Below are 393,234 nucleotides of genomic sequence, written 5' to 3'. Positions count from 1 at the left end.
AACTCTTCTGTTAATTTATCTATTTCAGGAGAAAGCAGATCGGCAGGACGACAGGTAATCGGCTCCGCACCATTTAACACTTTTTCTTGCAAAGCTTTATTAAACGGAGCAGGAGCAGCGCCATACTCCCCCTTTAATACCCCTGCAGTTTCTTTAGAGATGGATTTATAACGCTCACCGGTTAGCACATTCAACACTGCTTGAGTGCCGACTATTTGGGATGTTGGCGTTACCAATGGAATGAAACCTAAGTCTTCACGCACTCTAGGGATTTCAGCCAACACATCGTCAAATTTATCGGATGCACCCTGCTCTTTGAGCTGACTCTCCATATTGGTGAGCATACCACCTGGTACTTGTGCTATCAGAATACGAGAGTCAGTGCCTCGTAATGATCCTTCAAACGCCGCATATTTTTTACGAACGCCTCTAAAATAGGTCGCGATTTCCTCTAAACGCGCCAGATCTAACCCTGTGTCACGCTCGGTTCCTTGCAATGCAGCGACAACCGCTTCAGTTGAAGTGTGACCGTATGTCATTGACATGGAAGAAATAGCTGTATCAACACGATCTATACCCGCCTCGATGGCCTTTAGAATGGTCATATCTGATAAGCCAGAGGTTGCATGAGCATGAAGCTGTACTTCTAAATCCGTTTGCTCTTTCAACAAGCTCACTAATTCAAAAGCATCGTAGGGCGTCAAAATACCAGACATATCTTTGATTGCGATGGAATCCGCCCCCATGTCTTCCAAGGTTTTCGCATAATCCACCCAATTTTGAGTGGAGTGCACTGGGCTTTTGGTGTATGAAATAGTACCTTGTGCATGCTTGTTCTGCTGTTTAACCGCTTTAATGGTAGTTGCTAGGTTACGAGGGTCATTCATCGCATCAAAAATACGAAAAACATCCACCCCATTGGTCGCAGCACGCTCAACAAACTTTGTAACCACATCATCAGCATAATGTCGATAACCTAATAGATTCTGACCTCGCAGCAGCATTTGCTGTGGCGTTTTTGGCATGGCCTTTTTTAACTCGCGGATTCGGTCCCAAGGGTCCTCACCAAGATAACGAATACATGCATCAAATGTTGCCCCACCCCAAGATTCTAGCGACCAAAAACCAACTTGATCTAACGCCTCAGCAATGGGCAGCATATCGTCAATGCGCATACGCGTAGCAAATAGGGATTGATGGGCATCACGCAGAACAACATCGGTAATCCCGAGGGGGTGTTTTACTGCTGTCATATTTCAGCCTCTGACAATAATCATTAATAAAAGGTGAGTTATTTGTTTCTATGTTGATGAATGGCGGCGGTAATCGCTGCCACCACTTTTGAATCCATGGTCGAATGAGAACCAGCAACCTGCTTGGAGTCGGCTTGTTTAATAGCTGGCGACTCGATCTTTTCTGGTAATTCGGGAAAAAAGCGATGAATAACCGTTGACATAAAGCCTGTTGCATAAATCAATACAACTAGAAATAGGAAGACAAATCCCATTCCCAACACCATTAATCCCAAGCCATCCTCAAGTAATCCATTCATAGCATCAGAACCCTTAACATAAGTGTCTTGTGTGTCTTCATTGATTGTGATCATATGCACCTTTCTCGGGCTGCTTTTGATCAAATTGGTTACTTTTAACACAACTCAGAACAGTTTTATATTTTTTAAACACAACAGTTTGACATATTTTGTGAACAATATTAAAAAATCGTCCTTATTTTTTGAAATAAAAAGACAAACTCAAGACATAATACTTGCCGTTGCCCCAATGGAAGGTGTCATGGATCATACAATGCGTCATTTGTTGTCAAAAATTGGCGGCATGGATTATTTAGTGTCTGAGTTTGTACGCGTCACTCAATACCCCATTCCTACTTCTTCATTTAAGCGGCTGATACCTGAAAACGCGAATAATTCACAAACTTTTTTCCACCACCCTGTCCATACCCAGCTTTTAGGAAGCCATGCCGAATTAATGGCAGAAAGCGCCCTTAATGCGGTGAATGCTGGCGCATCGCATATTGATGTGAATTTTGGTTGCCCTGCGAAACGGGTCAATGGTCATGGTGGTGGGTCCGTATTACTGCAAGATCCGTCTATGCTTTATGACATTATGAATGCCATCCGCCTAGCCCTCCCGGAGCAGACACCTTTATCCGCAAAAATTCGTTTGGGATTTAATGATGAAGCATTACTCTTCGATAACGTTGCCGCCATTGAGGCTGCTGGAGTAGGAACTCTAACCATTCATGGGCGCACCAAAAAAGATGGCTACAAACCACCTGCACGCTGGGAAAAAATTGGCAAGATACAAGATAAAACGAACATGATCGTGGTCGCGAACGGTGACATTATCGATACAGAATCCCTACTACGCTGCCAATCTATCACTGGCTGCCATCACTTTATGATTGGCCGAGGAGCACTTAATAACCCCTTCACCTTTCAGATAATACGAGATCAGATTAATGGCAAGGCATCCCAAACCAATCTCAGCTCTCTCGCCACAATATTTCGTGATTATTCTAAAGCACTACAACAGCATTATGACAATGTAGCAACTTTGGGTCGATTAAAACAATGGTGCGGTCATCTCCGCTTTGGCTTTACGGATATAAGAGATAATTTGCAGCCACTTCGACGCTGTCAAACAATAGACGAGCTAATACAGACCTTTAATAGCATCGCACAAGAGAAAGCATCACCTCTCGCTTAAGCTGAATACCATTCTTTAAGTAAATACGTGCAGTGCAACAATAAGTAGCTAAGAAAATAATGACAAGGATGTCATAAGAATGAATAGGTTTGATTAAAAACAGAACGGGAAAGAGAACTAGAAGAGAAATAAGATACCCTCAGTAATGGTGCATCCGAGAGGATTCGAACCTCTGACCGCTCGGTTCGTAGCCGAGTACTCTATCCAGCTGAGCTACGGATGCACAACAATAACTGATTGCCTTACGACACTGTTATCTTTAAAAATAATATGAGAGGGTAGTCTCTAAAAGAGATATTTGGAATGGTGCATCCGAGAGGATTCGAACCTCTGACCGCTCGGTTCGTAGCCGAGTACTCTATCCAGCTGAGCTACGGATGCACAACAATAATCCAATGATCTTTCGATCACTTAATATCTTTTACAAAAAGAGAGGATAGTCTCTAAAAGATACATTTGAAATGGTGCATCCGAGAGGATTCGAACCTCTGACCGCTCGGTTCGTAGCCGAGTACTCTATCCAGCTGAGCTACGGATGCAAAATCTTCAAACTTTTCAATCACACTTTAGGTAACCAAGGATTGACCTAATCCTAAATAGTGAACTTGAATGGCGGAGAGTGAGGGATTCGAACCCTCGATGAGTGTTAACCCATACACCCTTAGCAGGGGCGCGCCTTCAGCCACTCGGCCAACTCTCCGTAACAAGTGGTGCGCATTATATACGACACACCTGTCTTGTAAACCCTTTTTTAAAAAAAAATTACTCTTCAGTTTTTTCGTCATTCTGCTCTTTTTGGATGCGAAGATAAATCTCTTCACGGTGAACAGATACATCCTTTGGCGCATTAATACCAATACGCACCTGATTACCTTTAACACCTAATACGGTTACAGATACTTCGTCACCAACCATCAACGCTTCACCAACACGACGAGTAAGAATAAGCATAACATTTCTCCCTAGAATTCCTTTATTCAATAATCGCGAATTGCCCTACAGTTATTGTAGGGCAATTCCTACAAAGAGAATTGTAACGCTAAGAGAAATAATTAGCCAACTCATTTTTGTGGTTATATTGTGACCAAGATGTCACTTTTTTGTGTCCATTGTGTGAGAAGGTGTTACTCCTCACTCACACCAGCAGCACTGTCACTCAATTTAAAGGCCGAATGCAAAGCTCGTACAGCCAACTCCATGTACTTCTCATCAATGATGACAGAAACCTTGATCTCAGATGTTGAAATGAGCTGAATATTAATAGACTCTTTAGCAAGGGCTCTAAACATGCTGCTGGCAACCCCTGCATGAGAACGCATACCGACGCCCACAATAGATACCTTGGCGATTTTCGCATCAGACATCACCATGCGAGCCCCTAGTTCACCTTCGATTCCCTTGAGGATAGACAAAGCTTTATCGTGATCATTACGATCTACCGTAAAGGTAAAATCCGTTGTGCCATCAGCAGAGACGTTTTGAACAATCATATCCACTTCAATGTTTGCATCACTGATAGGACCGAGAATACGTGCTGCAATACCTGGTGTATCTGGCACCCCTTTGAGGGTTAGTTTGGCCTCATTACGATTAAACGCAATGCCTGAAACAGCTGGCTGTTCCATGTTTTCATTCTCCTCTGTCGTAATCAACGTACCTTCACCTTCTACAAAACTTGATAGAACCCTTAACGGGACTTGGTATTTACCTGCGAACTCAACAGCGCGGATTTGCAACACCTTTGAGCCCAAGCTCGCCATTTCCAACATTTCTTCAAATGTGATTTTATCCATACGACGGGCACTGTCTACAACACGAGGATCGGTTGTGTAAACACCATCGACGTCGGTATAAATTTGGCACTCATCCGCCTTCAGAGCCGCCGCTAACGCAACACCAGTGGTGTCAGAACCGCCACGCCCAAGCGTTGTAATATTGCCTAGTTCATCAGCCCCTTGAAAACCCGCCACCACAATGACACGTCCAGCCTCTAAATCAGCTCTCATTGCGTCGGTATCAATTTTTTGAATACGCGCTTTGCCATGGGCGCTGTCAGTTGTAATACGCACCTGAGCGCCAGTATATGATCGAGCGTCCAAACCACGCTTCAATAGTGCCATCGATAACAACGCAATGGTTACCTGCTCACCAGTGGACAACAAGACATCCATTTCACGAGTATCGGGGGCCGATTGAATATTTTTTGCTAATTCAATCAATCGATTAGTTTCGCCACTCATGGCGGAAACCACAACCACGATATCATCCCCCTGTCGCTTGTGCTTAAGCACTCGGTCTGCAACGGCTTCGATACGTTCAACCGTACCCACCGACGTACCGCCGTATTTTTGAACTAACAACGCCATAGCTTTCTTCTACTCACAAAAAATGCTCAAAGATGAGCGAATCGATTTAAACGCGTTCAGCAACCCAATCGGGTACCGCCGCCAATGCTTCTACCAACCCAGCTGGGTTGTTACCGCCAGCTTGTGCCATATCGGGACGACCACCGCCTTTACCATCCACAAAAGGCGCGACCATTTTAATCAAATCCCCAGCTTTTATTTGTTTGGTTAGTTCTTTCGTCACACCTGCGATCAAACTGACCTTGCCATCATTCACCGCTGCCAATAATACAACCGCTGATTCAAGTTTACTTTTTAGCTCATCTAGTAAATCACGTAACGCTTTAGGGTCACTTACTTCCACTTGAGCCACCAGCAACTTACCACCATTAATATCAACGGCCTGAGAAGCCAAATCCGCTCCAGCCAACGCCGCCATTTTCCCTTTCAGCACATCCAACTCTTTTTGTAAGGCGCGCGCATGATCATTTAGTGCCACGACTTTATCCAGCGCAGAGTCTTTATTGCCTTTTACCAAGCTGGCAATGCTATTAAGGGCAGCTTCCGTTTGGCGTGTAGCATCAATCGCAGCCTTACCCGTTACCGCTTCAATACGACGAACTCCTGCCGCAATACCGTTTTCAAAAAGAATCTTGAACAAACCGATATCACCAGTACGTTTAACATGCGTACCACCACAAAGTTCAATGGAATAATCCGCCCCCATTGTCAATACACGTACTTGGCTATCGTATTTTTCACCAAACAACGCCATGGCACCTTTCGCTTTCGCCGCTTCGATATCCATGATCTCTGTTTCAACAGGTCGGTTCAAACGAATTTGTTCATTCACCATGTCTTCAATTTGCTCAATCTCTGCAGCTGTCACGCCTTCAAAATGAGAGAAGTCAAAACGTAAACGCTCAGAATCAACCAAAGAGCCTTTTTGCATGACATGGTCGCCTAGCACGCGTCTTAATGCTTCGTGCATTAAGTGCGTAGCTGAGTGATTCAATGTGGTTGCCATACGCAGAGACCGATCTACCTGGCCAGTAACCTCATCCCCTACAGCCAGACGACCTTCTTTTAGTTCACCATGGTGCAAATGGGCCTTGCCTTGTTTTGTCGTGTTAGTGACTTTAAAGGCACCCGCACCACGCAACCAACCTTGATCGCCTACCTGACCGCCGGATTCGCCATAGAAAGGTGTCGATTTCAATACCACTACGGCCGATTGACCTGCTTCGATTGCTTCGACAGCGTTACCATCAACAAGAATCATCTCAACTTCACACACCCCTTCTAGGTAATCGTATCCAGTAAAGTTGGTCACTGACTCAAGGCGCACACCACCCGACATATCCATCGCAAAGTTGCTGGCTGATCGCGCGCGCGTACGTTGGGCTTCCATGGCTTCATCAAAACCCGCCACATCCATCTCAAGGCCGCTTTCTCGGGCAACATCTTGAGTTAAGTCGTATGGAAAGCCAAAGGTGTCATACAGTTTGAAGATAATGTCGCCAGGAATCACCGTTTGATCACCTAGGTTGGCAATCGCTTCTTCAAGAATTTTCATCCCTTGATCCAGGGTTTTTGCAAACTGCTCTTCTTCTTTCAATAAAATAGACGCGACACGATCTTTCAACTTGCGAAGCTCTGGATAAGCCTCACCCATTTCAATGTCTAATGCATCAACCAAGGTATAGAAGAATGCGCCTTTTTGCCCCAGCTTATTACCATGGCGAACGGCACGACGAATGATACGACGCAAAACATAGCCTCGACCTTCGTTAGAAGGCACCACACCATCAACGATCATGAACGAACAAGAACGAATATGGTCAGCAATCACGCGCAGCGACTGAGAGGATAAATCGCTCGTTCCCACCGCTTTAGCAGACGCGGCGATTAAGTTTTGGAACAAATCGATTTCGTAGTTACTGTGGACACCTTGAAGAATCGCCGCGATACGCTCCAACCCCATCCCCGTATCAACAGAAGGTTTTGGCAACGGTGCCATTACCCCGTCTGCAGAGCGATTAAATTGCATGAAAACCACGTTCCAGATTTCGATGAAACGGTCACCGTCTTCTTCTAGAGAGCCTGGAGGCCCACCCCAAATATGCTCACCGTGATCATAGAAAACTTCTGTACAAGGTCCACAAGGTCCAGTGTCACCCATCGCCCAGAAATTATCGGACTGATAACGGCCGCCTTTATTGTCGCCAATACGAATGATTTTCTCGGCTGGTAAACCGATATTTTTATGCCAAATATCGAAAGCTTCATCGTCCTCTGCATAAACAGTGACCAGCAACTTGTCTTTTGGCAGCTTCAAAACCTCTGTCAGAAACTCCCATGCATAGGCAATGGCTTCTTTTTTGAAATAATCACCAAAACTAAAGTTACCAAGCATTTCGAAGAAGGTATGGTGACGAGCTGTATAGCCTACGTTCTCCAAGTCATTGTGCTTGCCACCCGCACGAACACAGCGTTGTGAGGTTGTCGCTCGCTTATAAGGACGAATATCGTCCCCAAGAAAGACGTCTTTAAATTGAACCATACCGGCATTAGTAAACAGCAAAGTAGGGTCGTTTCCAGGAACCAAAGAGCTGGATTCAACAATCTGATGCTGCTTACTTTCGAAGAAGGATAAAAATGACTGGCGTAACTCAGAACTCTTCATAATTGGATGAGTCTCTATCTCTTAATTAGTTTGGCGAATTGAACTGCGCGAATGGCTTATAAAGATGCCAATTCTGTGCAATGAAAAGCACAAAATAGTACACGCAAAGGACAGGTATTTTCAAAAGAAACCGAGGGGATTTTAAGCTTATTTTGCACAAAACTTAAGCAAAAGTACGATTTCTCTTAGGAAACCGACTTTTGCCTATTATTTTTCGAGGAATATTAGGTATCTTCCTCACCAAAACGGTAGCGATAATGAGGCCTTGACGTCATACGTGTGACTAATTCATAGCCGATGGTACCTGCATAACGGGCAACGTCTTCCACAGGAACCTCGCCTCCCCAGAGAACGACCTCATCCCCCATTTGCGGCACACCATCTCCCTCGACACGCACGGTAATCATGTCCATAGACACCCGACCAGCCAAACAAGCCGAGCGACCATCGACCTGTAAAGGGGTGCCATTTTCAGCATGGCGTGGATAACCATCACCATAACCAGCGGCGACAGTAGCCAAAACATGATCTTCCGGCGCAACATATCCTAACCCATAACCAACACGATCCCCTTTTTGTAAAGATCTGGTTGAAATGACTTTGGAAGATAAGGTCATGGCAGGGCGCAACCCAATCGAGCGACCACTAACCTCAGCAAACGGCGAAATACCGTACAGCATTATTCCAGGACGGATCCATCCCCCTTCAGGCACTTGCCACTTCATTATGGCCGCCGAGTTGGCAACACTGGCCTCTATCGGCTCCCCTAGACTCTGACGAGTTTGCTCAAAGTAGGTCAGCTGATCCAGAGTGGCGGAGTCGGCCAAATCGTCGGCACAAGCAAAGTGTGTCATCAATACGACTTCGCCCACTTGACCACTGTCTTTTAATGCCGCCACAAAAGACGGGGCCGTGTCTTTGTTCACCCCAAGGCGATGCATGCCTGAGTCCAGTTTTAAGAACACTTTTTCTATACTGGCTTTGCTATGAGTCAATGCTTCTAGTTGCTGAGTATTTTCTAGAGCAGACCAAAAACCATGCTTTTCACAGAGATGCCATTCATCCCCTTCAAATACCCCTTCTAACAACAATATAGGCGATTTGACCCCTACTTGTCGTAATGCCATCGCTTCTTCAATGGCCGCGACGGCAAAGGCATCCACCTCATCATCTAAGTATCGAGACACTTCAATTGCGCCATGCCCATAGGCATTGCTTTTTACCACAGCAAACGCCTTACAAGTCGGCTGTAACTTTTTCGCATAACGATAATTATAGAGAATGGCCTCTAAATCAATCGTTGCGGTGAGCGGCCTGGCCATGTTTACCCCTTATTACTGATAACGTTGAACAGAAAGGTCTTGAGAGTCGATCTCAGTTCGATCACCCGACATAATGTCAGCAATAACGGCAGCGGAACCACAACTCATCGTCCAACCAAGGGTACCGTGACCTGTGTTCAAATACAGTCCATCGACGCCACTGCGCCCAACCACTGGCGTACCATCTGGTGTCATTGGACGAAGCCCCGTCCAATAATCTGCTTGCGATAAGTCGCAACCTTGATTAAACAAATCTTTTACGACATGCGTAATGGTTTCGGTACGCACTTTTGGCAAATCTAAATTATACCCATTAAGCTCTGCGGTCCCAGCGGCGCGAATACGCCCCCCTAAGCGCGTCACTGCCACTTTATAGGTTTCATCCATCACTGTTGATGTTGGTGCAAACTGAGCATCAGTAATGGGCACCGTTAAGGAATAGCCTTTTACTGGATACACAGGAATGGAAATATTAATCGCTTGCAGCAGTTCTTTAGAGAAACTTCCCATGCAAACCAAGACATTATCTACTTCAAGATCACCTTGACTGGTTTTAACCGCGCGAATTTTACCACCTTCTACTACCAAACGCTCAATGCCTGTATTGAATTTAAAGGTTACCCCCAATTCATCACAATGTTTTTTCAATTCCTGACAAAAAATAAAGCAGTCACCTGTTTCATCACCAACAAGACGTAATCCGCCTTTAAATTTATCAATGACCGGTGCCAATCCTGGCTCTACTTCTAAGATTTGCGTCGGTGTTAATACTTGATGCGGTACATTCAGTGCTTTAAGTACTTTGATGTCTTTTGCAGACGCTTCAACTTGCTCATCCTTACGGAATAGTTGAGTCAAACCACCTTGGCCATCATCGTACTGAATACCGATTTCTTTACGCATCGCAATAAACTGGTCTCGGCTGTATTCCGCCAACGCCACCATACGAGACTTGTTCACGTCGTAAGCTTTTTCAGTACAATTGGCAAGCATCTTACCCATCCAGACGACTTTTTTTAGTTCTGGTTCAGCACTGACTTTTAATGGCGCATGTTTTTGCATCAACCATTTAATCGCTTTGAGCGGAATACCTGGTGCTGCCCACGGCGCAGAGTAACCAGGCGAGATTTGCCCAGCGTTGGCAAAGCTGGTTTCTAAGGCAACCCCTTCCTGACGATCAACCACCGTCACTTCAAAGCCTTTTTTCGCCAAATAATACGCCGACGTTAAACCAACAACACCCGCACCTAATACACAAACACGCATAGACACCACCTAGAAATACATAAAGTTATTTTGCCCATTCTCACACAGAAAAAGCAGTTTTATCATCTTATTTTTTAATAAAATATAGTTATTTATTCCTTAAAAAACCATATTTAAAGTTTATTCCATATGAAAATTATCGTATTGCTTTTGAGCTTCATCTAACCCGTTTTTAAAACGGCCTTTAAGGTGACTTCAACCAATGTTCCATATTTCTATCAACCTAAAAATGCTATGATGAAGAAAGTCCGTAGTAGAGATGCCTTATGATGAAACCTAGCCTATCCACCATGGATCATGCCTTAACGATTTTGGCAAGTCGCGACCATTCCACCAAAGAAATGGCTCACAAATTGAAAGTTAAAGGCCATGAGGGCGAGCAGGTCGCGCAAACTATCGCTTCGCTTTTAGAAATGAATTACCTAAATGATCAGCGCTTTGCAGAATCCTATGTGAGAAGCCGAATCAATAAGCCATTAGGACCACAGCGCATCAGACAAGAATTAAAACAAAAAGGCATCACCGATGAGGTGATCGAACGAACCTTCGAAGAAAGTGATGCGGACTGGTTTGCATTAGCCAAAGAACTTAAAGTTAGAAAGTTTGGCTCTGAAGGCACACGAGATTTTAAAGAGAAGGCCAAACAAACCCGTTATTTACAGTATCGTGGGTTTGAATTTGACCAGATTAAGTATGCCTTAGAGCCCGACTAACGCAGGCAAAAGAGCGGTTCAGGAAACGCCATATTGGCTTAATAACCAGCCGCTCAAAACACAATCAAAAAGCATTGACTGAAAATATTTTGATCCCCTATGATGAATTCCTACTAAGGTTCTAATGAGCATAAGATGAAAGAAATCAAAACATTGTTGCTAACCGGAGCGAGTCGCGGCATAGGCCATGCGACAGTCAAACACTTTAATGCCGCAGGATGGCGTGTTATCACAGCCTCTCGCCAAGAATGGAGCAATGATGGGGAATGCCCTTGGTCTGAAGGCGAAGACAATCATATCGATCTGGATTTATCGGATATAAACGGCATTGAACAGGCCATCACGGCCATTAGAGCCAAACTGCCAAATGGAAAACTTCATGCATTAGTCAATAATGCGGCGATTTCACCAAAAGGACCAGATGGTAGTCGTATTGGTGTATTGGATACCGATTACGCCACTTGGCTCAATGTTTTTAATGTGAACCTTTTCTCCACCGCCTTACTCGCTAAAGGACTATTTGAAGAACTTCGCCAATCTCAAGGCTGCATTCTCAATGTAACGTCTATTGTTGGCACGCGAGTTCATCCATTTGCTGGCGCCGCATACGCCTGCTCTAAAGCAGCACTATCGGCACTGACTAGAGAACTTGCTGCAGAGTTTGGACCGCATGGTATTCGAGTCAATTCCATTGCACCAGGGGAAATCGCCACCTCGATACTGTCTCCGGGCACGGATGTATTAGTCGAGAACGAAGTTCCCATGAAACGCCTTGGTAAACCAGAAGAGGTTGCCTCTTTGATCTACTTCCTTTGTTCTAATGGTGCCTCCTACATTAATGGTACAGAAGTACAGGTTAATGGCGGTCAACACGTTTAGACGCCTACTAAGTACTAAACCTTATTCTTCTCAAAGCCCCATTCTTCACAAAGCACCTAAGCATCAGATCTTTAAAACGAAAAAAGCAGACCTAAGGTCTGCTTTTTTCGAAAACATCTATTTGCCCGAAAGTATCGGGTCACTGCACAGCTAAATCAAAAAGCCAACTCGTCAGTTGCTTGATCTTCAGGTTTATCTGACTTATCAGCTTTTTCAGCAGCCTTGGCCGCCTTTGCTGCTTCAATTTTTTCTTTACTTGGTAATAGATCTTCACGCACTTTCGCTTCGATCTCTTGGGCAATTTCAGGATTATCTGCTAAGAACTGCGCGGCATTCGCCTTACCCTGTCCAATTTTGTTGCCATTGTAGGCGTACCAAGCACCAGACTTATCAACAATGTTCTGTTTGACGCCTAGATCAATAATCTCGCCCATACGGTAAATTCCTGCACCGTAGTGAATTTGGAATTCTGCTTGTTTAAACGGAGGCGCCACTTTATTTTTCACGACTTTTACACGGGTTTCGTTACCAATAACTTCATCCCCCTGCTTAACCGAACCTATGCGACGAATATCCAAACGTACAGAAGAGTAGAATTTCAACGCGTTACCGCCGGTTGTGGTTTCAGGTGAACCGAACATCACACCGATTTTCATACGAATTTGGTTAATAAAAATCACCAAACAGTTGGCGTGCTTAATAGAACCAGTGAGTTTACGCATTGCTTGAGACAACAAACGCGCTTGCACACCAACAGAAGAATCGCCCATTTCTCCTTCGATTTCAGACTTAGGTACCAACGCGGCAACCGAGTCAACAATGATGACATCTACACTGTTTGAACGAACCAACATGTCTACAATTTCCAGAGCCTGTTCACCAGTATCCGGTTGCGATACCAACAGTTCTGCAATATCGACGCCCAATTTCTCAGCGTATTGAGGATCAAGTGCGTGCTCCGCGTCCACGAAAGCACAGGTTTTACCTTGCTTTTGCGCTTCTGCGATGACACTTAGCGTCAGAGTTGTTTTACCTGAAGATTCAGGTCCATATATTTCACAAATACGACCATACGGTAAACCACCCGCGCCCAATGCAATGTCTAGACCCAAAGAGCCTGTTGAAACCGTATCAATGTCCAGTTTCGCACCTTCACCCATTTTCATGATGGCGCCTTTACCAAACTGGCGTTCAATTTGCGACAGTGCTGCGTCGAGTGCTTTTTTCTTGTTGTCTACCGTAGATGACATAGTAAAACCCTTGTGAATGTTTTCGTTGGGAGTAACTTTATCGTGTTTTATCACCAATCTCAAGAAATACTGTATATAAAAACAGTATTATTTTTCAACTGCAGTCAGCTGCTCAATAAGCCCATCAAATGCGGCTAATACCGTGGCTTCACGAATGGCTTCTCGGTCTCCAGCAAATTGAAAGCGCTGCACTTGTGGCGATTTCCCTTTCACCTGCCAACCAATATAGACACATCCCACCGGTTTGTCTTGGGTCCCTCCGCTAGGACCTGCGACCCCACTGACGGCAATGGCAACATCCCCACCTAGGCGTAACGCACCAGAGCACATTTGCTCAACGGTCTGCTCAGAAACCGCGCCATGGCTTTTAAGTGTATCGGGGGAGACGCCCAAACCACGTTCTTTGGCTTCGTTTGCATAACTGATCACCCCACCAAAAAACCAAGCAGAGCTGCCAGATAAGTCGGTACATACTGCACCAATTAAGCCTCCCGTACACGACTCAGCCGTGACTAACTGCCATTTTTTCTTCAGTAATAACTGAGAAACACTCTCAGCGGCCAGCGTCATTTCCTGTTTAAAACTCATTGCCTTCTCACCTTAAATACTGCTGAAATTTCCCGTAGAATAGCGCTCTAATTTATGGATCACAATCGAGTCAGTCGCATGAGTAAAACGTCTACAGACAACCACACCCCCATGATGCGCCAATATTTTGGCTTAAAGTCCCAGCATCCGCATCAATTGCTGTTTTATCGTATGGGCGATTTTTACGAACTTTTTTACGACGACGCCAAACGTGCCGCTCAATTGCTCGATATTACTCTAACGGCACGAGGACACTCTGGTGGTCAACCTATTCCTATGGCAGGCATTCCATTTCACGCGGCTGAGAACTACATTGCACGCTTGGTCCGCATGGGAGAATCTGTCGTTGTCGCCGAGCAAGTCGGTGATCCAGCGACCAGCAAAGGCCCCGTTGAGCGTCAAATTGCCCGCATCGTGACTCCTGGTACCATTAGCGATGAAGCGTATCTAGAAGAAAAGCGCGAAAATTTGCTTTTATCTCTCGCGTATCAGTCTCGAAAAGGCTTGGATGTATTTGGCTTTTCCTACCTTGATATGGCCAGTGGCCGCTTTTGTGTGTTTGAAGTCGATGGAATGGATGCCCTTAGCAGTGAATTGCAACGTCTGACTCCCAGAGAAATTCTAATTTCTGAAGACTTCCCTGCACGGGATCGGGTCACCTTAGAAAAAGGGGTATCTGAGTTAGGCCCTTGGCACTTTGATTATGAATCCAGCTACCGTCAATTAATCCAACAGTTTAATACCAAAGATCTCTCAGGATTTGGTTGTGAATCCCTCACTGCTGCCATCGCGTCAGCGGGCGCCTTACTGCAATACGCGAAGGACACACAACGCAGCACCCTTCCTCACATTCAATCCATTACTGTTGAACATAAAGATGACTCGGTGTTAATTGATGGGGCGACACGACGCAATCTGGAAATTGATGTGAATTTATCCGGTAGCACCAGCAACACGCTCGTCAGTGTTTTGGATACTTGCGCCACACCTATGGGCAGTCGTCTGTTAAAACGTTGGTTACATACCCCTATTCGCGATATTAACGAAATCCAAGCCCGTCAAGATGTTGTAGCAGAGCTAAAAGACGAACGCCTCTACGATATATTAGACACCCCATTGAAAAAAGTCGGCGATTTAGAACGTATCTTGTCTCGCGTGGCACTTCGTTCAGCCAGACCTCGCGATTTATTGCGCCTTCGTTTTGCCTTGGAAGCCATCCCTGAGATCAATCAAATATTGGCCACCACGCAAACATCTCGCCTACAAGATTTGAATGGGCGCATGATTGCTCAACCGGAGTTAACAGAAACATTAGCCACCGCCTTGGTGGAAAATCCACCATCAGTTGTTCGCGATGGCGGTATCTTTGCGAAAGGCTATGACACTGAACTGGATGAATTACTGTCTCTGTCCACAAATGCCACCGATTATTTGGCCGAGATGGAACGCAGCGAGAAAGAACGCACTGGGATTAGCTCACTTAAAGTCGGCTTTAATCGCGTTCATGGATATTATATCGAAATTAGCCGTTTGCATTCTGATCAAGCACCAGCAGAATATGTTCGTCGACAAACCCTTAAAAATGCTGAGCGCTTTATTACGCCGGAACTCAAAGCATTTGAAGACAAAGCGTTAAGCGCTAAATCCAAAGCCCTTGCTCGAGAGAAAGAGCTGTATGAATTATTACTGGATCGACTAAACCAGCTTCTGAGAGAATTACAAACCACCAGCCAAGCGGTAGCACAACTCGACGTCCTTAATACTTTCGCAGAACGGGCCGATGCGCTGATGTTCACGCGACCAGAACTACACAACCGTGGCGGCATTCAAATCCAAGGAGGACGTCACCCTGTGGTCGAGTCGGTGATTTCCGACCCCTTCATTCCGAACGATTTAGACATGCACGACAAGCGCTCTTTGTTGATGATCACAGGCCCCAATATGGGGGGTAAATCGACCTATATGCGACAAATTGCGCTCATCGCTCTGCTAGCCCATACGGGCTGTTTCGTTCCCGCTGAAGCCGCCTCTATTTCGGTGGTCGATCGTATATTTACTCGCATGGGCTCCTCCGATGACCTAGCCGGTGGACGCTCTACCTTCATGGTGGAAATGACAGAAACGGCCAATATTTTGAACAACGCCACCCAACAAAGCTTGGTCTTAATGGACGAAGTCGGACGTGGGACAAGTACCTTTGACGGCTTGTCTCTTGCTTGGGCCGCTGTGGACTATCTTGCCAATCATCTTAAGTGCTATGTTTTATTTGCCACCCATTATTTCGAACTCACCACATTAGCAGATCAATTAGACAATGCCGCCAACGTGCATTTGACTGCCACCGAATACGACGACGAAATCGTCTTCTTGCATAAAGTCCATCCTGGGCCCGCTAGTCAGTCTTATGGCTTGCAAGTCGCACAGTTGGCTGGCGTTCCGCGTAATGTTATTAGCCATGCCAAACATAAACTGGCGGAATTAGAAGTGGTGACTGGCATTGAACTTGACGACCCTGTCACGTTAAAAGCCGCCAAAAAACCAACGCCTGACCCAATAGCGGGGAAAAAGAAGCAAAAACATGCCTCATACGTACCACAACAACCGGACTTGTTCGAACAGGCAGATCACAATGCATTGAAAGAGGCCTTAGAAGCATTAGATCTAGACAATATGACACCACTCCAAGCTATAAATGCTTTACATGAGTTAAAAAACAACCTTTAACGTTAAAACTAAAATGCATAAAAATAGGCAACATGCGTCATAAGACGCATAAGCTAATACCAGATAAATTTATTACTAAGACGATTGTTGCTTGCCCGCTGGCGGTTTATACCTCTAAAATATGCGCAATCAAATTTTATAAGCTTGTAAGGAGAGGTCGGATGGCTTTCATCGTTACCGATAACTGCATTCGCTGCAAATATACTGACTGTGTAGAAGTTTGCCCTGTTGACTGTTTCTATGAAGGTCCTAACTTTTTGGTGATCAACCCAGACGAATGTATCGACTGTGCCCTATGTGAGCCAGAATGCCCTGCTAACGCCATTTTCTCTGAAGATGAATTGCCAGAAAATCAAGAAGTGTTTGTTGAACTAAACCAAGACTTGTCACAAATCTGGCCTAATATCACAGAGAAAAAAGAAGCTTTGCCCGATGCCGCAGAATGGGACGGTGTTGAAGACAAATTAGAACATTTAGAGCGTTAATACTTAACTCTTTACCCTTACTAACGCAAGCAATGACAACGTAAGAGAGTAACAGGGTAAGGTAGCGATAAAGTTAAGAAAAAAAGCGGCTTCGGTCGCTTTTTTTTGCATGACACATCAAACAACACTCTCAAGCTTGTAAGACTAGATGAAAGAGAAAGCTTGTATAAATTAACCAGTCAAGAAAAAAACAAAGCGATAGACAAAAAAAGGGTGGCTAAAGCCACCCTATTGTCGCCGACATCCTATCAGCTTCTCGTCCTTTGAGTTCGACATCCTGCCGTTTCAACCCTGAAATAAAGACATCCTAGTCCAATCCATTTAAGTAACATAACATCCTGTTATGCACCACATCCTTTGTGTTCCTCCACCGTTCCCTGTGGATGAATTAACTTTACCACTTCACAAAAAAGAAGCAAACAGAGTGAAAACCAGAAATATCAGAATAAATCCTTATAAAACAGTCAACTAGGTAAAATCCGAATGTTATTATCCTTTCATATGACGCTATTTATAGACACATCCTACAGATATGTCAGAAATAGCCTACAGATCCTTTTACGCCATATCATTCAAACTCAAAATGACACTAAAAAAACGATACTGGCAGTTAAAAAAACGGGCAGTATTCGATCATCAGAGGGTAAAGTTAATCTGCACACAAAGACGCCCATAATAAAGCGCCCTGAAAAGTGAAAAGTGAAAAGTGAAAAGTGAAAAGTGAAAAGTGAAAAGTGAAAAGTGAAAAGTGAAAAGTGAAAAGTGAAAAGTGAAAAGTGAAAAGTGAAAAGTGATGGTATTATTTAGGATAAATCATGGAAATAAAAAAAGGCAGCCTAAGCCGCCTTATTTTCACCGTCATCCTATCGGTAACTCTTCCATTGAGCACATCATCCTGACTTTTTACCATCCTAGTACTAGCACCATCCTAGTGTTAACAATCGCTATCCGAGCGATTTATTCTCATCCGTTGAGCGTCCTGAAAAATAGTCATCCTGCCTATCCACTGTCATCATTGCCTCATGCAATGCTGTCAATCCCTTGTATACATCCATGTTGTTCCCGTTCGACAAGGTAAATTTAACAGAATTTGCTTTAGATACAAGTAAGAAGAAAAACACCAAAAAAAGAAAAACCCTATTAAAAACAATGAAATAAAAACAAAACATCATAAAAAGACAAATAGCCGACATAACAAAATGTATTGGCCTACAGGATTGTCAGAAATAACCTACAAAATAGCCCTTAAATCGTTGAAACAAATTGATCCGTCCACTGGATCGCTTCAAGATATGTATCTCTAAGATCAGCAATATCACTCTCAAGCTTCACTTGGCGTCCATTGTCATAATACTCAATTAAGTCTAACGTCTGACCGACACGACCCGCTCTGTTAATGATGGCATTAATAAATTCGTTAGGAAGGGGTAACTCTTTCAAGACATCACCAAGACTCATGCCAGTGCACACGTCAATCATGGACAACATGCCAGCTAGAAAGTATTTATCGTGATTACCATAGCCGCGTTTTTTGGCAAACAATTCTGCGTGCTTGGCGCGTACCATGATTTGCTCTAAGAGCACTGGACGATCACCTGTCATCTCAGACATCAGTAATAAATTCGTTAACGCTTTCAACTGATTGATGCCAATCAGCGAGATTGCCAAACGCACCGAGTCCACTGAAGCCACCAAACCAGTATAAGGAGAATTAAGATAGCGCAATAATTTATGAACCAGCCCCACATCCTGACTCACAATGCGCTCCAATTCATTAATACTTAAATCATCACTTTTTAGCATCTCCGCCATCAATTGCAGTAACGTCATGCTATTGACTTTTGACCCCTTGCTAGAAATAGTCTCCGGCCTCTCAAAGAAATACCCTTGAAATAAATCCACTTCCAGTAAGCGGCAAAAATGGTATTCATCCCAAGTTTCAATCTTTTCGGCAATGATCTTCACGTCAAAGCCGCGGAGTGCTTCAACTTGTCGATGAAACTCATCTTGCCCCAGAGCCAAAATATCCAGCTTAACGTAATCAGCCAGCTCGACAAAAGGCGTCAGTTTGGGTTCAAACACAAAATCGTCTAAGGCAATCTTAAAGCCTTTTTTCACCCAACGACGTAATGAAGCTAAGAGAACAGCATCGAAACCAGATCCTTCTAAAACCTCCACCACCACTTTATTAGGATCAAGCGGTACACTGCTTGGACTCAGCAAATAGCTACGGGGAAAGTTGACAAACGCCTTATTGGAGCCCACTAGATTATCCATGCCTATTTCCAGCAGGCTCGCGGTAATCACTTGTGCGGTTGCCCCGATATCATCCACCACCTCAGCGACGAGAGAATACTCACTTTTACGATAAAGCAATTCATAGCCCATAATCGCAAGATTATTGTCGACAATTGGTTGACGTGCCAATGAGACCGGTGCGTAATTTAGGATCGAATTATTCGACATAGTTATTCGCTCTCGCCTTAATGTAAAAACTTCACTATTGCCAATGTCTTAATATTGCCTAAAAAACATCATTGGGAATAGTGAATAAACTTGTTAACATGTGCGTCTATATAAAGCAAAAAAAACTGTGGGGAAACCAATGCCAGCATATCGTTCTAAAACGACTACATCCGGCCGCAATATGGCAGGCGCTCGCGCTCTATGGCGTGCAACAGGTATGAAAGATGATGACTTTCATAAACCCATTATAGCGGTAGCCAACTCGTTTACTCAATTTGTACCAGGCCATGTTCATTTAAAAGACCTAGGACAACTTGTGTGTCGTGAGATTGAAGCTGCCGGCGGTGTTGCCAAAGAATTTAATACCATTGCCGTCGATGACGGTATCGCAATGGGACACGATGGTATGCTATACAGCTTACCGTCTCGAGACCTTATCGCGGACTCAGTCGAGTACATGGTCAATGCCCACTGCGCCGACGCGCTCGTATGCATTTCGAACTGTGACAAAATCACCCCTGGCATGCTAATGGCTGCCATGCGCCTTAATATCCCCGTTATTTTTGTTTCCGGTGGACCAATGGAGGCGGGTAAAACCAAACTGTCTGAGCACAATCTGGACCTAGTTGATGCCATGGTCATTGCGGCAGATCCAACGGCTTCTGATGAAAAAGTCGCTGAATACGAACGCTCTGCTTGTCCTACATGTGGCTCATGTTCAGGTATGTTTACCGCCAACTCAATGAACTGTTTGACAGAGGCTCTTGGCTTAAGTTTACCCGGCAATGGCACCGTCTTAGCCACCCACTCAGATCGTCACCGTTTATTCGTTGAAGCAGGTCGTCGTATCGTCGACATCACCAAACGTTTCTACGATAACGATGAACCTCAATGGGCACCAAGAGCCATCGCCACATTCGAAGCCTTCGAAAATGCCATGACGCTCGATATTGCCATGGGTGGTTCCACCAATACCATCTTGCATTTGCTCGCCATTGCTCGCGAAGCGGGTGTGGATTTCACCATGGAAAACATCGACCAACTCTCTCGTCGTGTACCTCAACTTTGTAAGGTCGCACCAAACTCTCCCAAATATCACATTGAAGATGTACACCGTGCAGGTGGTATTTTTGGCCTACTCGGCGAATTGGATCGTGCAGGCATTTTACATAATCAATGTCATACAGTTCACTCAAATACCATGCTAGAAGCACTGGAAACATGGGATATTATGCGCGCTCCCACAGCAGAAGTAATGGAACTTTACAAAGCTGGTCCTGCTGGAATTCCAACACAAACCGCATTCAGCCAGTCAACACGTTGGCCCTCTCTAGACGGTGATCGCGCTGAAGGCTGTATTCGTTCCATCGAAAACGCTTACTCAATGGAAGGCGGTTTGGCCGTTCTTTATGGCAACATTGCGTTAGATGGCTGCGTGGTAAAAAGTGCTGGTGTCGATGAGTCCTGCTTGGTATTTGAGGGGCCTGCTCACATCACAGAATCTCAAGATGAAGCGGTTAAAAACATCCTAGAGGACAAAGTAAAAGCGGGTGAGGTTGTGATCGTACGTTACGAAGGACCAAAAGGCGGCCCAGGCATGCAGGAAATGCTCTACCCTACTTCTTACATCAAATCAAAAGGGTTAGGAAAAGCCTGCGCTTTGCTGACAGACGGACGCTTCTCAGGTGGAACATCGGGTTTATCGATTGGCCACGTATCACCAGAAGCCGCCGCAGGCGGTGCCATTGGTTTAGTAGAAACTGGAGATATCATCCGCATTGATATTCCAAACCGCAGTATCAATGTTCTGCTCACTGATGAGGAATTACAAGCACGCCGTGATGCAATGAATGCCAAGGGCGCTGATGCTTGGAAGCCAGCCGAAGCGCGCGCTCGTAAAGTATCGCCTGCACTTAAAGTTTATGCACACTTCGCAACCAGCGCAGACAAAGGTGCTGTTCGCGATTTAGATCAAATTCAATAAGATCTCAGTAAAAACACCTAAGACACAAAGGCTGCCTTTGATCCTCGTGACAGAGCAGCCTTTTTCTTTATATTCCTATGTTGCCATATTATCATTGAGCACAACGGAATCTTCTCCACTCCTTCACTCATTACAGGAACACCATGCTCAGCTATCGTCACATTTACCATGCAGGTAATCACGCCGACATTTTGAAACACATTACAATCAGTGAAATTTGTCGTCATCTGACAAAGAAAGACACGCCTTTCTTCTATCTCGATACTCATGCAGGCATTGGTCAGTACTTACTTGACTCTGAACAAGCACAGAAAAACAAAGAATTCCAAACGGGCATTGCTCGCCTTCTTGGTGAAAACCACTTGCCAGACGCCGTCGAGCACTTTCTCGACATTGTTCGAGAAATGAATCCTAACGACACATTGACGATGTATCCCGGTAGTCCCAAAGTGGTTGATTACTACACTCGCCCAAAAGACAAGATGCACCTGTGTGAGTTACACCCAAACGACTATCCTATATTGGCGGCCCTTTTTCCCAATAAACGTCGCGCCAATGTAGTCAAAGATAACGGCTTTGATGCTGTTCGTGCCATGCTTCCACCACCGCAAAAACGTGGTTTTGTACTCATGGATCCCCCTTACGAAGTCAAAAAAGACTACCAGCATGTTGTCACTGCGTTACAAGATGGCTACAAACGTTTTGCAACGGGAACCTTCGCCATTTGGTATCCTGTACTCAGTCGAAAACAAGCAAACAATTTGCTAAAAGACGTCGAAAACACCAAGATACGCAATATATTACTACTTGAAATGTGCATCCGTGATACGGAACAGGAACGCGGCATGGCTGGAAGTGGTATGATTATAGTCAATCCACCTTGGACATTGGAAAAAGAGGCAAAAGACTTCTTACCTGTGCTGACCAAATTGTTAGCCGAAGATGGCCAATCAAATTATCAAGTTCGCTGGATCACACCAGAGTAACTTGTTTTAAGAGGAGCAGAGCTAATGAGCACCGTGAATAACCCTTTTGAGTTGGCTTTTATCAATATGCCAACCCCCGCTTTCATTATAGAAAGCAAAACGGGCAAGCTAAACGCTGTCAACCACAGCTTCGCGATGTTGTTTGAAAACTTTAACGCGGCTCCTGGTGACTCTTGGATAGAGCTAAGCGAAGAAGCAAAGTCCGTTGAGGACTGGCTCAATCTTTGCGAGCAAATTCAACGTGGTGACATTGATCGTTGCGAAAGCTTACTGAACATCGGCACTAAACAGATCAATACTCAGCTCGAATTTCACCATATGGGCGAGTATGTGTTGGCATGTGTCTATGACACCGACCACATGGATTTAGCCGATGCCGAAAACACCCTGCTAAAATTTGCGTTAACAGAATCCTCTGCTGGCTTATGGATTTGGGAAACCGACTCCGATCTCATTTCCTGCTCTGCTTCCATCGCATTACTACTTGGCTGCTCACGAGAGCAAACCCCTAAATCGACTCGCGAATGGCACCATATGGTGCACCCAGACGATGTAGAAAGATTGAATAATACGGTCAATGAACATGTTATTCACCATCAAAGTTATTACGAATGTGAGTATCGTATCCGCAAGGCCGACGGCGAATACATTTGGGTAAAAGAAAGGGGACGCACTTATACAAAGCGACCTGATGGCAGCATTAAAAAAATCATTGGCTTTGTGGAAGACATCAGCCCACAAAAAGCCCTTGAAGCACACTTGCGCACTCAAGCCACCTTTGATGAGTTAACTGGGCTACTCAATCGAGGCGCCGCAGCGACCCATTTCAGAAAGCAACTTGGCCTTGCCAAACGTCAATACACCCCATTAACCATGGCAAAAATTCACTTAGATGCCCATAATCGTCTAGCCGATTTACCCATGGAAGTTCGCAACCTGAGAATTCAAACACTCGCCCGCCACATTTATAAAAAAATTCGTGAAGCCGATGTATTAGCAAGGGTCGAACCCGACAAACTCCTGCTGCTTTTACCAAATACCAGTATCAAGGATGCGATGCAGTTGCTGAATCACATTATTCATCCTACCGACAAAGAAAAAGCGTTATTACTAGAAGGCAAAGCGGACCCACTCGATTACTGTTTCGGCATTGCTGCTTTTCCAGAAGATGGTGAAGACATAGAAGAACTCGCACAAAGTGCTAACGATGCTTTAGAAACAAGTCGATTAGAACACATCAAAGCATCTAGTCAAGCACAATAACCTACTCCTTGAAGAAGATAAAATCCCCCAAAACCGACTGGTCTTGGGGGATTTATTACGCTCTCCCTAACGGCCATCCTTAGCGAACAAGATCGCTTATTGGCTTTTCCCTTCTTCAATACTGCGTTTGATAATCGGTGATATGGTCGACCCTTGAACAATAATCGAAAAAATCACCACCACATAGGTAATCATAACTATCAAAGTATGATAGTCACAGCCATTAATGATGAGGCTGTTACGTGGAATCGAAGCAGCCATTGCCAATGCCAACCCTCCACGGAGTCCACCCCATGTCAAAATCTTAATGGCGTGGGCATCATAAGTTCGGTAACGGCGAAATACCTTATAGGGTATGGCCACACTAATAAAGCGAGCCAGCAAAACCAATGGAATCATTAAGATACCAAGCCCAGCCTCAGCCCAAGTCACAGGTAACACAACTAACAACAGGCCAATTAAGATAAACAACAGGGAGTTTAAGAAAGCATCAACCGTATGCCAAAAGTGCGATAAGGTTTGCTGACTATGTTCAGAGAAGCCTACCGTACGGGTGACATTTCCGATGAAAATACCGCTAACCACCATGGCCAGCGGACCGGAAATATCCAACAAGTTTGCCAATGCATAGCCTGCTGTTGGAATGCACAAGGTAATCAATAATTCGATACTACTGTCATTACTGCGACAAATCAGCCAGTGAGACACTAAGGCAATAACCACACCAAATAAAATTCCACCAACAGCATCCACCAAAAACAATTGGGAGACCCCTAGAAATGTGGGCGACTCACCAGAGAATGCTAGAGCAAAAATCGTCGTAAAAACCACCAATCCAACGCCATCGTTGAACAGTGATTCGCCTTCAACCTGTACCGAAATTTTATCCGGAGCATGCATTTTCTTAATAATTGCTAAGACCGCAATGGGATCTGTCGGACTAATCAAGGCACCAAATAGCATGCAATAAATCAGTGGTACCGACCAGCCCAATACATGAAACAGCGCATAACTTAAGAAACCAACGATAAAGGTTGAAGCTAATGTCGACCCTAACGCCATGATGGCAATCTCCCAGCGCTGATGCCTCAGCAAATGTAGATTGATCTCTAGGGCCCCCGCAAACAATAGAAACCCTAGCATTCCCTTCAACAGCAATAAATTAAAGTCGATGCCTTCCATTGAGGTTTGGATGGCATTCGTTAACGCATTACTGGAAAAATGTGCCAGTGTCATTAACAACAAAGAAATCACCACGGAGCCCGTTGTTATCGCAATTGTTGTTTGTAATTTGAGGACATATTGATTGGTGAAGGCGATAAAAATCGCCACGACGGATAAGAGACAAAGAAAGTACCACGCGTTCATTTGGGTTCCATATTGATAATTTAAATTTAAACTGGGTATCAGACTTATGTGAGAAAAGCCTTTAAAACAAAAAACCAATGGCGAGTGTCAATCTGGAGAAGGCGTGTTCTTAGATTCGATACTTGGTTTTAAAAACTAAACAGCAAAGCGACCAGATTATGGCAAAAATAGTCACAATCATCACAGATAAAAAACCTAAATTCTATTTAATTCTATATTTTGTCATAAATGGTAATCATTTGGGGCGATCATGCAGTTATCCTCTTGTATTATCGCTGCAAAAAGTTATTGATTAGTAAAGCACCTAAGACTCCCCATGTAAGGTCATCAGCAAGCGCCTTGCCCCAGAATGATCTCGATGCTCTCCTAGATATATGCCCTGCCAAGTGCCTAAATATAGTAGGCCATTCTTGATAGGTATGGTGAGAGAGGATCCCAACATACTGGCTTTTATATGGGCGGGCACTGCGTTAACGGGACAAAATTTTGTGAATGAACTAGTGCGTGAGTGAGTGAATAAGGCCCTAAACGCAGTAACCACGGTCAGTTTAGCTAAGATTATACATAATCAGCTCTACCATTTTACCCCATTCACATTTTTTAAAGTGTGAATGGGGTAAAACCCCCTGTGTCAGGATAGTTGTCGCCTCATTTGATATTATAAAACAGACAGGGGACGTAAGTGAAAACCAGTGGATTACCAAAGACATTCAAGTGCCTTTAAAGAAGCCATCTTACAGAAACTCATCCAAAGCAAGTTGTCGAGACGTGAGTTTGCAGAACAGGAAGGCATTAAGCTCTCTACCCTGTATAGTTGGCAAAAGCAATTCAACACATCAGGATTTAGCGAGTCAAAAGTGAGTTCATCAGATAAGTGGTCAAATGAAGAAAAGTTTGCTGTCGTACTTGAAACCGCCGTCTTGTCTGAAGCGGAGCTTAATGAGTATTGCCGTGTGAAAGGCCTGTACCCTGAGCAAGTAAAACAGTGGAAACAGGCTTGTATTGCTGGGAATACAGTGAAAGAGAAGAAAAAGACCACGGCTGAGCAACAGTCGGATAAAAAACGCATTAAAGAGTTAGAGCGAGAACTGAGAAGAAAAGAGAAAGCGTTAGCAGAAAGTGCAGCGTTACTTGTGCTGGGAAAAAAGTTCGATGCCTATTGGGAGGAAAAAGAGGACAGCTAATCACGCTGGCCGATAGGCAAAAGTATTCGCAGTGGATCCGTCATGCGGTCGAGTCCGGTGCACGGCAAGGGCCTGCCTGCGAGGTGATTGGATTATCGGTCAGGACGTTACAGCGTTGGTGTAGAGAGGGTTCTATTGGGGAGGATAGAAGAGTCACATCGACAAGGCCCGCCCCAGCGAACAAACTGAGCGAGGTAGAACGGCAGAGGATGCTTGAGGTCTGCAACCGTGACGAGTTTGCTTCGTTACCACCCAGCCAAATCGTGCCTATATTGGCCGATAGAGGTGAGTATATTGCCTCAGAATCCAGCTTTTATCGTCTGTTAAAAGTAGAAAATATGCTTCATCACAGAGGAAAAGCAGCACCAAGGAATGTCTATAAAAAGCCCACGAGCTACACGGCTAAAAAAGCCAATGAGGTGTGGAGTTGGGACATTAGCTATTTGCCAACCACGGTGATTGGTCAGCATTACTACCTGTACATGATAGAAGATATTTACAGTCGAAAAATAGTGGGTTGGGAAGTGCATCATCAAGAAACGGGAGAGCATGCCGCCGATTTATTGGAGCGCAGTGTCTGGGTGGAAAGATGCGTTAAAAAAGACCTCGTCTTACACTCAGATAACGGTGCCCCCATGAAGAGTTTAACGATGAGAGCGAAAATGTATGATCTTGGTGTTGTGACCTCTCGGAGTCGACCAAGGGTGAGTAACGACAACCCGTACTCAGAGTCGCTGTTTAGAACGGTGAAATATCACCCTAGATGGCCGTCAGAAGGGTTTAAAACCCTAGAAGGTGCGAGAGAGTGGGTAAAAGAGTTCGTGTATTGGTACAACCATGAGCATCGCCATAGTCGGATCCGGTTTGTTACGCCCAGCCAAAGACATGCTGGGCTTGATAAAGTGATATTAGCAAAGCGAGCGAACTTGTATCAGCAAAAAAGGAAAGAGCACCCTGAGCGTTGGTCAAAAGCAGAAAGAAACTGGCAGCCAATAGGTGATGTGGAATTAAATCCAGAGCAACACAAAGACGCTGCTTAATTATTTTAGGCGACAACTACCTTGAAAAACGCCGAAAACGCTAAAGTGTGAATTGAATTTTGCACAGAAACCTGAAGCGTAAAAACGTAAAAGTGTGAATTAGAATTAGCAAAATGATTCACAAAACGGTTTCTCAAGTAGGTTTTTCAGGTAACTATTTCTCTTTGATGCATTGCTAGGCGCAGTTGTAATAGCTCTCAAGTCGGCCTCACTACCAACAATATGAATTTCAGCTTCCGCTCTTGTAATAGCTGTGTACAGCCATGCGTGATCATCTGACTATCTTGCTTTTATGAAGGCTCATAATTTAGCACCATCAATGAGCCGTCGAGGAAATTGTCATGATAATGCGGTGGCAGAAAGCTTTTTTGCGACTTTCAAGAAGAGGGTGACAAAACGAAAGATCTACTCGACACGAGAGGAAGCGAAAGGTGAAATATTTAATTTTATTGAGATGTTCTACAATCCGATAAAACGGCGTTCGCATACAGGTGGCGTGTCACCTGCTAAGTTCGAAGAAAAGTATTTTTTAGAAGTTCCTACTGTCTAGCAAACTCTGGGAAGTCCAATCATTCAAAATGATAATCCCCTAAACCGCACTAACTTTATGTTTTTAATTATAGAACTATAATTTAGATATTACAGATTAGGGTGTACTGGAACTTGTACTTAGGCTCAATTTCACTGCACAAAGTGAGGTGTCTTAATTACTCAAGGGTCAAGGTCTAACACGACCTATAACTAGGTATAATGAACTACAAATCTTTGATATCTATAGCAATCTCAGGTGAGTCTTTACGTTGTTCTACGACTTTTTCTAACTCTAAGTCTTCCAACTTCTCCAACTCAGTGATTAATGCTTTCCCCCTGTGTCAGGATAGTTGTCGCCTCATTTGATATTATAAAACAGACAGGGGACGGTAAGTGAAAACCAGTGGATTACCAAAGACATTCAAGTGCCTTTAAAGAAGCCATCTTACAGAAACTCATCCAAAGCGAGTTGTCGAGACGTGAGTTTGCCGAACAGGAAGGCATTAAGCTCTCTACCCTGTATAGTTGGCAAAAGCAATTCAACACATCAGGATTTAGCGAGTCAAAAGTGAGTTCATCAGATAAGTGGTCAAATGAAGAAAAGTTTGCTGTCGTACTTGAAACCGCCGTCTTGTCTGAAGCGGAGCTTAATGAGTATTGCCGTGTGAAAGGCCTGTACCCTGAGCAAGTAAAACAGTGGAAACAGGCTTGTATTGCTGGGAATACAGTGAAAGAGAAGAAAAAGACCACGGCTGAGCAACAGTCGGATAAAAAACGCATTAAAGAGCTAGAGCGAGAACTGAGAAGAAAAGAGAAAGCGTTAGCAGAAAGTGCAGCGTTACTTGTGCTGGGAAAAAAGTTCGATGCCTATTGGGAGGAAAAAGAGGACAGCTAATCACGCTGGCCGATAGGCAAAAGTATTCGCAGTGGATCCGTCATGCGGTCGAGTCCGGTGCACGGCAAGAGCCTGCCTGCGAGGTGATTGGATTATCGGTCAGGACGTTACAGCGTTGGTGTAGAGAGGGTTCTATTGGGGAGGATAGAAGAGTCACATCGACAAGGCCCGCCCCAGCGAACAAACTGAGCGAGGTAGAACGGCAGACGATGATTGAGGTCTGCAACCGTGACGAGTTTGCTTCGTTACCACCCAGCCAAATCGTGCCTATATTGGCCGATAGAGGTGAGTATATTGCCTCAGAATCCAGCTTTTATCGTCTCTTAAAAGCGGAAAATATGCTCCATCACAGAGGAAAAGCAGCACCAAGGAATGTCCATAAAAAGCCCACGAGCTACACGGCTAAAAAAGCCAATGAGGTGTGGAGTTGGGACATTAGCTATTTGCCAACCACGGTGATTGGTCAGCATTACTACCTGTACATGATAGAAGATATTTACAGTCGAAAAATAGTGGGTTGGGAAGTGCATCATCAAGAAACGGGAGAGCATGCCGCCGATTTACTGGAGCGCAGTGTCTGGGTGGAAAGATGCTTTAAAAAAGACCTCGTCTTACACTCAGATAACGGTGCCCCCATGAAGAGTTTAACGATGAGAGCGAAAATGTATGATCTTGGTGTTGTGACCTCTCGAAGTCGACCAAGGGTGAGTAACGACAACCCGTACTCAGAATCGCTGTTTAGAACGGTGAAATATCACCCTAGATGGCCGTCAGAGGGATTTAAAACCCTAGAAGATGCGCGAGAGTGGGTCAAAGAGTTCGTGTATTGGTATAACCATGAGCATCGCCATAGTCGAATCCAGTTTGTCACGCCCAGCCAAAGACATGCTGGGCTTGATAAAGTGATATTAGCAAAGCGAGCGAACTTGTATCAGCAAAAAAGGAAAGAGCGTCCTGAGCGTTGGTCAAAAGCAGAAAGAAACTGGCAGCCAATAGGTGATGTGGAATTAAATCCAGAGCAACACAAAGACGCTGCTTAATTATTTTAGGCGACAACTACCTTGAAAAACGCCGCTTTCTTGGAACTGTCGTTCAAGCGGGAAATCAAGCACGCTAGTTCAGCACTTAGATCGTCTTCACATAAAAAGTAGTTCAGCGGTACATTGAGCTCTTGAGCAATTTTTCTCAATGTTTCGAGATCAGGCGAATGCCGTCCTTTCTCATAATGATTCATACGGCCACTAGCAGAACTCGCGTCCATACCTATTTTGATCCCAAGCTCTTTCTGGGATATGCCGATTTTATTGCGGGCTTGTTTAAGCCGCCGTGGTATTGGGTTATCTGACAAAGTAGTTTCATCTTTAAAGTCTCATGTACTTAGATTGTCTAAGTTTTACTTATTTCTGTATACTTAGCAATCCTAAGTTTTATAGTTTTTTGAGACATAAACATGACATCTAAACCATTTTCTTTGAATAAACAGTTCAAAGAGCTCTTGCAACGCATGGAAGGAACCAGCATCAGACGAAAAGAACTCATTCAATTAGCATCCAGTACAACTGAGCTTGATTTGGCCCAATCAACGAGACTAGTAGCAAGAAACGTTAGCAGACTAACATCTGAAGGCCTCCTAAGTGCCAGTGGAGAGCGTAACGCTCGAACCTACCACCTCACTTCTGAATTGATTTTAATGCTAAACAGAAGCCCTCGTGTGCTACCAAACGAAGAAACTATAGATACAAATCAAAGCTCAAATGAGGTGCATCTGCTGGATGAAGAAAAGAAAGCCAATGCAGAATTAAAACTACTGTTGGGAGAGATTGATGCCTATCAAGAATATTTAGGACTATTCCCACATAAGCGACCAGCTATTGAGAAATTGCTAGATGAGTCTAAAGAAAAAGCGACAAGACTCTACGGTCGATTAAACGCCATCAAAAAGATTATTCAAACGACTCAACCTAAAGGGAATATGTAATGCTTAGGACGTGGCAAAAACAGTGCCTCTCTCAAGCAGTAACATCTTATAAGAAGCAATCTCAATTCTTTGTGTTGGCTTCCCCCGGTGCGGGTAAAACCCTGCTTGCAGCTCACATAGCAAAAGAGCTTATTAACAATGGTGATATCGACTATGTAGTGTGCTTTTCTCCATCTCGAATTGTTTCACAGAGCATTGAAAAGACATTCGAAAAAACATTAAAGCGTAAGTTTAATGGCAGGCTTGGAGCAATTGGCACTTCCCGAACTTATCATTCTCTTAGCAATGCAGCAGAACTAATTAACGATCTTGCAGCCACTAGAGTTTTGGTCATTTTTGACGAAATACACCACTGTGCAGGTGACGGAGACTCACCAGCAAACGCATGGGGGTTACAACTTATATCGACGATACAGCATTTAGCGACTTATACGTTGTCACTTACTGGCACACCTTGGCGCACTGATACACTTCCAATTTCATTTGCTAAATACTCCGATCCGGAAGGCAACATTATCTGTGACTACTCGTATGATCTTGTCGATGCAATTAAAGACAAGGTTTGTCGGATGCCTCAAATTACCGCAGTTGATATTGAAAAAGTAACAGTAAAGGGGTCGAGTAAATTTGGAACCTACACTAGCTTGAAGTCATTGCTAAACGAAGCTGAAGTAAGCTATCAAACTGTGATCAGACACCCTGAAGTCATTAAGCACTTACTTTCATTAAGCGTTCATCGATTGAATATTCTTAGAGGGAGCTCACCTAACGCTGGCGGCTTAATCGTCGCATCTTCATACGAACATGCTTTACAGATTCAATCCATACTATTGGACCACTTCAATAAAGAGTCTACTTTAGTATCCTGTAGACATGATGACTCACCCGAGCTTATTAACCGTTTCCGTAAAGACAACAGCGAATGGATAATCAGTATTGCCATGATCAGCGAAGGGACAGACATACCAAGGCTACAAGTTTGTTGTAGTCTTACTGATGTCACCACTGAACTTTACTTCCGTCAGATCCTTGGGCGCATCATACGAATGACCAAATATCAGTCACATGTTGCCAATATGTACATGTTGGCAGAACCAAATTTAGTGGAGTTTGCAGAGCGACTAAACAAAGCAATTCCAGGCACTTACAACTACCAAAAAACAGAAGAGTTGCTGAATAGTATAGACACTCCAAGCTCAACAATTGGTGGTAGTCGAGACTCTTACAGAGACGACATGTTCACAGCAGAAACTAACTTTGATGAATTTATCTTGACTAACGATCATCATCTATTGAAACAGACATGCTTGAATGAACTGACAATGTCTTCATTCAAATCGAAAATCATTTCTTACTATTTATGGGAGTCCGCCACTCTTGAAATCCCGCCTCATTTTTAGTCGAACAACCGAAAGTCTTTCTTCTTACAAAAAAATTCACTTGGTTATTACCGCTGCTTAAAACTATACTGTATATATATAAGGGCTATCCATTTAGAGCAACCAATGTCAATATATAGTGATGAACAAAAAATCTTCTTCACTCAAAGCGGGTATTGATTACCCTAAAAATTGGGGTCAATTTGTTGACTGGTTTCACGATGAGCAAGCTTGTCGTGATTATCTACACACGCTTCGTTGGCCTAATGGTTTCATATGCCCCAATTGTTTGGCAAATAATATGCCCTATACTCTTCCCAAAAATAAACTTAAATGCGTTCAGTGTCGGAAACAAACTTCTGTCACCGCAGGTACGATTTTTGATAAAACAAGAACGCCTCTTAAGGATTGGTTTGCTGCGATTTGGTATCTCACCAATCAAAAAAATGGGGTGAGTGCGCTTGGCATACAGCGTTTGCTCGGGCTTGGCAGTTATCAAACGGCTTGGGCGATATTACATAGATTACGTTACGCAATGATCAACCCTGAAAGAGATAAATTATCTGGACTTGTTGAGGTAGACGAAACCTTTGTTGGTGGTGTAGTTGATATAAATCAACAAGATAAGAAAAAATTTGTTGTGTTGATTGCAATAGAGTTAATAGAACCAAAAGGGTTTGGTCGCATTAGATTACGACAGGTCGACAAAGCGACAAAAAACAACATTGAGCAATTCATAAAAGATGTTATTGAGCCGAATAGTCAAATTCACACAGACGGATCAGCGGCTTATGGTTCCGTTGATAACATGGGATATTCAAGAAAAAAGACCGTACATCTTGGTTCAAATATACCAGCCCACGAAACCATGCCAGGGGTACATCGAGTGGCTTCTTTACTGAAACGCTGGTTGTTGGGAACCTATCAAGGTGCCGTTCAATCTAAACAGCTCGATTACTATTTGGATGAATATACCTTTAGATTTAATAGAAGAAAATCTCGGTCTAGAGGGCTATTGTTTTATCGATTACTTGAGCAATCAGTGACAACAAAACCCTTAACTTATAAGGGCATTAAAACCAGATAAACACTAGATGTAGTGTCTGGTTGCTCTAAATGGATAGCCCTTATTTATATACATATATTTGGAGTGTGTTCTCATGAAAACAAAATCACCATTCTTGAATCATATTGCTGAATACATGCTGTTGAGACAGTATTCTCTTCGTACGGTACAAACCTACTTAAAATGGATTTCATCTTTCATCCACTACCATGGAAAGCGACATCCCGCTTCAATGGGTGACAATGCAATGCCATTAACTTAAGCCTAACCACACTCATAACACGGTTTTGTAGCTCATACTGTACATCTTAGGCCGTCCCTTTTTCCGTTCAAATTGACGGTTATGTCGAATCGCCTCCCGATAGTTTGACAACAATGTTAGAAAACGCATTAAAAAGCAGGTGCCCATCTCTTGACCACTTAACCAACGAGGAAGTACCTCCTTGAGCTTGGATAAGACCATCGTTCCGTTTACTCGATACTCATGACGATGATGTAGGGTCTCCTGTTCCACCCGCTCTTGAGCCGCTTGGGCTAAAACTGAGGCGAGGTTTTTACTCAAGACTTTGGCATGACAATCCTGTTGCACCGCCTCGATAGACAGTCCTGAAAATTGCTCAACCTGTAAACGAGATTTGATCATCTTATAGTCCTCTTCCACACCCCAGCGCAGATGATACAAGGCTTTAAAGGTCTCAACGGGTAAGCTGTCCACCGAGGTGATCAGAATTTCCGTGTCATGACTAGGGAGATCAACACGAACCAGTCGCACTTGAACCGGGTCGGTTGCCAATCCCAATTCCAAGCATGTCTTGATGGCATCACGCGTCGGCGTAATCGTCACCCATTGTTCCGCCTTGCCAGAGACATAAAAATCTCGAGTTTCATTGTATAAATTCCATGGACTTCGAATGCAAAAGTGTCGATTTTTTTGGCGGTGGGCGACAAATAAATAGAAGGCGGGGTAACCGCGATCATACAGGATCAGGTCCTGCGGCTGTGAGTGTTCTAAATGATCTAACGCTAATGACCGCTCACCCGTTTTCATCGGGCTTAGGGTGGCATCTAACGTAATCTGGTTCAGCACATCATACAGTTGAGCATCTTGCAAAACTCTCAACTGATCGTTTGTGGATAACTTATCGCCCCCTTAAAGGCTCTTTTTTGCTCCGTTAAGCATGTTTTTCTACACATTGCCTACTTTGGCTAGGTCATCATGGTTTTTCTCTCTTTTTTGATCATAGTGGCTCGTTCTGAGACCACTCCAGAAGCATAATACCCTCGATATATGCCTTTTTCTCTCAGCGATTTATTGCCGCAGTCGAAGCAGCTGATCAACGCTCAGTACTAAAATACCAAACATCAGGTGACTCATGACTTTTACCGCACCACGTACCCAGATGTGTCGACCTGTGAACTCATCTTTGAGGCGGCCATTGGCTCGTTCTGCCCCCGAACGTTCCCGATAACGCACCGCATCGGCCGGTTCAAACTCTTCTTTCTCGCCCCCTCTGGGGTTGTGATCTATCAAGGGCACATGCCCTAACTCTCGACTGTGTTCATGCAGGTCAATACTGCAGTAGGCGGCGTCCATCAGATCATAAAGGTTGGTCACCCGCGTCGCGCTGATATGTGATAGCGGGATCGCAGCTCGACTGTCATGCATGGACGCTGAGGATAATAAAGCCGCGATAGGAACGCCACAGTCTGCAATGTCCAGATGAAGTTTGTAGCCGTTCCAGCTGTTTTTATAGCCTTGAGCATTGCATTTTGTGCCACGACGGCAATCTGTCGGGATCTCTTCAAGTATCTCTTCCAAGCATTGAGTACGTTGCCGTGCCACAGTGAATTTGATCGGGCGCTCTTCGCCTTCGTCCTTGCGGGGTCGCCCTTTAGGTTTGGGTTTATCCGTCTCCTTTTTGTCGTTTTTTTGTGGACGCTCTCTCACCTCAATAGCCGTCCCGTCTCGGCTGATATGTCCAATAAGACGATCTCCAAAGTGCGTTTTGATCAGTGCCTCGTGGGCACGTTCGGCCAGCTTGTCCTTGGCAAACGTCTCAAAAGCACGAGAAAAAGTGGACGCTGATGGCCGTTTTTTATGAAGCGGAAATCCACAGATTCGCCGCAATGCTTTGTCTATGCTCAAGCGTTCTATTAGATGCACCGTGGTCGTGAGCCCAAGCACCACCTTGGCAACAAAGGCGTTGGCTAACCAAGCCAGTTCATGGGGTGGACGGCCCGTCCGATACGAGAAACGTGTCACAAACTCTTCGATACGAGACCATTCCAAGATAGGAATCAGTTTTTCAAGTTTTGGGGTCAGCGACCCGATTTCTTGATGTAAGGTAGGAATCAATTGGCCTTGAACGATTTGCCAGCGTTGCATAATTTGTTGGGGCGTCGTAGTATTCATAGAGTGGGTATGTCGATGTTGTGTGAGAACTCTATCGTCATCGTCGCCGGAAACGGCAGCCCACGCCTCCTCTTTTTTTCGTTTTTTACGAAAAAATGTCGATCATAATGACAGTTTTGCAATTACCTCAGTTGAGACGCTCTGGCTTGAGGGCGACCAGAGGCCTTGGGATCGAAGTGCTCACGCAAGGCGGGGTGGTTAGGTAAATTGAGTACAGAGCCATCCACAGCACAGATCCGAAAGCCGTTCCAACGTGCCTCAGAGTGATCGACCACGGTGCGACATAGACTTTGATTCAGTTCAATAAAAGCTTGATACTTAAGTTGTTTTCGAGCTTTAGAAAAAGCCGCTTTGGTCACTTCACGCTCACTGATATCAGATTGATTAAGTTGTTTGAAGAAGAGATCGAGCTCGGCTTGTAGGGCACCTCTGACCATATTAAGCAAAAAGAGTAGGATACGCGAGAAAGGTAATTTGCGCTCGCGAGTAAAAGCTTTATCGGAGTAGCGGTGGCGCTGTAAGAAATCAGGACAATGGATCAGCTTGGTCAAATTATGTACAATTTTGTTTCGGTATTAGATCGTGATCGTCAAGCATAAATTAGCCTTTTTATGTTGATTGTTTGAGTCTAATTATATGATATTTATAGGTTTAATTCATCTTAATTGCTTAAGTTAATGGCATTGGAAGGGGGGCTACCCAAGGGCACCTTTCACGACCTAACTGAAATCAATGGAGAGCGCTTTAAATTAGGGAGAGCTTTTAATGCTGATGGTAATGGTGGCGGCGGGTACTCATTTGTCACCTTAGACAGGAAAAAAGGTATCTTTGCAAAAAAGTATCTGTTTACCGATGAGTTTCTTTTTAATGGCGGGCTGATTCAGGTGATGGAAAAAATCGCCCATAAGATAGACTTAGGGCAATTGTAGGTTGGGCTTTAGCCTTAAGGAATACTATGCGACAGTTTACTGAGATTGATTCATTAACCATTGCCCAAACCTCTAAAGTGATGGGCACATAACAGTTCAGTACATTCTAATATAAGCGTTGATAAAAAATTCATTGTGCTAATGAAGAGATCATAAAACGTTGTTCACATTGCTTTTAATATATTTTGGAGATTACCGTCATGACATTGCAGCGTAAGTTTTCGCTAGTAGTCTTTGCCTCGGCCATTATCGTTGCCTTAATTGTTGGCGGTTTCGGCTATTTTCAACTTAAAGCAACCCTTATGGAAGGACTAAACACACAAGTTTCGTCTATCGCGCAAGGGGAGTCTCGGACGATTGCTGAATGGGTTCACGCGAAATCGTCCTCAATCGAAGCGTTAAGTAATTATCTTAAAAAACATGACGTGACCACCGACACGCTATTTCAAGCGCAGAAGTCGGGTGATTTCGATTTGGCTTATATGGGAACCACTGATGGGAGAATGATTCAAAGTTGGGATGCGCCTTTGCCCGCCGGTTATGATCCTCGTAAACGACCTTGGTATAAAGATGCATTAAGCTCTGACCAAGTAGAATACACAGACCCTTATGTGGACGCATCGACTAATAAAATGATCATTAGTGCCGCACAAAAAGTCACCGATGGAACGAGTATGAAAGGCGTTGTTGGTGCAGATATTAATTTGAAAAGCATTACCAAGGGCATTCTAGACATTAAAATGATGGCCAATAGCCGAGTCTTTTTAGCCACGAATCAAGGTTTGATTATCGCCCACCCGAATCCCCAATTTGCTAACAAGCAAATGAAAGACGTTTTGGGCTATGGCGTGGATGTCGCTTTGCAGTCCCAAGGAACCTTGATGGAAACACAATCGACCCAAGGGGATGTTTTAGTGACAGGCATTGCTGTTCCAAATACCAATTGGGTAATCTGCTTTCAATTGGATAAAGCAACAGCAATGGCGCCTTTAACACATCTACTGATCTCACTTGTTATTGCCATGGTGATTGCCGCGCTATTGGTGAGTTTGCTCATGAGCTTACTGAGCCGTAAACTACTTAAAGGGGTTGGTCAAGTTAATGCCGTTCTGGCTGAAATGAATAATGGTCAGGGAGACCTTAGAACCCGTATTCCTGAAACCAGCAATGACGAAATTGGCGATTTGGCACGTCACTTCAACGGATTTATGCAAACCCTAGCAGGCATTATTTCAGAGATTAAATCTCTTTCGACCAACTTGAACTCATTGGCTCAGGACTCACATCGTCTAGCGACCCAATCATCCCGTGATTTGAAGGTACAATTGGATGAAGTAACATCGGTTGCCACAGCCGTTAGCCAAATGTCGACGGCAACAAACGATATTGCCAGCAACGCAGAAAATACAGCCAATGTATCGAAAGAAGCTTTCCAAAATAGCCAAGCGGGCAACGATCAGGTTCTTAAGAGTAAGCAGTCAATCAGTCGCCTTGCTGAGCAAGTCAATGAAGCATCTGGCATCATTGGTAATTTAGACGATCAAGTGCAGAGTATTAGTGGTATTTTGGTCACCATTCAAAATATCGCGGAGCAAACTAACCTACTTGCGCTAAACGCTGCCATTGAGGCAGCGCGTGCAGGTGACCAAGGTCGGGGATTTGCCGTGGTAGCGGACGAAGTTCGCGTTTTGTCCCAAAGAACCCACAGCTCGACGGAAGAAATCAAAGAAATGATTGATGGATTGAATAGCACAACGCGAAAAGCCGTTGACATTATGCACTCTGGTCAATCAATTGCTAATGATTCTGTGCAAGAAGCGGTATCTGCCGCCGAAAGTTTGGGGGCGATCCAAGAGTCCGTGCAACGCATTAGTGACATGTCGTTGCAAATTGCCAGTGCTGCGGAAGAGCAGAACATCGTGACAACGGATATCTCGAACAACAGCCACTCGATTAAAGAAATTGCTAATAATTTGGCCATTGAGTCACAAGAAAGCACGAAAGGCGCAGAATCGTTAGCGAAGTTAGCGAACAGATTAGAAGAGCAAATCGCTCGATTTACCATCTAGTTGGATTTACCTCTAATGGTATTCATCTCCCTTTTTCTTTGTATTCATTCCAAGAAAAAGGGAGATCGATTTTCTATACAGAAAGTTTCTATAGAAATGCGAGATCCATTACAACAGTCGACCAGAGCAACATCTTGCCATCAAGGCTTCAGTTTAAAACGCATCACCAAATCAGTCAGCTCCGTCGATAACTGAGCAATTTGCTCACTGGACTTATTGTCTGAATTTAAGGTATTTCAAAAACCGATTATTCGTTCGCTGCTGATGCTTCATTTCGTTTTGTAACGCTAAAATGTCGACTTGAAAAGCCTTTGCTACGATTATTAACCAAGCGACACATATTGTTGCATGGTCGGCTTTGACCCACCGCTTAGTCATCACCTACACTGCTACTATTTGTATGAAAGTGATTTAGTATGAGAAATCCGTTAATAGGCCCGATACTCAGCATATTGCGAGACCATCCCCAAGGAGTTGATGAGTTTTATATTCTGAAGAACCTTAGAGAGCAGGTGCCGGAATTACATCACTTAGCTGACGACCCCAATCTACAGCTGTTTCGTCAGCATTTTTTGATCATGAATGCTTTGTATCAGTTACAAAGCAATTTATGGCAAGAAGAGTCCCTGACACTCTCGATCAACGCCATGCACATTCGTCTTATACCGAATCAGGATATGGTCACTTCCTCAAGCCAAGACGTGAGTGATAGTGTCGATGCCAAGCTTGCTGCTTATTACCTTGATTGGAGTGAGTACGAAAAAACCAGTGAAGACGATGTTATACGACTATTGGATAGTTTTTATAAAGGCATCAATAATTTAGACAACAAAACGGCGGCGTTAGAAATACTGCATATTGACTCTAAAAACCCAACAAAAGAAGAAATTAAAAAACAATATCGCAAGCTCGCCCATCAAGCCCACCCTGACCGAGGCGGTGATACGGAACAGTTTATTTCGTTAAGGCAGGCCTATGAGTGTCTTATGTACTGACAAAGTAGCGTCAATCCTCTCTAGCATTCAAAGTGTGTGCGAGAAAAGTGTAAACCCTATTGTTTAGATGACTAACAAGCATCAAGATGAACCCTTACTGGTAGCGATCATAAGGAAGCTACGTTTTACTCAAAAATCATAAGATATTGGTTATGCTGTCAATTTTTCCATCCTATTTTTCGTTTTACTCACACGTTTTAAGAACGGCCTGCAAAACACTCGGCGTATTTTCCGTCATCACTCTGGTGGGTTGTAGTCAATTTGAAATCGATCAATCCAATGCCTTTGATAATAATGGCCGCGATAAAAATGGTTTAAAACGCGATACGCTCTATTTAAAAGAAAGCTTGCCGCCTGGCTTACCCTATCCCGACGCTATTTTTGAAACGGGGCTCAAACAACAAGAAACCTACTTAGCTCGGCTGCCGGAGAAAACCACCTATCACTTAGACAACACCACGGTGACCGTGGATCAGCTAAAGACCGTCACTCAAGAAGTCCAACACTGGCTCGCCAACCCAAAATACTTCCCCAAACTAGAAGCCTTACAGCTGGCAGGGCAGGATCAGCGAGGCAATGTCCAGATAACAGGCTATTATGTGCCCATTATTGAAGTACGCCGCAAGCCAGACAGTCTGTATCGCTACCCCTTATATCGTAAGCCTTCCAAGACCGATGCCAATGGCCAATTCCCCACCCGCGAGCAAATTGATTTTGAAGGAGCCTTAAAAGGCCAAGGTCTAGAAATTGCTTACAGCAAAAGTTTAGTGGATAACTTTTTCCTGCAAGTTCAAGGCTCTGGTGTGGTGGAATTTAAAAATGGCAAACGAGAACTGCTCTCTTGGGGTGGCGTCAACGGACGCGCCTATCGAAGCCTTGGCAAGGAGTTAATCGAGCGTGGAGAAATTGATAAAGCCAAAATCTCCGCACAAAGCATTCGCCAGTGGCTAAAAGCTCACCCAGATCAGGTCCGCGAACTGCTCTCTACCAATGAAAGCTACTTGTTTTTTTCTGAAGGACAACCTGATCCAATTGGTGCCGCCAATGTTCCGTTAACACCACTTTATTCTGTTGCCGTTGACCCTGCTGTGATTCCACTGGGCTCGATTCTATTGGGAGAGCTGCCTAAATTGGATCAGAAGGGCAACCTTATCGGCCACGAGTATCATTTACTGTTAGCGCAAGACAAAGGTGGAGCCATCAAGGGCCCAGGTCATATCGACTGGTATCAAGGCATCGGCAAAGAAGCCCAAGTGCACGCGGGACAGCTCAAGCACTTTGGCAAAATATGGCTGTTACTGCCAAGAGAAAAAGAAATAATCGAAAAAGCAGCGACAGAATCGCCTATCGCCCCACCTGATACACCCGCGACAAACACACCAGTGACAAGCCAGGTCACCACCAACAGCAATACGCCGCACAACAATACATCCAATCAAGCTACGCCAGTAGTGAAAAAATAGTGCCAAAAGGGGCTATATCATAGGCCCCTTATTCCTCCCATCCGTTCATCCCTTATTTGCGAAAAAAGGTTTGCCTCAACGGTTGAAGGGCGGCCCCTAATACCGCTGGATTATCTTCTAATTCACTGATAAGCATCTTTGGCCAAACAGAAATATCTTGTGAGGATTTCATCTCACATTTCTCCAAAGAGACTAGTAACATATTGGCAAGCGACTTGGGAATCTCGCCTCCCAAGACAATCGCGTCAGGGTCAATCACTCCTCTCAATGCATTGATAGCACGCAAAAGATACGGAGTGGTTTGCTCAACCCACTCAGCAACCCCAGGCCATGTGGGGTCAAACAGCGTCTTGAGTTTCGCAACTGATGGCAGGTCAATACCTTGCTTTGCAAGTGCTTTTATCAGCATAGATAAGGCGGGGCGTTGTGGTGCTTCCTCTGCCGTATAAATACGACCAATTTCCCCCGCATTACCATAAGCCCCAAAGAACGGTTCGCCATCGATTACAACACCGCTACCAAAACCATAATTAAACGATAAATAACCAAACGTTTTGTATTGCAGGCCCGCACCATAAAACACTTCGCCAATGGCCCCCGTCGTGGCATTATTGATCAATATCACAGGCATACCGAGCAAGTATTCTAACTCCGCTTGGATATCCCTATTCGCCCAATCCAGCAAGGGGATCGGCGGTTGAATCCAACCTTTTTCTTTTACAAAATACCCTGTCATCGCAAAACCAACGCCGACAATCCTATCTTGCACTTCAATAAATGCTTGCCTCCAGCCATCAAGCAAGGTCTTCAACCATTGTTGAGTTTCAACGCGATTTGTTGGAGCAAAAGGGATATTTGTTTGAATCAATGTCTCCCCACAAAAATTTACTAAATTCACCTTCATTTCGTCGGTATTAAGTGACACACCAATACTAAAAAAGGCACTGCAATTCAAACTCACACTCGGACTAGGCTTACCCCGTCCTTGAACAACAGAGTCACCTAGCTGTAAGTAATTAGACTCTAATAGTTTATCTAAAATTCGATGCACCGATTGCTGCGTCAAGTTGGTATACCCTGCGATTGCTGATCGAGCCATATTAGGTGAACGACGAACAATATCTAAAATCATTCTCTCATTAGCAGAGATGTTCATCTGTTTTGTTATTTCATCATTCATATAGGAACTCTTTTCATCACCTACTTCGTTATGTCATTCATTATGCACACTAATCTACCAACTAAACTAAATAGTCGTCCCTAAATAATGGCGTTTCAGGCAAGAAGTGTCATGCTATTTTTCTGTACTTTCTGTAAAAAATCCTTTTCAGCCTTCTTCTCCTAACTGTTTGCGCCATTTAACAAGGCTGGTTGGATAACAAGGGAAGCTGTGCTGGAACAAGGTCTCGCTGCCAAAGTACTGGTAGTAAGGCGATTCATGCCATTACTCTAATACCATTTCATCAGACAAATTATACATATGCTGTAAATACAGTAGCCCTACCATCAAGCGAGTGGGCAGAGCGGCAGTACCAACCGTCGAGAAATGCGTCCCTAATTCGGCATCCAACCGATTCCAATCCAGTACTTTAGCCAATCGAACGAGTGCATGAGTGGGGTTAATCATATCAATTAGCTGAGGCCGGAATACATCCTTCTGCGGATCTTGCTTTGTTTGACGAGTCTTCATACAAACTCACTGATTCTGCAACTTTTTGGGGCTAAAGCGCCATTAATTGGCGAAATTTTAGTCCTTAGCATTATATAAAATACATTTTTTCAATAGGTTAAGTGTTTTTCAGGGACAACTAAAGATAAATAATAAACTTTTTTTGTAATAATATTGCCTTATTATTACGCTATAAGTGTATAAATTGGTTCTTGGCAAACAAGCTAAGAGTAATGAATCGTATTTATATGAGAAAAATGTTATGACGAGTGTATTTATTGACTCAGTTAAAGTGAAATTTGGCGACTTTGAAGCCTTACGAGGTATAACGTTAACGATCGAAAGCGGCAATTTTGTCACCTTGCTTGGGCCATCAGGCTGTGGCAAAACGACTTTGCTAAAAACCATTGCTGGCTTCACTTCCCTTTCTTCAGGAAAAATACTTATTGGCGGCAAAGACACTCACAACCTACCGCCAGAAAAAAGAGACACCGCCATGTGTTTCCAATCTTATGCCTTGTTTCCGCATCTTAGTGTGGCAAACAACTTACTGTTTGGTCCGAAACAAAAAAAATTACCCAAAAGCGGACAAGAAGCGCTTCTTAAAGAAGTCGCGACTCAAATGTCCCTAACATCACAATTGGAAAAGCGACCACCCGCCCTGTCTGGCGGCCAACAACAACGCGTCGCCCTCGGAAGAGCCTTAGCGATTCAACCTGGTGTCATTTTATTTGACGAGCCTTTGTCTAATTTGGATGCAAAATTACGCGACACGGTGCGTTTTGAAATAAGGCAATTACAGAAAAAACAAAACTTTACAGCCATTTATGTGACCCATGACCAAGCTGAAGCTTTAGCGATGTCAGATCTAGTCGTGGTCATGAATCAAGGTGCGATACAGCAAATCGGGACACCTCAGGAGATTTATCATTCCCCCATCAACCGTTTTGTGGCCGATTTTATTGGAGCCGCTAATATCTTAACCGCAACGGTACTTGAACAAACTGATAAAAATACGTATCGAATACAAACGAGGCTAGGGGAATTACAAGTAGAAACCAATAGCAAACCCATTGCGAAAAAGACTTATGTATTCTGGCGACCAGAAGACATGAGTTTCAGCGTACCAAACGACAATCTAGACTCCAATACCATCACGCTAAATATCCTCGCCAAAACCTTTCTTGGTAACCTGACAGAATTTCTACTCTCTGCGAACAACAAATTAACCATTCGAGCTCAATGCCTTGGTTTTCAGCCAGCCGTTGAAGGAGAACAAGCCCATCTCCATGTGCCTGCTAATAAAATTCGATTTTTGGCAGAGGAGCGTCAGTGATGTCAAAAAATACAATAATGGCCTATGTGTTACTTTTACCTGGATTAGGACTCACACTAACCTTTATTACCATCATCGTATTAATGGCCGTTTCACAATCTGTTGGCTACTTCAATTTTGCAGGCGATAGCAAATTTACCTTGCACTTTTGGCATGAAATTTTCGCAAAAACAGAATTATGGCGTGCCTTTTTTTACTCATTAAAAGTGTCCATTTTGAGTTCTCTTATCGCCGTCAGCGTTGCCTATACATTGGCATTATGGTTAAGAGAGCCATTTTATGGTTCTTTCTTTGTTTCTAGTTTACTTAAAGCACCGCTGCTAGTACCAGGCCTTGTCGCCGCTTTTCTATACATCAATTTTATTTCGTTCAATGGTTTTTTAAATCAAATTATTGTCCACCTTGGGTTTGCCAGTCGCCCCATCCGCATGCAGAACGACCCTTATGGCATTGGTGTCGTGATTCTACAAGTTTGGAAACAAATTCCTTATGCATTACTGCTTTTAAGTGATGCCGTTAAAGCCATCGGCAATGACATTATTGATGCGGCGCGGGACTTAGGTGCAGACAGTCGGGCACGATTTACAAAGGTCATACTTCCTTTGACGTTACGAGCCTTGCAGGCCTCTTTGATCATCATTTTTATTCACGCCGTAGGAGATTATTCGTTTCAAGCCATTGCAGGACCAACCAGCGTTAACTCTCTGTCGCAATTTATGGTTCGCATACAAGATACCTCACAACAAGGCTGGAACCTATCAGCCACCGTCGCCATTTTAATTATATTGACCTCACTAATCGGCGCCTTACTGCTCTCTTTCATCACCAACCAAGCCGTCAAATGGGGGGCAAAACAATGAAAATTTTTCGAACGAATCAACTGTTAATCGTACTGATTATCGGCTTGTCTTTATTTTCGCTCGTCCTACCATTTTCATTAGCGATGCTATGGTCTTTAGTCGATCCAGGCCACTCTTGGTCTTATCCCAATGTACTACCTCCCGTCTTATCATTGCGTAGATGGGGTGAAGTATGGACGACCACATCATTGCCCGTTGCAATGATGAATAGCTATACCCTAGCTCCCACGGTCGCCGTCTGTTCGATATTGCTTGCGTTACCTACTGCCTATGCGTTTGGACGTTTAGAGTTTCCAGGCAAAGCCACAGCACAAGCTCTTTCCATACTACCTCTGGTGGTTCCCGGTTTTGTGATTGCCTTGTTTTTTTCATCGTTACTCAATGAATTGGGAATTTATTCACGCTTTCTAGGCATATTGATTGGCCATACCATGCTATTCATTCCTTATGCGATTCGAGTTCTTTCAGTGTCATTTTCATTGATTCGTCAAGACATTATTGACGCGGCAAAAGATCTGGGGGGCAATACCATCAGTGTGTTTCGACATGCCTATTTACCCATTTTAAGACCAGGACTCATTGCTAGCTTCATCATGATTTTCATTTTAAGCCTCGAAGAATTCTCTTTAACTTTTATTATAGGATCACCTGATTTCACTACGATTCCAACGATTCTTTATTCTTACCTCGGCTATAACTTCATTCGCTCAAATGCCGCCGTGGTGTCCCTCATCCTTGTTGTGCCTAATGTCTTTTTGATGTTGCTCATGGAGCGCTTTCTTAGAGGACAAAATGCTGCCGCAATAACCGGCAAAGGATAATGTGCTATGTGCTATTCACTAAACCTCTTAACCCAACTGATTAACTTATGAATATAAAAGGAAATAATATATGAAATCGTTACTATTATCCCTTGTGCTCGCTTCTGTTAGTGCTGTGCCAGCAGCGAACGCAACAGACTTATCGTCCATGTCATGGAAGCAAGTGGTATCTCAAGCAAAAAGTGAAGGCACGGTTGTTTGGTACAACTGGTTTCGTCAAGATGATTTTCGCCAAACAGTCAAAAGCTTCGAAAAAACCTATGGAATTAAGGTCATTGTGCCTGATGGTAGCCGCGATGCGAATATCCATAAATTCCTTGCGGACTCAAGCCGTAAAAAAGGCGATATCGACGTACTCTCTGTTGGTGGCGGAGACATCTCTAAGATCAACACACACAAAACCTTAATTGGCCCACTTAATACAATGTTACCTAATAGCAATCAATTAAAATACAAAATGGAAGGTGTTGATTCCAAAGGGTACGCCGTTGCTTACTGGGGCAATCAAACGGGTATCGCTTACAATCCCGCCTTCATTAGTAAAAAAGCACTACCGCAAACGGTTGCGGACTTCAGTGCTTATTTCTCTAAAAAACCTGATTTATTCGGTTTTAATACAGTAAGAGGTGGCTCAGGGCCCGGATTTATTGAATCCATTGCGCAGAACCTGGTCACCAACATCAATTATCAAACCGCTAAACCCACCCAAGCGACAATGAATCAACTACAACCTGCTTGGAATTGGTTTAATGCGCGTAAAAGCGAATACGTGATCACCGCGTCCAATGCAGACAGCTTGACGCGATTAAACGGTGGGGAATTTGCCTTGGTTCCAACGTGGGAAGATCTCTTAGCTCGCTTACAAAATAAAGGCGATGTATCAAAAAACATCAAATTTTACATACCTAAAATGGGAATGCCAGGAGGCGGAAACGTCGTTGTCATTCCTAAAAATGCTCAGCATCCTGCAGCGGCACTTCTCTTTATTAGTTGGCTCACTAGTGCGCCAACACAAACAAAATTTAATCAAACATTCGGCACGGCACCTGAAAACATAGACGCTGATTCTAGCCACTCATTGATCTCACCAGAAGAACGCAACAGAAGCACTAATTGGGGTAATCAGCGGCTACGAGATGCCATGATAAATACGTTTATCAGCAAGGTCTCTCTCCATTAATCAATCTAAGGCACTCAAAAGGGTCTCTCTGGTAGTGGGCACTTTATGCCCCTAGAAGCCTTGGAGCGAGGCAAATCAGCGTAGGAAAGGAAAAGCCATAGACGAAACAGCGCATTCATCATTATCAATGCGCTTTTTCCGCTCGTTTTTAACAACGCATTGGCAGCACCGTCTACACCGATCTCTAAATTTATCAACACATGACATATAAACAAGGTAAACAAATGACGCAGACTAACACATTATTAGATTTTTCCCGTAGCAACACTCAGGTTATGATCATTGCTCACCGAGGGGCGTGGAAAAATGCACCTGAAAATTCAATACTGGCCATTGAGCAAGCAATACAATCAGGCACAGACATTGTTGAAATCGACACACAAAAATGCGCCACGGGCGAGTTCATCGTCATCCATGATGACACCCTAGAAAGAACCACCAATGGGACAGGTCTCGTTTCCCAATTGTCCTTAGAACAAATAAAAAAACTACGCCTAAAACACGCTAATGGTGGCGACAAGAACCCCCTTAGTGATCATTCTTTACCCTTGCTGTCTGAGTTATTAGCCTACGCAAAAGGTAAAATTATGGTGAATATCGATGCAAAACATCCAGAAGACCTACCCGAGATAATACAAGAAGTAGAACAACTGAAAATGCAAGACACCGCCATTGTTAAATCTCGATATTATCCATCAAATGGCGGATGGGATTCATTAACAAGCACCGTTAAGCACATGCCTATGCTGCGTTCTCAACAAGGTCAACTCATTACAGACCTAGAAAGAATTGCAGCAGAGCGCCCTTTTATGATTGAGCTTGCTTTTCACGATATAGAAGAATTATGCCACGCCGCGCCTTTATTAGAAAAAATGGATTGCCGTATTTGGGTTAATACACTGGATCTGAGCTTTCCACTGGCTTTCAGTGATACTGAGGCAGAAGTTGACCCTGAAAAAATTTGGGGTTCACTGATCAATGCAGGTGTCGGTGCCATCCAAACCGACCTTCCTGAAATGCTTAAAAAATGGCTCGATCTACGTTCTTATGTAAATAGATAATCCTTAAACACTTACCCCAGTGTACCTTACAATCCCAAGGAAAAGACATGAAGGCTATTATTGACGATATAATCCGCGCCGCTGGTTCACTGGCAATGGACTACTTTCATAAAAATGCTTCGCTAACCGTTGAAGAGAAAGGCAAGTTTGATCTTGTCACTCAAGCAGACAAAGAAGTCGAAGCCTTTATCCTTAAGCGGCTTATGGCCGCTTACCCTGACGATGGTTTCTTTGGCGAAGAAGGCAATACTGAAACGGGACAGTCTGGACGTATTTGGGTCATTGATCCTATTGATGGCACCTTTAACTTTGTCAGAGGCAGTGTAGACTGGGCTATCTCCATTGGTCTTTATGCCAATGATAAGCCGATTTATGGCGCCATATATGCCCCAATCCGAGACCAACTAGTTACTGGTGGACAAGATTATCCGGTGACCTTAAACGCAGTACCGATTAAAACACGCCTTACTTACCAAAAAGACCGAGGCTGCGTGGGTGTGGGGATCAGCTCAAGCATAAAGTCCACGGAAAAGCTTACCCTGCTTCGCTGCCTCTTTGAGGACGCCGAACTGGTGTTTCGCCACGATGGATCAGCCACCATTTCCTTAATAAAAGTCGCTACTGGCGAATTGGATGGCTACATAGGTTATGGCGATAGCAGCTGGGACATAATGGCAGCAATGGCCATACTGGCAGCGCTAGGCCACCATACGACCATTGATTGGGATCATTTCAATTTAGAACAAAAACTAAAATTTGCCTGCGGGAAACCAGAGTTAGTGACTTTGTTATCATCAACCATCGGCAAAATATCTTAATAAAAAGTGTATTATTTCGCCCCCACCAAAGCCTTTTATTTTTATTGATAATAAATGTATGGTCCGCCTCGTTATTGCAAATGATATTTTCGATAACGAGGTTGGTTTGTGCTAATGTATTCGGAGTCGTTATTAGGCTTCGCCTCGCTCTACGATGAGATCCGCGCTAGATTGTCCTCAAAAAACGATAGCATTTTCTGCTGTTTTTTTATGTCAGGTCTTCAATCTAGTGGTCTGACCGCTCTGTCATCTTCTTTATCATCTGCAAACTCGTATTTCAAACGCTCGCTGTGTTTTCAACACAGAGCACACTATTCGTGCCAACTTATTCGCCAGCGACACCACGGCAACGTTAAAGGGCTTTTTCGCGCGTTGCCTTACTTGTTCGTAAGATTTCCCTAAAAGTAAATGCTTAAGTGAACAGCATTGCGACCAAGACCACGTTTTTTTCTTCCTTCGATTATAGTGTGTTGATCTTTTATGTACATATTTCAATCAATCCACATCAGCGCAAATGCTAATGCGACGATACGTTGGTAATTCCTAGCTAATTTATCGTACCATGTCGCAATGGTGCGGTACTTCTTGGTTTTTAGAAACGCATTTTCGACTAATTGACGATAACGATATAGACACATTAGGGAACCTCTGATTGAGTCACTTCTAATCCTCTAAGCCACATAGGTAACTGCTTTTTGTAATAATCCTCGCCAACCGTCTCTTTTTTTGGAGTCAACTCGTGCTCGGATTTGCGATTGCTGTCGGTTCTGCTTGCGTCGCTTGCTACTGAGGTTTCCGCGTCCGGCTTTGCGCTTGTCACTTGCTTTCCAATGCATACCGAGCACCCGAGCTTGTCACTATCATTGGTGTAGCCTGCATCACCGAAGATGACTTCGTCACCCTCCCTCAGAAGTTGAGATAATTGACCTATGTCCGATTCATTGGCTGCCATTACGGTCACGGAATGGGAACTGCCATCATTGACGTCGGTTCCCTCGTGGATCTTCACCCCGAAATACCACTGATTACCCTTACGAGTTTAGTGCATATCAGGATCTCTGGCTTTGTCTGCATTCTGTTGAAGAGGAGACTTCAATCAACGTGGCATCCACCTACTACCTTTTGACATTTGCAAGCCCTGAGCTTGCAAATGCTTTTTGACGGCCTCAAACAACTGTTCCGTCAGGCTATGCCTCTTCTAGCAAACGGCGAAACTTACAAATCGTACTCTCGTCCGGCAGCAGGTCTTCACACAATTTCTGCCCAGCACAGCGACGCATTGATTCGATTTCGTATAAAGTGTCTTTCATCATCGGATCAGACAGGTTGAACCATTGCTGCATCAGGTAGATGCGTAACATCACGGCAAACCAATCGGTTGACCACCGCGTTTTCCAGGCTTGGGATAATGAGGTTCTATAATCGCTTCAAAGCGGAACCAAGGAACAGCCTGTTCCATTTGTTTGAGGAATAATTCTCTGAGAGTCTTGCATTTTTGACGGTGTAACTCAGCGAGGCAAAACTTTGCAGCTTCATCAACGTAAGCTCTTGTGAAAATTGGATTGCGACATTTTGCCGTATTTGAACGATCCAATCAGAGGTTCCTTAGGGACATAATTCTTGATAGCAATGTCCAACCATCATCTGTTAGCATCATTCTTAGCATTTGGGGGAGTTAGTTTGATTTTTGACGATACCATTACACCAGCCCCCCTTGCGGCTTGTTTTTTAGGCTATTTGCATTCTAGGGTTGGAATTCAACCTTAGATAACAATTATTACATAGCTCAAACTAATCACTGTTTGGTTGGAATCCCTGCGAATTAGCACTAATAAACAACCTGTATATTGGTTGGAAATGTGACGATTGTAATTAGATTCGATTCTTTTCAACCAACCTTCTATAGTGTTCACCAAGAGCGGTTAGCCTGCACGATTTACTTTCCATCGCAGCATTCCACATATGATCCGCTCCGTCAGGCACAAGGAGGTTTAATCGGTTATATTTCTGAAGTACAGAAAATATTCTTGTGTTTTCTTCAACTGGGTTTGGCATTCCTTCATCCCTACCTTTCATTTCAGGTTCAAACGTAGGATCAAGAGGAAATGAATATCCAGGAGTGGGGAACAATGTTGTAATCTTTCTTAAATCCTCAATGGATATAGAAGGGGAGGATTTTCTTAACGACACAAATTGCTTCACGTTTGTTTTGAAAACAGGGCGTTGTTCCCATGCCCCAAGAGATTGATCAATATGAGCATAAATACTCCCTGGGGTAATGTCGCCTGTTAAGTTGGCTGCACTACCGCTTAGTGCATCAACCAACAACGTGGTAAAAACTCCACGTCCATTTTGCTCTGTCGCGTACTGGTCTTTAGTTGAAGCTGTTAAAACTGTCACACCTTCGGCAAGCGACGCTAGTTGTCCAGCTTCAGGAGGTGTCCCAGCAATTCCTGAGTGACAACTATCAAGTATAATTAGTTTGTTTTTGGCTGGGGAGTTGTTTGCAATTGTCAGTATTTCCGTAAGTGAAACACCTTCATCGCCTCTTGCAGCATCCGATGTTAATAAATAACCTCCTGTAGCCTCAATATGACCGTGCCCAGCAAAATAGAACAAAGCAATATCTGCATCTGCTTTAAATAATTCAGTAATTTGGTCTTTTAAATCACCACGTTTAACTGTCTCGCTAGGTCCTGTTCCTGTCAGCAATCGGCAATCAAAATTCACAGAACCGCCATCGTGTCTTTCCAAAATTGCTTTTACGGAATGCGCGTCATTCACACATCCATATAGGTGACCCCCATGCTCGTAATGGTTAACACCCACTATCAAAGCGATCCTCATAATTTCGTCCTTTATAAACTGTCTATGAAATTTTTAATGGCATCCCAGGTCCAAACAACAGTTTTGACACCTTCTACATTTGTCCTGTCATCCGTGTATGCCCAAACTCCCAAAACTTTTTTGCCTTCTTCTTTTGCGCAAGCTATTTCCCACTTCTGACCACTTGACTTCAATGAGTTATTGCTAATAAGTGCAATGACACCGTCAGACCTTTTAATGCGAGTTCTTACTTTGGCCTTCCAATCAGTGTCGTAAGCTTCTTTTACAGACATATCGATATATTCAAAAGGGGAGTTGGTATTTAACGATTGACCCTTTAAAAAATCCCGCTGTCTCTCGTCTTCAATCGCAAAAGCTATAAATATCGTTTTTTTAGTAGCCATATATCAGTTCTCCATTTTATTGATAATTTAGTGTGTTCTTAGGGGCTGTTGATCTTTCACATTGGCAGCCAAATGATCGAGCAAGCTAACGCTAACATGCTTTCAAAATGAATTTTCAACTTATCATAACGCGTGGCTATCGCTCTAAAATGTTTGAGCCGAGCAAACGCATTTTCAACTAAATGCCGATATTTGTATAAACACCAATCTATATCGGCGTTTCCTTTTTTCGAATTTTGCTTTCTAGGAATGACTGGAGTCGAGCCGCATTGACGAACTTTCTCGCGAATCGCTTCACTGTCATAACCTTTGTCCGCAATGATGAAATCTCCTTGTGGCAAGACCTCAATAAGGTCATTGGCCACTTTACTATCATGAACTTCTCCGCCTGTGATTATGAACTCTATTGGTAAACCATAACTGTCTACAGCAAGGTGGATTTTGCTTGTATTACCGCCACGACTCAGCCCAATCGCTTGATTTTCCTCAGAGGATGCGCCCGAGCTGTGTTGATGCGCTTTTATATAGCTGCCATCAAGAAACTCCCATTCCGTATCCTTATTGGCCGATAAGGATTTGAATAGCCTGAGTAAAATTCCTTTTCTGGACCACAGTAAAAAACGACGGTAAACCGTATTCCATAAGCCAAAATAGTCTGGTAAATCTCGCCAAGGGCAGCCGACACGCAACCGATAAAGAATGCCTTCCATCGTGTATCGATGCTCTCGCTTGTTATAGACTCTATCTTCAAGCAGAATAGCTTTTAGCTTCGACCACATCTCATCAGTGAGCATTAATCGGGGCATGGTAATCTCGTTGTATTTGTTTTTGGCGAAGTAAATTATACGAGATTACCTTCTTCGCTCACAATTCAGACAAAGATCAACAGCCCCTAGTTAAAATCGTTTTAAAGTGACGTGCTCTTTCAAATTTAAGAGCACGTTAGTGTTTGGTGAACTAGCCAAAAGGAGCAAGGTAAGATGTTCAATATCTTAATCGTACACCGATAATAGTTTTTCAAGATAACTATTCCTTCGACTTGCATTACTAGTGGCTGCGGTAATAGCAATGAAATCTTCCTGACTTCCTACTATGTGAATTTCACTCTCTGCACGGGTAATGGCTGTATAAAGCCATGCACGATCGACGATTCTGCCTTTACTCAATGCAATGATCACTCGTGGAAACTGTGAGCCTTGGGCCTTATGTAGGGTAATAGCGTAACCCAGTTCCATACAATCCAAGACGTCCTGTGTGATTTGTATTCTGTCACCGGTATCAAGTGTCACATCACCAAAGTATGTTTCAGCCAACTCATCTGAGTCATCCTGTTCTGGCTCAACGCCACTAAGAACGCCAAGGCTGCCATTCTGGATGCCTCTGTGATAAAGGTTCTTCGTAAACAAAACGGCATCATTCAGTCGTAGATTTAAGAAGAATTCTTCAGAGTACATAGTGAATCTAAGCATTTCGCCATTGCTATTTACTGCCGATTGAACCTTGTTATTTATCTCAGAGACCATGTTTCTGGTAGGCGCAATAATACGACTATTCTCAGGGCTTTCACGGTACAGAAGGCAACACCTATCAGTTATATCGCTTCTATTAGCCTCATGGAAGTATATAGCGGCGGTAGAAAGTTTCGGTGGAATCTCCCCCTGATTAATGAGTTTTGAGTACTCAGGGATTCCGGTACTTCCTTCCTGACGTTTCACAATATCCAGCATGGTGTTTGCTATTCGTTTTGAGAGAACGATATCAGCCAATACTTTTCCGCATCCAATAGGCGGCAGTTGATCTGGGTCACCCGTTAATACGATCCGTACAGATGGGTGTATATGCGTAACAATCCGATACATGGTCGGTAAATCAACCATGCTTGCTTCATCAATCACCAATAGGTTTTTATCGCTACCTGTGCTGTCCAATGGTGGGTTTCTCAAAAAGCCAGCAATAGTCATCGTAGTGAAGCCTATAGACTCATGTAGACGCATTGCAGCTCGGCCACTTAGTGCAACGGCATGGATGGCATAACCCATTAAACTAAAGGCTCTAAGCGCGGTTCTGAGCACTGTCGTCTTACCTGTTCCAGCCCCTCCGGTTATACAGGCTACAGCATTATCTAAGCATGTTCCCACTGCTTCTTTTTGCTTGGACGTCAGATCATAAGGTAATTCTTTAAGGGCCGCACGATAGGCTTGACTGGTTTTTCGGCCATACAAACCGTCAATGTCAGCCATTGTTAACAGACGTTTGGCAACGGTAGATTCCATTAATAGCTGAGCGGTTGGATGATACGTCAGAGTGTCATTATTCAGCAGAAATTGAGCTTTATCGTGTCCTGCTTTGCAGGCGCTTGCGACTAGCTCATTATTCCTCAGCAATTTGTTCAATGCAGGTACTAAGTCTTCTCGCTTAGTATAGGTATGTCCTTTTTCTACTTGCTTTCGTAGAGCAAATTCTAGAGCTGCACTAAGTCGTCTCTGATCATCAGCCGCAATTTCAAAAGTCCAATTTTTAATAAGGCTTTCAACAGCATCAAAAGACATTCCGAATCCACAAAGCAAATAAGGGTTATCCTGTATTGCATCCACAGATTTGTCATCATGGAACTTGAGCAGTCGTTGTTGAATTGAAGCTGGAATACCACGCAGCGTCATCCAGTTGGTATGTTTGAGATTTTTATATTTCTCATACCCTTCGTAAAGCGCATCAATAGAATCCTCACTCAAAACCCCTTTAAGGCGATTTCTGGCTTCAAGTGTGTCAGTTTGCAGGGTTGAGTGGAAAGAGTTGCCTAGCAACGCCCATAGAGCTCTGGCCTTAACCTCTCCAATCCCTCTAAACGCTTTTTCTTTGGCGATGAACTGTATTAGCTGTTCACCTGACTCTGGCAGAGTACATTCAACATAATCTGGTACTTCATAGATATGCTGTAGCATTACGTAATCGCCTGTTACCACTTTCTCAATGCGTCGTGCGCCTTTGACAGTCCAATACTGCCCAATTGCCGGTTGCACTGGGATTGATTCAGGATTTGCTTTGATAGTGACGTAATATTTACCGCTAGTGGTTTTATACGAATTTTTTTCCAGTGGTACACCGGTGAAGATAACTAGACTAGAAGAACTGTACGGAATGCTAGTTATCCTAACGTGGTCTTCCTGAATGGCATTATTCATCGAGGCATGAACCCCATCTCAGACAGAGTTTCAGACAACTCACCGAAGCGTTCCAGGCGAGACTCTAATGCTCTAACCTTGGCTTTAAGTTCGATGTTTTCAGCCTCTAATTGAGATAACTTTCTAGACTCCAGTTGCCTAGAGGCTTGGCTAGCATCGTATTCTTTTGGGTTAGACTTCGCTGTTTCAGACTCAGCTGTCAATTGCGGCAACACACCACGAGCCCTTAACTCAGTCTCAAGTTTCTCAAGGCTTTCTCTTAGAATAGGGTTCTGTGTCAGTGCCGACTTTCCACAACCAATAGCCTTCGCAACTTCGCTACGCTTTAAATGACCTCGGTGAGCAATTTGAAGAAAATCATCGTCCGATTGAGTAGCTTTCCAAATCTCAAAGGAGTCGACATTTTGCTGTGCTTTTTGCTGCCCGTTAGCCATTACTTCTCGTCCCTTATGCGCATGATAGTCTGCCTGCTTACCTCGAATTCTCGTGACAGTTTAGAAACGCTCTCAGATTTGAGACGCTTACGTATCTGCTTTCTTTCGTTCGCGCTGATTTTAGGAGGCCTTCCCATATGCAGACCTGCTTGTATGGCGACAGCTCGACCTTCGCTTGTTCTATCAAAGATTAAGTCACGTTCTAATTGGGCGAAAACCCCAATGAGTGAAACCATTGCTTGTGATAGAGCCGTGCGCTGAGAAGTATGCGTATTTCGGTGATTGCGAACGCTCATTTCGGTTTATTCCGAACACCTGAACCTACTTTTTTTCTCTTTCCTTATTTTTACTCTAACTGTTCGGATTACGCCAGTTTTCTCATTGACTCACCTCCTAATTCTATTCGATGACTATTGTGTACCAATCGATCCATTAGGGCGTCTGCTACAGTGGCGTTGTCGATCATGCTGTACCACTCTTTTACAGGAAGTTGACTGATGACGATGGTGCTGCTGTTTTGGTAACGATCCTCAAGCACTTCCAGCAGATGACCTGAGTGCTCTTGAGTCAGTTTTTCCATCCCCCAGTCGTCGAGGATCAGTAAGGTTTTTTTAGCCAGAGACTGAAGCTGTTTTTGATAGCTGCCATCGAGACGACCTGCACTTAGGTCATCAAGCAAGCGAGTTAATCGATAGTACCTAACGGTGTGTTGTTGATCGCAGGCACTGGTTGCCAGTGCACAGCCTAGATAGGTTTTGCCTGCGCCCGTTGGGCCTGTTATCAAGATGTTCTGATGTTTGTGTAGGTAGCTGCCAGTGAGTAATTCGCTCATTTGTTTTCGGTTAAGGTTTCGCCTTTCTTTATAGATAAGTTGACTCGGTTGTGCGTCCATTCTTAGCTTGGCTTGTCGTTTTAAGCGTTGGATTTTGGTCTGGTTACGATTCAATATCTCACTTTCTAGAAGCAGACTTAACCGTTCCTCGAAGTTCAGTTCTGCGTAGGTGGTCAGTTGCTCTTGTTGCTGCTCTAGTGCTTTCGCTGCATGGCTCAAGCGGAGGGTTTTTAGTTTCTCGTCGAGTGCGTTCATTTATCTTCTCCTAGTGATAACAGTTCGGGCCACGGACATTGCTATGAACAAGGTTAGGTGTGCTCGTTTTGCCTTTATCCAGTTGTCCTTCGCGGTTGTTTTTAAGCAAGTTACTGATGAAGGTGTAGTTAGGTTTTGTTAGCATCAAGGCATCGTTACAGGCTTGCTCTAAACGCGACTCTCCATGCACTTTACTCAGATTGAGCAACCCCAGACTGGAACGATAGGATTGCTCTGGATGAGGCTTGGAGTGGAGCATTTTGTTAATGACTTCTCGGGTCGCTGGTCCTATGTTCGCTCCCCAGTTGAGCAAGCGCCCAGGTGACCACTTTTGATATTGATGATGACTTGGCATGTGCTCGGGTTGTGTGCTGTTTCCGCGCTCCCTTTGACTGCGTGGGTGCTGAGCCACCAAGTTACCTTGGTGGTAGATCTGCACTAGACGATTAGAGGCTTCCAGTTCAACATGATGGCCGACCAGTTGATGGGGAACGGAGTAATAATGGCGGCGATATTCGATGTGATAGTCCGGCCCAACTTTGGCGCGTTTGGTTTCGGTATACAGATAACGCTGTTTGGGCAATGGTTTTAACGCTGGCTTATCGAGTTTGTTGAACAATGCTTGGCGACTCGCACCGTACTGTTTCATCTCTCGCTGATTTAGCTCATTCATAAGTTCGCGGATGGCTAGGTTCAGTTCTTTGAAGGTATGGAAGGTTTGGTGACGCAATCGCATCATGATCCAACGTTCCACTAGGAGCACGGCATTTTCAGCCTTGGCTTTGTCTTTTGGTTTGTAAGGGCGAGCTGGCATCACCGCGGTTTGATAATGATTCGCCAGTTTTTGATAGCTGTCATTAAGCCTTGGCTCATAGCGGTTCGCTTTGGTGACCGCGCTGCGCAGATTATCGGGGACTAAAAGTTGGGGAACACCGCCGAAGTGTTCGAACGCATTGGCATGGGCTTCTAGCCAATAGGATTTACCTTGGCTTGGGAAGGCTTCAACATAAGTGTAATTGGACGCACCTAAGGTCGCCACGAACACTTCCGCTTCTCGCACTTCGCCTGTGTCAGGGTTGACCACCTGAAGCCTAGGTCCACAATAGTCAATAAACAGCTTATCCCCCGCCACATGAAGCTGACGCATGCTGCGCTTTTGGGTTTTGAACCAGCGAATGAAGTACTCGCAGAACTGAGTGTAAGCGTAAGCTTGCTCTTGATATTGTTCATGATATTCCTGCCAGAGCAGCATCTTCGTCATGCCTTTACGCCTGAGTTCGACAGCGTACTGAACGAAGTCCGGCATGACTTTATGACGACTGGCTTTCTTTGAGTGATAAAGCGCTTGATTGAGATCGGTATCGCTACAGTCTTCTGGGAGGGGCCAACCTATCTGACTTTGCTTAAAGCGCGCGATAAGTTCTGAGACAGTTGCAAGGCTGACATTGAGGCAACTAGCGATATGACGATAGGACAGACCGCAGTCGTATTTGAGTCGTAATATCTCTTTGATTTTTTTCATTGGAGTTCTCTTTTTAGCCATGGTCGCTTCCTTACCTTCTGATTTGAGAGATAAAGAATAGCGAGTGATTGATTTAAAAGAGAAAAAATTAGGATTTCGGACATTCCGAACGGGCTTTTCGCTATTCCGAACGCTGATTTCGGAGTTCGCCTAAAAGTGTTCGGATAATCGCGGAATGTGCGTTCGGATTAAACCGAAATAGGTGTTCGGTTCATTCCGAAATGGCTGTTCGGAATGCTCCGAAATATGCAAAGTATCTAAAGCGCCATCCAGTGTTTTGAGGGAGGCATTCTTTTCATGAATTTTATCGATGGTTCTTAAAATAGCTTTTAGGGAACGCCCAAGCCTGTCTAGCCTCGTTACAACAACGACATCGTCATCGCGTACATAATCAATCAGAGATTGAAGCTGAGCATCGTTATCTTTTGAGTTACCGCTGTATTTTCCTGAGAATATTTTCTGACACCCTGCGTTCTCTAGAGCAGTGACTTGAGAGCTTAGATCTTGAACAATTGTGCTTACACGAGCGTAACCAACTAGATGAGACATTAGATGTACCAAAGTTACAACTTTAGTACATTATGAGTTGAGTATGTACTATTATCAAATAAAATAAATAAGTACATGTACTTTTTAAAAACAAATAAAAAGTGCACCCTCTAACGATCTGGGTGAGTATTTTGGTTTTTCTTTGGGATTGGATAGGTTTTGAGATTGTAAAAATAGGTTGGCTTTGAAAGGCTAGACTGAGGTTAGCGTCATAATGTTGACATTCTTGAATATCGGCATTAGGTTTAGTTTTATCTAAGTTAAACCCGAAGGGTTGCAATGCAGACCTCTCAAACTGCCTTGCACATGAAGCCACTACAGTGAGTGGCTTTTTTGTGCTAGAAAAAGGCATTCTGTTTGGTTTATTGGTTAGACCGAATTACTTCCTACTAGCCTGAATTATCTGGGCTACTTCTAAGGGATCATTGGTGCTTTCAATCAACGTCAAAACAGATTCACTCTTAGACTTATTTAGACGGTGAGCTTTAACCAATTCATCTTGCAACAAAGACATTACTGATTTTACCTTAGCTAACTGTTCCTGTGCTGACCGCAGTTCATCATTAAGTTTGCTAATACGTGTCTTGACCGCTACTTGAGTCTCAGCTAATCCAGCATCGAGCAGATGTTTAACCTGATCGGCATATAGCTCACTATTTCTATCGTCAAGCTTTTTGCGCAGCGCTTTGACTTCTGCGACTAACTCAGGCTTATTCATGGCTTCAGGTCTCTGCTTATTAGCATCTGCCTGTTGCTTCGTTTTCTTAAGCCCTTCAGAGAGACGATTAATCTGCCTCTGATGTCCATCCACGTAATCATTTAATTGCTTGTGCTTGGCGATATAAGAGCCGCTTAACCCTAATTCCACACAGATAACAGATTTCTTAATTTTCTTATCAGAAGCTGAAACGGGCTTGACAGAGTTTTCAATAAGAAGACTTATTTCCTTGATGCGACTATTGGCTGCATCAAAGACTTTTCGTTCATTATCATTTACTACCCAGTCAGGATAGGTGTCAGTCTTAATGGAGCGTTTAAGATCAAAAAGCCCCATCAAACACCTCTTGTTTTCGTAACATCAGCAGTATCGACCTTAGTAGCACCCATTTCCATTAGGGCAGTCTCAGCCTGTTTTAACTGCTTTTTCCAAAAGTCATTCAAGTTGTTTAAACCCAACGATTCATTTGTATTGATCATTTCCTGAGCAGTCATTCCAACACGTAATATCGTGTCTTTATGTGCCGAGCCCTCGTTACCGAGTGTACAACGCCCCATGCAACCACCGCAGTTATCCCATCGAGCGTCGTCATAATTTGGGGTCTGTGTCGATTTATTCCAGCACTTTGCCTGAGTCTTAAACTTCTTAGGCATCATGCAATATGAATGCTCGTAAACCTTAACCATTTCGAATTCATCAAGAATTGCATCAACATGTTCTAGATCTAACACTTCAACACCTTTGACAAGAGACAGCATGTATTTAGCTGCTGGCCCAAAAAACTCCTCTTCATTTTGAGCAATACGATGAACAATCTCCCTCATATAATCCCGATTAATCTCAGGCAAGTCTGCTTTAATCTTTCCTCGAATGTATTCCATGGTCATAAATGACCCATACCAATGTCTAAAATAATTACGAATAGCCTCTGGAACATTCCCATCAAATCGTCTGATAGCTAACTCAACCCAGGTATGTCTGAAACGATGAGTGGATATGGCGTGTTCCTGCGAATCATAATCGGTTAATAATCCAGACAGGAGTTCACGATAAAAGCCACCCATCGACTTGTCGCTACCAGTGTCCGCCCAAGATAAGCCATCAATCGCAGTTGTGTGTCCTTGCCAAGGCAAAACCGCTTTTAAAAGCCAAGGAGAAACCGTATCTTCACCATGAAACGCCGACTGTTGTGACAGGCCATTCGCTATCCATGCAATTGGCTCAGCATGAATCGTAACGGGACGGTAGGTCTCTGAATTATTTTGCGTTTTCTTGATTTTCGACTTGAACTTACCGCGATTACTTGAGAATTCAAAGGCGTCATTTTTTAATGAGGCTAATTCAGTCCAACGAACTCCTGTTAGAACTGATAGAGACGCAGAAACTCGAAAGAAAGCATGTCTAATTCTTAAACTCAAATCCTCGACACTTTGTAACCTATTTTCAAAGTGATAACCCACCTTATACTCATCACATAGTTCAAAATAGATAGTAGCAAGCCTCGAAACATTATTGGTTTCTCTCAGTTTAAACGTGCTATCATTGCCAGCAACATACCGCGTAACCCAAATAAAAACGCCTTTATCATCTCGGTCATATTTCCCTTCTATAAACCTCCTCAATGATGAAGTAATGACCACTTTAGTAAGAGATTCGTCACCGTAAGAAGATTTTGATACCGCTTGTACCAAGGCCAATATCCGCTTTAGTTCAGGCGTTTCGAAATATTCAAGCGCCTCACTGAGTATTACCATCGAAATTTCTAGAGGCATCGTTCCATGAGTGCCTCGATCTGACCAAGTCTTATAGTCAATATGCTCGGTAACTGCTCTTTCGATTAACCCCATACACTCCTCTGGTATCACTTGTATGGACGGATAATCAACCAAACCATGCAACACAGAATTGACTGACATATTACCTAGAGTAGATAAGGCTTTTATCAATGAATTATGAGATATTATTCCATATTTATAACCAGCTGAACTTAGAGGGCCTGATTCAGATTGAGGTTTTAGCATTTCAATACATAATGATTCAAGCGTTTGATAATTAATCTGTTTTAAATAACGCAATCCAGCTTTCTGCATTCCACTTTTAATTATTTTATATTGATGTAATTTGGTTTTAAACGTACTCGGTTTCGCTGATATATGACCACCACTGTGAGAATAGTGACTTAACAAATCGAGTTTTACAGATAACTCATATTCTGTAGGCATTCCTTCATAGCATCCCTTTAAATCAACCACCGATGAAACATAGACAGGTAAACCGTCATCATCGATGATTGTTCTTCCGAAGCGATCTTGTGCATAGTTGCTATCGTCAACCACAGTCCAATTATCAGAAAACAGAAAGGGCTTTACTTCTTGAACTTGAACCAAATATGAGTCTTGAATCGGCAGAATAGTTTTTTCGTTCAGCATAACAAGTTCCTATATAAGAATATCAGTTGAAGGAAACTCCACATCTCCATAAAGGTCGTCAGACTCCTTTATTTCAGCTGGCGTAAATTTCTCATGTAGAACCATATTAAGGTACATAAACCTCATTACCGCCTTATTTACCCGCTCACAATTACTATATCCAAGCCGATGTAACTGCTGATCTATTACAGCTATCTCATTCTTTATTTTTGCAATCATGATCGGATGGCGCACGATTATTATTTTATGATCCTTTTCTTTAATGATTCCAAGGTCATCAAATATAGCGATATCAGAGTCTAGCTTTGAAAATAGCTCGTTTAACTGCGAAATTTCAGTTTCCGCTGTAGTTTGAATACCGAGCTTCTCTCGGACTTCGGCTAGACTCATTACTGTTGACGCATTACAGTTTGAAAGTGATAACTCCTTAGCCATTGTCACAAACTCGTCGCCAACCCTAGCTCCAAAATCAACGAATTCAGCAAGGTAAGATGGCAGCTTATCAACATATTGCATCCGTGTTTTTGGCGTATGAAAGTCAAGTGACGCGTCACGCTCGGTAGCTAAAACACTATACCGATCATCAACCTCAATACGTGAATTCTCCTTAAGCCCTATCTCCGATGATGAATAGCGTTTGGCAGCCTTCAGATTTACAGCGGCTCTGGAAATAAGGTTCATTGATAAAGGCTTAACACCTGTATCTGGATTATCCTTTGTTGGGTTTGGCTCAAATATCTTTGAGACCATTTCCAAGAAAAAGGTAGCTTGAGGACACCTATCTAAGACATACTTATTTGAAAGCGTACCCGCTATTGCGCACAGGGTTATTCCAAAATTAGCTTCGTGACCTCTGAAGAATTTGAAGCACTTGCCAAGTAAGGAACCTCCTGGTTGATTATTGGTATCTCTAAACCTGATTCCATCGAATACCCAAAGCTCATTCTCTCTGCCTAGTTTCCCTTTCTCACTCATTCCCAAGGAATGACTCCGTAACAATTGGCTTCGGTAACAAAGTATCGCTCTGTAAATAGCTTGATTTCTCTTGTATGTTTCTCCAGCGTCACTATTAAATGCTTGTTTAGAAATTACTATTTCATCGTAATCTCGCCCACTTGTAAGTGAAGCGCGTCGTTTAAAAGAGTCGACATCGATAATGGTCGAAATCGAATTATCAGTAACAGTTATATCACCGAGTGTCATCCATTTTAGATTAGAAGGCTGGTGGCGATCAGACGACAATATAAAGGCCAGGCAGATCTCTTCCGCTTTAGATATGCCGAGAATTTCTTTTGTCGGAAAAACGCTTAACAGCGTCCCTCGATAATCCTCTGAAGTATTCTCAAAAAGATGTGTACCAAGCTTTTTAGTGTAATCAGAAGTTGCATAGCATAATTTCTGACCACCGAGAGGTGACGTACCCGTGTATTGCTTCTCAATTACGCTGAGCCAATCGTATTCTTTTGAAGTAGACTGCTTTAAAGACCAGTCCCAAATTATTCTTGCAGCTTTACTCAGGGTCTTCTTACCACTATTAACGGCCATATATTCGGTAACAAATCGCTCCGTCAAAAATGGATGATCGATACCCTTCGTAATATCAAAACACACCTGTGGATTAAATAGATCCCTACCAGAGTTTCTGTGTCCCTTTATTGTAGCATTCGACATATGGACAGTTTTATCAGGCTCATACCTTTCAATGTGACGAGCTATATCAGCAGAGAATTTTTCGTAGATAGAGTCCCTTATAGTGCCCCATTCAGTAATATAAAACGCGCTGAAAGCTCGCATGCTACTCATGAATTCACTTGCTTCAAAAAAACTTAGACCCAACTGTTCAATAATATCAGTGGACAGCGCGGACAGTTCTTTATCACCTTTTTCGGGGTTCTTTTTCTTAGTTGCATTTTTAAATGCTTGTCCCAACGATATTCTTTCGTTCTCAGTAAATTCTATACTTCTGAGCAGCGGTAAGTTCTTCTGCCTTCTAGTGGTTACTCGTACCTTAGAAAGCTTGTGCGCTGGGCTTTTTATAGCGTTATAAATACGATATTCCAATACGGGGGAAAGCCCTTCATCCTCCACCTTTTTCTTTAAGTAAGCTTCTATTCGCGGATAGATAATATCAACGGGGGTCTCATTAAATTGGTTAAAGGACATGGTTTCTAAGTAAAGATCCACACCTCTCCTATAGTGAGTGATTGAGTGATATTCATTTACGCTCTTTAGAAAATACGCTGAATTAAAGTACTTTATCAAAGCACAAGCGAAAGGATCCATTAACAAATGCTTTGGAAAAAGGGTTATTTCACCTTTTTTCCAAACAATACGATCCACCGCAAACTGAACGTTACTTACTTTTTCAGCTCTGTTCGAAAGCTGACTTAGAGGCGTTTTTTGGTCGATAGTCATGGTGCAAACTCCTCTCGATCATAAACAAAGGATTTTGCACGCATCTCCGCCTCGTACTTATCAGCCTCCCGTAAACGACCTAACAAGCCTGCTGCAAAGTGTAGATAAATAAGCGTAGTTTGAGGGTGATTATGGCCTAAGCGATCCATTAGATAACTTCGTCCCAACTTCTCTTCACCACTTTCTATTCGCAACCCAAGATTGGTAGCGTATGAGTGACGGAATGCATGGAACGTCCAGCCAGTGTTGCTTTCCCAGCGATCTGCGTCCTGTAGAGATGCTTCCTTGATCAGCTTTTTCTTGGCTCGAATGAATATTTTTGATGCATAGTCGCTCGCTAACTCTTGACCACTTGCTGAGCAAATTAATTGACCGTTCAGTTGGTGTTTATAGCGACGAATAAATTCCTCTATTTTGCGTCGAAGTGGCGGCTCAATGCATATTTTGCGCATCTTACGACCTTTACCGAATATATTCAGGTAAATTTCATTGAGGTTATCACGCTCACTTTTCTTTATCGCCACCTCAATTTCAAGCAAGCTAAAATTTTTAAACCATGTGATTTCATGACGACGGCATCCAGCCTCATAAGCTAGACGCATAATAATTTCATTTCGATCCTTTATGTATGGGGTTTTACCGTCTACATACTTCATGAACAAGTCAAACTGGTTTTGCGGTATATAGCGTTCTGACAGCTTAAAAGGATCGTGAGAATTCTGCTTACCTTTTGTTTTTGCTAGTTTAAGCTCCGCTTCCATTGTCAATGCGTATGTGAAACGGTGCCCCTTCTGAGCAAACCCCTGATCCTTAAGGTACTCAAAGAATCCAGTGAGACTCGTCTCTACTTGATTGATAGTCGAGGCAGTGTTTTCACGGTCACCCATTAGAACTAATTCGAGGTAATTCGACATCATTACATCTGTAATGTCATCAAAACCCAAAATATCTGGATCGTACGCCATTTCGTTTATTAGCGACTTAATATGCGAGGCGTATTTTTTGATTGTGTTTTCTGATTTACGCGTAAGCGCCAAACTCAATAGGTAGGATGAAGCTGCTGCATGAAGCACAGCAGTTTCGGCATCGGCAATAACCGTAGTCGTGAGGTTTCGACCACCGTAGTCAAACTCAATATTCTTCGTAACGAACCGTGCAATCATCGCGAGACCTATTTGATACAGATCATCACATTATGCACATCCAGCACCTCTTGTCACACAATAGATAATTTTATGAATATTTTATGAATTATATCAAAGTGTCGGTTTACCAGTGTCTACCCAACCTGCTTATATACAGTCCCTAGATATATCATCCGATCCTTCATAAATATGTTCATAATAGGGCTGATTTTCCGGCACCATAACGGAAAAATGCTGTTCCATATCGCGACGAACAGAAGGATCGGCATTTTCATTAATCGTTAAAGAAGCCGACGTGTGCAACAACTGCAAATGCAACACCCCCACTGATACAGGCGCTAATTCATCTAGTGCCCTTTCAATATAATCAGTAATAAGATGAAAGCCTCGACGGCTTGCTGGTAACGTCACTTCACGTTGTTGCCACATAGTTTGCCTCTATTCTATAACATCGATTAATACTAGCTAATGACTTGGCTCAAAAGAGTCCCATTAGCTTGCGCTGCTTCTTTGGTAAACGGAAAAGCGATAATCGTAAGGATTGGGGCCTTCTGCTGCAAAAGATTCCTCAGCTAATAGTGTAAATGAAGGCCAATCCACCTCTGGAAAAAAGGCATCACCCTCGACCTGTGCGTCCACATGGGTCACATAAAGACGCTCGGCACGCTCCAACGCCAATTGGTAAATTTGCGAGCCACCAATCACCATGACCTCTTCTTGCCCATTCACAAGACAAATGTCTTCGCCTAAAGAAATAGCATCGTCTAACGTGTGTACAACGTCTACGCCATCAGCCTGGAACGCCTCATCACGAGTAATCACAATATTGCGACGACCCGGCAGAGGTTTACCAATGGACTCAAATGTCTTGCGCCCCATCACAATGGGTTTACCCATGGTGGCTTGTTTGAAATACTTTAAATCGTTTGGCAAATGCCAAGGCAAGGCATTATTGATTCCGATGGTTCGATTCGTCGACATCGCAACAATGAGTGATAGCATAAAAACACCCTTTAAAAATGACACCGCATCACGGCATTGGGTTAAGACAAAGTGAAGTTCTGATATAATCGTTGGCAATCATTATACTCATGGCAAACAAGAATGCATTTCTCATGCGTTACTACCTTTGCCAGCAACCAGACAAGGCAAGCCCATGAAACAATATTTAGACCTCTGCCAGCGCATCATAAATAACGGTGTATGGGTCAACAACGAACGCACAGGAAAACGTTGCCTGACGGTCATCAATGCGGATTTGACCTATGATGTCAGCAAAGGGGAGTTCCCTCTTGTGACAACTCGAAAAAGTTACTGGAAATCTGCCATTGCGGAAATTTTGGGGTATCTACGGGGTTACGACAATGCGGCCGACTTTCGAGCCCTTGGCACCAAAACATGGGACGCTAACGCCAATCAAAATGACGTGTGGCTAAACAACCCTTATCGCAAAGGCGAAGACGATATGGGACTATGCTATGGCGCCATTGGACGAGCATTTCCCAAACCGGATGGCGGTCATATTGATCTACTGCAACAAATCATCGACGATTTGAGCCGTGGTGTGGATAACCGTGGTGAGATTTTGACCTTTTATCACCCAGGGGCATTTCATATGGCGTGTCTGCGACCTTGTATGTACAGCCACCATTTTTCGCTACTGGGTGACACTCTCTATCTAAACAGCACTCAGCGCAGCTGTGACGTCCCTCTAGGCCTAAACTTCAACATGGTTCAGGTGTATGTATTGCTTGCCATTGTCGCACAGATAACCGGACATAAAGCTGGACAAGCCTTCCATAAGATAGTGAATGCTCACATCTATGAAGACCAGCTAGAGTTGATGCGCGATGTTCAGCTAAAACGCGAACCCTATCCACTGCCAACGCTGAAAATCAATCCTGAGATCAAATCCCTAAAAGACATTGAAACCTGGGTGACTTTGGATGATTTTATGGTGGAAGGCTACCAGTGCCACGAACCTATTGCTTATCCCTTTTCGGTTTAACCTCTCTCAAATTAAAAAAACGGTAAATCCGAAAGGGTTCACCGTTTTTTGTTACACGATTTCGCATGGTACCGAGACCGCTACACAACATCCTCTCGGCTTAGAAAAACATAATCCAGAATACGTTCACGCCCGCCCTGCTCTGCGGTTTTAATCGATGGAATATTATCGTTATCAATGTGTCCTATTAATACTCTGTCTTCTGTGTCATGGGTAAGCTGTTGGCATAAGAGCATTTGTGCTTTAGACGATAAATGCTGGCCTTGATAATCAGGCAAAATGGCTTTCTCGATCATCCAGTAGGCTTGAATAAACTCTCTAAGGCTCTCTTCATAAGCCATAAGACCCACCTTGGTCTGGCCTTGCATTATGATCATAACACTATCCATTTCGATCAATTCTTGCAGATAGTCTTTATCCGTTGGTGACAGTCTGTCTTTTAATTGAGGCATACGGCGATAAGCTTCTTGATAAGACACGTCAAGCGTATTTAGACACCATTGAAGGTCAGACATGACCGCCTTCTTGAGAACCAGATTATCTGGGCAAGATTCGAAAGAGTGATCACGTGTTGCTTTAGCAGGTAATGAACAGGCGTAAAAGCCCTGATCCCGAATGCCTTTGCCTTTTTCTTTGGCAGGTCGAAGCACGCGAATATGTTTGGCTTTCAACGGCTCCCATAATTTAAAAATGTGCTCCGCCGCCTTAGACGTCAATGGGCCGGAACTGGCTGCAAGCTCAATATAAGGGGCCTCTATATTCCCATTCAAAAAGCGCGGCCCCGTCAGATAATCCACTCCATCGCAGTGAATGACTTTTTGCAAAAAGAAATCTTGCGGCAACCCCAGCTCTTTAAACGGAAACAAAGCTGAAAAGTCCGCACTCTCACACCAGTCTCGTTGCTCGGATAAATAGGTTTCTAATCCTGACTTTAAGGTATTTGCCGCAATAGGAAGACAACGAAATGATTCATATAAATAATCAAACATACTACAAGGCTCCTACTTAAAACCTACTGTTAATTAGTCACACTACCGCCCACTTATAGCGCACTTTCTGACGCGCACCGTGGACATACCCTGGGTCTGTTTTTGGCACCACAACTTGATCTAAATACTCGGCACCTAACTTTTCAATAATGTTAATAGAAGGGGCATTATCAACTTCTGCGGTAATCAGTATGCTCGAATAGAAGTCTTGTATAAAAGGCTTAATCGCCAAACAAGCATACAGCGAATAATGCTTGCCTCGAAACGCTTCATTTATGGCATAACCAAGATGCCCTGCGCAGTTCTGAACATGGCTCGTATTGCCTATGCGAAAATTAATATGGCCGACTACTTCCCCTTTTTCATTCTCGATCAGAAAATGATGGAATGGCACTAATTCACTATCCGTTTTAGGAGGCTCTACATACTTTTCATGATTTAGCGTCACTGGCCCAAAAACCAACAAGTCGCCGTTCATTTTTTTTCCTCACAATTATTGATCGCCAAGTTCTCTAAATAAAAAAAACCAGCACTTGGCTGGTTTTATCATCATACATTTACGTGGTGGGGTACTGTTTCATTTTATAACCAAAGACAATCAAAATAATGCCGATAATGACCATTGGCAAAGATAAGACCTGCCCTTCTGTCACCCATCCCCAAGCAAGATAGCCGATTTGCGGGTCTGGCTCTCGCACAAATTCCGCCAATATACGGAAAATGCCGTAACACAATAAAAACAAGCCGGACACGCAGTAACGCGGTTTACTCTTTTTCGAGAAAAACCACAAAATACAGAACAGCAATACGCCTTCCATCGCAAACTGATACAACTGAGAAGGTTGACGAGGAAGATGCAAAGGATCTTTTGGGAAGATCATGGCCCAAGGAAGCGTACTTGGTTTACCCCATAATTCCCCATTAATAAAGTTACCAATACGACCCGCCCCCAAACCAATTGGCACAAAAGGCGCCGCAAAATCGGTAACATCTACCCAGTGTTTATTGTAGCGACGAGCAAAGATCATCATCGCAATAATGACGCCAATTAACCCACCATGGAATGACATGCCGCCATCCCAAATTTGAAACATGACTAAAGGATGCTTGATAAAAACGGGGAACTGATAAAAAAGGATATAACCAATACGTCCCCCTAAAATGACCCCCAATGCACCATAAAAGATCATGTCGCTGACCATTTCTTGCGTCCATAAGCCATTGGATTTCTTAGCACGATAATTTCCTAAAAGATACGCGCTAGCAAAGCCAACTAAGTACATAATACCGTACCAATGTACGGCAAGTGGGCCTATGGAAATGGCGACAGGATCAAAATCTGGATAAGCTATCATAGCGGTAGGAACAACCTTTTAATGTACGACTAAATTAATGCGTTGTGGTTTTCGCTGGACGCACCAAGCGTTCGATATTTGCTTCGCGCATTAATCGAGTCATGGTCTGAGTCACAGCGTCAGCATGAGTAAGATGAATCACTTGATCCAACATGTTTTGCGCTTGATCCATGGAGATATTACGGATAACCGCTTTCACTTTCGGTAAGCTGGTGGAACTCATCGATAGCACATCATATCCCATGGCCATTAATATGATGGCCCCCATAGGATCGCCCGCCATTTCACCACAAACACTTAAGTTTATCCCTTCGTTTTTCACTTGTTTTACAATCGAGTGCAAAGCGCGCAAAACCGAAGGATGGAAACAGTTGTATAAATCCGCTACACGAGGATTATTACGATCCACAGCTAACAGATACTGAGTTAAATCGTTGCTTCCCACAGACATAAAATCCACCAGCGAGGCAAGCTCTTTGACTTGATAAACCGCAGCGGGGATTTCGATCATCACGCCCACTTGGGGCATTTTAACATCGTAGCCTTCCTCTTTAATTTCCGCATAGGCTCGACGAATCAATGCCAACGCTTCTTCCACTTCGGCCACATGGGAAATCATTGGTAACATGATTTTTAGATTATGTAGCCCAGCACTGGCCTTAATCATGGCACGAATTTGCGCCATAAAAATCTCCAAGTGATCCAGTGTCACACGGATACCACGCCAACCAAGGAAGGGGTTTTCCTCGCTAATGGGGAAATAAGGTAACGATTTATCACCACCAATATCCAAAGTACGAACCGTAACTGGCGCAGGTGCAAAACCTGCTAACTGTTGACGGTAAATGTGCTCTTGTTCCGCCTCGGTGGGAAAGCGATCGCGCACCATAAAAGGCACTTCTGTTCGGTAAAGACCAATGCCCTCAGCACCACGATCCAGAGATCGAGCAATGTCAGCGGTTAAACCGGTATTCACATAAAGCGATAAACGGTAGCCGTCCAGAGTCACACAAGGTAAATCTTTAAGGGTTTCGTACTCTTCTTCTAACTGACGCTCTTCATCAACAATCTGTTGATAATTCTGTGTCAGGTGTTCAGAGGGGTAAGTGAAAATTTGTCCAAGGTAGCCATCTACAATCAAATCGACTTTATCAAGCTGAGAGTAGGGTAAGTCCAACGCCCCCATCACCGTTGGAATTCCCATAGCACGTGCTAAAATCGCCACGTGGGAGTTCCCTGACCCCATCACGGAGACAAGGCCTTTGATCTTATCAAGGGGCACTTCACCTAACATAGAAGCCGTCAATTCTTCCCCAATAATAATAGAGGGTTCATCAAAACGCTCTGCTAAATTAGGCGCCTTAGCCTGTAAGTGAGAGAGAATCCGACGGCCTAAATCTCGAATGTCTGACGCACGCTCACGTAAATAGGGATCATCCATGCGATCAAAATGCGCAATATGCGTTTGGATGACCTGTCTAAGCGCTCCTTGTGCCCAATTTCCCTCCTTGATCTTGCTTTCAACATCTTTAGACCAAGCATTGTCATCGAGGATTTTTAAATACACATCAAACAGCGCTTTTTCATCATTAGACAAATGCTGGCTAAGGCGATTACTGGCACGACGAATATCCTGACGAACCGCATCAAGCGCTTGATTAAATTCTTCGATTTCAGCGGCACAATCATCCACGGTACGATCTGGAATCACATCCAAATCCGCAGGCGGATACACTACCACCCCGCGACCAATGGCCACCCCTGAACTACCAGCAACCCCTTTATAGCGGAAATCCGACCCTGTTGGTGCAGCATGAACGCTTAAGCTCGTCATCGCGCCCGTGGCTTCTGCATGGGCAATTACCCCTGCAAGCTGAGCCGATAAGGTAATCAAAAAGGCTTCTTCACCCTCATCAAAGCGACGTTTATCTTCATGCTGAACCACCAGCACGCCGAGCACTTGACGATGGTGGATAATCGGTACCCCGAGGAACGAGCGATAACGCTCTTCTCCAGTACCTTTTAAATAGTGAAATGAGGGGTGTATATGCGCATCTTCTAGGTTAACAGGCTCGGCACGGCGACCCACCAAGCTAACCAAGCCTTCATCGGCTTTCAAACTGGCACTACCAGCAACATCCGCGTTCAAGCCGCGTGTTGCCATGAGAATGTACTCATTGGTATTGGGATCGACTAAATAGATAGAACACACTTCTGCCCGCATCGCTCTGCGAACACGTCGGACAATGATGTCCAACGCAACAGGCAATGATTGTGCTGCGGTCACCTCTTGAGTGATACGTCTGAGCAGGCTGAGCATGTTTGTGTTTTCCCCTAGCTAGTCTTTACTATTTTCTCTAATTTGCGATGGGCATTGGGGATCAGCTCCTTCAACGCTCGTCGATAGACATCTTTTTTAAACGAGACAACCTGGCCTAATGGATACCAATAACTCACCCATCGCCAACCATCAAATTCAGGGCATTCAGTATCATCAACGCACACGCAGGTATCCGCACATCGAATAGAAAGCAAAAACCACTTTTGCTTTTGTCCAATGCACAAAGGCTTACTATTATGCCGAAGCATGCGTTTGGGTAGCCGATAACGCAACCATCCTCGGGTTTTCCCCACGATTTCTACTTGATGAGGCTCCAAACCGATTTCTTCTTTCAATTCTCGAAATAATGCATCTTCTGGTGTTTCATCATGTTTTATACCGCCTTGGGGAAACTGCCAGGCATTTTGACCGACTCGTCTCGCCCAAAGAAGTTGGCCACGCTCGTTCATCAATATGATGCCCACATTCGGTCTATATCCGTCTGCATCAATCACGAGCTATCACCTTTTAACTTAAATACAAATTTGATTCATTGTTCCATAATTCGCCTTGCCGCACAATTAACAGACGTGTTATTTGTAGTTCTCAAGGTTATACTTTCTATCATTCACAATTCCAAATTCATAATCCCAAGGAAAACCAGTGACACTCGCAATATTTGATTTAGATGGCACCTTACTCAGTGGCGACAGTGATTATGCATGGGGGCAATTCTTAGTAGAAAAAAAACTGGTCGACACTCAAGCCTATAAAGAAGCCAATGATCGTTTTTTTCAACAATACCAAGCAGGCACTTTAGATATTCACGAATATTTAGCCTTTAGCCTAGCACCGCTTACCCAATTCACCCCATCAGAGTTAACCCAATTGCATCAGACTTTTATGGCAGAAAAGGTCGTTCCCATGATGCAAGAAAAAGCCAACGCCCTGATTCAAGACCATAAAAAACAAGGTCATTTTTTATTAATGATCACAGCCACCAATCAGTTTGTCACCGGCCCGATTGCCACCGCTCTAGGGATGGATCATATTATCGCCCCTATCCCAGAAGTCATTAACGGACAATACACAGGCAATATTGTTGGCGTACCGAGCTTTCAAGAAGGTAAAGTAACCCGCTTAAACGACTGGCTGAAAGAAACGGGTCATTCAATGGCGGGGAGCTACTTCTATAGCGACTCACGCAACGATCTGCCGTTATTAGAATTAGTCGACCACCCGGTCGCAGTTGACGCAGACGACGTTCTAAGCAAGATCGCTAAAGAGCGCGGTTGGCCGCATATTTCCCTTCGTCACTAAACAATAAACAACCAAAACAAAAAGCGCCTTTGCTCAGCGAAGCAAAGACGCTTGTTTACCATCAATAGATGGCCATAGGGACATTACAACCCCATATTGTTATGTATGCGATAGAACAAGGCTTTTAGGTATTCCGTTTCTTCGATTGCCGGATGAACCGGATGATCTGGTGCCTGTGTACCACGATAAATTAACTGCGAAAAACGCTCAAGTTGGCGCGAGTTGCTACGCACTATATCATGTAAACGGTTGGTCTCTAGATGCATTGAACAAGAGCCAGTCACTAAAACGCCTCCTTTCGCTACCAGACGCATCGCAAGCTGGTTGGCGCGATGATAAGCCCCTTCTCCCGCTTTGATATCTTTACGACGGGCAATAAACGCGGGGGGATCCATGACAACCACATCAAAGCGCGTTTTGTCGTCAATCAAAGACTGCATGGCATCAAACGCATCACCGTGCATAAGATTCGCATCGCCTTCGTATTGGTTCAGCTTTAAATTTTCATCCACGTGGCTTAACGCACTTTCTGAGGCATCGATAAAGGTGACGTCGGTTGCTCCAGCGGCCGCCGCCTGCACGCCCCAACCGCCCACATAAGAAAAAACATCCAGCACTCGCTTACCATCACAAAATCCTTGCATGGTTTTACGGTTTTCTCGGTGATCATAGAACCAACCCGTTTTTTGACCATCCCATACAGGCGCTTGAAACAAAACATCATTTTCTTGCAAAAAAACCAACTCAGGAACGGTTCCAAAAGCTTCTTCTACGTACGTCTCTAACCCTTCGATTTGACGCATTTTGCCATCGTTTTTTAGTAAAATTGCCGTCGGCTTGATGACTTCCTGTAAGGCTTCGACAATCTCGTTTTTCAAACGCTCCATGCCCGCTGTCGAAATCTGTATGACTAGGATATCGGCGAAGCGATCCACCACCAACCCAGACAATCCATCCGAATCCCCAAATACCAAGCGATAATAAGGACCAGAATAAACCATTTCACGCAACGACAAGGCAATTTTAATGCGATGCACCAAAGTGGATTTATTCAATACGGTATCCACACTTCGGCTCACTAATCGACCACAAATCAACGTATTAGGATTCACCGTCGCAATACCAAGAGGTTTTCCTTGTGCTGTTTCGACAACCACTTGATCGCCCGGTGTAAATTGCTTTAATGGCGTCTTATTGGTATCTATTTCATTACTATAGATCCATTGATGGCCTGCTCTAAGACGACGATCTGCTTGCCCTTTTAGTCGAATAACGCTCAAAATTTTCACCCAGTACATTTAAAAAGGGCTATTATAAAGCGTACAGTCTCAATTGCCATGTATTACGCTATTGATACCCTAATTGTCTTTGTTTGAAACGGTCTTTTTATGTCCTCAGAATTAAATGAAAATCAACTTAAACGAGTCCTTCAAGGCATTAGCATCCCACCACAACCTCAAGTGATGGTGGATCTTCATATGGAACAGGCCATGCCTGAGCCAGATATGACACGGATTGCTGAGATCATTTCACAGGATGTAGGCTTATCTGCTGCGGTGTTAAAATTCGTCAACTCAGCATTTTTTGGCTTACCAAGAAAAATCACCTCGATACAACAGGCTGTCATGTTACTTGGCGTGACCACTATCACCAATATTGTAAATGGCTTAGCGGTTAAGAGTGAATTGTCAGACGATGCCATTCAAGCCATGCATTCCTTTTGGGACAACGCAATGGATGTGGCCGCCGTTAGCGCCAGTCTTGCCAAACAATTGGGGTTCAAATATCAAGACGAAAGTTATGCCCTTGGCCTTTTCCACAATGCTGGCATCCCGTTAATGATGAAGCGCTTTGATGGCTATAAAGACGTTCTGATAAAAGGCTATCAGGATGAGAACTTTGAGCTGACCAATGTTGAGAACCAAACGTTTAAGACCAATCACTCCGTGGTTGGCTACTACCTCGCAAAATCTTGGGGGCTGCCAAAGAGCTGTTGTGCCGTCATCGCTTACCACCACCGAATTGATCGTTTATTTACCAACCGAGTACCGGGTGATACCACTAACCTGACCTTTGCAGCCATTTTGAAAATGTCAGAGCATATAGCCGGCACTTATAAACACTTGGGTTGTGCTGAAGAAGATTACGAATGGGATAACAATAAACATTTTGTGCTTGAACATTTGGACCTTACGGAATACGACTTTGAAGGGTTAGTCGAAGTATGTAGAGAACAAGGCATCGGTACTGAATAAGTCTCTGACGGTTAACCATTCAAATAACCACTCTAAAGAATTCAGCTTAATCAATATGCCACGGAAGGTGTGTCTATATTTGCTTACCTTAATCTCTACACAGACACCCCCATCCTTCTAGCCATCTACATCCATGTAAAGATCCACAAATGGACAATGCCTATTACTTAACATCGTCACCCGTTAATACATAATATGACTAAGCTCATTATCCAAGTTAAGTGCTTGGTCTACATCGTCTAGAGTGAGCGGTGTTATGCCCGCCGCTTTAACAACCGCTAATGGTAAACCTTCTTGAACAATCTCCACCTCACGCTCGTTCCGAATACAAGCATTGAGGTAACAAGCTAAATTTAAGATACAGGCTAAGGGCTGAGGAGGCTGCTGTTCAGCAAAAGGACGCTTATGATGCTTCACTGCTTCACCTAATTCCACGGGGAACTTCCATAAATCCAATAAAGCTTTACCCGCATCTTGTGTGGCAAAACCAAGCGCTTCCATTTCGATTCTAAATCGACTCCCTTTACCCTGCCTGACTTGATCCTGAATCGAAATGGCTAATTCAGGTTCAGCAAGGTGCAGCAATAGTCGTCCAATATTATGAACAATTCCCGCCGTAAAAGCCTCGTCATCGTCCACTAAACTTGTGCGTTTTCCCAACCACTGCGCTAACTCTGCGACCGCAAAGGAGTCATGCCAAAAGTCTCTTAAATCAAGCCCTTGAACACTATCAACCGAGTTCACAAAACCAGAGGCGATCACCATGGTTTTTAATTTATTCGTACCAAGAATAGCGATGGCTTCATCAATCGAATAGACTTTTCTGGACAGGCCAAAATAGGCAGAATTAACCGCGCGTAATACCTTCAAAGAAATGGTCTGATCATGTACCACTTTTTCCGCGATGACAGAGTAATGAGCATCAGGGTTGTTCAAGGCTTCGATCAACTCTAAAACGACATCGGGGACGTTGGGGAGCTTATCCGTTTGTTTTAATAATGTTGATATTTGCATAAAGCACTGCCTCTACTTCTTTATCAATAAGACAACATCAGCCTATGTAACAGTATGGACTTTGCAATCTCAAAAAAGTAGCGTTTTGCAATCCGACTCAATAATATTTATTTCGCTCCCTCAAAATTAAGAGAAAGAGGATAAACCAGCGGCTCTTGCCACCAGCTTTTGCTTCAACGCTGGCGAGTTATGAAAACCTGTCATTCCCATATTACGCAGCTGCACAATAATTGGATTTTGTGATGCAAACAAACGTTTGAAGCTTTCCATACCAGCAGCCATTGCAATATTATCCAGCATACGCGCACGCTGAAAACGTCTTAACACTCGAGATTGCCCAAGGTGCTCCCCACGCTTGTGCGCTTTTGTTAACACCGCAACCAGCGCTTTTACATCGCCAAAACCCAAGTTCGCGCCCTGCCCTGCTAGCGGATGAATGGTGTGTGCAGCATCACCAATCAAGGCAATACCGGATTTTACATACTGCTTCGCATGCCGCTGACGCAGCGGAATTGCATAGCGTTTCGTGGTTAACCCTAATACCTTAAAGCGCTTACCAATGGCGTAATGCAAACGGGTAGCAAACGTGTTGTTATCCAGTGCCATCAAGACATCACTTTCTTTAGGCGGCACCGACCAAACAATTGAGACGAAGTGTCGATCATCTACATCCGGCAGAGGGAGAAACGCCAAAATCCCCTCTTCACCAAAACACTGCCACGCTGTGTTCTCATGGGAATGGTCTATTTCTAAGGTCGCAACAATCGCATGATGACCGTAATCCCACTCCACCGTATCGAACGCATTTTGCGTTCTCAGTAAAGACAAGGCACCATCTGCGGCAATCAGGGTTTGCGCTTCTAACGGGAGACCAGAAGCCAACGCCACCTTAACACCCGCGTCACTTAACTCATGGGATTCCAGTGTTTCTGAAAAATACAAATCGATGTTTGACTCTTGTTTAGCTTGCGCTATTAAAGCATCACATAAGACATTATTTTCGACTAAGTGCCCTAATTCCGGCATGGCGGCCTTTTGCGCATTAAAATCAATATAGCCTTGACCTAAACCATCCCAGACAACCATATTGTTGTAGGCCGCCAGACGATTTTGATCAATACGCTGCCACGCCCCAGACGACTCAAGGAGCGCCTTAGATTGACTAGAAATGGCACTGACCCGAGCATCATAACTGGGCGGTGTAGACAGCGGATAATATCCGTCGTTCTTATCAATGATCGCAACACGTAACAATGACTGAGCAAGCAAAATTCCAGCGAGGGCGCCAACCATACCGGCTCCGACCACTATTACATCGTATTGCTTTGCCATCTTTACTGCTCCATTTGTCGTGATTAATCAGGTTACTGCAGCCTATCAGTTGACTAGCAACGTCACAGGCTGACTAGTTTTATCATATTGATTGTTATCGGTTTTCAGCCATAAAGGCTTCTATTTCCGCAATCTCTTTTGGCAGGCCATGGGTGAGTACATAAGGCCCTTCTTTGCGGATCAAAATATCGTCTTCAATACGAATACCGATACCACGCCACTTTTCATCTACGGATTCATTATCTGGTGAAACATAAAGACCAGGCTCTATGGTCAGGGTCATGCCTTCTTCCAATAAGCGGGATTCACCATTGATTTTATAGGCGCCACAATCGTGCACATCCAAGCCTAACCAATGTCCCGTATTGTGCATATAGAAATCACGGTAGGCTTTGCTTTCGATCAGGGAATCTACTTCCCCTTTTAGCAATCCATGTTCGACCAAGCCCTGCGTCAACACTTTTACCGCCGCATTGTGATACGCCTCATAAGGTGTCCCCACATTAAGCTCTTTCATACCAGCATGATACGCATCTAGTACTACCTGATATAAGATGGCTTGGGGTTCGGTGAATTTCCCACTGGCCGGAAACGTACGGGTAATATCCCCAGCGTAGCCGCCATACTCCGCTCCCGCATCAATCAAGACGAGATCATCTTGTTTAATGGTTTGGTCATTTTGGATGTAATGCAATACACAAGCATTACTGCCAGAAGCAACAATATTGTTGTACGCAGGTTGACGCGCGCCAGACTTCATAAAGACATAATTTAATTCGGCCTCTAGCTCGTACTCTTTCATACCAGGGCGAACGGTTCTCATGGCTTGCTTATGCGCTTCCACACTGATTTGAGCCGCTTTTTCCAATAAGACAATTTCTTGTTCGTCTTTGTGCAAGCGCATATCAGCAATATAGGGAGTCAAATCAATCAAACCAGTCGGCGCGATCGCCCCCGCACGTGCACGGGCAGCCAATTGATCGCGCCAGCCCATCAACTGTTGACGAAGATGATCATCACCAAACAAAAACGCGACATGGTCCGCACCGTCTAAAAATGCCAATGCTGTCTTATCCAGTTCATCAATGGCGGCGGCTTCCTTCACACCAAATTCCTTAATCGCGCCCTCTACACCATAACGAAAGCCATCCCATTGCTCTCTTTCCGGGTCTTTAGGCAAAGTTATCAGAAGGGTATCGCCATTGTTCTTGATCAAGGCGTAAGCACTAGGCTCAGGAAACCCCGTTAAATAGAAGAAACTACTGTGAGGACGAAATTCGTATTCACAGTCATTATTACGAGTAGCAAGCTCACCCGTGCGAATAATGGCAACCGCATTGTTTGGCAGTGACTCAATCAAACGCTGACGACGAGCTTGGTATGTTTGCTTATCTATTATCAGACTTTCAGTATTCATCCTACTCTCTCTTATATTGATTGGCTGTCCATCACGTCAGCCAGCACGGGAATATGTGATTAGTGTATTGAGGATTGTTTGGTATGATCTACATTCGGATTCACTTCATGGTGCTCAGAATAGAGCATCATGGCCGACAAACGGGCGTATTCAACTAACTCGGTCAAATCCGCTTCATTGTCATTATTCTCTTCTAAGGCTTCCATCTGCGCTTTCATGCCAGAAATATTGGCTAAGTCGCGCAATATTTGCTTTGTCTCTTCGGATAAATCTTTCTTTTGACCCGACAAGCCATAGCCTGCTAGGAAACCATGTGCCCATTGGGATAATGTTGTTCCACGCTCGCTTAGGGGAGAATCATCGTCACTGATACAAGGTACGAGGGCGTATTCGCCGTTTTGAAACAAGGTCAACGTCGCCGTATAAAGTTCTACAATTGCGGAACGGCTCGCCTCTTCTTTCCAGCCTTCGATATCACAAAACTCTACTACCATGGTGAGCCAATCCTCTAATGGCAAGGCAACACCAGATGCCAGATAGCCACATAATTGACCATGCAATTCGGCAGGTGAAGCGGCAATGGATTCGGTGACAAACACGTCAGCAATGAGGTCAAAATCTAACGCGTCTTTTAACATTTCTGTGGACATAGAATGTCTACCTATTTCTGTTCACTTTAAGAAAAGCCCATATTACTCTTGAAACATATCGCTTGTGAAACGTAGCGCTTTTGAAATCAGAGCAAAGTCTGTAAAGCAAGAAGCCGTACCCGACTCAGGCACGGCTCACTATTTTATACTATCCATTTAGATAATAGAGGCTGTTGCAAAACTACTGTGCTTGATAATTCAGTGTTAAAAATCGCCTCAAAATGCTCATTTATAGGTATAAACTCTGCTTTTTCAGCGATTTTTGCCTTGCCTTATCTTCGCTCGCTACCTTTTGCGACACCCTCTAATATGGGGAAGTATTATGAGAGTTTCAAGCCAGCTGCTTAAGGCCTGACTCGAGTGTTTGCAAAATCAAGGTGTTGATTGTCATCGGGCCCACGCCACCAGGAACAGGCGTATAAGCGGCCACACGGTCAACCAATGGCGCCAGTTCAATGTCTCCTACACCACCAGGATGGTAACCCGCATCCACAACGATAGCGCCATCTTTGATCCATTCGGCTTTAATAAACTCCGGCTTACCTACCGCTCCAACGATCACATCCGCTTGTTTAATAAAGTCGGGGAGATTTTGCGTACGAGAATGGCAAATGGTAACTGTCGCATTGGCATTTAGCATCATCATCGCCATTGGCTTACCCAAAATGGGACTACGACCCACAACTACAACGTGCTTACCTTCCAAGTTTATATCGTAAGCTTCCAGCAAACGCATAATTCCAGCAGGCGTCGCGGCACCATATGCGGGTTCTTGCATGGCCATACGACCAAAACCAAGACAAGTCACACCATCGACATCTTTATGAGCGGCAATCGCATCAAAACATAAGCGTTCATTAATTTGTTCTGGCACAGGATGTTGAAGCAAAATACCGTGCACATCCGAGTTGTTATTCAATTCTTGAATTTTGGCAAGCAGTTGTTCAGTGGTGGTGGTCTCGGGTAATTCAATCGCCATCGAGTCCATACCAACACGACGGCAAGCATTGCCTTTCATTTTTACATAGGTCGCCGAAGCTGGATCCGCTCCAACAAGAATGGTTGCCAAAATAGGGGTGCCGCCAGTGCGCTCTTTCAGCTGTGCAACTTGAGCTTGCAGACGGGTTTCGGTTTCTTTGGCGCAAAGCTTGCCGTCAAGAACCTGTGCAGTCATGGATGAACTCCTGCAAAATTAATAAGTGGTGGATTGAGGGAGAGGCATTATACCTCAACTTTTTGCTGGATAGGCAGCTTGGCGTTTTTTTCTTCTCTGACAAAACCTGAAACGACATTAAGCTGGTTCAATATGATCGACCAATAGCTGTAAATTGCGCTGGCCCCGAAACTCATTGATATCCAGTTTATAGACCAAGTGCGCTTGCTTGCACTGCTCATTAGGCCACTGTTCCAAGTCCACAAAAAAGCGAATCGCATCCAGTAGTAAGCCACTATGGGGTTCACGCACCATCAACTTCAAATGCTTTTCCCCCACAAGGCGCTGCTGCAAAATATCAAAGACCCCATCAAAACTCGGCTCTGGAAATGCTTGCCCCCAAGGCCCAGATAAACGCACTTGCTCGGCAAAACTTAAACTGAAATCTTCAGGCGCCAGAGGCCCATCGGTCCAGGCAACGGCTTCCAGCTGTTCTGGCGTCACCCATTCACTGATAATGACATCAAATGCCAAACGAAACGCGTAATAATGGGACTCTTTGATCGACATGCCAGCGGCCATCGCATGACCACCAAATTTACTCAGCAACTGTGGATAACGCTTTGCCAATAAATCCAACGCGTCACGAATATGCACCCCAGGTATCGAACGAGCAGAGCCTTTAAGCTCATCCTCTGAAACTCGCGCAAAAGCAATCACCGGACGATGACACTTCTCCTTCATCCGTGAGGCTAAAATCCCGATCACCCCTTGATGCCAATCTGGGTCATAAAAACACATACCATTAGGCATGGCTTGCGCATCCTCTTTCAGAGAGGCCAATGCCAATTCAGCTTGCTCTTTCATGTCCGCTTCTATGACTTTTCGCTCTCGGTTGAATTGATCTAACTGCTGAGCCAATTGACGTGCTTGATGAGAATGCACAGCAAGCAAACACTCTATTCCCACCGACATATCGTCAAGGCGTCCAGCCGCATTGAGCCTTGGGCCAACCACAAATCCCAGGTCAGACGCCTTTAATTGTGTATGGTCACGACGCCCAACCTCTAATAGAGCCAAAATGCCAGGACGAGCTTGGCCCGCTTGGATACGTTTAATACCTTGCTGCACCAAAATGCGGTTATTACTGTCCAAGGGCACCACATCCGCAACCGTCCCTAACGCCACCAAATCCAAATACTCCGCCAAATTCGGTATAGCAATATGTTGCTCTTCGAACCAATGGCGACGCTTGAGTTCGGCACGCAACGCACTCATGACATAAAAAATTACCCCAACACCCGCCAGATTTTTGCTTTCAAAGCCACATTGTGGATGGTTGGGATTGACTATCGCATCAGCTTGCGGCAGCGCCGCACCCGGTAAATGGTGATCCGTTACCACCACCTTCATACCATAGGACTTTGCAGCGAATACCCCATCGATACTGGCAATACCGTTATCCACCGTGATCAGGACAGCAGGCTGTTTGTCTTTTGCCACTTCAACAATCTCGGGCGTGAGACCATAACCAAACTCAAAACGGTTAGGAACCAAATATTCCGGCGCAATGGCTCCCATTGCCTCTAAAGCCAATATGCCTAAGCTGGTACTGGTGGCCCCATCTGCATCAAAATCCCCGACAATAAGAATTTTTTGACCTGCGACAATAGCATCCGCCAAAATGTTCGCGGCATCGGTTAAGCCAAAAAGAGGCTCCGGGCGCATTAAGCGCGGCAGCCGATAATCCAACTCATCAACAGAGCTGACTTCCCGAGACATCAATACTCGCTGCAAGGTCGGAGACATGGTGCTGGGAAAATGATTTTTTTTCGTTAATAAAGGGCGACGTTCAATGCGCATAAAACTCTAGACAGTCCACAGATGAAAATTCATTCAGTGCTAGATAGTAACACAAAGCGTTAACCTAAGGCTGACAGAGTCATGACCTATTCATCAACATAGCACAATTGATTAACGTCTTTTTTACCTAAATCCGCGTCCATTTCCATTGCAATAGCGTAAAACTTCGCAAGACTTTCTTACACTAATGAAATAAAAAAGGAAGGATATAGGTTTATCTAATAATCCAAGCCTCTTTTACACACATTGTCGATATTCCAATGCTACGATTAGCCGCTTTTTTGATTTGGGCAAGAACCTGTGTTCAATCCCCCTATGCCCAAAGATAAAGTGTTTAAAAATCTAAAGATAAAAATTGAGCTTTCTCTTTAACACTTATCGGAAAAAATTATGACAACTTATACCCAAGATGCGGCAAAAGGCCAGCCAAATTACCGATTTGCGCTTACTGCCTTAACATCATTATTTTTCATGTGGGGTTTTATCACCTCGCTCAACGATATATTGATTCCCCATTTAAAAGGAGTCTTTGATCTCTCCTATACCCAAGCAATGCTGATCCAATTTTGCTTCTTTGGGGCGTACTTCATTATCTCTGTCCCGGCCGGTAACCTGGTCAAAAAAGTAGGTTTTCAACGGGGTATTGGCATTGGTTTGATGATTGCTGCCGCTGGCTGCTTATTGTTTGTTGCTGCTGCCAAAGCACAACTTTATATTGTCTTTTTAGGGGCGCTGTTCGTACTAGCGGCAGGCATTACCATTCTTCAGGTTGCAGCGAACCCACTTGTTACCGTAATGGGCCCATCAGAAACCGCCTCTAGCCGTTTAACACTTTCTCAAGCCTTTAACTCGTTAGGCACTACTGTCGCCCCATTAGTGGGTGGTGCTTTATTATTTACCGTGGTCGGTCAATACGCCAGTAAAGCACAAGAAGCGGAAAGTGTTATCGTTCCATACATCGGCTTAGCCGTTATTCTATTAGCACTGGCCTTTATCTTTACTCGTATCCATCTGCCTAAACCTGAAGAAGAACAGGTAGACGACACTGCGGCGCCCTCTATCAGTATTTTAAAACATCGTCATTTGGTGTTAGGCGCAGTTGGCATCTTTATGTATGTTGGCGCGGAAGTGTCCATTGGTAGCTTATTGGTTAACTTCTTTGGTTTAAAAAATATCGCCAACTTGCCTGAAGCCACAGCAGCCCATTACGTAGCTTACTACTGGGGTGGTGCAATGGTTGGTCGCTTTATTGGCGCCGTATTAATGCAACGTTTGTCTGCTGGCAAACTGCTTGCGATCAATGCCTGTGTCGCGATTTTGCTCTTGATCAGCACCATTATGAATGACGGTCACGTGGCTATGTGGTCTGTGTTAGTGATTGGTTTATTTAACTCCATCATGTTCCCAACCATCTTCAGTTTGGCCTTAAAAGACTTAGGCCCTCAAACAAGCCAAGGCTCGGGGTTACTTTGTCTTGCCATCGTGGGTGGTGCCATTTTGCCTGTGATTCAAGGTTCGCTTGCTGATCACATTGGTCTACAAGCCTCTTTCATCATGCCAGTGGTTTGTTACTTGTACATTGCCTACTATGGTTTGATTGGCTCAAAGCCAGTTAAGAACTAAGCCTGTAGTAAGCCACTTCAATAAAAAATCCCCCAACACCAAAAGTGATGGGGGATTTTTTTTTATAAGCAAGACAGTTAAAACCTTACCAATTTACTAACAAGCGTCATCTTCCTATTAAGACAACCCTGCGGGATATAAACGTGACAGCAAGACAGGTACCACGGTTTCGACACGTAAAATCCGTTCTCCAATATGCACTGACTCCATTCCCGCTGCTAGCCATTTGGCTACCTCAAACTCGTTCCAGCCGCCCTCTGGGCCAAGAGCCAACACACTTGGCTCATGAAGATTCACAGGACAAGCTTGAGCTTGATAAGGATGCGCTAACAGCCCCCTCTTTCCTTCCAGAATCTCAGGCAACTGATCTTCAACAAAAGGACGGAAACGAGGCACCAAATGACACTTAGGCATCATGGTGTCCTTTGCTTGCTCTAAGCCTTCCAAGAGGACTGGCTCAATGACATCAAGCTGCACAACAGGACTTTGCCAATAACTCTTTTCCACTTTCGCCGAGTGAATCAGGTAAATCTCTTTCACGCCCATTGCACTCATATTTTGCAATGTCCGCTTTAACATATTCGGGCGAGGCAACGCCATCACAACCACTATAGGCAAGGGTGCTGGCGGTTCTAAGGTAAGCGAGAGGGAATGTATAGTGCCAGTGCCATTAACACGATCGCCCTTGGGCTCCTTATCTGGCGCTTGATACACCCCATCACCCATCTTGCCATTTAGTAATCCCACACGAAGCACATCTCCTGATGAGGCCTTGATGACGTTACTAATGTGTAATTGTTGGCGGTCAGACAGCGCATACACACCCTCCCCCAGAGATTGCTTAGGGTCTAAAATAATGAGATTCATAGATTGATTTACTTATTGGAAATGAAAAGAGCCCGCGTCAACCAACGGGCTCTCTAACGGTTAGATATTGTTGGAGACAAACGCTTGAACGTCACTCAAGCTATTATCGAGCACCGTATAAGACTCTTCACGTTCGAACAAATCTTTCATGTGCTCAGGCAACACAGGTGTTTGACAACCAGCTTTCTCTACCGCTTCTGGGAACTTCACCGGATGAGCCGTTGCTAAGGTAATCATTGGGACCGATGCATCTTTGCGGCACTGACGAGCTGCTTCAATGCCAATCGCCGTATGAGGGTCAAGCAGATACTGAGTATCAGCAAAGACTTTCGCGATCACTTCACAAGTCTTCTCATCATCGACTTTGTAACTGTCAAAGTGCTCTTTCACATAAAACCAAGCCTGATCATTCAGCGATACATCGCCTTTATTAAAGCGCGACATTAAATCATCGATCGCAGCACCATCACGGCCATGAGCATCAAATAGCAAGCGCTCAAAATTACTGGACACCATAATGTCCATGCTAGGCGATAGGGTCACATTCAGAGATTGGCGACTCATATCGTTTTGTGCAATAACACGATGAAGAATATCGTTTTGGTTTGTCGCAACCACCAGTTGATCAATCGGCAAGCCCATTTTCTTCGCCAAATAGCCCGCAAAAATATCCCCGAAATTTCCGGTTGGTACAGAGAAAGACACTTTGCGATGTGGGGCTCCAACGGACAAAGCAGACGAAAAGTAGTAAACGATCTGCGCCATAATGCGCGCCCAGTTGATCGAGTTAACCGCCCCTAATTTAGCGCCATTTAAGAAGGACTGATCCGCAAAGCTGGCCTTCACCATACCTTGGCAGTCGTCAAAATTGCCTTTTACCGCGATATTGAAAACATTATCGTCAATGACTGTGGTCATCTGGCGACGTTGCACTTCTGATACACGTTGATATGGATGCAAAATAAAAATATTTAAGTGATCAGAATGACGACAACCTTCAATGGCAGCAGACCCAGTATCACCCGAGGTTGCGCCCATAATGACTAATTTTTCATTACGTTCAGATAAAACGTAATCCATCAAACGACCAAGTAATTGCAGTGCAAAATCTTTAAAAGCCAAGGTTGGGCCACGGAATAACTCGAGAACCCATTCGTTGTTGTCCGTTTGCACCATAGGAGCGATGGCATGATGGTTAAAGTTCTCATAAGCATCGTGAATCATGGACTTAAACGCATCCGCTGGGATATCGCCCTCCACAAACGGCCACATAACGTTAAACGCTAGTTCTTGGTAACTCAGGTTCGCCCAAGAGGCAATCTCTTCCTCACTATATTGAGGCAAGGTTTCTGGTACGTATAAACCCCCATCGTTCGCCAATCCAGCCAACAGCACGTCACTAAAAGACAGGGCAGGCGCTTTACCACGAGTAGAAATGTATTTCATATCTTGTTCTCTCTTATGCCAAGTTTTCAACACGAATGCGCTGTACAGTTCCTGCGACATCCGGTAAAGCTTCGATGGAAGCAATCGCGGCATTCATATTTCGTTCTTTCACATCATGCGTCATGATCACCAGAGGCACCAGTTCACTGCCTTCACGCTCGCGCTGGATAATGGATTCGATACTAATCTCATTCGATGACAAGATTTGGGTAATGGTTGCCAATACCCCGGCACGATCTTTAATGGTCATATTCAAGAAGAAGCCACACTCAATTTCTTCTACTGACAAAACGTCCGTATCAGACAACGCATCGGCTTGGAAAGCCAAATGTGGCACACGGTTATGGGGATCCGCCGTTAACGTACGGGCAACATCGATGACATCGGCCACCACAGAGGATCCGGTAGGCAATCCGCCCGCTCCCGCACCATAGGTCAGTGTTGGGCCAACCGCATCCCCTTTGACCATGACGGCATTCATCACGCCATTCACATTGGCCAACAAATGTTTATGGGAAATCAGCGTAGGATGAACTCGCAATTCAATACCTGTTTTGGAGCGACGCGCAATACCTAGGTGTTTTACGGCATAGCCTAAATCATCAGCAAAGGCCACATCTTCTGCCGTAATGCGACTGATACCTTCGGTGTAGGTTTTCTCAAACTGCAGAGGTATGCCAAAAGCGATGGACGCCAGAATCGTCAACTTGTGTGCGGCATCAATGCCTTCAATGTCAAAAGTCGGATCGGCTTCGGCATACCCTAATGCTTGGGCTTCAGCCAACACGTCATCAAAATCACGACCTTTTTCACTCATTTCAGACAGAATGAAGTTACCAGTACCATTGATGATGCCTGCCAACCATTCAATACGGTTCGCCGACAAGCCTTCGCGCAAAGATTTAATAATGGGAATACCGCCAGCGACCGCCGCTTCAAAGGCAATCATAACGCCTTTTTCGCGAGCTCGGGCAAACAGCTCATTGCCATGCTCAGCAATCAAAGCTTTGTTCGCCGTCACAACGTGTTTACCGTTCTCAATCGCCGTTAATACCAGTTCTTTCGCTACGGATGTGCCACCGATCAACTCCAGCACAATATCAATATCTGGGTTGTTGGCAACATCAAAAATATCACGAGTCACCTTAATTCCCGTGGTATCACAAGCATCATTATCACGCCGGGTACCCACTTGCTCGATCACAATACTGCGGCCAACACGCCTGGTAATCTCTTCGGCATTCCTGCGAAGAATATTAAAACTGCCAGACCCTACTGTTCCCAGCCCACAAATCCCGACTTTTACCGGTTCCAAAACTACACCCCACAGAGACAGTTTATTTTTTATAAGACTCGTTCAAAAATTGCCATTTAAGATCATTATACCGCCACCATCCAGCAAACCCAACGCTGAAACAACTGAAGACACTGCATGTTTGGTGGAATATTTTGCAATAACACTATAACCCAAGTTCTTTTGCTAATACGTTCGCGGGCAAATAACCAGGCACAAATTTACCATTACTCAAAATCATCGTTGGTGTACCACGAACCCCAACGTCATTACCTAAATTGTAATCAGAAGCAACGGGGTTAGCACAGGTATTTTCAGGGATATCTTCCCCCTCTGTCGCTTTCGTGAACCATTCCTGAGGGTTATCAGAACACCATACACTGACCATTTTTTTGTAAGCAGGAGAGCCGATCCCGGCTCGCGGATAGGCAAGGTAGCGAACAGTAATCCCCATTTTATTTAATTCCGGCACCTCTTTGTGCAGCATACGGCAGTAAGCACAATCCACATCCGTAAAAACGGTTATATGAGCTTTTTCATTTTTTGCTTTAAACACAATCATTTTGGAAAACGGTAACGACTCAATTTTAGCCAGTTTCTCTTGCTGAGTTTCATTCTCGATTTGCGAGCCGTCAATTTTATACATATCTCCAACAATGAAATATTTTCCATCAGGACTCATATGCAACGTTGGACCATCTTTTAGTTCAACGGTATAGAGATTTATCCCCTTATGAAACGCCATACTATCAATCGAATATTGCGGTAAAGCGCGTTTAATCGCCGCTTTGACTTCATCCGCCCCCGCTTGCGCGGCATTAGAAAACAATACAAAAGAAAAAAGAGAAGCAAGAGTAACAAAGAACGATACTCGAGATAGAAGCGAACGAGGATTCATCATGAACACCTTAAATAATCAAAATACAAAGACTATTAGGCCACAATAGAGCATATTGGTTCCATAAAAAAAGGCGACTTTCGTCGCCTTTTTTTAATGCAGAAAAATTAACGTTTCGCCAATTTTTCTTTAATACGTGCTGATTTACCAGAACGCTCGCGTAGGTAGTAGATCTTAGCCTGACGCACGTCACCGCGACGTTTCACTTCGATGCTTTCAACCAATGGGCTGTAAACTTGGAAAGCACGCTCTACACCGATACCGCTAGAGATTTTACGAACGGTAAATGCAGAGTTAAGACCGCGGTTACGCTTAGCAATTACAACGCCTTCATAGGCCTGTAGACGCTCGCGTGAACCTTCTTTTACTTTAACTTGGACAACAACAGTGTCACCAGGGCCAAAGGCTGGGACATCTTTTGTCATCTGTTCAGCTTCAAGCTGCTGAATCAGTTTAGTTTTATTACTCATGGATGTGACTCCTAATGATATGGTTTCTTATCAGCATGAAGGTTCTTCTGTCTGATAAGCTCGCAATTCCTACTCTGCCGAGGTTGAATCTTCAGTTTCGCGAATAAACTCTTCTAACAACTTTTGCTGTTCCTTGTCCAACTCAAGGTCTTGCAAAAGGTCTGGCCGGCGTTGCCAAGTTCTTCCGAGCTTTTGCTTTAATCGCCAGCGTCTGATCTCCTCGTGGTTGCCACTAAGTAGTACAGAAGGGACAGGTTGACCATCCAAAACTTCTGGGCGAGTGTAATGCGGACAGTCCAACAACCCATCAGCAAACGAATCTTCGTCCGCCGAGGCCTGCTTTCCAAGCACTCCGGGTACCATACGAAATACAGCATCCATGAGCACCATTGCCGGCAATTCACCGCCACTTAGGACAAAGTCGCCAATCGACCATTCTTCATCAATCTCAGATTGAATCAAACGCTCATCAACGCCTTCATAACGGCCTGCTACCAGAATAAATTCTGCTTGTTTAGCAAGCTGTTGCACGCCTTCTTGCGTTAGCGTACGCCCTTGAGGGGACAGATAAATAACTTTTGCGTTGGGTACCAATAATTTAGCACTTGCAATCGCATCTTTGAGAGGCTGAACTTTCATCAGCATCCCTGGACCACCACCATAAGGCCGATCATCTACTGTTTTATGTCGGTCATGGGTAAAGTCTCGGGGATTTATAAAATCCATCTCGACTAAACCAGACTTAATGGCTCTGCCCGTCACACCATATTGGGTAATGGCTTGAAACATTTCCGGAAAAAGCGATATCACGCTAACCTTCACGTAGCGACCTCAGTTTGTCAGTTAAAATTCCGGATCCCAATCGACCACCATTTCCTGCTGTTCTAGATTAATCTCTAAAACATAAGTACCTGGTGCATAAGGAATCAGGCGTTCTTCACGATCAAAACTGCCTTCACACGCACGGATAACAAGAACATCGTTTGCACCGGTTTCCATCAGTTGAGAAACCTTCCCTAAGAGGACACCCTCTTTGGTTGTAACCCTAAGACCTTCCAGTTGACTCCAGTAATAATCACCTTCCTCTAATGCTGGGAGCTCTTTGGCATCAATGTAGATGTCTAACCCACAGAGTTCTTTTACTTGATCTCTGTCGCTATAACCTTTTACCGATGCCACCAAGCCGCGACCTTGCAGACGCCCTTGGTTTAGTTCAACGGTCTTCCACCCACTAGGAGTTTTCAACCACCAATGCTTGTAATCAAAAATTCCTCGCATTGGATCAGTGTGTGAATATAACTTCACCCACCCTTTAACACCATAAACTGATGTAATGCGTCCAACCACAAGGGCTTGCTCGGGAGCGGCCGCTTGCTTTAATTGAGACATAGCACTACCTCAGTATTAAGCGTTTTTGCCAGCTTCTTTAACAAGCTGAGCAGCACGGTCAGAAAGTTGAGCGCCTTGGCTAACCCAATGGTTTACGCGATCTAGATCGATGCGTAGACGTTCTTCTTGACCACGAGCGATAGGGTTAAAGAAACCCAAACGTTCGATATAACGACCATCACGAGCACGACGGCTATCAGCCACGTTCAAATGATAGAATGGGCGCTTTTTAGAGCCACCACGAGAAAGACGAATAGTTACCATATGATTGGTTCCTTATTGCTTAACGAAACACCCCTTGCCGAGTCGATTTTTGACTCATACTACAAGAAGGCGGCATATTCTAGTCGATTAACCAGAAAAACAAAAGGGCGAATTGCTCGCCCAGACAGTAAAAACGGCAGTTTTTTAACTGCCGTTAATAAAAACAAGAAGATACATTAAAAATTTAGGGAACATATCTAAAATTTAGGGAAATTTCCGCCGCCAGGCATACCACCGCCCGGCATCATTCCACCCAAGCCACGCATCATTTTCTTCATACCACCTTTTGCGGACATCTTCTTCATCATCTTTTGCATTTGCTTATGCTGTTTTAAAAGACGATTTAAATCTTGGATCTGCAATCCCGCACCCGTTGAGATACGTTTTTTACGGGAGCCATTAATAACATCCGGATTACGACGTTCTGCAGGGGTCATGGAGTTAATCAAAGCTTCCATTTGAACGAACATTTTATCGTTCACTTTGTCTTGAATATTACCAAGCTGCCCCATACCTGGGAGCTTATCCAACATGGAGCTCATGCCACCCATATTTTTCATTTGCTGAAGCTGCTCTTTAAAGTCTTCTAAATCGAAGCCTTTACCTTTTTTCAGTTTCCCAGCAAGCTTTTCTGCTTTTTCTTTATCAATCTTTTGCTCTGCTTCCTCTATTAAGGAAAGCATATCGCCCATCCCCAGAATACGGGATGCCAAACGATCAGGGTGGAAAGGTTCTAACGCGCTCGTTTTCTCCCCTACACCTAAGAATTTAATGGGTTTACCAGTAATATGGCGAACCGACAACGCCGCCCCACCACGGGCATCACCGTCGGTCTTGGTTAAAATCACCCCTGTCAGGGGTAACACATCCCCAAACGCCTTCGCGGTATTTGCCGCATCCTGCCCCGTCATGGCATCGACAACAAAAAGCGTCTCAATTGGATTAATGGCATCGTGTAACGCTTTAATCTCCGCCATCATATCGTCATCAATGGCCAAACGACCTGCGGTATCGACAATCAACACATCTTTATGGGCTTTTTTGGCGTAATCGATGGCATTGTTCGCAATATCAATCGGTTTTTGTGTCAAATCACTGGGAATAAAATCCGCCCCAACCTCACTGGCAAGGGTTTCAAGCTGTTTGATTGCAGCAGGGCGATAAACGTCAGCACTGACCACTGATACCGATTTTTTGTGACGCTCCTTTAGATACTTGGCCAATTTTGCAACCGAGGTGGTTTTACCCGCCCCTTGCAAACCTGCCATCAAGATCACTGCAGGACGGGCAGCTCGGAGATTCAGTTCGTCATTGGCTTGGCCCATGACGTTTTCCAACTCTTGCTTAACAATCTTAAGAAAGACTTGGCCTGGACTTAAACTTTTTGTGACTTCGGTACCCACGGCGCGCTCTTTGACCGCCGCAATAAAATCTTTAACAACAGGCAGAGCAACATCGGCTTCAAGAAGCGCCATACGCACTTCACGCAGTACGTCTTTGATATTGTCTTCTGTTAATTTGGCACGACCTCGAATACGATCAAGCGAGGAGGTTAAGCGATTCGATAAATTGTCGAACATGTTGCCCTCAAAATTTGCTCTATTATGGAAAAAACCTTCATTCACGGTTTAACCAAGGTGAAATTCACCCTATTATAACGGATAAATGATTGTCACCCTATACCTTTACTAATGGATCTATCAGTTTCATGACTCAATTATCGCTTTGGCTTGCCTGTATTGCATGTTTTACCTCTGGCATCACCTACTACTTTTGCCCTAAAGCGCGCCCTACACAGCTTATTGGTGCACTTGCCATCGCGCTACATGCTTATGCGTTATCCCTCACACTGCTTGATAGAAATGGTTTTACTTTTTTAACCATCGGATTGTTAATTGCCGTGATTGGCAATGCACTATTGTGGTTTAGTAGCCGAGATAAAGATTTATCTCTTCTTATGGCAATTTCGTTTCCGCTGACGGCCATTATTATTGCCTTGAATGCGATTCAGCCTTGGAACCTACATGAATTGCATAGTAATTCTTGGGGCACCAGCATCCATATATTAATTGCGTGTGTCGCCTACAGTTTATTTACCGCCGCCTGTGGTGTGGGAATTTTATTATCCATCCAAGAATACCAACTAAAAAATCATAAGTTAAAACAACTTCTTAGAGTACCACCACTGCAGGTGCTGGAACGCTTAATGTTTGAATTCATCTGGGCGGCTTTTATTTTCTTAACGGCAGCCATCGCTACCGGTTTCTACTTCATTGAGGATATTTTTGCCCAGCATATGGTTCACAAAACCTTCTTCACCATCGCTTCTTGGTTTGTCTTTGCAGGATTGCTGATTGGCAGACGTTATGCTGGATGGCGCGGCCAGTTGGCCGTCAAGCTCACACTCAGTGGCTTTTTCTTGCTTATGTTAGGCTATTTTGGCAGTCAAATTGCGTTACAAATTATTATGCATTAACGTCTAATACCATAAAGTCATTTGACAGCAACTTTTTAAGCACTAATAATCCCTTTTATCTTAACAATTGAGGCAGTCCCTTCTTGAACGATGTTCCCTTAAGTATTCTCGGTGGCATACTTTTTAGTCTAATCTTAATTTCCGCCTTTTTCTCTAGCTCAGAAACAGGCATGCTGACCTTGAACAAGTACCGTCTGAAGCATCTGGTGAAAAACAAAAACCGCACGGCAATACGAGTCAGCAAATTACTCGAGCGCCCAGATCGCCTACTTGGCCTGATTCTGATCGGCAATAATTTTGTTAATATTTTAGCGTCTGCGATCGCAACCATTATTGCTGTGCGCATTTGGGGCGATGCTGGTGTCGCCATTGCCACAGCCGCGCTCACATTGATTGTCCTTATCTTCGCCGAAGTGACCCCCAAAACCATGGCAGCACTCCACCCTGAAAAAGTTGCCTTTGCAGCGTCCTGGCTGCTGTCGATCCTGCTGAAAGTGTTTTACCCTATTGTCGTTTTTGTTAACGGCCTATCCAACGGCTTATTACGGATTTTTGGCGTGCATACCATCCAAAATGATCAAAACAAATTAGACTCTGAAGAGCTTCGTACAGTGGTTAACGAAGCAAGCGGTTTGATTCCAGCCGCTCACCAAGAAATGCTGTTGTCGATTTTAGACCTTGAAAAAGTCTCCGTAGAAGACATTATGATTCCTCGCAATGATGTGGTAGGCATTGACATTGAAGACAGCATTGAAGAAATCATTGAGCAAGTCTGTAACAGCCGCCATACCCGCATGCCGGTTTATAATGGCGAGCTTAATAAAGTCATCGGTATTCTTCATTCCCGTCGTGCTGCTACTTTCCTACAAGACCCAAATCCGTCGAAAGCGGCGTTATTAAAAGCCACCGTTGAGCCCTACTTTATTCCAGAGAGCACTTCTCTTAATACAGTCTTATTGAACTTTCAAAAAGATCACCAGCAAATGGGTATCGTGGTGGACGAATACGGTGATGTTCAAGGTATCGCCGCATTAGAAGATGTATTAGAAGAAATTGTCGGGGAATTCACCCCTCCAACGCAAGACGAAGAAGAAGAGATCCAACCTCTTGAAGACGGCTCCTTTAGAATTGAGGGCTCGACACACATTCGAGACATCAATAAAACCCTAGAATGGCATTTACCGACCGATGGTCCAAAAACACTGAATGGCCTGATTATTGAGACCCTAGAATTTATTCCTGAACACCCTATTAGTTTATGGGTAGGTCACTACCAGATTGAAATTCAAGAAATAGAAGATAAGGTTGTTAAATTCGCCAAGCTCAAGCTCAAGCTCAAACGCTAAGCTCAAGTGAAAACGTTAAGGATGTACCCATGAGATTTTGTCCAAACTGCGGTCATGCCGTGAATATGACGATACCAGAAGGCGATAATCGAGAACGAGCCGTATGTCCTCAGTGTGACTTTATCGACTATGATAACCCAAGACTTATCACTGGTACTCTCCCCCTCTATAAGGGCAAAGTACTCTTGTGCAAACGCAATATAGAACCTCGTTTTGGCTACTGGACGTTACCCGCAGGCTTTATGGAAAACCAGGAAACCACAAGAGAAGGCGCTCTGCGCGAAACACTTGAAGAGAGCGGCTCCAATGCGACCTGCAAGCAAGCATTTAGCATGATTAGCATTCCGCACATTAACCAAATTCATTTGTTTTACCTTGCAGAACTTGAACAAGACGACTTTCATGCCACAGAAGAAAGCTCGGAAGTCGCCTTATTTGATCTAGATAACATCCCATGGGATGAATTAGCCTTTAGCAGCGTCAGCAAAACGCTCAATTTCTTTATTGAAGACCATAAAAAAGGCCATTATGGTTTTCATGAAGATACCATTCTATTTAACGTTGTATCGGAATAATATGATAAGCCACTTCCTCATAAGGGTGTGAGGACAGCAAGGCATTAATTGCGCTCTGCTTGACATCTTCTTGCAGCAGCATTTCAACACGATACTCACAGATGTGTGAAATCTCATTCACTTTCCCAGAGTGCGGGTCTGCCCCCTCAAGAGGTCGAAACTGCCCCTCTCCTTTAATCTGCCAGCAATAATGATCATAGCTCCCTAATGACCCAGCCCCCACAGAAAACAACGCCTGTTTTACTTTATCTAAATCTGTTTCTGGCACATAAAATATGAGTGAATACATAAAACTCTCCTTAGTTATTAACAAATTATTATTAAAGGTAAAGCCATTTTCAACGCACCACTACCATAGACTAACTTGCTCTTGACTCTGAGGCAAAGACAATTTCGCTTGATACTCAGGGCGTAGATCTCGCACCTTTTCATCCAATTGAGCCGCCAATGTGGGCGCGGCAATATTATCCGAGGAATGCACAAATACGCTCGGCGTCAGCCCTTCAGACAACCATTGCGACAGTTTCATCGCCCATTGATCCAGCCAAGCGTCATTAAGAGGTAAATCTGGATGACCAATAAAACGCACCACAGGATGCCCCGAAGTCGCAATAGGGTGACAGGGCACACGAGGCTTTTTCTTTTGCGCATCCACCAAGCTGTCACAATAGGCATCCGTAGAAAACACCGGACGTGAATCCATAACAACCCGATTCACACCACGCTCAGACAGTGCGGATAAGAAATAACGCTCTGTATTACCTTTATCAAAATACGCCAAATGACGCACTTCCACCGATAAGGGTGCCGACAGCGACCACAAATCACATAAAGCTAGAATCGTCTCCAGCGCACGCTCATCACACACAGCAGGGAACTGCAGCATTGTTGGCCCAAGCTTACTCAACAAAGGTTCCAGCGCCCCCATAAATTCCAGCCAATCCCGTTGCACCTCTTGCCAAGATCGCTCAATTAAACGATGAGTGACCGTCTGCGGGGCTTTAAAACTAAATTTAAACCCATCATTGACCGATTCGTACCAGCGCATCAGCTGAACATCATCCACCTTAGTATAAAAAGTACTGCCCACCTCAACAGTAGAAAACACCTGTGAATAACGGCCTATTCGCTCTCCTGTTGCCAAAGAGGCCGGATACAACCAGTTCACCCAAGCAGGGTGTTGCCACTGAGCCATGCCGTAATAAATCTTCATTGAGGACATAAGTCTTATTATTCCACTCTACTTCTTTTCATCAGTATATGGCGAAACAAATCCTTAAAAAACCAAACGGGGTAATTTATCGGAGATACAAACATCGAATCATGCTATTTGGCCACCTTCCTACCAAAAACTGATTTGAAGAAAAAGTAATCATCTAAGCCAATCACACTAAAGAGGCTACGGGGATTAAGAATGCCAGTAGGCTGAGGTTAGAACCCCTTTTGTGGAGTAACTTTTATCTGATGAGGCGAATAAAGCTTATTTTTTCTGCAATCTTTTAGGGCTATAAATATCAATAACTCAGTGCTGATTGATCTTTATTTAAAAAATCATAGAGCATTGACGAACCAGCAAACAACATCATGGCATCAATTAAGCGATTAAAGGTATTCTCATTCATCTTCAATAGAAATTGCTTACCGATATAAGTCCCTGCAACAAGCGTGCTGCCCACTAGCAGACCACTTATAAATACAGGCCAAGGTAAAGCACCAATCGCCTCAAAAGTAAACGCCTTAGCCAAATAGATAGTGAAAGACGCCGCTGCTTCCGTTGATAAAAGCCCACCTCTAATAAGGCCATATCCGGCGAAAATCGGTATCGTTATTGGCCCTGTGGAGAATACGATACCAGTAAGATAACCAACGACACCTCCCGCAAGACTCAACTGCACATCATTAAGTTTAAGAGCCCGTGATTGGGCCCAATAACGCAATGGAATCAGTAAGAAAAAAAACAGTCCGATACAGATATCAGAAAGGGATGCAGGCATGACCCACAATGTATTTGCCCCCAGCGCAGCAGCAGGAATCCCAGGAACCGCATACAATAAAAATGCTCGTAGATTAATATCTCGACGCCATAGGACTACACGAGAGATATTCCCCATTATCGAGGCAAGGGCCATGATCGGAATGGCCAACTTAGTACCAAATGTATATGCAAGAACAGGTAATAACATAATGGAGGCTCCCGTTCCCACAACACCACTTATTACACCCGCCAACACACCAATAATAACAATAACCAAATACATCACGTCAACACTTCCCTTTTGTCAAATAAGCGTTTAAGAATGATTATCCCCCACCTCAGACATTGCCTTTTAAGACTCAGCAAACCAACTTGTACCTTGAAGAGATATAAGTAACCCGGCAGAATATTACTTATGTCACTCAATATGTGTATGTGTTTTGATAGGCAACCGCCTTTTATATAATCAAAACAGTTTCAAAAAGATTAAAGCTCATCAGTTTTTAATAAAAAAGAAATAGGCAGGAGAAAAATCATCAAAGGAGTTTTAGGATATTGATCTAGGATTGATATGATAAAAGATCGTTTAAGAACATGATGAAGATCAGTTTTGTGGTTGGACAAATCTAGAAAATCAGCATCAATTGAAATATTAAGAGTCTAGAGGTAACACCGAAAAAACCGTACTCCAGTGTTACCTACTATCTAGTCCTTTTTCTCTAACGCTTTCATGGCTTGAGAAAAGCCCATCCAAGAGACTGGAATACCAATTTTTTGCCCATCGGCGCTAATAAAGCGAAGCTGTCCTGTCTTCCCTACACTCATCTGCTTACGCATGTTGTTGTCCAATGTTGTCATGGCCACACCCCCCCCCCAGGTAGACAGCGAGTCAGTGCAAGGTCGAAACCCGCCTTTTCTTTACCATTGGCTTTACCATCTATCGATACATGAACACGACCAGGAATAGACACATTGGTCGGCAGCACCGTCGTCACCCGGTACGCTTTTTTGCCAGGTAATATTTTAGGACGAGACAATTCGTGGGAATGCCTCAGGCCTTGACCCACCATCAAAGATGATAAAATCGCCGATAGGAGTATATTTTCCTCAGCTTCAACGCCCCAAAAACAATAATCAAACCAACGGGGAAACACCCAAAGGCCCCTACTATTATAAAGTAAATACCCAGTGATTTTTTCTTCGTATACTGCAAAATTGCACCAATAAATGCCACCCCAAATAACAAAGCCATGATCCATGCAACGACATCAGATACCATATTATATGGTGCCAATGAAGCTAAAAAAACAAACCCTGTAATCACAAAGTTTATAAATAAACCAATCCAAATGATCCACATAATTTACTCGCCAAAACAGCTGAACGATACAAAAAATTCATTTTGCAATTTTACTCAAAATAACGTATCTCATTAGATTTTTGTATGGCAGTTGACCTATCGATCAGGGTAAGAGTGTGAATACCTTATTAGCATCCCTGCCGCTTAATTTTTAATCTAAATAGATACTTTATGATAAAAATTACAGCTCAATTCCTAATACACCTACGGTGTATCAGTTAAAAACACATTTTTCCGTCTATTTTATGAGCAATAACATCAAACTTGATTGTTTAAAAGCGTTCACTCTATCAACCTCTGGGGAAAGCTTCGCCCCGTGCTTCTTCCTATTAGTCCTTTTTCTCTAACGCTTTCATGGCTTGAGAAAAGCCCATCCAAGAGACTGGAATGCCAATCTTTTGCCCATCGGCGCTAATAAAGCGAAGCTGTCCTGTCTTCCCTGCACTCATCTGCTTACGCATGTTGTTGTCCAATGTTGTCATAGCCACACCCCCCCCGGGTAGACAGCGAGTCAGCGCAAGGTCGAAGCCCGCCTTTTCTTTACCATTGGCTTTACCATCTATCGACACATGAACACGACCAGGAATAGACACATTGGTCGGCAGCACCGTCGTCACCCGATACGCTTTTTGGCCAGGTAAACGCCCAATGGCCATTTCCATCACCGGACGAGGCTGACCTTGCACCTGAGCCGATTGCACGATTTCACAGCTACCCTCACCAGCCTTATTGTTCTTACCCTGTACAGACGAAGGCAGTCGCACACAGTGCAATACCCAATTTCCATAGGTGGCAGTCGTATCCGCTGGCTCAGTTGATACTGGGGTAGGGGTGGCAGATGTTGCCGCCAACACAAGCGGTGAAGCAACCACCAAGGTTGCGGCACACCATGCCAGCGCCATATGAAACACACTAAAACGAACGTTTATCATCACTCTATTTTCACTCTCTCACGGGTTAAAAGATCTCGCCCTACTGCCATCACGGCAGTGGGCGATTGCTTTGCATAAAGGCATCAGAACTGAGCCAGCCAGCGTAGGTTGAAGCGATTTTCCGATGGGCCATGGTTTTGATGCCCATGGGCGTATTCCATCGTTAAGGTTGTGCCATTTGAAGAGCCTATTTGAGACACCCCAAAGCGCAGGCCTACCCCAAACGCGTTGGCATAGGTGGTGGAATGCTCCACAGCCGTCGCTTGTTCCAACGAGGTCACCCCCATCGCGCCAAAAACATAAGGGGCCACAGCCGTACCGAACCTTGCATTAGACAGAATGCTTGGCAGGACAAGCGGTAAGGTCAATTCACTGCGCACCATGGCCCCCGAATCGCCCATTAATGCCCCCCCCTCAAAAGCGGATAGCCCATCAAAGCCCCCCAAGCCAAACTCCTCAGAGGAAGCCATCACATTGCCAAAAGAGGTTTGCGCTTTGCCAAACACAGACCATTGTATTTGGTTATGGGCAAAGCTTTGCGAATAGTGGCTGTTGATTTCCAGCTTAGTGAAGTCCGGCGTCGCACCACTGCGAGACATGGGCAATGCCGTTGTTCCATGGCGCGCGCCTAAACCGTCTAATCCAAAAGACGCCGTGGCGCTACCCGAGAGAAAACCACCCCAGGGAGTGTACAGGTTGGCATTTTGGGTCACACGCAGCACACGAAGTTTGTCTTTACTCCAATTCGAGTGGCTCCCGTCTATGTCCAATTTCTGTGTTTCGTTTTCGATACCCAAACCAATCTCTGAGCTGGTGTTCAGATTACGACTGCGGATCCAGCTATACCCCACCTTAGTGGAAAAACGTTGATAGTGATCAAGCATGGTATAACTGAGATCGGAGGTGGGATGAGTGTGACTGTCCACCCCTTCCACGTTCAGCCACAACCCATTGATGGACAGGGGCAAGGTAAAACCCGCCACCATCTGGCGGTTACGTGGGTCGCTGGTGAACACACTGTTTTTGCTCCCGGGATAGCCCCCTAATTGCAAATACTCTACGTCACCCAGCCCCAGAGTATTGTTAAAGTTGGCTCCGATACTGGCACTGTAATGCCCCAGTCCCTCACCAAGACTGTTATCAAAGGAGGCACTGAGTGCCACGGGCTGGTAACGTCCATCCACCACGATCACCGTGGAGCCTGGCGCTTTGCCCGCTTTCAGCGTGGATTTCAGCAGCACACCTGGGACATCGCCCGCCAGCAACAAACGCCGTTCCAGTTCGCCCTTGGTAAGAGCATGATTGCCCACCAGAGGCTGCAACACCGCTTCAATACGACGACGTGTGGCCCCCTGAAAGGCGGACGCATCAATGCTTTCCACATAGCCCAGGGTCACAATCAATTTTAGCGGCATGCCGCTTTTAAGCGTCTGCGGTGGCAAGGTGACGCGAGCCAGTAGATAGCCCGCTCGCACGTAGGCGGTTTCCAAGGCTCGGGCCGCCGCAAACAGTTCCGCTCCGCTCACTCGTTTGTCTTTGATAGTCGCCGCTATTTTGGCCGTCGCCGCTTGCAGCGCGGGCAATTGCCCCTCGACCACCAACCCTGAGGGGGTAACGTACAGCTTATCCGCCCCCGCTGGGGCCGTGAGGCCAGACGTTGCGGGCAAATTCAGGCTACCTTGTGCCGGGCTGGTCACCGGCGGGGCATAGCTTGGCTGCGTTACTTGGCTGGCCGTCTCTGCAAAAACCGTCACAGGAATAACCAAGGCCAATCCCGCCATAACCAGTGCCGAAAGCGTGGGAGTCAGTTTGTTCGATACCATCATAAATCCATCTCAACCTTTAGTTAGCGCTGCAAGAAATTGCATTATCAGTGCCCGAAAAACACACCGCACCCGACAGGTGAACGTTTTGTGTGCTCATAACAACCCCTTGCCCATTGGCATTCGCACCAGTAGAGGTGCCCCCATTAGGAAAATCAGTCACCGACTGACTCCCTACGCTGGGAAGCCAATAACCAACGGGAACAGAAATGGGCTGGTTGACACTTAAACTGGCATTCGGCTGGACGCTAGGTACAACACCCACGGTCAACTGACCGGGCGCATAAGTGATGGCATAATTACTTGACGTCAGACCCGACACGTCGATGGTATAATTGCCCACATTGATAGCCCCTTGCGAGCTGCCACCATAGACCAGTTTCCCACTCAGTGCCGAACGAGTTTCATTGTTCATAAAGCCTTGGTAGGTCACACCATTGCCACCCGTATAAGCCAAACCATCGTAAATCTTGCTCGCATTATTAGCCGTGACCGTCAATGGCGCTGGGGTCACTTCAAACTTCCCAGTCACATAGTGCAAGGTGTAATTGCCATGCGCGGCACCTGTCAAAGTGCCATCACTCGCACTCGCCGTGTAATCCGTGCCCACATTCGATGCTGCAGTCGCCGTGGTGGTATAACTCAGGTCCGTCAGGTTACTGTCACTCTGGCCGTTCTTCCAACCCGATGCTTTAAACTCATAAGTCGGACTCGAGCCATAGTTCTGATGCCCTGCGGCGGTCACCGTGAGGTCGGCCGGGGTCACCGCAAATGTCCCGTTCACATAGTGCAAGGTGTAATTGCCATTCGCAGCGCCACTCAAAGCCCCGTCGCTGGCCATGGTTGTGTAGTAACCCGTGCCCACATTCGATGTGCCAGTTGCATTGGTCGTCACCGTCACATCCGACAACAGGCTATTGTCCTGACCGTTCTTCCAACCCGAAACCTTATAGCCTAACGTCGGCACAGTGTCGCCATACACCATATTGCCATTGTTTGCGGTTACCGTGAGGTCGGCTGGGGTCACCTCAAATTTCCCGGCCACATAGTGCAAGGTGTAATTGCCATTCGCGGCACCCGTCAAAGTCCCATCGCTGGCCGTGGTCGTATAATCCGTGCCGACGTTCGATGTGTGAGTGGCATCGGTCGCCACCGTCACACCCGACAATAGACTATTGCCCTGACCGTTCTTCCAACCCGAGACCTTATAGCCTAACGTCGGCACATTGTCGCCATACACCATGCTGACATTGTTAGCCGTGACCGTAAGGTCGGCTGGGGTCACATTTGTGACGCTGACAAACCGGGTTGCGCCGCCCCCCATGAAAGCTCCGCTCACCCCGCTCACATTGCCTGTATAGGTGCCAACATTGCTGGTCGCTGAAGGACCACCGGAGATGACAGGCGTGCCACTTACTGTGTTCCATACTCCCGTATCATAAGTGGTTATGGTTGGCGATGACGCGCCATAGACCATGCTTCCTACATATCCGACCACACCGGATACACCATAAAGTTCGGGTCGATGACTCGCATCAGCCGGAGCCCATATGGTCCAATCAAACCCCGTAAAACTACTGGGATCCTTCATTTCCGCCGTGGTCAGACCTGTGGCGCCCGCCACAGACGAAACGTTGCCAACAGCATTCGTTTTGCCAGTGGTACCCATATCCCAAAAGGATGAAGTGATGGTCGCATTGCTATAGTTCCCCCCCACAAGGCCACCGACGTTGCTATTTCCCGTCACTGCCCCGGTGGCATAGGCACTGATGATGGCGCCGCTATTGTACCCGGCGAGCCCACCGACGATGCTATTTCCCGACACTGCCCCGGTGGCATAGGCATTGCTGATTTTGCCGTCATTGTACCCCGCGAGGCCACCGACGGAGGTACCATTTCCCTTCACCGCCCCGGTGGCATAGGCATTGCTGATGGCGCCAAAGTTCCCTCCCACGAGGCCACCGACATAATCGCTCCCCGTCACAGCTCCCGTCACAGCTCCCGTCGCATAGGCATTGATGATGGCGCCGTCATTGTCCCCCACGAGGCCACCGACGAAACCATTAGTTCCCGTTCTCGTCACTACCCCGGTCGCATAGGCATTGCTGATGGTGCCTGCACTCCACCCCACAAGGCCACCAACACTATTCCGACCTGATATGCTTCCGCCTTCAAGGCCCACATTGCGGATTGTCCCGCCGGTTCCCACAATACCGAATAGACCAACATCACTCGTTGAAGGTCGATAAATAGTAAGGTTAGATATCACATGGCTTTGGCCATCAAAGGTGCCAGTGAATTTGGTCGAACCGTTGCCCAACGGCACGAAGCCATCACTGCCCCAGATACCGGAAGAGCTAGCGGTGCTTTGGGTTGCACTGGCGTCAATATTACCTGTCAGGATATAGTTGCCGGAAAGATTGGTGTTGATTAATGCCAGTTGGTGTAGGTTGGAGACCGTGATAACCCCCTCTGCATTGGGGCTGGCCGCCTCCGAACGCAAAATAGGTCGCATATCCGCCGCTTGATACCAGGTAGTCGTAAAGTTCCAGTTGGAATAGATTGAGCTATGATTGGCACTATCACGCATTTGCGCTGTAGTCAGGTTAGTACCGCCCGCCGAACTGGTTTTGCCAGTGGTATCGGTATCCCAATAGGATGAGGTGATGGTAGCAGAACTGTTATAGTTGTACCCCACAAGGCCACCGACATTTTCTCCGCTTGCCTTTATAAACCCCGTCGCATAGGCATTGCTGATGTTGGCAGAATTGTACCCCGCGAGGCCACCGACGTAGCTACTTCCTGTCACGGCCCCGGTGGCATAGGCATTGCTGATGGTGCCAAAGTTCTGCCCCACGAGGCCACCGACGGAGGTACCATTTCCCTTCACCGCCCCGGTGGCATAGGCATTGCTGATAGTGCCATCATTCCTCCCCACAAGGCCACCAACGTTACTATAAGCTCCCGTTCCCGTCACCGCCCCCGTCGCATAGGCATTGCTAATCGTGCCATCATTCCCCCCCACAAGGCCACCAACACCATAGCTGCTCCCCGTCACCGCCCCGGTGGCATAGGCATTTTTGATTGAACTGCCATCGTCGGCGTATCCTACGAGGCTACCAACACTAGATTGTCCTGATATACTCCCCCCCTCAAGGCCCACATTGCGGATTGCCCCACCTCGACCCATATCACCGAATAGACCAACATAATCCGTTGAAGGTTGATGAATGGTAAGGTTAGAAATCACATGACTCTGACCATCAAAGGTGCCAGTGAATTCGTTAAACTGTTTACCCAACGGCACGAACCCTGCCCCATTGTTCCAACTCGATGTCGCACTGGCATCGATGTCTTTGCTCAGGGCATAAGTGCCCGCAAGGTTGGTGTTAATGGCTTGGAGATTCGCCAATGTATTGACCAACATATACGCAGTGGCCGTGGTATCCGAGCCCATATTGCCAGAATAATCTGTGGCAGAGGTGTAGCTGCTTGGGTTGTAATAAATGGCCACTCCACCCGGTGCCGTGGCTTTAGCGTTTGAGGCAAACGTCACCGTGCCGGTGCCAGTGCCCGAATTATCCGAACGCAGGACGATTTTAGACCCAGCCCCGCCAGTAAGGGCCGCATTGACATTAATATTGTGATAGGCCGACAATTCCAGGGTCGAGCCGCTATTCCAGATCACCTCGTTGGCCACTGTGATATCGCCAGCTTGCGAGCCCGCAGAGCCAGAGCCGCCAGTGGTGATCGAGACATTGGCACTGCCTAGGGCGTTTTGTAAGGTGGTGACGTTAATCACACTGTCATCGCCAGTGGCGCTGGTACCAGAGGAATTTGACGCTGTACCATTAGAAATGGTGATGTTATAAGGGTCCAGTAACAGGGTACCAAACCCACCCGGGCCGCTTAAATCAGTAAAGCCGTTATAGGCCAGGGTCGCCTTGCCCGAGACTTCCGCATTTCCCCCCTTGCCCACACCTGCGCCGCGGGCGGAGATCAAGCCATCAAAGGTGGTCAAATCATCTGACCAGACAATCACCTTGCCGCCATTGCCGCTTTGGTTGGCATCAGCACGGATCACACTGTTTGCATCCACGGTCGTGGTCTTCGCCCGTGGGGTGTTGCCTTTGCCCTGGTAATCACCGCCAATCTTAACCGAACCGCCACCAGTAGCACCGGACGCATCGATCGTCGCGCCGTTCAAGGCAATGTGTTGACCAGTGACGCTAATTTGGCCGCCTCTTCCGGTAGCAGACGTGGCCGTCACCTGACCGGATACGGTGACATCACCGCCTTGCCCGCCACCGATGAGGATGCGACCATCGTGGCCTGAGACACTATTGGCTTCGACGACACCGGATAAGTTGACCACATGACGGGCCGCATTACGGGCGCTGGCCACTGAGATCAGTACTGTCCCACCATGGGCAGACAGGGTCCCCGAGTTATCGATCAGCGCGTCTTGACTATTAGCATCCGTTTTGCTCGGCAGTGCCACCTGCAAAAAACCATCGCCTGACAAGTTAAGCGTGGCTTCCTCACCGGCGCCTACGCCTATCCGACCCAAAGGGGCCGCAATCAACCCGCTGTTTTTCACCCGACCGCCAATCAAGGCCGCATAGCCCCCCCCGACCCACGGTGATAATGCCCGCATTACTGACACCCGCCGACGCCCCCGTGCCTTTGAAAAGAAAATGACCATCCAAAAAGTCTTTATCAGCGATATTCAGTGTGGATGCCACAAAGCCGCCGCCAACTTTGACTGACCCAGTTGAAGTAATGGCAATGCCATTGGGGTTGATCAGATAAACCTGACCATTGGCATGAATTGAACCGGCGATAGTCGATGTGGTGGCCCCTGTGACTCGGTTCAAAATCGCCGAGGTGCTGTCCGGCTGAATAAAGTGGACGGATGCGCCTTTGCCAACCGAAAAACTTTGCCAGTTTACAATGGCTTTATCCGAACGCTGGGTGACAGTGGTGGTGTTCCCCGAGGTCCCCATGGAAACCTGTCCTGCGGCAACCGACCCGCCAGTCGGTAAGGTCGCGGCCGCCAATACAGGCTGCACGGTCATAAAATAAATCAGGACACCAACGACACATCGTCTGGTTTGACCAGACAGTGTGACCACCTCGTATTTTTGAATACCCATTCAATTCTCCGCTGTATTGAATTTTGTCTCTGGAATGTAGGCTTATTGGCACGACACTGAAGCCTATTAGCGCGGTAACCCAAGCGTTCCCCACCAGACGGCGGTTATGTAACTTGTTTACCTTTAGTCATTAGCAATGGCATCTTACTAAATAAAAAAAGGTTAAAGCTGACGAAAGCTGACAAAACGCAACTTTTTATTACATTCTATTAACATACTCCTCTCCCCCTGTTACGATGTCACTAGTCAGGGCCAACGCAGAGTAAGGAAGCCAGTAACAAGGCAAGAAGAACAGAAAGTAAGAGAATAGCGTGCTATATAGGCCACAAATTAAGAGAGTAAAACTCTGTTTAACAAGATGTTCCCCATTCCGTTGTTTATAGGAGTTATGCTTTGATACTCATTTTATTCTGCTACTTAAGCTCTCCTTCAAAAGTTTATAGAAGACAGCGTTCCAACTTAGTATCTAAGTATTAAGGAATGCTAATAGAACAAATAGGCGAACTGTGTAATACCAGGTTTAAACTGACAGGCAGCGCAGACAATCGGTAAGGGATAGCTTTAATTAGCTGAAACTAAATTGCTCAATCATATGGAATTCTCTAGTCAATTAATGCATACGTTTTATCGATTCATTACCGTTCTTTTCGCTCTCATTATTTCTTGGAATGCCAATGCTCAGAGCATTCCCATTCAAGCGGGAATCAACACCCTGCATCTAACGCAAAATATTCAATACTTTACCGATAAAACAGGGCAACTAACCCTTAAAGATATACTGAAAAAAGAAGGCGACTTTACATCGGTTACCTTTCCCTTTGCGGCAGGATTTTCTAATAATTCATACTGGTTTCGCGTTACTTTACAGCGCGGTCAAGGTGCCGCTAAAGATTGGTTATTAATCATTAATCCGACGTATTTAGACAGTGTTAAATTATATACACCTTTGGGCCATCGAAATTACTCACAGAGCGAAGTGGGCGATTTACTGCCTACTGACCGACAAAATAATTCTGCAACGCTCTCATCATCAGAATCCAGATTTATGCAGTCCGTAATGGTACCGTTTTCCCTTCCCATTACCCTAGCAAACACCCAGCCCCATACATTTTATATCCGTCTACAAACCAACAGCTCCACTACTTTGCGGCTTACTTTACAAACACCAGCTGAGGCCGTATTTACAAGTACTAGGAAACAAATAATATCTGCTACGGCGATCGGTGGGTGGCTCATGCTTTGCTTGTATGCTTTGATCATGACTCGCCTGACCCAAAAAAAAGCCTATGCGTTAAGTTGTATTCCTCTCCTTGGCTGCATTACCCTTACGCTCGTTAAGAGCAGTATCGCGGCGCAATATATTTTCCCTGATCACCCCATGTTGGTTCATTTACTTGGGCCAACCAGTGTCTGTGTAATGCTCTCTGGGATTATTTTGTTTTTTATGTCCTTTTTCCAAACAAACCAGAAATTCAAATACATACATTGGTTTTTGCAATTTAATTTGGTATTTAACCTAGTCTCTTTTATAAGTTTATTTATAGGAAAGTCCTATCTTTTATTTGCCCCTTTCATGTATCAAATATCTTATATAACCTTTCCTGTATTATGTTTTGTTATATGGAAGGGTGTAAAAAATGGTATTGCAGGAAGCCGCTCGCTTTTTGTAGGTTATGTTGTTTTCTTCATGCTCAATATCTGCGCCATTTTCGCTGCAACCTATCATTTATCAACCCCCTCGATATTTCTTGATATGCCAGAAATAACGTCTTTTATTTTTATTTTCATGATGTATCAAGGCTTATATCAAAACAAAAGAGCAGAGAACGTTGCAAAGAGAAAACTAAAAGAAAAAATACATTTCGCTGAAAAAGAAGCCGAGCTAGAAAAAACCAGACGAATCAATCAGTCACATTTTATGACACTGGTTACCCATGAGTTAAAAACGCCACTGGCTGTTATTGACAGCATCATACAAACGTTACCCATCGAACAAATTGACATTAGCCCTAAACTTGCAGAGCGTCACACTCGAATCCAAACAGCAATTTCAGAACTCAATGCATTGATCAACAATACTCTTATTTCTGAGTATATGGATTTTGATAACCGGTCGTCTAACTGTAATGAAACCAATATCAATGACATCATTAAAAACATCATCAATCATTCACCTACTAATGCTAAACAATACATAATCAACACAACCAGCAACGTCAAATTAAAGGTTGATGCTTTCTTGTTTCACTTAGTATTAAACAATCTCATAATCAATGCATTAAAATATAGAGCGGCGGACTCATCGATTTCAATAAGCAGTACTAAGGCTTATGATAACAGCCGAGAAGGCGTACTAATTTCAATAACTAACGATTATCAATCTTCACAAAAACCAGACCCAGACATATGGTTTGATAAATACTATCGTCAATTAGATAAGCCAAATATACAGGGTTTTGGTTTAGGATTATACTTGGTTAAGTCAATTGTTGAAGCTCACTCAGGATACATTCAATGCCGAGTGATCGAAGAAACATCTATTTGGAAAGTCACGTTTAACGTGTGGTTTCCTTTTACTGAAAAAGATTAAAAGATATGACACGAATTTATTTTGTTGAAGACAATCCTATTTTGCTAAATAATGGCTTATTGTGGTTAAACAATGAGGGATACGATGCTCATGGTGCTAGTTCTTATGAAGAGCTGGTGACATTAATGAGCATTCAACGCCCTGATTTAGTGTTACTCGATTGGAATCTCCCCGGAAAGGATGGCTTATTCATTGCGAATAAGCTAAGAAATGATCCTGAAACAAAGAACCTATGTATTATTTTCGTCACTGCCCGCAATTCTATTAACGACAAAGTTTCTGGCCTAGAAAAAGCAGACGCCTACATTGCCAAACCCTTTGATTATCGTGAATTACTTGCCACTATTCGAGCCTTATTACGAAGAACCACTATTCATAGCATTTCATCTGACGAAAACACATGGTTGCATTTTACTCAGCAACGAATCCTTCGAAGGCCGGATGGGCACGAGCTGGATATAACGGAAAAAGAAAATATTATTATTCAGCTTTTTGTCCAAAACGCTGGCAAAATTGTCTCACACGAGTTGATATCTCAGGCTCTCAATGAGAATCCTGTCACATATGATAAAAACCGTACAGAGGCACTATTATCTCGTTTAAGAAATAAATTAAAAACAGACAACAAAAACCCGATTCGAAGTTTTCGTAATAAGGGCTATCAGCTAATGACTAACGTTAAAATCATTAACGAATGACATGAAACGCTTCTTTATCGTTGATACATTCTAAAAAGACCATGCTAGGAAGCTTGGATAAAGCCACTCAAGCTGCTTTTTTTGACATTTTGGTTTGTGCAATGAAATCATTAGGTCTCCCTTCGTGAATCAGCTACTATTTCCTCTATGACAACAACCCCACATCAACGAAATAACTCGATATCACAGAGGGCTCGCCCTCCGTATCCGAATGCTCTAGGTAACAAGACGTGAATACATTGGAAAACGAAGAAAGCAGCTGGACGGTTTGTCCCAAATGTCATGGTCAAGGCAAGCGAAGTAGAAGATTACGCAAAAAAGTGCGGCTGCAATATTTAAAAGAACTGACTGAGTTTGAACAGTTAAAAGGAGAAGGTCCTGCACCGATTCGCCCTAAAGGCCATTTGGAAATGTGTCTTCATTGTGCTGGCTCCGGTTTGGTCCCATCCCCCAAAGCCCCACAGGCAGATACAGAAAACTACCCTCATGTGGCCATTATTGGTGGTGGCATAGGCGGTGTAGCCCTTGCTGTCGCCTGTTTACATCGCGGCATTCCTTTTACACTTTATGAGCGCGATAGCCGTTTTGACGAACGATCTCAAGGTTATGGCCTTACTTTGCAACAGGCCAGTAAAGCCATCGAAGGCTTAGGCATTGTCTCATTAAAAGAAGGTGTCATTTCAACGAGACACCTTGTCCATACCACAGAAGGCAAAGTGGTCGGAGAGTGGGGCATGAGAAAATGGCAACATTCAGGCAGCAAAAACGCCCCAAAGCGTACGAATATCCATATCGCTCGACAATCATTGCGATTAGCGTTACTACAACAACTTGGCGAACGAAACAACGTACAATGGGGCCATCAACTAATCGACTACAGCGAACACAAGCATGCCGACGGTGGCGGAGTTGATTTAACCTTTTTAGTAAAACGTCAAGTAAATGGTCAAACACAAAGCGAGACAAAACACGCTAAGGCAGACCTTGTTGTGGGAGCCGATGGCATTCGTAGCGTCATTCGGCAACAATTGATCGGAGACAATATTACGCCGTTACGCTATCTAGGCTGTATTGTCATTTTGGGAATTTGTCCGCTAGCAGATCTAAAGGAAATAAAAAGCGACCTACTGGATTCCGCCACGGTCTTCCAAACAGCCAACGGTCATGAACGAATCTATATCATGCCGTATGATGCAAACACCGTGATGTGGCAGCTTAGCTTTCCTATGCCTGAAAACGAGGCAAAAGCCTTAAGCGAGCAAGGTGCCCATGCCCTAAAAGCAGAAGCCTGTCGCCGTACTCAATGGCATACGCCTGTGCCGCAAATTGTAGCGGCCACCAAGGAGAGCTTGATATCCGGCTACCCCGTTTACGATCGAGCACTCCTACAACCAGAATTATTAGCAAAAGGCGCACACATCACCCTTATCGGTGATGCGGCTCACCCAATGAGCCCTTTTAAAGGACAAGGGGCAAACCAGGCCTTACTAGATGCCTTGGCGCTAGCCCGAGACATTTCTAAAGGCTGTCGACCGCTGTTTCAATGGCGCGAAGTGGGTATAAGAGACAGCGTCTTAAACGAATTTGAAGCCCAAATGCTAGAACGCAGTTCTGTCAAAGTGCAGGGCTCTGCTGCTGCGGCTCAGTTTCTGCACTCAGAGGTTGTCCTTCATGAAGCCAATGAGCCAAGAGGACGCTCTCTCAAGAGAGACGTAGAACAGGGAGAGACGCCCGATTAACCAAAGGTCGGTTCACCTTATCAATAGAAAAACGACCACTAACCACTATAAAGAGATGGGGCGATACTCTATCGCTTCGATGTAATAGGTTTTCTCACCGGTTGCTAGACGAATCATCACCTCATCACCTTCCTGTTTTTTCAGTAAAGCTTTTGCTACTGGGGAATCAATACTGATGTAGGCTGGGTTGTGATCCAGCTCATCAGGCCCGACAATGCGATGCGTTCGTTGCTCACCACTCTCATCCTCCAGCGTGACCCACGCACCAAAGAAAACCCTTGATTGATCAGCTGGCAAACGATCTACCACAGTACAAACCTCCAAGCGTTTTTCCAAATAACGCACTCGACGGTCTATCTCTCGTAATTGCTTTTTACCGTAAATGTATAAGAACCCCATATAAGAACATACTATTTCATTGTTGAGGTGGATAGGATCTCGTATCATTGGACTCTCATCTCCATCAATACTCAGGTTAAGAGAAAACCTATATGGCGTATGTTCGAAAAATCAACACAAGATACACTGATAGCTTCAGCAACCTAACCTTTGAGCTACCTGCATTGGTAACAGAGAAAGGAGTGATTGTATCTCATCTTAGGTACCTAGCGTGGTTCAACACTAAAAGTGCCTCATGGAAAGAACGTGCAATATTTTCTTTAAAACTGCTTATAGAGTATATAAATGCTAATCCTAACCATGACAAAGGGTATGAACTTCTTAAAGCCTTTAGAGACTCTCTAGCTACCGGAACAATAGACTATGAAACCTGCGATGACGCTCTAGGCCTTTTCTGGCGGCCTAGAAGCATAAATGACATTAACAATATTTTGCATCACCTCAATCACTACACAGACTTCTTGGCCTTACAAGATGATTATAATGACCTTCGTGTAAACCCGTTTAGAAAAGCCTCTAGTTATGAAGAGAGACTAAACTGGTGTGCCTATTACAACAAACAAAAGAATGTATTTTTAAATCATTTAAGTGACTATGGCGATGCAAGAACAAAAGCTCAAAAAGTCAGATGGGTCACATCTCTTCCCAACTTAAAAATTGATAATGATAAGGTTGTTAGGTTCCCTAGAGAGCATATTAATAACCTCATCTATAAAGGGTTTAAAAATAAAGGAACCCCTGATTATAAAATGCAGGCCATAACTACATTACTGCACTACGGCGGAGTTAGAACCAGTGAAGTATTTCATATTTATACTTCAGATATAATTTTGCACCCGAGTAGGCCTGATGAAGCGTTGGTAAGAATTTACCACCCTGAATATGGTAGTTCCCCTAATTCAAGATATAAAAACCGTAAAGAATACCTAAACCTAGAATTTAATTTGCAACCAAGAAATAAAATACCTAGAACAAAACGGCTTCATGCCGGTTGGAAAGGCGCACTTTTAACCGACAATCGCAATTTTTTTGAAGTTGTCTTTAATCCTGCCTCTAAAGCAAAAGAGTTCCTAGATCTCTGGATTTTATATCTTAAGTATCAGCGGGTTGAGCCAGAAGGAAACGAATTACACCCTTATGCATTTACAAACAGTAAAGGTAAACCTGAAACTGAAAAAAACTTCCAAAGACAGCATAAAAATGCCGTTGAAAAGATTGGTTTGGAAGCGAAAAAAGAGCTAGGAACTACTCCACACGGACATCGCCATACTTATGGATATCGTTGTAGGAGTTATGGATTGGAGCCAATAGAAATCCAAAAGGTAATGCATCATAAATCCCCATTCTCTTGCCTAGTTTATATCAAGCCAACAAACGAAGAGATAAGAGAATTTATGAGGAATGCTGACACTTAAAAATCATAAAACTCTGGCTCCCATGTTTCAATTGGAATGAGCTTCTCAATTCGGTTGATGTCATTTAAAATTTTTAGAAGCACTTCTCTTTTTCCTAATCTACCGAGACACCACATAATATAACCAAGCTCATTGATTTTTTTTGCACCTTTAGCCACCGATAATGCAAACGCATCATCAATGGTACGATTTGCAGCGACAGATGCGGAAAGAAAAGATACTGGAGCATCTTTTCTTAGGAATTTAACTTTATTAAAGTCACTCGCAGCGACTCGTTTCAACACATTATTTTTAACTCTGAACTTGACTCCCTCAGCTTGCCATATGTCCACAAAGCGTTTGGTTAAAAGTGAAATGCTTCCGTATTTGGCAAGAGTTTCCAAGCAATTATTATCAGAATACATTTCCCATGCATCCCAAAGCAGACTCTCAACATCAGCAATAATGACAACGTCAATTAAAGCGAACGCTCTTTTTCTGTCTAATACCGCTGGAGACAATAACTGATGCTTAATAAAGTCTAGTTTTTGCTCTTTATTAAGGTAATTCCCAAACGTTTTAATACTAGTTCCTAGAGAGACTCTATTCTTGCCCTCGGATACGTAAAATTCTTTTAATAGCCGGACAATAAATTGCACGGGCAGCGCCTCTCCTCGCCGTTCTACACGTTCGAGTATTTGCTTAATGAGCTTATTTCTAACCTCAGTCTGATTAAGATAGGAAATGTAAACATCACATAGATCATTTAAGCCAATCGTCAGAAGTAACGCATATTCAATACTATCTCTTGCTCTTACTTTTTCTTTTACTGCTACTTGTTCGAGTATTTTAGCTATCGGATCGGCCATAGTTTTTCCTAATAATAAGTTCTAGCATTTACCTTAAATTAAAAGTTATTCACGACATAATTGATGTTTGGGCTGGTAAAGATAAACATAGTCTCTTTTCTTGATAGGTAATATGTAGACGCGGTTCCATTAGTTCGCTACCAAAGTCATAGACCAAGATTGAAGGCTGGTAGAGATCGACAGCTTGTCCAACAAATACATTCACAGCATTCGATGCACAGATGAGCAAATTTACTTTCCTAATAGAAAATTGATCGTGAAGTCTTAACAACAATGCGTGTAAGTCAGTCCGAAGTTGTTTACCGTTTTCAGGATGAGGAATAGCCGCATTGCCATATTGTAACGCCTCTATTTCAATTACTGGCATTCCTATTCTATCTGCGGTCTGCCTCATAACAGTGGGATACTGCGTCATCGCTATGCAAACCGTTACTTCACTTTTACCTTCAAAATCATTTTCATCAAATTTAATGCTGTAGGGCTTAGGTACCCCGAATTCTTGAGGCCACATCCAGCAGCCACCGTCTCGAAATCTTAGCATAGGAATGATCTCACACTTATTTCCTAAGCGAGCGCCCAAACCAACTAAGGCAGGCATAGGGCCGAATGCAAACAAAGCAGCCTTGTGAGAATCGTTCTGCGTTTGCTGAATTATGTCATCTGCTTCATCATTTATGATTTCTGCCATATCTCGTTGAAAAACTTCAGCGCGTTTCCTGTAACGGCGTTCATTGTGGCTCAATCGATTCAGCCTCCCAGTAGACCGCGCATTTATTCGAGACATACTATTAGCTATGTCTCGTTCATCAGGCTCAGAGACTATATTTCCACCAACGGGCCATAAAATCGAGAAAGCAGGGATTGGATTAAAACTTAACCCTTCTAGAAGAGACCGTACAGTATACGTGAAATCTGACCGCATCTGAGACAAGCGGGCTGCATCAAAATCTATAGCTGCAACTTTATCGATTAGTCGATGATGTTTGTCACAAAGGACAAGTACATTCTCTGGATTATCTGATTGATAGTCGGACAAGTAAGGGACTCCACGAGGACCGAACTCTGATGAAGCAATAATATGAGCATTATAAGCAAAGTTACCAGAGTACCCAGTAAGTTCATCAACTTTAAGACATTCCCCACACCCCTCAAACATACAGTAACCGTGGCTATCCCGCGCTAAATGTTCTAACGTTCCTTTACTAAAGGGTTTCCCTCTTCCCTTCAGTTTTCGGTTTGCCCATATTGCCCGTAAGAAATCTGGGAACTCATCTACTGAAATTTCCATTGACTGAGCCTGATACTCACTCCAAACTGCGAGCACAGCTTCCATTGAAGCCAGATTTTCTCTCTCTATATGTTTGCCTTGCATATGGCGCACGAGAACATTATCGGCTATACCCAGCTTATTTAAAGCTGCTTCAATCTCATCGAGAACTAAATTGAGGCGCAGGCTGACACACAGTCTGTCACTCACTAGGATAATGACCTGATTATGTGCAAATCCATCTATCAATACGCCACATTCTCTCCATTTCGGTAGCGTACCAATGGCATTTATAAACTCGTCCAATTTTTCATGTGACTCTACTGGTTCGTACTGTGCCTGATGAATATTTACAACGCCTTCGCTCATAGAACCTCCTCAAGAATGCACACTAACTCTTTGCCTGTGCGGCTATATATACAGAAGTGGCTTGTACCCACTATGATGAATATGAGTTGTCTGTCTGGATTGCGTGCGCAACACGCACGCCAATCCTCTAGATCAACATACGACGGACTCGGTATCGGCTCTGGGTGAGAATGCCATGTCCCAAGGTAACCAGATGCCCCTTTGGACTTTTTGAAATAATCATCAACTGACTTTTGATGACGATTATCTCTCAGTTCAAAGGACGTGCGTGTAGCACTGTCTTTGGCCAATGGTATCGTACACGCCTCAATCCAAAATTGAGAGGCATCGAAATTTTGCCCGCCAATCAACACACCGAATGCTTCATTTTTTTCTTTTTTATCTTGTTTTAAAACTTGCCAATCATCTATGACTTTCTTCGTGACCGATAGCGTAATAGCGCCGTCATCGCTCACATATTCAGTGGTTACAGACATCACAATCCTCATTGAACAAGGGGAGCTTCTTGAGTGATTCTTTGAAGTGGTAGTATCGATGAGTAAGTTTGATATTTTCAGCTTGGGCATCATCGTTATCTCCCTTCCAACTCATTTTGCACGAATCTGTTTGTTTGCCCTCCAGATAACGTATAGCCAAGCTGCTCGCCATAATGGCAGTTTGCGCTGAGCTGGTAGCTCCATAACTAATAAACTGGTTTCCGCAGCCAGCAATACTCTTCATTACATCTTGATTCGCTTCTATAAAGTTCAAATTAGACTGTAAGCCCCGACAACCATTAATCAGATCGACATATGCACACAACAAACAACCTTTAGTTCCGCTTACATCAAGCACTGCATGACCACCTACACCATACCCTTCTAGCCAGCAATTAAGTGTTGTCACATTAATATTATTGTCTAACAGATACTGTTTGAATAATCGTTCGTGAGTAGGGTTGCCAATAGCTAAAACAATTAGGTCATAGGAATCAAGGGAGCACTTGTGAGGTAGCTCAATTAAAGATTCACAAGAGTAATGAGCGTCAGACCAAGGGAACTGTGCGTGACATTGAAACACCATCCCCATTGACTTTGGCATATCAATGTATATTTGGGGGAGCATATGACGATAAAGGTTATCAATCTGATAGGTTTCTTGGTCAATTAAATGCAGATCTCTGATACCCGCAGCAGCTAGCTTATGAACAATTTCACTACCAACTGATCCTATCCCGACGACAGCAACTTTTTTATCAGCTAACGCGGTAGAACCACCACCTCTTTGTAAAACATTTTCCTGATTAAATACTCTTACGCAGATTGGCGTTAGCTTCCACTCACTGAGCTTATTGAATGATAAAGGTAATGTTTTTTTGTTCTCACAATCGAACTTTATTGCAAACCAAGTCCGATTGCTATCAACGGTAATTGCAGTAAAGACAAGCCAGTAATTTTTATCTCTCCACTGACCAAATTGGTCACGCAACTTGCGTAATGTTGTCTCTGGCAAACTATTAATTGTATTGAGATACCACTCTTCAATTGTCTCATTTAAATTTGGAGCTGGTATCAACTTTTCAATTGGTACGACAATAGCCTTACCGGCCACTTTCCTTTGGCGTTTATTTATTGCGAAATACATCTCGCTAAGCTTAGATATTTCTGAGTCAGATGGATGTGCGACGTAATAGCTGTGTAAACCATATAGCATCTTCTCTAGAGGTTCATAAACATCTACTTTTTGCAAAATAGGCTGACTGAAATTGATCAGCAAAGGTTTCTGTGCCTTATCGCAAAGAAAAAGCCAGTTACTATAAAACTCTCTTAATAGCTCTCGTTCATTCCACTCAGGGTCTGTTATCACCGATTTCAGCAGTGCTATATGGCGCTCAAGTGAATCTTTAATCAACAACAAAGGTTGATCAAAGTTTACAGAGACTGACTCTGGCGCATTAACACATACCACACCGTATTCTGTATCCTCGATACGTGCAATGTTTACGTGAGCAAGCTTGCCAAACTTGGATGGTTCCAATAATAAGAATTTAGGTAATGACAAATATCGGTCTTCCATGACAAGCAACACCTTCACAACACGATCTGATATCCTGCATGAAACAGTTACCGTTGCTTTACCACAACATTTATCAGGAACACACCGAAAGCCCTGCTCTGTGAGAAACTGGTAGACTTGCTCTTTCATCATCACGCTCCCTGTGACGTGCCAACCGAACCAGCACTGCTATATACAACCTTGGCTCCTTGATTACTATTAGACTCTTCAGAGGTTTCAAAATCGTCACCAAACAGTTCTCTTAGTATGTCACATTGCTTTTTCAACGACTCTTCTGCTAGTGATATATCCAATTTGCGTAACATCGTATTCAGCTTATTCCGGAATTGAGTCCCAGTCACTACGCTACTGCTCTCAAATATATCCCTGTAAGGAGTGACAGGAAGATTAACTTTAACTCGGTAATTGCCATCAACTCGCGCTTTAAAATACCCCCCATTAAGTATAGTAGCCACGGTGTCACGAAGCGCTTGAAGATCGTCAGGCTTTCCGTCATCGTCCATTGCCGATTTGAACTGCTCCTTCAACATGACAGTAATTCCAATCGAATAGATTTTTTTCCTCACAGAGTCTTCGAACTTTTCATCGCGCCAACGCTTCATATAACGAACCAAACGTTTATACTGACTCAACTTATCCTCACTTGAGCCAATGTACGCCGATTTATCATTGATATTATCGATAAGCCCTTTAGGGTCAGATGGCGACCACATTTTTACAGCATCACTTGAGTTACGCTTGCCCACCGCCAATTCATAGCTGTTGCCTCTTTTTCTATACACAACAATATCAATATGAAGGTTCAGGCTGGCATAGTCTGCGGTTACGCAGGGCATCTTTATTTTCGCATTTTTGAAGCCACGTTTTTCCAAAACACTACACACCAGCTTCTTTATTTCGACGGGATCTTCCGGTGCAGTAGATGCGTCTATTACTAGCGCTCGGTCAATATCAAAATCATTTTTCGGGTGCTTAATCGTTGTAGCAGTTTTTAGTGAACCTTGAATAAAGCTTTCTATGACAGGATGACCAGACTCTTTAAATACTGCTTTTAGCTCAGCACAGATACTGTCATCTTTTTCTCTAGCATATTTGTACTTGCTGTCCTCACGGCTTAACTTTATTACATTGTGAAATTTTGTGAACTTTTGTTGAATAGACATATCTTGTACCCCTTGTTTTGTTATAGCTTGCCAACAAGAGGCAAACCTTTTGGTGTTGTTGAATCGCAAAGTAAATGGCTTAAATATCCTACCCCACCGAGTAAAACTAACCCTCTGATGAGTTTTTCTAACGACTCTTCAGGTTTCCACTGATATATTTTAACAAGACCAACTGTTAGTAGGCCCATGACAGTTATACTATGAAAGAACTGACGGTGATTGGGGTGTATAGCCGGTTCTATATAATCTGGAAGCTTTCCGGCGACGCAGCCTAAGAGCGGCGTAAATAGAAAGCTATGTGTTAAAGGATGCGGGGTGTCATCGGCAAGTGCAGCAAGGCCTACCGCTCCCACTCCGACTAGTATATGTGTAGTTCCACTGGACATTTATTTTTCCTTTTATTAATTTTATTTCTTTATTTTCAAAGAAAATGTGTGCTTATTAACTAAGGCGGAAAAATAAACAAAACTGGACAATGTCCAGAAAATAAATTTTTAGCGCCAAATGGAGTAGTAGATGCAAGGATACGAATACTTTGATAGCAAAGAAGCGGCCTGGCAAGTTCAAAGTATGAGCGAAGACGACATACTTAAATGCATGAGAGCTGCGTACTTCTTTGTCGGTAAGTACGACTTACCAATAGAGGGAGGGGATTTGTTGAACGAAGCGATAGTTAGGATATTGGAAAGCAAACGTCACTTGCCAAAAGATGTTCAAATATCCACAGCAATAAACCAGATCATTAAAAGTGTCAGTTACGAGATGGCCACTAAGCGCAGTGATGAGGCGATGAGAAATACAACGTCTTTGGAAGAAATTTCCAACTATAGTAGTACACAGGAAACCACTTCGACGACAATAGATAAACAGTGGAAAAATATACTTTCCCTATTTAAAGAAGACGAAACTGCTAACGCCTTTTTAGGTGCAACTGAACAAGGCCTCAAGAAATCACAAATTATTGAAGGCGTATTTGGTGGTGACGAGAAGGCGTATGACACTACGCGCAGAAGAGTTATAAGAAAAGCCGCATCGCAGATAAAGGAGTCTATGTAATGTTAAACAAGGAAGCAAATGAGTTACTGGATGACATTATGCTTGATAAAATAGCAAATATGTCTAGGAACCAGCTTAATGAAGAACTAAGCGGTTTTGTATCAGATATAGAAGCTATAAAAGGACGAATTACTTCAACACTTACAGCACAACAAAAACCTGCCACAACTGGTGTGTTACAAGCAGCACGTAAAGGGTTGGAAAGACAACGAAAGTCATACAAAAAGTCGAACATCCGAGAAAGGCTAGCTAAAAGTGGAATGGACGCCAAGGGTATGCTGATTCAGCTTCTAGGTCAGGGAAAACTTCCGGAGAATCTCACTCTAGCGTTTCGCGATGGAGAAGAGTTTACGGATAACGATGCTGAAAAAATACTTGAAGATTTAGTAAATATGGGAGTTGTAGAGCTTGACGATAACAAGGATTAAACTGGATGTCGAAAGCCTCTATATTGACCGTTATGGCATAACTTCTCCTAGGGAAATCGATATTGAAGCAATAGCGTTCGACCGTTCTGCCACAGTGCTTCAGGGTAAGTTGACTGGTTGCGAAGCGATGATTATTGGCGCAGGCGACAAAGCTACCATTACGGTAAACGAAACAAGTAGTCCACAACGCCAACGATTTTCTATCGGTCATGAACTAGGGCATTGGTTCAAAGATAGAGGAAAAGTCGGAAATCTTTGTTCCAAGCATGATATGGACTCTCCATACGGAACAAAGAAGCAGCGGGAAGTAATAGCTAATGAATACGCATCAGAATTGTTGCTACCTTCTTACCTGCTGAACCCTATATTGAAAGATAGACCATTTGATCAGTCCCTGCTTAGTGAAGTAGTTAATTTATTCGATGTTAGTTTCATGGCCGCGCTTAGGCGCGTAATCAGCAGCCAACAACACATGGGATTTTTTGCTATGTATGACTCGAAAGGAAAACGTCGATTATTCAAAGCAAATAAATATCTACCATATGAATTTTTACCTCCCCAACTTGCACCCAAACATTCACGAGTCTATGAACTGATACATAGAGGCAAAGAATCAGGATATGGGTTAACAGATGGAGAAGTGTGGTGTAAGCTTGACGTCACTGGCTTGGGTGTAGTCCATGAAAACGCCTTCCACTATCACGGTGATAGTTTTATAACTCTTGTTTGGTGGGAAAACGATGAACCTATCTGGCAACTCATAGAAAAACAAGAGATGAACGAATAATCTCTTCATATGTATTAGTCTCGACTTGATCTGACAGTTTTGTAAGTTTGAGTTGGACCAAATTTGACAGTCCCCACCATAGCCAATGACAGAAAAGATATGCCCGTTTTGAGTGAACATAGTTACCTTTTTTGTTTGACCCGTTATAAACTTCTAATCTTGGCTATAGCAACTTAAGGGCGGTTTAAACTTGTAAGGGCAAATACAATATTCATATAACAGATGTATTAACTTATAATAAAGTCCAATATCTTTGATTTTAATAATAAAAATTAAGCAGGGAGCTGTATGACAGTCTTAACACCGAGTGTTATTGAATCACTTCAAATTGAAAATTTCATATATCATGTCATTCGTCATGGTTCAGATGAACCATCTTTTAACGATGAAGTATCTTTAGAACAAGAGCAAAAAGAGTTCTTTGAAAGGCAAATCAGGCTATCCTGTGAGGGAACCCAGTTTTTATTTTCAAATCCAGAGTATAATAATTGCCGAATCGATTGTGTCGAAATTTTGAATGATGCGACATTGTTAGTTCTTAAATCACGAATGCTAGCGCTGCGATTTTCTACAGCTCATAATCGAACAATGAATGACGGAGTTTTCATAATTGCAGTCGTCTCTGTACTAGTTGGCGATGAGCGCCATAAGTTACTTTCTTTCCTCAAAATTGACTTTACAACCGTTTACCAGCAAAGAAGAAATAACGTAGATGGAAGACAAATCGTTTCGCTAACAAGAATCCTTGATTCATTGGCAGATACGCCGAGAGCGCTACAAAAGTGGGCCATTATAGATCCAGGAACTGAGTTCGCTTGGGATGTTATCGCTCTACAGCGCGGTAAAAATGGAAAAGATAAAGATACGAATGAAGCAATATCAGACTATTTTAGAAGCTTTTTGCAAGTAATTGTAAGAGATAACCCTTCTTCATTAACAAAGAAGGCAGTTGCTAGTACAACTGACTGGTCAAAAGAGATTGCCGGTAGGTTGCCATCTCACATTAAGCACACCGATATTAAGGCCCGATCTATTTCATACTTTGACTCACATGAGCAATTCGCTACAGACAGCTATATTGATCATGTGCTGGGAACATTTATTCCCTCAGAGTTGATGGAAGATGATCTTTCTGACGAGAAACAACAAGATAAAGAGCGATATCAACAGTTACAGACTGAGTGTAAAGCTTCGCTACTTAATATGCTTACTGAAAAGGAAATAGCTGGGCAAGTTTTCGAGTCCCGTCCAAATTCAATTCCAGGCTCAAACCGCAAGAGTAAATTAGTTACAGGCGAAGATGTAACCATATTTTTTAAAGGAGAGTTGGTTGAAAATAACATCAATATCTCTGAAGAAAATGGTGAGAAAATTATAACAATTCGTACAACTCAATTTGAAATGACCTAAGTATGCTTAAAACGTTAAATATCCTCGCAGAACATACTAAGATGTCTGAACTCGATGATAGAATCGAGTTTACATTCAATCCATCACAAATCCGAGCGCTAGAAAACGTGGAGGTGAGCCAGCTTTCCCCTTTAAAATTGCGTTGGGAAGGTGAGTTACAGGATGATTGGAGTGAGTTCGAAAAAATTCCAGATAACGCAATATGTAGAGCGATAATAAGAAAACAAGACATCCTTGAAAGTGAGGTCGAGGCAGATATTCAGGACCACATCCAACAAATACTGTTCTTCTCAGTGGACTTTTATCTAAATTGGCTGCAAAAACTAACATCAGAAATGTTTAGTAAAGACGGCTGCCTCAACAATTCTGGATCGACTGTAATCTGGCTTGGATTTGGAGATCTCCAAGTTCAAGGAGAGCGTTTGTCTATTATATCTTTGTGTAGACAACAGCCTCCATCAATATTTAAAAATAGCGACAGTATTGCGATTCCAAGTAGCACGGATATCAAGGCTCAAACACATTTTGTTGGGCAAGCAGAAACAATTTGTGAGCCACTAAATTACCGACTACCCTATGACATTGAAGTATGTGCTTTAACACAACCTTTTTATAATGCCTACGAGCAACTACTTGGTGTCGCTTTATCAAAAGAATTCTTAGGGTCAAATTACATCGTCATATCGGGCATAAAGCGTTTAAATATGAAACTGGTGGATGAAAATCATTGCTGTGATTTATCACAACTAGCAATATTAGAATCTATTGTTTCTTGGGTTTATGAAGAGCGAATTCAAGTTCGACTGCTCTTAGTTATGGATAGGGTGAGTTTAGATTTAGGTGATAACACATCTTTAATTCCAAGTATTTATGCTCACTTAGCGAATGCCCTTGATCAAGCTAAAGATAAATATGAATTCGTTATAAAAGATAGAAAAGAAGCTCATGCAAAGGAGCTATCTGATTTTCAAAAAGATATTAAGTCAGCTACTGATGGGTATTCGAAATCAACCAATGATTTGGTATCAGGGTTGTTTAAAGATGCTTTATCAGCAATTTTTTTCCTAGCAATTATGCTTTTTTCACGCTTAATAGGAAAAGAAGAATTACTTGATTCTGAAAATGTTCACTGGTTATTTAAGATATTAGCAGGCTATTTACTCATCAGCCCATTGATCCGTATATTTTTTGAAAGGCTAACACTGACTCTAGCGCTGGATGACTTGTCTCATTGGAAGGATACCACTCGAAATCATATTTCTCACAGAGATGTAAGCGATCTTATTGATTCCAGAACTGCCCCATATAAACGTCTGTATCTAAAAGCTATGCTATTGGTAATATTTTCTTCAATAGCACTATCAATATTTTCCTGGAATATTCCTAGCATATTGAATCATGATGCTGCCTTAGAAGTACAACCACAATCAGAAGTAAATAAAAAAACAGAACCTCTTCCTACAAATCTGAAGCCACAAAAAGAGCTTTGGCAGGAAAAACAACCTAATCCTGAGAGCAACCACATGCCTGCGTCGTCTAATAATACTGAAAAAAAATCACATAAAACACAGATAGAAGAGACCGAAAACAAAAATAGATAACTCTTAAATAGATTCAAACCTAAGAGGGCTTAAATTGTCTTGCATTTCTCTTAATCATTAGTGTTTTCGCGCTAACCTATGCATACAGTATCACTCTTTATTTAAAGAAAAAAAACTAAATGGATATAATTTTCCATCGGATTGTAGTGGCATAGTAATTTATCGTCCCTGAATAATGGAGTTTCAGGAAAGAAGCGTCATGCTATTTTTAGGTCTTTCCAGTGGAAAAGCTCACATATAACTAAAAGTTTGCACTCACTCCAGGTATTATCAGCTAGAATACGAGGCCTAGGGATAGATGAATAAACACTCACTTCATACCACCTTAAGCCGATAAAAGAGCTCACTGTAGTTGTGCTCAGAAATATAACAAAGCTCATGCAATATAACGTAGTCGATAAATTCACGAGGCGCTTTAGCCAGATGAGGATTCAAAGTTATCAGTGAGCATCAAAAAGGAGAGAAATCGAGATAAAATGGTCTTTCCTTATGCTCTACGAAGACTGAAAATAGCACAGTTTGGAGCGGGGTTGACTAAGGTCTTACCAAACTCTACTTACAGAATAATTCTTATCGAAATATCAGTTGCTCGTCTCTTTTTCATAGCAAATATCTAGTACATACCAAGTTTTATCTCCCGATGGAGCTCGAACAATAAGCTCATCACCTATTTTCTTGCCTAAACACGCTTTCGCCATTGGGGAATCTATCGATATGTAATCATCGCGGCCGTAGATTTCTTCACCTCCCACAATCCGAAAGCGCAATGTCTTTTCATCATCGTCTTCTAACGTAACCCATGCCCCAAAAAAGACTTTCCCATCTTGCTGAGGGTGGTAATCAACTATCTGAATATCTTCTAGGACTTTTCGAAGGAAGCGAACTCTTCTATCAATTTCACGTAAACGACGCTTATTGTATTGATAATCAGCATTCTCAGACCTATCGCCAAGCCCAGCTGCCCAAGTCACTATCTCAGTTATTTTAGGTCGCTCTTTACGCCACAAAAAATCAACTTCGTCTTTGAGTTTTTGATGACCTTCGCGGGTAATAAGCTTCGCTCGCATTCGGTTGCTCCAAGTATTTATGCTGTTTGATGAATTAAATTTGTTCCTGGGAAGACATAAGAATCTGTATGACTTGCCCCCTGCTCCGTTTATGGACAACGCTGATAATACCAGAGAAGACAAAGGATAGCCGAGATCACTGACCTGTTTAAGCAAGTCACCTTCCATTGGTTCAAAATCAATTTCACTGGACTAATATCGCTTATCATTCTTGTCTGTGGTTCCAAGGTTTTCGCGGTCACCGCTGGCCATTTAGCAAGCTTGGTGCGCTGGCGCTTTTTACCTTTGTAGACAAAATCATAAAAGGTACGTCATTTCGGACTTAAATTCAGGAAACAACATAGTAATTTGCATATATGATGAGGATAATGTTAGCCATATAGCTAACTTTATACTTGATAGAATCAAAGTTAGCTATATGGCTAACCTTGCAAGGGTAAGATATAAATTCTTGAGACACAGAAAATAAGGTTCTGGCAACTAGAAAGAAGCTTTGGGAAGTCCACTCGGTGCAGTTTTGGCGCTCTAGGGCGGAGTGAACCATTCCAGTTGCGAGAGCGAAAAATGTTTCCATTCGGCAAAAGTGTTTTCGCCTTCTCGCGTGGTATGGAGCAATTGTGTCATGAATAAGAAGCGTCACCCTGTGGCTTGTTTGCTAATGAAGGCAGGTGCATATTCCGCTGATTCCGGACACCGGTACCGTTTTAATCCGGACACCTTTTTCTCTTCATTTTCTCAGTCTCTAGTTTTACTCCATGTGTCCGGATTGCGCCAGTTTTCTCATCGATTCTCCTCCTAGTTCTATGCGGTGACTGTTGTGGATTAAACGGTCCAGTAAAGCGTCCGCAACCGTGGCATTGCCTATCATGTTGTACCACTCTTTCACTGGCAGTTGACTGATCATGATCGTGCTGCTGGTTTGGTAACGATCTTCTAAAAGCTCTAATAAATGGCCTGCATGATCGGCACTGAGTTTTTCCATCCCCCAGTCATCGAGTATCAGCAGCTGCTTTTTGGCGAGGGCGGCAAGTTGTTTTTGATAGGTGCCGTCTAAGCGGCCAAGGCTGAGGTCATCCAGCAGTCGACTCAGGCGCAGATAGCGAACGCTATAAAGTTGCTCGCACGCCTGTGAGGCAAGGGCGCAGGCAACATAGGTTTTGCCCGCGCCCGTTGGGCCTGTGATGAGGATATTTTGATGCTTTTGCAGGTAACCTCCTGTCAACAGTTCTCCTAGTTGGATGCGCTTTAGTCCACGCCCTTCTTTGTAGAGTAGTTGGCTGGCGCTGGCTTCTACGCGCAGTTTTGCTTGTCGTTTGAGCCGTTCGATTTTGCCATGATTTCTGCCTAGCAGCTCACTGTCAAGGAGCAGTGTGAGACGTTGCTCGAAGTCCAGTTCTCCATAGGTGGTTAACTGTTCTCGTTGTTGTTCTAACGCGGTAACGGCATGACTCAGTCGCAGCATTTTGAGTTGTTCAGTCAGGTGATTCATGTTGTTCTCCTAGTGGTAGCAGTGTGGCCCGCGAACATTGCTGTGCGGGGTGTCGGGTGTCGAGTCAGAAGGAAGAGACAGTGTGCCTTCCCGATGATGATCGAGCAGATTTCGGATAAAGCGCAGAGAAGGTTTGTTGACCAGTAAGGCATCCTGACAGGCTTGCTCTAGGCGGACATCCCCATGTTTGCGCGCGAGACTCAGTATGCCAAGACAGCGACGAGTGGCTTGGGCTGGATGGGCTTTGGACAGGATCTGTTGTTTGATGACGTTTTCGGTGGCGACACCAATCTGCTTGCTCCATCCGATTAAGCGTTCTGGTGACCATTTTTGATGTTGATGATGGCTCGGCATATGTTCCATGTGGGTGCTCAGACCATAGTCTTTTCGGCTGATTGGGTGAGACGAGACGGGCTGACCTTGATGGAAGATTTGTATGATCTGCGACGTCGCTTCCAGCGTCACATATTGACCCACAAGCTGATGCGGTACCGAGTAATAATGCTTTGCGTACTCAATGTGGTAATCCGGTCCCACTTTGGCGCGTTTATGTTCTGTGTAGACATACTTCTGCATCGGTAACGGTTTCAACGCGGGTTTATCGAGGGTGTCAAAAAGGGCTTGGCGACTCACGCCAATCTTTTGCATCGGCCGTTGGTTCAGAGCGTTCATCAGCTCTCGAACCGCATTATTCAGCTCTCTTAGGGTATGGAAGGTGCGATGACGAAGGCGCATCATGATCCAGCGTTCGACAATCAGAACCGCATTTTCGGCCTTGGCTTTGTCTTTGGGTTTATAGGGACGAGCCGGCATAATGGCGGTTTGATAGTGATGCGCTAACTGACGATAACTGTCGTTGAGTTTCGGCTCATAACGATCTGTTTTTGTCACGGCAGCTTTTAAGTTGTCTGGCACCAATAAAGCGGGAACGCCACCGAAGTGTTCAAACGCATTGGCGTGACACTGTAGCCAATGCTCCAGCTTTTGACTTTCGCTGGCTTCAACGTAGGTGTAGTTAGACGCTCCCAGTGTGGCGACAAACACTTGTGAGTGGCGAACGTCGCCCGTTTCCGGATTGACGATCGGGATAGTCGGTCCGCAATAATCAATGAATAACTTGTCACCTGCGGTATGGAGTTGACGCATACTGCGTTTTTGTGTGGCGAGCCAACGACGGAAGTACTCGCAGAACTGGCTGTAGCCATAAGTGCGCTCTTGGTGCTCGGCAACATATTCTTCCCACAACAATTGCTTCGTCGCCCCTTTGCGCTTGAGTTCGATAAAAAAGTACGCAAAGTCCGGCATCACTTTCAGGCGATTAGCCGGTTTTTCTTGATACAGCGCTTTAGACAGATCGGTATCGGAAACGTCACTGGCAAGGGGCCAATAATAGTCACTTTGTTTGAAACGAGTCAGGACATCGGACACGGTAGAGCGGCCGACATTCAAACAAGAAGCAATCTGCCGCGTGGATAAATGGCACTCATGTTTGAGACGCAAAATCTCTTTAATATTGGTCATTGAGGTTCTCTTTCTGGTCATGATCACTTCCTGGCAACGTATTAGGTGTAACCAAGTGTAGTGAGCGATTGATTTAAAAGAGAAAACGAAGGGATTCCGGTGAATCCGGACAGGGTTTACGCTAATCCGGACAGGGATTCCGGGGAAAGCCAAAAAGTGTCCGGTTTAGAGCGTAATAGGTGTCCGGATAAAAACGGAATGGGTGTCCGAGTTATATCGGAATGGGTGTCCGGATTGCTCCGGTATATGCAGCAGGAGAATCATGCCCCCAGATTGGGTGTCTGGGAGGTGATGAAGCTCTTAAGAGCGATGTTTTTGTACAGGGTTGCTGGCAATGAGGCACATTGGCTAAAGGAGTTCTTTTCAGCGCGTTCAACACGTTTTCAACGTCGACGGCGCATACTCACCTTACATGGGCATATAGAACTGTTACAGCAAAGGCTTGTCGTTGTAACACATCAAAAAGAACAAACTACTAGCCAATATCAATCAGGGATTAACCGTTTTGTAGAGATATCCATGGCTTCAGCAATATCCCAAAGTGCTTTTAGAGTGACGTTAACTTCCCCTCTTTCTATACGCCCCATGTAGCTGCGGTCAATTTTGGACTTCGCTGCTAGCACTTCTTGAGAAATTCCTCTAGCTTTACGCTGATTCCGAATTAGCTCTCCAACCTCTTTTGCTATGTTTCTCATTTTAGTATCTTAAAAATGAAATACAATCGCTAATTGCGGACTATATCTCCACGGACTATAATCCGTATTTTTGCAAATTGAGATAGTTATTTTGAAATCTAAGCCCATCTCTCGCGTTGTGGAGGAGTACTTCCAAACAACGGATCAAGACAAAACCACTATAAATGACGTACTCAAACACTATGTTGAAAAATACGGTGAGAACAACCCGATAGAAATGAAAAGAGCGCGACACGCTATTTATCTAAAAATTCATCGTTTAGTTAAATCTGGCGTCTTAGTCGTTGCCTCAAAGAGTGGTAAGAGCACTTATTACGCCCAGGCTAAAAACAAAGAGGAAGCTGATAAGCAAAAAACTATACCCATTTCCGTTGTTAAGAGCGAGAAAGATATACTCTATAAGCGTAAAGCTGAACTTGAGTATGAACTTGAACTATGCATTGCGGAAGCCCAAGGCTATGAAGAGATGAAATCTATATTGCCCACTCAACTTGATTTGTTGATATCTAAAAAAAGTGAAGCGAAAAAGCGAGCGATAACACTAAACGGCTTACTAACCAGCACTCAAACCATATTACATGCGCTCTCATGAAGAAAATGCAAAATCTCTCATTACGAACTTGGCAAAAGAACTGTTTATCCAAAGCACTAGAAATCTATCAAACTGGACAGCAAAATTTTATGTGTGTTGCTGCACCAGGTGCCGGTAAAACAAGATTCTCTGCATCGTTGGCAAAAAGCTTATTAGATGCTGACCACATTGATTTCGTTCTTTGCTTTGCCCCCTCAGTCAGTGTACAGAACAGCATTCAAGAAACCTTCAGCAATATATTAAATGATCGTTTTGATGGCAAAATAGGCGCAAAAGGCTTGGTTATTACTTATCAAGGTATCCAATATTCTTACCAAGAACTCGCACATGTTATTAAGAACTACAAAGTTTTAATAATCTCTGATGAAATCCATCATTGTGCTTCAGGTGTAAGTAGCACATCTAATCAATGGGGGCAGCTGCTAGTTTCTTTAATATCAGAGGGCAATCCCTTAACGCTAACTTTGAGCGGTACTCCTTGGCGATCAGACAGCACAAAAATAGCGCTTCAGAGCTATTCTGGGGAGCCTCAAGAGCTTGATACAGACTTTGTCTATGGGCTCGGCGACGCGGTTAGAGATAAGGTTTGCAGGAGACCTAGTTTAATATTGCTCGATAATAGCTCTATTGATGTTCAAGAGAATTCTGAAACTCATAAATTTAGTAGTATTCGCCAGGCAATTGAGGCTGAGAAGCTAAAATATAACGAACTGCTCACTCATCAAGACTCACTAAGTCAGCTCATGATTTATGCCCATGAGGAGCTGATTAGAATTAGAGAAAAACACCTTCGTGCCGCAGGGTTAGTTGTTGCCTCATCAATTGATCAAGCGCGTCGGATATCTCAGTTTATTATCCATAATTTTAATGAGAGTGCTATCGTAGTTAGTTATGACCAAGTTGATGCCCACGAAAACATCAGAGAGTTTCAAAGCTCAGAGGTTGACTGGATTGTATCTATCGGAATGGTAAGTGAAGGTACGGACATTCCACGCTTACAGGTCTGCGCTTATCTAAGCAATGTTAGAACAGAACTTTACTTTCGCCAAGTACTTGGACGAATTCTACGAATAAACCAAAAAACAGACGAACCCTGTTCCATGATAGCATTTGCTGAACCAAAGCTAATTGAATATTCAGAACGAATTAACCAGGATCTACCAGAAGATTCGATGAGAATAAAAGTCATTGAAGAGCAGACTCTAATAAAAACAGCTGACTCAAATGCATCCACTCAAAGCTCAGAAAAAAACGACTTTACTGCTATGAAAACTATATCAACCAGCCATACTAATTCATTTGATAGACTCCACGACATAGCTTCAGAAGCGTCACATTCTATTAGAATGGCTTTCTGTAAGGATTCCTATCGGACAACTATTTTATCACTCTAAGAAATGGAACTAGCAGATCAAATTAGCAATAATGAAACTTTGTTGATTCACAACCGTCTGGAGGCTGAAACAATCCCATGCATGCTGTAGCTGTTCATTAACGATAAATGCATCACTTGTACTAGCTCAGACATAACCTGACAGTTATCTCATTTTGAATTAGAGTCTGTCAGTTTAGATCCGAGTTAGATTCTTCTCTGCCCAGATAGCTTTTCCATCAAGTAATATGTCTAATGACGTTCTTCCTCAACACATTTTTACCTGATGAATTCGGTCATTATTGTAATAGTCTAGATCTTTTGCAGAGTTCCTCGACTCTCGTAGAGTCTCTTGCGAAACGTCACCTAATAAAAACCATTGAGGCGACAACTATCCTGACACAGGGGGGTCCATTGTGTCATTCACTCTATCTTTCAGATTGGGGGTCGTCTAGAACGGTTGATTAACCCATCAAGATTACCATTTTGAGCCAGCTATTGATGACGATAATACGTGTCTCGTGATACGCCCATGATCCTGCAAGTTTTTGAGACGCTACCCATTTTTTCTACAAGATTGAGCAAACCCTCTTTGTGTTTAATAATGGGATTGTTAGTATGCAACATAGCTAAGGGATTAGATGTGCCACTAAGTTGCTTCTTTTATGATAACGACATCTAAGAAGAGATCGTTAAGCAGCTAGAAAAGCTAACAGATACTGATGAATAGACAATATTAAAAATCATCATTGAAAAAGCGCCGGATTAGTTTCAGAGGATATAATGCAAGTTGCCAGTTTTTATTCATACACCCTCATGCAGCTCAAAGAAAAATGTAAAGAGCTAGGTATCAGCAACTCTGCGGAGTATAAAAAGGAATATTCTAAGCACATTGGATTCCCAGCACATCCAGAAAGAACTTTTGCTAGGGACTGGGTCAGCTTTTATGACTTCTTTGATATACCTGACTTTATTGACTATGAGTCACTAAAAAAGCTTATAAAACCGCTTAAGATTAAGAGCCAAGCAGCATATAAAAAATTTGTGAAAGAACAAAAAGATCCAACATTTCCTTTGGACCCACAAACTGCTTACCCTAACCAATGGGTTGACTGGTATACATTTTTAGGAAAAGAACGACCTTTCAGAACTCAATATATAAGCCCAGACTATAAGGAGTGGCGTAAACTCATAGAAGAATTTATGAGGACTGCAAGAGGAGGAGAAAGTAAAGTAACCTCTCTCTGCCGATTTGTTCGGTTATATATTGAGAAATATAACATAGCCGACTCCCCACAAAGTTTTATGATGCTTGAGAAGCCGCTTTTAAAGCCTTTACATAGTGAGATCGGAAATTTTAGTGATAACACCAAAGGCAATATAATTAAAAATGCAAACGAGTTTCTAGATTATGTTCTTGATAATTATCTGACCATTGAAGATGAAGATACGGGAGAAATTCTACGCATTACCGGTGCAAGAAACCCACTAACTCTATTTTTAACAGATAGAAGCGTAACAGCCCCACACCGCTCCGAATCGACTAAAGCATGTTTGCCATATCATTTTGTTAAAAATGCCAGCAAATGGATTTTCCCAGAAGGGAAAAAGAATCTTAGAGAGCTTAAACACATTCAAATATTTGAAGCTGATTGGATAAATGTCGATAAAAATATCATCGACAAAATGGATCCTGACTGTGTATATAAAGTATTAAATGGAAAGTACTTCCTATGGTGCCCCACTGATTGGATTCATTTATACGCATTATTAAGAGTACCACTTCGAGGAAGACAAATTGCCTATAATGACTCAGGGGAAGGCGATGCAAAAATTGCAGATTTAGATAAATCTGGAAAAGTCATTTGGAAACACAACTATAGTCACTTAGCGAATACAACAAAAGCTCAATCTTTTATTAAAGACTATGGTAATGATAACATTGGCATGTTTGTTACAACGAACAAAACTAGTGAAAAAAACAGAGAATACTCAATTCCATATATGCCTGATGATTTAGCCTACTGGCTAGTCAAATTGAGAAAGTGGCAACAGAAATACAATTCTATAAGCAAACCTACTCCATGGCTTACTCTAACCAGAACCAACCTAAATGAGACCCAACGAAAAGCTAAAGGGGTGAACTGTTTTCTTTTCCGAGCATTTGGTGACGTAGAACCAAAGAATCCGTCATCTGCACTGACCACACGCTTAGCTGCTACATTACACAACATCCAACCAACAAATTTAAAACTAGCTGAATTTAAAACAATTAAATCTAACCTAAGTCATTATAAATCAATATACACACCTCATTCCATGCGAGTAAGCCTGATAACCGCCTACATTATGGACATGGGAATGCCTATTGAAGTAGTCATGAAAATTGTAGGACACAGCTCTGTAGTAATGTCGATTTATTACGTAAAGATTTCAAATGTAGAAATTCGTAAGAAACTAGAAGCGGCTGAAAAAAATGCTCTACAAAAACAGGCTATAGAAACCCAGAAAGTAATTGAGCACAATCAAATTGAGTCAGTTAAAAATACTCTTATATCAAACAATGATGATTTACTGAAATCTCTCACTAACACCATTCCAGCGGGAAACTATATATTTCGTGATTATGGCATTTGCCCTTACGCAGCTTCCCAATGCTTTGATGGAGGAGAGGAAATAAACAACAGTCAAATCAGATCTCCTGTTCCACAAGGATATCTGGGTAGCCAAAATTGCTTACGTTGTCGCCACTTTATTACTGGCCCAGCTTTTATTGGAGGATTGCTATCAATCACGAATGAGAATACTACTTGAATCTAACTGTCAGTCGGAAATCTGCAACAAAATACAAAATAGCATTGACTCAATAGAATCAGAATTAAATATTTTAGACGAAAAAGAGTTCATGGCAAACGCGCGAGGAGATGATTTCAATGCCCCAAATAGGCATAGTCTCGAGATTACGCTAAGACAAAAAGAATCAGAGTATGAGAGCGCCGCCAAAAAGTTAGATGTCTTGCTGTGTGACTTACAAGCCTCTTACACACTAGTAAATAAATGCTTAATAGCAGCAGATGAATCTAGTAATACCGACAAGTCGACTCCAACGCTTCTAAAAGCACAAGATGCAAACATGTTACTCGAAATAGAAGAAACTAGTCACTTTGAGCAGCTACAAGAAATTTGTGAAAATGCTACAATCTATACTTCAGCTAACGCAAAGAGAGCAATTTATCCAAGATCGCAATTACTTGATCGCATGGCCTCTATGAACAATATCGCTCCCACTCTTTTTATGCTAACAGAAGAACAGCAATTTAATGTTGGTAATGAAATATGTAATTTACTGAAAACTCGTCTTGGTAGCTGGAAACGAGTTAATGAGCTTGTGACTGGTCGAGTTACTCTAATAGACCTTGGGGCAGAAGAAAAAATAGAGCCGTCAGAAATTCAGGTTGCCATAAAATCATCTATTGAGAACGCCACCCAAAGGCTCGGCTATTAGGAATCCGTCTTGAATACGAAAGAACTACTTCAAAAGTTAAAATCTGGCAGCAGTAAGAGAACACAATCTTCACTCGACGCCTTGTATGTCATTTGTCTCTCTCAACTAGAGAAAGGTGAAGTTGATTTTTCATACACTACAATTGCAAGGTTAGGCGAAGGGAAAGGAGTACCGAAAGCACAATCTATTCGAAATAAATCTGGAGAAAAATATCAGGCCCTAATTTCATATTTTAAATCAGAGTCAGAAAAGAAAAACCCTAAAAGGCTTTCGCAAAGAGATAATGATTGGGTTGATAGAATTCAAGATTCAACCACAAAAATACTAGTTAAACAATTGATCCATGAAAATAAAAAATTAAAATCAGAACTAAATGAAATAATACCTCCAAATTACTTAGTGGAAATAAAAGATTATAAACAAAAAAATGAAATCGAGAAACTTACGCCTATAGAAAGAAGGGCATTAGAATTTTTATTAAGTGAGCAATTCAAAAGAAAACTTTCTTTTTCTGAGGACGACTTTGGAGGCTACGTTGACATCAATGGAAATAGAATTTTTCTTGTGGGAACAATACCAGCGATTAAAAAATGCATTAATAATTTATAAATCAATAATAATCATCAATTTTTACTTAGAGTGCTTATACTTCATTTTCGGATCATTAATATTGACCCATTCCTTAATTATTTCATTAACACTAAGCTTATTAAAATTAGATATATTTCCTTTTAAAATATAAGTACAAGAAAACTCTTCAAATGCAGAATAAAAGTGAGAGGTATCTTTATTTGAAATATAGATTCCTGTCTCATTTTTTTCAAATTTTTCAAAGCTATCACGAAAAATTTTAGCCAAAACGTATGGTTTGACAATTTCAGAAATATCCTTTGAATATAAATGATATGCAGTTTGTTTAGAGCTAAAAGATAACACTGAATAAATTTGCGCTAAGGAGTAATCACATAGTTTATCCTCAATATACATCCTTAAAGAGTGAGTCTCCTCAAAAGGAATCCTCTTTTCTTTAGTATCGATATAAAACAAATCCATACACCGTTCAGAGAGAATACTTAGAATAAATACCTTGAGACTTTCTATATCCTTTAAAGTTAATGGTTTATCTTTTGCATATTCCGCTGATTCCGGACACCGGTACCGTTTTAATCCGGACACCTTTTTCTCTTCATTTTCTCAGTCTCTAGTTTTACTCCATGTGTCCGGATTGCGCCAGTTTTCTCATCGATTCTCCTCCTAGTTCTATGCGGTGACTGTTGTGGATTAAACGGTCCAGTAAAGCGTCCGCAACCGTGGCATTGCCTATCATGTTGTACCACTCTTTCACTGGCAGTTGACTGATCATGATCGTGCTGCTGGTTTGGTAACGATCTTCTAAAAGCTCTAATAAATGGCCTGCATGATCGGCACTGAGTTTTTCCATCCCCCAGTCATCGAGTATCAGCAGCTGCTTTTTGGCGAGGGCGGCAAGTTGTTTTTGATAGGTGCCGTCTAAGCGGCCAAGGCTGAGGTCATCCAGCAGTCGACTCAGGCGCAGATAGCGAACGCTATAAAGTTGCTCGCACGCCTGTGAGGCAAGGGCGCAGGCAACATAGGTTTTGCCCGCGCCCGTTGGGCCTGTGATGAGGATATTTTGATGCTTTTGCAGGTAACCTCCTGTCAACAGTTCTCCTAGTTGGATGCGCTTTAGTCCACGCCCTTCTTTGTAGAGTAGTTGGCTGGCGCTGGCTTCTACGCGCAGTTTTGCTTGTCGTTTGAGCCGTTCGATTTTGCCATGATTTCTGCCTAGCAGCTCACTGTCAAGGAGCAGTGTGAGACGTTGCTCGAAGTCCAGTTCTCCATAGGTGGTTAACTGTTCTCGTTGTTGTTCTAACGCGGTAACGGCATGACTCAGTCGCAGCATTTTGAGTTGTTCAGTCAGGTGATTCATGTTGTTCTCCTAGTGGTAGCAGTGTGGCCCGCGAACATTGCTGTGCGGGGTGTCGGGTGTCGAGTCAGAAGGAAGAGACAGTGTGCCTTCCCGATGATGATCGAGCAGATTTCGGATAAAGCGCAGAGAAGGTTTGTTGACCAGTAAGGCATCCTGACAGGCTTGCTCTAGGCGGACATCCCCATGTTTGCGCGCGAGACTCAGTATGCCAAGACAGCGACGAGTGGCTTGGGCTGGATGGGCTTTGGACAGGATCTGTTGTTTGATGACGTTTTCGGTGGCGACACCAATCTGCTTGCTCCATCCGATTAAGCGTTCTGGTGACCATTTTTGATGTTGATGATGGCTCGGCATATGTTCCATGTGGGTGCTCAGACCATAGTCTTTTCGGCTGATTGGGTGAGACGAGACGGGCTGACCTTGATGGAAGATTTGTATGATCTGCGACGTCGCTTCCAGCGTCACATATTGACCCACAAGCTGATGCGGTACCGAGTAATAATGCTTTGCGTACTCAATGTGGTAATCCGGTCCCACTTTGGCGCGTTTATGTTCTGTGTAGACATACTTCTGCATCGGTAACGGTTTCAACGCGGGTTTATCGAGGGTGTCAAAAAGGGCTTGGCGACTCACGCCAATCTTTTGCATCGGCCGTTGGTTCAGAGCGTTCATCAGCTCTCGAACCGCATTATTCAGCTCTCTTAGGGTATGGAAGGTGCGATGACGAAGGCGCATCATGATCCAGCGTTCGACAATCAGAACCGCATTTTCGGCCTTGGCTTTGTCTTTGGGTTTATAGGGACGAGCCGGCATAATGGCGGTTTGATAGTGATGCGCTAACTGACGATAACTGTCGTTGAGTTTCGGCTCATAACGATCTGTTTTTGTCACGGCAGCTTTTAAGTTGTCTGGCACCAATAAAGCGGGAACGCCACCGAAGTGTTCAAACGCATTGGCGTGACACTGTAGCCAATGCTCCAGCTTTTGACTTTCGCTGGCTTCAACGTAGGTGTAGTTAGACGCTCCCAGTGTGGCGACAAACACTTGTGAGTGGCGAACGTCGCCCGTTTCCGGATTGACGATCGGGATAGTCGGTCCGCAATAATCAATGAATAACTTGTCACCTGCGGTATGGAGTTGACGCATACTGCGTTTTTGTGTGGCGAGCCAACGACGGAAGTACTCGCAGAACTGGCTGTAGCCATAAGTGCGCTCTTGGTGCTCGGCAACATATTCTTCCCACAACAATTGCTTCGTCGCCCCTTTGCGCTTGAGTTCGATAAAAAAGTACGCAAAGTCCGGCATCACTTTCAGGCGATTAGCCGGTTTTTCTTGATACAGCGCTTTAGACAGATCGGTATCGGAAACGTCACTGGCAAGGGGCCAATAATAGTCACTTTGTTTGAAACGAGTCAGGACATCGGACACGGTAGAGCGGCCGACATTCAAACAAGAAGCAATCTGCCGCGTGGATAAATGGCACTCATGTTTGAGACGCAAAATCTCTTTAATATTGGTCATTGAGGTTCTCTTTCTGGTCATGATCACTTCCTGGCAACGTATTAGGTGTAACCAAGTGTAGTGAGCGATTGATTTAAAAGAGAAAACGAAGGGATTCCGGTGAATCCGGACAGGGTTTACGCTAATCCGGACAGGGATTCCGGGGAAAGCCAAAAAGTGTCCGGTTTAGAGCGTAATAGGTGTCCGGATAAAAACGGAATGGGTGTCCGAGTTATATCGGAATGGGTGTCCGGATTGCTCCGGTATATGCATCTTTAATACCCCTCCTCATTTTTACCATATCTTCTTTTAGACATTCAACACTTATAATATATTTGCTTAAAAATTTAGATTCCTTAAAAACTCTTTTTAACTCTCTTAGATGATTATATTCTTCACCTTTAAAATAATTTGTAATGTTTTTTAATAAATGAGCAACATCTTCAACTGAATCTTGTATAAATTCACTATCAATATCAAAAAACAGCCCTTCGAACACCAGATTTTCAAATAAATTTTGGTCTAAATTTGAGTAGCCGGTCATTTTTAAATTAGAATGAGGCAAGGCCTTTAAACCTATATTTCTGTAATTCACTAAATAAACAAAAAAAATTACTTTAAGATGATATGGTGCAGATGAAAAGTTATCAATAGTATTGAGAGAAACTAGATCCTGTTGGACTTTACTCAAGGATCTTACAATATTTTTTTTCTCTTTTTCTAGAGAGCATTCAAAGCAGAGTCCGTCATCTGAAGTATTAGAAAGTATCAATGCCGCACTACGATTTGTTACATAGTTTGGAGACGAGCATAGCTTACAGAATCTTTGAGCCCCATTGAGCCCAACAACTGGTGCCTTCTGAGAAATTGCAGTTACGTCCTTACGGTTCATCCCATATAGTTCAGCAATATCAGTAACTTGATGAATATATTGACCTGCTTCATTACGCAACCAATACGCATCAAGAACATCTAATTCTTGCTCAGAAAGAGCCTCTAAAAACACATACAGTTTTGTAAGGTTCAAAAAAAAATCCCCGTTCACAAATAGTACACAAAAATATTATCTATACTATTTTCAGTCAACTGTTTTTTATTGCTTTTTTAACATTTAGTATATTAGTTGAGGTTCTTTCGACCGTTCTGCATTTTCAGAACGATCCCCCTGGGCAGCCGCTTCTCGAACGCTCTCAGTCACCGCTGGACGCTTTTCTTTCCATAAGTATTTTAGCTCGGCAAGCAGGGTTTGAGCCCCTTCGTGTGTGATGTAAGCGGATTTAGGTGGGGAAGGAGGACGATATCGACTCATAGTAGTAGGCTTAGTTAATCAACAATATGTTAGAAATCGAGACTTTTGCACGACTACTGCGCTTGCCAATACTTTGTTAAAAACAAACTCAAAATGCTCATTTATAGCGATAAACTCCGCTTTCTCGTCTGTTTTTGCCGTGTCTTGGCGTCGCTCGTGACATCGTGCAAAGGTCTCAAATCTTAATAAAACATGCCATCAAACCAACGTCTGACAGCATGTTGATATAATACAAAGCGGTTATGCTTCTTTGTTGTGTAGATGGACATCCATTTGAGGGTAAGGAATACCAACACCTTGTTCATCAAAGGCGTATTTAAACTTCTCTAATAAATCCGCTCTGACGGTCCAATAGTCCCCCGCATTCACCCAAGGTCTTACAAAGAAATTGACTGAACTGTCAGCCAATTCAGACACGGCTATTAAATACTTAGGCTCTTTGAGAATGCGTTCATCCGCGTTAATAATGTCTTCCATGATGCTTTTAGCAAGACGAATGTCGGCGTCATAACTAATACCCACCACCAAATCTAGGCGACGAGTTGCTTCACGAGAATAGTTCACAATGGAACCGTTCATAATGGAAGAATTGGGGATGATGATCACACGGTTATCCGGCGTTTTTAGATAGGTATGGAATAACTCTATACGATCAACGGTTCCCATTTGCCCGCCACCATCAATAAAGTCGCCAGCACGAAAAGGACGTAAAAGAATAATTAACACGCCAGAAGCGAAGTTAGACAAAGACCCTTGCAAAGCCAAGCCAACGGCTAAGCCTGCAGCACCTAAAATGGCAATAAACGAGGTGGTTTGAACCCCAACTTGTCCTAATGCCATTAATACCACACCAGCAAACATTAAGGCGTACAGAATACTGGATGTAAAACCAGCTACCGCACGATCCACAGAGGCTTTAAGCATCCTATGTTCACACCAACGGGATATTTTAGAGGCTATATACTTACCGACCAATAAAATGACAAGGCCAATCACGATATTAATCACCATATCGGTTAACCAAGGCAATATGGCAGAACCTTCACCCAGCCACTTTTCCAATTCACTCATGTATATCTCCCTCACTACCTTATTAAATACGATGTTTTTACCAAGACGATGTTTTGAGCAAGATGCCCAATAAGACTCTTTCTATCATGAAAGTTAGACGATTAAATGTGTTTTATGCTGCCACTCATCCAATAAACAGGTTAACTGCTTAAGCCCTTCAGAATGAAAACGTACACATTGTCGACCATCAATGAGTTTGGTTTCTTTACGAAATGCGTCATCAATCACATAACACTTGGTACGTAAATTCTCTATTTGTTCATTGTCACGAATCATCATGCCAATGAACATATCCCAATCCTGCTCAGGTAAATTACCTTGTACAGCCTTGTCTAGCAAACTAACACAATCTGCCTCCGTCATACGATAATACGGAACTTTTGATTGGTAACGCATATAAAAGAGCATAATAGCAACTAATAAAATAAAAAATAGCGCTATGGATAAAACCAACTGAGCAATCATCTCTAAATAACCCGTTTATGCCTGATAAATAGAATAAAGAACATTCAATGCCGAGTACTATTGAACCGGAATCACAAGCATTCAATCATCCCTATTGAAAGGAATAACTCAACAAGGCGTTTTTAGCACGCATCAATTGCTCGGCATGTTGCTGTTCATAGTTATCCATTTCGACGCGAAACTTTTTACGAGCTTCTTTTGGCAAGGCACTCCATTGCTCGTGTGTTGGAATATGTTCCGTTTGCTCATGCAAATCATAAATGACACAAATATCCTTATGATCGGATAAATCCAACCCTAACTGATCCAGCAAATTTTTAATACGAATACTTGCCTCAATCCAACCTAACTCTTCGGAACCAACGGTTTTGAGCAAAATCTGAATGCTATCAATCCGAGCTTGACGCTCTTGAACGACGCGCTTCTCACCTTCTTTGATTCGCTCCTCACGAATTTTGGCAACTTTTAACTGGCGGACAATCACAATCAACGCCACAACAATCACGACTGCGGATACAGCCAGTAAACTAAAAAACGCCGTCAACGACATAAAAACCTCATACAAATATCAACTTACGGCTAAAACCATAAAACAGTTCATTATGCCTGACTTAACAAAGACAATAGCTCCTCATAAAGAGCGGGGACCGACACCAATAACGCCTCCCCATTAATCGCCTCAGGCCAAGGGGAGCTAATTGGCTCATAGCGCCCGATTGTCGCCCCAGCTTCTTGAGCGATTAACGCCCCAGCCGCCATATCCCAAGGCTTCAGGCTTTCAAAATACGCCTCTAAACGCCCAGCCGCGACCCAACACAAATCTAACGCAGCGGAGCCATTTCGACGAATATCCTGACACTTCGTCAAAATGACGCTGACACGTCGGATAATACTGGGGAGTGTACTTTTATCGTAGGGAAACCCCGTTGCCACCAAAGCATTACGACACTGTGTTTGTTGGGAAACAAAAAGGCGCTCACCATTTAAATAAGCCCCTTTTCCTTTCACCGCCCAGAAACATTCCTCTAAAAACGGCGCATTCACCACCCCAAGCACTCGCTCTCCGCAAAGATACAGGCCAATCGACACAGCCACATGGCGATGACCATGGGCAAAATTGACCGTACCATCAATCGGGTCGATAACCCAAACGGGCTTATTAGCAAGCTCAGCAAGGGCAAGTTTAGGTGACGACTCCTCCGATAAAATCACATGATCCGGAAACGTTTGCGTGATCTGCTGGCAAATATACGCATCGATTGCCAAATCAGCCGATGTCACCAATTCATGATCTGCTTTGTAGTCTGTAGAAAACGCCGCTTTGTTTCTGGCCTCGACCATCATCTGCCCAGCGTACGTGGCGATGCTTTTGGCAAAGTTAAGCCATTCATCTGTCTCTAATGGCTCTGAAACCATGATTCATTTCCTTAGTAATCTATTCAATATATGGTGCGTTAAACTTTCTTTTAGCAAAGGGCGAGTTGAATTTAACCCTTTATTACGCCAAACGCGCATTCAGCCAAATGGAGATATCCTGAATTTGCTCAGGACAAACGGAATGGGGCATATCATAGGTTTTATAGTCAACTAGATATCCCTTATCACTTAAAAGTTGACTAGCCTCTTGCGATAGACTGATGGGCACGACGGGGTCTTGCTTGCCATGGTGAATCAAAAAAGACGTCTTGCCATTCGCACACTCTGACGCCGCTGGTACCATTGACTTATCCGCCAAATAAGTCGATAGCGCCATAACCCCAGCCAATGAATAAGAGGTCGTCAGGGATAGCTGATAAGCAATCACACCACCTTGTGAAAATCCCGCTACAACAATACGGCTAGGATCAATACCTTGTGCGATTTGTGCTTCAATAAGGTCACTGACTTGCGCGCAAGACTCAGCAATATTGTCTATATCAACCTTACGTTCCAAAGTGATTTCGTAAATGTCATACCAGGCTCGCATTTCCATACCGCCATTGACCGTCACGGGACGAATGGGCGCATGGGGAAACACAAAACGCACTTTTAAGGATGGATCAAGTGCCAGTGTTGGGACAATGGCTTCAAAATCATGGCCATCTGATCCTAAACCATGCAACCAAATAACAGCAGAATCAGGATTCTGCGCCGTCTCCACCACAACACTCGGTAATAATTCGGCCATTATTTACTCCAAAAAAATAGGCTAATACGTTGCGTATTAGCCTATCATAATGACACTCAATTGTGGCCGTTTTCCTACCAAGAAAACACTCAATGCTCTATTGGAAAACGCAGCTGTTTCACCTTCTGATGCTGGTCTAACGAAAACAGCACATCCGATCGCTCAGGCATGACAGCTAATAGATAACGCGTTAAACGTTCGTAATATTGCATAAAGCCCTTAAGTACTTCCGGCGACATGATTTTGATATCCAGAGTATCCAATACTCCCCCATGAATATCATAAAGATGATCCTCAAGCATGCGCTCTTGTTTGTTACGCCACTCATAGACCACATCATAACCGGGTGATTGCATCCACATTTGAATATCAATCACATCAAACAGTACCTTATAATCCCCATGAAGATGCTCATTAATCGCCTTTCTCCAAATCCCCTCTGGATCCTTATCTTGCTCCAAACGATTAATTGGTTTGTTAATGGCTTCTCCCAAAGAAAACGCCCCCACACACCAACCTTCAAATAAAACAACATCAACAGGCCCCTGCACTTCGGGCCATAAATTCACAGGTTTTCTATCATCAAGGGATTTATCAAAAGCCGGCATACGCATTACTTCGTCTTGCTTAAGATTTTTTAAACGAGCGAAGACGCTCTGTGCCAATGGCATATCATGCGTACCAGGCACCCCTCGAGTAGAAAATAAGGAGTGTGTGCTATTGGCGTATTTCACACGATCTTTACGTGTGCTATAGAGATCATCCAAACTGACCACCACGCTATTGAGCCCAAACCCTTTATTAAGAATACGGCTAATAACGCGGCAAAAGGTCGTTTTCCCACAGCCTTGCGGCCCCCCTAAACCCACCACCAAAGGCCCTTGTTTAAGCGAGACTTTACCACTTAACCAATTCGCAAAAGGGAGGTAGAGCGTATCTATTTCATTGACAAGAGCTTCATCTGCATACACGCTTCTCAGTGTTTGGGTAACCTCAAAACGTAAACGTCCAGCTAAAGACTCAGGCATATCATGCTTCCAATCATAGAAGCCTCTTGGATGCTTCATCATAAGACAACACCTACACATCAAAAAATGACATACGAGGCAATTTACCTTGTCTTACTACAACCCCTAACTTCACTCAACATCTACCATTTGAGAAGTGAGGGCCTGATTTCATTACTGCATTGTGTCGTTGACTAGGTAATCCACTCGCCCGTTCCATTGATCCATTTCAACAACTGCTCCTATTCCAACAGCTATCCTCAAATAACGATAATCGTTCTAGCAACTATTAATCGTTCTAATAACTATAGCAGCAAGAGCACAATCGTACATTTTTTGATCAGAAAAATCACAAAATCGATCAGGTAACACGTTAATCAAACGCAATGCTTAGCTGTTCTGCCTGTTGTACAGATAAGCGATAACCTACTCCAATCAAACGAACAGGACGCATATGGCGTGAATAAGCCTGATGCAATAAGGAAGCAAACACTTCATTGGAGAAGCTGCTTTGAATCGGTTGTTCTACCGTTGTTTGCCTAAAATCATTAAACTTTAATTTCAAATAGTATTTGCTAATCAGCGGATAAAAATCCCGCCCCGCCAAACGCGCCTCTAAACTCGCCAGCAGCTCTGGCAGCATACTCAAACACTCTTCTAGTGAAGGCAAATCATGGGGAAACGTATGTTCAACAGACACACTCTTGCGCTCACGGGATACTTGCACAGGGCGATCATCAACTCCCTTGGCAAATTGTTGTAGCCGAAACGCCATACTCCCGATGGTTTTCTGTAATAATGAGAAATCTATCGACTGTAAATCCGCACATCGGTGTACACCAATGGCGGCCAATTTTTCTTGAGAGACCTTACCAATCCCCGAAATGCATTTCACAGGTAATTGTGACACAAACTCAAATTGACTTTCCGGTGTGACGGTTTTCAAACCATTAGGTTTGTTCCAATCACTGGCCACTTTAGCAATAAACTTATTCGTCGCAACGCCTGCGGAGACTCGAATACCGACTTCGTTAAAAATTTGTTCTCGTATCGCTTGGGCAATCAATGTTGCACTACCTTGATAGGAAGAAGCGTCCGTCACATCCAAGTAAGCTTCGTCCAAAGAAAGCGGCTCAATAATGTCAGTATACTGCCGGAAAATGGCATGCATTTGCCGCGAGGCAATACGATATTTCTCCATATTTCCGGGCAAAATAATTAAATTTGGACACAAGCGTTTGGCAATGGCGGTCGGCATCGCTGAACGTACACCGAAGGTACGGGCATGGTAATTTGCCGTACATAATACACCACGAGATTGAGACGCTCCCCCGATAGCCAATGGCACCTTTTCCAAAGAAGGGTCATCACGCATCTCAATAGCCGCATAGAAACAATCTGCGTCGATATGAATGATCTTCCTAAGCTTAACCATGTCTTCACCCGAAAACTGTATATAAAAACAGTATAATACCTTCCAAAAGCAAAAACACGTCCTTACCCTAAAAAGCCCTACAACCAACTAGACTAAAAGCCATATCATGCGAGTGAAATCAATAGATTTACACGGGAAAACATGGACGTCTCACAGACAAATGGTTTACATTTTGTCCCTAGTAAAGGAAAGGAGTCATGATCTGGTCTACTTTTTGCTACAGGCATACATTATTCCTATGGTTAAACATCGCTAACACGAGACGATTGCTGCGATCTTTCCATGCAAAAAACGAGATTTAGGACTTCCATTTAGGGGACGCCACCATGAAAACAACGATTCGACTACTCTTATTGGCCGCACTGGGGGCCACCTTAGCGGGATGCCAAAACTTAGGCCAAGGTACAGCGATGACCTGTACCACTGTTGGTCCTTGCAATGGCAATATAGTCGGCTCCCCTACCGCTACGGCACTCAACTACCCAAATAATGTGCAAAATGCGACGAATGTGATCGGTGTTATAAAACAAGAACCGATCATCATTCATGCCACAGGATACGCGGCCATCAACCCCAGTAAACGCTACACAAAATCCCAAGCAAAATTAATGGCGCTGCGCAGTTCCACACTAGATGCCTACCGAAACCTATCTGAACGCGTGTACGGTCTGAAAATTGACGGTACCAGCTCATTAAGCAATATGGTTTTGCAACATGATGAATTACGCTCTTACGTTGATGCCTATTTAGTCGGCGCAAAAATCGTCTCCCAACGTGAGCATGAAGATGGAACGTTTGAAACCGTTGTTGAAATGGCATTACAAGAGAACTTTCGTCAATGTGTCAGCAATCCATCCAGCATAAATAACGATCCGAAGTGTCAAATTCGCCCTGGTTATCGTGCTGTTAACGTAGAAAGTCATCCTACTACCAACTTTTATACCATACAGTAATGCAGATGTTTCGCTACCTGATTTACATGATCGTTGCTCTTGCATCGGTCGGACATTCCTTTGCCCAGACCGTCGACGCAGTCGGTACAGCCATTATTTATAATGGCGACATCACAGACGCACGCTATCGGGCCACACAGCAAGCCATTAAACAGGCCGTCCTCCAGTCCAGCTCACGGGTCAGTGTTAACGATATCCTTAACAATGGCGAGCTCAACTCTGATTTAAAAATCCGCAGTGCTGGACGAGTTCAACACGCAAAAATCATTTCCGAAACCCAAAAAGGCGATTTTTTAACGGTCGTCGCCCGCATCAACGTCACAGCTGACTACATGTGTAGTAACGGCGCCACAAATTACTATAGAAAATCCGTGGCTATCACTGGCTTTGCTTTGGAACACAGACAACAAGCCAGCCTCGGGGCTTTAGGCAATATCTCCAGAGAACTTCCCAAAGATTTTGCCGACGCCATCAACAAACAAGGCTTTTTAAGAGCGTTGGCGGCAACGAATATCGCCCTTTATCCAGACAGCATCAATGCCCCCTCACTAACAAACAACAATGACACCTTAACTGATGTGGTTCGGGTCGCTCAAAAACTTGGCACACAGTATGTGGTTAGTGGTGTTATACGTGATATTGCTCCTCTTTATATGAGACGCCCAAATGACCCCTATGCCAGCACAGACGACAAAAGTGAAAAGCAAAGAGACTTCGTTTTAGACATTTATATCTACGATGGTTTCAGTGGCGCATTGCTATTTCAAAAACGTTATAGTGAAATAGGCAACTGGGATATTTCTGATCATGCTAAAGTCGGTTTTGGTAGCGCCCAGTTTTGGACGACTCATTATGGCAGGGTGGTCAAGGAAACACTTAGAGAGAGCGCAATTGATACCAGCGAAAAATTACGCTGCCAGCCATTTATGGCCAATATTTTTCGCACAGAAGGGAAGCAAATTCACATTGCCGCCGGATCCGTGTCCGGGGTCAAAGCAGGAGATAAATTTAAGGTCTATCGTCGTTATGAAATATTTGACCAAGACCAAAAACCAGAAACACAACTGAATAATGCCAACATCAGTGTTACTATAACGCAAGTTCAGCCTAACTTTTCCATTGGGGAACTGTCGGTTGATGCGAAAATTCTGAACGTACAACCACATGACGTTGTCATCGCATGGTAACTTTTACAATTACGCTCCTTATGTACTATAGAGCGGTTTTACATTTTAGGACATTACAATGAACAACGAATTACTTCATCACTTAGAACAACGTATCAATGAAGCTGTAGAAGAAATCGGCTCATTACGCCAACGCATTGCAGAATTAGAAATGCAGAACTACGAGCTTAGCGAAGAGAAAAGTGAACTAGAAAACAATTTAAATCTAAAAAATGAGCAACAAGCTAATTGGGAATCTTCCCTCTCTCAAATGTTAAATCGTCTTAGTCAATTGGATAACAAACAATGAAACGAATTCTATTTGCTACTTTAGCTTTATTTTGTGGGAGTACATTTGCAGCCGAAGGGCAAATTGCCAGCTTGGTCTCCTTCGAGTCCACTGCGGCTCGTCCAAAAATAAACAAAGAGCAAGACAGTAGTTTAACATCGATATTGAACACTCAAATTGAATACACCACGCCAGCAAACATCTCCGCTTATGCTGGCTTTTCTTTTGCCTTGGGTGACGATTTCGAAAGTGCTTTTAGCATGGGAGCCCGCTACTACAGTGCAACACCCGCTTTCCAACTTTTCCCAGGCATTCCTATGTGGTCGTTCATTGGTGGCGGTGTTGATTTCTTAGATGACCCTGTCTACTACCCAGAAGCAGGTTTTCGCATCGCGACATCCGATACCTCCAGACTGGATGTCTTTGTCAAACTGCTAAATAGTAGCAACGACAAATATGACCGCCATGTTATGGTGGGCGCAGGACTTACCTTCTAATTCAATGAAGCTAATGTCTCTTTTAATCTTGTGCCTGCTCGCGACTTCTGCTTATATTTGGCTCACGAGTAAACCAACAATAAAAATCGTTGAGCCCAGCGAACAGCAGCGACAGGAAATGCTTGGCATTGTTAACACGCCAAGCGTTCCGTTGACGCCGCTATAAAATTTGAGCCTTGCTTTATGGAACAACTAATTGCCAAACTTGAAGCAGAGGTCGGCCGACTACTTGAAAAGTTAAACGCCGCTGAAGAAGAGATCGCTGCACTCAAAGAGAGCCAAACAGAGTCTCTTACCAGCAGCGCCTCAATGGACCTTTTGCAGAACATGGTTAACCGCTCCACTGAAGATCAATTGCAGTTATATATCGAAGACTCTCTTGATTTACTCGGTCCTGCGGAAACCATCAAAACGGCAGTAACACACCAAAGTAACACTGAAGATCAGTTGAGCTTTGATTTACTGCATTCTTTTGCTGATAACAGCATCACAATCACGACAACAGAACAGACTGACTACATGACAAAACAACAACCTGAGCTTAACGGCTTGCAAGACGTACAAGACGACAACCAAGTGGACACAAACACCACCGATGTACCATCAGCAAGTGACAGCACAACGGAAAAAGCGACTTTGACGCCGGAACAGAAAAAACGTCAAAAAAACCAAAAAAATAATCGTCGCCTGATTAAGATGCTCGAAGACCGTTACCCTAAAGCGTTTGATTGGAACCAGCCTAAACCACTGAAAGTCGGTATAGACAAAGACATGGTCTTGGATGATGACTTTAACGCCAGCAAGCAAAAGCGTGCCCTAGCCGCTTATACGCGCTCAGACCGCTATAAGAAGTGTCTTCTGTCAGGTCAGCCTCGCGTAGATTTAGAAGGCATTGCAGTAAGTGATGAACCCGCTCTTCCTGAGTCCATGATCCCCAAAAAAGAAAAGAAAACATTCAACCGCCCAAAGACAACAGATCGACCTAAAACGGATCGCCCTGCGCGTAACAAAAAACCGCAATCTGCTTCAGCTCCTAAAGGCAAACCTGCTAAAAAACCACAGCCAGCCAAAAGCCGTGAAGAGGATGGTTATGAAAACTTATCCCCAGAAGAGCGAATGAAAGCAAAACTGGAAAAACTTCTAAAAAAATAGAAAAAAGTGTTTACATATAGAAGTGCGGCATATATCATTTGCCGCGCTCTTGTGGAGGGGTTCCCGAGCGGCCAAAGGGAGCAGATTGTAAATCTGCCACGAAAGTTTCGGTGGTTCGAATCCACCTCCCTCCACCATTATTTTTTTCTTTATAAATCAAATATTTATTTAGAAAACTCCAAAACCTTCTATCTCATCAAAAAATTCCTTTTTTTAAAAAAATCTCATAACCTCTAACTTTAACCAAAAAATAAATTTTTATTCACAGCCTAGCGTATTTCCATGCTTTATGGATAAAAAAGCCACTTAAACACAGACTTATCCACGCACTATCCACAAAGCCGTTATTCCAACTCTTAAAATCTCAACAGCTGTCAACGGCAATCCCATACCGAATAAGCACACCGCGCAATAAGCCACACAGAAGCCTCAAGACAAGCATTTAGTCAAACCGCCCAACCAGACAATAAAACACTAATTAACAACCCATAAGCAGCAATAGACACCATAAACCACGATAGATACATAAACTGGGATAGACGCATAAATTGGGATAGACGCATAAACCGCGATAGACGCATAAACCGCGATAGACACATAAACTGGGATAGACGCATAAATTGAGATAGACGCATAAATTGAGATAGACGCATAAATTGAGATAGACGATAGACGATAGACGATAGACGATAGACGATAGACGATAGACGATAGACGATAGACGATAGACGATAGACGATAGACGATAGACGATAGACGATAGACGATAAAATCTAGAACGTAAATCAAGAGATAGTCAAAGATAAAAAGAAGAGAGGTAAAAAATAACAAGAGAAATGGTGGGTCGTACTGGATTCGAACCAGTGACCAATTGATTAAAAGTCAACTGCTCTACCAACTGAGCTAACGACCCTTCTCATATACTTTTATTAATAACGACTTGATGGTCGGAGTAGAGGGATTCGAACCCCCGACATCCTGCTCCCAAAGCAGGCGCGCTACCAGACTGCGCTATACTCCGATTGGCTCCTCGAACTGGACTCGAACCAGTGACCCAATGATTAACAGTCATTTGCTCTACCAACTGAGCTATCGAGGAATGAATCAGGTTGTGCAGAATGTAATTCTGGAGATAGTTGGTGGGTCGTACTGGATTCGAACCAGTGACCAATTGATTAAAAGTCAACTGCTCTACCAACTGAGCTAACGACCCAACTATCAGAGTAATGGGGTGGACGATGGGGCTCGAACCCACGACCGATGGAATCACAATCCATAGCTCTACCAACTGAGCTACGCCCACCATTACTAGATGATCAATAAAATTGGTCGGAGTAGAGGGATTCGAACCCCCGACATCCTGCTCCCAAAGCAGGCGCGCTACCAGACTGCGCTATACTCCGATTGGCTCCTCGAACTGGACTCGAACCAGTGACCCAATGATTAACAGTCATTTGCTCTACCAACTGAGCTATCGAGGAACTAATTTTATTTCTTGCCGCAACATACACCTTATATAAGATGGCGGAGGAGGAGAGATTCGAACTCTCGGTAGGCTACTAACCTACGCCGGTTTTCAAGACCGGTGCATTAAACCGCTCTGCCACCCCTCCGTTGCGAGCGAGGTGTATATTACGGATTTCAAAATTCAGTGCAACCTTTTTTTTAAAAAAAGATTAACTTTTTTCAATAATATAGTGCTGGTCCTTTCCTGGACGAATCCAAACATTGGAATACCAGTAATACTGCTTAGCCGAATCGTTCGGCATGGTGCAATTAATACGTCCACGGCCGACACCAAATGGCTTAGTGGCGGTTACCACGACCTCGTCTTTTGATACCCAATCCAAATTCGCCTTACCCTGACCGGATACATAACACGCCAAATCTTTTAAACGATACTTGCCTGGCTTAAAGGTCAAACGAAGCGACACAGGGTTGTCGTCCGCATAATCACCACTCTCCTCTTTTAATAGAGGCATCGGCATTGCGTTAAGCTTTAGCTTTAATGTCGATAACGTGGCAAAACGTCCTGATGCAGGAAAACGAGGTAAATCTTCAAAATCAGAATCCGCGCTGACCACTCCAGACTGTTGCCCAAAGGCTATAAAGCCCTTCTCTTTCATCATCGTACGTAACAGGTGATTTGATTCACCATAAGGATAAGCCAACATTTTAGGTGAGTGACCTAGATGCTTGATTAAGGCCGTTTCCACACCTGCTACTTCCTTCTCCATACGTGCGTGCCACGCAGCGTCAGATTCCCCTTCTTCCTTACGGGCCATATAAGGATGACTAACCGTATGATTGGCAAACACCGCCCCCGACTTCTCCATTTCCTTCATAATATCCCATGTCAGAAAATGCGGATTCTTTTGCTTTAGCGGCTCAGAATTAACAAATACCGTAAAGGGGTAACCATATTGCTTCAAAATGGGAAAACCCTGTTCGTAAATGTCACGGTAACCATCATCAAAGGTAATCGCAACCGCTTTGCTCGGTAAACTCTCGTGCGCCTTAATCTTATCCAAAGCCGTTTTCAGATCGACCACTTGAAAGCCCGCACTTTTTAGATAGGCCATCTGTTTGGCAAACTGTTTAGGAGATAAAGACGTGGAGGCAGGTGTTGAATCAGAAACATGATGATATTGAAGAATGGGTAAATAATCTTGCGCGCTTGCAGTAAGGCTCATTACTACACCACCAATAAGAACACCGCACCGAATGCTAAACAACATGAACACCTCTTTGATTAAAATTTGCGCTTATTTTACGCGAGGAGTTCTTTAAAAAGCCAGCCACAGAAACTGTTATGCCTACTTTGCACGGTCACTGCCTCTGTTTTACCCCAACTATCCCTACTACACTCAAAAGAGCAGATACCATAAACCCCTTGGTATTCTTATCCTGCCGCTCGCAAACAAGGCCAATCAAGCCAAAGCAGCTTATTGTGATACAGCGATGATCAATCTGTATTGGTCATCTGTTGCTAGCAATGGGATGGCGTTAGCCGAGTGATTTTGATGCCAAAAGCACACTATAAACGAGGTGAACCATGAGCAAGACCGTTTTTTACCAACACCTTAGCGAACAACTTGAATCCCTTAAAAACGATGGACTCTATAAAGAAGAACGCGCACTGATTACACCACAAGCCAGTGAAATCACCACGAAAGACAACAAACCACTGATTAATTTATGCGCGAACAACTACCTAGGATTAGCCAACGATGAGATGGTCACTCAAGCCGCCCACCAAGCCCTTGACGATTTTGGTTACGGTATGGCTTCTGTTCGCTTTATCTGTGGCACACAAAATATCCATGAAGAATTGGAAAAAAGCCTAAGCGACTTTTTACAAATGGAAGACACCATTTTGTACTCTTCCTGTTTTGATGCAAACGGTGGTCTTTTTGAAACCTTGCTTAATAAAGACGACGCCGTCATCAGCGACGCGCTCAATCACGCGAGCATCATCGATGGTATTCGCCTGTGTAAGGCCAAACGCTACCGTTATGCCAATAACAATATGCAAGAGCTAGAAGCTAATTTACAGCAGGCGGATAAGGATGGTGCCCAAACGAAACTGATCGTCACCGATGGGGTTTTCTCAATGGATGGTATCATTGCCAATTTACCAGCCATCTGCGACCTTGCTGATAAATACGATGCCTTAGTCATGGTTGATGACTCGCACGCAGTTGGCTTTTTAGGGGGAAATGGACGAGGAAGCCACGAATATTGCGATGTTATGGGTCGTGTCGACATTATTACCGGGACACTAGGCAAAGCCCTTGGTGGTGCGTCTGGCGGCTACACAAGTGCTTCTAAACCCATTGTAGAGTGGTTGCGCCAACGGTCACGCCCTTACCTTTTCTCCAATTCATTGTCGCCCATTATCACGGCAACCACCTTAACCATTCTGGAATCCCTTAAGAAGGGCCAAGCTGCTCGCCAACGCCTTAAAGATAACAGTGCTTATTTTCGCAAAAAAATGGGAAATTTGGGATTTACGTTAATTCCAGGTGACCATCCCATAATTCCTGTTATTCTCGGTGATGCGAAGCTCGCCACACAAATGGCAAACGCGCTTTATAAAGAAGGCATCTACGTGACAGGCTTTTCTTACCCAGTTGTCCCAATGGGTAAAGCCAGAATTCGTACACAAATGTCGGCTTCCTTGACCAAGGAACAGTTAGATCACGCCATTGACGCCTTTGCCAAAATTGGTCGTGATTTACATATTATTGAAGGACCCAAGCAATGAAAGTACTCGCCAAAACACAGGCTAAACAAGGCATCTGGATGTCAGAAGAGGACTATCCAGAATGTGGTCACAATGACGTCATCATCAAAATCCGTAAAACAGCCATTTGTGGAACGGATATGCATATTTATCACTGGGATGATTGGGCACAAAAAACCATCCCAGTGCCGATGACTGTCGGCCATGAGTTTGTTGGTGAAATTGCACAAATTGGCGAGGAGGTAACAGGCTTTACTATCGGTGATCGTGTCTCTGGAGAAGGCCATATTACGTGTGGACAATGCCGCAATTGCCGCGCAGGACGTCGTCACTTATGTCGCCAGACACAAGGCGTAGGTGTCAATCGCACTGGGGCTTTCGCTGAATATTTAGCCATTCCAGCCAGTAATGCCTTTAAGATTCCTAACAACATCAGTGACGATCTCGCTGCCATTTTTGACCCCTTTGGTAATGCGACACACACGGCCCTTTCCTTCGATTTGGTGGGAGAAGATGTGCTGATCACTGGTGCTGGCCCCATTGGTGCCATGGCCGCCGCCATCGCCAAACACTCTGGTGCCCGTAATGTTGTCATTACCGATGTCAATGATTATCGCCTTGAGCTTGCCCGAAAAATGGGCGCCACCCGAATAGTCAACGTGGCACAAGAATCCCTACGCGACGTTATGATCGAGCTAGGCATGCAAGAAGGATTCGATGTTGGTCTGGAAATGTCAGGTAATGGGATGGCTTTCCAATCCCTCCTTGAATGCATGAACCATGGTGGCAAGGTGGCCATGCTGGGCATTCCCAGCAAAGACACAAACGTCGATTGGAACCAAATCATTTTTAAAGGTTTGGTTCTCAAAGGTATCTATGGACGGGAAATGTATGAAACTTGGTACAAAATGGTTGCCATGTTGCAATCTGGACTAGACCTAAGCCCAATTATTACCCACCAATACAGTGTAGAAGAGTTCCAGCAGGGATTTGATGCTATGGCATCTGGCCAATCCGGAAAAGTCATTTTAAATTGGTGCTAACTCCCCACTTTAGTTGCGTCATTACGAACTTCGCGTTAGTTTAAACTTTTCAGACGCAACTAGAGTTTTCTCATGTTAGAAATCGGTACCCATGCGCACCCTTCACCTCATCAAGATGCGCTGTATATTTTGTTGTTTAAAAACCAAGTATTGATTGAACAGAATCATCAATTTTTGGTCCCCTTTGACCACTTCCAGCCTGATAGCAGTATGCGGGCCATCTATTGCGGACAATGGAATCCACAAGGCAATGATCAAAGCAACCCAGAGAAGCAAGAGGCAACCAATCAAGATGTCTTTGTATGCCGCTTCGAAAACCGCCCAAAAGGTTTTACGGAAATAGATCTACGCGAACTACTGTTTATGCAGGACGAAGCTAACTATTTACTGTTAAGCCGTGCCCATCAGCTATCTACTTGGGATAGGGATCATCAATTCTGTGGGCGCTGTGGCACCCCCATGAACAACAAACACTCGACAGAACACACCAAAATTTGCCCAAAGTGTAATCTCCGTCATTACCCCCGAATTTCCCCTTGTATTATTGTTTCGGTGCGAAACGGCGAGCATCTGCTCTTAGCCCGTGGCCCACACATGCCCAAAGGCAGATTCAGTAATATCGCAGGATTTGTCGAGGCTGGCGAAACCTTAGAACAGGCTGTCGCCCGAGAAGTGCGAGAAGAAGTCGGCATTGAAGTCACCAACATACGCTATGTTGGCAGCCAGCCTTGGTCGTTTCCTCATCAAATGATGGTGGGCTTTTTTGCCGACTATGCTGGAGGCGAAATTCTCCCTGCCCCAGGCGAAATAGAAGAAGCGGCATGGTGGCACATTGATAGCCTCCCCAACACCCCAAACTTAGTCACGATATCAGGGCAAATTATTGCTCAACACGTGGCTCATATAAAAAACAGCCGCACGTAGCGGGCACGGATGCCAACAAAACATTTTTGGGCTGTCATTCGGAGCTAGAATTTTTATAACAAACCCCTATACTAGCTCGCCAATCAATCATCATCGCGAGCTTGTTTGTTTTGAATGAATTATTACAGACCATCGAAAGAACCGTGCGTCCACTGATCGGCTCAGGAAAGGTAGCCGATTATATTCCCGCCTTAGCCAATGTGAACCCGAATCAATTTGGTATCGCCGTCTACAGCAATGAAGGTGAATTATTTCAGGCAGGACAAGCCAAAGTCGACTTTTCCATTCAGAGTATTTCCAAAGTCTTTAGCCTTACTCTTGCGATAAAACATTATGGCGAAGATATGTGGCAGAGAGTGGGTCGAGAGCCCTCTGGCAATCCATTTAACTCCCTTGTACAACTGGAATACGAAAGCGGTGTGCCACGTAATCCTTTCATCAATGCTGGCGCGCTGGTGGTATGCGATATGAATCAATCACGTTTTGCTTCGCCTCACTACGCCATGCGCGAATACATCCGTCGCCTTGCAGGGAATCCTAAACTCAAATCCGATAAAGTCGTTGCCGATTCAGAGTTTGAGTTTCGCTCACGCAACGCTTCCATGGCCTATTTAATGAAAGCTTTCGGTAACTTTGAAAACGACGTGGAAACGGTATTACACAATTACTTTAATAACTGTGCCATGAGTATGAACTGCGTCGATTTGGCGAAAGCCTTTAGTTTCTTAGCAAATAAAGGCTATTGCCACCATAGTGGCGAACAAGTCATCAGCGCCCGTGAAGCCAAACATGTAAACAGCCTCCTTGCCACCAGCGGCTTATACGATGAAGCAGGTAACTTTGCTTATCGTGTAGGATTGCCTGGTAAGAGCGGCGTCGGTGGCGGCATCATCGCCATCGTACCGAATCGTTTTTCGGTATGTGTGTGGTCACCTGAGCTGAATAAATCCGGTAATTCTTTAGCGGGCATTGCTGCCCTTGAAGCCCTATCAGATCACATTGGCTGGTCTATTTTTGGCTAACCACCCCCAAAAAGCATAACTATTAATCCTCAATACCCATGAAAAAAGGGCCATCTGGCCCTTTTCTGTTACGGCATTATCACCGCTTAATTTGTGATGACTTTATAACAAGGAATATACTCACTTCCTGGTAATTTCATCCGTTGCTGAGCAACAAACGCTTGTAGCAGCGCATCCAGTTTTTCGAGTATCAGCTTATCCCCATGGATATGGAACGGCCCGTGCTCTTTAATGTAGGCAACTCCCTGTGCTTTGACGTTACCAGCCACAATAGAGGAGAAAGCTCGACGCAAATCCGCTGCCAATAAGTGAGTGTCTTGATTAAAGTTTAAATTCAAGCCCAGCATATTTTCATGAGTCGGCTCGAACGGATGCTGAAACTCTTCAGGAATATGTAACTTCCAATTGTAGTAAAACGCATCATGATGTGCCTTACGGTAATGACGTACTTCTTCCAAGCCTTGTTTCATGGCACGTGCCACTTCGACCTCATCATCAATAATGATGCGGTATTTCTGTTGTGCGGCCTCCCCTAGCACATCACCAATAAAGGCATGAATCTGCTCGAAATAGTTGGCACTTTCTTTGGGCCCAGTAAACACCAACGGAAAGGGGACATCCGCATTTTTAGGATGCAATAAAATCCCTAAAATATACAGAATCTCTTCCGCTGTTCCCGCCCCACCAGGAAAGACAACAATGCCGTGACCCGTTCTAACAAACGCCTCTAAGCGTTTTTCAATATCAGGCATTATCACTAACTGATTCACAATCGGATTGGGGGATTCAGCGGCAATAATGCCAGGTTCAGTTAACCCAAGATAAACACCGTTGTGAATACGTTGTTTAGAATGAGCTATCGCCGCGCCCTTCATTGGGCCTTTCATCGCCCCAGGACCACAACCCGTACAAATATTCAGTTCTCTTAAGCCAAGTTCATGGCCGACGCGCTTGGTGTAATCGTATTCATGACGGGCAATTGAGTGTCCCCCCCAGCACACCACCATGTCTGGGCTTTGAATACGACGGAACACATTAGCATTACGTAACAATTCAAATACTACGTTGGTAATTTTGTCCGAGCTCGCATTTTCAAGATTACACGCTAAGTGATACTCATGGTAGGTAAAAATAATGTCACGTAACACGCTAAACAGCATTTCTCGAACACTACTGATCATCTTACCGTCAACAAATGCGCTGCCTGGCGCATTCTTTAATTCCAGCTTAACGCCACGCTCCTGCTGAATAATATTAATTTCAAAATCATTGAATTCCTTCATCACGGCTTCGGCATCATCGGTATCACTACCACAGTTCATAATCGCCAAAGCACAACGACGAAATAGCTCATGAAGCGAACCAGAATCTTCTGACATGCGAGAGATCTCATCTTGCGATAACATCTCTAATGCTCCTTTGGGAGCCACTAATGCATCTACGCGATCTTCATACTGCATGATCGCCCTCCTTACTTATTGGTATTGTTGTCATAATCGTTATGTTGTTGTCTTAATAGTTATATTGGTCACTGATGGGCACTTTATCAAGCACAAACAATAAACTAACCAGTCACCATCAGTGTGAAGAACTACGTAACGACTGATAATACAAAGATTGCATTTCAATTAAACGACTGTAGGTTCGGCGAAACTCGAACAATAACGAGCCGTTTTGATATAACTGATCAAGCGGTAAAGCCGCACTTAGATACAGCACTACATGATGGTCATAACATTCATCCACAAGACTAATAAAGCGCCGTACCGCATCGTCATTGATCCCATAGGACACCACTCGCTCGCCAGTCACGCCAGAACCCAACGCACTGTCTTCTGTGCCCCGTGCTTTAATATGCTCGTAGGGCTCACTGCTCAAAGGTGGAATACCTGATACCATCATAATAGGAAAGCGAGTAGCCAACTCGATATAATCCAGTGAAGAACGGGGGCCATCACATAAATCAAAAAAATCAAACCACGCTAAATTCTGAGACACCTTCATAACCGGAATCTGACGATGGCACACCCTCAAAGGCTCCACCGTAATTGGTCCCTTGGATAAAGTGAAAAACGCCAGTTCTAACGCACTGGTATCTTGCACAAAATACACAGGATCAATGCCCTTATGACGCAATCTATGGTCTTCTTTTCCATTGAGATTGACACTTTGAAGTTGGCTATTCAGCCTTTTGACAACTGGCTCAAAACGCGCCGAATCCAGTAAGGTATCGAATAAATGATCAATGGCTATATTCGACGTGGCCACCAACACCACGCCCTCCTCAAACAAGGCATCCACCAAGCCACTCAGCAGCATAGCGTCACCCACATCAGACACAAAAAACTCATCAAAACACAACACTTTGCATTCGTTCGCAAGCCTTTTCGCAATGCCTTTTAGCGGATTTGCCTGACCTGAAGCAAGATTCAATTCACGATGTAAACGCGACATAAAATGGTGAAAGTGCAGACGTAGCCCAAGCCCCTCAGGCAGGCAATCGAAAAACAAATCCATCAAAAAGGTTTTGCCACGCCCCACGTCTCCCCACATATAAACGCCTTTAGGAGAAGCAGATTGAGAAGCGGAAGTGAGTTGTTGAAATAAGCTGTCAAGTAACATAAGCGCTTGACGTTGAGTAGCATCGTCAACAAACCCTTGCTGGCTTAAACGTGCCTTATATGATGAGAAAGGTGAAACCATTAAGATTGTCGCTACTCGTAAAAATATCCCCTCATTTTCCCTTAGAAATCGATGTGGGTTCAAGCATCCACATCAGCTAATCATTATTTAGTACCCACTCAAACAACAATCTCTAAGGCTGTGTTTACCCAATTATCCAATAACGCTCGCTACAAAGTCGTAAAAGCACCACTCTTTTTAATGGCCGCTTGGAAACTGGCTTCCCCTTTCACCCGTTCAACAAACGCTGCAATATTAGGATAAGCAGATAAGTCGGTTCGTGTACTGGCGGCCATCAGAGGAAAACTCATTTGAATATCGGCGGCACTCAAAGTGTCTCCCGTAAACCAAATACGATCAGACAAGGTCTTTTCAATAAAGTCCAACTGATCTTTGAGACGAGGAGAGATAAATTTGTCCTGAACCTTATCACTCACCCCTTTGGCAATAGGTTTCACAAAAAACGGCATTGGACTTTTGGGAATCTTCATCATCACTAACTTCATGACCAACAGGGGCATCAACGACCCTTCGGCGAAATGAAGCCAATAACGGTAATCTAACAAGGCTTGCCCTTCGGTTGGCCGCAGGCGAGATTCACTGTCATAACGATCCAGCAGATACTCAATAATCGCCCCAGACTCCGCCACGGTAAGTCCCTTATCAGTAATCACAGGGGATTTCCCTAACGGATGAATTTTTTTAAGCGCTTCAGGTGCTGCAGAGGTTTCCGGATCGCGCTTGTACTCAATCACGTCATAATCTAACTTCAATTCCTCAAGCAACCATACGATGCGCTGTGAACGAGAGTTTTCCAAATGATGAACCGTTATCATGCAATCCCCTTCTTCCGTTAAAAAATAAAGCCTACAACAATACTCAGCGAATTACATATTATACGAAGCAAAAATAGAAAAGAGATGAATTGCTAAAAAGAAAAATGGTTGATATCACATCTACCTACCGCTTCCATAGCCCAAAGTGTAAATCTTTCCAACATTCGAACACTTTGCGCTATGGTTGTCCCTCTCACCATTGACGGACACACCAATAGGACTGCATACGGCACATGAAAAAAAGCCTCCACTACATACTAATAGCGCTGGCGAGTATCAGCTCTGCTCTGGTTCAAGCTCATTCCCTCAACAACGAAACACAAAGATACCAACCAACCACACACCAGCCTCACCAAGAAAAGGCCTTTTTTCAAGCGGTTGATAAACACTATCGTTCACAGACAAAGCGCATCAACGCCATCAGTGCTAGCTTGCTGGGGTTACCTTATGTGGACAATGACACAGGTAAAGACAAACCCGTCAAACAAACGGGCAATCCTTTGTACCGCTTTCACTCCTTCGACTGCATGACCTATGTAGAAGCCGTACTGGCTGGTGTGATGTCTCATTCCAAACAGTCGTTCGGAGCAAAGTTAGTCGATATCCGTTACAAACATGGAAAAGTGTCTTTTATTACCCGCAATCATTTCCCCAGTGCAGACTGGTTTCCCAATAACAAGGGCAAGTTAATTGAAGCGACTTATCGAGTCAGTGGCAAAGCCACCAAAATTGCCAGTGCCCTCATCAATAAACGCGCTTGGTACCATCATTTTACACTGGATAATATTCAAGATGGCGATCTTGACATCACACAACGCCAACATCTGCTAGCGAAATTACGACGAGAAAGCAATAAAATGCCGACCAAAATGGTCCACCTGCCTTATGTGCCTTTAACGGACTTGTTCGTTAAAACCGCGCCCAATCATATCAAGGTGAACACGGCTTTGTTAAAACGCATCCCCGATGGCAGTATTATCAGCATGGTCAGACCAAACTGGTCCATTAAAGACCGCATCGGCACCAATATGAATGTTTCCCATATGGGCTTTGCCATTCGCAAACAGGGTCAACTTTACTTCCGCGAAGCCAGCGAGATAAAGGGCAAAATAGTGGATGTAAACTTTGTTCAGTATCTTTATTACTATTACCGAGAAAGTAAGACACTAAAAGGCTTTAATGTTCATGTGCTAGCGCCTAAATACCACGTCTAGCACGCTCTCTAACGGTTTTGTGTTGCCGTCCCTGTTTAGGAAATTGCCCTTCTCTAAACAGGGATTGTTCTCTTATCTATTACACATAAAGCGTTTTTGTGGCTACTTCTTCCAAGGTGTATTTTTCCAGATTTGGCCCGCAATCTTGTTTTGCTGAGTTGCTAAATTCTCATAAGCCTGACCGCTTGAATACACCACTGGTGTGCCGCGCTCCGCCATATCCTTACGAAAGCTAGGGTCTTTAGCCATCTTATCCAACGCTTTTTGCAATTTGACACGGATAGCCTCTGGCAAATTAGTCGGTGCAACAAGGCCTCGGTAAGAGCCCATTACTATATTCAAACCCAGTTCTTTAGCGGTTGGGATGTTAGGCGCTTGCGGTAATCGCTTATTAGACAAAACGGCTAATGCAGCATTAGAACAAGAGCTAGGCACCGAGTTGTTTGACCGTTCGACACGACCACAGACCTTCACCGTGCAAGGTCTGCAAGTGGTCGACATGGCCTGGCAAATTTTGCGTTTAGAAGAAGAAACCAAGCTCTCGCTTAAAGGTGATTTGATTTCTGGTACCTTATTAATCGGTTCCGTTCGCTCCAGCTCCATCAACTTGCTCCCCAAGCCATGATTAAGATGAAGTCCAAATATCCGGAGCTGAAAACCAGCTTGCGCATCGGTTTCTCATCGAACTTGGTTTACGATGTGGCCGCTGGACACTTGGATGCCGCCGTGATCGCCGAGCATGTCAGTATTCCTCAAAACCTCACATGGAAGCCTTTTTTAGACGAACCTTTGTGGATCGTCACACCAGAAAATACCAAGCTCACCTCACCCGAAGAAATGCTCAGAACACAGCCTTTTATTCGCTTTAAAAGCGCCGTGCCGTTAGCCAATCTGATCGATACAGAGCTTTCAAAACAAGGGGTTATGACCAATGATGTAGCAGAAATGGACACCATCAGTGCCATCATGACCTGTGTGCGAAATGGCCTTGGCATCTCTGTGGTGCCGCATATTTCCATACTCGAACCAGAGCTCACTCACCTGCAAAAACTGCCCTTTGGAGAACCCCAGCTCACTCGAAAAATCGGCATAGTGCAACGTATAAATAACCCAAGAAAAGCCATCATTGAAGAGCTACATAACTACATAGCACATCAATGCGGCAGCTATGGTATTTTTTCAAAATAAAGAGAAAGGATGGATATATTGATAAAAATGCTCCCCCGAGGGGCGGCGAACTCTTTAGATTCATTAGCAATAAACGTTGATCAGCATTTTAAAAGGTTCAACTCGTCAGTAACGATTCGTTGCAGCACTTTATCCCACTATTGTGTGGTCCCTCGTAACGTCCTATTTTCAAAAAAACTTAACGGCACATCTAAGCTTTCTGTTATTTTAATTGATTGAAATATATACAATTTATTTGATAGATACCGCTTATCAATTGGTTGTTAATATCGATTGGAATCGGTTATAAGAATACGTTATCTTTCCCCCAAAGACGGTTTCTGTGCCCCTTCTTTTCAGCGCCTATTCTTCATTTCGCCTGTCTACCAATCATGCGGTTTCATTCAAAAATGATGATTTTCTCATTGCGCTGTACAGAGATTGTCCAATGAATCAAACCTCTTTTGGAGTTAAGCATGAGTAACAGCGACAACATTAAAGAATACTCTGGCCCTGCAGCAGGTTGGGGAGCGTTAAAAGGCGTTACCAAAGCTTGGGTGAGCAGCAAAAAGCCGATTAAAAATCTCAGAGCCATGCTGAAAACCAACCAAAATCATGGTTTTGATTGCCCGGGGTGTGCTTGGGGGGATGTACCAGAAAACCACCTGGTGAAATTCTGTGAAAATGGTGCCAAAGCAGTTAATTGGGAATCCACAGGTCGCTTAGTGACACCTGAGTTTTTTGCAAAGCACTCTGTCGCTGATCTTCTTAAGCAAAGCGATTATTGGCTTGAGTATCAAGGCCGTATCACGCATCCGATGCGTTACGATGCGCAAACCGATCATTATGTTGCCGTCAGTTGGGACGACGCTTTTGAGTTGGTTGCGAAACATCTAAACAACCTAGAGTCGCCAAACCAAGCGGAGTTTTATACTTCTGGCCGCGCATCCAACGAAGCAGCTTATATTTACCAGCTATTCGTTCGCGCGTTTGGCACCAATAACTTCCCTGACTGTTCTAACATGTGCCACGAAGCCAGTGGTCAAGGCATGAGTTCAACCATTGGGGTGGGCAAAGGCACCGTGGTATTTGATGATTTCGCCAAGGCCGATGCTATTTTTGTGATAGGACAAAACCCTGGAACCAATCATCCACGTATGTTGGAACCCCTCCGTGAAGCGGTAGAACGCGGTGCACAAGTGGTGTGTTTTAACCCTCTCAAAGAACGTGGACTGGAGCGTTTTCAGCATCCACAACGCCCTTTTGAAATGCTAAGCAATGGCGCCGAGCCAACCAATACTGCCTATTTCCGACCTGCATTGGGGGGCGATATGGCCGCCATGCGAGGTATTGCGAAGTTATTATTGCAATGGGAAAGAGAAGCGCAAGCGGCTGGCAAAGCCCCCATTTTTGATCATGATTTTCTTCGGCAACATACTACGGGGTTGGATGCCTACCTTGCAGAGGTTGATGCCACCTCATGGGCGCATATAGTCGAACAGTCTGGATTAAGTATTAACGACATACAGCTCGCTGCCGATATGTATGTCCGCGCTGAACGCGTGATTATGTGTTGGGCAATGGGCGTTACTCAGCACAAGCATTCCGTTCCGACGGTTCAAGAAATCGTTAACCTGCAATTATTGCGTGGCAATGTGGGCAAGCCTGGGGCCGGGTTATCCCCTGTTCGAGGCCACAGTAATGTTCAAGGTGACCGTACCATGGGTATCGATGAGCAACCACCGGAGTGGTTTTTAGACGCTATTGAGCAACGCTTTCAATTTAAGGTGCCCCGTCAGCACGGTCATAATGCGGTTCAGGCGATTCAAGCCATGGAAGAAAAGCGTGCTAAGGTCTTTATTGGCCTTGGTGGCAACTTTGCCCAGGCGACGCCCGATTCTCATCGAACCCATGCGGCCATGAAAAACTGCGATCTTACCGTTCAAATCAGTACCAAACTCAATCGTTCCCATTTAATTACGGGCAAGGATGCATTGATTCTCCCATGTTTAGGTCGCACTGAGATTGACCGTCAAGCAGAAGGACAACAAGGCATTACCGTTGAAGACACTTTTTCTATGGTGCATATCTCTTTTGGTCAACTAAAACCTTGCTCAAAAGAACTGCGTTCTGAACCCGCTATTTTAGCGGGGATGGCAAAGGCCACTTTAGGAAACCATCCCGTCGATTGGGAGGATCTGATCGCCGATTACAGCCGAATTCGCGACCTTATCGCAGACACCATTCCAGGTTTTGCAGACTTCAATAAAAATCTGCAAAAACCTGGCGGCTTTTATTTAGGCAATGCCGCAGCAACACGTCAGTGGCGTACGCCAACAGGCAAAGCACAATTTGCCGCCTGCCCATTGCCAAAACAACTGATAAACCAAGCCGTGACAGACAAAGGCGAAACGCCAGACCTTATATTGCAGACACTGCGCTCTCATGATCAATACAACACGACTTTATACGGACTTGATGATCGTTATCGTGGCGTCTTTGGTATGCGAGAGGTACTGTTTGTGAATGCTGAAGAAATTCGTCGCTTAGGTTTTCAGTCCGGCGATAAAGTCGACATGATTTCTCTTTGGGAAGATGGAGTAGAACGCAAAGTAAAAGGCTTTGAATTGGTGGCATACGACATGCCAACCGGCCAAGCGGCGGCCTACTACCCAGAAACCAATCCATTGGTTCCGCTTGAAAGCTATGGCGATGGTACCTTTACGCCAACTTCAAAGTTTATTGCCATTAAACTACAGAAGTCTGAGCCAGATAACCTAATTGCCTCATACAAAAGTCACTGAGAGTCGTGATCAAGTAGAGGTTGCTGGGTAAAGAGTTCCGTCGCCTCTTTAAAACACTGTTCTGCAAGGGCAGATCTTGGCACGGATTTGCGAATAATCAGCCCGATTTGTGAAGGCGAAAGGCCATTTTTTATGGGCTTTAATTTAAGATTGTCACTTAACGCTTCAATGCCTTCTTCCATCGGCATAATTGTGCAACATAATCCGGATGCCACCGCCTGAATAAGGTGGTAACTGGAGTTGCTCTCAAGAATCACATTGGCCGTTAAGTGCAGATTGCGTAAGATATGGGTGATGGATTGACGAAAGCTCATTGTCGCATCCAAAAGGCCTAGCGGCTTTTCTATCACCTCCTCCCACTCAACCTCCTCACTGTCGAATTGAAAAAACGCATCGGAATACATAAGGCCCATTTGGGTGATGCCAAGATCAATGATATCGAACTGCCCTTGATCCACTTCATCAATATAACAAATGCCAAGATCCAATTGATTGCGCATCAGCTGATCGATGATTGCCTCTGAACTAAGCGATGAGAGCAAATAGGTCAGTTCTGGATAACGCTGAGACAAAGGCTTTAGCAGACGAGTGGGATCAAAACAGGAAAGAGGCACCATGCCGATGGATAAATTACCAACCAATTTCCCTCGACAATTTGCGGCTTCTGCCAATAAACCATCGTGTGTGGCTAACAGCGTTTTTGCCCAAGCCAGAATGCGCAGACCAGGTTCTGAAAAACCTTCAAATCGGTGGCCTCGGATCACCAATTCCAACCCCAATTCATCCTCTAAATTACTGATTCTCATGGATAACGTCGGCTGTGTGACATGACAAAGTTCAGCCGCTTTCCCAAAATGTCTGGTTTGCTCAAGGGCTAATAAAAACTTCAGTTGCTTAATGTCCATGCGTCAACTCTGCTGGGGGAGGATAGGTATATTATTACCGCGTTGGCTAAGCAAGTAAATTCATGGAAAGGACAGCCAGTACGCGACAAAGAGCAAAGAATCAACGCCTCGATCTTCGCCCATCAAGACTGCATTTTACGCATACTTTACGCTCCTTTTACTTATTTTTTTCCATATTTAACAAATACTTATCAACCATTTTCCTTGCGAGAATACCTAACCATAGAATGCAGCCTAAAGCAGTGATTCATAAGGAGTAACAACTTACGATTGAAATAAATGGACACCTTTTGTTAGACAAAAAAAACATTTCTCAAAATAATAAAATGTATGTAGGTATCTCATATGTTGGCTAATCTTAGCTTCCGCTCCAAACTCATCTGCTTGTTATCCGCTACAATCATTGGTTTTATTGTTGTTACAACTGTCGCATTGTATGGCATTAATACACAAAATAATGCCTCTCAACGTTTCGAGGTCCTCACAGGTATCAACAAAAATTTAGATTCTCTTGTTATTACACTACTGCAACAGTATAAGCAGATAGATAATCTCAACGATAATTCATACAAAGGCTTCTTAGAAGGCGTAGAAAAAGAATATAAATCAGCCTCCTCTGAACTCTCGTTTGATATAAATCGCGCTTCTTCACCTACCACTAAATCCTTACTGGGCAAAGTAAAAAGTGCTTTTACTGATTACAACACCGCGCTACTGGCATTGATTGAACAAAAAAAATTGGTCGGTTTTAATGGTGATTCGGGGATCAAAGGTGATGTTTCAACCAATGAGCAGACACTAACGATTGACATGTCGTTTCTTAGCCTCATACAAGATTTTTTACCTGTGAAAGAAGCGGAAAAAAACTTTATGTTTGAACCAACCGCAGCCCACAAAGCCGACTTCCTTAGTAAATTTACTAAATTCGACAAACGTGTCGACGATTTTGGCTTAAAAGAGCGATTTAATGATCAAATCCAAGCCTACATCAATTCCGTCAATGCCTTTGATCAAGCCAATAATAAGCTCAACCAACTCCAAGCAGCGTATGAAAAAAACAGCACATTGCTTAATGACTCAAGACTGAATGCGGCAAAATTCCTTCAAAATGCGGTTTCTAACGCCCGAGATAAAGCCGACACCAGTTCGCAACAAGCCGAAATGCTGTTAATTATTGTCAGTATTGGGGTCGCCGTTTCATCAGGGCTACTGCTACTTGGCATTGGACGCAGTGTGAATACAACCCTGAACCAAATCATTCGAGATCTAGCCAAAGTGAAAAGCGGGGATCTTACCGCTCAATTACCCATCAATACAAAGCGCAATGACGAATTTGATTCACTTTGTGGCTCGGTGAATGAAATGACCGATGGCCTTGGCTCCGTCATTGGAGAGGTGGTTGACACTTCCGCAGAAGTAGCGACCATGATAACGGAACTCAATGACTCCATTAAAAACATTGCGGGCAGTAACCGCTCCGTCAGCGAACAAACCAACTCCCTTGCCGCTGCAACGGAAGAAATCTCCACCACAATCCGCAGTATTTCCAATACCACTGAGGAACTCAGTGCCCAGGCTAAAAATACTTACGACTCCGCTAAGATAGGGGCCAATACAATCAAGTCAACAATATCGAATTTGGCCAATACCATTTCGATTGTTAACGACACGAGCGTCCAGCTGAACGAACTCGGAAAGCTCTCTAAAGACATCGACAATGTCATCGGCATGATCAATGATCTGGCGAACCAAACCAACCTACTCGCACTGAACGCCGCCATTGAAGCCGCACGGGCAGGCGAAGCGGGTCGAGGCTTCTCGGTGGTAGCAGATGAAGTGCGCTCCTTGGCGGAAAAAACAGTTGAAGCAACGTCCAGCATTACGGATATTGTAAACACCATCCAAAGCTCCACACAATCGGCCATTGCCACCATGGAAAGTGGACAAGAAAGCCTACATGCCATTGAAGAATTGAGCGGAAAAGCCGAAGAGGCGATTCAAGAGATTGAAAGAAATGCTCAAACTAGCTCCCATTCTTCTATTGATATGGCACGATCCGTTCAAGAGGTTGCGAAAACCGCCGTGCATATGAGCGAGGAAATGGATCGTATTGCTCAGCAGTTACAACGCGACAATAGCTACATAGTCAATATTGAAGGCAACACACGGGAAATTCATGGCCATGTCGCTAACTTAGATAACAAAACTCGCGTTTTCACGACGAAGAAAAGCCGCTAAATATCTCTCATTGATGGAAGCACACAAGACTAAACAGTCATGCAGCGCTTAATGGCGCTTAATAGGACACACATGTTAAGAGAACACTGGTTCTTTAAAGTGTGTCCTTTAAATTTCTTACTTCAGAACACATCAAAGAACTGCTATCCACCCTAGGTAAGCTAGGTGTAAATCAGGCGTAGCTCAAACAAAGTAAAAACGAAAAAAACACCATAAATCAAAAACTTGAATTTATTAAAATGGTACGCCCGAGAGGATTTGAACCTTTTTAAAGACGCCAGTAGCCGGTAGTGAGCAACAGTGAGCTGTAACCAACATTATTAAGGAGCTACAGTTTACCTAGATGCTCATTACGGCTCTTTGTTACTCCATTTTGGAGTCACGATGTAGGCAGTATTTTCTTTAACATAAGCCCCCCCCTTCTCAGCTATCAAAGACCAAAACTGAGCTTAAAATAACAAATAGATTTGATTTTTTTTCGAATATTTCGAATAATAAAATCATGTTAATACGATTAAAATAAATTGTTCAAAGTGGTACTAAGAACTTGGAGAAATCAAATGAATACATCTATACGTATTCCTAGTCAAGAAGAAGCGGCTCTAGCCAAGCTATGCAGCCAAGAACTAGCAGGAGTTTTGGCAACTAATGGAGACGAACAGAGCTTTTCTTTTACTGATAAACTAGGCAATACTCATGCATTAACACTACCCAAACCTGCACTTACCCTTTTCATTGAGGTGCTTACCCAGCTAGGCGAAGGCAATATCGTACAAATAACCCCAATACATGCTGAACTTACAACTCAACAAGCGGCAGATATGTTAAACATGTCTCGCCCTACTTTTATTAGGCTTTTAGATGAAAAAATCATCCCTTTTTCTAGGACTGGAAACCGTAGAAAAGTCTCGTATTCAGATGTTATGAAGTACAAAGAAGAGCTGTTAGCTAATAGACTCGCAAGCCTAGAAGAACTATCCGCTCTCGATCAAGAAAGCGATATGGGATACTAATGCGAACATATACCGTTATTCTTGATGCCTGTGTTCTTTATCCCGCTCCATTAAGGAGCTATTTAATGTATTTAGCCAGTACAGTACTGTTTATTGCCCGCTGGTCAGATGAGATACACGATGAATGGATAAGGAACCTGCTCAAAAATGATCCGGATAGAGACCCTAAAGCTTTGCAACGTACAAGGGAGCTAATGGATGCCAATGTACCTGATGCATTAGTCTATGGTTATGAAGGTTTAATTGAAGGGCTAGACCTGCCTGATGAGGGTGATAGACATGTTCTTGCTGCAGCAATACAAGGACATGCTGAAGGGATCATCACGTTTAATTTAAAGGATTTCCCAAATGACACCCTATCTAAATTTGGAATAAGTGCTATACATCCAGACGAATTTTTGAACGATATGTTCGAGCTAGATCCGGCAGCTTGCTTACTAGCAGCTCAACGACATAAAAACTCTCTTAAAAAACCACCATTTTCAACAGACGAGTACTTAAACGCCCTTCTTAAACAGAAACTTCCATCATTTGTTAGTCACTTAAGTAAGATGTCATTTACAATTTAGAACCTGCACGCGTCGAGATGGGATATTCATTAGACCATGAACACCCGTTATCGACTTTCTGGCTTCGTCAGAGATTAATCCTCTAAGAGTAAACCATCTCACCATCTGAAACTCGTGCCATCGTCGAAATAGACCGTTTGTTTGTGATGATATCTCGCGCTTGAGATGGACTAAGACATATATGGACAGCACCGGAGCGTCCATATATGTCTTATTAATCGGTGCCAAAAAATTCTTGGTCATTCTACAATCATAATGACAATGAGGTATGCTCATTTAGCGCCAGAGCATTTAAAAGATGCTATGAAGTTTAATCCGATAAACAACTACAAGGGTATTTGATAGAATTGCCTTGAATGCTTAGGTAACAGGGACAAACAATGTTTTGCGAGACCCCCATATTAAATACCTAGCTATATGCTCACTTAGCTCCAGAACATTTACAATAAGCTGTAAGACTCAACCCTTTGAGCAAAACTAAATAACTAAGTTAGACGCATCATGAAAGCACAAGTATAAGAATAAGAATTATGAGTGAATCACATAGAGTAGCCAAATCAAGAGATCACTAAAGGGCTAAATCAGAATGGCATTACCAAGGCTAGCAGCTATTACTCGAAATTGAGTGCGCATATTCCACATCTAGTGTAGAAATTTCGATAATCCAAAGGACGCACTATTTTGTGTAAAACCTAAAAAAAATTAATTTCAAAACTAAACTATTCAGTATTTATAGGCATACTTGTAATACATACGCTCTCATTGAAAACCATTAATTGATCCCCCTTTAACGAACAAAATGGGAATGTTGCGTATTCTAAATTTCTTGCGGTTATATCCAAGTAAATATGATTCGACTCTAGTGTTAGCTTCCTTGCTTGAGCAGGATATATGCCTTCATTCTTATTCGTTATTAACATCGCTAGGGGAAAAAAAGATAAACTACTTACAGCAGTGGTATGACCTTGATTTCGAAAAGCAACCCACCTTGTACTTATGTGCCTCCTAAAAGGATAATACCAATAATAGATATCGTAATTTTCACTTAACGATAGACCATCTCCCAAAACAAAATCACGTAATAGTTGATCTTTATCGTCTCTTTTTAATGGCTCCCTGCATAGCTGAGCAGACGTGGCAGAAAGTATATGCCCTATCATCGCACGTAAAAATCTCTTAGAATCCACATCAACCGCGATCGTGTTCGAGATTGAATGAGGATTGGAAAAATGTTGGAAAATTAATTCATGAAGTTTTTTGTAAACCCTCGACACTTCTTCGTCATTCACCCCTCCGGCTTTTGAGTTGTTACACTCGGCACAAATTGTCTTAAAAGTACTACCGTTTTTACCAATAACCCCTTTAATTTTCTTCAATTCAGATGCTTGACCATAAACCTCTGTCATAAGCTTCTGTTCGACTTTTGTTAAACTGATAGCGGCTTTTGGAGGGACATGATCTTTCGTTAAAACTCCAAACTCTCCGCAGATTTGACAATATCCTTTCCATGAACCGCCGACACCTTTGTGTCTTCCGCTAATTATTTTTTGCATAGCCAACCTAATCCTTGAAATAGATTCATTCCAAGTATTATAGGAATTTTTAAAGAAATAACAGCTTTAACCATGTAGACAATATGTAGTCAAAAAATTCAAAAACAGGAGGGATGTATTTTATTTTTTATATATTTCAAAAACTTAGGTAGAGTAAAATGGTACGCCCGAGAGGATTTGAACCTCCGGCCTTCGCCTCCGGAGGGCGACGCTCTATCCAGCTGAGCTACGGGCGCATTGCGTGGGCTTGTGTTCCCTGAAAGGGAGTAGCCGCGATGTGATTTTGAGTGGCTATTCTACTGGAAAATGCTCAATTTTCCAGTACTTAAAGCAATAAACCACAGAGATTCGCTGTTTTTTATTGCTTTATTACCGCATGGCTGTCTAGGTAGCCGTCAGATCCACTCTGCCACTAACCAATTTTATGCAATTCTGTCACATCAAATTGCGCGATGACCGTTTTGGTGACTTCTAAAAAGGTCTTGATGTGGTCGGTTTTCATATGTTCCAACCAAACGTCACGATTAGCCCAGCGTTCGAAGTAGACAAAGCCATCCGGGTTCGTGTTGCTTTGATGAAGATCGTATTGCAAACAACCGTCCTCTGCTCGGGTCGGTTTAAGGAGTGCTTCTAGCGCTTTTTTCAAAGCTGCTCCTTTACCTGAATGAGCTGTAATATTGGCAACGAGAACGAGTTCAGAAGTCATGTTGTTTCCTTGTCTTAATAACGAGTTAAAAAAGTAGAGTCCTTTGAGGAGCGGCCACGCTTATTGTGCCCCTTTACAAAGGCCTCTAGTCAAAAAAATAAAAGACGTACATCATAGCAAATCAAAAAAGCGCGAGTATCCGCTCTGCTTTATGTTTTAATAAATGTAACGTGTTTAAGACTGATTTGATAAGGATTCATTGTGACTTTTTCTATCGCTACTTATATGAAATGCAGCTTTGCTCTTGGCGCCATTTGTTTCACTCTGGGAATGGCTTCCCAAGCAAGTGCCACCACCACTAAACAGCTAGATGAAATCGCACAGAGAATCGAACCGGTGGGCGTTGTGTGTATAGAAGGACAAGTTTGTGGTGCTGATCAGACAAAAGCCATCACCGTTGCCGACAATAAAACCAGCACACCTTCTGTCAAAGCAGAAGCGGAAGCCGCCTATAGCGGACGTGCCCCCCAAAACATTTATAATCGTTACTGCATTGCCTGCCATGCTTCAGGGGCCGCTGGTGCTCCACGCCTCGGTAATGCTAAAGAATGGCAACCTCATATCGCCAAAGGTATGGACACTATGTTAAAAAACGTCATTCATGGCATTGGCGCTATGCCGCCTAAGGGTATTTGCTCCGATTGTACTGACGAAGAGCTAAAACATACCATTCAGTATATGATCAATCAGAGCCAATAGTGACGTTGACACCAATCTATTCCAAAAAGAGAGGCGCTCGTTAGCGCCTCTCTTTTTAGTCCATCAAGAAATAATCCGGTAAGCGATTTTTGGTTCAGAATACAATGCCCGCTTAAGAGTTCAGCATTGCTTTAAGAGCAGACAAGGAAGCTTTCCCTCGCTCTTTTTTAACGCTGTCCGCTTCATCGCCACGCCCTTCCCAGACTAAGTCTTCTTCTGGAAGTTCGTCTAGGAATCGACTGGGTAAACAGTCAATCTCTTCACCATATTGACGACGTTTCGCTGCCAGCGTGATACACAAGGTGCGTTTTGCCCGGGTAATGCCCACATAAGCTAGGCGACGCTCTTCTTCAATATCATCGTTTTCAATGCTATTGCGATGGGGTAATAGCTCTTCTTCACAACCAATCAAAAAGACATGCGGATATTCCAGACCTTTGGAAGCATGGAGTGTAAGAAGCTGGACTTTATCTTCGTCTTCTTCCTCTTCTTGTCGCTCCAGCATATCAATTAATAATAGCTTGCTAATGGCTTGATCTAACCCGGCTGTTTCGTCTTCTTCCCACGCGGACTCCATCATTCTCTGAATAGACTCGAGCAAGAAGCGGACGTTTTCAATACGCCGTTCCGCCATTTTAGTGGAGCTGGATTGCTCTTGAATCCAACTGTAATAGTCCATATCGAAGATCATTTGTTCAATAATGGGTACGGGGGACGCTCCCTCAAGACGCTGGCGTAAGGTCGACATCCAATGGTGGAAATCCTGTAGGCTTTTTAGCGGACGACCAGATACAGACTCCTCAAGTTCGCGGTAACTCGATGCTTCAAATAAGCTGATATTACGCTGAGCGGCCAAGTTGCCCACTTTTTCTAAAGTAGCAGGCCCAATCTCACGACGAGGTAAGTTTACAATGCGCAAAAAAGCGTTATCGTCGTCAGGATTCACCAATAAGCGTAAGTAACCCATCAAATCTTTGATCTCGGCACGGGAGAAGAAGGAAGTGCCGCCGTTCATTTTATAAGGGATACGATAAGCTTGAAGTTTAATCTCAATTAAACGAGCCTGATGGTTTCCTCGATACAAAATGGCAAAATCTCGATAAGGGATCTCATGGCGTAGATGACGAGACTGAATTTCAGCCGCCACTCGTTCCGCTTCCGCATCTTCGTTTCGTGTGACCATCACCCGAATAGGGTCGCCCTCTCCCAAATCACTCCAGAGAGCTTTGTCATAAATGTGGGGGTTATTGGCAATTAGAGTGTTGGCGGCTTTTAGAATGGTCTTAGTTGAACGATAATTTTGCTCAAGCTTAACCAGTTTCAAATTTGGATAGTCAGTTGATAAGCGCTCAAGGTTTTCTGGCCGTGCGCCCCGCCATGCATAAATGGATTGGTCATCGTCCCCCACTAAGGTGAAACAGCGACGAAATCCGGCTAATAAACGAATCAATTCATACTGACTGGCATTGGTATCTTGGCACTCATCCACCAGCAAATAGCGCACTTTTCTCTGCCATTTATCCCGCAATGCCTCATCTGCCATCAACAAACTCACAGGGAGCAGGATCAAATCATCAAAATCCACAGCATTGTAGGCTCGCAAATAGCGTTGATATTGTGCATACACTTGTGCTGCGAGCAGAAACTCTTCCGTGTCCGCATTCGTGATGGCTTCTTGCGGGGTGGTTAAATCGTTTTTCCAATTCGAAACCGTACTTTGGCAATAGGCGGCGGAGTCGGTTTGACCATTAAACTCTTTATCAAGAATCTCCTTTATCAAGCTTAACGAGTCTTGCGCGTCAAATAGTGTGAAGCCTTCTTTGAGTCCTGCCTTGCGATACTCTTTACGAAGAATGTTCAAACCAAGTGTATGGAACGTCGAAATGCTTAAGCCTCGGCTTTCTTGTTTGGACAGCATCCCCACAACACGCTCTTTCATTTCACGGGCGGCTTTATTCGTAAAGGTGACAGCAACAATGCTATTGGCTTTAAAACCACAGGTTTGAATCAGGTAAGCAATTTTCGTCGTGATCACGCTCGTTTTACCGGAACCTGCACCAGCTAGCACTAACAAAGGGCCATCGATCATTTTTACGGCATCTAGCTGCCGCTCGTTCAGATTTCTCAAACGCTGGGCTATGGATGGAAGGGACTCACTCATGACACACTCTGGCTTAACGGCGTTAAAATTTCAGTGATAAGTGTACCTGACTATGACGGTTCTCGCACAAGCTTCCTATCGCTATTTTATGCGTTTTCTTATTGAGAGTACGTCCACAGCCTGATCCACCGAGGATGCGTTAGGACAAGTATCGCCATCCACATCAGATCGTCCCCAATAACTGGCTAATAACGAACCAGAAATGTTGTGCCAAACACTAAAAACGGTGCCAGGAAGTGCAGCAATCGGTGTAAAAAACTTAAACGCAAGCGTTACTGCTAAAGCAGAATTTTGTAAGCCAACGCCAAGGGCTATGGTACGGCATACCCGCTTATCAAAGCCAAGTAAATACGCAACCCAATACCCTAGCCCAAGTCCTATGCCATTATGGAAGATGACTGCAGCAATAATAGTAGGGCCAACTAAGGTCAAACGAGACACGCTTGCCGATACCACAATCGCAATGATCAGTATGATCGCAATCATGGAAGCATAGGGCAAAAGCGGCTCGGCTTTACGAACCGCTTTATAAAATAAGGTATTAATCAATACGCCCGCCGCCACAGGCAACAAAATGATTTTTAACACATACAAAAAATTCGAAATGGTTGGAATATGCACACTTTGTTCGACCATAAATGACATCAAAAGTGGCGTTAATACGACACTCAATAAAGTGGTGATTGCCGTCATAGAAATGGACAAGGCTACATCCCCTTTCGCTAAATAGCACATCACAGCCGAAGAGGTGCCACCAGCGACGCTGCCCACTAGTAGCATGCCGATGGTGAGGTTTTGGCCAAAACCAAAGCAATAAGCCGTTAAAAACGCAGCAAATGGCATAATCAAAAATTGTAGCAAGACGCCAACCAGCAACGCTTCACGACTCTTTAAGACTTTTTTGAAATCCTCAAGTGTCAGCGTTAGACCCATAGCCAACATAACTAAGGTTAATAAAGAGACAATCTCGTCTTCAAAACCACTAAACCAAGCCGGTTTATAAAACGCTACTACGCTGAGCAAAACAGCCCATACAGGAAAAAGTCGCAGAAACACTATCTATCTCTCCATACAAAACGATATTTGCTTTGGCGTCAGATAATAAATTCGACATTGCCATGCATTAACAAGTAGCCTATAAGAACACGAATTGTAACGAAATGATAACAACTCTGAGCAAAAGTTAATCCAGCTCAGTAAAAAGCGCTTTTCTCATCGCAAATCTGCCCTCAAACACACTATGAAGACACAACTGCACTCAAGGTTTTCTCCATTTTGCGATAACTCAATGACTCCATTAAGTGGGCACGGGTGACTGGCGAATCACTCAAATCCGCTAACGTCAGCGCCACTTTTAAAACACGATGATATGCGCGAGCTGAGAGCTTTAACGTTTCCAGTGCTTGTTGCATAAACTGTTTGTCCTCGTCACTCAATGCGCAGATGGCTTCTAGCTGTCGACCACTCAACAAGGCATTTTGCACGCCTTGTCTCTCCCGTTGTCTAGCGACGGCTCTTTCTACGCGCTGTCGAACACTTTCACTACTTTCCCCTTCTTCTTGGGCGTTAACCAAAACCCCCGACGGCAGAGGCGGCACTTCCACATGCAAGTCAATGCGATCTAAAAAGGGAGCAGACAGTTTCTTTAAGTATTTTTGACTGGCGCTGGACTGATAATAGTTTTGTTCACCGCTGTAGGCTTCATTACTGGCATTCATAGCGGCCACCAACTGAAAACGTGCCGGGTAAGTTACTTGACCACGGGCACGAGAAATATGCACTTCCCCGTTTTCTAATGGTTCACGAAGCACTTCAAGCACTTTTCGATCAAATTCTGGCAGTTCATCAAGAAATAATACGCCGCAATGTGCCAACGACGCCTCTCCCGGTTTCGGTATTGACCCTCCGCCTGTAAGAAACAATATTAAATGATAATATCGACTCAAATCCTACAGGTAATTGATAATGAATAAGGCTCCTTACTTATCGCCCGTTAGAAAAATTGGCATCACAAACCGAAGCGTATCTGGTGTTATTCCTAACATTGGCTCATATGAGTCCTCTCTTGAAAGAGATTTTATGGAATGGCTACGATTTGATGATAGTGTCAAAAACATCACACCTCAGCCACTGACCATTGGATATAGTGATAAGTTCAATAATCAAAGAAGCTACACACCAGATGGTCTCATAACTTTTCAAGATGATTTGAACATTCAACCAATACTGTATGAAATAAAATATAGGGCAGACTTTAGGAACAGCTGGAAGCAACTACTTTTAAAATTCAGAGTAGCGAAGGATATGGCTCGATCAAGAGACTGGCAGTTCAAGGTTTACACCGAAGTAGAAATTAGAACAGCTTACTTGGATAACGTGAAATTTCTTTGGCGCTATAAGCATCTGCCCGTTGAAACAGAAATGGTCACTCATGTCCTGTCCATCATGAGTGACCTTCAGGAAGCAGATCCAGACTTTCTGTTAACAGTTTTGTGCAGTTCACCCAAAAACAAGGCCACAATGATCCCTGTGATCTGGCATTTGATTGCGAATTTCAGACTGGGATGTGACTTGGATCGTCACCTTACGATGCTTAGCAAAATTTGGATGGTGGAGGACCTATGAAGACTATAGCACCAGGACAACTCATATATTGGAAAAGTCGAGCAGCAATAGTCTTGGAATTAAAGGGCTTCTCAGAATTAATTGTTCGAGACATTGAAACAAGCAAGACAGAGATAGCTCATTTAAATGATATTTCCTTAAAACTTTCCCCCACATCTTCAACCAATCCCCTTCTAGTAGAAAATAAAGAATGGGATTTGGCGCTAGAACGTTATGAAATCATTAAGCCACTGCTAATAATGAATTCACGAACGGCAGAACACGTTCAGAAAGTAGCCTCTCAACATAACAAAGGGATCGCTACCGTATATCGGTGGTTAAAATTGTACGAAGAAACCGGTCTAGTCTCCTCACTTTTAAGACAAAAGAGATCAGATAACGGAACACGAAAATTAGACAATGAAGTCGAGGAATTAGTAGAAAATTTCATCAGACAGCATTACCTAAAAGGAGAGAGAATATCAGTCGTTAAGCTATTTTCACTCATTAAACATGAATGTCAAAAGCTTGAATTGCAAACTCCACACAAAAACACGGTTGATGCTCGCATCAAACAAATTGAAAACAGGGAGGTTGTAAAACGTCGCTTAGGAACTAAAGCCGCCAAGCAAAAATATGATCCCAAAACAGGATTTTTTCCAGGTGCAGACTATCCAAATGCAGTGGTACAAGTAGACCATACTCCAATGGATATTATTATCGTTGATGAAGAGCATCGACAACCAATCGGACGCCCATTTCTAACGATTTGTATTGATGTCGCCACAAAAATGATAAGCGGCTTCAAAATGACACTCGACCCTCCAGGCTCATCTTCCGCTGGTCTTTGTATTTCCCAGGCAATTCTACCGAAAGAAAACTGGTTGGCTCGAAGAGACATCGATGCTGAATGGCCAATATATGGAAAAATGCAAAAAATACATGTCGATAACGCAAAAGAATTTCGCGGCGACATGTTAAAAAGAGCCTGTCAGCAACACGGTATAATTTTGGAGTTTAGACCTAAAGGACAACCCAATTATGGCCCTCATGTTGAGCGTGCGTTCAGAACATTCATGCAAGAAGTGCAAGACCTTCCAGGAACTACATTCTCCAACGTAAAAATGAAATTGGATTACAATTCTGAAGGGAAAGCATGCATGACACTGACTGAACTCGAAACATGGTTCACAGTCTTCGTTGTGTATTGTTACCACCACAGGCCTCATCGCGGCATAAATGATATTCCTCCGATAAAACTTTACTCTGAAGCAATATTAGGCAGTAAAGATAAGCTTGGTATTGGATTACCTCAGCCAATAGAGGATGAAGAGACTCTTCAGCTCGATTTCACCCCCTATATCAAACGAGCAATCCACCCACATGGGGTTGAAGCAGATTATATTTTTTACTATTCCGACGTTCTAAGAAAATGGATTGGGACTAGCGATAAAGACAATCCAACTAAGTCCCGCAAATTTATCTTTGCAAGAGACCCCCGAGACATCAGCCATATCTACTTCTTAGACCCAGATACGGGAAGGTACGTTCCTATTCCATATTTAAACACGTCGCATCCGGCTATTAGTTTATGGGAATTAAAAGCGGCGAAAAAACTGTTAATGAAAAATGATGCTTACGCTGTAGACGAAGAAACTATTTTTCGCGGAGTAGAAAAATTAAGAGAAATAGAAAAAAAGGCCATCGAAAAAACTCGTTTAGCCAAGCAGCAACGAGCTACAGAAAAACGCAAAAGACGACAGGCTGAACGGCGTAAAAATTGGACTGTTGGGCATTCATCATCCTCCAAAGTGTTGGAAGACAATACAAATGTCGATTTAGATTTTGACCAAGAAGAAATTCTTCCATTCACTGACATTGAATTATATTAAGGGTGAACCATGTCTAATTTTCCCCATCTACATCCAGCATGTGAAAAAAAGATTACCTTGTCAGTTGAAGATAGGATATGTGAAATAACGTCCCCCCGCTGGATAGGTTACCCAAAAGCTCACCAGATTCTGCTGCAATTTGAAGATTTATATAGACACCCTAGAGTTGCTAGGATGCCTAACTTAATGCTTATTGGACGAACTAATAACGGAAAAACAGACCTAGTACAAAAATTTTGTCAATCTCACCTGCCCAGTACAGATTCAGAGACTGGTCGAATAGTAATACCTGTGATGTTTATTCAATCACCGCCATCGCCTAACGAATCAGATTTGTACGCTGCGTTACTATCTTCACTTTACGAACGAGTCCCCGCCGCCTCTGTGTCCGCTAAAAGAACAAGAACTATTCAGGTACTAAAGAATATAGGGCTGAAAGTGCTATGTATTGACGAACTTCACAATTCATTGGCTGGTTCAACATTGAAGCGCCAACAATTTTTAAACACGGTTAAGTACCTAGGAAATGAATTACGAATATCAATTATCGCGAGTGGTACAGAAGACCTCTTGCGAGCAACCAGTATTGATCCGCAAATACAAAATCGCTTCCAACCTATCCTATTACCCAAATGGAAACTTGATAGAGACTACCGTCAGCTACTAAAAACCTTTGAGTCAATTATCCCTCTTAAGGAACCCTCTGATTTACACAGCGGATTACTGAGCAGAAAGATATTCGCTCTCTCAGAAGGTACTATTGGTGAATTGTCACTATTACTCAATAAAGCCGCAATCTATGCTCTTCAAAATGGATTGGAAAAAATAACTCCGGAAATAGTAACTGACTGCGGCTATATTTCACCGTCAGATCGCTCTAGAGAAGCAGGAGCATTCATTTGAATGCTTTTACCAATTAACCCTAGACCATTCAAGGACGAACTACTTTCTTCATGGGTAACTAGGCTGGCTATTGAAAATGGTTTGCATACTCATGCATTTTACAAGGGAATGTACGACCTTGATCCTACAATATTCACAAGGGATATTGATAGATTGTATATCCCACAGCTTGTTACAACCGTGAGCAGACATACAGGATTATGTGCAGATCAAGTCAATAATTTAATGCTTACTTGCTTTGAAGGAAGAATATTCGAATCGATTAATATAAATGGATTTACTAGGTGGATTCTTCCTCTCGGAATTTATCATAGAACCAGACGGCGAAAAGGAATTCAATATTGTCCACAATGTCTCTCAAATAGCACTGAAAAGCATTTTAAAAAGCATTGGAGATTGTCTTTCTATTTAATGTGTGAAAGACACAAATGCCTACTAAGAGATACATGCCCGCACTGTAATAGCCCTGTTGACTATCAGCGAATAGGTATCGGAAACTGGAAATATGAGAACACCCTATACCGACATGTCACTTTGTAGTATCTGCGAGCGTCCACTATGGGACTGCCCCCTACAAACACTACCTTCAGAACTAGAACCTTTATTGGGAGCTTATTTTAGCTTCCTTCAACGATTTGAATACCATAAGCCATGCATTCCTCAGCTACAACAACCTCTTGAAATCCAAGAGTTTAATGGATTATGGGAATTAATTTCGGGACTGACAAAAAAACGCTATTTCGAGAGCGGCATAAAAAGAAATATTGAACAAACATTGGGAGTCGAAATTCTTAGTAGTACAAATAGCACTCCAAGTTTTGATCAACGCAATTCTGAAGAAAGGCTAAAAATTTTTTTAGTAGTCCTATGGATTATGGACGATTGGCCTGAAAGATTAATCTCTCTTTCACATGGAACAAAATTCTCAAAATCTTCATTCTCGGACTTCTCAGATCCCCTATGTTTCTGGCTAAGCAAAGTAATTCACTCTCGTCTAGACAAGAGCATGTACACAGCTAATGTCAAAGAAATCGAGTACCTTGTTAGCTATTTAGATAGACACGGAATCATTCCAACAGATCGAACAATCTGTCACTTTACCAATATGCATATTAGTACTCTAAGAAATAAAGTTGGCTCGAATGCGTATTTCGGTGATTGCGAACGCTCATTTCGGTTTATTCCGAACACCTGAACCTACTTTTTTTCTCTTTCCTTATTTTTACTCTAACTGTTCGGATTACGCCAGTTTTCTCATTGACTCACCTCCTAATTCTATTCGATGACTATTGTGTACCAATCGATCCATTAGGGCGTCTGCTACAGTGGCGTTGTCGATCATGCTGTACCACTCTTTTACAGGAAGTTGACTGATGACGATGGTGCTGCTGTTTTGGTAACGATCCTCAAGCACTTCCAGCAGATGACCTGAGTGCTCTTGAGTCAGTTTTTCCATCCCCCAGTCGTCGAGGATCAGTAAGGTTTTTTTAGCCAGAGACTGAAGCTGTTTTTGATAGCTGCCATCGAGACGACCTGCACTTAGGTCATCAAGCAAGCGAGTTAATCGATAGTACCTAACGGTGTGTTGTTGATCGCAGGCACTGGTTGCCAGTGCACAGCCTAGATAGGTTTTGCCTGCGCCCGTTGGGCCTGTTATCAAGATGTTCTGATGTTTGTGTAGGTAGCTGCCAGTGAGTAATTCGCTCATTTGTTTTCGGTTAAGGTTTCGCCTTTCTTTATAGATAAGTTGACTCGGTTGTGCGTCCATTCTTAGCTTGGCTTGTCGTTTTAAGCGTTGGATTTTGGTCTGGTTACGATTCAATATCTCACTTTCTAGAAGCAGACTTAACCGTTCCTCGAAGTTCAGTTCTGCGTAGGTGGTCAGTTGCTCTTGTTGCTGCTCTAGTGCTTTCGCTGCATGGCTCAAGCGGAGGGTTTTTAGTTTCTCGTCGAGTGCGTTCATTTATCTTCTCCTAGTGATAACAGTTCGGGCCACGGACATTGCTATGAACAAGGTTAGGTGTGCTCGTTTTGCCTTTATCCAGTTGTCCTTCGCGGTTGTTTTTAAGCAAGTTACTGATGAAGGTGTAGTTAGGTTTTGTTAGCATCAAGGCATCGTTACAGGCTTGCTCTAAACGCGACTCTCCATGCACTTTACTCAGATTGAGCAACCCCAGACTGGAACGATAGGATTGCTCTGGATGAGGCTTGGAGTGGAGCATTTTGTTAATGACTTCTCGGGTCGCTGGTCCTATGTTCGCTCCCCAGTTGAGCAAGCGCCCAGGTGACCACTTTTGATATTGATGATGACTTGGCATGTGCTCGGGTTGTGTGCTGTTTCCGCGCTCCCTTTGACTGCGTGGGTGCTGAGCCACCAAGTTACCTTGGTGGTAGATCTGCACTAGACGATTAGAGGCTTCCAGTTCAACATGATGGCCGACCAGTTGATGGGGAACGGAGTAATAATGGCGGCGATATTCGATGTGATAGTCCGGCCCAACTTTGGCGCGTTTGGTTTCGGTATACAGATAACGCTGTTTGGGCAATGGTTTTAACGCTGGCTTATCGAGTTTGTTGAACAATGCTTGGCGACTCGCACCGTACTGTTTCATCTCTCGCTGATTTAGCTCATTCATAAGTTCGCGGATGGCTAGGTTCAGTTCTTTGAAGGTATGGAAGGTTTGGTGACGCAATCGCATCATGATCCAACGTTCCACTAGGAGCACGGCATTTTCAGCCTTGGCTTTGTCTTTTGGTTTGTAAGGGCGAGCTGGCATCACCGCGGTTTGATAATGATTCGCCAGTTTTTGATAGCTGTCATTAAGCCTTGGCTCATAGCGGTTCGCTTTGGTGACCGCGCTGCGCAGATTATCGGGGACTAAAAGTTGGGGAACACCGCCGAAGTGTTCGAACGCATTGGCATGGGCTTCTAGCCAATAGGATTTACCTTGGCTTGGGAAGGCTTCAACATAAGTGTAATTGGACGCACCTAAGGTCGCCACGAACACTTCCGCTTCTCGCACTTCGCCTGTGTCAGGGTTGACCACCTGAAGCCTAGGTCCACAATAGTCAATAAACAGCTTATCCCCCGCCACATGAAGCTGACGCATGCTGCGCTTTTGGGTTTTGAACCAGCGAATGAAGTACTCGCAGAACTGAGTGTAAGCGTAAGCTTGCTCTTGATATTGTTCATGATATTCCTGCCAGAGCAGCATCTTCGTCATGCCTTTACGCCTGAGTTCGACAGCGTACTGAACGAAGTCCGGCATGACTTTATGACGACTGGCTTTCTTTGAGTGATAAAGCGCTTGATTGAGATCGGTATCGCTACAGTCTTCTGGGAGGGGCCAACCTATCTGACTTTGCTTAAAGCGCGCGATAAGTTCTGAGACAGTTGCAAGGCTGACATTGAGGCAACTAGCGATATGACGATAGGACAGACCGCAGTCGTATTTGAGTCGTAATATCTCTTTGATTTTTTTCATTGGAGTTCTCTTTTTAGCCATGGTCGCTTCCTTACCTTCTGATTTGAGAGATAAAGAATAGCGAGTGATTGATTTAAAAGAGAAAAAATTAGGATTTCGGACATTCCGAACGGGCTTTTCGCTATTCCGAACGCTGATTTCGGAGTTCGCCTAAAAGTGTTCGGATAATCGCGGAATGTGCGTTCGGATTAAACCGAAATAGGTGTTCGGTTCATTCCGAAATGGCTGTTCGGAATGCTCCGAAATATGCACTCGAATCGGTATTTTTCCCCGAACAAAGTTCATAAAAAGAATTCATGTAACAAATTTAAATGAACTCGATCACCAACCAATCGACTTTGCTACCCTTTTTTCTTTGCTTTTTTCTGCTCCACGATAGCCTGAGTCAGAACAAACAAACGTCTCTTCTCCATGAGTAAGCCCCCATAACAGGTTTAGATAATGCTCATTAGCAGGTGTAGTGGTGAAGCTAATATCAATCAACGTCTTGCATCAATACCAATGAGCCTTCAATCCAAAGTACTACAGCTTACCCTTCTGGGTTTGACGCATTTTAGATCACACACTTTCGACTTATTTTTGGTAGAGCTCCATCCCACTTCCTTAGGCAATACCTCTAATGGCATTTCTCAAGACATTATTCACACTTTTACTTAAATGTTCAGCCCACTTACTTAAGGCTTCCTCCGACAAAGACTTGCTACTCGAAATAAATTCAGGGTGTGAAATGGGTATATGTGCATACAAACTAAAATACTCATTAGCTCTTGCCTTGGCTTTTTCTGTTCGCCATTTATGATTACTCTTTGGCCATCGGTTTTGAACTGCTGTCATTTCTAAGAACACCTTAAACTCATGCTCAGGCATGTATCGAAAATCCTCTTTTATGATCAGCAAAGTACTGCGAAACTCAGAACCTTTAAGTTCCATTTCGGTTAGATACAAAAACATGCCTTCTTGAATGCATATTTCTAACCACACAATCTGCCTAAGACGTGTAGTGTCGTCTTCTTCAATAAGGTGCCATGTTCGTCTTCTGCCTCGATGATGTAAGAATGCCGTTATAACCTCTCCATGTTGCTCCAATGTTGTTTCACATGCTCTAGTAGCAATGTCCCATCTAGCCTTATTCTGAACCTTCATATAAGCGATCATTTTGACAAAGTCGGTTAACTGCCGATCAATACTGTATACATGTGAATCATGCTCTTTCTTATGAACATTAACCTCATCAGAACCGTTACTAGAAACATCCTCATAAGAATAACTATTAGCCTGTTCAACAATAGTACTTCCATATACAGGATCATTAGTTTCTCCCGTATGAAAATGCTTAAACTCCATAGCGTCCATAGCCAGAAATCGGTTGTTCGGGTATAAAATGGATACCTGGCCAGCCATTACATTAGGCTTGTCGTCTGAATTGCATATACCGGAGCAATCCGGACACCCATTCCGATATAACTCGGACACCCATTCCGTTTTTATCCGGACACCTATTACGCTCTAAACCGGACACTTTTTGGCTTTCCCCGGAATCCCTGTCCGGATTAGCGTAAACCCTGTCCGGATTCACCGGAATCCCTTCGTTTTCTCTTTTAAATCAATCGCTCACTACACTTGGTTACACCTAATACGTTGCCAGGAAGTGATCATGACCAGAAAGAGAACCTCAATGACCAATATTAAAGAGATTTTGCGTCTCAAACATGAGTGCCATTTATCCACGCGGCAGATTGCTTCTTGTTTGAATGTCGGCCGCTCTACCGTGTCCGATGTCCTGACTCGTTTCAAACAAAGTGACTATTATTGGCCCCTTGCCAGTGACGTTTCCGATACCGATCTGTCTAAAGCGCTGTATCAAGAAAAACCGGCTAATCGCCTGAAAGTGATGCCGGACTTTGCGTACTTTTTTATCGAACTCAAGCGCAAAGGGGCGACGAAGCAATTGTTGTGGGAAGAATATGTTGCCGAGCACCAAGAGCGCACTTATGGCTACAGCCAGTTCTGCGAGTACTTCCGTCGTTGGCTCGCCACACAAAAACGCAGTATGCGTCAACTCCATACCGCAGGTGACAAGTTATTCATTGATTATTGCGGACCGACTATCCCGATCGTCAATCCGGAAACGGGCGACGTTCGCCACTCACAAGTGTTTGTCGCCACACTGGGAGCGTCTAACTACACCTACGTTGAAGCCAGCGAAAGTCAAAAGCTGGAGCATTGGCTACAGTGTCACGCCAATGCGTTTGAACACTTCGGTGGCGTTCCCGCTTTATTGGTGCCAGACAACTTAAAAGCTGCCGTGACAAAAACAGATCGTTATGAGCCGAAACTCAACGACAGTTATCGTCAGTTAGCGCATCACTATCAAACCGCCATTATGCCGGCTCGTCCCTATAAACCCAAAGACAAAGCCAAGGCCGAAAATGCGGTTCTGATTGTCGAACGCTGGATCATGATGCGCCTTCGTCATCGCACCTTCCATACCCTAAGAGAGCTGAATAATGCGGTTCGAGAGCTGATGAACGCTCTGAACCAACGGCCGATGCAAAAGATTGGCGTGAGTCGCCAAGCCCTTTTTGACACCCTCGATAAACCCGCGTTGAAACCGTTACCGATGCAGAAGTATGTCTACACAGAACATAAACGCGCCAAAGTGGGACCGGATTACCACATTGAGTACGCAAAGCATTATTACTCGGTACCGCATCAGCTTGTGGGTCAATATGTGACGCTGGAAGCGACGTCGCAGATCATACAAATCTTCCATCAAGGTCAGCCCGTCTCGTCTCACCCAATCAGCCGAAAAGACTATGGTCTGAGCACCCACATGGAACATATGCCGAGCCATCATCAACATCAAAAATGGTCACCAGAACGCTTAATCGGATGGAGCAAGCAGATTGGTGTCGCCACCGAAAACGTCATCAAACAACAGATCCTGTCCAAAGCCCATCCAGCCCAAGCCACTCGTCGCTGTCTTGGCATACTGAGTCTCGCGCGCAAACATGGGGATGTCCGCCTAGAGCAAGCCTGTCAGGATGCCTTACTGGTCAACAAACCTTCTCTGCGCTTTATCCGAAATCTGCTCGATCATCATCGGGAAGGCACACTGTCTCTTCCTTCTGACTCGACACCCGACACCCCGCACAGCAATGTTCGCGGGCCACACTGCTACCACTAGGAGAACAACATGAATCACCTGACTGAACAACTCAAAATGCTGCGACTGAGTCATGCCGTTACCGCGTTAGAACAACAACGAGAACAGTTAACCACCTATGGAGAACTGGACTTCGAGCAACGTCTCACACTGCTCCTTGACAGTGAGCTGCTAGGCAGAAATCATGGCAAAATCGAACGGCTCAAACGACAAGCAAAACTGCGCGTAGAAGCCAGCGCCAGCCAACTACTCTACAAAGAAGGGCGTGGACTAAAGCGCATCCAACTAGGAGAACTGTTGACAGGAGGTTACCTGCAAAAGCATCAAAATATCCTCATCACAGGCCCAACGGGCGCGGGCAAAACCTATGTTGCCTGCGCCCTTGCCTCACAGGCGTGCGAGCAACTTTATAGCGTTCGCTATCTGCGCCTGAGTCGACTGCTGGATGACCTCAGCCTTGGCCGCTTAGACGGCACCTATCAAAAACAACTTGCCGCCCTCGCCAAAAAGCAGCTGCTGATACTCGATGACTGGGGGATGGAAAAACTCAGTGCCGATCATGCAGGCCATTTATTAGAGCTTTTAGAAGATCGTTACCAAACCAGCAGCACGATCATGATCAGTCAACTGCCAGTGAAAGAGTGGTACAACATGATAGGCAATGCCACGGTTGCGGACGCTTTACTGGACCGTTTAATCCACAACAGTCACCGCATAGAACTAGGAGGAGAATCGATGAGAAAACTGGCGCAATCCGGACACATGGAGTAAAACTAGAGACTGAGAAAATGAAGAGAAAAAGGTGTCCGGATTAAAACGGTACCGGTGTCCGGAATCAGCGGAATATGCACTGAATCAATATACTCATTCTCGTCCATAAATGGGCTATCAATAGCATTGTCAGAGTCTTCCGTATCAGGACGCCAAGGAAGAGGAGTATCAGAACTATGATCACTCAAAACTTTAACAACGAAACTCTCTGAACGATGACATTTAAGAATATTGGCGGCAAACACACCCCACACGACATCCCCATCTTTATTTATGTATTTGAACTTCTTGCCAGCTATACTTAATTTAGTTCTGCCAGAAAATGGAAAAGTTGCTTTGATTGAAAAAGGTGTATGTGAAGATGCTGTTTTGGAATTAAACGCATTATTTACCGCAGTTTCTTTTATATGATCTGACGGACATGAAAACCAATGACGACCCCCTGGAGAACAATGTCCTCTGTAAGCAACGAATTGCTCTAAGCGGCTCAGTCTCATTTTTACCTTAATATAAGGCTCTTCCCATGAAAAATAACGATCTACATCATTTGTCAGGATATGATTTATAAACTCGCTGCTGACCCCCAAATAACAGAGATATAGTTCAGAGCATGGCACAACTAGGAACTGTGTTTGACTATTCTCCAACACAGGAACAATGGCAAAAATTGAGTCTCTTGAAATATATTTGTAATTTTTTCCGTATTGCATTGCCCTATTAGGTACGGCACATGGAAAAGTCTTACCATTGAGCTCAATTTCATCACTTGCGTGTACAAAACGAATCTCTGAGGTATCAATCTCATAATTGAGGTCAAATGGACTCAGACGGTTAATCCTAATCCCATTCTCCCAACATGAGCCTATTAGATATTTTGAAAGCCTATTGAGCGGTTCTTTAATACATTTTTGCTCCCCTGTAGGCATTCCTTTTATTAGAGGTGATTCAATACCATCAGAAGTGACTTGGGAAAAATACACGAACACCTGTGGGGCAAGGTTATCTTTAAATTCAATGCCACCGAAGCCATCGACTCTCCATAACCCATCCATTCTCTTTAACTTTTTTGACTCAAACAATGCAGTATCCTCTGATATGAAATGCCTTACAAAAACCAAAAAATGACTATTTTTAAAAATATAATAAAAACTAGTCACACTCAACCCCTTTATAAAAATGGATTATTTTAGTATTATGACTAGAAATTAAAAACCAAACCAAAGTAGCCATGAAATGAACAATGAATTTGACATCGTCGTTTTAGCTAAACTAGCACTCGCTGGCAACGAAGCGGACATTAGACTCTACCTTGCAAAAGCAGCTAGAAAACTTAGGCAATCAGACTCTGAAACAAGCAAAAAAATTGAAGAGTTACTAAAAGTAAATCCCACAAGATCTGCTGACGTACTGCGAAAATCAATGGCCTCTTCTAATGGGGCAAATGTACTTAAACCATCAGACGACAGCGCAATACCTCTACTCAAATCGCTTTCTATTGCAGAGTTGGAGCACCATACTCCAATTCTATCGCCTTCACTTAAAGTGCAACTTTTACAAGTAATCGAAGAGCGGAATCACATCAAGACCCTTAAAGAATTAGGCTTAGCTCCTTGCAGCTCCATCATATTTCAAGGCCCTCCTGGGGTAGGAAAAACATTAACAGCGAGCTGGTTGGCATCAAAGCTACAATTACCGTTCTACACTTTAGACTTAACCGCAGTCATGAGTAGCTATTTAGGAAAAACAGGTAGCAACCTTAGATCTGTCATTGATTTTGCTAAATCCCATCCTTGCGTACTACTCCTCGATGAGATTGACGCCATAGCTAAAAAACGAAGCGATGATGCTGATGTGGGAGAGTTAAAAAGACTAGTTACTGTCATGCTTCAGGAACTAGAGGCTTGGCCAAGCACAGGACTGCTCGTCGCCGCAACAAATCATCCAGAATTAGTAGACCCGGCTCTTTGGAGAAGGTTTGATTTAACAATAAACTTTACACTTCCTTCAGAGGAGCAAACCAAAACAGCTATTACAAACTTTCTTGGTAACGATTTAAAGCACTTCCAGAATTGGTTACCGCTATGCGTTCAGGCTCTCAAAGGAACCTCATACAGCAATATAAAAAAACATATTCAAAATCTTAGAAAAATTAGGGTTCTAGACCCAATATCTTTTGAAAAGAAAATAGCAAAGAATTTACTTTCCGACACTCAAGCAATGACAAGAGCAGAACGTATTGAACTAGCTGTTCGTTTAGTTTTTGAGTTTAAAATGTCGCAAGTGAACGCCTCTGAGCTAACGGGAGTAAGTAGGGACACTATTCGAAAAAAACTAAAGGAACACGCTAAGTAGGGAGAAGAAATAATGCAAAAAAACAAAAACTACTTGATAGGTAAAGCCGAAGTATTAACTGAGCTAACACCTCCACCTAAGATGACACCCAACACGAACAAGCTATACTCGTTTGATGAAGTAATACAACGACTTTCACCTCAATTCAAAGAGACTGTCAAGTATATAAATAGCCTACCGCCTGAGGTTTGCCCCAAAGATTACGCTGTTACTAAATTAACCTTACACCCTTCATTTATTTCGAAAGGGCACTTCCCCCAGAAATTACTAAGAGAAATGGGAAGTCGCTCAATAGGGAGCAAAGCAAACAATGTAAAACCGGATAAATGGACCAGAAAAGGCCCCCCTCAGACTTCGCCAACAACCAGCATTTTCGTCGCTGGAAAGCGTTCAAAGCTTAAAGAATTTTCAGAACAATTAGACCAGCTTCGAGACGACAATCCAAGTGCAGAGGACTTATCTAGAATATGGAGTATTGAACCAGTTCAATCTAAGGAGAAAATAAAAAGCGGACTTGGTTTTGAAAAAGAAGGATATTTTGAAGCAGGAATTCAACTCATCCCTGGAACGTCTTCAGACTTCATCAAAAAATCTTTCCTAGAATTTGCCCGATCATTAAAATATGAAGTTGCAGAAGATCTATCAATTACCACGTCCAATCTATGGTTTGTCCCATTTTCAGGTTCAAAGGATGACTTAATAAAGCTTGCAGACCACGCATTCGTAAGAGTTTTAAGACCCATACCTCAACTAAGAAGCTTTATACCAAATATGAGAGCTTCCGGAGTCAGATCTACAATATCGCTCCCCACAGAACCCCCTATCGCTAATGATGTTGACGTAGCAATTTTAGATGGAGGCCTTCCAGATAATTCAAATTTACTCCCATGGATTAATAATTATATTGTATCAGATCCAAAATCTAGCAATCTAGAAGATGGGGTAGATCATGGCCAAGGAGTAACTTCAGCATTCCTATTCGGGCCATTAGAACCAAATCAGCAAGCGGAAAGACCTTTTACATACGTTGACCACCATAGGATTCTTGACTCATCAATACAAAATGAAAACCCATATGAACTATACCGAACATTAGGTCATCTAGAAGATATTTTACTCTCGCGCCAGTATGAATTCTTAAACTTAAGTTTAGGACCAATCCTCCCAGTAGAGGACGACGAAATCCATGCATGGACTTCTTTAATTGACAGATATCTTGCTGATGGTGAAACATTCATGACAATCGCTGCAGGTAATAATGGAGAACAAAACAGCGAACTTGGTTATAACAGGATCCAAGTCCCTTCAGATAGTGTTAATGCTATAGCTGTTGGATCTGCTACATCAACAAATGATCTATGGGCAAAAGCAACATACAGCGCAGTTGGACCAGGAAGATCACCAGGAAGAATAAAACCAGATTTGCTAGCGTTTGGTGGATCTCATAATGAATATTTTCACATCCTTAGCAACTCCAAAATCAATGAGATAATCCCTGTCCAAGGAACCAGTTTTGCAGCACCATATGTGCTTCGCAAAGCAGCGGGCATTAGAGCCTTAATGGGACACTCAATATCAGCCGTTGCCCTTAAAGCTTTGCTAATAAATGGTGCAAATCAAAACTCTTACGATGAATCAGAGGTAGGATGGGGGAAAGCTCCCGATAATATCGAATCACTTATTGAATCACCGGATGGAGTAGCTCGAATTCTTTATCAAGGTGAACTTTTACCTGGAAAGTATTTGAAAGTTCCTGTACCGATTCCTGATGGTGGTATCAATGGAAAAATCATGATAAGAGCCACATGCTGTTTTGCTACACAAGTAGACGCCCAAGATACTTCCATGTATACAAAAGCGGGAGTGGAAATTTCCTGGTGCCCCAAAGACGGTGGGAAAAAAGAATCTTTCTTCAAACAAGAAAAAAAAGCCACAGAAGCCGAACTTAGAAGAGATGCAGCAAAATGGGAAACCACATTACATGCTGATTTAAACAAGTACGGAAAGACACTAGATAGGCCATATTTTGAATTACACTACATGGCTCGCGAAGGAGGAGGCGCTATAGGCGGCAGTAAAGCCCCTATGATAAAGTATGCATTCGTAGTTACTCTTTCAGCACAAAAACATAAAACCATATTTAACGATATCCTTGCTGCTTACAACGGCATACTAACTGAAATCAAACCACGAGTTACTATCCCAGAAAGAATTCGAGTCTAAGAATACTCAACATACAGAAGTATCAATTGTAGTTTCTTGAGGATTAAAACTTGCAGTATATAGGCAGCAGAGTGTAAGTGGGTATTACAAATGCCAATTAAACAAAACGCAAAACCTTTAGATCTTTCAGATGAGCCTGATAAGGCGCTGTGCCGAATACTTACTCTAGATGGTGGAGGAGCCAAAGGCTTTTATACTTTAGGCGTGTTAAAAGAGATTGAGGCACTAATTGATTGCCCTTTGAGTGAAAAGTTCGACCTTGTGTATGGCACTAGTACGGGTTCGATAATTGCAGCACTAATTTCTTTAGGCTATGAAGTTGATCAAATCCACGAGCTTTACAGTCAATATGTTCCAGTCATAATGTCGTGCCGCTCAGCAAAGCGCAGGAGCAAGGCATTACACAACCTTGCACATGAGGTATTTAGAGATAAAAAATTCGAAGACACTAGAACCAACTTGGGAATTATCGCCACTCAATGGAGGACAGAAAAACCTCTTATTTTCAAAAGGAACGAGACATTAGTTCATGGAAGAAAAGCCACATTTATCCCAGGCTTTGGTATCAAAATCGCGGATGCCGTCCAAGCATCGTGCTCTGCATATCCATTTTTTGAAAAAAAGACGGTTATCACTTCAAATGGCGACAAGCTGGAGCTAATTGATGGAGGTTATTGCGCTAATAATCCAACTCTGTTTGCAATAGCGGATGCAAGTACCGCTTTGAAAATAAAACATAGCCAGATCCGAGTTGTTAATATCGGTGTTGGCACCTATCCAGAACCTAACCCAGGAATTTTTAAAAGACTTATTAAGAAGTGGCTAGCAATACAATTACTTCAAAAGACTTTAGAAATAAATACACAATCTCTCGATCAGCTTCGAAATGTGCTTTTCAAAGATATTCCTACCATCCGAATCAACGATACTTTTGAGCGAGCGGAAATGGCTGTAGACATGCTAGAAAATCGGATCGAAAAGCTAAACATCTTACGTCAGCAAGGCCGTGAATCTTTTGCTAATGAAGAAATGCGACTGAAGGAGTTTTTACTTTAAAAGACAGCGATCTATCCTAGCAACGTCATAACAAAAACGGATCAAGGTGGTGAAAGTGACAAGAAAGTATATTGACCTTTTTATGTGGGGATACCAAGAACATTTTTGCAATAGTATTTATTACTTAACCAGCAAAGCTTTAGAAGAAATAGGAGCCCCTAAAGACATTGACGTGTTGCTAGTTGGAGCCCTTCGTCCAGATGGGCAGAAGCAACATAAAGTCTGTGTTGAGCCCGAAGATAAAAAATGGCCCCTATCTTTGTTTAAGAACTTACAAGATAACATTGAGATTACTGTCCAGAATCACAAGCTGCAAAACATGTTTTTTAGTGATGCACCAAGCATGCGAGATAAGCCAGAGTGGATAAGACGCGACTCTGTTCAATCTACGGTAAAGGCAGCGTTACAACAATATGACGATAAAAACAGAGTAAAGTCCTTTTGCGGTGAGCCTCGGTGCATTGACGACTATTATGTTGTACCAGTAATACAGATGCCAATTTCAACCCTAGAACGCCACCCCCCATTAGAGGATATTCCCAAAAAGAGTCAGCAGGGAAACGGATATAGAAGCTATATCCATGCCGTTATTAGCACAATTCTCCAAGAGGCAACCAAGGAACTCCAGGATCCGGATCCTGGAAGGCACTCTTTTCACAATCGCAGATCCTCATCAGAGATAGTGAATCTAGCTGCGAGAAGCTTTTTACATACTCCAGGCCTATCCACAGAGCGCTATTACAATCATGCCGAATTGTTTGATTCATTGAATTTGATATCCTCTCTCTTCTATGAAAGAACAAAAGGTACTGGCCAGCTAATCTTAATTGACCCAGACAATGAGCATTTAGAGTATGCAATAAGATTCCAAGAGCCTATCTTATTTGAAGAACATCGATGGGTGAGAAAAGTACTACAAATGGCTACCACAGGCATGGACATTATCGCAAATAGTAGAGAGCTATATGGACTTGGAAAACTAAAACAGACACATAATCCAGAACAGCAAGATGCATTTATCGTATCGTTTGTTGATTACTACATCTGGGAGCTTAGATGCGGAAACAAAGCGCTAATACGAAGCCATTTTTCTAACCCCAGTTTGCCACAAGAACTCTTCGATCAATCATCATTTTACGCTAGTTATTTAAGATTATTTCCTAGTGTGACAAAACAAGAGGCAGTACACGCTTGGGAACTGCTTAAGGCCCAGATAAGGCTTGAATCTGGAAGCATGATCATAATTGCGCAAGATGCAGCCAATGAAGCAAATAGATTGAAACAACAAGGCACTTGTATTATTCCAACCACACTGACCGAATCTCTGCTTGAGAGTGTCAGTGGTATTGATGGCTCTATACTAGTCGATCCACATTTAGTCTGTCACGCGGTCGGAATTATTCTCGATGGCGACGCAACCGATGAATGCACTCCTTCACGAGGATCAAGGTACAATTCTGCTATTGCATATACCGGAGCAATCCGGACACCCATTCCGATATAACTCGGACACCCATTCCGTTTTTATCCGGACACCTATTACGCTCTAAACCGGACACTTTTTGGCTTTCCCCGGAATCCCTGTCCGGATTAGCGTAAACCCTGTCCGGATTCACCGGAATCCCTTCGTTTTCTCTTTTAAATCAATCGCTCACTACACTTGGTTACACCTAATACGTTGCCAGGAAGTGATCATGACCAGAAAGAGAACCTCAATGACCAATATTAAAGAGATTTTGCGTCTCAAACATGAGTGCCATTTATCCACGCGGCAGATTGCTTCTTGTTTGAATGTCGGCCGCTCTACCGTGTCCGATGTCCTGACTCGTTTCAAACAAAGTGACTATTATTGGCCCCTTGCCAGTGACGTTTCCGATACCGATCTGTCTAAAGCGCTGTATCAAGAAAAACCGGCTAATCGCCTGAAAGTGATGCCGGACTTTGCGTACTTTTTTATCGAACTCAAGCGCAAAGGGGCGACGAAGCAATTGTTGTGGGAAGAATATGTTGCCGAGCACCAAGAGCGCACTTATGGCTACAGCCAGTTCTGCGAGTACTTCCGTCGTTGGCTCGCCACACAAAAACGCAGTATGCGTCAACTCCATACCGCAGGTGACAAGTTATTCATTGATTATTGCGGACCGACTATCCCGATCGTCAATCCGGAAACGGGCGACGTTCGCCACTCACAAGTGTTTGTCGCCACACTGGGAGCGTCTAACTACACCTACGTTGAAGCCAGCGAAAGTCAAAAGCTGGAGCATTGGCTACAGTGTCACGCCAATGCGTTTGAACACTTCGGTGGCGTTCCCGCTTTATTGGTGCCAGACAACTTAAAAGCTGCCGTGACAAAAACAGATCGTTATGAGCCGAAACTCAACGACAGTTATCGTCAGTTAGCGCATCACTATCAAACCGCCATTATGCCGGCTCGTCCCTATAAACCCAAAGACAAAGCCAAGGCCGAAAATGCGGTTCTGATTGTCGAACGCTGGATCATGATGCGCCTTCGTCATCGCACCTTCCATACCCTAAGAGAGCTGAATAATGCGGTTCGAGAGCTGATGAACGCTCTGAACCAACGGCCGATGCAAAAGATTGGCGTGAGTCGCCAAGCCCTTTTTGACACCCTCGATAAACCCGCGTTGAAACCGTTACCGATGCAGAAGTATGTCTACACAGAACATAAACGCGCCAAAGTGGGACCGGATTACCACATTGAGTACGCAAAGCATTATTACTCGGTACCGCATCAGCTTGTGGGTCAATATGTGACGCTGGAAGCGACGTCGCAGATCATACAAATCTTCCATCAAGGTCAGCCCGTCTCGTCTCACCCAATCAGCCGAAAAGACTATGGTCTGAGCACCCACATGGAACATATGCCGAGCCATCATCAACATCAAAAATGGTCACCAGAACGCTTAATCGGATGGAGCAAGCAGATTGGTGTCGCCACCGAAAACGTCATCAAACAACAGATCCTGTCCAAAGCCCATCCAGCCCAAGCCACTCGTCGCTGTCTTGGCATACTGAGTCTCGCGCGCAAACATGGGGATGTCCGCCTAGAGCAAGCCTGTCAGGATGCCTTACTGGTCAACAAACCTTCTCTGCGCTTTATCCGAAATCTGCTCGATCATCATCGGGAAGGCACACTGTCTCTTCCTTCTGACTCGACACCCGACACCCCGCACAGCAATGTTCGCGGGCCACACTGCTACCACTAGGAGAACAACATGAATCACCTGACTGAACAACTCAAAATGCTGCGACTGAGTCATGCCGTTACCGCGTTAGAACAACAACGAGAACAGTTAACCACCTATGGAGAACTGGACTTCGAGCAACGTCTCACACTGCTCCTTGACAGTGAGCTGCTAGGCAGAAATCATGGCAAAATCGAACGGCTCAAACGACAAGCAAAACTGCGCGTAGAAGCCAGCGCCAGCCAACTACTCTACAAAGAAGGGCGTGGACTAAAGCGCATCCAACTAGGAGAACTGTTGACAGGAGGTTACCTGCAAAAGCATCAAAATATCCTCATCACAGGCCCAACGGGCGCGGGCAAAACCTATGTTGCCTGCGCCCTTGCCTCACAGGCGTGCGAGCAACTTTATAGCGTTCGCTATCTGCGCCTGAGTCGACTGCTGGATGACCTCAGCCTTGGCCGCTTAGACGGCACCTATCAAAAACAACTTGCCGCCCTCGCCAAAAAGCAGCTGCTGATACTCGATGACTGGGGGATGGAAAAACTCAGTGCCGATCATGCAGGCCATTTATTAGAGCTTTTAGAAGATCGTTACCAAACCAGCAGCACGATCATGATCAGTCAACTGCCAGTGAAAGAGTGGTACAACATGATAGGCAATGCCACGGTTGCGGACGCTTTACTGGACCGTTTAATCCACAACAGTCACCGCATAGAACTAGGAGGAGAATCGATGAGAAAACTGGCGCAATCCGGACACATGGAGTAAAACTAGAGACTGAGAAAATGAAGAGAAAAAGGTGTCCGGATTAAAACGGTACCGGTGTCCGGAATCAGCGGAATATGCAGCTATCAGATATGTTCGCCCTTTTCAAACAAATAGACTAGCATTTGTTGTTTCTGATGATAAAACCGTAGATGTTATCCCGCCGGTTAGAAATCTAATTAGTTCATCCAAAATCGAAACTCAAATATTTGAACTAGAATCCGCTACTTGGGAAAACTATCACCGCCCACGCAATTGGCTTAATGAGCATCGCTTCTATATTAACAGCAATCAATGTGAACGAATTAATAAAGCATTAGAAAGAATTGATTCCGAGCCTAAAGAACCTAATTATATTTATTTTAAAACCGATCCGTTTGAGGTCGACCCACAAATGGATGACAGCTACTTGGTTTCTTAGACACTATGACCACTAGTGTAGAACATCATGTACGTAACCCAAACTTCTCGGGTGGCGTCAGGACTTCAGTAAAAATAGATATTTGGCATTAAAGTATCATACTAGCTGTAACTCATTTCTGGACAAAACCTTCTTAGAGCAACCACTTAAATTAGAGAAGTATGGATAACTTTTTGTATCATAAAATCGCGTCGTAAAGTGTCCAGTCTAATTGGTACAGATCACTTTAAGATCTGGACAACTATCATGACACTGGGGGTAGCCACGATCTTGCTACTGAAGTGGACAGGTTCAGCAGCAGTATTAAATTGATGATATGGAACACTTGTGGTTATCACTTTCCAAACATATTCTTGGCACCATCGTTCCACTGTCAAAATCATAAACAATCACCTTAGGGTGATGTACATCATATGCTTGTCCAATAAACACTGATGCAGCGTTTGATGCACAAGGAAACAAATGGATAGTTTGTGCGGCATACTCTGATTTGAGGGCATGAAACATTGACTGAAGAACAGAAGTAAAAGCCTTTCCGTCATCTGGATGCGATACTGCACCATTGCCCATAAACTGTTCCTTCGCACGAATTGTAATCATTTGCGCACCTGTCTTCGTGCAAACTGAATTAGAAGCTTGAACTAAGCTTTCTGGTTCAGCCGTCAAGGCAATATTTATTACAAAATCAGTTCCTTTTTCTAATTTATCAAACCCAACCACTTCATAAAACTCACCGACAGGATCTATTGCAGGCCATGACCAACTACCAGATTCTCTAAATCTAAGCATAGGAGTAACCGCATTCTTGTTCCCTATTTTTGCGCCGAAACCAATAAGCGCTGAAGTTGGTCCAAAACCAAACAACGCAGCATTAAATCCAAACTCTTTGGTTTGTTGGATAATCTTATCGGCGGAAGCCTGAATAATATTCGGCATTAGAGCCCAAAATAAGTTTGGTGATTCAACTAAAAGCTCTTCATTATGACTTAATATGTTGATCTGCTGGTGCATCCTTCTTTTAATTCTAGAAAGACTGTTGGCAACTTGCAGGTATGAAGGGGGAGAAACTGTTTGAGAATTTACAGGCCACAATACAGCGTAAACAGGGATTGGTTGGTATTTCAAGCCATCCAATAAACTATTTGCAATAAGACCGAATTCCTTCCTCATCGCAGACAGTGTCGATGCAGGATAGTCACTAGCGGCAACCTTATCAATTAACCGATGATGTTTATCACATAAAAGCAACACATTGTTCGGATCATTTGACAATTTTTCTGATAACTCGGTAATCCCTCTTGCGCCTTTTTCAGAAGAAGCAACATTGTGAGCTAAGTATGCATAGTTACCTGTCGTACCTGAAACCTCATCGTAATCAAGCTTTTCACCGCACCCCGTAAACATGCAACGGCCAAAACTATCCCGCCAAACTGTTTCCTTTGTGCCTTTTGTGAAGTCTGGACCACGGCCTGTTTTTTTCCTTTTTCCTTCAAAACGAATGAACAACGTTTCTAACTCATCTAGCGTTAGCTCAGCGCTCTGTGCCTCCGCTTTCCCCCAGATACTCGCTATACTATGTAAATGAGTTAAATCATCGCGCGTTATTGCATAACCTTGAAGACATCTGTAAGTAACTGTTTCAGATTCAGCAGATAAGGTATTTATACAAGACTTAATCACATTTGGCTCTAGGCAAAGGCGCATTGTGGCAGTTAATTCTTCGTTCAACATTAGCAAAATGATGGTATTCCTATCATCTTCATCAGTTAAAATCCCTACACGGTTCCAACTGACCAAGTTTCGAAGATTGTCGAAGTACTGACCGAAAGTATCCATCGAATCTAATGGTGAGCTTGCCGCCTGATTACAGAATTGATCAGCCTTATTACCCATCAATGTTCCTCTTTGCTATTTCTAAATTACCGTTAATGTTAATGTAAACATTTACTTGCTCAATCCCCACTATTGCAAACACAAGTTGCCTGTCAGGGTTCCGCAACGTACATTGAGCCCAGTCATTCAAATCAATAATTGAGGGTTCTGGTACACATTGTGGATGCGTATGCCAAGTTCCAATATAACCCAGCTCACCATTTGATTGTTCAAATGCTTTGTCTATTGCCTGTTGATGAAATGGGTCTCTCATCACAAACCTTGCTCGCTGGCTAATATCTTTTTTCTTTGGTGTTGTACACCAGTCGATCCAAATCTTGCATTCACCTTCAGCTCGTGAACCAATCAACGCCCCAAACTGTTCCGTATCCTTCCGTTTGATTTGGCGGTGTTCCAGCCAACATTCATAGACCTGCTTGTTGACCCGCAGTTCGACACTTGAACCGACAAACAAGATACCTTCATCAGTTACAGACATCACAATCCTCATGAATCAAAGGCTTAATCTGCAAAGAGTCACTAAATTGATAGAACCTATTAGTCAGCGATACTCCATGAGCCACTGCTTCATGTTCACTGCCTTTCCAGCTAACTTTTGAACTGGCAGTAATTTTCCCTTCTAGGTATTTGATAGCCAAATCGCTCGCAATTAAAGCCGTTTGCGCAGAGCAAATAGCGCTATAGGAAATAAACTGCTCACCACAGCCTGACATATTAATAGTGACGCCTTGGTTTGGCTCGATGAAGTTAAGGTTAGAGTTAAGCCCTCTGGTCAACGTATCAGGACAAACATAGGCACAAAGTAAGCAACCCTTACTATCCGGAATATCTAGTACAGCATGCCCACCTACGCCAAAACCTTCAAGCCAAGTATTAATGACCGGAACTTTTATGCCTTTTTCCAAAAGATACTCTTTAAAAAGTCGCTCATGAGTCGGGCTACCAATGGCTATAACAATCAAATCATAAGAACTAATCAACTGAGAGTTTCTGAGTTCCAGCAGTTTCTTTTTCGAAGGAACAGCTTTGGACCATAAGAACTGGCGTGTTAGGTGGTAACTGAGGCCATAAGATTTCTCTAGATTCAAATACTCCTCGGGCAAGATATGCCGGTATAAGTTATCTATCTGATAAATATCATTGTCATAGATCTCTAGGTTTTGAATCCCGGCGGCTGAAAGCTTGTGTGCTATCTCGCTCCCAACAGATCCAGCTCCAATCAAGGCAACCTTGCTTGTCGCTAGATCTAAATTTGCACCACCTCTTGGCAGCACAGCTTCTTTATTGAAAAGCCTTATAGGAACAGCCTTAACCTTCCAGTGTTTTAACTGAGCTTCAGTTAACGGCAAAGATTGCTTTTTACCTATTTTGCTTTTGAAATATAAGCAAAACCAGACCTTTCCTGATGGTACTTGAGCATTGAAAACAATCCAGTACTCATGAGTCTTCCACCTCCCATAGTTCTCACGCAACTTTTTCAGAAGATTAGGTTCTTGCTTTAACAAGACTGCTAAATACCAAGTTGTAAGCTGTTCTTTTTCTAACGGTGCTGGCTCTATTTCAGTTAGAGGCAAAACTACAGCTTTACCAGCAAGATTTCTTCCTGAGCTATCCTGCCAGTAAACTTTCGCCGCTGCTGCTAGATCAGTATTTTGAGATTGCGCCAAATAGTAAGACCTAACGCCAAACTTAAAATTTTTTACAGGCCTATAAACATCTATCTCTTCCAGAGCCCCGCCATCATTAGTAAGAAGTACGGGTCTTTCATCAAAATCACAAACATTTAACCAGCAAGATTTAAACTCTCGTAATAGCTCTTTCCGGTTCCAATCGGGTTCAGTAACCGCTCTATTCAAAATACCTATGTGGCGATTAAGAGACTCCTCAATCGCCAGCAATGGCATATTGAAGTTTACTGAAACAGAATCCTTATCATTGACACAGATACTGCCATACTCAACATCAGCAGCTTTGAAACTCAGGACATGCGCTAAATGACCTACATCGCGCGGATTCATAAGAAAAAAAACAGGTAAACCAGTGATCTCTGATGTTAGAAAGTGTATCAGTTCTATTTTTTTCTCTTCAATTTCAAGGCTGACTGTAATAGCCCCAGCCCCATTAAAGTCCTGTGCTTTGCAATCAAAGCCTCTGCTGATTAAATGCTCAACAATTTCCTTAGATGCTATCATTAAGCCCCCTGTGATGTACCCGAGGCTCCGGCTGTGGCGTATGTAGCCTTTTTAACATTGGATGAACTACTAGGTACTTCAAAATCATCGCCAAACACTTGGTTCAGTATCTTGCACTGCTTAACCAAGTCTGTTTCATCAATAGCTTTATCTAACTTATCTCTTAACGACTTCAGCTTGTTATAGAACTGAGTGCCGATATTTAGACTGCTACCATCAAAGATATCTCTATATGGTGATTTGGGTAAGTAAACCCTTACCTTATAAAGTTCGTCACCTTGATAACTAAAATAACTACCACTCAACATGGCATTTACAGTGTTTCGAAGTGCAACTAAATCGTTAGCTTTATCACTATCATCCAAGCTTGGCGAGAATTGCTCTTTTGCCATCACGGTTAAGCCTATGGAAAACACTTTCTTAGCAACATCTGTACTAAATTTGTGATCTCTCCAGCGCTTTAGGTACCTAACAATGCGCTTATATTGCCCAAGCTTCTTACTCGCTGAACCAAGGTAGGCTGAAGAGTTATTTATCCAGTCCTTTAGCCCTTTAGGATCCGAGTCAGACCATTCCTTATTGCCTTCGCTAGAGTTCTTTTTGCCTACAGCTAACTCATACTCACCGTTTTGCTCTCGATAAACCGGGATGTCGATATGTAGATTTTTACTAGCGTAGTCGGCGGTTACACATGGCTTTTTAATCTTGGCGTTTATGAAGCCTCGGTCCTCTAGGACCTTCAGAACGATTTTTTTAACTTTGACAGGGTCATCTGGTGAACCATCAAAAGCAATCACTATAGCTCTATCAATGTCGAAATCTTCACACGGATTCTTGACCCCAGTACCTGTTGACATAGATCCTTGAAGAAAGTCTTCTATTACTGGGTAGCCTTCGTCCTTCAAAGCACTTTTTATAGCATTTAAGATGCTGTCATCCCTTTCACGAGCATCTTTGTACTCTCTATCTTCACGACTTATCTTAATCTTATCGTGAAACTTAATAAATTTTGCTTGAATACTCATAGGTCTCCTCGGTCTTCCGAATGTGATAACACTATATGTAGTAGATTTACAAACACCAAAACACAACATATAGTATACAGATTGGCTTTACAAGTTATGTCAATCACACTTTGTATTGATGAAAAACACAATAAACCGCAATGTAAGCAGACACTTATTGTATATGGTGACAAAGTCGAGGCATTCCTAGAACCACCTTTGATTAATTGGTTTCACACATCCCTCCCAAAACACCGTAGTTTACTGACCGCTCATTGCAATTCTCTTGGCGTGAGTGGTGGCATTAGAAAAATAGGTCAAACCGCCTCTCCGTGGTTTGTGAATTTGATCGTGCTGGCATGGAATGGGGCTGATTGGAGCTAGCTACAAAAGCTAGCTCGCTTGGGAGGCTTCATATCTTAGATGTACTAACGAGTAAATGGAGTGATCATGCTCTTTTAACTGCAGTAAACGGATTTTTCTCACCTAGTCAAATGCGTTTTCTAAGTAAATTTTCAGGCTTATAGTATTACCAAAACTAAGTTCAATTATGCTTTGCCGCAGCGAGCAGGTGTTAAATTGAAACACATAATGGGGCAGAAATGTTTCAGCCTAAACAGTCTGAAACGAAGATGGACAATTCCGATTTACAATGCTGATGTAGTTTTAATATCTCGGCTAATTCTTAGTATCGAAAGCACATTACCAGCAACACACCACTGACAAAACTCTATAACCCCCTACCATCACTCTGTTTCCACTAACCGCTCTAATGGACTTGGACATTTGGGGCAATGAGAAATTAGTTCTTCTTTAACTGAATAGTAATATGGTAACCAAATACACATATCATTGGATATAATGATGTCATAAGCAATTGAAGGTACTTTGTAATTTCCAAGTTTACGGTCATGCTTAAGTACATCTGACAGTGCAAGATCTTCTGGGTTATAGATATAAACTAGGCTAGGCTGTCGAGCATAAGCCTCTTCATCCTCGGGCATGCCAAAGGCTAGGTAAGTAGCTTTAACTCCATTGATAGGCTCTTGAATTTTACACCAATCTATTATCTTACTTAAGCTATCGCTTGATATCTTCCTAGCAAAGTCACCATGCTCTTCACAAACACCAAACTCAGCAATGCTACCTAGTGCAAACCTGTAGGACTTCTCTTCACTGACAAAGGGAAGACTAAAATAGTTTTGCATTTGAGGAAGTGAAGTCCTACTAGTTCTGCATAACTCAAGCAACATCAACTGAAATTGGTAGAGATTCTGCTGCTGCCTATCAGGAAACCCATGTATATTCACATTGTCGAGTTCAGCAACTTTATGGCTAAGGAATTCTGCTTTACCATCAGAACCGAACGCAAAGAATCCCCTGTCTAAGATAAATACAAAATTTGGGTAGTAATCACTAGGGTTTTCAACTGCATAAGTCTTTAGGTGCTTAATAATTAGATCCCAGTTCATATCACTACAATAAGAGAAAAGTACCCCAAAGCCTTGAGGGTTCAGCTTCTTATATGATCTAAGATTATCTAGCCCCGACTTTAATTCTTTTGTGGTTAGCTTAGACTTAACTTGAATTACACCATATGTGTTCTCTACTGGGTAAACCTCATACACGTTATTTCTATTCATTAGCGTGACTAGTTCATCTTTATCATACAAGACAATGTCCATTTCGTGACTTAAATGCCCCGATGGAGAAGCCACCCTTACACTAGTAGAAGACACTGAATATTTTTTAGGTAAGCACCCATTATTCAAGAATTCTCTGAGGATTGTCTCTCTAGCATTGCCTACATCTCGTGGATGCTTGATATCTTTTGTTGTTTCATACTCTACAATCATCTTCGCTTGGTAGTTGTAGAATTCTCTTTCTAAACCATGAAACTCCCTATCTTTCGATCTTAAAGCAATAGCTCTTTTTGCTCTGTCTATGATTGATTCTCGAAGACTTGTTTCTTTTTTTTCAAAGCTATTTTTTTTAGGCATTACAGCTCCTAACAAAGAGTCTTACTAGTTGCATATTTTTTGCAGCATAACATGTTGGTGTGAAGACCACGATTATCTAGGTACTGCACTGGTATGAGAAAAATTAAGTCAATTGACGCGTTGGTGAGATGTAATGTCAGTCAATGCTAGCTTACTTTGGGGCAGAACCGAGCTAGTCACAGTAGCTAGCCCAGCATTGGACATTTTCGAGTTAAAGCCTTAACTCTAACTCGTCTGTTTTGGATAAAAATGTTTATGGCGGCAAAAAAAGCAGAGCGAAGTGGCCCTTTTTAACCATTTGCCTTGTTTGACCCCACCGATAGCATGACACCAATCCCCCCCACTATCACGCGCCGAGTCTTCGACGGTATTCACTTAGTCGCTGGTATCGAGCATCTTGCCCAAGCTGTGGATCAGCCTGCACGATGTCGTCCAAGCATTGCCCCAACTCCCGGGGCGCCCACTGTTGGTCGGCAATCACTGAATTCAACAGCAACAGTGCCTCCGTTGGGAATCGTTTACACAGGCCAGATTCGACAAGTAGATGAACGACGTAGAGAGGGTGTTCAATGGGTCGCAGCCAGTCCTGCACCGCAGCCAAGGCCGCCGGAAACTCGCCTCGGGCAGCAATGACCAACCGGGTCAAAGACTCGGCGATTCGCGGGGTGGCTAAGTCGCGGGACTTTGGCCAGATCTGTTGCCAGAACGGCTGGACACGGTTTTTCCAGTAGTCCTCACGCTGATCGGCTGCACCTTCAAGCGCCTGGGAGAGCGCCTGCGCAGATTCCTCTAGGCCTTCTTGTGGAAGCTCACCAATCGCGGATCGGAACTCATCTGCGGAGTATTCCTCGGTCGGGCCCAATGCTGCATAGGTTAGGAACGCCGAGAATTGCTGCCGATGCTCGCCAAGGTCGGCGTAGCGGTTTGCGCTCTCCAGGAACTCTGGCTTGAAAGCAATCAACAAGGGCTGATACAAACGAGGAGACCATAGAAAACCTTCCCACACTGCTTTTGCTTCGGCCGGATTACTCCAACTGAAAAGCGGCAACAGGTATTGCTCCGTCCATGGACGGTCTACGCGGAAAAATGCAATTAGCCGCGACCCCAGCAGTACCCTGCCGTGGCGGAATCGGTCCTCTTGCACGTCGCACAGGGTCGTGAAAATGGGCTTGAGGTCGGCTGGAAGCAGATCGTTGTCATTCGGGTTCTTCTTGAACCAAAGATTGATCAGGGCTTGAGTGACATGCCCAATGGGATGGTTGATTGCAGAACTGACGGGGTCGTAGGTTTCGACACCATTACGGATGATGCGGGAACCTGAGTCAGCTTCGAACGGCAGCGAAAGCACGCGACGGCACAACTCCAGCAGAATGTCCTCGTGGCGATTGATCGATTTGGATGTAGCTTCCATCCACCACGTTACACTGTGAGCAATCTCCTGAAGTACGGCATCGGGCATGGTCTGAACCAACGGTGCTGCGTATCGCCAGGAGCGCAACACTGATCCTTCTTCGACCCAGGCCTGCAGAGCCTCGCGCCATCGGCCAGCGGGCCATACGCTATCCTGTGCCAAATCATATAATGCGGTCAGACTATGAAAGAAACGCGTGCGGCAAACGTCACGCCACGTATCTTCGTAGAAAGGTCGCGGTCCCGGCGGCGGCTTTGTGAGCCATTGCACCAGCTCCTGCCGCTTGCGGGGAGCAATATCGACGTTTCGACTGTCCTCGTAATCAGGATCGCCAGTGCCACTCATCCAGTGCGAGAACTCGTCACGCTCGTTGGTCGCCAGCTGCCATTGCGGATAGGCATTGGAAATTTCCGCCAAGCGTACCGCTGCATCTGCTCCAAGAGCGAGGCCCGATGTGTTCAGTTTGGCCAGATGCAGCCAGACAGAGCGAGCCACCAAGTCTTGCCATCGATCTGGCTCCAGATCATCCCGATACATATCGCGTGGTGGACCCGCCAAGATGGCTGCCTCCAAACGCTCTTGAGCGCCCTCTTCCAACTGCCGCGCCTGTAGAATGAACAGTCTGAACACCTCCCGCCCCGTATCTGTGGACCACAGCCACCACGCCCCATCGGTCAGCAGCCAATCCACCCATTGCTCGGACGGGATGCAACCATCCTGACTGGCGGCAAACAGGGCAAGGCGTTTGAAGGTGGGGTATGGCAATTCAAACCAGTTCTGTGCGATTCGTGTCGCGCGCATGCTGTCGTTCGCGCGAACCGCTAACCATGCATCGCGCAGCAATTCAATCAGGCTCGCCCAGTCTCGGAAGCCCCGGTTCTGCCAATGTTGCGTAATGGACGGGAGATCCCAATGCGACCGGTCGCTGTGGTCGTCGGCCTCACCCAACTCGTGTAACAGATCCAGTGCATCACGCAATAGCTGCTGAAAATCCTCCAGCAGGAGCGGCAGGGCCGATGTCCAGTTCTCGTCGGCTAAGTCGCGCAAAGTAGATTGCACGTGATCAGCGGCCAGCACGAGTTCCCAATTCACCAATTGGTTGATCCGCGCAGGCTCGTCGGTACTGTTTGAGTCGTCGTCACCCAAGCGAAACGGCTTCTTCAAGACGACCTTGGGTGCAAGCAACTCCCGCAACTCCAGACGCAGTGTGGAGGTCAGCCCATCTCGCTTCAGTCTACCATTCCAGCGATACAGATTGGGGTCGTACCATGGGGATTTCACTCGGCCGCTAAGCAATAGCCGCCATAAGGTGCGCATAAGGGGGCTAGGAATGGCTTTGGGTGAGTGTAAACGGATTTCAGCCAGCTCAGAGGTCTTGCCATCACACTCCAATGAAGCAAAACGGTCCAACTCATTTTCGATAAGCCATTGCCAACTGTCATGCAGCTTCCCACCATTTTGCGCAATCCAGATGACCAGTCTCGGGTCATCTAGGTGGCGTACAAACAATCGTGCCAATTGAAACATCACGTTATCCAATTTGCTTTCGGTCAGGCTACCGGAGACAAGCTGCATAGGTTGTGTATGGTCATATGGTGCAGGCCTACGAATCAAACTGAAGCGCAGTTTTATGTCCACTTCGTCTCGCGGCGGCACACCAAAGCGGACCAGATCGCCGTGCCCGAAACGCTCATCCGAGAAGGGTTCCAACAGCCAGTCAAGCGAAGGGGTGGGGTTGAATTCGGCGAAACGTTTAGCCGGCAAGCCCGATTTATCCGATAAGGCCCAAAGCATCCGTCCTACAAAATCGTCCTGCCGCGTGCTGTCCTGTGGCCGGGCCAAGGCGTGCTTGACGATGATGGCCTCTTTGCCTTGCACACCGTCGCGGTAGGTGTCTGCCCATACGTGCAAAGTCTGGTGCAGCGCTGAGTGGTCGTAACTGTCAGCGGGTACGTTATAAAGGATGGGCGTGACGCCCTTGGCTTCCCACTCGATGGTCTTGCTTTGCTCTTGCCCCGATTCGCAATCGCCCAGCGCCCAGGCCTGCGGCGTAACTTCGCCCAGCATCCGGTCGGCTGCCAGCGCATCCATCATGTAGCGAAGCACCGGATCGTTGATGCTGTAACCCACGAAACAGACCACGTAATTGCGGAACAACTCGCTTACAAAGCGTGCAGCCCAGCGCTCTGTGAGGTAGGCCAAGCCGAAATCACCGCTGGTGACAACTAGACGGTTCAGGATCGTGTCGTCCATCTTTTCGGATAACAGGCCGTGCAGATAAACTAGCCCGTTCCAACGGCTGTTTTTTGGGATTGGCAGCATCGGAGCGGCGTACTCTTGGAACGCTTGACCCGTGCGCTTGGCCGCCACATGAAAGATGCGATCAAAGTTAGTGGTGACCAGCCGCATCGCGCCCTCGCGACTGCGCGCAAGATGCAACAGTGCCGCTTGTGTATCGGTAGCCCCCTTGCGGCGGAGCTTCGGCTTCAAGGCATTTGCCAGAGCGCGACGGACTGCTAGACGCTGGCCCGGCAAGCGCCGTTCGAGCAGATCAAGTGTGGCATCGAACTGCCCACGCTCGAAGGCCTCTCGTTCAATATCCGAAAGTGCCGTCCCGCTCAGCCGGTAAATTTGCTCTACAAGTCCCTTGAAACCCGGTAAGCCAGCAGGATAGGAAATTCCTGCACCGCAGAAGAACACCACGCGGCCTTCCTCGTGGGCCTGCAAGAGCGCATCTGGAATGTCAGGGCCGTCCGTGATGAATTGCATTCCTATATTTCCTTTCCAATGCGTATGTTTGAGGGCTCAATGGGTCTAACTTCTTATTTGTACGAATGCACGTTTACTCTGTTGGACCTGTGATTACTCACACAGGTAACTTTATGTATGCAAAGAACTTATCAGCTTTCTATCAAACACTCCATCAGGAAAAACGCGCAAGTGCGTTTTCCAAAGTTATTACCAAAAGCAAGCTACTATAGTCATCTGATTTTATAGAGTTTTATTTGCAATCGATGGCATTAGTGCGCACTGAGATTTTCTTGAAATCATCTCAAAATGTCTAAATTTAAATACGACTGTATAACCATATATTTTAAGCAGAGTTATTGTAAGACCAAACATAGGCAAAAAGATAAGAATTTGTATGGCAGCAGGAGTGGGAATTTTCGATTGAACTAACGAGCCGAAACATGGGATGGGGCAAAGGCAGCACAAGAACACTGCCTGCGTTAAATCAACAATCGGTTTCTCTCGATATCTTAATGGCGTTTTCAATCTCTATTCCCAAATATCTGATGGTGTTATCAATTTTTGTATGACCAAGTAGTAACTGAACGGCACGTATATTTTTGGTTCGAGCATAAACCAAAATCGCTTTGGTTCTTCGCATTGAGTGAGTTCCATATTGGTCAGAATCAAGCCCTAATTGCTTAGCCCAACTCCTGATGATAGACCTGTAATATGAATAGCTTATTGGTTGATTAGAGCGACGTAAACTGCGAGACAAATAATCACTAGGTTGCAATTTAACTTCTTGAACCCAATAGCTAATACTTTGTTGTCTTCTCGGAGTTATCTCAAATTAAACTTCGATCCCTGTTTTCTTCTGCGTCAATTGAACCCTTTCAAATACTTGATCGTGAGTAGCAACGTCTCGAACTTTTAAAGAGAGTAAGTCACATGATCTTAGCTTGCTATCTATAGCCAAATTAAGTAAGGCTAATTGCATCAAGTTGTTTTGAATTTCAATTCGAGTGCGAATACGCCAAATCTCTTCAAGCTTGAAAGGGCGTTTCACACCAGTAGCATTGTGGTTTAGTTCTGGCTTCATAGTGACCTCCTAATTAAAAGTCACTATTGATAATAGCTAGATTGCTTTGCTTTGTTGACTAAGGTATGGACATTTCTATGTTAGATTTTCAGCATTATATGTGAATCTCAGATTAATATTTCTACACTAAATGGGCTTGTTGGGCCTCAACTTTCTATGACGTTTTCCACACAGAATAATCAAAATCATCTTTGTTGATAAACAGCGCTGACACTGTGTCAACAATTAAGCTTTCAAGTTCCTGTCCCCTCGGGTTCATGTTTAGACCAGTAAAACGTGAAACAATCTTGTATCTAGCTCCGAATTTATGCCTCTGCATCTTCACCGCCCTAATGTCCGAGAGGGTAAAACTTAGCCAAGCAAAGCCAGGTGTATTCAAGAAAATCTATTACTTCATAGCTTGCTTCTCGCATATCACTGTAACACTGGCATTCCATCACCACATGTTGCATTTACCCAAGATCTACTTTTTTGGGGGGTTAGATAGTTTCAAAAACAGGCAAGTGGTTTCTTCGAAATTGCTCAATGCCAAAGATTCTCAGCTCTTCTAACCAGCGCTCGGCAACAGTTCGGCCAATCCCTCGATCCATTGCTGCCCCTCTTAGCAATAGATACTCAGTTCTTAACGTAGTCGGCATAATGCCAGGGTCGTCGGTATTTACCAGTACTCGTATCGGACCACGGCGCAGACCGTAAAGGTTGGCTTCTGCGCCGTGGTTTAGCGTCGATTCGTCCGGAGGAGACCAACGGAAAATTGGGTGCTCGGAGTGTGATTTCAGCCGTGCGATATAAACATTGGACGTAGGGTTGGATTCGATGATGAGTCCCAGCTTGTCATATTCGGTCAGTAACCAGTCCTGCAGAGCGTGCATGAAATCCAGCTCTACCGGGGTATCGACATCTTCCAGAATGTTTTCATCAGCCTTGCGGCCAAGCTTGGGCTGAAACCATCCATGCGCCGCCGCTTCGTCACCTATACGTACAATCACCAGCGGCGCTTCTGTCAGCGAAGCCAGCCCATCATGCCGAGCCTGATACAGCTGACTCGCCAGCGTACGTTTCTCGCTCAATTCTTGATGATCAGGCAAGGCATACTGCTCTTGCGAAGTAACTCGCCAGCCATCACCAACCACTCCCAGCCGATAATGACAATTACGCCGCAGACACCAGGCCTGATACAAATCATCCGGCGTCGCGTGTCGTAAAGGCGAAGTATCGAAACTAGCAACCTGATCTACAGACTCTATCTCATCGCAGCCTGTGACAGCCATTAAATCTGGGATCTGCCACCAGCTCGACAAACGCCAGAAACGCTTAATGCGCCGCTCGAACAAGGTTAATACCTGCTGCGCTAGCGGCAGTACGCCACTTAGCACACTGGCGTGATGCCACAGCCACACCAGATTATCCAGATGCTCATCCAGCGGCAACATCATCTCGCCCTGACGTGTGGCCCACTGTTTCGGAACTATGCCCAACGCCAGTGCATGCCCCAATCTGTCACCTTCTCGCATCTCGCAAAAACGCACCGTCTCGTCGATATGACGCATGCCCGATGCAGGATGGGCATAATCCTCGCCAGCATGAATACTCAGGTGAAAGCCAGTGCTAGCTCGCTCGCCATCCGGGAATGGTTTGAAGCCGCTACGTAACCAACGCAGCACCGGTGCAAACCACTCGATTTTCAGCGCATTTTCATCCCCCGCTACATCCAGCCCACGAAACCATCTGGCAGGCTGAAAGTGGAAATTCGGGTTCAGCTTACCACCTAAAAGCTCGGGTGCGTCCCAGCTCGAAGCACTGTGCAGATTTTGCATCAGCTTCTCGGCCTCTTGCCACAGCTTTTTGCCATCCGACTTGGGCCGATGGTTTTGTTTGTGCGCCTGCGAGCGAGAGAAATGGCCACAGAATTGCCAGCGCTCCATTGCCTGCATGGTGGCCAAAGCTTGCATATTCAGCTTTATATCAGATTCGCCAAAAATGTAAGGGGGCTTTGGTAAAGACAAGCTGGCATTCGCAATCAGACCGCGAGCAATTTCACTTACTAACTTAGGCTTGAATGCCAATGGTCCTGACTTGATCTCAGCCACATCCGCAGTAGCAGGCCACAGTCGGCGGATATTGTCATTTCCTATAGGCTTGCGCTGCATTGCCGAACTGAAATAGCGCTCGGCAAAACGCGTCAACCCTTGTCCATCCATGATCAGGCTGCGGCGCAGCTGATTGATCGTTTGCCAGAAACACAAGATGGCTGCGCGTTGCAGGGGATGCGTGTCCTGCTCGTCGTAGCGACGGCAAAGATAGGCATACAGCCATAACCAGCGATTGGCATCACTACGCTTCATCGACAATGCGAATTCACCTAACAGCCAATCGGCGCTACCAATAGTTTCCGCACGCTGGCTGGCTGCCAACAACTCCCAGTCCGGCTTGTGGATAGGTGTGTCCATAGCAAGATTGAGCCGCGCCAAATGCTGCAGCCAAGCATTCGGACGACATAGTTCCAGCAATAACAACAGCAGTTGACGCGCACGATGCAACAAGGGCTGAAGATTGTCGTGTTGTTCGTGCTGCCACAGATTTGCCTTGTCTACCCGTGTCAACTCGCCACTCGCCAGCAGATAGTCATCGAGGATCGCGCTATCTGCGGTGACGCCCCAGAAATGCACATGACCTTCGGCAAATGGTAGTAAGGAATTGCCGGGCGGGGCGAAAAATGCTGTCTGCGCGGACACGACACGTCGAATATCGTGCGCCTGTGGCTGCGGTATGTCGTTGAGCCATTGCGCTAGATGCCAGCCTGCTAGCAAGGTCGGATCCAACCCCGCTGCGAGGCGCGCATACGCCTGCACCTCACCCTCGCGGTAGCACAGCAAATCGCCATTGCGCTGCAATAGCCGCTGTTGCAGCTCGTCCAGCCAAGGGAGTTTTGACGTCAGCAGCAAATGCCCATCGAGCATTCTCCCCATCAACTGGCGCACATCGGTCAGCCTGTGTTCACGCGGATAATGCGCCTCAACGCCTTCCACCAGCAAATGGTAGAAGTCTACTTGCAGTCGCTGCCAACGGTCAGAATCCAATTCGTCAGTGGGCTGTTGCAACAACTGCCACAGCCATGAGGACAACTTTTTATCACCGAAAAAACACTCGGCGACATGTTCAGTCAGTGAGCACTGGAGCATTACTCTGGGTCCTTGTCCTGTTCTTGTCCTGCCAGCGGTACATTTGGTTGCTGCGCCGTCTCAGTTTGAGACTGTTCCTTGGTGGTACTCCTGGGCTGCTCCTTACTTGACGAATTTGGCGCTAGATTCTTAGTCAATTCATCAGAAACCTCTTTCAGGAGTTTTGTGTACTTGTTTTCAAGCCCGAATTTAGCTTTTATTTCCTCATATATTGAGCCTAATCTTTCTATTTGCTTTTTGGCTTGAGTTTTTATTGTTGACTTATTTATACTCTTGGCAGTGATGCCAAGTTCTTTTTTCAGGTGCTGTGCAGCTTTAGCCTCAAGATCACCCTCAGACTTGGGCCAATCCAAGTTTATTGTATCATCAATCCATTTCTTCAGAGGATGCTTTGCCAGCACAAGACTCACGGCCTTCAAAGCATTGCCTTTCCCAACTGCGTCCAATATTGGTTTAACATTGACATTAAACTGGTCATTGTTTGTGTAATTATTTAGATTTTCAGGGTTGATGTTGGTCGTTGCTATCACATTAGCTAAGCCAAATAGTTCCCCTTTTTCAAAGCTACCAAAGGAAAACCAAGTTGAGTAGAAAGTATGGGCTACCATGTTCAGTGCCGTTACGATATTCTTCATGCCATTTGGCTCATACTCATCACTCGCTGCCTGGCTATAAACCTTATTGAATACCTTGTAAACCAACCAAGGAGAAAGGTCGATTTGGTCAACATTATAGGTCTTGCGCCATCTCTCTATATCTTCATGAAGTTCCTCTACTACTAAATTCATATCGTATTGTTCGCTTTGAGACTTTTCCACACTTTCATCAGCACCACTTGCCGATTTACTTTCTTTTTCGTTAAAAGTGATTGTTTTTGTCGGTGCCAGCGCAGCAGTAGAAAAGAAAGGGGCTCGACCTAGGATGGCATGAATATCTTCAACCATTAGCGGGCCGACAATGCTAGCAATCAGCAACTCGAAAACCCGGCCAATATTTAGCAGCATGGTTTGCTTGGCATTGGTGTAAAAATTATTCTGTGCCAGCAAGGCAATTAAAAAGCTTGCCCTTTGCTTTTTTTGAACCTCTTCCAAACCCTCAATCGAAAGACTATGAATTTCCTTGGTGTAATCCCACTTCTTGCTTGAATTTACCCCAACTTCGGCCACCGGATACGGCAGGATGGTTTTTTGTGATTTGATACCGACCAACCACTCTTCAGGCAAACGTCCTTTCAAAGATATCGCCCATGCCGAAAGGTCATCCGCTTTGTCGAAAAGATCAAAGTGGGCCGTAGCATGCGCAAGCGGCTGGAACAAGGGCGTCTCAAGAAGACTGCGATGCCGCGAGGATGAGGAGTCGAACCACTTTTGCCAATGCAGTTTGGCAAGCAATACCAGATAGGCGGTACCGGCTTTGGGTTCATAGCAGAAATAGTTAGCGAGCTCCTGTGCAAATTCATTTCTTTTCTGTTTTTCAGCTTTCGTTGCTTCATCAAGATGTTTCGCTGCTTTATCAGCATCATCTTGAAGCTTCGCTGCTTTGTCAGCTTCATCCTGAAGTTTAGGAGGCATTTGCCAACTGATCCGCACCTTCAGCTCATCCTTGGCTGTACGAATTTCAGCTGGCAATTCCGGAATAAGTTTATGGCAATGCCTGATTAGCTGCGACAAGGCTCGCATAGAAGGTATAGGCAACGGGGGACGACTACCTTCTGAACCATTAACCGGTCCAGTCAAAAAGATATCCAGCCAGGAAATGAAGTTAGCCAAAGGCATTGCATCACTTGCATTGCCGAGCGTAACTCTTGTGTCAGCCGCCTCTTCTCCAACTGCCCCCCACAGCCAATAGCTGCTGACTTCCGGCATGGATAAACGGCGTGGGAACGGCAGAATCTTGCGCTGATACTCAGCAGCCAATTCTACGGCCTTTTCATACGCCTCTTTGCGACGATATATGGAATCCTTAGTCAGGCGGCCATGGAAATCGCGCCAGGTCACATCGTTGTAGAGTTCTCGGTCGCCACAAACGATAGGCAAGACATGGGGCGTGGCCAGATAACGGCGTACGATTTCGAGGTTTTCAAAGGCGCGATTCAAGGATGTATCGACGTCATCAATCGGCAAAATCAGAAGTTTTTTCTCAAGTAATGACAGCACGTCGCGGAAAAAATCCTGTACGCAGTCGGCCAACTGCTCATTGCTGTACATCGCGCGTACCTTGTCCATGCCATGACGGTCTTGTTGAGTTTCGACCGATTCCAGCGACTGGGCGAGTTTATCCAGCGTCTGGTTCAGGCTGCGGGCTTTGCTGGGCTCTTTTCTTTGCGCTTCTTTAACTTCTTTGTCGTGCAGCACCGCCGCAACTATGATGTGCAGGAAAAGTGAGTCACCATCTTCTAGCAGAGTAGGGTCTACCGGGTCGAGGATATGGACATCTTTTAATACTTCCCGATCTTTGAGATAGCTTTTCAAGTTGACCAGTACGGCAGTTTTACCCGTTCCACGTGCGCCGTCTATCGAGATTGCGTTATGTTCGCGCAGTTCATTAAGCGATCTGCCTGTAGCTGCTTTAGCCTTCTTCACTGCTTCACTGATCATTTCGGCCAAAGGTTCGTACACTTCGTCGCGGGGTAGCAGGGTATTGGCGTCATGCAAGACAGCGGATTCGCCGGCGTTCAGAGGGATGTATCTTTTGTTCTGGCTCATGAATTGGACCTAGCTAGCTGATTTTTTAAATAGGAAATTTTGACTCATTCTATCACGACAAATACAAAAGAAATTGACCATCTCATATGTTGCATGTCGCACACTTGCACGATGTCAATGCCAATAGATAAGCGAGGAGTCAATCAATTGAAACTCACTATGGGGCACAGGCTTCTCAGTGGTAAGAAAAGCCTGTATTAGTACTTCTAGCAATCTGTTTGCTCTGAGAGCCTCAGGACATCTTCTAGTTCAACTCCAAGATATCGAATAGTGTTATCTAGCTTCGAATGCCCAAGTAAGATCTGTACAGCCCTAATGTTTTTTGTTCTGGCATAGATCAGAGTAGCTTTAGTACAGCGCATTGGCAGGGCATTTCTCATCGTTACACGAAATTCTCTCAACCTCAGCATATCCTTGACACAGCCAGCAGTGAACTTCCGTGGACTCAGGCGTATTTGGTTCAAGGCACGCATAATCCGCGTTCTGGCATACCTAGTACCTTTCTAAATTTTCAATTAGAAAGGTACTTTTCAAAAAACTTATAATAATGAAGATGTTGCATGTTCTATTCTTCGTCCTGAAGCATTCCATAGAGAGGCTCAGTTAGCATCGCTTCTTTCAAGTCTGAAACCCATTTATTACCCCAGATATCTGTTAAAAACACCGAAATAGCATGAACAATATCCTTCGGTTCTATTAACTCCCTATGTAATCCGTGAGTAAATTTGTTTCGTCTAATTCTGTGCTGCAGTACACCAAACAACTCTTAGCTATATATACTACATACCAGTAATCGGTTTTATTGTAAGGTGATAAGAGATGACCTAAATCAAGTTTTCAAGCATATTTAAAGTAGTGGCTGCGAGCGAGGAAGAAGCTCTGAGTTTAAAATTAATTGGTGCGATTCGTGATATGGCAGCTAAAAATGGTTGGTCACATATCGAAGCCTGTGCCGAGGGAAACAGAATTATGATTAAGCAGGCGAAAAACCAAGTAAATGACAATCGACTAAGTGAAGCAGAACTACTTGAAGGGCTAGATTCTTACACTTTTCACGCAGATGAACTGTTCCTCAATGTAGATCACGAACTCGCTGAAGCTTTAATAGATCAACTCAATGAATTAGAGCTACCTTATATTGTTCGATCTCGTAAAGGCTCTTAAGAAAAACACAGAAAGTGGAGTCAACCGTTACAGGTAAAAGCGGACCTTGACTTCATAACAGACCGAAGAGATCTTATTGAAGATGCCGGACGATTTGATCCCGATTAATAGAGCCTTTATCCAGTGACCGTTTAAGAAATAAAGTTAAATCTTCTTCAATCACCCCTAACAACCATAGGCAAATGAAATGTTAGTGACAAACGCAATAACACAAATGGCTAAAGCGATAGTAGCTCAGTTGCCAACTCTGAATGGTATTGCGAACTCTGGTGAACACCAACAAGCCCTTATACTTTTAGAAGACTTGTTAGAACACTATGACGAAAACTTGATCATTATTGAGGCTTTGAGCAATGTCATTGCACGGTATGAGGATGGGGCAGCAGAGTTTGATACTTTTAATAAACGACAGATAGCCATAAATTCAGAGGCTGCAATGCTAAAAGTCTTGATAGATCAGGACATAGCGAATACAAGTCGGATTTGAGTCCTTTACAAGAAAGAAATCCGACGTGCTATTGTCATCATTTCAACCCTGGATACCAGATAGCTACACTACTCATTTATACAACAACACCGTGGCCAATTTGCCCTAAAAGATCACTTACCCGCTTAATTCCTTCTTTAGTCACCATCATTGACTCTGGCGATTTACCTTCTAAAGCTATTGCAGGCTTTTTCATCCATGACTTGAATTTTTCTTCATTACCAAACACTTTAAGTCCTAGCTGGTGAATTCTTACATTCACCCCTTCCATCTTAGAGGCTTCAACCGCCTCTAAAATAGCGACATAGGTGTCAGTAGGAACACAGTAATATAAGGGGTTACCGTCCTTCATTATAGCAACTGGGGCACCTTTAGATTCACTCAAAACTTGATCAAGACTTTTCTCAACGTCATTAATATCGATGCATTTTTCTGCATGTTTTTCCCGTTTAGTGCTCATATATCCCCTCCATCATCACTGTTAGGTACAATGATGACCAACATGAAAAGCCTGTAAGGCTAAGGTGATGTTTATAACTGTATTCTACTTCGAAAATGATTTCTGACCTTAAAAAAACCGTCAAGTGAATGGTTCTCCAGCATAAATTCTTTAGCTGATTTGCCATTAAATGTCGGATGATTTATTGGCCTTTTGAAAAAATCGTAACCGTACCCACTTGGTGCACTCAAGTGAATCATCTTATCAATACTCACTAGCAGCGCCAATTTATCAATAGTTTCCTGGTCTAATTGAAAACTCCCACTTCTGTGTGCTGTTTCTTTCCATTGACCCCAAGTTGGAATAGTAATATTGCCAAGAAGGATACATATTTGCTCATCAGATAAATCCCAATGTTCTTGGAGACACTGCGTCTCTAGCCACAAAAAAACACTTGCTATTATTTTGTCTTCTGATGCCTTAGTGTCATTTTCATTAGTCTCTTTTTCATTCATGGAACACCTCTTCATCTCATCTCATATGAATCGCTTTATAGGCTTTATTCTTCAGTCGAAGCAACACATTGGGCTTTAACTCCAACGTCTTCACCGTCATTTCCCCCATGAATACAAGCAATCACGATATCGCCATGACGAGCGGTTAATGAACGACCCACCACCAAGACGTTACCCGAATGAATACTGGCCTCTATCATCAAATCTCCCCCTGAGCACGCACATAAAACGTCGGGGTCGGGGTCGGGGTCGGGGTCGGGGGTCACCACACAGAACTCATTCAAATCCAACGATTTCTCAATAAAGTCCTGAGCAGGAGAAGGAAAAACCGCCGATACCGAATCCACATAAAGCGGGATTCGCACACTATTGGCCTCGATAAACGCCGCCGACTCCGACACACCAAGATACGTAACGCGTATAATAAACACCCAAAACACTGTACATCTATACAGAATAGATTCAAGTCGCGACAAAGCCCAAGTGATTTTTTGTAGGAGAAGGGAGTTTTGAATTTACGCTCAAAAATTGAGGGTATTTTTAGGAATCAAGTGGGCCCCCCAGAGTGTGCTAAACTCTATCTGTTCTGGAGAATAGCCAAAAGTATTGATTCTATAGGTGTTTTGATCTACCAAACAATGTTAACGCACAACTCCTTATCACCATTCTTGTGGTAGATGCTTTACCACAAGCGCCACTACACATCACCATAACATTAGATTTTTCTGAGTCGATTCGGACAAATGGCTCTCCACCCCATAACAGCCTATGTATAGCAAGCCTTGAAGTTTTTGAGGAGATATCTCTTTGCTTTTTTATACATAATCTCCAAATTCCATTTTTCGAAGCGTTTGACGAACAACTTCGCGGCCTGCGTGTGAATCGAGCATGTTAACGGGAATCTCTCCTCCAAGAGCTGGAATAGACGAACACATCCATTCTTTTGCCAAATCTAATGACTCATAAATTTTTGCTGCTTGAATATAAACTCTCAGCAGGTCAATCAAATTATCCGTCGCAGTAGAAGATAAGCGTTTGATCTGATAACTCTTACTTAAATTTGATGTGGTACCGATTGACCGAGCAATCAACTCTTTTTCACCTATCAAATCCGTAATCGCCTTCAATTGATCACCACTAACTCCTGATCGGACAATCGACAGATAGCCTGATGGCGACATAAAATCAACACAAGGAAATAGATCATTGATAGAATCAAGTGAAAATTTTTTGACACTTTCAAGCGATTTCATAGGCCGTCCACTATTGTTTTGATCGTATTGGATATACTAGACCGCAGACTTTAATAAAAATGAGACTCTAAATAATCTTGTAACTTTTCTAATTTGTCTGCGACTAGGTGTTGCTGCTATAAGGATACCTTTGCGTTATTCATTGTAAATCAAATCGCTTCGGAATATACACCAGTCTCATCAGCCATATCTGTTGGTGCAAGGTCAACAAACCTCGATTTCATTTCAGAGTTGACAACTTTGCTCTCTAATAAGGCTGTGATATTGCTGGAAGTGTTGGCAACCCATTGTGTGAAGGAGACTATGATCTTAAGAGCATGATGTAGCACTGACATCACCTTCCTTTTTAGAATAATAAATAAGCGTGTGATTTCCTTTCATATTACCAGTATTGGATACTCACAACTCAACCAAAGCAACAATAACTCCAATATCATTTATCACTGTAAAATATCAACGAAAATCATTTATTATCAAATAGCAATATTTCTTACACCGCCCACCAGTGCAGCAGCGGAACTAGAATGATGAGGCGAGCGAAAGGGTCGTTCCCCCCAATGCCACTCGGCCCCCATTTTTCGCCCAGCAACCGACTGCACCGAAGCAACCGCCAATGCTTCTTCTTCAATCATTGCTGGCATAATGCCAGGTAAGCGGGACGCCAACATGGTTTTACCTGTCCCTGGAGGCCCAATAAACAGTAAATTGTGGCGTCCTGCTGCGGCCACTTCCAAGGCTCGGCGAGCTTGATATTGGCCTTTTACATCCTTCATATCTTTATGATCTAACGCCGGAGGCTCTGGCGGCGCAGGCATACAATCAGGTAAACGGGCATGTTTTAGTAAGTGAGCCGTCACTTGCGTAAGATGAGTGGCATGAACGGCATCCCCTTCCACTAAGGCCGCCTCCTGTTGGTTTTCTGAGGGCAACACCAATTGTCGGTTCGCTTGATGACATGCAATAGCAGAAGGTAACAATCCTGAGACGCCTCTTAACTCACCAGACAGCGCCAATTCACCAATAAATTCGTAATCACGATAATTAACTTCCTCCAATTGACCAGACGCCGCTAACACGCTAATCGCGATGGCAAGATCATATCGCCCCCCTTCTTTGGGCAAATCAGCCGGTGCAAGATTAATGGTGACGCGCCGTGTTGGCCATTCAAAATGACTGTTAATGATGGCGCTACGCACACGATCTTTCGCTTCACGAACAGCGGCTTCTGGTAAGCCAACAATGTTTAGAGAAGGCAACCCATTGGAAATATGGGTTTCTACGGTAACAAGAGGGGAGGCAACACCAACACGGGCGCGGCCATATATTGTGGCTAAACTCACGATCACTCCTTGATCTCATTATTCTTTATGTAAATTCAGCCTCTTTTTTGCCACGATAACCATCCGAATTTCGCGCTCCTGCGTATCGAATAGAACACGAGACAATAATGAAGGCATGCAAGCATCTATGAATCAAATTAATCCCAAAAAACTACTCTTATCAAAGTGGACATCCACATCGCCTCAGAAGAAAGAAAAGCATTTTCTTGTCACAGAGCTTATCAGGGACGACCAAGAGATCATCACGCAATGCGTGATCGAGGCCGTCCTCACTCATACACAGTACACAATTCCATGGCAGGATCTCAAGTCACCTGACCATTGGAAACAAGGCTGGCAATAACCTCATCGACAGATTACACGTCTTTTGTGTCTGTCTTGTCCGTATCAGTTTTGTTTGTATCGGCCTTGTCTGTGGACTCCTCTTGAGCGGCCTCCGCTTTAGGGGCAGCCTTTTTCGCGGGTGCTCTTTTCGTAGGTGTTCTTTTTGCTGGCTCTTTTTTAGCTGGCGCCTCTGCGGCCTTTTCCAACTCATCAATACGCGACTCTAATGCGACTAAGCGCTCTCGATATTTCGCCAGCATGGCAGACTGTAACTCAAAGTCTTCGCGAGTCACCAAGTCCATCTTTTTCAATGTATTACGTGCCACTTGATCTAACTGAGCGCGAATCTCTTCTTTTGGCAATTTCCCTAAGGTCTCAGCCGCTTGCTCAAGACCACTACTAAGCTGTTTAATAAATTGATCAATCATCTCGCCATCTCCCCTTTTGTTTGCTGTGTATAAAGTATAAGTAAGTAACATCAAGACGAACTAACAATAACATGACTTAATGGCATTCTCTAAGAAGAAGCGACCAAGAAAACCACACCTGACTCATCACAATCACCTCGTCATAACGACCTCTTTTCCTACCGACTAGTATAAAGATCATAAGACAGACTGTCTCAAAGAAATCCTTTTCTGGCATAGGAAGTTTACAAAGCCCACACTCTACTGAGTCACTATGCCTAGTTTTTGTGCAGCCCAGATCCCTCTTTTAAGTCATAAACGAGCTATAACCGCGAAAATCGCTTTCATCATGCTCAAAGCGTTATCGATATTTGCCATAAAAAGCAATGAGATAGTTAAATCCTTCTAAAATCGCTATTAAGTCAACCAAATCATCGCACCACTAAAAAGCACAAACAGAGCCCAATCCCCACTAAATTCGCACTAAAAAGGGGCGAGAAATGTCTGTTTTCGTGCTTATTTTATTTACAATCTCGACAAATCCTTGACTATTGCGGCGACTGCCATTTATGGCACGCATATTGAATAGTAGGACTTACCTGCAACACGACACTAAGCCAGACTTTTTAAAGGAGATATGTGGATATGAAGCTTATCACTGCCATCATCAAGCCATTCAAACTCGATGATGTTCGAGAAGCCCTTTCTGAAATCGGAGTACAAGGCATTACCGTGACAGAAGTAAAAGGGTTCGGACGTCAAAAAGGCCACACCGAACTTTATCGTGGCGCGGAGTACGTTGTGGACTTTCTACCAAAAGTGAAAATCGAGCTTGCCATAGCTGACGATATGAAGGACCAAGTAGTAGAAGCCATTTCAAATGCAGCCAATACCGGCAAAATCGGCGACGGTAAAATCTTTATCGTTAACCTTGAGCAGGCCGTACGTATTCGTACAGGCGAGACTGGCGAAGACGCAGTCTGATCCACGATCGACTCTTATAAGCCTTTAAGGGGGGCGAAACATGCAAAACAATATTTTCGAATTACAATATGCCATGGATACCTTTTACTTCCTTGTAATGGGTGCTTTGGTTATGTGGATGGCAGCGGGTTTTGCCATGCTAGAAGCGGGACTTGTGCGTTCTAAAAACACCACAGAAATCCTTACCAAAAACGTCGCCTTGTACGCCATTGCTTGTATCATGTATATGATCTGTGGTTATGCCATTATGTATGGTGGCACTTGGTTCTTATCTGGCATTCAGTTAGATGGAGCCAGCAGCGCCGATACTCTGGTCAGCACCGTGCTTGCAGAATCAGCTAAAGCCGGCTTTGATGGTAGCTCGGTCTATGCCGATGCCTCTGACTTTTTCTTCCAAGTTGTGTTTGTTGCTACGGCCATGTCTATTGTGTCTGGTGCCGTTGCAGAGCGTATGAAGCTTTGGTCTTTCCTCGTCTTTGCCGTTGTGATGACAGGCTTTATCTACCCAATGGAAGGCAACTGGACATGGGGTGGCGGCTCTGTATTTGGTATGTATAGCCTTGGCGATCTGGGTTTCTCTGACTTTGCAGGTTCTGGTATCGTCCACTTAGCGGGTGCGTCTGCAGCATTGGCTGGTGTACTTGTGCTGGGCTCTCGTAAAGGAAAATACGGCCCAAATGGCGAAGTTCGCGCCATTCCTGGTGCAAACCTACCACTAGCGACGCTGGGTACCTTCATCCTTTGGATGGGCTGGTTCGGTTTCAACGGTGGCTCTGTTCTGAAGCTAGGTGATATTACCAGCGCCAACTCCGTCGCAGTGGTATTCTTAAATACCAATGCCGCCGCTGCTGGTGGTGCTGTAGCAGCGTTACTGCTCGCTCGTATTCTGTTCGGAAAAGCGGATCTAACGATGTTGCTGAACGGTGCATTAGCTGGCTTGGTGGCCATTACGGCTGAACCTTCTACGCCTTCGGCTATTGGTGCTACGTTCATCGGTGTTGTCGGCGGTCTTTTAGTGGTTATTGCCATCCTGACACTAGACAAACTGAAAATAGACGATCCAGTGGGTGCCATCTCTGTTCACGGTGTGGTGGGCCTATGGGGTCTATTAGCTGTGCCACTAACAAACACTGGCACAACCTTCTTCGGCCAAATCGCCGGTGCGGTGACAATTTTTGTTTGGGTGTTTGTCACTAGCTTGATTGTTTGGCTGATCATCAAAGCCGTCATGGGCGTTCGAGTCTCTGAAGAAGAAGAGTACGAAGGTGTTGATTTGTCGGAATGCGGTATGGAAGCTTACCCTGAATTTGCCAAAAACTAACACGTTCAGTTAGCTCTCTTTATTTACTGATTTGCTACTGATCATACAAGACCTCGCCTCGGCGGGGTTTTCTTTTTTAGGGAATAAAAGCAGAATTAAGGCTTTATAAAGTGACATTCACCCACATAACAGTAAGACTTGTCCAAAAGACACCATAGAGGCCATTATGCTTGAAGATATGCATTTAAAAATCCGTAATATAGAACACGCGGATTACGAACAAGTAAAAGAACTTATGGACCAAGTCTATAACGACATCGGTGGGGCTTGGTCTGAGCACACCATTAGTAAACTCATTAACGACTTTCCTGAGGGACAAATTTGTCTTGAAGACCATGGGGATATCGTTGGTATCGCGCTCTCGGTTCAAGTGAGCTATCAGCGTTTTAGTAACCCCCATACCTATGAAGATCTTATCGGTAAAAAAGAAACCATTCTCAATGACCGTAACGGCGATGCCATGTACGGTTTGGATGTATTAATTCACCCTGAGTACCGAGGTTTCCGACTAGGACGTCGCCTATACGAGGCACGTAAAGAACTGTGCCGCCAACATAATTTGCGTGCGATCCTCGCGGGTGGTCGTATTCCGACCTATCACGAACATTCCGATGAGATGACCCCAGCAGAATATTTGGAAGCCGTCAGTGATCGTAAAATTTACGACCCGATTTTATCCTTCCAACTTTCTAATGATTTTCAGGTAACGCGTTTATTAAAAAGTTACCTGCCTGAAGATGAAAAGTCGCAAGGCTACGCAACCCTTCTTGAATGGAAAAACATCTTCTACGAGCCTGAAACAACCGTACTGAAGTCCCGTAAAACACAAGTTCGTATCGGTGCAGTACAGTGGCAAATGCGGGAAGTAGCGAATGTTGAAGAGCTACTCAGACAAGTGGAATATTTCATTGATGCCTTGTCGAGCTATAAAAGTGATTTCGCCCTTTTCCCCGAGTTTTTCAATGCGCCATTAATGGGGTTAAGCCCTGATCAAACTAATCAGACCGAGGCGGTACGCTTTCTTGCAAGCTTTACCGAGCTGTTTGTCACGGAAATGTCGCAAATGGCGGTCAGCTATAACATCAATATCATCACTGGCTCCATGCCCGTGATTGAAGAGGATGATTTATACAATGTGAGCTACCTGTGCCGTCGTGATGGTACCATTGAAGAACAAGGTAAAATCCATATTACGCCACACGAACGCCGCGATTGGGTCATCCAAGGAGACAACGAACTGCGTGTGTTCGACACTGATGCAGGGCGTGTTGGTATTTTGATTTGTTATGATGTGGAATTCCCCGAGCTGGGCCGTTTACTGGCCGAGCAGGACATGGATATTTTGTTTGTGCCCTTTTGGACGGATACCAAAAACGGTTATCTACGTGTGCGTAATTGTGCTCAAGCCCGTGCTATTGAAAACGAATGCTATGTGGTGATTTGTGGTAGCTGTGGTAACTTGCCTCAAGTCGAAAACCTCGACGTGCAATATTCCCAGGCAGCCGTCTTTTCCCCATCCGACTTCTCCTATCCACACGATGCCGTCATGGCGGAAACCACCCCGAATACCGAAATGCTGATGTTCTCTGATTTGGACTTAGACAAACTCAAACAAACGCGCAGTGAGGGGTCAGTAAACAACCTGAAAGACCGACGTTTAGATCTATATTCCATTCAATGGAAAGGGAATAAGGATTTAGATTTGGGTTAGAATCGGCTATTACCCAAAGTAAACTAAACATGTTATCCCCCGATCATGGCCATTTAAGGCCATGATCTTTTTTACGACAGAAGACTCATTATGGCCAAAGCAAAAACAGCCTTTGTATGTAACGAATGTGGCGCAGACTACGCAAAATGGCAAGGGCAATGCCAAGCCTGTGGCGCGTGGAATTCTTTGTCAGAAATAAAACTCACCTCTGGCAAGACATCTGCCCGCGTTTCTGCCAGTCAAGACCCACGCTATCAAGGGTACGCCGGATCCACCACGGGTATTCAAGATTTATCCGAGGTCGATTTAGGGGAAGTACCTCGTTTTAGTTCAGGGGCAAGCGAGTTTGATCGGGTACTCGGTGGTGGGCTCGTTCCTGGTGGCGTGGTACTGATTGGCGGTCATCCGGGTGCCGGGAAAAGTACCCTGCTATTACAAACCATGTGCTGGCTAGCGCAACAACAAAGTGCCCTTTATGTCACGGGGGAAGAATCCTTACAGCAAGTAGCCATGCGTGCTCAACGGCTAGGCTTGCCAACCAAAAATCTAAAAATGCTTTCTGAAACCAATGTAGAAAGCATCCTAACCATCGCCCAACAAGTTAAACCGAAAGTCATGGTCATTGACTCCATTCAGGTCATGCATTTGGATGGCGTGGAATCCGCTCCAGGCAGCGTCTCACAGGTACGCGAAAGTGCCGCTGTACTCACTAGGTTCGCCAAACAAACCCAAACCGCAGTCTTGCTTGTTGGACACGTTACCAAAGATGGCTCACTGGCCGGCCCAAAAGTGCTTGAGCACATGGTAGATTGCTCGGTGTTATTAGAAGGATCGGAAGACTCGCGCTTTCGCACCTTACGCGGCATGAAAAACCGCTTTGGCGCGATTAATGAGCTGGGGGTATTTGCCATGCTGGAAAACGGCTTACGAGAAGTCAAAAACCCAAGCTCTATTTTCTTAAATCGCAGTAATTATCCCGCTGCGGGCAGTCTGGTGATGGTCGTTTGGGAAGGCACTCGTCCATTACTCGTCGAGCTGCAAGCCTTGGTGGATGACTCCGCACTGGGTAATCCACGGCGCGTCACTGTAGGGTTTGATCACAATCGTCTGGCGATGCTACTGGCGGTCCTCCACAAACACGGGGGATTATTGACGGCTGATCAAGACGTCTATTTAAACGTCGTCGGTGGCGTTAAGGTATTAGAAACCAGCGCCGACTTAGCGGCCATTGCAGCCGTGGTATCAAGCTTTCGAGACCAGATATTACCCCATGATTTGGTCGTCCTTGGTGAAGTAGGCTTGTCCGGTGAGATTCGTCCCGTCCCGTCAGGGCAAGAACGCATCAGTGAAGCCGCCAAACATGGCTTTACCAAGGCCGTTGTTCCCCGAGCCAACTGTCCTAAGAAGCCCATTGAAGGAATGAAGGTAATTGGTGTGGATCGGCTATCGGAAGCACTTGATGCGATTTTTGATCGCTAAGGGTAGATTAGACAGAAAACTGAGTTAATAAAAGGACTCTTGCGTTAACTCAAATAATTCGGCCTCGGCTGGGGTTTCATTCTCCTGATCCCCAATAACCTCTTCATCCATGCCATAGGGTAAGGCTTTTTCAGAATGCTGATTAAGTCGCTCTTCTCGGGCTCGAAGTAAACGCTGACGACGCTGTTTACAGCGTTCCAAAATAATAAATCGTGCCTCATTCGATAAGGAAAACCATTCAAAGCGTTCTTCACGGCTACGCAAACAGCCTTTACAAAACCCTTTAGCACTGTTCACACAGATACCACGGCAGGGGCTTTCAATGGCAAAAAGCTCAATCTGTTCCATCTCCCCTCCGTCTATGTTTATCAAAAATCAACCTCTACCTTAAGAAAGCATAGCTTATTCGGTAATCAGTTTGTAATCGTACATTTCTTCTGGAGAGAGGAAATACACTCGGTCCGCTGGTGCCGCCTTTAGAGAAAACCAATAAAAACGTTCGGGCACCCCCATGGACAAATAAAAATTGATGTAGGTCGCATTGATAGAATCACTCACATCGTTATTTTTAGGCAATTTACCTGATTCATCAATCCACATATGCACCCCCACAGCAGCCCCCGCCCCAATGGTTCGCTTTACTCCACCTAAAAACAAATCCACACCGCCGGAGAGCACATAGCCGGTTCGAGCAATATGAGTATTCAACCCAAGGGAGCGAATCAGACGAGCGCTTTCGATAACTGCCTCTTCGTCATCCGTACCGGGCACATCGACCAGCACCAAATCCGTCACATTGGGGTGCTTGCGTATCATATTTTTTAATTGACTGGTGAGGTCTCTGCCAAGAATACCGGATAGATAGGCTTTGTTACCGCTCACATAAATTCGTAAAGGATCTTTAGCGGCAACATCATCAGCATGGGGAGGCTCCGAGGCACAACTGGTCAATAAAAACACCGCACACAGCATGATGGTTCTCGCCAGTACCACGAAAGGGGTCTGATTATTCTTATCCATAGTCATTCAACCAGCTCTTCTAATAGTCTACGCTTACAGACAACACTTTTAGCTGACAATAAGTGTTCTTCTAAGCACTATACCACCGATTTTTTGAATAGTAGAATCCCGCCCTTCATCTTATATAAGACATAAAAAATGGCCGCGATAAATGCACGACCATTTTTCATACTGGATCACTGATCAATCAATTAAGACGGAAAAGCGAAACTCTTGCCTTCTCTCACGCCTGCAGAAGGCCAGCGCTGGGTAATGGTTTTTCGTTTGGTATAAAAACGTACTCCATCCGGACCATACGCATGCAGATCACCAAATAACGAACGCTTCCATCCCCCGAAGCTGTGGTACGCCACGGGAACAGGAAGAGGCACATTGATCCCCACCATCCCCACTTCAATGTGATCAGAAAAGTATCGGGCCGCTTCCCCATCACGAGTAAAGATACAAGTGCCATTGCCATACTCATGATCGTTGATCAACTGCATCGCTTCTTCCATGGTCTCCACCCGCACAACATGTAACACCGGACCAAAGATTTCTTGCTGATAACTTTCCATTTCAGGCGTCACATTGTCGATGAGCGTCGCCCCTACAAAGAAGCCATTTTCATAGCCTTTAACAACCGTTTGACGACCATCAACCACCACATTAGCTCCTTGCTCTTCGGCACTGGTGATCAGGCCAACGACTTTATCTTTATGCTCCTTGGTAATGACAGGGCCAAAGTCGTTTTTCGCATCGGAATATTCACCTACTTTTAAAGGTGCCATGGCCGCCGACATTTTTTCGATCAACGCATCCCCAGCAGCTTTGCCAACGGTGACCGCAACAGACAAGGCCATACAGCGCTCACCAGAGGAACCAAAGGCCGCCCCCAGCAACTGGCTGACGACGTTATCCATATCGGCATCCGGCATCACAATGGCGTGGTTTTTCGCACCACCTAATGCCTGACAGCGTTTGCCATGTTTTGAAGCGGTTTGATAAATGTATTCGGCAATCGGTGTAGAACCCACAAAGCTCACCGCTTTTACACGTTTGTCTTCCAGCAAGGTGTCTACCGCCACTTTGTCCCCATTGACCACATTAAACACCCCAGCCGGTAAACCTGCCTCATGTAATAGCTCGGCAAGCAACAAAGCTGCACTTGGGTCCCGCTCGGAAGGTTTTAATACAAAGGTATTGCCACACACGATTGCCATGGGGAACATCCAAAGCGGCACCATGGCAGGAAAGTTAAAGGGGGTTATCCCCGCAACAACGCCTAGTGGTTGAAATTCACTCCAGGAATCGATGCTTGGGCCAACATTTTTGCTGTACTCTCCCTTTAATAACTCTGGCGCACCACAGGCGTACTCCACGTTCTCAATACCACGCTGTAGCTCCCCTGCCGCATCGTGACAAATTTTACCGTGCTCACCACCCACTAATTCCCCGATACGATCGGCGTTTTCCTCTAACAAGGTTTTATAGCGAAACATAATTCGAGCGCGTTTCATTGGTGGGGTATTGCGCCATTCTGGGTAGGCAGCTTGAGCGGCAGCGATGGCTTCTTCCACTGTCTCCTTAGATGCAATGGCGACTTTTTTGGTTACTTCTCCTGTCGCGGGATTGAACACATCTTGCGTGCGCGAAGATTCTTGAGATGGCTTGCCACCAATCAAATGCCCTATGGTTTCCATGAATACTCCGAATAGTTAGTCTCATATGGATGTCACAAAGACGGACAAATAATAAGCCGCCCTAATATTGACATTACTATGCCAAGAGACTTAGATTAGAAAAAGTTGAATTTATTAACCCTTAGATAAAGCTTTACTTAACTAACCTAAGGCCTTCGCCATTATGAGTAAACTGCAAGGACAAGTGAGTGACGCCGACTTACGCATTTTGCGGATCTTTAAAACGGTGGTGGAATGTGGTGGTTTCTCAGCGGCAGAGGTCGATTTAAACATCAGTCGAGCCGCTATTAGTATTGCTATCTCGGATTTAGAGACACGGCTAGGCTTTCGTCTGTGCCAACGCGGACGTTCTGGGTTCTCGTTAACCAATGAAGGCAGCCAAGTTTATGAGCACACCCTACAACTCTTATCTTCTTTAGAAAATTTTCGTACTCAGATCAACGCCCTCCACCAGCATTTGCAAGGTGAGCTCAATATTGGCATTACCGACAATCTGGTCACTTTGCCTTACACTCGAATTACGCACTCTTTAGCGGCACTTAAAGATAAAGGCCCACAAGTCGCCATTAATATTCGCATGATTCCACCGACCGATGTGGAACGCGGTGTGCTCGACGGTAAGTTGCATGTCGGCATTGTGCCCAATTTAAAAATTCTAAGTGGATTAGACTATCGGGATTTATACGAAGAAACCTCCCAACTGTATTGCAGTAATACCCACCCATTGTTTAAGCAAGCAGACAGTGATATCAGTATAGATAGGCTGAAAGAGTACGATGCCGTCTTACCTGCCTACGCCCAGACACCCGAGATTAAAACCCAACACCAACCGTTAAAAGCCAGTGCAACCGCAACAGACCGAGAAGGCATCGCGTTTTTGATTCTGACTGGCCGCTACATTGGCTTTTTACCTGACCATGTAGCAGAGCGTTGGACCGGCAATGAACGTATCGACGGCCGCATGAGAGCCATCTTGCCTCAAGCGTGTCAATACGTGACGCGCTTCTCTGCCATTACCCGTAAAGGGGCCCGTGCTAACCTAGTGCTAGAAACTTTTTTAGAAGAATTAGATAAAACACGCTGAGACCATTGCCCAACTGTCTCGCCTTCGCTCACGACGTCGTGCAAAGGCCTCACGTTAATGCTCTTCTTTAGCCCTAAAGACCCGTCTGTGTATCTTATTGGCTGAGCCAAAACCCATTGTTGCACCACGCCTACCAGATATTCTCATTTTGACATATCTTTAATATATATTTAAAAATTCATAATGATGACCTAGAGATATAAAATACAAGCATCAATCAACCTCATTTATTACACTATCTTGGCGATCAACTTTAACTATAAGCAATATTGCGCTTAGATTTTATTATGTCTTTACGGAGAAATGTATGACGCACCAACGCAATAAACTATGCGTTCTTAGCATCCTGCTGGCCACAACGGTGATATTAACCGCTTGCTCTGATCAAAAAGATCAAGAATCAATGACGCAAAACGTTATTCAACCGGTCAAACTTATGACGATTGATTCAAGCCAAGTGGTGAACATTCGCCGCTTTCCTGCGGAGTTAAAAGCAAGTGAAGAGGCAAACCTAGCTTTTCGTGTTGGAGGTCAACTTACCTCCATCAATGTGGTGGCAGGTCAACAAGTCAAAAAAGGCGAATTACTGGCCGCATTAGACCCTAAAGACTATGAACTAAAAGTAGAATTAGCCAAAGCCAATCAACAATTAGCGCAAGTCCAGTTTGATCGTATTCAGACCATGCTTAAACGCAATGCCACCAGCAAATCTCAATTTGACCAAAGCAAAGCCAATCTTGCACAAGCCAATAACGCGCTAGAAACCGCCAAAAACCAATTAAGTTACACACGTTTGTATGCACCATTCGATGGGGTGATTAGTTCGACTTCAACCAAAAACTTTCAGTATGTGAACGCCACGCAAACCATCTTGCACATCCAAAACATCGACCATTTAGACGTGCAATTTCAAATACCGGAGAATTTGGTCACGGGTATTAAGTCCACCCGTACAGGTTATCAGCCCACGGTCATTTTAGATACGCCACCTCATACCGCGTTCAAAGGCGCCTATAAGGAGCACAATACTCAGCCAGACACCTCCACCATGGCTTACGATGTCACCTTGCATTTACTTCGCAATGGCAACCACTCACAAACCCTATTACCTGGCATGACCGCTAATGTGGAACTGGATCTTAACAAACTACACGGCACCGTCAGTCACATTGTCGTCCCCGTCGAGGCGGTGCTACGTCATGAAAATACACAAACAGGCCACGCGGATACTATCGTTTGGGTCTATCACCAAGACAAGCAATCTCTCGAAGCGAGAAAAGTGACCTTAGGCACCTTACAAGATGACAAAATAGAAATCACTTCCGGGTTGCAACCACAGGAACAAATCGTAGTCGCTGGTGTGAATGACCTCACACCCGATATGAAAGTCAGACCTTTGGTTCGTGAGCGAGGTCTATAATGAACATCGCAGCCTATTTTATAGAAAAAAAAGTCACCAGTTGGATGGTGACACTGATCCTATTGATTGGGGGCGCCATTGCTTTCACTAACCTTGGGCAATTGGAAGACCCTGAGTTTACCATCAAGGACGCCTTAATCATCACCACCTACCCTGGTGCTTCACCAGAACAAGTGGAAGAAGAAGTCACCTATCCCATTGAGCAGGAATTACAAACACTGCCTTATGTGGATAAAATCACCTCTACTTCTAAAGCTGGTTATTCAAAAGTCCAATTAACCATAAAAGACCAGTATCGCGCAAAAGAACTCAAGCAGATTTGGGACGAAGTACGTAAAAAAATTCGTGATCTTTCAGGAAGCTTTCCCAAGGGCGTCAGTTCACCAATGGTGTTAGACGACTTCGGCGATGTATATGGAGTGATGCTAGCGGTCCATGGCGATGGCTATCACTATAAGGATCTGAAAAATTACGTTGATTATATCAAGCGCGAATTAGTGCTTGTTGATGGCGTCGCGAAAGTAACCATCGCTGGTGATCAAAAAGAACAAGTCACCATTGAAATATCACGGGCTAAAATGGCAAACATGGGCATTGCCCCAAGCCAACTAGAGAGTCTCTTAACCAATCAAAATATCGTATCCAATGCTGGTCGCGTCAAAGTAGGCAGTGAATACATTCGCATTAGCCCAACAGGAGAATTTAAGGACATTACCGAACTGGAAAACCTGATTGTTGGTAAACCAATTGATGGCAAACTGATTCGTTTAAGCGACATCGCGACCATCAAACGGGAATACGTTACACCTAAGAAGCAAATTGTCGACTTCAATGGTGCACCATCTTTGCTACTCGGTATTTCATTCGCGGCGAACGTCAATGTTGTGGACGTAGGCGAACGCTTAGAAAAACGTCTCGATGAATTAAAATATCAACAACCAGTGGGTATCCATTTGGACCCCATCTACTTTCAATCGACAGAAGTGAAGCACTCGGTTTCTAACTTTTTGCTTAACCTTGTAGAAGCCGTCGCGATCGTTATTCTGGTTCTATTGATTTTTATGGGCATTCGCTCTGGTATTTTGATCGGTCTCATTCTACTACTGACCATCCTTGGCACCTTTATTGTCATGGACTATTTCAAGATCAACCTACAAAGGATATCTCTAGGCGGGTTAATCATTGCCCTAGGAATGCTAGTGGATAACGCCATTGTTGTAACGGAAGGCGTGCTCATTGGGCTCAAACGCGGTATGACCAAAGTGGAAGCCGCCAGCGCGGTAGTCAAGCAAACAAAATGGCCCCTACTGGGTGCAACCGTCATTGCTATCACCGCCTTTGCTCCGATTGGTTTGTCGCCAGACGCAGTCGGTGAATTTGTCGGTTCTTTATTCTATGTATTGCTAATATCTCTGCTACTGAGCTGGATCACGGCCATTACACTAACACCATTCTTTTGCGACCTCTTTTTCACAGAAAGTCGCACGGCAGGAACCGACGCTGCTGGAGAAGATCCATACAAAGGCATTATCTTCGATGCTTATAAATGGCTATTGGATAAAGCCATGCATTTTCGTTGGATGACAGTTATTACGCTCGTTCTCTTCCTATTAATAGCAGGCTGGGCATTCCAGTTTGTCAAACAGTCCTTTTTCCCTCCCTCAACAACCCCTATGTTCTTTATGGATATTCAAATGCCAGAAGGAACACATATTGATAATACCTATGCCAAAGTACGGGAAATAGAAGCCTCCTTGAGAAAGGATAAACGCATTGATTATGTGGCAACCACAACAGGCCAAGGTGCCTTGCGATTCATGCTGACTTATACGGCTAAACAAGAAAATAGCAGCTATGCGCAATTTATTATTCGCACTAAAACGCGGGAAGACATCCCGGTATTATTAGCCGAGCTGCATAAAAAAATGCATGATGAATACCCTGAGCTAGAAGTCAAACTGCAACGGCTTCAGTTGGCCCCTTCAAAGGATGCCAAAATTGAAGCCCGCATCAGTGGGCCAGATCCTAAAGTGCTGCGTCAGATCAGTGAAAAAATCAAAAACATTTACCGTCAAGATGGGGGATTAGAGAGCATTAAAGACGACTGGCGCCAACCGGTAAAAGTGTTACGTCCTATCTTTGATGACGCACAAGCTCGTCGTTTAGGGATTTCCAAAAACGATTTGGATAAAGTGCTACTCACCAACTTTTCTGGTTCGAGAATTGGTTTGTATCGAGAAGGCACAGATTTGTTGCCCATTATGCAAAAAGCCCCTAAAAATGAACGGCGCTCTATTGACCAGATACGGGATCTGCAAATTTACAGTCCGTCATCCGGTGCCTACGTCACCCTGTCAACAGTCGTTTCTGGCTTTGAAACGGTGTGGGAAAATCCTATTATCGAGCGTCGTGATCGTAAAAGAACCATTACCGTGATGGCCGACCCTAATATTTTAGGTGGCGAAACGGCCATGTCTGTCTTCTCTCGCATTCGTGGCCCAGTGGAAGCCATCAAATTACCTACTGGCTATTCCCTAGAATGGGGAGGTGAGTACGAAAGCAGTCGAGACGCGCAAAAGAACATCTTTAAAGCGCTTCCCATGGGATATCTCTTTATGTTTATTATAACCGTCTTGCTGTTTAACTCCGTAAGGGTGCCACTAACTATCTGGTTCTGCGTTCCCTTAGCATTAATCGGAGTATCAACAGGTTTACTGGTGATGAACGCACCTTTTAGCTTCATGGCCTTACTTGGCTTCTTAAGCCTGTCAGGCATGGTCGTCAAAAACGGTATTGTCTTAGCCGATCAGATCAACTATGAAATCAACCAAGGCACTGAGTTATATGAGGCAGTCTTCGTCTCGGCTGTCAGCCGTGTACGCCCCGTTTGTATGGCGGCGGTAACAACAATCCTTGGGATGGTGCCATTGTTATTCGATGACTTCTTTAAAAGTATGGCGGTAGTCATCTCCTTTGGCCTTGGTTTTGCCACCATATTGACCTTGATTGCAGTACCTATTTTTTATTCATTGATGTTCAAAGTAACCTATCGTAAACGTACCGAATTCGAGGGCAGCAAATAATAAAAGAAGTAAGCACGACAAAATACAAGTCACATACATGATCAGGGCCACCCTGATCATTTCGAATAAGAAGATTGATTATGAATACATACGAAATAGCAAAACTCGACATTAAACTCCTTATCGCCTTTGTCACCATTTTAGAAAAAGGCAGCGTGTCCAAAGCAGCGGAAGAGCTCAACATGACTCAACCGGCTCTCAGTAAAAACCTGCAACGTCTTCGGGAAATTTTCCACGACCAACTGTTTATTCGTCAAGCTTATGGCTTAATGCCAACCGCACGAGCGAACGAACTAGCAGACTTGGTCTATCCAATTATTCGTTCGCTCCAAGAGCTGATATTGCCGTCCCAACTTGATCTATCCAAACTGGATCGACGCTTCAGATTAACGATTGACGAAGGGGACTTGGAGATATTTATCGAACCCCTGTTGGCTTATCTTCAACAAGAAGCACCTGAGGTTCAAATGAGTATCAATGCTTGGAATGACTCCTATTTGGACCCCATTATTGACGGTAAAGTCGATTTAGGCATCATGCACATTAAAAACACGCCCAGTTCCGTACGAAGCAAACTCGTCGGCTACATGGAAACCTGCATCATCATCAGCGATGGACATCCTTTATATAAGGTGGATCAACCAACATTCGATGATCTAATCCAGCACAGAGTCGTCACTCATCATATGAAACCCTATAGAGGCCACTCATTTGAAAGCATTGAACCTAAACTCAGACAGCAGGGTTACAACGTTAAAACGCACCTAGAAACAGACAGTTTAATGGCCGCTTTACGCGCCGTGAAACAGGGTATGGCTCTTGTCACAACGCGTTCCGTGGGCGAGCTTATGAACGCCAATAAACATTTTCACCCCATCAGACTCTTACCAATACCAGAAAAAATAATTGATCTGGATGAGTTTAAAGGACGACACCCCATTCATATTTTTTGGCATGAACACTTTCATAACGACCTAGCTCATCGCTGGCTGCGAGAAAAGATCATTGAACTGATGCGAAATTCACCTTGGATGCACCGAGAATAGCGAATGCATCACACGCTTTTTTGTCATTTCTCAGCACGAAGCCATTCAAAACGAGGAATGCTTTCGCCATTAATTTCCACGCTTTCTACAAACATGCTCAGCGGACGAGCCCACCAACCAAACTCGCCATATAAGGCCTGATAGACAACCAATTCTTCTTCTGTCTCACTGTGTTTTACCACACGCTCAACCCAATATTCCGCCCCTTTGTAGTGGCGATAGACACCGGATTTCATACTCTTCTCTCCCCTTTTTTTATTAAATATCGACCTAAAAGTACCACTTACCACAACATCGTGTCGCTATTTAAAAACTTTATCTCTGTTTAAGTCATCTAACATAAGGAATAATAACCTTCTGTCATTTAATCTTTACTAGACCTTAACATAAAGCAATCTAGTGACACTGTATCAGAAGGTGTTGTATGTATCTTGTTCGTCCTGTTGATTTTGGAGATCTTCCTGCCTTAGAGCGCATGGCAAAAGAAGCGGGCATTGGCATGACAAATTTTCCAGCCAATCGCGAACGCCTTAATGACAAAATCGCCTCATCACGTCGTTCCTTACAAACAGATGTGGTTCAGCCTGGGGATGAATCCTATTTATTTGTGCTGATCGACACCACCACAAATGAAATTGTCGGCACCTGTGGCATGGAAGCGATGGTCGGCATCGAGACCCCTTTCTACAGTTATCGTATCGACGAAGTGGTGCATGCTTCCCCACAACTGCAAATTCATAACCGTATCTCAGCCCTTTTCCTTTGTCACGACTACAGCGGCACCAGCCGCTTAATGTCACTGATTGTCGATAAAGCTCACCAAAACCGTGAAGCACTGTCTCTTTTATCACGCTCTCGCCTGCTCTTTTTAGCCCGGCATCCAGAGCGTTTTACCAAGCGTCTCTTCGTCGAACTACGGGGGGAAAGCGACCGCAATGGCTATTCACCTTTTTGGGATGCCCTTGGGAAACATTTCTTCACCATGGACTTTAAAAAAGCCGACTATCTTTCAGGGGTCAGCAACAAACATTTTATTGCCGATTTAATGCCTCGCTACCCTATTTATGTACCGACCTTACCAGAGAGTGCGCAAGAGGTAATTGGTGTGTTACATGAAGAATCGGAAAAAAGCACGGATGTTTTACTGGCCGAAGGCTTCGCTTTCCGAGGGTATGTGGATATTTTTGACGCTGGCCCAACCCTAGAGGCGCGAACAGAAAACCTCACCACTATTAGTCAACAGCGCGTGGGCAAAGCCTTAATCCAACCTAATCCACTAAAAGGCGAGTTACATTTAATCAGTGCAGGGCATCTAGAAGATTTTCGAGTCACTATTGCCCCCGCTGAACCGCAAGCCGCAGGGCTTGCTATTGATAAAAAGACACAAGAACAGCTCAGTATTTCGTCAGGCAGCCGCATTCAATGGGTTGCATTGTAAAAATCAGCAAAATGATTAAAAAATAATCTATACAGGTTTATTAGGCCAAAAGCCCAGCAAATCGTAACTAAGACACGTTATTTCAGAGGATTTTCTATTATGATGGTGATACGTCCCATTCATCAAGATGACCTAAAGTCACTCTATCGTTTAGCCGAAAAAACAGGCATAGGATTTACCTCATTAATTGCCGATGAAGAGAGTTTGCAGCGTAAAATAGTCAAAGCAACACGCTCATTCAACAAAGACGTCATTGATAAACCAAATGATGAAGACTACCTCATGGTGCTCGAAGACACGGACACAGGTGACATTGTGGGGACGACTGGCCTATTAGGCGCCGTTGGGTTAGACGAACCTTTCTACAGTTATCACTTAGGTACTATCACCCATTCGTCAAGAGAACTGGGGGTGCATAACATTATGCCAACCTTAGTTCTCAATAATGATTTCACCGGATTTAGCGAAATCTGTACCTTATTTTTAGAAGAAGATTACCGACACTCCAAAAATGGTCAGCTGCTGTCGAAATCTCGCTTTATGTTTTTGGCACAATTCCCGGAACGCTTTACTGACAAAATTTTCGCCGAGATGCGTGGCATCTGTGATGAAAACGGGGTGTCACCTCTGTGGGAAAGCCTTGGCCGTCATTTTTTCTCCATCGACTTTGAGCGTGCCGATGAGCTAACTGCCCTTGGCAGCAAGCAGTTTATTGCGGAGCTGATGCCAAACAACCCAGTCTATGTGAACTTGCTTACACCAGAGGCCCGTAACGTACTGGGTAAAGTCCACAAAAACACCGTGCCCGCTCGTCATTTACTCGAACAAGAAGGTTTTCGCTACGAGAACTATGTGGATATTTTTGATGGTGGCCCAACATTGGAGGCCCGTGTTCGTGATATTCGTGCCGTACGTGATAGCCGTTTGTATCTTGCAACCATTGGCGAGGTAAAAGAAGCAGGAACGGGCACGTATTACTTAGTTGCCAATGTCAAGTTGGCAGACTACCGCTGCATTTTAATCCAGCGCCCCACACAACCACATGGCGGTATCGTATTAACCGAAGAGGAAGCAAAGCATTTATTGGTCGAACCAAAAGATCCAGTCCGCGTGGTTGAGTTATCGCCACATGGCGGCTATTAGCCACAGCAAAAACAGATTGACCAATAACGATACAATGAGACCTTTTTTATATCAAGGAGCCACTCCTATGAAACAAGCACATTACATCAACGGACAATGGACGAAAGGCGAAGGGGCTTTATTACGCTCAATTGACCCCGCCGATGCGAGCCTCGTATGGGAAGCCCATAGCGCGACAACCAACCAGATTAATGATGCTATCAAGGCGGCTCGTCAGGCATTCCCTGCCTGGGCAAATCGTCCTATAAGTGAACGTCTAGCCATCATCGATGCGTTTGCCAGTCTGGTAAAAACACACAGTGAAGACATCGCGACGTTGATTAGCCGTGAAACAGGCAAACCCATTTGGGAAACCCGAACCGAAGCCGCAGCAATGGTCGGTAAAGTGGCTATCTCTAAGCAAGCTTATGAGGAGCGCACTGGCGAGAAAACCACCTCCATGCCAGGAGCGACGGCCCGTTTACGGCATCGCCCCCATGGCGTGGTCGCAGTATTTGGTCCTTACAACTTTCCAGGGCACCTACCTAATGGTCACATTGTCCCTGCCCTCATTGCTGGTAATACCATTGTTTTCAAACCTAGCGAACAAGCACCAGCCACATCGGATCTGATTGTTCAGCTCTGGGAAAAAGCTGGCTTGCCAGCGGGAGTTCTTAACCTTGTACAAGGGGAACGTGATACAGGAGTAGCATTAGCCAATCATTCAGGGATCGATGGTTTATTTTTCACAGGTAGCCCACAAGTTGGCCATATTCTTCATAAAGGCTTTGCGGGTCATCCAGGAAAAATATTAGCCCTAGAGATGGGTGGCAATAACCCCCTACTCGTTTCAGACAAAATCAGCGATCAACGTGCTGCGGTGCATGAAATTCTCCAATCCGCCTTTATTTCAGCGGGGCAACGCTGTACCTGTGCGCGTCGACTTTTACTACCAAAGAGCGCCACTGGTGATGCCATTCTGGAACAATTGATCACTGCCACCAAAGCCCTATTGATCGACCGTTACGATGCAGAACAGCAACCCTTTATGGGACCGATTGTCTCGGCACAAGCGGCGGATGGTTTGATGCAAGCCTATAATAAATTAGTCAAACTCGGGGCCGTATCTTTGCTTGACATGACACGAGGAGATAGCCATACAGGATTTGTTACACCGGGCATTATTGACGCCACCAACATACAAGACACGCTACCGGATCAAGAATACTTTGGTCCGTTACTCACGGTCATCCGTTATGACTCATTAGACGACGCCATGACGATTGCCAATAACACACAATTTGGCTTGTCTGCCGGCATTTTGTCTGATGATAAAAGCGAATACGAGTGGTTCCTACAACATAGTCGAGCAGGCATCATCAACTGGAATCGCCAAACCACTGGCGCATCCAGTAATGCCCCCTTTGGTGGAACAGGTGCCAGTGGCAACCACAGAGCAAGTGCTTACTATGCGGCAGACTATTGTGCGTACCCCGTAGCCAGCATAGAGGCGGATAGTTTAGCGATGCCGGAAAAACTCGCTTTTGGTATCACCCTTTAAAACAACGGTTCTTTAAATAATAGTTTTTTAAACAATGAATGATTACCCCCCGTAATCATTCAACACCGCTTAATAACGACTTGTTGAGGTCATGATGAATAAGGCGACAGAAGCAAATTTTGATGGAGGTCATGATGAATAAGGCGACAGAAGCAAATTTTGATGGTTTAGTGGGCCCAACCCACAATTACAGCGGCCTGTCTTTTGGCAATGTCGCCTCATTTAACAATTCAGCCAAACCATCCAACCCAAAAGCCGCCGCTAAACAGGGGCTAATCAAAATGAAAGCCCTTGCGGACATGGGCTTCCTGCAAGGCGTCCTCGCACCCCATGAGCGCCCTCATATCTCCACCTTGCGAAAGCTTGGCTTTACGGGAAGTGATGCGGCTATTTTAGAAAAAGCAGCTAAACAAGCACCTAAATTACTGGCAGCCGTTAGCTCAGCGTCCTGTATGTGGACCGCCAACGCCGCTACCGTCTCCCCCAGTGGCGACACACAAGATGGCAAAGTGCATTTCACCCCGGCGAATTTAGTGAATAAATTCCATCGATCCATCGAACACGAAACCACTGGAGCGATTTTACAAGCCACTTTTAACAACGAACAATATTTCGTCCATCACCCTGCTCTGCCAAGTGTGGATCATTTTGGCGACGAAGGGGCCGCCAACCATACACGTTTTTGCCATGACTATGGCGAACAAGGAATAGAGTTTTTTGTTTATGGAATGGAAGCTTTTAACCATGCGGCGCCTAAACCCGCTAAGTTTCCTGCTCGCCATACCTTAGAAGCCTCTCAAGCCATTGCTCGCCTGCACGGTTTGCATAAAAACGGGGTAACCACAAACCAGGTTGTCTATGCCCAACAAAACCCAGATGTGATAGATGCAGGGGTTTTTCATAACGACGTGATTGCTGTCGGGAATCGTAACGCGCATTTTTATCACCAAGAAGCTTTTCTTGATAGTGCCAAAATGAAACAGGATTTATTAAGCGCGTGGGGAGATCGGGCCTCAAAATTTCATTTAATCGAAGTACCGAGTAGTGCCGTATCGGTAGAAGACTGTATTCAATCCTATCTATTCAACAGCCAATTACTCAGCCGTGGCGAAAACGACATGGTATTAGTTGTCCCAGGGGAGTGTGAAAGCAACTCGGCCGTATGGGCTTATCTTAATGAGTTAGTGAGTAGTCACCAATCACCGATTAAAGCCGTCAAAGTCTTTGATTTAAAACAAAGCATGAGCAACGGCGGAGGCCCAGCATGCTTGCGCCTACGAGTTGCCTTAACCCAAGCCGAACAAGCAGCCGTCAATCCCGCCACATTAATGACGGATACCCTATTTGAAACATTAAATCACTGGGTGGACAAACACTATCGAGACGAATTGAATGAAAAAGATCTCGCAGACCCACAACTTCTGATCGAAAGCAGAACCGCGCTGGATGAATTAACGAAGATACTAGAGCTGGGGTCGGTGTACGATTTTCAGCGCTAGTAAATGGCTTTAACCATTTAACGCGTGTAGGTCGTGGCTTTAGCCCGACAGTGCTCGTTAGACTGAAGTCTAACCTACAAAGCACACGACAAAACGGTAGATCGTGGCTTTAGACCGACAATGTCGGCATAAAGTCCCGACCTACAAGATCATATTAAGAGTAACAATACTAGTTTTTATCACTCTTATACTCGTAATTGTAGTAACCGTAACTATTGCCCGCTTTTTTCTCTACCGCGTTGAGAATAAAGCCTTTCACATCTACACCAACCTGTTCAAAGCGTCGATAAGATACTTCAATTTCTTTCAAGGTATTTTGGTTAAAACGGCCAACCATCAAGGTTGTGCCGGCAAAAGCGCCTATAATACTGGCATCGGTTACCGCAAGAATTGGCGGCGTATCGATCAATACAAGGTCATAGTTTGCTGAAGCCCATTCGCAAAATGTCCTAAATCGTTGGTGCATCAATAACTCAGAAGGGTTAGGGGGAACTTGACCTTTTACAACAAGATGCAGATTCTCTATTTCGGTATCACGAACCACTTCATGTTCTTGCTTTTTACCACTTAAAAAGTCTGATAATCCATTTTCACTGGTAAGCCCAAACTGTTTATGCAAATAGCCTTTACGCATATCTGCGTCGATAATCAAAACTTTTTGCCCCGTTTTCGCCGCAACAGCAGCAAAGTTAGAAGAAATAAACGACTTACCAATACTTGGCGCTGGTCCGGTAAACATGACAATATTATTTTTCGCTTCCAACATGGCAAAGTGAAGACTAGTCCGCAATCCTCTTAATGCTTCCACTGCCAAGTCGGTTGGGTTCGCTTCAGCCAGCAGTATGTCTTTAACATGAAGCCCTTTGGTTGTTAGCCGTTTTCTTTGCTGCTTAAATAGAAGCTTATCAGATAGCTTCTCCTGTGCATCAGACTTAGGAACGCTGGCATACACAGGCAAACCTAAGGTCTCAATGTCTTCAGCACTTTGTATGCCTTTATGCAATGCCATACGAACTAAAACGATAGCCACAGACAACATCAAACCCAGCATCATGGACAATATAATAATCAAGGATTTTTTAGGTTTAATAGGTTTAGGATAGGCTTGAGCGGTATCTAAAATGCGAACATTACCAACGGTACCCGCCTTCACCACACTCAGTTCTTGAATTTTGTTTAATAGACGAATATAGATTTCTTGATTAATTTCCACATCCCGCTTCATATTCAGAATAACACGTTGTGTTTGTGGCATTTTCTGAATTTTATCATTTAACTTGGCTTTCTCCTTTAACAGCGCATCACGATTTTGCAGTAGGGCTTTATAGCTGGGGTAATCTTTTGTATAAAGCTTACTCATCTCATTTTCTTTGAAGGCCAAGTCATTCAGCTTTGACTCAAGCTCCACCACGGATTGTAACGTACCTTTCGCTTCTAAAGTTAAATCGATTGAGTCATGTTTTTCACGATAATCGTTTAGCTTGTTTTCCGCATCATCGAGTTTTTTTCTGACCGTTGGCAAATGCTTACGCAAAAACACCAAGCTCTGCTCAGCTTCTTCGGAGTTTCTATCGACATTTTGTAAAAAATAGTTTTGGCTTATATCATTTAGAATATCAGTCAGTTGGGGTTTGTCTCCACCTGTGATTGATAAGGTCAAGATACCTGTTTTTTGTCCTTGTTCAGTAACTGACAACGCTTTCGAAAGCAACTCAATTGCCGAAAAATCAGTAATTTTTGTTAATGTGAAGCGATCCCCCTTATGGGCATCCAACGCATCCACTCGGATTGTGTACGCCCCTTGTTTCACAAGTTGGCCCACAGCACCGGATAAAATCACTTTGCCATCAAAAGATAAGTTGTAGGTTCGCCCGGTTAAATCAAGTACCGACAATTCAAAATCTTCCCCAACTTTATCAGCTGGTACCTCAAAGCGGCTCACCTCTGCCGTAGTCTGATGGTGAGACAAGCGCGCAATGCCTTTACCAACGATAGGAAAATAAATTGGCTGAACCACAATATTTAAATGCAACTTCTCGATGGTTTTCTTTAAAATAGTTCGGGATTTAATAATAGCAATTTCAGCTGCAGATGAGTCGCCACCATCTAATGACCCGGATAGTCCGCCTAAATCGCCTAATAACGAAGACACTCCGGTGTTTTTTTGCTCAACCTGAATCAGCGCATCGGCTTTATAAATTGGAGTAGACAATAGAACGTACGCCACACCACCCAACACAAACAAGCTGGTGATCAAAATGATAAACCAGCGGGCATCCAGCAAAGATCCAAGCAGTTTAGTTAAATCAATCTCATCGCTTTCTTTGTTCGTTGTACCCGAAATAGACTGCAGACTCATTAATGAAGACCTTTTCTTTAATAACGCGCTATCAGAAAAATGAACGTTATGAATGTTTAATCAAAATACTAGCAAATTAAGAGGACAATTTTTTGGCCCAGGCTTCAGCAGACAAAGACAAAGCCTTAAAGGTCTCATCAAAAAACACTTCACTTTTATGATAAGGGTCAGCAATATCAGACTGATCCAGCCATTGGCTAAATAACATCGCCTTACCGCGAGACTCAGGTGATAACTGAGTTAACCACTCTAAATGCTGCTTTTCCATCACCAAAATCAAATCAGATTCTAGACATAAAGAAGGGGTCAGCTGCCTCGCTTTATGTTCACTGATCAGCAAACCATGCTTTTTTGCCACACTCAGTGCCATAGAGTCCGCCAAATGTCCTGACAAACCACTTTTATCCACGCCTAACCCCGCAGAAGAAATATATTTGCCTGGTAGCAACTGTTTTAACAAGGCTTCTCCAGTGGGCGAACGACAGATATTCCCGACACAAACCACTAATATTTTATCAAACACACGAGATCTCCTTTTAAACATTAGAAACGGTGTTAGGGAACACTGTTATAGCCACTAATAGTGGGTAATAACAAGCTGATAACACGATTCCATCGAGCAATTGGAGCGGCTGTTACGTACACAACATCATAGGGTTTTAGTGCAAACTCGGTGCCAATCACCAGCGCGGCAGCGTCTTTGATGTTCAACTGATAGATATCAGCAATACCCTTTGACTTGCCCTTAGTGCTACGAATAACAAACACACCTGTCGCATCGGCCGATAGCTCATTAATGCCCCCCACACTACTTAGGGCTTCGGTTAAGCTCATCCCAGCACGATCAATCTTCAATAGCTTAGGATCTTTTACATCCCCCATGACAAAGACTTTTTGCGAATCATTACGCGGCACATGCACAATATCCCCTGCCTGCAATAAATGGTTTTGCATGAGATCACCACGTTGCATCAATGCATAGAGAGACACGTCCTCCTCTTTACCGTCATGGGTAATGGTCACATGACGCCAATCTGCGTCTTTAGACAAGCCACCGGCATCATTAATCGCATCCAGTAAAGTTAAGGGGATATTAGTAATAGGCTGTTGACCAGGCTTATCTACCTCACCAGTGACATACACCTTTTGCGAGCGAAATGCGGCCACACTGACATCAACCTGAGGATTCTCAATATATTTGGCCAGTTTTTGGGTAATTTCTTGACGAATCTTCCTGACAGTTTTGCCCTGAACAAAGACTTTACCGATAAAAGGATAAAAGATAGAACCATCCGAATGGACAGAGTTCCCAGACTCAGCTGAACTACGGTAGGAACCTGCGGGAATCGTCAACTCTGGGTGGTTCCAAACCGTCACATTCAGCACATCCCCTGGCCCCACTTTATATTCGTATTTGGCGAGCACCGCATCCAACAGTGGATTAGCTTCCGCCTTTGGCAACACAGGCTGAAATTTTGCAATGCTCTGTGCCGTTAGAGGGTACACACTAACCAAATCAGACAAGTTATCGGATGTTTTAACGCCATTTTCATTAACAACATGCTTATCGCTGACACTAAGCTGAGAGCCGGGGATTGTACAGCCCGTTAAGACAATGGGCAGCAAGGCGACTAATAGAATTTTTTTCAGGACCATATCTCAATATTTACTCATTCAATCGTCCACCGAGAAAGACCAGATAGTTCATAGTAATTTAGAAACTAGGCCCACAAAAAATAAAGCATACTACGCACAAATAATGTATATAACGCGCAGTATTATCCATACTCTTTAAACATTACGCAACGCTCGAATCAAATAGAAGCAAAGCGAAAATGGAAAATTTTACCAAGAACCTAACGCTAGATGCTTACAATGTAATCAAATCTCCCCTAAAATGGTTCTTGATGTCTGCTTAGTTAGGCTGATATCAACATCGATGTTAGTTAATAAGGAAATCCTATGAAAAAACTTACTTTAGCAATGATCATTGCTCTGAGTGCGACGGGGCAAGTATACGCACAAGATGCAGGAACAAGTCCCGGCAGCGCCGCAGTAAATAGTAGTGGTTCCGTTTCTGGTGGTGCTGGTGGTGCTGGTGGTGCTGGTGGTGCTGGTGCCGCTGGTGGTGCAGGTGCCGCTGGTGGTGCAGGTGCAGTTGGTGGCGTAGCAGGCACAACTGCCGGAACGTTTGGAATCGGTGCGGCTGCTGCGGCTGCAGGCGTGGCCGCAGCCGCCGCCGCTGGTGTAGCGATTACTTCTATCTCAGACACTAATAACAATACAACAGCCACATCGGGCACAGTTGGAACCGTTAATTAATAGCAGCATTAGCTTCTATTCTATTTAATAATGTTCCACTGAAACCATAGGCCTCACTGTGATTTACGCACCGTGCTTAAACAGTGAGGCCTGTTTTTATTTTGCTAAGAAGTGAACCTTTATATGAATCAACGTAGATTAGGGCGATGTAGTACTGTCTATCTATTGCCTCTACTATTAGTATTACCTTTACTATTGACCGGTTGCGCTCAAGCATTTCGAGACAATATGGCAACCGTGAAAGCGGCTTGGCATGCCAACACCGATGCACAAATTTCGAGTGAAAAAATTCGTAAACTCCCCTATACGAGCATCTTCCTTAGAGTAGACAATGGCCCAAGGCTATTCGTTGTTGCCGCTTTTGCTGATACAGATAAAGAAAGCCATAATACTCAATTAACTTGGCTCTCAACTGACAATGTCATGATCGTCACAGAGAAGGGGCGTATCGTTAAGACGTTGGGGTTCAAAAAAGATAATTTAGCCAATCTTAGCATCAACACACCTAACACCGGAAAATTGTCCTACAACACCATCCATAATGAATGGAACGCCACCTACGACTGGCAACCCAACTTCCGGTACAATTTCATTGCCCAAGTGAAACAAAAAGACCTAGGCTACGAGACGCTGACCACCCCGCTCTGGCAAGAGAAAACACACCATATTGAAGAAACAGTCACCATCCCAAAACTTAATGTTTCATTTAAAAACGAGTTTTGGGTAAACGAACACAATAAAGTGGTAAAAACCATTCAATATCTTGGCCCTAATATGAACAAGTTAGAGATCACCTTTATCAAGCCCTACAATATCAAGCCTTAAATTAAGACAAAAAGGGACTTAGCCCGTGGACATATTGCGAACGAATATAAATACCGTGAAACTTTCCATCCTTGCTGTAGCACTGACCTTATCGTCTTTCGCCTTTGCAACCCAAAGCCAAGAGGAAAGCCCCAAAAGCAGCAACCAAATCACTCTTGTGGAAACAGCAACAACATTTCACTACTCCACACCACCACGTTTATCCACAGCATTAGCCGAGGCCCTGCACACCTTAACTTACAATCCCTATTACTTAGGGGCGGCATTAGTAGAGGAAACTCAGCAGCAAGACTTTGTGCGTTTTAAACAAAACGTAATGGATCAACTTGCAATGGCTCAAACCTTTTCGACCGAAAAAATGCGCTCGCAATTAGAGCACACTGAATTTGCAAAAAAGGAAACACTCCCTTTAGACTACGATATTGTCAGAGTGTTCCCGAAGAAAAATCCCTTATTAAAGGGTCACTTTAAGCTTTATCTGCCTAAACGACCCCATGATATTATGGTGTATGGGGCCATTCAAAGCACAACCCCTCTTCACCTAACACTACAAGACGGCTCATCTTTGCAAGCCTATTTGCCCGAGATCCCTTTTTATAACGTCGCGATGAATACCGTCATTTGGGTCATCGAACCGGATCAAACCATCGACCGAATTCAAAACATCCATCAACAAAAACAACCGACGTATCTTGCGCCCGGGGCCATTATCTACATAGCATCCAATGAAATCCCCGAACAACTTAACCAAAACATTGTGACACTTTTGCAAAATCGCTTGGAGAAGTAATGTTGTACCCTCGATTTATTCTCATCTCTCTCATCGCTTGCTCCAGCTTTGTTCATGCCAGTAACGAGGAACAACCACCTCTGCGTGCTCCCTTTGCACTGCCGCCCTTTAAACCAACCCAAATGGATTTTGGTGGCGTGGGGCTAATGCAAATGCCCACCGGACGAATGGCGAAGGATGGCGAGTTTAATGCTGGCTACTCCCACAACGACGACTATAATTTCTACACTTTATCGATACAATTGATGCCTTGGTTAGAAAGCACCATTCGTTACACCCAAGTATCCGATGTGCTTTACAGTAATGATCAGCAATTTAGCGGCAACACAAAGTACACAGATAAAGGCATCGACTTTAAATTAAGATTGTTTAAAGAGAGCCAATACATACCAGAGACCTCTTTAGGCTTTCGTGATATAGGCGGTACAGGCTTATTTGATGGGGAGTTTATTGCCGCCACTAAACGCCTCTCAACCAACCATTTTGGGCAACTTGACTTTACCCTTGGACTAGGTTGGGGATATTTGGGCCAGAGAGGCAATATAAAAAACCCCTTTTGCTCGGCATTCGACAGATTCTGCATAAGAAACAGAGGAGGAAATGGAACTGGAAAGGTTGATTACTCTAATTTTTTCCATGGAAATTCAGCCATCTTCGGTGGCATAGAGTACCAAACGCCTTATGAACCCCTTCGATTAAAACTTGAATACGATGGCAATAATTACCGCCAGGATTTCGCCGCGACACACGGCAATGCCAATCTAACCCCAAGCACCCCTTGGAATATCGGCGCGGTTTATGCCGTAAACGATTTTACCAATCTCAAATTAAGCTATGAACGCGGCAATACCTTGACGCTAGGGATTAACCTACACACAAATTTTAATAATCAACCATCAATATGGAAAGCCACTCCTGTCCCGGCACTTACCAACAATCATCCAATCAAGCTTGCGGATGTCAATTGGAAAAAACTAGACAGCGATTTATCCACCATTGCGGGCTATAAAAATAGTGAATTTTATCGTAATGGTGACACGGTCACAGTTGTAGCCCATCAAACACAATATCGTGATCGCAATCTAGCCCATGAGCGTGCAGCTGCTGTGCTCGCTAATGCTTTACCGACAAAAATTAAACAATACGATGTAATCGAACAAGATCAGCACATCCCTCTAACTGGCACGCAAATCAATGCGGATAAATATAAAGCCGTTGCTAATGTCAGTTATATTAATGCCAATATAAAAGACGCTACGCAACCGATTAACATCAACAACGCCGCTCTGAACTCCAAACCCTTATACGATGGACAATCCGCTTTTCAATATGGCTTTGGGCCCCATTTGGAGCAATCTTTTGGTAGCCCAGAAACCTTCTATTTATACAGTTTAGATTTGGATGGCTACGCTTCTTACTGGTTGAATCCTCACCTGCAGTTGTCTAGTTCACTCAGTTTTCATGTTCTAAACAATTACAACAAATTTAACTTTTTAAAACTCAACGATGGGACGAATAATTATCGAGTAAGAAGTTTGGTTCGTGCCTATATGGATAAAGACACCTCTATTAGCAACCTTCAGCTCACTTGGTTTGAAAAATACCATTCGAACTGGTATCAACAAGTTTACGCGGGCTATCTTGAAACCATGTTTGCCGGGGTTGGTAGCGAAATTTTGTACCGCCAGCCGAACGCCAACTGGGCCATTGGTGCTGATTTGAACTTTGTCTCTCAGCGTGACCCTAATACCACATTCGGTATTTATAATGACGTCCATGGCTATGGACAGAACACAAAAGTACTGGTGAAAAAACCAACCGGGCATGTTTCCGTGTATTATGAGCCTCGCTGGAAAGCAATGAACAACCTGCTCCTTCGTGTTGATGTTGGTCAGTTCTTGGCTCAGGATTTTGGTACGAGGGTGGATATCTCCAGACAATTTAAAACAGGCATCATTGTGGGGGCTTTCGCCGCTAAAACGACCATGTCAGCAAAAGACTATGGCGAAGGAAGTTTTACCAAAGGATTCTATATATCCATTCCGTTTGACTTAATGTCTATCCACCCAACAACAGAAAGAGGAACCTTACCATGGCAACCACTGACTCGTGATGGTGGTCAGATGTTAGCTAAACGCTATAGCCTCTTTAGTATTACTGATCCTGTCTCCCCATGGTTCGGCCGACCAAGTAGTGTAGACAAGAGCGAATAATATAGGGAAGAACTAAGAGAAAAACGGAAATAGGCTGAACACGAAAAGCATTTCTGCTCATCTCAAAAGGATGATCAGAAATGCTCACCGTTCTCGTAATAGTCGCAGCCATTCAATTCATGGAATAGCACGGTGATGTCTTGACCACTGTCAACCAATGGACGCACTAGGTCTTCAATGAACAGAGCCACTTTCGCTTTAACCTCGTCACCACGATCAAACCAAAATATCTCAAAAAAGGGATAAGATGGAGAAGCACCACCTGCCACTAAGTAAGTCACCGCTTGATACTCTAGGGTAAAATGGGAGTTGGGGGTATCAGTTATTTCCGACAAACTCTCAATCAATATATCAGCAATCGATTCCAGCTCATCAAACGGCAGCCCCCTAACACGAATATGCGGCATTTTCTATTCTCCTTATTTCTCACGCGCTATGGTGATGGTATTGCTTGTGATGATGGGGCCGAAGCGCTCTCTGCACTATTATTTCCAGTACTATTATTCCCCGCACTATTGTTCTCCGTATTATCAGCTTGTTTTCCCGTATCATCGTCATCCACGTACTGAAAAGATCGGGAGGTAAGTACTTTGCCATCTTTAACTACCTGAACGGTCCATGTACCTTCAAAACCAGGCAACAACCGCTTACTCGACCAAACTCGCCAACGATCCCCACCAATATCAAACGGAATGTCCGCCATCACCTGCCCATCAAGCAACCAACGATGCCTAACAGTACTGCCGTTCATCCCGCGTAAATCGGTAAAAAAATACACTTTTTGAATGCCGCTGTAGTCAACTTTCACCGTATTACCAATGTTATCAATTGGTTCACGATCAATTACATCGCTCGCGAAAACAGCCCGAGCCACCTCACCTGCAGTCGATGCTGGTGCAGGTTCAGTCGATGCAGAAGCCGTCATGGAGAAAACAAAAAGACTTGTTAATAAAACATTATTTAAAACGCGTAACATAATGCGTCCTTATCGATCAAAGCGAAAACAACTGCTCTTCTAGACACATCGTTTTCAGGGAAATAGGAACAGAATTAGATTAGAGAATTAGCCTATTAAAAGCAGTGAGACTTCCGTCGTTTTTTGTAACCTCGCTCACTTCTTATCCAATAAATCTAACCAAATAACGCAATAATAAACAAAACTTTTTATAATATTTACAATTCCAAAGAATCAAAATCCCTATTCCCCAGAACTCAAACGCTTACCCACAACAATACAGGTGAAGACACTTAGTCCCAAGAGACTAGACAAATCAACAATCTTGAAGCGTGAAATTTTTATTAACTTTGACGATCAGCCAAGGGAGTTGAAAAGGTATATTCCATATCCCAAGGGAAGCGAATCCAAGTATCTTGGCTCACCTCTGTTATAAAGGTGTCCACAAGGGGTTTACCGGCAGGCTTAGCATAAATGGTTGCAAAATGTGCCTTCGGTAACATCTCGCGGACTTTCGCCGCCGTCCGTCCCGTATCCACTAAGTCATCCACTAAAATGTAGCCTTCGCCATCGCCTTCCACACCTTTAAGCACCTGAAGCTCACCTTGCTCCATCGCAGCACCGCCATTTTCGGATTTGTAACTAATAATGCAAATGGTATCAATCAAACGGATGTCCATTTCACGACATAAAATGGCGGCAGGCACCAGCCCTCCTCGAGTAATGGCAATAATACCTTTCCATGGTCCTTGCTCTAACAAACGCCATGACAAGGCTCGTGCATTACGGTGAAGCTCTTCCCAAGAAACAGGGAAATCTTTTGAATACGGAATCATGGCCAATTAAGCTCCTCAGGATTAAGTTAGAGCGAGGATTTTAGCGGCATTGCTAGCCCTGCTGCAACTAAAGTTACCTGATCGGTTAGTTTTGCAAGTTTTTGGTTGAGAACTCCAACCTCATCGGCAAAACGGCGCGCCATTGCATTCATCGGCATAATACCCAAACCGACTTCACTCGAAACAATCACAAGCTCTCCTTGAAATGCAGCAACTGCGCCAAGAAAAGCCGTCGTCTCATGCTCAAAGCGCTCTTCGTCTTCGAGACACAACAAGTTTGTTAGCCATAGTGTTATACATTCCACAATCACGGCCTGACCAGACTTGCTCAACGAGGCCAATGAGCTTGCCAAGGCAATCGGCTCTTCAATCAACTGCCAGTCATTTGGTCGGTTCTGTTGATGGGCTAGCACGCGAGCGGCCATCTCCTCATCCCTAATCTGCGATGTGGCAATATAACAAACAGGATCGCCAGATTGTGCGACTTGCTGTTGGGCAAAGGCGCTTTTCCCACTACGAACGCCTCCTAGGACTAAGTACTTCATGCAAGCTCTCTCCCTCCAGCTTTTTTTAACAGCCCAACCAAAGCATGATTTAACGGGGCCATCTCATGCATAGCGGGCAAGGCTACACGAACCCAACTGTCACCTAATCGAATATGAACCCCTACCTGATGAAGCATACTAAAAGCAAACTCAGCGGCCTCTTTGCTCTCTAGCCTCCAAGTAAAAAATAGCGGCGTAATCACACACTCTTGGGAGTCAAATACCGTATGCAACTTTGGTATAATCCGATCAACAAACACTTTCTGTCGATCCACTAAAGACAATAATGCCTTCTCTTGCCATACCACATCTTTTATAGCCTGCTCCACTAACCATAAACTGGGCGTCGCTACAGGCCAAGGGCCCAATAAGTTTCGCAATGTACTTTGCCAAGAGGTTGCACAAAACACAAAACCGACTCTCGCACCCGCCAATCCAAAAAATTTGCCAACAGATCGCAAGACAAATAATGACTCACTCTTCACAACCCCTTCTAATTCATTCAGCAAACTCAGATGAGACACTGGATCGATAAAAGCCTCATCTATCACAAGGTGCCCCTCAAGCTGCTCAGCTCGAGCGACAAGGTTTGTGATAAGAACAGCCTCTTCCATATCTCCTGTCGGATTATTAGGCTGTATGATCACTGCAACAGACCACTCCATCTCAAGCAGCTCGTTAATCGCATCATAAAATACCAACTCATAACCCCACTTTTGCCAAGCGAAAGCATGCTCTTGATAGCCAATTCGCGGCACACAGGCCCGTTTTTTCGCATGTTGATAAGACAAAAACAAAGGCAAAGACTCAATAATATGCTGAGAACCTGCGCCAATGGCGATTGGCCTGATACCATAAAAATGAGCTGCTTGATTGAGTAAAGCAGTTTGATCTGGTAGCTCCCACCATAAAATGGGATCAATTTCAGGTACTGGCCATGGCTCGCGATTACAGGCGGAAGATAAATCCAACCAGTCAAGAGCGTCATTTCCTACCTTTCGCTGCCAATGCTGCAAGTCTCCACCGTGGTGTGGGGGGACTTGATCCAATTGCGCTTGACCTAACTGCTCTTGACTCAACTGCACGGGCTTCACATCATCAAACATACAATCAACACCCACAAATACACACCTTTATCAATCAAACGAATGGCTTTATTCAAATCTGTAGCAATCGGGTCTCGCCCCTCTCCCAACTCTGGCCGCGACTCAAGCTTACCAAAATAAGGAGCCGCCCCACCCAGTTTAATCCCTAACGCTCCGGCACCAGCCGCCATCACAGGGCCCGCATTAGGACTTTTCCAAGAGCCAGACTGTTCTTGGTAACAGCACCATGCGGAACCAAACTGCCCACAGAGACCATAAGTCAATACAACCAATCGTGAAGGAATATAATTCATCACATCGTCGAAGCGTGCAGCAAACCAACCAAAATGCAAAAGAGTATCGGTTTTATACCCCCACATGGCATCCAAAGTATTGGCAAAACGATAAAGTAACGCTCCTGGCACACCCAGCACCAAGAACCAAAAGATAGGCGCAAAAATCGCGTCGCTACCATTCTCTAAGATAGATTCAATACCAGCCTTAGCCACTTGCGTTTCGTCTAAATGATGGGTATCGCGGCTCACTATGCGACTCACTCCATGGCGAGCTTGAAGCAAATCCCCTCTAATTAGAGGTTCTGCGATCGCCAGAGCATGTTCACGTAAACTCTGCCAACCGATGGTAAAATACAACACCATAATGGACAATAAGGTGGTTAACCAGTCAGGCAAGATAGACATAAGAACCAACAACATAATGAGTAAGGGAAATACCGCACAACACCAAGCCACCGCGCCTGCCTGACGTTGACGAGTAGTGGTGTCCGTTAAAGACAACTGTAACCCTCTGCGGCAAATATCGACCCAGCGCCCAAAGACAACCAAGGGATGCCATTTTTTGGGCTCTCCCACTAAGCGGTCAAGCAACAACGCCGCCACTAACATGCCGGATGTGGATGCCAACAAATCAAACACAGAGTATAAAAAGGAAGTCATCATGTATCATAATCATTCTATGTTAAGAAATTTCATATTAAACAAGCGTGTCTTGGAAAAAGGTAAGAGTAAAAACGACACCGATCCAGTAGAATTCTAGCATCTTATTGGTTTTAAGCGTGATCACTTCCATGGCAAATTTCCATTTAATGGTGCAAGGCACCACTTCCGACGCAGGTAAAAGCACCCTTGTCACGGCATTATGCCGCTTGTTAGCCCGACGAGGCCTATCTGTTGCCCCCTTCAAACCGCAAAATATGGCATTAAACAGTGCAGTGACCCGAGAAGGTCACGAAATTGGTCGAGCCCAAGCCGTTCAGGCTTATGCGGCTGGCATTGAACCTCATGTGGATATGAACCCAATCTTACTCAAACCCAATACGGATACAGGTGCCCAAGTCATTATCCATGGTAAAGCCATCGGCAATATGAATGCGGTGGGCTATCACCAATACAAGCATATCGCCAAACAAGCCGCCTTAGCATCTTACTATCGCCTCGCCGGACAGTACAACGCCATCATCATTGAAGGGGCTGGCAGCCCAGCAGAAATCAACCTTCGCGATCGCGATATCGCTAATATGGGGTTTGCCGAAGCCATCGACTGTCCTGTGATCATCATTGCGGATATTGATAAAGGTGGCGTATTTGCCCATCTAGTGGGCACACTAGACCTATTAAGCCAAAGTGAGCAGGATAGAGTTATCGGTTTTGTCATTAATCGCTTTCGAGGAGACATTAGCTTATTACAGCCCGGTCTGGACTGGCTAGAACAACGAACAGGCAAACCCGTACTGGGTGTATTACCTTATCTAAAAGGTTTTTATTTGGAATCGGAAGACGCAGTGGCTCACAGCCCAATAAAAGAACACCACAAAACCAAGCTCAACGTTGTGATCCCCATTATGCCCCGTACCAGCAACCATACGGATTGGGATGCATTAAAACTTCATCCAGAAGTTCAAGTTACACTGGTCAAAGAAAACAGCTCTATCCCTCCCGCCGACTTGGTGATTCTTCCTGGTAGCAAAAGTGTTCAAAGTGACCTCGCCTTTTTACGACAACAAGGCTGGCCAGGGTATTTACAAAAACACCTGCGCTATGGTGGCAAGCTCATGGGAATTTGTGGAGGGTTTCAAATGCTGGGGGAGACAATATACGATCCTCATGGTCTAGAAAACGCTCAAAAAGGCACTCAATCCGCTGGATTGGGCTATATTCCCATGACAACCAGACTAGAAGAAGAAAAACAGCTAACACAACAAATAGGAAAATTAATCGCTCTAGATGAAAAAACGACCGTTACAGGGTACGAAATCCATTGTGGCATTTCGCAGTTTCATCACCCCATCACCTCTCTGATCGAGCTAGAAAATGGACAATCCGACGGTTTTATATCCCACGATAAGGTCATCATAGGTACCTATCTACATGGCATTTTCGATCACCCCGAAGCACTCAACAGCCTGCTGCTGTGGGCAGGACTTAACCCAACGGACACCTTTCACTATGATCATTACCGTGATGCGGAAATAGATCGGTTAGCAAACAGCACAGAATCTCAACTGGATTTAAACGCCCTGATTGAAAGATGCAAGCACTTCAGATAATGAAAACAGCCTATACAAGATATAATCACTTAAGAATAATGCAAGGGTGAATCTTTTGCGCTATGATCCGTGCTTTTTGAAAGCACAGTAACGCTGACACTTACAGATGGAATAAAGCAATAAATGATTCGACTTGACCATACACAGCAAGGAAGCCGCCTTGCCATCATCGGTTTTACTTTTACATGTCTATATGCTCTAACCAAAATCCACGCCCCAGACACATTATCAAATGCCGTGGGTTTACCGATGGTGTTACTTGGCTTTTTTGCTATTTATCGATACGGCAAAGATCTGAGTGTCAAAATTCCCATGTTGCTTTTGTTCGCCTCAGTCGTTATTCCTTTAATAAGTTGGTACTTTGCTCATCTTACTCATCCTAAGTGGGTGGATCCTTATCCTAGGCTAGACAGGCTTTCTCGTATTTTTATGTTTGTTCCCATTGCTTGGTGGCTAAAAGACTCGCCAAAGAGAGTGTTTTTATTATGGAGCTTGGCCGGCTTGACAGTTCTCACCTCGCCATGGATAGGTGGTGGCGGCTGGAACGAAATTATAAGAGGCTTTGAAGGGGTAAGAATTGATTATGGTTTACGTAACGCGGAGCATACTAGCTTATTCTTTGGATTTGTATTGTTAGGTTTAATTTGCTTCTCTTCTCGACTATTTAAATGGAGTAAACTTACCCTTATTCTATGGGTTCCTACTCTATGCTTGTGCCTTTATACGGTGGCTGCATCACAAACACGAGCCTGTTGGCTAGCACTAGTTGTCACCTTGATAACGGCGATTATCTATTATTTTTTGTGTAACAATAAAAAAAATATTAAGCCGAAATATCTAATCATTACGGCGTTAGTCGCCCTACTTGCAAGCTCCGTTCTCTATAAATCCATGGGGCATATTATAGAAAAGCGAGCAGGAGCCGAATCAAGCGTCATTCAACATATCATCAAGGGAGACTTGGAAAATATCCCTTATACAAGTATTGGTATTAGAATACATATGTGGCGTGCTTCATGGGAAAAAATCAAAGAGCGTCCACTATTAGGCTGGGCAAACGAAGGTCAATATATTGCCATCCACGACACAAAATGGATGCCAAAAGATATCAAAGAAAATTTTGGACATATTCATAATATATATATTGCTTTACTCACCGATTATGGCCTAATTGGGTTTATTTTCTACTTTATCTGGGTTGGATGGCTACTCATAAGAGTTTTAAAAGCGGTATCAAAAGGCTATCTAAGTCATGATATCGGATACTTTGCATTAGGAGCCATGACATTCTGGAGTATCATTAGTCTATTCGAGTCCTACCTCTTCTTCTGGACTGGCGTCTTTTGCTTGCAAGTGATTTTCGGTGGCCTACTTGCACTGATCTGGCATGCACAAATACTAGAAAACAAAGACAACGAAGCCAAACAACTCTCGTAAATCTAACGCCCCGTTGGTCTTCAACACTAAGGAGTGTTACTTAAAAAGCAACACTCTTTCGTTTTTCTAGCTTTTCTAACAACCAGCCAAAGATTTATGGATTAAGCCACTTCCCTTGGAGAAGCAATACGCTTACCTTGGTAATGCCTTAATACTACACGGAAGCGCCAGATCAAAATAACCGCTAATAGGCTTAGCCCCGCAGCCAACCCAAGATAGAAGCCCCGCACAGTTAATATTTTTGCCCAAGGACTATAATGTGACAGCCAATACCCTAAAGGCATACTCAAGCCAAATAAGGATACGCCAAAAGCAATCATCGAAGAGCGCGTATCACGAAAACCTCTTAACGCCCCAGTAAACACCGTTTGCAGCATATCTGGAAACTGATAGCAGGAAGAAATCAGCAAAATACTGGCCGCTAATACCACAACATCCTGATTATTTGTGTATAAATATGGAATAACAGTGTGGAATGTCTGAGTCAAAACAAAACAGAGACTTACATAAACTACCCCCAGCATCACAATGACTCTCATGCGACGCTGCACTCCTACAACGCCTTCTTTCGACATAGCTTTGGCCACAACAATCGCGGTGACAGCACTCATGGCCATCATAGGGGTAAATAAGAAAGAAGTATAAGACATTACGACTTGGCCCGCGCCAAGCGCCACCTCACCGAAAGAAGCAATCAGCCAAGTCATTGACGAAAACAAACCCACTTCAAATGCAAACGCCAACCCAGCGGGCACCCCAACCCCCAGCAAGATAGAAAACTGACGGGTATAACGCCAAACCAAACGAGTAAATAAAGGACGTTTATTCAAAAAAAGATCGTAAACCACAAAGCTTAGGACTGATAAATACAAGGACAAGCAAGAAGCCATGGCCGCCCCTCTCGCCCCCATGGCTGGAAACCCCAAATGACCAAAAATGAGCACATAGTTAAAACACACATTCAGAATTAAACCAATACTGGCAATCAGCAGTGGTAATACAGGACGCCCAGCCGCTTCAAATAGATTCTTATAAGATGTCATCAAGGCTAGCATGGGCAAAGCGGGAGCAAAGAGGCGTAGATAGGCCATTGATACCTCACGAGTTTCTCCCGGAGGGGCCATTATTCCCGCTAAATGGGGCAAAAAAAATACGGTAATCAAACTTGCAATAACCCCTAAGCAGACCGACAGGCCAACAGCTTGTGACATATACAAGTTCACTAACTTAGGCTGACGGCCGTGCAGATGCCTCGTCACTAAGGGGGTAATGCCAAAAGTCACGCCAATCAAAAAACAACCAACAGGTAGCCATAGGCTTGAGGCAAGCCCAACAGCAGCAAGGTGCGATGCACTATAATGCCCAAGCATCACCGTATCCACCACACTAATAGAAAGCTCTAATGTCATGGTGAGCACCATGGGAAATAATAAATGCAAAATTTCTTTTAACACGGGAAAACGCTTAACCACAGATCACCGCCGATTATCATTAAGGCGCTGATAAGAGCACCCTACAGGCCTATTTTGACTTAGCCAAAAACAAAGGCGCTAATCTAACACTAAGCTACAAGTATTGCATCGTTGCGGATCGAAGTTTATCCTTGTAGGTCGTGATTCATCTCGACAAACCATCTAATACACCTGTTAGACTAAAGTCTAACCTACAAAAAAATAGCGCTCTTGTACGCCTCGACTCATCCCGACAAACCATCCAATACACCTGTTAGACTAAAATCTAACCTACAAAAAAACGCCCCCCTTGTAGGTAGGAATTCATCCCGACAAAAAAATAGGCCCAGATTCATCCAACAAAGACCAGCAATAACCGTTTCTCCTTGCTCTTAACAACTAAGCGCGACAAAATACCCCGTTTAAAATCAACATCTTGTTTTTTTAAAGCCTATTTAGGACGATACCTCATGGCCATTCTGACAACCTTATTGCCCCTATTGGCAGCTTTGCTGATCGGCTATTGGATAGATATTAGATTTTTCAACGCAAAACGAGTGGCAAAAGGTCTCAATCAACTCGTCTACCTAATATTAGGACTTATTGGTTTTAGCATCGGTGCGTTAGACAACTTAACAGAAAAGCTTCTGATTGCAGGTTATCAAGCCTTTATCTTAGTTATTTTAGTCTCTAGTTTTAACTTGATTGCTTTGTATTTCAGCGGCCTCAAGCTTGATTCTCACTATGACAACAATAGCGGCCCCCTCCCTCAAGCAAGTAAATGGCAGGCCATAAAAGACGCCATCATCACGTTAACATGGGTCTTTGCTGGAATTGCAGCCGGTTATATAGGAAAACACTGGTTCACAGGTGTTGATAAACTCGTCACGGCTCTTCTTTATATTTTACTATTTCTAATCGGTTGTCAGCTCCGTCAAGGAAACTACCGCTTAAGAAAGCTTTTCCTCAATCGCCAGGGTCTAATTATTGCGGGTGTCACTATCGCAAGTACACTGCTTGCTGGCTGGGTTAGCGCCCTGCTACTTCATATTAATTGGCACCAAGGACTGGCTGTTGTCTCAGGGTTTGGTTGGTACAGCTTATCAGGCATTCTTATCACAGGGCTTGGCGACCCCGTATTGGGTACGACTGCATTTTTATTAGACCTAAGCCGAGAAATCCTAGCGTTAATGTTGATTCCCTTTCTAGCCAAATGGAACAGCCACTTATCCGTTGGCTATTCTGGCGCCACCGCTATGGACTTTACCCTACCCATGTTAGGAAAATTCCATGGCCCGCAAATCATTCCTGTTTGTATCGCCAGTGGCTTTATCATGAGCGTCCTTGTCCCCATATTTATCCCTATCTTTATGGGTGGCTAGCTCCTGCCTGGAATAGGCCCACCTCAACTTTGTATTTCCCATTAAAAAAGCAAACACTCCTCATCTAGGTTTTTCTTTTCATTCCAAGGAGGTCATTTCGATGCAACGAAGTTGCACGAGGATAAGGCGCTGCATGGCCGTATCTGCTGATGCCCCAAACACTAGAATATAAATTCAACACCTTAGATAAACGAGCGTCTCGGTAAGGCTAATACTAGGCAAAGTTGGTTACACGCTGGGGCTGAAAGCCCGACCAAAGCCCTTTTACTTTATTCCTCAAGATAGGTTTTGTATCAAATAAAAAAGTTACCCGCTCAGCAGAGCGAAATCAAACTAGCAGCTCAAAGCAAATGAGAAGTTACCGAAAAACCTAACGATAATACAACAGCCGAAAATCTCGTGCTAAAGCAAGAGAGGGTTAATCGATTGTCAATTTATTGTCAGTATCAATTGTAAAGTCAACATGATAAGCAAACAGCGTCATGCTTTTGTAAAACCCATTGTCGTACAAGACATGAGCAGATTATTCTCGAAGCTCGTTTTGTGCTTTGTCGATTCAATTGTCTTTTAGCAAAACAAGGTGTACAGGTGAAGGGGTCGCTTTGGGAACGATTCTAGCCTAACATTGGCGTTACACCCCATGGTTATGTTAGAAACGTACTATCGGATCTGGATTGACAAAGCACAAGGCGCATTATTCACACTTGGTTTTGCCTTCTTGCTATGCTACTAAGTCAATCTATGCTAAAAAGTCAATGCTCGATAAAGCGACATGCAAATCTAATCCGTGGCTAGGTCAAACATCACCCAAGCTTTAGAAGCAAGTGATAAACAAACAATTAAATGGAACGCTTTTTTATGAAAAAAACACTCATTGCGGCGCTGGTTATGTCTTCTGTTTCTTTCGCGTACGCAGACAATAACGCAACCACTATTACGACAAAAGAACAGAAACTGGGTTACAGCATAGGCAATATGTTTGGTAGCCGAATGACCCAAGATTTTAAAGATCTAGACATGAAGGCCTTTTTCCAAGGCTTCAAAGACGGTTACGATGGTAAAAAAGGACAGATGACCAAAGAGGAAATCGCTGCCACCATCCAAAATTTCCAGAAAGAGCAGATGGAAAAAGCACAGAAAGAGAAAGAAAAAGTAGCCGCCGAAGACAAAGCGAAATCAGAAGCTTGGTTGAAAAAAATCGCTAAAGAGAAGGGTGTGAAAAAAACCAAAGACGGCTTACTTTATAAAGTCATCAAAGAAGGAAAAGGTCCACATCCAACTGCCACCGACACCGTCAAAGTGGATTACGAAGGCAGCTTAATGGATGGTAAAGTCTTTGATAGCTCCTACAAACGTGGCGAACCAATCACCTTCCCTCTTAACCAAGTTATCCCTGGCTGGACAGAAGGCCTACAGCTTATGAGAGTCGGTTCCAAATACGAACTGTACATCCCAGCAGATCTAGCTTATGGCCCAGGTGGTACGGGCCCCATCCCACCCAATGCTGCACTGAAATTTGTGGTTGAGCTTCATGGTATAGTGAAACCAGAAGCCAAAAAAGATGGTAGTAAAAAAGCGTCCAACTAAAGCATCGTATAAAACAAACAAAAAACGGCCATGTGGTAATAACTTGGCCGTTTTTTTGTTTGTGCTTTTCTGGCAAAATTGAGTATCATAATCACGGAGTATACCTGTACAAATCAGGACCTCATATCCGATGGACACAAGCATTTTTAAAGAGAGCAATAAAGTGAGAGCAGGCGGTTTCCTAAAAGAGCACGGTGCATCAATTGGATTGAGTCTACGGATGTTTGATTGTTTCTTTCTCTTCGCTTCCGGTTTACTCAGTTTTGGCTTACGCTTTTCCCACTTTAGCCTTCCTCATACCTATAAGAACGTATTGCTACTGGGCATTTTATTTGCCGTTATTTGTTTTTCATCTGTAGGCTGTTATCGTGGTTGGCGCGGAACATCCTTTTTGAGCGAAGCTAAATCCATTTTAAGCGCCACCTCTATTACTTTTATATTGCTTATAATCAGTGGTTTTTTAACACAATCATCGGACACATTATCTCGAATCTGGGTCGTTAGTTGGTTGATATTCGCATCCATTCTTATATTACTTTACCGCTATTCTTTAAGACGCGTTTTAGGCGTATTTCGTGCACGAGGATATAATGCAAGAAAGGTACTTATTATTGGCCAAGGAAGTCTTGCTAACAATGTTATGCATAAGCTGTCATCTAAAGAAGAATTAGGCCTTAGCGTCATTGGCTACCTCTCTGATGTACAAATGGATGATAAGGAAAACAACCTAGAAAATCAGTTCAAGAGATTAGGAAATATAGACGAGCTTAACACAATTGTAGTAAAAGAAGGGATAGACCAGGTATGGGTTGCTATTCCCATGTCGGAGATAGACACAATGCAAAAGGTACAGTCAATCTTAGCCACATCTCCTGTCACTATTCGCTTTGTACCTGATATATTTGGTTTCCAACTTTTTAATCATTCAATGACAGAAGTAGCAGGACTTCCTGTAATAAACCTTTCAGCATCTCATATGCTAGAAGGAAAAAACCGATTTTTGAAAGCATTGGAGGACAAGGTTCTATCCGCCATTATTTTGTTATGTATTAGCCCTATTTTTCTATTCGTTGCATTAGGTGTCAAGCTGTCATCTCCTGGCCCAATATTCTATCGACAAGAAAGAGTCAGCTGGAATGGACGACCTTTTAATATGCTAAAGTTTCGATCCATGTCTGTAGATAGCGAGAAAGATGGTGTGAAATGGGGGGGAGCAACCTCAATGTCCGTGACAAAATTTGGTACATTTATTCGAAGAACAAGCCTCGATGAGCTACCCCAATTCATCAACGTATTAAAAGGTGATATGTCCATTGTAGGGCCAAGACCAGAACGCACCATCTTTGTTGACCAGTTTAAACATGATATACCCGGCTATATGCAAAAACATATGATGAAAGCTGGTATTACGGGCTGGGCACAAATCAATGGCTGGCGCGGAGACACAGACCTGCAAAAAAGAATCGAGTGCGACCTTTATTATATCGAAAACTGGTCCATACTACTTGATAGTAGAATTATAATTAAAACAATTTGGAGGGGATTTATTAATAAAAATGCTGCTTAAAAGTATCAATACACCCTAAATACGAGTATTACAAATAAAATTAATTGCTTAAATTAAAGAAAACACATGACTAGAACAAGAAACAAGACGGAGTGACTTATAAAGCCATCCGATACACCTTGAATAAATGGGGCTCCCTGACAGAGTAATGTGAGGGTGATCAATTACATATCAACATGTTCTGGCTGAAAATGCCATTCTCTCGTTTGTCGTCAGTCGAAAAGCTTAGCTGTTCGCCGACACTTCCCACACCAGTTCGATTCAAAACGGCCAAAGCCAACGTGTTAGAACCTTGCGTATACATTTTACATATCCTGCAACACATAGCAAGTACCGACACTGTTAAGAAACAGGAAGCGCTACTGCTGTGGAATATAGCAATTGAACAGAAGACTATCCCCCTGTGTCAGGATAGTTGTCGCCTCATTTGTTATTATAAATAGACAGGGGACGGTAAGTAAAACCAGTGAATTACCAAAGACATTCAAGTGCCTTTAAAGAAGCCATCTTACAGAAGCTCTACCAAAGCGAGTTGTCGAGACGTGAGTTTGCAGAACAGGAAGGCATTAAGCTCTCTACCCTGTATAGTTGGCAAAAGCAATTCAACACATCAGGATTTAGCGAGTCAAAAGTGAGTTCATCAGATAAGTGGTCAAATGAAGAAAAGTTTGCTGTCGTACTTGAAACGTAAGCGTTCATTCTACGCCGTTATTTCATCCCATCTTTTCGCACTCTAAACTGGACTCCGTTTTCATCTCATCACCGATAACGGAGTCCAACCCATGACCAAGCCTTATATCCGCCGCTCTTCCTCTGAATGGCAACAAATCATTAATGATCAAACCAAGTCTGGCTTATCCGCCCCTCAATACTGCGAACAGCATCAGGTGAGTTACGCCAGTTTTAGTAAATGGCGTCAGCATTTTTCGGGAACTAAAGCATCGCCAGATTCTAGTCACTCAGACTTTATCGATCTCAGTCAGGTGCCCACTCTCTCAGGTACTGGACGTTGGAACATTACCTTGTGTTTAGGCGATGGTGTTGAGCTTCGATTGAGTCGTGACTGATGTTCCTGCCCGATCCCAATGCTAAAATTTGGTTGCATACCCAACCCACTGATATGCGTAAATCCTATCGTGGCTTATTAGGGCTGATCAAACAACACCTCAAAGAGAACCCACTCATCGGGTATTTTGTGTTCATTAATCGACGCAAAACGCAGATGAAAATTCTCTATTTTGACACCTCGGGTTACTGCATTTGGTGCAAACGCTTGGCTCAAGGTCAGTTCCATTACCAAGAATCAGCGAACGATAAATACGCCCTCAGTACACTGGAATTACAGCATCTGTTGGCGGGTATAAAAGTCGAAAAATATCGTCAATTTAAACGCTACAAGCGAGCATCATGACAAGTTGGATGGTATAATCCAACCCTATGAATGATGCCTCTTATCGACCTATTTTACCGTTTAAAAACATCGACTTGCTTCACACGAATGAGGTCGATAAGTTACGTGCCGAAGTCGAGGCCATGTCTGTCACTATCCGCCAATATGAAGCGGAAGTTCGCCTGTTAAAGCGTAAGCGTTCATTCTAGGGCTATCATTGATAGCCACTGACTCAGAGTAAGGGCGATTTCAACGGGTTGTCTGCGAACAGTTGCTTCCATCGTATTGGTGTTAAGTCCGCGATGTCTTTGGCTGGATGCTGGCTGACTCGTTGTAGGACATCCGTCAGGTAGACGTTGGGGTCGATGTCGTGCAGCTTGCAGGTGCTGATCAAGCTTTGGATGATGCCGACATGTTCGGCGCCCAGTTCTGTCCAACAGAAGAGCCAATTCTTCTTACCCATTGGGATGGGTCTTATCTCTCGCTCTAGGTGGTTGGTGTCCATGGCAACGTTTGGATTTTCCAAAAAGACCATCAGTTGGCGTTTGCGCTTTAAGGTGTAGTTCAACGCTTTCATCCAGGTATCGTCTGGTAATAGGTCAGCCCGTTGGGTTTGTTCTTCGCAGAAGGCAAAAAATTGATCCACTAAGGGCTTACTGTGTTGCACTCGGTAATCTTGTTTTTTCTCATCTGACCAACCTTTCTGTTTGATATGGCTTTCGTACTGGTACAAGGCGGCAATCAGGTTCAGCGCGTGGGTGACGGCCTCGGTTTCTTCCATTTCGGCTTTCAGTAGCTGACGACGCATGTGCACCCAACACTGAGCATGAGTGACCTCCGGTGAGGTGGCTTCGTAACGACTGTAAGCGGCATAACCATCGGTCAGTAAGGTACCCTGCCAAACATGATCCAGTAAGTCTTGGATGTGTTTCATGCCACGGCTTTGGGAGAAGGTAAACACCACTTCGTCCTGCTCGCCATAGATGGGCCAAAAATACGCTTGCTTCATTTTGCCGGGTTGGTTGCCTACCCCAGGCTGGCGGGTGGCTTTTATCGGTGTCTCATCCATGGCCAGTACCTTGCTGTCCAGCACACTAATCAGTTGCTCTACCACAATGGGTCGTAACAGTTCGATCCCGCGTTTGGTGAGGTTTGTGAGCGTTGCACGACTGAGGGTGATGCCGGAAGCGCTAAGCTGTTGGTGTTGACGATAAAGGGGTAAGTGATACAAGAACTTATTAACCAGTAAGCCAACGATAAAACTCACATCCGCGAGGGAACTGTCAAAAATCAGATCCGGCTGTGGCGCGGTAATGAGCTGTTTACTGGTTTTGTGCTTCACCACCTGACGTTTGGTGATGACGACTTCATAGGCACTGGTTTTTTGTACGATGCGGCTGACGTCTTTGAAGCCGACTTCTTCGTATTCGTGCGCATTGGGGCCTTGTAATTCGTCCGCTAAGATAACCTTTTCACGAACCGGTATAGACTCATCAAAACGCAATCCGGTGATGTTAATTTCATTGCCTTTACGAAACTTGGGCGCTTTGCCACGAACATTGGCAGACTCAGGTTTGTCCTTCTCAACGATAGACTCTTCATTCTACGCGGGTTGGTTCGGCTGACATCGGACCCACGATATCAGCGAGGGCTTGTTGATCTGGTGTGAGTAAGGTACGACGTTCGCTTTTCGGCCCAAATAACTCACGCTTTAGCATGTGCACTTCCGCTTCGTATTGGCGGATTCTTGAAGACATAGCTTCGTTTTCAGCACGCAGTTTTTCGACCTCATTCGTGTGAAGCAAGTCGATGTTTTTGAAGGGTAAAATAGGTCGGTAAGTGGCGTCATTCATGGGGTTGGATTATACCATCCAACTTGTCATGATGCTCGCTTGTAGCGTTTAAATTGACGATATTTTTCGACTTTTATGCCCGCTAAGAGGTGCTGCAATTCAATCACACTTAGGGCGTGTTTAGCGTTTTCTGATGACGCATAATTGAACTGCCCCTGCGACAGTCGTTTACACCAAATGCAATAACCAGAGGTGTCAAAATAGAGGATTTTCATCTGGGTTTTGCGCCGGTTAATGAAGACAAAATACCCGATGAGTGGGTTTTCTTTGAGGTGTTGTTTGATCAGCCCTAATAAGCCACGATAGGATTTACGCATATCTGTGGGTTGGGTATGCAACCAAATTTTAGCATTGGGATCGGGCAGGAACATCAGTCACGACTCAATCGAAGCTCAACACCATCACCTAAACACAAGGTAATGTTCCAACGTCCAGTACCTGAGAGAGTGGGCACCTGACTGAGATCGATAAAGTCTGAGTGACTAGAATCTGGCGAGGCTTTAGTTCCCGAAAAATGCTGACGCCATTTACTAAAACTGGCGTAACTCACCTGATGCTGTTCGCAGTATTGAGGGGCGGATAAGCCAGACTCGGCTTGATCGTCAATGATTTGTTGCCATTCAGAAGAAGAACGACGGGTATAGGGTTTGGTCATGGGTTGGACTCCGTTATCGGTGATGAGATGAAAACGGAGTCCAGTTTAGAGTGCGAAAAGATGGGATGAAATAACGGCGTAGAATGAACGCTTACTCTTGCTTGAAACACCATTATTCAGGGGCGACTACGTAAGCTACTAAAGTGGCTTTATTGCGCCCCATATTTTGGAGTCTTTTTAAGGAGATTGTGGCTGAAAATAATTTTACCACTGGAAAGACCCAAAAATAGCATGGCGCTTCTTGTTTAAAACGCCATTATTCAGGGTCGACTATTTTAGGCGACAACTACCTTGAAAAACGCCGCTCACTGGATGGTAGAGCTACTGTGTTTACAGCATTATGCCACTTTTCTTTAAAATTTAAAAAATAAATATTAACCCGGCGGTTAATAAAATACACTGCATTTCAATAGATTGAGAATTATTCAGGGACAACATTCGGCGTTTTTCAAGGTAGTTGTCGCCTAAAATAATTAAGCAGCGTCTTTGTGTTGCTCTGGATTTAATTCCACATCACCTATTGGCTGCCAGTTTCTTTCTGCTTTTGACCAACGCTCAGGACGCTCTTTCCTTTTTTGCTGATACAAGTTCGCTCGCTTTGCTAATATCACTTTATCAAGCCCAGCATGTCTTTGGCTGGGCGTGACAAACTGGATTCGACTATGGCGATGCTCATGGTTATACCAATACACGAACTCTTTGACCCACTCTCGCGCATCTTCTAGGGTTCTGAATCCCTCTGACGGCCATCTAGGGTGATATTTCACCGTTCTAAACAGCGATTCTGAGTACGGGTTGTCGTTACTCACCCTTGGTCGACTTCGAGAGGTCACAACACCAAGATCATACATTTTCGCTCTCATCGTTAAACTCTTCATGGGGGCACCGTTATCTGAGTGTAAGACGAGGTCTTTTTTAAAGCATCTTTCCACCCAGACACTGCGCTCCAGTAAATCGGCGGCATGCTCTCCCGTTTCTTGATGATGCACTTCCCAACCCACTATTTTTCGACTGTAAATATCTTCTATCATGTACAGGTAGTAATGCTGACCAATCACCGTGGTTGGCAAATAGCTAATGTCCCAACTCCACACCTCATTGGCTTTTTTAGCCGTGTAGCTCGTGGGCTTTTTATGGACATTCCTTGGTGCTGCTTTTCCTCTGTGATGGAGCATATTTTCCGCTTTTAAGAGACGATAAAAGCTGGATTCTGAGGCAATATACTCACCTCTATCGGCCAATATAGGCACGATTTGGCTGGGTGGTAACGAAGCAAACTCGTCACGGTTGCAGACCTCAATCATCGTCTGCCGTTCTACCTCGCTCAGTTTGTTCGCTGGGGCGGGCCTTGTCGATGTGACTCTTCTATCCTCCCCAATAGAACCCTCTCTACACCAACGCTGTAACGTCCTGACCGATAATCCAATCACCTCGCAGGCAGGCTCTTGCCGTGCACCGGACTCGACCGCATGACGGATCCACTGCGAATACTTTTGCCTATCGGCCAGCGTGATTAGCTGTCCTCTTTTTCCTCCCAATAGGCATCGAACTTTTTTCCCAGCACAAGTAACGCTGCACTTTCTGCTAACGCTTTCTCTTTTCTTCTCAGTTCTCGCTCTAACTCTTTAATACGTTTTTTATCCGACTGTTGCTCAGCCGTGGTCTTTTTCTTCTCTTTCACTGTATTCCCAGCAATACAAGCCTGTTTCCACTGTTTTACTTGCTCAGGGTACAGGCCTTTCACACGGCAATACTCATTAAGCTCCGCTTCAGACAAGACGGCGGTTTCAAGTACGACAGCAAACTTTTCTTCATTTGACCACTTATCTGATGAACTCACTTTTGACTCGCTAAATCCTGATGTGTTGAATTGCTTTTGCCAACTATACAGGGTAGAGAGCTTAATGCCTTCCTGTTCGGCAAACTCACGTCTCGACAACTCGCTTTGAATGAGTTTCTGTAAGATGGCTTCTTTAAAGGCACTTGAATGTCTTTGGTAATCCACTGGTTTTCACTTACCGTCCCCTGTCTGTTTTATAATATCAAATGAGGCGACAACTACCCTGACACAGGGGGCATTTTAGAATATCTATTTATAAGAAAATAAAACTCTTTTAATAAATCTTAGAATAAAGTAAATATTCGTAAATAATACTGAGTTTGAATACTTCAAAGATGAGGCTCTCACTTCCTGCAAACCCTTAAAATAAAAGGCATCAGAATTACCATCGAGAGCAAAAAAAGTAACTAGTTTATCAGAATACTTGCCTTTTATATTTTTTGAATATCCTCTAACCAACCAATCATAATCAGGGGCTACTTTTTTTTCTAAATCATATAACCCGATTATATCTAAACACTCTCTTTTAAAGACTATTGTAGGCTGATTAATCCTAGGCATGGTATAAGGAATTTTTTTTATGTAATTAACATCACCTTTAACAACCTTATTATAATCACCACCAAACTCTCCAACACGACAATCCCCAAAAACGAAATCAGAATCATCATCAAGAGATAAAACAGCCTGCTCAATAAAGTCAGCCCCTACAAAATCATCAGCATTTAGCAGAAAAATGAAATCCCCCTGACAAATATTGAATGCTTTATTTATAGCATCTGTCGCACTTTCATCGATCTCAGAAACCCAAAAATCAATAAAATTTTCAAAGCGTCCTATCATGTCTAGAGTACTATCAGTCGATAGTCCATCAATTACTATATATTCAATATTTGTATATGTCTGAGACGCAACTGCAGAAAAAGTTTTCTCAATAGTTTTTTCTGAGTTCCTACAAACTGTAACAATTGTGACCAAAGGGAATGAAGATACATCTCTTCGCCCTTTAGTATTTATATACTTACCACCCTTAATTAAATTAACAGACTCCAAGTAGTCATTTAGAGTTTTATAAGCTTTCATTACCGCCCTCCTCCCTAAACCATTGATTCAAGATACACCTAAATATACTATAAAAATTCAATCACCTAAAAGCCTTCGCTTCAATTTAATTTTAGTCATATCTTCTATATTTTTACGTTCTTTTAAGCCAAACTGTTTTTCAACCATGTCCAAATACTCTGGATTTGTAAAATATGTTTGCCATGCATCATCTCTAAACCGCAGAACTTTCTCAGCTGTTAGATGTAACGTCGGTAAAGGCTGACATTCATACGAAAGGAATGCATAACCATTAAAACTATTAGGCAACTCCCAACCTCTATGCTTAGCTTCAAAGTATATAGGGCTTCCAGGAAGAGCTTGGCACGGATACATATTTGTCATTTCTGTATTCAACTCTAATGCCAGATCTAATGTATCCTGCATTGTTTCTAATGTATCATCAGGAAATCCAAAAATGAAGTTGCTTATAATTTTGATATCATAAGACCTAATCATTTCACATATCTCTCTAATATTAATATCCCTAAAAGTACCCTTAGAAACATGCTGACGCACAACCTGATTACCAGATTCAACACCAAGTGCTAGCCAATTCACTCCCGCTTTCTTGAATAATTCAAGCTCTTTCTCTCTTATCGTATCTACCCGAGCATAAGTCCACATATTGAAATTAAAATTTTCTTCAATACAACACTCTAATATTGGTCTATAATGTTTCTTTTGAAGAAAAAACATCTCATCACTAATACGTAGAGTCTTAACCCCCATATCAGATAGTTTCTTCATCTCTCTAATTACCCAATCAGTACTCCAAAACCTCATACCACGAGAGTCAGCCGCACTAATTTCATCATCATTATCAACTCTATTAACTATATTAATCATACAAAAATTACAGGCAAAATTACAGCCTAGACCAGTATATATAGCAGCAAAAGGTGTACGTTTTTCATGATCAAAATCTGCATGCCAAAAATGTGCTCTATATAGATCTAAAGGGTTATTTTCAAATGGTAAAAGATCCCACGCATATCCAGGCATATCTTCATCCATTCGAGACTGAGGTACAATTTTTTCTGGAGCATTAAGAATAGGAAGAGCAGAAATACTTGGCTTAAAACCAATGCCGTTTATATGAACAAGTTCTGCTTCGGATAAATTGGATTTTAAAAGATTATGAAGAGCATATACACCTTCATTTAGAAGAGCTATATCAACACAATCATACGACAAAACCTCTTTGGGTAAAGCACTTGTATGAGAGCCAACAAATGCAATCTTAGTTTTTACCATAGATAATTTTACCGAATCAGCTAATTCTAGAGCACCAATCATATTTGTTGTCCCAGAGTTAGGATTTTGCCCGTAAACAACAAAAACGGTTAGCCGAGCACCGCTTTTATTTATACGGTTAATAGACTCCTCAATAGAAAGTCTTTCAGCATCACAATCCAAGATAGCAACATTAAAACCCTTAGAACGACAAGACTCAGCCAATAATAGCGCCCAAGTTGGAGGTTCTATAGCCGAATGAACCTTAGCCAAATCTTGATATGCATGAGATGATGAGCTTGGGTTTACAAATAATGCGTCAATCATATACGACTCCAATTTTCTCATTAAAAATAAATAACATAAAAAATGCCTATATAACCAATTAGAAATTTAAAATATTGTATTAATAACACATATAGCCATTTTAAAAAATAGAATATAGAACCGGACTATAGTTGAGCCAAAATTTAGTTTTAACTCAACTAGAAGAGAAAAGGCTAGCCTTTATCAAGACTACTTTAGATCAAATATTTCCATAACGAGAATTCTTTAGCATTGTATAGCCTTTAACAAGCTCATCAATGCCATGATGCAAATCATATTTTGGCATAAAACCAGTTTTTTCAATTTTTTCGTTTGAAACAATATAATTACGTTGATCAGGATCTTTTCCTAAATCAGCTTCAACGAAAGTAAATCCATCAATATGCTGTTGAATAATCTGACAAAGCTCTTTTTTTGAAACATTCGCATTTGAAAGACCTACATTATAAATTTCACCCTTCATACTATCAAAGTTCACTATTGCATGACGGAAAACTCTGGAAATATCTTTGACGTGAATATAGTTTCTTTTAAAATGACTTTCAAAAAGAACGACAGCACCATCATTTACAGCTCTATATGTGAAATCGTTTACAAGCAAATCCATCCTCATCCGTGGAGACATGCCAAAAACAGTTGCTAATCTAAAGCTAATAGCATTTTCATGCTGCATAAGTTCTTTTTCTACAGCAACCTTATCAATAGCATATTTCGATATTGGGCGTAATTCAGACTCTTCTGTACAGAAATTATTCTCATCGCCTGTACCATATGCACTATTTGTTGTAGGCATAATAATTTTTTGGTCTTTAGAAACAAGCTCCAACATAAGAGAAATTGCATCATGATTAATTGTTTGAGCACCAACAGGATCTCGTGAGCAAAGAGGAGCTCCAACTAGGGCGGCAAGAGGAATAATTATATCGGCATTCTTAATAAGTGGCTCCATAGTGCTTTTTACACGAACATCACCTCTAATCACCTTAAAACTATCATAATGACACACATGATTAAGACTTGACTGATTAAACATGAAATTGTCAACGACAGTAACATTATATCCTTCTTCTAATAAATCCGGCACAAGAGTAGAGCCTATATATCCAGCACCACCAGTAACAAGTATATTGATTGACATAAAAACTCCTTTATAAAAAACCATTCATAGAATTAATTAATAAATTTTTAGCTCTAAGATAATCATGAGGCAACCCAATATCTATGAAGTCCTTCAAACAGGACAAACCATAAAATTCATAATCTTGAAGCAAACATGACTTAAAAAAATCTGTTTCTAGAGAAATAGGTGCATCTCGTAACGATAAAGGACATCCAATTAACAAAGAAGAATCTATAATATAAACACCTCCATTAGCATACTCGCCTCTAACACCTTTTTCAGAATTCAATTCTAAAATCCTACCTTGCTCATCAACTTTAATTCCCATAAAACGATTATCTTCATTTGAAATGAACAAAGAGAAAGTACATTTCGAATTAGATCTTTCATGAAATTCTTCTAGATCAGATAATCCAATAGGAAAAAATGTATCTCCATTCAAAAGCAGAAATGATTCTTCGCTTTGTAAAAGTTTAGAAGCTAATAGAACAGCACCACCAGTGCCAAGAGGCTGCTCTTCAACCGAATAAATTATCTGACACCCTCTATAAAATTCGCCAAAGAATTCAATTATAACTGACGACATATAGCCAACAGAAAGGACAAACCTAGAAATACCTTGCGTAATCCAATAATCAAGCAAGTATTGCAAAAAAGGTCTATCACCTATTAAAGCCATTGGTTTAGGCCTATCTGAAACAAGAGATCGTAGTCTAGTCCCAAATCCTCCAGCCAATATAACAGCTGTTTTCATTTTAATTTACCAACATATAAATTATTATGCTTCATTCAACACATTAGATATATAGTCAATTTCTTCATTGTCTAAATCTGGAAAATTTCCTATATAAAAACCAAAAAAATGAATATGGTCTGTTTCAGGATAATTCATATATTCGTTTTCGCCAATTAAACCTTTCAAATAAGGCTGTCTAAGTTGATTACCCCCACCGGCACTTCCTCTCCTATATTCAATCCCCTCTCCTTTTAGTTTTTCCTCAATCCTGACCATTAAATCAGTATCTTTGCGTTTTAAAACCACATTAAAAGCATAATTACTTGACCCATCAAATATAAAATCTTTTTTGTATTTAGAAGAATCTAAATTAGAAAAAAATCTAGCTTGATTCTCACTTCTCTTTTTAACAATCGAATCAAGCCTTTTCAATTGACTTAACCCAATAATAGCACCAATTTCATTATTTCTAACATTATAAGCAGGATATGCAAAAATAAATTCTTTATTTAAATCTGGATAAGTAGATATATATTTATCCTTTAGAGCATCATTTGTTGATTCACGGATCATCCCATGGCTTCTAAGCATTCTTAACTGTTCATAAATCTCGTAATCATTAGTACAAACCATTCCTCCTTCAATCGTACTCATATGATGAGCGTAATAAAAAGAGAAATTAGACATTTCTCCAAAACTCCCAACTTTTCTCCCATTATGTTCAGCACCATGTGATTCACAAACATCTTCAATCAAAGGAATATTCAACTCGTTTAATTTCACTAGTAGTTCATCTGTTAGAGCGTTAAAACCTTGAATATGACTTAAAAATACAGCTTTTGTCTTCGAAGTTATCTTTTCTAAGATTTTGCTAGCATCCATTCCCAGTGTTTTAGGATTGATATCTACAAATATGGGTGTAAATCCACACTGCAAAACACTTGCAATGTCAGAGACCCAAGTAAAAGGAGGAACAATTATCTCTCCGCCTTCTGGGTATCGTATTTTAAGTATTGACATTGACAGTAAATTAGCAGCCGATCCGGAGCTGACAAATACCGAATATTTAACCCCGAGCCATTTAGACCACTCTTTTTCAAACTCTCGACATTTTGGACCATTAGTTAAAATTGGATTATCTTCTTGCAACAAAGAAATTACAGGTTGTAAATCCTCTTTACTAATATTGTTTTTCATTAAAGGAAATTTAATCATTTGACTTACCTAGATTTTTTCAGACATATTTAAAAATTTTTTAATTTTATTTATTACTGCATTAACACCAACACCAACAATTTCATGCAATTCGTCTCTACTACCTAGCTCAAAATGATAGCTAGGACTAACTCCAATAGACAAAAATTTTGGGTTGAGAGAATGATTAACAAAGAACTCTTTCATTCTAGAGTCTAGCCCCCCCCTATGAACAAAGCCTTCTTCCAAAGATACAACAAAATTATATTTTGATAAAAAAACAACCATTGACTTTTCATCAAAATGCTGAATATCAAATAAATCAACAACAGAAAACAAAACCCCTGCATCCTTAAAAGCTTCCGCTACTTTAATCGCAGTATGCACCATATATCCAGTTGCTATTAGACATATAGTATCACCAGAATTGACTCTAATATCATAGCCTTTGTCAAGATTTGGTATCTTTTCTTCATATATTACGGGTAAGACTTGAGCATCTAATCGAATATATTTCGGTTTTTTTACACTAAGACATTTTTGGACCAATAACCCTGATGTGACAGAATCAGAAGGTGATAATAAATGAAAACCAGGTAGTGACCTTACCAAGGTTATATCTTCATAACATTGATGAGTTGGGCCAGAAACAACATAACTATATCCTGCACCAACCCCTATTAAATTAACATTTATCTCTCTTACTTCTGACAGCAATGCCAAGTTCACCCTAATCTGCTCATAACATCTCATCGTTATAAAAGGCGCTATTGCATAGGCAAATACAGTAAAACCTTCTAGAGCAAGACCTGATGCGACATTTATCAAATTTTGCTCAGCTATGCCTACATTGCGAAAACGATTAGGATAATCTGCTCTGATTTTATCTAGCACTGGAGAACCAAAGTCCGCAGTAACAAAATAAATCATATGATTATGAGCCATTTCTTTCCATATAGATTCCAATAATGCATCACGCATTGCTATAGTATTACTCATTTTGTAATCCTATTAATTTATCTAAAGTTTCGGGAGTTACGCCTAGAATATGTGACAATTCTTTATTCTCAAGACTCGGTATACCTTTCCCCTTAATAGTATTACAGATTAGAGCTTTAGGTTTACCTTCTTTTTTATTTTTAAGATTATTTAGCGTATCTTTGACTAAATTGACATCGTGTCCATCTACCTCTAATACATCCCAACCAAAAGTTTTTAGTTTTTGAGTTAAGTTTATATGGGAAACTATATCATTAGTGAAGCCAAGCATACTTATTCCATTGTTATCAACGATAAGGGTCAAATTATCAAGCTCATTTTGCGCTGCAAACATTATTGCTTCCCAACAAGCTCCCTCATGAAGCTCACCGTCACCTGTAACAACAAAAACTTGTTCCTTCTTTGACTTTGCTTTAAGACCAAGAGCCATACCAGCGGATACACCAAGACCGTGTCCTAATGAACCATTCACTGTTTCATAACCTGGTATTACGGGGTCAGGAATACCTCCCAAAAAACCACCAGATTTACATACCTTATTCAGCTCACTATTGGGAAAAAATCCCAAATCAGCAAGTATTGGATACATAGATATTGATCCATGACCTTTGCTAATAATGCAACGATCTCTATCTTCGCTATATGGATATTTTGGGTCAAAATTCAGAACCCCACCATAGTAAAGAGCTACAAATATTTCTATTGGAGAAAGAGAGGAGGCTATTCTAGTTTCTGGTGCACGTTTATTTATGGCAAGTGTTTCACGCCACACCCATGCAGCTTTAGAAACTAAATTAGAGACCTGTTCAGTATTATTTTCCATATCAACGGTTCCGTATATACCAGTTATAAGTTTCAGCTAGCCCATTTAAGAAATTCATTTCTGGCTTCCAGCCTATTTCTTTTAATTTACTTGAATCAAGTAATTTTCTTGGAGCACCATTTGGTTTTGTGTTATCCCATACGATATTACCTGAATATTCTACAACATCTGATATCACCTGCGCTAAATCTTTAATAGAAAACTCCACACCACTACCAATATTAATAGGCAATTTCGTATCTAGATTTTCAATGTTTTCCAGTATAGTAAAGATAGCCTTGGCAACATCATCAGAATAGACGAATTCTCTTTTTGATCCCCCATCCCCCCACAAAACTACGCTCTCATTATTGTTAACTTTCGCTTCATGAAAACGATGGATCAATGATGATAAGACATGAGCAGATTCGGGGTTGAAATTATCCCTAGCACCATAAACACTGTTAGGAATTACTGAAATATATTTTCTGCCATATTGCTTATTAAATGCAGCACATAAATTCACACCTGCAAGTTTTGAGATGGCATATGGCAAGCTACTTGACTCAGGTATCGAGGACAAAATCATATCCTCTCTCATCGGCTGTTTACAATCACGAGGATACATACACGACGACCCTATAAAAATCAACTTATCTACATTAAAGTTATGTGCACACTCAATTATATTAAGTTGTATTGTTAAATTCTCAATCATGAAATCAGCAGGAACAAGTTGATTTTGAAGTATGCCACCCACTTTACCAGCAGCAAGAATGACAATATCAGGACTTTGTTCTTCAAAAAATTTTTCAACTTGTGTGCGATCTTTCAGTTCAAGCTCAGAATGGTTTTTATAAACTATATTTTCATAACCCCTCTTGTAAGCCTCAGAAACAACGGCTGAACCGATTAGGCCCGAATGACCTGCTATATAAACCTTACTTTTTTTGAACATAGATATTTACTCACTCTTATAAAAAGCTATGCTAGCTCCACTCTCTTCGAATTTAAAAGGCACGTGAATTAAACTCGATAGGCAATTCAAAATTTTTGGCTGAACTTCAGGTCTAGCAAAAATCAAAATAAAACCACCGCCACCTGCACCCAATAACTTACCACCATAAGCTCCAGCTTTCATTGCTGACTCATAAATCTCATCAATCTTTGTATTGGAAATTTTTTCTGATAACGTTTTTTTAAATGCCCAACTCTCATGCAATAGCTTTCCAAAATCAGAAACATCTCTACTTTTACTAGTAAGGATTTTGACAGACTCATCTACCATTTCATGCATTTTTCCTAGTTCAAATATTTTTTTATCAATATTATCTATTTGACCTTTTGTTATATCAGAAGAGAAACGAGTAATACCTGTAAAAAATAACATAAGATGACTATTAAGCTCCCTCTTTTTATCTGAGGAAATTATTAGTGGGTTAACTGAAAATTCATCATTTTTTAAAAAATCAATTTTATTAAAACCGCCGTAGACAGTTGCTATTTGATCTTGAGATCCAACAACATCCTTAATTATATTTTGCTCAATATAGATAACTTCTTTCGCAAGGTTATACTTATCAATCATTTCCCCCCTAAGACTTTTAAGTGCTAAAACTAGTCCAGCAGTAAATGCAGAACTTGATCCAAGACCAGAGCGAGCCGGCAAATCGCCATCATGATGTATTTCTAATCCTGAAGACACATTTAGATAATTAAAAACTCCACGTACAGCCGGATGCTTAATTTCTTCTATATATTTAACATTCTCAATTGTAGAATATACAATTCTATGATTATGTTCAAAGAAAGGAGGTAAACTACGACATGTAATATAACAATATTTATCAATTGAAGTTGAAAGAACGCTTCCACCAAATTTTTGATACCATGCAGGAAAATCAGTACCCCCACCAAAAAAAGAGATCCTAAACGGAGTTTTTGTAATAATCATAAATTCTCACTTGTATTTTAGCATTGTTTAAGTATTGCTATTATACAAATAGCGTATTTTCAACAGCCTCACAAAGTGTGTGAGCCAATAATATATGAACTTCTTGAATTGCAGCTGTTGTAGACCCAGGAACAATAATACAATAATCGGCTATGTCCTTTACCATACCACCGTCTTTCCCTGAAAAAACAATAGATGCTATACCTTTAATTTTACAAGTCTTAACCGCATCAATTATGTTTTCTGAGTTACCGGATGTAGTTATACCAAGGAAAATATCTTTATTAGTAACCTTCCCCAAAATCTGTCTTGAAAAAACCTTGTCAAATCCATAATCATTGCCTATAGCTGTTAAAATAGAACTATCAACCGTCAATGCCTCCGCAGGTAAAGGATCTCTATCTCTGGCTAGCTTACTAACAAACTCTGCTGCTAAGTGTTGGGCATCTGCAGCGGATCCACCATTTCCGGCAATATAAAGTCTCCCTCCAGATTTATAACAGTTTATAACTTTCTCAACAGCATCATAAAAAATAGAAAAACCATCTAAATTATTTAAAATTTTTTCCTTTGCAGAAATTGATTTTTTTAAATTTTTTTCTAACAACTCTAAGTATTTCACATTAAATATCCTTCTAAAATTTTAATTTTTATCTCTCACTAAAAAATACACACTCTTCCTAATAAAATTAGGTGACAACCTAAAAAAAGCATATAAAGAAATAGAAAAAATAAAATCAAATATATTTATATATTTTTTTCTCAGACATTTTAATCTAAAAGAGATTTCATTTTTAAAATATATAAAACCACCTCTTCTAGAGTATTGAAAGTCATCAGTTCTAACATAGACCAAAGCATCCTGAATTGCTTTATATTTTACACCATTTTTAATTAGTCTAAGATGAAGTTCATAATCCTCTAACAAACCAATCGATTCATCGTATCCACCAAAATCCTCAAAAATTCTCTTATGTAACATAAGAGTTGGATGAGATATTACATTTCTCAATTTTATTTTCTTCTTTATTTTAAGAAAATCCATATGAGTTTTTTTAAGATAAGCGATATCACCAATAGTATCTGAAAATTCAGCATGCCATGAGCAACAAACTAAATCGCCATCATATTTGACAAGTTCATACTGTTTTTCAAAGCGTTCTTTATGACATATATCATCAGCATCCATTCTTGCTAATATTGAATTTTTGGCATTTTTAATAGCAAAATTCATACAATAGGCTAAGCCATGATTTTGTTCTAAGTAGTAAACAGAAAACTCTCCTGAATATGTAAAGTTTTTAATGATTGACATTTGATCTGATGAAATCTCTCCATCAACTACTAATAATATTTCATTAGGCGGCATGGTTTGACTCTTCAGACTGTTTAAACACTCAAGTAAATAGGCAGCTTTATTGCCAGAATAAGTTGACATTAAAACTGTTATAGGCAACATTTTCTTCAATATCATATAGTATTGATATCCTTAACCTTGGCATCTTCCTTTAAGAAAGAATCATAAACTCCCAAAAAAAACCAAAAAATAATATCATAGCCTGTAAACTGAAAAAAACTAACAAGCGAAAATGCAAAAATGAAAATTTTAAATTCAATATTTTTTGTTTTTTCTCTTAACCTCTTTAAAACAATACGAAGATATATTATCAATGCAAAAAAACCAGAATCTAAAATATATTGAAAATAAATATTATGAAAATTATTCTCAATAATATTTTTATGTAGAAAATCTTTTGCTAAGGGGATTGCATTCCCAATACCGTACCCTAGAAAATTTTGAAATATCAAGTGAATGGCTGCATACCAAAGCATCCCTCTTCCATTATTATTATTTTCCAGTTCAGCATGTATATCATCAAACCTATCAAAAATCTTAAAATCATAAAACTCTAAGAACAAAATAAAAAAATAAATCAAAAACAAAATAACTGGAATTAACGCTAAAATATAATAAACCTGCCGAGAGAAACTTTTAGTATAAAAAATTCTAGCATAGACCAGCATAAAAAATTCAATTATACCTATTCTAGAAAGATAAATTAGAGAAAGAAATAAAACAAAAGCTATACAATAAAAAAAAGATTTTGATCTGATAAAAAAAATAGACAAAAATGAAATATAAGTCACTTCAATATTATGACCTCCTCCTATAAACCAAAATACACTCCCCAATACCTCTTGATTACTCGAATAAACCTGGCTCAGCAAACGAAAATAAATCAAATCTTTAACAATAACACAAAGAAAAAAGAAAATTGAGAAAAACCTAATAACTCTTATAAGCGAATAAAAAGATAATCCTCTGGATAAACTATAAGCTAAATTATATATTAAAAAACAACAAACTGCCTGGAAAAGAATAACACTCCAGCCATAATAAAAAAAAGCATATAAAGAAACAAAAAAAGAAAAACAAAAAAAGAAAAACACATCATTAAGAACAAAATAAAGCCTATTCCTAAAAAGCAGAACAAGCATTAAAAAAGGTATTAATATATGATAAAGCTTGACACTAGAACCATTGGAAAAATAGAAAAAATGGAATTGAAAAAATATACCAAATAATATAACAATTAGAGATATATTATTTCTTACGAGATAAACAGACATTGAAAATCACCTTAAATAAATTAAACCTCAAGTAATATATAAAATATAACATCACAAAAAGCTCTATACTCACATAAGTAATTACCATCCCCATAATCCCTTCAAAATAAATGGAAAAAATAGACATAGGGCAAGCAATAAGAGTTAAAAAGATACCATACCGCATAATCAAATAAGTATTTCCACTATTCAAGTGATATTGGATAGCACAAAGCGAGCTTAATGATATTAAAGGTATGCATACTAGCATTATAAAAAGCATATTTCTTTCTTCATTACTCCATCCGTTTTTTAGTAAGAAATCCAAAATATACGGACTCATCCCTGCCAAAAATAGTGCACAAGATGTAGAAACAAAAAAAATCAGAACAAAACACTTAGAAAAATAAATCCTTAGAGCTAAATCATCATTAGAATTTAGCTTTTCAATTATTTTGTGTGTAAATAAAGTACTTATTCTATTTATAAAAATCAAAGGGGCTCTAGTAATTTGGTCAATAACAGAAAATAAAGCAACTCCTCTATCACCTACAAAAATACCTATTAGAAGATAAATACTTTTTGAGAATAATGCACTAACAACACTAGAAAACATAACAGATGAGTTTTTCCTCAATCTCGTCATCATTTTCGCATAGGAGAAATGAAATCTTAACTCAGTAAAGCTTAAGAGTATAAAAATATTAAAAATGCAAAATGGGGTTGATATAATTATAGGCACATAAATAATATCTTGATTCTTTTTTATAAAAAGAAATAGCAAAATAAAGCTTATAGAAAAACTCATTAAACAGACAAACATATACAACATTGTTTTCTTTATAGATTGATAGACAACCATAAAATCAAAAAAATAAAAAAATAAAAAAAGTGTCATAAAAAAAAATAAAGTACTATTAAACCTATCAAAAAAACTCAATAAAAAGCATATCAAAAAAGCAAAGGTCATATAAAAAACTTTAATTGATATATACTCTGAAAATTTATCACTTACATCGCCTTTAATATGAGCTAAAGACAAGTCTCTTAAGGAATCATTAGCAACACCGGAATTAATAAAAACAGAAAAGAAGGAGAACAAAGATTGGAAAAATATATACTTACCATATATATCTATTGAAATCACCCTTAAAAGATATATATTTATTATAATCATTATAAAGGTTAAAAGAAACTGAGAGACAGCAACATATATAAACTCCCTTTTCATTTCTTCAACATCCGCTTATAGTATCTACATAAATAATAAATCATAATTTTGATTTTAGTCGTAAGCTTATTATCAGAATAATAGATACATGACTCCTTCACATCCTTTATTCCTATAAAATAGTTCCTATCCGACAGGCCGGATAAGGAAAAGTACGAAAAAATTTTACAACTATATTTACCAATAAGACCTTGAATGTCACATCTTAATAAAAACTCGTGATCTGGTGCAATTTTCTTTTCAATATTATATAATCCAATCTTATCAAAGCATCTCTTTTTAAAAACTATCGAAGGCTGGTTTATCTTTGGCATTGTATATTTTATTTTTTTCTATAATTTTTATCACCTTTTTGTATTCTATTATATTCTTTACCAAATGCTCCTATTTTCAAATCACCAAAAACAAAATCACAATTATTGTCAAACTCTTTAAGAGCAGTCTCTATAAACTTCTCATCTATAAAATCGTCTGAATTCAACATAAATATATATTGACCTTTAGCTAATGTCAGCCCTTTATTTAAGGCATCTGATGGCCCAGAATCAGGTTCACTAAGCCAAAAGGCCATACCGCTTTCATTAGATTTTATTAGATTTATAGTATTATCAGTATATCCTCCATCGATAACGATATATTCGATATTTTTAAACGTTTGAGAAAAAACAGACTCTATTGTTTTTAGTATTGTTTTTTCGGAGTTGTAGCAAATTGTAATAATGGTAACTAAATTTGCCCCCCCCTTATCCTTAATAAATTTCCAATTAGGAGATATATTATTCAGATAAAAATCTCTACCTTTATACATATTCATTTAAATTCACACCTATAAAAAATAGCATTTCCGAAAACACCATACTAAAATAATAAAAGATCTAGCATTAAACAGTTTAAATTTTTTAACATAAACTCTTGCATCCTTTATTATGTTAAGTGCAATCAATTTTACTAAACAGATCAAAAAACAACCTTTTTCCGCACAACAAAAAATTATTGATTATTTCTCGAAATAATTTTTTATTGAGTTCAATTTCAAGTTAATTAAAATTGAGATAGATCTTAGAGTTAAATAAATGGTATTTTTTTAATACTAACTAAACTCATATAAAGCAACTTTGATATTTTTATCTCAGATTGACGACTTTTTGCTATCCAAAGGAATGACATTCTCTTCTACAACACAGGCAGTAACTACTTGATTTACTGTGCCAATAATAATATTATATTTAATAAACTGACATACTTATGTTCTTACAATGAAGATCTTATAGGTATGGCTCATGTTTACTTATATTTTGGTCTGCAAGGCTTTCTTCACGAAGCTGCTCAATTTCTAACAACAATTTTTCATACTCTTGCAGTTTTTTCCGCAAGAAATGTCGAGTCAATATAGCCCTATCTTCTATTCCTTTTGATGTGAGGAGATACAGATAACTGACTTTATTAGCATTATTTCTAAAATTCTCTACTTTCACTAAGCCCTTTTCGATCAAGGCTTTTAAGCAAAAGTTCACCTTGCCAAGGCTAACCCCTAAACGGCTGGCGAATTCGCGCTGGCTTATATCAGGATCTTGCTGAAGCTCTTTAAGAATCTTCAAACGATATTCATCTCTTAACATGTAAAAAACTACCGTTTACTCAACATTAAGACATCAGCCTACGCGTATAATATAGCTTGACTTAAGACACGGTTCATTAGCTGAACAATAATAGTGGAAAACATTAAAATATGCAAACAGTGTGATAGAAAAGAGATTGGAAATTTTTCGTTCTTGGTAAGCGCCCTTAAATCCGTATTCTTGCCGATCAGTGAATAATCTCAGAACCTAACACCTGTTCGTTTTATTTATTCACTAGCAGGAGTTTTTTATGAATCAACCTTCCGATTCTCAATCCCGCTCTGACTTTTGGCTTGAGCAGGCAAAAGCCAGCTCACAATAAATGCGGTACACGCGTTTATGGTTCCAAAGATAACCCTTTGTATTGCGCAGGTAATGGAAGCACTGACCAAAGCCCCAATCCGTTTGCTCTACTGTGAGATCAACCGACAGCTCTGCAATCTGTGTATTTTCATCGCTGTTTTGACTCTGATAACGATAGCAGGTTTCACTGATTGAAAACGCCGAGCAAGCCAAACGAATACTAACTTTTTTATTCGCTACTGTATCCAGAGCAATGATTCTCCACTCAGACGGCTTTACCACTTTTTTCCATGGCTTCCTGTATGATCTCTGCCTTTAACCACTTATCAGCATACATCTTTTTAAGACGACGATTTTCTTCTTCAAGCTCTTTCATTCGTGCCATTAAGGATACCGCCATATTTGGCACGTAAGCGTTCATTCTACGCAGTTATTTAAGCCTGTTTATTCATACCGTAAACTGGACTCCGTTTTCACCTCATAACCGATAACGGAGTCCATCCCATGACCAAGTCTTATATCCGCCGCTCTTCCTCTGAGTGGCAACAAATCATTGAAGATCAAGCTCAGTCTGACCTATCAGCCCCTCAATATTGCCAACAGCACGGTGTCAGTTACACCAGTTTTAGTAAATGGTGTCAGCATTTTTCGGGAACGAAAGCCTCGCCAGATGCTAGTCACTCAGACTTTATCGATCTCAGTCAGGTATATCCCCTTTCAGACTCTGGACGCTGGAACATTACCTTGTGCCTAGGCGATGGTGTTGAACTTCGATTGAGTCGTGACTGATGTTTATGCCTGATCCCAGCGCCAATATCTGGCTGTACACTCAGCCTACCGATATGCGTAAGTCTTATTGCGGCTTGTTAGGATTGGTGAAGCAGAAAATGAACGAGAGTCCCCTTATCGGGTATTTTGTCTTGTAAGCGTCTGGGGAATGACACCTTAATTTAGCTTTTCTCATTCTGCATAGTTGTGACTTTTGGAGGCATAACTATGTTCAACACCAGTGATTTTTTGCCTGTGATTCTGATCTGTGGGCCAACCGATATGCGTAAATCCATTGATGGCTTAACTTCGATCGTCGCCTACGATCTTGAGCAAGAGCCCTGCTCAGATAGACTGTTTGTCTTTTGTGGTCGAACACGCAATCGCCTGAAAATTCTACAATGGTCTAGCAATGGCGTCTGGCCCAACATCGTTAGTTTGGCAAACGCTCTGAAAAGAGTCCGGGTCAAGGTGAGCTGTTTGATGAGGCCGAATCCGTGGTGGTTGAGGATGAGGACTCATTCAGTGAGTCTAACACGTCAGCAGAGCAAGCTACTTCGCAAAAACGCCATCCACCTAAACGCAAGCCTTTACCAAAAGATCTTCCACGTAAAATGATTGAACTGGACTTATCCGAGGCGGAAAAGGTGTGTGACTGTTGCCAAGGGCCACTCCATCGTATGGGGGAAGACCGCTCGGAGCGATTGGAATTTATTCCTGCGAAAATGACCGTGATTGAAACCGTTCGCCCAAAATATGGCTGCCGTCATTGCGAACAGAATGAGGTGAAGGTCTCGATCAAACAAGCTCCACAGACGCCCAGTCTTATCCCGAAAGGCATCGCCACAGCCAGTTTACTGAGTCAGGTTGTGACCAGTAAATATCAATTTGCGTTACCTCTGTATCGACAAGAAGCCCTTTTCAAACAATTAGGCATCGAACTGAATCGTAAAACCCTGTCGAGCTGGGTCCTCAAAAGCGCGGATGCGTTAGCCCCACTTTATCAAAGACTGAAAGCGATCATGATGGAGCAACCGGCTCTTCATGCAGATGAAACCCCGCTTAATGTTGTGAAAGAAGACCGAGATAAATGCTATATGTGGGTCTACTGCAGTGGCATGGATGGACCAGACACGCCTCATCCCATGTATAAAACGCCATTGCGGCCGGTTGTGCTTTACGAGTTCCAAAAAACACGCCAAGCGGAACACCCAAAACACTTTTTGAGTGGCTACTCTGGCTATATGCAAGTCGATGGCTATGCCGGTTACGAACAAACCAAAACACAGCTTGTCGGATGCTGGGCTCACGCACGTCGGAAATTTATGGACATCGAGAAAAGCTTAGGGAAAAGCAAAGGGAAAACAGGCACGCACACAGTGGCACTTAACTGGATACAAAAACTCTATGTGGTCAGAGGTACGATTTCCCCAATAAAAATAAACAGGTCGATCAAATCTCCGCTCTTCGATTAACTGACTTAACATAGCTTTGACTGGCGCAAAACCTGTTCCAGTAGCAATAAAAATAATGGGGCCAGTCGCTTTATTACGCAGAAAGAAGGTGCCTTTTGGACCTTCAACTTGGACCAGTTGATTGGTACTGATTGGCGCAAAAATTTTTTCACTCATAGCACCATTATCAATTTTCTTAAAATGCAGTTCTAACGTATGTTCATTATTGGGTATCGATGCAATAGAATAGCTTCTTGATACTCCCTGGTATTTCAGATCTAAGTACTGTCCTGGTAAAAATTTAAACGTATTCTTCGGCGGATAACGGAGTTCGAGAACCATAATATTCTCTGATTGCTCGTAAATTTTATTCACCTTTGCAGGAACCGTTTTACACTCTATTCCCTTTAACTCGGGATAATACTCTGCCTTTAACCTTATAGAGGCTGACGGTTTAAACTGACAAGTTAGTCGTCCCTGAATAATTCTCAACCTATTGAAATGCAATGCCTTTTGTATAATGCTAAGGACTAAAATCTCGCCAATAATGGCGCTTTAGTCTCAAAAAGTTGCAGAATCAGTGAGTTTTTATGAAGCCTCGTCAAACAAAGCAAGATCCGCAGAAGGATTTATTCCGACCTCAGCTAATCGATATTATTAACCCCAACCATGCACTCGTTCGGTTGGCTAAAGTGCTGGATTGGGATCGGTTGGATACCGAATTGGGGACGCATTTCTCGACGGTTGGCGCCGCAGCTCTGCCCACTCGCTTGATGGTAGGGCTACTGTATTTACAACATTTGTATAATTTGTCTGATGAAATGGTCTTAGAGCAATGGCTTGAATCGCCTTACTACCAATACTTTTGCGGCGAAACCTTTTTTCAACATGACTTCCCGTGCCATCCAACCAGTCTTGTTAAATGGCGCAAACGTTTAGGAGAAGAAGGCTGTGAATGGCTGCTTACTCAGACTATACAAGCAGGGTTAAAGCTAAAAGTGATCAAGTCTGCGAGTCTAAAGCGTGTGATTGTCGATACCACGGTACAAGAAAAAAACATCACCTTCCCAACGGATGCCAAGCTCTACAACAAGGCCCGACAGCAGCTCACTCAGGTAGCCAAAGAACAAGGCATCACGTTAAGACAAACCTACGACAAAGCCTGCCATGAGCTAATGCCAAAAATTGGACGCTATGGGCATGCCAAGCAATACAAGCGTATGAGAAAAGCCATTAAACAAGTCAAAGGCTTTTTAGGGCGAGTACTGAGGGACATTGATCGGCAAGTAAAACGACAAGGATTGACACTTACCCAAAAGCAAGAAGACCCCCTTAACCAAGCTTATCGATTACTCAAACAAACTCGCCAGAGCAAACATAAACTCTACAGCCTTCATGAACCCAACGTAGACTGCATCTCCAAAGGCAAAGCGCATAAACGCTATGAGTTTGGTGTGAAAGCCAGTATCGCGGTGACGGCTAAAGAATCCTTTATTGTGGGCGCAAGAAGCTATCCAGGCAATCCTTATGATGGCCATACCTTGAAAGATCAACTTCAACAAGTGGAAACCCTGACAGGAAGAAAACCGGAAACCTGTTTTGTTGACCGAGGATATAAAGGATCGGGCGTGGAAGACATTAAAGTCTTGGTTACAGGTCAAAAACGCGGTGTGCCCAAGAAAGAGAAACGCTGGATGGGAAGACGAAACAGTGTAGAACCCATCATCGGGCATCTCAAATCCGATGGAAAACTCAGACGATGCTTCTTAAAAGGCATACTAGGCGATGCGATGAACGTGATCTTAAGCGCCTGTGGCCAGAACCTACGTAAGCTACTGAAGTGGCTTTATTGCGCCCCATATTTTGGGCCATTTTTAAGGCGATTATGGCTGAAAATAATTTTCCCAACGGAAAGACCTAAAAATAGCATGGCGCTTCTTGCTTGAAACGCCATTATTCAGGGGCGACAAGTTAGAACCTTTTTTCAAAATTTGAAGAATCATCCAGAATAATTTGGGATTCACACACACCGCAAGTACCCATTTTACAACTGTGCTCAAGAGCAATCCCATATTCCAAAGCGGAATCTAGAAGTGTTTTCTCTGAACTACCTTCAAATGTTAATTCGCCGTTCGGAAGGATGCAAAGTTATAGAATATTTTTTTGGGGAAGCCATTAATTGTCAACACCCTAAATTTTTCATTGAATATATTTATAAAAAGACAATATTTTATTAACATAGTTACTTGCTAATACTTGAGAGCTAGCCTCAGCATATACTCTCAACTCTGGTGTATTACCTGACGGTCTTAAATGAACAATATCGTCATTGTTTAGTGTCATTCTTAGCCCATCAATTTCATCGATAGAAACCACTTCTGGCACGTCACCGTATTGCACGATAGCAGACAACAGTTCCATTTGCTTAACCTTGCTGACCTTAATATCAGCAATCAGCTGTAGGCTCACCTCAGTAGGAATATCTTTCAATCGGTCACTGGCGGTATAACGCTGAGGATAGCCATTGGTTAATTGACTAACAGGACAAACTTGCTCAAACGACATAGCCAATACAATTAAGGCCGGTAACAGGGAGTCACGCGTCGGCAAAGCATGCAAGATTTCGCCATTCACCACAAAATTCGCGCCCACCAAAACCCCACCGTTGGCTTCATAACCAACCAGTCGAGCTTGTGGTGTGTCTTTCAAAAGCGTCTCCATTCCAGCAATTACATAAGGGGAGCCAATTTTTGTGCGTAATGTTTTTCTTTTTGGATTTTTCAATTCACTTCTTAATTCAAGAACTGTATTCACATTCACGGGTGCAGCCACATGGGTTGCATCGAGATAATCAACACACAATACCCCAAGAATATCACCTCGTAGCCACTCGCCTTTTTCGTTTGCAATAAGGGGGCGGTCACCATCGCCATCGGTTGAAATAATGCCATCTAGGTTATGCATTTTGGCCCAATCGTACCCTTTTTGCTTATCCTCTTCTGATACCGCTTCCGTATCAATCGGCACAAAGGTGTCAGTGCGTGCTAGCGAAATAACGTCAGCACCAAAATGTGCTAACAACTCTTTGATAACATCTCGTGCGACACTAGAATGCTCATATACACCAATGCGTTTGCCCGTAAGCATGCTAGCAGGAAATAAATCGATATAACGTCGCTTAAACATGGCAATTGCTTGCTCATTGACCTGAGGAAGTTCACTCTGTGCAATTTGTGCCAACAAGGTTTCAGATATAGAAACCTGACCCGCCATAATACTAGCTTCATCCGCTTTGCTGATTTCACCATCTGGCCGGTAGAATTTAATGCCATTACGATCAAAGGGGATATGACTACCAGTAATCATTACCGAAGGTATATTGTTTTGCATAGCGTAAAAGGCTAGCGCAGGTGTCGGTAAAGGCCCGCAATAAATGGCTTTTGCACCACTAGCCTCAATCGCAGCTAAACAGGCTTTGGCTATCTCTGGGCTACTCGGACGTAAATCAATACCAACAGCGACTTGTGTTGCTGTTGGACAGACTTCTTGTAGAAAGGATCTAACAAATGCAAAGCAAAGCTCTGGCGTTAAATCTTTTACTAAGCCACGCACACCGCTGGTACCAAAGGCAACGCCTAATTCATCGCTAAGTTGTTTTACCTGTATAGTATTAGTACTCATTCTATCAATCCTAACTTAACAACTATTTTCTTAACGACCATAACGATCACTAAAACGAACAATATCGTCTTCACCCAAATAACTACCTGATTGAACTTCTACGAGTTCAAGTGGAATTTTTCCAGGGTTTTCTAGAGCATGAACGACACCAACGGGAATGTAAGTAGACTCATTTTCCGTCAGTAAAATTTCTTTATCACCGTTTTGTACTTTGGCTGTTCCAGAGACCACCACCCAGTGCTCAGCACGATGATGGTGCATTTGTACGCTGAGTTTTTCACCTGGTTCCACCATGATACGCTTTACTTGGTGACGATTGCCCAGATCCACAGTTTGGTAGGTTCCCCATGGACGATGCACCGTGGTATGAAACATATGTTCTTCACGTCCTTCTTTTTGAATGCGTTTAACAATTTTCTTCACATCTTGCGCATTATTTTTATCCATTACCAACACGGCATCGGCTGTTTCTACAATAACAAGGTCTTTCACCCCTACAACCGCAACAAGACGAGATTCCGAACGAACAAGGCAGTTAGAAGAGCCTTCAGACATAACATCCCCAAGCAATACATTCTGATCTGCATCTTTTTCTGCATAATCATAAAGAGCATCCCATGCACCTATATCACTCCAATCACCCGCATAAGGCACCACTTTGGCTTTGCGTGTAGGCTCCATTACCGCATAATCAATGGATTCTTCGGGACAAGCTGCAAAAGCATCAGTGTCAACACGCACAAAATCTCTATCTTCACAGCGTTTTTCATAGGCATGGCTTACCGCTTGAAAAATATCAGCTCGGTGGGTTGCTAATTCATCTAGGTAGGATTTGGCTTTAAATAAGAACATGCCGCTGTTCCATAGATAATCTCCTGAATCCAAATAGGCCTGCGCCGTTGCAAGATCAGGCTTCTCCACAAACTTGGTAACAGAAAAATTTGTCCCAGAGCGAATATAACCATAGCCTGTCTCTGGGCGCGTTGGCTACACGCCAAAGGTCACCAGCGCATCCCCTTGTGCCAATTCTGCCGCTTGCTGGATGGTTTTCTCAAATGCTTGGGTATCACGAATCACATGGTCAGCGGGCAAGACTAGCAACAATGCATCATCTAGCGCTTTATGCTTGGCTTCTAAGGCAGCAAGAGCAATCGCTGGCGCGGTATTGCGGTCTTGGGGCTCTAAAACAATACTGGCTTTTGTCACACCAATTTCTTGTAATTGCTGGGCAATTAAAAAACGATGATCTTCATTACATACAATAATTGGCGTGCTCACGTCTAAAGAAGACACTCTATTAACTGTCTGCTGTAGCAGACTCAGACTGCTGATAAAGTCCTCGCCATTCGGCGGGGATTTTTTATAATAACGGCATGCTTAAAGAACGCCCTCAAACCCAGTCTACTTTAGAGTTTGTTTCCATCGACGAGCTCGTCCCCAGTGATCACTTGCTTCGCAAGATTGATCGAATTATTGATTTTTCCTTTCTACATGATCTTGTGAAGGATTTTTATTGCGCGGATAACGGTCGTCCCGCTCTCGATCCTACTCTCATGTTTAAGTTGCTATTTATTGGCTACCTTTTTGGTATTCGTAGTGAACGTCAGTTGATTAGAGAGGTTCAAGTTAATGTCGCTTATCGTTGGTTCTTAGGTTTAGGCCTGACTGACAAAATTCCCGATGCTTCCACTTTGAGTGCAAACCGCACACGTCGTTTTAAGGAATCCGATATCTATCAAAAGATCTTTGATGAGATCGTACTCCAGGCTATAAAACACAAGTTAGTTGGCGGAAACACCTTTTATACGGACTCCACACACCTTAAAGCCAATGCGAACAAAAAGCATTTTGAAAAAGTAGTGGTTGAACAGTCCCGACAGGCGTATATGGATGAGCTCGATAAGGCCGTTGAGGAGGATCGACTCGTTCATGGAAAAAAGCCTTTACCACCTGAAAAAAACAAGGTGGAGAGTCGTGAAATCAAGCAGAGTACGACGGATCCAGAGAGTGGCTATATGGTACGAGATACTAAGCCCAAAGGGTTCTTCTACTTAGATCACCGAACGGTTGATGCACGTTGCAACATTATTACTGACGTACACGTCACCGCAGGCAATGTCCACGATGCTGTCCCTTATTTAGAGCGATTGGACCGAATCAAAGAACGCTTTAAGCTTTTCATCACATCGGTCGGAGTCGATGCGGGGTACTTTACCTCGGCAGTTTGTCATGGGTTAGAAGAACGACATATCTATGCCGTGATGGGCTATCGTCGTCCTAATCACAAGAAAGGCTTCTTCTATAAACGCGAATACAAGTACGACAGGGAACAAGATGTCTACTTCTGTCCGCAAGGTGAAAAACTCATTTACAAAACCACTTCTCGAGAAGGTTACCGTCACTACGACTCAGATAGCCTGATCTGCGCGAACTGCCCAGAAAAGCACCGCTGCACCACAAACAAAAAATCGGTCAAAACCATTACGCGTCATGTTTGGGAAGATAGCAAAGAACGCATCAATGCCCATCGGCTAACCCCATTAGGCAAAGTCATTTATGCCAGACGAAAGGAAACCGTGGAACGAAGTTTTGCCGACGCAAAAGAGCTGCATGGCTATCGATATGCACGATTTCGAGGAACAGATAAAGTAGCTTCTCAATGTCTATTAACGGCAGCCGCCCAAAATATGAAAAAGATAGCCTTAATGCTTAGCTAGAGGCTTTTATTTGTTCAAAAAAATGACGAAATCGATAGTCAGAGCCTTAATAAAAGGCCTCAAAGAGCTCTAAGTAACTAATGAGATATCTTGAGTCACTTAGGAAGGAATGTGAGCAAAAGACTCAGAAAAATAAAACCCCAGCAAAAAACTGGGGTTTATCAGTAACCTGTGTCTGCTGTAGCAGACTGTATTGAATATCCGTCAGAGGTAGACACTGTTTAGGAAAGTGTTCGCGAGACAATGGCCAGAGACGGCTACCCACGCCACCAGATAAAATAACAGGAATAATTTTCAAAATAGATCCTTTATTAAACATTTCAAAGCAAACTCAATACAATAAAAATTAACTGTCGCTTTTTGATTTTGACAGAACCTCTTCTCTGAGCTGTTCTATTTCAGTTTTTAATTCTTCATATTCTATAAGCTTGCGACTCAAAAATCGGCGCGTAAGCATTGCTTTCTCTTCAATACCTTGTGGCGTAATAAAATATAAATACCCAATTTTATTGGTATTTCTCTTAAAATTATCCACTTTGACTAAACCTTTTTCGATTAAGGCTTTAAGACAAAAATTCGCTTTCCCTAAGCTAACACCTAACCGCTTAGCCAGTTCACGCTGGCTCACATTAGGGTCCTGTTGTAGTTCTTTTAAAATTTTATAATGATATTCATCTGTTAACATACAAAAACCATACTATTTAACGAATGCCTCTTACCTCTTAGTAGTGGAAAAACTGAAGAGGGATAATGAAAATAACCTAAAAAAACATGTAAGAAAAAGGTCATTTTCCGACCACTATGTAGAACAGATAACATGAGTATCAAGATCCAATACATTAGGCTAATTTTGTTCATGCTAGTGAACTTCATATGTACAGTACATCCTGTTCAGATAGTGAACTGAGTATAAAACAGAAGAAAGAAGTATACAAAGACTATGGTTAAGAATGATTAATAAAAAGGATAAACTCTATGTCATGAAAGTAAGCTCCTAACAAACCACATCCTTACTGTGCCAAAGAAGCAGGGCTTCGATATCTGCCCATGCACTCTGCATTAGGGAGATGTTCGAAGATCTTCTTCAGCCCGTTATACTACTCATTGAGACTATTGGCTTTGGCTGTATCGATGAGGCTGTAAAGCACAGCGTTGGATGTGGTACCATTTCCCGTATTAGAGAACAACCAGTTTTTACGTCCAATTATGATGGGTTTGATGGCACGTTCCGCTCGGTTGTTATCGATGTTGATACGATAATCACTCAGGTAAACGGTGAATTTGTCCCATTGATTGAGATTGTATTGGATTATTTTGCCCAATAAGGATTTAGGGAGCACTTGTTGAGTCGATTTCTCCAACCAAGCTTTGTAGTTCGCTAATACGTCGGGCGCTTGGTCTTGGTGGATTTTGAACGCGGCTTCGGCACTCTTTGCTTGCTTGGCAAGCGTTTCGACGACGCACAACTTTTTGATGTGATTTACCACCATAGTGGCTTTGCCCGACTTGCCTTTGGACATGCCTTTTTCAGCTTCAATAAATTTTCGGCGTACATGGGCCCAACAGTCGGCCAGTGTTGCTTGGGTTGATTCGTACGCTTGGTAGTCGTCCACGTTAAGATAGCCATTGAAGCCATCTAAAAAGTCAACGGCGCATTGCCCACTTCGTGTCGGTTGGTAATCGTATAAGACGATTTCGGGATCGGGTTGTGTTTGTCAGGGGTCTCTTTGCCTGTGCAATACACCCACATGTAGCATTTTGAGCGGGCTTCTTTAATCACATTAAGCGTGGTTTCATCAGCTTGGATGACGGGCTGCTGTCGTAATACTTGATGCAGTCTCTCATAAAGAGGCTTTAAGGCATCGGCACATTTTTTCATCCAATCTGACATCGTACGTCGGCTCAACTCGATACCGTATTGTTTGAATACGGTATCTTGTAGATAGAGCGGTAAACTGTATTGGAATTTACCCGTGATAATCTGACTCAGCAGACTCGGGGTGGCGATGCCTTTGGGGGTAATGCTCGGTTGTACCGCCACTTGCTTAATCTCATTCTGCGTGCCTGTTTTTTTTCACGCTCACGGCATACCTATTTAGGACAAACGGTTTCGATTACCTTAAGCTGCGCCGGGATAAAGTCGAGCTTTTCAGAACGGTCGTCTCCGATGCAATGAAGTGCGCCTTGGCAGCATGAACAGACTTTATCTGACTCGGAGATATCCAATACCACCGTTTCGCGTGGTAAGTCCTTTGGCAGGGGCTGACAGCTTAAGTTTATGTTTCAGGCTCTGCGTCGCTGACACCCCACTCTGTCATCATCTCATCAAACAACTCACCTTATCCAGGGGAGACTTCCGAGCTCTTGCCATACTGCTTTTGCTGCGCCAAGCGCCATTGCTCTAAAATGAAGGCGTATTTCGATTGCCACTGAGCAAGCTGCGCTTCTTTTAGTCCAGAAGATTGTCTTTTTCATTGAGAAGATGATCTTTTTTCCCTCAATAGCAGCGCTTGCTCAAACAATAATGCTTTAAGCGTTTCAACGTCATTGGGCAAGTTTTTTGGAAGTCGTTTCATGAGTTGGATTATACCAACTTAATAGACTATTCGTCATGATGTCGATACTGGCGTTAAATACGGATGTGCGTCTTGAGAATGAAGAGGTAGATCGCCCAACAACCAATTTAGTTGTCGATGAGATATGCGTAATGATAAATCGTCATCCTCAATGCCCGGCCATTGGAAGCGGCCTTTTTCCAAGCGTTTGTAGTGCAACCAAAAGCAGTTATGTGACCACTGCAATATTTTGATTTTGTCCCATACGCTTACGCTTTAAGGTGTAGTTCAACGCTTTCATCCAGCTATCGTCTGGTAATAGGTCAGCCCGTTGGCTTTGTTCTTCGCAGAAGGCAAAAAATTGATCCACTAAGGGCTTACTGTGTTGCACTCGGTAATCTTGCTTTTTCTCATCTGACCAACCTTTCTGTTTGATATGGCTTTCGTGCTGGTACAAGGCGGCAATCAGGTTCAGCGCGTGGGTGACGGCCTCGGTTTCTTCCATTTCGGCTTTCAGTAGCTGACGACGCATGTGCACCCAACACTGAGCATAAGTGACCTCCGGTGAGGTGGCTTCGTAACGACTGTAAGCGGCATAACCATCGGTCAGTAAGGTACCCTGCCAAACATGATCCAGTAAGTCTTGGATGTGTTTCATGTCACGACTTTGGGAGAAGGTAAACACCACTTCGTCCTGTTCGCCATAGATGGTCCAAAAATACGCTTGCTTCATTTTGCCGGGTTGGTTGCCTACCCCAGGCTGGCGGGTGGCCTTTATCGGCGTCTCATCCATGGCCAGTACCTTGCTGTCCAGCACACTAATCAGTTGCTCTACCACAATGGGTCGTAACAGTTCTATCCCGCGCTTGGTGAGGTTTGTAAGCGTTGCACGACTGAGGGTGATGCCGGAAGCGCTAAGCTGTTGGTGTTGACGATAAAGTGGTAAGTGATACAAGAACTTATTAACCAGTAAGCCAACGATAAAACTCACATCCGCGAGGGAACTGTCAAAAATCAGATCCGGCTGTGGCGCGGTAATGAGCTGTTTACTGGTTTTGTGCTTCACCACCTGACGTTTGGTGATGACGACTTCATAGGCACTGGTTTTTTGTACGATGCGGCTGACGTCTTTGAAGCCGACTTCTTCGTATTCGTGCGCATTAGGGCCTTGTAATTCGTCCGCTAAGATAACCTTTTCACGAACCGGTATAGACTCATCAAAACGCAATCCAGTGATGTTAATTTCATTGCCTTTACGAAACTTGGGCGCTTTGCCACGAACATTGGCAGACTCAGGTTTGTCCTTCTCAACGATAGGCTCTTCTTCTACGAGGGTTGGTTCTGACATCGGACCCACGATATCAGCGAGGGCTTGTTGATCTGGTGTGAGTAAGGTACGACGTTCGCTTTTCGGCCCAAACAACTCACGCTTTAGCATGTGCACTTCCGCTTCGTATTGGCGGATTCTTGAGGACATGGCCTCGACTTCAGTTCGCAGTTTTTCGACCTCATTCGTGTGAAGCAAGTCGATGTTTTTGAAGGGTAAAATAGGTCGGTAAGTTGCGTCATTCATGGGGTTGGGTTATACCATCCAACTTGTCATGATGCTCGCTTGTAGCGTTTAAATTGACGATATTTTTCGACTTTTATGCCTGCCAATAAATGCTGTAACTTGATTATACTGAGGGCTTGTTTATCGTGCGCCGACTCACTGTAATGAAACAGACCTTGGGATAAACGTTTGCACCAAATGCAGTAACCAGAGGCGTCAAAATAGAGAATTTTCATCTGGGTTTTGCGCCGGTTAATGAAGACAAAATACCCGATGAGTGGGTTTTCTTTGAGATGTTGTTTGATCAGCCCTAATAAGCCACGATAGGATTTACGCATATCAGTGGGTTGGGTATGCAACCAAATTTTAGCATTGGGATCGGGCAGGAACATCAGTCACGACTCAATCGGAGCTCAACACCATCACCTAAACACAAGGTAATGTTCCAACGTCCAGTACCTGAGAGAGTAGGCACCTGACTGAGATCGATAAAGTCTGAGTGACTAGAATCTGGCGAAGCTTTAGTTCCCGAAAAATGCTGACGCCATTTACTAAAACTGGCGTAACTCACCTGATGCTGTTCGCAGTATTGAGGGGCGGACAAGCCAGACTCGGCTTGATCGTCAATGATTTGTTGCCATTCAGAAGAAGAACGACGGGTATAGGGTTTGGTCATGGGTTGGACTCCGTTATCGGTGATGAGATGAAAACGGAGTCCAGTTTAGAGTGCGAAAAGATGGGATGAAATAACGGCGTAGAATGAACGCTTACGATTTACGATTGATCTGCCCCTTTAGACCTCTAATCTAATTATGATTTTAGGTTGAGCAAGACGATATTTTTCATCTCTGGGAGTATGGCTCCGGGCGAGTCCGCACCTTTTACCTGCTCAAGCCAAAAGTCAGAACGGGATTGAGAATCGGAAGGTTGATTCATAAAAAACTCCTACTAGTAAATAAATAAAACGAACAGGTGTTAGGTTCTGAGATTATTCACTGATCGGCAAGAATGCGAATTTAAGGGCGCTTACAAGAAAGCCGGAAGACCCAGAGCATTACGTTCACAAAATACACACTGAGATAGCGACCTAGATTCGTATTGTTCGAAAAGGGTTTGCCATTCTTGGTCGGTACGATGTTTGGCCATTTCAGATCTCCTTGAGATTGGATATTTGATCTTAGGACGTACCGAGACTGATTAGAATATGGGGGTTATGACGCTCTTACCGCTTACGTATCAGCCCTGAATGTTGAATATAAAATGAACTAAGACAATCTTGACTTGACAAAGTCAAAAGAGACAACATTAGCAACTTTTTTGTCTATGAAATGTTTAGTATTCCATACCAAATCACTAATAGTATCCGTAGGATGAAAATCTATTGGAGCATCAAGTAGTATTTGACGTACTTTTTCGTGATCAAAAACACAACAGGCCTCATGTAAGGTCTCTATAGTACAGTCATAATCTGCCAAGGACAAAAATCGTTCATTAGCTGTCATAATACGTTTATGTTGAGTTCGCTGAACATTATCCCCTATTAACAACTCTTCAAAAAGCTTTTCTCCAGGACGCAAACCAGTAAACTGTATTTCAATATCACCATTTGGATTCTCCTCTGATTTAACCTCCAACCCAGACAAACGGATCAAGTTTTTTGCAAGATCAACGATCTTAACTGGCTCCCCCATATTTAATACGAAAACATCTCCACCCTTACCCATTGCTCCCGCTTGAATAACAAGTTGAGCAGCTTCTGGTATAGTCATAAAGTAACGAATAATGTCGGGGTGAGTGACAGTAATAGGCTGACTTTCAGCAATTTGTTTTTTAAAAACAGGAATAACCGAACCTGATGAACCAAGTACGTTGCCAAAACGCACCATACAGAAACGTGTGTATTTTTCTTGCTCAGCTGCTTTTTTTGTTTCAACCTCAGCTAAAGCCTGCAAACTAAGCTCTGCCATACGTTTCGTTGCCCCCATAACATTAGTTGGACGCACAGCCTTATCAGTAGAAATTAATACAAAGGATTCCACACCACTTTCAACTGCTGACTTAGCTGAACAATAAGTGCCAAAAACGTTATTAACAACCCCCTCAATTGCGTTATATTCTACCAAATGCACATGTTTATAAGCTGCTGCATGATAGACTGTGTTCACTGCATATGCAGTCATAATGGAAGTTAATCTATCACGGTTTTGTACAGAACCAATTAAAGGCACTATTGATACGTTGAATGACAAATCTCTAAGTAATTCATTGAGTTCTTTGTCAATGGTATATACAGCAAACTCAGACACATCAAATAGTACTAAAGTAGCTGGCTGCTGAGCTAATATTTGCCGACACAGTTCAGAACCAATCGAACCACCAGCTCCAGTGACCATAACTACTTTCCCAGTAATATTTGCACGCATAAGAACGTCATCAGGAACCACAATATCACGACCTAGCAAGTCATCTACTGCTACATCTTGCAGTTCACTGACCTTCGCCTTACCAGTTACAATGTCATTGAAATCTGGTACAGTTAGAACCTCAACAGGATAGTGCAAAAGCTGATCAATCACTTTTTTACGCTCAGATCGGGTTGCTCGGGGAATTGCTAATAGTACTTTTTTAATACCATATTTTTTTATTAGTAAACCCATTTTATCCAAAGGGTAAACAGACACACCTTGGATAACAGTATTGACTAAAGAATCATCGCTATCGATAAAGCCTTTAACTTGATAGCTGCTTGCCTGACGTAAGGCAAGACTAAGTTGACGCCCAGTCGGCCCAGCCCCCAATACCAATACAGATTCCGATGTTTTTTTCGATGTTTGCACTAACATGACTCGAACTAGTAATCGAGCCCCACCACAAAACATAACTAAGAAAGGAAAATAAATAATAGGTACAGTACGAGGAACAAAAGCGTGAAAAAAATACGCAAAAATAGCAACACTTAATGCAGAGATTGCCGAGCCGAACACAATCACACTAAAGGCGTGAAAGGTCAGATAACGCAGAATGGCACGATACAAACCAATCCTTATATTGACGAACAAAGTAATAGCTATGGTACCGATTAGAACATACCAAACTGAATTATTTTGAAACGCACTAAACTCGCCTAAACGTGCCCAGTAGGCAAAAGTAAATGCAAGACAAATAAAAATCGAATCGACGACCAAACTGATCAATCGTTTATAAAAACGAGGCAGGGACCAAAGAAAATTAAACTTTTTTACCATGAAGAGAAACCTATTTTTACCAAAAGATGCCTGCAGCTCAACCTTTTCAAATCAGCATCACTAGCTAATTCTCGGTTTTAGATCTGCTTTCGCCCCCCATAGTGCTGATGTACAACTCTATAAAATAACAGCATAAATTAATGTAAATATTATACATCATATTTAGAATAATATGGATATAGCTTTAAATAAGCCCAATTAGCTATTGATTCTATCACCAATGCCGCTACCAGCGAAGGTTTTAATAATATAAATGAAGTAGTTTTTTAATGACATATTACGAATCATTTTAGCATCAGCTTCCGCCAACAACTCAGGAGTCGACATGTCAATGTCTGATATTTGCGCCAGCCCTGTGATACCTGGGCGCACTACGTATACACCTTGCGTCTCACGCGCTTGAGTCAATTCAACCTGATTAAATAAGCCTGGTCGGGGGCCAACTAAGCTCATTTCACCTTTCAGCACATTCCAAAGCTGCGGAAGCTCATCTAATTTTGTACGACGTAATAAACCACCCAGTTTGGTAATGGAAGAAGCTGAAGCAAGATGACTCGCTACCGATGCCGTATCAACAGACATAGTACGGAACTTCATCAAAACAAAGGGCTTTTTATATCTACCAACACGTTCTTGGCGGAAAATAGGAGAACCGGTATCGAACAGCCCCATCAGATAAATCACCACTAACACTGGAGAGCCACATACTAGTCCTAACAAAGAAAATACAAAATCTAGTAACCTAATCATCTCGTGTATCCATTTTTTCATCTTTCATTTTAACCACTTGTGCAAAGCCATACTTAACCGAATAAGGGGGGGCCCAGCCTAAAGTGTTTTTCGTATGCTCAATGTCTAATTGTAAAGACCCTACCAATTTATCAACCATAGTTTCTTTGCCAAACAATTTGCCCGCTATTTTGAAGCACCATACAGGGATAGGTAGAGCTACATTATTTTTACCTTGAACTTTAGACATTAATGCGACCATGCGAGACGTAGACATATCATCATCATCCGAGACTAAAAATATCTGATTCGCTGCTTTAGGATGATTTACACAAACTGTAATGAGATCCACTAAATTATACACAGAAACCAAACTTCGTTTATTCTTATCTATTGCTCGAAATGGCAATGGAAAACCTTTGCCAACTAATTTCATCAAAGATGCAAAGTTCGCTTTTACCCCTTCACCATAAACCATAGGAGGGCGAATAATAACTATCTCCATACCGGATTCTCTACCTAAATTTAAAAGTAGCTCTTCTGCTTCAGATTTGGATACCCCATAAGGATCTTCGGGTATACGGTCATCAAATGCTGTAAATGGCCCTCGATCAGAAGTTGACTCTCCATTAACCTTAATGGAGCTAATAAAAATAAAGCGTTTAACTCCCGCACCTACCGCCTGACGAGCTAAGCTCATAGTTCCTTCTGTATTCACTTCTCGGTATAGCGAAAGAATATCACCCTCTGTCTCGTGGATTTGATCAACCCTTGCGGCACAATGCACTATACAATCAATTTTTTCTAAAGCAAGGCTCCAATCCGCACAGGAATCTAGCTCCAATACTATGTGTTGTTTAATATCACATTTTCTATGATAAGAACGAGAGTGTCCTATACACTCCCACCCTTTAACTTTAAATTGCTCCATAACCTTGGAGCCAATAAAACCCGAACATCCAGTAACTAATAGTTTCAAAATATAGCCCATAAATTCAGATAATAAATTCGACACAGCAAAATAAGTAGAGAAAAATCCAACTGCTGAAGTTGGCAGGCTTCTTCTTGTCACAGACACAAGCAGCACAAACATGAGTTGTCAGTAGTTGATCGAAGGGAGAAGATACCAGATTTCTGCTCTTTTAGTTAGTAGAGCAAATCTCCCCAGAGCGAACGCATAAACAGGTCACGGTAGGAACACCAGTCGCCCGATGCCCCCCGCACAGATCCGTACGTGCGCTACTAACGCATACGGCTCCTGCTTCGAGTATTTAGCGCGAAAACGCATTTCCGGAGTAAGCGTTCATTCTACGCCGTTATTTCATCCCATCTTTTCGCACTCTAAACTGGACTCCGTTTTCATCTCATCACCGATAACGGAGTCCAACCCATGACCAAGCCTTATATCCGCCGCTCTTCCTCTGAATGGCAACAAATCATTAATGATCAAACCAAGTCTGGCTTATCCGCCCCTCAATACTGCGAACAGCATCAGGTGAGTTACGCCAGTTTTAGTAAATGGCGTCAGCATTTTTCGGGAACTAAAGCATCGCCAGATTCTAGTCACTCAGACTTTATCGATCTCAGTCAGGTGCCCACTCTCTCAGGTACTGGACGTTGGAACATTACCTTGTGTTTAGGCGATGGTGTTGAGCTTCGATTGAGTCGTGACTGATGTTCCTGCCCGATCCCAATGCTAAAATTTGGTTGCATACCCAACCCACTGATATGCGTAAATCCTATCGTGGCTTATTAGGGCTGATCAAACAACATCTCAAAGAAAACCCACTCATCGGGTATTTTGTCTTCATTAACCGGCGCAAAACCCAGATGAAAATTCTCTATTTTGACACCTCTGGTTACTGCATTTGGTGCAAACGTTTATCCCAAGGTCTGTTTCATTACAGTGAGTCGGCGCACGATAAATACGCCCTCAGTACACTGGAATTACAGCATCTGTTGGCGGGTATAAAAGTCGAAAAATATCGTCAATTTAAACGCTACAAGCGAGCATCATGACAAGTTGGATGGTATAATCCAACCCTATGAATGATGCCTCTTATCGACCTATTTTACCGTTTAAAAACATCGACTTGCTTCACACGAATGAGGTCGATAAGTTACGTGCCGAAGTCGAGGCCATGTCTGTCACTATCCGCCAATATGAAGCGGAAGTTCGCCTGTTAAAGCGTAAGCGTTCATTCTAGGGCTATCATTGATAGCCACTGACTCAGAGTAAGGGCGATTTCAACGTAAGCGTTCATTCTACGCCGTTATTTCATCCCATCTTTTCGCACTCTAAACTGGACTCCGTTTTCATCTCATCACCGATAACGGAGTCCAACCCATGACCAAGCCTTATATCCGCCGCTCTTCCTCTGAATGGCAACAAATCATTAATGATCAAACCAAGTCTGGCTTATCCGCCCCTCAATACTGCGAACAGCATCAGGTGAGTTACGCCAGTTTTAGTAAATGGCGTCAGCATTTTTCGGGAACTAAAGCATCGCCAGATTCTAGTCACTCAGACTTTATCGATCTCAGTCAGGTGCCCACTCTCTCAGGTACTGGACGTTGGAACATTACCTTGTGTTTAGGCGATGGTGTTGAGCTTCGATTGAGTCGTGACTGATGTTCCTGCCCGATCCCAATGCTAAAATTTGGTTGCATACCCAACCCACTGATATGCGTAAATCCTATCGTGGCTTATTAGGGCTGATCAAACAACATCTCAAAGAAAACCCACTCATCGGGTATTTTGTCTTCATTAACCGGCGCAAAACCCAGATGAAAATTCTCTATTTTGACACCTCTGGTTACTGCATTTGGTGCAAACGCTTGGCTCAAGGTCAGTTCCATTACCAAGAATCAGCGAACGATAAATACGCCCTCAGTACACTGGAATTACAGCATCTGTTGGCGGGTATAAAAGTCGAAAAATATCGTCAATTTAAACGCTACAAGCGAGCATCATGACAAGTTGGATGGTATAATCCAACCCTATGAATGATGCCTCTTATCGACCTATTTTACCGTTTAAAAACATCGACTTGCTTCACACGAATGAGGTCGATAAGTTACGTGCCGAAGTCGAGGCCATGTCTGTCACTATCCGCCAATATGAAGCGGAAGTTCGCCTGTTAAAGCGTAAGCGTTCATTCTAGGGCTATCATTGATAGCCACTGACTCAGAGTAAGGGCGATTTCAACGGGTTGTCTGCGAACAGTTGCTTCCATCGTATTGGTGTTAAGTCCGCGATGTCTTTGGCTGGATGCTGGCTGACTCGTTGTAGGACATCCGTCAGGTAGACGTTGGGGTCGATGTCGTGCAGCTTGCAGGTGCTGATCAAGCTTTGGATGATGCCGACATGTTCGGCGCCCAGTTCTGTCCAACAGAAGAGCCAATTCTTCTTACCCATTGGGATGGGTCTTATCTCTCGCTCTAGGTGGTTGGTGTCCATGGCAACGTTTGGATTTTCCAAAAAGACCATCAGTTGGCGTTTGCGCTTTAAGGTGTAGTTCAACGCTTTCATCCAGGTATCGTCTGGTAATAGGTCAGCCCGTTGGGTTTGTTCTTCGCAGAAGGCAAAAAATTGATCCACTAAGGGCTTACTGTGTTGCACTCGGTAATCTTGTTTTTTCTCATCTGACCAACCTTTCTGTTTGATATGGCTTTCGTACTGGTACAAGGCGGCAATCAGGTTCAGCGCGTGGGTGACGGCCTCGGTTTCTTCCATTTCGGCTTTCAGTAGCTGACGACGCATGTGCACCCAACACTGAGCATGAGTGACCTCCGGTGAGGTGGCTTCGTAACGACTGTAAGCGGCATAACCATCGGTCAGTAAGGTACCCTGCCAAACATGATCCAGTAAGTCTTGGATGTGTTTCATGCCACGGCTTTGGGAGAAGGTAAACACCACTTCGTCCTGCTCGCCATAGATGGGCCAAAAATACGCTTGCTTCATTTTGCCGGGTTGGTTGCCTACCCCAGGCTGGCGGGTGGCTTTTATCGGTGTCTCATCCATGGCCAGTACCTTGCTGTCCAGCACACTAATCAGTTGCTCTACCACAATGGGTCGTAACAGTTCGATCCCGCGTTTGGTGAGGTTTGTGAGCGTTGCACGACTGAGGGTGATGCCGGAAGCGCTAAGCTGTTGGTGTTGACGATAAAGGGGTAAGTGATACAAGAACTTATTAACCAGTAAGCCAACGATAAAACTCACATCCGCGAGGGAACTGTCAAAAATCAGATCCGGCTGTGGCGCGGTAATGAGCTGTTTACTGGTTTTGTGCTTCACCACCTGACGTTTGGTGATGACGACTTCATAGGCACTGGTTTTTTGTACGATGCGGCTGACGTCTTTGAAGCCGACTTCTTCGTATTCGTGCGCATTGGGGCCTTGTAATTCGTCCGCTAAGATAACCTTTTCACGAACCGGTATAGACTCATCAAAACGCAATCCGGTGATGTTAATTTCATTGCCTTTACGAAACTTGGGCGCTTTGCCACGAACATTGGCAGACTCAGGTTTGTCCTTCTCAACGATAGACTCTTCATTCTACGCGGGTTGGTTCGGCTGACATCGGACCCACGATATCAGCGAGGGCTTGTTGATCTGGTGTGAGTAAGGTACGACGTTCGCTTTTCGGCCCAAATAACTCACGCTTTAGCATGTGCACTTCCGCTTCGTATTGGCGGATTCTTGAAGACATAGCTTCGTTTTCAGCACGCAGTTTTTCGACCTCATTCGTGTGAAGCAAGTCGATGTTTTTGAAGGGTAAAATAGGTCGGTAAGTGGCGTCATTCATGGGGTTGGATTATACCATCCAACTTGTCATGATGCTCGCTTGTAGCGTTTAAATTGACGATATTTTTCGACTTTTATGCCCGCTAAGAGGTGCTGCAATTCAATCACACTTAGGGCGTGTTTAGCGTTTTCTGATGACGCATAATTGAACTGCCCCTGCGACAGTCGTTTACACCAAATGCAATAACCAGAGGTGTCAAAATAGAGGATTTTCATCTGGGTTTTGCGCCGGTTAATGAAGACAAAATACCCGATGAGTGGGTTTTCTTTGAGGTGTTGTTTGATCAGCCCTAATAAGCCACGATAGGATTTACGCATATCTGTGGGTTGGGTATGCAACCAAATTTTAGCATTGGGATCGGGCAGGAACATCAGTCACGACTCAATCGAAGCTCAACACCATCACCTAAACACAAGGTAATGTTCCAACGTCCAGTACCTGAGAGAGTGGGCACCTGACTGAGATCGATAAAGTCTGAGTGACTAGAATCTGGCGAGGCTTTAGTTCCCGAAAAATGCTGACGCCATTTACTAAAACTGGCGTAACTCACCTGATGCTGTTCGCAGTATTGAGGGGCGGATAAGCCAGACTCGGCTTGATCGTCAATGATTTGTTGCCATTCAGAAGAAGAACGACGGGTATAGGGTTTGGTCATGGGTTGGACTCCGTTATCGGTGATGAGATGAAAACGGAGTCCAGTTTAGAGTGCAAAAAGATGGGATGAAATAACGGCGTAGAATGAACGCTTACGTAGAATGAACGCTTACGATTTAGTGACGCTTACACTCATCACAGACTAATTTTTAGTGATAGGTGTGGTTTGCCGGACGCTTACAACAATAAAGCACACAGAATAAAAAGAGTAGGAATGAGTGAGGGAAGAAGATTCTCCGCCGCTTCCATGCGGCACTGAGTTCATCCTGAAGAAAGACAGCGCTCCCGTCCTAGGAGCGAAGATCATCCTGACCACTGTCTATGCATAAACCGTAACATACTCACAGCCACAGTAAAGGGTAAAACGGAAAAAACTCATCACAGACTAATTTTTAGTGATAGGTGTGGCTTGCCAGACGCTTACTTTGAAATCGCCCTTACTCTGAGTCAGTGGCTGTCAATGACTCCTTAGAATGAACGCTTACGTTGGGGTTAATAATATCGATTAGCTGAGGCCGGAATAAATCCTTCTGCGGATCTTGCTTTGTTTGACGAGGCTTCATAAAAACTCACTGATTCTGCAACTTTTTGGGGCTAAAGCGTCATTATTGGCGAGATTTTAGTCCTTAGCATTATACAAAATACATTGCATTTCAATAGGTTGAAAATTATTCAGGGACGACTAATTATTTTAGGCGACAACTACCTTGAAAAACGCCGAGAATGCGGATTTAAAGGCGCTTACACTCCTTAGAATGAACGCTTACCTTGGTACGGCAAGGATGTGGTTGGTTAGGCATTTACTTTAAAACTTTATGATAAACATCAAGAGTTTTCTCAAAAACCATTTCCTGGGAAAACTCATCTTCTACTTTTTTTCTTCCACGCTCTCCGAATATGACCAACTTGTTCTGATCCTCTAGTAAATCCTGTAAATAAAAAGAAAGTAATAATGGGTCATTAGGTGCAACTAAATAACCATTATAACCATGTAAAACAATTTCACGACAACCTGCAACATCTGTAGCTACTATCGCTCTCTGACATGAAGCAGCTTCAATCAGTATTCTAGGAACTCCTTCACCATAGGTAGTTGGTAAACAAACCACATCATTTTCAGATATCAAGTTAGACATATTCTTAACATTACCAAGCCAATTAATATCACCATTTTTTATCCACGAATTAATCTGACTCAATGGGATAGAGGAAGACACATCACTATCAACAATTCCCGCCACGTTCAATAAAAAACTACAGCCTCTATCTTTTAGTAAGCGTTGCGCCTCAACTAAACAGCGGAGACCTTTGTCCTCCAATAAACGAGCAGCAAAAAGAATAGTCCCATTTTGTTGCGGTTTAGAGGGCTTAAATCGCTCTAAATCTATCCCTGCACCTTTAATTAATGAGCCATTGTTATAATTAAGAATATTCAAATTTTCGAACAATGAAAAGTCTTCAGTATTTTCAAAAACAAAATGCGATTGCTCAATCGATATAAACTTATACATTGCGGTAATCAAAGGCTTTAAAAATATAAATATGTATTTAGAAGAGCTAAAAACCGCACCAAGTCCAGTAATACTGTAAACAATAGGCTTTCGAAATAAAAGCTTATTCAACAATCCCGCATAAATATTAGGCTTTATAGTAATACTATGAATTAAATCTGGATCTATTTCAATTAGTATTTTCTTTAATTTATTACAAACAAGAAATTCGTTGAAAACATTAATACTTTTACGTTTAATCGCCAAATGATGGCAAACATAACCTTTAGCTAATAAACGCTCTTTAATATACTTATCTTTAAAATCACTTACAATATGTATAGAGCATCCAAGAGTTTTAAAATACTCTGCACGTTCTAACCAATGCAAGGCAAAATACCAATCTACATTTATTATAAAAACAATTTTTTTTTTAACATAAATCACGCCACATATACAAAACAGCTAAATAAATTTATAATTTATATTCACTCCAAAAATTTTTTTATTTTTCCATATGAAGTTAATTGAGAAAAAATATTAGTTTCAATCTTAACATCAAACTCTTTCTCAACTTCCATCATAAGTAAAAGATGTTTAAATGAATCCCATTCCATCATATTTTCCATACTCAATATATTTACATCCGTAATATCTTTATCGAATATAACTTCAAATACTTTTTTTAATTTTATATTTTTCGATACAGAGAAATGACTATTTTCAACCTTATCGTAATAGGAAGAACCTTCAACGTCGATCTTTGTCCCCATTTCGGAACTAATTTTCTTAATTTTAGAATGATAGGACTCTAATAACTCAAACATTCCGTGTAGAGGATGAAATAAAAAGGCAACTCTTCTACCATCAAATGCATCATCATGCCTTGGCTCTAAAATAATTCGAGCATTATATTTAGATGTAGCAATATTTATAGCACTGTCAAGATCACGAACAGCGTAACATAAATGATAAGCCCCTCCACCATTATTAATATGATTATTGATGGGCGAATCCCCATCAATCGGGGACAAAATTTCTATAACACCAAATAATCCGACTTGGACAAATGCATAATTAACATTCTGAGCCTGATTTATTCCTGGACCTCTCACTAATTTTGTCCCTGTAAGAGACATAAAATCGTTTAATGTTGCATGTAAGTTTTTTGTAGTGACAGCAAAGTGATCTACATATTCTACATTTAGATCTGAAAACATTTTTTAATCCTTAATACTTTTTACAATATTTATAAAATCACTATATTCAGAATTTATACTTTCAGTGATATTATCCAAAACCCAGCGATTTTGATCATAATAAAATCCAAGATTACTATATAGCAATGATACTGGTTCATTCTTATCTGTTTTAATGAATAAACCGACAACAGATAACATTTTTTTAGTGAGAGCAAATTTAATAATTTCCCCAATGATTGCTTTCTCAATATCTCTTCCCATTACACGGCAAGACATAACAAAATTCTTTATAACTAAACAAGACTCAATTTCTTCCAATACTAAAGCCGCAATCCCTTCAAACTCTCCAGAATATATATCTTTGTATCTTACATGTACAACATAACCTGCTGCGCTATTACTAATTTCTTTAAGTTGATCTTTTGTATATCTAATAGTTGTTGTATTAAACTGATTAGTTTTATTGAAAAGTTGATGCGTTCTATCAAAATTAAACTCATTAACATAAACAATTTCTAACTCCATCCCTAAACTTTTTAAAAAAGTTTTTTTATCTTCAAAATTAGATTTTATATTGTTGATTTTAGCTCGTTGTTTGTATGACTCAACTCTCTTTATATCAGAGCTGTTTATAACATTAAAAGAAAACTCTGGCAGTTGACTTATAAACGATAACCATGTTGTTATATCATTGGGGAGCTCGGGAACAAATAACTCTGGAAACGCTGATTTCACTTCCTTTCGTTCTAAAGGGTTATCGTCAATAAAGCAAATTGACTGCAAACCTAAATTAAGCTCTTTTGCAATATCTTCTATATTTGTAGATTTATTATTCCAATTAATTCTATAAGTTATAAAATCATCTAGTTTTAATATCATTTCTGGGTGACTCGCTATAGCTTTTAACGCGACATCCTCTGTATTTTTACTACAAATGGTAAGAATAACACCTCTACGTTTTAGCTCTAAAAAAAATGCCTGTAAATCTTTATATACATTACCTGGAAAATCACCACCTAGCTTAATACCCTCAACACCGTCATCTCCTATCGCCCCACCCCACAAAGTATTATCCAAGTCCAAAACAATTGCTCGAATATTCTTGTTTTCAATACTTAAAATACATCCAAGAATAACTGAAGAATAGGCTTCTAAAAATTTTTTTTCAAATGGACATCTAGCTATATACCAATATTTGTGTGTAGAACTAAAGCTATTATTCTTACTAAGTGAAGAGTAAGGAATTAGTTCAATTGATGATTCTAAACACAAATCATAGATACGTTTATTAAATTCTCTTACTAAGGTATTAATTAAGCTATTGTCCTGTTTTTCTTCAGTTGAATATGGATATACTTTTTGAATAGCAAAGTCAGATACCATAACTTTATAACCAAGTTTTTCAGCTAAAATCAAAAGCTTTAGATATTCATTCACTCTCTCATCAAGATTTTTCAAACACTCTTCGGAAGGATATTCAAAAATACTAGAAAAAAAATCTTCAATCCTCTCTACAAAACATAAATAAGATCCAGGCTGGAAATTTTTCTCAGCTAAATCTAATCTATATTGAGCATATCCAACTTTCTCTATTTCATAATCAAACTGATTATAAAGCAATTTACTTTTCCTAAGCTCCTCAACAAGAAAATCTGTATTATATGAAGCCAAAAAATATACTTTTTTATTGATTTTCTTTTGAAAACAATATTTCATATAAATAACATCCTTATCTGTATCTGCTGCATCTAAGGGTTTATCACATTCAATAAAACCAGATCTTTCATGTAACTGCCATACTAATTTATTACTACGCAGAGACTCACAATATAAATTTTCAATACACAAAACTTCATCAGCATAATTAATCACAGCTTCTTCTAATTCGATCCATGCTGTTAATTTTTCTCGCTGAGATAAAGACTTATTATCTAAAAAAAAACCCCACCATGCAGACATCTCTTTTTTATTATAAATTGAAATCATACCAATACCGACACCATTTTGCTCAAATATAAGTATCATTCTTTCTTTTGATGATATAGTTTTATTCCACCATATATTGTGATCATTTTTTGATATAATATCACTAGTTAATAGCACGTTCCGAACATCTTCATGATTCCGCCAATTTAGCACATTCCATTTATCTTCTTCTTTAGCTTCTCTAATAGTATAAATATTCATGAAGTTACTCTTTAGTTGTATCAAAATATCTAAAACAATTACAATGTGTTTTTATTTTTCAATATAGCCTTAAAGAAAGCCATAAAGTTATCTAATTTTCGATCAGATAAAGTTGAATATATTAAAAACTGAATGATAATTTTAAAAAATTGTTTTACTCTCCATTGCAAAGGAGATGTTTTTTCAAAAATAAGTTTTATAGAATTTCTATAATAAATTTCATGTCTTTTCGCACTATGCAGCGATATTTTCTTTCCTAGTAATATAATACTATTCTGACCAATAGAATGATACATCAATGATGATGAATCAATATATAATGGAATACCAAGATTCTTTAATTTAAAACAAAAATCAATATCAACACAGTCTAGCATAAACTCCTCTCTAAAACCCTTAATCTTATACCATATACTTAAACTAATAAGCATTCCGGACCCTATAGAAAAATCTGATTTCAAATACCCTGAATTGACTTTAATTTTAATTTTCGCCTGTATCTTGCTATAATCAAAGACAGATGATAATAACTCTCTCTCTTTATCAAAATATACAGGACTTATAACACCACCACTAAGTTTATTCTTCTTTATTGCTCTTTCGATATAATTTATAGGTAATAAACTATCCTGATCTAAAATAACTATGTATGAAAAACCTTCTAAAAAAGCCATATCAGCAACTATATTAACACCCAAAACCCCAACATTATCATCAGAGTCAATTATGTTAAGTTTTTCACATAATTGAAATGGCAATTTTATGTATGGAGAATTATTAAATAAATAAACTTTATCAACAGACTTCAAAGCATTTTCAACTGATTTTGTTAAATTTGATATATCAGCCTCATATATCAAATAGATAGCTGCAACTCTATCTGCTTCTAATAAAAAATTCTCAGTCACTTTTTCTCCATTGCAAAATAGCTATCTCTTTTAAAAGACCAAAACGTTGAGCTAGCTTATCTATTGATATTTTTTTTAGCAAAATTTTAATTATTATTAACCCTTGTCTAAACCATTTAAAATTCATTTTTCTTTTTTTAAAACTACTCGAACAAACTGACAACAAAACCTTTTTAATTTTAAAGGCTTTATAGGAAATACTATTCATACCATGCAAAAGAGTTATTGATTTGATATCTATATCTCCTACACTTTCCTTATCTATTAAAATAACATTTTCAATATCTCTAACACTTTCAATAAAATTACTTAAACTATCTTTTCTAAAAAGCATAGAAAAATCAAGTAAAAACACATTACTTGCTGACTTTTTTGCTTCAGCAATAATACCAACAAGATCTTCGTAGAGTATATCTTCTGAAATTACTATGTAATTAATTTTTTTATCAAAATTTATTTTTCCACTAAAAAATATAAAATTCTCTGGATATTCAAAAATACGAGAAACTAACATTGTTACTTCAGCTGAGGGTTCAACAGAACCGTAGACAGAAAAAGAAATATCTTTATAGTCTAGACTATATTCATTTAAATTATAAAAAATTAACGAACTACTATTCTCTGTATTCTGTATTATTTCGTTCCATTTATCAATATATTGAGAATACGAATAATTCTCTTTAACGTCTTTATATGCATTTTCTATTACTTTTTTTCTTAGTGATTCATCTTCTATAAATCGACTTATAGCCTCAAACCATCCACTAGAAGTATTTTCTGTCAATAAACCATTAACTTCACTTTCTATCGTCTTTTCATACAAAGGTACTTTTGAATATATCCCAGCGATATTACAAGAAGCATATTCTCGATATTTATTATTTGTTTTAGAATTAAAAAATAAATCTTCGCCTAATGGTGCAAGACCTATATTGTACTCCATGCTACTAAATTTTCTAATAAAGTCATCATATTTATTCAATGGTTTATTAATTTTAATGCAACTCAATTCCTTTAAACTTTCTGGAATTTGTCTCCAGAAATGTATTTCGATTTTATCATTATATTTTTTATCAATATCCTTTAGTGCAACTTCTAGTGGGAAATCAATATTTTCGTCTCTATTTCTTGCTGACGCATACACAATTTTAATCTTATTAGCCTTTTCTCCTTCTGTAGACGTAGACGTAGACGTAGACGTAGACGTAGACGTAGACGTAGACGTAGACGTAGACGTAGACGTAGACGTAGACGTAGACGTAGACGTAGACGTAGACGTAGACGTAGACGTAGACGTAGACAGTAAAGAAAAATCAAAATATGTATTGATTAATACTATTTTTTCGGTGAATTTTTTTACATCTTTATATAGCTGAGATGAATAAACAACAACTAAATCTGAATATTTTAAAAACTCACTTAGGACATATAATTTTTCAGCTGAAGAATGCATTGCCCCTAGTTCATTTCTAGGCTTTATTCGAAAAAAATTATCATCTAAATCATAAATAACAACTTTTTTTTCTTTCTTTACTCTAGATAATAAACCTAGAGCAATCCAACTTTGTTGTCTAGAAAAAATAACAACATCAGACCATGCTATATCTTTTTGGTTTATTCTATTAATTTTTTTAAATCGAACTCTAATCTGCTTATTTTTACGCAAGTCACCAAGAGGTTTAATTAAATTTAAATATATTGTTGGAATTAAAAATTCAATAGGCACTAATACATTTTTAATCATTGTATTCCATCCGAGTAGGAAATATATTTATCTATAACCTCAGATACTTCACCAACCGCTTTAATTTCTCCATTATCAAACCAAATTGCCTTATCACATAATTCTTTAGCTAGCTCAGTGGAGTGAGTAGCCATTACAACTATATTTCCTTTGTCTAGCATTTCGAACATTCGTTTTTGTGCTTTTTTAGCAAATACGACATCACCTGCTCCAACAATTTCATCAATAATTAATATTTCAGGATCAATACTAGTTACTATAGAAAAAGCCAGTTTGACAAACATACCAGAGGAATACGTTTTTACAGGTTGATGAATAAAATCTCCAATCCCAGAAAACTCTACAATTCCATCTCGTTTAGCAAGAATCTCATCTTTTGTCATCCCAAGTAGTAGGCCTCGGATATATATATTTTCATATCCCGTCATTTCCATCTCAAAACCTGTCGCAAAATCCAGTAACGGAGAAACTTTTCCTGTAACAGATAACTCCCCCCCCGAGGGATGAATTATACCTGAAATAACTTTGAGAAATGTAGATTTGCCAGCTCCATTATGACCTATAAGGCATACTCGCTCTCCTTCTTTTATTTCAAGCGATATATTTTTCAATGCAAGAAACTCTCGTTTTTTTTCTTTATTTCTGTTGAGAAGTTTTGACTTTAGACTCCGTTGTGATGTTGAATATAAAGGGTAAGCAACATCAACAGCGTTTAATTTTATTTTATTCATAGATAATAAACTACTCTCTTCTCAACTTTTTCTTTGATGATTGAAGCAAGAACTAGTGCAATAAATATATATATAATTACAAGTATATATTCAATTAAATGCGCTGGTTGCTGATTCACAAGTGGAGACCTAATAACCTGAATAATTGATGTAAACGGATTGAGATATACAGCAAAACCCAAACCCTTCTTAATTAGGACTTCAGGTGGGTAAATCACAGGCGTCAAGACAAAAAGTAGTTGAAAAATATTACTTAGTCCATGTTGAATATCTTGATACATAACTCCTATATAAGAAAATATGTTAGCAATTAGAAAACAAAGTATCAATACGAGTACCAACCCAGGAACAAAAAATAAAATACCTATAAAAGTTAACTTTCCAAAAACCAATACAATTAAAAACGCCACACTAATTCCGATAGCGAATCTTACAATATTTGTATAATAGTTTCTAATAACATAAACCGATAAAGGCAAAGGAACCTGCTTAATAAAGCCTTGTGCATTATAAAACGTTGCACAAGAATCAACAAAGCTAGCCGTAATAACACCCCATACAGCAAAACCTGTAGATATAAATGGTATAAAATTCAAAGGATTTAGTCCGAATACAGCAGCCCATATAAGACCGGCACCAATAGAAAAGCTCAGTTGGTTAATAACCAACCAAAGAATCCCTAACCTAGAGCGTCTAAATTGACTATTTAAATCTTGATGGCTTAAATATACCCACACATCTTTATGATTTTTAGCAGTAAATATAATTTGATTAATAAATTGCATAGTTTTAATCTTCAGGCAAACAGGGTACTATCAGTACCCTTTATATTTATGCTAGTTTTTTTACTAGCATACAGATTTTTACAACATCAGATTTTGTTATCCCCATATGCATTGGCAAAGAAATTATTTCATCACTTGCCTTTAATGCTTTTGGACAACGGCCTGCTTTTTCATACATTTTGTATTCTGAATTATCTGTATAATGAACGCCAGGATAAATCCCATTTTCATTCAATTTAATTAGTAATTCATCTCGGTTTTTTACTCGAATTTGTAGTAGATGGGAAGATGACTCACAATTAGGAGCGATTGGAACAACTTTAACAGCACAACAAGCTTCAAACTCCTCTCTGTACCATTTTGCAAGTTGGCGACGATATGCATTATCTTGATCCAAATATTTCAATGAGACCAGAGCAATACCAGCCATAATGGAGTTTCCATGATATTTAAAGCCTAAATCTTCAACATCGTATTTCCATTTATATGCTCCCTGAGCAGCCGTTCTCGCATATGTGTCTTTATTAATACCTAACCATGTCAGTTTTCTAGCTAAAGCATCATCTATTTCCTCGGTAAAACAAATCATACCAGAGTCAGCTGTTGGCATGTTTTTTACAGCTTGATAGCTAAATACTGTTACATCAACGTTATAACCAACATGTTTACCATGCAAGCGAGTCCCCGACATATGTGCCGCATCTAGAATTAATGCTAACCCATGATCCTTACAAAGTTTTGCTACAGCTTCTAATTGACCAGTATTCCCACCTAACCCAACAAAAACAACAGCCTTTGTTTTCTCAGTAATTTTTTCTTCGATGCTTTTAGGATCTAAGCATAAGTATTCATCGACATCAGCAAAGATCGGCTCAAGCCCAGCGTATTTAATTGCATGGTTTGTTGAGACAAAAGTTAAAGAAGCTGAAATCACTTCGTCACCATCTTGCCAACCATGTTTACGCTTCAGAACTTCAAAAGCAAGATGAAGACCAGCAGTTGCTGAGCTTAAAAAATGAGCATGAGGTAATCCGGTGTACTCCTTCCATTTTTCCTCTATTTCTACCGTTTTAAATCCCATGCCAGTCCAGCCTTTTTCAAGACATTCTTTTACATGCTCTAAACATTCCGCAACACGGAATTTAGGGATAAATAATTGAGTTGTCATTTTTATACCTTGTACTATTAAAACAATCTGGCATTCTTAAATGCCATTCCATTTTTATCTTTTTCAGAAATAATTAGCTCTGTTAGATCTATCTGCCAATCGATTGAAAGATCAGGGTCATTCCAAACTATCGAAGCCTCAAATTGCGGCGAATAATAATTTGTTGTTTTATACAAAAGCTCTACATCATCAGAGAGAGTAAGAAAGCCGTGAGCGAAACCTTCAGGAATCCACACCTGTTTTTTATTCTCTTCACTAAGTTCGAAAGAAGCCCATTGTTTAAAAGTAGGAGAATTTACTCTTAAATCAACGGCTACGTCCAGTACTTTTCCACTTACAACACGTACAATTTTCCCTTGCGTATTTTGCGTTTGATAATGTAACCCTCGGAGTACACCTTTTGATGACTTAGAATGATTATCTTGAACAAAAAAAACATCCCTTCCAACAGCAGAATTAAATATTTCAGAGTTAAAACTCTCCATAAAAAAACCACGGTCATCACTAAACACTTTAGGTTCAATTAAAAGAACATCTTTTAAACTAGTTTCTTTAATTTTCATTTCCAACTATTCTCATTAAATATTTTCCATATTCATTTTTAAGCATGAATTTCGCCTGTTTACGTAAGTCATCAGAGCTTAACCAGCCATTACGCCATGCAATCTCTTCTAAACACGCCACTTTTAATCCCTGAACATGCTCTATAGTCTTCACAAATGAAGAAGCTTCATGCAAGCTCTCATGGGTGCCTGTATCAAGCCAAGCAAAGCCACGACCAAGTAATTCAACATTAAGACTACCATCGTTGAGATACATTTCATTGAGAGTGGTAATTTCGAGTTCGCCACGCACAGACGGCTTGACTTGTTTGGCAAACTCAACCACTCGCTTATCATAGAAGTAGAGACCAGTTACAGCATAACCTGATTTAGGCTGCTGTGGCTTTTCCTCTATTGAGACCACTTTCATGTCTGCATCAAATTCAACTACACCAAAACGCTCTGGGTCTTTCACTTTGTAGCCAAATACCGTTGCACCATAATCTCGCGAAGCAACATTCTTCAGCGTTTTACTAAATGATTGGCCATAAAAAACATTATCTCCCAATACCAAGCAGACTGAATCTTCTCCAATAAATTTTTCACCGATGATAAAAGCTTGGGCCAACCCATCAGGGCTTGGCTGCTCGGCATAAGATAAATTAATTCCAAATGAACTACCATCACCAAGCAATCGACGATAACTGTCTTTATCCTCTGGAGTGGCAATAATCAAAATATCTCGAATTCCAGCCAGCATTAGGGTAGAAATCGGGTAGAACACCATGGGCTTGTCGTAAATTGGCAACAATTGCTTAGAAACACCAAGAGTAAGTGGATATAAGCGAGTGCCAGAACCACCAGCAAGAACGATTCCTTTCATCGATATCCCTCCATACCTAGGCGTTCGCGCGTGTATGAACCATCTAATACACGTGCCCACCATTCTTGATTATTTAAGTACCATTCAACTGTTTTACGAATACCACTTTCGAATGTTTCTTCTGGTTTCCAGTCAAGCTCTAACGCTATCTTACTTGCATCAATCGCATAACGCACATCATGTCCAGGACGATCTTTTACATAAGTAATAAGATCTAGATAGCTAGCGACACCCTTTGGCTTAGTAGGCACCAACTCTTCCAGTAAGCAACAGATAGCTTTAACAACCTCAATATTAGTTTTTTCATTGTGACCGCCAATGTTGTATGTCTCACCAATTACGCCATCTGTTACTACTTTATATAACGCTCGCGCATGATCTTCGACAAAAAGCCAGTCACGGATTTGCATTCCATTGCCGTATACTGGTAGAGGCTCACCTTCCAACGCATTTAAAATCATGAGAGGTATGAGTTTCTCTGGAAAATGGTATGGCCCATAATTATTAGAGCAATTTGTCACAATTGTTGGAAGGCCATAGGTTCTTCGCCAAGCTCGGACTAGATGATCTGAGCTTGCTTTGCTTGCAGAATAAGGGGAACTGGGGGAATAAGCCGTTTCTTCTGTAAATAAATCTTCTGGGGCCTCTAAATCACCAAACACTTCGTCTGTTGAAATATGGTGAAATCGAAAAGTATTTTTACGATCTTCGTCTAGTCCTAACCAAAACTGACGACTAGCCTCTAGAAGTGTATATGTGCCAATGATGTTCGTCTGAATAAATGCAGAAGGACCATCTATTGAACGGTCAACATGGCTCTCTGCCGCTAGATGCATGACAGCATCAGGAGTATGCATTTGAAAAACACGAGATAATTCTGCTTTATCACAAATATCAACTAGCTCAAAAATATACCTATCTGATCCATCAATGCTTTTAAGACTTTCAAGGTTGCCTGCGTAAGTTAATTTATCTACATTAATCACACTATCTTGTGTATTTTCAATAATATGCCGAATCACCGCAGAACCAATAAAGCCAGCACCGCCCGTAACTAGAATTTTCATTTATTCACTTCCAAATATCCTACAGATTCATTAATAGTTTTTGTTTCATCACGAAGCTGCTCTATTTCTTTTTCAAGAGCATTGCGTTCTTTAAGCTTTAGTTTAAGAAAACTCTGGGTGAGCAGAACTTTCTCTTCAATCCCCTTTTGAGTAAGAACATATAAATACCCTACTTTACTGCGACTTTTTTTAAAGTTTTCCGCTTTAACTAAGCCTTTTTCGATTAAGGCTTTTAGACAAAAATTTGCTCTCCCTAAACTAATACCAAGACGTTTTGCGAGCTCTCGCTGACTCACATTTGAGTCTTTTTGCAGTTCTTTAAGAATTTTATAGCGATATTCATCTGTTAACATATAAAACTCAAACTAGTCGAATGTCTATTTTTGACAACAGAAAAACAAAAGAAAGAAATTAAAAAAGCATCTGTATTTTGCTTCAAATATGTGATAGAAAAAAGCAGCTTTGCAATGAGTGCTCTATATCTTGAAAAAATTTGCTTCATCTTCATATTGGTGATTTCCATTCTGCATGGAGACAGAAACTCCACATCAGTTCAATTGGTGAACAATTATAAAACATGAGAAAGAAGCATGCAAAGACTATGATTAAAAAACGTGTAAAAAACCAAACAGATGATTTTTTACCTGTTAGACATACAAAAACTCATTCGACAGTTACGGATTTTGCCAAGTTTCTTGGTTGATCTACATCTGTACCCTTTACAACTGCCACATGGTAAGACAATAGCTGCAGAGGGATAGTATGGACAATCGGTTCTAAAATACTTTCGACTTTAGGCACTTCCGTAAAGGTAATATTTTCTTCGTTATTAAGCTCGGTACCCTTGTCTGCAAAGACGTAAAGTTCGCCACCTCGGGCGGCTACCTCTTGAAGATTAGACTTTAGCTTATCCAACATATCGTTATTTGGCACCATAGCAATGATGGGCATATTCTCATCAACCAAAGCCAATGGACCATGCTTCAACTCTCCAGCAGGGTAAGCTTCTGCGTGGATATAAGAGATTTCCTTCAGTTTTAAAGCTCCCTCTAAAGCAATAGGAAACATGACACCACGACCAAGAAATAAAGCATTATGTTTATTAGCAAAGCGATCGGCAATCTTTTTGATATGGGCATCTTCTTGCAGCGCGGCGTTCACATAGCTAGGCAATGATCGCATAGCTTGCACTAAGGCTTTTTCTTTTTCTGCAGACAAACCATTTTCCACAGCTATTGCCACACTAGTAATCAACAATGCGGTTAATTGCGTGGTGAAGGCCTTGGTTGATGCCACCCCAATTTCAGCGCCAGCATTGGTGAGCAATGTGAGCGCCGATTCACGCACCAACGTACTGGAAGGCACATTACAAATTGCTAGAGTTGTCAAATAACCAAGTGTTTTTGCCATGCGTAATGCCGCCAATGTATCGGCCGTTTCACCGGACTGAGACAAGGTTAAAAACAGCGTATTTTTAGGCACCGCCACTTTGCGATAGCGATACTCACTGGCGACTTCGACACTGCAAGGCACGCCCGCCAAATCCTCAAGCCAATATTTGGCAACCAATCCAGCATGATAACTGGTGCCGCAAGCGACGATATGAACATTTTCTACTTCTTTCAAAAAGCCAGAGTCGGCACCAAAACAACTAGTTAGAACTTTTGACTCGCTAATTCGCCCCTCCAAACAAGCCGCAATCACTTTGGGCTGCTCATAGATCTCTTTCATCATATAATGACGAAATTCCCCTTTATCGGAGGCATCAACATTGTGATTAAAGACACTGATGGGGCGATCTTGCACTGCACCACTTTGATCATAAATGGTCACCCCATCGCGTGCCACCTCAACCACATCCCCTTCTTCTAGAAATATAAACTGGTCGGTCACATGCAATAACGCCAACTGATCAGATGCCACAAAATTTTCTTCGATTCCTACACCGACAACTAATGGACTGCCTTTGCGAGCAGCAATAAAACGCTCTTCGTCTTTACTGCTTACCACCGCAATGGCAAACGCTCCTTCCAGCTTTGTTAGTGCTTTTTGTACTGCTTTTAATAGGTCCCACTCCGTTTTTAAGGCATCGTCAATAAGATGAACAATGACTTCTGTATCCGTTTCAGACTTAAACAGATAGCCTTTGGCTTTTAGGTCACGACGCAGTGGCTCGTGGTTTTCAATTATACCGTTATGCACTAAAGCTAGATGATCTCCCGAGAAGTGTGGATGGGCATTCGCCTCTGTGGGCTTACCATGGGTTGCCCAACGTGTATGAGCAATGCCCAATTTACCATCCAGCGGCTCAACATCGAACTTATCCTTGAGGGCTTGTACTTTGCCTACAGCTCGGTGTGCAAACACACCATTACCATTGTTAATAGCGATACCTGAGGAGTCATAGCCACGGTATTCTAGTCGACTTAACCCTTCGATTAAAATTTTTGATACATTACGGCGAGCAATCGCGCCAACAATTCCACACATGGGTGAATCCTTTTTTACTATTTATTAAGCACATTCGAAAGTGCTAAAAAACACAAGAGAGATAAATACATCCAACCATTAGAAATAGTCGGGCCATTCATTTCTAACCCCCTCCCAACCTCCCCCTTACCAAGGGGGAGGAGCCTTTTACCGAGGCATCTCAAGTTCCCTCCCTTTATTTAAGGGGAGGGGGTTTCGTTTTGTCATGCAAATGCACCACGGGGAGTATTAGTTTTTTTTAACAGGACGAATCCAATTGTCTTTTTGTGTTTGCCGGCTTCTGGCTAACACTAGTTGATTAGCTTCAACATCGCGTGTGACCGTTGAGCCTGCCGCCACGGTGGCTCCTTCACCTATGCTTACGGGCGCTACTAATGAGGAATTGGAACCGATAAAGACATTATCAGCTACTTGGGTCAAATGTTTATGTATGCCATCATAATTACAGGTGATGGTTCCTGCTCCCACATTAACCCCAGCCCCCATGCGCGTATCACCGATATAACTTAAATGGTTAACCTTGCTTCCCTCACCAATGATGGCTTTTTTGGTTTCGACAAAGTTACCAATTTTAGCTTTTTCGGCAAGCTGAGTACCGGGGCGCAGTCGCGCAAAAGGACCAATATCACATTGTTTGCCAATAACACTGTCTTCAATCAACGTATGGCTTTTTAGAATGGTGCCATCACCAATTTGACAATCTTTTAGATGGCAGTTAGCACCAATCTCTACGTTATCGCCCAAGACAACACTGCCTTCGAAAATACAGTTGATGTCGATAATCACATCCTGCCCCGTGCTAAGTTCGCCACGAATATCAATTCGCGCTGGATCTAACAAAGTGACACCATTTTCCATCAACACTCTTGCGTGATGCTGTTGCCATTCTCGTTCGAGGGCCGCTAGCTGAATTCTATCATTGACACCAGAAACCTCTGCTTCGTTTTCGGGGTGAACAGTAACAATCTCTACACCATCTTGCGCGGCCATGGCAATAATATCAGTTAGATAATACTCTCCTTGGGCATTATTGTTGGTCAGTGCTGCCAGCCATTTTTGTAGATGATTATTAGGCGCTAATAAGATCCCCGTATTCACTTCATTGATTAGCAATTCTTTAGCTGAAGCGTCTTTTTGTTCGACAATGGCAACCACTTGCTCTTGTTCATTACGGACAATTCGACCATAGCCCGTTGGATTTTTAAGTTTTATCGTGAGTAAAACCAATGTATTAGGAGAAGACAGCGCTGTCATGGCTTTAAGTGTACTAGCCTTTATTAAGGGCACATCACCGTATAAGGTCAAAGTCGATCCGTCGACCTGCAAATGAGGCGCTACTCGACGCAAGGCATCACCCGTGCCTTGCGGATTATCTTGCCAAACAATATTGGCCGAAAATTTTTGACATTCAGCAGAAACTTTTTCTCCTTCATGCCCAACAATAAGATGCAATTTAGCCCCTGTTAGCTCTTTGGCTGTATTCAAAACATGCTGAACCATAGGAGTGCCAGCTATTTTATGCAGTACTTTTGGTAGGTTAGACTTCATTCGGCTGCCTTTACCAGCAGCTAAAATAGCAATATCAAGCGTCATGTGCGTCCTTATTTATTAGCATCTTCTACGGATAGATGAACGAATTGTGACTATTAGACAGTGACTCTCTTTTTTGCTCAAGTTGAATTGTCATTTTTTTTATGACAATCATTAAAAATAGCACATTATTAACATAGCCATTACTACTTAGATCAGTAGCCTTACTATGACTCTTTCTGTAAAATTTCCTCCATATGGAGAAAACAAGGGTTTAATGTGAAAACAATCTTAGTGACAGGTGGTACAGGCTTTATTGGAAGCCATACTTGTGTTGAGTTATTAAAGCAAGGTTACGATGTCATTGTCGTCGACAACCTTTGTAATTCTAGTCCACTCGTTTTGGAGCGGATCGAACAAATCACTAGCAAGAAAGTCACTTTTTATAAACTAGACTTGTTAGATAAGCCAAACTTAGAAAACGTTTTTCAAAAACATCCTATCGATGCGGTTATCCATTTTGCGGGATTAAAAGCCGTTGGAGAGTCAACTCAGATCCCCATTCTCTACTATCATAACAACTTAACCAACACTCTGAATTTATTAGATATCATGCAACAGCTTGGTGTTTATAACTTGGTCTTTAGCTCCTCAGCAACAGTATATGGCGATACCAATAAACCGCCTTATACTGAAAACTCTCCACTATCTTCGACCAATCCATACGGTCAGACTAAAGTGATGATTGAACAAATTCTACAAGATACGTTTAAATCTAATTCAAATTGGAATATATCTCTACTTAGGTACTTTAATCCTGTTGGCGCCCACCCAAGCGGGCTAATGGGTGAAGATCCAAACGGCATTCCCAATAATTTAATGCCATTTATATCTCAAACGGCCTTAGGACTGAGAAAGCAACTTAGTATTTTTGGGGGAGACTACCCGACCCATGATGGCACAGGGGTGCGTGACTATATTCATGTGGTTGATCTGGCTAAAGGACACCTAAAAGCACTTCAGAAACTGTCAGAGCAAGAACAAAACAACTGCAAATCCATTGAAGCCTATAACCTAGGGACTGGAGTAGGATTCAGTGTTTTAGACATCTTAACAACCTTTGAAGAAGTTTCATCGAGAAAAATTCCTTATCAAATCACAGAACGCCGCGCTGGGGACCTCGCTGAGGCATATGCGAACACGGACAAAGCATACGCACAACTAAACTGGAAAGCAGAGCTAACCTTAGAAGATATGTGCCGTGACGCATGGAACTGGCAAAGCAAAAATCCAAATGGTTATCAGTAAGAAGTCAACAAAGTAAAGTAAATGCTCTGTGTACACCTAGATGCCACCTAAAATAGGTGGCATTCAGGTTACTGATAAACCCCAGTTTTTTGCTGGGGTTTTATTTTTCTGAGTCTTTTGCTCACATTCCTTCCTAAGTGACTCAAGATATCTCATTAGTTACTTAGAGCTCTTTGAGGCCTTTTATTAAGGCTCTGACTATCGATTTCGTCATTTTTTTGAACAAATAAAAGCCTCTAGCTAAGCGTTAAGGCTATCTTTTTCATATTTTGGGCGGCTGCCGTTAATAGACATTGAGAAGCTACTTTATCTGTTCCTCGAAATCGTGCATATCGATAGCCATGCAGCTCTTTTGCGTCGGCAAAACTTCGTTCCACGGTTTCCTTTCGTCTGGCATAAATGACTTTGCCTAATGGGGTTAGCCGATGGGCATTGATGCGTTCTTTGCTATCTTCCCAAACATGACGCGTAATGGTTTTGACCGATTTTTTGTTTGTGGTGCAGCGGTGCTTTTCTGGGCAGTTCGCGCAGATCAGGCTATCTGAGTCGTAGTGACGGTAACCTTCTCGAGAAGTGGTTTTGTAAATGAGTTTTTCACCTTGCGGACAGAAGTAGACATCTTGTTCCCTGTCGTACTTGTATTCGCGTTTATAGAAGAAGCCTTTCTTGTGATTAGGACGACGATAGCCCATCACGGCATAGATATGTCGTTCTTCTAACCCATGACAAACTGCCGAGGTAAAGTACCCCGCATCGACTCCGACCGATGTGATGAAAAGCTTAAAGCGTTCTTTGATTCGGTCCAATCGCTCTAAATAAGGGACAGCATCGTGGACATTGCCTGCGGTGACGTGTACGTCAGTAATAATGTTGCAACGTGCATCAACCGTTCGGTGATCTAAGTAGAAGAACCCTTTGGGCTTAGTATCTCGTACCATATAGCCACTCTCTGGATCCGTCGTACTCTGCTTGATTTCACGACTCTCCACCTTGTTTTTTTCAGGTGGTAAAGGCTTTTTTCCATGAACGAGTCGATCCTCCTCAACGGCCTTATCGAGCTCATCCATATACGCCTGTCGGGACTGTTCAACCACTACTTTTTCAAAATGCTTTTTGTTCGCATTGGCTTTAAGGTGTGTGGAGTCCGTATAAAAGGTGTTTCCGCCAACTAACTTGTGTTTTATAGCCTGGAGTACGATCTCATCAAAGATCTTTTGATAGATATCGGATTCCTTAAAACGACGTGTGCGGTTTGCACTCAAAGTGGAAGCATCGGGAATTTTGTCAGTCAGGCCTAAACCTAAGAACCAACGATAAGCGACATTAACTTGAACCTCTCTAATCAACTGACGTTCACTACGAATACCAAAAAGGTAGCCAATAAATAGCAACTTAAACATGAGAGTAGGATCGAGAGCGGGACGACCGTTATCCGCGCAATAAAAATCCTTCACAAGATCATGTAGAAAGGAAAAATCAATAATTCGATCAATCTTGCGAAGCAAGTGATCACTGGGGACGAGCTCGTCGATGGAAACAAACTCTAAAGTAGACTGGGTTTGAGGGCGTTCTTTAAGCATGCCGTTATTATAAAAAATCCCCGCCGAATGGCGAGGACTTTATCAGCAGTCTGGATGCCACCTAAAATAGGTGGCATTTTATTTTACACTCGGACAACGATTACATTCCTTTTGAAGAAGTTCAACAAACAACCTCGCTGCGGGGCCGGTGCGCTCTCCTTTACCAAAAATAGCATACACATAAAAGGTACGTTCGCTCCCTGAAACAAGATTTAATCGTTTCAGCTTGCCGCTTTGTAACGCATCGCTAATATCCGCTTTTGGCAACCAAGCAAAGCCAACGCCACTTGAGACAATTTCCAATGCGGATTGCACGCTGGAAACCGTCCAGCGACGGTCGGTTCCAAGCCAGCCAGCATCTACCGAACTTTCTACTGCGGAATCACGAATAACCAGTTGCAGCTCTTGACTGAGTCGCTCATTATTAATAGGAAGTGTTTCTTGATTCAAGGGATGGTCCGCTGCCACAACGGCCACCGACTCTACTTCCACAATGGGATCAGCAAGGTAGCCTTTGGGCACAATACTACTTAGCACTAGGTCTGGATGCCCCTGTTTAAGCGCCTCTATACCACCACTTAACACCACCTCTTTCAATTGCACCAGAGTCCCTTGACTTTGTGGCTCGAACGCTCGCAATGCTCTTAATAATGCGGGGGTCGGAAAGACTTGATCGACAACCACTTCTAATTCTGGTTCCCAGCCTTGTCCTAAAGTTTTCGCTAACTCCTCCAAATCCACCGCTTCTTGGATTAAATGTCGCGATCGTCGTAATAAGACCTCTCCCCGCTCGGTTAATTTTGCTTTACGCCCTTCGATAATGAGTAAAGGGTAACCAAGTTGTTCCTGAAGACGGGCCACCGTATAACTCACTGATGATTGGCTTTTGTGCAAGGCTTCAGCCGCTTGCGCAAACCCGCCTTTATCGACAACCGCTTGCAAAACACGCCATTGCTCTAATGTCACTCTTGGGGCTTTCAATATTGCTTTTTCCTTCTTACTGGCCAGACACATTATTAGACAAATAACGTGATTAATATATCGTATTTTTCGATCACTATCCGCTAAATAATGCGCTTTCTTATCGAATAAACTGTCTTTATTATAGCCTCATTAATAAACTCACGGGACAGAATGATCCCATTAATGATAATTGGAGAGTAAATAATGCCGACTTTATTACGTATTGACTCTAGTGCTTCTGGTGACAACTCAAAATCTCGCCAACTGGCCAACGAATTTGTTGAAAAGTGGTTAGCGAAAAACCCCGAAGGAAAAGTTGTATCTCGCGATGTGACTGCCAACCCTTTACCACATTTTACGGGTGAAACACTTGGCGCTCTTTTCACGCCAGAAGCAGATCGCACTCCAGAACAAAAAGCCATTGTTGCCATTGGTGACGAGTTAATTGAAGAGTTAGAAGCCGCTGATATCGTGATCGTTTCTGCACCAATGTATAACTTCGGCATTCCATCGACTTTGAAAGCTTATTTTGACTACATTGCACGCGCTGGTCGCACTTTTAAATACACTGAAACCGGCCCGGTTGGGCTTGTTAACAAAGACGCTTATGTTTTTGCAGCAAGCGGCAGCTTCTTAGCAGATACACCTGCCGACCATCAAGTTCCTCATATCCAAACCTTCTTAGGTTTTATCGGCTTGAACGTGAAAAACACCTTTGTTGCCGGCGGTCAAGCACTTGGCGAGCCAGGTGAAGAAGCCTTTAGCAAAGCTAAAGCCCATATTGCTGAAGCGGTATAATTGCAACGCTATCGTTTAGCATTCTCCTACGAAACAAAGCCAAAGCCCATAATGCGTATTCCTATTAAACAGGGTACACATTATAGGCTTTTTCATTTCCATTAGACTATCTAATCTACCCATTAGATCAACTAGCATCTAAGAAGATTAATAGCTTATACTCCTTGAGCCTTTAAGCTGATCCGTTTTCTCGGCACATCCACCTCTAAGACCACAACCTTAATGATATCTCCCACTCGAACCACCTCCCTTGGGTCTTTGACAAAACGATCCGCTAGTTGCGATATATGCACCAATCCATCTTGATGCACGCCAACATCCACAAAGGCTCCAAACGCCGCCACGTTGGTCACAACCCCCTCAAGCGCCATCCCCACATGTAAGTCATTCATGCTCTGAACACTATGATCAAAGGCCGCATAGCGAAACTCAGGCCGAGGATCTCGGCCAGGCTTTGACAGTTCATCCAGAATATCTGTAAAGGTATAACTTCCCACTTGAGTCGCAAAGTCTGGTTCGCTTTTGAGCTGATTTAGCAATGCGCTATTTCTCATTAACTCGCTGGCTTTCACCCCAAGTCGAGTAGCCATTTGCTTCACCACACAATACGACTCTGGATGCACTGCGGATGCGTCCAATGGCTCTTTGCCATTCAACACTCTGATAAATCCTGCGCATTGCTCAAAACACTTCTCACCAATTCCTTTGATGCTTAACAACTCATGACGGGATTCAATACGACCCTTTTGGGCACGATAGTCAACGATATTTTGCGCCAATCGGGCACTTAAACCAGAGACATAAGACAGTAAGGAGGCTGAGGCCAGGTTCACGTCGACCCCCACTTTATTAACACAATCCTCTACCACTGCGCTCAGCGACTTCACTAGCTGGCTGGACTTTACATCATGTTGATACTGACCCACTCCTATCGCCTGAGGCTCAATCTTAACCAATTCTGCCAAAGGGTCCTGAAAACGTCGAGCGATGGAGATGGCCCCTCGGATCGTCACATCTAAATCCGGGAACTCGGCTATTGCCACTTCAGACGCAGAGTAAACCGACGCACCCGCTTCACTCACAACCACTGTTTTACAGTCTAGTTTTTCTGATCTAATTAAATCAGTACAAAAAGCCTCCGTTTCTCTAGATGCGGTTCCATTACCAATCGCCAACCAATTCACCTGATATCTTTTCAGCAACGACCGTAATGTCTCTCTCGCTGCCTGCGCTTGCTTATCTGATGAAAAAGGGTAAATCACAGCCGATGCTTTTACCTGAGCTAACTCATCAATGACCGCCAGTTTCACACCATTACGAAAACCTGGGTCCACCCCTAATACACGACACGCTCCCGCCGGTGCTGACATTAATAAATCCTTGAGGTTATCGGCAAATACCTTTATTGCCCCTGATTCAGCACGCTCCTTTAATTCAGACAAGACATCTGCCTCTAGCTTTGAGAATAACCTGCTTTGCCAAGCAAGCGATAAATAGTCATGCTGACGCTTTGTTAAAGGAGAAGAAGAGGACACGGATGTAGAAAAGAGATTATTTAATGCCGGAATGTTCAGCCATGAAGGAACCTCTTTTTCTAACCCTGCTTCTGAATATCGAATCCCCAATTTTAACATCGACTCCTTTTTACCACGAAAAAGCGCTAATAAACGATGGGGTGGTACTTTCTTAATCGGCTCCTGATAATCAAAATAATCTTTATATTTATCTCCTATTTCTTGTTTCCCCCGAATAACCTTACTGACTAGCTCCCCTTTCGCCAATAGCACAGTCCGGCCTTTTTTTAACAGATCGCTATTCATAGACAGCGTCTCCATGATGATCTCTTGAGCGCCTTTTAGCGCGTCCTCAAGAGACATAGATACATCATGGTTAGACTTAAGCCATATTGCAACGAGTCCCCGCTCATCGTCTCCAGACTGAGCCCACAATCGTTCTGCCAAAGGCCCTAAGCCCAGCCCTCTCGCCAAGTCTGCACTTGTTTTACGAGTTTTTTTAAACGGTGCATAGAGATCTTCTAACTCTGTTTTCGTTTCAGCCCGTTTTATTTTATCTGCCACTTCTAGTGGATAAGGTGTAATAGATTTCAAACTTTCCAGAATACTATGCTGGCGCTTATATAGCTCAACAAGATATAACCAACGATCATGAAAGCGTCGTAGATTCACATCGCTCATTCCTCCCGTCATATCCTTACGATAGCGAGCAATAAAAGGAACACTGACGCCCTCTTCGAATAAACAAATAATACTTTCACTCATTTTATTTGTTAAAGAAAACTCATTACTCAAGGTATTTGCTATCTGCCTCATTTTTTACCCCGTTTTTTACACTTTTCAATCATTAGACTCTTTTATTTGTGTCGCATCTTTGGATTTTTTTTATTAGAATCGGCAAACAAACTTGAAATAGTTAAAATATGAGTCAAACTATAGAACAATCCATTGGATCATTTTACAGTAACTGAGTCATCTGCGGATATTGTTTATTCGCATGTCAGCTGGCAAAAAGACAACCAAACGTCCTTTGTCAGTATCATTTCGACACTTATTGAGTCTAAGGATGAATCTCTTTTTCGGTGTAGAACACAAAACAATCCGTTCTTAACAGATATATTAGGGGATACCTATGAGTTTATTACTTGAATTAGCTGGCAATAAAGCCAAAGCACGTGCCGCAGCGAAAGAGCTAACGGTTGCTCAACTTGAAAACCTTATTGCTGGTTTCACAAATGCATTAGAAAAAGTCAAAGAGGAAGAGCAGGCTCGCCAAGCAGAAGAAGCAGAGAAAGCAGCTCGCGCTGAAGAAATTGCTGCACTGATTGCAAAAAGCGGTCTAACCATGGAAGAGGTAGCCCTATTGAGTTCACCAAAATCCAGCGCCAACAAAGGCAAAACCGTTGAGCCAAAATACCGTATTACTATTGATGGTAAAACACATGAATGGACTGGCCGAGGCCGCACACCAAAAGTATTCCAAGAATACTTTGATGCAGGCAATAGCCGTGAGAGTGTTGAAATCAAATAATTTCACCACTTTAGAGAAACAGATAATAAAAAAGCGGCTTGAGCCGCTTTTTTATTAAGTTGCGTAATAGAGCCACAACAAGCAAATAATACGAACTATAGAGTAATTTTTTTATAAATCAAATCCCACACACCGTGACCTAGCTTTTCACCACGCTGTTCAAATTTAGTCAATGGACGTGATTCTGGTCGCGGATAATATTGCCCCTTACCAGCGGCATTTTCATAGATGGTCTGCGCTTCCATAACCTCCATCATATGCTCAGCATAGGGCTGCCAGTCTGTTGCCATATGAAAATAGCCATCTGCTTTTAAAACATTTGCCACTTGTTGTGCAAATAAAGGCTGAACAATGCGACGTTTGTTATGTTTCTTTTTATGCCAAGGATCGGGAAAAAATAATTGAAAACCGCTGGCAGCCTTTTCAGGTAGACAATTCGCCATCACCTCGATGGCATCATCACAGTAAACCCGTAAATTCGTAATACCCGCTTCTTTTGCCAGCATCATCAGTTTTGCCACACCGGGGGGATGCACTTCAATACCGATAAAATCTTTCTCAGGGGCATTTTTCGCCATTTCGGCGAGAGAGGCGCCCATTCCAAAACCGACTTCAATGATCACATCGGACTGACGACCAAACACTTCTTGATAATCAATTCGGCCACTCTCTAATTCTAGGCCGTAAAATGCCCAATTAGCATCGTAGTTTTTCTGTTGGCCTTCGGTCATCCGACCACCTCGCACGACAAAACTGCGAATGGTGCGTTTCTTAATAGGCTCCTGCTTGTCTATCATAGTGTCTTGCATTATCTCTTATCTATTAAATGAATGGCATCAAGTGAATGGTCGTTCATCGATTCACTAATATAATGGTCGGCTATACTACCTAAAAGACTATTTTTTGTCCCCTACCTAAATGACTATTCTCAGTAATCAATTGACCTTAAACTGACCTTGCCATAAGTTTTTTGCTAAAAGAAACCAAGCAAGCAAATATAAGACACCACCAATAGGTGTAATCGCTCCTAACCAAAGTACACCGGTGAGGGTCATCACATACAGGCTACCCGCAAAAAATACATTACCGATGAGAAAGCATACGATGATTTTTCTAGCGGAAGGAATATAGGAAAACAAAGCGGCAACAATAAGGGACGCCAGCGCATGATACATTAAATATTGGCTCCCCGTATGCCACCAGGATAAGGTTCTTTCATTTACCATTTTAGTCAGGGCATGAGCTCCAAATGCCCCAGCGGCAACAGACAAAAAACCTTGTGTAGCCGCAAAACAGGCTAATTTAGCCGGAAAAGAAGAAACTTGAGACATGAATTATTCCAATACATTTAGAAAACCATTGCTGCCAATGGCAAAGTAACGGCTACCATTTGAAAAAGACAGGGCAAGCACTCTGGCCCCAGTAGGCTGCAAGGTATCTCTTAGGTGAAGATCCCACTCTTTAAGCACTTGCCCCGTCGGTATTTCAACTAGAGACACTCGACTGTCAACACCACCAATTAAAAGCTGTTGATCGTTTCTAGAAAATACCGCACTACTAATGGTTCTTTTACGTGCTTTCAAAGATCCTGTATAGACAGTGGTGACAACTTTACCCGTTTGTGTTGACCACACTTTGGCGGTTCCTAGCTGGGCAGAACCGAAGGCGTATTTACCGTCATCAGATAAGGCAACTGTCGCAATTTGATTACTCAACGTCCACTCAAATTTCTTTTTGCCTGTCCGAACATCCCATAAGGTAACGTGGTATTTATCATCCCCGGTGAGAGCCAGACGTCCATCAGGTGACACATCTACGGCTCGAACTATGGCTCCAGTACGAAATGTCTGTTTTATGCCACCATTTTTCACATCAAAATAACGTGCCGTTTGATCATCCAAACCAACAAGAGCGAAATCGCCATTATCTGTCAATTTTAACGATTGAATATTACCCGGGGTGTCCCAAAAACCGACGGAGTGACCATCGGAAGTACGCCACAATACCAAAGTCCGAGCAGATCCTGTCGCAGCGAATTCCCCCGTCGGATCAATGTCTGCGCTAATAATGGACGTATATTCGCCTTTCGCATGATTCCAATTATAACGTCTATCGTTAAGGGCTGTTCGCCAATAGCTCCCACCATGTTCAATTGAGCCAACCACTGCGGCGCTACCATCTTCACTCAGCGCGGCAGAGTAAAGCCCTTGAATAGCAAACTCTTCAACTCTTATTGGCGCTTTTTCGGAGCAAGCTGACAACATAAAAGCGCTGACGATAAACAGAGAAAGATTACGCGCTTTTTTCGCTGTGGGCCTCATGAAGCTCCTCAATTAATCTATCTTCTAACTGAAAACGTTCTGCCATCACCACTGCAAGGGTTTTCATAGAACATGGAAGCGCTTCCAATTGTGCACTGACGTGTTTTTGAGTGTCATACTTATCATTAAACTCAAGTGCTACTTCTGTGATTTCATCGATTTCAGGCATCAATTCATTAAGCAGCTTCAAAGCTGAGTCGTCTTTAAACTCTTGAGCCTCCAGAGCCAGCTGCTCATACACATTAAAGTGCCCCACAGATACATAATCCACCAGCAGTTCACATAGGTGTTGAATTTTCGGCGTATCCATTTGGGTATATTCTTCAAGATCTCGCAACTCTACCCAAGTCTCGATTAAATGCTGTCTCTGCTTTAGCCAACGATCAATAATGTCATGGACACCACCCCAGCGCTCTTGTGCCGTTTTACATCTCTCTAACATAGAATATCTCCATCTACACGACGATAGTAAAAACACGCCTTGCTTAATTATAAATTCCGAACGTTCATACTCAGTTAAATAAGAGCATATTCCGAAGCGATACCCCCTGCAAGAGCGGGACAAAGGGTAATTTGTAACGTTTCAATGGGGCTAGGTGAGTAAGTGAAAACACCATTACCAAGCAACTAACCCCAAATTGCCCAATCATCTATATTTAACGCCTTGTTTTTCCTGAACGAAAAGCAATCCAGACATTAACGACGGCCATTAAAACAAACATGACCAAGGTCCAACCGGGAATACTAATACCAAGGAAGGTCCATACCACTTCGCCACAATCGCCAGTTCCCATAATCATTGCTCGCGCGACGCTTTGCCATGGAAACGCACTGATCATATAACTTAACCCTGGCATGCAAGCGGGTAAATCATCCACCGGAAGATGTTGCAAATATAAGTGACGAATGGAGAGTGCTGCCCCCATTATTGATAAAACCACCACAGTGATAGAAAACCACTGTCGACGTCTCTCATTCGCCGTTAACGCTGAAAAAATCGATACTAGACCAATAAAGAAGAAAACAATGCGCTGCAACATACATAACGGGCATGGCTCAAGCCCCATTTGATATTCCATATAAAAAGCCACACCTAATAAAGCAAATGCCGCCAAACCAACCATGCCATGGAAGCGACGAGACGACATTCTCTTAATCATAGACAAGAGCATAGAGATTCCTTATATTCCATAGAGTTACATTGAGCAGAAATGGACATAAACAAACGAGAAAAGTTCCAAATTACTACTGACATACACATTTAATCGCAGTTAGTATACTGTCTATTGCAATAAATACGAGACATCACTATGTTCAGAACGGCTCCCTTAGTCCTTATTCGCCTTTTCACTCTGCCCATTTTTTTATTCAGCCTGCTGACGGTAACGGCCCATGCTGAGGACGCCCCAGGAAAAACGCCCCCTGTTTACATCGAAATCAGACCAGAATTTGTCGTTAACTTTGAAAGCGATACAGCAAGACTTAGATACATCAAAACCAGTATTACACTGCAAACGGATGCGGCAGATAAAGCGTTAATTGAGGAGAATATGCCGCTGGTCAAAGATGCTCTTGTGATGTTTTTAAGCTCGAGAACTAGCGACCAAGTGACTGGCGCACAGGAAAGAGAAAAAACGCGTATTGAAGCGACTCAGGACTTAAATAAAGTTCTGAAAGAAGAGACCGGAAAAGAGCCAGTAAAAAGCGTGCTATTTGGCAGTTTTTTAACGCAGTAGAGACTTAAGTTAACAGCAGGGAAGACGCCAGCGGTCAGCAATCAAACCATTTAAGCAGGCTTTCCCTGCGTTAACCAAGAACTTATAGCTCTTTAATATCGTCGGGGCTTACATACCCTGCGACTTTATCAACGGGCTCATTGTTAAAAAATTTGTCCATCTGCTCCATAATGTATTTACGAGCATCAGGCTTCATTAAGTTTAACTGCTTTTCATTGATCATCATGGTTTGCAGTACTTGCCAGTCTTGCCATGCTTGTTTCGATACTGTTGACAGAATCTCTTGGCCTCGAGCCCCAGGTAGTGGCGCACGATCCAGCGCCTCCATCTCTTTTTGGTATTTTTTGCAGAATACGGTATTTGACATGATTTGCTCGCTGTCCAGTGGGTTCAATCTATGTGGTCTATGACGACCATTTAATCTATATCAACCATTAATGGTGTTGTGGGCATAGAATTCAAGCGTTTCACGGGAGGCTATTGCATTCAATAGAGACAACCTCATTTAATAACGAACGTACTGGTGCAGGTAAGCCCAAGGTCATCACATCATCGAGAGCAAACCACTGATACTTCCCCTCTTCCATCACGGCGTTTAGCTCACCAATGCGAACATAACTTGGTTCGATATCCAAGTGATAATGACTAAAGGTGTGCCGAAAAGCCGTCAGGGAAGAGACATCATGAATCTGGGTTTGAAAACGCTGTTCAACATGCATGACCACACTTTCGTCGCAGGCCAGCTCAGGCAAACTCCACAACCCGCCCCAAATCCCTGTCTGGGGACGTTTTTCCAGCAATACTTGATTGTCGTCATTCGATATCACTAAGAACTGCAAACGCTTTTCTGGCTTAAGTGCTTTTTTGGGCTTACGAACCGGAAACTGTGTAGGATCCTGGGTTTGGCGGGCTAGACAATCGGTTTCAAGTGGGCACAACAAACACTGAGGCTTAGAGCGGGTACACAAGGTTGCACCGAGATCCATCATAGCTTGAGTATAATCACCACAGCGTTCGCTCGGCATATAATGCTCCGCCAATTCCCACATGGCTTCTTCCGTTTTCCTCTCACCCGGCCATATTGGAACCGCATGAAACCGTGCCAGCACGCGCTTCACATTACCATCTAAAATGGCGGCCTGCACACCACGAGAAATCGATAAAATCGCCGAGGCAGTAGAGCGCCCTATACCAGGTAATTCACAGACCCCTTCAACAGAATCAGGGAACTGCGAATCCCACTCGTCCACTAAGATCTTAGCGGCCTTATGCATATTTCTTGCGCGGGCGTAATAGCCCAAACCACTCCAATGGGCCAGCACCTCTTCCTGATCCGCCTTAGCCAGCGCTTCAACCGTTGGAAAAGCCGCCATAAACTTCTGATAATAAGGAATGACTGTGGTCACTTGCGTTTGTTGCAACATGATCTCAGAAATCCAAACACGATAGGGGGTTTTGTTCTCTTGCCAAGGTAGGTTTTTACGCCCGTGTTTATCAAACCACGCTAGTACACGAGGCGCAAAATTTTCAACTGGTTGCATTACTGTCTCACGATTGTCTTGTTCTGTGACATACACTGAACAGCGTATGGGGAAAAGGTCACTAAAGTGCCCCCTGCCCCATCAACTTATTCACATTAAAATAAACTCTTTAGTTTATCTTTTAGCTTATCTCTAAGCTTTTCCTCTTCTTCCTGACGTTTTGCTTTAAGTTTCTCTTTCAACTTTTCTTTCTCAGCTGCCACTTTATCCTTTAATTCTTGTTTCGCTAAATCCGCAAATAAAGCCCCAAACTTCTTCAAATCAGGGCGACATAAACTAGCAGGATCATCCGAAAACTGCCCCTTACACACAATAGGAAATGCCAGTTTAGTGATTTTGTCATTCACTCGACAGGCATGATCAAGATGGCTACCACTGAGCGCTACATTGGCTTGATAATCCAATGATTGCTTCGGTAAAGAAATAATACCGTCTCCTGTTACCTGAATCCCTGCTGATGTTAGGACTAAGCCCGGCGTTGAAATTTGCCCATTAACAATATGTGCTGGAAAAGTCATGTTTTCGAAGGGTGTATCGTCCCCAAAGTCTTTGTCATTAATAGACTCTTTGCGAACGGCGGCAATGCCTTTACACACGGTTCGAGTGAGGTTCATCCCCACCAGCGCACCTTTTTTAATATGAACCAATAAATCTCCCTGTAAAGAGGACATCAAATCCCCTAGGCGATTACCTTGGGCGGACAATTCCCCTTCTACGAACGTGGCGCCGCGCAATTTATCCATCTTCATATAATCATGCAATAACGGCTGAATTTGCACACCGGACACTTTTGGTACCAGCGTCATTTTAGGTGTATTACCGCGTACATCAAGAGTGGCTTTCACTTCTGCTTGTCCTTGATATAAATGAATTAGAGCCGGTGATACCCGTACAACACCGTTCCCCACCGTTGCGTCCAGTGCAACCTTATCGAGCTGCATTTTTTTGAAGATGACATGCTTCAAGGAAACGCCTAAATGCCCTTCTAATGAACGAATCAACGCCACTGGAATCAGCTCTTTGCTAGACGCGGCGACATCGGTTTGAGGCGCTTGGTTCTTCGTTGACGTTGTCGAACTATTTGCCACCTCATTATTAGCTACCATTGATGACTGAGTAGAGTTTTTTGCAGCGGCTTGCTCAGAAGGTACCGTTTCAGGAGGTAAGTAGCGGTCTAAATCCAACCCTTCCCCTGCGATGTTAATATCCCAACGCAATGGTGATAAATCCACGCCCGCACTGGCGTTAATCTTACTGCCATCCAAGAGCAAAGACATCGGCTGAATTAGGAGGGTGTCTTTGTCTCCATGTAAGGTAATAGCCACTTGAGCCTTGGTCAAAGCACTGCTATCGGCCATATTTGGCAGCGTTATATTGAGTTTTTTCATCACCTCTCGGGGATTAAAGGGGGCAATAGCAAGCTTGCCATTAAATTCGGGATCACTTAACACTTGAAAAGCCTGTACGCTTGCCGTCGCCGTCATTCCTAGCGTTTTCAATTCCAAACCTTGCGCCGATAAGGTTTCTTGGGGCACATCCATGTCTACTTGAGAAGCTTGCAAGCTGGCCTTGAATGGACTCGTCGGCAGCCTATCTCCTGACGCGGTGGTTGAAAGGTCAACATTATTTAAAGAAAATGCTTCACGCTCAGGAAAAACCGTCAAGTCAGCATCCAGTTTTACCTCAGCATTAATGGGGTGCTTTCCTTGCAAGTCGCTTTGCTTGATCATCAGGTTCATCGCCAATGGCCACGCCTTATTCCACTGAACATCGCTCAATTCCACATTCATGACGGCGTTTACTTTTTGCTTATTCACTGCATTGGTGTAAGTGATATCGGCATTTTTTATGATCAGTTTGTCTAAATGCAGGTTTGGCAAAGCGCGTTTGAACGGATCACTTGCTGAAGTCGCATAATCAGCTTGATTACTGGAACTTGCTTGGCCAGATTGAGGGACATTAGAATTGGTAGACGGGGCCTTATTTTGTCCTTTTACCTTCCCCTCAACCACATTGCGCTGCCAATTAGCATGGCCTTGTTTATCCACTGATAGATTGGCTTTTAAATTCACCAACTCTACTGTATCCACGTCAATGTTGCGTTTTAACAGGGGCAATACCGCTAGTCCGAATTCAGCTCGATCAAACTGTAAAATCTCAGGATCTTTCCCCAACGCCACACCAATATGGCTTAATGAGAGTCCAAAATGGGGGAAAAAAGACCAATGAATGTCGCCATCCATGCGCAAACGCACGTCGGCTTTTTCCAACGCTACCTTTTGAATCTCTTTCTTAAAGTCATTGGGATTCACAAAGATCATGACATAGGCCACCAGAGCGACCATCAACACCAAGAGAACACCGACTAAGATCGCTAACCTTTTTACCCACACCATGCCACACTCCTTAAATCCTCTTCGACTGCAACTTATTAAGTTAACTGTCATAAATAAGCTAAGCCAATCTAATGCTCGCCATCATAACACTCGATAAGACACTTTATCTCCTTCAATAGCTCCTTTATCAAATTCCCCGATAAGCCCTTTATCAACTTAATAGCAACAAGTCATCAAAAAGGGTAAAGCAAGGGATAGATGCCAACGACGCCAGACTCTATAATACAAGCCTAATTTTTATAACATGATGTCAAATCATAGCAACTCACTGTGGAGAAGCTTCAATGTCCGATCGGATCGCCAGTGTCGAGCGTAATACGCTCGAAACACAAATCAAAGTGTCTATTAATCTAGACGGTACCGGAAAATTCAACTGTGAAACAGGCGTCCCTTTTCTTGACCATATGTTGGATCAAGTTGCCCGTCACGGTCTGATTGACCTAGATATTCATGCTGTTGGTGACTTACACATTGACGCCCACCATACAGTGGAAGATCTTGGTATTACCATGGGACAAGCCTTTGATAAAGCCATTGGCGACAAAAAAGGTATCAAACGCTATGGCCATGCTTACGTCCCCTTGGATGAAGCTTTATCTCGCGTAGTTATCGACTTTTCGGGACGTCCCGGCTTGGAAATGCATGTGCCTTTTACCCGCGCTTCCGTTGGCGGCTTTGATGTGGATCTTTTTTCCGAGTTTTTCCATGGCTTTGTTAATCACGCAAAAGTGACGCTACACCTAGACAATCTTCGCGGCAAAAACACTCACCACCAAGCGGAAACTCTTTTTAAAGCCTTTGGACGCGCCCTACGCATGGCATTAGAAGTGGACGAACGAATGGCAGACCAAATGCCGTCGACAAAGGGCTGTTTGTAGGAAGCTTTTATGACGAATGTAAAGAGCGATAGAAAAAATGTTGTAAAAAAATCCGTTGTCGCGGTCATTGATTATGGCATGGGAAACTTACACTCAGTCGCCAAAGCCCTTGAGCATGTGGCGGATGAACACACCGAAGTTGTCGTAACCAGCGACCCTCAAATCATTGATTCTGCGGATCGTGTCCTCTTGCCAGGTGTTGGGGCGATTCGTGACTGCATTGGGGAAATGCATCGCACAGGCCTTGTTCCAAGCATCCGAAAAGCCATGGCGGAGAAACCTTTTCTAGCCATTTGTGTGGGCATTCAATCTCTCATGTCTCACAGTGAAGAAAATGACGGCGTAGCGTGTCTTGATCATTTTAAGGGCAATGCACTGTTTTTTGGCAGCCAACATAAAGACCATGATGGCAGCAAACTAAAAGTGCCCCATATGGGTTGGAACCAAGTTAAGCAAACAATCAAGCATCCTTTATGGGAAAACATTCCTGACCAAGCCCGTTTTTACTTCGTGCATAGCTTCTACGTAGTGCCTAAAAATAAAGACGAAATAGCAGGCACCTGCGATTATGGTTTAGAGTTTTGTGTCGCCTTAGCCCGCGATAATGTATTTGCCGTCCAGTTCCACCCAGAAAAAAGCCATAAAGACGGTTTGCAACTATATAAAAACTTCCTTAACTGGGATGGCAAACCATCACTTTGATTGAAAGGTACTGTGACTTAAAGATTAGGAGCCAACTATGGGCTTAGCAAAACGAATTATTCCCTGTCTTGATGTAGACAATGGCCGTGTTGTAAAGGGTGTTCAGTTCCTGGATATTCGCGATGCAGGCGACCCAGTAGAAGTCGCCAAACGTTATAATGAACAAGGCGCAGACGAAATTACGTTTTTGGACATCACCGCCAGCTCCGATGACCGCGAAACCACGGTTCATATGGTCGAAGCTATTGCCAGCCAAGTGTTTATCCCACTTACCGTTGGCGGCGGCATCCGTACCTGCGAAGACATTCGCCGCATGTTAAACGCTGGCGCAGACAAAGTCGGCATCAATACAGCCGCTGTCTTTAATCCAGAATTTGTCCGTGAAGCGGCACAGCGTTTTGGCTCTCAATGCATTGTAGTTGCCATTGACACGAAGAAAGTTAGCGACAAAGGGGAACCCGATAAGTGGGAGATCTTTACTCACGGCGGTCGCAAGCCAACCGGGTTGGATGCGGTTGAGTGGGCGAAAAAAATGGTCGCATACGGCGCAGGCGAAATACTGCTAACCAGTATGGATCGCGACGGCACTAAAAACGGTTTCGACTTAGGCTTAACGCGAGCAATCAGTGAAGCGGTGCATGTGCCCGTCATCGCTTCTGGTGGCGTTGGCAATCTGGATCATCTTGTCGATGGAGTGATTGAAGGCAAAGCGGATGCCGTACTGGCTGCTAGCATCTTTCACTTCGCTGAATACAGCATTCAAGAAGCGAAAGAACGTATGATGGCGGCAGGAATAGAAATGCGCATGTCTTAACCAACGTATATGATCCATTTCCAAGCATGACCTTAGGAAAGTTCGAATTCATACCTTCCTAAGCAATACATGAAATAAAAAGGGCATCCTCTACTTTAATCAGGCTGCCCTTTTTATTATCTAATCTTTTTTACCATCTTCTCTAGAAATTGAGTCTAGTGTAGAGAGTAACTTTGGGGTGCCAAGGTACTTGAGTGAGCAACTTGTTTATCCTCCTTGGGAGGCACAGCAAACTCAAACAACACAGACCGATGATGACCATCATCTTGCGTCATCGTGACCTCTAACTGCCAAGTGATGGTATTGTTATCCGACACTGGTAACAATATGTTAGCTCGCCATTGGTTTTGAACAGGTCGCTGGGTCAATTCCATGGAGCTGACCCCCATATAATGATCCTTGCCTTGCAGTGTAAGCTGAATCGAATCCACATTATTCGCCAAGGCTTTAGGCAACTTAAAGGACACCTGCATGGGTTTATTAGCATGAATACCATTATCAAACACCAAGGTAGCGGATTTATCGACGCCATTGAGCGGAGCAGTACAGGTTTTCATGTTTTGGCTGCACTGAACCACGGCCATATAAGACTGCTGTGGCAGGATACGATCCAGCCCCCAGGTTAAGGCGAGCACAATAAGAAGTAACAACGTCCCCCAATAAAGAACCTGCTTCAACCTTACTGTATTCATGGTGTTTTGCTTAGCGATATTTAATCTCAACATGGGACTAAGTTTACAGCGCTCACGTCAGAACCTCTAGCATAAGAGTGAGGAGTGATTCTGCAATTTTAGAGTAGAAAAAGCGCGTCACTTGCCGTCAATGTGCAGTGCCGAGTACAATCCTTAAAAAACCAGACACTAGGGAAGGTCCCTAGCTCTGTCAACAATAGACACGGCTTGCCGAATGATTAAAAGGAAGACTGCTTGACCACCCTAAACAATGCCCTTAATGCGCTGGCGAAACACTGCCAGCAGGCAGACTCTTCAGCTCTGACATTTCATCGCGGAGTCGAAAGAGAAGCCCTCCGTGTTGACCGTTCATCGGGGCGAATTTCTCATAATCCACATCCTGTGGCGTTAGGCTCAGCCCTGACTCACGCTTCCATTACGACCGATTATTCTGAAGCGTTAATGGAGTTTATTACGCAAGTTCATCCGAGTGTCGAGGGCGTCATTAGCGAACTAGAAGACATTCATCACATTGTTAACTACGAGCTCAACAAACATAACGAGTGCCTTTGGCCTGCCAGCATGCCCTGTTATTTAGACGGCAATGAGGATGTTCCCATCGCCTATTTTGGCGAGTCCAATACGGGCAAACTCAAACGCATTTATCGAGAAGGGCTATCTAATCGCTATGGTCGCATCATGCAATGCATCGCCGGTATGCATTACAACTTCTCCTTTGATAAGGCGTTTTGGCGTTTCTTGGAACACTACAAAGGCAAAGCAGACTTAACACCAGAACAACGGCAGAACTTTCAGTCTGAACAATATTTCACCCTTATCCGTAATTTCCGACGTAACTCTTGGATTCTTTCTTGGTTATTTGGCGCTTCATCGGCTATCGATACCAGTTTCTTACCAAGTAAACCCAACACCCTGTCCCCATTAGATCAACACACTTGGGTGGGTCCTAAGGCGACTTCCCTTCGTATGAGCGATCTGGGCTACCAAAACAAAGCACAGGCTGATCTATATGTGTGTTATAACGAAGTCAGCGCTTACATTAGCACCATCAAAACAGCCCTAAAAACCCCCTACAAGCGTTACGAAGAAATCGGCGTGAAAGTAGCGGGAGCATATAAGCAGCTCAATAGTAACTTGCTACAGATCGAAAACGAATACTACAGCGACATTCGTCCTAAACGGGTGACACAACCAGGTGAACACCCTAGCGCTGCACTACAGGCCAGAGGAGTTGAGTACATTGAGGTCCGCATTATGGACATTGATCCCAGCTCTAGCATCGGTATGCGGGCATCAACCTTGTATTTCCTTGATGTCTTTTTGCTGTACTGCATGCTGAACAACGACGAGCAGCTCAACGCTGAAGAATGCCATGCCCTTCGTCTTGCTCAGCAAGATATTGCCGTGCATGGGAGAGATGCCGAGCACCTGTTTGATTTCGGACAAGGCCCCGTCTTGCTAAAAGAAAAAATCCGTGCACTGTTGGAAGAGCTTCGCCATGTTGCGACTTTCTTGGCCGAGAACACAGGTAATAATGCCTATACGTCTGCCATTGAAGTACAGCTCAATAAGCTCAACAACCCATCGATCTTACCCTCTCAAAAACTGATTCAACAATGTGAAGAGCATAAGGGATACCAGTCTGCCATGCTCTCATTGGCGAACCAACAGCAATCAAGCTGGTTAAAGCCCCCCATTAGCCATGAGTTATCGCAACGCTTCGCTAAGCAAGCCTCGGATTCTTTAATGGAACAAAAACAGATTGAAGAGAGTGACGAAGTCGATTTTGATACATTTCTTACTGCGTATTTGCAACAGCAGTAGACATTGTTAAGCACGAAAAAACGCCTCTTGGGGCGTTTTTTCGTGCTGATTCTTCTGCAATAAAGCCTCTTTCTCAAGGCCAATAGCAGTAAGAAACCAGCGGCGAATTAAAGCATCCTGTTACGCATTTGGAGAAATTGGAATATCGTCCAGATTATCAAATACCAGCCAATCTGCTAGTTTTATCCGTAGCTCATCAACGCCATCCCCACTTAACGCCGAGAAGGTTTGTGCACTGCCATCAACACCACGCTCTTTTAGGGTTTTGGCAACTTGCAATTTCGCCGATTTCGCAGGACCTCGCTTAAGCTTGTCAGACTTAGTGAGCAGCACATGCACTCGCATATTATTTGCCTTCGCCCAATTTAACATCATCTCATCAAATTCTTTTAGAGGATGGCGAATATCCATTACTAGGATGACCCCTGCCAGAGAACGACGGTTCATCAAGTAATCTTGCATGTGCGCTTGCCAGACTTTTTTCATTTCAATTGGCACTTTCGCAAAACCATAACCTGGCAAATCAATCAATCGGCGATCTTCTAGGTTTAGACCAAAACAGTTAATCAACTGAGTTCGACCAGGAGTTTTTGATGTACGAGCCAGTTTTTTTTGATTCGTCAGCGTATTCAAAGCAGTGGACTTTCCCGCATTAGAGCGGCCAGCAAACGCGACTTCGATCCCTTGATCTAGTGGGCATTGTGAAAGTTTCTCGGCGCTCTTAATAAAATGAGCAGATTGGAAAATAGAGTCAAAAGGGGTCATAGGTTGGTATTCGTCAGTAGAATTTAGCGTTCACGTTTATTCATCGGTTGTATATAATGCCTGTGAATGGCTCGGTTTACCACGTTTAGTCGGCGTATTCTAACAAATTACACTATTTTATTCTTAGGTTTAGGTAGTTGGTGTTAGTAGGCGCTACAAACAGCGAATCCCCACTTTATCAGAGCAACAACGAACTATTAAGCTATTACAGCTAGCCATTACTTATTTAAAAGCGACTACTTTAAGAGCTATTACCAAAAAGGTTGCCACATGATCAAGGCTCTATTCACTGGCTTATTACTTTCTGTTATGACACCACTGGTGCTCGCTCAAGGTGATCCCATTGCTGGAAAATCTCTCACCACAACCTGTGCAGCGTGCCACGGACAAGATGGCAACAGCACAATCAACCTCTTTCCGAAACTGGCAGGCCAGCAAGAAAACTATCTATTGAAACAACTGCAAGACATTCAGTCGGGCAAGCGCGCTGTTCCGCAAATGACAGGTCAACTCAACTCCCTAACTCAACAAGACCTTTCCGATATTGCCGCGTACTTTGCTCATCAAACCATCAAAATAGGCAGAGCCAAACCAGACTTAGTTGAACAAGGAGAACAGCTCTTTCGCTTTGGTGATCCAAGCAACGCTATTCCCGCCTGCTCTGCTTGCCATGGCCCTGCCGGACGCGGTATCAATTCTGCTCGCTACCCCGCTCTAAACGGCCAATTTGCTACCTATACTGCCAACCAATTGCATGCTTTCCAACAAGGTCTACGACATAATGATCCTAACAATGAAATGCAGTCCATCGCACAGAAACTCAATGATCAACAAATCGATGCGGTTGCCAGCTACTTAGCAGGACTCAAGGCTAGATAAACCTTATGTTGATAACAAGAAAAGAAAAACGGTCACTTATTAGGTTTTATACTTGTAAGTTTTCCGTAAACTTGCTGGAATAATCGAACTTTGTAATGGGAAACACATCGAATAAGATCGACAATTTGTGCATTATCGCAATGCTATCAAACATTACCTCTAGGAGTTATCAATGAAAAAGCTGTTCTCAGCCCTTCTTTTCTGCTTACTATTTCCTTTAACGGCTTTGGCTCAAGATTATAGCGACGGTCATGGCTACACCACCATTGCCGACCCTGTTCCCACCAATGACCCAAACAAAGTACAAGTCGTGGAAGTTTTTTGGTATGGTTGTCCGCACTGTTTTCGTTTAGAGCCCTACACCCAAGAGTGGAAAAAAACCATCCCAGATTATGTGGATTTTCAATATTTACCCGCCGTCTTTGGTCGTGGCTGGCTTAACCATGCCAAAGCATTTTACGTTGCCAAGTTGCTAGGCGTCGAAAATAAATTACACTCAGATTTATACAATGCGATCAATATTGATCACAGACGCCTCGATACAGAGGACTCTCTAGCAGAATTCTTTACTCACTACGGCGTCAGTGAAGCAGAGTTTAAAAAGCAATTTAACTCGTTTGCCGTACAAAGCCGCCTCGCCCAGGCCGATGCCCGTATTCGCGGCTATGGCGTTCAAGGTACCCCGACTCTTGTCGTAGACGGTAAATATTTAGTCGATGCAGAAACCGCTGGCGGCAATGATAACATCTATAAAGTTGTCAATTACTTAATCGAGAAAGAACACGATAAAATGCAACTACAGTAGACTTAAATTGCTTCTTATTTAGTGAGGGTATATGACAGAATCTGCTCAGGAAAAATTAATTAGCACATTGCGCAAGGCGGTATCAAGAATCAGCCTACTGGCCGAAGGCAATGATCCTGAAGTAGATTCTGTTATCCGTCAGATTCGCCACAATATAGCCAAGGGCGCGGATGCAGACAAAATACAAGCCATGCTTAGCGCTGCCGAGCCCTATCTATTAAACAGCGAAGAAACGCACCTAAACCGAGCAAAACAGGTCCGAGAAACACTCCATGATTTAATTGACTTACTTGAGTTGCATCATAAGAAAAGGCTCCCCTGTAGCGAGAAACAAGCCTTGGAGTCGCTTATACGCTTACACTGGCAATCGCCACCTTTCTGGCCTTCTCTTTTTGGCGGCTATTTAGACCTTGCTAAAACCACCCTAAGTTTAGAAACGTCAAAAGAAAGCAGCAAAGAACCCCTTATTAAACGGCTGTTTCATCGTACGAAGAAACAACAAGACGTCCAGAATAGTCAGGAAATTATGGCCCAAATTAGCCATACCCTATCCAGCTTGCTGACCAACTTATCTTTAAGCAATGAGTACGACGAACAAATTATTGCCTTACGAGAAGTTTTGGCCAACAGCAACGACTTGCAGCAATTGCCCGACTTACTAGGGGCTGTTGATCTTTGTCTGAATTGTGAGCGAAGAAGGTAATCTCGTATAATTTACTTCGCCAAAAACAAATACAACGAGATTACCATGCCCCGATTAATGCTCACTGATGAGATGTGGTCGAAGCTAAAAGCTATTCTGCTTGAAGATAGAGTCTATAACAAGCGAGAGCATCGATACACGATGGAAGGCATTCTTTATCGGTTGCGTGTCGGCTGCCCTTGGCGAGATTTACCAGACTATTTTGGCTTATGGAATACGGTTTACCGTCGTTTTTTACTGTGGTCCAGAAAAGGAATTTTACTCAGGCTATTCAAATCCTTATCGGCCAATAAGGATACGGAATGGGAGTTTCTTGATGGCAGCTATATAAAAGCGCATCAACACAGCTCGGGCGCATCCTCTGAGGAAAATCAAGCGATTGGGCTGAGTCGTGGCGGTAATACAAGCAAAATCCACCTTGCTGTAGACAGTTATGGTTTACCAATAGAGTTCATAATCACAGGCGGAGAAGTTCATGATAGTAAAGTGGCCAATGACCTTATTGAGGTCTTGCCACAAGGAGATTTCATCATTGCGGACAAAGGTTATGACAGTGAAGCGATTCGCGAGAAAGTTCGTCAATGCGGCTCGACTCCAGTCATTCCTAGAAAGCAAAATTCGAAAAAAGGAAACGCCGATATAGATTGGTGTTTATACAAATATCGGCATTTAGTTGAAAATGCGTTTGCTCGGCTCAAACATTTTAGAGCGATAGCCACGCGTTATGATAAGTTGAAAATTCATTTTGAAAGCATGTTAGCGTTAGCTTGCTCGATCATTTGGCTGCCAATGTGAAAGATCAACAGCCCCTAGATGAAGTCATCAATCTTATTGTTATCAGCACAGGCAAAACTCAGGAAGGGCTCACTAACTATCTAAATCAATTGAATCTGCAGTTAGCCAGCATGAACGCCTCCATTGTTAGCCATTATAAAAACCAAAAGACGCTGGCTGAAAACCGAGAGGGGCTGAATGTAAGTTTAGAAAAACAGGTAAGTGATACCAGCCTTGCCTCCCAAAGCGCAACTGACCTAAATCAGCTCAAAGAACTCATCGACACGCGCATGAAAGTCATGACGACCACCATGGTCGATTACAAACAACAAATGATGGTGCTAGAAAAAGAGACCCATCAATCCATCGCCTCATTAAAAAGCAAAGTAGGCCGGATGGAAAAAGAAGCCTCTACCATGCGGACCAAGCTGCAAGAAAAATTGGCTCAGGCAATGACCGATGCACTCACTAACTTGCCTAACCGTGCTGCTTACCAAGATTCCATCTTGCCTTTGCTACAATCGTCAAAGAAAAGCGGAAAAAAACTCTTCTTAGCCGTCTGTGATATTGACCACTTTAAACAAGTCAACGACACTTGGGGGCATCAAGCTGGCGACAAAGTCTTACGTTTGGTAACCAAACAACTACTCAGCACCCTGTCCAATAAAGACATGATCTTCCGTTATGGTGGCGAGGAGTTTGTTGCTTTATTTGTCGATTCGAATGAGCAAGAAGCCACGCAAAAGGCCGAAAGCATTCGTGCCGCCGTCGAAAGAGCGCCTTTTAACGTAAATGGTGCCCCTATTACCATTACCATATCGATAGGCATGGCGTGTTGTCGAATGTCAGAAGATCATGATGGGCTGTTTAATAGAGCCGATAAACAGCTTTATATTGCCAAAGAAGCTGGCCGCAATATTGTAAAAGTTGATCAAACAAAAGAATAAACCAGTACCAGAGGTCGCCGCACACGGTTACAATAGTTAACAACGCAGCAGTAGATAAATAGATTGGCGCAACATGTCGCCTCTAGGATGAAGTAATTTATGCAAGACGATCAGCAAAAAACCACCGATTTTGGCTTTAAAGAAATCCCCAAAGAGGAAAAAGTAAAAGCCGTCGCCAATGTCTTTCACTCCGTCGCCGCAAAATACGACATTATGAATGATTTGATGTCTGGTGGTATTCATCGTATTTGGAAACGCCACACTATCAGCCAATCGGGGGTACGCGCTGGCAATAAAGTACTAGACATCGCGGGCGGTACAGGCGATTTAACTTTGCAATTTTCTCGTTTAGTAGGTAGCCAAGGACAAGTTATTCTCGCCGACATTAACGATTCTATGCTAAAAGTTGGCCGCGATAAGCTCGTCAATAAGGGCGTTGTTGGCAATGTACAATTTGTTCAAGCCAATGCCGAAGAGCTGCCTTTTCCTGACGATACCTTTGATTGTATTACCATTGCCTTTGGCCTTCGCAATGTCACGGATAAATCCAAAGCATTAGCCTCTATGTATCGTGTATTAAAGCCCGGCGGCCGTTTATTAGTATTAGAATTCTCGAAACCAGAATCTCAGTCTTTATCGAAAATTTACGATCAATACTCTTTCCGCCTTCTCCCCCTCATGGGTAAAGTGATTGCCAATGATTCTGAAAGCTATCGCTACTTGGCTGAATCCATCCGCATGCACCCGGATCAAGAAACTCTAAAAGGCATGATGGACGAAGTGGGCTTTGAGCGAACCAGCTACCAAAATCTGACCGGTGGTATCGTCGCCTTACACAAAGGATTTAAATTCTAATATGTTCAGAAGCGCCTTTCGTTTAACTCGCATCATTCTCACTGTGTTGCGCTTCCGTCTTGACGCCCTTATCCCATTCGATAAGTTACCTTGGTATCTTCGTTATAGCATTGGCCCTTTTTTCTCTTTAGGGCGCCAGCGGGCGATCAGAAACCGTGGAGAACGCTTGCGTCTGGCCTTAGAGTCTCTAGGCCCCATTTTTGTTAAGTTTGGGCAAATTCTGTCGACGCGACGCGATTTACTCGACGATGATTTAGCCGATGAGTTGGCACGCTTACAAGATAAGGTTCCCGCTTTTTCTGGGCAGCTAGCCCAAAGCATCATTGAAAGAGATTTAAAAGCGCCTGTTAGCGAACTGTTTGCTGAGTTTTCGGCAGAGCCCTTAGCATCCGCTTCCATCGCGCAAGTGCATACCGCCAAACTGCATTCCGGTGAAGACGTCGTCGTTAAAGTCATCCGTCCAGGCATTGAAAACACCATTCGCCAAGACATTAGATTGCTTTATGCGCTTGCCCACTTTATCGCGAAAAGCAGTTCCGATGGACGACGTTTACGCCCAGTTGAAGTAGTCACCGATTACGAGTACACCATTTTAGACGAGTTAGACTTAGCAAAAGAAGCCGCCAATACAGGCTTGTTACAGCGTAATTTTACGGATTCCGATTTGCTTTACGTGCCTCAAGTCTATTGGGATTATTGCCATAAAAATGTCATGGTCATGGAGCGTATTTCCGGTATTCCAGTGGCAGACATTCGTGCTCTCAATGAAGCAGATGTCGACATGAAATCGCTTGCTGAACGTGGTGTCGAGATCTTCTTCACGCAAGTCTTTTCGCACAGTTTTTTCCATGCCGACATGCACCCTGGTAATATTTTTGTCGATGCCACTAATCCGTTACAACCCAAGTATATTGCCATTGACTGTGCGATCATGGGCAGCCTAGACGATGCTGATAAAAACTATTTGGCACGTAATTTATTAGCCTTTTTTCAACGGGATTACCGCATGGTGGCACAGCTACACGTTGAAAGTGGCTGGGTTCCAAAAGAAACCCCTGTTCACGCTTTTGAATCGGCCATTCGCAGTGTCTGCGAACCCATGTTTGCCAAACCCCTTAAAGACATTTCTTTTGGCCAAGTACTCATCGGTTTATTTCAGACGGCTCGCCGCTTTAATATGGAGGTCCAGCCTCAATTAGTACTATTGGAAAAAACCCTACTCAACATTGAAGGGTTAGGCCGACAACTTTATCCTGATTTAGATCTTTGGGTGACAGCCAAACCATTTTTGGAGCGCTGGATGCGTGAGCAAATGGGCCCGAAACGTGTGATGGAAGAAGTTCGCAAACAAGCTCCAGAGTGGGCGGGTCAATTTCCGAAGTTACCAAATCTTGTTTTTTCTGCTTTAACACAGATTTCCAAGCAAGAAGAACTCATGACGCAACAAACCCAAGCGATAGAAGCTCTCACAAAAGAAGTGAACCAAGCCAATCGTGGCCTACCATTCAAGCTACTAGGACTGGTCAGTTTAGGAGCAGCTTGGTTTATATCTGATCCAGAGTCATTGCAAAGATTACAAACCGCAGATATATTCAGTATGCTACTGTTTGCTGCGGGGCTATACTTGTTAGTATTAAAACCGTAACATTCAAGAGGCTATAATGAGCACCAACGTACTGGCAGAACTTGCAGTAACACTAGAACAACGGAAATCTGCTAACGCGGACTCATCTTATGTTGCCAGCCTTCATGCTAAGGGGTTAAATAAGATCCTTGAGAAGGTCGGTGAAGAAAGCACAGAAACCATTATCGCCGCGAAAGACGCAGCTCTTTCGGGAGATAAAAGTGACCTTATCTATGAAACGGCCGATCTATGGTTTCACACCCTTGTCATGCTATCTCACTTGGATTTAGGGCCGGATGCCATTTTAGATGAGCTCGCACGACGCTTTGATTTATCCGGCTTAGAAGAAAAGGCCAATCGCAATTAGGAGTAAGAAATGTTAGGTGGTGTTAGTATTTGGCAATTACTGATTGTCTTAGCAATTTTAGTACTGATCTTCGGCACTAAAAAACTGAAAAATCTAGGCTCCGATCTAGGTAGCGCTGTTAAGGGCTTTAAAGAAGCCGTTAACAAAGAAGAGGATGAAAACGACAAGCAAACACAAAGCAAAGTCATTGAATCCGAAGTCAAAAAAGACGATAAGAGCGCCTAACCTTGTTCGATATTGGTTTTTCTGAGTTACTGGTGATATTCGTCGTGGCCTTGATTGTTCTTGGCCCCGAGCGACTGCCTATAGCAGCAAAAACAGCAGGCTTGTGGATTCGTAAAATACGACGCAGCATTAATGCCGTCCAGCGCGAGATTAATGCCCAGCTTGATCAGGAAGAACTTGCTCGCAAGATAGAACAAAACAATCAGCGCATTTTAAAAGAGGGTCAGGACGTTCAAAACGCCATTCTTTCAGCTGACAAATTGCCGATAGAAGAAAGTGCTCCTCCAAAAGTAAAAGTCACGCCAGAGGAGGACAAAGTGCCCCTTCAAGAAAGTGCCGTGACAGCGCAAAATACAGATACCAAAACAGAAGAAGCCAAAACAGAGCCAGAGTCAGGCTTTAACGACCAAGCTTCTGTGAAGTCTGCTGCCTCTCCATCGACGGTAGAAGAACAACAGGATGATTCAATATTAAAAGAGGCTCATTCTTCAACAGTCAACACAAGAGAAAAAGCCGATACCACAGAGTCAACTCGTTCTTAATTAACTTGCGGATTGTATACCCTTTATGAGCACAGATTCTCACGATCAAGCACCGCTGGTCGCTCATTTACTTGAGCTACGTAATCGCCTACTTAAGTCCATCGTGGTGATATTGATTATTTTCCTTGGCCTATATTACTTCGCCAATGACCTGTACTTAATCGTATCCGAACCGCTACGTATGCTTCTTCCTAAAGGAAGCACACTGATTGCAACCGAGGTCGCTTCTCCTTTTCTCGCACCGCTCAAGCTGACCTTTGCCATCTCTGTGTTAATTTCTATTCCCTTTACCTTATATCAGGCGTGGTCTTTTATTGCTCCCGCACTTTATAAGAATGAAAAAACCGTTGCTATTCCACTGCTAATTTCTAGCGTCATCTTATTCTATGCAGGCGTTCTCTTTGCCTACTACGTGGTATTGCCGTTAATCTTTGGCTTCTTTACCTCCGTTGGGCCAAGCGACGTTCGAGTCATGACGGACATTAACAACTACCTGAACTTTGTTTTGAAGCTCTTTTTTGCCTTTGGCATCACCTTTGAGATCCCTGTGGCAACCTATTTGCTCATCAAAGCAGGTATCACAACCGTCGAAAGTCTCTCCAAAAAACGCCCTTATATCATTCTTGCCTGCTTTGTGATTGGCATGCTACTGACACCACCTGATATTTTCTCTCAGACATTATTAGCGGTACCAATGTGGATGCTATTTGAAATGGGATTATTAGCAGGTCGCACGGTCAAAGTCGTTGCTGAAGATGAATCAGAAGAAGCAACGGAGACCAATTAAGCCTTAAAGGACCTATCAATAGGGTGAACTAGAATGCCTACCAGCGTTCTTTTTACCCTTTGCACGAAGAACCTAGACCTTTAGCCCGCTCTTCTTTACTCTGTACGTTGCACAGTCAAACTAAGGAAGCGACATGAAAATCATTGGGGCCGAAGAAGTTCAGCAAACATTATCCTTCGAAGAATTGATTCCCGCTCTGGCGCTCGCCTTTCGCAGCGAGTTTGGCATGCCACAACGACACGTCTACCCACTTCCTGGCGGTACAACCGAAAAGCATGACACCTTTGCCGTTTTACCGGCTTGGACAAAGGATGTCATCGGTGTTAAATCTTTCACCCACTATCCCGACAACCCCAACCAAGGCCGTTTAACCGTGGCAGCTCAGGTCTTGCTATTCGACAGAGAGACGGGGAGCCCCATCGCGCTGGTCGATGGCACCAGTTTAACCTATTGGCGAACCGCTGCTGTATCGGCATTAGCCTCCAGCATACTGGCCCGCAAAGATGCCAGCACACTTTTGCTCTTCGGAACAGGCGAACTCGCGCCTTATATGGCGTTAGCACATGCCAGCGTTCGCCCCATCCAGCATATTTTCATCCATGGCCGCTCACAAGAAAAGAGCAGCAAGGTGCAAGCCCTTATTCAAGCCGCACGCCCCGACCTCAACGTCAATATCTGCGATAATATTGAGGATGTTATCACTCAAGCGGACATCATTAGCTGTGCCACAGGCAGCCCTACTCCTCTGTTTAAAAGTGTGCATCTGGCGGCAGGTACACACATTGATTTAGTGGGAAATCATCACGCTAGCTGTCGAGAATGCGATACGGCCACTATAAAAATGTCCCATGTGATAGTTGATAGCCGATTAAATGTCTTAAACGAGGCAGGAGAGATTTTGATTCCACTCAAAGAAGGCAGCATTAATGAATCACACATCAAAGGCGAGTTGGCAGAGCTCTGTTCAGGCAAGGCACAAGGACGAAAGAGCAATAGCCAAATTACTTTGTTTAAATCGGTTGGTACAGCCCTTGCCGATGTGGTCAGTGCTTATCATGTATATCAAGCGCTGAATGGTTAATTCTTAACGGTCAATCGAGCATAAATACTTAATTCAATAAAAAAGTGACAGGGCCATCATTGGTAAAAGACACTTTCATATCCGCGCCAAAGCGCCCAGTCTCAACACGATCATACTGGGCGCGCACTTTTTCCACAAAATCATTAAACAAACGCTCCCCTTCTGTAGGCACAGCGGCTGTGGAAAAACCTGGTCGTAATCCCTTCTTAGTTTCAGCCGCTAAAGTAAATTGCGATACCAGCAACACGCCACCACCCACCTGCTGAACATTCAGATTCATCTTGCCATCACCATCGCTAAACATACGATATTTCAACAGTTTATCGGCCAACCTTTGGGTATCTGCTTCTGTATCGCCTTTTTCAATTCCTACCAATACGAGCTGCCCGCGGTCAATGGCACCTACCGTTTCACCCTCAACCACCACTTTGGCATTTAACGCCCTTTGCACTAATACTTTCATACTTTCCTTCCTAGTTCCGCCCCACTAAATGAGTCGTATGACTTTAACAAAGTCTAGATCGAGTAGGGTGAGGCGTTGCCGCCTCATCCCTCTCACAGAACCGTACGTACGGGCCTCGTATACGGCTCATGTAAACGTCCATTCAGCATGTTCACTGAACACATACCCCGCCTTCACTTTTTCAAGATTTACCAACTCCAGCTCTTCGAACCAGCTGTTTGGCATCGCTTGACTGGCTAATGGACTCGCTGCATTTCTCCAACTGGTCATCGATATGTACTTAAACGGCGGCTTGTAGCCCAGTTGCTTGAGCCTTCGGTGCAGCCGTTTAGGCTTCTTCCATAATTTTAGTTGTATACTGCGCAGTCGTCTCCTTAGCCATTGGGCAATTTTCTTGAATTCACCACTCGCATTGGCAATCCTGAAGTACTGACTAAACCCTCTTAATAGCGGGTTCAGCTGTTTGATAACCTCATTCAACGGTTTTCCACCATTGCGTTTGGTCAACTGCTTAAGCCTTTGTTTGAACAAGCACAGTTTCTTGGTTTGGATTCGGGTATATCGGTTTCCGATCTCCACGCCTAAAAACTTCACCCCCTCACGACTGTGCGTAAGGTGGGTCTTTTCTTCGTTCACTTTGAGCTTGAGCTGTTTCTCCAAGATTATCGCCGCCTGTACTCGTGCATTCTCTGCACCCGCTCGGCTACGACACAGAATCAGGATGTCATCCGCATAGCGTACGATTCGATGACCTCGTTGACGCATTTGTTGGTCAAATTCGTCCAAGTACACGTTCGCTATCAAGGGGCTGATCACCCCTCCTTGCGGACTACCTTGCTCTGTTTCCTGCCAATCCGTACCAACCATTACGCCACTTTTTAAGAACTGTTCTATCAGCTTCAACACACTGCCGTCTGCGATTCGTTTTCTCAGGCTTTTTAAAATTAAGCCATGATCCAGACGATCAAAGCACTTTGATAGATCCATATCCACCACATGGTTTAAACCGTAACGGCGCATAAACATCGTGGCTTTGTTGATCGCATCGTGACAGCTTCGTTTTGGTCGATAACCAAAACTCGAGGGATGGAACTGTTCTTCAAAGATGGGCGTAAGGACATCGGTTAGGGTTTGTTGAACGACTCGATCCCGAACCGTCGGGATCCCTAGCAATCGCACTCCTCCGTCCGCTTTGGGGATCTCTACCCGTCTGACTGGTTGGGGGTGATATTGCTTGGTTTTCAGTTCAAGAAGAAGTTGATCCAGTTCATCACTCAACTTCGAGGCGAAGTCACTCAGGCTCTGCTTATCTATGCCTGCCGCGCCTTTTGCTTTCCACACCTTTTTGAAGCCTTTGTACAGTCTCTCCTTGCTCAGCAAGTGACCATACACGCTGTAATAAACTCGACGCTTCTTCTCTTGGGTTGTGCGCTGCGTGGGGGCTAAATGTTTCTTGTTCATGTCGGTCTATTTCGTTCTGAGGTTTAGCCTTCTAGCTCAATGGCAATTTACTAAACGGTATCAGATCTACTCCCTCGTACGGTTTCCAACTCCAGTTTTCTGCTTCCACAGATCACCACGCAGGAAGACCCCAATGATTCATCAGTTCGTGTACCACTAAAAAAAAACATCTGCTCATCACAGACTTAACCTTTACTTCCCCCTTCGCAATCAATTAAAGCTTTTGGCTAAAATTAACCCTATCAGACATATTGCTGATAGTCGGCTTGGTTTTATCCTCCACACCATTACTGGCTTTCTCAGGCCTAGCCTTACTCACTACTACGGGTTCATCTGCCACCTCACACCAACACACGCCTTAGCTCACACCTCGAACGCACGCTTCCAGTTCAAGACAGGATTCGATGCCAGGCTTCCCCAGTTACTGCACTGACCCCCTGTTAACAATGCCACCCTCAAACACAGCCTAGGTCTGACTGAGTATCGGACTTTGCGCTATTTTGCACGCTTACCCACCTAAACTGCCGAAGCAGGTTCACTTGCGTTGTGTACTGTTAACTTCCTATCGCTTCCTTCAAACCCTGCCGTTGGCCAGCAACGCCCTTGCGATTCGGATTCTCTTCCCCCCAGTCGGGGTGAGACAGGTTTCTTTCAACCTGATGGGTTTGCCAGCTTCGCTGGGCAAACAAAAAACAAAAGCGCCCGAAGGCGCTCAGGTTACTGATAAACCCCAGTTTTTTGCTGGGGTTTTATTTTTCTGAGTCTTTTGCTCACATTCCTTCCTAAGTGACTCAAGATATCTCATTAGTTACTTAGAGCTCTTTGAGGCCTTTTATTAAGGCTCTGACTATCGATTTCGTCATTTTTTTGAACAAATAAAAGCCTCTAGCTAAGCATTAAGGCTATCTTTTTCATATTTTGGGCGGCTGCCGTTAATAGACATTGAGAAGCTACTTTATCTGTTCCTCGAAATCGTGCATATCGATAGCCATGCAGCTCTTTTGCGTCGGCAAAACTTCGTTCCACGGTTTCCTTTCGTCTGGCATAAATGACTTTGCCTAATGGGGTTAGCCGATGGGCATTGATGCGTTCTTTGCTATCTTCCCAAACATGACGCGTAATGGTTTTGACCGATTTTTTGTTTGTGGTGCAGCGGTGCTTTTCTGGGCAGTTCGCGCAGATCAGGCTATCTGAGTCGTAGTGACGGTAACCTTCTCGAGAAGTGGTTTTGTAAATGAGTTTTTCACCTTGCGGACAGAAGTAGACATCTTGTTCCCTGTCGTACTTGTATTCGCGTTTATAGAAGAAGCCTTTCTTGTGATTAGGACGACGATAGCCCATCACGGCATAGATATGTCGTTCTTCTAACCCATGACAAACTGCCGAGGTAAAGTACCCCGCATCGACTCCGACCGATGTGATGAAAAGCTTAAAGCGTTCTTTGATTCGGTCCAATCGCTCTAAATAAGGGACAGCATCGTGGACATTGCCTGCGGTGACGTGTACGTCAGTAATAATGTTGCAACGTGCATCAACCGTTCGGTGATCTAAGTAGAAGAACCCTTTGGGCTTAGTATCTCGTACCATATAGCCACTCTCTGGATCCGTCGTACTCTGCTTGATTTCACGACTCTCCACCTTGTTTTTTTCAGGTGGTAAAGGCTTTTTTCCATGAACGAGTCGATCCTCCTCAACGGCCTTATCGAGCTCATCCATATACGCCTGTCGGGACTGTTCAACCACTACTTTTTCAAAATGCTTTTTGTTCGCATTGGCTTTAAGGTGTGTGGAGTCCGTATAAAAGGTGTTTCCGCCAACTAACTTGTGTTTTATAGCCTGGAGTACGATCTCATCAAAGATCTTTTGATAGATATCGGATTCCTTAAAACGACGTGTGCGGTTTGCACTCAAAGTGGAAGCATCGGGAATTTTGTCAGTCAGGCCTAAACCTAAGAACCAACGATAAGCGACATTAACTTGAACCTCTCTAATCAACTGACGTTCACTACGAATACCAAAAAGGTAGCCAATAAATAGCAACTTAAACATGAGAGTAGGATCGAGAGCGGGACGACCGTTATCCGCGCAATAAAAATCCTTCACAAGATCATGTAGAAAGGAAAAATCAATAATTCGATCAATCTTGCGAAGCAAGTGATCACTGGGGACGAGCTCGTCGATGGAAACAAACTCTAAAGTAGACTGGGTTTGAGGGCGTTCTTTAAGCATGCCGTTATTATAAAAAATCCCCGCCGAATGGCGAGGACTTTATCAGCAGTCTGAGCGCCCGAAGGCGCTTCTGCTCGCTCACAGATTTATTTGCATAAACCCATTTGCTGCTGCTCTATTTCAACAGCTCTTTTAGAGCTATTTGCTTAAGCTATTTTTACTTACGACCAGCGCGTTTACGCTCGTTTTCAGTTAACAACTTCTTACGAATACGAATACTTTCCGGCGTTACTTCTACCAATTCGTCGTCTTCGATAAACTCAAGCGCTTGCTCTAGGGTATGACGAATCGGTGGCGTCAAGGTCAAAGCTTCATCTGTACCAGAGGCTCGCATGTTCGTTAACTGCTTACCTTTAACTGGGTTAACAGTTAAGTCATTATCTCGTGAATGAAGACCAATAACTTGACCTTCATATACTTCAACTGCATGTCCTAAGAACAAGCGACCACGACTTTGCAAGTTAAACAAAGCAAATGCAGCGGTTTTACCCGTCACCATACTGATCAATACACCGTTCTGGCGTCCCCCAACATCCCCTTCTTTTACTGGACCATAATGGTCAAATACACTTGTCATGATACCTGAGCCAGAAGTAAGTGTGAGGAACAAGCCACGGAAACCAATCAAGCCACGAGAAGGAGACATAAACTCAAGACGTACACGACCTTTACCATCTGGCTCCATGTTAGTTAACTCAGCTTTACGCAAGCCAAGCTCTTCCATGATCGAACCTTGATGTTGTTCTTCCACATCGATAACTACTTGCTCATAAGGTTCGTGAATTTTACCATCCACTTCCTTTTGAACGACTTCAGGACGAGAAACCCCCATCTCAAAGCCTTCACGACGCATATTTTCGATCAATACAGAAAGATGAAGCTCACCACGACCAGAGACAATAAACTTATCTGGCGCATCGCCTTGGCTAACACGCAAAGCCACGTTGTGAATCAACTCTTGATCCAAACGGTCTTTGATATTACGAGAAGTCACAAACTTACCTTCTTTACCAGCAAACGGAGAATCGTTCACCATGAAGGTCATGCTGACGGTTGGCTCATCTACCGTCAATGCAGGCAAAGCTTCAACACACTCTGGGTTACATAATGTGTCAGAAATACTTAGTCCATCAATACCTGTAATACAAACGATATCACCAGCAGCGGCTTTGTCTGTATCAACACGCGCTAGACCGTGATACCCCTTAACATTCAAGACTTTACCTTTACGCTCTTTGCCATCAGCAGACTTAACCACTACTTGTTGGTTCGGAGACAAACTACCGCGTGTGATACGACCGATACCGATAACGCCAACGTAGGAATCGTAATCCAATGCAGACACCTGCATTTGGAACATCCCTTCTGGGTCAACGTCTGGCACAGGCACACTGTCCACAATCATTTGGTAAAGCGGTGTCATGTCTTCTGCCATGTTTTCTGGATCATTACCAGAAATACCATTGATAGCAGACGCATAAATAACAGGGAAATCTAGTTGATCTTCAGTTGCACCAAGGCTGTCGAACAAATCAAACACTTGATCCATAACCCAATCAGGACGAGCACCAGGACGGTCAATTTTGTTAATAACAACAATTGGACGAAGACCACGTTCGAACGCTTTTGAAGTAACGAAGCGGGTTTGTGGCATTGGACCATCAACCGCGTCAACCAACAACAACACAGAGTCCACCATCGACAATACACGCTCTACTTCACCACCGAAGTCGGCGTGTCCAGGTGTATCTACGATATTGATACGGTAATCGTTCCACATAATTGACGTATTTTTCGCCAAAATGGTAATACCACGTTCTTTCTCTTGATCATTGGAGTCCATGATTCGTTCTGAACCAAGGTCTTTACGATCGAGCGTACCAGATTGACTTAGAAGTTGGTCAACCAAAGTTGTTTTACCATGGTCAACGTGGGCGATAATAGCTACGTTACGTAACTTTCTGATATCATTAGACATTTATAGTTCTCTGCATTTAGCGTAAGCAAGAAGATACACCGCCGCTTGGCTTGGGCTATTATGCTATTCAAGCGCGTCGGATCTTGGTGCGGGGTAAAATTCGCGCAATTGTACCCTTATATTGATCAATATCCCATTAAAGAGACAAAAAAAGTCACAATAATTAATCGAGGCCAATCTGCGCGCAATAAAATACTCGTTTCTAAGACACAATCCGTGTGAAATAAAAATTAATTCTATCTCAAACCTATTGTGACCATTTTGCATCACTTTTATGTCAGTGTGATTACTGTTTATTCAGCCCCTGCAATTTATCAAATAAGCAGGACAAAATACCTATTGGAGGCTCATTGATATAAATACTAGACAGCCCATTGCTGGGCTAATCTCATATTAAGAGGGAGTTAAGGCAAATAAATACCTACGTTAGTTCGACCTTTACCCAACAAATAAGACGCATGGATACGACTCATGACACCTTTACCACAATATAACAGGTGCATTGTCTCTTGGTCTAAATCATGCCAGCTAGACTCTAACGCAAAAAAAGGAATCACTTTAACCGGACGACCACTGACTTTCAAAGGACGCTTCGCCGCTTCATCCGGATGACGAATATCCACTATTACTTCATCGCCGACAGGCATACGGACGACTGGAACCTCGCCTTGATATTGTTTTGCTACATCATCCATTACATTTTGGATAGACATAACTTGAGCCTCTTCCACCGCTTTTTCCAGCACCGCAAAATCAAATTTACTTTCTTCGCGTTCTACTCGGTGCATACGGGCACGAGTAGTCGGGTTGACGGAAATCACACCACAGAATTCTGGCATACTGGCCGCAAAAGGCGCGGTGCCAATCTCAATGGCTTTATCGATAATAGCCTGTTTATTAGTGGTAATCAGCGGACGAAGCACCAATTCGTCTGTCACTTGATCGATGACTTTCAAATTTATTAATGTTTGACTAGAGACTTGCGCGACACTCTCGCCGGTTACCAGCGCTTTCGCCCCTACACCTTCCATTACCTTAGAAGCCGCTCTTAGCATCATACGCTTGAGGATAACCCCCATTTCAGCATTATCAACCTTGGTCAGTATCTCCCCCACCACTACTTCAAAAGGTACCGTTACAAATTTAACATTAAGACCGGAGCCGTACTTCTCCCAAATAAAGTTAGAGACTTGTTTCACACCAATTTCGTGGGCATCGCCACCTAGGTTGAAAAAGCAAAAGTGCGTTTTTAGACCTCGACTCATTGTCATAAAAGAACTGACAGTGGAATCATATCCCCCAGACATAAGAGACAATACTGAGTCCTGGGAACCCAATGGGTATCCACCCAAGCCCTCTACACGCTGTTCAATTATCCACACGCGCTGATCACGAATATCGATAGGCACCAGTACTTCAGGGTTTTTCAAACGCACCGCTAAGGCGCCGCTACGCGCTTTTAAACAGCCGCCAATGTAACGCTCAGCCTCGACCGAAGTAAAATCATGGTGACCAACTCGTTTGACTCGAACAGCAAAAACAGCATCTTTTAACATTTCGCCATAAGACACCATGGCTTCTTCCACAATGTCATCTAGATCTGTAAATGAAAACTCACGAACAAACTGAAAATGCGCGATACCAGCAATATTAGACAGAGCTGTGGTGAAATCCTCACGTAGCTCATCCTTTTCAGAAAGCACCTCGATGAAATCCCAATTACCCGCCACAACAACATCAGCATCATGCTTTTTAAGAACCAACCTCATATTATGACGAAGTTGCTTTACAAACGCCTTTCTCACTGGACGACTTTTGATAGTGATTTCAGGGAAGAACTTAACAATAAATTTCATAGGAATTGCAACGCATACCAGATGGTTAAAAAAGGCGCACAGTATAATAAAAGAAGACGAGAACGAAAACCGACATTTTTGCACCAATATAAAGCATACGCAGGTTTTATTGCCCTTTATTGGTTCATTTATTTATTGTATTGTCTTTTAGCTGGCCACAGAAGTGTGCGTTTTTTATGAGTTTTTTTTTAAGGCAATGTTTTAAAAGGTTTTTTTATAATGCCCAACATTCTGGCATAAGTTATGCTTTATATTGGGACATTGTGCTTACGGCTGGCACGCTTTTTCACAAAGTCGAATACTTTTTGTTTAAATTAAAATTGGAGAACAACTATGTCAAACAAGACCCTTGCTTTGATTGCTGAGCACGACGCGAAGTGGGTTGACCTTCGCTTTACTGACTTCCGCGGTAAAGAGCAGCATGTGTCTATTCCAGCATCTTCTGTCGACGAAGAGTTTTTTGAAAACGGTCAAATGTTTGATGGTTCATCCATTGCAGGCTGGAAAGGCATCAACGAATCAGACATGATCATGATGCCACAAGACGATACAGCCCTAATTGATCCTTTTACAGAAGAAGCAACTGTCATTGTTCGCTGTAACATTATCGAACCTTCTACAATGCAAGGTTATGACCGTGACCCTCGTTCTGTTGCACTACGCGCCGAAGAGTTTCTAAAATCTACTGGCCTTGGCGATACTGCTTTCTTTGGTCCAGAGCCAGAGTTCTTTGTATTTGATGATGTTCGCTGGAAAGCAGACATGTCTGGTTGTTCTGTAGAAATCAATGCAGAAGAAGCCGCTTGGGCATCTAACAAGAAATTCGAAGGCGGCAACATGGGTCACCGCCCTACAGTGAAAGGCGGCTACTTCCCTGTTCCACCTGTTGATTCTCACCATGACCTACGTGGTGCAATGTGTGGCGCAATGGAATCCATGGGCCTAGCTATTGAGGTTCACCACCACGAAGTAGCGACGGCTGGTCAAAACGAAATCGGTGTTAAATTCAACACCATGGTTAAAAAAGCAGACGAAGTACAAATCCTTAAGTACTGCGTACATAACGTTGCTCACGCATACGGCAAAACAGCGACTTTCATGCCTAAACCAATCGTTGGCGATAACGGTTCTGGTATGCACGTTCACCAATCTTTCTGGAAAGATGGCGTTAACCAATTCGCAGGTGACCAATACGCTGGCCTTTCTGAAACTGCTCTTTACTACATCGGCGGTATCATCAAGCACGCTAAAGCCTTGAATGCGTTTACTAACGCCTCTACTAACTCTTACAAGCGTCTTGTTCCAGGCTTCGAAGCCCCAGTTATGCTAGCTTACTCAGCTCGTAACCGTTCTGCTTCTATCCGTATTCCATACGTTGCTAGCCCTAAAGGTAAGCGTATCGAAGCTCGCTTCCCTGATCCAACCGCTAACCCATACCTAGCCTTCGCAGCTATGTTGATGGCAGGCCTTGACGGTGTGAAAAACAAAATTCACCCTGGCGATGCTGCCGATAAAGACTTGTATGACCTTCCAGCAGAAGAAGCTTTGGCGATCCCACAAGTTTGTAGCAGCCTAGAAGAAGCTCTACGCAATCTAGACGAAGACCGCGAGTTCCTAACTCAAGGTGGCGTATTCTCTGACGACATGATCGATGCCTATATCGACCTTAAGAAACAAGAAGCGCTTCGTGTATCAATGACTACGCACCCAGTTGAGTTCGAACTTTACTACAGCGTATAAGCATTGTAGCCAATAAAAAGTCAGTATTTTTAGTAAAAAGCCTCGCCTTATATCGGGGCTTTTTTTTGCGCTAAAATAAATCAAACAACCTTAATAGCACCAAAACAGTGCAATTAGATAGACTCTATCCAGCAAACCCCGTATAAACAGGCCTTATTGATTTGCCCAATGTTGGTTCGTATTTTGCACATAATAAGATTCAATAGAGAGGCACCCAAGTGTATAGCTTATTAATAGACCACTTATCGACCGCCGTGGTTCAAGTTAACCGCGAGCTCGGGATTGAATATTTAAATCCGGCAGCCGAAATGCTGTTGGCAGTTAGTCGCCGACGTATTTACGGCCAAGATATCGGAGCAGCTTTTCGTGAAAACGAAGAAAGCATTGCTTCTTTGTATGCCGCCATCGAGTCAGGCCATCCTTTCACAAAGCGGGATGCCGAAGTCGAACGCGCTAATGGAAAAAAATTGTTCTGTGATTACACAGTGACGCCAATTACCGGCACCATGAATACTACGGACAGTCTACTGATTGAGTTTTACCCTCGGGATCGCATGAAGCGCATCTCCCAAGAAGACGAGCTGATTGCGAACCACCAATCAAGTAAAGAATTAGTGCGTGGCTTAGCCCACGAGATAAAAAACCCACTCGGTGGTATTCGTGGAGCAGCACAATTGATCAGTCGAGCCTTTACCGATGAAGCGCTAAAAGACTATACGCAAGTCATTATTGAAGAATCTGATAGGCTTAGGGACTTAGTGGATCGTTTGCTCGGACCACGTCAGCTGCCCCAAAAAGCACCATTGAATATTCACCGAGTATTGGAGCGAATTAAACAACTTATCTTGGTGGAAGCAGATGGTCAGATTGAGTTGATTCGTGACTATGACCCGAGTATTCCCGATATCATTGGTGATGAATCCCAATTGATTCAAGCCATGCTCAATGTCACTCGTAACGCCATGCAAGTTCTTTTAGAGCAAGAAGAAAACCAACATAAAGAAATTAAGATAGTCACTCGCGCCCTTCGTCAATTTACGATCGGAGCCAAGCGTCATCGCCTCGTCTGTAAAGTAAGCATTATTGATAATGGCCCAGGTATTCCCGAACACATTATGAAAACACTTTTTTATCCCATGGTGAGTGGGCGTGCTGACGGAACGGGTCTCGGGCTTTCGATTTCCCAGTCGGTCGTTCATCAACATAACGGCATTATCGAATGCAACAGCCATCCACAAAGAACAGAATTTAATGTCCTGATACCTATCGAGACAGCATCTCAAGATAAGGAGGAGAACCCATGACACAACAAGAGACGGTATGGATTGTCGACGATGACAGATCCATACGCTGGGTCTTAGAAAAGACACTTGAACAAGAAGGCATCCAATGTCAGCTTTTCGACTCCGCCGACAACCTTGTCAAAATGCTCAATCAAGAGCAGCCTAGTGCCATCATCAGTGATATTCGAATGCCTGGTATGGATGGACTAGCACTGCTTGAAAAGTTACAAAGAGAGCATCCCTACTTACCTGTTATCATCATGACAGCCCATTCAGATTTAGAAAGTGCTGTGGCGTCTTATCAAGGTGGCGCCTTTGAGTATCTGCCCAAACCTTTCGACGTAGAAGAAGCGGTTAGTCTCGTTAAGCGCGCCATCTTGCACCATCGTAAGTCCATGCCCAACTTAGATGAAGCAGAAGTCGCTGAAATTGAAGCGCAAGTTGATAAAGAGATTATCGGTGAAGCGCCCGCCATGCAGGAAGTCTTCCGCGCCATAGGTCGTCTAGCAAACTCCAATATCACGGTATTGATTAATGGGGAGTCTGGTACAGGTAAAGAATTGGTCGCTCAAGCCTTGCATCGTCATAGCCCACGTGCTGCTAATCCTTTTATTGCCCTGAACATGGCAGCCATTCCTCATGATTTAATCGAGTCCGAATTATTCGGTCATGAAAAAGGTGCCTTTACGGGGGCCAACACCCAACGACGTGGGCGCTTCGAGCAGGCCAATGGTGGCACCCTTTTCTTAGATGAAATTGGTGACATGCCCGCTGAAACACAAACCCGTTTGTTACGTGTGTTAGCTGACGGCGAGTTCTATCGTGTCGGTGGTCATACGCCAGTCAAAGTAGATGTACGAATCATTGCTGCGACACACCAAAACCTTGAGGGTTTGGTCACAAAAGGCTCATTCCGAGAGGATTTATTTCATCGCCTTAATGTTATTCGCGTTCACTTACCCAAATTAGCAGAACGTCGTGAGGACATACCGAAACTGGCCCGTCACTTCTTAAGTCGAGCAGCGGAAGAACTGTCTGTCGAACCCAAGTTTCTCTCCAAAGAAACAGAGAACTATCTGACTCGCTTAGAATGGCCTGGTAATGTTCGCCAACTAGAAAATACCTGCCGCTGGATCATTGTCATGGCATCAGGTAGAGAAGTACTGGTTGAAGACTTACCACCTGAACTATTGGCTGCAGTCCCCAGCGAACAACCTTTTGGCTCTTGGGAAGACGCCCTGAAAAACTTTGTCGACAGTGCCTTAGCAAGTGGCCAAAAAGGCATTTTAGATGACATCGTACCAAAATTCGAACGCATTATGATCGAAACCGCCCTAGCGCATACTGCCGGTCGTCGTCGTGACGCTTCGTTATTACTAGGCTGGGGACGTAATACTCTCACTCGAAAAATCAAAGAACTGGGCATTGATCACTCGGAACAAGACGACTAAAAGACAACACTCTCATCAACAATGGCAGCCACCTTGTCCACCTTAGTCATCGCAAGAGGCATCACAAAACGCAAGGGAACCTAAAACTCCCTTGCGTCAGCTCAATTTTCTCACGACTAGACCTTGCTTTTCCTTAAACAATCCCATACTAATTGAGTTAAGCAAGAAACATACACAAGGAATCTATCATGAGCAACAGCTACCCAACACTCAAATCCATGGGCATTAGCAGTACGGAGAATATTGAGAAATTTACTTTGCGCTACGAGAATAGCCAAGATGTGCTAAAAGTCTATTATCGTCGAGAAAAAGGCTCTTTATTACCAAAAAGTAAAAAATTCAAATTTGGCCGTTCTACCAAAACGGTTTTAGCCGATGGCGGCCAACAAACCTATCGACAAGTTCAAGAACCCTCTCTGATCGTCGTAAGAGCCATGGAAGAGCTAGAACAAATTGTCGGCAAGCAAAAAGAAGAGAAAATCACCAGAGAAGAACTGATTAACGAGCTTGAGCACTTAGAAAAAGTCATGCAAAACAAAATTTCAGAGATCAAGCACAAGATCAATGCATTAAAATAAGAGCTCTCAAGCACAATTTTAACGCACTTAACAATACAACATCGCATGGCGGACTCATTGCTATGGGCCCGCTACTGGTTTGAGTTATCAAATCCCGCTAGAATCACCACCTTTGTACCACTCTTATTGAAAATAAGTGATTGCCCCATGTTATTAATTTCATCACCAAAAGATTTAGCCTTAATCATGCGTCAAGGTGGCGTCATTGCCTACCCAACCGAGGGGGTGTGGGGACTCGGCTGCGACCCATTTAATGAACAAGCCGTCAAGCGGATTTTAACCCTCAAATCCAGACCCATGGAAAAAGGACTGATCCTAGTGGGTGGGCACGCCAATCACTTAAAGCCATGGGCTGATACCCTAGAACAAAAAGCAGCAGAGCGTCTCATCAGCCAAACGGAAATTCCAACATCTTGGGTTGTGCCAGACACCAGCATTGCTCCTGCGTTTGTGAGAGGCGAGCACCAAAGTGTGGCCATTCGTCTTTGCCGACATCAACCAGTACAGACTCTTTGTGAAGCCTTTAATGGCGTGATTGTCTCAACATCCGCTAATCCCGCAGGTCTTGAGCCCGCCATGAGCGCCATCGAAGTGGACAATTATTTCGGCAATCGAATTGATGCCATTTATGATGCCCCACTTGGTAATGCCACTCAGCCCTCACAAGTAAAAGACATATTAACAGGCAAACTGTTTCGCGCCTGAGATAAAAAGGTCCTATTTATTGATAAATAGGGTACAAGTCTGTGAGTAACGCCTGTTTTGTACACAACTAACAAAAATAGGCAAAAAAAAACAGTGGACTGAATACAATACGCCCACTGTTTTGTTGATAACCAACGTTAGACCCTTACACAATGGATCAATGGCCGCCTAAGTAGGCATCACGTACTTCTGGGTTTACTAGCAACTCTTGTCCTGTTCCAGTTAAACGAATTTCTCCATTTACCATCACATAACCACGATCAGCGAGTTTTAAAGCATGGTTCGCATTTTGCTCAACAAGAAAGATAGTCATCCCAGTGCTGGCAACATCTTCCAAAATTTTAAAAATTTGCTTAACAATAATCGGCGCGAGCCCCAAACTTGGTTCGTCTAATAATAGCAGCTTAGGGCGGCTCATCAGAGCACGAGCAATGGCCAGCATTTGCTGCTCACCGCCCGACATGGTTGACGCCCGCTGGTTGCGGCGTTCTTTCAGTCGAGGAAACAGCTCAAACATATGCTGCATATCTTTTTCCGCGTGTTCCATGCCAATGGGAATCGTCCCCATTAACAAGTTCTCTTCTACCGACATGCCAGGAAAAATGCGACGCCCTTCCGGAGACTGAGCCAACCCATGAGACGCCACATAGTGCGCGCTTTTCTGCGAGATATCTTCACCACGATAAATAATTTCGCCTGATGAGATGCGAGGTTGGCCGAAAATAGACATCAATAAAGTTGACTTACCTGCTCCGTTGGCACCAATTAAGGTGACAATTTCTCCTTCCGTCACCGTGAGCGAAACTTTCTTTAATGCTTGGATTGGACCGTAATGGACATCTACCTCTTTAAACTCCATCAAGGTTGTCATAGGGTCACCTCCTCACCTTCTTCTGCGCCAAGATACGCCGCAATGACTTTAGGATTATTCTTAATCTCATCTGGATTCCCTTTAGCAATCACTTCACCATGATCCAGTACCACAATATAATCCGAGATATCCATGACCATACCCATATCATGCTCAATCAGTAACACTGTCGTATTATGCTGATTGCGCAGCACGCGTATCATTTTGGTCAACGCCTCTGTTTCTGAAGGGTTCAACCCCGCTGCGGGCTCATCCAAGCAAATAATTTCTGGATTGGTACACATCGCACGCGCAATTTCTAAACGGCGCTGCTGCCCATAAGACAATTCACCCGCCAAGCGGTTAGCAAACTCTGTCAAATCCACCACGCCCAACCAATAGAAAGCACGTTCAAGGGCTTCTTCTTCAGATTGTTGATACGAAGGTGTGTTTAAAATGCCTGCTAGCAAATTACGGTTCACTCGCATATGTTGAGCAACTAATAAGTTCTCAACCACAGACATTTCTTTAAACAGACGTATATTTTGAAACGTACGAGACAAACCAGCACGGTTTACCAGATGCGACCCACCAAACATTTTGTATTTCAAACGCTTTAAAAAAGCGACAGGGGAAATAAAGTCAGTCGCCTTAAATGGCTCACCCAACACTTTAATAACACTGGTGTCTTTGCCATTCGCTGACAACATAATGTTTCCACCTGTTGCCTTATAAAAGCCAGTCAGACAATTGAACACCGTTGTTTTCCCCGCGCCATTTGGGCCAATTAAAGCCGACACCGAACCACGTTTTATATTAAACGTCACATCATTAAGGGCTTTGATACCACCAAAGTGCATGACCAAGTTTTCTACTTTTAAGATGTTCTCTTGGCTCATTTCACCACTCCTTCTTTCCGAGCAAAACCACGTCGAGTGATACGAACAAGACCACGAGGTTTCCAGATCATCATAACGACCATCAAAATTCCGAATAACAAAATACGATATTGCGCTACTTCTCTTAACAACTCAGGCAATACCGTCAAACAGAAGGCGGCAATCACCACACCCACCGTTGACCCCATCCCGCCAAGAACGACAATGGCAAGAATCAAAGCAGATTCGAAAAAGGTAAATGAAGTGGGGTTAATAAAGCCTTGATAGGTCGCAAAGAACACTCCTGCAATACCTGCCGTGGCAGCTCCCATCATGAATGCAGATAACTTAACCAATACATGATTAAGGCCGAGCGAGCGACAAGCAATCTCATCTTCACGCAAGGCTTCCCAAGCTCGGCCAATAGGCATTTTCACCAAACGATGTTTAATAAACAGCACCGCCCATACAACGATAAACAAGACCAAATAGACAAACATGTACTTATGAGCAGAATCATAAGGTACATTAAAGTACTCATGAAAGGTTTCGCCATGGGCAGAACGCCGCTTAAACTCTAAGCCAAATAAAGTCGGCGCAGGAGCTGTGATACCATTTGGCCCATGGGTAAATGACTGCCAGTTGGTGAGCACCAAACGAATAATCTCACCGAAACCAAGCGTGACGATAGCAAGATAATCACCGTGCATTCGAAGCACAGGGAAACCCAAAATTGCCCCTGCACACGCGGCTAAAATCGCCGCAATTGGCAACATGGACCAAAATCCCAAGCCAAGATGATTATACCCTAGTGCTAAACCATAGGCGCCAATGGCATAGAAACCCACGAAACCTAAATCCAATAAGCCAGCCAGCCCCACAACGATATTAAGGCCCAGCCCCAATAAGACATAAATCAAACCTAAAATAACAATCGTGAGCACATACTTGGAAGCAATGAAGGGCACTAAAAGACCAATGACCATAACTAGTGGAATAATCCAAACCATTTTAGATTTATGATTTGGGGGTAAGACAGTCACACCATCGTCATTATTGGCATAACGAAATGCCATCATCTTACCTCGATGTGTTTGAAAGAAAGTCGACATCAAAAAACGCCCAACAAACACAATCGCAACAATCACGAATACTCGATCAAAGCTCAGCTTAAATTGGTAACCATTGAGAACAATCCCCATGATGGGTCCGAAAACCACTAGTGCCATCAACGCAGCGATAATGGCATCAGTCCCACTCTTTTTGTAACTAATATCAGTCTGAGTCATTTACACTTTCTCCACGGCGGGTTTACCTAGAAGACCACTTGGGCGAATAATCAAAATAAGCACAAGTAGAGAGAAAGAAAACACATCCTTATAGTCAGAACTGATTAAGCCTGCAAATAAGGATTCGGACAATCCAAGAATTATGCCGCCAAGCATAGCACCAGGTAATGATCCAATACCGCCAAGCACCGCAGCAGTAAAGGCTTTAATCCCCATAATAAAGCCGATATAGAAATCAAACGAACCATAATCCAAGGTCACCAAAACACCGGCTAAGGCAGCCATAGAAGAACCAATGACGAACACGGAAGAGATCACTTTGTCAGTATCAATCCCCAAAATTGACGCCATTTTCCTATCTTGTTGCGTCGCACGACACATACGCCCCAACTTGGTTTTTTGAATGATGTAAGTCAAAACCCCCATGCCGGCAAAGGCGATTAACAAAATCAATATTTTCAGATAAGTAATTTGTACAAAACCATCTCCCACATGAAAACGAATGGCTCCAGACAATAACGTTGGTACACCCTGTTGATTAGGACCCTGGCTCAGCTGCACATAGTTTTGCAGAATTAACGACATCCCAATCGCAGAAATCAGAACAGAAAGACGGCTTGAATTTCGCAGTGGACGATATGCCACCCGCTCGATCACCCAACCATACGCACCTGTGACAATAATCGTAAAAATCAACGTGCCAATCAGTATGAAAGGAAAAGATTGCACACCAAAAAAAGTCAGTAACGCAATCGCAATGGCGGTGAGATAAGCCGAGACCATGTAAACATCGCCATGGGCGAAGTTAATCATCCCAATAATGCCGTATACCATTGTGTAACCGATTGCAATAAGTCCATAAACAGAACCGAGAGTTAGCCCATTAACCAACTGCTGGAGAACGATATCCATCGCAAAACCTCATGGGGGGAATAAAACTAAAAACAGGCTCATTGGTATCTATATACCAATGAGCAAGTGAACAAACTAATTAGGGGCAATTAGTCAAGTTGATGGTATTTACCTTTATCATCCCACTTATACATGACGTAGTCGGATACGGTTAGGTCACCTTTTTTATCAAAGGTTTTCTTACCCATAACAGTATTTACTGAGTCAGAGTGTAACCACTGCGCTGCTTTGACTGGGTCAAGCTTCTCATGACCTAGCGCGTCTGCCACTACTTGCATCGCAGTGTAGGCGTAAAGCGTGTAGCCTTCTGGCTCATAACCACTATCACGGAATTCTTTAACAACGGCTTTACCTGCTGGATAGCTAGTTGGGTTAGCACCAAAGGTCATGTAGACGCCATTGACGTATTTCGCACCACCCGCCACCGTCACAAACTCGTCGGATACGATACCGTCACCAGACATGAAGATGGCTTTTGAACCTTGATCACGAAGCTGACGAACCAATGGACCCGCTTCAGAATGCAGGCCACCAAAGTAAACCAAGTCGGCGTTTACTGAACGAATTTTAGTCACCAAGGCATTGAAGTCTTTCTCACCACGAGTCAAACCTTCATACATCACTTCTTTAACACCATAACCATTCAGGGTTTTTTTCATGGCATCAGCCAAGCCTTTACCATAAGTGGTTTTATCATTAATGATAGCAACACGTTTGGCTTTTAATGTATCCACGATATAGGTTGCGGCAACATCACCTTGCTGATCATCACGGCCACAAACACGGAATACATTTGGCAGTCCTCGATCAGTCAAGATAGGACTAGTAGAAGCAGGGTTAACCATCAACACGCCAGCGTCAGCGTAAACGTTTGATGCAGGAATACTAGAAGAGGAACAGAAGTGACCGACCACCGCTACGACATTGTCAGAGTCCACTAATCGGTTTGCAACAGACAAGGCTTGTTTTGGTTCACAAGCATCGTCTGCTTTAATCAAGTTAATCTTTTCACCATCAATACCGCCTGCGGCATTAATGTCTTCCGCTGCTTTTTTGGCACCTTCCCATAGCTGCTTACCAAACGCCGCATTGGCACCGGTAAATGGACCCGCCACACCGATATTCACATCGGCTTGCGCTAAGGTTGCGGCACCAGCTACCGCAATAGAAAGTAACGTTTTTCTTAAAACCGCATTTGACATGTTCAGAGCTCCCACTTTTTTGTTTATCGTTTTTATTAAATAGCAAGAAGCGTTCCAGAAAATTAAAACCAAAGAAATGATGGTAAAAATGGAACTATTTATTTTTTTTATAAAAAATGTGCACACTTTTCACACACAAGATTAATCCGTGCACAAAAATTGGTCAATATAAAAAAGACAAATCTATGAAATAAAATAGGGAATTTGGCCGACAAGAAAGCACAAAACACCATAGATTAAGAGATTTTAAGGATTATATTTCAAACAATAGAAAGCGTCGCACCGAAAAAAGGCAATAATCGATGTAAGGAAAGGCAAAATAACAAGACTTCACAGGTTATTTGTGTCAAGACATTGTCATCTCTTAAATATAGACAAAAAGCGCAGAAAAGTTTGTCAAAAAACTCCGCTTTTCTATCAAAAAACTCTGGAAACTGTCTTTTTTAGCAAAATAGTGAGCCAGCCTCTTTGCAACATCACGAACCAACGCCTTAACACTCCATAGAAGAGCTCAATAGAAAAACACACTTTTGAGGCAGCTCTAGATCCAGAGCAGCCTCAATAAGTGATCTAGGTGAGCCACCTATAGAGAAGGAGTGTGATAGCTGAGTATCTGCGATAGAGGCACCAGAACAACATCATCCTTATTGAGTTGCGTTAAACGCTTCTTCAAATAAGACAAAGTTTCTGGATAAGGATGGCCAATTGCCATGGCTTGACCACGATGTTTTGCTAGCTTAATCAACCGAGAAAACTGACGATCTATGGCTTTTTCCGTGCGAATGTTATCCAAAAAAACATCCCGCGTGGTGGTTTTCAGACCATATCTCTTCGCTGTTTCCCCCGCCACACTATGAGAAGACGTTAAACTGTCTATAAAAAACAAATGGTGCTGTTTCAAAGTCTGCATCACCCAATCCATCGACTGCTGGTCGGCAGTCAGCAAACTTCCCATGTGATTGTTCACCCCTTGAATACCAGGCAGGCTGTCGATATCTTTCGTCAACGCAGTTTTTAGCTCCGTTTCCGACATTCGCGCATACAATCCGCCAGGCCCTAACTTCAACTCCCTTTCATTTTCCATCGGCGCATGCAGCATGGTGAGTCGTCCTTGCTCTTTGGAACGCACTGCCGTTTGATGAGCAAACGGCGTCATTGGTAGAATGGCTAACGCCACTTCTTTAGGTAACTGTAAAGCCCCTAACATTCCTCTGCGATTATAACCAAGGTCATCAATCAAAATCGCAATTCTCACTTTTCGACCAAGAAAAGACGAATCACGAGATAACGTGGATGATTCAGGCTTTTGTCCTTCGACCACACGATCATCAATGGTTTGCAGCATCAACGGACGATCATCATCTTGCTGCTCAGGGTTCAAAGCATCAAACATTATAAACTCTGATTGATCTTTCCCTGATGGCTCCATTGCACTTTTCAACGGAGCTGTCAGCGACGCTAACCAAGAGGTTAAGACAGGAAAACTCACTGACTCCGTCGAAACCTGAGCATGATAAGGTACAGGATGACTTTCATGAGCAAACAACGCACAGGCAGTCAAGCCCATATAGAGCGAGACAAACAAACGCATCATTCGCTTGATCGGAACAACTTTCACAATAAACTCTCTCAAGAACGGTGATCAAACTTAGGCAGTGTTTTCAAAATTGTCACCGCTTGAAACAACTGAAAATCTTTTTTCGCTAACTCACTTAACTTAACCCCTTGCGTGTCAAAGCGATCCGCTCCACCTGTTCCATTACTTAAATGTCCACTTAATTCAGACTCTTTGACGATGAAAGGCTCTTTGGTCAAGCTTAGAGTAGCTTGCGGAACAACAAGGTCAGGGGTAATGCCCTGCGCTTGGATAGATCGTCCATTAGGTGTGTAATACAGGGCGGTCGTCAACTTGACAGCAGCGCCATTCGATAAAGGAATCACCGTTTGCACAGAGCCTTTACCAAAGGTATTCGTTCCTAGGATCAAACCGCGATGATGATCTTGCAAAGCACCTGAAACAATCTCGGAGGCGGATGCCGACCCTTGGTTGACAAGCACGACTAAAGGCACATTAGGCAACAGGGTGTTTTTCGTTGTTGCTCTAAATTGACTGTTCGACGCGTCATCTCGGCCTTTGGTGTAGACAATCATACCTTTATTGATAAAGGCATCAACAACGCCCACTGCGGCTTGTAACACCCCACCTGGGTTGTTTCTAAGATCCAACACAACTCCCTTAATCGGCTTTTGCTTTTTCAGCTTATTAATCGCATGATAAAACTCTTGAGCCGTATCCCCCTGAAACTGGCTGATGCGGAAGTAGGCAATGTTATCCCCTAGCCATTTTGTTGATACACTATTATCGGCAATCATCTGGCGTTCAAGGCTAAAATGTTTGATCTCACCATGGCGCTCTATATCAAGAGACAATGTCGTGCCTGCGTCACCACGCATCAAATTCATGACATCCTCAAAGCTCATGTCGGTAACCACTGTATTGCCTACCTTCACAATCACATCACCGGGTAAGATGCCTGCTTTTGCAGCGGGAGACCCATCAATGGGAGAGACAATCACTAGCTTATTGTCCTTCAATTCCACTTCAACTCCGACTCCAGCGTATTCCCCTGTCGTCAGCTGATCAAAATCTTTCACTTCCTCTTTCGTCAAATACTCAGAATGGGGATCCAAGCCAGCTACCATGCCTTTGAGTGCTTTATTGAGAATTTGTTGATCCGACATGGGGTGTACATAGTTGTCACGGATCGTTTCAAAGGTCTCCACAAATGCTTGTATTTGCGACAACGGTAATGTCGAGTTCTCCACTCCTTTATCGTTGACTGCAACCGCCTTCTTGGCACTAGAGGTATCCGCTGCGAAACTTGGCTGCATAGAAAACGCCACCAATAAACACACCACTCCACGACTTAAGAACTTCATCATACTTTTTCCTGTTGTTATCTTTGGTGACTCATATTAGGGACGAGCCGCCCTCCACTAACGCCGTCTTAGCCACGCGAGTGGCTTAAGCGGCGTACCATCATGACGAATAGCAAAAAACAATGCGGGTTCAGAACGACCACCCGAGCTACCAACGGTGGCAATCACATCATTCGCATTGACCCACTCACCGACTTCTTTAAGCAAACTTTGGTTGTAACCATACAAAGACATATAGCCATTGCCATGGTCGATAATAAGTAAAAAGCCAAACCCTCTTAACCAGTCGGCAAACACCACACGTCCATTGAAAATGGCATGAACTGGCTCACCTTCTTTACCTTTTAACGTCACCCCACCTAAATTGATACTGCCATCCGAGGGCAGTTCAACCAAGGGTCTAAGTGGTGGTACTAACTTACCTTTTTGTGATGAAAAAGGCACATCCTGATCTGGTAATTTTATATCGGCCAACGCTTCTTCAAGCTGTTTCAAGACACTTTCTAATTGCTGCTGATTCTTTTTTAGCTGTTCGGAGCGCTGATTGCCCTTTTTTAAATCTTGGTCAAGCTTCGCTAATAGCTCACGACGGCTTTGTTTTTCTTTATTTAACTTGTCACGTTGAGCGAGCAAAGAGGCCTGTTCTTGCGCTTGCTGTGCACGTTGGCTGCGGATACTTTTTTCCACCAAGTTGAGATCATTCACTTGGCTGGCGTAACCATTAATAAGGGATTGACGGGCATCGGATACATAACGGTTGTACTGAACTAATCGATCCACGTCTTTACCAGAACCGTTCAGCAAAAGCTTAATGGCTTCTTGCTTGCCAGAACGATAAACCGCCCTCAATTGGGCGGCTATTTGTGAGTTTTGCTGTTGAATACTGAGCTGCAGGTCTCCCTGCTGAATTTTCAGCTTCGAGAGCTGTTTTTCTCCCTTTTTTAAGCTCTCTTTTAACTGATCAATTTGCTTCATCAAATGTTGGATGGCTTTTTCTTTGCTCTCCAATTGATTTTCCACATCAGACCGTTGGGATTTCACTTCCTTCATCCAACGATTGAGCTTTTGTAGGTCTTTCTTCAGTGCTTCAATTTGTTGCTTTGCTTGCTCTGGTGTTTGTGGTGTGTTTGACGCTGTTGCCGCCCAACTCACACTGGACAGCAACAGGAGAACCCAACACAACACATGACGACAAAAAACTGCCATCGGTTACCTCACGAACGTGTGAGCAGACTGGTGCCACTCATTTCTTCTGGCTTGTCCATACCCATCATCTCCAGCAAGGTGGGGGCGATGTCTGATAATGCCCCATCTTTCAGCCCTAGATGTTGATCACCATTTGGTGCGAACAAAACCAAAGGCACAGGCCCAGTGGTATGCGACGTCAAAGGTTGAGTACCATCATCACTCAACATTTGCTCAACATTACCGTGATCTGCCGTAATCAAGCATTGGCCGCCATTCTCTTGCAATGCCTCCATAATACGACCGAGACAGGTATCCACGGCTTCAACCGCTTTCACCGCTGCATCAAAAATACCACTGTGCCCAACCATATCGCCATTAGCAAAGTTACAAATGATCGTGTCATATTTGCCAGCTTTGATCACTTCTACCAATTTATCTGTCACCTCAGGTGCACTCATTTCTGGCTTCAAATCATAAGTCGCCACATTAGGAGAGGGAATCAGCTCACGATCTTCTCCCTCAAAAACGGCTTCTTCCCCGCCGTTAAAGAAGAAAGTTACATGGGCGTATTTTTCCGTTTCCGCAATGCGCAGCTGTTTTTTACCCGCTTTGGACAACACTTCCCCTAAGGTATTGCTTAACGCAACGGGAGGGAAAGCCACATCGGCTTCAATGTCCGCAGCAAACTCGGTAAAGGTAACAAAGGCAGCATAATCAGGGTGGGCTTCCCGCTTGAAGCCACTAAAGTTCGGATCTGTAAACGCACGAGTCAACTGACGAGCGCGGTCTGGCCTAAAGTTCGCAAAGACAACCGCATCACCATCCTGCATGGAAACAGGCTCACCAATCACGGTGGCTTTCACAAATTCGTCGTTTTCATCACGATCATACGCCGCTTGAATGGCATCTTCTGCCGTCTTGGCTTGGAACTGGCCTTTGCCCATAACAATGGCGTCATAAGCCGTTTGTACTCGATCCCAGCGATTATCACGATCCATTGCAAAATAACGGCCCGTTAAGGTAGCGATCTTACCAACACCTAACGCTTTTAACTTATCTTCTAACGTTGCAATGGGGGTTTTGGCCGAGCGTGGAGGCGTATCCCGTCCATCCGTAAAGCCATGAACATACACTGCTTTTGCACCACGTTTTGCCGCTAATTCACACATGGCGATGATTTGTTCGTAGTGACTATGAACCCCACCATCCGACAACAATCCCATGATATGAACCGCTTTACCTGCTTTAACAGCTTTATCAACCGCGCCAACCAGCACGTCATTTTCAAAAAAACTACCGTCTTCAATGGCTTTACCGATACGGGTGAAGTTCTGGTACACAACACGACCCGCTCCAAGGTTCATATGGCCCACTTCTGAGTTGCCCATTTGCCCTTCTGGCAAGCCAACCGCAAGACCCGATGTTTTGATAAAGGAATGGGCTTGGTTTTCCCATAGAGCATCCCAGTTTGGCGTATTGGCTACGGCAATCGCATTGGACTTTGACGTGTCACTGTAGCCCCATCCGTCAAGAATAAAGAGTGCTGTGGTTTTCTTATTCATGGTGATCCATCCGTAAGTTGGTCATAATGATGTTTCGGTCTATTTGCTTCGATACTATCACAGACCTGTAATTTTGTTACAGGCTCTGCTTTCTATTCTAACCATTAATCTTCTCTATTTATTCACTGCCAATATTCGCTAATAGCCAATCCCGAAATGCAACCACTTGTTCTAAATCCGCTTTGTCCGCCGGATAGGATAACAAATACTCATTGGGGGTTCTCACTTCTTCGCCAAAAGGGGCAACAAGTTCTCCTGCCTCTAATGCTTGCTCGGTCAAAATAGTCGGCATAATAGCAATGCCCATATTATTTTTCGTGGCTTCTAATAACATATGGAAATGAGCAAAAGACGTACCCGCAAACGAACCACTTTCTAACCCTTTTGCCACCAGCCAATCAGGCCACGCATTCATACGTGATGACAAGTGCAACAAAGGAAACTGTGTCACATCATGGCATTGCCAATCATTCAATCTTTTTGTTTGATCAAACTGAGTCAAAAGACGGGGAGAGCACACAGCAACCACTTTTTCAGAAATAAGCCGATGAGAAACCGCCCGAGGCCAATGATCGCCACCATAGTGTAAAATGATATCGATGCTATCCGCATCAATCTTTGCTGCATCATCTAATGAGCGCAGTTTAATTTGAAATTCCGGGTGTGCTTGCTGAAACCTTGCCAAGCGCGGCATCAGCCAATAAGAAGCAAAGGTGGGGAGAGCAGAAATAGTCAGCGTTGTTTTTTCATCTTCTCGATGCAGCATTTTTAAGCTGGCGATCTCCATGCCATCTAAAAGCGGCACCACCTCCTTGTAATACGCAGCGCCAGTACTCGTTAGCACAAGCCGTTTATTCAATCGAATAAATAAATCCCGCGACAAGAACTCTTCTAGATTACGAATCTGACGACTCACTGCACTCTGCGTAAGATGCAGCTCTTGAGCAGCACGAGTAAAACTAAGATGTCTAACCGATGCCTCAAAACACTTGAGCGCGGTTGACGACGGAATATAACGCCGCATGTGATAGCCATTACTTATTAAAATGAGAGAGGCTAACTGTAACGTATTCGATACACTTTCCCAAACATTGAATGATACGAATGCACTATTATTGCGCACTCATTTCATTCAACATCATTCAGTCAGCACGTTTTATTAATTTGAATGGAACACAACCCAAAAGGCAAGACGAAACTGAGCACCTACTCTTTAGGCTAATCTAATGCATGCGCCTTTTGCCCATAATGATAAGTATGAGCCCCGACTTCATAAAACATGCGTTTCAACTCACGCAAAGGGATATTACGCAACAAGGTAGTGGGTACCGAGAGCGAATCACGCTGACCAACAAACCACTCTGCGAGCTCTTTGCCCATAACGGTTCCCGGTCCAATGCCACGGCCACTGTAACCTGCGACACTATACAGCCCCTGCTGAAGCTGCTGGCAGTGGGGTAGATGGTCCTCGCTGTAAGCAATTTTTCCTGTCCAGCAATAATCCCATTCAACCTTATCGAGCACAGGGAAAATTTCCGTGACTCGTTGAGTCGCCCAGTTTGATAACACACGACCTTCACCGCCCATACCACCAAACACTAAGCGACCTTGCTTATCCATACGAAACGAACTCATGACCGTGCAAGTGTCCCAAACGCCTTCTTTATTTGGCAAAATTTTCGCCAACTGCTCGTCATTGAGCGGCTTAGTTGCCAGCTGGCTGTAAAAGATAGGGACGAACTTGCGCGCTTGTACTCTCACACCATGCTCACTGTAGGCATTGGTCGCCAAAATGACTTTTTCAGCGCGAATTTCCCCTTGATTGGTCTTTACTTGCCAACCATTTTCACAGGGTAAAATACTGTCTACTGGCGAATAATCATAAAGCTTTGCGCCTTCTTTAATCGCTGCATGGGCCAGTCCTCGGGCATACGCCAGAGGCTGAATGGTCCCAGCACGAGGATCAAATAAAGCCGAATTAAATTTGTTCGAACCAATACGTAATTGCGCTTCGGCAGCGCCCAAAAGCTCTACTGGCGCACCACGCTTCCTCATTTGCTCATAGCGACGTTGCAGTTGCGCCAGACCGGCTTTCCCGACGCCCGCGTGTAAAGTGCCATGACGTACCGCTTCACACTCAATTTTATACTCATCAATCAAGCCATAGACATAATCTGGCGCGGCGGCCAAAGCGTCATACATAACCCTACCTGCTTCGGGGCCAAGGGCTCGATCTAGTTGGTCAGGCTCTAACCAAACCCCCGCATTGGCTAGACCCACATTACGACCTGAGCCACCAAAACCGATTTCTTGCGCTTCCACCACCGCCACACTGACGCCTAATCTAGCCAAATGCAAAGCCGCCGATAATCCTGTAAAACCGCCACCGACGATCACCACACTCACATCCTGAGACCCCGTTAAAGGCGTGAGCTTGGGACCTGCTGGCGCAGTTGCCCGCCATAATGAATCGCATACTGCATCAGACATAATCAAACCTCAAAGTAAATGAGAACAAGGTAAAAACAACAAAGGCGAGCGTCTGCTCACCTTTGCTTTTCATGCTATAGACGCTAATCGTAAGGCTTGCGTTTTTCCCTTACTCAAAAACAATCCCTTGAGCCAAAGGTAAGTCACCACCATAGTTAACGGTATTCGTCGTGCGGCGCATATAATTTCGCCATGCATCAGAGCCAGACTCACGACCGCCCCCCGTGTCTTTTTCACCGCCGAAAGCGCCGCCAATTTCCGCACCAGAGGTACCGATATTCACGTTCGCAATGCCGCAATCTGATCCAGCTGGAGACATAAATAACTCAGCCTCACGCATACTCTCAGTGAAAACGGCCGAAGACAGACCTTGCGGAACTTCGTTTTGGATCTCAATGGCTTCATCAAATGACGAGTAGGTCAATACATAAAGAATCGGTGCAAAAGTTTCTTCATGGACAATAGGCGCATCATGAGCGATGCGAACAATCGCAGGGCGTACATAAAAGCCTCCCTCAGGCACGCCTTCAGTTACCCGATCACCACCACAAACAATGGTGCCACCTTGTTGTTTTGCCGCTTCAAGAGCCGCTTGCATACGCGCAAAGCTGCCTTCATCAATCAGTGGCCCAACTAGATTACCATCCAATAATGGGTTACCAATGCGCAGAGACCCGTAGGATTTCGCCAAACGTTCCACCAAGCCATCCACAATCGATTCATGGGCAATCAAACGACGTAATGTGGTACAGCGCTGGCCTGCGGTTCCGGCTGCCGAAAACACAATTGCACGCAGTGCCAAATCCAAATCCGCCGTTTGAGATACAATCATGGCATTGTTCCCACCAAGTTCCAGTAGTGAGCGACCAAGACGACCCGCTACCGTTTTTGCGACAGCCCGTCCCATAGCAGTCGACCCCGTTGCCGAGACAAGAGGGAAGGTATCACTTGCTGAAATGGCTTCACCAAGCTCACGATCGCCAATCATCACACTGACCGATGCTTTCGGAATATCTGGCATATCAGCAATGACATTTTGTGCTATTTGGTACATGGCCAACGCACACAAAGGCGCTTTTTCAGAGGGTTTCAGCAAGACAGGATCGCCACATACTAAACCAAGCATGGTGTTCCAAGACCAAACCGCCATAGGGAAATTGAATGCAGTAATCACAGCTACAGGCCCCAATGGTTGCCATTGTTCCATCATTCGGTGACCTGGGCGTTCTGAAACGATCGACAAGCCATGCAGCATACGCGATTGCCCCACCGCGAAGTCACAGACATCAATCCACTCTTGCACTTCACCAAGGGCTTCTGGAAGAATTTTACCTGCTTCGAGGGAAATCACTTGGGCCAGTTCGTGTTTATACTTACGGGCTTCTTCACCAATACGGCGAACCAATTCACCACGACGCGGTGCTGGTACAAGACGCAGCGCTTTAAAGGCGTTTTTTAGTTCATCATTTACTGTATTCAGTTGACTTGGCATAGCATTTTTAAAAGTAGAAAGTACCGCGCCATCAATTGGGCTACGAACAGAAAACGAACTACCACTGCCCAATACTTGTGTATTACCCGTTAATACGCTGAAAAACGTCTCGCCCTGTTTGAGCGTATTGATACCGAGCGTGTCTAAACAAGCTAATGTCATGGGGAACCTCTTTCGTTAAATTCAAGGAGCTAGGCGACGCCAAACCGCGTTACCTCTAATATCTTCACCATATACTGCCTTTGACTGAATTGAGAAATACTGATTTCCTGCCTCTGGTCTAGTTTTTAACTATAGTCTACGCCATACTGGTCTCATTACTGATCAACCTATTCATCAACAAAACTGAGTTAGACATGGACATTCGATCATTACGCTATTTTATCGCGGTATTTGAAGAACGTAGTTTGAGCGCCGCTGCCAAACGCTGCTTTGTCGCCCAGCCCTCTATTTCTGCCACCCTAGCGCAAATGGAAGACGATCTAGGTACCAACTTATTTGTGCGTCATTCCAAAGGGGTCACACCAACCGATAGCGGCACCCAGCTCTACCCTCATGCCTGTAAGATGATCAGTGAAATGAACGCCATGAGAGAACTTTTTTCCCAGCCAGCCAACTCCCTCGACCTATCGGTTTCATTGATGCCTTTTTTATCGGGCGCCCTAATTGGCAAGGTCATCAAAACCATGTTAGAAGAAGTACCTGAACTGAAACTTAGTTTGGTTGATGACACAGAAAGCGCTGATTTACGCTTCACATGCAGTCGTTATAAACAAGATGACGACGTGTTCTACCCCTTATGGGAAGATGAATACGTTATCGCCATGCCCACCGACCATTGGCTATCTGACTTCGTCACGGTATCCATCAAGCAAATAGACCGACAACCCTTTATCTCGCGCACACCCTGTGACATTTTAGAGTCATGGAATTATCTGGTACAAAAAAGTGGCCTATCAATGGACGTGCGAGCGACAGTCAAAACAGAAGAATATGCTCTTGACCTAGTAGCAGCTGGTTTAGGGATTTCCCTAATTCCAGAACACTCAGCACGAGGTAGAACCGACATATGCCTTCGTCACTTAAACGATGTCAATCTAAAACGCATGGTGGGGTTAGCTCATCACAAACAACACAGTTTTCCCGCCCATTTGATCCAAGCGATTTTATCGGCCAAGACCAGCATTGTGAGTAATAAAACGCATGCGGAACTCAACTCACCTTAAATACAGACCGAAATAACGGGCTTTTTGCATCCTAAAAACCTTGTCGCATGATCAAAACGCATCAACCAGTGATTTTTTACCCTTTGTATCTTCCGCTAATAATCCAGTACAGTTGAGTAAATACAACAATGAATATCGAGGTTACTATGCAGCCATCCACGTTCTTTGACTCTTTATGGCAAAGCTATGTCAAAGTGACACCACAAGCCGATCGAATACAAGCTCTGTTTAAAAGCCACGGCGAAGAGGTTCTTAATGATCATGTAGCCTTTCGTACCTTCGCAAACTCGCCGATTGCTTTGGCAACGCTAGAACCACAACTCGAAAGTATGGGGTATAAAGCATACGGTGCTTTTCGCTTTGAAAACAAACACCTGGTGGCTCGTTGTTACAAACACAGCGATTCCTCTTTGCCGAAAATATTTTTGTCCGAATTACTGGTTGAAGAGTTACCAACAAACTGTCAGCACATTATCCAAGGCTTGATTGAACAGATCCCAACCGATGCCGTACAAACCCCTGAAATTTTCTGGGCTGGTTGCCTATGGGATACCATTTCGCTGAAAGACTACAACACCCTTGCTGAGCACAGTGAATACGCGGCCTGGTTAGCCACCATGGGATTACAAGCGAACCATTTCACCGTAAGTATCAATAAACTAGACACCTTCACCAGCATCGAAGAAGTCAATCAGCTGCTTCAAGACGAGGGTTATGTATTGAATCAGGTAGGAGGATTAGTAAAAGGCTCTCCTGAGCTTTTTCTGGAACAATCTTCTACCATGGCAGACAAAATAAACTTCACCTTTGCTGATGGTGAAGAAAAAACCATCCCAAGTTGTTTTTATGAGTTTGCCCGTCGTCATACAATGCCAGACGGCAAGATTTTCGACAGTTTTATCGAAGGTAATGCCGATAAAATCTTCGATTCCACCAATACAAAATAGCGCTGATCGACGGTTGTTTTTAGCAACTTAGCATGAAAACAACCATCAATAGCAAGCCTTAAACGGTTTGCTATTGATGATTATTTCACCCATAACAGCTATACATCCTTCCATATTCCTTACCGCTGATCATCAGAGAGTATGTACCGATTCCACAGGCCGTGTATAATGCTGGCAGTTTTTAAATAGGCCTACGAGATTATGATCAATCAACTTATTACATTTGCAACCAATCACTGGGAACTGGTCGCGCTCTTCGTCGCGATTTTGATTACATTGATCTTCAATGAAACCAAAGGTGGCCCTAAAGGCGTGTCTACAAGCACAGCGACCACCATGATGAACAATGATGAAGCCGTTGTTCTAGATATTCGTCCAGAAAAAGAGTTCAAAACAGGACACATTACTGGTGCAATTAACATTCCCGCAGACAAAATTAAAAGCAGCCTAAACAAGCTTGAAAAACACAAAGACATGGCCATTATCGTGGCGTGTAAGACAGGCATGAATTCCAATGCCACAGCCAAAGAATTAAATAAAGCAGGGTTTGCAAAAGTCTTTAAACTGAAAGGTGGTATAACGGAATGGCAAACATCCAACCTACCACTGGTAAAAACTAAGTGAGGCAACCATGGCCAATGTCACCATCTACTCTAGCGATTACTGCCCTTTTTGCATCCGTGCAAAGCAGCTATTAACCAGCAAAAACGTCGATTTTAACGAAATCAACGTAGACGGTCAGCGTGAGCGCCGCCAAGAAATGATGGAAAAAAGTGGTCGTCACACGGTTCCACAGATTTGGATAGATGAGTTACACGTCGGGGGCTGTGATGAACTCTTCGCCCTTGAACGTGAACATAAGCTAGACCCTCTATTGGCAAAATAAGCCAAGAGCCGTCTTAATATACACATGCCTTACTATGGCAGGCGCTGCTTTGATGCAGCGATAATAATAACCCTACAAAGGAAAGAGTAACCATGGCTGAAAACACTGCAGCGACCGAAACTGAAGAGCAAGGCCCACAGCTTTCTATGCAACGCGTCTTTTTGAAAGACATTTCTTTTGAGTCTCCACGCTCTCCAATGGTCTTTCAAGAAGAGTGGAACCCTGAAGTGGGCTTAGAGCTCAATACGCGCAGCCGTCAAGTTGGCGAAAGTGTTTATGAAGTGGTTCTAGACCTCACAGTAAACATCAAAAATAACGATGAACCGGCTTACTTAGTTCAAGTACAGCAAGGTGGTTTGTTTGTCATCTCTGGTCTGGATGATCAGCAACTTCATCATGCTCTTGGCGCTTTTTGCCCAGCAACCTTGTTCCCATACGCTCGGGAAAACGTCGACTCTATCGTGGTAAAAGGCAGCTTCCCTGCTATTATGCTAGCACCAATTAACTTTGATGCCCTCTACATAGAAAGCTTACAAAGCCAACAAGCTGAGACAGACACCACTCAGTAATGGCTGATCGAGTGTTTTGTTAAAAAAGAGGCCTAAGGTCTCTTTTTTTATGGCATAGTATTACTCTTCACGATACATTTTTACCTTGCTAATGAGCCGACATTTCTATGTTTAAGAAGAGCATGCCCAAGAAGAAAAAAAAGCCCTGCCCTTATTGCCTAAAAATGCGTTGGTTTTTGCTCTATTTTGGCTGCATTGCAATGGTGGCATTGTTGGTTGCCAATAAATTTTTTGGAACCGGTCAGTAATGTTGTCGATGGATAAACAGACAACAGTATTCTCACGTCAAATCATGATGCGTCCCATTGTCTTTATTAAGTATTTACTGATCGGCTTAGTCATTACGCTATTATCGGGCTGCGCGACCTATCAGCAAGAAGTCCATAAAGGTTTAGCACTTGCCCATCATGGTGATTGGAAAGACGCTGAGAGCCAATTTAAAAGCGCGCTGGACAAACCCCAGGATAAACTCCTTTACTACTTAGAAGCGGGCGCTCTAGCCCAGAATCAAGGCGATTATAAACGCAGCAACCAACTGTTATCGAAAGCCGATATACTCAGTGATACCTTTTTCCAAGAAAACTTTAAAAATCGCGCTTGGGCCCTGTTAAGTAATCCAAGACAAGGGGATTACCGTGGCAATGGTTTTGAGCGCGTTTATATCAGCTATCTTAAGTCGCTTAATTATCTGGCCTTAGCGCAACAAGCAACACAGCCAATTCAAAAACGCCAATTACAAGACGCCGCCCTCGTCGAGGCCCGCCGCATTGATAACAAACTCAATGAAATCCAAGCGCAAGAACCCAGTTATGCAGCATTAGATGCCAAAGAAAACCAAGCGTTTTACCTCAAAGCCCTCGACTGGTTAAGCGGTTTTTATACCCGTGGACATAATGACAAGTATCTGTACCGAGACGATGCATGGGCGCGCTACCTTGAAGGAATACAATACGAGCAAAGCAAAGACTACGACGATGCTCGAATTAGCTATCAGCAAGCCGCTAAACTGTACGAATCAGGCTATGCAAAACAATACGGACTGTCTAATGTTACGGCGGAACGCGCTTGGTTAGATACCATTCGTATGATGCGTAAAGGCGGAGATTGGAGCCAAGATGACATCAATAGATTGATCCAACAAAAATTATCGCCAGCGATGCAAAAAACACTTAAGGACTATCAACAAGGCGATGGTGAACTCATTATCTTAGAAAACGAAGGGTTTATTCCAGCCAAGAGTGAGCTGTCATTGCAACTCTACGCCGATCCCGACGCATACTCATTAGTGCTCGCGCCATTTTTGGCCAATGGTGACAACCAACAAAACGATGCCTTTCGCTGGTTTACCATGGTGTATGCTGACGTCAACCCGCTTAACTTAATCGCTAACTACAAAGCGGGCGGAGCCTGGGGGGCGTTTGGCGGTGTGTTCACCAAACGAGTCATTTTAGGCCCTACTGTATGGAAGCAGCTTGAACGAGCCCATCTGGATACCTTATTAACACAACAATTTATTCGCATTACCGTGCCTTATTATCCGCGCTTCACCTTAGACCACCATATCCCGCAGATCTCGTTAAACGGTTCAGACATCAAGACCACTAGCATCCGGATGAGCTCCTTATCAGATATCGCCCTTCAGGAACAACTGTCCAACGCGCAACGAGACATTTATGAAAGTTTGGTGAGAGAATTATTACGTAGTTGGCTGGCGTTTCGCATTGCCAACAGTGTGCACGACGATACGGCAAAATTAATACTAAGCTTAGTGGGACAAGTCGCGGTGTTTAGCAGCTCTGCGGCGGACACCCGAAACTGGCTGACCCTGCCAGCCCAAATTCGGCTAACACGAATTCCACTAAAAGCCGGTGATTACACCCCTCAGTATAAGATCAATAATAAAGATTTTTCACATGACAAAATTGTGATAAAACCCGATAACATAACATTGTGGAACTTGCGTAACCCTTATTAGCCACTGAAGAAGACCAACAAGGATTTAAATAATGCAAACGGCTCATTGGAAACATCTCGTACTCATACTTTTTGCCTTTATGCTGACGGCCTGTTCGACTACCGTTCAGCGCATCAACCCAGATCAAGAGGTCGCCCTGTCTGATCGTTGGAACAATATCGACTCGAAACTGGTCGCCGACGCCATGATCAATGACATGTTAAGCTTCCCTTGGTACCAAAACTACGATTTCACCCATAAAAGAAAGCCAACCATTATCATCCAAGAGATTCGTAATAAGAGCGATGAGCACATTCCGGTGGATACCTTTATCAACGACATTAAACGCAGCCTGCTGCGTGCTGGTAACGTGAACTTTGTGGTCTCTGGTAGTGAACGCAGTGATATTCGTAAAGAACGTGAGGATCAGGCTCTTAACGCTGCCCCCGGTACTGCGGCGAAATTCGGTTTAGAGCAAGGGGCCAACTTTGCGCTTTCAGGCACCATCAGCTCAATTGTCGACTCCAACGGTGACGAGCGAGTGAAATTCTATCAGGTCGACCTTAAGCTTATTAATATGACCACCAACGAAGAAGTCTGGAACGGTCAAAAACAAATTAAGAAATTGTCGAAAAAAGGCTTTTTCTAATGAGGAAGACAGGACCCAAATGGCATTGGTCGTATTGTCTAGCTATCACAAGCGTCACCCTGTTACTGAACGGGTGCATGGAGACAAACGTAAAAGACGATACTACCATGGCCATGTCGCCCAACTTGGTGACACCAACGACGGATAAACTCCCCAGCTGGGTTCTCTCTCCCCCTCAAGACAGCTCACACCTTTATGGTGTGGGCAGTGCCCCACGTATCGACAATATTGCCTTGTCTTTTGCCCAAGCAGAACAAAATGGTAATGCACAGATCGCACAACAACTGCGTACCCAAGTGAGCCAAATTAATACACAAAATACGCAAGTCTCGAACGCCACCGGACAACCTGAGCAAGTAACCCGTATACAAAGCGCTTATACTCAAGTCAAAACGCCGCCGATTGAGCTAGAGCAGGCTGTCAATGAAGCCCGCTTTGCTGGCAAAGATGTTGTCTACGCCCTGCAATCTATTGATCGTAATCGTATCGTGGCAAAGCTTAAGCTCACCATGCAGGATATTGATGAGGCTATTCAGCAGCAAGCCAGCCAACTCTCCAACAAGCCTGGTGCAGCACCAAGAGAACAGGACTGGCGGACTTATATGCAGCTTATCCCTTTGTTCGCCAAGCGTAAAACGACACATGATGAGTTAGCCCTTTATGATCAACACGTGAGCTCTTTTCTTCATTCAGACCCAGCCATATCCAGGCTAGAGACACAAACTAACAAGGCACTATCTGAATTTGGATTTGATACCACAAACACGTCGTTTCCACAGGCACTGAATAGTGCGCTATCGACCTTTGGCCTCACGCCCAAAATGCACTCTACCTTTCAACTTACCAGTCAAACCAGCCAACACAGTCAAACACAAGACGGGCGATTTTATGTCTTTGAAGAGGGGACGTTAAGTTTATTGGACTCTGCAGGAAATCAGTTGGGGACTTGGACAGCCACTGGCCGAGGCATCTCAACGGATAAAAGCGCCGCCATACAACAGGCCAAAGCTGACTGGTCTCATCAAGCTATTCAGGGGATGTTTCATTGGCTAACCGGACAGTAATAAACCCAATAAAAACAGATTTCTATTGGGTTTTTATCAAAAGCAAATAATAGATTACACCAAGTCTTCGTAAGGTAAACCGACATATTGCATAGCAATCACACGACGCCCGGCTTCGTTATCTGTATAAAAGTTCAATTCAGACTCCATAAATTTAGCGTGCGTCTCTGTTTCTAGATCATTTTCACCACTAAAATCATGCAGCATATTGGTCATCCACCAAGAAAAGCGCTCACCATTCCAGACCCGACGTAGGCAAATATCGGAATATTGGCTAATACAGTCCTTATCGCCTTCTTTGTATACTCGAGTCAGCACTTTGTATAGTGTCGCCACATCGGACGCAGCTAGATTCAAACCTTTCGCCCCCGTAGGTGGGACGATATGTGCGGCATCGCCCACAAGGAACAAATGACCATATTGCATCGGCTCACACACAAAAGATCGTAATGGCGCGATGCTTTTTTCAATACTTGGCCCAGTAATCAACTTTTCCGCCACATCGTTTGGTAAACGGTTTTTAAGCTCTGTCCAAAATGCTTCATCACTCCAATCTTCGACCTTGTCTGTCAAAGGCACCTGAAGATAATAACGAGAACGAGTGGCGGAACGCATACTGGTCATGGCAAAACCACGATCGGTTTTACAATAGATTAATTCATCGTTCACCGGTGGCGTATCAGACAGCACTCCTAACCAACCAAATGGATAGACACGCTCATATTCTTTGCGAGAAGAGGCAGGTATGGTTGGTTGAGACACCCCATGAAAGCCATCACAACCAGCAATATAATCGCAATCAAGACGGTAACGTTCACCCCCTTGCTCGAAGGTTACATACGGTGTATCGGTTTTCACGTCATGCAGTTCAACATTGCTTGATTCGTAATAGGTTGTTAAGCCTGCCGCAGCACGAGCGTCCATTAAGTCACGGGTTACTTCGGTTTGCCCATATACCATCACCGTGCTGCCACCGGTCAGTTTTTCCAGCTCGATTTTCACACGTTTATTATTAAATGCCAGCTCGACGCCAGTGTGTACTTGACCCTCTCGGTCCATTCGCTCACCCACACCCGCTTCGCGCAGTAAGTCCACCATGCCTTGCTCTAATACACCAGCACGAATACGTCCTAAGATGTATTCCCCAGACACCCGCTCAATAATCACATTATCAATGCCTTGTTTGGACAGTAATTGTCCTAGTAATAGGCCAGATGGACCAGCACCAATAATCGCTACTTTTGTTTTCATTTTCTCTCACCTATTGTTTTTGTTGTTCCAGTTCAACAGCCCGCATAGACATACTGTTGATTTGAGAGGGCGACACCTTAAAAAAGGCTCAAAAAACGCCCGAAAGTGTCTTCATAGTGAGGGATAGGAGCGCTG

365 protein-coding genes, 14 tRNA genes and 13 pseudogenes (1 of these 392 only partly in view) are annotated in these 393,234 nt (G+C 43.3%); 152 read left to right on the top strand and 240 right to left on the bottom strand.

Annotated features, from left to right (window positions below):
* Together oadA and AC0VYI_RS04855 are read right to left on the bottom strand one after the other, a co-directional pair.
* Positions 1–1,253 carry the 5' portion of a sodium-extruding oxaloacetate decarboxylase subunit alpha gene (oadA, locus tag AC0VYI_RS04860; protein ID WP_475447686.1) on the bottom strand. The gene continues 553 nt to the left of window position 1, outside the view, so the window shows 1,253 of its 1,806 coding nt (coding positions 1–1,253); its start codon is at positions 1,251–1,253; its stop codon lies beyond the left edge, outside the window.
* A 38-nt stretch (positions 1,254–1,291) separates the two neighbouring features.
* The gene (locus AC0VYI_RS04855) at positions 1,292–1,606 is read right to left on the bottom strand and encodes an OadG family protein (protein WP_475447684.1); all 315 of its coding nucleotides are present in this window, start codon (positions 1,604–1,606) and stop codon (positions 1,292–1,294) included.
* 175 nt (positions 1,607–1,781) lie between these two features.
* On the opposite strand from AC0VYI_RS04855, the gene AC0VYI_RS04850 reads away from it, so the two are divergent.
* Positions 1,782–2,729 carry a tRNA dihydrouridine synthase gene (locus tag AC0VYI_RS04850; RefSeq protein WP_475449790.1) on the top strand — a complete coding sequence of 316 codons (948 nt, stop codon included), beginning with the start codon at positions 1,782–1,784 and terminating at the stop codon, positions 2,727–2,729.
* Between the two features lie 146 nt (positions 2,730–2,875).
* Here the strand turns inward: AC0VYI_RS04850 and AC0VYI_RS04845 are convergent.
* The 9 genes from AC0VYI_RS04845 to AC0VYI_RS04805 all read right to left on the bottom strand — a co-directional run bounded on the left by AC0VYI_RS04845 (position 2,876) and on the right by AC0VYI_RS04805 (position 10,348).
* Positions 2,876–2,952 (bottom strand) — tRNA-Arg (locus AC0VYI_RS04845).
* Between the two features lie 81 nt (positions 2,953–3,033).
* Positions 3,034–3,110 (bottom strand) — tRNA-Arg (locus AC0VYI_RS04840).
* 81 nt (positions 3,111–3,191) lie between these two features.
* Positions 3,192–3,268: transfer RNA gene (locus tag AC0VYI_RS04835), tRNA-Arg, on the bottom strand.
* Between the two features lie 71 nt (positions 3,269–3,339).
* A tRNA-Ser gene (locus AC0VYI_RS04830) sits at positions 3,340–3,429 on the bottom strand.
* Between the two features lie 62 nt (positions 3,430–3,491).
* On the bottom strand, positions 3,492–3,680 hold the full coding sequence (gene csrA, locus AC0VYI_RS04825) for a carbon storage regulator CsrA (protein ID WP_199477905.1): 189 nt from the start codon (positions 3,678–3,680) through the stop codon (positions 3,492–3,494).
* Between the two features lie 173 nt (positions 3,681–3,853).
* Entirely contained in the window at positions 3,854–5,095 is a 1,242-nt protein-coding gene (locus tag AC0VYI_RS04820; RefSeq protein ID WP_199477906.1) for an aspartate kinase, read from the bottom strand.
* A gap of 46 nt (positions 5,096–5,141) precedes the next feature.
* Positions 5,142–7,760 carry an alanine--tRNA ligase gene (gene alaS / locus AC0VYI_RS04815; protein ID WP_475447682.1) on the bottom strand — a complete coding sequence of 873 codons (2,619 nt, stop codon included), beginning with the start codon at positions 7,758–7,760 and terminating at the stop codon, positions 5,142–5,144.
* Between the two features lie 224 nt (positions 7,761–7,984).
* On the bottom strand, positions 7,985–9,082 hold the full coding sequence (alr, locus tag AC0VYI_RS04810) for an alanine racemase (RefSeq protein WP_475447680.1): 1,098 nt from the start codon (positions 9,080–9,082) through the stop codon (positions 7,985–7,987).
* 12 nt (positions 9,083–9,094) lie between these two features.
* Positions 9,095–10,348 (bottom strand): D-amino acid dehydrogenase, encoded by a 1,254-nt coding sequence (locus AC0VYI_RS04805; RefSeq protein WP_475447678.1) that lies wholly within the window; start codon positions 10,346–10,348, stop codon positions 9,095–9,097.
* 266 nt (positions 10,349–10,614) lie between these two features.
* On the opposite strand from AC0VYI_RS04805, the gene recX reads away from it, so the two are divergent.
* Both recX and AC0VYI_RS04795 read left to right on the top strand, forming a co-directional pair.
* On the top strand, positions 10,615–11,061 hold the full coding sequence (recX, locus tag AC0VYI_RS04800; protein WP_475447676.1) for a recombination regulator RecX: 447 nt from the start codon (positions 10,615–10,617) through the stop codon (positions 11,059–11,061).
* A 135-nt stretch (positions 11,062–11,196) separates the two neighbouring features.
* On the top strand, positions 11,197–11,940 hold the full coding sequence (locus AC0VYI_RS04795) for an SDR family NAD(P)-dependent oxidoreductase (protein WP_199477910.1): 744 nt from the start codon (positions 11,197–11,199) through the stop codon (positions 11,938–11,940).
* Between the two features lie 155 nt (positions 11,941–12,095).
* On the opposite strand, the gene recA is transcribed toward AC0VYI_RS04795, so the two are convergent.
* Both recA and AC0VYI_RS04785 read right to left on the bottom strand, forming a co-directional pair.
* On the bottom strand, positions 12,096–13,190 hold the full coding sequence (recA, locus tag AC0VYI_RS04790) for a recombinase RecA (protein WP_199477911.1): 1,095 nt from the start codon (positions 13,188–13,190) through the stop codon (positions 12,096–12,098).
* Positions 13,191–13,277: 87 nt separating this feature from the next.
* On the bottom strand, positions 13,278–13,778 hold the full coding sequence (locus AC0VYI_RS04785) for a CinA family protein (protein ID WP_475447673.1): 501 nt from the start codon (positions 13,776–13,778) through the stop codon (positions 13,278–13,280).
* A 78-nt stretch (positions 13,779–13,856) separates the two neighbouring features.
* Between AC0VYI_RS04785 and mutS the strand changes: the two genes are divergently transcribed.
* Together mutS and fdxA are read left to right on the top strand one after the other, a co-directional pair.
* Entirely contained in the window at positions 13,857–16,502 is a 2,646-nt protein-coding gene (gene mutS, locus AC0VYI_RS04780) for a DNA mismatch repair protein MutS (RefSeq protein WP_475447671.1), read from the top strand.
* 161 nt (positions 16,503–16,663) lie between these two features.
* Positions 16,664–16,987 (top strand): ferredoxin FdxA, encoded by a 324-nt coding sequence (gene fdxA / locus AC0VYI_RS04775; RefSeq protein WP_199477914.1) that lies wholly within the window; start codon positions 16,664–16,666, stop codon positions 16,985–16,987.
* A 1,245-nt stretch (positions 16,988–18,232) separates the two neighbouring features.
* On the opposite strand, the gene AC0VYI_RS04770 is transcribed toward fdxA, so the two are convergent.
* Complete coding sequence (locus AC0VYI_RS04770) at positions 18,233–19,453, bottom strand: EAL and HDOD domain-containing protein (RefSeq protein ID WP_475447669.1); 1,221 nt, start codon at positions 19,451–19,453, stop codon at positions 18,233–18,235.
* A gap of 139 nt (positions 19,454–19,592) precedes the next feature.
* On the opposite strand from AC0VYI_RS04770, the gene ilvD reads away from it, so the two are divergent.
* The 3 genes from ilvD (at position 19,593) to AC0VYI_RS04755 (ending at position 23,686) form a co-directional block, all read left to right on the top strand.
* Positions 19,593–21,437 (top strand): dihydroxy-acid dehydratase, encoded by a 1,845-nt coding sequence (ilvD, locus tag AC0VYI_RS04765; RefSeq protein WP_475447667.1) that lies wholly within the window; start codon positions 19,593–19,595, stop codon positions 21,435–21,437.
* Positions 21,438–21,580: 143 nt separating this feature from the next.
* A complete protein-coding gene (locus tag AC0VYI_RS04760) occupies positions 21,581–22,423 on the top strand; it encodes a 23S rRNA (adenine(2030)-N(6))-methyltransferase RlmJ (RefSeq protein ID WP_475447665.1) in 843 nt (280 codons plus the stop codon).
* Between the two features lie 24 nt (positions 22,424–22,447).
* A complete protein-coding gene (locus AC0VYI_RS04755; protein WP_233407924.1) occupies positions 22,448–23,686 on the top strand; it encodes a sensor domain-containing diguanylate cyclase in 1,239 nt (412 codons plus the stop codon).
* Between the two features lie 96 nt (positions 23,687–23,782).
* Here the strand turns inward: AC0VYI_RS04755 and AC0VYI_RS04750 are convergent, their stop codons facing one another.
* Entirely contained in the window at positions 23,783–25,054 is a 1,272-nt protein-coding gene (locus AC0VYI_RS04750; RefSeq protein WP_199477918.1) for a cation:proton antiporter, read from the bottom strand.
* Between the two features lie 304 nt (positions 25,055–25,358).
* A pseudogene (locus AC0VYI_RS04745) lies at positions 25,359–25,520 on the bottom strand (YjbQ family protein); the annotation flags it as partial.
* Between the two features lie 226 nt (positions 25,521–25,746).
* On the opposite strand from AC0VYI_RS04745, the gene AC0VYI_RS04740 reads away from it, so the two are divergent.
* The 3 genes from AC0VYI_RS04740 (at position 25,747) to AC0VYI_RS04730 (ending at position 29,744) form a co-directional block, all read left to right on the top strand.
* Positions 25,747–27,278, top strand: a protein-coding gene (locus tag AC0VYI_RS04740) for an IS3 family transposase (RefSeq protein ID WP_475447662.1) whose coding sequence is annotated in 2 segments (ribosomal slippage) — positions 25,747–26,191 and positions 26,191–27,278 — 1,533 coding nt in all. Because the reading frame shifts where the segments join, the coding sequence is not laid out codon by codon here.
* Positions 27,279–27,570: 292 nt separating this feature from the next.
* Positions 27,571–27,828: an IS3 family transposase gene (locus AC0VYI_RS04735; RefSeq protein WP_475447660.1), complete on the top strand. Its 258-nt coding sequence runs from the start codon at positions 27,571–27,573 to the stop codon at positions 27,826–27,828.
* Between the two features lie 384 nt (positions 27,829–28,212).
* A protein-coding gene (locus AC0VYI_RS04730; protein ID WP_475446551.1) for an IS3 family transposase occupies positions 28,213–29,744 on the top strand; the annotation gives its coding sequence in 2 pieces (ribosomal slippage) (positions 28,213–28,657 and positions 28,657–29,744; 1,533 coding nt in all).
* Between the two features lie 5 nt (positions 29,745–29,749).
* Here AC0VYI_RS04730 and AC0VYI_RS04725 read toward each other — a convergent pair.
* Entirely contained in the window at positions 29,750–30,052 is a 303-nt protein-coding gene (locus AC0VYI_RS04725; protein WP_475447658.1) for a helix-turn-helix domain-containing protein, read from the bottom strand.
* Positions 30,053–30,154: 102 nt separating this feature from the next.
* Here AC0VYI_RS04725 and AC0VYI_RS04720 point away from each other — a divergent pair, with 102 nt between their 5' ends.
* The 4 genes from AC0VYI_RS04720 (at position 30,155) to AC0VYI_RS04705 (ending at position 33,389) form a co-directional block, all read left to right on the top strand.
* Complete coding sequence (locus AC0VYI_RS04720) at positions 30,155–30,682, top strand: hypothetical protein (protein ID WP_475447656.1); 528 nt, start codon at positions 30,155–30,157, stop codon at positions 30,680–30,682.
* Positions 30,682–32,082, top strand: coding sequence for a DEAD/DEAH box helicase (locus tag AC0VYI_RS04715; protein ID WP_475447654.1), 1,401 nt, complete (start codon positions 30,682–30,684; stop codon positions 32,080–32,082). Before AC0VYI_RS04720 ends, AC0VYI_RS04715 begins: the two co-directional genes overlap by 1 nt.
* Positions 32,083–32,203: 121 nt before the next feature.
* Complete coding sequence (locus AC0VYI_RS04710; RefSeq protein WP_475447652.1) at positions 32,204–33,148, top strand: IS1595 family transposase; 945 nt, start codon at positions 32,204–32,206, stop codon at positions 33,146–33,148.
* Between the two features lie 73 nt (positions 33,149–33,221).
* The gene (locus AC0VYI_RS04705) at positions 33,222–33,389 is read left to right on the top strand and encodes a phage integrase N-terminal SAM-like domain-containing protein (RefSeq protein ID WP_475447650.1); all 168 of its coding nucleotides are present in this window, start codon (positions 33,222–33,224) and stop codon (positions 33,387–33,389) included.
* Between the two features lie 12 nt (positions 33,390–33,401).
* Here the strand turns inward: AC0VYI_RS04705 and AC0VYI_RS04700 are convergent, their stop codons facing one another.
* The 3 genes from AC0VYI_RS04700 to AC0VYI_RS04690 all read right to left on the bottom strand — a co-directional run bounded on the left by AC0VYI_RS04700 (position 33,402) and on the right by AC0VYI_RS04690 (position 36,091).
* Positions 33,402–34,238 (bottom strand): transposase, encoded by an 837-nt coding sequence (locus tag AC0VYI_RS04700; RefSeq protein ID WP_475447648.1) that lies wholly within the window; start codon positions 34,236–34,238, stop codon positions 33,402–33,404.
* A 198-nt stretch (positions 34,239–34,436) separates the two neighbouring features.
* Positions 34,437–35,540, bottom strand: a complete 1,104-nt coding sequence (locus tag AC0VYI_RS04695; RefSeq protein WP_475447646.1) for a transposase — start codon at positions 35,538–35,540, stop codon at positions 34,437–34,439.
* 122 nt (positions 35,541–35,662) lie between these two features.
* The gene (locus AC0VYI_RS04690) at positions 35,663–36,091 is read right to left on the bottom strand and encodes a transposase (RefSeq protein WP_475447644.1); all 429 of its coding nucleotides are present in this window, start codon (positions 36,089–36,091) and stop codon (positions 35,663–35,665) included.
* 114 nt (positions 36,092–36,205) lie between these two features.
* On the opposite strand from AC0VYI_RS04690, the gene AC0VYI_RS04685 reads away from it, so the two are divergent.
* The 4 genes from AC0VYI_RS04685 (at position 36,206) to mltA (ending at position 40,996) form a co-directional block, all read left to right on the top strand.
* Positions 36,206–36,469 (top strand): hypothetical protein, encoded by a 264-nt coding sequence (locus AC0VYI_RS04685; RefSeq protein ID WP_475447642.1) that lies wholly within the window; start codon positions 36,206–36,208, stop codon positions 36,467–36,469.
* A gap of 200 nt (positions 36,470–36,669) precedes the next feature.
* Complete coding sequence (locus AC0VYI_RS04680) at positions 36,670–38,538, top strand: methyl-accepting chemotaxis protein (protein ID WP_475447640.1); 1,869 nt, start codon at positions 36,670–36,672, stop codon at positions 38,536–38,538.
* Positions 38,539–38,954: 416 nt separating this feature from the next.
* Positions 38,955–39,533 (top strand): DNA-J related domain-containing protein, encoded by a 579-nt coding sequence (locus AC0VYI_RS04675; RefSeq protein ID WP_475447638.1) that lies wholly within the window; start codon positions 38,955–38,957, stop codon positions 39,531–39,533.
* Positions 39,534–39,685: 152 nt separating this feature from the next.
* The gene (gene mltA, locus AC0VYI_RS04670) at positions 39,686–40,996 is read left to right on the top strand and encodes a murein transglycosylase A (RefSeq protein ID WP_475447636.1); all 1,311 of its coding nucleotides are present in this window, start codon (positions 39,686–39,688) and stop codon (positions 40,994–40,996) included.
* 52 nt (positions 40,997–41,048) lie between these two features.
* Here mltA and AC0VYI_RS04665 read toward each other — a convergent pair whose 3' ends face one another.
* Together AC0VYI_RS04665 and AC0VYI_RS04660 are read right to left on the bottom strand one after the other, a co-directional pair.
* Positions 41,049–42,176 carry an ROK family transcriptional regulator gene (locus tag AC0VYI_RS04665; RefSeq protein WP_475447634.1) on the bottom strand — a complete coding sequence of 376 codons (1,128 nt, stop codon included), beginning with the start codon at positions 42,174–42,176 and terminating at the stop codon, positions 41,049–41,051.
* Positions 42,177–42,326: 150 nt separating this feature from the next.
* A pseudogene (locus AC0VYI_RS04660) lies at positions 42,327–42,686 on the bottom strand (transposase); the annotation flags it as partial.
* A 241-nt stretch (positions 42,687–42,927) separates the two neighbouring features.
* Between AC0VYI_RS04660 and AC0VYI_RS04655 the strand changes: the two are divergent.
* The 6 genes from AC0VYI_RS04655 (at position 42,928) to AC0VYI_RS04630 (ending at position 48,741) form a co-directional block, all read left to right on the top strand.
* Positions 42,928–44,001, top strand: coding sequence for an ABC transporter ATP-binding protein (locus AC0VYI_RS04655; RefSeq protein WP_475447632.1), 1,074 nt, complete (start codon positions 42,928–42,930; stop codon positions 43,999–44,001).
* Positions 44,001–44,861: an ABC transporter permease gene (locus tag AC0VYI_RS04650; RefSeq protein ID WP_475447630.1), complete on the top strand. Its 861-nt coding sequence runs from the start codon at positions 44,001–44,003 to the stop codon at positions 44,859–44,861. The genes AC0VYI_RS04655 and AC0VYI_RS04650 overlap by 1 nt, the downstream gene beginning before the upstream one ends.
* The gene (locus tag AC0VYI_RS04645) at positions 44,858–45,682 is read left to right on the top strand and encodes an ABC transporter permease (RefSeq protein ID WP_475447628.1); all 825 of its coding nucleotides are present in this window, start codon (positions 44,858–44,860) and stop codon (positions 45,680–45,682) included. The genes AC0VYI_RS04650 and AC0VYI_RS04645 overlap by 4 nt, the downstream gene beginning before the upstream one ends.
* Before the next feature lie 70 nt (positions 45,683–45,752).
* Positions 45,753–46,862, top strand: coding sequence for an extracellular solute-binding protein (locus AC0VYI_RS04640; RefSeq protein WP_475447626.1), 1,110 nt, complete (start codon positions 45,753–45,755; stop codon positions 46,860–46,862).
* Positions 46,863–47,086: 224 nt separating this feature from the next.
* The gene (locus AC0VYI_RS04635) at positions 47,087–47,923 is read left to right on the top strand and encodes a glycerophosphodiester phosphodiesterase family protein (protein ID WP_475447624.1); all 837 of its coding nucleotides are present in this window, start codon (positions 47,087–47,089) and stop codon (positions 47,921–47,923) included.
* A 47-nt stretch (positions 47,924–47,970) separates the two neighbouring features.
* Complete coding sequence (locus AC0VYI_RS04630; protein ID WP_475447622.1) at positions 47,971–48,741, top strand: inositol monophosphatase family protein; 771 nt, start codon at positions 47,971–47,973, stop codon at positions 48,739–48,741.
* A 258-nt stretch (positions 48,742–48,999) separates the two neighbouring features.
* Here AC0VYI_RS04630 and AC0VYI_RS04625 read toward each other — a convergent pair.
* The 20 genes and pseudogenes from AC0VYI_RS04625 to AC0VYI_RS04530 all read right to left on the bottom strand — a co-directional run.
* Positions 49,000–49,113 (bottom strand): annotated as a pseudogene (locus AC0VYI_RS04625) (IS110-like element ISSpi6 family transposase); the annotation flags it as partial.
* Positions 49,114–49,232: 119 nt separating this feature from the next.
* Positions 49,233–49,376: pseudogene (locus AC0VYI_RS04620) on the bottom strand (IS5/IS1182 family transposase); the annotation flags it as partial.
* A gap of 2 nt (positions 49,377–49,378) precedes the next feature.
* Positions 49,379–49,762, bottom strand: a pseudogene (locus AC0VYI_RS04615) (transposase); the annotation flags it as partial.
* 166 nt (positions 49,763–49,928) lie between these two features.
* Positions 49,929–50,102, bottom strand: a complete 174-nt coding sequence (locus tag AC0VYI_RS04610) for a transposase (RefSeq protein WP_475447619.1) — start codon at positions 50,100–50,102, stop codon at positions 49,929–49,931.
* Positions 50,102–50,335, bottom strand: coding sequence for a hypothetical protein (locus AC0VYI_RS04605; protein WP_475447617.1), 234 nt, complete (start codon positions 50,333–50,335; stop codon positions 50,102–50,104). Before AC0VYI_RS04605 ends, AC0VYI_RS04610 begins: the two co-directional genes overlap by 1 nt.
* A gap of 278 nt (positions 50,336–50,613) precedes the next feature.
* Positions 50,614–51,588, bottom strand: coding sequence for a caspase family protein (locus AC0VYI_RS04600; RefSeq protein WP_007145191.1), 975 nt, complete (start codon positions 51,586–51,588; stop codon positions 50,614–50,616).
* 11 nt (positions 51,589–51,599) lie between these two features.
* Positions 51,600–51,971 (bottom strand): TIR domain-containing protein, encoded by a 372-nt coding sequence (locus AC0VYI_RS04595; protein WP_011979480.1) that lies wholly within the window; start codon positions 51,969–51,971, stop codon positions 51,600–51,602.
* 56 nt (positions 51,972–52,027) lie between these two features.
* Positions 52,028–52,777, bottom strand: coding sequence for an IS5 family transposase (locus tag AC0VYI_RS04590; protein WP_475443627.1), 750 nt, complete (start codon positions 52,775–52,777; stop codon positions 52,028–52,030).
* Positions 52,778–52,963: 186 nt separating this feature from the next.
* Positions 52,964–54,991 (bottom strand): AAA family ATPase, encoded by a 2,028-nt coding sequence (locus tag AC0VYI_RS04585; protein WP_475447615.1) that lies wholly within the window; start codon positions 54,989–54,991, stop codon positions 52,964–52,966.
* Between the two features lie 158 nt (positions 54,992–55,149).
* The gene (locus tag AC0VYI_RS04580; protein ID WP_475447613.1) at positions 55,150–55,587 is read right to left on the bottom strand and encodes a VPA1267 family protein; all 438 of its coding nucleotides are present in this window, start codon (positions 55,585–55,587) and stop codon (positions 55,150–55,152) included.
* Positions 55,587–55,883, bottom strand: a complete 297-nt coding sequence (locus tag AC0VYI_RS04575; RefSeq protein ID WP_475447611.1) for a helix-turn-helix domain-containing protein — start codon at positions 55,881–55,883, stop codon at positions 55,587–55,589. The genes AC0VYI_RS04580 and AC0VYI_RS04575 overlap by 1 nt, the downstream gene beginning before the upstream one ends.
* Positions 55,884–55,951: 68 nt before the next feature.
* Positions 55,952–56,674 carry an IS21-like element ISVch3 family helper ATPase IstB gene (gene istB, locus AC0VYI_RS04570; protein WP_475443426.1) on the bottom strand — a complete coding sequence of 241 codons (723 nt, stop codon included), beginning with the start codon at positions 56,672–56,674 and terminating at the stop codon, positions 55,952–55,954.
* Positions 56,675–56,684: 10 nt separating this feature from the next.
* Positions 56,685–58,217, bottom strand: a complete 1,533-nt coding sequence (istA, locus tag AC0VYI_RS04565; protein WP_475443424.1) for an IS21 family transposase — start codon at positions 58,215–58,217, stop codon at positions 56,685–56,687.
* A 129-nt stretch (positions 58,218–58,346) separates the two neighbouring features.
* Positions 58,347–58,745 carry a recombinase family protein gene (locus AC0VYI_RS04560; RefSeq protein WP_475447609.1) on the bottom strand — a complete coding sequence of 133 codons (399 nt, stop codon included), beginning with the start codon at positions 58,743–58,745 and terminating at the stop codon, positions 58,347–58,349.
* A gap of 379 nt (positions 58,746–59,124) precedes the next feature.
* A complete protein-coding gene (locus AC0VYI_RS04555; RefSeq protein ID WP_475447607.1) occupies positions 59,125–59,799 on the bottom strand; it encodes a hypothetical protein in 675 nt (224 codons plus the stop codon).
* Positions 59,799–61,892, bottom strand: coding sequence for a hypothetical protein (locus AC0VYI_RS04550; protein WP_475447605.1), 2,094 nt, complete (start codon positions 61,890–61,892; stop codon positions 59,799–59,801). Before AC0VYI_RS04550 ends, AC0VYI_RS04555 begins: the two co-directional genes overlap by 1 nt.
* 9 nt (positions 61,893–61,901) lie before the next feature.
* Entirely contained in the window at positions 61,902–64,307 is a 2,406-nt protein-coding gene (locus AC0VYI_RS04545) for a hypothetical protein (protein ID WP_475447603.1), read from the bottom strand.
* Complete coding sequence (locus AC0VYI_RS04540; protein ID WP_475447601.1) at positions 64,304–65,470, bottom strand: tyrosine-type recombinase/integrase; 1,167 nt, start codon at positions 65,468–65,470, stop codon at positions 64,304–64,306. Before AC0VYI_RS04540 ends, AC0VYI_RS04545 begins: the two co-directional genes overlap by 4 nt.
* Positions 65,471–65,599: 129 nt before the next feature.
* Positions 65,600–65,881 (bottom strand): secondary thiamine-phosphate synthase enzyme YjbQ, encoded by a 282-nt coding sequence (locus AC0VYI_RS04535; protein ID WP_475447599.1) that lies wholly within the window; start codon positions 65,879–65,881, stop codon positions 65,600–65,602.
* Between the two features lie 63 nt (positions 65,882–65,944).
* Entirely contained in the window at positions 65,945–66,454 is a 510-nt protein-coding gene (locus AC0VYI_RS04530) for a dihydrofolate reductase (RefSeq protein ID WP_475447597.1), read from the bottom strand.
* 154 nt (positions 66,455–66,608) lie between these two features.
* Between AC0VYI_RS04530 and AC0VYI_RS04525 the strand changes: the two genes are divergently transcribed.
* Entirely contained in the window at positions 66,609–67,460 is an 852-nt protein-coding gene (locus AC0VYI_RS04525) for a thymidylate synthase (RefSeq protein WP_199477920.1), read from the top strand.
* Between the two features lie 80 nt (positions 67,461–67,540).
* On the opposite strand, the gene AC0VYI_RS04520 is transcribed toward AC0VYI_RS04525, so the two are convergent.
* The 5 genes from AC0VYI_RS04520 to AC0VYI_RS04500 all read right to left on the bottom strand — a co-directional run bounded on the left by AC0VYI_RS04520 (position 67,541) and on the right by AC0VYI_RS04500 (position 72,639).
* The gene (locus tag AC0VYI_RS04520) at positions 67,541–68,449 is read right to left on the bottom strand and encodes a hypothetical protein (protein ID WP_475447596.1); all 909 of its coding nucleotides are present in this window, start codon (positions 68,447–68,449) and stop codon (positions 67,541–67,543) included.
* A gap of 37 nt (positions 68,450–68,486) precedes the next feature.
* A complete protein-coding gene (locus AC0VYI_RS04515) occupies positions 68,487–68,927 on the bottom strand; it encodes a GNAT family N-acetyltransferase (protein ID WP_067343111.1) in 441 nt (146 codons plus the stop codon).
* Positions 68,928–69,006: 79 nt separating this feature from the next.
* The gene (gene lgt / locus AC0VYI_RS04510) at positions 69,007–69,804 is read right to left on the bottom strand and encodes a prolipoprotein diacylglyceryl transferase (RefSeq protein WP_199477923.1); all 798 of its coding nucleotides are present in this window, start codon (positions 69,802–69,804) and stop codon (positions 69,007–69,009) included.
* 34 nt (positions 69,805–69,838) lie between these two features.
* The gene (gene ptsP, locus AC0VYI_RS04505; protein WP_199477924.1) at positions 69,839–72,124 is read right to left on the bottom strand and encodes a phosphoenolpyruvate--protein phosphotransferase; all 2,286 of its coding nucleotides are present in this window, start codon (positions 72,122–72,124) and stop codon (positions 69,839–69,841) included.
* A gap of 14 nt (positions 72,125–72,138) precedes the next feature.
* Positions 72,139–72,639 (bottom strand): RNA pyrophosphohydrolase, encoded by a 501-nt coding sequence (locus tag AC0VYI_RS04500; protein WP_067019447.1) that lies wholly within the window; start codon positions 72,637–72,639, stop codon positions 72,139–72,141.
* A 148-nt stretch (positions 72,640–72,787) separates the two neighbouring features.
* Between AC0VYI_RS04500 and AC0VYI_RS04495 the strand changes: the two genes are divergently transcribed.
* Positions 72,788–73,444: a histidinol-phosphatase gene (locus AC0VYI_RS04495; protein ID WP_475447593.1), complete on the top strand. Its 657-nt coding sequence runs from the start codon at positions 72,788–72,790 to the stop codon at positions 73,442–73,444.
* Positions 73,445–73,527: 83 nt separating this feature from the next.
* Here AC0VYI_RS04495 and AC0VYI_RS04490 read toward each other — a convergent pair whose 3' ends face one another.
* Positions 73,528–74,724, bottom strand: coding sequence for a class I SAM-dependent rRNA methyltransferase (locus tag AC0VYI_RS04490; RefSeq protein ID WP_475447592.1), 1,197 nt, complete (start codon positions 74,722–74,724; stop codon positions 73,528–73,530).
* Between the two features lie 108 nt (positions 74,725–74,832).
* Here AC0VYI_RS04490 and AC0VYI_RS04485 point away from each other — a divergent pair, with 108 nt between their 5' ends.
* Positions 74,833–75,699 (top strand): HDOD domain-containing protein, encoded by an 867-nt coding sequence (locus tag AC0VYI_RS04485; protein ID WP_475447590.1) that lies wholly within the window; start codon positions 74,833–74,835, stop codon positions 75,697–75,699.
* A gap of 183 nt (positions 75,700–75,882) precedes the next feature.
* Here the strand turns inward: AC0VYI_RS04485 and AC0VYI_RS04480 are convergent, their stop codons facing one another.
* From AC0VYI_RS04480 to recJ, 6 genes are all read right to left on the bottom strand, one after another.
* Positions 75,883–76,713: an HDOD domain-containing protein gene (locus AC0VYI_RS04480; protein WP_475447588.1), complete on the bottom strand. Its 831-nt coding sequence runs from the start codon at positions 76,711–76,713 to the stop codon at positions 75,883–75,885.
* Between the two features lie 126 nt (positions 76,714–76,839).
* Positions 76,840–78,045 carry a UbiH/UbiF/VisC/COQ6 family ubiquinone biosynthesis hydroxylase gene (locus AC0VYI_RS04475; protein WP_475447586.1) on the bottom strand — a complete coding sequence of 402 codons (1,206 nt, stop codon included), beginning with the start codon at positions 78,043–78,045 and terminating at the stop codon, positions 76,840–76,842.
* 94 nt (positions 78,046–78,139) lie between these two features.
* Entirely contained in the window at positions 78,140–79,462 is a 1,323-nt protein-coding gene (locus AC0VYI_RS04470; RefSeq protein ID WP_475447584.1) for an aminopeptidase P N-terminal domain-containing protein, read from the bottom strand.
* A gap of 59 nt (positions 79,463–79,521) precedes the next feature.
* Positions 79,522–80,112: a UPF0149 family protein gene (locus AC0VYI_RS04465; protein WP_199477930.1), complete on the bottom strand. Its 591-nt coding sequence runs from the start codon at positions 80,110–80,112 to the stop codon at positions 79,522–79,524.
* Positions 80,113–80,443: 331 nt separating this feature from the next.
* The gene (folD, locus tag AC0VYI_RS04460) at positions 80,444–81,286 is read right to left on the bottom strand and encodes a bifunctional methylenetetrahydrofolate dehydrogenase/methenyltetrahydrofolate cyclohydrolase FolD (RefSeq protein ID WP_199477931.1); all 843 of its coding nucleotides are present in this window, start codon (positions 81,284–81,286) and stop codon (positions 80,444–80,446) included.
* Positions 81,287–81,403: 117 nt separating this feature from the next.
* A complete protein-coding gene (recJ, locus tag AC0VYI_RS04455; protein WP_475447581.1) occupies positions 81,404–83,128 on the bottom strand; it encodes a single-stranded-DNA-specific exonuclease RecJ in 1,725 nt (574 codons plus the stop codon).
* Positions 83,129–83,518: 390 nt separating this feature from the next.
* Between recJ and AC0VYI_RS04450 the strand changes: the two genes are divergently transcribed.
* On the top strand, positions 83,519–84,751 hold the full coding sequence (locus AC0VYI_RS04450; RefSeq protein WP_199477933.1) for a sugar MFS transporter: 1,233 nt from the start codon (positions 83,519–83,521) through the stop codon (positions 84,749–84,751).
* 117 nt (positions 84,752–84,868) lie between these two features.
* Here the strand turns inward: AC0VYI_RS04450 and AC0VYI_RS04445 are convergent, their stop codons facing one another.
* The 9 genes from AC0VYI_RS04445 to ffh all read right to left on the bottom strand — a co-directional run bounded on the left by AC0VYI_RS04445 (position 84,869) and on the right by ffh (position 92,959).
* Positions 84,869–85,618: a 16S rRNA (uracil(1498)-N(3))-methyltransferase gene (locus AC0VYI_RS04445; protein WP_475447579.1), complete on the bottom strand. Its 750-nt coding sequence runs from the start codon at positions 85,616–85,618 to the stop codon at positions 84,869–84,871.
* Between the two features lie 60 nt (positions 85,619–85,678).
* Positions 85,679–87,064, bottom strand: coding sequence for a threonine synthase (gene thrC, locus AC0VYI_RS04440; RefSeq protein WP_475447577.1), 1,386 nt, complete (start codon positions 87,062–87,064; stop codon positions 85,679–85,681).
* A gap of 13 nt (positions 87,065–87,077) precedes the next feature.
* Entirely contained in the window at positions 87,078–88,379 is a 1,302-nt protein-coding gene (locus AC0VYI_RS04435) for a homoserine dehydrogenase (protein ID WP_475447575.1), read from the bottom strand.
* A 145-nt stretch (positions 88,380–88,524) separates the two neighbouring features.
* On the bottom strand, positions 88,525–89,259 hold the full coding sequence (locus tag AC0VYI_RS04430; protein WP_475447573.1) for a thioredoxin fold domain-containing protein: 735 nt from the start codon (positions 89,257–89,259) through the stop codon (positions 88,525–88,527).
* Between the two features lie 104 nt (positions 89,260–89,363).
* A complete protein-coding gene (rplS, locus tag AC0VYI_RS04425) occupies positions 89,364–89,726 on the bottom strand; it encodes a 50S ribosomal protein L19 (protein WP_199477937.1) in 363 nt (120 codons plus the stop codon).
* Between the two features lie 69 nt (positions 89,727–89,795).
* Complete coding sequence (trmD, locus tag AC0VYI_RS04420) at positions 89,796–90,548, bottom strand: tRNA (guanosine(37)-N1)-methyltransferase TrmD (RefSeq protein WP_199477938.1); 753 nt, start codon at positions 90,546–90,548, stop codon at positions 89,796–89,798.
* A gap of 21 nt (positions 90,549–90,569) precedes the next feature.
* Positions 90,570–91,115 (bottom strand): ribosome maturation factor RimM, encoded by a 546-nt coding sequence (rimM, locus tag AC0VYI_RS04415; protein WP_199477939.1) that lies wholly within the window; start codon positions 91,113–91,115, stop codon positions 90,570–90,572.
* 15 nt (positions 91,116–91,130) lie between these two features.
* A complete protein-coding gene (rpsP, locus tag AC0VYI_RS04410; protein ID WP_067019399.1) occupies positions 91,131–91,379 on the bottom strand; it encodes a 30S ribosomal protein S16 in 249 nt (82 codons plus the stop codon).
* 197 nt (positions 91,380–91,576) lie between these two features.
* Positions 91,577–92,959: a signal recognition particle protein gene (gene ffh, locus AC0VYI_RS04405; protein ID WP_475447570.1), complete on the bottom strand. Its 1,383-nt coding sequence runs from the start codon at positions 92,957–92,959 to the stop codon at positions 91,577–91,579.
* 128 nt (positions 92,960–93,087) lie between these two features.
* Here ffh and AC0VYI_RS04400 point away from each other — a divergent pair, with 128 nt between their 5' ends.
* From AC0VYI_RS04400 to AC0VYI_RS04390, 3 genes are all read left to right on the top strand, one after another.
* The gene (locus AC0VYI_RS04400) at positions 93,088–93,855 is read left to right on the top strand and encodes a cytochrome C assembly family protein (RefSeq protein ID WP_199477941.1); all 768 of its coding nucleotides are present in this window, start codon (positions 93,088–93,090) and stop codon (positions 93,853–93,855) included.
* Between the two features lie 83 nt (positions 93,856–93,938).
* Entirely contained in the window at positions 93,939–95,201 is a 1,263-nt protein-coding gene (locus tag AC0VYI_RS04395) for an HlyC/CorC family transporter (RefSeq protein WP_475447569.1), read from the top strand.
* A gap of 29 nt (positions 95,202–95,230) precedes the next feature.
* The gene (locus AC0VYI_RS04390; protein WP_199477943.1) at positions 95,231–95,776 is read left to right on the top strand and encodes an NUDIX hydrolase; all 546 of its coding nucleotides are present in this window, start codon (positions 95,231–95,233) and stop codon (positions 95,774–95,776) included.
* Here the strand turns inward: AC0VYI_RS04390 and AC0VYI_RS04385 are convergent.
* From AC0VYI_RS04385 to AC0VYI_RS04345, 9 genes are all read right to left on the bottom strand, one after another.
* Positions 95,757–96,065 carry a hypothetical protein gene (locus AC0VYI_RS04385; RefSeq protein WP_475447567.1) on the bottom strand — a complete coding sequence of 103 codons (309 nt, stop codon included), beginning with the start codon at positions 96,063–96,065 and terminating at the stop codon, positions 95,757–95,759. The two genes, AC0VYI_RS04390 and AC0VYI_RS04385, sit on opposite strands and share 20 nt — an antisense overlap.
* Positions 96,066–96,125: 60 nt before the next feature.
* Positions 96,126–96,989, bottom strand: coding sequence for a DUF72 domain-containing protein (locus tag AC0VYI_RS04380; RefSeq protein ID WP_475447565.1), 864 nt, complete (start codon positions 96,987–96,989; stop codon positions 96,126–96,128).
* A gap of 301 nt (positions 96,990–97,290) precedes the next feature.
* Entirely contained in the window at positions 97,291–98,034 is a 744-nt protein-coding gene (locus AC0VYI_RS04375; protein WP_475449788.1) for a sulfite exporter TauE/SafE family protein, read from the bottom strand.
* 422 nt (positions 98,035–98,456) lie between these two features.
* Positions 98,457–98,609, bottom strand: a complete 153-nt coding sequence (locus tag AC0VYI_RS04370; RefSeq protein WP_475447563.1) for an invasion associated locus B family protein — start codon at positions 98,607–98,609, stop codon at positions 98,457–98,459.
* A complete protein-coding gene (locus AC0VYI_RS04365) occupies positions 98,606–98,905 on the bottom strand; it encodes a hypothetical protein (protein ID WP_475447561.1) in 300 nt (99 codons plus the stop codon). Before AC0VYI_RS04365 ends, AC0VYI_RS04370 begins: the two co-directional genes overlap by 4 nt.
* A gap of 535 nt (positions 98,906–99,440) precedes the next feature.
* Positions 99,441–100,043, bottom strand: coding sequence for an invasion associated locus B family protein (locus AC0VYI_RS04360; protein ID WP_475447559.1), 603 nt, complete (start codon positions 100,041–100,043; stop codon positions 99,441–99,443).
* Positions 100,044–100,126: 83 nt separating this feature from the next.
* The gene (locus AC0VYI_RS04355) at positions 100,127–101,869 is read right to left on the bottom strand and encodes a ShlB/FhaC/HecB family hemolysin secretion/activation protein (protein ID WP_475447557.1); all 1,743 of its coding nucleotides are present in this window, start codon (positions 101,867–101,869) and stop codon (positions 100,127–100,129) included.
* 16 nt (positions 101,870–101,885) lie between these two features.
* Complete coding sequence (locus tag AC0VYI_RS04350; protein ID WP_475447555.1) at positions 101,886–106,523, bottom strand: beta strand repeat-containing protein; 4,638 nt, start codon at positions 106,521–106,523, stop codon at positions 101,886–101,888.
* A complete protein-coding gene (locus tag AC0VYI_RS04345; protein ID WP_475447553.1) occupies positions 106,408–107,022 on the bottom strand; it encodes a two-partner secretion domain-containing protein in 615 nt (204 codons plus the stop codon). Before AC0VYI_RS04345 ends, AC0VYI_RS04350 begins: the two co-directional genes overlap by 116 nt.
* A 613-nt stretch (positions 107,023–107,635) precedes the next feature.
* Here AC0VYI_RS04345 and AC0VYI_RS04340 point away from each other — a divergent pair.
* The 3 genes from AC0VYI_RS04340 (at position 107,636) to AC0VYI_RS04330 (ending at position 112,049) form a co-directional block, all read left to right on the top strand.
* Positions 107,636–109,612 (top strand): sensor histidine kinase, encoded by a 1,977-nt coding sequence (locus AC0VYI_RS04340; protein WP_475447552.1) that lies wholly within the window; start codon positions 107,636–107,638, stop codon positions 109,610–109,612.
* 5 nt (positions 109,613–109,617) lie between these two features.
* Complete coding sequence (locus tag AC0VYI_RS04335) at positions 109,618–110,310, top strand: response regulator transcription factor (RefSeq protein WP_475447550.1); 693 nt, start codon at positions 109,618–109,620, stop codon at positions 110,308–110,310.
* A gap of 230 nt (positions 110,311–110,540) precedes the next feature.
* Positions 110,541–112,049: an FAD-dependent oxidoreductase gene (locus AC0VYI_RS04330; protein ID WP_475447548.1), complete on the top strand. Its 1,509-nt coding sequence runs from the start codon at positions 110,541–110,543 to the stop codon at positions 112,047–112,049.
* 45 nt (positions 112,050–112,094) lie between these two features.
* Here the strand turns inward: AC0VYI_RS04330 and AC0VYI_RS04325 are convergent, their stop codons facing one another.
* Complete coding sequence (locus AC0VYI_RS04325; RefSeq protein WP_475447546.1) at positions 112,095–112,496, bottom strand: GreA/GreB family elongation factor; 402 nt, start codon at positions 112,494–112,496, stop codon at positions 112,095–112,097.
* A 44-nt stretch (positions 112,497–112,540) separates the two neighbouring features.
* On the opposite strand from AC0VYI_RS04325, the gene gmtY reads away from it, so the two are divergent.
* Positions 112,541–113,863 (top strand): gamma-mobile-trio recombinase GmtY, encoded by a 1,323-nt coding sequence (gene gmtY / locus AC0VYI_RS04320; RefSeq protein WP_475447545.1) that lies wholly within the window; start codon positions 112,541–112,543, stop codon positions 113,861–113,863.
* Here gmtY and AC0VYI_RS04315 read toward each other — a convergent pair.
* Genes AC0VYI_RS04315 through AC0VYI_RS04290 form a run of 6 tightly spaced genes read right to left on the bottom strand, consistent with a single transcriptional unit; the run spans position 113,860 to position 119,951 of the window.
* Positions 113,860–114,711, bottom strand: coding sequence for a hypothetical protein (locus AC0VYI_RS04315; protein ID WP_475447544.1), 852 nt, complete (start codon positions 114,709–114,711; stop codon positions 113,860–113,862). The genes gmtY and AC0VYI_RS04315 overlap by 4 nt on opposite strands.
* Positions 114,712–114,760: 49 nt before the next feature.
* Positions 114,761–116,347 carry an SAVED domain-containing protein gene (locus tag AC0VYI_RS04310; RefSeq protein ID WP_475447542.1) on the bottom strand — a complete coding sequence of 529 codons (1,587 nt, stop codon included), beginning with the start codon at positions 116,345–116,347 and terminating at the stop codon, positions 114,761–114,763.
* Positions 116,344–116,823: a Mov34/MPN/PAD-1 family protein gene (locus tag AC0VYI_RS04305; RefSeq protein WP_475447541.1), complete on the bottom strand. Its 480-nt coding sequence runs from the start codon at positions 116,821–116,823 to the stop codon at positions 116,344–116,346. The genes AC0VYI_RS04310 and AC0VYI_RS04305 overlap by 4 nt, the downstream gene beginning before the upstream one ends.
* The gene (locus tag AC0VYI_RS04300; RefSeq protein WP_475447539.1) at positions 116,807–118,534 is read right to left on the bottom strand and encodes a ThiF family adenylyltransferase; all 1,728 of its coding nucleotides are present in this window, start codon (positions 118,532–118,534) and stop codon (positions 116,807–116,809) included. The genes AC0VYI_RS04305 and AC0VYI_RS04300 overlap by 17 nt, the downstream gene beginning before the upstream one ends.
* Complete coding sequence (locus AC0VYI_RS04295; protein ID WP_475447537.1) at positions 118,534–119,565, bottom strand: SMODS domain-containing nucleotidyltransferase; 1,032 nt, start codon at positions 119,563–119,565, stop codon at positions 118,534–118,536. Before AC0VYI_RS04295 ends, AC0VYI_RS04300 begins: the two co-directional genes overlap by 1 nt.
* Positions 119,566–119,585: 20 nt before the next feature.
* Positions 119,586–119,951, bottom strand: coding sequence for a metal-dependent hydrolase (locus AC0VYI_RS04290; RefSeq protein WP_475447535.1), 366 nt, complete (start codon positions 119,949–119,951; stop codon positions 119,586–119,588).
* A gap of 130 nt (positions 119,952–120,081) precedes the next feature.
* Between AC0VYI_RS04290 and AC0VYI_RS04285 the strand changes: the two genes are divergently transcribed.
* The 5 genes from AC0VYI_RS04285 to AC0VYI_RS04265 all read left to right on the top strand — a co-directional run bounded on the left by AC0VYI_RS04285 (position 120,082) and on the right by AC0VYI_RS04265 (position 124,847).
* Positions 120,082–120,621 carry a hypothetical protein gene (locus AC0VYI_RS04285; protein ID WP_475447533.1) on the top strand — a complete coding sequence of 180 codons (540 nt, stop codon included), beginning with the start codon at positions 120,082–120,084 and terminating at the stop codon, positions 120,619–120,621.
* Positions 120,621–121,049 (top strand): hypothetical protein, encoded by a 429-nt coding sequence (locus tag AC0VYI_RS04280; RefSeq protein ID WP_475447532.1) that lies wholly within the window; start codon positions 120,621–120,623, stop codon positions 121,047–121,049. The genes AC0VYI_RS04285 and AC0VYI_RS04280 overlap by 1 nt, the downstream gene beginning before the upstream one ends.
* A complete protein-coding gene (locus AC0VYI_RS04275; RefSeq protein ID WP_475447530.1) occupies positions 121,030–121,836 on the top strand; it encodes an ImmA/IrrE family metallo-endopeptidase in 807 nt (268 codons plus the stop codon). The genes AC0VYI_RS04280 and AC0VYI_RS04275 overlap by 20 nt, the downstream gene beginning before the upstream one ends.
* A 288-nt stretch (positions 121,837–122,124) precedes the next feature.
* Positions 122,125–123,246 (top strand): nucleoid-associated protein, encoded by a 1,122-nt coding sequence (locus tag AC0VYI_RS04270; RefSeq protein ID WP_475447528.1) that lies wholly within the window; start codon positions 122,125–122,127, stop codon positions 123,244–123,246.
* Positions 123,247–123,248: 2 nt separating this feature from the next.
* Positions 123,249–124,847, top strand: coding sequence for a hypothetical protein (locus AC0VYI_RS04265; RefSeq protein WP_475447526.1), 1,599 nt, complete (start codon positions 123,249–123,251; stop codon positions 124,845–124,847).
* Positions 124,848–125,162: 315 nt separating this feature from the next.
* Here the strand turns inward: AC0VYI_RS04265 and AC0VYI_RS04260 are convergent, their stop codons facing one another.
* The 5 genes from AC0VYI_RS04260 to AC0VYI_RS04240 all read right to left on the bottom strand — a co-directional run bounded on the left by AC0VYI_RS04260 (position 125,163) and on the right by AC0VYI_RS04240 (position 129,619).
* Entirely contained in the window at positions 125,163–125,282 is a 120-nt protein-coding gene (locus AC0VYI_RS04260) for a M48 metallopeptidase family protein (RefSeq protein WP_475447524.1), read from the bottom strand.
* Positions 125,283–125,428: 146 nt separating this feature from the next.
* Entirely contained in the window at positions 125,429–125,914 is a 486-nt protein-coding gene (gene greB / locus AC0VYI_RS04255) for a transcription elongation factor GreB (protein ID WP_475447522.1), read from the bottom strand.
* 748 nt (positions 125,915–126,662) lie between these two features.
* The gene (gene istB / locus AC0VYI_RS04250) at positions 126,663–127,403 is read right to left on the bottom strand and encodes an IS21-like element helper ATPase IstB (protein ID WP_475443432.1); all 741 of its coding nucleotides are present in this window, start codon (positions 127,401–127,403) and stop codon (positions 126,663–126,665) included.
* Between the two features lie 9 nt (positions 127,404–127,412).
* Positions 127,413–128,945 carry an IS21 family transposase gene (istA, locus tag AC0VYI_RS04245; protein WP_475443430.1) on the bottom strand — a complete coding sequence of 511 codons (1,533 nt, stop codon included), beginning with the start codon at positions 128,943–128,945 and terminating at the stop codon, positions 127,413–127,415.
* 464 nt (positions 128,946–129,409) lie between these two features.
* Positions 129,410–129,619 carry a helix-turn-helix domain-containing protein gene (locus tag AC0VYI_RS04240; RefSeq protein WP_475447520.1) on the bottom strand — a complete coding sequence of 70 codons (210 nt, stop codon included), beginning with the start codon at positions 129,617–129,619 and terminating at the stop codon, positions 129,410–129,412.
* Positions 129,620–129,710: 91 nt separating this feature from the next.
* Here AC0VYI_RS04240 and AC0VYI_RS04235 point away from each other — a divergent pair, with 91 nt between their 5' ends.
* Both AC0VYI_RS04235 and AC0VYI_RS04230 read left to right on the top strand, forming a co-directional pair.
* Positions 129,711–130,211, top strand: a complete 501-nt coding sequence (locus AC0VYI_RS04235; protein ID WP_475447518.1) for a hypothetical protein — start codon at positions 129,711–129,713, stop codon at positions 130,209–130,211.
* Positions 130,208–131,605 (top strand): DEAD/DEAH box helicase, encoded by a 1,398-nt coding sequence (locus AC0VYI_RS04230; protein ID WP_475447516.1) that lies wholly within the window; start codon positions 130,208–130,210, stop codon positions 131,603–131,605. Before AC0VYI_RS04235 ends, AC0VYI_RS04230 begins: the two co-directional genes overlap by 4 nt.
* 378 nt (positions 131,606–131,983) lie before the next feature.
* On the opposite strand, the pseudogene AC0VYI_RS04225 reads toward AC0VYI_RS04230, so the two are convergent.
* Positions 131,984–132,210 (bottom strand): annotated as a pseudogene (locus AC0VYI_RS04225) (helix-turn-helix domain-containing protein); the annotation flags it as partial.
* A gap of 156 nt (positions 132,211–132,366) precedes the next feature.
* Here AC0VYI_RS04225 and AC0VYI_RS04220 point away from each other — a divergent pair.
* The 3 genes from AC0VYI_RS04220 to gmtX are packed head-to-tail and all read left to right on the top strand — an operon-like array spanning position 132,367 to position 135,697.
* Positions 132,367–134,397, top strand: coding sequence for a VPA1269 family protein (locus tag AC0VYI_RS04220; RefSeq protein ID WP_475447515.1), 2,031 nt, complete (start codon positions 132,367–132,369; stop codon positions 134,395–134,397).
* Positions 134,381–135,088 carry a hypothetical protein gene (locus tag AC0VYI_RS04215; protein ID WP_475447514.1) on the top strand — a complete coding sequence of 236 codons (708 nt, stop codon included), beginning with the start codon at positions 134,381–134,383 and terminating at the stop codon, positions 135,086–135,088. Before AC0VYI_RS04220 ends, AC0VYI_RS04215 begins: the two co-directional genes overlap by 17 nt.
* A gap of 9 nt (positions 135,089–135,097) precedes the next feature.
* Positions 135,098–135,697 carry a gamma-mobile-trio protein GmtX gene (gene gmtX, locus AC0VYI_RS04210; protein WP_475447513.1) on the top strand — a complete coding sequence of 200 codons (600 nt, stop codon included), beginning with the start codon at positions 135,098–135,100 and terminating at the stop codon, positions 135,695–135,697.
* Positions 135,698–135,718: 21 nt separating this feature from the next.
* Here the strand turns inward: gmtX and AC0VYI_RS04205 are convergent, their stop codons facing one another.
* The 12 genes and pseudogenes from AC0VYI_RS04205 to dinB form a co-directional block, all read right to left on the bottom strand.
* Positions 135,719–136,264, bottom strand: coding sequence for a hypothetical protein (locus AC0VYI_RS04205; RefSeq protein WP_475447512.1), 546 nt, complete (start codon positions 136,262–136,264; stop codon positions 135,719–135,721).
* A 31-nt stretch (positions 136,265–136,295) separates the two neighbouring features.
* On the bottom strand, positions 136,296–137,036 hold the full coding sequence (istB, locus tag AC0VYI_RS04200) for an IS21-like element helper ATPase IstB (protein ID WP_475443432.1): 741 nt from the start codon (positions 137,034–137,036) through the stop codon (positions 136,296–136,298).
* Positions 137,037–137,045: 9 nt separating this feature from the next.
* On the bottom strand, positions 137,046–138,578 hold the full coding sequence (istA, locus tag AC0VYI_RS04195; RefSeq protein ID WP_475443430.1) for an IS21 family transposase: 1,533 nt from the start codon (positions 138,576–138,578) through the stop codon (positions 137,046–137,048).
* A gap of 190 nt (positions 138,579–138,768) precedes the next feature.
* Positions 138,769–139,563, bottom strand: a complete 795-nt coding sequence (locus tag AC0VYI_RS04190) for a hypothetical protein (protein ID WP_475447511.1) — start codon at positions 139,561–139,563, stop codon at positions 138,769–138,771.
* A gap of 114 nt (positions 139,564–139,677) precedes the next feature.
* Positions 139,678–139,845 (bottom strand): annotated as a pseudogene (locus tag AC0VYI_RS04185) (transcription elongation factor GreB); the annotation flags it as partial.
* Between the two features lie 240 nt (positions 139,846–140,085).
* Positions 140,086–140,916 carry a mechanosensitive ion channel family protein gene (locus tag AC0VYI_RS04180; RefSeq protein ID WP_475447510.1) on the bottom strand — a complete coding sequence of 277 codons (831 nt, stop codon included), beginning with the start codon at positions 140,914–140,916 and terminating at the stop codon, positions 140,086–140,088.
* Positions 140,917–141,009: 93 nt separating this feature from the next.
* Positions 141,010–141,381 (bottom strand): hypothetical protein, encoded by a 372-nt coding sequence (locus AC0VYI_RS04175; protein ID WP_199477956.1) that lies wholly within the window; start codon positions 141,379–141,381, stop codon positions 141,010–141,012.
* A 91-nt stretch (positions 141,382–141,472) separates the two neighbouring features.
* The gene (locus tag AC0VYI_RS04170; RefSeq protein ID WP_475447509.1) at positions 141,473–141,931 is read right to left on the bottom strand and encodes a DUF2489 domain-containing protein; all 459 of its coding nucleotides are present in this window, start codon (positions 141,929–141,931) and stop codon (positions 141,473–141,475) included.
* 50 nt (positions 141,932–141,981) lie between these two features.
* The gene (locus AC0VYI_RS04165) at positions 141,982–142,797 is read right to left on the bottom strand and encodes an inositol monophosphatase family protein (RefSeq protein ID WP_475447507.1); all 816 of its coding nucleotides are present in this window, start codon (positions 142,795–142,797) and stop codon (positions 141,982–141,984) included.
* Between the two features lie 82 nt (positions 142,798–142,879).
* Entirely contained in the window at positions 142,880–143,548 is a 669-nt protein-coding gene (locus AC0VYI_RS04160; protein ID WP_475447506.1) for an alpha/beta hydrolase, read from the bottom strand.
* An 89-nt stretch (positions 143,549–143,637) separates the two neighbouring features.
* Positions 143,638–144,618: a hypothetical protein gene (locus tag AC0VYI_RS04155; protein ID WP_199477960.1), complete on the bottom strand. Its 981-nt coding sequence runs from the start codon at positions 144,616–144,618 to the stop codon at positions 143,638–143,640.
* A gap of 310 nt (positions 144,619–144,928) precedes the next feature.
* The gene (gene dinB, locus AC0VYI_RS04150) at positions 144,929–145,990 is read right to left on the bottom strand and encodes a DNA polymerase IV (protein WP_475447504.1); all 1,062 of its coding nucleotides are present in this window, start codon (positions 145,988–145,990) and stop codon (positions 144,929–144,931) included.
* 326 nt (positions 145,991–146,316) lie between these two features.
* On the opposite strand from dinB, the gene AC0VYI_RS04145 reads away from it, so the two are divergent.
* The 6 genes from AC0VYI_RS04145 (at position 146,317) to AC0VYI_RS04120 (ending at position 150,184) form a co-directional block, all read left to right on the top strand.
* Positions 146,317–146,943 (top strand): LPP20 family lipoprotein, encoded by a 627-nt coding sequence (locus AC0VYI_RS04145; protein ID WP_199477962.1) that lies wholly within the window; start codon positions 146,317–146,319, stop codon positions 146,941–146,943.
* 5 nt (positions 146,944–146,948) lie between these two features.
* Positions 146,949–148,130: a flagellar assembly protein FlgT gene (locus AC0VYI_RS04140; protein ID WP_233407928.1), complete on the top strand. Its 1,182-nt coding sequence runs from the start codon at positions 146,949–146,951 to the stop codon at positions 148,128–148,130.
* Between the two features lie 58 nt (positions 148,131–148,188).
* Entirely contained in the window at positions 148,189–148,419 is a 231-nt protein-coding gene (gene zapB / locus AC0VYI_RS04135) for a cell division protein ZapB (protein ID WP_199477964.1), read from the top strand.
* Entirely contained in the window at positions 148,416–148,895 is a 480-nt protein-coding gene (locus AC0VYI_RS04130; RefSeq protein ID WP_199477965.1) for a hypothetical protein, read from the top strand. The genes zapB and AC0VYI_RS04130 overlap by 4 nt, the downstream gene beginning before the upstream one ends.
* A gap of 183 nt (positions 148,896–149,078) precedes the next feature.
* Positions 149,079–150,047, top strand: a complete 969-nt coding sequence (locus AC0VYI_RS04125; protein WP_475447500.1) for a ProQ/FINO family protein — start codon at positions 149,079–149,081, stop codon at positions 150,045–150,047.
* Between the two features lie 53 nt (positions 150,048–150,100).
* Positions 150,101–150,184: transfer RNA gene (locus tag AC0VYI_RS04120), tRNA-Tyr, on the top strand.
* 337 nt (positions 150,185–150,521) lie between these two features.
* Here AC0VYI_RS04120 and AC0VYI_RS04115 read toward each other — a convergent pair.
* The 10 genes from AC0VYI_RS04115 to AC0VYI_RS04070 form a co-directional block, all read right to left on the bottom strand.
* Positions 150,522–150,836, bottom strand: a complete 315-nt coding sequence (locus AC0VYI_RS04115; protein ID WP_475447498.1) for a hypothetical protein — start codon at positions 150,834–150,836, stop codon at positions 150,522–150,524.
* Between the two features lie 48 nt (positions 150,837–150,884).
* Positions 150,885–150,960 (bottom strand) — tRNA-Lys (locus AC0VYI_RS04110).
* A gap of 31 nt (positions 150,961–150,991) precedes the next feature.
* Positions 150,992–151,068, bottom strand: a tRNA-Pro gene (locus AC0VYI_RS04105).
* A gap of 2 nt (positions 151,069–151,070) precedes the next feature.
* A tRNA-Asn gene (locus AC0VYI_RS04100) sits at positions 151,071–151,146 on the bottom strand.
* Between the two features lie 38 nt (positions 151,147–151,184).
* Positions 151,185–151,260 (bottom strand) — tRNA-Lys (locus AC0VYI_RS04095).
* Positions 151,261–151,274: 14 nt separating this feature from the next.
* Positions 151,275–151,350: transfer RNA gene (locus AC0VYI_RS04090), tRNA-His, on the bottom strand.
* 23 nt (positions 151,351–151,373) lie between these two features.
* Positions 151,374–151,450: transfer RNA gene (locus AC0VYI_RS04085), tRNA-Pro, on the bottom strand.
* Between the two features lie 2 nt (positions 151,451–151,452).
* Positions 151,453–151,528: transfer RNA gene (locus tag AC0VYI_RS04080), tRNA-Asn, on the bottom strand.
* A gap of 41 nt (positions 151,529–151,569) precedes the next feature.
* A tRNA-Ser gene (locus AC0VYI_RS04075) sits at positions 151,570–151,660 on the bottom strand.
* Between the two features lie 63 nt (positions 151,661–151,723).
* Positions 151,724–152,785, bottom strand: coding sequence for a polysaccharide deacetylase family protein (locus AC0VYI_RS04070; protein WP_199478034.1), 1,062 nt, complete (start codon positions 152,783–152,785; stop codon positions 151,724–151,726).
* 317 nt (positions 152,786–153,102) lie between these two features.
* Here AC0VYI_RS04070 and AC0VYI_RS04065 point away from each other — a divergent pair, with 317 nt between their 5' ends.
* The 4 genes from AC0VYI_RS04065 (at position 153,103) to glsB (ending at position 157,282) form a co-directional block, all read left to right on the top strand.
* Positions 153,103–154,314, top strand: coding sequence for a glycine C-acetyltransferase (locus AC0VYI_RS04065; protein WP_475447496.1), 1,212 nt, complete (start codon positions 153,103–153,105; stop codon positions 154,312–154,314).
* The gene (tdh, locus tag AC0VYI_RS04060; protein WP_475447494.1) at positions 154,311–155,336 is read left to right on the top strand and encodes an L-threonine 3-dehydrogenase; all 1,026 of its coding nucleotides are present in this window, start codon (positions 154,311–154,313) and stop codon (positions 155,334–155,336) included. The genes AC0VYI_RS04065 and tdh overlap by 4 nt, the downstream gene beginning before the upstream one ends.
* A gap of 72 nt (positions 155,337–155,408) precedes the next feature.
* The gene (gene nudC / locus AC0VYI_RS04055; RefSeq protein ID WP_475447492.1) at positions 155,409–156,260 is read left to right on the top strand and encodes an NAD(+) diphosphatase; all 852 of its coding nucleotides are present in this window, start codon (positions 155,409–155,411) and stop codon (positions 156,258–156,260) included.
* A 110-nt stretch (positions 156,261–156,370) separates the two neighbouring features.
* On the top strand, positions 156,371–157,282 hold the full coding sequence (glsB, locus tag AC0VYI_RS04050; RefSeq protein WP_199478038.1) for a glutaminase B: 912 nt from the start codon (positions 156,371–156,373) through the stop codon (positions 157,280–157,282).
* 86 nt (positions 157,283–157,368) lie between these two features.
* Here the strand turns inward: glsB and ppnN are convergent, their stop codons facing one another.
* The 3 genes from ppnN to AC0VYI_RS04035 form a co-directional block, all read right to left on the bottom strand.
* Positions 157,369–158,742 (bottom strand): nucleotide 5'-monophosphate nucleosidase PpnN, encoded by a 1,374-nt coding sequence (ppnN, locus tag AC0VYI_RS04045; RefSeq protein ID WP_475447491.1) that lies wholly within the window; start codon positions 158,740–158,742, stop codon positions 157,369–157,371.
* Positions 158,743–158,860: 118 nt separating this feature from the next.
* Complete coding sequence (zapE, locus tag AC0VYI_RS04040) at positions 158,861–159,985, bottom strand: cell division protein ZapE (RefSeq protein ID WP_475447489.1); 1,125 nt, start codon at positions 159,983–159,985, stop codon at positions 158,861–158,863.
* A 149-nt stretch (positions 159,986–160,134) separates the two neighbouring features.
* Positions 160,135–160,800, bottom strand: coding sequence for a glutathione S-transferase (locus tag AC0VYI_RS04035; RefSeq protein WP_199478041.1), 666 nt, complete (start codon positions 160,798–160,800; stop codon positions 160,135–160,137).
* Positions 160,801–161,033: 233 nt separating this feature from the next.
* Here AC0VYI_RS04035 and AC0VYI_RS04030 point away from each other — a divergent pair, with 233 nt between their 5' ends.
* On the top strand, positions 161,034–162,014 hold the full coding sequence (locus tag AC0VYI_RS04030; RefSeq protein ID WP_475447487.1) for an N-acetylmuramoyl-L-alanine amidase-like domain-containing protein: 981 nt from the start codon (positions 161,034–161,036) through the stop codon (positions 162,012–162,014).
* A gap of 102 nt (positions 162,015–162,116) precedes the next feature.
* Here the strand turns inward: AC0VYI_RS04030 and AC0VYI_RS04025 are convergent, their stop codons facing one another.
* Positions 162,117–162,449 carry a tripartite tricarboxylate transporter substrate-binding protein gene (locus AC0VYI_RS04025; RefSeq protein ID WP_475449786.1) on the bottom strand — a complete coding sequence of 111 codons (333 nt, stop codon included), beginning with the start codon at positions 162,447–162,449 and terminating at the stop codon, positions 162,117–162,119.
* Here AC0VYI_RS04025 and AC0VYI_RS04020 point away from each other — a divergent pair.
* The 3 genes from AC0VYI_RS04020 to AC0VYI_RS04010 all read left to right on the top strand — a co-directional run bounded on the left by AC0VYI_RS04020 (position 162,379) and on the right by AC0VYI_RS04010 (position 165,985).
* The gene (locus AC0VYI_RS04020) at positions 162,379–162,639 is read left to right on the top strand and encodes a hypothetical protein (RefSeq protein WP_475449856.1); all 261 of its coding nucleotides are present in this window, start codon (positions 162,379–162,381) and stop codon (positions 162,637–162,639) included. The two genes, AC0VYI_RS04025 and AC0VYI_RS04020, sit on opposite strands and share 71 nt — an antisense overlap.
* Positions 162,640–162,644: 5 nt before the next feature.
* Complete coding sequence (locus AC0VYI_RS04015) at positions 162,645–163,202, top strand: LysR substrate-binding domain-containing protein (protein ID WP_475447485.1); 558 nt, start codon at positions 162,645–162,647, stop codon at positions 163,200–163,202.
* Positions 163,203–163,657: 455 nt separating this feature from the next.
* Positions 163,658–165,985: an FdhF/YdeP family oxidoreductase gene (locus AC0VYI_RS04010; RefSeq protein ID WP_475447483.1), complete on the top strand. Its 2,328-nt coding sequence runs from the start codon at positions 163,658–163,660 to the stop codon at positions 165,983–165,985.
* On the opposite strand, the gene AC0VYI_RS04005 is transcribed toward AC0VYI_RS04010, so the two are convergent.
* Positions 165,979–166,890, bottom strand: coding sequence for a LysR family transcriptional regulator (locus AC0VYI_RS04005; protein ID WP_475447481.1), 912 nt, complete (start codon positions 166,888–166,890; stop codon positions 165,979–165,981). The two genes, AC0VYI_RS04010 and AC0VYI_RS04005, sit on opposite strands and share 7 nt — an antisense overlap.
* Before the next feature lie 345 nt (positions 166,891–167,235).
* Here AC0VYI_RS04005 and AC0VYI_RS04000 point away from each other — a divergent pair, with 345 nt between their 5' ends.
* The 3 genes from AC0VYI_RS04000 (at position 167,236) to AC0VYI_RS03990 (ending at position 170,710) form a co-directional block, all read left to right on the top strand.
* Positions 167,236–169,128, top strand: a complete 1,893-nt coding sequence (locus AC0VYI_RS04000; RefSeq protein WP_475447479.1) for a methyl-accepting chemotaxis protein — start codon at positions 167,236–167,238, stop codon at positions 169,126–169,128.
* 560 nt (positions 169,129–169,688) lie between these two features.
* Positions 169,689–170,141: a helix-turn-helix domain-containing protein gene (locus tag AC0VYI_RS03995; RefSeq protein ID WP_199478046.1), complete on the top strand. Its 453-nt coding sequence runs from the start codon at positions 169,689–169,691 to the stop codon at positions 170,139–170,141.
* A complete protein-coding gene (locus tag AC0VYI_RS03990) occupies positions 170,141–170,710 on the top strand; it encodes a PIN domain-containing protein (protein WP_475447477.1) in 570 nt (189 codons plus the stop codon). Before AC0VYI_RS03995 ends, AC0VYI_RS03990 begins: the two co-directional genes overlap by 1 nt.
* 719 nt (positions 170,711–171,429) lie before the next feature.
* On the opposite strand, the gene AC0VYI_RS03985 is transcribed toward AC0VYI_RS03990, so the two are convergent.
* The 3 genes from AC0VYI_RS03985 to AC0VYI_RS03975 form a co-directional block, all read right to left on the bottom strand.
* Positions 171,430–172,263 carry a hypothetical protein gene (locus AC0VYI_RS03985; protein WP_199478048.1) on the bottom strand — a complete coding sequence of 278 codons (834 nt, stop codon included), beginning with the start codon at positions 172,261–172,263 and terminating at the stop codon, positions 171,430–171,432.
* A 159-nt stretch (positions 172,264–172,422) separates the two neighbouring features.
* Positions 172,423–172,499, bottom strand: a tRNA-Arg gene (locus AC0VYI_RS03980).
* 176 nt (positions 172,500–172,675) lie between these two features.
* Positions 172,676–172,969, bottom strand: coding sequence for a putative quinol monooxygenase (locus tag AC0VYI_RS03975; protein WP_199478049.1), 294 nt, complete (start codon positions 172,967–172,969; stop codon positions 172,676–172,678).
* Between the two features lie 201 nt (positions 172,970–173,170).
* On the opposite strand from AC0VYI_RS03975, the gene AC0VYI_RS03970 reads away from it, so the two are divergent.
* Complete coding sequence (locus tag AC0VYI_RS03970; protein ID WP_475447475.1) at positions 173,171–173,668, top strand: c-type cytochrome; 498 nt, start codon at positions 173,171–173,173, stop codon at positions 173,666–173,668.
* Between the two features lie 112 nt (positions 173,669–173,780).
* Here the strand turns inward: AC0VYI_RS03970 and rep are convergent, their stop codons facing one another.
* From rep to AC0VYI_RS03955, 3 genes are all read right to left on the bottom strand, one after another.
* Entirely contained in the window at positions 173,781–175,829 is a 2,049-nt protein-coding gene (rep, locus tag AC0VYI_RS03965; RefSeq protein ID WP_199478051.1) for a DNA helicase Rep, read from the bottom strand.
* Positions 175,830–175,910: 81 nt separating this feature from the next.
* Positions 175,911–176,885, bottom strand: coding sequence for a bile acid:sodium symporter family protein (locus tag AC0VYI_RS03960; protein WP_475447473.1), 975 nt, complete (start codon positions 176,883–176,885; stop codon positions 175,911–175,913).
* A gap of 182 nt (positions 176,886–177,067) precedes the next feature.
* Complete coding sequence (locus AC0VYI_RS03955; protein WP_475449784.1) at positions 177,068–177,751, bottom strand: ATP-binding protein; 684 nt, start codon at positions 177,749–177,751, stop codon at positions 177,068–177,070.
* A 43-nt stretch (positions 177,752–177,794) separates the two neighbouring features.
* Between AC0VYI_RS03955 and AC0VYI_RS03950 the strand changes: the two genes are divergently transcribed.
* Genes AC0VYI_RS03950 through AC0VYI_RS03930 form a run of 5 tightly spaced genes read left to right on the top strand, consistent with a single transcriptional unit; the run spans position 177,795 to position 182,423 of the window.
* Entirely contained in the window at positions 177,795–178,454 is a 660-nt protein-coding gene (locus tag AC0VYI_RS03950) for a TnsA endonuclease N-terminal domain-containing protein (RefSeq protein ID WP_475447471.1), read from the top strand.
* On the top strand, positions 178,451–180,325 hold the full coding sequence (locus tag AC0VYI_RS03945; protein ID WP_475447469.1) for a transposase: 1,875 nt from the start codon (positions 178,451–178,453) through the stop codon (positions 180,323–180,325). The genes AC0VYI_RS03950 and AC0VYI_RS03945 overlap by 4 nt, the downstream gene beginning before the upstream one ends.
* Positions 180,326–180,334: 9 nt before the next feature.
* Positions 180,335–181,228, top strand: a complete 894-nt coding sequence (locus tag AC0VYI_RS03940) for a TniB family NTP-binding protein (RefSeq protein ID WP_475447467.1) — start codon at positions 180,335–180,337, stop codon at positions 181,226–181,228.
* A complete protein-coding gene (locus AC0VYI_RS03935) occupies positions 181,229–181,768 on the top strand; it encodes a TniQ family protein (RefSeq protein WP_475447466.1) in 540 nt (179 codons plus the stop codon).
* Entirely contained in the window at positions 181,734–182,423 is a 690-nt protein-coding gene (locus tag AC0VYI_RS03930) for a hypothetical protein (protein WP_475447464.1), read from the top strand. The genes AC0VYI_RS03935 and AC0VYI_RS03930 overlap by 35 nt, the downstream gene beginning before the upstream one ends.
* Before the next feature lie 45 nt (positions 182,424–182,468).
* On the opposite strand, the gene istB (AC0VYI_RS03925) is transcribed toward AC0VYI_RS03930, so the two are convergent.
* From istB (AC0VYI_RS03925) to AC0VYI_RS03915, 3 genes are all read right to left on the bottom strand, one after another.
* Positions 182,469–183,191, bottom strand: a complete 723-nt coding sequence (gene istB, locus AC0VYI_RS03925) for an IS21-like element ISVch3 family helper ATPase IstB (protein WP_475443426.1) — start codon at positions 183,189–183,191, stop codon at positions 182,469–182,471.
* Positions 183,192–183,201: 10 nt separating this feature from the next.
* Entirely contained in the window at positions 183,202–184,734 is a 1,533-nt protein-coding gene (gene istA / locus AC0VYI_RS03920) for an IS21 family transposase (RefSeq protein WP_475443424.1), read from the bottom strand.
* Positions 184,735–185,316: 582 nt separating this feature from the next.
* On the bottom strand, positions 185,317–186,057 hold the full coding sequence (locus tag AC0VYI_RS03915) for a hypothetical protein (RefSeq protein WP_475447462.1): 741 nt from the start codon (positions 186,055–186,057) through the stop codon (positions 185,317–185,319).
* Between the two features lie 310 nt (positions 186,058–186,367).
* Here AC0VYI_RS03915 and istA (AC0VYI_RS03910) point away from each other — a divergent pair, with 310 nt between their 5' ends.
* Entirely contained in the window at positions 186,368–187,900 is a 1,533-nt protein-coding gene (istA, locus tag AC0VYI_RS03910) for an IS21 family transposase (protein ID WP_475443430.1), read from the top strand.
* 9 nt (positions 187,901–187,909) lie between these two features.
* Positions 187,910–188,650 (top strand): IS21-like element helper ATPase IstB, encoded by a 741-nt coding sequence (istB, locus tag AC0VYI_RS03905; RefSeq protein ID WP_475443432.1) that lies wholly within the window; start codon positions 187,910–187,912, stop codon positions 188,648–188,650.
* A gap of 2 nt (positions 188,651–188,652) precedes the next feature.
* On the opposite strand, the gene AC0VYI_RS03900 is transcribed toward istB (AC0VYI_RS03905), so the two are convergent.
* A complete protein-coding gene (locus AC0VYI_RS03900; protein ID WP_475447460.1) occupies positions 188,653–189,807 on the bottom strand; it encodes a hypothetical protein in 1,155 nt (384 codons plus the stop codon).
* A gap of 76 nt (positions 189,808–189,883) precedes the next feature.
* Between AC0VYI_RS03900 and AC0VYI_RS03895 the strand changes: the two genes are divergently transcribed.
* The 7 genes from AC0VYI_RS03895 (at position 189,884) to AC0VYI_RS03865 (ending at position 198,676) form a co-directional block, all read left to right on the top strand.
* Entirely contained in the window at positions 189,884–191,002 is a 1,119-nt protein-coding gene (locus tag AC0VYI_RS03895) for an AAA family ATPase (protein ID WP_475447459.1), read from the top strand.
* Between the two features lie 12 nt (positions 191,003–191,014).
* A complete protein-coding gene (locus tag AC0VYI_RS03890; RefSeq protein WP_475447457.1) occupies positions 191,015–193,225 on the top strand; it encodes a S8 family peptidase in 2,211 nt (736 codons plus the stop codon).
* Positions 193,226–193,315: 90 nt separating this feature from the next.
* Positions 193,316–194,281 (top strand): patatin-like phospholipase family protein, encoded by a 966-nt coding sequence (locus tag AC0VYI_RS03885; protein WP_475447456.1) that lies wholly within the window; start codon positions 193,316–193,318, stop codon positions 194,279–194,281.
* A 55-nt stretch (positions 194,282–194,336) separates the two neighbouring features.
* Positions 194,337–195,785 carry a hypothetical protein gene (locus AC0VYI_RS03880; RefSeq protein ID WP_475447454.1) on the top strand — a complete coding sequence of 483 codons (1,449 nt, stop codon included), beginning with the start codon at positions 194,337–194,339 and terminating at the stop codon, positions 195,783–195,785.
* Positions 195,786–195,975: 190 nt separating this feature from the next.
* Positions 195,976–197,508, top strand: coding sequence for an IS21 family transposase (gene istA / locus AC0VYI_RS03875; RefSeq protein WP_475443430.1), 1,533 nt, complete (start codon positions 195,976–195,978; stop codon positions 197,506–197,508).
* A gap of 9 nt (positions 197,509–197,517) precedes the next feature.
* Positions 197,518–198,258, top strand: coding sequence for an IS21-like element helper ATPase IstB (istB, locus tag AC0VYI_RS03870; RefSeq protein WP_475443432.1), 741 nt, complete (start codon positions 197,518–197,520; stop codon positions 198,256–198,258).
* A 31-nt stretch (positions 198,259–198,289) separates the two neighbouring features.
* Positions 198,290–198,676 carry a hypothetical protein gene (locus tag AC0VYI_RS03865; RefSeq protein WP_475447453.1) on the top strand — a complete coding sequence of 129 codons (387 nt, stop codon included), beginning with the start codon at positions 198,290–198,292 and terminating at the stop codon, positions 198,674–198,676.
* Between the two features lie 303 nt (positions 198,677–198,979).
* Here AC0VYI_RS03865 and AC0VYI_RS03860 read toward each other — a convergent pair whose 3' ends face one another.
* The 4 genes from AC0VYI_RS03860 to AC0VYI_RS03845 are packed head-to-tail and all read right to left on the bottom strand — an operon-like array spanning position 198,980 to position 203,786.
* A complete protein-coding gene (locus AC0VYI_RS03860; RefSeq protein WP_475447451.1) occupies positions 198,980–200,569 on the bottom strand; it encodes an SAVED domain-containing protein in 1,590 nt (529 codons plus the stop codon).
* Complete coding sequence (locus tag AC0VYI_RS03855; protein WP_475447449.1) at positions 200,562–201,047, bottom strand: Mov34/MPN/PAD-1 family protein; 486 nt, start codon at positions 201,045–201,047, stop codon at positions 200,562–200,564. The genes AC0VYI_RS03860 and AC0VYI_RS03855 overlap by 8 nt, the downstream gene beginning before the upstream one ends.
* Complete coding sequence (locus AC0VYI_RS03850; RefSeq protein ID WP_475447447.1) at positions 201,034–202,761, bottom strand: ThiF family adenylyltransferase; 1,728 nt, start codon at positions 202,759–202,761, stop codon at positions 201,034–201,036. Before AC0VYI_RS03850 ends, AC0VYI_RS03855 begins: the two co-directional genes overlap by 14 nt.
* Positions 202,761–203,786, bottom strand: a complete 1,026-nt coding sequence (locus AC0VYI_RS03845) for a cyclic GMP-AMP synthase DncV-like nucleotidyltransferase (RefSeq protein ID WP_475447445.1) — start codon at positions 203,784–203,786, stop codon at positions 202,761–202,763. The genes AC0VYI_RS03850 and AC0VYI_RS03845 overlap by 1 nt, the downstream gene beginning before the upstream one ends.
* 96 nt (positions 203,787–203,882) lie before the next feature.
* On the opposite strand from AC0VYI_RS03845, the gene AC0VYI_RS03840 reads away from it, so the two are divergent.
* Positions 203,883–204,149, top strand: coding sequence for a hypothetical protein (locus tag AC0VYI_RS03840; RefSeq protein WP_475447444.1), 267 nt, complete (start codon positions 203,883–203,885; stop codon positions 204,147–204,149).
* 362 nt (positions 204,150–204,511) lie between these two features.
* On the opposite strand, the gene AC0VYI_RS03835 is transcribed toward AC0VYI_RS03840, so the two are convergent.
* The 6 genes from AC0VYI_RS03835 to rdrA form a co-directional block, all read right to left on the bottom strand.
* Positions 204,512–205,765 (bottom strand): DUF6602 domain-containing protein, encoded by a 1,254-nt coding sequence (locus AC0VYI_RS03835; RefSeq protein ID WP_475447442.1) that lies wholly within the window; start codon positions 205,763–205,765, stop codon positions 204,512–204,514.
* 346 nt (positions 205,766–206,111) lie between these two features.
* On the bottom strand, positions 206,112–209,945 hold the full coding sequence (dsr1, locus tag AC0VYI_RS03830) for an anti-phage defense-associated sirtuin Dsr1 (RefSeq protein WP_475447441.1): 3,834 nt from the start codon (positions 209,943–209,945) through the stop codon (positions 206,112–206,114).
* Between the two features lie 466 nt (positions 209,946–210,411).
* Positions 210,412–210,702 (bottom strand): tyrosine-type recombinase/integrase, encoded by a 291-nt coding sequence (locus tag AC0VYI_RS03825; protein WP_475447439.1) that lies wholly within the window; start codon positions 210,700–210,702, stop codon positions 210,412–210,414.
* Positions 210,703–210,759: 57 nt separating this feature from the next.
* A complete protein-coding gene (locus tag AC0VYI_RS03820; RefSeq protein ID WP_475447437.1) occupies positions 210,760–211,008 on the bottom strand; it encodes a hypothetical protein in 249 nt (82 codons plus the stop codon).
* A gap of 479 nt (positions 211,009–211,487) precedes the next feature.
* The gene (gene rdrB / locus AC0VYI_RS03815; protein WP_475447435.1) at positions 211,488–214,190 is read right to left on the bottom strand and encodes an antiviral RADAR system adenosine deaminase RdrB; all 2,703 of its coding nucleotides are present in this window, start codon (positions 214,188–214,190) and stop codon (positions 211,488–211,490) included.
* Positions 214,190–216,895, bottom strand: a complete 2,706-nt coding sequence (gene rdrA, locus AC0VYI_RS03810) for an antiviral RADAR system adenosine triphosphatase RdrA (RefSeq protein WP_475447434.1) — start codon at positions 216,893–216,895, stop codon at positions 214,190–214,192. Before rdrA ends, rdrB begins: the two co-directional genes overlap by 1 nt.
* Before the next feature lie 855 nt (positions 216,896–217,750).
* Between rdrA and AC0VYI_RS03805 the strand changes: the two genes are divergently transcribed.
* The gene (locus tag AC0VYI_RS03805; protein ID WP_475447433.1) at positions 217,751–218,059 is read left to right on the top strand and encodes a hypothetical protein; all 309 of its coding nucleotides are present in this window, start codon (positions 217,751–217,753) and stop codon (positions 218,057–218,059) included.
* A gap of 187 nt (positions 218,060–218,246) precedes the next feature.
* On the top strand, positions 218,247–218,546 hold the full coding sequence (locus AC0VYI_RS03800; RefSeq protein WP_475447431.1) for a hypothetical protein: 300 nt from the start codon (positions 218,247–218,249) through the stop codon (positions 218,544–218,546).
* A gap of 76 nt (positions 218,547–218,622) precedes the next feature.
* Here AC0VYI_RS03800 and AC0VYI_RS03795 read toward each other — a convergent pair whose 3' ends face one another.
* From AC0VYI_RS03795 to AC0VYI_RS03775, 5 genes are all read right to left on the bottom strand, one after another.
* Positions 218,623–219,006 carry an antitoxin Xre/MbcA/ParS toxin-binding domain-containing protein gene (locus AC0VYI_RS03795; RefSeq protein WP_475447430.1) on the bottom strand — a complete coding sequence of 128 codons (384 nt, stop codon included), beginning with the start codon at positions 219,004–219,006 and terminating at the stop codon, positions 218,623–218,625.
* 71 nt (positions 219,007–219,077) lie between these two features.
* Positions 219,078–219,500 (bottom strand): hypothetical protein, encoded by a 423-nt coding sequence (locus AC0VYI_RS03790; RefSeq protein ID WP_475447428.1) that lies wholly within the window; start codon positions 219,498–219,500, stop codon positions 219,078–219,080.
* A gap of 44 nt (positions 219,501–219,544) precedes the next feature.
* Positions 219,545–219,931, bottom strand: coding sequence for a S24 family peptidase (locus AC0VYI_RS03785; protein ID WP_475447426.1), 387 nt, complete (start codon positions 219,929–219,931; stop codon positions 219,545–219,547).
* A 384-nt stretch (positions 219,932–220,315) separates the two neighbouring features.
* Positions 220,316–220,753, bottom strand: coding sequence for an antitoxin Xre/MbcA/ParS toxin-binding domain-containing protein (locus AC0VYI_RS03780; protein WP_475447424.1), 438 nt, complete (start codon positions 220,751–220,753; stop codon positions 220,316–220,318).
* Positions 220,754–221,226: 473 nt separating this feature from the next.
* Positions 221,227–222,093, bottom strand: coding sequence for a YifB family Mg chelatase-like AAA ATPase (locus tag AC0VYI_RS03775; RefSeq protein ID WP_475447423.1), 867 nt, complete (start codon positions 222,091–222,093; stop codon positions 221,227–221,229).
* A 115-nt stretch (positions 222,094–222,208) separates the two neighbouring features.
* On the opposite strand from AC0VYI_RS03775, the gene AC0VYI_RS03770 reads away from it, so the two are divergent.
* Positions 222,209–222,436, top strand: a complete 228-nt coding sequence (locus AC0VYI_RS03770; RefSeq protein WP_475447421.1) for a TIGR02450 family Trp-rich protein — start codon at positions 222,209–222,211, stop codon at positions 222,434–222,436.
* Between the two features lie 13 nt (positions 222,437–222,449).
* Here AC0VYI_RS03770 and AC0VYI_RS03765 read toward each other — a convergent pair whose 3' ends face one another.
* Positions 222,450–222,845: an accessory factor UbiK family protein gene (locus AC0VYI_RS03765; protein WP_475447419.1), complete on the bottom strand. Its 396-nt coding sequence runs from the start codon at positions 222,843–222,845 to the stop codon at positions 222,450–222,452.
* 624 nt (positions 222,846–223,469) lie between these two features.
* On the opposite strand from AC0VYI_RS03765, the gene glnK reads away from it, so the two are divergent.
* From glnK to radA, 4 genes are all read left to right on the top strand, one after another.
* Entirely contained in the window at positions 223,470–223,808 is a 339-nt protein-coding gene (gene glnK, locus AC0VYI_RS03760) for a P-II family nitrogen regulator (RefSeq protein ID WP_067012896.1), read from the top strand.
* A 40-nt stretch (positions 223,809–223,848) separates the two neighbouring features.
* Positions 223,849–225,129, top strand: coding sequence for an ammonium transporter (locus AC0VYI_RS03755; RefSeq protein WP_475447418.1), 1,281 nt, complete (start codon positions 223,849–223,851; stop codon positions 225,127–225,129).
* Between the two features lie 163 nt (positions 225,130–225,292).
* A complete protein-coding gene (locus AC0VYI_RS03750) occupies positions 225,293–226,840 on the top strand; it encodes a GNAT family N-acetyltransferase (protein ID WP_475449783.1) in 1,548 nt (515 codons plus the stop codon).
* Between the two features lie 90 nt (positions 226,841–226,930).
* On the top strand, positions 226,931–228,319 hold the full coding sequence (gene radA, locus AC0VYI_RS03745; RefSeq protein WP_475447417.1) for a DNA repair protein RadA: 1,389 nt from the start codon (positions 226,931–226,933) through the stop codon (positions 228,317–228,319).
* A gap of 24 nt (positions 228,320–228,343) precedes the next feature.
* Here radA and AC0VYI_RS03740 read toward each other — a convergent pair whose 3' ends face one another.
* The 3 genes from AC0VYI_RS03740 to AC0VYI_RS03730 form a co-directional block, all read right to left on the bottom strand.
* The gene (locus AC0VYI_RS03740) at positions 228,344–228,667 is read right to left on the bottom strand and encodes a DUF1289 domain-containing protein (RefSeq protein ID WP_199478058.1); all 324 of its coding nucleotides are present in this window, start codon (positions 228,665–228,667) and stop codon (positions 228,344–228,346) included.
* 54 nt (positions 228,668–228,721) lie between these two features.
* Positions 228,722–229,345 carry a COG3904 family protein gene (locus AC0VYI_RS03735; protein ID WP_475447415.1) on the bottom strand — a complete coding sequence of 208 codons (624 nt, stop codon included), beginning with the start codon at positions 229,343–229,345 and terminating at the stop codon, positions 228,722–228,724.
* Positions 229,346–229,530: 185 nt separating this feature from the next.
* Positions 229,531–231,021 (bottom strand): CoA-acylating methylmalonate-semialdehyde dehydrogenase, encoded by a 1,491-nt coding sequence (locus AC0VYI_RS03730; protein WP_475447413.1) that lies wholly within the window; start codon positions 231,019–231,021, stop codon positions 229,531–229,533.
* A gap of 163 nt (positions 231,022–231,184) precedes the next feature.
* Between AC0VYI_RS03730 and AC0VYI_RS03725 the strand changes: the two genes are divergently transcribed.
* The 4 genes from AC0VYI_RS03725 to AC0VYI_RS03710 all read left to right on the top strand — a co-directional run bounded on the left by AC0VYI_RS03725 (position 231,185) and on the right by AC0VYI_RS03710 (position 237,654).
* Entirely contained in the window at positions 231,185–232,105 is a 921-nt protein-coding gene (locus AC0VYI_RS03725; protein ID WP_199478060.1) for a LysR family transcriptional regulator, read from the top strand.
* Positions 232,106–232,412: 307 nt separating this feature from the next.
* Entirely contained in the window at positions 232,413–233,525 is a 1,113-nt protein-coding gene (locus tag AC0VYI_RS03720) for an efflux RND transporter periplasmic adaptor subunit (RefSeq protein WP_475447411.1), read from the top strand.
* Complete coding sequence (locus tag AC0VYI_RS03715) at positions 233,525–236,608, top strand: efflux RND transporter permease subunit (protein ID WP_475447410.1); 3,084 nt, start codon at positions 233,525–233,527, stop codon at positions 236,606–236,608. The genes AC0VYI_RS03720 and AC0VYI_RS03715 overlap by 1 nt, the downstream gene beginning before the upstream one ends.
* 80 nt (positions 236,609–236,688) lie before the next feature.
* Positions 236,689–237,654: a LysR family transcriptional regulator gene (locus tag AC0VYI_RS03710; RefSeq protein WP_475447409.1), complete on the top strand. Its 966-nt coding sequence runs from the start codon at positions 236,689–236,691 to the stop codon at positions 237,652–237,654.
* Between the two features lie 23 nt (positions 237,655–237,677).
* On the opposite strand, the gene AC0VYI_RS03705 is transcribed toward AC0VYI_RS03710, so the two are convergent.
* Complete coding sequence (locus AC0VYI_RS03705; protein ID WP_199478064.1) at positions 237,678–237,890, bottom strand: DUF1653 domain-containing protein; 213 nt, start codon at positions 237,888–237,890, stop codon at positions 237,678–237,680.
* Between the two features lie 188 nt (positions 237,891–238,078).
* On the opposite strand from AC0VYI_RS03705, the gene AC0VYI_RS03700 reads away from it, so the two are divergent.
* The 4 genes from AC0VYI_RS03700 to astB all read left to right on the top strand — a co-directional run bounded on the left by AC0VYI_RS03700 (position 238,079) and on the right by astB (position 243,274).
* Positions 238,079–239,092 (top strand): arginine N-succinyltransferase, encoded by a 1,014-nt coding sequence (locus AC0VYI_RS03700; protein WP_475447407.1) that lies wholly within the window; start codon positions 238,079–238,081, stop codon positions 239,090–239,092.
* Between the two features lie 99 nt (positions 239,093–239,191).
* Positions 239,192–240,235, top strand: coding sequence for an arginine N-succinyltransferase (gene astA, locus AC0VYI_RS03695; RefSeq protein ID WP_475447405.1), 1,044 nt, complete (start codon positions 239,192–239,194; stop codon positions 240,233–240,235).
* Between the two features lie 67 nt (positions 240,236–240,302).
* Positions 240,303–241,775 carry a succinylglutamate-semialdehyde dehydrogenase gene (gene astD / locus AC0VYI_RS03690; protein WP_475447404.1) on the top strand — a complete coding sequence of 491 codons (1,473 nt, stop codon included), beginning with the start codon at positions 240,303–240,305 and terminating at the stop codon, positions 241,773–241,775.
* Positions 241,776–241,909: 134 nt separating this feature from the next.
* A complete protein-coding gene (gene astB, locus AC0VYI_RS03685) occupies positions 241,910–243,274 on the top strand; it encodes an N-succinylarginine dihydrolase (protein ID WP_475449781.1) in 1,365 nt (454 codons plus the stop codon).
* A 169-nt stretch (positions 243,275–243,443) separates the two neighbouring features.
* Here the strand turns inward: astB and AC0VYI_RS03680 are convergent, their stop codons facing one another.
* From AC0VYI_RS03680 to AC0VYI_RS03670, 3 genes are all read right to left on the bottom strand, one after another.
* Positions 243,444–245,633: a polysaccharide biosynthesis tyrosine autokinase gene (locus AC0VYI_RS03680; protein WP_475447403.1), complete on the bottom strand. Its 2,190-nt coding sequence runs from the start codon at positions 245,631–245,633 to the stop codon at positions 243,444–243,446.
* A 76-nt stretch (positions 245,634–245,709) separates the two neighbouring features.
* Positions 245,710–246,156, bottom strand: a complete 447-nt coding sequence (locus tag AC0VYI_RS03675) for a low molecular weight protein-tyrosine-phosphatase (protein WP_199478069.1) — start codon at positions 246,154–246,156, stop codon at positions 245,710–245,712.
* A gap of 32 nt (positions 246,157–246,188) precedes the next feature.
* On the bottom strand, positions 246,189–247,289 hold the full coding sequence (locus tag AC0VYI_RS03670; RefSeq protein WP_475447400.1) for a polysaccharide export protein: 1,101 nt from the start codon (positions 247,287–247,289) through the stop codon (positions 246,189–246,191).
* Positions 247,290–247,595: 306 nt separating this feature from the next.
* Between AC0VYI_RS03670 and AC0VYI_RS03665 the strand changes: the two genes are divergently transcribed.
* The 4 genes from AC0VYI_RS03665 to AC0VYI_RS03650 all read left to right on the top strand — a co-directional run bounded on the left by AC0VYI_RS03665 (position 247,596) and on the right by AC0VYI_RS03650 (position 251,783).
* Positions 247,596–247,955 (top strand): hypothetical protein, encoded by a 360-nt coding sequence (locus AC0VYI_RS03665; protein WP_475447399.1) that lies wholly within the window; start codon positions 247,596–247,598, stop codon positions 247,953–247,955.
* Between the two features lie 123 nt (positions 247,956–248,078).
* Positions 248,079–248,780: a YjbF family lipoprotein gene (locus AC0VYI_RS03660; RefSeq protein WP_475447398.1), complete on the top strand. Its 702-nt coding sequence runs from the start codon at positions 248,079–248,081 to the stop codon at positions 248,778–248,780.
* Positions 248,781–248,805: 25 nt separating this feature from the next.
* A complete protein-coding gene (locus tag AC0VYI_RS03655) occupies positions 248,806–249,570 on the top strand; it encodes a capsule biosynthesis GfcC D2 domain-containing protein (protein ID WP_475447397.1) in 765 nt (254 codons plus the stop codon).
* Complete coding sequence (locus tag AC0VYI_RS03650) at positions 249,570–251,783, top strand: YjbH domain-containing protein (RefSeq protein WP_475447396.1); 2,214 nt, start codon at positions 249,570–249,572, stop codon at positions 251,781–251,783. The genes AC0VYI_RS03655 and AC0VYI_RS03650 overlap by 1 nt, the downstream gene beginning before the upstream one ends.
* A 74-nt stretch (positions 251,784–251,857) precedes the next feature.
* Here the strand turns inward: AC0VYI_RS03650 and AC0VYI_RS03645 are convergent, their stop codons facing one another.
* The 6 genes from AC0VYI_RS03645 to cbiB form a co-directional block, all read right to left on the bottom strand.
* Entirely contained in the window at positions 251,858–252,190 is a 333-nt protein-coding gene (locus AC0VYI_RS03645; protein ID WP_475447394.1) for a DUF1904 family protein, read from the bottom strand.
* Positions 252,191–252,216: 26 nt separating this feature from the next.
* Positions 252,217–252,759, bottom strand: a complete 543-nt coding sequence (locus AC0VYI_RS03640) for a DUF2914 domain-containing protein (protein WP_475447392.1) — start codon at positions 252,757–252,759, stop codon at positions 252,217–252,219.
* A gap of 323 nt (positions 252,760–253,082) precedes the next feature.
* Complete coding sequence (gene gpt, locus AC0VYI_RS03635; RefSeq protein ID WP_199478076.1) at positions 253,083–253,574, bottom strand: xanthine phosphoribosyltransferase; 492 nt, start codon at positions 253,572–253,574, stop codon at positions 253,083–253,085.
* A gap of 26 nt (positions 253,575–253,600) precedes the next feature.
* Positions 253,601–254,119: a bifunctional adenosylcobinamide kinase/adenosylcobinamide-phosphate guanylyltransferase gene (cobU, locus tag AC0VYI_RS03630; protein ID WP_475447391.1), complete on the bottom strand. Its 519-nt coding sequence runs from the start codon at positions 254,117–254,119 to the stop codon at positions 253,601–253,603.
* Positions 254,116–255,240: an aminotransferase class I/II-fold pyridoxal phosphate-dependent enzyme gene (locus tag AC0VYI_RS03625; protein WP_475447389.1), complete on the bottom strand. Its 1,125-nt coding sequence runs from the start codon at positions 255,238–255,240 to the stop codon at positions 254,116–254,118. Before AC0VYI_RS03625 ends, cobU begins: the two co-directional genes overlap by 4 nt.
* A complete protein-coding gene (gene cbiB, locus AC0VYI_RS03620; RefSeq protein ID WP_475447388.1) occupies positions 255,210–256,163 on the bottom strand; it encodes an adenosylcobinamide-phosphate synthase CbiB in 954 nt (317 codons plus the stop codon). Before cbiB ends, AC0VYI_RS03625 begins: the two co-directional genes overlap by 31 nt.
* A 128-nt stretch (positions 256,164–256,291) precedes the next feature.
* Between cbiB and AC0VYI_RS03615 the strand changes: the two genes are divergently transcribed.
* A complete protein-coding gene (locus AC0VYI_RS03615) occupies positions 256,292–257,770 on the top strand; it encodes a cobyric acid synthase (protein ID WP_475447386.1) in 1,479 nt (492 codons plus the stop codon).
* Between the two features lie 123 nt (positions 257,771–257,893).
* Positions 257,894–259,207, top strand: a complete 1,314-nt coding sequence (locus AC0VYI_RS03610) for an O-antigen ligase family protein (protein ID WP_475447384.1) — start codon at positions 257,894–257,896, stop codon at positions 259,205–259,207.
* A 101-nt stretch (positions 259,208–259,308) separates the two neighbouring features.
* Here AC0VYI_RS03610 and AC0VYI_RS03605 read toward each other — a convergent pair whose 3' ends face one another.
* On the bottom strand, positions 259,309–260,661 hold the full coding sequence (locus AC0VYI_RS03605; RefSeq protein ID WP_475447381.1) for an MATE family efflux transporter: 1,353 nt from the start codon (positions 260,659–260,661) through the stop codon (positions 259,309–259,311).
* A gap of 467 nt (positions 260,662–261,128) precedes the next feature.
* Between AC0VYI_RS03605 and AC0VYI_RS03600 the strand changes: the two genes are divergently transcribed.
* From AC0VYI_RS03600 to AC0VYI_RS03590, 3 genes are all read left to right on the top strand, one after another.
* Positions 261,129–262,040 carry a LysO family transporter gene (locus tag AC0VYI_RS03600; protein WP_475447379.1) on the top strand — a complete coding sequence of 304 codons (912 nt, stop codon included), beginning with the start codon at positions 261,129–261,131 and terminating at the stop codon, positions 262,038–262,040.
* 858 nt (positions 262,041–262,898) lie between these two features.
* Positions 262,899–263,627, top strand: coding sequence for an FKBP-type peptidyl-prolyl cis-trans isomerase (locus tag AC0VYI_RS03595; RefSeq protein WP_475447376.1), 729 nt, complete (start codon positions 262,899–262,901; stop codon positions 263,625–263,627).
* 130 nt (positions 263,628–263,757) lie between these two features.
* Positions 263,758–265,194, top strand: coding sequence for an undecaprenyl-phosphate glucose phosphotransferase (locus AC0VYI_RS03590; RefSeq protein WP_475447374.1), 1,437 nt, complete (start codon positions 263,758–263,760; stop codon positions 265,192–265,194).
* A 160-nt stretch (positions 265,195–265,354) separates the two neighbouring features.
* On the opposite strand, the gene AC0VYI_RS03585 is transcribed toward AC0VYI_RS03590, so the two are convergent.
* The gene (locus tag AC0VYI_RS03585; RefSeq protein WP_475447372.1) at positions 265,355–265,498 is read right to left on the bottom strand and encodes a hypothetical protein; all 144 of its coding nucleotides are present in this window, start codon (positions 265,496–265,498) and stop codon (positions 265,355–265,357) included.
* A gap of 162 nt (positions 265,499–265,660) precedes the next feature.
* Here AC0VYI_RS03585 and tnpA (AC0VYI_RS03580) point away from each other — a divergent pair.
* From tnpA (AC0VYI_RS03580) to AC0VYI_RS03565, 4 genes and pseudogenes are all read left to right on the top strand, one after another.
* Positions 265,661–265,882 (top strand): annotated as a pseudogene (gene tnpA, locus AC0VYI_RS03580) (IS66 family insertion sequence element accessory protein TnpA); the annotation flags it as partial.
* 94 nt (positions 265,883–265,976) lie between these two features.
* Positions 265,977–266,261, top strand: a complete 285-nt coding sequence (gene tnpA / locus AC0VYI_RS03575) for an IS66 family insertion sequence element accessory protein TnpA (RefSeq protein ID WP_475443565.1) — start codon at positions 265,977–265,979, stop codon at positions 266,259–266,261.
* On the top strand, positions 266,261–266,605 hold the full coding sequence (gene tnpB / locus AC0VYI_RS03570) for an IS66 family insertion sequence element accessory protein TnpB (RefSeq protein ID WP_475444461.1): 345 nt from the start codon (positions 266,261–266,263) through the stop codon (positions 266,603–266,605). The genes tnpA (AC0VYI_RS03575) and tnpB (AC0VYI_RS03570) overlap by 1 nt, the downstream gene beginning before the upstream one ends.
* A 26-nt stretch (positions 266,606–266,631) precedes the next feature.
* Positions 266,632–266,793, top strand: coding sequence for a hypothetical protein (locus AC0VYI_RS03565; RefSeq protein WP_475443561.1), 162 nt, complete (start codon positions 266,632–266,634; stop codon positions 266,791–266,793).
* Between the two features lie 23 nt (positions 266,794–266,816).
* On the opposite strand, the gene tnpC (AC0VYI_RS03560) is transcribed toward AC0VYI_RS03565, so the two are convergent.
* From tnpC (AC0VYI_RS03560) to AC0VYI_RS03460, 21 genes and pseudogenes are all read right to left on the bottom strand, one after another.
* Entirely contained in the window at positions 266,817–268,088 is a 1,272-nt protein-coding gene (tnpC, locus tag AC0VYI_RS03560) for an IS66 family transposase (protein ID WP_475447325.1), read from the bottom strand.
* Positions 268,089–268,182: 94 nt separating this feature from the next.
* Positions 268,183–268,437 (bottom strand): IS66 family transposase, encoded by a 255-nt coding sequence (locus AC0VYI_RS03555; protein ID WP_475447324.1) that lies wholly within the window; start codon positions 268,435–268,437, stop codon positions 268,183–268,185.
* Positions 268,438–268,463: 26 nt separating this feature from the next.
* A complete protein-coding gene (gene tnpB / locus AC0VYI_RS03550; RefSeq protein WP_067021190.1) occupies positions 268,464–268,808 on the bottom strand; it encodes an IS66 family insertion sequence element accessory protein TnpB in 345 nt (114 codons plus the stop codon).
* Positions 268,808–269,092, bottom strand: coding sequence for an IS66 family insertion sequence element accessory protein TnpA (gene tnpA, locus AC0VYI_RS03545; RefSeq protein WP_475443557.1), 285 nt, complete (start codon positions 269,090–269,092; stop codon positions 268,808–268,810). Before tnpA (AC0VYI_RS03545) ends, tnpB (AC0VYI_RS03550) begins: the two co-directional genes overlap by 1 nt.
* A 473-nt stretch (positions 269,093–269,565) precedes the next feature.
* A protein-coding gene (locus tag AC0VYI_RS03540) for an IS3 family transposase (RefSeq protein WP_475447371.1) occupies positions 269,566–271,097 on the bottom strand; the annotation gives its coding sequence in 2 pieces (ribosomal slippage) (positions 269,566–270,653 and positions 270,653–271,097; 1,533 coding nt in all).
* 84 nt (positions 271,098–271,181) lie between these two features.
* Entirely contained in the window at positions 271,182–272,015 is an 834-nt protein-coding gene (locus AC0VYI_RS03535; RefSeq protein WP_475447370.1) for a glycosyltransferase, read from the bottom strand.
* 57 nt (positions 272,016–272,072) lie between these two features.
* The gene (locus AC0VYI_RS03530) at positions 272,073–273,596 is read right to left on the bottom strand and encodes a B12-binding domain-containing radical SAM protein (protein WP_475447369.1); all 1,524 of its coding nucleotides are present in this window, start codon (positions 273,594–273,596) and stop codon (positions 272,073–272,075) included.
* Between the two features lie 199 nt (positions 273,597–273,795).
* Positions 273,796–274,734: an NAD-dependent epimerase/dehydratase family protein gene (locus AC0VYI_RS03525; RefSeq protein WP_475447368.1), complete on the bottom strand. Its 939-nt coding sequence runs from the start codon at positions 274,732–274,734 to the stop codon at positions 273,796–273,798.
* A 10-nt stretch (positions 274,735–274,744) separates the two neighbouring features.
* Positions 274,745–275,470, bottom strand: a complete 726-nt coding sequence (locus tag AC0VYI_RS03520) for a sugar phosphate nucleotidyltransferase (protein ID WP_475447366.1) — start codon at positions 275,468–275,470, stop codon at positions 274,745–274,747.
* Between the two features lie 24 nt (positions 275,471–275,494).
* A complete protein-coding gene (locus AC0VYI_RS03515) occupies positions 275,495–276,667 on the bottom strand; it encodes a DegT/DnrJ/EryC1/StrS family aminotransferase (RefSeq protein WP_475447364.1) in 1,173 nt (390 codons plus the stop codon).
* Positions 276,668–276,676: 9 nt separating this feature from the next.
* Entirely contained in the window at positions 276,677–277,645 is a 969-nt protein-coding gene (locus AC0VYI_RS03510) for a transketolase family protein (RefSeq protein WP_475447362.1), read from the bottom strand.
* Positions 277,638–278,468: a transketolase gene (locus tag AC0VYI_RS03505; protein ID WP_475447360.1), complete on the bottom strand. Its 831-nt coding sequence runs from the start codon at positions 278,466–278,468 to the stop codon at positions 277,638–277,640. Before AC0VYI_RS03505 ends, AC0VYI_RS03510 begins: the two co-directional genes overlap by 8 nt.
* Before the next feature lies 1 nt (position 278,469).
* Positions 278,470–279,405 (bottom strand): GDP-L-fucose synthase family protein, encoded by a 936-nt coding sequence (locus AC0VYI_RS03500; RefSeq protein WP_475447359.1) that lies wholly within the window; start codon positions 279,403–279,405, stop codon positions 278,470–278,472.
* Positions 279,406–279,411: 6 nt separating this feature from the next.
* Positions 279,412–280,401, bottom strand: a complete 990-nt coding sequence (locus AC0VYI_RS03495; protein ID WP_475447358.1) for a GHMP family kinase ATP-binding protein — start codon at positions 280,399–280,401, stop codon at positions 279,412–279,414.
* A gap of 40 nt (positions 280,402–280,441) precedes the next feature.
* Complete coding sequence (locus AC0VYI_RS03490) at positions 280,442–281,023, bottom strand: D-sedoheptulose-7-phosphate isomerase (RefSeq protein WP_475447356.1); 582 nt, start codon at positions 281,021–281,023, stop codon at positions 280,442–280,444.
* 21 nt (positions 281,024–281,044) lie between these two features.
* On the bottom strand, positions 281,045–281,839 hold the full coding sequence (locus AC0VYI_RS03485) for a glycosyltransferase (protein ID WP_475449779.1): 795 nt from the start codon (positions 281,837–281,839) through the stop codon (positions 281,045–281,047).
* A gap of 32 nt (positions 281,840–281,871) precedes the next feature.
* Complete coding sequence (locus AC0VYI_RS03480; protein WP_475447354.1) at positions 281,872–283,032, bottom strand: O-antigen ligase family protein; 1,161 nt, start codon at positions 283,030–283,032, stop codon at positions 281,872–281,874.
* Positions 283,007–284,242 carry a lipopolysaccharide biosynthesis protein gene (locus AC0VYI_RS03475; protein WP_475447352.1) on the bottom strand — a complete coding sequence of 412 codons (1,236 nt, stop codon included), beginning with the start codon at positions 284,240–284,242 and terminating at the stop codon, positions 283,007–283,009. The genes AC0VYI_RS03480 and AC0VYI_RS03475 overlap by 26 nt, the downstream gene beginning before the upstream one ends.
* Before the next feature lie 322 nt (positions 284,243–284,564).
* Complete coding sequence (locus AC0VYI_RS03470; RefSeq protein WP_475447351.1) at positions 284,565–285,056, bottom strand: glycosyltransferase; 492 nt, start codon at positions 285,054–285,056, stop codon at positions 284,565–284,567.
* A gap of 451 nt (positions 285,057–285,507) precedes the next feature.
* Positions 285,508–285,861, bottom strand: a complete 354-nt coding sequence (locus AC0VYI_RS03465; RefSeq protein WP_475447349.1) for a MarR family EPS-associated transcriptional regulator — start codon at positions 285,859–285,861, stop codon at positions 285,508–285,510.
* 309 nt (positions 285,862–286,170) lie between these two features.
* Positions 286,171–286,564 (bottom strand): annotated as a pseudogene (locus tag AC0VYI_RS03460) (IS3 family transposase); the annotation flags it as partial.
* 104 nt (positions 286,565–286,668) lie between these two features.
* Between AC0VYI_RS03460 and tnpA (AC0VYI_RS03455) the strand changes: the two are divergent.
* From tnpA (AC0VYI_RS03455) to tnpC (AC0VYI_RS03440), 4 genes and pseudogenes are all read left to right on the top strand, one after another.
* Positions 286,669–286,953, top strand: a complete 285-nt coding sequence (gene tnpA, locus AC0VYI_RS03455) for an IS66 family insertion sequence element accessory protein TnpA (RefSeq protein ID WP_475447347.1) — start codon at positions 286,669–286,671, stop codon at positions 286,951–286,953.
* Positions 286,953–287,090: an IS66 family insertion sequence element accessory protein TnpB gene (gene tnpB / locus AC0VYI_RS03450; protein WP_475447345.1), complete on the top strand. Its 138-nt coding sequence runs from the start codon at positions 286,953–286,955 to the stop codon at positions 287,088–287,090. Before tnpA (AC0VYI_RS03455) ends, tnpB (AC0VYI_RS03450) begins: the two co-directional genes overlap by 1 nt.
* 70 nt (positions 287,091–287,160) lie before the next feature.
* A pseudogene (gene tnpB, locus AC0VYI_RS03445) lies at positions 287,161–287,343 on the top strand (IS66 family insertion sequence element accessory protein TnpB); the annotation flags it as partial.
* A gap of 38 nt (positions 287,344–287,381) precedes the next feature.
* Positions 287,382–288,347, top strand: a pseudogene (gene tnpC, locus AC0VYI_RS03440) (IS66 family transposase); the annotation flags it as partial.
* Here tnpC (AC0VYI_RS03440) and AC0VYI_RS03435 read toward each other — a convergent pair.
* Positions 288,276–288,761 carry an FAD-binding oxidoreductase gene (locus AC0VYI_RS03435; RefSeq protein ID WP_475447343.1) on the bottom strand — a complete coding sequence of 162 codons (486 nt, stop codon included), beginning with the start codon at positions 288,759–288,761 and terminating at the stop codon, positions 288,276–288,278. The pseudogene tnpC (AC0VYI_RS03440) and the gene AC0VYI_RS03435 sit on opposite strands and share 72 nt — an antisense overlap.
* Before the next feature lie 215 nt (positions 288,762–288,976).
* On the opposite strand from AC0VYI_RS03435, the gene AC0VYI_RS03430 reads away from it, so the two are divergent.
* A complete protein-coding gene (locus tag AC0VYI_RS03430; RefSeq protein ID WP_475445374.1) occupies positions 288,977–290,332 on the top strand; it encodes an IS5 family transposase in 1,356 nt (451 codons plus the stop codon).
* A 25-nt stretch (positions 290,333–290,357) separates the two neighbouring features.
* Here AC0VYI_RS03430 and AC0VYI_RS03425 read toward each other — a convergent pair whose 3' ends face one another.
* The 3 genes and pseudogenes from AC0VYI_RS03425 to AC0VYI_RS03415 form a co-directional block, all read right to left on the bottom strand.
* Complete coding sequence (locus tag AC0VYI_RS03425) at positions 290,358–290,528, bottom strand: 2Fe-2S iron-sulfur cluster-binding protein (protein ID WP_475449777.1); 171 nt, start codon at positions 290,526–290,528, stop codon at positions 290,358–290,360.
* 57 nt (positions 290,529–290,585) lie between these two features.
* On the bottom strand, positions 290,586–292,067 hold the full coding sequence (locus AC0VYI_RS03420; protein WP_475447342.1) for a phosphomannomutase: 1,482 nt from the start codon (positions 292,065–292,067) through the stop codon (positions 290,586–290,588).
* Positions 292,068–292,097: 30 nt separating this feature from the next.
* Positions 292,098–293,384: pseudogene (locus AC0VYI_RS03415) on the bottom strand (mannose-1-phosphate guanylyltransferase/mannose-6-phosphate isomerase).
* Positions 293,385–293,440: 56 nt separating this feature from the next.
* On the opposite strand from AC0VYI_RS03415, the gene AC0VYI_RS03410 reads away from it, so the two are divergent.
* Positions 293,441–294,784 (top strand): IS1182 family transposase, encoded by a 1,344-nt coding sequence (locus AC0VYI_RS03410; RefSeq protein WP_475443365.1) that lies wholly within the window; start codon positions 293,441–293,443, stop codon positions 294,782–294,784.
* A 172-nt stretch (positions 294,785–294,956) separates the two neighbouring features.
* On the opposite strand, the pseudogene AC0VYI_RS03405 reads toward AC0VYI_RS03410, so the two are convergent.
* The 13 genes and pseudogenes from AC0VYI_RS03405 to AC0VYI_RS03345 all read right to left on the bottom strand — a co-directional run.
* Positions 294,957–295,103: pseudogene (locus tag AC0VYI_RS03405) on the bottom strand (sugar phosphate nucleotidyltransferase); the annotation flags it as partial.
* Positions 295,104–295,130: 27 nt separating this feature from the next.
* Positions 295,131–295,469 carry a MarR family EPS-associated transcriptional regulator gene (locus AC0VYI_RS03400; protein WP_475447340.1) on the bottom strand — a complete coding sequence of 113 codons (339 nt, stop codon included), beginning with the start codon at positions 295,467–295,469 and terminating at the stop codon, positions 295,131–295,133.
* A 412-nt stretch (positions 295,470–295,881) separates the two neighbouring features.
* A complete protein-coding gene (gene tnpC, locus AC0VYI_RS03395; protein ID WP_475449775.1) occupies positions 295,882–296,478 on the bottom strand; it encodes an IS66 family transposase in 597 nt (198 codons plus the stop codon).
* Positions 296,421–296,825 carry an IS66 family transposase gene (locus tag AC0VYI_RS03390; protein WP_475447338.1) on the bottom strand — a complete coding sequence of 135 codons (405 nt, stop codon included), beginning with the start codon at positions 296,823–296,825 and terminating at the stop codon, positions 296,421–296,423. Before AC0VYI_RS03390 ends, tnpC (AC0VYI_RS03395) begins: the two co-directional genes overlap by 58 nt.
* A 50-nt stretch (positions 296,826–296,875) precedes the next feature.
* Entirely contained in the window at positions 296,876–297,016 is a 141-nt protein-coding gene (locus AC0VYI_RS03385; protein ID WP_475447336.1) for an IS66 family transposase zinc-finger binding domain-containing protein, read from the bottom strand.
* A gap of 377 nt (positions 297,017–297,393) precedes the next feature.
* Complete coding sequence (locus AC0VYI_RS03380; RefSeq protein ID WP_475449773.1) at positions 297,394–297,543, bottom strand: hypothetical protein; 150 nt, start codon at positions 297,541–297,543, stop codon at positions 297,394–297,396.
* 25 nt (positions 297,544–297,568) lie between these two features.
* Positions 297,569–298,912, bottom strand: coding sequence for an IS66 family transposase (gene tnpC / locus AC0VYI_RS03375; protein ID WP_475447335.1), 1,344 nt, complete (start codon positions 298,910–298,912; stop codon positions 297,569–297,571).
* Positions 298,913–298,938: 26 nt separating this feature from the next.
* Complete coding sequence (tnpB, locus tag AC0VYI_RS03370) at positions 298,939–299,283, bottom strand: IS66 family insertion sequence element accessory protein TnpB (RefSeq protein ID WP_475447333.1); 345 nt, start codon at positions 299,281–299,283, stop codon at positions 298,939–298,941.
* Positions 299,283–299,567 carry an IS66 family insertion sequence element accessory protein TnpA gene (gene tnpA, locus AC0VYI_RS03365; protein ID WP_475443557.1) on the bottom strand — a complete coding sequence of 95 codons (285 nt, stop codon included), beginning with the start codon at positions 299,565–299,567 and terminating at the stop codon, positions 299,283–299,285. Before tnpA (AC0VYI_RS03365) ends, tnpB (AC0VYI_RS03370) begins: the two co-directional genes overlap by 1 nt.
* Before the next feature lie 134 nt (positions 299,568–299,701).
* Positions 299,702–299,827 (bottom strand): hypothetical protein, encoded by a 126-nt coding sequence (locus tag AC0VYI_RS03360; protein ID WP_475447332.1) that lies wholly within the window; start codon positions 299,825–299,827, stop codon positions 299,702–299,704.
* A 329-nt stretch (positions 299,828–300,156) separates the two neighbouring features.
* Positions 300,157–302,136 carry a polysaccharide biosynthesis protein gene (locus AC0VYI_RS03355; RefSeq protein ID WP_475447330.1) on the bottom strand — a complete coding sequence of 660 codons (1,980 nt, stop codon included), beginning with the start codon at positions 302,134–302,136 and terminating at the stop codon, positions 300,157–300,159.
* 198 nt (positions 302,137–302,334) lie between these two features.
* Positions 302,335–302,886, bottom strand: a complete 552-nt coding sequence (locus AC0VYI_RS03350; protein ID WP_475447328.1) for a sugar transferase — start codon at positions 302,884–302,886, stop codon at positions 302,335–302,337.
* A complete protein-coding gene (locus tag AC0VYI_RS03345) occupies positions 302,879–303,958 on the bottom strand; it encodes a UDP-glucose 4-epimerase family protein (RefSeq protein WP_475447327.1) in 1,080 nt (359 codons plus the stop codon). The genes AC0VYI_RS03350 and AC0VYI_RS03345 overlap by 8 nt, the downstream gene beginning before the upstream one ends.
* 297 nt (positions 303,959–304,255) lie before the next feature.
* On the opposite strand from AC0VYI_RS03345, the gene tnpA (AC0VYI_RS03340) reads away from it, so the two are divergent.
* The 6 genes from tnpA (AC0VYI_RS03340) (at position 304,256) to AC0VYI_RS03315 (ending at position 306,029) form a co-directional block, all read left to right on the top strand.
* A complete protein-coding gene (gene tnpA / locus AC0VYI_RS03340; RefSeq protein ID WP_475443565.1) occupies positions 304,256–304,540 on the top strand; it encodes an IS66 family insertion sequence element accessory protein TnpA in 285 nt (94 codons plus the stop codon).
* A complete protein-coding gene (gene tnpB, locus AC0VYI_RS03335) occupies positions 304,540–304,884 on the top strand; it encodes an IS66 family insertion sequence element accessory protein TnpB (protein WP_475447326.1) in 345 nt (114 codons plus the stop codon). Before tnpA (AC0VYI_RS03340) ends, tnpB (AC0VYI_RS03335) begins: the two co-directional genes overlap by 1 nt.
* Before the next feature lie 26 nt (positions 304,885–304,910).
* Entirely contained in the window at positions 304,911–305,072 is a 162-nt protein-coding gene (locus tag AC0VYI_RS03330; protein WP_475443561.1) for a hypothetical protein, read from the top strand.
* A 140-nt stretch (positions 305,073–305,212) separates the two neighbouring features.
* Positions 305,213–305,497 (top strand): IS66 family insertion sequence element accessory protein TnpA, encoded by a 285-nt coding sequence (gene tnpA / locus AC0VYI_RS03325; RefSeq protein WP_475443565.1) that lies wholly within the window; start codon positions 305,213–305,215, stop codon positions 305,495–305,497.
* A complete protein-coding gene (tnpB, locus tag AC0VYI_RS03320) occupies positions 305,497–305,841 on the top strand; it encodes an IS66 family insertion sequence element accessory protein TnpB (RefSeq protein WP_475444461.1) in 345 nt (114 codons plus the stop codon). The genes tnpA (AC0VYI_RS03325) and tnpB (AC0VYI_RS03320) overlap by 1 nt, the downstream gene beginning before the upstream one ends.
* Before the next feature lie 26 nt (positions 305,842–305,867).
* Positions 305,868–306,029 carry a hypothetical protein gene (locus tag AC0VYI_RS03315; protein WP_475443561.1) on the top strand — a complete coding sequence of 54 codons (162 nt, stop codon included), beginning with the start codon at positions 305,868–305,870 and terminating at the stop codon, positions 306,027–306,029.
* A gap of 23 nt (positions 306,030–306,052) precedes the next feature.
* On the opposite strand, the gene tnpC (AC0VYI_RS03310) is transcribed toward AC0VYI_RS03315, so the two are convergent.
* The 18 genes from tnpC (AC0VYI_RS03310) to glmU all read right to left on the bottom strand — a co-directional run bounded on the left by tnpC (AC0VYI_RS03310) (position 306,053) and on the right by glmU (position 325,117).
* A complete protein-coding gene (gene tnpC / locus AC0VYI_RS03310) occupies positions 306,053–307,324 on the bottom strand; it encodes an IS66 family transposase (RefSeq protein ID WP_475447325.1) in 1,272 nt (423 codons plus the stop codon).
* Positions 307,325–307,418: 94 nt separating this feature from the next.
* Complete coding sequence (locus AC0VYI_RS03305) at positions 307,419–307,673, bottom strand: IS66 family transposase (RefSeq protein ID WP_475447324.1); 255 nt, start codon at positions 307,671–307,673, stop codon at positions 307,419–307,421.
* A gap of 26 nt (positions 307,674–307,699) precedes the next feature.
* Positions 307,700–308,044 carry an IS66 family insertion sequence element accessory protein TnpB gene (tnpB, locus tag AC0VYI_RS03300; protein ID WP_067021190.1) on the bottom strand — a complete coding sequence of 115 codons (345 nt, stop codon included), beginning with the start codon at positions 308,042–308,044 and terminating at the stop codon, positions 307,700–307,702.
* Positions 308,044–308,328, bottom strand: a complete 285-nt coding sequence (tnpA, locus tag AC0VYI_RS03295) for an IS66 family insertion sequence element accessory protein TnpA (protein ID WP_475443557.1) — start codon at positions 308,326–308,328, stop codon at positions 308,044–308,046. Before tnpA (AC0VYI_RS03295) ends, tnpB (AC0VYI_RS03300) begins: the two co-directional genes overlap by 1 nt.
* A gap of 799 nt (positions 308,329–309,127) precedes the next feature.
* The gene (locus tag AC0VYI_RS03290) at positions 309,128–310,264 is read right to left on the bottom strand and encodes a glycosyltransferase family 4 protein (RefSeq protein ID WP_475447322.1); all 1,137 of its coding nucleotides are present in this window, start codon (positions 310,262–310,264) and stop codon (positions 309,128–309,130) included.
* 41 nt (positions 310,265–310,305) lie between these two features.
* Entirely contained in the window at positions 310,306–311,037 is a 732-nt protein-coding gene (locus tag AC0VYI_RS03285; protein WP_475447320.1) for a VOC family protein, read from the bottom strand.
* A 3-nt stretch (positions 311,038–311,040) separates the two neighbouring features.
* Entirely contained in the window at positions 311,041–313,206 is a 2,166-nt protein-coding gene (locus AC0VYI_RS03280; RefSeq protein ID WP_475447318.1) for an HAD-IIIC family phosphatase, read from the bottom strand.
* A 38-nt stretch (positions 313,207–313,244) separates the two neighbouring features.
* A complete protein-coding gene (locus tag AC0VYI_RS03275; RefSeq protein ID WP_475447317.1) occupies positions 313,245–314,114 on the bottom strand; it encodes a glycosyltransferase family protein in 870 nt (289 codons plus the stop codon).
* The gene (locus AC0VYI_RS03270) at positions 314,107–315,858 is read right to left on the bottom strand and encodes a glycosyltransferase (RefSeq protein ID WP_475447315.1); all 1,752 of its coding nucleotides are present in this window, start codon (positions 315,856–315,858) and stop codon (positions 314,107–314,109) included. Before AC0VYI_RS03270 ends, AC0VYI_RS03275 begins: the two co-directional genes overlap by 8 nt.
* Complete coding sequence (locus tag AC0VYI_RS03265; RefSeq protein WP_475447313.1) at positions 315,855–316,589, bottom strand: ABC transporter ATP-binding protein; 735 nt, start codon at positions 316,587–316,589, stop codon at positions 315,855–315,857. The genes AC0VYI_RS03270 and AC0VYI_RS03265 overlap by 4 nt, the downstream gene beginning before the upstream one ends.
* The gene (locus tag AC0VYI_RS03260) at positions 316,586–317,374 is read right to left on the bottom strand and encodes an ABC transporter permease (RefSeq protein ID WP_475447311.1); all 789 of its coding nucleotides are present in this window, start codon (positions 317,372–317,374) and stop codon (positions 316,586–316,588) included. Before AC0VYI_RS03260 ends, AC0VYI_RS03265 begins: the two co-directional genes overlap by 4 nt.
* A 46-nt stretch (positions 317,375–317,420) precedes the next feature.
* Positions 317,421–318,542 carry a DegT/DnrJ/EryC1/StrS family aminotransferase gene (locus AC0VYI_RS03255; RefSeq protein ID WP_475447309.1) on the bottom strand — a complete coding sequence of 374 codons (1,122 nt, stop codon included), beginning with the start codon at positions 318,540–318,542 and terminating at the stop codon, positions 317,421–317,423.
* Between the two features lie 17 nt (positions 318,543–318,559).
* A complete protein-coding gene (gene rfbC / locus AC0VYI_RS03250) occupies positions 318,560–319,105 on the bottom strand; it encodes a dTDP-4-dehydrorhamnose 3,5-epimerase (protein ID WP_475447307.1) in 546 nt (181 codons plus the stop codon).
* Positions 319,095–319,967: a glucose-1-phosphate thymidylyltransferase RfbA gene (gene rfbA / locus AC0VYI_RS03245; protein ID WP_475447305.1), complete on the bottom strand. Its 873-nt coding sequence runs from the start codon at positions 319,965–319,967 to the stop codon at positions 319,095–319,097. Before rfbA ends, rfbC begins: the two co-directional genes overlap by 11 nt.
* Positions 319,964–321,034, bottom strand: a complete 1,071-nt coding sequence (gene rfbB / locus AC0VYI_RS03240; protein ID WP_475447303.1) for a dTDP-glucose 4,6-dehydratase — start codon at positions 321,032–321,034, stop codon at positions 319,964–319,966. Before rfbB ends, rfbA begins: the two co-directional genes overlap by 4 nt.
* Positions 321,031–321,387, bottom strand: a complete 357-nt coding sequence (locus AC0VYI_RS03235; protein WP_475447301.1) for a MarR family EPS-associated transcriptional regulator — start codon at positions 321,385–321,387, stop codon at positions 321,031–321,033. The genes rfbB and AC0VYI_RS03235 overlap by 4 nt, the downstream gene beginning before the upstream one ends.
* A 310-nt stretch (positions 321,388–321,697) precedes the next feature.
* Positions 321,698–323,524 (bottom strand): glutamine--fructose-6-phosphate transaminase (isomerizing), encoded by a 1,827-nt coding sequence (gene glmS / locus AC0VYI_RS03230; protein ID WP_475447299.1) that lies wholly within the window; start codon positions 323,522–323,524, stop codon positions 321,698–321,700.
* 228 nt (positions 323,525–323,752) lie between these two features.
* On the bottom strand, positions 323,753–325,117 hold the full coding sequence (gene glmU / locus AC0VYI_RS03225) for a bifunctional UDP-N-acetylglucosamine diphosphorylase/glucosamine-1-phosphate N-acetyltransferase GlmU (protein WP_475447298.1): 1,365 nt from the start codon (positions 325,115–325,117) through the stop codon (positions 323,753–323,755).
* A gap of 216 nt (positions 325,118–325,333) precedes the next feature.
* Here glmU and galE point away from each other — a divergent pair, with 216 nt between their 5' ends.
* Positions 325,334–326,362: a UDP-glucose 4-epimerase GalE gene (gene galE / locus AC0VYI_RS03220; protein WP_475447296.1), complete on the top strand. Its 1,029-nt coding sequence runs from the start codon at positions 325,334–325,336 to the stop codon at positions 326,360–326,362.
* A 236-nt stretch (positions 326,363–326,598) separates the two neighbouring features.
* Here galE and AC0VYI_RS03215 read toward each other — a convergent pair whose 3' ends face one another.
* The gene (locus AC0VYI_RS03215) at positions 326,599–327,942 is read right to left on the bottom strand and encodes an IS1182 family transposase (RefSeq protein ID WP_475447294.1); all 1,344 of its coding nucleotides are present in this window, start codon (positions 327,940–327,942) and stop codon (positions 326,599–326,601) included.
* A gap of 78 nt (positions 327,943–328,020) precedes the next feature.
* Positions 328,021–328,923: a LysR family transcriptional regulator gene (locus AC0VYI_RS03210; RefSeq protein WP_475447292.1), complete on the bottom strand. Its 903-nt coding sequence runs from the start codon at positions 328,921–328,923 to the stop codon at positions 328,021–328,023.
* A gap of 186 nt (positions 328,924–329,109) precedes the next feature.
* On the opposite strand from AC0VYI_RS03210, the gene AC0VYI_RS03205 reads away from it, so the two are divergent.
* Positions 329,110–329,703, top strand: a complete 594-nt coding sequence (locus tag AC0VYI_RS03205; protein ID WP_199477399.1) for an FMN-dependent NADH-azoreductase — start codon at positions 329,110–329,112, stop codon at positions 329,701–329,703.
* A 155-nt stretch (positions 329,704–329,858) separates the two neighbouring features.
* Here the strand turns inward: AC0VYI_RS03205 and AC0VYI_RS03200 are convergent, their stop codons facing one another.
* Positions 329,859–332,033: a Tex family protein gene (locus AC0VYI_RS03200; protein WP_475447291.1), complete on the bottom strand. Its 2,175-nt coding sequence runs from the start codon at positions 332,031–332,033 to the stop codon at positions 329,859–329,861.
* Positions 332,034–332,349: 316 nt separating this feature from the next.
* On the opposite strand from AC0VYI_RS03200, the gene AC0VYI_RS03195 reads away from it, so the two are divergent.
* Entirely contained in the window at positions 332,350–332,748 is a 399-nt protein-coding gene (locus AC0VYI_RS03195; RefSeq protein ID WP_475447289.1) for an H-NS histone family protein, read from the top strand.
* 95 nt (positions 332,749–332,843) lie between these two features.
* On the opposite strand, the gene trmB is transcribed toward AC0VYI_RS03195, so the two are convergent.
* The 5 genes from trmB to AC0VYI_RS03170 form a co-directional block, all read right to left on the bottom strand.
* Positions 332,844–333,545, bottom strand: a complete 702-nt coding sequence (gene trmB, locus AC0VYI_RS03190) for a tRNA (guanosine(46)-N7)-methyltransferase TrmB (protein ID WP_475447288.1) — start codon at positions 333,543–333,545, stop codon at positions 332,844–332,846.
* A gap of 138 nt (positions 333,546–333,683) precedes the next feature.
* The gene (locus AC0VYI_RS03185) at positions 333,684–334,079 is read right to left on the bottom strand and encodes a DUF423 domain-containing protein (RefSeq protein WP_475447286.1); all 396 of its coding nucleotides are present in this window, start codon (positions 334,077–334,079) and stop codon (positions 333,684–333,686) included.
* Positions 334,080–334,082: 3 nt separating this feature from the next.
* On the bottom strand, positions 334,083–335,069 hold the full coding sequence (locus AC0VYI_RS03180) for a WD40 repeat domain-containing protein (protein WP_475447285.1): 987 nt from the start codon (positions 335,067–335,069) through the stop codon (positions 334,083–334,085).
* Positions 335,041–335,511 carry a sigma D regulator gene (rsd, locus tag AC0VYI_RS03175; protein WP_475447283.1) on the bottom strand — a complete coding sequence of 157 codons (471 nt, stop codon included), beginning with the start codon at positions 335,509–335,511 and terminating at the stop codon, positions 335,041–335,043. The genes AC0VYI_RS03180 and rsd overlap by 29 nt, the downstream gene beginning before the upstream one ends.
* A gap of 214 nt (positions 335,512–335,725) precedes the next feature.
* Positions 335,726–336,217 carry a disulfide bond formation protein B gene (locus tag AC0VYI_RS03170; protein WP_475447281.1) on the bottom strand — a complete coding sequence of 164 codons (492 nt, stop codon included), beginning with the start codon at positions 336,215–336,217 and terminating at the stop codon, positions 335,726–335,728.
* Between the two features lie 162 nt (positions 336,218–336,379).
* Here AC0VYI_RS03170 and AC0VYI_RS03165 point away from each other — a divergent pair, with 162 nt between their 5' ends.
* Entirely contained in the window at positions 336,380–336,805 is a 426-nt protein-coding gene (locus AC0VYI_RS03165; RefSeq protein WP_475447279.1) for a flagellar basal body-associated FliL family protein, read from the top strand.
* 82 nt (positions 336,806–336,887) lie between these two features.
* Here the strand turns inward: AC0VYI_RS03165 and AC0VYI_RS03160 are convergent, their stop codons facing one another.
* The 3 genes from AC0VYI_RS03160 to AC0VYI_RS03150 form a co-directional block, all read right to left on the bottom strand.
* Positions 336,888–337,172 carry an oxidative damage protection protein gene (locus AC0VYI_RS03160; RefSeq protein WP_199477407.1) on the bottom strand — a complete coding sequence of 95 codons (285 nt, stop codon included), beginning with the start codon at positions 337,170–337,172 and terminating at the stop codon, positions 336,888–336,890.
* Positions 337,173–337,272: 100 nt separating this feature from the next.
* Positions 337,273–338,346 (bottom strand): A/G-specific adenine glycosylase, encoded by a 1,074-nt coding sequence (gene mutY / locus AC0VYI_RS03155; protein ID WP_475447277.1) that lies wholly within the window; start codon positions 338,344–338,346, stop codon positions 337,273–337,275.
* A gap of 95 nt (positions 338,347–338,441) precedes the next feature.
* Complete coding sequence (locus tag AC0VYI_RS03150) at positions 338,442–340,742, bottom strand: AsmA family protein (RefSeq protein ID WP_475447275.1); 2,301 nt, start codon at positions 340,740–340,742, stop codon at positions 338,442–338,444.
* Positions 340,743–341,026: 284 nt separating this feature from the next.
* Here AC0VYI_RS03150 and hisB point away from each other — a divergent pair, with 284 nt between their 5' ends.
* From hisB to hisF, 3 genes are read left to right on the top strand one after another with little or no spacing between them, the layout of a single operon-like run.
* Positions 341,027–341,620, top strand: coding sequence for an imidazoleglycerol-phosphate dehydratase HisB (hisB, locus tag AC0VYI_RS03145; RefSeq protein ID WP_199477410.1), 594 nt, complete (start codon positions 341,027–341,029; stop codon positions 341,618–341,620).
* Between the two features lie 9 nt (positions 341,621–341,629).
* Positions 341,630–342,322, top strand: coding sequence for an imidazole glycerol phosphate synthase subunit HisH (gene hisH / locus AC0VYI_RS03140; RefSeq protein WP_475447273.1), 693 nt, complete (start codon positions 341,630–341,632; stop codon positions 342,320–342,322).
* Between the two features lie 37 nt (positions 342,323–342,359).
* The gene (gene hisF / locus AC0VYI_RS03135) at positions 342,360–343,136 is read left to right on the top strand and encodes an imidazole glycerol phosphate synthase subunit HisF (protein ID WP_475447271.1); all 777 of its coding nucleotides are present in this window, start codon (positions 342,360–342,362) and stop codon (positions 343,134–343,136) included.
* A 155-nt stretch (positions 343,137–343,291) separates the two neighbouring features.
* On the opposite strand, the gene AC0VYI_RS03130 is transcribed toward hisF, so the two are convergent.
* On the bottom strand, positions 343,292–343,828 hold the full coding sequence (locus AC0VYI_RS03130) for a hypothetical protein (RefSeq protein ID WP_475447269.1): 537 nt from the start codon (positions 343,826–343,828) through the stop codon (positions 343,292–343,294).
* 234 nt (positions 343,829–344,062) lie between these two features.
* On the opposite strand from AC0VYI_RS03130, the gene gshA reads away from it, so the two are divergent.
* A complete protein-coding gene (gene gshA / locus AC0VYI_RS03125) occupies positions 344,063–345,652 on the top strand; it encodes a glutamate--cysteine ligase (protein WP_475447267.1) in 1,590 nt (529 codons plus the stop codon).
* A gap of 120 nt (positions 345,653–345,772) precedes the next feature.
* On the opposite strand, the gene yihA is transcribed toward gshA, so the two are convergent.
* A complete protein-coding gene (yihA, locus tag AC0VYI_RS03120; RefSeq protein ID WP_199477415.1) occupies positions 345,773–346,417 on the bottom strand; it encodes a ribosome biogenesis GTP-binding protein YihA/YsxC in 645 nt (214 codons plus the stop codon).
* Between the two features lie 270 nt (positions 346,418–346,687).
* Here yihA and AC0VYI_RS03115 point away from each other — a divergent pair, with 270 nt between their 5' ends.
* The 12 genes from AC0VYI_RS03115 (at position 346,688) to lhpI (ending at position 356,006) form a co-directional block, all read left to right on the top strand.
* Positions 346,688–347,296, top strand: a complete 609-nt coding sequence (locus AC0VYI_RS03115; RefSeq protein ID WP_475447265.1) for a c-type cytochrome — start codon at positions 346,688–346,690, stop codon at positions 347,294–347,296.
* 172 nt (positions 347,297–347,468) lie between these two features.
* Positions 347,469–348,101, top strand: a complete 633-nt coding sequence (locus AC0VYI_RS03110) for a thiol:disulfide interchange protein DsbA/DsbL (RefSeq protein WP_199477417.1) — start codon at positions 347,469–347,471, stop codon at positions 348,099–348,101.
* A gap of 31 nt (positions 348,102–348,132) precedes the next feature.
* Entirely contained in the window at positions 348,133–348,804 is a 672-nt protein-coding gene (locus AC0VYI_RS03105) for a hypothetical protein (RefSeq protein WP_475447263.1), read from the top strand.
* A 45-nt stretch (positions 348,805–348,849) separates the two neighbouring features.
* Positions 348,850–349,599: an IS5 family transposase gene (locus tag AC0VYI_RS03100; RefSeq protein ID WP_475443627.1), complete on the top strand. Its 750-nt coding sequence runs from the start codon at positions 348,850–348,852 to the stop codon at positions 349,597–349,599.
* Entirely contained in the window at positions 349,596–350,525 is a 930-nt protein-coding gene (locus AC0VYI_RS03095; protein ID WP_475447261.1) for a GGDEF domain-containing protein, read from the top strand. Before AC0VYI_RS03100 ends, AC0VYI_RS03095 begins: the two co-directional genes overlap by 4 nt.
* Before the next feature lie 99 nt (positions 350,526–350,624).
* Entirely contained in the window at positions 350,625–351,380 is a 756-nt protein-coding gene (ubiE, locus tag AC0VYI_RS03090; RefSeq protein ID WP_199477419.1) for a bifunctional demethylmenaquinone methyltransferase/2-methoxy-6-polyprenyl-1,4-benzoquinol methylase UbiE, read from the top strand.
* Between the two features lies 1 nt (position 351,381).
* Positions 351,382–353,025 carry a ubiquinone biosynthesis regulatory protein kinase UbiB gene (gene ubiB, locus AC0VYI_RS03085; RefSeq protein WP_199477420.1) on the top strand — a complete coding sequence of 548 codons (1,644 nt, stop codon included), beginning with the start codon at positions 351,382–351,384 and terminating at the stop codon, positions 353,023–353,025.
* 16 nt (positions 353,026–353,041) lie between these two features.
* On the top strand, positions 353,042–353,371 hold the full coding sequence (locus AC0VYI_RS03080; RefSeq protein ID WP_199477421.1) for a phosphoribosyl-ATP diphosphatase: 330 nt from the start codon (positions 353,042–353,044) through the stop codon (positions 353,369–353,371).
* A 9-nt stretch (positions 353,372–353,380) separates the two neighbouring features.
* Entirely contained in the window at positions 353,381–353,596 is a 216-nt protein-coding gene (gene tatA / locus AC0VYI_RS03075) for a Sec-independent protein translocase subunit TatA (RefSeq protein WP_199477422.1), read from the top strand.
* A gap of 2 nt (positions 353,597–353,598) precedes the next feature.
* Complete coding sequence (gene tatB / locus AC0VYI_RS03070; protein ID WP_475447259.1) at positions 353,599–354,138, top strand: Sec-independent protein translocase protein TatB; 540 nt, start codon at positions 353,599–353,601, stop codon at positions 354,136–354,138.
* A gap of 25 nt (positions 354,139–354,163) precedes the next feature.
* Positions 354,164–354,925, top strand: coding sequence for a twin-arginine translocase subunit TatC (gene tatC, locus AC0VYI_RS03065; protein WP_475447257.1), 762 nt, complete (start codon positions 354,164–354,166; stop codon positions 354,923–354,925).
* Between the two features lie 133 nt (positions 354,926–355,058).
* Positions 355,059–356,006, top strand: coding sequence for a bifunctional Delta(1)-pyrroline-2-carboxylate/Delta(1)-piperideine-2-carboxylate reductase (lhpI, locus tag AC0VYI_RS03060; RefSeq protein WP_199477424.1), 948 nt, complete (start codon positions 355,059–355,061; stop codon positions 356,004–356,006).
* Positions 356,007–356,034: 28 nt separating this feature from the next.
* On the opposite strand, the gene dtd is transcribed toward lhpI, so the two are convergent.
* From dtd to thiI, 5 genes are all read right to left on the bottom strand, one after another.
* On the bottom strand, positions 356,035–356,469 hold the full coding sequence (dtd, locus tag AC0VYI_RS03055) for a D-aminoacyl-tRNA deacylase (RefSeq protein ID WP_475447255.1): 435 nt from the start codon (positions 356,467–356,469) through the stop codon (positions 356,035–356,037).
* Positions 356,470–356,595: 126 nt separating this feature from the next.
* On the bottom strand, positions 356,596–357,930 hold the full coding sequence (ltrA, locus tag AC0VYI_RS03050) for a group II intron reverse transcriptase/maturase (RefSeq protein WP_475447253.1): 1,335 nt from the start codon (positions 357,928–357,930) through the stop codon (positions 356,596–356,598).
* Positions 357,931–358,815: 885 nt separating this feature from the next.
* Positions 358,816–360,159, bottom strand: a complete 1,344-nt coding sequence (locus AC0VYI_RS03045) for an IS1182 family transposase (protein WP_475443365.1) — start codon at positions 360,157–360,159, stop codon at positions 358,816–358,818.
* Positions 360,160–360,316: 157 nt separating this feature from the next.
* Positions 360,317–362,137, bottom strand: a complete 1,821-nt coding sequence (gene typA, locus AC0VYI_RS03040; protein WP_199477426.1) for a translational GTPase TypA — start codon at positions 362,135–362,137, stop codon at positions 360,317–360,319.
* A 404-nt stretch (positions 362,138–362,541) separates the two neighbouring features.
* A complete protein-coding gene (gene thiI, locus AC0VYI_RS03035; RefSeq protein ID WP_475447250.1) occupies positions 362,542–363,993 on the bottom strand; it encodes a tRNA uracil 4-sulfurtransferase ThiI in 1,452 nt (483 codons plus the stop codon).
* 333 nt (positions 363,994–364,326) lie between these two features.
* On the opposite strand from thiI, the gene glnA reads away from it, so the two are divergent.
* The 5 genes from glnA (at position 364,327) to tsaC (ending at position 369,750) form a co-directional block, all read left to right on the top strand.
* Positions 364,327–365,733: a glutamate--ammonia ligase gene (gene glnA, locus AC0VYI_RS03030; protein ID WP_199477428.1), complete on the top strand. Its 1,407-nt coding sequence runs from the start codon at positions 364,327–364,329 to the stop codon at positions 365,731–365,733.
* A 218-nt stretch (positions 365,734–365,951) separates the two neighbouring features.
* The gene (gene glnL, locus AC0VYI_RS03025; RefSeq protein ID WP_199477429.1) at positions 365,952–367,037 is read left to right on the top strand and encodes a nitrogen regulation protein NR(II); all 1,086 of its coding nucleotides are present in this window, start codon (positions 365,952–365,954) and stop codon (positions 367,035–367,037) included.
* A complete protein-coding gene (gene ntrC / locus AC0VYI_RS03020) occupies positions 367,034–368,467 on the top strand; it encodes a nitrogen regulation protein NR(I) (protein WP_475447248.1) in 1,434 nt (477 codons plus the stop codon). Before glnL ends, ntrC begins: the two co-directional genes overlap by 4 nt.
* A gap of 188 nt (positions 368,468–368,655) precedes the next feature.
* On the top strand, positions 368,656–369,045 hold the full coding sequence (locus tag AC0VYI_RS03015; protein WP_475447246.1) for a DUF3461 family protein: 390 nt from the start codon (positions 368,656–368,658) through the stop codon (positions 369,043–369,045).
* Positions 369,046–369,192: 147 nt separating this feature from the next.
* Positions 369,193–369,750, top strand: coding sequence for an L-threonylcarbamoyladenylate synthase type 1 TsaC (gene tsaC / locus AC0VYI_RS03010; RefSeq protein WP_475447245.1), 558 nt, complete (start codon positions 369,193–369,195; stop codon positions 369,748–369,750).
* 157 nt (positions 369,751–369,907) lie between these two features.
* Here the strand turns inward: tsaC and AC0VYI_RS03005 are convergent, their stop codons facing one another.
* The 12 genes from AC0VYI_RS03005 to amaB form a co-directional block, all read right to left on the bottom strand.
* Positions 369,908–370,621 (bottom strand): ABC transporter ATP-binding protein, encoded by a 714-nt coding sequence (locus tag AC0VYI_RS03005; RefSeq protein WP_199477433.1) that lies wholly within the window; start codon positions 370,619–370,621, stop codon positions 369,908–369,910.
* Positions 370,618–371,499, bottom strand: a complete 882-nt coding sequence (locus AC0VYI_RS03000) for an ABC transporter ATP-binding protein (RefSeq protein WP_475447243.1) — start codon at positions 371,497–371,499, stop codon at positions 370,618–370,620. Before AC0VYI_RS03000 ends, AC0VYI_RS03005 begins: the two co-directional genes overlap by 4 nt.
* Positions 371,496–372,767: a high-affinity branched-chain amino acid ABC transporter permease LivM gene (gene livM, locus AC0VYI_RS02995; RefSeq protein ID WP_475447241.1), complete on the bottom strand. Its 1,272-nt coding sequence runs from the start codon at positions 372,765–372,767 to the stop codon at positions 371,496–371,498. Before livM ends, AC0VYI_RS03000 begins: the two co-directional genes overlap by 4 nt.
* A complete protein-coding gene (locus tag AC0VYI_RS02990; RefSeq protein WP_199477436.1) occupies positions 372,768–373,679 on the bottom strand; it encodes an ABC transporter permease subunit in 912 nt (303 codons plus the stop codon). It lies immediately after the preceding gene.
* Positions 373,680–373,768: 89 nt separating this feature from the next.
* On the bottom strand, positions 373,769–374,881 hold the full coding sequence (locus AC0VYI_RS02985; protein WP_475447239.1) for a branched-chain amino acid ABC transporter substrate-binding protein: 1,113 nt from the start codon (positions 374,879–374,881) through the stop codon (positions 373,769–373,771).
* Positions 374,882–375,464: 583 nt separating this feature from the next.
* Positions 375,465–376,499: a divergent polysaccharide deacetylase family protein gene (locus AC0VYI_RS02980; RefSeq protein WP_475447237.1), complete on the bottom strand. Its 1,035-nt coding sequence runs from the start codon at positions 376,497–376,499 to the stop codon at positions 375,465–375,467.
* An 11-nt stretch (positions 376,500–376,510) separates the two neighbouring features.
* Positions 376,511–377,824 (bottom strand): S41 family peptidase, encoded by a 1,314-nt coding sequence (locus AC0VYI_RS02975; protein WP_475447235.1) that lies wholly within the window; start codon positions 377,822–377,824, stop codon positions 376,511–376,513.
* Between the two features lie 54 nt (positions 377,825–377,878).
* Positions 377,879–379,027 (bottom strand): murein hydrolase activator EnvC family protein, encoded by a 1,149-nt coding sequence (locus tag AC0VYI_RS02970; protein WP_199477439.1) that lies wholly within the window; start codon positions 379,025–379,027, stop codon positions 377,879–377,881.
* Positions 379,028–379,035: 8 nt separating this feature from the next.
* Complete coding sequence (gene gpmI / locus AC0VYI_RS02965) at positions 379,036–380,571, bottom strand: 2,3-bisphosphoglycerate-independent phosphoglycerate mutase (RefSeq protein ID WP_475447233.1); 1,536 nt, start codon at positions 380,569–380,571, stop codon at positions 379,036–379,038.
* Positions 380,572–380,689: 118 nt separating this feature from the next.
* Positions 380,690–381,595, bottom strand: a complete 906-nt coding sequence (locus tag AC0VYI_RS02960) for a LysR substrate-binding domain-containing protein (RefSeq protein ID WP_199477441.1) — start codon at positions 381,593–381,595, stop codon at positions 380,690–380,692.
* A gap of 194 nt (positions 381,596–381,789) precedes the next feature.
* On the bottom strand, positions 381,790–383,061 hold the full coding sequence (locus tag AC0VYI_RS02955; RefSeq protein WP_199477442.1) for an NAD(P)/FAD-dependent oxidoreductase: 1,272 nt from the start codon (positions 383,059–383,061) through the stop codon (positions 381,790–381,792).
* 109 nt (positions 383,062–383,170) lie between these two features.
* Complete coding sequence (gene amaB, locus AC0VYI_RS02950) at positions 383,171–384,715, bottom strand: L-piperidine-6-carboxylate dehydrogenase (protein ID WP_475447232.1); 1,545 nt, start codon at positions 384,713–384,715, stop codon at positions 383,171–383,173.
* Positions 384,716–384,909: 194 nt separating this feature from the next.
* Here amaB and AC0VYI_RS02945 point away from each other — a divergent pair, with 194 nt between their 5' ends.
* The 8 genes from AC0VYI_RS02945 (at position 384,910) to AC0VYI_RS02910 (ending at position 391,848) form a co-directional block, all read left to right on the top strand.
* Complete coding sequence (locus AC0VYI_RS02945) at positions 384,910–385,779, top strand: LysR family transcriptional regulator (RefSeq protein WP_475447230.1); 870 nt, start codon at positions 384,910–384,912, stop codon at positions 385,777–385,779.
* Positions 385,780–385,925: 146 nt separating this feature from the next.
* Positions 385,926–386,726 (top strand): 2-oxoadipate dioxygenase/decarboxylase family protein, encoded by an 801-nt coding sequence (locus AC0VYI_RS02940; protein WP_475447228.1) that lies wholly within the window; start codon positions 385,926–385,928, stop codon positions 386,724–386,726.
* 201 nt (positions 386,727–386,927) lie between these two features.
* Positions 386,928–387,350, top strand: a complete 423-nt coding sequence (locus AC0VYI_RS02935) for a rhodanese-like domain-containing protein (protein WP_475447226.1) — start codon at positions 386,928–386,930, stop codon at positions 387,348–387,350.
* Positions 387,351–387,357: 7 nt separating this feature from the next.
* Entirely contained in the window at positions 387,358–387,612 is a 255-nt protein-coding gene (grxC, locus tag AC0VYI_RS02930) for a glutaredoxin 3 (RefSeq protein WP_199477447.1), read from the top strand.
* Between the two features lie 92 nt (positions 387,613–387,704).
* The gene (secB, locus tag AC0VYI_RS02925; RefSeq protein ID WP_199477448.1) at positions 387,705–388,181 is read left to right on the top strand and encodes a protein-export chaperone SecB; all 477 of its coding nucleotides are present in this window, start codon (positions 387,705–387,707) and stop codon (positions 388,179–388,181) included.
* Positions 388,182–388,428: 247 nt separating this feature from the next.
* Positions 388,429–390,156, top strand: coding sequence for a COG3014 family protein (locus AC0VYI_RS02920; RefSeq protein WP_475447224.1), 1,728 nt, complete (start codon positions 388,429–388,431; stop codon positions 390,154–390,156).
* A gap of 31 nt (positions 390,157–390,187) precedes the next feature.
* Complete coding sequence (locus AC0VYI_RS02915; protein WP_199477449.1) at positions 390,188–390,784, top strand: penicillin-binding protein activator LpoB; 597 nt, start codon at positions 390,188–390,190, stop codon at positions 390,782–390,784.
* A 77-nt stretch (positions 390,785–390,861) separates the two neighbouring features.
* Entirely contained in the window at positions 390,862–391,848 is a 987-nt protein-coding gene (locus tag AC0VYI_RS02910) for an LPP20 family lipoprotein (protein ID WP_475447222.1), read from the top strand.
* A gap of 54 nt (positions 391,849–391,902) precedes the next feature.
* On the opposite strand, the gene pobA is transcribed toward AC0VYI_RS02910, so the two are convergent.
* Positions 391,903–393,099, bottom strand: a complete 1,197-nt coding sequence (gene pobA, locus AC0VYI_RS02905; RefSeq protein WP_475447220.1) for a 4-hydroxybenzoate 3-monooxygenase — start codon at positions 393,097–393,099, stop codon at positions 391,903–391,905.
* Positions 393,100–393,234 lie beyond the last annotated feature (135 nt).

Source organism: Marinomonas sp. 63XJN7_9_ISO-PGPR-S23-217 (assembly GCF_056173515.1).
The sequence above is the reverse complement of the archived record's forward strand: the minus strand, read 5'-3'. Positions and strand labels throughout refer to the sequence as shown.

Excerpts from the sequence above, each read along its gene's own strand:
- AC0VYI_RS03595 (WP_475447376.1), top strand. The coding sequence starts at position 262,899 with ATGAAAAAAACACTCATTGCGGCGCTGGTTATGTCTTCTGTTTCTTTC.
- ubiB (WP_199477420.1), top strand. The coding sequence starts at position 351,382 with ATGTTCAGAAGCGCCTTTCGTTTAACTCGCATCATTCTCACTGTGTTG.
- AC0VYI_RS04315 (WP_475447544.1), bottom strand. The coding sequence starts at position 114,711 with ATGGCCGATCCGATAGCTAAAATACTCGAACAAGTAGCAGTAAAAGAA.
- trmB (WP_475447288.1), bottom strand. The coding sequence starts at position 333,545 with ATGATAGACAAGCAGGAGCCTATTAAGAAACGCACCATTCGCAGTTTT.
- istB (WP_475443432.1), bottom strand. The coding sequence starts at position 137,036 with ATGAATCACCTGACTGAACAACTCAAAATGCTGCGACTGAGTCATGCC.
- lhpI (WP_199477424.1), top strand. The coding sequence starts at position 355,059 with ATGAAAATCATTGGGGCCGAAGAAGTTCAGCAAACATTATCCTTCGAA.
- rdrB (WP_475447435.1), bottom strand. The coding sequence starts at position 214,190 with ATGCTCCAGTGCTCACTGACTGAACATGTCGCCGAGTGTTTTTTCGGT.
- istA (WP_475443424.1), bottom strand. The coding sequence starts at position 184,734 with ATGGCTAAAAAGAGAACTCCAATGAAAAAAATCAAAGAGATATTACGA.
- AC0VYI_RS03850 (WP_475447447.1), bottom strand. The coding sequence starts at position 202,761 with ATGATAGCATCTAAGGAAATTGTTGAGCATTTAATCAGCAGAGGCTTT.
- tnpA (WP_475443557.1), bottom strand. The coding sequence starts at position 308,328 with ATGACCAAACCCTATACCCGTCGTTCTTCTTCTGAATGGCAACAAATC.
- AC0VYI_RS04010 (WP_475447483.1), top strand. The coding sequence starts at position 163,658 with ATGAGTAACAGCGACAACATTAAAGAATACTCTGGCCCTGCAGCAGGT.
- AC0VYI_RS03610 (WP_475447384.1), top strand. The coding sequence starts at position 257,894 with ATGATTCGACTTGACCATACACAGCAAGGAAGCCGCCTTGCCATCATC.
- AC0VYI_RS04295 (WP_475447537.1), bottom strand. The coding sequence starts at position 119,565 with ATGTCTATTCAACAAAAGTTCACAAAATTTCACAATGTAATAAAGTTA.
- AC0VYI_RS04795 (WP_199477910.1), top strand. The coding sequence starts at position 11,197 with ATGAAAGAAATCAAAACATTGTTGCTAACCGGAGCGAGTCGCGGCATA.
- AC0VYI_RS03975 (WP_199478049.1), bottom strand. The coding sequence starts at position 172,969 with ATGACTTCTGAACTCGTTCTCGTTGCCAATATTACAGCTCATTCAGGT.
- AC0VYI_RS04310 (WP_475447542.1), bottom strand. The coding sequence starts at position 116,347 with ATGAGCGAAGGCGTTGTAAATATTCATCAGGCACAGTACGAACCAGTA.
- AC0VYI_RS03735 (WP_475447415.1), bottom strand. The coding sequence starts at position 229,345 with ATGACTATGGATAAGAATAATCAGACCCCTTTCGTGGTACTGGCGAGA.
- AC0VYI_RS04370 (WP_475447563.1), bottom strand. The coding sequence starts at position 98,609 with ATGACAACATTGGACAACAACATGCGTAAGCAGATGAGTGTAGGGAAG.
- AC0VYI_RS04465 (WP_199477930.1), bottom strand. The coding sequence starts at position 80,112 with ATGTCCACAGAAATGTTAAAAGACGCGTTAGATTTTGACCTCATTGCT.
- AC0VYI_RS04240 (WP_475447520.1), bottom strand. The coding sequence starts at position 129,619 with ATGAGAAACATAGCAAAAGAGGTTGGAGAGCTAATTCGGAATCAGCGT.
- ppnN (WP_475447491.1), bottom strand. The coding sequence starts at position 158,742 with ATGCAGTATGAAGATCGCGTAGATGCATTAGTGGCTCCCAAAGGAGCA.
- AC0VYI_RS04180 (WP_475447510.1), bottom strand. The coding sequence starts at position 140,916 with ATGAGTGAATTGGAAAAGTGGCTGGGTGAAGGTTCTGCCATATTGCCT.
- hisH (WP_475447273.1), top strand. The coding sequence starts at position 341,630 with ATGACGAATGTAAAGAGCGATAGAAAAAATGTTGTAAAAAAATCCGTT.
- AC0VYI_RS04855 (WP_475447684.1), bottom strand. The coding sequence starts at position 1,606 with ATGATCACAATCAATGAAGACACACAAGACACTTATGTTAAGGGTTCT.
- AC0VYI_RS02910 (WP_475447222.1), top strand. The coding sequence starts at position 390,862 with ATGGAGACAAACGTAAAAGACGATACTACCATGGCCATGTCGCCCAAC.
- tsaC (WP_475447245.1), top strand. The coding sequence starts at position 369,193 with ATGTTATTAATTTCATCACCAAAAGATTTAGCCTTAATCATGCGTCAA.
- mltA (WP_475447636.1), top strand. The coding sequence starts at position 39,686 with ATGCTGTCAATTTTTCCATCCTATTTTTCGTTTTACTCACACGTTTTA.
- AC0VYI_RS04590 (WP_475443627.1), bottom strand. The coding sequence starts at position 52,777 with ATGCCCCGATTAATGCTCACTGATGAGATGTGGTCGAAGCTAAAAGCT.
- AC0VYI_RS04675 (WP_475447638.1), top strand. The coding sequence starts at position 38,955 with ATGAGAAATCCGTTAATAGGCCCGATACTCAGCATATTGCGAGACCAT.
- recJ (WP_475447581.1), bottom strand. The coding sequence starts at position 83,128 with ATGCGCATTGAACGTCGCCCTTTATTAACGAAAAAAAATCATTTTCCC.
- recX (WP_475447676.1), top strand. The coding sequence starts at position 10,615 with ATGATGAAACCTAGCCTATCCACCATGGATCATGCCTTAACGATTTTG.
- AC0VYI_RS03845 (WP_475447445.1), bottom strand. The coding sequence starts at position 203,786 with ATGAGTATTCAAGCAAAATTTATTAAGTTTCACGATAAGATTAAGATA.
- AC0VYI_RS03780 (WP_475447424.1), bottom strand. The coding sequence starts at position 220,753 with ATGAAATCGCTTGAAAGTGTCAAAAAATTTTCACTTGATTCTATCAAT.
- istA (WP_475443424.1), bottom strand. The coding sequence starts at position 58,217 with ATGGCTAAAAAGAGAACTCCAATGAAAAAAATCAAAGAGATATTACGA.
- AC0VYI_RS03680 (WP_475447403.1), bottom strand. The coding sequence starts at position 245,633 with ATGAGTCTGCAGTCTATTTCGGGTACAACGAACAAAGAAAGCGATGAG.
- AC0VYI_RS04580 (WP_475447613.1), bottom strand. The coding sequence starts at position 55,587 with ATGGCTAACGGGCAGCAAAAAGCACAGCAAAATGTCGACTCCTTTGAG.
- AC0VYI_RS03985 (WP_199478048.1), bottom strand. The coding sequence starts at position 172,263 with ATGCAAAAAATAATTAGCGGAAGACACAAAGGTGTCGGCGGTTCATGG.
- AC0VYI_RS03525 (WP_475447368.1), bottom strand. The coding sequence starts at position 274,734 with ATGTCAATCAATATACTTGTTACTGGTGGTGCTGGATATATAGGCTCT.
- AC0VYI_RS04550 (WP_475447605.1), bottom strand. The coding sequence starts at position 61,892 with ATGCTGAACGAAAAAACTATTCTGCCGATTCAAGACTCATATTTGGTT.
- AC0VYI_RS04270 (WP_475447528.1), top strand. The coding sequence starts at position 122,125 with ATGACAGTCTTAACACCGAGTGTTATTGAATCACTTCAAATTGAAAAT.
- AC0VYI_RS04705 (WP_475447650.1), top strand. The coding sequence starts at position 33,222 with ATGAAAACAAAATCACCATTCTTGAATCATATTGCTGAATACATGCTG.
- AC0VYI_RS03280 (WP_475447318.1), bottom strand. The coding sequence starts at position 313,206 with ATGAATATTTATACTATTAGAGAAGCTAAAGAAGAAGATAAATGGAAT.
- AC0VYI_RS04475 (WP_475447586.1), bottom strand. The coding sequence starts at position 78,045 with ATGGCAAAGCAATACGATGTAATAGTGGTCGGAGCCGGTATGGTTGGC.
- AC0VYI_RS04165 (WP_475447507.1), bottom strand. The coding sequence starts at position 142,797 with ATGGTTTCAGAGCCATTAGAGACAGATGAATGGCTTAACTTTGCCAAA.
- AC0VYI_RS03510 (WP_475447362.1), bottom strand. The coding sequence starts at position 277,645 with ATGAGTAATACTATAGCAATGCGTGATGCATTATTGGAATCTATATGG.
- AC0VYI_RS03200 (WP_475447291.1), bottom strand. The coding sequence starts at position 332,033 with ATGAGGCAGATAGCAAATACCTTGAGTAATGAGTTTTCTTTAACAAAT.
- AC0VYI_RS04600 (WP_007145191.1), bottom strand. The coding sequence starts at position 51,588 with ATGAGGATCGCTTTGATAGTGGGTGTTAACCATTACGAGCATGGGGGT.
- radA (WP_475447417.1), top strand. The coding sequence starts at position 226,931 with ATGGCCAAAGCAAAAACAGCCTTTGTATGTAACGAATGTGGCGCAGAC.
- AC0VYI_RS03355 (WP_475447330.1), bottom strand. The coding sequence starts at position 302,136 with ATGGTAAAAAAGTTTAATTTTCTTTGGTCCCTGCCTCGTTTTTATAAA.
- AC0VYI_RS04160 (WP_475447506.1), bottom strand. The coding sequence starts at position 143,548 with ATGGCCGAATTATTACCGAGTGTTGTGGTGGAGACGGCGCAGAATCCT.
- tdh (WP_475447494.1), top strand. The coding sequence starts at position 154,311 with ATGAAAGTACTCGCCAAAACACAGGCTAAACAAGGCATCTGGATGTCA.
- AC0VYI_RS04770 (WP_475447669.1), bottom strand. The coding sequence starts at position 19,453 with ATGTCGAATAATTCGATCCTAAATTACGCACCGGTCTCATTGGCACGT.
- mutY (WP_475447277.1), bottom strand. The coding sequence starts at position 338,346 with ATGCAACCAGTTGAAAATTTTGCGCCTCGTGTACTAGCGTGGTTTGAT.
- AC0VYI_RS03895 (WP_475447459.1), top strand. The coding sequence starts at position 189,884 with ATGAACAATGAATTTGACATCGTCGTTTTAGCTAAACTAGCACTCGCT.
- istA (WP_475443430.1), bottom strand. The coding sequence starts at position 128,945 with ATGACCAGAAAGAGAACCTCAATGACCAATATTAAAGAGATTTTGCGT.
- AC0VYI_RS03820 (WP_475447437.1), bottom strand. The coding sequence starts at position 211,008 with ATGAAGCCAGAACTAAACCACAATGCTACTGGTGTGAAACGCCCTTTC.
- AC0VYI_RS04595 (WP_011979480.1), bottom strand. The coding sequence starts at position 51,971 with ATGGCTACTAAAAAAACGATATTTATAGCTTTTGCGATTGAAGACGAG.
- tnpA (WP_475443557.1), bottom strand. The coding sequence starts at position 299,567 with ATGACCAAACCCTATACCCGTCGTTCTTCTTCTGAATGGCAACAAATC.
- AC0VYI_RS04695 (WP_475447646.1), bottom strand. The coding sequence starts at position 35,540 with ATGAATACTACGACGCCCCAACAAATTATGCAACGCTGGCAAATCGTT.
- istB (WP_475443432.1), top strand. The coding sequence starts at position 187,910 with ATGAATCACCTGACTGAACAACTCAAAATGCTGCGACTGAGTCATGCC.
- AC0VYI_RS03215 (WP_475447294.1), bottom strand. The coding sequence starts at position 327,942 with ATGCTTAAAGAACGCCCTCAAACCCAGTCTACTTTAGAGTTTGTTTCC.
- AC0VYI_RS03520 (WP_475447366.1), bottom strand. The coding sequence starts at position 275,470 with ATGAAAACAGCTGTTATATTGGCTGGAGGATTTGGGACTAGACTACGA.
- AC0VYI_RS04065 (WP_475447496.1), top strand. The coding sequence starts at position 153,103 with ATGAGCAAGACCGTTTTTTACCAACACCTTAGCGAACAACTTGAATCC.
- AC0VYI_RS03600 (WP_475447379.1), top strand. The coding sequence starts at position 261,129 with ATGGCCATTCTGACAACCTTATTGCCCCTATTGGCAGCTTTGCTGATC.
- rsd (WP_475447283.1), bottom strand. The coding sequence starts at position 335,511 with ATGTTAGAGAGATGTAAAACGGCACAAGAGCGCTGGGGTGGTGTCCAT.
- AC0VYI_RS03205 (WP_199477399.1), top strand. The coding sequence starts at position 329,110 with ATGCCGACTTTATTACGTATTGACTCTAGTGCTTCTGGTGACAACTCA.
- tnpC (WP_475447335.1), bottom strand. The coding sequence starts at position 298,912 with ATGAATGACGCAACTTACCGACCTATTTTACCCTTCAAAAACATCGAC.
- typA (WP_199477426.1), bottom strand. The coding sequence starts at position 362,137 with ATGTCTAATGATATCAGAAAGTTACGTAACGTAGCTATTATCGCCCAC.
- AC0VYI_RS04645 (WP_475447628.1), top strand. The coding sequence starts at position 44,858 with ATGAAAATTTTTCGAACGAATCAACTGTTAATCGTACTGATTATCGGC.
- AC0VYI_RS02985 (WP_475447239.1), bottom strand. The coding sequence starts at position 374,881 with ATGTCAAATGCGGTTTTAAGAAAAACGTTACTTTCTATTGCGGTAGCT.
- AC0VYI_RS03315 (WP_475443561.1), top strand. The coding sequence starts at position 305,868 with ATGAATGATGCCTCTTATCGACCTATTTTACCGTTTAAAAACATCGAC.
- AC0VYI_RS03765 (WP_475447419.1), bottom strand. The coding sequence starts at position 222,845 with ATGATTGATCAATTTATTAAACAGCTTAGTAGTGGTCTTGAGCAAGCG.
- glnA (WP_199477428.1), top strand. The coding sequence starts at position 364,327 with ATGTCAAACAAGACCCTTGCTTTGATTGCTGAGCACGACGCGAAGTGG.
- AC0VYI_RS02945 (WP_475447230.1), top strand. The coding sequence starts at position 384,910 with ATGGACATTCGATCATTACGCTATTTTATCGCGGTATTTGAAGAACGT.
- AC0VYI_RS04560 (WP_475447609.1), bottom strand. The coding sequence starts at position 58,745 with ATGTCTCATCTAGTTGGTTACGCTCGTGTAAGCACAATTGTTCAAGAT.
- tatA (WP_199477422.1), top strand. The coding sequence starts at position 353,381 with ATGTTAGGTGGTGTTAGTATTTGGCAATTACTGATTGTCTTAGCAATT.
- AC0VYI_RS03615 (WP_475447386.1), top strand. The coding sequence starts at position 256,292 with ATGGCAAATTTCCATTTAATGGTGCAAGGCACCACTTCCGACGCAGGT.
- folD (WP_199477931.1), bottom strand. The coding sequence starts at position 81,286 with ATGACTGCACAGGTTCTTGACGGCAAGCTTTGCGCCAAAGAAACCGAA.
- AC0VYI_RS03285 (WP_475447320.1), bottom strand. The coding sequence starts at position 311,037 with ATGTTTTCAGATCTAAATGTAGAATATGTAGATCACTTTGCTGTCACT.
- astB (WP_475449781.1), top strand. The coding sequence starts at position 241,910 with ATGAATAAGGCGACAGAAGCAAATTTTGATGGTTTAGTGGGCCCAACC.
- ilvD (WP_475447667.1), top strand. The coding sequence starts at position 19,593 with ATGCCAGCATATCGTTCTAAAACGACTACATCCGGCCGCAATATGGCA.
- yihA (WP_199477415.1), bottom strand. The coding sequence starts at position 346,417 with ATGACCCCTTTTGACTCTATTTTCCAATCTGCTCATTTTATTAAGAGC.
- AC0VYI_RS03330 (WP_475443561.1), top strand. The coding sequence starts at position 304,911 with ATGAATGATGCCTCTTATCGACCTATTTTACCGTTTAAAAACATCGAC.
- AC0VYI_RS03345 (WP_475447327.1), bottom strand. The coding sequence starts at position 303,958 with ATGTTTGTGCTGCTTGTGTCTGTGACAAGAAGAAGCCTGCCAACTTCA.
- AC0VYI_RS04265 (WP_475447526.1), top strand. The coding sequence starts at position 123,249 with ATGCTTAAAACGTTAAATATCCTCGCAGAACATACTAAGATGTCTGAA.
- AC0VYI_RS04345 (WP_475447553.1), bottom strand. The coding sequence starts at position 107,022 with ATGGGTATTCAAAAATACGAGGTGGTCACACTGTCTGGTCAAACCAGA.
- tnpB (WP_475444461.1), top strand. The coding sequence starts at position 305,497 with ATGTTCCTGCCCGATCCCAATGCTAAAATTTGGTTGCATACCCAACCC.
- AC0VYI_RS04130 (WP_199477965.1), top strand. The coding sequence starts at position 148,416 with ATGAAACGAATTCTATTTGCTACTTTAGCTTTATTTTGTGGGAGTACA.
- astA (WP_475447405.1), top strand. The coding sequence starts at position 239,192 with ATGATGGTGATACGTCCCATTCATCAAGATGACCTAAAGTCACTCTAT.
- AC0VYI_RS04215 (WP_475447514.1), top strand. The coding sequence starts at position 134,381 with ATGAGAATACTACTTGAATCTAACTGTCAGTCGGAAATCTGCAACAAA.
- tnpB (WP_475447333.1), bottom strand. The coding sequence starts at position 299,283 with ATGTTCCTGCCCGATCCCAATGCTAAAATTTGGTTGCATACCCAACCC.
- glmS (WP_475447299.1), bottom strand. The coding sequence starts at position 323,524 with ATGTGTGGAATTGTTGGCGCGATTGCTCGCCGTAATGTATCAAAAATT.
- AC0VYI_RS04540 (WP_475447601.1), bottom strand. The coding sequence starts at position 65,470 with ATGATTGCACGGTTCGTTACGAAGAATATTGAGTTTGACTACGGTGGT.
- AC0VYI_RS04380 (WP_475447565.1), bottom strand. The coding sequence starts at position 96,989 with ATGAAGATTTATTACGGCATGGCTCAGTGGCAACACCCTGCTTGGGTG.
- AC0VYI_RS03855 (WP_475447449.1), bottom strand. The coding sequence starts at position 201,047 with ATGTCTGTAACTGATGAAGGTATCTTGTTTGTCGGTTCAAGTGTCGAA.
- AC0VYI_RS03105 (WP_475447263.1), top strand. The coding sequence starts at position 348,133 with ATGACAGAATCTGCTCAGGAAAAATTAATTAGCACATTGCGCAAGGCG.
- AC0VYI_RS03165 (WP_475447279.1), top strand. The coding sequence starts at position 336,380 with ATGTTCAGAACGGCTCCCTTAGTCCTTATTCGCCTTTTCACTCTGCCC.
- AC0VYI_RS04170 (WP_475447509.1), bottom strand. The coding sequence starts at position 141,931 with ATGTCGTTGACGGCGTTTTTTAGTTTACTGGCTGTATCCGCAGTCGTG.
- csrA (WP_199477905.1), bottom strand. The coding sequence starts at position 3,680 with ATGCTTATTCTTACTCGTCGTGTTGGTGAAGCGTTGATGGTTGGTGAC.
- mutS (WP_475447671.1), top strand. The coding sequence starts at position 13,857 with ATGAGTAAAACGTCTACAGACAACCACACCCCCATGATGCGCCAATAT.
- tnpA (WP_475443557.1), bottom strand. The coding sequence starts at position 269,092 with ATGACCAAACCCTATACCCGTCGTTCTTCTTCTGAATGGCAACAAATC.
- AC0VYI_RS03495 (WP_475447358.1), bottom strand. The coding sequence starts at position 280,401 with ATGATTATTACAAAAACTCCGTTTAGGATCTCTTTTTTTGGTGGGGGT.
- AC0VYI_RS03530 (WP_475447369.1), bottom strand. The coding sequence starts at position 273,596 with ATGATTGACGCATTATTTGTAAACCCAAGCTCATCATCTCATGCATAT.
- rpsP (WP_067019399.1), bottom strand. The coding sequence starts at position 91,379 with ATGGTAACTATTCGTCTTTCTCGTGGTGGCTCTAAAAAGCGCCCATTC.
- AC0VYI_RS03665 (WP_475447399.1), top strand. The coding sequence starts at position 247,596 with ATGAAAAAACTTACTTTAGCAATGATCATTGCTCTGAGTGCGACGGGG.
- AC0VYI_RS04785 (WP_475447673.1), bottom strand. The coding sequence starts at position 13,778 with ATGAGTTTTAAACAGGAAATGACGCTGGCCGCTGAGAGTGTTTCTCAG.
- AC0VYI_RS04300 (WP_475447539.1), bottom strand. The coding sequence starts at position 118,534 with ATGATGAAAGAGCAAGTCTACCAGTTTCTCACAGAGCAGGGCTTTCGG.
- rplS (WP_199477937.1), bottom strand. The coding sequence starts at position 89,726 with ATGAGTAATAAAACTAAACTGATTCAGCAGCTTGAAGCTGAACAGATG.
- amaB (WP_475447232.1), bottom strand. The coding sequence starts at position 384,715 with ATGACATTAGCTTGTTTAGACACGCTCGGTATCAATACGCTCAAACAG.
- AC0VYI_RS03950 (WP_475447471.1), top strand. The coding sequence starts at position 177,795 with ATGAATAAGGCTCCTTACTTATCGCCCGTTAGAAAAATTGGCATCACA.
- recA (WP_199477911.1), bottom strand. The coding sequence starts at position 13,190 with ATGTCATCTACGGTAGACAACAAGAAAAAAGCACTCGACGCAGCACTG.
- tatC (WP_475447257.1), top strand. The coding sequence starts at position 354,164 with ATGAGCACAGATTCTCACGATCAAGCACCGCTGGTCGCTCATTTACTT.
- fdxA (WP_199477914.1), top strand. The coding sequence starts at position 16,664 with ATGGCTTTCATCGTTACCGATAACTGCATTCGCTGCAAATATACTGAC.
- AC0VYI_RS04375 (WP_475449788.1), bottom strand. The coding sequence starts at position 98,034 with ATGTATTTGGTTATTGTTATTATTGGTGTGTTGGCGGGTGTAATAAGT.
- lgt (WP_199477923.1), bottom strand. The coding sequence starts at position 69,804 with ATGATAGCTTATCCAGATTTTGATCCTGTCGCCATTTCCATAGGCCCA.
- AC0VYI_RS03670 (WP_475447400.1), bottom strand. The coding sequence starts at position 247,289 with ATGGTCCTGAAAAAAATTCTATTAGTCGCCTTGCTGCCCATTGTCTTA.
- AC0VYI_RS03835 (WP_475447442.1), bottom strand. The coding sequence starts at position 205,765 with ATGCCTAAAAAAAATAGCTTTGAAAAAAAAGAAACAAGTCTTCGAGAA.
- gmtY (WP_475447545.1), top strand. The coding sequence starts at position 112,541 with ATGGCGTATGTTCGAAAAATCAACACAAGATACACTGATAGCTTCAGC.
- AC0VYI_RS03645 (WP_475447394.1), bottom strand. The coding sequence starts at position 252,190 with ATGCCGCATATTCGTGTTAGGGGGCTGCCGTTTGATGAGCTGGAATCG.
- AC0VYI_RS03860 (WP_475447451.1), bottom strand. The coding sequence starts at position 200,569 with ATGGGTAATAAGGCTGATCAATTCTGTAATCAGGCGGCAAGCTCACCA.
- istA (WP_475443430.1), top strand. The coding sequence starts at position 186,368 with ATGACCAGAAAGAGAACCTCAATGACCAATATTAAAGAGATTTTGCGT.
- AC0VYI_RS02960 (WP_199477441.1), bottom strand. The coding sequence starts at position 381,595 with ATGCGGCGTTATATTCCGTCGTCAACCGCGCTCAAGTGTTTTGAGGCA.
- alr (WP_475447680.1), bottom strand. The coding sequence starts at position 9,082 with ATGGCCAGGCCGCTCACCGCAACGATTGATTTAGAGGCCATTCTCTAT.
- tnpB (WP_067021190.1), bottom strand. The coding sequence starts at position 308,044 with ATGTTCCTGCCCGATCCCAATGCTAAAATTTGGTTGCATACCCAACCC.
- AC0VYI_RS04005 (WP_475447481.1), bottom strand. The coding sequence starts at position 166,890 with ATGGACATTAAGCAACTGAAGTTTTTATTAGCCCTTGAGCAAACCAGA.
- AC0VYI_RS03535 (WP_475447370.1), bottom strand. The coding sequence starts at position 272,015 with ATGAAAGCTTATAAAACTCTAAATGACTACTTGGAGTCTGTTAATTTA.
- AC0VYI_RS03915 (WP_475447462.1), bottom strand. The coding sequence starts at position 186,057 with ATGGAGTTTAAGCATTTTCATACGGGAGAAACTAATGATCCTGTATAT.
- AC0VYI_RS03840 (WP_475447444.1), top strand. The coding sequence starts at position 203,883 with ATGTCAATCACACTTTGTATTGATGAAAAACACAATAAACCGCAATGT.
- dsr1 (WP_475447441.1), bottom strand. The coding sequence starts at position 209,945 with ATGCAATTCATCACGGACGGCCCTGACATTCCAGATGCGCTCTTGCAG.
- AC0VYI_RS04145 (WP_199477962.1), top strand. The coding sequence starts at position 146,317 with ATGAAAACAACGATTCGACTACTCTTATTGGCCGCACTGGGGGCCACC.
- rimM (WP_199477939.1), bottom strand. The coding sequence starts at position 91,115 with ATGTCTCAATTAAAGCAAGCGGCCGCTCCCGAGCAAGCCCTTGTGGTT.
- gpmI (WP_475447233.1), bottom strand. The coding sequence starts at position 380,571 with ATGAATAAGAAAACCACAGCACTCTTTATTCTTGACGGATGGGGCTAC.
- ubiE (WP_199477419.1), top strand. The coding sequence starts at position 350,625 with ATGCAAGACGATCAGCAAAAAACCACCGATTTTGGCTTTAAAGAAATC.
- AC0VYI_RS03515 (WP_475447364.1), bottom strand. The coding sequence starts at position 276,667 with ATGATTAAATTTCCTTTAATGAAAAACAATATTAGTAAAGAGGATTTA.
- AC0VYI_RS03755 (WP_475447418.1), top strand. The coding sequence starts at position 223,849 with ATGCAAAACAATATTTTCGAATTACAATATGCCATGGATACCTTTTAC.
- AC0VYI_RS04655 (WP_475447632.1), top strand. The coding sequence starts at position 42,928 with ATGACGAGTGTATTTATTGACTCAGTTAAAGTGAAATTTGGCGACTTT.
- AC0VYI_RS03650 (WP_475447396.1), top strand. The coding sequence starts at position 249,570 with ATGTTGTACCCTCGATTTATTCTCATCTCTCTCATCGCTTGCTCCAGC.
- tnpA (WP_475447347.1), top strand. The coding sequence starts at position 286,669 with ATGACCAAGTCTTATATCCGCCGCTCTTCCTCTGAGTGGCAACAAATC.
- alaS (WP_475447682.1), bottom strand. The coding sequence starts at position 7,760 with ATGAAGAGTTCTGAGTTACGCCAGTCATTTTTATCCTTCTTCGAAAGT.
- AC0VYI_RS04610 (WP_475447619.1), bottom strand. The coding sequence starts at position 50,102 with ATGTTACGCATCTACCTGATGCAGCAATGGTTCAACCTGTCTGATCCG.
- AC0VYI_RS03305 (WP_475447324.1), bottom strand. The coding sequence starts at position 307,673 with ATGAATGACGCCACTTACCGACCTATTTTACCCTTCAAAAACATCGAC.
- istB (WP_475443432.1), top strand. The coding sequence starts at position 197,518 with ATGAATCACCTGACTGAACAACTCAAAATGCTGCGACTGAGTCATGCC.
- AC0VYI_RS03005 (WP_199477433.1), bottom strand. The coding sequence starts at position 370,621 with ATGACAACCTTGATGGAGTTTAAAGAGGTAGATGTCCATTACGGTCCA.
- AC0VYI_RS02990 (WP_199477436.1), bottom strand. The coding sequence starts at position 373,679 with ATGGATATCGTTCTCCAGCAGTTGGTTAATGGGCTAACTCTCGGTTCT.
- AC0VYI_RS04750 (WP_199477918.1), bottom strand. The coding sequence starts at position 25,054 with ATGAACGCGTGGTACTTTCTTTGTCTCTTATCCGTCGTGGCGATTTTT.
- AC0VYI_RS03930 (WP_475447464.1), top strand. The coding sequence starts at position 181,734 with ATGAGAACACCCTATACCGACATGTCACTTTGTAGTATCTGCGAGCGT.
- AC0VYI_RS03945 (WP_475447469.1), top strand. The coding sequence starts at position 178,451 with ATGAAGACTATAGCACCAGGACAACTCATATATTGGAAAAGTCGAGCA.
- AC0VYI_RS04070 (WP_199478034.1), bottom strand. The coding sequence starts at position 152,785 with ATGTTGTTTAGCATTCGGTGCGGTGTTCTTATTGGTGGTGTAGTAATG.
- pobA (WP_475447220.1), bottom strand. The coding sequence starts at position 393,099 with ATGAAAACAAAAGTAGCGATTATTGGTGCTGGTCCATCTGGCCTATTA.
- hisB (WP_199477410.1), top strand. The coding sequence starts at position 341,027 with ATGTCCGATCGGATCGCCAGTGTCGAGCGTAATACGCTCGAAACACAA.
- AC0VYI_RS04400 (WP_199477941.1), top strand. The coding sequence starts at position 93,088 with ATGACTCAATTATCGCTTTGGCTTGCCTGTATTGCATGTTTTACCTCT.
- AC0VYI_RS03160 (WP_199477407.1), bottom strand. The coding sequence starts at position 337,172 with ATGTCAAATACCGTATTCTGCAAAAAATACCAAAAAGAGATGGAGGCG.
- AC0VYI_RS03265 (WP_475447313.1), bottom strand. The coding sequence starts at position 316,589 with ATGAATAAAATAAAATTAAACGCTGTTGATGTTGCTTACCCTTTATAT.
- rfbA (WP_475447305.1), bottom strand. The coding sequence starts at position 319,967 with ATGAAAGGAATCGTTCTTGCTGGTGGTTCTGGCACTCGCTTATATCCA.
- AC0VYI_RS04520 (WP_475447596.1), bottom strand. The coding sequence starts at position 68,449 with ATGTTTGATTATTTATATGAATCATTTCGTTGTCTTCCTATTGCGGCA.
- ptsP (WP_199477924.1), bottom strand. The coding sequence starts at position 72,124 with ATGCTCAGCCTGCTCAGACGTATCACTCAAGAGGTGACCGCAGCACAA.
- glmU (WP_475447298.1), bottom strand. The coding sequence starts at position 325,117 with ATGACGCTTGATATTGCTATTTTAGCTGCTGGTAAAGGCAGCCGAATG.
- tnpA (WP_475443565.1), top strand. The coding sequence starts at position 305,213 with ATGACCAAGCCTTATATCCGCCGCTCTTCCTCTGAATGGCAACAAATC.
- AC0VYI_RS04230 (WP_475447516.1), top strand. The coding sequence starts at position 130,208 with ATGAAGAAAATGCAAAATCTCTCATTACGAACTTGGCAAAAGAACTGT.
- AC0VYI_RS04630 (WP_475447622.1), top strand. The coding sequence starts at position 47,971 with ATGAAGGCTATTATTGACGATATAATCCGCGCCGCTGGTTCACTGGCA.
- ffh (WP_475447570.1), bottom strand. The coding sequence starts at position 92,959 with ATGTTCGACAATTTATCGAATCGCTTAACCTCCTCGCTTGATCGTATT.
- AC0VYI_RS04535 (WP_475447599.1), bottom strand. The coding sequence starts at position 65,881 with ATGTGGCAACAACGTGAAGTGACGTTACCAGCAAGCCGTCGAGGCTTT.
- AC0VYI_RS04360 (WP_475447559.1), bottom strand. The coding sequence starts at position 100,043 with ATGATAAACGTTCGTTTTAGTGTGTTTCATATGGCGCTGGCATGGTGT.
- istB (WP_475443426.1), bottom strand. The coding sequence starts at position 56,674 with ATGAACGCACTCGACGAGAAACTAAAAACCCTCCGCTTGAGCCATGCA.
- AC0VYI_RS03935 (WP_475447466.1), top strand. The coding sequence starts at position 181,229 with ATGCTTTTACCAATTAACCCTAGACCATTCAAGGACGAACTACTTTCT.
- AC0VYI_RS02955 (WP_199477442.1), bottom strand. The coding sequence starts at position 383,061 with ATGTCTGATGCAGTATGCGATTCATTATGGCGGGCAACTGCGCCAGCA.
- AC0VYI_RS03940 (WP_475447467.1), top strand. The coding sequence starts at position 180,335 with ATGTCTAATTTTCCCCATCTACATCCAGCATGTGAAAAAAAGATTACC.
- AC0VYI_RS02920 (WP_475447224.1), top strand. The coding sequence starts at position 388,429 with ATGTTGTCGATGGATAAACAGACAACAGTATTCTCACGTCAAATCATG.
- AC0VYI_RS04820 (WP_199477906.1), bottom strand. The coding sequence starts at position 5,095 with ATGGCGTTGTTAGTTCAAAAATACGGCGGTACGTCGGTGGGTACGGTT.
- AC0VYI_RS04280 (WP_475447532.1), top strand. The coding sequence starts at position 120,621 with ATGTTAAACAAGGAAGCAAATGAGTTACTGGATGACATTATGCTTGAT.
- AC0VYI_RS04555 (WP_475447607.1), bottom strand. The coding sequence starts at position 59,799 with ATGGGGCTTTTTGATCTTAAACGCTCCATTAAGACTGACACCTATCCT.
- AC0VYI_RS04125 (WP_475447500.1), top strand. The coding sequence starts at position 149,079 with ATGGAACAACTAATTGCCAAACTTGAAGCAGAGGTCGGCCGACTACTT.
- AC0VYI_RS03475 (WP_475447352.1), bottom strand. The coding sequence starts at position 284,242 with ATGAAAAGGGAGTTTATATATGTTGCTGTCTCTCAGTTTCTTTTAACC.
- cbiB (WP_475447388.1), bottom strand. The coding sequence starts at position 256,163 with ATGATGACTTCCTTTTTATACTCTGTGTTTGATTTGTTGGCATCCACA.
- tnpB (WP_067021190.1), bottom strand. The coding sequence starts at position 268,808 with ATGTTCCTGCCCGATCCCAATGCTAAAATTTGGTTGCATACCCAACCC.
- AC0VYI_RS03470 (WP_475447351.1), bottom strand. The coding sequence starts at position 285,056 with ATGAATATGTATAAAGGTAGAGATTTTTATCTGAATAATATATCTCCT.
- AC0VYI_RS04020 (WP_475449856.1), top strand. The coding sequence starts at position 162,379 with ATGTTAGGCGCTTGCGGTAATCGCTTATTAGACAAAACGGCTAATGCA.
- AC0VYI_RS03410 (WP_475443365.1), top strand. The coding sequence starts at position 293,441 with ATGCTTAAAGAACGCCCTCAAACCCAGTCTACTTTAGAGTTTGTTTCC.
- AC0VYI_RS04175 (WP_199477956.1), bottom strand. The coding sequence starts at position 141,381 with ATGATTGCTCAGTTGGTTTTATCCATAGCGCTATTTTTTATTTTATTA.
- gpt (WP_199478076.1), bottom strand. The coding sequence starts at position 253,574 with ATGATTCCGTATTCAAAAGATTTCCCTGTTTCTTGGGAAGAGCTTCAC.
- hisF (WP_475447271.1), top strand. The coding sequence starts at position 342,360 with ATGGGCTTAGCAAAACGAATTATTCCCTGTCTTGATGTAGACAATGGC.
- AC0VYI_RS02935 (WP_475447226.1), top strand. The coding sequence starts at position 386,928 with ATGATCAATCAACTTATTACATTTGCAACCAATCACTGGGAACTGGTC.
- AC0VYI_RS03555 (WP_475447324.1), bottom strand. The coding sequence starts at position 268,437 with ATGAATGACGCCACTTACCGACCTATTTTACCCTTCAAAAACATCGAC.
- AC0VYI_RS03725 (WP_199478060.1), top strand. The coding sequence starts at position 231,185 with ATGAGTAAACTGCAAGGACAAGTGAGTGACGCCGACTTACGCATTTTG.
- istA (WP_475443430.1), bottom strand. The coding sequence starts at position 138,578 with ATGACCAGAAAGAGAACCTCAATGACCAATATTAAAGAGATTTTGCGT.
- AC0VYI_RS03360 (WP_475447332.1), bottom strand. The coding sequence starts at position 299,827 with ATGAATCAACCTTCCGATTCTCAATCCCGTTCTGACTTTTGGCTTGAG.
- AC0VYI_RS03255 (WP_475447309.1), bottom strand. The coding sequence starts at position 318,542 with ATGACAACTCAATTATTTATCCCTAAATTCCGTGTTGCGGAATGTTTA.
- AC0VYI_RS04640 (WP_475447626.1), top strand. The coding sequence starts at position 45,753 with ATGAAATCGTTACTATTATCCCTTGTGCTCGCTTCTGTTAGTGCTGTG.
- zapB (WP_199477964.1), top strand. The coding sequence starts at position 148,189 with ATGAACAACGAATTACTTCATCACTTAGAACAACGTATCAATGAAGCT.
- rfbB (WP_475447303.1), bottom strand. The coding sequence starts at position 321,034 with ATGAAAATTCTAGTTACGGGCGGTGCTGGCTTTATTGGTTCTGCGGTG.
- AC0VYI_RS03505 (WP_475447360.1), bottom strand. The coding sequence starts at position 278,468 with ATGGAAAATAATACTGAACAGGTCTCTAATTTAGTTTCTAAAGCTGCA.
- AC0VYI_RS03485 (WP_475449779.1), bottom strand. The coding sequence starts at position 281,839 with ATGTCAACTTATTCTGGCAATAAAGCTGCCTATTTACTTGAGTGTTTA.
- AC0VYI_RS04680 (WP_475447640.1), top strand. The coding sequence starts at position 36,670 with ATGACATTGCAGCGTAAGTTTTCGCTAGTAGTCTTTGCCTCGGCCATT.
- istB (WP_475443426.1), bottom strand. The coding sequence starts at position 183,191 with ATGAACGCACTCGACGAGAAACTAAAAACCCTCCGCTTGAGCCATGCA.
- AC0VYI_RS03790 (WP_475447428.1), bottom strand. The coding sequence starts at position 219,500 with ATGAATGAAAAAGAGACTAATGAAAATGACACTAAGGCATCAGAAGAC.
- AC0VYI_RS04485 (WP_475447590.1), top strand. The coding sequence starts at position 74,833 with ATGTCCTCAGAATTAAATGAAAATCAACTTAAACGAGTCCTTCAAGGC.
- AC0VYI_RS04155 (WP_199477960.1), bottom strand. The coding sequence starts at position 144,618 with ATGATGAAGCATCCAAGAGGCTTCTATGATTGGAAGCATGATATGCCT.
- AC0VYI_RS03795 (WP_475447430.1), bottom strand. The coding sequence starts at position 219,006 with ATGAGCACTAAACGGGAAAAACATGCAGAAAAATGCATCGATATTAAT.
- secB (WP_199477448.1), top strand. The coding sequence starts at position 387,705 with ATGGCTGAAAACACTGCAGCGACCGAAACTGAAGAGCAAGGCCCACAG.
- AC0VYI_RS03180 (WP_475447285.1), bottom strand. The coding sequence starts at position 335,069 with ATGAGGCCCACAGCGAAAAAAGCGCGTAATCTTTCTCTGTTTATCGTC.
- AC0VYI_RS04035 (WP_199478041.1), bottom strand. The coding sequence starts at position 160,800 with ATGATAACGGTTCATCATTTGGAAAACTCTCGTTCACAGCGCATCGTA.
- AC0VYI_RS03235 (WP_475447301.1), bottom strand. The coding sequence starts at position 321,387 with ATGTTAACAGATGAATATCGCTATAAAATTCTTAAAGAACTGCAAAAA.
- AC0VYI_RS03585 (WP_475447372.1), bottom strand. The coding sequence starts at position 265,498 with ATGTATACGCAAGGTTCTAACACGTTGGCTTTGGCCGTTTTGAATCGA.
- thiI (WP_475447250.1), bottom strand. The coding sequence starts at position 363,993 with ATGAAATTTATTGTTAAGTTCTTCCCTGAAATCACTATCAAAAGTCGT.
- AC0VYI_RS03110 (WP_199477417.1), top strand. The coding sequence starts at position 347,469 with ATGAAAAAGCTGTTCTCAGCCCTTCTTTTCTGCTTACTATTTCCTTTA.
- rdrA (WP_475447434.1), bottom strand. The coding sequence starts at position 216,895 with ATGAGCCAGAACAAAAGATACATCCCTCTGAACGCCGGCGAATCCGCT.
- AC0VYI_RS04635 (WP_475447624.1), top strand. The coding sequence starts at position 47,087 with ATGACGCAGACTAACACATTATTAGATTTTTCCCGTAGCAACACTCAG.
- rfbC (WP_475447307.1), bottom strand. The coding sequence starts at position 319,105 with ATGAAAATTAAAGAAACTAGTTTAAAAGATGTTCTTTTAATTGAACCT.
- AC0VYI_RS04220 (WP_475447515.1), top strand. The coding sequence starts at position 132,367 with ATGCAAGTTGCCAGTTTTTATTCATACACCCTCATGCAGCTCAAAGAA.
- AC0VYI_RS04850 (WP_475449790.1), top strand. The coding sequence starts at position 1,782 with ATGGAAGGTGTCATGGATCATACAATGCGTCATTTGTTGTCAAAAATT.
- AC0VYI_RS03565 (WP_475443561.1), top strand. The coding sequence starts at position 266,632 with ATGAATGATGCCTCTTATCGACCTATTTTACCGTTTAAAAACATCGAC.
- AC0VYI_RS03705 (WP_199478064.1), bottom strand. The coding sequence starts at position 237,890 with ATGAAATCCGGTGTCTATCGCCACTACAAAGGGGCGGAATATTGGGTT.
- AC0VYI_RS04530 (WP_475447597.1), bottom strand. The coding sequence starts at position 66,454 with ATGCTATCACTCATTGTTGCGATGTCGACGAATCGAACCATCGGAATC.
- AC0VYI_RS03260 (WP_475447311.1), bottom strand. The coding sequence starts at position 317,374 with ATGCAATTTATTAATCAAATTATATTTACTGCTAAAAATCATAAAGAT.
- AC0VYI_RS03150 (WP_475447275.1), bottom strand. The coding sequence starts at position 340,742 with ATGGTGTGGGTAAAAAGGTTAGCGATCTTAGTCGGTGTTCTCTTGGTG.
- AC0VYI_RS03800 (WP_475447431.1), top strand. The coding sequence starts at position 218,247 with ATGTTAGTGACAAACGCAATAACACAAATGGCTAAAGCGATAGTAGCT.
- ltrA (WP_475447253.1), bottom strand. The coding sequence starts at position 357,930 with ATGAACAAGAAACATTTAGCCCCCACGCAGCGCACAACCCAAGAGAAG.
- tnpB (WP_475447326.1), top strand. The coding sequence starts at position 304,540 with ATGTTCCTGCCCGATCCCAATGCTAAAATTTGGTTGCATACCCAACCC.
- AC0VYI_RS04755 (WP_233407924.1), top strand. The coding sequence starts at position 22,448 with ATGAGCACCGTGAATAACCCTTTTGAGTTGGCTTTTATCAATATGCCA.
- AC0VYI_RS03710 (WP_475447409.1), top strand. The coding sequence starts at position 236,689 with ATGAATACATACGAAATAGCAAAACTCGACATTAAACTCCTTATCGCC.
- AC0VYI_RS04390 (WP_199477943.1), top strand. The coding sequence starts at position 95,231 with ATGAGATTTTGTCCAAACTGCGGTCATGCCGTGAATATGACGATACCA.
- AC0VYI_RS04285 (WP_475447533.1), top strand. The coding sequence starts at position 120,082 with ATGCAAGGATACGAATACTTTGATAGCAAAGAAGCGGCCTGGCAAGTT.
- AC0VYI_RS04805 (WP_475447678.1), bottom strand. The coding sequence starts at position 10,348 with ATGCGTGTTTGTGTATTAGGTGCGGGTGTTGTTGGTTTAACGTCGGCG.
- AC0VYI_RS03995 (WP_199478046.1), top strand. The coding sequence starts at position 169,689 with ATGAATACATCTATACGTATTCCTAGTCAAGAAGAAGCGGCTCTAGCC.
- AC0VYI_RS02940 (WP_475447228.1), top strand. The coding sequence starts at position 385,926 with ATGCAGCCATCCACGTTCTTTGACTCTTTATGGCAAAGCTATGTCAAA.
- AC0VYI_RS03185 (WP_475447286.1), bottom strand. The coding sequence starts at position 334,079 with ATGTCTCAAGTTTCTTCTTTTCCGGCTAAATTAGCCTGTTTTGCGGCT.
- AC0VYI_RS03720 (WP_475447411.1), top strand. The coding sequence starts at position 232,413 with ATGACGCACCAACGCAATAAACTATGCGTTCTTAGCATCCTGCTGGCC.
- AC0VYI_RS04140 (WP_233407928.1), top strand. The coding sequence starts at position 146,949 with ATGTTTCGCTACCTGATTTACATGATCGTTGCTCTTGCATCGGTCGGA.
- AC0VYI_RS04525 (WP_199477920.1), top strand. The coding sequence starts at position 66,609 with ATGAAACAATATTTAGACCTCTGCCAGCGCATCATAAATAACGGTGTA.
- thrC (WP_475447577.1), bottom strand. The coding sequence starts at position 87,064 with ATGAAATACATTTCTACTCGTGGTAAAGCGCCTGCCCTGTCTTTTAGT.
- AC0VYI_RS04515 (WP_067343111.1), bottom strand. The coding sequence starts at position 68,927 with ATGAACGGCGACTTGTTGGTTTTTGGGCCAGTGACGCTAAATCATGAA.
- AC0VYI_RS04340 (WP_475447552.1), top strand. The coding sequence starts at position 107,636 with ATGCATACGTTTTATCGATTCATTACCGTTCTTTTCGCTCTCATTATT.
- nudC (WP_475447492.1), top strand. The coding sequence starts at position 155,409 with ATGTTAGAAATCGGTACCCATGCGCACCCTTCACCTCATCAAGATGCG.
- AC0VYI_RS02970 (WP_199477439.1), bottom strand. The coding sequence starts at position 379,027 with ATGGCAGTTTTTTGTCGTCATGTGTTGTGTTGGGTTCTCCTGTTGCTG.
- grxC (WP_199477447.1), top strand. The coding sequence starts at position 387,358 with ATGGCCAATGTCACCATCTACTCTAGCGATTACTGCCCTTTTTGCATC.
- AC0VYI_RS03590 (WP_475447374.1), top strand. The coding sequence starts at position 263,758 with ATGGACACAAGCATTTTTAAAGAGAGCAATAAAGTGAGAGCAGGCGGT.
- AC0VYI_RS03195 (WP_475447289.1), top strand. The coding sequence starts at position 332,350 with ATGAGTTTATTACTTGAATTAGCTGGCAATAAAGCCAAAGCACGTGCC.
- tnpA (WP_475443565.1), top strand. The coding sequence starts at position 265,977 with ATGACCAAGCCTTATATCCGCCGCTCTTCCTCTGAATGGCAACAAATC.
- tnpB (WP_475444461.1), top strand. The coding sequence starts at position 266,261 with ATGTTCCTGCCCGATCCCAATGCTAAAATTTGGTTGCATACCCAACCC.
- dtd (WP_475447255.1), bottom strand. The coding sequence starts at position 356,469 with ATGAAAGTATTAGTGCAAAGGGCGTTAAATGCCAAAGTGGTGGTTGAG.
- AC0VYI_RS04000 (WP_475447479.1), top strand. The coding sequence starts at position 167,236 with ATGTTGGCTAATCTTAGCTTCCGCTCCAAACTCATCTGCTTGTTATCC.
- AC0VYI_RS04350 (WP_475447555.1), bottom strand. The coding sequence starts at position 106,523 with ATGCGGGCATTATCACCGTGGGTCGGGGGGGGCTATGCGGCCTTGATT.
- AC0VYI_RS04720 (WP_475447656.1), top strand. The coding sequence starts at position 30,155 with ATGACATCTAAACCATTTTCTTTGAATAAACAGTTCAAAGAGCTCTTG.
- AC0VYI_RS03730 (WP_475447413.1), bottom strand. The coding sequence starts at position 231,021 with ATGGAAACCATAGGGCATTTGATTGGTGGCAAGCCATCTCAAGAATCT.
- AC0VYI_RS03660 (WP_475447398.1), top strand. The coding sequence starts at position 248,079 with ATGAATCAACGTAGATTAGGGCGATGTAGTACTGTCTATCTATTGCCT.
- AC0VYI_RS04030 (WP_475447487.1), top strand. The coding sequence starts at position 161,034 with ATGAAAAAAAGCCTCCACTACATACTAATAGCGCTGGCGAGTATCAGC.
- AC0VYI_RS03400 (WP_475447340.1), bottom strand. The coding sequence starts at position 295,469 with ATGTTAACAGATGAATATCATTATAAAATTTTAAAAGAACTACAACAG.
- AC0VYI_RS04650 (WP_475447630.1), top strand. The coding sequence starts at position 44,001 with ATGTCAAAAAATACAATAATGGCCTATGTGTTACTTTTACCTGGATTA.
- AC0VYI_RS02915 (WP_199477449.1), top strand. The coding sequence starts at position 390,188 with ATGCAAACGGCTCATTGGAAACATCTCGTACTCATACTTTTTGCCTTT.
- cobU (WP_475447391.1), bottom strand. The coding sequence starts at position 254,119 with ATGAAGTACTTAGTCCTAGGAGGCGTTCGTAGTGGGAAAAGCGCCTTT.
- AC0VYI_RS04710 (WP_475447652.1), top strand. The coding sequence starts at position 32,204 with ATGAACAAAAAATCTTCTTCACTCAAAGCGGGTATTGATTACCCTAAA.
- istA (WP_475443430.1), top strand. The coding sequence starts at position 195,976 with ATGACCAGAAAGAGAACCTCAATGACCAATATTAAAGAGATTTTGCGT.
- rep (WP_199478051.1), bottom strand. The coding sequence starts at position 175,829 with ATGAGTGAGTCCCTTCCATCCATAGCCCAGCGTTTGAGAAATCTGAAC.
- AC0VYI_RS03420 (WP_475447342.1), bottom strand. The coding sequence starts at position 292,067 with ATGAGTACTAATACTATACAGGTAAAACAACTTAGCGATGAATTAGGC.
- tnpB (WP_475447345.1), top strand. The coding sequence starts at position 286,953 with ATGTTTATGCCTGATCCCAGCGCCAATATCTGGCTGTACACTCAGCCT.
- AC0VYI_RS03115 (WP_475447265.1), top strand. The coding sequence starts at position 346,688 with ATGATCAAGGCTCTATTCACTGGCTTATTACTTTCTGTTATGACACCA.
- greB (WP_475447522.1), bottom strand. The coding sequence starts at position 125,914 with ATGCGAGCGAAGCTTATTACCCGCGAAGGTCATCAAAAACTCAAAGAC.
- AC0VYI_RS03465 (WP_475447349.1), bottom strand. The coding sequence starts at position 285,861 with ATGTTAAGAGATGAATATCGTTTGAAGATTCTTAAAGAGCTTCAGCAA.
- dinB (WP_475447504.1), bottom strand. The coding sequence starts at position 145,990 with ATGGTTAAGCTTAGGAAGATCATTCATATCGACGCAGATTGTTTCTAT.
- AC0VYI_RS04575 (WP_475447611.1), bottom strand. The coding sequence starts at position 55,883 with ATGAGCGTTCGCAATCACCGAAATACGCATACTTCTCAGCGCACGGCT.
- AC0VYI_RS03000 (WP_475447243.1), bottom strand. The coding sequence starts at position 371,499 with ATGAGCCAAGAGAACATCTTAAAAGTAGAAAACTTGGTCATGCACTTT.
- AC0VYI_RS03015 (WP_475447246.1), top strand. The coding sequence starts at position 368,656 with ATGAGCAACAGCTACCCAACACTCAAATCCATGGGCATTAGCAGTACG.
- AC0VYI_RS04445 (WP_475447579.1), bottom strand. The coding sequence starts at position 85,618 with ATGAATCTCATTATTTTAGACCCTAAGCAATCTCTGGGGGAGGGTGTG.
- AC0VYI_RS04480 (WP_475447588.1), bottom strand. The coding sequence starts at position 76,713 with ATGCAAATATCAACATTATTAAAACAAACGGATAAGCTCCCCAACGTC.
- AC0VYI_RS03740 (WP_199478058.1), bottom strand. The coding sequence starts at position 228,667 with ATGGAACAGATTGAGCTTTTTGCCATTGAAAGCCCCTGCCGTGGTATC.
- AC0VYI_RS04545 (WP_475447603.1), bottom strand. The coding sequence starts at position 64,307 with ATGACTATCGACCAAAAAACGCCTCTAAGTCAGCTTTCGAACAGAGCT.
- AC0VYI_RS04715 (WP_475447654.1), top strand. The coding sequence starts at position 30,682 with ATGCTTAGGACGTGGCAAAAACAGTGCCTCTCTCAAGCAGTAACATCT.
- AC0VYI_RS03990 (WP_475447477.1), top strand. The coding sequence starts at position 170,141 with ATGCGAACATATACCGTTATTCTTGATGCCTGTGTTCTTTATCCCGCT.
- astD (WP_475447404.1), top strand. The coding sequence starts at position 240,303 with ATGAAACAAGCACATTACATCAACGGACAATGGACGAAAGGCGAAGGG.
- AC0VYI_RS03100 (WP_475443627.1), top strand. The coding sequence starts at position 348,850 with ATGCCCCGATTAATGCTCACTGATGAGATGTGGTCGAAGCTAAAAGCT.
- istB (WP_475443432.1), bottom strand. The coding sequence starts at position 127,403 with ATGAATCACCTGACTGAACAACTCAAAATGCTGCGACTGAGTCATGCC.
- AC0VYI_RS04385 (WP_475447567.1), bottom strand. The coding sequence starts at position 96,065 with ATGTATTCACTCATATTTTATGTGCCAGAAACAGATTTAGATAAAGTA.
- AC0VYI_RS04470 (WP_475447584.1), bottom strand. The coding sequence starts at position 79,462 with ATGAATACTGAAAGTCTGATAATAGATAAGCAAACATACCAAGCTCGT.
- ntrC (WP_475447248.1), top strand. The coding sequence starts at position 367,034 with ATGACACAACAAGAGACGGTATGGATTGTCGACGATGACAGATCCATA.
- AC0VYI_RS03270 (WP_475447315.1), bottom strand. The coding sequence starts at position 315,858 with ATGATTAAAAATGTATTAGTGCCTATTGAATTTTTAATTCCAACAATA.
- AC0VYI_RS03640 (WP_475447392.1), bottom strand. The coding sequence starts at position 252,759 with ATGTTACGCGTTTTAAATAATGTTTTATTAACAAGTCTTTTTGTTTTC.
- AC0VYI_RS04335 (WP_475447550.1), top strand. The coding sequence starts at position 109,618 with ATGACACGAATTTATTTTGTTGAAGACAATCCTATTTTGCTAAATAAT.
- AC0VYI_RS03080 (WP_199477421.1), top strand. The coding sequence starts at position 353,042 with ATGAGCACCAACGTACTGGCAGAACTTGCAGTAACACTAGAACAACGG.
- AC0VYI_RS04015 (WP_475447485.1), top strand. The coding sequence starts at position 162,645 with ATGAAGTCCAAATATCCGGAGCTGAAAACCAGCTTGCGCATCGGTTTC.
- AC0VYI_RS04735 (WP_475447660.1), top strand. The coding sequence starts at position 27,571 with ATGAAGGCTCATAATTTAGCACCATCAATGAGCCGTCGAGGAAATTGT.
- AC0VYI_RS03770 (WP_475447421.1), top strand. The coding sequence starts at position 222,209 with ATGCAAGCATCTATGAATCAAATTAATCCCAAAAAACTACTCTTATCA.
- AC0VYI_RS03045 (WP_475443365.1), bottom strand. The coding sequence starts at position 360,159 with ATGCTTAAAGAACGCCCTCAAACCCAGTCTACTTTAGAGTTTGTTTCC.
- AC0VYI_RS04305 (WP_475447541.1), bottom strand. The coding sequence starts at position 116,823 with ATGTCTGTAACCACTGAATATGTGAGCGATGACGGCGCTATTACGCTA.
- AC0VYI_RS03480 (WP_475447354.1), bottom strand. The coding sequence starts at position 283,032 with ATGTCTGTTTATCTCGTAAGAAATAATATATCTCTAATTGTTATATTA.
- AC0VYI_RS03430 (WP_475445374.1), top strand. The coding sequence starts at position 288,977 with ATGAAGCCTCGTCAAACAAAGCAAGATCCGCAGAAGGATTTATTCCGA.
- AC0VYI_RS04325 (WP_475447546.1), bottom strand. The coding sequence starts at position 112,496 with ATGATACGAGATCCTATCCACCTCAACAATGAAATAGTATGTTCTTAT.
- AC0VYI_RS03350 (WP_475447328.1), bottom strand. The coding sequence starts at position 302,886 with ATGATTAGGTTACTAGATTTTGTATTTTCTTTGTTAGGACTAGTATGT.
- glnK (WP_067012896.1), top strand. The coding sequence starts at position 223,470 with ATGAAGCTTATCACTGCCATCATCAAGCCATTCAAACTCGATGATGTT.
- AC0VYI_RS04430 (WP_475447573.1), bottom strand. The coding sequence starts at position 89,259 with ATGATGAATCCTCGTTCGCTTCTATCTCGAGTATCGTTCTTTGTTACT.
- AC0VYI_RS02975 (WP_475447235.1), bottom strand. The coding sequence starts at position 377,824 with ATGATGAAGTTCTTAAGTCGTGGAGTGGTGTGTTTATTGGTGGCGTTT.
- livM (WP_475447241.1), bottom strand. The coding sequence starts at position 372,767 with ATGACTCAGACTGATATTAGTTACAAAAAGAGTGGGACTGATGCCATT.
- AC0VYI_RS03885 (WP_475447456.1), top strand. The coding sequence starts at position 193,316 with ATGCCAATTAAACAAAACGCAAAACCTTTAGATCTTTCAGATGAGCCT.
- AC0VYI_RS03500 (WP_475447359.1), bottom strand. The coding sequence starts at position 279,405 with ATGTTCAAAAAAAGTAAGGTTTATATAGCAGGTCATTCGGGCCTAATC.
- AC0VYI_RS04290 (WP_475447535.1), bottom strand. The coding sequence starts at position 119,951 with ATGTCCAGTGGAACTACACATATACTAGTCGGAGTGGGAGCGGTAGGC.
- AC0VYI_RS03700 (WP_475447407.1), top strand. The coding sequence starts at position 238,079 with ATGTATCTTGTTCGTCCTGTTGATTTTGGAGATCTTCCTGCCTTAGAG.
- AC0VYI_RS04665 (WP_475447634.1), bottom strand. The coding sequence starts at position 42,176 with ATGAATGATGAAATAACAAAACAGATGAACATCTCTGCTAATGAGAGA.
- AC0VYI_RS04355 (WP_475447557.1), bottom strand. The coding sequence starts at position 101,869 with ATGATGGTATCGAACAAACTGACTCCCACGCTTTCGGCACTGGTTATG.
- tnpA (WP_475443565.1), top strand. The coding sequence starts at position 304,256 with ATGACCAAGCCTTATATCCGCCGCTCTTCCTCTGAATGGCAACAAATC.
- AC0VYI_RS03130 (WP_475447269.1), bottom strand. The coding sequence starts at position 343,828 with ATGAATACAGTAAGGTTGAAGCAGGTTCTTTATTGGGGGACGTTGTTA.
- AC0VYI_RS03715 (WP_475447410.1), top strand. The coding sequence starts at position 233,525 with ATGAACATCGCAGCCTATTTTATAGAAAAAAAAGTCACCAGTTGGATG.
- zapE (WP_475447489.1), bottom strand. The coding sequence starts at position 159,985 with ATGGTTTCACCTTTCTCATCATATAAGGCACGTTTAAGCCAGCAAGGG.
- AC0VYI_RS04760 (WP_475447665.1), top strand. The coding sequence starts at position 21,581 with ATGCTCAGCTATCGTCACATTTACCATGCAGGTAATCACGCCGACATT.
- AC0VYI_RS03890 (WP_475447457.1), top strand. The coding sequence starts at position 191,015 with ATGCAAAAAAACAAAAACTACTTGATAGGTAAAGCCGAAGTATTAACT.
- AC0VYI_RS04450 (WP_199477933.1), top strand. The coding sequence starts at position 83,519 with ATGACAACTTATACCCAAGATGCGGCAAAAGGCCAGCCAAATTACCGA.
- AC0VYI_RS03170 (WP_475447281.1), bottom strand. The coding sequence starts at position 336,217 with ATGTCGTCTCGTCGCTTCCATGGCATGGTTGGTTTGGCGGCATTTGCT.